This window comes from Asticcacaulis sp., from assembly GCF_047605585.1.
Lineage (GTDB): Bacteria > Pseudomonadota > Alphaproteobacteria > Caulobacterales > Caulobacteraceae > Asticcacaulis.
On the sequence record NZ_JASGFK010000001.1, the window covers coordinates 913,728 to 1,251,787 of the forward strand.

Annotated in this window: 316 protein-coding genes and 2 tRNA genes (1 of these 318 only partly in view); 171 read left to right on the forward strand and 147 right to left on the reverse strand. The window is 60.1% G+C overall.

All coding sequences use genetic code 11. The annotated features are described in order from the left end of the window. Positions 1-702, forward strand: the 3' portion of a protein-coding gene (gene rph, locus QM647_RS04295; RefSeq protein WP_414994565.1) for a ribonuclease PH. It extends 15 nt beyond the left edge of the window; only the last 702 of its 717 coding nucleotides appear in the window; the start codon falls outside the window, past its left edge; the stop codon is at positions 700-702. Here the strand turns inward: rph and QM647_RS04300 are convergent. Further along, positions 699-911 (reverse strand): DUF1674 domain-containing protein, encoded by a 213-nt coding sequence (locus tag QM647_RS04300; RefSeq protein WP_414994566.1) that lies wholly within the window; start codon positions 909-911, stop codon positions 699-701. The genes rph and QM647_RS04300 overlap by 4 nt on opposite strands. Positions 912-992: 81 nt before the next feature. On the opposite strand from QM647_RS04300, the gene htpX reads away from it, so the two are divergent. The 9 genes from htpX (at position 993) to purH (ending at position 11,453) form a co-directional block, all read left to right on the forward strand. Beyond that, a complete protein-coding gene (gene htpX / locus QM647_RS04305; RefSeq protein WP_414994236.1) occupies positions 993-1,904 on the forward strand; it encodes a zinc metalloprotease HtpX in 912 nt (303 codons plus the stop codon). A gap of 144 nt (positions 1,905-2,048) precedes the next feature. After that, positions 2,049-3,488 (forward strand): MFS transporter, encoded by a 1,440-nt coding sequence (locus tag QM647_RS04310; protein WP_414994237.1) that lies wholly within the window; start codon positions 2,049-2,051, stop codon positions 3,486-3,488. A 77-nt stretch (positions 3,489-3,565) separates the two neighbouring features. Next, positions 3,566-4,522 carry an endonuclease domain-containing protein gene (locus QM647_RS04315; protein WP_414994238.1) on the forward strand — a complete coding sequence of 319 codons (957 nt, stop codon included), beginning with the start codon at positions 3,566-3,568 and terminating at the stop codon, positions 4,520-4,522. Positions 4,523-4,601: 79 nt separating this feature from the next. Next, on the forward strand, positions 4,602-6,035 hold the full coding sequence (locus QM647_RS04320; RefSeq protein ID WP_414994239.1) for an RsmB/NOP family class I SAM-dependent RNA methyltransferase: 1,434 nt from the start codon (positions 4,602-4,604) through the stop codon (positions 6,033-6,035). A 54-nt stretch (positions 6,036-6,089) separates the two neighbouring features. Next, on the forward strand, positions 6,090-6,749 hold the full coding sequence (gene rpe, locus QM647_RS04325; RefSeq protein WP_414994240.1) for a ribulose-phosphate 3-epimerase: 660 nt from the start codon (positions 6,090-6,092) through the stop codon (positions 6,747-6,749). Between the two features lie 6 nt (positions 6,750-6,755). Then, positions 6,756-8,486 carry a heparinase II/III family protein gene (locus QM647_RS04330; protein ID WP_414994241.1) on the forward strand — a complete coding sequence of 577 codons (1,731 nt, stop codon included), beginning with the start codon at positions 6,756-6,758 and terminating at the stop codon, positions 8,484-8,486. 117 nt (positions 8,487-8,603) lie between these two features. After that, positions 8,604-8,978: a glycine zipper 2TM domain-containing protein gene (locus tag QM647_RS04335; protein ID WP_414994242.1), complete on the forward strand. Its 375-nt coding sequence runs from the start codon at positions 8,604-8,606 to the stop codon at positions 8,976-8,978. Positions 8,979-9,217: 239 nt separating this feature from the next. After that, positions 9,218-9,649: a glycine zipper 2TM domain-containing protein gene (locus QM647_RS04340; RefSeq protein ID WP_414994243.1), complete on the forward strand. Its 432-nt coding sequence runs from the start codon at positions 9,218-9,220 to the stop codon at positions 9,647-9,649. A 199-nt stretch (positions 9,650-9,848) separates the two neighbouring features. Continuing rightward, entirely contained in the window at positions 9,849-11,453 is a 1,605-nt protein-coding gene (gene purH, locus QM647_RS04345) for a bifunctional phosphoribosylaminoimidazolecarboxamide formyltransferase/IMP cyclohydrolase (protein ID WP_414994244.1), read from the forward strand. 57 nt (positions 11,454-11,510) lie between these two features. Here the strand turns inward: purH and QM647_RS04350 are convergent, their stop codons facing one another. After that, the gene (locus tag QM647_RS04350) at positions 11,511-12,107 is read right to left on the reverse strand and encodes a nitroreductase family protein (protein ID WP_414994245.1); all 597 of its coding nucleotides are present in this window, start codon (positions 12,105-12,107) and stop codon (positions 11,511-11,513) included. A gap of 142 nt (positions 12,108-12,249) precedes the next feature. Between QM647_RS04350 and QM647_RS04355 the strand changes: the two genes are divergently transcribed. Genes QM647_RS04355 through QM647_RS04365 form a run of 3 tightly spaced genes read left to right on the forward strand, consistent with a single transcriptional unit; the run spans position 12,250 to position 14,554 of the window. Beyond that, positions 12,250-13,017, forward strand: coding sequence for a dienelactone hydrolase family protein (locus QM647_RS04355; RefSeq protein ID WP_414994246.1), 768 nt, complete (start codon positions 12,250-12,252; stop codon positions 13,015-13,017). A gap of 2 nt (positions 13,018-13,019) precedes the next feature. Further along, positions 13,020-13,802 (forward strand): dienelactone hydrolase family protein, encoded by a 783-nt coding sequence (locus tag QM647_RS04360; protein WP_414994247.1) that lies wholly within the window; start codon positions 13,020-13,022, stop codon positions 13,800-13,802. Next, positions 13,802-14,554, forward strand: coding sequence for a dienelactone hydrolase family protein (locus QM647_RS04365; RefSeq protein WP_414994248.1), 753 nt, complete (start codon positions 13,802-13,804; stop codon positions 14,552-14,554). The genes QM647_RS04360 and QM647_RS04365 overlap by 1 nt, the downstream gene beginning before the upstream one ends. On the opposite strand, the gene QM647_RS04370 is transcribed toward QM647_RS04365, so the two are convergent. The 5 genes from QM647_RS04370 to mutS form a co-directional block, all read right to left on the reverse strand. Next, on the reverse strand, positions 14,555-15,091 hold the full coding sequence (locus QM647_RS04370) for a copper chaperone PCu(A)C (RefSeq protein ID WP_414994249.1): 537 nt from the start codon (positions 15,089-15,091) through the stop codon (positions 14,555-14,557). It abuts the gene before it with no gap. Positions 15,092-15,119: 28 nt separating this feature from the next. Beyond that, positions 15,120-16,130: a tryptophan--tRNA ligase gene (gene trpS, locus QM647_RS04375; RefSeq protein WP_414994250.1), complete on the reverse strand. Its 1,011-nt coding sequence runs from the start codon at positions 16,128-16,130 to the stop codon at positions 15,120-15,122. Between the two features lie 13 nt (positions 16,131-16,143). After that, the gene (gene murJ, locus QM647_RS04380) at positions 16,144-17,799 is read right to left on the reverse strand and encodes a murein biosynthesis integral membrane protein MurJ (RefSeq protein WP_414994251.1); all 1,656 of its coding nucleotides are present in this window, start codon (positions 17,797-17,799) and stop codon (positions 16,144-16,146) included. A 68-nt stretch (positions 17,800-17,867) separates the two neighbouring features. After that, entirely contained in the window at positions 17,868-20,684 is a 2,817-nt protein-coding gene (locus tag QM647_RS04385) for a [protein-PII] uridylyltransferase (protein ID WP_414994567.1), read from the reverse strand. 45 nt (positions 20,685-20,729) lie between these two features. Beyond that, complete coding sequence (gene mutS, locus QM647_RS04390; protein WP_414994252.1) at positions 20,730-23,456, reverse strand: DNA mismatch repair protein MutS; 2,727 nt, start codon at positions 23,454-23,456, stop codon at positions 20,730-20,732. A 315-nt stretch (positions 23,457-23,771) separates the two neighbouring features. Between mutS and QM647_RS04395 the strand changes: the two genes are divergently transcribed. Further along, positions 23,772-26,054 carry an NADP-dependent malic enzyme gene (locus QM647_RS04395; protein ID WP_414994253.1) on the forward strand — a complete coding sequence of 761 codons (2,283 nt, stop codon included), beginning with the start codon at positions 23,772-23,774 and terminating at the stop codon, positions 26,052-26,054. Between the two features lie 115 nt (positions 26,055-26,169). On the opposite strand, the gene QM647_RS04400 is transcribed toward QM647_RS04395, so the two are convergent. From QM647_RS04400 to rdgB, 9 genes are all read right to left on the reverse strand, one after another. After that, positions 26,170-27,870, reverse strand: a complete 1,701-nt coding sequence (locus QM647_RS04400) for an AmpG family muropeptide MFS transporter (RefSeq protein WP_414994254.1) — start codon at positions 27,868-27,870, stop codon at positions 26,170-26,172. Between the two features lie 50 nt (positions 27,871-27,920). Next, complete coding sequence (locus tag QM647_RS04405; protein ID WP_414994255.1) at positions 27,921-29,447, reverse strand: response regulator; 1,527 nt, start codon at positions 29,445-29,447, stop codon at positions 27,921-27,923. Positions 29,448-29,532: 85 nt separating this feature from the next. Next, a complete protein-coding gene (locus tag QM647_RS04410) occupies positions 29,533-31,104 on the reverse strand; it encodes a YifB family Mg chelatase-like AAA ATPase (protein ID WP_414994256.1) in 1,572 nt (523 codons plus the stop codon). A gap of 196 nt (positions 31,105-31,300) precedes the next feature. Further along, the gene (gene gshB, locus QM647_RS04415) at positions 31,301-32,248 is read right to left on the reverse strand and encodes a glutathione synthase (protein WP_414994257.1); all 948 of its coding nucleotides are present in this window, start codon (positions 32,246-32,248) and stop codon (positions 31,301-31,303) included. Between the two features lie 57 nt (positions 32,249-32,305). Next, positions 32,306-32,683 (reverse strand): YraN family protein, encoded by a 378-nt coding sequence (locus QM647_RS04420; protein ID WP_414994258.1) that lies wholly within the window; start codon positions 32,681-32,683, stop codon positions 32,306-32,308. Continuing rightward, positions 32,676-33,542, reverse strand: coding sequence for a 16S rRNA (cytidine(1402)-2'-O)-methyltransferase (rsmI, locus tag QM647_RS04425; protein ID WP_414994259.1), 867 nt, complete (start codon positions 33,540-33,542; stop codon positions 32,676-32,678). The genes QM647_RS04420 and rsmI overlap by 8 nt, the downstream gene beginning before the upstream one ends. A gap of 11 nt (positions 33,543-33,553) precedes the next feature. Beyond that, complete coding sequence (locus QM647_RS04430; protein ID WP_414994260.1) at positions 33,554-33,835, reverse strand: hypothetical protein; 282 nt, start codon at positions 33,833-33,835, stop codon at positions 33,554-33,556. Between the two features lie 109 nt (positions 33,836-33,944). Next, a complete protein-coding gene (gene hemW / locus QM647_RS04435; protein ID WP_414994261.1) occupies positions 33,945-35,105 on the reverse strand; it encodes a radical SAM family heme chaperone HemW in 1,161 nt (386 codons plus the stop codon). After that, positions 35,102-35,713: an RdgB/HAM1 family non-canonical purine NTP pyrophosphatase gene (gene rdgB, locus QM647_RS04440; protein ID WP_414994262.1), complete on the reverse strand. Its 612-nt coding sequence runs from the start codon at positions 35,711-35,713 to the stop codon at positions 35,102-35,104. Before rdgB ends, hemW begins: the two co-directional genes overlap by 4 nt. Before the next feature lie 106 nt (positions 35,714-35,819). Here rdgB and QM647_RS04445 point away from each other — a divergent pair, with 106 nt between their 5' ends. Both QM647_RS04445 and QM647_RS04450 read left to right on the forward strand, forming a co-directional pair. After that, a complete protein-coding gene (locus QM647_RS04445) occupies positions 35,820-36,341 on the forward strand; it encodes a DUF2975 domain-containing protein (RefSeq protein ID WP_414994263.1) in 522 nt (173 codons plus the stop codon). Further along, positions 36,338-36,550, forward strand: a complete 213-nt coding sequence (locus QM647_RS04450) for a helix-turn-helix domain-containing protein (protein ID WP_414994264.1) — start codon at positions 36,338-36,340, stop codon at positions 36,548-36,550. The genes QM647_RS04445 and QM647_RS04450 overlap by 4 nt, the downstream gene beginning before the upstream one ends. Here the strand turns inward: QM647_RS04450 and pyrF are convergent. Then, on the reverse strand, positions 36,547-37,233 hold the full coding sequence (pyrF, locus tag QM647_RS04455; protein ID WP_414994568.1) for an orotidine-5'-phosphate decarboxylase: 687 nt from the start codon (positions 37,231-37,233) through the stop codon (positions 36,547-36,549). The two genes, QM647_RS04450 and pyrF, sit on opposite strands and share 4 nt — an antisense overlap. 79 nt (positions 37,234-37,312) lie before the next feature. Between pyrF and QM647_RS04460 the strand changes: the two genes are divergently transcribed. After that, positions 37,313-38,044 carry a MarC family protein gene (locus tag QM647_RS04460; RefSeq protein WP_414994265.1) on the forward strand — a complete coding sequence of 244 codons (732 nt, stop codon included), beginning with the start codon at positions 37,313-37,315 and terminating at the stop codon, positions 38,042-38,044. A gap of 185 nt (positions 38,045-38,229) precedes the next feature. On the opposite strand, the gene QM647_RS04465 is transcribed toward QM647_RS04460, so the two are convergent. After that, positions 38,230-39,027, reverse strand: coding sequence for an SDR family NAD(P)-dependent oxidoreductase (locus QM647_RS04465; RefSeq protein WP_414994266.1), 798 nt, complete (start codon positions 39,025-39,027; stop codon positions 38,230-38,232). A gap of 14 nt (positions 39,028-39,041) precedes the next feature. Further along, positions 39,042-39,488 carry an Rrf2 family transcriptional regulator gene (locus QM647_RS04470; RefSeq protein ID WP_414994267.1) on the reverse strand — a complete coding sequence of 149 codons (447 nt, stop codon included), beginning with the start codon at positions 39,486-39,488 and terminating at the stop codon, positions 39,042-39,044. A 197-nt stretch (positions 39,489-39,685) separates the two neighbouring features. Here QM647_RS04470 and QM647_RS04475 point away from each other — a divergent pair, with 197 nt between their 5' ends. From QM647_RS04475 to QM647_RS04485, 3 genes are all read left to right on the forward strand, one after another. Then, a complete protein-coding gene (locus QM647_RS04475) occupies positions 39,686-41,710 on the forward strand; it encodes a potassium transporter Kup (protein ID WP_414994268.1) in 2,025 nt (674 codons plus the stop codon). 69 nt (positions 41,711-41,779) lie between these two features. Beyond that, the gene (locus tag QM647_RS04480; RefSeq protein ID WP_414994269.1) at positions 41,780-42,280 is read left to right on the forward strand and encodes a DUF2199 domain-containing protein; all 501 of its coding nucleotides are present in this window, start codon (positions 41,780-41,782) and stop codon (positions 42,278-42,280) included. A gap of 99 nt (positions 42,281-42,379) precedes the next feature. After that, positions 42,380-43,618: an argininosuccinate synthase gene (locus QM647_RS04485; protein WP_414994270.1), complete on the forward strand. Its 1,239-nt coding sequence runs from the start codon at positions 42,380-42,382 to the stop codon at positions 43,616-43,618. Positions 43,619-43,740: 122 nt separating this feature from the next. Here QM647_RS04485 and QM647_RS04490 read toward each other — a convergent pair whose 3' ends face one another. After that, a complete protein-coding gene (locus tag QM647_RS04490) occupies positions 43,741-44,157 on the reverse strand; it encodes an NUDIX hydrolase (RefSeq protein ID WP_414994271.1) in 417 nt (138 codons plus the stop codon). A gap of 44 nt (positions 44,158-44,201) precedes the next feature. On the opposite strand from QM647_RS04490, the gene QM647_RS04495 reads away from it, so the two are divergent. From QM647_RS04495 to QM647_RS04515, 5 genes are all read left to right on the forward strand, one after another. After that, positions 44,202-45,113 (forward strand): diacylglycerol/lipid kinase family protein, encoded by a 912-nt coding sequence (locus tag QM647_RS04495; RefSeq protein ID WP_414994272.1) that lies wholly within the window; start codon positions 44,202-44,204, stop codon positions 45,111-45,113. Next, positions 45,110-45,916 (forward strand): phosphatase PAP2 family protein, encoded by an 807-nt coding sequence (locus tag QM647_RS04500; protein WP_414994273.1) that lies wholly within the window; start codon positions 45,110-45,112, stop codon positions 45,914-45,916. Before QM647_RS04495 ends, QM647_RS04500 begins: the two co-directional genes overlap by 4 nt. Beyond that, positions 45,913-46,698, forward strand: coding sequence for a metallophosphoesterase family protein (locus QM647_RS04505; protein WP_414994274.1), 786 nt, complete (start codon positions 45,913-45,915; stop codon positions 46,696-46,698). Before QM647_RS04500 ends, QM647_RS04505 begins: the two co-directional genes overlap by 4 nt. 31 nt (positions 46,699-46,729) lie before the next feature. Continuing rightward, positions 46,730-47,422 carry a LysE family translocator gene (locus QM647_RS04510; protein WP_414994275.1) on the forward strand — a complete coding sequence of 231 codons (693 nt, stop codon included), beginning with the start codon at positions 46,730-46,732 and terminating at the stop codon, positions 47,420-47,422. Between the two features lie 84 nt (positions 47,423-47,506). After that, complete coding sequence (locus tag QM647_RS04515; protein WP_414994276.1) at positions 47,507-48,049, forward strand: CC0125/CC1285 family lipoprotein; 543 nt, start codon at positions 47,507-47,509, stop codon at positions 48,047-48,049. A gap of 54 nt (positions 48,050-48,103) precedes the next feature. On the opposite strand, the gene QM647_RS04520 is transcribed toward QM647_RS04515, so the two are convergent. Beyond that, complete coding sequence (locus QM647_RS04520) at positions 48,104-48,874, reverse strand: DUF6065 family protein (RefSeq protein WP_414994277.1); 771 nt, start codon at positions 48,872-48,874, stop codon at positions 48,104-48,106. Positions 48,875-48,918: 44 nt separating this feature from the next. Here QM647_RS04520 and QM647_RS04525 point away from each other — a divergent pair, with 44 nt between their 5' ends. The 4 genes from QM647_RS04525 (at position 48,919) to QM647_RS04540 (ending at position 51,231) form a co-directional block, all read left to right on the forward strand. After that, entirely contained in the window at positions 48,919-49,428 is a 510-nt protein-coding gene (locus QM647_RS04525; protein ID WP_414994278.1) for a prolyl-tRNA synthetase associated domain-containing protein, read from the forward strand. A 41-nt stretch (positions 49,429-49,469) separates the two neighbouring features. Then, complete coding sequence (locus QM647_RS04530) at positions 49,470-50,042, forward strand: YdcF family protein (protein ID WP_414994279.1); 573 nt, start codon at positions 49,470-49,472, stop codon at positions 50,040-50,042. An 89-nt stretch (positions 50,043-50,131) separates the two neighbouring features. Then, on the forward strand, positions 50,132-51,007 hold the full coding sequence (gene trxA, locus QM647_RS04535; RefSeq protein WP_414994280.1) for a thioredoxin: 876 nt from the start codon (positions 50,132-50,134) through the stop codon (positions 51,005-51,007). An 8-nt stretch (positions 51,008-51,015) separates the two neighbouring features. Beyond that, positions 51,016-51,231 (forward strand): Trm112 family protein, encoded by a 216-nt coding sequence (locus QM647_RS04540; RefSeq protein ID WP_414994281.1) that lies wholly within the window; start codon positions 51,016-51,018, stop codon positions 51,229-51,231. Positions 51,232-51,281: 50 nt separating this feature from the next. Here the strand turns inward: QM647_RS04540 and QM647_RS04545 are convergent, their stop codons facing one another. After that, on the reverse strand, positions 51,282-52,526 hold the full coding sequence (locus QM647_RS04545; RefSeq protein ID WP_414994282.1) for a UbiH/UbiF/VisC/COQ6 family ubiquinone biosynthesis hydroxylase: 1,245 nt from the start codon (positions 52,524-52,526) through the stop codon (positions 51,282-51,284). Between the two features lie 141 nt (positions 52,527-52,667). Here QM647_RS04545 and QM647_RS04550 point away from each other — a divergent pair, with 141 nt between their 5' ends. The 4 genes from QM647_RS04550 (at position 52,668) to QM647_RS04565 (ending at position 57,311) form a co-directional block, all read left to right on the forward strand. Next, complete coding sequence (locus QM647_RS04550) at positions 52,668-55,139, forward strand: DNA translocase FtsK (protein WP_414994283.1); 2,472 nt, start codon at positions 52,668-52,670, stop codon at positions 55,137-55,139. 109 nt (positions 55,140-55,248) lie between these two features. Beyond that, on the forward strand, positions 55,249-55,716 hold the full coding sequence (locus QM647_RS04555) for a hypothetical protein (protein WP_414994284.1): 468 nt from the start codon (positions 55,249-55,251) through the stop codon (positions 55,714-55,716). A 164-nt stretch (positions 55,717-55,880) separates the two neighbouring features. After that, positions 55,881-56,903, forward strand: a complete 1,023-nt coding sequence (locus tag QM647_RS04560) for a hypothetical protein (protein WP_414994285.1) — start codon at positions 55,881-55,883, stop codon at positions 56,901-56,903. 39 nt (positions 56,904-56,942) lie between these two features. Continuing rightward, on the forward strand, positions 56,943-57,311 hold the full coding sequence (locus tag QM647_RS04565) for a RidA family protein (RefSeq protein ID WP_414994286.1): 369 nt from the start codon (positions 56,943-56,945) through the stop codon (positions 57,309-57,311). Here the strand turns inward: QM647_RS04565 and galA are convergent. Further along, positions 57,301-59,754, reverse strand: coding sequence for a beta-galactosidase GalA (gene galA, locus QM647_RS04570; protein WP_414994287.1), 2,454 nt, complete (start codon positions 59,752-59,754; stop codon positions 57,301-57,303). The genes QM647_RS04565 and galA overlap by 11 nt on opposite strands. Before the next feature lie 196 nt (positions 59,755-59,950). On the opposite strand from galA, the gene QM647_RS04575 reads away from it, so the two are divergent. The 3 genes from QM647_RS04575 (at position 59,951) to QM647_RS04585 (ending at position 62,137) form a co-directional block, all read left to right on the forward strand. Next, positions 59,951-60,628 carry a LolA family protein gene (locus QM647_RS04575; protein WP_414994288.1) on the forward strand — a complete coding sequence of 226 codons (678 nt, stop codon included), beginning with the start codon at positions 59,951-59,953 and terminating at the stop codon, positions 60,626-60,628. A gap of 283 nt (positions 60,629-60,911) precedes the next feature. Further along, positions 60,912-61,718 carry an exodeoxyribonuclease III gene (xth, locus tag QM647_RS04580; RefSeq protein ID WP_414994289.1) on the forward strand — a complete coding sequence of 269 codons (807 nt, stop codon included), beginning with the start codon at positions 60,912-60,914 and terminating at the stop codon, positions 61,716-61,718. Next, positions 61,715-62,137: a hypothetical protein gene (locus tag QM647_RS04585; RefSeq protein ID WP_414994290.1), complete on the forward strand. Its 423-nt coding sequence runs from the start codon at positions 61,715-61,717 to the stop codon at positions 62,135-62,137. Before xth ends, QM647_RS04585 begins: the two co-directional genes overlap by 4 nt. 63 nt (positions 62,138-62,200) lie before the next feature. On the opposite strand, the gene QM647_RS04590 is transcribed toward QM647_RS04585, so the two are convergent. After that, complete coding sequence (locus tag QM647_RS04590) at positions 62,201-62,887, reverse strand: response regulator transcription factor (protein ID WP_023456094.1); 687 nt, start codon at positions 62,885-62,887, stop codon at positions 62,201-62,203. A 54-nt stretch (positions 62,888-62,941) separates the two neighbouring features. Between QM647_RS04590 and QM647_RS04595 the strand changes: the two genes are divergently transcribed. Further along, on the forward strand, positions 62,942-63,454 hold the full coding sequence (locus tag QM647_RS04595; RefSeq protein WP_414994291.1) for a L,D-transpeptidase family protein: 513 nt from the start codon (positions 62,942-62,944) through the stop codon (positions 63,452-63,454). 115 nt (positions 63,455-63,569) lie between these two features. Here the strand turns inward: QM647_RS04595 and QM647_RS04600 are convergent, their stop codons facing one another. Further along, positions 63,570-64,196, reverse strand: a complete 627-nt coding sequence (locus tag QM647_RS04600; RefSeq protein WP_414994292.1) for a YggS family pyridoxal phosphate-dependent enzyme — start codon at positions 64,194-64,196, stop codon at positions 63,570-63,572. A gap of 50 nt (positions 64,197-64,246) precedes the next feature. On the opposite strand from QM647_RS04600, the gene QM647_RS04605 reads away from it, so the two are divergent. Then, positions 64,247-64,882, forward strand: a complete 636-nt coding sequence (locus tag QM647_RS04605) for a thiamine phosphate synthase (protein WP_414994293.1) — start codon at positions 64,247-64,249, stop codon at positions 64,880-64,882. Here QM647_RS04605 and QM647_RS04610 read toward each other — a convergent pair. Then, positions 64,879-65,268, reverse strand: a complete 390-nt coding sequence (locus QM647_RS04610; RefSeq protein ID WP_414994294.1) for an NtrZ family periplasmic regulatory protein — start codon at positions 65,266-65,268, stop codon at positions 64,879-64,881. The two genes, QM647_RS04605 and QM647_RS04610, sit on opposite strands and share 4 nt — an antisense overlap. A gap of 542 nt (positions 65,269-65,810) precedes the next feature. Between QM647_RS04610 and QM647_RS04615 the strand changes: the two genes are divergently transcribed. The 5 genes from QM647_RS04615 to QM647_RS04635 all read left to right on the forward strand — a co-directional run bounded on the left by QM647_RS04615 (position 65,811) and on the right by QM647_RS04635 (position 71,422). Beyond that, complete coding sequence (locus tag QM647_RS04615) at positions 65,811-66,350, forward strand: DUF3576 domain-containing protein (protein WP_414994295.1); 540 nt, start codon at positions 65,811-65,813, stop codon at positions 66,348-66,350. Between the two features lie 125 nt (positions 66,351-66,475). Beyond that, a complete protein-coding gene (gene leuS / locus QM647_RS04620) occupies positions 66,476-69,067 on the forward strand; it encodes a leucine--tRNA ligase (protein WP_414994296.1) in 2,592 nt (863 codons plus the stop codon). 5 nt (positions 69,068-69,072) lie between these two features. Then, the gene (locus QM647_RS04625; protein WP_414994297.1) at positions 69,073-69,735 is read left to right on the forward strand and encodes a hypothetical protein; all 663 of its coding nucleotides are present in this window, start codon (positions 69,073-69,075) and stop codon (positions 69,733-69,735) included. Beyond that, positions 69,732-70,784: a DNA polymerase III subunit delta gene (gene holA / locus QM647_RS04630; protein ID WP_414994298.1), complete on the forward strand. Its 1,053-nt coding sequence runs from the start codon at positions 69,732-69,734 to the stop codon at positions 70,782-70,784. The genes QM647_RS04625 and holA overlap by 4 nt, the downstream gene beginning before the upstream one ends. Further along, complete coding sequence (locus QM647_RS04635; protein ID WP_414994299.1) at positions 70,784-71,422, forward strand: hypothetical protein; 639 nt, start codon at positions 70,784-70,786, stop codon at positions 71,420-71,422. The genes holA and QM647_RS04635 overlap by 1 nt, the downstream gene beginning before the upstream one ends. An 87-nt stretch (positions 71,423-71,509) precedes the next feature. Here QM647_RS04635 and QM647_RS04640 read toward each other — a convergent pair whose 3' ends face one another. From QM647_RS04640 to hemE, 10 genes are all read right to left on the reverse strand, one after another. Further along, positions 71,510-72,406: a ParB/RepB/Spo0J family partition protein gene (locus tag QM647_RS04640; protein ID WP_414994300.1), complete on the reverse strand. Its 897-nt coding sequence runs from the start codon at positions 72,404-72,406 to the stop codon at positions 71,510-71,512. A gap of 28 nt (positions 72,407-72,434) precedes the next feature. Next, a complete protein-coding gene (locus QM647_RS04645; RefSeq protein ID WP_414994301.1) occupies positions 72,435-73,226 on the reverse strand; it encodes a ParA family protein in 792 nt (263 codons plus the stop codon). A gap of 22 nt (positions 73,227-73,248) precedes the next feature. Then, positions 73,249-73,860 (reverse strand): 16S rRNA (guanine(527)-N(7))-methyltransferase RsmG, encoded by a 612-nt coding sequence (gene rsmG / locus QM647_RS04650; protein ID WP_414994302.1) that lies wholly within the window; start codon positions 73,858-73,860, stop codon positions 73,249-73,251. 20 nt (positions 73,861-73,880) lie between these two features. Beyond that, the gene (gene mnmG, locus QM647_RS04655; RefSeq protein WP_414994303.1) at positions 73,881-75,764 is read right to left on the reverse strand and encodes a tRNA uridine-5-carboxymethylaminomethyl(34) synthesis enzyme MnmG; all 1,884 of its coding nucleotides are present in this window, start codon (positions 75,762-75,764) and stop codon (positions 73,881-73,883) included. Positions 75,765-75,823: 59 nt separating this feature from the next. Then, a complete protein-coding gene (gene mnmE, locus QM647_RS04660) occupies positions 75,824-77,152 on the reverse strand; it encodes a tRNA uridine-5-carboxymethylaminomethyl(34) synthesis GTPase MnmE (RefSeq protein ID WP_414994304.1) in 1,329 nt (442 codons plus the stop codon). A 19-nt stretch (positions 77,153-77,171) separates the two neighbouring features. Further along, positions 77,172-77,426, reverse strand: coding sequence for a DUF6489 family protein (locus tag QM647_RS04665; RefSeq protein ID WP_414994305.1), 255 nt, complete (start codon positions 77,424-77,426; stop codon positions 77,172-77,174). 163 nt (positions 77,427-77,589) lie between these two features. Further along, entirely contained in the window at positions 77,590-78,984 is a 1,395-nt protein-coding gene (gene rho / locus QM647_RS04670) for a transcription termination factor Rho (protein ID WP_414994306.1), read from the reverse strand. 352 nt (positions 78,985-79,336) lie between these two features. Then, positions 79,337-79,792, reverse strand: coding sequence for a CopD family protein (locus QM647_RS04675; RefSeq protein ID WP_414994307.1), 456 nt, complete (start codon positions 79,790-79,792; stop codon positions 79,337-79,339). Beyond that, on the reverse strand, positions 79,789-80,817 hold the full coding sequence (gene hemH / locus QM647_RS04680; RefSeq protein ID WP_414994569.1) for a ferrochelatase: 1,029 nt from the start codon (positions 80,815-80,817) through the stop codon (positions 79,789-79,791). The genes QM647_RS04675 and hemH overlap by 4 nt, the downstream gene beginning before the upstream one ends. After that, a complete protein-coding gene (gene hemE / locus QM647_RS04685) occupies positions 80,811-81,836 on the reverse strand; it encodes a uroporphyrinogen decarboxylase (RefSeq protein ID WP_414994308.1) in 1,026 nt (341 codons plus the stop codon). Before hemE ends, hemH begins: the two co-directional genes overlap by 7 nt. A 466-nt stretch (positions 81,837-82,302) precedes the next feature. Between hemE and QM647_RS04690 the strand changes: the two genes are divergently transcribed. The 5 genes from QM647_RS04690 to dnaQ all read left to right on the forward strand — a co-directional run bounded on the left by QM647_RS04690 (position 82,303) and on the right by dnaQ (position 86,071). Then, a complete protein-coding gene (locus tag QM647_RS04690; protein ID WP_414994309.1) occupies positions 82,303-83,154 on the forward strand; it encodes a pyruvate, water dikinase regulatory protein in 852 nt (283 codons plus the stop codon). Positions 83,155-83,319: 165 nt separating this feature from the next. Next, entirely contained in the window at positions 83,320-83,913 is a 594-nt protein-coding gene (locus QM647_RS04695) for a Maf family protein (protein ID WP_414994310.1), read from the forward strand. Continuing rightward, complete coding sequence (locus QM647_RS04700; protein ID WP_414994311.1) at positions 83,910-84,758, forward strand: shikimate dehydrogenase family protein; 849 nt, start codon at positions 83,910-83,912, stop codon at positions 84,756-84,758. Before QM647_RS04695 ends, QM647_RS04700 begins: the two co-directional genes overlap by 4 nt. Then, the gene (coaE, locus tag QM647_RS04705; RefSeq protein ID WP_414994312.1) at positions 84,755-85,333 is read left to right on the forward strand and encodes a dephospho-CoA kinase; all 579 of its coding nucleotides are present in this window, start codon (positions 84,755-84,757) and stop codon (positions 85,331-85,333) included. The genes QM647_RS04700 and coaE overlap by 4 nt, the downstream gene beginning before the upstream one ends. Before the next feature lie 39 nt (positions 85,334-85,372). Next, positions 85,373-86,071: a DNA polymerase III subunit epsilon gene (gene dnaQ / locus QM647_RS04710; protein WP_414994313.1), complete on the forward strand. Its 699-nt coding sequence runs from the start codon at positions 85,373-85,375 to the stop codon at positions 86,069-86,071. Here the strand turns inward: dnaQ and QM647_RS04715 are convergent. Together QM647_RS04715 and secB are read right to left on the reverse strand one after the other, a co-directional pair. Then, positions 86,068-86,502 (reverse strand): response regulator, encoded by a 435-nt coding sequence (locus QM647_RS04715; RefSeq protein ID WP_414994314.1) that lies wholly within the window; start codon positions 86,500-86,502, stop codon positions 86,068-86,070. The two genes, dnaQ and QM647_RS04715, sit on opposite strands and share 4 nt — an antisense overlap. A gap of 225 nt (positions 86,503-86,727) precedes the next feature. After that, positions 86,728-87,204 (reverse strand): protein-export chaperone SecB, encoded by a 477-nt coding sequence (gene secB / locus QM647_RS04720; RefSeq protein WP_414994315.1) that lies wholly within the window; start codon positions 87,202-87,204, stop codon positions 86,728-86,730. 208 nt (positions 87,205-87,412) lie between these two features. On the opposite strand from secB, the gene QM647_RS04725 reads away from it, so the two are divergent. Beyond that, on the forward strand, positions 87,413-88,099 hold the full coding sequence (locus tag QM647_RS04725) for a Tim44/TimA family putative adaptor protein (protein WP_414994316.1): 687 nt from the start codon (positions 87,413-87,415) through the stop codon (positions 88,097-88,099). After that, complete coding sequence (locus QM647_RS04730) at positions 88,096-89,262, forward strand: MltA domain-containing protein (protein ID WP_414994317.1); 1,167 nt, start codon at positions 88,096-88,098, stop codon at positions 89,260-89,262. Before QM647_RS04725 ends, QM647_RS04730 begins: the two co-directional genes overlap by 4 nt. Positions 89,263-89,352: 90 nt before the next feature. Here the strand turns inward: QM647_RS04730 and QM647_RS04735 are convergent, their stop codons facing one another. After that, complete coding sequence (locus QM647_RS04735; protein WP_414994318.1) at positions 89,353-89,763, reverse strand: MAPEG family protein; 411 nt, start codon at positions 89,761-89,763, stop codon at positions 89,353-89,355. Positions 89,764-90,357: 594 nt separating this feature from the next. On the opposite strand from QM647_RS04735, the gene QM647_RS04740 reads away from it, so the two are divergent. The 19 genes from QM647_RS04740 to purU all read left to right on the forward strand — a co-directional run bounded on the left by QM647_RS04740 (position 90,358) and on the right by purU (position 114,035). Next, a complete protein-coding gene (locus QM647_RS04740; protein ID WP_414994319.1) occupies positions 90,358-95,214 on the forward strand; it encodes an NAD-glutamate dehydrogenase in 4,857 nt (1,618 codons plus the stop codon). Positions 95,215-95,323: 109 nt separating this feature from the next. After that, complete coding sequence (locus QM647_RS04745; protein ID WP_414994320.1) at positions 95,324-95,893, forward strand: NifU family protein; 570 nt, start codon at positions 95,324-95,326, stop codon at positions 95,891-95,893. Further along, the gene (gene tsaB / locus QM647_RS04750) at positions 95,894-96,547 is read left to right on the forward strand and encodes a tRNA (adenosine(37)-N6)-threonylcarbamoyltransferase complex dimerization subunit type 1 TsaB (protein ID WP_414994321.1); all 654 of its coding nucleotides are present in this window, start codon (positions 95,894-95,896) and stop codon (positions 96,545-96,547) included. A gap of 5 nt (positions 96,548-96,552) precedes the next feature. Further along, positions 96,553-96,996 (forward strand): ribosomal protein S18-alanine N-acetyltransferase, encoded by a 444-nt coding sequence (gene rimI / locus QM647_RS04755; RefSeq protein ID WP_414994322.1) that lies wholly within the window; start codon positions 96,553-96,555, stop codon positions 96,994-96,996. Positions 96,997-97,047: 51 nt separating this feature from the next. After that, positions 97,048-97,461 carry a Fur family transcriptional regulator gene (locus QM647_RS04760; RefSeq protein WP_414994323.1) on the forward strand — a complete coding sequence of 138 codons (414 nt, stop codon included), beginning with the start codon at positions 97,048-97,050 and terminating at the stop codon, positions 97,459-97,461. A 175-nt stretch (positions 97,462-97,636) separates the two neighbouring features. Beyond that, complete coding sequence (gene miaB / locus QM647_RS04765; protein WP_414994324.1) at positions 97,637-98,986, forward strand: tRNA (N6-isopentenyl adenosine(37)-C2)-methylthiotransferase MiaB; 1,350 nt, start codon at positions 97,637-97,639, stop codon at positions 98,984-98,986. Further along, the gene (locus QM647_RS04770; RefSeq protein WP_414994325.1) at positions 98,986-99,963 is read left to right on the forward strand and encodes a PhoH family protein; all 978 of its coding nucleotides are present in this window, start codon (positions 98,986-98,988) and stop codon (positions 99,961-99,963) included. Before miaB ends, QM647_RS04770 begins: the two co-directional genes overlap by 1 nt. Continuing rightward, positions 99,963-100,436 carry an rRNA maturation RNase YbeY gene (gene ybeY, locus QM647_RS04775; protein ID WP_414994326.1) on the forward strand — a complete coding sequence of 158 codons (474 nt, stop codon included), beginning with the start codon at positions 99,963-99,965 and terminating at the stop codon, positions 100,434-100,436. Before QM647_RS04770 ends, ybeY begins: the two co-directional genes overlap by 1 nt. Positions 100,437-100,444: 8 nt before the next feature. Continuing rightward, entirely contained in the window at positions 100,445-101,326 is an 882-nt protein-coding gene (locus QM647_RS04780) for a hemolysin family protein (protein WP_414994327.1), read from the forward strand. Next, positions 101,319-102,989, forward strand: a complete 1,671-nt coding sequence (gene lnt / locus QM647_RS04785; RefSeq protein ID WP_414994328.1) for an apolipoprotein N-acyltransferase — start codon at positions 101,319-101,321, stop codon at positions 102,987-102,989. The genes QM647_RS04780 and lnt overlap by 8 nt, the downstream gene beginning before the upstream one ends. Positions 102,990-103,092: 103 nt before the next feature. After that, entirely contained in the window at positions 103,093-103,512 is a 420-nt protein-coding gene (locus QM647_RS04790; protein WP_414994329.1) for a helix-turn-helix domain-containing protein, read from the forward strand. 197 nt (positions 103,513-103,709) lie between these two features. After that, the gene (metK, locus tag QM647_RS04795) at positions 103,710-104,882 is read left to right on the forward strand and encodes a methionine adenosyltransferase (protein WP_414994330.1); all 1,173 of its coding nucleotides are present in this window, start codon (positions 103,710-103,712) and stop codon (positions 104,880-104,882) included. Between the two features lie 9 nt (positions 104,883-104,891). After that, entirely contained in the window at positions 104,892-105,581 is a 690-nt protein-coding gene (trmB, locus tag QM647_RS04800; RefSeq protein WP_414994331.1) for a tRNA (guanosine(46)-N7)-methyltransferase TrmB, read from the forward strand. 90 nt (positions 105,582-105,671) lie between these two features. Next, entirely contained in the window at positions 105,672-106,277 is a 606-nt protein-coding gene (locus QM647_RS04805; RefSeq protein ID WP_414994332.1) for a hypothetical protein, read from the forward strand. Positions 106,278-106,409: 132 nt separating this feature from the next. After that, entirely contained in the window at positions 106,410-107,048 is a 639-nt protein-coding gene (rimP, locus tag QM647_RS04810; protein ID WP_414994333.1) for a ribosome maturation factor RimP, read from the forward strand. Positions 107,049-107,069: 21 nt separating this feature from the next. Beyond that, on the forward strand, positions 107,070-108,737 hold the full coding sequence (gene nusA, locus QM647_RS04815; RefSeq protein ID WP_414994334.1) for a transcription termination factor NusA: 1,668 nt from the start codon (positions 107,070-107,072) through the stop codon (positions 108,735-108,737). Beyond that, entirely contained in the window at positions 108,661-109,413 is a 753-nt protein-coding gene (locus QM647_RS04820) for an RNA-binding protein (protein ID WP_414994335.1), read from the forward strand. Before nusA ends, QM647_RS04820 begins: the two co-directional genes overlap by 77 nt. A gap of 180 nt (positions 109,414-109,593) precedes the next feature. Then, positions 109,594-112,611 (forward strand): translation initiation factor IF-2, encoded by a 3,018-nt coding sequence (gene infB / locus QM647_RS04825; RefSeq protein ID WP_414994336.1) that lies wholly within the window; start codon positions 109,594-109,596, stop codon positions 112,609-112,611. 545 nt (positions 112,612-113,156) lie between these two features. Further along, positions 113,157-114,035 carry a formyltetrahydrofolate deformylase gene (purU, locus tag QM647_RS04830; protein ID WP_414994337.1) on the forward strand — a complete coding sequence of 293 codons (879 nt, stop codon included), beginning with the start codon at positions 113,157-113,159 and terminating at the stop codon, positions 114,033-114,035. On the opposite strand, the gene QM647_RS04835 is transcribed toward purU, so the two are convergent. After that, a complete protein-coding gene (locus tag QM647_RS04835) occupies positions 114,032-114,253 on the reverse strand; it encodes a hypothetical protein (protein ID WP_414994338.1) in 222 nt (73 codons plus the stop codon). The two genes, purU and QM647_RS04835, sit on opposite strands and share 4 nt — an antisense overlap. A 608-nt stretch (positions 114,254-114,861) precedes the next feature. Here QM647_RS04835 and QM647_RS04840 point away from each other — a divergent pair. Next, complete coding sequence (locus QM647_RS04840) at positions 114,862-115,581, forward strand: hypothetical protein (RefSeq protein ID WP_414994339.1); 720 nt, start codon at positions 114,862-114,864, stop codon at positions 115,579-115,581. Here QM647_RS04840 and QM647_RS04845 read toward each other — a convergent pair. Then, the gene (locus tag QM647_RS04845; RefSeq protein ID WP_414994340.1) at positions 115,533-116,738 is read right to left on the reverse strand and encodes a DUF418 domain-containing protein; all 1,206 of its coding nucleotides are present in this window, start codon (positions 116,736-116,738) and stop codon (positions 115,533-115,535) included. The genes QM647_RS04840 and QM647_RS04845 overlap by 49 nt on opposite strands. A gap of 90 nt (positions 116,739-116,828) precedes the next feature. Here QM647_RS04845 and rbfA point away from each other — a divergent pair, with 90 nt between their 5' ends. From rbfA to rplS, 9 genes are all read left to right on the forward strand, one after another. Further along, the gene (gene rbfA, locus QM647_RS04850) at positions 116,829-117,290 is read left to right on the forward strand and encodes a 30S ribosome-binding factor RbfA (protein WP_414994341.1); all 462 of its coding nucleotides are present in this window, start codon (positions 116,829-116,831) and stop codon (positions 117,288-117,290) included. 158 nt (positions 117,291-117,448) lie between these two features. After that, positions 117,449-118,399, forward strand: a complete 951-nt coding sequence (truB, locus tag QM647_RS04855) for a tRNA pseudouridine(55) synthase TruB (RefSeq protein WP_414994342.1) — start codon at positions 117,449-117,451, stop codon at positions 118,397-118,399. 22 nt (positions 118,400-118,421) lie between these two features. Continuing rightward, entirely contained in the window at positions 118,422-118,691 is a 270-nt protein-coding gene (rpsO, locus tag QM647_RS04860; RefSeq protein ID WP_414994343.1) for a 30S ribosomal protein S15, read from the forward strand. 256 nt (positions 118,692-118,947) lie between these two features. Further along, positions 118,948-121,197: a polyribonucleotide nucleotidyltransferase gene (gene pnp, locus QM647_RS04865; RefSeq protein WP_414994344.1), complete on the forward strand. Its 2,250-nt coding sequence runs from the start codon at positions 118,948-118,950 to the stop codon at positions 121,195-121,197. Positions 121,198-121,490: 293 nt separating this feature from the next. Then, a complete protein-coding gene (locus QM647_RS04870) occupies positions 121,491-122,189 on the forward strand; it encodes a DUF2185 domain-containing protein (protein WP_414994345.1) in 699 nt (232 codons plus the stop codon). After that, a complete protein-coding gene (locus QM647_RS04875) occupies positions 122,164-122,850 on the forward strand; it encodes a pentapeptide repeat-containing protein (protein WP_414994346.1) in 687 nt (228 codons plus the stop codon). Before QM647_RS04870 ends, QM647_RS04875 begins: the two co-directional genes overlap by 26 nt. A 221-nt stretch (positions 122,851-123,071) precedes the next feature. Further along, entirely contained in the window at positions 123,072-125,426 is a 2,355-nt protein-coding gene (locus QM647_RS04880) for a TonB-dependent receptor (RefSeq protein ID WP_414994347.1), read from the forward strand. 102 nt (positions 125,427-125,528) lie between these two features. Next, positions 125,529-126,263 carry a tRNA (guanosine(37)-N1)-methyltransferase TrmD gene (gene trmD, locus QM647_RS04885; protein WP_414994348.1) on the forward strand — a complete coding sequence of 245 codons (735 nt, stop codon included), beginning with the start codon at positions 125,529-125,531 and terminating at the stop codon, positions 126,261-126,263. 43 nt (positions 126,264-126,306) lie between these two features. Continuing rightward, positions 126,307-126,756, forward strand: a complete 450-nt coding sequence (gene rplS, locus QM647_RS04890) for a 50S ribosomal protein L19 (RefSeq protein ID WP_414994349.1) — start codon at positions 126,307-126,309, stop codon at positions 126,754-126,756. Positions 126,757-126,912: 156 nt separating this feature from the next. On the opposite strand, the gene QM647_RS04895 is transcribed toward rplS, so the two are convergent. Then, the gene (locus QM647_RS04895) at positions 126,913-127,758 is read right to left on the reverse strand and encodes a hypothetical protein (protein WP_414994350.1); all 846 of its coding nucleotides are present in this window, start codon (positions 127,756-127,758) and stop codon (positions 126,913-126,915) included. A gap of 179 nt (positions 127,759-127,937) precedes the next feature. Continuing rightward, on the reverse strand, positions 127,938-128,129 hold the full coding sequence (locus QM647_RS04900) for a hypothetical protein (RefSeq protein WP_414994351.1): 192 nt from the start codon (positions 128,127-128,129) through the stop codon (positions 127,938-127,940). A gap of 106 nt (positions 128,130-128,235) precedes the next feature. Here QM647_RS04900 and QM647_RS04905 point away from each other — a divergent pair, with 106 nt between their 5' ends. The 7 genes from QM647_RS04905 to trxA (QM647_RS04935) are packed head-to-tail and all read left to right on the forward strand — an operon-like array spanning position 128,236 to position 138,206. Next, positions 128,236-129,060: a GNAT family N-acetyltransferase gene (locus tag QM647_RS04905; RefSeq protein ID WP_414994352.1), complete on the forward strand. Its 825-nt coding sequence runs from the start codon at positions 128,236-128,238 to the stop codon at positions 129,058-129,060. After that, complete coding sequence (gene tsaE / locus QM647_RS04910; protein ID WP_414994353.1) at positions 129,053-129,511, forward strand: tRNA (adenosine(37)-N6)-threonylcarbamoyltransferase complex ATPase subunit type 1 TsaE; 459 nt, start codon at positions 129,053-129,055, stop codon at positions 129,509-129,511. Before QM647_RS04905 ends, tsaE begins: the two co-directional genes overlap by 8 nt. Further along, positions 129,508-130,581 (forward strand): N-acetylmuramate/N-acetylglucosamine kinase AmgK, encoded by a 1,074-nt coding sequence (amgK, locus tag QM647_RS04915; RefSeq protein WP_414994354.1) that lies wholly within the window; start codon positions 129,508-129,510, stop codon positions 130,579-130,581. The genes tsaE and amgK overlap by 4 nt, the downstream gene beginning before the upstream one ends. Then, positions 130,578-131,288 (forward strand): N-acetylmuramate alpha-1-phosphate uridylyltransferase MurU, encoded by a 711-nt coding sequence (gene murU / locus QM647_RS04920; protein WP_414994355.1) that lies wholly within the window; start codon positions 130,578-130,580, stop codon positions 131,286-131,288. Before amgK ends, murU begins: the two co-directional genes overlap by 4 nt. Then, the gene (gene addB / locus QM647_RS04925) at positions 131,285-134,311 is read left to right on the forward strand and encodes a double-strand break repair protein AddB (RefSeq protein WP_414994356.1); all 3,027 of its coding nucleotides are present in this window, start codon (positions 131,285-131,287) and stop codon (positions 134,309-134,311) included. The genes murU and addB overlap by 4 nt, the downstream gene beginning before the upstream one ends. After that, a complete protein-coding gene (gene addA, locus QM647_RS04930; RefSeq protein ID WP_414994357.1) occupies positions 134,308-137,826 on the forward strand; it encodes a double-strand break repair helicase AddA in 3,519 nt (1,172 codons plus the stop codon). Before addB ends, addA begins: the two co-directional genes overlap by 4 nt. Positions 137,827-137,879: 53 nt before the next feature. Then, positions 137,880-138,206, forward strand: a complete 327-nt coding sequence (gene trxA, locus QM647_RS04935; RefSeq protein WP_414994358.1) for a thioredoxin — start codon at positions 137,880-137,882, stop codon at positions 138,204-138,206. A gap of 82 nt (positions 138,207-138,288) precedes the next feature. On the opposite strand, the gene QM647_RS04940 is transcribed toward trxA (QM647_RS04935), so the two are convergent. The 5 genes from QM647_RS04940 to QM647_RS04960 form a co-directional block, all read right to left on the reverse strand. After that, positions 138,289-139,590, reverse strand: coding sequence for a bifunctional folylpolyglutamate synthase/dihydrofolate synthase (locus QM647_RS04940; protein WP_414994359.1), 1,302 nt, complete (start codon positions 139,588-139,590; stop codon positions 138,289-138,291). 131 nt (positions 139,591-139,721) lie between these two features. Further along, the gene (locus tag QM647_RS04945; RefSeq protein WP_414994360.1) at positions 139,722-140,657 is read right to left on the reverse strand and encodes an acetyl-CoA carboxylase carboxyltransferase subunit beta; all 936 of its coding nucleotides are present in this window, start codon (positions 140,655-140,657) and stop codon (positions 139,722-139,724) included. Positions 140,658-140,674: 17 nt separating this feature from the next. Further along, positions 140,675-141,517: a tryptophan synthase subunit alpha gene (gene trpA / locus QM647_RS04950; protein WP_414994361.1), complete on the reverse strand. Its 843-nt coding sequence runs from the start codon at positions 141,515-141,517 to the stop codon at positions 140,675-140,677. Further along, positions 141,514-142,743: a tryptophan synthase subunit beta gene (gene trpB / locus QM647_RS04955; protein WP_414994362.1), complete on the reverse strand. Its 1,230-nt coding sequence runs from the start codon at positions 142,741-142,743 to the stop codon at positions 141,514-141,516. The genes trpA and trpB overlap by 4 nt, the downstream gene beginning before the upstream one ends. Before the next feature lie 53 nt (positions 142,744-142,796). Beyond that, positions 142,797-143,447, reverse strand: a complete 651-nt coding sequence (locus QM647_RS04960) for a phosphoribosylanthranilate isomerase (RefSeq protein ID WP_414994363.1) — start codon at positions 143,445-143,447, stop codon at positions 142,797-142,799. Positions 143,448-143,590: 143 nt separating this feature from the next. Here QM647_RS04960 and QM647_RS04965 point away from each other — a divergent pair, with 143 nt between their 5' ends. Next, positions 143,591-144,538, forward strand: a complete 948-nt coding sequence (locus QM647_RS04965) for a glucokinase (RefSeq protein WP_414994364.1) — start codon at positions 143,591-143,593, stop codon at positions 144,536-144,538. Here the strand turns inward: QM647_RS04965 and QM647_RS04970 are convergent, their stop codons facing one another. Both QM647_RS04970 and QM647_RS04975 read right to left on the reverse strand, forming a co-directional pair. Continuing rightward, positions 144,539-145,558 (reverse strand): LacI family DNA-binding transcriptional regulator, encoded by a 1,020-nt coding sequence (locus QM647_RS04970; protein WP_414994365.1) that lies wholly within the window; start codon positions 145,556-145,558, stop codon positions 144,539-144,541. It abuts the gene before it with no gap. Positions 145,559-145,603: 45 nt separating this feature from the next. Further along, positions 145,604-146,503 carry a LysR family transcriptional regulator gene (locus tag QM647_RS04975; RefSeq protein WP_414994366.1) on the reverse strand — a complete coding sequence of 300 codons (900 nt, stop codon included), beginning with the start codon at positions 146,501-146,503 and terminating at the stop codon, positions 145,604-145,606. Between the two features lie 95 nt (positions 146,504-146,598). Here QM647_RS04975 and QM647_RS04980 point away from each other — a divergent pair, with 95 nt between their 5' ends. Continuing rightward, the gene (locus QM647_RS04980; RefSeq protein ID WP_414994367.1) at positions 146,599-147,354 is read left to right on the forward strand and encodes an SDR family NAD(P)-dependent oxidoreductase; all 756 of its coding nucleotides are present in this window, start codon (positions 146,599-146,601) and stop codon (positions 147,352-147,354) included. Here the strand turns inward: QM647_RS04980 and rimM are convergent. The 12 genes from rimM to glmS form a co-directional block, all read right to left on the reverse strand. After that, the gene (rimM, locus tag QM647_RS04985; protein WP_414994368.1) at positions 147,351-147,854 is read right to left on the reverse strand and encodes a ribosome maturation factor RimM; all 504 of its coding nucleotides are present in this window, start codon (positions 147,852-147,854) and stop codon (positions 147,351-147,353) included. The genes QM647_RS04980 and rimM overlap by 4 nt on opposite strands. A gap of 45 nt (positions 147,855-147,899) precedes the next feature. Continuing rightward, positions 147,900-149,027 carry an acyltransferase family protein gene (locus QM647_RS04990; RefSeq protein WP_414994369.1) on the reverse strand — a complete coding sequence of 376 codons (1,128 nt, stop codon included), beginning with the start codon at positions 149,025-149,027 and terminating at the stop codon, positions 147,900-147,902. Between the two features lie 101 nt (positions 149,028-149,128). Further along, positions 149,129-149,566 (reverse strand): 30S ribosomal protein S16, encoded by a 438-nt coding sequence (gene rpsP / locus QM647_RS04995; protein WP_414994370.1) that lies wholly within the window; start codon positions 149,564-149,566, stop codon positions 149,129-149,131. A gap of 23 nt (positions 149,567-149,589) precedes the next feature. Further along, positions 149,590-151,164: a signal recognition particle protein gene (gene ffh, locus QM647_RS05000; RefSeq protein ID WP_414994371.1), complete on the reverse strand. Its 1,575-nt coding sequence runs from the start codon at positions 151,162-151,164 to the stop codon at positions 149,590-149,592. Positions 151,165-151,365: 201 nt separating this feature from the next. Next, positions 151,366-152,619, reverse strand: a complete 1,254-nt coding sequence (locus QM647_RS05005) for a glycosyltransferase (protein ID WP_414994372.1) — start codon at positions 152,617-152,619, stop codon at positions 151,366-151,368. A gap of 48 nt (positions 152,620-152,667) precedes the next feature. Beyond that, complete coding sequence (locus QM647_RS05010) at positions 152,668-152,895, reverse strand: hypothetical protein (RefSeq protein ID WP_414994373.1); 228 nt, start codon at positions 152,893-152,895, stop codon at positions 152,668-152,670. 293 nt (positions 152,896-153,188) lie between these two features. Then, entirely contained in the window at positions 153,189-154,394 is a 1,206-nt protein-coding gene (locus QM647_RS05015) for an LL-diaminopimelate aminotransferase (RefSeq protein ID WP_414994374.1), read from the reverse strand. 152 nt (positions 154,395-154,546) lie between these two features. Next, on the reverse strand, positions 154,547-155,752 hold the full coding sequence (locus QM647_RS05020; protein ID WP_414994375.1) for an MFS transporter: 1,206 nt from the start codon (positions 155,750-155,752) through the stop codon (positions 154,547-154,549). A 223-nt stretch (positions 155,753-155,975) separates the two neighbouring features. Then, the gene (locus QM647_RS05025; RefSeq protein ID WP_414994376.1) at positions 155,976-156,287 is read right to left on the reverse strand and encodes an ArsR/SmtB family transcription factor; all 312 of its coding nucleotides are present in this window, start codon (positions 156,285-156,287) and stop codon (positions 155,976-155,978) included. After that, the gene (locus tag QM647_RS05030; protein WP_414994377.1) at positions 156,277-156,768 is read right to left on the reverse strand and encodes an SRPBCC family protein; all 492 of its coding nucleotides are present in this window, start codon (positions 156,766-156,768) and stop codon (positions 156,277-156,279) included. The genes QM647_RS05025 and QM647_RS05030 overlap by 11 nt, the downstream gene beginning before the upstream one ends. A gap of 62 nt (positions 156,769-156,830) precedes the next feature. After that, positions 156,831-157,754 carry a DMT family transporter gene (locus QM647_RS05035; RefSeq protein WP_414994378.1) on the reverse strand — a complete coding sequence of 308 codons (924 nt, stop codon included), beginning with the start codon at positions 157,752-157,754 and terminating at the stop codon, positions 156,831-156,833. 124 nt (positions 157,755-157,878) lie between these two features. Next, entirely contained in the window at positions 157,879-159,717 is a 1,839-nt protein-coding gene (glmS, locus tag QM647_RS05040) for a glutamine--fructose-6-phosphate transaminase (isomerizing) (RefSeq protein WP_414994379.1), read from the reverse strand. Between the two features lie 279 nt (positions 159,718-159,996). Here glmS and glmM point away from each other — a divergent pair, with 279 nt between their 5' ends. Next, positions 159,997-161,622 (forward strand): phosphoglucosamine mutase, encoded by a 1,626-nt coding sequence (gene glmM / locus QM647_RS05045; RefSeq protein WP_414994380.1) that lies wholly within the window; start codon positions 159,997-159,999, stop codon positions 161,620-161,622. A 48-nt stretch (positions 161,623-161,670) separates the two neighbouring features. Here glmM and QM647_RS05050 read toward each other — a convergent pair whose 3' ends face one another. Together QM647_RS05050 and fsa are read right to left on the reverse strand one after the other, a co-directional pair. After that, the gene (locus QM647_RS05050; RefSeq protein ID WP_414994381.1) at positions 161,671-162,858 is read right to left on the reverse strand and encodes a DUF1624 domain-containing protein; all 1,188 of its coding nucleotides are present in this window, start codon (positions 162,856-162,858) and stop codon (positions 161,671-161,673) included. Positions 162,859-162,984: 126 nt separating this feature from the next. Then, entirely contained in the window at positions 162,985-163,638 is a 654-nt protein-coding gene (fsa, locus tag QM647_RS05055; RefSeq protein ID WP_414994382.1) for a fructose-6-phosphate aldolase, read from the reverse strand. Between the two features lie 108 nt (positions 163,639-163,746). Here fsa and rimO point away from each other — a divergent pair, with 108 nt between their 5' ends. Then, the gene (gene rimO / locus QM647_RS05060) at positions 163,747-165,174 is read left to right on the forward strand and encodes a 30S ribosomal protein S12 methylthiotransferase RimO (RefSeq protein ID WP_414994383.1); all 1,428 of its coding nucleotides are present in this window, start codon (positions 163,747-163,749) and stop codon (positions 165,172-165,174) included. Here the strand turns inward: rimO and QM647_RS05065 are convergent. Then, positions 165,171-165,806, reverse strand: a complete 636-nt coding sequence (locus tag QM647_RS05065; RefSeq protein ID WP_414994384.1) for a CatB-related O-acetyltransferase — start codon at positions 165,804-165,806, stop codon at positions 165,171-165,173. The two genes, rimO and QM647_RS05065, sit on opposite strands and share 4 nt — an antisense overlap. A 9-nt stretch (positions 165,807-165,815) precedes the next feature. After that, the gene (locus tag QM647_RS05070) at positions 165,816-166,319 is read right to left on the reverse strand and encodes a hypothetical protein (RefSeq protein WP_414994385.1); all 504 of its coding nucleotides are present in this window, start codon (positions 166,317-166,319) and stop codon (positions 165,816-165,818) included. A gap of 326 nt (positions 166,320-166,645) precedes the next feature. Between QM647_RS05070 and QM647_RS05075 the strand changes: the two genes are divergently transcribed. After that, a complete protein-coding gene (locus tag QM647_RS05075; RefSeq protein ID WP_414994386.1) occupies positions 166,646-167,611 on the forward strand; it encodes an alpha/beta fold hydrolase in 966 nt (321 codons plus the stop codon). Between the two features lie 36 nt (positions 167,612-167,647). Next, a complete protein-coding gene (locus QM647_RS05080) occupies positions 167,648-168,067 on the forward strand; it encodes an Hsp20 family protein (protein WP_414994387.1) in 420 nt (139 codons plus the stop codon). Here the strand turns inward: QM647_RS05080 and ptsN are convergent. From ptsN to QM647_RS05120, 8 genes are all read right to left on the reverse strand, one after another. After that, positions 168,064-168,528 carry a PTS IIA-like nitrogen regulatory protein PtsN gene (gene ptsN, locus QM647_RS05085; RefSeq protein WP_414994388.1) on the reverse strand — a complete coding sequence of 155 codons (465 nt, stop codon included), beginning with the start codon at positions 168,526-168,528 and terminating at the stop codon, positions 168,064-168,066. The two genes, QM647_RS05080 and ptsN, sit on opposite strands and share 4 nt — an antisense overlap. Positions 168,529-168,691: 163 nt before the next feature. Beyond that, positions 168,692-169,306, reverse strand: coding sequence for a ribosome hibernation-promoting factor, HPF/YfiA family (gene hpf, locus QM647_RS05090; protein WP_414994389.1), 615 nt, complete (start codon positions 169,304-169,306; stop codon positions 168,692-168,694). A gap of 242 nt (positions 169,307-169,548) precedes the next feature. After that, on the reverse strand, positions 169,549-171,072 hold the full coding sequence (gene rpoN, locus QM647_RS05095; protein WP_414994390.1) for an RNA polymerase factor sigma-54: 1,524 nt from the start codon (positions 171,070-171,072) through the stop codon (positions 169,549-169,551). A 237-nt stretch (positions 171,073-171,309) separates the two neighbouring features. Continuing rightward, positions 171,310-172,077, reverse strand: coding sequence for an LPS export ABC transporter ATP-binding protein (lptB, locus tag QM647_RS05100; RefSeq protein WP_414994391.1), 768 nt, complete (start codon positions 172,075-172,077; stop codon positions 171,310-171,312). A 4-nt stretch (positions 172,078-172,081) separates the two neighbouring features. Continuing rightward, positions 172,082-172,537, reverse strand: a complete 456-nt coding sequence (lptA, locus tag QM647_RS05105; RefSeq protein ID WP_414994392.1) for a lipopolysaccharide transport periplasmic protein LptA — start codon at positions 172,535-172,537, stop codon at positions 172,082-172,084. Positions 172,538-172,661: 124 nt separating this feature from the next. Further along, the gene (lptC, locus tag QM647_RS05110) at positions 172,662-173,357 is read right to left on the reverse strand and encodes an LPS export ABC transporter periplasmic protein LptC (RefSeq protein ID WP_414994393.1); all 696 of its coding nucleotides are present in this window, start codon (positions 173,355-173,357) and stop codon (positions 172,662-172,664) included. An 18-nt stretch (positions 173,358-173,375) separates the two neighbouring features. After that, a complete protein-coding gene (locus QM647_RS05115) occupies positions 173,376-173,996 on the reverse strand; it encodes a ribonuclease D (protein ID WP_414994394.1) in 621 nt (206 codons plus the stop codon). Positions 173,997-174,079: 83 nt separating this feature from the next. Beyond that, the gene (locus QM647_RS05120) at positions 174,080-174,742 is read right to left on the reverse strand and encodes a dienelactone hydrolase family protein (protein ID WP_414994395.1); all 663 of its coding nucleotides are present in this window, start codon (positions 174,740-174,742) and stop codon (positions 174,080-174,082) included. Between the two features lie 167 nt (positions 174,743-174,909). Between QM647_RS05120 and QM647_RS05125 the strand changes: the two genes are divergently transcribed. The 11 genes from QM647_RS05125 to QM647_RS05175 all read left to right on the forward strand — a co-directional run bounded on the left by QM647_RS05125 (position 174,910) and on the right by QM647_RS05175 (position 180,584). Next, a complete protein-coding gene (locus QM647_RS05125) occupies positions 174,910-175,248 on the forward strand; it encodes an ArsR/SmtB family transcription factor (protein WP_414994396.1) in 339 nt (112 codons plus the stop codon). Positions 175,249-175,359: 111 nt separating this feature from the next. Further along, positions 175,360-175,806, forward strand: a complete 447-nt coding sequence (locus QM647_RS05130; protein WP_414994397.1) for an SRPBCC domain-containing protein — start codon at positions 175,360-175,362, stop codon at positions 175,804-175,806. A 10-nt stretch (positions 175,807-175,816) separates the two neighbouring features. Then, entirely contained in the window at positions 175,817-176,335 is a 519-nt protein-coding gene (locus QM647_RS05135) for an SRPBCC family protein (protein WP_414994398.1), read from the forward strand. Continuing rightward, positions 176,332-176,823 carry an SRPBCC domain-containing protein gene (locus QM647_RS05140; RefSeq protein ID WP_414994399.1) on the forward strand — a complete coding sequence of 164 codons (492 nt, stop codon included), beginning with the start codon at positions 176,332-176,334 and terminating at the stop codon, positions 176,821-176,823. The genes QM647_RS05135 and QM647_RS05140 overlap by 4 nt, the downstream gene beginning before the upstream one ends. Then, a complete protein-coding gene (locus QM647_RS05145) occupies positions 176,820-177,350 on the forward strand; it encodes an SRPBCC family protein (protein WP_414994400.1) in 531 nt (176 codons plus the stop codon). Before QM647_RS05140 ends, QM647_RS05145 begins: the two co-directional genes overlap by 4 nt. Before the next feature lie 28 nt (positions 177,351-177,378). Beyond that, positions 177,379-178,083, forward strand: coding sequence for a YceI family protein (locus QM647_RS05150; RefSeq protein WP_414994401.1), 705 nt, complete (start codon positions 177,379-177,381; stop codon positions 178,081-178,083). A 2-nt stretch (positions 178,084-178,085) separates the two neighbouring features. After that, positions 178,086-178,556 (forward strand): SRPBCC family protein, encoded by a 471-nt coding sequence (locus QM647_RS05155; protein WP_414994402.1) that lies wholly within the window; start codon positions 178,086-178,088, stop codon positions 178,554-178,556. A gap of 12 nt (positions 178,557-178,568) precedes the next feature. Then, a complete protein-coding gene (locus tag QM647_RS05160) occupies positions 178,569-178,985 on the forward strand; it encodes a VOC family protein (protein WP_414994403.1) in 417 nt (138 codons plus the stop codon). Continuing rightward, positions 178,982-179,518, forward strand: a complete 537-nt coding sequence (locus QM647_RS05165) for an SRPBCC domain-containing protein (RefSeq protein ID WP_414994404.1) — start codon at positions 178,982-178,984, stop codon at positions 179,516-179,518. The genes QM647_RS05160 and QM647_RS05165 overlap by 4 nt, the downstream gene beginning before the upstream one ends. Then, positions 179,515-179,907 (forward strand): DUF3224 domain-containing protein, encoded by a 393-nt coding sequence (locus tag QM647_RS05170; RefSeq protein WP_414994405.1) that lies wholly within the window; start codon positions 179,515-179,517, stop codon positions 179,905-179,907. The genes QM647_RS05165 and QM647_RS05170 overlap by 4 nt, the downstream gene beginning before the upstream one ends. A 50-nt stretch (positions 179,908-179,957) precedes the next feature. Then, complete coding sequence (locus tag QM647_RS05175; protein WP_414994406.1) at positions 179,958-180,584, forward strand: hypothetical protein; 627 nt, start codon at positions 179,958-179,960, stop codon at positions 180,582-180,584. Positions 180,585-180,592: 8 nt separating this feature from the next. On the opposite strand, the gene QM647_RS05180 is transcribed toward QM647_RS05175, so the two are convergent. After that, complete coding sequence (locus QM647_RS05180) at positions 180,593-181,411, reverse strand: LytTR family DNA-binding domain-containing protein (protein WP_414994407.1); 819 nt, start codon at positions 181,409-181,411, stop codon at positions 180,593-180,595. Positions 181,412-181,479: 68 nt separating this feature from the next. Between QM647_RS05180 and QM647_RS05185 the strand changes: the two genes are divergently transcribed. From QM647_RS05185 to QM647_RS05210, 6 genes are all read left to right on the forward strand, one after another. After that, positions 181,480-181,908: a DUF2306 domain-containing protein gene (locus tag QM647_RS05185; RefSeq protein ID WP_414994408.1), complete on the forward strand. Its 429-nt coding sequence runs from the start codon at positions 181,480-181,482 to the stop codon at positions 181,906-181,908. 309 nt (positions 181,909-182,217) lie between these two features. Then, positions 182,218-183,423: an ADP-forming succinate--CoA ligase subunit beta gene (sucC, locus tag QM647_RS05190; RefSeq protein ID WP_414994409.1), complete on the forward strand. Its 1,206-nt coding sequence runs from the start codon at positions 182,218-182,220 to the stop codon at positions 183,421-183,423. A 6-nt stretch (positions 183,424-183,429) separates the two neighbouring features. After that, positions 183,430-184,317, forward strand: a complete 888-nt coding sequence (gene sucD, locus QM647_RS05195; RefSeq protein WP_090647070.1) for a succinate--CoA ligase subunit alpha — start codon at positions 183,430-183,432, stop codon at positions 184,315-184,317. Positions 184,318-184,534: 217 nt separating this feature from the next. Next, positions 184,535-187,510, forward strand: coding sequence for a 2-oxoglutarate dehydrogenase E1 component (locus tag QM647_RS05200; protein WP_414994410.1), 2,976 nt, complete (start codon positions 184,535-184,537; stop codon positions 187,508-187,510). A gap of 76 nt (positions 187,511-187,586) precedes the next feature. Then, positions 187,587-189,113 carry a 2-oxoglutarate dehydrogenase complex dihydrolipoyllysine-residue succinyltransferase gene (gene odhB, locus QM647_RS05205; protein WP_414994411.1) on the forward strand — a complete coding sequence of 509 codons (1,527 nt, stop codon included), beginning with the start codon at positions 187,587-187,589 and terminating at the stop codon, positions 189,111-189,113. A 166-nt stretch (positions 189,114-189,279) separates the two neighbouring features. After that, a complete protein-coding gene (locus tag QM647_RS05210) occupies positions 189,280-190,473 on the forward strand; it encodes a patatin-like phospholipase family protein (protein ID WP_414994412.1) in 1,194 nt (397 codons plus the stop codon). Between the two features lies 1 nt (position 190,474). On the opposite strand, the gene QM647_RS05215 is transcribed toward QM647_RS05210, so the two are convergent. Together QM647_RS05215 and QM647_RS05220 are read right to left on the reverse strand one after the other, a co-directional pair. After that, positions 190,475-191,086 (reverse strand): flavin reductase family protein, encoded by a 612-nt coding sequence (locus QM647_RS05215; protein WP_414994413.1) that lies wholly within the window; start codon positions 191,084-191,086, stop codon positions 190,475-190,477. Continuing rightward, a complete protein-coding gene (locus QM647_RS05220; protein WP_414994414.1) occupies positions 191,083-192,354 on the reverse strand; it encodes a type III PLP-dependent enzyme in 1,272 nt (423 codons plus the stop codon). The genes QM647_RS05215 and QM647_RS05220 overlap by 4 nt, the downstream gene beginning before the upstream one ends. A gap of 283 nt (positions 192,355-192,637) precedes the next feature. Between QM647_RS05220 and phnD the strand changes: the two genes are divergently transcribed. Continuing rightward, a complete protein-coding gene (gene phnD, locus QM647_RS05225; protein ID WP_414994415.1) occupies positions 192,638-193,702 on the forward strand; it encodes a phosphate/phosphite/phosphonate ABC transporter substrate-binding protein in 1,065 nt (354 codons plus the stop codon). A 49-nt stretch (positions 193,703-193,751) separates the two neighbouring features. Here phnD and QM647_RS05230 read toward each other — a convergent pair whose 3' ends face one another. Continuing rightward, complete coding sequence (locus QM647_RS05230) at positions 193,752-194,831, reverse strand: glycosyltransferase family 4 protein (RefSeq protein ID WP_414994416.1); 1,080 nt, start codon at positions 194,829-194,831, stop codon at positions 193,752-193,754. 285 nt (positions 194,832-195,116) lie between these two features. Between QM647_RS05230 and QM647_RS05235 the strand changes: the two genes are divergently transcribed. The 3 genes from QM647_RS05235 (at position 195,117) to lpdA (ending at position 197,912) form a co-directional block, all read left to right on the forward strand. Continuing rightward, a complete protein-coding gene (locus tag QM647_RS05235; RefSeq protein WP_414994417.1) occupies positions 195,117-195,776 on the forward strand; it encodes a TetR/AcrR family transcriptional regulator in 660 nt (219 codons plus the stop codon). Between the two features lie 69 nt (positions 195,777-195,845). Beyond that, positions 195,846-196,400, forward strand: coding sequence for a hypothetical protein (locus tag QM647_RS05240; RefSeq protein WP_414994418.1), 555 nt, complete (start codon positions 195,846-195,848; stop codon positions 196,398-196,400). Positions 196,401-196,505: 105 nt separating this feature from the next. Then, entirely contained in the window at positions 196,506-197,912 is a 1,407-nt protein-coding gene (gene lpdA, locus QM647_RS05245) for a dihydrolipoyl dehydrogenase (protein WP_414994419.1), read from the forward strand. 143 nt (positions 197,913-198,055) lie between these two features. On the opposite strand, the gene QM647_RS05250 is transcribed toward lpdA, so the two are convergent. After that, on the reverse strand, positions 198,056-200,629 hold the full coding sequence (locus QM647_RS05250; protein WP_414994420.1) for a family 20 glycosylhydrolase: 2,574 nt from the start codon (positions 200,627-200,629) through the stop codon (positions 198,056-198,058). Between the two features lie 476 nt (positions 200,630-201,105). Between QM647_RS05250 and QM647_RS05255 the strand changes: the two genes are divergently transcribed. The 3 genes from QM647_RS05255 to QM647_RS05265 all read left to right on the forward strand — a co-directional run bounded on the left by QM647_RS05255 (position 201,106) and on the right by QM647_RS05265 (position 202,867). Beyond that, complete coding sequence (locus QM647_RS05255; RefSeq protein ID WP_414994421.1) at positions 201,106-201,843, forward strand: GntR family transcriptional regulator; 738 nt, start codon at positions 201,106-201,108, stop codon at positions 201,841-201,843. 31 nt (positions 201,844-201,874) lie between these two features. Next, positions 201,875-202,615 (forward strand): DUF6445 family protein, encoded by a 741-nt coding sequence (locus QM647_RS05260; RefSeq protein WP_414994422.1) that lies wholly within the window; start codon positions 201,875-201,877, stop codon positions 202,613-202,615. A 96-nt stretch (positions 202,616-202,711) separates the two neighbouring features. Continuing rightward, positions 202,712-202,867, forward strand: coding sequence for a DUF3309 domain-containing protein (locus QM647_RS05265; protein ID WP_414994423.1), 156 nt, complete (start codon positions 202,712-202,714; stop codon positions 202,865-202,867). Between the two features lie 147 nt (positions 202,868-203,014). Here the strand turns inward: QM647_RS05265 and QM647_RS05270 are convergent, their stop codons facing one another. Next, positions 203,015-204,463 carry a GH1 family beta-glucosidase gene (locus QM647_RS05270; RefSeq protein ID WP_414994424.1) on the reverse strand — a complete coding sequence of 483 codons (1,449 nt, stop codon included), beginning with the start codon at positions 204,461-204,463 and terminating at the stop codon, positions 203,015-203,017. A gap of 474 nt (positions 204,464-204,937) precedes the next feature. On the opposite strand from QM647_RS05270, the gene QM647_RS05275 reads away from it, so the two are divergent. Then, positions 204,938-206,578, forward strand: a complete 1,641-nt coding sequence (locus QM647_RS05275) for a tryptophan halogenase family protein (protein ID WP_414994425.1) — start codon at positions 204,938-204,940, stop codon at positions 206,576-206,578. On the opposite strand, the gene QM647_RS05280 is transcribed toward QM647_RS05275, so the two are convergent. From QM647_RS05280 to QM647_RS05290, 3 genes are all read right to left on the reverse strand, one after another. Continuing rightward, positions 206,575-207,588, reverse strand: a complete 1,014-nt coding sequence (locus tag QM647_RS05280) for a LacI family DNA-binding transcriptional regulator (protein ID WP_414994426.1) — start codon at positions 207,586-207,588, stop codon at positions 206,575-206,577. The two genes, QM647_RS05275 and QM647_RS05280, sit on opposite strands and share 4 nt — an antisense overlap. A 107-nt stretch (positions 207,589-207,695) precedes the next feature. Then, a complete protein-coding gene (locus QM647_RS05285) occupies positions 207,696-208,622 on the reverse strand; it encodes a tyrosine recombinase XerC (protein WP_414994570.1) in 927 nt (308 codons plus the stop codon). 252 nt (positions 208,623-208,874) lie between these two features. Further along, positions 208,875-209,558, reverse strand: a complete 684-nt coding sequence (locus QM647_RS05290) for a DUF484 family protein (protein ID WP_414994427.1) — start codon at positions 209,556-209,558, stop codon at positions 208,875-208,877. 92 nt (positions 209,559-209,650) lie between these two features. Here QM647_RS05290 and QM647_RS05295 point away from each other — a divergent pair, with 92 nt between their 5' ends. Continuing rightward, positions 209,651-211,873 carry a primosomal protein N' gene (locus QM647_RS05295; RefSeq protein WP_414994428.1) on the forward strand — a complete coding sequence of 741 codons (2,223 nt, stop codon included), beginning with the start codon at positions 209,651-209,653 and terminating at the stop codon, positions 211,871-211,873. A 3-nt stretch (positions 211,874-211,876) separates the two neighbouring features. On the opposite strand, the gene QM647_RS05300 is transcribed toward QM647_RS05295, so the two are convergent. Together QM647_RS05300 and QM647_RS05305 are read right to left on the reverse strand one after the other, a co-directional pair. Further along, positions 211,877-212,356, reverse strand: coding sequence for a hypothetical protein (locus QM647_RS05300; RefSeq protein ID WP_414994429.1), 480 nt, complete (start codon positions 212,354-212,356; stop codon positions 211,877-211,879). A 17-nt stretch (positions 212,357-212,373) separates the two neighbouring features. Next, the gene (locus QM647_RS05305) at positions 212,374-213,633 is read right to left on the reverse strand and encodes a serine hydrolase domain-containing protein (RefSeq protein WP_414994430.1); all 1,260 of its coding nucleotides are present in this window, start codon (positions 213,631-213,633) and stop codon (positions 212,374-212,376) included. Between the two features lie 167 nt (positions 213,634-213,800). Here QM647_RS05305 and QM647_RS05310 point away from each other — a divergent pair, with 167 nt between their 5' ends. Both QM647_RS05310 and QM647_RS05315 read left to right on the forward strand, forming a co-directional pair. Continuing rightward, positions 213,801-216,230 (forward strand): ATP-binding protein, encoded by a 2,430-nt coding sequence (locus QM647_RS05310; RefSeq protein ID WP_414994431.1) that lies wholly within the window; start codon positions 213,801-213,803, stop codon positions 216,228-216,230. 105 nt (positions 216,231-216,335) lie between these two features. Continuing rightward, positions 216,336-217,706, forward strand: coding sequence for a chloride channel protein (locus QM647_RS05315; protein WP_414994432.1), 1,371 nt, complete (start codon positions 216,336-216,338; stop codon positions 217,704-217,706). Here QM647_RS05315 and nhaA read toward each other — a convergent pair. The 8 genes from nhaA to sdhC form a co-directional block, all read right to left on the reverse strand. Then, positions 217,658-218,836: a Na+/H+ antiporter NhaA gene (nhaA, locus tag QM647_RS05320; RefSeq protein WP_414994433.1), complete on the reverse strand. Its 1,179-nt coding sequence runs from the start codon at positions 218,834-218,836 to the stop codon at positions 217,658-217,660. The genes QM647_RS05315 and nhaA overlap by 49 nt on opposite strands. A 55-nt stretch (positions 218,837-218,891) precedes the next feature. Further along, on the reverse strand, positions 218,892-219,989 hold the full coding sequence (locus QM647_RS05325; protein WP_414994434.1) for an HPP family protein: 1,098 nt from the start codon (positions 219,987-219,989) through the stop codon (positions 218,892-218,894). 76 nt (positions 219,990-220,065) lie between these two features. After that, positions 220,066-220,938 (reverse strand): glycosyltransferase family 2 protein, encoded by an 873-nt coding sequence (locus QM647_RS05330; protein WP_414994435.1) that lies wholly within the window; start codon positions 220,936-220,938, stop codon positions 220,066-220,068. 13 nt (positions 220,939-220,951) lie between these two features. Beyond that, a complete protein-coding gene (locus tag QM647_RS05335) occupies positions 220,952-221,272 on the reverse strand; it encodes a 2Fe-2S iron-sulfur cluster-binding protein (RefSeq protein ID WP_414994436.1) in 321 nt (106 codons plus the stop codon). A 139-nt stretch (positions 221,273-221,411) separates the two neighbouring features. After that, complete coding sequence (locus QM647_RS05340; protein ID WP_414994437.1) at positions 221,412-222,185, reverse strand: succinate dehydrogenase iron-sulfur subunit; 774 nt, start codon at positions 222,183-222,185, stop codon at positions 221,412-221,414. Between the two features lies 1 nt (position 222,186). Then, on the reverse strand, positions 222,187-223,992 hold the full coding sequence (sdhA, locus tag QM647_RS05345) for a succinate dehydrogenase flavoprotein subunit (RefSeq protein WP_414994438.1): 1,806 nt from the start codon (positions 223,990-223,992) through the stop codon (positions 222,187-222,189). Between the two features lie 3 nt (positions 223,993-223,995). After that, the gene (gene sdhD, locus QM647_RS05350) at positions 223,996-224,370 is read right to left on the reverse strand and encodes a succinate dehydrogenase, hydrophobic membrane anchor protein (RefSeq protein ID WP_414994439.1); all 375 of its coding nucleotides are present in this window, start codon (positions 224,368-224,370) and stop codon (positions 223,996-223,998) included. Further along, positions 224,370-224,786: a succinate dehydrogenase, cytochrome b556 subunit gene (gene sdhC / locus QM647_RS05355; RefSeq protein ID WP_414994440.1), complete on the reverse strand. Its 417-nt coding sequence runs from the start codon at positions 224,784-224,786 to the stop codon at positions 224,370-224,372. Before sdhC ends, sdhD begins: the two co-directional genes overlap by 1 nt. Positions 224,787-225,133: 347 nt before the next feature. Here sdhC and QM647_RS05360 point away from each other — a divergent pair, with 347 nt between their 5' ends. The 4 genes from QM647_RS05360 (at position 225,134) to QM647_RS05375 (ending at position 227,889) form a co-directional block, all read left to right on the forward strand. Then, positions 225,134-225,733 (forward strand): hypothetical protein, encoded by a 600-nt coding sequence (locus tag QM647_RS05360; protein ID WP_414994441.1) that lies wholly within the window; start codon positions 225,134-225,136, stop codon positions 225,731-225,733. A 203-nt stretch (positions 225,734-225,936) separates the two neighbouring features. Beyond that, on the forward strand, positions 225,937-226,899 hold the full coding sequence (mdh, locus tag QM647_RS05365) for a malate dehydrogenase (RefSeq protein WP_414994442.1): 963 nt from the start codon (positions 225,937-225,939) through the stop codon (positions 226,897-226,899). Positions 226,900-227,002: 103 nt separating this feature from the next. After that, positions 227,003-227,320, forward strand: coding sequence for a hypothetical protein (locus tag QM647_RS05370; protein WP_414994443.1), 318 nt, complete (start codon positions 227,003-227,005; stop codon positions 227,318-227,320). Positions 227,321-227,328: 8 nt separating this feature from the next. Next, on the forward strand, positions 227,329-227,889 hold the full coding sequence (locus tag QM647_RS05375) for a GNAT family N-acetyltransferase (RefSeq protein WP_414994571.1): 561 nt from the start codon (positions 227,329-227,331) through the stop codon (positions 227,887-227,889). Here QM647_RS05375 and QM647_RS05380 read toward each other — a convergent pair. The 7 genes from QM647_RS05380 to QM647_RS05410 form a co-directional block, all read right to left on the reverse strand. After that, complete coding sequence (locus QM647_RS05380) at positions 227,886-228,029, reverse strand: hypothetical protein (protein WP_414994444.1); 144 nt, start codon at positions 228,027-228,029, stop codon at positions 227,886-227,888. The genes QM647_RS05375 and QM647_RS05380 overlap by 4 nt on opposite strands. 141 nt (positions 228,030-228,170) lie before the next feature. Next, positions 228,171-228,812: a MarR family winged helix-turn-helix transcriptional regulator gene (locus QM647_RS05385; RefSeq protein WP_414994445.1), complete on the reverse strand. Its 642-nt coding sequence runs from the start codon at positions 228,810-228,812 to the stop codon at positions 228,171-228,173. A 125-nt stretch (positions 228,813-228,937) separates the two neighbouring features. Continuing rightward, positions 228,938-229,657, reverse strand: coding sequence for an inner membrane-spanning protein YciB (locus QM647_RS05390; protein WP_414994446.1), 720 nt, complete (start codon positions 229,655-229,657; stop codon positions 228,938-228,940). Further along, positions 229,657-230,607, reverse strand: coding sequence for a signal recognition particle-docking protein FtsY (gene ftsY, locus QM647_RS05395; protein ID WP_414994447.1), 951 nt, complete (start codon positions 230,605-230,607; stop codon positions 229,657-229,659). Before ftsY ends, QM647_RS05390 begins: the two co-directional genes overlap by 1 nt. Next, positions 230,604-231,875 carry a tRNA (N(6)-L-threonylcarbamoyladenosine(37)-C(2))-methylthiotransferase MtaB gene (gene mtaB, locus QM647_RS05400; protein ID WP_414994448.1) on the reverse strand — a complete coding sequence of 424 codons (1,272 nt, stop codon included), beginning with the start codon at positions 231,873-231,875 and terminating at the stop codon, positions 230,604-230,606. The genes ftsY and mtaB overlap by 4 nt, the downstream gene beginning before the upstream one ends. After that, positions 231,872-232,705 carry a diaminopimelate epimerase gene (dapF, locus tag QM647_RS05405; protein WP_414994449.1) on the reverse strand — a complete coding sequence of 278 codons (834 nt, stop codon included), beginning with the start codon at positions 232,703-232,705 and terminating at the stop codon, positions 231,872-231,874. Before dapF ends, mtaB begins: the two co-directional genes overlap by 4 nt. A 172-nt stretch (positions 232,706-232,877) precedes the next feature. Further along, positions 232,878-235,007 carry a M3 family metallopeptidase gene (locus QM647_RS05410; protein WP_414994450.1) on the reverse strand — a complete coding sequence of 710 codons (2,130 nt, stop codon included), beginning with the start codon at positions 235,005-235,007 and terminating at the stop codon, positions 232,878-232,880. 130 nt (positions 235,008-235,137) lie between these two features. Here QM647_RS05410 and QM647_RS05415 point away from each other — a divergent pair, with 130 nt between their 5' ends. The 3 genes from QM647_RS05415 to QM647_RS05425 all read left to right on the forward strand — a co-directional run bounded on the left by QM647_RS05415 (position 235,138) and on the right by QM647_RS05425 (position 237,411). Beyond that, a complete protein-coding gene (locus QM647_RS05415) occupies positions 235,138-236,007 on the forward strand; it encodes a glutamate racemase (protein WP_414994451.1) in 870 nt (289 codons plus the stop codon). Between the two features lie 27 nt (positions 236,008-236,034). Further along, a complete protein-coding gene (locus QM647_RS05420) occupies positions 236,035-236,355 on the forward strand; it encodes a hypothetical protein (protein WP_414994452.1) in 321 nt (106 codons plus the stop codon). 123 nt (positions 236,356-236,478) lie between these two features. Then, positions 236,479-237,411 carry a TraB/GumN family protein gene (locus QM647_RS05425; RefSeq protein WP_414994453.1) on the forward strand — a complete coding sequence of 311 codons (933 nt, stop codon included), beginning with the start codon at positions 236,479-236,481 and terminating at the stop codon, positions 237,409-237,411. A 161-nt stretch (positions 237,412-237,572) separates the two neighbouring features. Here the strand turns inward: QM647_RS05425 and ahpF are convergent, their stop codons facing one another. The 3 genes from ahpF to QM647_RS05440 all read right to left on the reverse strand — a co-directional run bounded on the left by ahpF (position 237,573) and on the right by QM647_RS05440 (position 240,563). Continuing rightward, positions 237,573-239,159 carry an alkyl hydroperoxide reductase subunit F gene (gene ahpF, locus QM647_RS05430; protein ID WP_414994454.1) on the reverse strand — a complete coding sequence of 529 codons (1,587 nt, stop codon included), beginning with the start codon at positions 239,157-239,159 and terminating at the stop codon, positions 237,573-237,575. A gap of 180 nt (positions 239,160-239,339) precedes the next feature. Continuing rightward, positions 239,340-239,903 (reverse strand): alkyl hydroperoxide reductase subunit C, encoded by a 564-nt coding sequence (ahpC, locus tag QM647_RS05435; protein ID WP_414994455.1) that lies wholly within the window; start codon positions 239,901-239,903, stop codon positions 239,340-239,342. A 111-nt stretch (positions 239,904-240,014) separates the two neighbouring features. Further along, positions 240,015-240,563: a carboxymuconolactone decarboxylase family protein gene (locus QM647_RS05440; RefSeq protein ID WP_414994456.1), complete on the reverse strand. Its 549-nt coding sequence runs from the start codon at positions 240,561-240,563 to the stop codon at positions 240,015-240,017. A gap of 87 nt (positions 240,564-240,650) precedes the next feature. On the opposite strand from QM647_RS05440, the gene QM647_RS05445 reads away from it, so the two are divergent. After that, a complete protein-coding gene (locus tag QM647_RS05445; RefSeq protein ID WP_414994457.1) occupies positions 240,651-241,571 on the forward strand; it encodes a hydrogen peroxide-inducible genes activator in 921 nt (306 codons plus the stop codon). Positions 241,572-241,573: 2 nt separating this feature from the next. Then, complete coding sequence (locus tag QM647_RS05450; RefSeq protein WP_414994458.1) at positions 241,574-241,996, forward strand: hypothetical protein; 423 nt, start codon at positions 241,574-241,576, stop codon at positions 241,994-241,996. Here QM647_RS05450 and QM647_RS05455 read toward each other — a convergent pair whose 3' ends face one another. Genes QM647_RS05455 through QM647_RS05465 form a run of 3 tightly spaced genes read right to left on the reverse strand, consistent with a single transcriptional unit; the run spans position 241,997 to position 244,658 of the window. Beyond that, positions 241,997-242,377, reverse strand: coding sequence for a type II toxin-antitoxin system death-on-curing family toxin (locus QM647_RS05455; RefSeq protein WP_414994459.1), 381 nt, complete (start codon positions 242,375-242,377; stop codon positions 241,997-241,999). Then, positions 242,378-242,611 carry a hypothetical protein gene (locus tag QM647_RS05460; protein ID WP_414994460.1) on the reverse strand — a complete coding sequence of 78 codons (234 nt, stop codon included), beginning with the start codon at positions 242,609-242,611 and terminating at the stop codon, positions 242,378-242,380. Between the two features lie 55 nt (positions 242,612-242,666). Continuing rightward, positions 242,667-244,658 (reverse strand): NAD(+) synthase, encoded by a 1,992-nt coding sequence (locus tag QM647_RS05465; RefSeq protein WP_414994461.1) that lies wholly within the window; start codon positions 244,656-244,658, stop codon positions 242,667-242,669. A 228-nt stretch (positions 244,659-244,886) separates the two neighbouring features. Here QM647_RS05465 and QM647_RS05470 point away from each other — a divergent pair, with 228 nt between their 5' ends. Genes QM647_RS05470 through QM647_RS05480 form a run of 3 tightly spaced genes read left to right on the forward strand, consistent with a single transcriptional unit; the run spans position 244,887 to position 247,085 of the window. Further along, on the forward strand, positions 244,887-246,089 hold the full coding sequence (locus QM647_RS05470; protein WP_414994462.1) for a threonine ammonia-lyase: 1,203 nt from the start codon (positions 244,887-244,889) through the stop codon (positions 246,087-246,089). Positions 246,090-246,141: 52 nt separating this feature from the next. After that, on the forward strand, positions 246,142-246,567 hold the full coding sequence (locus QM647_RS05475; RefSeq protein ID WP_414994463.1) for an FKBP-type peptidyl-prolyl cis-trans isomerase: 426 nt from the start codon (positions 246,142-246,144) through the stop codon (positions 246,565-246,567). After that, positions 246,567-247,085, forward strand: a complete 519-nt coding sequence (locus tag QM647_RS05480; protein WP_414994464.1) for an FKBP-type peptidyl-prolyl cis-trans isomerase — start codon at positions 246,567-246,569, stop codon at positions 247,083-247,085. Before QM647_RS05475 ends, QM647_RS05480 begins: the two co-directional genes overlap by 1 nt. A gap of 6 nt (positions 247,086-247,091) precedes the next feature. Here QM647_RS05480 and QM647_RS05485 read toward each other — a convergent pair whose 3' ends face one another. The 6 genes from QM647_RS05485 to QM647_RS05510 are packed head-to-tail and all read right to left on the reverse strand — an operon-like array spanning position 247,092 to position 254,692. After that, the gene (locus QM647_RS05485) at positions 247,092-249,254 is read right to left on the reverse strand and encodes an FdhF/YdeP family oxidoreductase (RefSeq protein WP_414994465.1); all 2,163 of its coding nucleotides are present in this window, start codon (positions 249,252-249,254) and stop codon (positions 247,092-247,094) included. A 55-nt stretch (positions 249,255-249,309) separates the two neighbouring features. Then, the gene (gene pgi, locus QM647_RS05490) at positions 249,310-250,914 is read right to left on the reverse strand and encodes a glucose-6-phosphate isomerase (protein ID WP_414994466.1); all 1,605 of its coding nucleotides are present in this window, start codon (positions 250,912-250,914) and stop codon (positions 249,310-249,312) included. Continuing rightward, the gene (locus QM647_RS05495) at positions 250,911-251,879 is read right to left on the reverse strand and encodes a glycosyltransferase family 2 protein (RefSeq protein ID WP_414994467.1); all 969 of its coding nucleotides are present in this window, start codon (positions 251,877-251,879) and stop codon (positions 250,911-250,913) included. The genes pgi and QM647_RS05495 overlap by 4 nt, the downstream gene beginning before the upstream one ends. Further along, positions 251,876-252,997: a tRNA epoxyqueuosine(34) reductase QueG gene (queG, locus tag QM647_RS05500; protein WP_414994468.1), complete on the reverse strand. Its 1,122-nt coding sequence runs from the start codon at positions 252,995-252,997 to the stop codon at positions 251,876-251,878. The genes QM647_RS05495 and queG overlap by 4 nt, the downstream gene beginning before the upstream one ends. A gap of 2 nt (positions 252,998-252,999) precedes the next feature. Next, positions 253,000-253,701: a glutathione S-transferase family protein gene (locus QM647_RS05505; protein ID WP_414994469.1), complete on the reverse strand. Its 702-nt coding sequence runs from the start codon at positions 253,699-253,701 to the stop codon at positions 253,000-253,002. A gap of 7 nt (positions 253,702-253,708) precedes the next feature. Further along, on the reverse strand, positions 253,709-254,692 hold the full coding sequence (locus QM647_RS05510) for a cation diffusion facilitator family transporter (RefSeq protein WP_414994470.1): 984 nt from the start codon (positions 254,690-254,692) through the stop codon (positions 253,709-253,711). A gap of 241 nt (positions 254,693-254,933) precedes the next feature. On the opposite strand from QM647_RS05510, the gene QM647_RS05515 reads away from it, so the two are divergent. Then, positions 254,934-256,151, forward strand: a complete 1,218-nt coding sequence (locus QM647_RS05515; RefSeq protein WP_414994471.1) for a citrate/2-methylcitrate synthase — start codon at positions 254,934-254,936, stop codon at positions 256,149-256,151. Positions 256,152-256,210: 59 nt separating this feature from the next. Then, complete coding sequence (locus tag QM647_RS05520; protein WP_414994472.1) at positions 256,211-257,020, forward strand: undecaprenyl-diphosphate phosphatase; 810 nt, start codon at positions 256,211-256,213, stop codon at positions 257,018-257,020. Positions 257,021-257,149: 129 nt separating this feature from the next. On the opposite strand, the gene QM647_RS05525 is transcribed toward QM647_RS05520, so the two are convergent. The 4 genes from QM647_RS05525 to QM647_RS05540 all read right to left on the reverse strand — a co-directional run bounded on the left by QM647_RS05525 (position 257,150) and on the right by QM647_RS05540 (position 261,859). Then, positions 257,150-258,838: a methyl-accepting chemotaxis protein gene (locus QM647_RS05525; RefSeq protein WP_414994473.1), complete on the reverse strand. Its 1,689-nt coding sequence runs from the start codon at positions 258,836-258,838 to the stop codon at positions 257,150-257,152. 105 nt (positions 258,839-258,943) lie between these two features. Next, positions 258,944-259,915, reverse strand: coding sequence for a complex I NDUFA9 subunit family protein (locus QM647_RS05530; RefSeq protein WP_414994474.1), 972 nt, complete (start codon positions 259,913-259,915; stop codon positions 258,944-258,946). 134 nt (positions 259,916-260,049) lie between these two features. Next, a complete protein-coding gene (locus tag QM647_RS05535; protein ID WP_414994475.1) occupies positions 260,050-260,346 on the reverse strand; it encodes a hypothetical protein in 297 nt (98 codons plus the stop codon). A gap of 460 nt (positions 260,347-260,806) precedes the next feature. Then, a complete protein-coding gene (locus tag QM647_RS05540; RefSeq protein WP_414994476.1) occupies positions 260,807-261,859 on the reverse strand; it encodes a 1,9-bis(guanidino)-5-aza-nonane synthase in 1,053 nt (350 codons plus the stop codon). Between the two features lie 535 nt (positions 261,860-262,394). Between QM647_RS05540 and QM647_RS05545 the strand changes: the two genes are divergently transcribed. The 3 genes from QM647_RS05545 (at position 262,395) to QM647_RS05555 (ending at position 266,042) form a co-directional block, all read left to right on the forward strand. After that, a complete protein-coding gene (locus tag QM647_RS05545) occupies positions 262,395-263,444 on the forward strand; it encodes an AraC family transcriptional regulator (RefSeq protein ID WP_414994477.1) in 1,050 nt (349 codons plus the stop codon). A 96-nt stretch (positions 263,445-263,540) separates the two neighbouring features. After that, positions 263,541-263,906, forward strand: a complete 366-nt coding sequence (gene panD / locus QM647_RS05550) for an aspartate 1-decarboxylase (RefSeq protein ID WP_414994478.1) — start codon at positions 263,541-263,543, stop codon at positions 263,904-263,906. 261 nt (positions 263,907-264,167) lie between these two features. Further along, positions 264,168-266,042, forward strand: coding sequence for a ribonucleoside-diphosphate reductase subunit alpha (locus QM647_RS05555; RefSeq protein WP_414994479.1), 1,875 nt, complete (start codon positions 264,168-264,170; stop codon positions 266,040-266,042). A 141-nt stretch (positions 266,043-266,183) separates the two neighbouring features. Here the strand turns inward: QM647_RS05555 and QM647_RS05560 are convergent, their stop codons facing one another. From QM647_RS05560 to QM647_RS05605, 10 genes are all read right to left on the reverse strand, one after another. Continuing rightward, positions 266,184-267,200 carry a type II secretion system F family protein gene (locus QM647_RS05560; RefSeq protein ID WP_414994480.1) on the reverse strand — a complete coding sequence of 339 codons (1,017 nt, stop codon included), beginning with the start codon at positions 267,198-267,200 and terminating at the stop codon, positions 266,184-266,186. A 9-nt stretch (positions 267,201-267,209) separates the two neighbouring features. Beyond that, complete coding sequence (locus QM647_RS05565) at positions 267,210-268,211, reverse strand: type II secretion system F family protein (RefSeq protein ID WP_414994481.1); 1,002 nt, start codon at positions 268,209-268,211, stop codon at positions 267,210-267,212. A 3-nt stretch (positions 268,212-268,214) separates the two neighbouring features. Further along, a complete protein-coding gene (locus QM647_RS05570) occupies positions 268,215-269,714 on the reverse strand; it encodes a CpaF family protein (RefSeq protein ID WP_414994572.1) in 1,500 nt (499 codons plus the stop codon). A gap of 152 nt (positions 269,715-269,866) precedes the next feature. Next, a complete protein-coding gene (locus tag QM647_RS05575; RefSeq protein ID WP_414994482.1) occupies positions 269,867-271,387 on the reverse strand; it encodes a pilus assembly protein CpaE in 1,521 nt (506 codons plus the stop codon). A 46-nt stretch (positions 271,388-271,433) separates the two neighbouring features. Continuing rightward, a complete protein-coding gene (locus tag QM647_RS05580) occupies positions 271,434-272,126 on the reverse strand; it encodes a CpaD family pilus assembly protein (protein WP_414994483.1) in 693 nt (230 codons plus the stop codon). A gap of 10 nt (positions 272,127-272,136) precedes the next feature. Beyond that, positions 272,137-273,612 carry a type II and III secretion system protein family protein gene (locus tag QM647_RS05585; protein ID WP_414994484.1) on the reverse strand — a complete coding sequence of 492 codons (1,476 nt, stop codon included), beginning with the start codon at positions 273,610-273,612 and terminating at the stop codon, positions 272,137-272,139. Then, complete coding sequence (cpaB, locus tag QM647_RS05590; protein ID WP_414994485.1) at positions 273,609-274,562, reverse strand: Flp pilus assembly protein CpaB; 954 nt, start codon at positions 274,560-274,562, stop codon at positions 273,609-273,611. The genes QM647_RS05585 and cpaB overlap by 4 nt, the downstream gene beginning before the upstream one ends. A 168-nt stretch (positions 274,563-274,730) precedes the next feature. Further along, positions 274,731-275,240, reverse strand: a complete 510-nt coding sequence (locus QM647_RS05595; protein WP_414994486.1) for an A24 family peptidase — start codon at positions 275,238-275,240, stop codon at positions 274,731-274,733. A gap of 93 nt (positions 275,241-275,333) precedes the next feature. Beyond that, on the reverse strand, positions 275,334-275,516 hold the full coding sequence (locus QM647_RS05600; protein WP_414994487.1) for a Flp family type IVb pilin: 183 nt from the start codon (positions 275,514-275,516) through the stop codon (positions 275,334-275,336). Between the two features lie 119 nt (positions 275,517-275,635). After that, positions 275,636-275,797 (reverse strand): Flp family type IVb pilin, encoded by a 162-nt coding sequence (locus tag QM647_RS05605; RefSeq protein WP_414994488.1) that lies wholly within the window; start codon positions 275,795-275,797, stop codon positions 275,636-275,638. Between the two features lie 381 nt (positions 275,798-276,178). On the opposite strand from QM647_RS05605, the gene QM647_RS05610 reads away from it, so the two are divergent. The 3 genes from QM647_RS05610 to QM647_RS05620 all read left to right on the forward strand — a co-directional run bounded on the left by QM647_RS05610 (position 276,179) and on the right by QM647_RS05620 (position 277,837). Next, positions 276,179-276,640 carry a pilus assembly protein N-terminal domain-containing protein gene (locus QM647_RS05610; RefSeq protein WP_414994489.1) on the forward strand — a complete coding sequence of 154 codons (462 nt, stop codon included), beginning with the start codon at positions 276,179-276,181 and terminating at the stop codon, positions 276,638-276,640. Positions 276,641-276,728: 88 nt separating this feature from the next. Further along, a complete protein-coding gene (locus QM647_RS05615) occupies positions 276,729-277,262 on the forward strand; it encodes a TadE/TadG family type IV pilus assembly protein (RefSeq protein WP_414994490.1) in 534 nt (177 codons plus the stop codon). Beyond that, positions 277,259-277,837: a TadE/TadG family type IV pilus assembly protein gene (locus QM647_RS05620; RefSeq protein ID WP_414994491.1), complete on the forward strand. Its 579-nt coding sequence runs from the start codon at positions 277,259-277,261 to the stop codon at positions 277,835-277,837. The genes QM647_RS05615 and QM647_RS05620 overlap by 4 nt, the downstream gene beginning before the upstream one ends. Here the strand turns inward: QM647_RS05620 and QM647_RS05625 are convergent. From QM647_RS05625 to bioB, 3 genes are all read right to left on the reverse strand, one after another. Beyond that, positions 277,834-279,219, reverse strand: a complete 1,386-nt coding sequence (locus tag QM647_RS05625) for an anthranilate synthase component I family protein (protein ID WP_414994492.1) — start codon at positions 279,217-279,219, stop codon at positions 277,834-277,836. The two genes, QM647_RS05620 and QM647_RS05625, sit on opposite strands and share 4 nt — an antisense overlap. A 187-nt stretch (positions 279,220-279,406) precedes the next feature. Next, positions 279,407-280,918 (reverse strand): AMP nucleosidase, encoded by a 1,512-nt coding sequence (locus tag QM647_RS05630; RefSeq protein ID WP_414994493.1) that lies wholly within the window; start codon positions 280,916-280,918, stop codon positions 279,407-279,409. Positions 280,919-280,965: 47 nt separating this feature from the next. Then, positions 280,966-281,943, reverse strand: coding sequence for a biotin synthase BioB (bioB, locus tag QM647_RS05635; protein WP_414994573.1), 978 nt, complete (start codon positions 281,941-281,943; stop codon positions 280,966-280,968). A 107-nt stretch (positions 281,944-282,050) separates the two neighbouring features. On the opposite strand from bioB, the gene QM647_RS05640 reads away from it, so the two are divergent. Beyond that, positions 282,051-282,902: a retropepsin-like aspartic protease gene (locus QM647_RS05640; RefSeq protein ID WP_414994494.1), complete on the forward strand. Its 852-nt coding sequence runs from the start codon at positions 282,051-282,053 to the stop codon at positions 282,900-282,902. A gap of 80 nt (positions 282,903-282,982) precedes the next feature. Beyond that, the gene (ahcY, locus tag QM647_RS05645; RefSeq protein WP_414994495.1) at positions 282,983-284,374 is read left to right on the forward strand and encodes an adenosylhomocysteinase; all 1,392 of its coding nucleotides are present in this window, start codon (positions 282,983-282,985) and stop codon (positions 284,372-284,374) included. Positions 284,375-284,499: 125 nt separating this feature from the next. Here the strand turns inward: ahcY and QM647_RS05650 are convergent, their stop codons facing one another. Continuing rightward, positions 284,500-284,916, reverse strand: a complete 417-nt coding sequence (locus tag QM647_RS05650) for a group III truncated hemoglobin (protein WP_414994496.1) — start codon at positions 284,914-284,916, stop codon at positions 284,500-284,502. A gap of 107 nt (positions 284,917-285,023) precedes the next feature. Between QM647_RS05650 and QM647_RS05655 the strand changes: the two genes are divergently transcribed. From QM647_RS05655 to QM647_RS05680, 6 genes are all read left to right on the forward strand, one after another. Continuing rightward, positions 285,024-285,371: a GFA family protein gene (locus QM647_RS05655; protein ID WP_414994497.1), complete on the forward strand. Its 348-nt coding sequence runs from the start codon at positions 285,024-285,026 to the stop codon at positions 285,369-285,371. A 148-nt stretch (positions 285,372-285,519) separates the two neighbouring features. Beyond that, positions 285,520-286,902 (forward strand): siroheme synthase CysG, encoded by a 1,383-nt coding sequence (gene cysG / locus QM647_RS05660; RefSeq protein ID WP_414994498.1) that lies wholly within the window; start codon positions 285,520-285,522, stop codon positions 286,900-286,902. After that, entirely contained in the window at positions 286,899-287,207 is a 309-nt protein-coding gene (locus QM647_RS05665; protein WP_414994499.1) for a DUF2849 domain-containing protein, read from the forward strand. The genes cysG and QM647_RS05665 overlap by 4 nt, the downstream gene beginning before the upstream one ends. 3 nt (positions 287,208-287,210) lie before the next feature. After that, positions 287,211-288,854: a nitrite/sulfite reductase gene (locus QM647_RS05670; protein ID WP_414994500.1), complete on the forward strand. Its 1,644-nt coding sequence runs from the start codon at positions 287,211-287,213 to the stop codon at positions 288,852-288,854. Continuing rightward, on the forward strand, positions 288,841-289,353 hold the full coding sequence (locus QM647_RS05675; protein WP_414994501.1) for a DUF934 domain-containing protein: 513 nt from the start codon (positions 288,841-288,843) through the stop codon (positions 289,351-289,353). Before QM647_RS05670 ends, QM647_RS05675 begins: the two co-directional genes overlap by 14 nt. Before the next feature lie 12 nt (positions 289,354-289,365). Continuing rightward, the gene (locus QM647_RS05680) at positions 289,366-290,112 is read left to right on the forward strand and encodes a phosphoadenylyl-sulfate reductase (RefSeq protein WP_414994502.1); all 747 of its coding nucleotides are present in this window, start codon (positions 289,366-289,368) and stop codon (positions 290,110-290,112) included. Here QM647_RS05680 and QM647_RS05685 read toward each other — a convergent pair. The 4 genes from QM647_RS05685 to QM647_RS05700 all read right to left on the reverse strand — a co-directional run bounded on the left by QM647_RS05685 (position 290,109) and on the right by QM647_RS05700 (position 292,516). Then, on the reverse strand, positions 290,109-290,915 hold the full coding sequence (locus QM647_RS05685; protein WP_414994503.1) for a TraB/GumN family protein: 807 nt from the start codon (positions 290,913-290,915) through the stop codon (positions 290,109-290,111). The genes QM647_RS05680 and QM647_RS05685 overlap by 4 nt on opposite strands. 74 nt (positions 290,916-290,989) lie before the next feature. After that, the gene (locus QM647_RS05690; protein ID WP_414994504.1) at positions 290,990-291,901 is read right to left on the reverse strand and encodes a TraB/GumN family protein; all 912 of its coding nucleotides are present in this window, start codon (positions 291,899-291,901) and stop codon (positions 290,990-290,992) included. A gap of 16 nt (positions 291,902-291,917) precedes the next feature. After that, positions 291,918-292,109, reverse strand: a complete 192-nt coding sequence (locus tag QM647_RS05695; protein WP_414994505.1) for a helix-turn-helix transcriptional regulator — start codon at positions 292,107-292,109, stop codon at positions 291,918-291,920. Next, on the reverse strand, positions 292,106-292,516 hold the full coding sequence (locus tag QM647_RS05700; protein ID WP_414994506.1) for a hypothetical protein: 411 nt from the start codon (positions 292,514-292,516) through the stop codon (positions 292,106-292,108). Before QM647_RS05700 ends, QM647_RS05695 begins: the two co-directional genes overlap by 4 nt. A 310-nt stretch (positions 292,517-292,826) precedes the next feature. Here QM647_RS05700 and QM647_RS05705 point away from each other — a divergent pair, with 310 nt between their 5' ends. The 3 genes from QM647_RS05705 to QM647_RS05715 are packed head-to-tail and all read left to right on the forward strand — an operon-like array spanning position 292,827 to position 295,943. Then, complete coding sequence (locus QM647_RS05705; RefSeq protein ID WP_414994507.1) at positions 292,827-293,963, forward strand: GNAT family N-acetyltransferase; 1,137 nt, start codon at positions 292,827-292,829, stop codon at positions 293,961-293,963. Beyond that, complete coding sequence (locus QM647_RS05710; protein ID WP_414994508.1) at positions 293,914-294,930, forward strand: glycosyltransferase family 2 protein; 1,017 nt, start codon at positions 293,914-293,916, stop codon at positions 294,928-294,930. Before QM647_RS05705 ends, QM647_RS05710 begins: the two co-directional genes overlap by 50 nt. Then, the gene (locus QM647_RS05715) at positions 294,927-295,943 is read left to right on the forward strand and encodes a hypothetical protein (RefSeq protein ID WP_414994509.1); all 1,017 of its coding nucleotides are present in this window, start codon (positions 294,927-294,929) and stop codon (positions 295,941-295,943) included. Before QM647_RS05710 ends, QM647_RS05715 begins: the two co-directional genes overlap by 4 nt. Here the strand turns inward: QM647_RS05715 and QM647_RS05720 are convergent, their stop codons facing one another. Next, on the reverse strand, positions 295,944-298,100 hold the full coding sequence (locus tag QM647_RS05720) for a TonB-dependent receptor (RefSeq protein ID WP_414994510.1): 2,157 nt from the start codon (positions 298,098-298,100) through the stop codon (positions 295,944-295,946). Between the two features lie 260 nt (positions 298,101-298,360). Between QM647_RS05720 and QM647_RS05725 the strand changes: the two genes are divergently transcribed. The 5 genes from QM647_RS05725 to QM647_RS05745 all read left to right on the forward strand — a co-directional run bounded on the left by QM647_RS05725 (position 298,361) and on the right by QM647_RS05745 (position 302,613). Next, positions 298,361-299,476 carry a PA0069 family radical SAM protein gene (locus QM647_RS05725; protein ID WP_414994511.1) on the forward strand — a complete coding sequence of 372 codons (1,116 nt, stop codon included), beginning with the start codon at positions 298,361-298,363 and terminating at the stop codon, positions 299,474-299,476. Between the two features lie 141 nt (positions 299,477-299,617). Beyond that, entirely contained in the window at positions 299,618-300,172 is a 555-nt protein-coding gene (locus QM647_RS05730) for a helix-turn-helix domain-containing protein (RefSeq protein ID WP_414994512.1), read from the forward strand. 57 nt (positions 300,173-300,229) lie between these two features. Further along, positions 300,230-300,640: a helix-turn-helix domain-containing protein gene (locus QM647_RS05735; protein WP_414994513.1), complete on the forward strand. Its 411-nt coding sequence runs from the start codon at positions 300,230-300,232 to the stop codon at positions 300,638-300,640. Positions 300,641-300,696: 56 nt separating this feature from the next. After that, positions 300,697-301,740, forward strand: coding sequence for an NAD(P)-dependent alcohol dehydrogenase (locus QM647_RS05740; RefSeq protein ID WP_414994514.1), 1,044 nt, complete (start codon positions 300,697-300,699; stop codon positions 301,738-301,740). Positions 301,741-302,082: 342 nt separating this feature from the next. Further along, positions 302,083-302,613, forward strand: a complete 531-nt coding sequence (locus tag QM647_RS05745) for a GcrA family cell cycle regulator (RefSeq protein WP_414994515.1) — start codon at positions 302,083-302,085, stop codon at positions 302,611-302,613. A gap of 147 nt (positions 302,614-302,760) precedes the next feature. Here QM647_RS05745 and apaG read toward each other — a convergent pair whose 3' ends face one another. Beyond that, the gene (gene apaG, locus QM647_RS05750) at positions 302,761-303,162 is read right to left on the reverse strand and encodes a Co2+/Mg2+ efflux protein ApaG (protein ID WP_414994516.1); all 402 of its coding nucleotides are present in this window, start codon (positions 303,160-303,162) and stop codon (positions 302,761-302,763) included. A 74-nt stretch (positions 303,163-303,236) separates the two neighbouring features. On the opposite strand from apaG, the gene QM647_RS05755 reads away from it, so the two are divergent. Then, positions 303,237-304,271 carry a 2'-deoxycytidine 5'-triphosphate deaminase gene (locus tag QM647_RS05755; RefSeq protein WP_414994517.1) on the forward strand — a complete coding sequence of 345 codons (1,035 nt, stop codon included), beginning with the start codon at positions 303,237-303,239 and terminating at the stop codon, positions 304,269-304,271. Positions 304,272-304,301: 30 nt separating this feature from the next. Here QM647_RS05755 and QM647_RS05760 read toward each other — a convergent pair whose 3' ends face one another. From QM647_RS05760 to QM647_RS05770, 3 genes are all read right to left on the reverse strand, one after another. Beyond that, complete coding sequence (locus QM647_RS05760) at positions 304,302-305,738, reverse strand: DHA2 family efflux MFS transporter permease subunit (RefSeq protein ID WP_414994518.1); 1,437 nt, start codon at positions 305,736-305,738, stop codon at positions 304,302-304,304. 91 nt (positions 305,739-305,829) lie between these two features. Next, a tRNA-Ala gene (locus tag QM647_RS05765) sits at positions 305,830-305,905 on the reverse strand. A gap of 184 nt (positions 305,906-306,089) precedes the next feature. Beyond that, positions 306,090-306,581 (reverse strand): TIGR02300 family protein, encoded by a 492-nt coding sequence (locus tag QM647_RS05770; protein WP_414994519.1) that lies wholly within the window; start codon positions 306,579-306,581, stop codon positions 306,090-306,092. A gap of 126 nt (positions 306,582-306,707) precedes the next feature. On the opposite strand from QM647_RS05770, the gene aroA reads away from it, so the two are divergent. Beyond that, positions 306,708-307,988, forward strand: a complete 1,281-nt coding sequence (gene aroA / locus QM647_RS05775) for a 3-phosphoshikimate 1-carboxyvinyltransferase (protein WP_414994520.1) — start codon at positions 306,708-306,710, stop codon at positions 307,986-307,988. A gap of 52 nt (positions 307,989-308,040) precedes the next feature. Here the strand turns inward: aroA and QM647_RS05780 are convergent, their stop codons facing one another. Further along, a complete protein-coding gene (locus QM647_RS05780; RefSeq protein ID WP_414994521.1) occupies positions 308,041-308,700 on the reverse strand; it encodes a hypothetical protein in 660 nt (219 codons plus the stop codon). Between the two features lie 134 nt (positions 308,701-308,834). On the opposite strand from QM647_RS05780, the gene cmk reads away from it, so the two are divergent. The 4 genes from cmk (at position 308,835) to mscL (ending at position 312,502) form a co-directional block, all read left to right on the forward strand. Beyond that, positions 308,835-309,446: a (d)CMP kinase gene (gene cmk / locus QM647_RS05785; RefSeq protein ID WP_414994522.1), complete on the forward strand. Its 612-nt coding sequence runs from the start codon at positions 308,835-308,837 to the stop codon at positions 309,444-309,446. A gap of 289 nt (positions 309,447-309,735) precedes the next feature. Continuing rightward, positions 309,736-311,424 (forward strand): 30S ribosomal protein S1, encoded by a 1,689-nt coding sequence (gene rpsA, locus QM647_RS05790; protein ID WP_414994523.1) that lies wholly within the window; start codon positions 309,736-309,738, stop codon positions 311,422-311,424. 373 nt (positions 311,425-311,797) lie between these two features. Beyond that, complete coding sequence (locus tag QM647_RS05795) at positions 311,798-312,097, forward strand: integration host factor subunit beta (protein ID WP_414994524.1); 300 nt, start codon at positions 311,798-311,800, stop codon at positions 312,095-312,097. Between the two features lie 9 nt (positions 312,098-312,106). After that, positions 312,107-312,502 (forward strand): large-conductance mechanosensitive channel protein MscL, encoded by a 396-nt coding sequence (mscL, locus tag QM647_RS05800; protein WP_414994525.1) that lies wholly within the window; start codon positions 312,107-312,109, stop codon positions 312,500-312,502. A gap of 105 nt (positions 312,503-312,607) precedes the next feature. On the opposite strand, the gene QM647_RS05805 is transcribed toward mscL, so the two are convergent. Beyond that, on the reverse strand, positions 312,608-315,040 hold the full coding sequence (locus QM647_RS05805; RefSeq protein ID WP_414994526.1) for a glucan 1,4-alpha-glucosidase: 2,433 nt from the start codon (positions 315,038-315,040) through the stop codon (positions 312,608-312,610). A gap of 623 nt (positions 315,041-315,663) precedes the next feature. Between QM647_RS05805 and QM647_RS05810 the strand changes: the two genes are divergently transcribed. The 5 genes from QM647_RS05810 (at position 315,664) to QM647_RS05830 (ending at position 325,805) form a co-directional block, all read left to right on the forward strand. Continuing rightward, positions 315,664-317,790, forward strand: coding sequence for a glycoside hydrolase family 97 protein (locus QM647_RS05810; RefSeq protein ID WP_414994527.1), 2,127 nt, complete (start codon positions 315,664-315,666; stop codon positions 317,788-317,790). A gap of 127 nt (positions 317,791-317,917) precedes the next feature. Then, a complete protein-coding gene (mrdA, locus tag QM647_RS05815; RefSeq protein ID WP_414994528.1) occupies positions 317,918-319,918 on the forward strand; it encodes a penicillin-binding protein 2 in 2,001 nt (666 codons plus the stop codon). A 97-nt stretch (positions 319,919-320,015) separates the two neighbouring features. Next, positions 320,016-321,035 carry a LacI family DNA-binding transcriptional regulator gene (locus QM647_RS05820; RefSeq protein WP_414994529.1) on the forward strand — a complete coding sequence of 340 codons (1,020 nt, stop codon included), beginning with the start codon at positions 320,016-320,018 and terminating at the stop codon, positions 321,033-321,035. Positions 321,036-321,437: 402 nt separating this feature from the next. Next, complete coding sequence (locus QM647_RS05825) at positions 321,438-324,224, forward strand: TonB-dependent receptor (RefSeq protein WP_414994530.1); 2,787 nt, start codon at positions 321,438-321,440, stop codon at positions 324,222-324,224. A 78-nt stretch (positions 324,225-324,302) separates the two neighbouring features. Next, on the forward strand, positions 324,303-325,805 hold the full coding sequence (locus QM647_RS05830; protein WP_414994531.1) for a tryptophan halogenase family protein: 1,503 nt from the start codon (positions 324,303-324,305) through the stop codon (positions 325,803-325,805). Here the strand turns inward: QM647_RS05830 and QM647_RS05835 are convergent. The 5 genes from QM647_RS05835 to QM647_RS05855 are packed head-to-tail and all read right to left on the reverse strand — an operon-like array spanning position 325,774 to position 331,909. Continuing rightward, a complete protein-coding gene (locus QM647_RS05835) occupies positions 325,774-326,700 on the reverse strand; it encodes a hydroxymethylglutaryl-CoA lyase (protein ID WP_414994532.1) in 927 nt (308 codons plus the stop codon). The genes QM647_RS05830 and QM647_RS05835 overlap by 32 nt on opposite strands. After that, entirely contained in the window at positions 326,697-327,860 is a 1,164-nt protein-coding gene (locus QM647_RS05840) for an isovaleryl-CoA dehydrogenase (RefSeq protein ID WP_414994574.1), read from the reverse strand. The genes QM647_RS05835 and QM647_RS05840 overlap by 4 nt, the downstream gene beginning before the upstream one ends. Beyond that, positions 327,860-329,578 carry an acetyl/propionyl/methylcrotonyl-CoA carboxylase subunit alpha gene (locus tag QM647_RS05845; protein WP_414994533.1) on the reverse strand — a complete coding sequence of 573 codons (1,719 nt, stop codon included), beginning with the start codon at positions 329,576-329,578 and terminating at the stop codon, positions 327,860-327,862. The genes QM647_RS05840 and QM647_RS05845 overlap by 1 nt, the downstream gene beginning before the upstream one ends. Further along, the gene (locus QM647_RS05850) at positions 329,578-330,345 is read right to left on the reverse strand and encodes an enoyl-CoA hydratase-related protein (protein ID WP_414994534.1); all 768 of its coding nucleotides are present in this window, start codon (positions 330,343-330,345) and stop codon (positions 329,578-329,580) included. Before QM647_RS05850 ends, QM647_RS05845 begins: the two co-directional genes overlap by 1 nt. A 19-nt stretch (positions 330,346-330,364) precedes the next feature. Beyond that, positions 330,365-331,909 (reverse strand): carboxyl transferase domain-containing protein, encoded by a 1,545-nt coding sequence (locus tag QM647_RS05855; RefSeq protein WP_414994575.1) that lies wholly within the window; start codon positions 331,907-331,909, stop codon positions 330,365-330,367. Positions 331,910-332,089: 180 nt separating this feature from the next. On the opposite strand from QM647_RS05855, the gene QM647_RS05860 reads away from it, so the two are divergent. Then, a complete protein-coding gene (locus QM647_RS05860) occupies positions 332,090-332,968 on the forward strand; it encodes a LysR family transcriptional regulator (RefSeq protein ID WP_414994535.1) in 879 nt (292 codons plus the stop codon). Here QM647_RS05860 and QM647_RS05865 read toward each other — a convergent pair. Next, positions 332,891-334,159, reverse strand: coding sequence for a class I SAM-dependent methyltransferase (locus QM647_RS05865; protein ID WP_414994536.1), 1,269 nt, complete (start codon positions 334,157-334,159; stop codon positions 332,891-332,893). The genes QM647_RS05860 and QM647_RS05865 overlap by 78 nt on opposite strands. 315 nt (positions 334,160-334,474) lie before the next feature. Here QM647_RS05865 and QM647_RS05870 point away from each other — a divergent pair, with 315 nt between their 5' ends. The 3 genes from QM647_RS05870 to QM647_RS05880 form a co-directional block, all read left to right on the forward strand. Then, positions 334,475-336,646 (forward strand): TonB-dependent receptor, encoded by a 2,172-nt coding sequence (locus QM647_RS05870; RefSeq protein WP_414994537.1) that lies wholly within the window; start codon positions 334,475-334,477, stop codon positions 336,644-336,646. 147 nt (positions 336,647-336,793) lie between these two features. Beyond that, a tRNA-Leu gene (locus tag QM647_RS05875) sits at positions 336,794-336,880 on the forward strand. Between the two features lie 659 nt (positions 336,881-337,539). Then, the coding region (locus QM647_RS05880) for a hypothetical protein (protein WP_414994538.1) at positions 337,540-338,060 on the forward strand (521 nt) is incomplete at its 3' end.

Here is a 338,060-nt window from a genome sequence, read left to right on the forward strand (position 1 = left end):
CGCAAGCCCGACCAGATGCGTGCCGTGACGCTGGAAACCGGCGTGACGCGCTATGCCGAGGGTTCGTGCCTGGTCACTTTCGGCCACACCAAGGTGCTGGTCACGGCCTCGCTGGAACAGGGCGTGCCGGGCTTCCTGAAGGGCAAGGGTCAGGGCTGGGTGACCGCCGAATACGGCATGCTGCCGCGCTCGACCCACACCCGTTCGCGCCGCGAAGCCGCCGCCGGCAAGCAGTCGGGCCGCACCCAGGAAATCCAGCGTCTGATCGGCCGTTCGATGCGCGCAATCATCGACCTGAAGGCGCTGGGCGAACGCCAGATCACGCTCGACTGCGACGTGCTACAGGCCGATGGCGGCACCCGCACCGCCTCGATCACCGGCGCCTGGGTGGCGCTCTCCATGGCCTGCAACAAGCTGGTGGCCGACAAGGTGCTGGAAAAGTCGCCGATCCTCGATCAGGTCGCCGCCATCTCCTGCGGTATCTTTGAAAATACCCCGGTGCTCGATCTCGATTATGATGAGGACTCAAACGCCGAAACCGACGCCAATTTCGTCATCACCGGCAATCTGGAAGCCGTCGAAATCCAGGCCACCGGCGAAAAGCGCGGCTTCTCGCGCGATGAATTCAATGTACTCTATGATCTCGGCATCAAGGGCGCGCAGGAACTGTTCGAGCTGCAAAACGCCGCTTTGAAAGGTTAAAAATCGACCGCTATGCCCTTGCGTTCCCAGTCGCCGTAGCGGGTGGGTTCGGGGCCGGTCGGTCCGCCCTCTTCTATCGCCTTGGCAATCTCGGCTTCTTCCTTTGCGCGGCGCTCGGCGGCTTCCGCCAGGGCGCGTTTGGCGGCGGGCGAGAGGATCTTGCGCACCTCAAGGGCACTGAGATCGGCGGGCTTCTCTTCAGATGACATTTTCGTAACCGTCTTGCGGGCAATGGTGCGGATTTCCATATTTAAGCTCCAAATCATTGTTTCTCAAGGAGCCTTATCCAAATGAACCCGTTAAAGACCTGGTTGCTGTTGGCTGGCCTGACCGCGCTCTTCGGCGTGATCGGTTTTGCCCTGGCGGGGCCGACGGGCATGCTGATCGCGCTTGGCCTGGCCGTGGCGATGAACGTCTTCAGTTATTATAATTCCGACAAGATGGTGCTGCGCATGTATGGCGCGCAACGTATTGACGCCAATGCACCCAATGCCCTGCTGCGCGACTACTATGCTGATATCGAGAGTTTGAGCCGCCGCGCCGGTCTGCCCATGCCGGCGGTCTATATCATGGACTCCGACCAGCCGAACGCCTTTGCCACCGGCCGCGATCCGCAACACGCCGCCGTGGCGGCCACCACAGGCCTGCTGCGTATGCTGGAGCGTGAGGAAATCCGCGGCGTGATGGCGCACGAACTGGCGCACGTCAAAAACCGCGACACCCTGACCATGACGATCACGGCCACGCTTGCCGGCGCCATTTCGTCACTGGCCAATTTCGCCATGTTCTTCGGCGGTTCGCGCGATGACGAGGACGGGCACAACAATATCGTGGTCGTGCTGCTGATGGCCGTTCTGGCGCCGATTGCTGCCATGTTGGTCCAGATGGCGATTTCGCGCACTCGTGAATATGCCGCCGACCGCCTGGGCAGTGAAATCTCCGGCGATCCGGAAAGCCTGGCGCGGGCGCTGAAAAAGATCGAGACCTATGCCAAGGATGGGGTGGTCAATCATGAGGCTGAACGCAATCCGGCCTCGGCGCACCTGTTCATCATCAACCCCTTGAGCGGGCGCGGCATGGACAATCTGTTCTCAACCCACCCGGCGACGGAAAACCGCGTAAATGCCCTGATCCAGCTTGGCATGGATATGAAGCGCCGTGGCGCATCTTACGGCCAGACCAGCGTGCCGACGGTGCAGTAAACGCATCACGCAATATGTTTTTTCCGCAATATTGCTAAAGGAAAATTGACGCAGAGGGCGGCCTTGATGGGTCGCCTTTTCTGTTTCATGGGCCTAAGACGGGCGCAGCTTAGTTTGCGTACCTAGTGAAAGCGAGGGCCGGCCATGTCGGACCAGTTTGTCCAGCCGGCGGTCGCGGCCCCGGCCTTACCCAATTTTCGCACCATCGCCCTGATCGTCGCCAGCGCCATGTTCATGGAGCAGCTCGACGCCACCGTCCTGGCCACCGCCCTGCCGACCATGGCGCGCGATTTCGGCGTCAGCCCGCCGGCCATGAGCATCGCGCTCACCTCGTACCTGCTGAGCCTGGCCATATTTATCCCCGCCAGCGGCAAGATCGCCGATCGCTTCGGTTCGCGCACTGTCTTCCGCACCGCCATTGCCATCTTCGTCATGGGCTCCATCCTCTGCGCGCTGGCGCCCAGCCTGACCCTGCTGGTGGTCGCGCGCCTGATCCAGGGACTGGGCGGGGCGATGATGCTGCCGGTCGGGCGGCTGGTGCTGATGCGCAGTGTCGAGCGCAAAGATCTGGTCTCGGCCATGTCGTGGCTGCTTGTGCCGGCGCTGGTGGGGCCTATTCTGGGCCCGCCGATTGGCGGCATGTTCGTTACCTATCTCGACTGGCGCTGGATCTTCTATATCAATGTACCCATCGGCGTGGCCGGGTTCGTGCTGGTCTCCCTGTTTATCAAGGAGGTCAAGGGACCGACCCGCAGCCCGTTTGATGTGATCGGCTTTGTCCTTTCGGGTATTTCGCTGGGCTCGCTGCTGTTCGGTTTCGAGATGACCAGCCGCACCGGCGAGGCGTGGCTGGCGGCCGTGCTGATCGTTACCGGCGTCGTCTTCGGCATCGCCTATCTGCGCTATGCCCGCACGCGCACGGCGCCGATCATGGATTTCTCGCTGATGCGCGTCCGCACCTTCCGGACGTCTGTGATCGCCGGGTCGCTGACGCGGATCACGCAGGGGGCGCAGCCCTTCCTGATCCCGCTGATGCTCCAGCTCGGCTTTGGCTATTCGGCCGCCGCGGCAGGGCGCATATCGATCGCCACGGCGCTGGGTTCGCTGACCATGAAGGCCTTCCAGGGACCGATCCTGCGCCGCGTCGGTTTCCGCACCGGCCTGATCGCCTTTGGCCTGATCGGCACGCTGGGCTATGGCAGTTGCGCCCTGTTGCGGCCGGACTGGCCTGTGCCGGTGATCTTCGGGATCATGTATTTGAGCGGTTTCTTCATGTCGTTCCAGTTCACCAGCTACAACACCATCGCCTATGATGAGATCCCGGCCGACCGCATGAGCGCGGCCACCAGCTTCTACACCACCTTCCAGCAACTGATGCTGTCACTGGGCATCTGTGTCGGGGCGCTGGCCCTGCATGCCTCGATCCATCTCAGTGGCCGCCTGCACGCGCAATTGAGTGACTTTTCAGTCGCCTTTGTGGTCGTGGCGCTGATTTCACTGACCGCCACCTGGTGGAATATGTCGTTTTCCCGCACCGCCGGCGCGGAGATCAGCGGTCATCGGCAGGCGCGGGCTGCGGAGTGATATGCTCCGTTAGATGTGGCGGATAAGCTGAGGCATGTTAATGTCTTTGGAAAGGCCATTAAGTCTTCGGAGCGAGCGTGACCCCTGACCACTATGTTGTCATACACACGCAGAATGATAGGCGCATTTTCGTCATCATTTCTGAGTGCTTTGGTGACTTTGTGCTTACGAAAACTTGCAAACCAGAGGGGTGCATTTGTGTAGGTTGCGCGCTTTTCACAGCCGTAGTTGATATCGAGGGCGAGGAATTTCCTATCCTAGATCTCGATCGATGCGAAATGGTAGGAGACAATCTTGTTGCTTATGCCTTCACTGAGGAAGGTGAGTTATATCTTCATGGGCTCAAACATAAGTACAAGGGATACAGAGGCACGATAAACAAAGAGAAGTTAGATAAGATTTTTCGCATTCCAAATGCCATGCTATTTGTACGTGAGGAGAAAGACGAAACTTTTACAATCTCTTACTGGTCTACAACAGTAGATAGACGGGTCATTTCAAAAGGGTGCAAGCCTCCAAATTGTAGGTGCTTGGGATGTCATATTGGAAATTTAGGATATACGCCTGCTCCGGGTCAGATAATTCCAGTCGTCGATTTCTCAGATGTTCGAAAAACGCCCGATGGAGAACTAATTTTACCAATTTTCGTTGATGATGAGATCATTTCTAAAATGATCATTCGAGACCCTGATATTAGACACGATTTTAGCGACGGAATTTTTGATTCGCCGCTTGAGAAGATGTTCTACGAATTGGCATTTCTTGACTTACATCTACAGCCTCAATACCCCGTTGGAAAATACAAGCTTGATTTTGCTATTCCAGATAAGCGCATTGCTATTGAACTTGATGGTCATGAATTTCACAAAACAAAAGAGCAACGAACTCATGATGCTAAGCGTGATCGTTGGCTCTTTGGCCAAGGATGGCACGTGTTACGATTTACCGGTAGCGAACTTCATCAGAATCTTAATGCATGCATAGATGAGATTTGCGAACTGGCTGGTGTTGAACGATTAAGCTCACTAGATTAAACCCTCCCAAACTTGACCCGTCCGTCAGCGGGGCCTATAGACGCGCCGTCTTCAAAGCATCTTAAAGAAAGCGCCCCTTATGGCCCCGAATAAGCCACCGGCTGGTAAGCCCTCATTTCAGCGCAAGCTCGTCAAGCGTCCACCGTCAAAAGGCATGGCCGCCAAGATCGCTGCCAAGCAGGCCCCGATCAAGCATCCGGAACCAACCATCAATACTGCCGATGATGGCGATATCGGCATGAATGCGCGCATCGCCGCCATGGGGCTGATCGATGCCGCTCTGACCAAGCGTTCCGGCTTCGATGAGGCCGTCACCCGCAGCGAATTTCTGGCCCTCAGCGAAGGCGAACGCGCCTTTGCCCGCGCCATGGCCCTGCTGGTGCTGCGCCGTCTGGGCCAGCTCGATCACATCATCGAAAAGCGCACCCAGAAGACGCCTTCGGCTGCCGTCTGCGATCTGCTGCGTATCGGCCTGGTGCAGATCGGCTTCATGAATGTCCCCGATTTCGCCGCCGTTTCCACCACCGTCAAACTGGCCGAGCGCGCCTCCAATACCCGTCCGTTCAAGGGCTTGATCAACGCCATCCTGCGCGGCGTGATCCGCGAAGGCGGCCTGCCGGCGCCGATCGCTTCGCGTCTCGCCCCTGATTGGCTCTATGCCCGCTGGAAGGGCGCCTATGGCGAGGATAACGCCAATGGCACCGCCTATATGCTGACCGAGGAACCGGCGACCGATCTTACTTTCCGTTCACAGGCCGATCTCGACGCACACAAAGAGGCGCTGGAAGGCACCGATCTCGGCGGCCTGACCCTGCGCTCCGCCCTGCGTGGCGACGTGCGTGAATGGTCGGGCTACACTGATGGCGTCTGGTGGGTGCAGGATGCCGCCGCCGCCGCCGTGGTCAATGTGCTGGGCGATATCAAGGATAAGACGGCCATCGATCTCTGCGCCGCGCCGGGTGGCAAGACCATGCAGCTGGCCGCCAAGGGCGCTGTCGTCACCGCGCTCGACCGCTCGAAGAACCGCCTCAAGCGTGTCGAGGAAAATCTCGAACGCACGAAGCTTGCCGCCGATATCCAGATGGCCGATGCCGAAAGCTATGAAGACGACCGCGAATTCGATGTCGTCCTGCTCGATGCGCCCTGTTCGGCCACTGGCACCTTCCGCCGCCAGCCCGATGTGCTGTGGGCCACGCGCCCGGCCGATATCGCCAAGCTGGCCGATGTTCAGCACCGCCTGCTCGATTCCGCGGCGAAGCGGGTCAAGGCCGGCGGCGATCTCGTCTATTCGACCTGCTCACTTGAACGTGAAGAGGGCGAAACCCAGGTGCTGGCCTTCCTGCGCCGCCATAAGGATTTCAGCCTGGTCAAGCTTTCGCCTGAAAGCGCTGCTGATATGGGCATACCGGCCGAATCGATCCGCACCGAAGGCTGGGCGCGCCTGCTGCCGCATCAGCGCCCCGGCGGTCAGGACGGCTTTTTCATCGCACGGTTAACCCGTCAAGGCAGTTGACCTGCTATAGGCAATCCCCTTAAGCAAAACGATCAAATCCGCGAGTACCCGATCATGACGACCCCGCTCATTTGCCCCTCCATCCTGGCCTCCGACTTCTCCAAGCTGGGCGAGGAAGTCCGCGCCATCACCGAGGCGGGCGCCGACTGGGTGCATATCGATGTCATGGACGGCCATTTCGTGCCGAACATCACCATCGGGCCAGACGTGGTGAAGGCCTTGCGCCCGCATTCGAACCTGCCGTTCGATTGCCACCTGATGATCTCGCCGGTGGATTCCTATCTCGAAGCCTTCCGCAATGCCGGGGCCGACTATATCAGCCTGCACCCGGAAGCCGGTCCGCACCTGCACCGCTCGCTGAAATATATCCGTCAGCTCGGCGCCAAGGCGGGCGTGGTGCTCAATCCGGCCACGCCGGTCGAGATCCTCGACTGGGTGATGGACGATATCGATCTCGTGCTGGTGATGAGCGTCAATCCGGGCTTCGGCGGCCAGAGCTTTATCGACAGCCAGCTTCGCAAGATCGAAGTCATCCGTAAGAAGCTGGATGCCGTCGGCCACCACGCCATCCTGCAGGTCGATGGCGGCGTCAACGCCCAGAACGCGCACAAGTGCGTGGAAGCGGGCGCCACGGCCATGGTCGCCGGCACCGCCGTCTTCAAGGGCGGGCCTTCCGCCTACGCCGCCAATATCAAGCAACTCAAGGGCCTCTGATCCCCGATGCTGGCCTATGAGTCGACGCCCCTGGCCGAAGCCGTCACCGCCACCCCGCCGTGGCAGAAGGTGATTGGCGCCTGGCTGCGCAAGCAGGGCGGCGCCGAACTCTTCGGCATGCCGGGCTATCGCCTGACCCTGAAGGGCCGCATCCCCGAAGGGTTCGTGGCGGCGCCGCATGATGCCCGTCCGGCCAATGCCCTGCTCGGCAAGGCGATCCTCTCCGGCCGCTATACGCTGGCCAATGCGCGCATGAGTGTGCAGGGGTCCGGCGATCCGTGGAACCGCGCCTCGCCGACCCGTGCTTTCGCGCTGGAACTGCATCGTTTTTCCTGGCTGCCGCATCTGATGACTCAGGGCGACGAGGGCGCCAAGGAGGCCGTGCGGCTGTTCCTGCTGTGGCAGAAGACCTTCCGCAGCTGGACGCCCTTCACCTGGGGCGAGGCCGTGCTGGCGCGCCGCCTGATCAACCTGTCGATCTTCGCCCGCCGCCTCGCCGCCGTGGCCCAGCCGTGGGAAGCGCACGCCTTGGCGCAATCTTTGGCCGAGCAAGGCCGACATCTGCTGCGTCTGCATAATAATGCGGCTTATCAGGCCAGCCGCGCCGTGGCCCTGGTGGCTATCGGCTGCGTGCTTTCGGGCAGCGTGGGGGATAGCTTCCGCCGCAAGGGTCTGAAGCGCCTGCCGAAAGCCTTGCGCCGCTGTACACTCAGCGATGGCTCGCACATCTCACGCAGTCCGGAGCAGGGTCTGGAACTGCTGTATGACCTGCTGTTGCTGATCGACGGCCTCAGCCAGCGCAGCCAGGTTGTGCCCGACTTTATCGAAGAACATATCGAGCGCCTGTCGCGTTTTGTGCGAACCCTCAGCCATCCCGATGGCAGCCTGGTCGCCTTCCAGGGGGCGGAATCGCTTCTGGAAGACCAGATTCTGCCGGCCCTGCTGCATACGGATGCCAAGGCGGGCAATACGCCGGCGGTGCTGGAGCAAGGCCGCTATCACCAGATGCTCGGCCGTAGCTTAAGCGTCTTTGTCGATGCCGGCGAGGCGCGTGGGGGTGATTTCGGTGCGGCGGCCTGCGATTATCCGATGACCTTCGAGGTTTCCGGCGGGCGTGACAAGCTGATCGTTTCGCCTGGCTGGTCGCCGGCGCAATCCGACCGGCAGGCCTTCCGCGTGGTCGGGGCGGCCAATACCCTGACCCTGGGCGATGAACTGATCCTCAAGCCGACCGCGGGCGCGGTGGGTGAGCTGCTGAACTTCTCGCTGGAAGGCGCGCGTTACAAGGTGCGCAGCCGCCGGGTCGAGGCTGAGGACTCCGGCACCCTGCTCGAACTGGAGCACGAAGGCTGGCGGCCGCGCCTTGGCCTGAAGCATGAACGCCGGCTGTATGTCGATGCCCAGCGCGACGAGCTGCGCGGCGAAGAACGCCTGACGCCGATGACCACCGGCAAGAAGATGCAGAACATGCCGGTCCAGACGCCCTATGCCGTGCGCTTCTTGCTGCATCCGGAAGTACAGGCCTCGCTGGCGCGCGACAAGAAAAGCATTCTGCTACGTGGGCCCGGCGGCCGGGGCTGGTGGCTGCGCCACGATGCGCCGGAAGTGAGTTTGAGCGAGGGCGTGGTGTTCGAGAAAGGCATGGCGCGTAAGACGACTCTTGTCGTACTTCAGGGCACCGCACGGCTCGATACGCCGACCCGCCTGCGCTGGAAGCTTTCGCCAGCGGAAGCCTAAGAAACCGGGTCTTTATCTCATACCCCGTTTCTCCTGACTGCATCCTTATATCGAAAACTGGATACTCCTGCGTAAATTCGCACTGTGAAAGGTGCGTGTAATCAAAGGAGTAAGCACATGACCCGTATTCTGAAGACCGCCACCGCCGCCATTGTGAGCCTGGGCCTGATCGCCGGTTCGGCCGTGGTGCCGAATATTGCCGATGCCCAGACCTATTACCGTTGCAAGTACGAGCAAAAGAAGGCCGGCAACAAGGGGGCGGTGATCGGCGCCATCGCCGGTGGCCTGCTTGGTAGCCAGATTTCCAAGAACGAGCGCGGCCTGGGCACGGTCGGTGGCGCAGTGGTCGGCGGTTATGCCGGCAGCAAGATCGCCAAGAACAGCGCCAAGCGCCGCTGCGTCGATGAAGTGGCCTACCGGACGCGCACAACCTACGAAACCGACAGGTACGGCCGCCGCCACAAAGTGGTTTACCGCTATGTTCGTGAGTAGTGGACGCAAAATAATTTTTGGACCCTGAAGAACAAAAGGCCCCGCCGGATACCGGCGGGGCCTTTTGTCGTATAGCTGACAGGGCTGTCATTCCCCTTCCAAGATATTCAAAAATAAATGCTTTTCTGAACCAGGATGAACGGCGCTCTCAAATCCCGTTCAGGTTGGGCGGCTTATAACTGTCCTCATGAACGGCACATCGGATCAACCGAAAGCCAAAGACACGAAGGACTAAGATTATGAGCAAGATCTTCAAAAACGGCATGAAAACTTTTGGAGCCGCTGTTATCACCTCCGGCCTGATCATCGGTTCCACGGCCGCTGTCATGGCCCCGACCACGGCTTCGGCCCGCACCACCTATCAGTGCGAGGTTACCAAGTCGAACAACGCCAAGACGGGCGCTATCCTGGGTGCCATCGCCGGCGGTTTGCTGGGCAGCCAGGTCGCCAAGAATGAAAAGGGCCTGGGCGCGGTTGGCGGTGCCGTTGTTGGCGGCCTGCTGGGCAACAAGCTGGGCAAGGACCAGGGCAAGGATACCTGCAACAAGGCCGAAGCCGCCATGGAACGTCAGCGCTGGGAAGACCGCAACTACGGCTACCGCAGCCAGCCGGTCCGCTACAGCAGCTACAAGTCTTACAGCAATGGTGACCGCTATGGGTCTCGCTACTAAAACGCTCCCCAAAAGCGTTCAAAGCGTAGTTTGAGATTTGCGATCATCAGCGAAACCCCCGCCGCGCTCACCCACGGCGGGGGTTTTGTGTTATATGCGGTCGCAACCCGTTACGGCTTGTTATCGAGCTGACCTAGGCAAATGTGACGGCTTCGTGTACATGGCGGGCATCTTTCCCTCCCCCAAATTTGGATATCCCATGCCTGCCGCCCCCGATTTTCCGCCCGCCGCCGATCTGGTCACCCCGAAACGCGCGCTCATTTCCCTTTCCGACAAGACAGGGCTGATCGAAGCCGCCCAGGCGCTGGTCGCCGCCGGCGTCGAACTGCTGTCGACCGGCGGCACCAAGGCCGCCCTGCAAAAGGCCAATATCGCGGTCAAGGACGTGGCGGATATCACCGGCTTCCCCGAAATGATGGACGGCCGCGTCAAGACCCTGCACCCGAAGGTGCACGGCGCCCTGCTGGCCTATCGCGACGCCCCCGAACACGCTCAGGCGCTGAAGGACCACGACATCGCCCCGATCGATATCGTCTGGATCGACCTCTACCCGTTTGAAAAGACCGTCGCCGCTGGCGGCACCTTTGAAGCGGCCATCGAGAATGTCGATATCGGCGGTCCGGCCATGATCCGCTCGTCGGCCAAGAACCACCCCTATGTCAGCGTCTGCGTCGACAAGGCCGGCATGGATGAAGTTCTGGCTGCCATCGCTGAAACCGGCACCACCTCCCTAGGCTTACGCAAGTCCCTGGCCGCCCGCGCCTTCGCCCGCACGGCGGCCTACGATTCCGCCGTTTCGACCTGGTTCGCCTCGCAACTGGGTGATAACTATCCGGTGCGTAAGACCATTGCCGGCGAGCGCCTGCAAACCATGCGTTACGGCGAAAACCCGCACCAATCCGCTGCCTTTTACAAGACCGGCGAAAGCCGTCCCGGTGTCGCCACCGCCAAGCAGCTGCAAGGCAAGGAACTGAGCTACAACAACGTCGCCGATACCGACGCCGCCATCGAGCTGGTAGCCGAGTTCGACACGCCCGCCTGCGTCATCGTCAAGCACGCCAATCCGTGCGGTGTGGCCACCGGCGACGACCTGATCTCCGCCTACAAGCGCGCCCTGGAATGCGACCCGGTGTCGGCCTTCGGCGGCATCGTGGCGCTGAACCGCAAGCTGGACAAGGCGACGGCCGAGAAGATCGTCGAGATTTTCACCGAAGTGGTTGTTGCGCCGGAAGTCGATGAGGACGCCGTTGCCGTCTTCGCCGCCAAGAAGAACCTGCGCCTGCTGGTCACCGGCACCCTGCCCGACCCGCTGGCCGGTGGTCAGGTGTTCCGTTCGGTGGCTGGCGGCATGCTGGTCCAGAGCCGCGACACTGCCCGCATCACGGCGGCCGACCTTAAGGTCGTCACCAAGCGTCAACCGACCGCTGCCGAGATCGAAGACATGCTGTTCGCCTTCACCGTGGCCAAGCACGTCAAGTCCAACGCCATCGTCTATGCCAAGGAAGGCCGCACGGCCGGTATCGGCGCGGGCCAGATGAACCGCCGCGACTCCGCCCGCATTGCCCGCCTGCGCGCTCAGGAAGCCGCCGAGGGCCTGGGCCTGACAGAAAGCCTGGCCACAGGTTCGGCCTGTGCCTCGGAAGCCTTCTTCCCGTTCCCCGATGGTCTGCTGGAAGCCGCGGCGGCAGGCGCCACCGCGATCATTCAGCCGGGTGGCTCGATCGGCGATCAGGCAGTGATTGACGCCGCCGATGCCGCCGGCCTGGCAATGGTCTTCACCGGCGTGCGTGTGTTTAGACACTAATCAAAGAAAAGCCCCGGATGTCTGGCATCCGGGGCTTTTTTTATCCGTCAGACTGGCTTACGCCGGGGCCTTGATCTCACCTGTAAAGTGGCCCTTGAAGGCGATATCCGACAGCGGCAGGCGCTGCGACGGCGCTTCGCGGGTTTGCAGGAAATCGGGCAGGGTCGCGACATCGCCCTGATAACCGATGGCGACGGCGGCTTCCAGCTTGAGGTTTTCCGGGAACTGGAGCACGACCGGGGCCTTGTCATATTCGATGCCGGCCATGCCGTGGGCGATCAGGCCCAGGCTGTGCGCCTGCAGGGACAGCGACATGAAGGCCGAGCCGGCGTCGAAGCTGTTGGTGATATTCTGGCGCTGGCCGTCGAAGGTAGTGACCGAGGCGATGAAGACCAGAGCGCCGGCATTCTTGGCCCAGCCCTCGTTGAACGGGATCAGCAGGGAAAGCAGGATGTCGAATTCCGGCGTGCCCTTGACGCCGTAGAAGAAGCGCCACGGCTGGAGGTTAGAGGCCGACGGCGCCCAGCGCGCGGCTTCCAGAATGGTCAGGACCTGATCTTCGGTCATGGCCTTGTCGGAAAAGGCGCGCGGCGACCAGCGGTCGAGAAATTGCTTGTCGACAGGGTAGTCTGAGGTGCGTGGGGAGGCGGTCATGCGATGATCTCGTGCAGGCTGATAATTTAAAAAGACTGGCTTTTCGGGCCGATTTCTGATTCACCAGAGACATATCCTGCGGCGCACCATAAATCCGTAACTATATGTGTGACAGTTCAGGCGTTTTGCAAGGGGTAATTGATTGCTCGATACGTTAAAGCACCGATTTAATTTGCTTGAGCCCTACATTACCGCCTACGGACCCAAGGATAAGACCGCCCGACCCGCCGTCCTGCTTTTCCATGCCTGCAATGGGGTGCGTGCGCATATCCATGCCTATGCGCAGCAGGTGGCCGATCTCGGTTTCCGCGCCTATGTCGTCGATTCCTTCACGCCGCGCGGCTGGGATGAGACCGCGGCCATGAGCCTGGTCTGCACCGGTCTGGCCCTGCATGGGTATGAGCGCTCCGGCGATGTACTGGCGGCGATCTGGGGGCTGGCTCAGAGGCCGGAAGTGGATGCCGATAACATCATCATCGCCGGCTGGAGCCATGGCGGCTGGGCCATTATGGACCTGATGACCGAAAAGCTGACGCGTGACGGCGAGGCCCGCCTCAGAGACCCGACGCCCGAACCCATGAAGGGTGTAAAGGGTGTCTTTCTGGTCTATCCTTACGTCAATTTCCCGGCGCGATCCAATACCCACGGCTGGCAATATGCGCCGAAAACCCTGGCCGTATTGGCGAAACAGGATTTCCTGACCAGCCACAGTCATGCAGATCATATTCTCAACCATCTCAAGGCCGAGGGCGTGCCGATGCAGCGGCTCGATCTGGATTGCACCCACTGTTTCGACGAAGACAGCGCCCTTCATTTCGGCCCGCTGATGGCCTATGATCGCCGCAGCCATGAAAAAACCATGGCCGCGTTCGAGGGTTTTGTAAGGGAGACCTTCTCCCAGGGGGACTGATTATGGACACGATGGCGCAGCGTTTCGCGTTGCTGGAGCCGGACATTACTGTCTACGGGCCGCAGGATGACACTATCCGGCCGGCGGTGGTCTTCTTTCATGGCTGCGGGGGGATGCGGCCGCATGTCCATCTCTATGCGCAGGCCGTGGCCCTGACCGGGGTGCGCGCCTATGTCGTCGATAGTTTCAAGCCGCGGGGTTGGGACCGTAATTTTGCCGTCTCGCTGATCTGCACGGGCGCTGTATTACAGGGGTATGAACGCGCAGGTGACGTTCTGTCGGCGCTATACGGTCTGCAACAGAGCGGCCGTGTCGATATGGATAAGGTGATCCTGTGCGGGTTCAGCCATGGCGGCTGGTCGATTATGGACCTGATGACCTCGCCCCTGACCAAAGCCGGCAATGTGAAGATTGCCGATCCCGATCCGGCGCTTGTCGATCGTCTGAGCGGTCTTTATCTCGTCTATCCCTATATCAACTTCCCGGCGCGCACCAATACGAGCCAGTGGCGGCACAAGCCCAAGACCTTTGCGGTCATCGCAAAGAAGGATCATCTGACGCCGGCCAGACATTCGCAGAAGATTTTCAATAAACTGAAGGCGCAAGGGGTGGATGTCACCACCCTGGAGCTTGACGCCAGCCATGCCTTTGACGAGGAAGACAATAAGGGGCTGGTGATGAAGTATGACCCCGACGTCATGCAGACCTCGCTGGAGGCCTTGCTGACCTTCACTATTCAGCGGTTCGGCTTAACCGGTGTGCCGTCGGAACGCGCGGCGGTCTGATGGATACGCTGGCGGGGCGCTTCCAGCGGCTCTCGCCGCATATACTGGCCTATGGCCCGCCGGATAACCTGTCGCGGCCGGCGATATTGCTGTTTCACGGCTGCGGCGGCATAGCGGAAAACCTGCTGATCTATGTCCAGGCGGCGGTACAGGCGGGGGTACGCGCCTATATCATCGATAGTTTCGCGCCGCGCGGCTGGTCACGCAAACAGGCCTCGAACTGGGTGTGCAAGGGGCTGAAACTGCGCGGTTACGAACGGTCGGGTGATGTGCTGGCGGCGGTCTATGGCCTGTCGCAGCGGCCGGAGGTCGATGCCTCACGGCTCATGCTGGCCGGCTGGAGTCATGGCGCCTGGGCGATCATGGATCTGATGACGCAAAAGCTGGACAAGCCGGGCGATGCGCGACTGGCCGATCCGGCGCCGCAGTGGCTGGATGGCGTGAAGGGACTGTTCCTCGTCTATCCCTATATCAATTTCATGGCGCGGTCGGTGACGCGACCGTGGGCGCACAAACCGAAGACAATGGCCATCCTGACCCTGAAGAATCATCTGGCCACGTATAAACATTCGTTAGAACTTGTGCGAAAGCTTAGAAAACAAGGGGTTTCGGCTGAGACCGTGACCTTAAACGTCACCCATGCCTTTGATGAGGCGGGCATCGATAAGACGCGCATCATGGCCTATGACGCTGATGCGCTGGAAAGTACGCTGGACGCTTTACGGGATTTTATGAAGGTGATCCTGGCCTGATCACATCTTCATATCGCCGTGATCCATACCGGTCGCTTCGCCAGCCTTGGCCAGCGGCGTATTGGAAACCGGCATGGAAAGCGTGATCGGCCCGGCCTTTTCAAAGACGAGCGTGACATCGACCGTATCGCCGGCTTTCGGGCGCTGTGTCAGGTTTTCCAGCATGATGTGATTGCCGCCGGGGGCGAAGACCAGGGTATCGCCGGAGCGGATGACAAAGCCATCCTTGGCTTCGGCCATTTCCATGGTCGAGCCGTTCATGGTCATGGTGTGCAGCGTGGTCGTGGTGGCGCAGTTGCAGGATGCCGAGATCAGGCGGTCGTCGGTATTGCCCTTATTTGTGATGGTGACGTAGGCGGCGGTATTGGGATTATTGCCCAAAGCGGCGCGCATGGCGTAATCGGTCAGGTTCAGGCTTTGCGCCGTGACCACGCCATTGACATCACTGGTGCTGGATACGGTGGTGGTGTGCTTTTCCACCTTTTCGCAGGCGGTCAGGGCCAAACAGGCCAATCCCATAACGAGTATTGCGCGCATTGCGATCTCCAAGCTTAAGGGGGCGGGGTTAAGCCCCTGCCCAAAGTCCCACAATCTTCTTCACATCTTTCACGACCGGCGCGGCCACTTCATTGGCGCGGTCCGCGCCGATTTTCAGCACGCGATCGATTTCGGCCGGATCGGCCAGCAGGCCGCGCAAGCGCTGCGAAATCGGCGCCATCTTTTCAACCACGACCTCGGCCAGGGCCGGTTTGAAAGTGCCGAAACCCTTGCCGCCGAAGTCCTTCAGCACGTCAGCCACGGAAACACCGGCAAGCGCCGCATAGATGCCGACCAGATTCTTGGCTTCCGGACGGGCGTCGAGACCCTCGGCGGCTTCCGGCAGAACATCAGCGTCGGACTTGGCCTTCTTGATCTTGGAGGTGATGGTATCGGCGTCATCGGTCAGGTTGATGCGCGAATTATCGGAAGGATCGGACTTCGACATCTTGGCCATGCCGTCACGCAGGCTCATGATGCGCGCGCCGGGGCCCTGGTACAGGGTTTCCGGCACGGGGAAATAATCGACCTCGAAATCGTGGTTAAACTTCTTGGCGACATCGCGGGTCAGTTCGAGATGCTGGCGCTGGTCCTCGCCCACCGGCACATGGGTGGCCTTGTAGAGTAGGATATCGGCGGCCTGGAGCACCGGATAGGTGTAGAGACCCACCGAAGCGCGTTCCTTGTCCTTGCCGGCCTTGTCCTTGAACTGGGTCATGCGGTCGAGCCAGCCGAGGCGGGCGACGCAGTTGAAAATCCACGCCAGCTCGACATGGCCGGCCACGGCCGATTGCGGGAAGATGGTCGACTTTTCGATATCGACGCCGGCGGCCAGGTAGCAGGCGGCGATTTCGCGCGTCTGGTCGAGCAGTTTTTGTGGTTCCTGCCAGACCGTGATGGCGTGCAGATCGGCGATGAAGAAGAAGCGCTCGGCGTCATCACCCTGCATATCGGCGAACTTTTTCAGCGCGCCAAGATAGTTGCCGAGGTGCAGGGAGCCGGAGGCCTGGATGCCAGAGAGGATGCGTTTCTTGGTCATGTGGTCTTACTTGTTATGCAGAACGGCGCCGCAACACCGCTTTCAGTTCGCGCGGCTTGATCGCGCCGGTTATAAACAGCAGCCCGATATAAAGGAACAGGCCGGCAAAACAAACCCCCAGAACGGCGATTTCCTTGGTGTGGCTAAAGATCACAGGCAGCAGGGGAATGGCGCGCACATAGGGCACCACGGAACCGATGGCACCCTGTATTAACGGACGTTCGAACGAACTGAGGCCGCAGAAGGCCGCCATGCCGAGGCCACAGAGCAATAGCAGAAGAAGTGTGCGGAAAGCTTTCGGCGTGATGATCCAGGTCTTGCGTTTGGCCAGGGTGAAGACCATCAGCGCCACATTGACCCAGGCGGCGGCCGAAGTGCCGATGGCGAGGCCGGCCGTGCCGATCAGCTTGAACATGGTCAGGCCGACGCTGAGGTTCACGATGACCGAAATGATGGCGAATTTCATCGGCCCAAACGTATCCTTGCGGGCAAAGAAGGCGGGGTTGAGGATGCGGGTCAGGACGAAGGCGGGTACGCCCCAGCCATAGTGAAACAGGCAGCGCGCCACCTGATGCGCGTCATCGAGATGGAAGGCGTCGCGCGTATAGAGGCCGTCCATCAGGAAGAAGGGCATAGCCATCAAAGCCGCGGCGGCAGGCAGGGCGAAGGCCATCGAGAACACGACGGCCTGATCCATCTGGGCCTGCGCCGCTTCATGATCCTCGGCATGGACGGCGCGGGAAAGGGCGGGCAGCAGGGCCGTGCCGATGGCGACACCCACCAGTCCGATCGGCAACTGGTAGAAGCGGTCGGCCATGGCCAGCCAAGAGGTGGCGCCGTGGATCGATGAGGAAAAGATGCCAGAAATAAAGATATTGACCTGTGTGGCGGCCGCCGCCAGCGCGCCGGGTACCGCCAGCAGGAGCAGTTTGTTGATATCCTTGGAGAAGACCGGAAGGATCGACAGGCTGACATGGGCGCCGGATTTTTTGGCGCCCCACAAAAGCAGGCTGGCCTGCAGGATGCCGGCGATCAGGGTACCGATCGACCCCCACAGGGCCGAGGCATAGACCGTGTGCTGAGGCAAAATCGAGATCAGGGTCACGGCATTGAGCAGGATCGGCACGCCGGCCGACATCAGGAAGCGGCCGCGGGCATTGAGCACGCCGGAGAGGTGCGCCACGATGGCCATACACGGCAGGTAGGGCATGGTAATTTGGGTGAACAGCACGGCCAGCTTGTACTTGGCCGGGTCCGCCAGAAAGCCCGGCTTGATGACCATCATCAGCCACGGCATGGTGAACTGGCAGAACAGGCAAAAGGCAACCGTAATAAAGGTCAGGGTAGCCATGGCGTCATGTGCCATCTTGTCGGCGGCTTCTTTGCCGTCACGCTCCAGGGCGGCGGAATAGGAGGGCACGAAGGCGGCCGAGAAAGCGCCTTCGGCAAAGATGCGGCGGAACAGGTTCGGGAAGGCCTGGGCGGTATTATAGGCGTCGGCCATGATATTGCCGGAGGCGCCGAGATAGGCCGCCAGCACCAGATCGCGGGCAAAGCCGGCCAGGCGCGAGATCAGGGTGAAGCTGCTGTTGATCAGCGAATTGCGCAGAAGCCCCGAAGGCTTTTTAACTGGCGTGCTTTCTGGCGTGGAGGCGGGCGCTTCGGACAAGGATCTGCTCTGAAAAGGTGGAACTTCCGCTTTAGGCTGGCTGCGGATTTCCTGCAAGCAGTTATGGGTTAACGCGCCAGCGAAGCCTTTGCCCGCGCCAGATTGCGCTTGGGCGCCTGAGCGGGCTTGTCGAGCACTGCCAGCAAGCTCTTTTTCAGGCTCTGCTTCAGGCCATTGCTGAGCTGCGCCTTGCGATAGTGATCGGCGACATAGAAGGCGTCGACCGCGCGTTCGCCGTAGCAATCGATGTGCGCCGAGGCGATATCGATATGCGACTTGGCCATGACCTCGACAATATCCGCCAGCAGGCCGGGACGGTCGCGGCCGGAGACCTCGATGATCGTGACATTGGCGTTGGAATCGTCATCGAAGACCACGGTCGGCGCGATGGCAAAGGCCGCCGTGCGCGCGGCGAAGGGCGATTTCCACGTCAGGGCTTCCGGCAGACGGCCGTGGGCGGCGGCTTCCAGCGCGGTCTGGGCGTGTTTCTGACGCGGCGGATCGTCGTGGGCGAAGGGTTTGCCGGTCGAATCCTGGACATAGAAGACGTCGAGCGCCTGGCCGGTGGACGAGGTAAAGACCTGCGCCCCGACCACGTTGCCACCGAGATTGGAGAAGCAGCGCGCCAGGTCGGCGAACAGACCGGTGCGGTCTTCGGCCGAAATCGAGAAGGCGGTGGCGTTGCGCACTGTATCGATACGCAGGGCCACGGCGGGAGCGCCACCGGCATTGCGCACCAGCACCGCATGGGCCTTGATTTCTTCGGGGCTGAACGAGAACAGGTAGCTTTCGTCCATGGTCTCCAGCCAGGCGGCCATCTCGGCGTCATTTTCACTTAACTGTACGCGGCGAGCATGGGCGCGTTGCTGGATGTCCTCGCGCACACTGGCCACGGCATCGGACCCCCGACCGCCACGGAAGGCGCTTTCGGTGGCGTCGAACAGGTCGCGCATCAGCTGACCCTTCCAGGCGTTCCACACACCGGGACCGACGGCACGGATATCGGCGACGGTCAGTATGAGCAGCAGGCGCAGGCGTTCCGGCGTCTCGACGATATGGGCGAAGGCTGCCACCGTTTCCGGATCGGAGACATCGCGTTTCTGGGCGTAATCGGAAAGGACGAGGTGGTGACGCACCAACCAGGCCACCTGATCGACCTTCCAGTCCTCGACACCCAGCCGTTCGCAGGCCTTGCGCGCCGCGATCTCGCCGCCGATTTCCTGGCCGCTTTCGCCGCCCTTGCCGGTGTCGTGCAGCAGCATGGCGAGATAGAGCGATTCCTTGTCGACCAGCTGCGGCATGATAACCGAGGCCAGCGGATGCTCTTCCTTGTAGATACCAGTGTCGATGCCGTGAATGATCTCGATGGCGCGCAGCGTATGCTCATCCACCGTGTAGGCGTGATACATATTGAACTGGGTCTGGGCGACGATGCGGCCGAATTCGGGGATATAGCGGCCGAGCAGTCCGGTTTCCGACATCATCGACAGGGTCTTGTACGGGTTCTTGCCGCGCACCAGCAGGTCGAGGAACAGGCGCGCCGCTTCCGGATTGCGCCGCAACGAAGGCGTCACCAGGTCGAGATTACGGGCGATGGCGGTGAAGGCATCCGGGTGCAGATCCAGTTCCAGCCGGTCGGCCATCTTGAACAGCATGAACATCGCCACCGGCGACTTCTGGAAGATATCGGGGCTGTTGACGCTCAGGCGACCGCCGATGACGGTGAAGCCCGGATGATCGGCACGCGTCAGGTTCATGATGCCGGACTGGATCAGGCTGGAAAGCCGCGCCAGCGGCTTGGCCTGCTGGGTCTCCAGCTTGGTGCAGAAGGTACGGGTCAGGGCCCCGATCTCCTTGGCGACCACGAAATAGCGGCGCATGAAGCGCTCGACATTGGGCTCGCCCTCGCGGTCGATGAAGCCCATGCGGCGGGCCACTTCCGGCTGCAGATCGAAGGTCAGACGGTCCTCGCCGCGCCCCGCGGCGGTGTGCATGATGATACGGACCTTCCACAGGAAGTCGAAGGCGCGCATGAAGATGCGGCGTTCCTTGTCGGTCAGGATGACATCGAGCATGTCCGGCGTATTGGGCGTGTCCTTGCTGGCGCTGCCGGTCAGGTATTTGGCGATCCAGTAGAGGGTGTGCAGGTCGCGCAGGCCGCCCTTGCCGTCCTTGATATTGGGCTCGACCACGAAGCGCGTCATGCCGGCCTTGACGTGGCGCTGGTCACGCTCTTCCAGCTTGGCGGCGACGAAATCGAAAGCGTGCGATTTCAACCCGTCGTGATTCAGGCGGTCTTCGAGATTCTGCGCCAGCTCGGTATCGCCGGCGATCAGGCGATGTTCGAGTACCGCCGTCATGATGGTGTGGTCGCTCTTGGCGTATTTGAGCGTCTCTTCCACCGTCCGTGACGAATGGCCGACCTTCAGGCCCAGGTCCCACAGGGTATAGAGGATGAATTCGATGACCGATTCCGAGTGCGAGGTTTCCTTCCAGGCGCGCAGGAACAGAAGATCGAGGTCGGAATAGGGGGCCAGCTCGCCACGACCGTAGCCGCCCACCGCCAGCAGGGCCAGACGCTCGCCCTCGGTCGGGTTGCGGGCGCGATAGACGTGGGTCAGGGTGAAGTCCCACAGGGCCGAGATGATTTCGTCCGTCGCCTTGGCCAGGGCCTTGGCCGTGGCGTAGCCGCCCTTCTGGTCATCGGCGCGGTCGAGTATGCTGGCGCGGCTCATATCGAGCGCGGTCTTCAGGATCGAAACGGCGCGGCGCCGCAAATCGAGCGTGTCGCCGGACGAGGCCTCATAGGCTTCCGTCAGCGCCATGCGCAGATCCGTACCGTTGATACGGTATGCGGGGGCCGCCGGATGTGTCTGGGTGAGCATGGGGGAGGGGTCACTCATGAAACAAAACTCGGCAAACCAAGGCTATTACAGCAATTTGTGTAAATTATAGATAACTTCCAGGGCCTCTTTCGGGCTTAAATCGTCGGGATTTACGCTTTTCAGCAGGCTTTCCAGCTTTGAAGGGGCCTGAGACGCCATCTGGTGTGCGGGTTCGGCCGGGCGGGTGGCCGAAAACAGCGGCAGATCATCAAGCTTGAGCTGGGTCTGGTTTTCTTGCTCCAGACGGGTCAGGATATCGCGGGCGCGCTCCACCACCACTGGCGGCATCCCGGCCAGACGCGCCACCTGCACACCGTAAGAGCGGTCGGCCGATCCTTTTCGCGCTTCGTGCAGGAAGATCAGTTCGCCATTGTGCTCATGCGCGGTCAGCGACAGGTTGTTGAGATGCTTCATCCGCCCTTCGAGGCGTGACAGCTCGTGATAATGGGTGGCGAAAAGCGTGCGCGCCTTGATCACGTCATGCAGGTTTTCCGCCGAGGCCCAGGCGATGGCCAGGCCGTCATAGGTGGCGGTGCCGCGGCCGATCTCGTCGAGGATGATGAAGGAGCGCTCGGTGGCCTGGGTCAGGATGGCGGCGGTCTCGACCATTTCCATCATGAAGGTGGAGCGGCCCTGCGCCAGATCATCGCCGGCGCCGACGCGGGAAAACAGCTTGTCGACCACCCCTAGGTGCATGGCCTTCGCCGGGACGTACAACCCCGCTTGCGCCATGATGATCAACAGGGCGTTTTGGCGCAGATAGGTCGATTTACCGGCCATGTTCGGGCCGGTGACCAGCGACAGCCGCGCCGCATGGCTGCCGGCAGCATCGAGATCGACATCATTGGGCGTGAAGGGCTTGCCCTGGCTTTTCAGTGCCGCGACCACGACCGGATGGCGTCCACGCGTGATTTCGAGCCGCAGGCTATCATCGACCATTGGCCGGATGGCGTCCCATTCCTCGGCCCAGGTGGCGTTGGCGACGGCGACATCGAGCGCGCAGATGGCGTCATGGCCGCCCTGGATCTCGGCGGCGGACAACCGGACTTCCTCGCGCAGCTGCTCGAAAACCTCCAGTTCCAGCGCCAGGCCCTGCTGGGCAGCGCGCTGGATGCGGCCGTCGAGTTCGATCAGTTCGGTGGTGACGAAGCGCACCTGATTGGCCAGGCTCTGGCGGTGGATGAACTGCTTCTGCGTGTCCTGCGCCTGGAGTTGCTCCGCCAGCTTGGCCGACAGCTCGATGAAATAGCCCAGCACATTGTTGAACTTGATGCGGATGGCGATGCCGGTCTCGGCCGCCAGCCTCTGTTCCAGCGCCAGTATGATCTGACGGCTGTCATCGCGCAGGGTTCGGGCCTCATCGAGATCCGGATTGAAGCCGGGGCGGATAAAGCCGCCATCGGAAAGCTTTAGCGGCGGTTCCTCGACCACGGCACGGTCCAGCCGGTCGCGCAGCTGGCCGAGCGACAGGGAGGGCACCAGCGCCGTGACGATATCGTCAATTTCCTGCGGGATGGCGGGCGGATTGCCGGCCAGGTCGTCGTGCTCCTGATGACGGGCATCGTTCAGCTGGCTGGCCAGGGTCTCGCTGATGCTGAGCGCCTGGGTGATGACGCACAGGTCGCGCGCGCTGCCGCGCCCGAGGGACAGGCGTGACAACGCGCGCGCCTGATCGGACAGGGACCGCATCAGATGGCGCAGGGTCTCGCGCACATCGCGCCGCGGCAGCAGCCATTCGATCGTATCCAGCCGGGCATTGATATCGGCGGGCTTGTAGAGCGGACGGGCCAGTCGGCTGAGCAACAGGCGGCCGCCACCGGAGGTCACAGTCAGGTCGAGCGCCGAGATCAGGCTGCCTTCGCGTTTGCCTTGCTGAGTGCGGTCGATTTCCAGCGAATTGCGCGTGGCGGCGTCGATGGCGAGATAATTATTGGAAATCACCCGTGCCGGCGGCTTGAGGGTCGGTATCTTGCCGGCCTGAGTCAGGTCGATATAGGCGGCCAGCAGGCCGAGCGCCGAAACCTCGGCCGGGCTGAAGCTGCCGAAACCGTCGAGCGTGGAAACGCCATAGAGCTTGAGCAGGCGCGCCTCGCCGGCCGTCGGATCGCACAGCGAAGCCGGCTGCGGCTGGATGACGCCGCCATACATCTTGAGCAGCGGGTATATGGTTTCATCCTGAATCAGCCGGTCGGCGACCAGGCTTTCCGAGGGCCGCAGGGCGGAGAGCTGCACGCCCAGTTGCGCCGGCTCGACCTCGACCACCTCGACATCGCCGGTCGAAAGCTCCACGGCTGCCAGGGCCAGGATGCCGCCGCGCGTCGTCAGCGCCACCAGACGATTGGCGCCGCGTTCCTCCAGAAGCGTATCTTCGGTCAGGGTACCGGGCGTTACAACACGTGTAATACCGCGTTTGACGATGGCTTTTGAGCCGCGCTTCTTGGCTTCGGCGGGGTCTTCCAGCTGGTCACAGACAGCGACGCGATGACCCAGGCGGATCAGCTTGGCGATATAGGCGTCCGCCGCATGGGCAGGCACGCCGGCCAGCGGAATATCCTTACCCTGGAACTGCCCGCGTTTGGTCAGGGCGAGCGACAGGGCTTGTGCTGCCACCACCGCGTCCTCGAAAAAGATTTCGTAGAAATCGCCCATGCGCATCAGCAGCAGGGCGTCGGGATACTGCGCCTTGAGCTGGATATATTGCGCCATGACAGGCGTGGCCCCCTCAACATTGGGAAGGGCGGCTTCGGGGGACAGGTTGTGCGGGGCGTTCATGCGCCGGAGGTTAACCATTGTTAACAGCGAAGAGAAGGGATTTCGCAAAGGAAAGTGTGTAAAACTTCTCCAGCAGCCTGGCTGCTGGCAAGGGCAACCGTCCGCCCGAACTGATGCGAGGAACCATACGGCGATTGAGCTAAAAGGATGCTAAAAAACAACAGCTTGCAAATTCATTTGTCAGACAATAAAGAAAAGTTCCCGTGACGGGCGGTTCGCCCTTTATAAGCCGCCGCTCTTGTTCTATTCCGTAAGGGCACAAGTCCTTAAATTATAATATAATTCGCCACACCGCTCAGAGTACTCCAGAACATCATGCCGACCGAAAAACAAACCTTCAGCGACGACGAAGCCCTGCACCTCCACCAGTACCCGCAGCCGGGCAAGATTGCTGTGCAGGCCACCAAGCCGATGGCCACCCAACGCGACCTGGCCCTGGCCTATTCGCCGGGCGTGGCAGTGCCGGTACGACGCATTGCTGAAAGCCCGGATACGGCCTATGACTACACCTCCAAAGGTAACATGGTGGCGGTGATTTCCAATGGCACAGCCATCCTGGGACTCGGCAATCTCGGCGCGCTGGCCTCAAAGCCGGTGATGGAAGGCAAGTCGGTACTCTTTAAGCGTTTCGCCGATATCGACTCGTTCGATATCGAAGTGGCGACGCAGGATCCGGATGAATTTATTACGGTGGTGAAGAACATCACGGCGGCTTTCGGTGGCATCAATCTCGAAGACATCAAGTCGCCGGAGTGCTTTATCATCGAGGCCGCCCTGCAGGATCTGGCCGATATTCCCGTCTTCCACGACGACCAGCACGGTACGGCCATTATCTGTGCGGCCGGTCTGCTTAACGCGCTGGAAATCACAGGCAAGCGTATTGATGAGGTCAAGGTGGTGTTGTGCGGCGCTGGCGCAGCCGGCCTGTCGTCGCTCTCTCTGGTCAAGACCATGGGGGTACGTAAAGAAAACACCACGATCGTCGATATTCACGGCGTGGTCTATGAAGGCCGCGGCGTCGACATGGACCAGTGGAAATCGGTCCACGCCACCAATACGCCCAAGCGCACCCTGGCAGAAGCCATGGTCGGTGCGGACGTATTCCTTGGCATGTCGGCCAAGGGCGTGCTGACGCCGGACATGGTGGCGACTATGGCGCCCAATCCGATCATCTTCGCCATGGCCAATCCCGACCCGGAAATCGCGCCTGAAGATGTGGCCAAGGTGCGTTCCGATGCTATCGTTGCCACCGGGCGTTCTGATTACCCGAACCAGGTCAACAATGTCCTGTGTTTCCCCTATATCTTCCGTGGCGCGCTCGATGTCCGTGCTCGCCGGGTCAATGACGAGATGAAGCTCGCCGCCGCCCGCGCACTGGCCCAGCTGGCGCGTGAGGATGTGCCTGACGAAGTCGCTGCCGCCTATCAGGGCCGCCATCTGAAGTTCGGCCGCGACTACATCATCCCCTCGCCTTTCGATCCACGCCTGATCTGGTACGTGCCGCCGTATGTTGCCCAGGCGGCCATGGATACCGGCGTCGCCCGCCGACCGATCACCGACATGGAGGCCTACCGCAAGTCACTGGAGCAGCGTCTCGATCCATCGGCCGGTTTCCTGCAAACCATCACCTCGGCCGTGCGGTCCCGGCCGTCCCGGCGCATCGTTTTCGCCGAGGGCGAGGACATATCGGTGATCCGCGCCGCTCACGCCTTCAAACTCCAGGGTCTCGGCACGCCGATCCTGTGCGGCCGGGAAAACCTGGTCGAGGAAAACATGCGCGCCGCCGGTATCGATCCGAAGGAAGAAGGTATCGAGATCGTCAATGCCCGCCTTAGCCATCGTAATGCCGCCTATTCGCAGCTGCTCTATTCGCGCCTGCAGCGCCAGGGCTATCTGAAGCGCGATGTCGATCGCCTGATCAACCTGGACCGCAATTCCTTCGCCGCCGCCATGGTCATCTCGGGCCACGCCGATGGTATGGTCACCGGCGTAACGCGTTCGTTCGACAAGTCGCTGGATGACGTGCTGCGCGTGGTCGATCCGGCGCCGGGTGGCCGCATCATGGGCCTCAGCATCGTTCTCGCCAAGGGCCGGACCATCTTCGTGGCCGACACCACCGTGGCCGAGACCCCGACCCCGGAAGAACTGGGCGATATCGCCATCGAGGCCGCCATGGCCGTGCGCGCCATGGGTCATACGCCGCGCGTCGCCTTCATGAGCTATTCGACCTTCGGCAACCCACAGGGCGAGCGTTCGGACCGCGTCAAGGAGGCCGTGCGCCTGCTGGAGGAACGTGGCGTCGACTTCGAATTCGAAGGCGAAATGCCGCCCGATGTCGCGCTGGAGCCCGCCATGTGGGCCAACTATCCTTTCCAGCGCCTGACCGCGCCGGCCAATGTGCTGATTATGCCGGCCATCCAGTCGGCGTCGATCTCGACCAAGATGATCGAAGCCCTGGGCGGCGCCACGGTTGTCGGGCCGTTGCTGCTGGGCCTCTCCAAGTCGGTGCAGATCTGTCAGCTGTCGGATTCGGTCTCGAAGATCCTGACCATGGCCACCTTCGCCGCCTACGATATCCGGGCGTCGGCGAAAGGCTGATGCTGTGATTATGGGGTCGAGGGGTTCGCGACCCCTCATTTTACCTGAGAAACAAAAAGGACGGCCTCGAAAAGGGGCCGTCCTTTTTGTTTATTAAGATGAAGACGAAGGGGCCTCAGGCCCCTTCACCCGTAATACGGGCGTCAACCTTCCGGCGGAAGTATAGCCAGAACGACATGGCGATGGCGACAAAGCCGATCACGATGGTGTAGGCGAAGAAGGTGAAATAACCCGCGCCCAGGGCTGCCGGCGTCACCCCCAGCTTGGCGGCGGGCGTGACATAGGAATCGGCGTGCAGGTGTGTCATCAGGCCCGTGAAGAGGGAGGCGACGCCCCCCTGGTCTGCCGCCCTGGCCGAGGCTTCGACAATGCGCCCCGATTGCGAGGCGACCAGCTTGCCGAGTATCGAATACAGGCTGGAAAATAGCGCATATTGCGACGCCGTGAACGAGGCCGAGGTCAGGGAGGACATGTAGGCGATCAGCACCGTGCCTGAAATGCCGGCCGAGATATTGTCCATGGCCATGGCGATGGCGAATACCCGGATATCGTGACCCGCGCAGGCCAGCCACATGAAACCGGCGTGGCTCAGTGGGCCGACCAGGGCGCCTATGATCAGCGACCGCATCAGGCCGAACTGCGCGATGATCCAGCTGGCGAACCCTAAGCCAATCATCGACATGATCACCCCCCAGACCTTGCGCATACCGGCGATGGTATCGACATCGAAGCCGAGGTCGACATAGAAGGGGTTCATGATGTTGAGCACGAATTCGCTGACACGATAGACCAGGATCAGGGCCAGGATAAACGCCGCCCAGTTTTCATAGCGCTGGAAGAAATCGGCGACCGGCGCGACGAAGGCGCCTTTGAAATAGGCGCCGGGCCGGGTGGCCCACGGCAAGGGCAGGCAGCAGGCCGCCAGCAGGCCGAAACCGATCAGGAAGGCTGGGATTTGCAGGAAAACGCCCGTGGCCTTGGCGGTCCAGATGGCTTTCAGAGCCTGTTGCGCGTGATCGCTCAGGCCGACCAGCCCCAGCAGGAAATCCAGCACATCGACATTGCCGGTCAGACCGCAGCCCATGAGAATGGCCGCCAGAACGATCAGAATGCCGCGCATCGTCCATTCCAGTATCTCACGCCATGGCTGCGGCGTCAGGCCTTCCATGTGGATCGGGCGGATGGTGTGCGCTTTTTCGCGCGGCGCCAGCAATACGGCGGCGATGCCCACCGCCATGAAGGCCGCCATCACGGCATAGGCCATGTTCCAGCCCAGCGGCTTGGACAGGATGAGGGGTAAGACACCGGACAGGATCAGCGAAATACGGTAGCCCCACTGGTAACAGGACGCCATCAGGCCTTGCAACTTCTCCTCCACCGCCTCGATACGCCAGGCATCCATGACGATGTCCTGCGTGGCGGCGATAAAACCGGTCAGTGATGCGATGATAACCATGCCGACAATGCCGCGTTCCGGATGGCTGAGCGATATGCCCAGCAGCCCGATCACCAGCAGGCCCTGGATCAGCAACAGCCAGCCGCGGCGATGGCCGAGATGACGGGTCAGGAAGGGCAGGTTCAGCCGGTCGATCACCGGCGCCCACATGAATTTCAGCGTGTAGCTGAAGGTGGTGAAGAGGAAAAAATAACCGATATCGGCCAGGGAAACGCCCGCCTGCCGCAGCCAGATACTGGCGGTGTCATAAATCAGCAGGTAGGGCAGGCCGGAAGAAAAACCGAGCGCTAGCATGACCGAAGCGGGCCACAGATTATGCTTCAGCCGGGTGCTTTCATCCGCCACAGATTTTTCCGACATGCCTTGCTCCGTCCATTTAAAAGGAAGGTATGGGGCTTCGACATTTTAGTCTAGGCGGATTTCGCCGCGCGCTGTTCGCCGCTCCAGGTCTGCAGGCGGTGGCGCAGCGCCGTGATCTCGATCGGCTTGGTCAGGAAATCGTTCATGCCGGCATGGATGCTGGCGCGGCGATCTTCCTCATAGGCATTGGCAGTCAGGGCGATCACCGGTGTGCGGACTCCCATGGCGCGGATTTCACGCACCGCGCCGAGTCCATCAATCCCCGGCAGGCCCAGGTCCATGAAAATGAGGTCGAAGCGATTGTTTTTGACGATATCGATAGCTTCTTCGCCGGAGGAGGCGCGCTCGACACGGCAGCCTTCGCGCTGGAGCAGAATCTGCGCCAGCAGGGCATTGACGGGATTGTCCTCGACCAGCAGCACGGTCTTGTTCGGTGCGGACTCGCTGACGATGCGCTCATCGTCATTCTGCGGCTTCGGCGCGATCTTCGTTTCCTGGTCGTCAAGCGTATCCAGACGTTCCAGCAGGGAGGAGCGACGCAACGGCTTGATCAGGTACCCAGCCCAGCCCTTTTCGCGCCAGGCGGCGATTTCGTCACGCTGTTCGGGGGCCAGCAGGATCAAGGCACGTTCGCAAGGCGCCGGCGCAGGGCCATCAGCAAAAGCGGCACGATCTGCGAGTACAATGACGCCGGCAGCCGGCGTGTCAGTCCGGTCGACCTGCATCAGCTGGCAGTCACCGGCCGACAGATGGCTTTTCGCCCCTTCGGTCAGGATTTCATTATTGCTGACCAAGGTGACGATGTTGGAGGACAAGGTCTGGGTGGCACCCTGATTCAGGCCATAGGGCGCACGGAATTCGACGGTGAAAATCGAGCCCTTGCCGACCTCGCTTTCGAGGGTCAGCGTACCCTCCATCGCCTCGACCAGTTTCTTGACGACCACAAGCCCAAGGCCGGCGCCGCCATAACGCGTGGCATGGCTGGTTTCCACCTGACCGTATTCTTCAAAGATGCGGACGCGGGCCTCTTCGGGAATGCCGGCGCCCGTATCGCGCACACTGAAGCGCACTAGGCCAGCCTCAGTCAGGCCAACATGGATCAGCACGCCGCCGTTCGTGGTAAACTTGATGGCATTGCCGGCGAGATTGAACAGGATCTGGCGCAGGCGGCCTTCGTCGGCATGGATATAGCCCAGGCGCGGATCGAGCGCCCACGCCACCTCAATGCCATTGGCGTAGGCGCGCGGCGACAGAAGCTCAGCCACGCTTTGCAACAACGGCTCCAGATGGACTTCAGTTGTTTCCAGCGCGATGCGGCCGGCGTCCATGCGGGCATAGTCGAGCAGGTCATTGACCAGGGTCAGCAGATGTTCGCCGGAGTCCTGCGCCGTCTGGACATAGGAGGCTTGGTCGGGGGAAAGCGGGGTCTTGGTCAGCAGGGACAACATGCCCATGACGCCATTGAGCGGCGTGCGGATTTCATGGCTCATCAGACGGAAGAAGTCTTCCCGCGCCTTCATGCGCTCTTCGGCCGATAGGCGCTCTTCCGAATCCGGGTCGGCAAGGGAAATGGGCATAGGAATTTTTCCGCCTGAGTGCTTCTGACCCGACGCAGCGTAAAGGCAAAAGGTTAAGTTAGCTCAAAGGCCGGTTGAAAAAGTATCAAAATACCACATTCACCTGTGTTTGGCCCTGCATCCGGCTTTCAACCTGATCGTCCGTAGACGCCTTGCGGCGATAGGCCAGAGCTTCGGCGATATGCCGCCGTAACACTGAACCGGACTGTTCCAGATCGGCAATGGTGCGCGCCAGGCGCAGGGTGCGCGTCCAGCCCCGCGCGCTGAGACCAGTCTGCTGCGCCGCCTGGGTCAGCAGAGCCTTGCCACTGTCATCCAGCGCACAGATCTGCTCCAGGCCCGCGCCATAGGCCGTGGCATTGAGGCCATTATCGTGCGCCAGGTTCAACTGGCGGGCACGATCTAACTGGATGTCACGCGCCGCCAGAACACGGGCAGCGACCTCTTTGGAGCCTTCGGCCGGCGCTGGCAGGGCCAGGTCCATGGCGGTGACCGGCGGGACATCGATCTGCAGGTCAATGCGATCCATCAAAGGCCCCGATACCCGGCTCTGGTAATCCTTCAGGCAGCGCGGGGCCTTGCCGCAGGCCCCCTTGCCCACGCCGCCATACCCACAGCGACAGGGATTCATCGCCGCCACCAGCTGGACCCGCGCTGGATATTTGACGTGATGATTAGCCCTTGCGACGATAATTTCATTAGTCTCTAGGGGCTGGCGTAAAGAATCCAGGGCCTGCGGTGAAAACTCCGGCAGTTCGTCAAGAAACAGCACGCCATTATGTGCCAGCGATACCTCACCCGGCTTGGCGCGCATACCGCCGCCGGTCAGGGCCGCCATCGAAGCCGAATGGTGGGGCGCACGGAAGGGCCGTTCACGCGTCAGCTCGCCCTTGGCGATCAGCCCGGCCATCGACCAGACCTGCGAGGTTTCCAGCAACTCGCGTGAGGTCAGCGGCGGCAATATGCCCGGCAGTCTCTGGGCCAGCATCGACTTGCCGGAACCTGGCGGCCCGACAAACAATAGGTTATGACCGCCCGCCGCGGCGATTTCGAGCGCGCGCTTGGGAACCTCCTGCCCCTTGACCTCATTGAGATCGAGCGGTTTGGTGGATGCCCTCACCTCACCCGGTACCGGCGGATTGAGCACGGCATGGCCCTTGAAATGGTTGATCAGGGCAATCAGTGATGCCGGCGCCAGAATACCGACAGTACCGGCCCAGGCGGCTTCGGCGCCATTTTCCGCGGGACAGATCAGCCCCATGCCGAATTCCGAGGCGGCGATTGCAGCCGGCAGGGCGCCGCTGACCGGTGCGATGCGCCCATCCAGCCGCAGTTCGCCGATACAGACATAGTCTGACAGAGCGTCTTCAGGGATCAGCCCCATGGCCGTCATCAGGGCCAGGGCAATCGGCAGGTCGAAATGCGAGCCTTCCTTGGGCAAATCCGCCGGAGACAGGGCTGCCACGATCCGTTTCCCCGGCAGGCTCAAACCCATGCCGGCAAAGGCGCCACGCACCCGCTCCCGACTTTCGGCCACCGCCTTGTCACCCAGGCCCACGACCTGAAAACCGATCTGACCATTGGTGAGCACAACCTCGGCCTCGACCCGGCGCGCCTCGGCGCCTTCAAACGCAATAGTGGTAATCCGCGCCGGCATACTGTCCCCTCTTGGTATCTGACCGCCTATCCGCTGGTACGCCTATACTGGAATTATCCACAGTCTAGTGCGCGGAAAAATACAAATCAAGAACAAAAATGGAACAAAGGCGCATTTTATCAACCCTGCCTTGCGGAGGGGGATTCAGAATGCCCATTTTACTGTTTATCGACGGGAAACCGGCCTCTTTATCAGGTCAGTTCTGGAGCGTCTCGGCGATGCGATCCCACAAAATCTCGCCGGCATCAACCCCTTCGAAGGCCTTTAATTGCACGGCACCGGTGGGCGAGGTGACATTGATCTCGGTCAGGTAATCGCCGATCACGTCAATACCCACAAACATAAGGCCTTTTTCCTTGAGCACCGGCTTGAGGATTTCGCAGATCTCGCGATCACGTTTTGTGAGGACGAGCGGTTCGGCTGTACCGCCGACGCGCAGATTGGAACGCACGGCGCCTTCTTCCGGCACGCGATTGATGCCACCCACGATTTCGCCATCGATCAGGATAATGCGCTTGTCGCCGGCGCTGACAGCGGGAATGAATTTTTGCAGGATGACCGGCTCGCGGCTCATATTACCGAACAGCTCGATCAGGGCATCGAGATTGCGATCGCCGGCCTTGAGCTTGATGATGCCATTGCCGGCCGCGCCATGCAGGGGCTTGAGGATACAGTCGCCGTGACGTTCGAAGAAATCATGCAGGGCCACCAGATCGGAGGAGATCAGGGTCGGCGGCTGCAAACCGGGAAAACGCGTGGCCAGCAGCTTTTCCGGGGCATCGCGCACGCTGGTCGGGTTATTGACCACGAGCGTCTTCGGATGGACGGTTTCGAGAAAGTAAGTGGCGGTGATATAGGCGATATCGAAAGGCGGGTCCTGACGCATGAGGATGACGTCCAGATCATCGGCCAGATTGAGCTTTTCATACGCGCCTATGGTAACGTGATCGCCTTTCACCTCACGCAGAGTCACCTTGCGGGCACGGGCGAAAGGCTTGCCGTCTTCATAACTCAGATGTTCGGGTTGATAGACCCACAGGGTGTGCCCGCGCCGCTGCGCCGCCATCATCAGCAGGAAGGTGGTGTCGCCACCGATATTGATGTTTTCGATGGGGTCCATCTGGACGGCAACGCGCAGGCTCATAAGCGGTGTTCCTTTATGCTGGCCTCCATATGAGGCGCGGGCCTTCGCATGGCAAGCTCAGAAACGGTCTATTTTCTCAAAGGCATTGATCCGGTGCTGCGGCCAGCGGTCGGGCGCCACACTATAGAGGTCGATCGTCAAGTCGAGCCGACGCAAACGCGGCGTCTTTTCCTGCAAGGCCAGACCGACCTGCCACAGGCGTTCCTGCTGGATGGACGAGACAGTCTCAAAAGCCTCCTCATGCGAGCGGCGTTGCTTGACCTCGACCATGGCCAGGCGCGTACCCTTCTGTGCCAGGATGTCGATTTCGCCCTGGGGCATCTTGAGGCGGAAACCAAGGATGCGATAGCCTTTCAGCATCAGATGGACGAGCGCGATATATTCGGCGAGGTGACCGCGTTTATACGCCCTCGCTCCCCGAAGCGCCTTATCCACGCGCCTTGCCCTGCATCTCCAGCGCCTTCTGGTAGATCATCTTGCGCGGCAGGCCGAACATTTGCGACAGCTGCTTGGCGGCATCGGCGGGGGCATAGGTTTCCAGCGCCAGTTTCAGCGCCTCTTCGAGATTATCAGCCGAGGGCGCGGCCTCGACCGGTGGGGCGATGACCAGAACGATTTCGCCCTTCGGTTCCTGAAGTGCTGGATCGGTGACCAGTTCCGAAACCGTGCCGCGGTGGGCGGTTTCATAAAGCTTGGTCAGTTCGCGGCAGACGCAAGCCTCGCGATCACCGAGTGTGGCCAGAATATCAGTCAGGGAATCGTGCAGGCGCGGGCCGGTCTCGAACATCACCAGGGTGGCCGGTTGAGCGGTAAATTCGCTGAGGAAGGTCTTCCGCACGGCCGACTTATTAGGCAGGAAGCCGGCGAACAGAAAGCGGTCGGTCGGAAGGCCGGAAAGGCATAGGGCGGCCAGCACAGCCGAGGCGCCGGGGATCGGATGGACGCGGGCACCGGCCTTCTGCGCCTCGCTGACCAGCCGGAAGCCAGGATCGTTGATCAGCGGCGTACCGGCGTCGGACACCTGAGCGATGATCTGGCCCTGAGCCAGTCGGTCCAGGATTTCCGGCAGGATCTTGTCGCCGGCGTGATCGTCATAGCGCAGCAGCTTTTTCTTGAGGTCGTAGGCGGCCAGCAGCTTGCCAGCAACGCGGGTATCTTCGGCCAGCACCACATCGGCGGCGCGCAGGATATCAAGCGCGCGCAGGGTGATATCGCGCAGATTGCCGATCGGCGTGGCGACAATATAGAGGCCGGGCGAAACGGCACGCGGTGGCGGAGCGAAGAGGGATTCCATATCTGCCTAACTCAGGCCCAATACGTTAACGGATCGAAGTCGAAGGGTACGTTAGCATCTTCAATTATTTTGTACTTATCCCAACCCGCATTTCGAATGTCCTCGATAGTAGCATCTTTAACTTCCTTCTCCCCCAAAGGAAAACTTTCCGTCGCTACACCTACATTACTGGGGGATTGCCAACTATTTTCACATTCTTCGCATACCAAAAAGAGGCCGCTGATGTCTTCTTTTTTTGCGACAATAAGTCGACCCTCTTCACATTCAGGGCATATCTTAATCCAAAAACTCACGATTCACCCCGCGCAGAAAACATAAAAGCTTGGTATTGAGGCTGTCAGCTTGACAGTCAAGTTCAATGCTTGCTTCAAATAGTCCATTTACAAGCATGTCGCTATTACTTTACCCCAGAAGCTCGAACAGCAGCCGGTCCAGCACCACACGGCCCTTTTCTGTAGCGCGCAAACGATCTTGCGTTAGTTCCATAAACCCCTGTTCGATCAGGGGAGTGGCTTTCTCAGTGATCGACAGGTTCGGCAGGCGGTTCAGCGCCACGCCCTCGACCAAACGCAACCCCAGCATCAGGGCCTCTTCTTCGGCTTCGGAAGGCGTCAGAGGTATGGCTTCGATAGGGTCGGCAGCGGCGGTATAGGCCTTGATATCCTTTTCAGCGACCGTAGCCGTGCGGATGCCATTCCGCGTCAGGCGACCGTGGGCGCCGGGACCGATGCCCATATAGTCGACGCCCTCCCAGATCAGGACATTATGCGCTGAACGGGCGGCCTTACCACGGGCATGATTGGAGACCTCGTAGGCCTCAAAGCCCAGCGATTCCAGAACCGTCTGCGTGCGGAAATAGAAACCTTCGGCCAGTTCCTCTTCCGGCGGCGACCATTGCCCGCGCCGAACCGCCCGGCCGAAGGCGGTCGCCTGTTCGATGGTCAACTGATAGGGTGAGATATGTTCGATGCCGAGAGCTCCGGCAGCGCGCAGTTCGGCCTCCCAGGCATCAAGCGTCTGGTTGGGCAGGGCATAGATCAGATCGAGCGAGACGCGGCCAAAGACCTTTCGCGCCGTCTCGATGCCGCGGATGGCCTCGGCGGCGGAGTGGTTGCGGCCGAGGAATTTCAGCGCTTGGTCATCGAGCGATTGTACGCCGAGCGACAGGCGGTTGATACCGGCGGCGCGAAAGCCTTCATAGCGCGAAATCTCGGCATCGGTCGGGTTGGCTTCCAGCGTGATTTCAATATTGTCCGTATACGGAAAGAGTTTGCCGGCTTGCGCGATCAGTTCCGCCACCCATTCCGGTGGCAGCAGGGAAGGGGTGCCGCCGCCGAAGAAGATACTGGCCAGTTGGCGCGGACCAAGGCTTTCCGCCTGGCGGCGCATATCAGCCAGGATGGCGTCGAAGAGGGCGCGTTGCGAGGATTGTCCCCGATCCCGCGTGACGTTGAAATCGCAATAGGGGCAGATGCGTGAGCAGTAGGGCCAGTGGATGTAGAGGGAAAGAGGTGTGGCCCCCTCCGTCGCTATCGCAGGGGAGGCGGTGTTGTTTGTGATCAAAAGAGCGCCGCCCGCAATTGCTCGAAGGCGAGATGGCGGTGGCTGATCTTGTCTTTTTCTTCCGGTGACATCTCGGCGAAGGTTACATCATAACCGTTGGGGCGGAAGATCGGGTCGTAGCCGAAGCCCTTGTCGCCGCGCTTCGGAAAGACGATCTCGCCGTCAACGCGGCCCTCGAAAACGGCCGCATGACCTTCCGGCCAGGCCACGGCCAGGGCGCAGGTGAACCACGCCCGGTGGTTGGTCTTACCCTTCGCTTCGAAGGCAATCCGCATCTTGTGCTCGATCACCTCCATGGCGCGGTCGAAGTCCTTGTAAGGCCCTGCCCAACGTGCGCTGTAGATACCGGGATCACCATCCAGCGCTTCAATGCTCAGCCCGGAATCGTCGGCCAGGGCCACAAGGCCGGCGCTCATGGCGGCATGGCGAGCCTTGAGAATGGCATTGCCGATAAAGCTGACTTCAGTTTCCGGCGGTTCCGGCAGGTTCAGTGAGCCGGCGGTGATCACTTCATAGCGGCCTTCCAGCATGGCGGAAATCTCGACTGCCTTGCCGGGATTGTGCGTGGCGGCGATCAGTTTCTGGCCGGGGATCAGGTGCAGGGGCATATGCGTCCTCTCGTTTCGTCGCCTTCTAACCTATCCTTACAAATAGGTCACTTGTGTTTTAAGTCCCGGTTGTGACAGGATAAATGAAGAAGTTGAGGACCATGCCATGCGTTTTCTGGGGCCGCGCTCCATTTCCAGCCTGCTGAAGACGGCGCTCGATGTCGTCTATTACGGGCTGTTCAGCCTGGTGGCGGCCGTGGTGGCCCTGTCGGTCTGTCTGCTGACCGTGCCCAATCTGGCCTCGGAAGCGGTGCGGCGGTTCGATGTCGATGCCAGTCTTTCGGCGGGGTCGATGGCCTTCATGCTGCTGGCGTTCGGCGCCTCGCTCGCCGGTTATCTGCTGATCATGCACTGGACGCGCAAGATCTTCCATACGCTGGCGGAAGGCGATGTCTTCCATCCCGACAATACCATCCGCCTGCGCTGGATCGGCACCGGCCTGGGCGCGCTGGAAGTCTTCGGCTATCTGGCGCGCGGCGTGGCCTCAGGTGTCTTCCACCTGCATTTTGAACCGATCTACGGCCTGCGCGCGGTGACGACCTGGTTTACCGTTTTGGTCGTCTTCGTGCTGGCGGAAGTCTTCAAGGAAGGCGCCCGCCTGCGTCAGGAAGTGGATCATACCATATGATCAGGCTGAAATTAGCCGAGATGCTGGCCCGCAAGCGGCTGTCGATCGTCGAGCTGTCGGATCGCTCCGGCATCAGCGTCCGCGATCTCGAAGTGCTGCGCGACCAACAGGCCATGGCCCTGCGTCTGCGCACGCTCGATTGCCTCTGCCGATCGCTTGGCTGTACACCCGGCGATCTGCTCGAATATGCAACGGATGAGGAAGCTTAAACCTTCTGTATCGCTGCCAGGATCGCTTGCGTAGCGGCCACCTGATCGGCGACGCGCGTGATTGGGCGGCCGACCACCACATGCGAGGCGCCATTTTTAAAGGCGTCTTCCGGCGTGGCGATCCGCTGCTGGTCGTCGACCGAAGCGCCCACCGGACGCACACCCGGCGTCACGATCAGGAACTCGGCCGGCACGCGGGCGCGGATCATCGCCGCCTCATGCGGAGAGGCCACCACGCCATCCATGCCGCATTCGACCGCCTGATCAACGCGGCGCAGAACCAGATCGGCCAGCGGCACGCCGTAGCCCATCTCATCGAGATCGGCTTGCGTCAGTGAGGTCATCACCGTGACGCCAATCACCTTAGTCTTCGGATGGCGCCCCTTGATCGCCGCCTTCATCACCTGCGGTTCGGCGTGAACGGTCAGCAGATCGCAGGCGCCGGATGAGGCGGCCTTGGCGGCGCCTTCCACCTGTGCGCCGATATCGTGCAGTTTCCAGTCCTGGAAAACCTGTTTGCCCTGCGCCGCCAGTTCTTCGCATAGCGTAAGCCCACCCTGAGCCAGAAGGGTCAGGCCGATCTTGTAATAACTGACGTTATCACCGAGCGTCTTCACCAAAGCACGGGCCGAGGCCAGATCGGGTTCGTCAAGGGCAACGATCAGGCGGGGATCGGCTTTCAGCATGGTGACACCTGTAACAAGGGGTTGCGGCAAAGGGCGAATTGCTGTGAGGTACGGCAATTCTTCCGTGGGCTGCCAAATGACTCTCATTGAGTTCTACGTCAACTTTTTCATCACGCTTTTCGCCCTGATCGACCCGATCGGCAATGTGCCCATCTTCGCGGCCGCCACCCAGAGCCAGAGCAAGGCTTCGCGCCGGCTGATCAGCCTCTATATCTCGATCTTCACCGCCCTGATCCTGACCGTCTTCTTCTTCGCCGGCCTCAGCATATTGAAATTTTTCGGTATTTCTATGGACGCCTTCCGCATTGCGGGTGGGCTTCTGCTGTTCCTGATGGGCCTGGAAATGGCTCGCGGCGACTTTATCGAGACCTTTACCCGCGCCGATGAAGTAGCGCATGGCGGCGATCCGGCCTCCGGTGTCCAGCCCCTCGGCCATCGTGAAAAGGCGAAAAATGCCTTTGAAAAACTGGTGGTGCCCTTTGCTTTCCCGCTGATGGTAGGGCCAGGCACGATTTCGACTGTGGTCATTCAGGCCGGCGAAGCGCAGAAACTGGGCATAGTCGGCCTCGCCATCGGCGTGGCGGCCATCTGCACCACCGCCTTTGCCGTGCTGCTGACCCTGCTGTTCGCCAACTCGATTTCACGCATTTTCGGCCGCGTTGGCATGGTGGTGGTGGTGCGGGTTCTCGGTCTGATCCTGTGCGCCCTGTCGGTGCAGATCATCATCTCCTCAGTCAGCGAGATCACGCATAATCTGATCCTGCCGTCAGCGGCTCATCCCTATGAGAGCGGAACACATCACCGTTAGTAAGGGGTAACCACGAAAAACACGAAAAGCACGAACGGATGCTTGCTGATACTTTTCAGCCCGCAGGGCGAGCAATCGTTAGCATTCAGATTCAATTGCAAGGCGCTTCGCGCAGGCGAGGCCAAGGAATTTTTGTGCTTTTCGTGTTTTCCGTGGTTAAGCCTTCAGGCCACCATCCACGCGCCTCAGCGATCCATTTTCCTTAACTGGCTGGCTTCCAGTTCCATCGTCCAGTCATCCGGCAATACCTTGAGGAATGCGGCTGCCGCCTTGTTCGGCGCGCCGGGCACACAGGCGGCACGATTGGCTTCGGCGGCCACATAGCCCTCACGCGCCACCTCATCGGCGCCCATCCACGCCCATTCCGGCACGCGCTTGCTCAGTTTCGAGCCGCCGTTCATCGCCTCATGGAATTCCGAATAGGTAAAGCCGGGGCAAAGCGCCGTCACATGCACACCATGATCGCGCATTTCGAGATGCAGGCTCTGCGAGAAACGCGTCAGGAAGGTCTTGATCGGACCGTAAAGCGTATCGCCCGGCGAGGCCGGCAGGAAACCGGCCAATGAGGCCACATTGACGATACGACCGAATTTCTGCTCCACCATGCCCGGCAGGAAGCGATGCGACAGCTCCATCGGCGCCGTCATCATCACCTGCATCAGTGCCTGATGATTTTCCAAAGCATTACCGATAAAGCCACCGGTCAGACCGTAACCGGCGTTGTTGACCAGGCCATCGACCGTGCGGCCGAGTGCCTGCAGGTCCTTCTGCAGCTTTTCCGGCGTGGTGGCATCGGCGAGATCGGCCGGCAGGGCATAGGCCTCCACGCCGAAACGCAAGGAGACCTCATCGACCAGCTTTTCCAGGCGATCGGCCCGGCGCGCCGTCAGCGCCACGTCCCAGCCGTGGGCGGCATAGGTACGGGCAAAGGCAAGGCCGATGCCGGAGGATGCGCCCGTGATCAGGACAAGACGGCGTGACAAGTTATTTTCTCGCTTTATGCCGGAACTTCGACCGGCAGTTCGGCCGTGTGCTTGAGCATGTCCGCCACGGTAAAGGTCGAAAGGCTTTGCGCTGCCGCCATATTGGCCGCCGTCATGGCCTCATTAACCGCTTTGGGAATGGCCTGGCTGACCGGGCAGCCTTCGGCACCTAACGGCACGGACCCCAGGTGCGCGCAGCCATTGACCGCCTTCAGCACCTCGTCCAGCCGGATCTGTTCCGGCCGCTTCAGCAGCCAGGCCCCGCCAGAGACGCCTGAACAGGTGGCCAGCAGGCCGGCCCTGGCCAGTTGAGTGGTCATACGGCGGATAACGACCGGGTTTGTCGGGATCGATGCGGCGAGCACAGAAGAAGATACCGCCTGTTCACGAGAATAGGCGTTACGGTGAGCCAGGTAGGCCAGCGTGTGGGCGGCCACGGGAAATCTTTGACTATCAGACATTTGCCTAACTTTTATACGACATTTTGCGACCCATTGATAGAGGGGCGAACGCCCATACGCCCCGCCTCAGCCGGAATCCGTCGAGAATCCAGATTGAATATGGTAATAAATAGGCGTAATAGCGCCGGGTTCAAGCGAGGGCCTTCCAGAGTGACTATGTGTCATCTTGTGTTTTTGGTGCCCTCAGGAGAGTATGCATGATCGGGGATACCCCTTCCGAGGCGTCGAATTCGTCGGCCGCTTCGGACACAGCCGGCGCCAGTGCGGAAGCCGTCACAGCGGCCAACTGCGCCGCTCCTCAGCCCAATCCAGGCAATACCCCAAATCCCGAAGCCGAAGCTGTGTCCAGCCATGGCCATGGCAGTGAGGGCTTCTGGGCGCTGGCCGTTGGCTCCATCGGCGTCGTTTTCGGTGATATCGGTACCAGCCCGCTCTACGCCATGCGCGAGGCCCTGTTCCATACCCGCGAAGGCACCAATGCCGAACTGGCAGTCAAGGGCGTAATTTCGCTCGTCTTCTGGGCGCTGGTCATGGTCGTGACCGTCAAATACGTCCTGTTCCTGATGAAGGCGGACAACAAGGGAGAAGGCGGCACCCTGGCCCTGATGGCGCTGACCCAGAAGGCGCTCGGCAAATATTCGCCCACCGTCTTCTTCCTCGGCATCTGCGGCGCGGCGCTGTTCTATGGCGACGGCATCATTACCCCGGCGGTTTCCGTGCTGGGCGCAGTCGAAGGCCTGAAGGACGCCCCCGGTCTTGGCGGGCAGGTGCATCACCTGATTGTGCCCATATCGGCGGTGATCCTGATCGGCCTGTTCATGGTGCAATCCAAGGGCACGGCCAAGGTGGCCGGCTTCTTCGGGCCGCTTACCGTGGTATGGTTCCTCGTGCTTGGCGGACTTGGCCTCTATCACATTTTTGACCAGCCGGGCATTCTGGTCGCTCTTATGCCGCAATACGGCATCGAATTCCTGTTCGCCAACGGCTTTGTCGGCTTCGTTATCCTGGGCTCTGTCTTCCTGGCCGTTACTGGCGCCGAGGCCCTCTATGCCGATATGGGTCATTTCGGCAAGAAGCCGATCCAACGCTCGTGGCTGTTCTTCGTCCTGCCCTGCCTGACCCTGAATTATCTCGGTCAGGGTGCGCTGACCCTCGCCGATCCATCGGCGCGTGAAAACCCCTTCTGGCGCATGGTGCCGGAAGTCGCCTATTGGCCGGTCTTCATCCTCGCCACCATGGCCACGGTCATCGCCTCGCAGGCCGTCATCACCGGCGCCTTCTCTATCACCCAGCAGGGCGTCCAGCTCGGTCTCCTGCCGCGCATCGATATCAAGCGCACCAGCGAGACCCAGGCCGGCCAGATCTTCGTGCCGCAGATCAATACCATGCTGATGATCGGCGTGCTGGTCCTGCTGTTCGCCTTCCGCTCTACCGACCGCCTGACCTCGATGTACGGCATCGCCGTCACCGGCGCCATGATGGTCGATACCCTGTTGGCCTATGTCTTCCTGCGCCATGTCTGGAAATGGAAGCGCTGGCAGGCCTGGCTGCTGGTCGCGCCCGTCGGTCTATTGGACCTCGTTTTCTTCGGCTCCAACCTGCTGAAAATCCCGCAGGGCGCCTGGCTGCCCTTGCTGCTGGCCAGCCTGCTGGTCCTGATCATGCTGACCTGGGCCACCGGTACCCGCACCCTGACCGAAAAGTCGAAGCGCGATAGCGTGGCCCTGCTCGACCTGGTCGACATGCTGAAGAAGCGCCCGCCACACCGCGTGGCCGGCACCGCCATCTTCCTGACCTCCGATGCCGACGCCGCCCCCGTGGCCTTGATGCACAATCTCAAGCACAACAAGATTCTGCATGAGAAGAACATCATCCTGACGGTCAAGACGATCGGTGTGCCGCGCGTGCCGGAAGACAAGCGCGTCACCATCGAGATCATCAACGACGACTTCAAGAAGGTGACGCTGAACTACGGCTTCATGGAAAGCCCGAACCTGCCGCGCGCCCTGGGCCTCTGCCGCAAGCTCGGTCTGAAGTTCGACATCATGGCCACCAGCTTCTTTGTCGGCAAGCGCTCGGTGGTGCCTTCGGCCAATTCCGGCATGCCGCTATGGCAGGACAAGCTGTTCATCTTCCTGATGAAAAACGCCACCAACCCGACCGAGTTCTTCCATATCCCGCCGGGCCGCGTGGTCGAACTGGGCACGCAGGTGACAGTCTAGCAAGGGTCGTAACGACCCTTGACCCGTAAGCCATTCGCGGCTTAGTTGGCTTGTGTGTTGGGGGAGTAAATGTTTGGGTTTAGGTGGAAATGCCGCACCTGTGGTCAGAAGCACGACGATATACCCACTTGCTTCGGGATCGAAGCCCCTTGGCGAGCCTTTGTATCCGAGCAGGAGTTCGAACAAAGGGTCGAGCTGACCAAAAGCCTTTGCGTCGTCGATGGCGAGCATTTCTTCATTAGAGGTCATGTCGAAATACCGATTATCGGCCATCACGAAAACCTCGCCTTTTCGGTCTGGAGTTCATTGAGCGAGGAGAGCTTCGTCGACGTCAATGAGCATTGGGATGATCCAAATCGCGCTGCCTGCCCGCCCTATTTCGGATGGCTGTCCAGCCCTATCACGCCATATGGAAACGTCATCAATCTGCCGCTCTCCGTCCAGTCGCGCAAACCGGATATGGTCCCGTTGTTCACAATCAGACAAGCTGAACATCCCTTGGCCATAGATCAAAGAGATGGGATCGCAATACGGCGCTGGCATGAAATTGCCTTGGCTGTCATGCGTTAGTCGCACATTAGGCCTTGCATCCGCCCCCCCAAAACCTTAAAGCGCGCGGGACTGTTTTTAACCCCCTCCCCGCCTTCTGCCTTTAGAAAGCCCGCGCCCATGTCTGCTTCCGATCAAAAGCCTGTCAAGAAAGTCGTTCTCGCCTATTCCGGCGGTCTCGACACCTCGATTATCCTGAAGTGGCTGCAAACCGAATACGGCGCCGAAGTGGTGACCTTCACCGCCGATCTCGGCCAGGGCGGCGAGATCGAGCCGGCGCGCGCCAAGGCGCTGGCGGCTGGTGTGAAGCCAGAAAACATCTTCATCGAGGACGTGCGCGAAGAGTTCGTGAAGGACTATGTCTTCCCGATGTTCCGCGCCAACACGGTCTATGAAGGCCAGTACCTGCTTGGCACCTCGATCGCCCGTCCGCTGATCGCCAAGAAGCAGATCGATATCGCCCGCAAGGTCGGCGCGGATGCCGTTTCGCACGGCGCCACCGGCAAGGGCAACGACCAGGTCCGTTTCGAACTGGGTTACTATGGCCTGGAGCCGGATATCCGCGTCATCGCCCCGTGGCGCGAGTGGGATTTCAAGAGCCGCGAAGCCCTGCTCGATTTCGCTGAGAAGCACCAGATCCAGATCGCCAAGGACAAGCGCGGCGATGCGCCCTTCTCGGTTGACGCCAACCTGCTGCACTCGTCTTCCGAAGGCAAGGTGCTGGAAGATCCGGCCGTTGAAGCGCCGGAGTTCGTCTACCAGCGCACCATTTCGCCGGAAGCCGCGCCGGACAAGCCGACCGTCTTCACCATCGATTTCGAGCGTGGCGATCCCGTCGCCATCGATGGCAAGGCCCTGTCGCCGGCCGCTCTGCTGACCAAGCTGAACGAGCTGGGTCATGATAACGGCGTCGGCCGCCTCGACCTGGTTGAAAACCGCTTCGTCGGCATGAAGTCGCGTGGCGTCTACGAGACCCCCGGCGGCACCATCCTGTTGGCGGCGCACCGCGGCATCGAGTCGATCACGCTCGATCGCGGCGCCATGCACCTGAAGGACGAGCTGATGCCGAAATATGCCTCGCTGGTCTATAACGGCTTCTGGTTCTCGCCGGAGCGTGAAATGCTGCAGGCTGCGATCGACTATTCGCAATCGAAGGTCACCGGCCGCGTCACGGTCAAGCTCTACAAGGGCAATGTCACCATCACCGGCCGCGAAAGCCCCTATTCGCTGTATGATCAGGATCTGGTCACCTTCGAAGAAGGCAAGGTGGCTTACGATCACCGCGACGCCGCCGGCTTCATCAAACTCAACGCCCTGCGCCTGCGCGTGGCGGCAAAGCGCGATCGTCGCGGTAACTAACGGGGTTTGGGGCCTGGGGCCCCAAGACTTTCCCTATCCAATAAAAGAAGCCCCGCCCTTTCTGGCGAGGGCTTTTTTATTGGAATGAAGAGGTTTTATGGGGCCGCAGGCCCCAAACTCCGTTAGCTTAACCGCCGCGCCGCCAGCGGCATAAGCTGATCCTTCGACAAGGGCGCCAAAGGCAGGTCCGCCACATTCGACGGATCGATCCACCGCCGCTCGACAATCTCCGCCGCGACCTCGACATCGTGCGAAATCTCGACCCAGAAGGCCTGAGACAAGACGCTGAAGCCCGTCTCATGTACGGCAGGCGCGCTGAATTCGCCGAGATATTCGGTATCTTCCGGCATCACTGTCAGGCCGATCTCTTCCAGAAGCTCCCGCCTCAAGGCCTCGATGGCCGTCTCGCCCGCATCTATCTTACCGCCCGGCTGAATGAACGTATCGGACCCCCGCTTGCGCACGACCAGAGCCCGCCGGTGCACCCGATCGATCACCAACCCCGTGGCCAGGTGTATAAGCTTCGTTCCGTTCACCATGCCTCACATTGATTCCTTACAGAGTAAGCTCTTACGCCAGACTTATGACCGTGGACAGCTTCAATATCCTGATCAATCGCAAATCCGGCACCGTGCTCAGCATGGGCGAACCCGCCATCGAAGCGGCCATCATGGCCAGCGAAATTCCCGTGGCCGAGCTCTGTATGTCCGATCCGGAAGATATGCAGGTCAATCTCGAACGCCTCACCCAGAAACCCGAGCGCCTGCTGATCGGCGGCGGTGACGGCACCATCCGCGAAACGGCAAAATACCTGGCCGATCACGGCAAGGCCTTCGGTGTCCTGCCCTTCGGCACCATGAACCTGCTGGCCGTCGATCTCGGCTTTACCTCCCTGCCGCAAGCGCTGGAAGCCTATGCCACAGGCACCCGCGAAGAACAGATGGATGCCGGCTTCGTCAATGGTGAAATCTTCCTGTGCTGCGCCAGCATCGGCACCATGCCGCAGGCCTCCGTCTACCGCGAGGCCCGGCGCATGACCAACAAGTTCCTGCTGCTGCCGCAGATGTTCTTCTTCGTGGCCGACAATATGCAACGCCACGGCCGCGAACGCATCGTGGTCGAAGAAAACGGCAAGATGACCAAATACCGCACACCGGCCGTGGTCATTTCCGCCAACCGTTTCGCCGACTCGGAAAAGCTGACCGAGAGCAATTTCAAGCGCGTCTCGCTCTCCGGTGGCGAACTGGCCGCCTATATCTTCAGCACCAAATCACCCACCGGCCATATCCGTCTGCTGTGGCGGCTGATCTTCGGTCACTGGCTGAAGGACCCGGACCTGATCGAGCGCACCGGCACACGCTTCAAGATCTGGAGCCAACACCACAAGCCACTGGTCTCAATCGACGGCGAAGTAATGCGGCTGAAATCTCCGCTCGAATTCACCCTGAAACCGGATCATGTGCATGTGCTGCTGCCGGCAGGTGATACACGATGACAGCAAAACACTGGCTGGAAGTCAGGATGAAGCGGCTGCCTGCACCGCTTCGTCAGGAATGGCGAGCTCTGCTGCTGTTCGGCGCAATACTCCTTATCGCCACCTGGCTCTGCCTTGAAGTCATCGGAGAGGTCTTCCTCGATGACGTCATCTTCGCCCCTGACCAGGCGGTTTATTCAGCGCTGCAGCGCGTGCGGTCACACTGGCTCGACCAGATAATGACCGCCATAACGGAACTGGGCGATGCAACCGTGGTGATCGCCGTTACTACGACCGTCGGAGTCTGGCTTCTCCGCGAACGGGCCTGGCATACCTTGATCTATTGGTTAATGGCGACAGGTGGCGGGTCGCTCATCAATTCCGCTATAAAGATCGGCCTTCATCGCGCCCGGCCCGGCGACATGCAATATGATGGAATCAGTGTCTTCTCTTTTCCCAGCGGCCATTCGACGACAAACGCCGTGCTCTATGGTTTCCTGATCATCATTATGTCGCGCAACCTGCCTTTCATCGCACGTATACCTGTTGTTACAACGCGTGTGCTTCTGGTGGGACTGATTGCTTTTTCTCGGCTTTACCTCGGTGCACACTGGTTGTCGGATGTCGCCGGCGGGCTGTTTTTCGGCACAGCCTGGCTTGCCCTGTTAGGCTTTTTCTACATGTGGCGTCCAGGCGAACCCGTTGAGCCCCTGAAGCTGCTGACTATAACTGCGGTCACACTGGTCATCGCCGGAAGTCTGAACATTCTTTTTCATCACAGCGCGGACATGGCGCGCTATGCCGTACAAAGGGCCATTCCGTGAAAATAGCCCATATCTCCGATCTGCATTTCGGCGCCCACGATCCAACCGTGCGTGACGCCCTGCTGGCGCACCTGATCGATGCCAGTCCGAATCTGGTGATTGCCAGCGGCGATATCACCCAGTCGGCCACCGATGTCGAATTTGCCGCCGCCCGGGTCTTTTTCGACGAACTGCCGATGGAGGTCTTCGTCATTCCTGGCAATCACGATTTGCCGGGAATGGACCTGACGCGCTTTATCAATCCCTTTGGCCGCTACCGGCACCATCTGATCAGTGAGCTGAACCCGGAACTGGCGGCCGGGCCGGTCCATATCAAGGGCATAAATACCGCCCGCCGCGTCCTGCCGCACTGGAACTGGGCCAATGGCGCGGTCAGTGATGTCCAGCGGCAGGACATTGCCCGGACCTTCGCCACCGCCAGCGCGCCCTGGCGCATCCTGGTCCTGCACCATCCACTGATGAGTCCGAAGGAATTCCCGCTCGATGTCACGGTCTTCAACGGCCAGGCCTTGCTGAGCACCATCGCCGAGCAACGGATCGATATCGTGCTCGCCGGTCACCAGCACCACGCCTATATCGAAACGCGCCAGGATACCGACCACAAGACCCTGTTCGTCAGCGCCTCGACCGCCATGTCGACCCGTATCCGCCGCCAGCCGCAGGGTTTCAACCTGCTGGAACTCACCGACACCACCTTGCGTATCGACCAACTGCACTATGCCGATGGACGCTTCACGACATTCGAGGCCTTAAGTCATGTAAAACCGGCTGTTTCACTGTAGCGTAATCAGCCAGACATGCTATGGCCTCGGCATGTCTTTCCCGATCGATCCGCACACCTACGGGGCTTTCTTCGTCACCATGTTCTTCATGGCGATCTCCCCCGGCCCCGCCATCCTGTTCGCCATCCGCACCGGACTTGGCCGGCGCAAGAGTCATGTTTTCGCGGCCGTCGCCGGATTGAATGCCGCTTCACTGGTGTGGTTCATCGCCTGCGCTTTCGGCCTGCAGATCCTGCTGACCGCTTTCCCGCTGCTGTTTCAGATCGTCGCCGTGGCCGGTGGACTCTATCTCGGCTGGATGGCCTTCAAGGGCTTCCGCTCGGCGCTCGATATCCGCAATGAAAATCTCGGCGCCAGCCTGACCGCCGCACCCGATCCGGAAAAGACGATTGCCGCCACCTTCAAGGATGGCTTCCTGGTCCAGCTGCTCAATCCCAAGGTCACGCTCTTCTTTTCGGCCGTCCTGCCGCCCTTCATCAATACTCACCAGCCCGTACCGCCACAGATGGTGGCCTTCGCCGCCACCGCCATTGGCATGGATAGCATAGCCATGACGACCTACGGCCTGGGGGCGGTCACCCTGTCGCATGTCCTCAGCGATCCGAAGAAAAAGCAGGCGTTTGATCTCGGCGTCAGTCTGATCCTGATGGGCATCGCCGCCCTGATCATCTGGCATGCCGCCATGGAACTGATCCGGCTGTATTCGCCCATTGCACACGCGTAAGGAGCGGCCCAATATTGCCACATTGACGGACCATTCTCAGTGATTAATATGGCTAAAAGTTTTGCATCTGTGGGGAGTTACACAATGAAACGCCTGAGTTTGTGCCTTCTGGCCGCCGCCAGCCTGACCATCCTGTCGGCCTGCGCTACACCCACCCCTTACCAGCCGGTTTCCCCCACGACTTCGGCTGCCGCGCAACGCGGCTATTCGGAAACCCGCATTGAGGAAAACCGCTATCGCCTGAGCTTCTCCGGCAATGAGATGACCAAGCGCGAAACGGTAGAGAATTATATGCTCTATCGTGCCGCCGAACTGACCCTGGAATCCGGCAATGACTGGTTCGAGGTCGTTAGTCGCGATACCGATGAAAAGCAACGTGCGACCACCTTCGACGATCCGTTCATGAGCAGCTTCTCGTGGCGTTTCTACAACCGCAACCGCTGGAGCCGCTGGGGCGCTTTCGGTGCCGATTGGGGCAGCGATACCGTGGTCTATTCGCGCTATGAAGCCACGGCCGAAATCCTGATGCACAAGGGTCCCAAGCCCGATGGCAATGCCAATGCCTATGACGCCCGCGCCGTAAAAGCCAATCTGGAATCGAAGATTGTCCGTCCGGTATCGAAGTAAGTCTCATTCAATCCAATAAAAAACCCTCCCGGTTCCGACCGGGAGGGTTTTTCTTTAGCGCGTCTTTTTAGGCCGGATAACCTTCGGCACCTTGAGGCGACGTCGGTTGATATGGTCGTCGACCTTTTCGACCACCTGGCCGGTCGGGTCCGGCTTCTCACCCTTGAAGTAGAACTTTTGCCAGGCTTCTTTCACGGCATCAGGATCGCGGCGCACCAGGCTGTCATTGAATTCTTGACGCGTTTTAGCCCAGGCATCGAACTGCTTCTTCAGGTCCGGATCGCTTTCCAGCGACTTGATCACCGGCTGGATCTCATCCTGCGCCTTGTGCTGCACCACCTGGATAAAACAGAAGGGCTCGCCCTTCTTAAAGGTGACCATGCCTGGCCGGGTCATCAGCCAGTTCATGGTAAAGGGGAAGGGCAACCAGTCGGTTTCGACCAGGCCGGTCAGCGGTGCGATGCCATCCTTGACCTGATTGGGAGCGCCAGTGGCCTGTATGGCGAAGCCCGGCGGGGTGCGGAACATGTAGCCGGTATGGAAGGTCACGACCCCATGCGTGAAGTGCGACGACACCAGGTGTTCGAGATTATAGTTCGGATCGGCATCGCAGGTGATGACCAGATCGTTCTTGCCGATGCCACCGTTCCACACGATGGTGATGTCGGTCGGGCAGAGGATTTCCCAGCCGGTGGTGTTGGCCATGGTCAGGGGCAGGCAGCGATAGGGGAAGCGTGACTGAAAGCTGTCCATCCACTCCCGTTCCGGCCGGCCCGGCACGATTTCCGGCGGATAGGTGGTCATGACAAAGCACTCAAGTTCCATCTGGCAGTTCCATCGTCAAAAAGTTTGCGGTAAAGCCGATGATCATGACCGATCCGCTCTACACGCCTGAAAAACTGCTCGAAGCCTTAAATGATTTGGGCCTGAAAACAAGCACCCTGACCCATGAAGCGGTCTTTCGCGTAGGGGAAGGCGACGACATAAAGTCGCAACTGCCGGGCGCCCATACCAAGAACCTGTTCCTGAAGGACGACAAGGGCCAGCTCTGGCTGATCTCGGCCGAGCAATCGACGCAGATCCCGCTGAAGACCCTGCCGAAGGTGATCGGCTCCGGCCGCCTCAGCTTCGGCTCGGAAGATCGGCTTTATGCGGCACTGGGCGTGCGACCAGGTTCGGTGACGGCGCTGGGCCTGATTAATGATCCGGAACGGAAGGTGCGCTTTATCCTCGACAAGGCCCTGGCTGATGCCGAGATCGTCAATTTCCACCCCCTGACCAATACCGCCACCACCGCCCTGTCCCAGGCGGATTTCCGGACGTTCATCGCGTCTCTGGGCCGTGAACTGATGATCGTGGATTTCGCGGGATTGTTGTAAGACTGGTTTACCCTCAGACAAGCACAGATATGGAGTCCGTCATGAAGCAACCTATGCGATGGATTGGCAGGATAATGATCAGCATTGCCGGTCTGGTATTGCTCTGCGCCGGTTTGATCGTCGTAGATGGCCTGACTGACGACATTCGCCGTAGCGATGTCGCGGTGGTGCTTGGCTCCAAAGTCAATTCGAACGGAACGCCCTCACCTCGCCTCCAGGCGCGGCTCGGTCGGGCGTTGGAGCTATATAAGGGCGGCTGGACATCCCATATTCTGGTCAGTGGTGGCACGGGGATAGAAGGCGTACCCGAAGGAACGGCAATGAAGCGTTGGCTGATATCAAAAGGCGTTCCAGAGACCGCGATCATCGTAGATGATCAGGGTGTTGATACCCGCGCCACCGCGCGTAATACCTCCGTCTTGATGCACGCTCATAATCTGCACAGCGTCATCATTGTCAGCCAATATTTTCATATCTCGCGGACAAAATTGGCCTTTTCACAAGAAGGCCTGACCGGTGTTGGCTCCGCACACCCCGACTATTTCGAAGCGCGTGACCTCTATTCCCTTGCGCGTGAGGTTCCCGGATATGCGGGCTATCTGTTGCATAGGTGATTGTGCGGCACACGGTTTGGGGACAAGCCCTTCCTTGAACTGTTGAACACAGACCCCATCTGAGCTAAGCCACGCTTGAGAGGTACCCCATGGCCAGCAACGACCCCAATATCATCGACGGTTCTGAAAACACCTTTATGGCCGACGTTATCGAGGCTTCGATGACCCAGCCCGTCATCGTCGATTTCTGGGCCACCTGGTGCGGTCCGTGCCGCCAGCTTGGTCCGGCTCTGGAAAAGGTGATCGGCGAGCAGAAGGGCAAGGTCAAGTTGGTCAAGATCGATGTCGACCAGAACCAGGCCATCGCCGCTCAGATGCGCGTTCAGTCCATCCCCACCGTCTATGCCTTTGTCGGCGGGCGGCCGGTCGATGGCTTCATGGGTGCCAAGTCGGAAACCGAACTGCGCGCCTTCATCGATAAGCTGGGCGTGGCCGGTGATGGTACGCCCTCGATCGAGGACGCCCTGACCCTGGCCGCCAAATCAGTGGAAGACGGCGATATGCCGAGCGCCATGGAAGCCTATGCCTTCGTACTGGAACAGGATCCCGAAAATACCAAGGCCATCGCAGGCATGGCGCGGATTTACCTGAAACTGCAACAACCCGATCATGCCAAGGCCACGCTCGATCAGGTGCCGGCCGATACCAAGGATGCCGATATCCTGGGTCTGCGCGCCGCTCTGGAACTGGCCGAAGGCGCCCCAACGGACGTCGCCGGTTTGCGGGCGAAGATCGCCGCGAATGGCCGTGACTTCGATGCCTGGTACGATCTCGGTCGCGCTCTGGCGGCGCAAGGCGAGATGGCCGAGGCGATGAATGCTCTGCTGGAAATCGTCAAGTACGAGCCGGAATGGAACGGTCAGGCCGCCCGCACCTATCTGTTCAAAATCTTCACTGCGCTCGGCGCGTCTTCTGAGCTAACCAAGGCCGGCCGTCGCCGCCTGTCGTCACTGCTGTTTTCTTGAGATCCGTTATGACCGATATCGAAACCTACGCCAAAAACGAGCTTGAGATTGACCCGCGCCTGCTGGAAGCCCTGGTCTGTCCGGTGACGCGCCGTCCTCTGACCTATGACAAGGCCGCGCAGGAACTGGTCAGCCCGAACGCGGGTCTCGCCTTTCCGATCCGCTCGGGCGTGCCGATCATGCTGGTCGATCAGGCCCGCAAGTTTGAACCGGTGAAGGCGTAGGATAAGGCAAAAGATCGGTTTTGGGGTCAAGGGGTCCGTGACCCCTTGCCTTAAACCAACTCGCCCCTAAGCAGCTTCGGCAGATCGCCCGTCGCCGCGCCGGCGTCCTCCATGACGAACTGGCGCAGGGCCGGCACCTTGTTGAACAAGCCGATACCGACACCCCGCACGGCGCGCAGCAGCGGATTGCCATTGGAAAACAGGCGCACGAAACCATCCATGATCACGGACGTGCTGACATTATCGAAACGCCGCCATTTGGCGTAACGCTCCAGCACCAGATCGGTGCCGATGTCCTCGCCCAGACGTGCCGCCTCGATCAACACCTCGGCCAGGGCCGCCACATCTTTCAGGCCGAGATTGAGACCCTGCCCGGCGATCGGATGGATACCATGGGCGGAATCGCCCAGCAGGGCGAGCCGCCCCTTGTGCATCTCTTCCGCCAGACCCAGGCCCAGCGGATAGATGAATTTCGGACCCACCACCGTCAGTTCGCCCAAGAAATCACCAAACCGCGCCAGCAGATGATCATAGAACAGCTGGTCATCAACCTGCATCAGGGCCTTCGCCTTGGCATGGGTTTCCGACCAGACGATGCAGGCGCGGTTATCGTTCAGCGGCAGGATAGCGAACGGGCCGGTCGGCAGGAAATGCTCGTAGGCGACATGATTGTGCGAATGTTCCATCTGCACCGTGCAGACCACGGCGCTTTGGTCATAGGCCCAGTTAATATGCTTGATCCCGGCTTTTTCGCGCAGAGAAGACTGGCGCCCCTCGGCGGAAACGACCAGCGGCGCGCGCAGGGTCTCGCCCGTATCGAGATCGACCTCGGCGAAGGAACCATCTTCGCGGCTGTCGACCACCGCAGCGGGGCTGATCAGGCGGATCCCCTGATTGACGATTTCCTCATAGAGCGCCTTGCGGACCTGACGGTTTTCGACCATGTAGCCCAGCGGTTCATCGCCCGTGCGGTCGGAGATTTCCTCCGAAGCAAAATGCAGGAAAAACGGCAGGGGTTTGGGCGCCGAGGCCCCCGGCAGATGGCCATCCGTCACGAAAATCTCATCCATGCGGCAGGCGTGCTTTTCCAGGACCTCACCGACGCCGAGCGCCTTCCACTGGCGGAAGCAGGCATAGGCGATTGCCGAAGCGCGGCCATCGAACGAGGCATCGAGCTGGGTATCAAAGGGCTGCTTTTCGACCAGCGCCACCTCCAGCCCCCCCGATTTCAGAGCCAGGGCCAGGGTCATACCGGCCATGCCGGCGCCCACGATAATGACGTCATAGGTTTTCATGGGAACCATCATAGCCATGGCGGCGCATCGGCGCAATGCGCTGCAATGACGCGCCAACACTTGCTTTTCTATCTCATGGTAAACAGGTCTTAACCCTTTCCATGGCATCTGGTCAGGGTTTGAAGCCGCGATACGAGTAACATGTCCAGCCTGACCCTGACCGTTTGGAACGCCTTTGAAAGCCGCATGCGCCTTGTCTGGCAGTCGCCGCTGATGGCGCGCCTGCGCGGCGCCTTCACGGCCCTGATGGGATTTGCCGGCTTTGTGGCCCTGGCCACCTATCACGCCGAAGACCCCAGCCTGAATACGGCCGGCCACGGCGATATCCATAATGCCCTCGGTTCCTTCGGCGCCATGATCGCCGATATCGGCAACCAGTCCATCGGCCTGGCCGCCTGGCCCGCCGCGGCTCTGATGATCTATTTCGGCCTGCTGCGCACCTTTCAGCACGACCCGGACCAGACGCGCCTGAAGCTGCGCCTTCATGCCCTGTGGTCGGTCCTGTTTGTGCTGTCTCTGGCGGCCGCCATCGCACCGATCCTGACCGATCCACCACTGGCCGGCGCCGATCTGGCCCTGCGCCAGAGTCTCGGCGGTTTCTGGGGCTCCGGCATCCATAACCTGTTACAGGCCGTGTTCGATTTCATGCACCTGCCAGGGTCCGTGCTTATTGCCAGCCTGGTCTATACCGGTCTTGCGCTGCTTGGTTTCAACAAGGCGCTTAACCTGAATATGGGGCATTACCTCCACCTTTCCGGCCTGATCGGCGGCGTGGCTCAGAAGGGCATGAGCGCCATGGGCGTCGGCCGCGAGGCCGTGATTGCCGAACCGGCGGTGAAGAAGGAAAAGCGCCCCCCCAAGGTGAAGACCTTTGTCGACGAGGAAACCTTCGACGCCGAGCCCGAAACCGCCACCTCCGCTCCGGCGCCGCGCATCTCGCAGAATACCGCCCGCACCGGCGCCCTGCCGCCGCTCGATGACGAGATGGGCCCCTACGAGGACCCCGACTTCCTCGATACGATGGAAACGCCGGTATCGGATATAAAGCCGGTCAAGCCATCGCCGCGTGCCGAGGCCGAAAAGCAGCCGGTCTTCGATTTCCTGCGTCCGGGCAATTTCCGCCTGCCGGAACTGTCGATCCTCGCCAAGCCCAAGGCGCGCAACCACTCCTATGACGAGGAAGGCCTGCGCCAGAATGCCCGCATGCTGGAAAGCGTGCTGGCCGAATTCGGCGTCCGCGGCGTGATCGACCAGATCCGCCCCGGTCCGGTTGTCACCCTCTACGAACTGGCTCCCGCCGCTGGCGTGAAGGGCGCGCGCGTCGTGGCCCTGGCCGACGACATCGCCCGTAATATGTCCGCCCGCTCCTGCCGCGTGTCCATCGTTCAGGGCCGTAACGCCATCGGTATCGAACTGCCCAACCAGATCCGCGAAACCGTTTATCTGCGCGATATGCTGGCCTCGGCCGAATTCGAAAAAGCCGGCCACACCCTGCCCATGGTGCTGGGCGAAACCATCGGCGGTGATCCTTACGTCACCGACCTCGCCAAGATGCCCCACCTGCTAATCGCCGGCACCACCGGCTCGGGTAAGTCGGTCGGCGTCAACGCCATGATCCTGTCGATCCTCTACCGCCTCGATCCCGAACAATGTAAGTTCATCATGATCGACCCGAAGATGCTGGAACTCAGTGTCTATGACGGCATCCCCCACCTGCTGGCCCCGGTTGTTACCGATCCGAAAAAGGCCGTGGTGGCGTTGAAGTGGACCGTCAAGGAGATGGAAGACCGCTATCGCCGCATGTCCAAGGTCGGCGTGCGGAACATCAGTAATTTCAACGAACGCGCCCGCGCCACCGCTGCCGAAGGCAAGAACTTTGTCCGCAAGGTTCAGACCGGTTTCGACGAAACCGGCCAGCCGATTTACGAGTTCGACGAAATGGTGCCCGAACCCATGCCCTATATCGTCGTCATCATCGACGAGGTGGCCGACCTGATGATGGTGGCCGGCAAGGATATCGAAGGTGCCGTCCAGCGCCTGGCCCAGATGGCCCGCGCCGCCGGCATTCACCTGATCATGGCCACACAGCGTCCCTCGGTCGACGTCATCACCGGCACGATCAAGGCCAACTTCCCGACCCGGATTTCCTTCCAGGTTACGTCGAAGATCGACTCGCGCACCATCCTGGGCGAACAGGGCGCCGAACAGCTGCTCGGCCAAGGCGACATGCTCTATATGGCTGGCGGCGGCCGCATCACCCGCCTGCATGGTCCGTTTGTCGGCGACAACGAGGTCGAGGCCGTGGCGCAGTTCCTGCGCGAACAGGGCGCGCCGCAATATCTCGACGATGTCACCTACAGCGCCGATGAAGAGGGCGGCTCAGACGGCGGCATGGGCGAAGGCGGCGGCTCCGGCGACGACCTCTATGACAAGGCTGTCTATTTCGTCACCTTCGACCGCAAGGCCTCCACCTCCTATATCCAGCGCAAACTTCAGATCGGCTATAACCGCGCCGCCTCGCTGATGGAAAAGATGGAACAGGAAGGCGTGGTTGGCCCCGCCAACCACGTCGGCAAGCGCGATATCCTGGTGGGTCCGCCTCCCGGCCACTAGGCAGGGTCACGGACCCTGCACCCATAAGCTGGAGTGCCTCAACACCGGCAAGCATTGATGCAGGTGGCGCAATGCTGTAATAGTTATACATCGATCTTTGGGGGATGAGATGTTCAAGAAAATCGCTATTACGGCGTCGATTCTGGCTAGCCTAGCTGCTTTTTCGCCGGCCTATGCTGGCCCATATACTGATGACCTAAGCAAATGTCTGGTCAAATCGGCAAGTCCGTCCGATCAAAAAGACCTGATCCGGTGGATTTTCGCGGCCATAGCCCTGCACCCCGACATTCGCTCGATGGCCAATATCAGTCCGGACGAGCGGGCCGCAATTAATAAAACCGCAGCCTCGCTTATGGTGCGTTTGTTGACTGAGGATTGTCGAACGGAGAGCGTAGTCGCCCTCAAATACGAAGGGACTGTATCTGTTCAAACGAGCTTCAGTCTGCTGGGCCAAATTGCCGCACAGGGCATATTTACCGCGCCAGAAGTAGCGGCGGGCATGGCGGACCTGACGGCCAATGTGGACGCGGATAAATTGAACGCGCTCTATAAAGAAGCCGGTGTCGTTCAAAAATAAGCCGGTCCGATAGGTTTCCTTAGTTCTGAAAGAAGCAGCCTTGGAAATGCCCGTCAGATAACTGGCGGGCGTTTTTTATGTCCGTTTACAGCCCCAAAAATTATAATATAAATAGCATATAAGGACGAATATCGGATTCGCCAGGTCACCTATGGGGAAACGGGATGCCAAAACTTTTCAAGGCCTTGGGCCTCGCCTTGTCCGCCTTATGCATCACCAGCCCTGCCTGGGCGCAGACATCGGCCTACCCGAAACCCGGCGCACCGGCGGAGTCGACAAAGGCCTATCTTTTCGCCCACATGATGACCGGCGATTACGGCGTCCTCTACTATTCCATCAGCCTCGATGGCCTGCATTGGATCTTCCTCAACAGCGGCAAGCCGGTCTATCCCGCCTATCATGGCCATGCCTCCATCGCCAAAGGTCCGGACAACCGCTTCTATCTGGTCGGCAACAAGAGCGATGACGATCCGCTGATCCGCTTCTGGGTCTCCGATGATCTGATCCACTGGACGGATTACGCCACCTATCAACCCGATTTGTCCAAGGCAGTCGATCACCCGCTCCAACGCATTGGCGCGCCCAAGCTGTTCTTCGACAAACCTACCGGCCAGTTCATCCTGACCTGGCATACACCGAACGTGCCCGGCACGCCTGACGAGCCCGAAACCTACTGGGCCAGCCAACGCACGCTCTACGTCCTGTCGCCGGATTTGAAAACCTTCGCGTCGCCGCCAAAGCGCCTGTTCAACTGGGAAATGGCGACGATCGACACCGTTATCCAGCCGAACCCTGAAGGCGGCTATTGCGCCATCCTCAAGGACGAGCGTTATCCCTCCTATAACTGGATCACCGGCAAGACGATCCGCCTGACCTGCGGCCCCACCCTCACCGGCCCCTATCCGGAGCCCGGTCCCTCGCTCAGCCCCAATTTCCGCGAGGCACCGACGCTTATCCGCTCGCCCAATGGCGCCGATTGGTATCTCTATTACGAACAATATGCCGGCACGAGCTATGGGCTATCGATGGCACCGCGCCTCGAAGGTCCGTGGTATCAGGTCTCCGGTAATACCGGCGTGCCCGACTGGAACCGGTATGAGATGACTCCAAACGCCCGCCACGGCTCAATGATCGAAATCACCCGCGATGAATACGACAAACTGCTGAAGGCCTTCCCGGCGAAATAGCCTCTGGCTTTTTGACGGCAGCGACGGCATTACAGGCCCATGACCGCACCGACCTACCACGCCTATCCCTTCGAGGCCGCCTTTTCCGAGGCCGTGATCCTGGATGGCCTGATCTATCTCTCCGGCCATATCGGCGATGACGACGATGGCAACCTGGCTCAGGGCTTCGAGGCCGAGGTCCGGCAGATGATGGCCAATGTCAAGGCGACCCTAGCCCGTTTCGACCGCACGATCACGGCGCTGGTATCCGTCAAGGTCATGCTGACCGACACGGCGCAAGCGGCGCGCTTCAATGCCCTGTTCGCGGACTATTTCGACGACGCGCCTTTGCCGGCCTGCACCACCTTTGGCGTAGCGGCCCTGGCGCTGAACGCCACCGTCGAAATCGAGTGCATCGCTAAACTTTAATCCGGCTTGAGATCAGCCCTTCCGAGCGCGCGGCGACCGTCACCGGCCCGTTACCCTTGACCTGCACGATGGCCTGCGCCAGGCCATTAAAAGCCTTGCGATATAGCGCCTTGTCCGGTTCGTGGCTGGTGGGGTTGCCATTGCCGACGCCGATCACCTCGGCCGGTCCTTCGACATCGAAGAAGATCAGATTGTCGGCTTTTGGCACCGTCACGCCAGCCTTGTCAAAGACCTCCGCCTTCAGCACCACGATATCGTCGACGCGTTCGGAGGTCAGAACGACCTTTGCCGCCTCGCCCGCCGTCACGCGCTCGGTCTTCATGGTCACCTTGCCACCGCGATAACCATAGGCGGTGATCTTGCCCGGCGCAAACGGCACGGTCCATTCCAGATGATAGTCCTTCACTACGTCCTTGCGGCCGACCGACTTGCCATTGACGAACAACTCGACCGCCTCGCAATTGGAATGCACCCAGACGGAGACATCCTTACCTGGCTCCCAGTTCCAGTGCGGGAAAAGATGCAGCACCGGCTTATCCGACCACCAGGCCTGATAATACCAGTAATTGTCCTTCGGGAAGCCGCACAGATCCATGATACCGAAATGCGAGGTCACCGATGGCCACCAGTTAAACGGCGTCGGCTCACCGCGGTAATCGAAACCGGTCCAGACGAAGCCACCGAGCAGGTTCGGCGTCTTGTCGTAGAGCGGCCACCAGTTTTCCGCCGTATGCCCCCACTTCGGCGCGGTGACATCATAGGCGGGCACATAGAGCTTCGTTTCTGAGCGCTCGTATTCGCCGCGCGTGCACAGGGTCGAGGCCGTTTCCGTGCCCACCACCGGCAGGTTCGGGTACTTCTCGCGCACTGGCCCCAGACGCGTGACGTAATAGTTGACGCCCAGCACATCGAGACTTTCGGTAATGCCGAAGCCCTGACCATTGTTCATGGCCGCCGTCACCGGCCGCGTCGGGTCCAGCTTCTTGATCAGACGGCGCATGTCGTGGGCGATCTTGGCGCCGCGCTCCGTACCCTGCTGCGGCTCCTCATTACCGATCGACCACAGGATGATGGAGGGGTGGTTGCGCCCGCGCCGGATCAGGGTTTCCAGTTCCTCCATGCCTTCCGGCGCCGAAGTCATCAGCCGGTTTTCATCGAGCACCAGAATACCCAGCCGGTCGCAGGCCTCCAGCACTTCCGGCGTCGCCGGATTATGCGACGAGCGATAAGCGTTCGAGCCCATGTCCTTCAGTTGCTGCAAGCGCCAGACATGCAAGCCATCGGGAATGGCCGAGCCGACCCCGGCATGGTCCTGGTGGTTATTCGTGCCCTTGATCTTCATCGCTTCGCCATTGAGGAAGAAGCCATCGACCTTGAACACCACCTCGCGCAAACCGAAGGTGCTGGCGAAGACGTCCACCACCGCGCCATTATCGAGGATTTCAGTGCGGACGCTGTAGAGATGCGGGTCCTTCAGGCCCCACAGGCGCGGTGAAGTGAGTTTGGTCGTCTGGTTGACCGTTTGCTCGTCCTGCGCCGCCAGCTCGACCGGCGTTTCCAGCCGCGCCACCGCCTTGCCGTCGGTGTCGCTGATTGTGGAGACCAGCGTCACCGTCTTCGCCGTATCGGTGCCGTTGACGATGCGCGTCTCGATATCGACCGCGCCGGAAATATCCGATTTGATCCAGGTGCCCCACTGCGGCACGTAGGTGCGCGCCGTCTTGACCAGCCAGACATGGCGATAGATGCCCGCGCCCTCATAAAACCAGCCTTCGCCATAGGAGGCATCGACCCGCACCAGCAGGATATTGGGCTTGTCGTCGGTATTGATGAAATTGCTGATATCGACCTCGAAGGGCGTATAGCCGCTCTCGTGCCGGTTCAGGATATAGCCGTTCAGGATGACGATGGAGTCGCGGAAAACGCCGTCGAATTCCAGGGTCAGACGCTTCAGTTCATCGCCCTTTTCCAGTTTGAGCACCTTGCGGTACCAGCCGACACTGGTTTCCGGGAACTTTCGGCCCACCGGCTTATAACCATGGGCCGCCGCTTCGTCTTCCTCGTATTCCCGGCGTTTGTCGGGTTCGGGCAGGGTATAGGTGTCATTATTGACGAAGGGCAGCTCCACCGCCCAGTCGTGCGGCAGGTTCACCGACCGCCAGGTGCTGTCATCATAATCCGGCTCGGCGGCTGTTGCGCCTGAAAGTCCCTGCTTGGCATGGGTATATTGATAGGCGCCGAAGTTAAAATCGCGCGTCACGTCAGAGGCATGGCCAAAGGCGAAGCGCCAGTCGTCATCGAAGCGGATACGCTGGCGCGGCGTCAGGTCGGCCGGCGCGGGGAGGATAGCGGCCAAGCCGGGCTGTGCCGTCGCTTCAGCACTCAGGCCGGCGCCCAAGACAGCCGCACCCTGCAGCAGATGACGCCGATTTACCTTGACCATATCCATATCCTCTTAAAAAGCCGGAACCATTAAAGACGCCTTTTCCCACCGCACACAAGCATAAAGTATACGATTTAACCTAATGCCTGCATTCATGCCGGGTTCAGTCGCGGCGGACTAAGGTCGTAAATATGCCGCCTTCAGGGGTTTTCTGAAGGCATTGGATTTTTACGAATTTTGCTTCTATGGGTAAACCATGATCGACTTTACCAAACGCGCCCTGCTGGCAGGCCTTGCCGCCACCCTTGTCACCACGCCCGTTATAACACCCGCTTCCGCACAGAGTGGCAAGAACCAGTTCAGCGGCCTGATTTCGCCACCCAGCTTCAATGCCGCTGACAAGGCACGCATCCAGCAGGCGACCAGCTACCTGCAGGGCCTCGGCATGGCGCATGGCCGTTTTGAGCAGACCGATTACAAAGGCCGCAAGACCGCCGGCAACTGGTACCTGGCCCGTCCCGGCAAGATGCGTTTCGAATATGATGCGCCGACCTCGCTGCTGATCGTTTCCAATGGCACCACGGTCAGTATGTGGGATCCACGCCTGCAATCCTTCGACCAATATCCCCTGTCGGAAACGCCACTGTCGCTTTTCCTGGCGCGCCAAATCCGTTTCGACCAGGGCGTGGTGGTCACGGCCGTCAGCTCCAATGCGCAGGGGTTCACACTGAAAGCGCGTGACCGCCGCAAGAATGTCGAAGGCTCCGTGGTCCTCGGTTTCGATCAGGCGACCGACGGCGCCATGGCTCTGCGGGAATGGACTATTACCGATGCGCAAAATCGCGCGACAACGGTAAGGCTGACGAGTTTTTCGCGTGATTCGGGACAAAAGGCTGATTTGTTTGTGTTAAATAAGCCGCAGAAGAAAAAATAACGGCTGTATAACTTTTTTCCTTGTAGTTTTTTGTCTTTAGTGTTATTTTTCACACATGGAGATGAAACGGCGGATTATCTCCCGACCTGAACTTTCAGGTGTGCGTTTTCCCTTTTTTCTCTTCGTGTTATGTGCCAAATCTCTAAACCGATCCGTCAGCGCGGATCGGTTTTTTTTGTGCTTTTTTCAGCTCAAGCGCCGCATGGCTCCTCGCACCAGCTCGGACGGCCAGTCGGCCTTGCCAATGTCTCCGACATTGGAATTATTGAGAGTTTGCCTTTATATGCGCCTTAGCCTTGTCTCATGGAACGTCAATTCCGTTCGCCTGCGTCTGCCCCAGGTCGAACAGTTCCTGAAGGACACCGATGTTGACATCCTGTGCATGCAGGAAATCAAGTGTCAGGAACATGAGTTCCCGCGCGAGGCCTTCGAAGCGCTAGGCTACAACCATATCCACATTGCCGGACAAAAGGGCTGGCACGGCGTGGCGCTGGTGTCGAAAATCCCGTTTGAGGCCCTGCCGACCCCCGCCTTTTGCCGCCGCGGCGAGGCCCGTGCCCAGGCCATCCGTATCGCCGGCACGGAAATCTGGAACTTCTATATCCCGGCCGGCGGCGATTTCCCCGATCGCGTCGGCAATGACAAGTTCGATCACAAGCTGACCTTTTACGAGCGCCTGATCGACGAGCTGAAACAACGCGGCGCGGACAAGCCCCTGCTGATCTGCGGCGACCTCAATATCGCGCCGGGCGAATTCGATGTCTGGAGCCACAGACAGATGCTGAAGGTGGTCAGCCATACGCCGGCCGAGTTGGAGGCCTTCGGCAATCTGATGCAGGCTGGCGCCTTCCACGATCCCTTCCGCGTCACCTATCCCGATCCGGAGAAGATCTTCACCTGGTGGAGCTATCGCGCCGCCGATTTCCGCAAGAGCAATCGTGGCCTGCGGCTGGACCATATCCTGCTCAATCCGGGCCTGCGGGAAAAGATCAGTGGCGATATCACCGCCAAAATCCATGATACGGTGCGCGAATGGGAACGCCCATCCGATCACGCCCCGATCCAGACCGTTTTCGAGTTTCAGCCATGACCGACATTGCCGAAAAGCTTTTGCCTGCCGAGATTTTGGCCAAAGCAGACTTCCGTCAGAACGAATATGCCTGGCGCATTGCCGACCTGCCCCAGGTAATCGAGGCGGCGCGCGCGCTGGGCCTGCGCAATATCGGCGGCCAGCTGCAGATCCGCACACCGGATGCCATCGGTGAATGCGACTGGGTGCAGATCGATGCCTGCCAGCTGATCCCGCCCGTCCTGCCGTGGGAGGCTCAGGTCGAAATGGCCGCCAATGTCGCCCTGCAGGACCTGCAAATGCTCAAGGCGGAATTCAATTTCGGCAAGGAGATCAGTGAGGCCTTTCCAGAGCCCGTGGCGCGCTTTATCGAAGCCGGCGGCACGCTGGAAGAGGCGGTCTGGTTTGTCTGGTACGTCGATACAGAAGAGACGGCCTGAACAAAAAAGCCGACGCTTACGCGCCGGCTTAAACTTACGGGTCAAGGGTTCGCGACCCTTGCCTTAAAATTGCAACCTGTAACCACCGGCATCCGTCATCAACAGACGCGCATTGGCGGGATCGGGTTCGATCTTCTGACGCAGGCGATAGACGTGCGTTTCCAGCGTGTGCGTGGTCACACCAGCGTTATACCCCCAGACCTCGGTCAGCAGTTCCTCACGCGTGATCGGCTTACCGCCGGCGCGATAAAGGTATTTCAGGATATTGGTTTCCTTTTCGGTCAGGCGCGTTTTCTTCTGCGTCTGATCAACCAGCACCTTCAGTGCCGGCTTGAATTCGTAGGGCCCGATGCGGAAGGTGGCGTCTTCGCTGGTCTCGTGCGAGCGGACCTGGGCGCGGATGCGAGCCAGCAGGACGGCGAACCGGAACGGCTTAGTGACATAGTCATTGGCGCCGGCATCAAGGCCCAGGATGGTATCGGAATCCGAAGTCTGGCCGGTCAGCATGATCACCGGCGTGGTCAGCCCGCCCTTGCGCAGCAGGCGGCAGGCTTCACGGCCGTCCATATCCGGCAGATCAACATCGAGCAGGATCAGGTCGGCATTGACACTCTTACCCAGCTTGAGGCCTTCGGTGCCGTTTGACGCCTGGATGACCTTGAATTCCTCGTGAAGTTCGAGCTGTTCCGCCAGGGCTTCGCGCAGTTCATCATCATCATCGACTATGAGCAGGGTTTTTTGTTGCACCATGATCCTGTATCTTTAAGTCTTGTCGTTATGAGATTAAGCAGCGATGGCAAATAAATGATCAATAAGTTTAGTGCCACCGCCGCTGGCCAATTCCACATCAACGAACATAGTGTGCGTTGCGCGCTTGGGAAAGGGGGCGTTCGCCCTGCCGGCGATAAAAGAGAGGGTGACGGCGCCTCTCCTCTGGGAATCTGGCCGATTCGTTATGTTTTTTACCGTCCGGACCGTTTGGCGCCACCGGAAACCGCCCTGGAGCTGGTGCCGTTGTCGCCGGATGACGGCTGGTGCGACGATCCGTCCTCGGAATTTTACAATCGCCATGTGAAGCTGCCCTTTCAGCCGAGTCATGAAAAGCTGTGGCGGGATGATCATGTCTACGATGTGATCGTGGTACTGGGGCATAATGATGACCCGCCGGTTTCAGGCATGGGGTCTGCCATTTTCATGCATCTGGCGCGGGAAGATTACAGCGGCACCGAAGGCTGCGTGGCCGTGGCCCTGCCGGATATGCTGGATTTTCTGAAAGCGGCCAGGCCCGGCGATGCGGTCGAAATTTTGGATGCGTAACGGGGCGTGGGGTCCGCGACCCCACATCTGCGCTTAACTCTTTCCCCGCTTCCGCCCAAAGGGCGAAAGCGGGGAAAGAACAGGAAAGGCATGGGGCCGCAGGCCCCAAACCCCGTTAGCGTGCGCCGAAAATCGCTGACCCCACACGGATCTCCGTAGATCCAAAGGCAATCGCCGTCTCGAAATCGTCGCTCATGCCCATGCTGAGGTGCGTAATGCCATTGCGATCCGCGATCTTTTTCAACAGGGCGAAATAGGGCCCGCGCGGCCCCTCCACCGGCGGAATGCACATCAGGCCCGCGATTGTCAGGCCATACCCCCGGCAAGCCGCCAGGAATGCATCCGTTTCCGCCGGCAGAACCCCCGACTTCTGTGGTTCCTCACCGATATTGACCTGAACATACAGCACCGGCGCCTTGCCTGCCTTCTGTATCTCATCGGCAATCACCCGCACGATCTTGTCCCGGTCCAGGCTCTCGATCACATCGAAAAAAGCCACAGCCTCCGCCGCCTTGTTACTCTGCAAAGGCCCGATCAACCGCAATTCCAGGTCCGGATACAACGCGCGCCTGTCGCCCCAGCGCTCCATCGCTTCCTGCACACGATTTTCGCCAAAACGCCTCTGGCCGGCCTTGAGCACCGGCTCGATGACCTCCCAGGGCTGGTTTTTCGAAACCGCCGTCAGGCAGGCGGCATCGGGCGACCGGCCCGCCGCCTTTAAAGCCTTGTACATCTGGGCCATGAGCCTAGAATAAGCCGTTCCCGACAGGGCATCCTTTTGGGTATCCGCTGATGACATACAAGACCCGCTTCCAATATCTGCTCGACAGGGCACGGGATATAGCGCAGACCGCCCTGCCCCAAAACCCTGAATTGCTGCCGCCTCTGTTCTTCTTCACCGATCCGCAGCGCACACCGCACCCGGAAGATATCGCCGTGCACCTGCCAGAAGGCTGCGGCATCGTCTATCGTCATTTCGGCGAAAACCACGCCCGGCAACGCGCACAGCTCCTGCGCCGGATCGCCCGCGACAACGGCCTAACCCTGCTGATAGGCGAGGATGAGGTCCTGGCACTCGATGTCGAAGCCGACGGCGTTCACCTGCGCCAGACCAGCCTGCCGCACGCCACGCACCTGCACGCCGCGCATCCGCACCTGATCCTGACCGCCGCCTGCCACGATGCCGAAACCCTGCGCAGCCTGGAAAGTAAGGATGGCCTCACCGCCGTTTTTATCTCGCCAGTCTTCGCCAGTCATAGCCCTTCGGCGCAAGGTGTTTCCGCCCTGGGCACCAAGGGCGTGCGCGAAATGACGGACCTGTCCAGTCTGCCGGTCTATGGTCTGGGAGGGATCAATTGCGACAACATACAGTCGCTGAAAGACACGGGTCTTTCGGGCATAGGCGCGATAGACGCCTTCAAACTTTAAAATTTAAAGGTGGTTTCCAGCCGCACGCGGGGCTGCTTCCTGTCGCCTTGGGCGGCACTACGGGCCGGTTCGGGCTTCATGCTATCCGTCTTTTCACCGAAACCAAGCGTGCCGCCAACGCGCAACGACGGAGTCAGCTTGTAGAAGGCACCGGCATCGATATCGTTGGCGCCCGGTGCACTGGTTTCCGGCTGGTTGACGTCGAACTTGACGCCCCACTTGCCATCCAGGTTGAACTGGTAAACCTTTGACTGCGGCTTGGAAAAGCCGGTTGCCTCATCGCTGATGAAGCTGTCGCCTGTCGGCTGGACCAGCGGCGCCAGTCCGGCAATGTTTTCAATGGTTGAAGGCTGCGGGCGAACCGTCTTGGTTTCGGCAACAGCCAAGGTGCTGCGTCCGGCAAACGCCAGAAACATCGCACTCACAGCTATTGACAAGACAGGTTTCATTCTCTTCGCAGTTCGAAACCCGGTTTCTTCCTAAAGCCAGCCCCCCAAAGGGTCGTCTTCCCGAACAGCCACCGGACACTTTGTCGTTATACACAACCATTTTGACGGAGTTATGTCATTCCGAGATAAGACGAATTGGGGTTGGGGTCAATTTGTTATGACCTTAAAACGACCCCCTGACATCATTCCCCTGACAAATGTGTTGAATCCGCCACGGATGGTAAACGGCGCATAAACACAACGGCACATTGCAGCCCTGTCGCAAAGCAGCAGATAAGCTTTTTTTCTTTGCCCCACATCCGCCCTTATTTCCTGTAGAGTTGACAAACTTGTGATGCTACCCCTTGTCATACCCCAGGGCCTCCATGCTATAGAGGGCCGGGTCGCCGGGTCAAAACCGGCAATTGGGGCTAATAAATTCTAGGAATTCCGGCGGCTTAGACGGTCGCGCAATTCAAATCATGCGGAGTGATCAGTCTATGACGACTATGCGGAAACCGGCCTCGATGCGCTACGGTCTGGCCCTGGCCGCCCTTGGCCTGTGCCTGTCCTTCAGCGCCTGCGCCAGCCTGGGTGAAAAGGGTGGCGCTACGACTTCCGCCAATACGACTGAACCCACAGAAGATAAGGTCAACCTGGCTGGCCTGTTCGGCGGCAAGAAGAAGAAAAAGGAACCGGTCTATAACGAGCAGGCTGGTATCGGCGTCAATGCGTATCTGTGGCGCGCCTCGCTCGACACCATCGCCTTCATGCCCCTGACCTCAGCCGATCCGTTCGGCGGCACCATCATCACCGACTGGTACGCCAATCCGCAGACGCCGGACGAACAGTTCAAGGTCACCATCTTCATCCTGGATTCCCGCCTGCGCGCCGATGCGCTGAACGTCTCGATCCAGAAGCAGGTCCGCGCCGGCGATCGCTGGGTGCCAGCCGATGTGTCGCAGCAGACCCAGCTCGACATCGAAAACGCCATCCTGACGCGCGCCCGCGAACTGCGCCTCTCCAACGTCAAGAACTAGGCCTTCGCCTTTTGCTTCAAAAAAGCCGTCGCGGTCATGCCGTGACGGCTTTTTTTATGGTCTTGGGCCGCAACGCGCCCTATAAGCAGCCATCCCTTATTTCAACAGACTCCGCTTAGACTTTTATGGCCCGTTATAATCCTAAAGAAACCGAACCCCGTCAGTTGCAGCGCTGGGCGGACGCGGATGTTTTCCTGACACAACAGGATGCCGAAAAGCCAAAATACTACGTGCTGGAGATGTTCCCCTACCCCTCCGGCCGCATCCACATGGGCCACGTGCGCAATTACGCCATGGGCGACCTGGTGGCGCGTTTCAAACGGGCGCGCGGCTTCAATGTCCTGCACCCCATGGGTTGGGACGCCTTTGGCATGCCGGCCGAAAACGCCGCCATGGAACGCAAGATCCACCCCAAGGGCTGGACCTATGACAACATCGCCAATATGCGTGGTGAACTGAAACGCCTGGGCCTCTCTATCGACTGGTCACGCGAATTCGCCACCTGCGATCCGGCCTATTACGGCCAGCAGCAGAAGTGGTTCAACACCCTGCTGAAGAACGATCTTGTCTATCGCCGCGAAAGCCAGGTCAACTGGGACCCGGTGGACATGACCGTGCTGGCCAATGAACAGGTTATCGACGGCAAGGGCTGGCGCTCCGGCGCCGTGGTCGAAAAGAAGAAACTGACCCAGTGGTTCATGCGCATCACGCGCTTCGCCGATGACCTGATCGAGGGCCTGACCGAACTGGAACGCTGGCCGGAAAAGGTGCGGCTGATGCAATCCAACTGGATCGGCAAATCGCGCGGCCTGAAAATGACCTTCCCGTTCGCCGATGATATCGCGCTCAAGCAGCGAAGCGGTAGCGCAACGGAAAATGCCGGAGTCGAGGTCTATACCACCCGCCCCGATACCCTCTTTGGCGCCGCCTTTATCGCCATCGCCGCCGATCACCCCCTGGCTCAGGAAGCCGCGGCCGCCAATCCGGAGCTGGCCGCCTTTATCAAGTCGATCGCCAAGGGTGGCACCACTCAGGCCGAAATCGACACGGGTGAAAAGCAGGGCTTCAATACCGGCATCAAGGTGAAGCACCCCTTCAAGCCCGGCGAAACGCTCGATGTCTGGGTCGCCAATTTCGTGCTTATGGATTACGGCACCGGCGCCATTTTCGGCTGTCCGGCGCATGACCAGCGCGATCTCGATTTCGCCCGCAAATATGACCTGCCAGTCACTGAAGTCGTTCTGCCGCAAGGCGCCAATCCCGAAGACTTCAAGGTCGGCAACGAAGCCTATACCGGACCCGGCGCGATTTTCCATTCCGCCTTCCTTGATGGTCTTGAAATCGAAGCCGCCAAGGATGCGGCGATCGAAAAGATCGAAGCCATGGGGCTCGGTGAAGGCGCCACCGTTTTCCGCCTGCGCGACTGGGGTGTCTCGCGCCAGCGCTACTGGGGCTGCCCGATCCCGGTCATCCATTGCGATGATTGCGGCGTCGTGCCCGTGCCCGACGATCAGCTGCCGGTGGTCCTGCCGGAAGACGTCACCTTCGACGTGCCCGGCAACCCACTGGAACGCCACCCGACCTGGAAACACGTCAAGTGCCCGCATTGCGGCAAGGATGCGACGCGCGAAACCGACACGCTCGATACCTTTGTCGATTCCTCATGGTATTTCGCCCGCTTCACCGATCCGAAGTCGCCGACCCCGATCAACAAGGCGGCGGCCGATTACTGGCTGCCGGTAGATCAGTATATCGGCGGCATCGAACACGCCGTGCTTCACCTGCTCTATGCCCGCTTCATCACCCGCGCGCTCAATCACTGCGGCTATCTGGAGGTGAAGGAACCCTTCGCCGGCCTGTTCACGCAGGGCATGCTGACTCACGAGACTTACAAGAACGCGGCCGGCCAATGGGTCGAACCGGCCGATGTCGAAATCAGCGCCGAGGGCGGCACCCGCAAGGCGACGCAAATCTCCACGGGTGAAACCCTGTCGATCGGCGATATCGAAAAGATGTCGAAATCGAAGAAGAACACCGTGGCGCCAGAAGACATTTTCGACACATATGGTGTTGATTCGGCTCGCCTTTTTGTGCTTTCTGACTCACCGCCTGAGCGCGATGTCCAATGGTCGACTTCCGGCGTAGAAGGCTCCTGGCGCTTCACTCACCGCGTCTGGGACCAGTTCGACACCCTGCCGGAAGGTGAAATTCCGTGTGCGGACGAAAGCGCCGCCGCCGAACTGCTGAAGGCTGCCCACAAGACGGTCAAGCTCGTAACCGAAGGCTTTGAAAGCTTCCGCTTCAATGCCGCTATCGCCAAGCTGTACGAATTCGTCACCACCATCCGCAATGCCGATGTCGAAAAGACCGGTTCGAAGGCCCGTCGCGAAGCCCTGGCCCTGCTGGCCGGCCTGATCGCGCCAGTGACACCGCACCTGGCCGAGGAATGCTGGACGCGCCTGGGCCATGACGGTCTGATCGCCAATGCGGCCTGGCCGAAATTCGATCCGGCCCTGGCCCAGGATGACGCCTACATCATGCCGGTCCAGGTCAATGGCAAGAAACGTGGCGAAATTTCGATTCCGGTTGGTGCCTCCGAGGAACAGATCCGCGAGATGGCGCTTGCGGACGAAGGGGTTAAGCGGCATCTTGAGGGTGTATCCATCCGCAAGATCATCATCGTGCCGAACCGGATTCTCAACTTCGTGGTGGGATAAGCGACATGAATAAAGTCTTTGGGCGAAAAGTCTTTCGAGCCCTGGCTGTCTGCGCCGTACTCGGCATTTCCGCCACCAGCCTCTCCGGTTGCGGTTTCGCCCCGCTGTACGCCAAGACCGGCCTGACCGCCAGCATGGCGCAGATCGATATCCATGTACCGCAAACACGGACAGGGTATTTTCTCGAACAGGATCTGCGTAATGGTCTGGGCGTAGATGAGTCCACGACCAAGATTTACAAGCTGACTATCGGCCTGAAGGAAAGACATTACAGCGTCGGGTACAAGGTGGACGATACATCCACACGATCGGAAATCACTTCTAACGTCTCCTATGCGCTTAGGGACGTAGCCACCGGCACGGTGCTTTATCGCAACAGCTTCAGCGAAACCGTTACCTACGACACCTCCAAGTCACCCTTTACCGGTGTGATATCGCAGCAGGATGCCCAGGAACGTATCGCGACCGCCGTGTCCGAACAGATTCAACGCGACCTGGCGCTTTATTTCCACGGCGATTTGCTGCCCGCTAAGGATTCAAACGCTTCGGCATCGGCGACGTCTTCAGATGATTCCGCAGACAACAGCGCGGAATCCGATGCCGATAGCAGCAGTGCAGAACCGGGTACCATTACCGATTCCGAAATCACGCCGCCCGATAACCAATGAAACTGGCCAAGCGCGCCGAAATTGACGCCTTCTTCAACAAGCCGCCAGCCAACGTGGCCGGTGCCCTGATCTACGGTAAGGACCGCAGTCAGGTCATTGAGCGCTGCACCGGCTTGGCGAAGAAGATCGTGCCGGATATCACCGATCCGTTCAACGTCTCCTTGCTCACCGATACCGATATCGAGGGCGATGGCGGCCTTCTGGAAGGCGAACTGCAATCCCTGTCGTTGATGGGCGGTAAACGTCTGATAAGGCTGAAATTTTTCTCGGAAAAAGCCACGCTCGACAAGGCGGTGGCCGCCACCCTGAAAGCCCATGCCGCCGGCGAATACAACAAGGATGCCTTCATCATCATCGAGGCCGGCGGGCTTGGCGGCGATTCCGCCCTGCGCCGGCTCGCCGATGCCGACAAGAACCTGGTCAGTATCGCCTGCTATGAGGACGAAGCCGGCGATATTATCCGTATGGCGCGCGAAACCCTGGCGGCTGATGGTGTCTCACTCAGCAATGCCGCCATGGATATATTCGCTCAGCGCCTGCCGAAGGAGCGCGGCATTGCTCGGCAGGAAATAGAGCGCCTGATCCTGTTTATCGGGCCCGGTTCGCACAAGACCCTGAACGAGACCGAGCTTCAGGACTTCCTTGGCGTTGAGCCCGATGCCTCTCTGTTCAAGGCCGCCAATGATGCCTTTGGCGGCCGCATGAAACAGGCCCAATCCGGCCTGCGCCGCGCCTTTGCCGAAGGTGAAGGCGGTGCTGATGCCATGCGGGCGCTTAGCCTGCAATATAACAAGCTGAAACTGCTCAAGAGTTATCTGGAAAAAGGTCTTGGCACCAAGGAGGCGACACGCAATGCCGGCGTCTTCTGGAAGGATGAGGATGACATGCTGCGCCAGGCCCGCGCCTGGAATTTCACGGCGCTCGATGGTCTGGCGCGTGACCTGATCGACGCTGACAAACAGTGCAAATCCACCGGCATGCCGGATCTTCTGATCGCCGAACGGCTCTATCTGCAGATCGCCGGACGCGCGGCCCGGATGGGCGCCTGATGGCGGTTGCCGACGTCTTCGCCGCAGAATGGCGCAGACTGGCGGAATCCCTGAACTTGTCTGAAGAGGTCGCCACTACGGTGCTCAGCACATTGCAGGCGGGCTATAACGAGCCGGGGCGTCACTATCATACACAGCGCCATATCGTCAGCATGCTGGAAGCGGCCCAGCCAATCGGCTTCCAGATGCCGAAAGCCGCGCATCTGGCCACCTTCTTCCACGATCTTGTCTATGAGCCGGTACGCTCGGACAATGAGACCCGCAGCGCGGCCCGGATGACAGAGGCCCTGACCGGCTATGTGGATGCCAAGTGTCTCGAAAAGGCCTCTGAGATCATACTGGCCACCGCCCATCATCGCGCCACCGGCGACCAAGATACCGATCTGGTGCTTGATCTCGACATGGCGATCCTCGGTCAGCCATGGCCGGTTTATGAAACCTATGCCCGTAATGTCATGGCGGAATACGCGCCCTTTTTCAGTCGGGAAGCCTGGTGTCAGGGACGCAACGCCCTGTTCATCGAGCCGACCCTGGCGCGGGAAGCGATCTTCCTTACCGAAACCTTCAGGCCGCTGGAGACCCAGACGCGAGAAAACCTGCGCCGTGAGCAGGCCTGGCTGACGACGGGCGGGCTCTGAGAAGACTTCTGTGGCGCACCAGGACCACCTACCGTGCGGTTTGTGGCACCAAATTCGCCACAGCGGCCCGTTTCAGAAAATAGTGTTTTATTTCATAAGCTTACGGCACAGCTCATCGAGCTGTTCAAGGCTGGCATAGCTCAGGCGCAACTCACCCTTGCCACCCTTATCGTCGAGGCGCACATTGAGACCCAAAGCTTCCTGCAGATCCTGTTCGAGCGACAGAGTGTCGGCATTCTGCTGCGGCCGCGCCTTGGGCGTCGGTGCCGCTTTCGGTCCGGCCTGCTCATCGCGCACCAGGGCTTCGGTCTGGCGTACCGACAGGCCTTTGGCGATGATCTCCTCCGCCAGGCTCTCGGCATTTTCCGAAGTGATCAGCGCGCGGGCATGACCGGCCGACAGGCGGCCATGCATGACATGGTCCTGAACCGGGTCAGGCAGGGCCAGCAGGCGCAGGATATTGGCGATGTGCGAGCGGGACTTGCCAACGACTTGGGCCAGCGCATCCTGGGTGCGGCCGAAGCGGTCCTGCAGCACCTTGTAGCCCCTCGCCTCTTCGATCGGGTTCAGGTCGGCGCGCTGGACGTTTTCGATAATGCCGATTTCCATGACATCGAGATCGTCGAGTTCACGGATGATGATCGGCACGGTATGCAGACCAGCCTTTTGCGCCGCGCGCCAGCGGCGTTCGCCAGCGACGATCTGGTAGTGCCCCGCCTGACCGGGCGCCGGACGCACCAGGATCGGCTGGAGTATGCCCTTCTCCTTGATCGAGGCGGCCAGCTCATCGATATCGGCCTCGACAAACAGGCGACGCGGCTGGTCTGGGTTGCGCACCAGCAGTTCGATAGGTTGTTCCAGGCCACGGGCCGGTTCGGCGGCGCGCGCTTCAGCGGCTTCCGCACCGGTCTTCGGGCTGCTGGTATCCTGATCGCCAAGCAGGGCGGAAAGGCCGCGGCCCAAACCTCTATTTTTTTCAGACATTTATCGTTTCTTTTCTTATCGGAAGCGTTCAGGCGGCCTGGGCACGGCGTGAGCGTTCGCGCGTCACCAGTTCCTTGGCCAGTTTGATATAGGCCTGGCTGCCAGAGCACTTCATATCATAGATCAGAGCTGGCTTGCCGAAGGACGGCGCCTCGGAAACCCGCACATTGCGCGGTATGACCGTATCATAGACCAGCTCACCGAAGTGCGACCGCACGTCACGCTCGACGTGACCGGACAGGGCGTTGCGCTTGTCGTACATGGTCAGGACAATGCCCTGCAAACCAAGCTTCGGGTTCAAGCTGCCGCGCACCAGATCAATGGTCCGCATCAGCTGGCTCAGGCCTTCGAGCGCGAAAAACTCACATTGCAGCGGCACCAGAACAGCATCGGCCGCGCTCATCGAATTGACCGTCAGCAGGTTCAGCGACGGCGGGCAATCGATCAGAATATAGTCATAAGGCGGGTTGGTCTGGTCGAGACCTTCCAGCGCATCGCGCAGACGATAGGACCGACGCTCAGCCTGACCCAGTTCGATCTCGACGCCCGACAGATCCGGATCGGATGGCAGGAGCCATAGACCCGGCACAGCCGTACTAACAGCCGTATCACCAATGGGGCGTTGATCGACAATCACATCATAAAGCGAGCTTTCGCGCTGCTTCTTGGGTACACCGAGACCGGTTGACGCATTGCCCTGCGGGTCAAGATCAATCAGCAGAACGCGCTGGCCGATGGCCGCCAAGGCGGTACCCAGATTGATCGCCGTCGTGGTCTTGCCCACGCCGCCTTTCTGGTTTGCAATCGCCAATACACGCACTTTTTTTTCGCCTGGAAAGCTATTATCGGGCACGTCGCAGCCTTTGGATATGGATGACGCGACCGCGGGGATCGCTCAGGGACTCGAATTGTTCTACGTCAAATTTCCAGTTTTTTCCAGCGTCCGCCAGTTCACTTTCGACGTTTTCCCCTTTTAAAAACCACGCATCGGCCCCTTTGTGGATAAAGCCTTCGGCAAAGCCGAGCAGTTTCGTCATCGGCGCCACGGCCCGCGCCGTGACCACGTCGACCTTGAGCTTTACATTTTCGGCGCGGTCATTGATCACCGTCGCCGGCAGAGCCAGATCATCAACCACGGTCTGCAGGAAACGGCAGCGCTTGGTCAGGGATTCAACGAGGTAAACATGGGGTGCTGCGCCTTCTGAATGCTTCAGTAAAATGGCCAGGATAAGGCCCGGCAATCCCGCCCCTGCCCCCAAATCGGCCCAGGTTCGCGCGTCCAGCCGGCGATCCAACAGCTGTGCGCTATCGAGCACATGCCGAGACCAGTAGTCTGGCAGGGTGGCGGGACCGATCAGATTCATCACTTCATTCTGGACCGCCAGATGGGTGTAGAACTTTTGCAGATCGGCGACGGCCTCGTGTTTCACGTGAAACACCAGCTTGGCGGACATCTCGTCCGGAGTCATATGGGTCATATTGCGACTTTCGCGCTCAGCTTGGTCTGATTGCGAACGTAGAACAACAGCGTCGTCAAAGCGCCTTGTGTCATGCCTTCGATACGGCCCGCCTGCCCCAGGGTCTGCGGACGGATACGGCTCAACTTCTCACGCGCTTCATTTGAAAGCCCCAGAATAGCCGAATAATCGATATCTTCAGGCAGGCTCAGGTTCTCATCCTTGCGGAAGTTCTCGATCTCCGCCTTCTGCCGTGACATATAGCCGGCATAGAGCGCATCAATCTCAACCTGCTCATAGAGCGTATCCGACCAGGTCTTGATTTCCGGCCACAGAATTTCCAGCCGCTCGCGATTGCAGGAGTCATAGGCCATCAACTGTGTGACATTGCGGCGCTGACCATCACCATTGACCTGAATGCCTTGCGCCAGGGCTTCCTTCGGCGTGGCGACCAATTCGGCGGCACGCGTGCGGATAGCCTCCAACGCCCCCTTCTTTTCCAGCCAGACGGATTTGCGAGCCTCACCCACAACACCAATGGTGAGCCCCCGGTCGGTCAAACGCTGATCGGCATTGTCGGCACGCAGGGACAAGCGGAACTCGGCGCGGCTGGTGAACATGCGATAGGGCTCGGTCACGCCGCGCGTCACCAGATCATCGATCATCACACCGATATAGGCTTCGTCACGGCCGAGGATCGTCGGGGCATAGCCCCCTGCCCGCGCCGCAGCATTGATTCCGGCCATCAGACCTTGCGCACCGGCCTCTTCGTAGCCGGTTGTGCCATTGATCTGCCCCGCCAGGAACAGACCCGGCAGGGATTTCAGTTCAAGCGTCGGATGCAGTTCGCGTGGATCGACATAGTCATATTCGATGGCGTAGGCGTAGCGCTTGATCACCACATCTTCGAGGCCAACGATGGTGCGAATAAAAGCTTCCTGTGTTTCTTCCGAAACGCTGGTCGAGATGCCGTTCGGATAGACGGTGTCGTCGTCATAGCCTTCCGGCTCCAGGAATATCTGGTGTGACGTCTTGTCCGCGAACTTGACCACCTTGTCTTCGATCGAAGGGCAATAGCGCGGGCCGCGGCCGGAGAGATGACCGCCATAGACCGCCGATTCCATCAGGCGATCGGCGATGATCTGATGGGTCTTTTCATTGGTATAGGTGATGCCACAGGCAATCTGGTCGCGGACTATGGACGGCGTCAGCATGGAGAATGGCTGAATTGGATCGTCACCCAGTTGCTGTTCGAGACGATCCCAATGGATGGTCTTGCCGTCGAGACGCGCCGGCGTGCCGGTTTTCAGGCGGCCCATATCGAGCTTCAAATCGTAGAGACGCTGTCCCAGACCATTTGCCGGGGCATCGCCCCAACGGCCGGCCGACAGGCGCTTTTCACCTATATGGATCACGCCGCGCAGGAAAGTCCCCGTAGTCAGCACAACGGCCTTGGCCAGATAGGACTGGCCAGTAGCATCGATCACGCCGGTTACCACATACTTTTCCAGGATCAGGTCTTCAACCGCGGCTTCGATAATAGTCAGGTTTGGGGTCTGGAACAGTTCGGCCTGGACAGCTTCACGATAAAGCTTGCGGTCGATCTGAGCACGTGGACCACGCACCGCCGGCCCCTTGGACTTGTTCAGCACCTTGAACTGCATGCCACCGATATCGGCCATACGCCCCATGATGCCATCGAGCGCATCGATCTCGCGCACCAGATGTCCCTTACCCAAGCCACCTATCGCCGGATTGCACGACATCTCGCCCAGCGTTTCCTTGCGGTGGGTTAGCAAAAGCGTCTTGGCGCCCATGCGCGCGGAAGCCGTCGCGGCCTCGCAACCCGCATGACCGCCACCGACGACAATAACATCCCAGAGTGTTTTGGGTTCAGACATAGTCAGGCTTTCGGAAAGGAAGGCGTGGCCTATAGCAGATCAGCCCGCTCAGGTCGATTCTATTTGCCGATGCAGAAGCTGGAAAAGATCACATCCAGCACGCCTTCGACATCATAACGGCCGAACAACTGCTCGAAGCTATTAATGGCCGAACGGACATTTTCGGCCGCCAGTTCGGGCACGGAAAGGTCCGACCGCAGAGCCATTGAAAGCTGATCACGGGCTTCGCTCAAGCGATCGATATGACGCTGGCGCGTCGCCGCCGGGAAGGTCTGGACCGACAACTGTTCACTGACGATGGCTTCAATGGCGGCGAACAGATCGCCCATTCCCTCGCCCATAGCCACACTGACGGCGAAAACCGATGTTTCACGTGAAACACGCAAGGCGTTGACTGCCTCGCGTTCTGACTTTTCAGCCTCATCGATTTTGTTGAAAACCATCAGGTCGCCATCCCGGAAATCTTCCGGCAAGGCGGGTGCAGTTGAATCGATCACCCAAATACGCAGATCGGCCTCATTCGCCTTGGCACGCGCCCGACGAATCCCCTCCGCTTCCACCACCTCGGTCGTTTCACGCAGCCCCGCTGTATCGTAGAGAAGAACAGAATAGGGTCCGATGCGAAACTGCGATTCAATGATGTCACGCGTGGTGCCGGCAATCGGGGTCACGATCGCCGCTTCGGCTTTCAGCAGCGCATTGAACAGGCTCGATTTACCGGCATTTGGTTCACCCAGAATAACGATGCGATAGCCTTCACGGATTTGACGGCCCCGATGTGAATCCGCAATCGCCATATCCAGCGCATTTCGTAACGCACGAATACGGGCCAGAATATTATCGGCCAGCTCCTCGGGCAGATCCTCATCCGGAAAATCGATATAGACTTCCAGCCGTGCCAGCAGATCAACCAGATCAGCGCGCCAGGATTGATATTGTTGTTTCAATCCGCCACCGAGCTGGGTCAGCGCCTGTTTGCGCTGAGCTTCGGATTCGGCATCGACCAGATCGGCAATCGCCTCAGCCTGTGTCAGATCCATCTTGCCATGTTCAAGAGCCCGGCGCGAAAATTCACCCGGCGCGGCAAGCTTAAGACCCATCTCCATCAGAATGAAATAAAGACGGTCGAGAATGGCTTTAGAGCCGTGGACATGCAGTTCTACACAGTCCTCGCCGGTGAAGCTATGTGGCGCCTTGAACCAGACCACCACAGCCTCATCGATAACCTCGCCCTGCCAGACGAGCGGCGTGAAGGTGGCCCTGCGCGGCGTCAGGTTTTTGGCTGTGAGTTGTTGAACCGCCCAGAGCGCTGTGTCGCCGGAGAGACGGATGATCGACACCCCTGCCCGACCCTGCGCGGAAGCCAGAGCGAAAATCGTGTGTTTCACGTGAAACACTTCCTTAATCTTACTTACCAGTACTGAAAGGTTTCAGGCTGGCCTGCGCCGCCGACTGCATCAGCTTAAAGAACTGATCCTGCGCCGTGACACCAAGGCTCGACCAGTTTTTCAGCATTTCTTCCGGCTGCATGGAATGGATATTCTGGGCCAGGCGTTCCTGCATGGCACTCATCATGTAGTCATTCAGTGGCTGAACATCGGGCAGGCCAAGAAAGGTACGCGCCTCTTCCGGCGTGCATTCGACATTGACCGTGACCTTCATGATGAACTCCAGAATGGAATATAAAAACGAATCAACCCGATATGATCCTCTCATACCGGGTTGACAAGAGCTAGGTGGCTTACATCTCCAAACACTTTGTGTTTGGCAAGCACGACTGTGCGCCCGAGCCTTTGCGAGGAGCCCCGCGGCGCCTGAGCGCTTATTAAGTATTCATCGACTGGAAGAATTCGCCATTGTTCTTCGTCTGGCGCAGCTTGTCGATGAGGAACTCGATCGCATCCTGGGCACCCATCGGATTGAGGATGCGGCGCAGGACATAGGTCTTTTGCAGGTTGACCTTATCGGTGAGCAGGTCTTCCTTACGCGTGCCGGACTTGAGGATATCCATGGCCGGGAAGACGCGCTTGTCGGCGACCTTACGGTCGAGCACGATTTCCGAGTTACCCGTGCCCTTGAATTCTTCGAAGATAACTTCGTCCATACGCGAGCCTGTATCGATCAGGGCCGTGGCGATGATCGTCAGCGAACCGCCCTCTTCGATATTCCGGGCCGCACCGAAGAAGCGCTTCGGACGTTGCAGGGCGTTGGCGTCGACACCACCGGTCAGGACCTTGCCCGATGACGGCACGACGGTGTTGTAGGCGCGGCCAAGGCGGGTAATCGAATCGAGCAGAATGACAACATCGCGCTTGTGTTCGACCAGGCGCTTGGCCTTTTCGATGACCATTTCGGCGACTTGGACGTGGCGTGTCGCCGGTTCATCGAAGGTCGAAGAGATGACTTCGCCCCGCACGGTGCGCTGCATGTCGGTGACTTCTTCCGGACGTTCGTCGATCAACAGAACGATCAGATAGCAGTCCGGGTGATTGGCGGCGACCGACTTGGCGATGTTCTGCAGCATGACGGTTTTACCCACGCGCGGCGGGGCGACGATCAAACAGCGCTGACCCTTGCCGAGCGGCGCCACGATATCGATGATGCGACCGGAGCGATCCTTCAGCGTCGGGTCTTCGATCTCCATCCACAAACGCTGGTCGGGATAGAGCGGCGTCAGGTTATCGAAGTGAACCTTATGCTTGATGTTTTCCGGATCTTCAAAATTGATGGTCTGGATCTTGAGCAGGGCGAAATAGCGCTCACCTTCACGCGGCGAACGGATCGGGCCTTCAACCGTGTCGCCGGTGCGCAGGCCATGGCGGCGGATCTGCTGCGGCGAGACATAGATGTCATCCGGGCCCGGCAGGTAGTTGGCTTCGGGCGAACGCAGGAAGCCGAAACCGTCCTGGAGCACTTCCATCACGCCGGAGCCGGTGATTTCGACGCCCTCTTCAGCCAGCGCTTTCAGCACGGCGAACAGCATATCCTGCTTGCGCATGTTGGAGGCATTTTCGACACCGAGAGATTCAGCGAAAGTCAGCAGGTCAGTCGGCGATTTGTCCTTCAGAGTCTGGAGCGACATTTTCTGGCCGGCCATGGAACCAACGACTTCTTCCTCGTCATCGCCTTCTTCTGTTTCCAGATCGGCATCAAGGGTGTCATCGGTCAGGTTATCTTCAGCCTGAATTTCGGTTTCGGGAGTTTCGGTATCGTCGGTCATGGTATTCTCTTCAGCAGATTCAGGATACGCGCAGGGTAATAGCCAAGGCTTTTGCCTTGAGCCATTGCGATGGTACCCCAGCCCATTTTAGCTTAAACGCTTGAAAAGGCTTATAAATTTCAAATGAAGTGGCCATTCCACAGAACGTGGCGCCATCAGGACAGCCGTCAAAACAGCTTTAGTCGGTTGCGATAACTACACCAAGACGGCGGATCGTCAAGTTAATCCTTATGGGGTTTGGGGCCTGAGGCCCCAAGTCTTCCTCTATCTTTTCCTGCTTAAGGCCCTTTGGGCCTAAGACAGGAAAAGATTTAAGACAGATGTGGGGTCACAGACCCCACGCCCCATATGATCAATTTGACCAGAACTGCAAGGTCACCGCCAGCACCATGATGATGGCCAGTACGAACGGCACCTCGTTGATCTTGCGCCAGAACTTTTCCGTCCCAATCGGCTCGCCGCGTTGCAGCTTCTTGAAACGCACCGCCAGAAAATGGTGATAGCCAGTGATCCCGACAATCCCCAGTTCCTTCACCACGAACCACGGCTCCTGGAAAAACTTCCAGCCTTCCATAAAGCAGACATGGTAAACGATCAGGCAGATGCCAAACACCCAGACCGCGATCATAGCCGGGTTCATGATCACCCGCAGCAGATTGCGCTCCATGACCTTGAAGACATCCGTCACCGCTGTCACCTCAGCATGCTTGATATGATAGATGAACAGCCGCGGCAGGTACAAAAGCCCGGCCATCCAGGCGATCACCGCCAGGATATGCAGCCCGCGAAACAGATCATACCAGTTCATGCGATGCGCCTTTTCGGACAGAAACTGTGACACCCGGCGCAGTCATGATCCCCGACCACCGCAGCCGGTGAGCCGAGCGCCTTCAGCACCTCATCATTCAGCGCCTTGATATAGCTTGGGTTGATACCCAGCGCCGGCAAACGGATATAGTCTTTCACACCCGAAGCGGCCGCCAGATGCGCATATTCGATATCCAGTTCCACAAGGGTTTCGATATGCTCGGACACAAAGGCGATCGGCACCAGAATGATCGACTTGCCATCGGCACCCGCCTTCTGGATGCTGGCATCGGTCGATGGCCCGATCCATTTCATCGGCCCCACCCGGCTTTGATAACAGATGCTGTGCTCGATCGGATTGCCAAGCCCGGCCATGATCTTCGCCACGCACGCTTCGACCTGCGCCTGATACGGATCGCCGCGTGTAATAATGCTTTCCGGCAAGCCATGCGCCGAAAACAGCAGGCGATAATGCCCCGGCTGCTTCAGGGTGCCAATCTTTGCGGCAATGGCATCGACATGCGCCTTGATGAAATGGGCATTGTCCGAATAGCAGCAGACCCGCGTGACCTTCGCCGCGCCCTTATAAGCCTTGTCGAAGGCCTCGAAAGACGACAGGCTGGTGGTTGAGGAAAACTGCGGATAGAGCGGCAGCAGCACGATCTCATCCGGCGACCAGGCCTCAATCTCGCGCACGGTTTCTTCCACGAACGGATGCCAGTAACGCATGCCGATAAAGACCTTCGCCTCGATCCCCTTGGTATTGGCCTCGATATAGGCTTCCAGCGCTTGTGCCTGCGCTTGGGTTTCTTTCAGGATCGGCGACCCGCCGCCCATATGAGCGTAGTTCTTTTTGGCCATCGGCGCGCGGCGACTGGAAATCAGCGAAGCCACGCCCTGGCGAAAACCGAACGGCAGGTTGATGATGTTCTTGTCGGCAAAGAGATTATAAAGGAAGCCCTGCACATCTTCGGGGTTTTTCGGTCCGCCGAGATTGAACAACAATACCGCTATGCGCTTCACGATCTGATCCGCTTGAGAGCCTGCTCGACATGAGCCATGGGCGTATCCGGGAAGATGCCGTGGCCCAGATTGAAGATCAAGGGCCCCTGCCCCCAGCTTTGCAGAATAAGGTCAATGGCTTCATCCAGCGCCTTGCCGCCGGAACGTAAGACCACCGGATCGAGCGCGCCCTGGATCGGCACCTTTGTCTGTAATTCAACGCCCAGCTTCATCGGCGTGGCCGTGCCGAGCCCCATGCCCTGCACCGGCACCTGATCGGCATAGTCATGGCAACGCGCTTCCGCGCCACGCGGAAAACCGATAATCGGCAGAGTGACGCCCAGCTCCCTCACCCGCCGGATCAGACGGATATGCGGCTGGATAATCAGGCTGTCGAAATAAGGATCAGGGAAACCTTCCGCCCAGCTTTCAAATATCTTCAGCACCTGCGCGCCATTATCGGCCTGCATCTTCAGATACTGGGCCGAGGCCTCGATGACGATATCCGTGAGATCGAGCACCTTCTGATAGTCATCATAAACGAAAGCCCTGATGAGACTGCGATCGTGAGCCTTCTTGCCGTTCAGCATGTAGGTCATCACCGTCCATGGCCCACCGCAGAATCCGATCAGCGTCGTCTCTGGCGTCAGCTCGGCTTTCACGCGGGCAACTGTTTCACCGACGCTCTTCAACGCTTCCCCTGCCGAGCCTGCTTTTTCCCGCATGGTGTCCAGTGTCGGCAATTCCCCAAGCACAGGTCCTTCACCCGCTGCAAAGGTCAGATCCTGCCCCAGGGCCAAAGGGATCATCAGAATATCTGAAAAGAGAATGGCGGCGTCGAAGCCATATCGCCTGATCGGCTGCAAGGTAGCCTCGGCCGCCTTCTCTGGCGTGAGACAAAAATCAACGAACCCTTTGGTCGTCGCCCGAAGCTCACGGTATTCCGGCAGATAGCGCCCCGCCTGACGCATGAACCATACCGGAGGCGTCTTAACCGTCTTGCCGTCGAGAACCTGAAGTATGGGTGCCTGAATGGGGGCCATGAGTCAACCTGTGGGAAATGGGCCCTCCCCTTTGACCTAATCCAAATAAAAAGAAAAGGGTTTGTAGAAGGTTATAGGGCCGGGGACAGTGCGCAAAAGTGTCGCAGATTTTGCCGGATTCACCGGTTTTTCACATCCTGTCATAAAAGGTTATTGCTTCATTAACAGCCCTGTGAATGGCTTGGATAATTAACCAAATATTAGTATTGCTTAAAAAATTCTTAAGAGCTTGGCCGGCATTCGTGTGAATGGTTAATGAAAAGTTAACTTACGCACAGAGAGCCATAAGGATTTCATACAGAATTGCCCGGAGTCGATAATCGTCGGGTAAAAGCACCGGTTTTGCACGCTTTCCCCCGCTCTTGCGGCCGTTTGCGAATTGCTGGATGATTGTCCACGAAAGAGCCGGACTTATACAATCGCCTTATCCCCAGTTCGGCGCACAGATTTAATTTACAGGACCGCGATGTCAGGCCCCACTTCGAAGATCGGCAGCTATTTCCACGTTCATCTGGTGTCGGATTCGACCGGCGAAACCCTGAATGCCCTGGCCAAGGCGGCGGCGGCCCGCTTTGAAGGCATTTTGCCCATCGAGCATATCTATGTGCTGATCCGCTCGGAAAAGCAGCTGGAGCGAGCGCTTACGGAAATCGAGAGTTTTCCGGGGATTGTGCTGCACACCATGGTCGATATGGAATTGCGCACCATGCTGGAAGCGCGCTGTCGCGAACTGGATATGCCGGCGATCGGCGTGCTCGATCCGCTGGTGGTGGCCTTCTCGCGACATCTGGGGGCAGCCGTCTCCAAGCGGGTCGGCGCCCAGCATAATCTCGACAATGAATATTTCGAGCGCATCGAGGCGCTGAACTATGCCATTGCCCACGATGATGGCGCAGCGGCCGACCGGGTGAAGAATGCCGATGTGGTGCTGGTGGGGGTGAGCCGGACGTCGAAAACCCCGACTTGCATCTATCTGGCGCACCGCGGCATCAAGGCAGCCAATATTCCGTTGGTGCCGGGTCGGGGTCTGCCGGAAGAACTGGATGAGGTGAATGTGCCGCTGGTAGTGGGCCTGATCGCCTCGCCGGAACGGCTGATCTCGATCCGCAAGAATCGGCTGCTCACCCTGAATGATGACCGTCCCTCCTCCTACACTGATACGGAAGCCGTGCGGCAGGAGATCATCGCGGCGCGCCGGCTGTTCGAACGCAAGGGCTGGCCGGTGATCGATGTGACGCGGCGCTCGATCGAGGAAACCTCGGCGACGATTATCAGCCTGCTGAACGAGAAGCGGACCGGGAGGCTCGGCGGGATTTAAAGTCGCAGGGGTCGCGGACCCCTGCACTCCGGAACGTGATAGTGGATAATTACATAATACTAAAAAAGTCGGGGCCTAAGTGCCCCGGCTTTTTTAGTATTAGCGACTAAACACCGTCGTGTTATGGGGTGCAGGGGCCCCCGCCCCTGCAACTTAAAGACCTTCATGACCCAACTTATCCTCGCCTCCGCCTCCGCTTCCCGCTCCGCCCTCCTCACCAGCGCCGGCCTTTCGCACACCAAAATCCCGGCCAATCTCGACGAAGACGCCATCAAGGACGAATGCCTGGCGCGCGGTCACAGCCCCAAATCCGTGGCGCTGAAACTGGCCGAGGCCAAGGCGCTGCATGTTTCGCTGGCCAATCCCGGCCTCGTGCTTGGCGGCGATCAGGTGCTGCAACTTGAAAATGACCTGATCAGCAAGTCGCACAATCTCGATGAAGCCCGCGCCTTGCTCAAACGTATGAGCGGCAAGATTCATTACCTCCATGCTGGCATGGCCCTGGCGGAAAACGGTCAGATTGTCTGGTCGAATGTCGAAACCGCCGAAATGACCGTGCGTCCGTTGTCCGATGCCTTTATCGAGCAGTATCTGGCCCAGACCGGCGACAAGATTCTTTCCAGCGTCGGCTGCTACCAGCTCGAAAGCGAAGGCGTGCATCTCTTCGAAGCCATTCGCGGCGACTATTTCACCGTGCTCGGCCTCCCCCTCCTCCCGCTTCTGGCGCAATTGCGCAATCTTAAGGTAGTAATGGCATGAAAACCGATCTGCCCACGGGTGCCGCCATGGTCGCCGGCGTTGTTGGACAGCCGATCCATCACTCCTTAAGCCCTTTTTTGCATACGGCATGGTTGCGCGACCTTGGCCTGAATGGTGTCTACGCCCCTTTTGGTCCGAAGGATGAACACGGCTTCGACCGCCTGATCCTTTCCTGCCGCTCCAACGGCATCAAGGGTCTGAACGTCACTGCCCCGTTCAAGGAACAGGCCCTGGCTCTGGCCGATACGGTTTCCGATACCGCCCGAAAAGCCGGTTCGGCCAACCTGTTGACTTTTGATGACGACGGTTACGTCCATGCCGATTCCACCGACGGTCATGGCCTGTTGCGGGCTTTCGAACTTCAGGCGCCGGACTGCGATCTGTCCTCGGCGCCGGTGGCGATTATGGGCGCCGGTGGCGCGTCGCGCGCCGTGGTCGCGGCCCTGCTCGCAAAAGGCTGTCCAGAAGTGCGCATCATCAACCGCACCCTCGCCCGCGCCGAGGAACTGGTCTTTGCCTTCCAGACGGGTGTCACGGCCTTCGATCTGACTCAGGTGGATCGCGCTTTTGATGGCGCCATCGCCGTGATCAATGCCGCATCTGGTGGGCCGCACCCTTTGTTTGAAGGTCTGAACGAAAACGCCGCCGTCATGGATATGACCTACCGCCCGCTGAAAACCGCCTGGCTGCAGGCGGCGGAAGTGCGCGGTTTGAAAACGGTCGATGGTCTGAACATGCTGATCGAACAGGCCCGCCCCAGCTTCCGGGCGTTCTATGGGGTCGAACCCTGGCCGGGCTTCGATATCCGCAAGCTGGCGCTGGATTTCCTGGGAGAAACGGAATGATCAAGCTCGGCCTGACCGGCTCCATCGGCATGGGAAAATCGACCATCGCGGCCATGTTCACCGATGAAGGTGTGCCCGTGTGGGATGCCGACCTGGCCGTGCATGGTCTTTATGCCGACTCTGAACCGCTTAAAGTGAAACTGGTCGAAACCTTTGGCGATGTGCTCACCGATGGTGTGGTGGACCGAGTTAAACTGTCAGCGGCGTTGAAAGGTGAAGCGGCGAATTTCGACGCACTCAATGCGCTTGTCCACCCGGCACTGGCGGAGGACCGGCTGGCTTTTTTCGCCCGGCATAAGGCGGCCGCGCTCGTCGTCGTTGATATCCCCCTGCTCTACGAAGTCGGTGCGGATTCCTATCTGGACAAGGTTCTGGTGGTCAGCGCCCCGGCCGATGTGCAGGCCGCGCGCGTGCTGGCGCGTGCCGGCATGACTGAGGCCAAGTTCGAGGCGATCCTGGCGCGTCAGATGCCGGATGCCGAAAAACGGGCGCGGGCCGATTTTGTCATCGACACCTCGAAAAGCCTGGATGACTGCCGCGATGCCGTAAAGGCATTGATCGAAAAATTGCGTTGACCACTTTACAAATCGCACGCATCTCCGCACTTACAGGTAATGGCCCTAGAAATCGTACTCGACACCGAAACCACCGGCATTGACCACCGCAAGGGTCACCGCCTGATCGAAGTCGGTTGTATCGAGATCGAGGACCTGTTGCCCACAGGCCGGACCTATCACCGCTATATCGATCCGGAACGCGAGATCGAGCCGGATGCCATCCGCGTTCACGGCATCACCAATGAAATGGTGCGTGGCAAGCCGAAAATGGCCGAGATATGCGACGAACTGCTTGAATTCATTGGCGATCGCAAGATCATCGCCCACAACGCGTCGTTCGACCGCGGTTTCATCAACATGGAGCTGGAGCGGCACAGTCGTCCGTTCCCGCCGGATGACCAGTGGATCGATACGCTGGAAATGGCGCGCCTGAAATATCCCGGCGCCTCCAATTCGCTAGATGCCCTGTGTCGGCGCTTCAATATTTCCCTGGCCGAACGTGATCTACACGGCGCCCTGATCGACGCCCGCCTGTTGGCGAGTGTCTATCTCGAACTGCTGGGCGGCAAGGAACGGGGGCTCGATCTTGAAATGGTGGGGGCCCGGGCCGCCGCCAGCGCCATTGCCAACCATACCGGCTATGGCCCTCGTCCGCGTCCGCTGGCTTCGCGCATCACCGCCGCCGAGGCAGAAGCGCACGACGCCTTCGTGAAAAAATACCTGAAAGACAAGGCCCTTTGGCCTCCGGTCAATTAAGCCGCTTTACGGCCGGTACGCAGCAGCCAGAGCATATCCTCCAGCACATTCGGATTGACGGGCTTGACCAGGTGAAGGTCGAAGCCGGCTGAAGCCGTTTTCAGGCGCATCTGTTCGTCACCCCAGCCAGTCTGGGCGATGATTTTGAGATGCGGCAGTTCCGGCATGGCGCGGAGGGCCTTGCAAACGGCTATGCCATCCATTTCAGGCATGCCGATATCGAGCAGGACAACATTGGGGCTGAAGTCGGCAGCCAGTTTCAGGGCCGTTCTTCCATCATTGCAGCTTTTGACCTCGTCGCCGAACAGTTCGACCATCCAGCGCAGGGTGTCGGCCGAAGCCTGGTTATCGTCAACCACCAGCACGCGCAGAGAATGGGCGGTGCGATCGTCTGCCTGGGAGTTGGCGGGCAGGGGAGATTTAAAAGACATCTTGAAAACAGGGACTTGTAGGCGGGCGGATTTTCCGCAGGGCGTTCCCTTACCGCGCCGGAAATAAAAAATCGCTGTGGTTCGCCGGAGTGCAAAAAAGCCCGGCGTCACCACCGGGCTTCTTACAGTCTCGAACTCCAAACGTCTTCGCGTTTGGCAAGCGCGACGCGCGCCCGAGCCGATGCGAGGTATCTCTTATGCAAAAACGCTCGATCGCTTAAGCGATCAAGCCTGTCCCACCGTCTGCTGTGACTGGATATTGCCCTTTTGCTGCAGGTACAGCGCGCCGAAATCGATTGGATCGAGGAAGAAGGGCGGGGTGAAGCCGCCATCGGCGGTCGCATCGGCGATGATGCGGCGGGCGAAGGGGAAGAGGTAGCGCGGGCACTCGACCAGCAGGGTCGGCTCGACCATCTGCTCGGGAATATTGCCGAGCTGGAACAGGCCGCCATAGACCAGTTCGATGGCGAACATGGCGCCTTCCGGCGTCGAGGCCTTGACCCCCAGCTTGATATCGACTTCGAACAGGCCATCCGGACGACCCTTGGCGCTCATTTCAACACCGAGATCGACTTCCGGGCGCGAATCCATGCGCAGGGAATTGGGCGCGCGCGGGTTTTCGAAGGAGAAATCGCGGATGAATTGCGCGAGAACCTGCATTTGCGGGGCAGGGGGCTGCTCGGGGATAAAGGCGTCAGACATGAACTTGGGCTCCGGTATATCGTCTCTTGCCGATGGCGAAACCCTCGCAATCGGCATATGTGGGAAATGCGACTATCAGATAAGAAAATTTTAAGCAATGAAACGAAGTGTTCCGTTTCCTTAAACTTATCCTATATAGTTACCGTGCGGGGCGTGCGAAACGCCTGGATGGCCGAATCGGCCCGCGCAAACCAGAAGAGATTACGCCGTGAGCACCCAAGTCCTAGCCCTGATTGTCTTCGCCGTCCTGGCCGTGGTGATCCTGCTGCAGCTTTATAATGTGCTGGGCCGCAAGGTGGGTTTCCGGCCGGAAGAAAAGCCGGCGGGTCCCAAGGGCGAGGATATGGAAGCCATTGCGCGCGCCGAACGGGTGCCCGAAGCCCTGCGCATGCCCAATCTCGAAACCCTGAAAACGCGCGACGTCAATTTCAACGAGATCAATTTCCTGGAAAAGGCGCGCGAAACCTATGAGCAGGTCGTGATCGCCTTCCATAAGGGTGAGCTGGATACGATCCGCGACAAGCTTTCGGAAAAGGTCATGAGCAGCTTCCGCGAGGCCATTGACCAGCGCGCTGCCGCGCCGAAGGATACGGTCAGCTTTGTTGATACGCCGAAGGCCGATCTCGATCATATCGATTTCAAGGAAGACCTGGCCCAGATCCGCGTGCGTTTCCTTTCCGAACTGGCCTATGAGGAAATCGCCGTCCCTAAAAGCGAAGACGCGGGCGAGACCACCGAAGCCGCCGTGCCGGTGACCAGGCTGGATAAGAAGGCCGAACCGGTCAAGCCGCATCGCAGCTACAAGCGCACCGCTGAATACTGGACGTTCCAGAAGGGCATGAAGAATCCTTCCAGCCCGTGGCTTCTCACCAAGGTAGAGGCGGCCAAGGCGTGAAGCTGAGGTCCGGTTTTGCAATAGCGCTGGCCCTGCTAGTCACGGCCTGCGCCGAACGGCCGCTTGCGCCGCCGGTGGTTACGGCGCCGAAAACGCCGGAAAATCCGAATGGCGCGCCGCCGGCCTATCTGCCGACGCCTGTGCCCGAAGGCGCGCGCCTGTCCGACATGCCCGGTTGGCAGGATACCGATCCCTTTATCGCCCTGGAGGCGGTGCGCGCCACCTGTCAGTATAAAAAGGGCCGCCAGTATGCCGAGGTCTGCGCCGATATGGTGCAGCAGGATTTCGAAACCCCGGAGCAGATACTGGCCTGGCTCAATGTCCATTTCCGCGTCGAGAAGGTGGAGGGGCCCAATAATAATTCAGGCTTGCTAACGGGCTATTTCGTGCCGGATTACGAGGCGCAGCTCACCCCCGACGCCGAGTTTTCGCAGCCCGTGCGCACCAAACCGGCGGACCTGGTCTATGTGCCGGGTTCGCAAATGACGCCGGCTTCTTCGGCGCCGAAAGTGGCCGCCCGCAAGCTCGGCGATCTGTATGTGCCCTATTTCACTCGCGCCGAAATCGAGCAGCTCCCGCCGAATGCGCAATATTATATGCGGCCGGAAGACTATTTCTTCATGCAGCTGCAGGGATCGGGTTTCCTGGACCTGCCCGATGGCAGCCGGGTCTATGCCGCCTATGCCGCCGATAATGGCTGGCCCTTCGTCGGTATCGCCAAGACCCTGACCGAGCGCGGCCTTCTGGAAAAGACCCAGACCTCGGGTGACAATATCCATGCCTGGCTGGCGGCGCATCGCGGTCCGGAAGCCGCCGAGATCATGAACACCAATCCGCGCTATGGTTTCTTCGCCATCCAGCCGGAGCAGACCGAACCGGTCGGCGCGTCTGGTCTCGCCCTGCCGCCGGGTTCGGCCATTGCCATCGACCCGACGCAGAACGACATGGGCGATCTGTTCTGGATCGATGCCGATGCCGGCACGCTGAAGGATAGCTTCCCGGCCTACCAGCGGATGGTGGCGGCGCTCGATACGGGCGGTGCGATCAAGGGCAAGATACGGGCGGACCTCTATGTCGGCCATGGTCAGCGCGCCGGTTCGGAAGCCGGCCGAATCAAGCATAGCTTACGCATGTGGCGGATCGTGCCCTATACCTCAAAATGACTTGTCATCTGGCAAGGGCGACTGCTTACCGCCATTTATGCGGCGCGCCGATTCCTGCCGACATTCGTGGCGGCGTTTGAGGCCTTAAACCTAAAAACGAAAAGCGATCCTGAGGGCGTCAAAGCACAGTATGCCGAGAACAGCAGAACTGGCGAGGAACAGGCAGAAGCGGATCATGGTGATATTGACGGTCGATTGTACGATCGAATGGATGATGCGCACGGCTACATAAAGCCAGGCCAGGTATTCCAGCCCCGGATTGGACATGCCGCTCAGGAAGATACCGAGGCACAGGGCATAGAACAGGGTCGGCTGCTGCATCAGGTTGTTGTAGTTGTCCGCCGCCCATTGCGCCTGCGGCGGCATGCGGCGGATGGCATCGCTGCTTTGCAGGCGGGCTTCGGACATCGCGTAACGGACAAGCGCCGGCAGCCTGCGGACATAGAGCCAGACAAGCATGATCATCGACCAGGCAACAAGCGCGAGTACGGGTTGTATCATCGTGCCAGCAGCCTAGCGGCCAAAAGCTAAATTAAGATTGAATAACGTTCCGTTAGCCATAGATTTTAATAACAATGAACACGCATTCCACACGTTTTCCGCACGGACATGTGATGCGAACGGGGGTGGTTCGCGCGAATGGGGAGTGATAAATTCCGCTGCGTCACTACGGTGTTTCAGCCGGGTGGCCCGCCGGAATTCAGGCCATGCCCCGCCTGAACCGTGCGGCAAGGTCCAAAAACGAGATGCCTTGTGCCTTCCCCCCGGCGCAGGCCATCAACCAGACGTAAGGGCCGCCTTCCCCCATAGGCGGCCCTTATGCCTAAGCCGCCGATCCCCGCCGGATTGGCGGCTTTTTATTGCGCAATAAACGCGAAGGTACGCAACGCCGCCAGGGTTGATGCGGCGAGCCCTGCGGCATTTGAGGGGAAAACGTGATCACAATTGTCACAATCGCGGGCAAGTTTGTAGTGAAAGCGTTACGCGCTTTTGTTAAACATTGCCGCGCATACTGCGCCCCGATTTGGGCCTATAATAACGAACCGCGAGCGGCGCCACCCCGACACCCGCGGTCAGGATCAAGTGGAAATACATATGGATACGCTCATCCCCGGCAATAGCCAGTCTCCCTCCAAGGACGCCCTGACAAAGGCTTTCATATCCGATCGGGGGGCGAAGGACTTCCTCCGGCTCGATGAGAGTGAAAAAACCTTTCTGACCCAGATCCTGGAAGATTTCGACGCGGACGAACTGCCGGGCCTAAGCGCCGGCGATCTTAATCGTGTCATTGCTGGCTTCTGGCAATATGGTGAGCAGCGCAGCGGCGCCCAGACAAGCCGTCGTATTTCGCCGATACTGGATGGCAGCAGCCAGCCGACGGCCTATGATGCGGTCGAGATCGTGCAGATGGACTCGCCGTTCATCGTCGAAACCGTCATGGGCGAACTGATTGACCAGGGCGTTTCGATCCGCTCGATGTTCCACCCGGTGGTGACTATCCACCGCGATTTTGACGGCAAGCGCGTCAAGGCGGGCGACGAGGTTCGGGAATCGATGATGCTCGTCTTTATCGAGCGCCAGAGTGGCGAGCGACATGCCCAGATCCTGGATGGCATCGACCAGAGCCTCAATGACCTCAAGCTGGCCGTGCGCGATTTTCCGCGCATGCAAAAACTGCTGGCGGAAGAAATTGCCGCACTCGAAAGGCAGCGCAGCAATCCCAATATAGACCCGGCGGCGCTGGAAGAAAACCTGGCCTTCCTGCGCTGGATCGATGAAAACCATTTCGTTTTCCTGGGCGCGCGCGGTTATGCCTATCCGCGTGAAAGCGATGGCGCCTATGCCAAGGAAGAGCCGTTGAACCAGATGCAGGAAGGTTTCGGCGTGCTGCGCGATGCCGGCCGCACCGTGTTGCGTCGCTCGTCCGAACCGGCGATCCTCAGCCAGCAGCTGATGACGCAGCTACTGAATTCCGAGCCGGTGACCGTGGCCAAGGCCAATATCAAGTCCCGCGTCCATCGCCGTATCTATATGGATTATATCGGTATCAAGCGGTACGGCGCCGATGGTCAGCCTTCCGGCGAGGTCCGTTTCGTCGGATTGTTCACCAGCGAGGCCTATGATCGTCCGGCCTTCGAAGTGCCGCTCATCCGCCGCAAGGCCGAGCATGTGTTGCACGAGGCGGCGGCGCTGGGTTTGCAGGGCGGCTATAATGAAAAGCGCCTGAAAAACATCGTCGAAACCTATCCACGCGACGAACTGTTCCAGATGACCGAACAGGAATTGCTGCGCATCGCCCGTGGCATATTGCACCTCAGCGATCGGCCGCGCGTCAAGCTGTTCACCCGCACCGATCCGTTCGATCGCTTCATTTCGGTGATGCTCTACATCCCACGCGAAATCTACCAGTCGCGGATGCAGAAAGAAGCCGGAGACATCCTGGCGAAGGCCTGGCTTGGCCGGGTATCGGCTTCCTACAGCTATATCTCGGATTCCCTGCTGTCCTGCATCCACTACATTATCGGCGTGACGCCGGGCGATCATTTCGATCCGAATATCGCCGATGTCGAAGCCGATATCGAAAACATCACTCGCTCCTGGCCGCAAAAGGTGGCGGCGCAGGTTTCGCGGCTGGAAGCTGCGCCCAAGGGTATTGACTGGATGACCTGGGCCGCTGCCTTCCCCGGCGGTTACCAGGAACGCTATACGCCGGCCGAGGCGGTGACCGATGCAATCGTACTGAATGGCCTGTCGGCCGAAGCGCCGGTCAATGTCCGTGCCTATCAGCGCCTTGAAGACGCTGACAGCATCTTCTGTTTCAAGCTCTATACCCGTGCGGAAAAAGCCATTCCCCTGTCGGATATCCTGCCGGTACTCGGCAATATGGGTGTCAAGACACTGGAGGAATACGGCTATCATGTGCGCTCGTCGCAGATCGGCACCTATTGGGTCCATGAATTCATTCTCAAACTGCCGCGCAGCCATGCCGGTGTCTTCGCCGATTTCCGTGAGGAATTCGAACAGACCCTGCTGGCCCTGTGGTACGGCAAAACGGAAGATGACGGCTTCAATGCCCTGGCCCTGACCGGCCAGTCGTGGCGCGAAGTGGCCCTGCTGCGCGCCTTCTGCCGCTATCGCGTTCAGTCTGGTCTTGATCCGAGCCCGGATATCCAGCAGGCGGCCCTGCGCGAAAATCCGGACGTGGTCGAGGCCCTGCTGGCTCTGTTCAATGCCAAGTTCGCGCTTGCCGGCGGGGACGCCAAGAACCGGCTGGCCTCGGTCGAGGCGGCCACGGCCACTATCGATACCCTGTTGCAAAAGGTCGCCAGCCTCGATCACGACCGTGTCCTGCGTCGTCTGTCCGCTTTGATCGGCGCCACCCGTCGCACCAACTATTTCCAGACTGACGCGGACGGTAACGACAAGGCCTATATCTCCTTCAAGGTCGCCAGTCGCGAACTGGTCGATCTGCCGGAGCCCAAGCCCTACCGCGAAATCTTTATCTGGTCGCCGGGAGTCGAGGGCGTGCATCTGCGTTTCGGGCCGGTGGCGCGGGGCGGCTTGCGCTGGTCTGACCGCAAGGATGATTTCCGTACCGAAGTGCTGGGTCTGGTCAAGGCGCAGCAGGTCAAGAACGCGGTCATCGTGCCGGTCGGCTCCAAGGGCGGCTTCTTCCCGAAGAAACTGCCGAAGACAGGCACGCCGGATGAGGTGAAAAACGCCGCCATCGTCGCATACAAAACCTTCCTTTCGGGTCTGCTGGACCTGACTGACAATCTTGACGCCAAGGGTCATATTGTCCCGCCGGCCGATGTTATCCGCTGGGATGATCCTGACCCCTATCTGGTCGTCGCCGCCGACAAGGGCACGGCCACCTTCTCCGATATCGCCAACGGGGTTTCGGCGGATTATAATTTCTGGCTGGGCGATGCCTTTGCGTCGGGCGGCAGCGTTGGTTATGACCACAAGGCCATGGGCATTACGGCCAAGGGCGCCTGGGAAGCGGTCAAGAGACATTTCCGGGAAATTGGAAAAGATATCCAGTCCGAGCCCTTCACCGTGGCGGGGGTCGGCGATATGTCGGGCGACGTCTTCGGCAATGGGATGCTGCTGTCAAAAGAAACCCTGCTGGTCGCCGCCTTCGATCACCGCGACATCTTTATCGATCCCAATCCGGATGCGGCCAAGGCGTTTGCCGAGCGCGAACGCATGTTCGCTTTGCCGCGCTCCAGCTGGCAGGACTACAACAAGGAACTGATTTCGAAAGGCGGCGGCGTCTTCCCGCGCAGCCAGAAATCGATCCCGCTTTCGCCGGAAATGAAGGCTTTACTTGACCTTGAGGCAAACGAAGTCTCGCCGTTCGAGCTGATGCAGGCGATCCTGAAGGCCCGCGTCGAGCTGCTCTATTTCGGCGGTATCGGCACCTATATCAAGGCGCCGGCGCAAGCGAATCTCGATGTCGGCGACAAGGCCAATGACGCCATCCGCATCGATGGTCCGGAGGTGCGCGCCAAGGTGATCGGCGAGGGGGCCAATCTCGGCATCACCCAGGCGGGCCGTATTTCGTGCGCGGAATCCGGCGTGCGGCTCAATACCGACGCCATCGATAATTCCGCCGGCGTGGATTGCTCTGACCATGAGGTCAACATCAAGATCCTGCTCGGTCAAGTTATCGCTTCCGGCAAGCTTAAGGCCGATGATCGGGATGCGCTCCTGGCCAGCATGACCGACGATGTGTCGCGCCATGTGCTGAAGCACAACTACGACCAGACCCTGGCGCTTTCGCTGCAGGAAGCGACATCGGCCGACGATAACAGTGCGCAGCAGGCCTTCATGACCGGCCTGGAAAAACGTGGCCGCCTCGATCGCAAGGTCGAAGGCCTGCCAGCCAATTCGGTGCTGGAGGCGCGTAAAATCAGTGGCCATGGTCTTTACCGACCCGAACTGGCCGTCATCACCGCCTATGCCAAGCTGGTCCTGTTCGACGATATCGTCGCCGGCACGGCACCGGATGATGCGGAGCTCATACCGGTTCTGGTGCGTTATTTCCCGCCAGCCCTGCACGACTATAGGGACGCCATTCGCAAGCACCGCCTGCACCGCGAGATCATCGCCACGGTGGTGAGCAACGAGATCGTCAATGTTTGCGGTCCGAGCTTCGCCATGCGCCTGACCCATGGCGCGGGTGTCGATGCCTCGGCCCTGGTGCGCGCTTTCGAGGCCACGCGTCGGTTGTTCGATATCAATGCCCTGTGGAGCGAGGTCAATGCGCTCGACAACCGGATACCGGCAGCGGCGCAGACCGCGCTTTACAGCGATCTCGCCAGCTTTGTCCGTCACCAGACCTACTGGATCGCCCGACGCTTTGCCGGTCAGACGGCCGATCTGGCCGCCATGTTGAAGCCCTATGCGGAAGGAATCTCGAACCTGCTGGCCCAGGGCGATGCGGCCTTTACAGAAACCATCAAAACACGCCTGGCCGATCGTGTGGCCGAACTGGAAGCTCTCGGTTGCCCGGCCGACCTGGCGGCGCGCATTACCCGCCTCAGCGCTCTCCACCACGTGTCGGATATCATCGACCTGGCTTCGGAAAAGAAGAAGCCGCTCGACAAGACGGCCGAGCTTTACTTCCTCACCGGCGTACATTTCGGCTTCGATGGTTTGCAGGCTGGGGCCGGTGATCTGGCCTCCAATGACCCGTGGGACCGCATGGCGACCCGTCGCCTGATCGAAGACGTTCTGGCCGAACAGAAGACGGTGGTGAAGACCATGATGGCCCGTATGTCGCCCAATGAAAGCCCGGCCGAGATCATCGAAAACTGGGAATTCGAGAACAAGGCGCTGATTGAGCCGTTGCAATCGATGATGACCGATATGGAAACCGGCGGCTGGAGCTTTGCCAAGCTGACCATCGTCAATGCCCTGCTGCGTGAGTGGGCGGCGAAGTTATAGGAGAAGGCGAGGGGTTATAATAACCCCTCGACCCCATAACAGAAGATGCCTCTTGTCTTGGCAGCGCTTTAGGCCCATTTACGGCCCAGTTACAGCTTAAGGCGCCGCCATGTTTATCCAGACCGAAGCCACTCCGAACCCTGACGTCATCAAGTTCATCCCCGGACAGGAGGTGCTTGAGAGCGGCACGAAGGAATTCCGTTCTGCTGAAGAGGCCAAGGCCTCGCCCCTGGCAGAGGCGCTGTTCGCGCTCGATGGCGTGGCCGGGCTGTTTTTCGGCAGTGACTTCCTGACCGTGCGCCGCTCGCCTGACTCAGACCTGATCTGGGCCCAGCTCAAGCCGCCGATCCTGGCCGCGATCATGGATTTCTATTCCTCTGGCCAGCCGATCCTGCGCGAAGTCGCCGTGAAAAAGGACGACATCGTCTATGAAGGCGAACTTGGCCAGATTGTCGCCGAAATCAAGGATCTGCTGGATACGCGCGTCCGCCCGGCCGTGGCGCAGGATGGCGGCGATATCGAATTCGACAGCTTTGATCTGGAGTCGGGCACGCTCTATCTGCACATGCGCGGCGCCTGTTCGGGCTGCCCGTCGTCCTCGGCCACCCTGCGTCAGGGCGTGGAGAGCCTGATGAAGCACTATGTGCCGGAAGTGAAGTCCATTGAGCAGGTGCTCTAGTTGGCGCTGCGACTGGTCATCGATACCTCGCTGAATGCCTGCGGCCTGGGGCTGTTTGACGGCGATGCCTGCCTGTTCGAAATCACCGAGGGCATGACGCGAGGCCAGCAGGAACGCTTGCCGGTCATGGCGCTGGAAGCGTTTCAGGCGACCGGGATTAAGGCCAGGGATTTAGACCTTATTGCCGTTACCCTGGGGCCGGGTTCCTTTACCGGTGTCCGCGTTGGACTGTCCTTCGCCAAGGGATTGGCGACGGGCGCCGGGGTGCCGTTGAAAGGGATTGGCACGCTGGAAGCGCTCGGTCATCATGCGGAGCTGCGGGACAAAAAACGTCTGGCGGTGGTGAATGGTGGGCGTGGCCAGATCTATGTTCAGACCTTTCCAGAGGGTATGCCGGTCACGTTGGATATCAATGAACCGGACGCGATCATTGCATTCGCCGCCGCGAACCCGGTAGATATACTGACCGGCCCGGCCGCCGCGCAGCTTCTTGCATATTGGCCGGATGCGACAGAATTCCCCCAGACGTGGCCGTCGCTTGACGCCCTTTCCCGGCTGGCCGTAGGGTTGGGGCATGATGACCTGACCCCGCTGTATATGCGCGAAGCCGATGCCATAGCCTCGACCCGCGGCATTATCAGCCTCAATGCCTGATCCCTATGACCCTGATCCGCCAGCTTGACGCACCCTCCGTGCAATTGGAACACATCCATACGCGATGTTTCGATTACGGCTGGAGTGAAGGCGTCTTCGCCGACCTGCTGATCAAGCCGCATCACCGGACCTATGTGTTCGAGGTGGAGGGCCAGATCGTCAGCTTCGTGGTGATGACCGTGGTGGCCGGCGAGGGCGAGATCATGACCATTTGCACCGATCCGGATTTCCAGAAGCGCGGCCTGGCGCGGATGCTGCTGGAGCAGGTGATCAAGGCCCTGCGCGGGGAGGGGGCAGAGTCGCTGTTCCTTGAGGTGGCGGTCGATAATCCGGCGGCGCTCAAGCTTTATGAAAGCGTCGGTTTCCGCAAGACTGGGCGGCGCAAGGCCTATTACAGCCGCAAGGACAAGCCACCGGTGGATGCCCACATCTTGAGGCTTGCGCTCTGAGGCGCAACACCATACATTTGCGGGACTTTTTGCCTATCCGGAGTGCAGGCCATGGACCGCATTGAAAAGCAGTGTATCGAAAAAGGCATGCGGATGACGGACCAGCGCCGGGTTGTGGCGCGGGTTTTGTCGGCCGCAGAAGACCATCCGGACGTGGAAGAGCTGTATCATCGTGCTGCGGCGGTCGATCCCAATATCTCCCTCGCTACGGTGTATCGCACGGTGCGTCTGTTCGAAGAGGCCGGTGTGGTCGAGCGTCACGATTTCGGCGATGGCCGTTCGCGCTATGAAGAAGCCGGCAGCGATCACCACGACCACCTGATCAATATCAAGACCGGCCAGGTCGTTGAGTTCTTTGATGCCGAGATCGAGAAGATGAAAGAAGCCCTGGCGGAAAAGTTGGGCTACAAGCTGGTCGGCCACAAGCTGGAGCTTTATGGCGTGCCGCTTGGGGAAGAGAAGTGAAGGTTTTGCAGGGGACACAGTCCCCTGCACTCCCGAAACCGTCTTTCATAACAACAAAAAGCCGGACCCCTCAGGGCCCGGTTTTTTGTTATTTTCAAAGAATAGTTATGAGGTGCAGGAGGCTGTGCCTCCTGCAAACCTTGAATTTCTGTCCACAAACGACCATAACGCGCTGATGAACGATCACGTCCCCCTAAAGAAGCTCCATATCAAGACCTATGGCTGTCAGATGAACGTCTATGACAGCGAACGCATGATCGATATCCTGCGTCCGCTGGGCTATGAGGTCTCCGATCAGGCCGAGGGGGCCGATCTCGTCCTGCTCAATACCTGCCATATCCGCGAAAAGGCCGCCGAGAAGGTCTATTCCGAGATTGGCCGTCTGCGCGAGATGCGCGAGGAAAAGGAAGCGCGTGGCGAGGGCCGCATGACCATCGCTGTTGCCGGCTGCGTGGCCCAGGCCGAGGGCAAGGAAATCATGCACCGCGCCCCGGCTGTCGATCTGGTCGTCGGGCCGCAGGCCTATCACCAGCTGCCGGAACTGATCGCGCGCACGCACCGTTCCAAGGGTGAGCGCCTCTCCGCCGATTTTGCACCCGAAGCCAAGTTCGATGCGCTGACGGCCGACCGCGAAGTCTCCGGCCCAACCGCCTTCCTCACCGTTCAGGAAGGCTGCGACAAGTTCTGCACCTTCTGCGTGGTGCCCTATACGCGCGGCGCCGAATGGTCGCGCCCGGTTAAGTCGATCCTGGACGAAGCGAAAGCCCTGGCCGCCAAGGGGGTGCGTGAGCTGACCCTGCTGGGCCAGAACGTCAATGCCTATAACGGTCTTGATACTGACGGTGCGGAATCGACTCTGGCGAAGCTGATGTATGCCCTGGCCGGGATCGAGGGCATCGATCGCCTGCGCTACACCACCTCGCACCCGAACGATATGGGCCAGGACCTGATCGACGCCCATCGCGATCTGCCGGCTGTGATGCCCTATCTGCACCTCCCGGTACAGGCGGGTTCGGACAAGATCCTGCGCGCCATGAACCGTAAGCACGGTCGCCAGGCTTATTTCGACCTGATCGACCGCATCAAGGCGGCGCGCCCGGATCTGGCGCTGTCGGGCGATTTTATTGTTGGCTTCCCCGGCGAGACCGACAAGGATTTCGAGGACACGCTCGATCTCATCCGCCGCGTTGGTTATGCCTCGGCCTTCTCGTTCAAATATTCGCCACGTCCGGGCACGCCGGCCGCCGCCATGCCGGGTCAGGTGCCGGCCGAGGTCGCCGATGCCCGTCTGCAAACCCTGCAGGCCCTGATCATCGAACAGCAGCAGGCTTTCAAGGAAAACCTGATCGGGCAAACGCTCGATATTCTGTTTGAAAAGCCGGGCCGTCTCGAAGGTCAGGCCATTGGCCGCTCACCTTACCTGCAATCGGTTTTCGTGGAAGATGCCGCCCATTTGATTGGCGAAATCCGTCAGGTGAAAATCATCGCCAACAGCAATAACAGCCTGAAAGGTGAACTGGTCTGATGGCCGCCGTGAAGGACGACTTCATTTCCCTGACAGACCCGTGCGTCCTGGCGGTCGTCGGCCCGAGCGAGCGCTACCTCGCCATGATCGAGGGCGCGTTCCGGGTATTGGTCGAAATGCCTGGTGGCGGTCTCGTCGTTTCCGGCGATGCTCGCGCGCGTCAGAAGGCGAAAGCGGTGATCGTTACCCTGGCCGACATGTACGATCAGGGCATCGATATCGCCGAGGACGATGTCCGTCGATTGATCAATCAGCCGCAACTCACGGGCCAGGCCTCCGATAAGACGCGGCCTTCGGCGCCACCGCTCGATCAGCGCAACACCATCGTCATGGGGCGCCGCGGCGCCATTGCCGCCAAGACGGCCGGTCAGGCGGCCTATCTGCACGAACTGGCTTCCAACGATCTCGTTTTCGCCCTGGGTCCGGCGGGTTCCGGCAAGACCTTCCTTGCCGTGGCGCATGGGGTTTCGCTGCTGCTCAAGGGGGCGGTCGACAAGCTGATCATCACCCGTCCGGCGGTCGAGGCCGGTGAACGTCTGGGGTTCCTGCCGGGTGATCTTAATGAGAAGATCGACCCCTACCTGACGCCGATCTGGGGTGCGTTGGACGATATTCTCGGTCCGCAACTATTGGCCAAGAAGCGCGAGACCAAGGAAATCGAAGTCGCGCCGCTGGCCTATATGCGCGGCCGTACGCTGTCCTATGCCTATGTCATCATCGACGAGGCGCAGAACACCACGCGCATGCAGATGAAGATGATCCTGACTCGCCTGGGCGAAGGGTCGAAAATGGTGGTGACCGGCGATCCGTCGCAGATCGACCTGCCCAATCGCGGCGACAGCGGACTGGTTCACGCCGTTCACCTGCTCGATCAGGTCGAGGGTGTCGGCAAGGCGGAACTGAAGGCCGAGGATATCGTTCGCCATGAACTGGTGGCGCGTATCGTTCGGGCCTATGACAACGAGTACAAAAGCTGATGGAACCTGCATCCGAACCTTTAATTGATATCGAGATCGAGGAAGAGGGCTGGCTTGATGCCCTGCCGGATGTGCAGGTCGTGGTGCAGACCGGTATTTCGGCGGTGCTCGCGGCGGTCGAATTCAAGGATCAGGTCGATGTGGTCGTGCTGTTGTGCGACGATGCCGAGATGAAATCGCTCAACAAGGAATACCGCCAGAAGAACGCACCGACCAATGTGCTGTCCTTCCCGGCGCCGCGCATGCCGGGCATCGCCCACCTCGGCGATATCGCCCTCGGCCTGGAAACCTGCGTCCGCGAGGCGGAGGAACAGAAAAAGACGCTGAAAAATCACGTCCTCCATCTCTCTATCCATGGCGCTTTGCATTTATTGGGCTATGATCATATGAACGATGAAGAGGCGGAAGAGATGGAAAATCTCGAACGCGATATTCTGAAGCGTCTGAACGTCGCTGATCCTTACGGAACCTGAACACACACATGGCTGAGCCAGACGACTCGTTCGGAAAATCCTTTTGGTCCTTCCTGGGCTTCAAGCCGAAACCCGCCGCCGGCAGTGTGCCGGAGACGGCGGAGGCCGAAGACCGCGCCGCGGTCGCCGCCAACCTGATCGATCATGCCCGCGCTTTTCAGTCGCTCAGTGTGGCCGATGTCATGACGCCCCGCGTCGATATTATTGCGGTAGAGCTGTCGAGCACGCTTGCGGACGTGGTCAGCCTTTGTGTGGAAAGCGAGCATTCGCGCTTGCCGATCTACCGCGACGGGCTGGATGATCCGGTCGGTGTGGTCCACATAAAGGACATCCTGAAGCTGCTGGCGCCGGAAGCCGGCCGGGCCGCGCCGAACTGGGCCGAGCCGGTGCTGCATCGCCTGCGCCGTGAGCTGCTTTATGTGCCCTCTTCGATGACGACCTCGGATCTGATGCTGCGCATGCAGGCCCAGCGCATCCACATGGCGCTGGTGATCGATGAGTTCGGCGGCACGGATGGTCTGGTGACGCTGGAAGATCTGGTCGAGGCCGTGGTCGGCGATATCGATGATGAATATGACGAGGCGGGCGACGAAGAGATGCGCGAGCTGCCAAACGGCCAGTATGAGATCGATGGCCGTGTCGAGCTGGTGACCCTTGAGGAAAAGCTGGGTTTGAGCCTTTATCCGGAAGAATCCGAGGAAGAAATCGACACTCTGGCGGGTCTGGTTGCCATGCTGGCGGGCCGTGTGCCGCAGCGCGGGGAGGTGGTGCCCTATCCGGACGCCGGTTTCGATATCGAGGTGCTGGATGCCGACCCGCGCCGCATCAAGCGTTTACGCCTGCATCGCCGCACCCCTGAACCGGCGGACCTGACCCCTGCCGATGACTGATTTTCGCGCGTTACTAAAACATCCACTGCTGGCGCCGGTGGTGAACTTCGTGGGCGATCCGCGTCAGCGGCCGCGCATGCTGGCGGCCATTTCCGGCCTGCTGATCGCCTTTGCCCAGCCGCCATTCGGTTTCCTGCCCGGTCTGCTCGGGTACGGCCTGTTGCTCTATGCGCTGGAATGCGATCTCGGCAACTGGCCCAAGCGTACGGCCTTCTTCATGGGCTGGCTGGCGGGTTTCTGCTATTTCTTCGTCTCCTGTTTCTGGGTGGCCGAGGCCTTTCTGGTCGATGCCGAAACCTATGGCTGGATGGCCATTCCCGCCGCCATGCTGCTGCCGGCTGGCATCGGTTTGTTCTGGGGGCTGTTCGCCCTGATCTATACGAAGATGCGGCCGGCCAACTGGACACGTTTCGTCTATTTCGCCGCTCTGTTTTCCCTGCTGGAAATGACACGCGGTTCGATCATGTCCGGCTTTCCATGGAATCCGGCGGGTTCGACCTGGAAAGCCGGCAGCGCCCTGTCGCAGATGGCGGCCTATGTTGGGGTCTATGGTCTGGGTTTCGTCACCGTGCTGGTCTTTTCCAGCGTCGGGATCGTGCGGCGTGGCCGGGGGGTTTCCGGCTATGCGCCGGCTGTTTTCGGCGCCCTGGTACTGGCGGGCTGTTTCGGCGTCGGCGAATATCGTCTGAACACGGTGCAAATCAGAGATACGGGCTATATCATCCGTTATGTGCAGCCGGCGGTCGGGCAGGAAGCCAAGTGGGACGCCCGCAATTTCGCCCACCTGTTCAATCTCTATGTCCGCATGAGCAAGACGCCACCTGAACCGGGTCATCGTGTGCCGGACCTGATCATATGGCCGGAAGGCGCTCTGCCGGTCACCTGGGAAAACCTGACCGATCAGGATACCTGGACCCTGCCGGTTATGGCCAATCTGCTGGCTGAAAACCAGTCCCTGATGATCGGCACCACCAAGCAGGAACCTTCCCCGAAAGGCGGTCTGGTGTGGCGCAATGCCATGCTTGTGCTGAACCGCAAAGGTGGGCAAGAACAGATTATCGGCCAGTACAATAAATACAAGCTCGTGCCCTTCGGTGAATTTACGCCGTACCAGGACATTCTCAATCCGTTGGGTATGTCAGCTCTGACGCATTTCGATGACAGCTTTACGCCGGGTGAACGTACAAAGCCGCATGATTTTACCGGCATTCCCCGTGTTTTACCTATGATTTGCTACGAGGGAATCTTCCCTTCGCTGGACATGACCCGTTACAAACAAAACGACATATTGCGGCCCAAATGGATCGTTAACATCTCGAATGACGCTTGGTTCGGCCCGACCACGGGACCTGTACAGCACCTGAACCTGGCGAGTTTCCGGGCGATCGAAGAAGGGCTTCCGATGGTGAGATCAACTCCGACGGGCATATCCGCCGTTATTGATCCCCTCGGGAGAGTTGTGCCGGGCACGGCGACAGGTCTAGGCGTGGCAGGATACAAGGACATCAACCTGCCAGCTCCCGCAAATATTACCGCCTACGCCATGCAGAGATTTGCATATCTCGGATTCGTGCTCTGTCTTTTCTTGGGGTTGACTGTTCCCAAATTACAGTATTCTTTCGTAAACCGGCTTTTTCTGCGAAAAAATAGGCCCGTTTGCTAAAAAATTGTAGCCGCTAGCGAACAGTTTCGCTATGCGAAAGCGTATAATATAAAGTTCGGCTGAAGTCCGTCTTTGGCCCAGAAATAAAGTATGAGGCATTAAGTTGGACGAAATTTCGAAGGCTGAACGCGGACCTAACCCCGTCGACCTGCACGTTGGCGCCCGCGTCAGGATGCGGCGCAAGTTTCTGGGCATGAGCCAGGAGAGTCTCGCCGAGGTTATCGAGCTGACATTCCAGCAGGTACAAAAGTATGAGCGCGGCTCCAACCGCATCAGTGCTTCGAAACTGTATGAGATTGCCAAGGCGCTCAAGGCGCCGATCGCCTATTTCTTCGAAGGCTATGGCGAGAACGAAGCCGTCGAAGGTTTCTCGGAATCCGAATCCGAACAGTTCGTTCACGGTTTCCTGATGACGACCGAAGGCATCGAGCTGGCTGAAGCCTTCCCGCGCGTCAAGAACGCCAAGCTTCGCCGTCGCATTCTTGAGCTGGTGCGTACGCTCGGCGAAGAAGACGAAGCCTGAATTACGAACTGACCCGATGAGTGGCAAAAGCCCTGCTTTCCCGGAGGCAGGGCTTTTTGCTGTCCGAATAATCGTCTTTTGAGGAAGGGGTCGGGCACTGGTTCTTTCCATGGGAAGTGCCATATATCCAAAAAGCTTCTTGATCATATAAACATATCTTTATATGCTTATAGGCAAGCTTCAGTAAAGGTCCGCCCATGCGCTCAAACTATATCTTCACTAGCGAAAGCGTTTCCGAAGGCCATCCCGACAAGGTCGCCGACCGTATCTCGGACGTCGTGGTCGATGCCTTCCTGGCGCGTGATCCGGAAGCCCGTGTGGCCTGCGAAACCCTGGTGACTACCAATCGCATCGTGCTGGCCGGCGAGGTCCGTGCCAGCGATGATCAGATCAGCGGAATTATCGGCGGCCTGGAAGACAAGGTGCGCCATGCGGTTAAGGATATCGGTTACGCGCAGAAGGGTTTCCACTGGGCGATGGCTGACTATGCCTGTCACCTGCATGCTCAGTCGGCCGATATCGCGCAAGGAGTCGATTCCGGCGACAACAAGGACGAAGGCGCGGGCGACCAGGGCATCATGTTCGGCTATGCGACGGACGAGACCGAAGAACTGACCCCGGCGCCGCTGCAATGGTCGCACAACATTCTGCGCCGCCTGGCCGAGGCCCGTCACGCCGGCGAGCATCGCCTGGAGCCAGACGCCAAGAGCCAGGTCACCGTGCAGTATGAAAACGGCAAGCCGTCGCGTATTCTGAAGATACTGGTGTCGCATCAGCACCAGGACGGCCTGACGCCGTCGGATGTCGAAGCCATTATCAAACCCTATGCCCTGGAAATCCTGCCGGCCGGCATGGTGACCGACGAGACCGAATGGCTGGTCAACCCGACCGGCAATTTCGTTATCGGCGGTCCCGACGGCGATGCCGGCCTGACCGGTCGCAAGATCATCGTTGATACCTATGGCGGCGCCGCTCCGCACGGCGGTGGTGCCTTTTCCGGTAAGGATCCGACCAAGGTCGATCGCTCGGCGGCCTATGCCCTGCGTTACCTGGCGAAAAACGTTGTGGCCGCAGGCCTGGCCAAGAAGTGCACGCTGCAGGTTTCCTATGCCATCGGTGTATCGCGTCCGCTGTCCTTCTATGTCGATACCCACGGCACGGGCCAGGTTTCCGAGGAAAAGCTGGAGGAAATCCTGCCCGAATTGATCGGTGGTCTGACGCCGAAGTCGATCCGCCTGCACCTCGGCCTCAACAAGCCGATCTATGAGCGCAGCGTCGCCTATGGTCATTTCGGCCGTAAGCCGGATGCCGATGGCGGCTTCTCGTGGGAAAACACCGATCTGGTTGACGAACTCAAGCGCGCGTTCTAAACGCCGCGAATGTCATCTGAAGAAAATAAATCGGCCGCTGAATGGGGCCCCATGCGCTCGTTCGGGCGCATCAAGTCACGCAAGCTGAAACCGCAGCAGGCGAACCTGTTCGAGACGCTTCTGCCGCAAATCGAGGCCAGTGACGCGCACGTCACGGAAGCCCTGGACTCCGGTCGCGAGTTGTGGCTGGAGATCGGTTTCGGCGGTGGCGAGCATCTGGCGGCGCAGGCGGCGAAGAACCCGCAGGTCACCTTTATCGGTTGCGAACCCTTTCTCAATGGCGTCGGCTCGGCCCTGCGTCATATCGATGAGGTCGGGCTGGAGAATGTCCTGATCCTGGCCAATGACGCGCGGCCCCTGCTCGATAGACTGCCGCCGGCGTCCTTAAACCGCATCTTTATCCTGTTCGCCGATCCCTGGCCCAAGGCGCGACACAACAAGCGCCGGTTTGTCCAGCCGGAAACCGTCGCTGCCTTCGCTCGCGTGCTGAAGGCCGGCGGTGCGGTACGGTTTGCCACCGATTGGGCTAACTATGCCGACTGGGCGCTGGAACGCTTTCTCGCTTGTCCGGATTTCGAGTGGCCGGCTCAGGGCCAGGCGGATTGGAACGCGCCGCCTGCCGATCATGTCACCACGCGCTACGAGACCAAGGGCCTGGGCGACTGCAGGCCGGTGTTTTTCGACTTCATAAGGCGATAATTCGTTTCCCGATTCACAACCGCGTGATGTGCCCTCTGGCCAAGCGGGCCGGAATGCGACATGGTTAACCCTCGTATCCGGGGGTGGTTTATGGAGCGTCTTCACAAGGTATCGGCGGCATTTGTCTTTGCCTTTCTGTGCCTGCATTTCGCCAATCATTTAGTCGGTCTGCTGGGGCCTGGCGCCCATGCGCAGTTCATGGACGCGGCCCGGCTGGTCTATCGCCATCCTATTGTCGAGGCGGGCATATTGCTGGCCTTTGTCATCCAGATACTGACGGGGATTCCCCTGATCATTGAAATCTGGTCGAAGAAAAAGGATTTCATCCACCAGCTGCAGGCGGCGTCCGGCCTGGTGATGGTCCTGTTCATCCTTGTCCATGTCGGCAGTGTCGCCGTGGCGCGGATGGTCTTCAATCTCGACACCACCTTTGCCTTTGCCGCAGCTACGTTTGCGCCGCCGCTGACCTATGCCGCCTATGGATTTTATGGCGCCGGCGTCTTCGCCCTGTTCGTCCATTTCGGCTGCATCCTCTATGATATCTTCAAAAAGACCAACAAGCCGGTGGGTTGGCTGCTGCTGATCGTCACGGTCGGCGCCGGCGGTTACCTGACATATCTGCTGCTGATGATGTATTCCGGCCATCTCTATCCGGTCGCCATTCCAGAGGATTATCTGCATCCGCATCTGCTTTAGGCAGGCTTGCCAGATTCTTCTTGGCAAAGCCGGAAAGCCGGCCTATATAGCTTGCCAACATGACCGATTGCCGAAAGGCAGCGGCGGCGGCCACAGAGCCTGCCGCCTTTTTTATTGCTTAAGAGACCCCATTTGCGCGCCAAGACCCCGGAAGAACGCAAGCTGCTCGAGATTTTCGATCCGATCGCCGAAACCCTGGCGCTGGATATCGTGCGTGTGCGCCTGCAAGGCTCGCGCCGTCCCGGCGGATCGCGTTTCCTGCAGATCATGGCCGAGCGCAAGTCAGATGGCGACATCAATGTCAACCAGTGCGCCCGCCTGTCACGCGCCATCTCGGCCTATATCGACGAGGCCGATCCGATCGAGGGCGAATTCACCCTGGAAGTCTCCTCGCCGGGCATCGATCGGCCGCTGACCCGCCTGAAGGACTTCGAGACCTATGAGGGTCTGGAAGCCCGTATCGAACTGGATCGTCTGGCCGAGGGCCGCAAGCGCTTCCGTGGTATCCTGGCCGGCATCGAGGACACTCCAGAGGGGGGGCATATCGCCATCGATCTGGAAGGCGAGGAAGAGACCGCCCTCATGCCGTTCGACTGGATCATCGATGCCAAGCTGATCCTCAATGATGAGCTGATGAAGCGCGGCGCCGAGGCCAAGGCGGCGCGCGGTGAGGATGACGACGCCGAAGACGAAGATTTTGAAGGGTTTGACGACGACGACTTCGATGATGAAGCGTTCGACGAAGACGAACCCGCTAATGACGACAAATAGATAAACAAGAGGACGTAACCGATGAGCTTCACCGGAATCAGCGCCAACCGTCAGGAACTGCTGCAGATCGCAGAGGCCGTGGCGCGTGAAAAGTCGATCGACAAGACCGTGGTCATCGCCTCCATTGAGGAAGCGATCCAGAAGGCCGCCCGTTCGCGTTATGGCGCCGAGCACGATATCCGTGTCCAGATCGATCCCCGCACCGGTGAAATGACCATCACCCGTCACATCACCGTGGTGCCGGACGAGGAGCTGGAAAACGAATACGCTCAGAAGACCCTGACTGAAGCCCTGCGCGACGACAAGGAAGCCTTTGTCGGCAAGGAATATTCCGAAGTCCTGCCGCCCTTCGAGCTGGGCCGTGTCCAGACCCAGATGGCCCGTCAGGTGGTGACCCACAAGGTGCGCGAAGCCGAGCGTGAAAAGCAGTACGACGAATACAAGGACCGCGTTGGCGAGATCGTCAACGGCACGGTGCGCCGCGTCGAATACGGCAATGTCATTGTCGATCTCGGCAAGGGTGAAGGCATCATGCGCCGCGACCAGTCGATTCCACGCGAAGCCTTCCAGGTCAATGACCGCATCCGCGCCTATATCTATGATGTGCGCCGCGAAACCAAGGGCCCGCAAATCATGCTCTCCAGAGCCCATGGCGGCTTCATGGCCAAGCTGTTCGCGCAGGAAGTGCCGGAAATCTATGACGGCGTGATCGAGATCAAGTCGGTGGCCCGTGATCCGGGTTCGCGCGCCAAGATGGCCGTGCTGTCGAACGACAACTCCATTGACCCCGTGGGTGCCTGCGTCGGTATGCGCGGCTCGCGCGTTCAGGCCGTCGTCGCCGAACTGCAAAACGAAAAGATCGACATCATCCAGTGGTCGCCCGACGAAGCCACCTTCATCGTCAACGCCCTGGCGCCTGCCGAAGTTTCCAAGGTCGTTCTCGATGAAGAAGAAGACCGCGTCGAAGTGGTGGTGCCGGACGAACAGCTGTCGCTGGCCATCGGCCGCCGCGGCCAGAATGTCCGCCTGGCGTCGCAGCTGACCGGCTGGCAGGTCGATATCATCACCGAATCCCAGGACAGCGAGCGCCGTCAGAAGGAATTCGCCGAACGCACCGCCCTGTTCCAGGAAGCGCTCGATGTCGATGAAGTCATCGCCCAGCTGCTGGTCACCGAAGGCTTCTCGTCCGTCGAAGACCTGGCCTATGTCGATGAAAACGAAATCGCCGCCATCGAAGGCTTCGACGAAGACACGGCCTCCGAGCTGCAGGCCCGCGCCCGTGACTATCTCGAAAAGGAAGCCGCCGAGCAGGATTCCAAGCGCCGCGAATACGGTGTCGAGGATGCCGTGCTCGATATCCAGGGCGTGACCCTGCCGATGGCGGTTGCGCTCGGTGCGGCCGGCGTCAAGACGGTGGAAGACCTGGCCGACCTGGCGACCGACGAAATCCGTGGCGGCTTCGAACAGAAGGGCGGCGAGCGCGTGCGCGTGCCGGGCGCCCTGGAATCCTTCAACCTGTCGGTGGGTGATGCCGAGTCCCTGATCCTCAATGCCCGCGTCGCCGCTGGCTGGATCGAGGCTCCGGTCGTCGAGGAAGCCGACGAAGAGGCTTATGAGGAAGCCGGTGCTTTTGAAGAGCCAGAAGCTTTTGCTGAGGAGGGCGAAGATGTCGCCAGCTCCGAACAATGAGCCCGCGCTTTTAACCGACACTGATGACGCGCTGGTCCTGGGCGAAAGCCAGAAGGGCCAGCCGCAACGGCGCGATATCGCCAGCGGTGAGACCGTCCCCACGGACGGCCTCATCCGCTTTGTCGTGTCGCCTGAAGGTTTTCTGACGCCGGATCTGGCGCAGAAGCTGCCGGGGCGCGGCCTGTGGATCGCGGCCGAGCGCAGCGCCCTTGAAATCGCGCTGAAAAAGAACATATTCAGTCGGGCGGCCAAGCGACAGGTGAAGGCCGATCCCAATCTCATTTCCCTGGTGCATGATCTTCTGCGCCGCCGCTGCCTCGATCTTCTGGGGCTGGCGCGGCGTGAAGGCGGCATCGTCAACGGCTTTGAAAAGACGCTCGCCGCCGTCAAATCGGGCAAGGCGGGCTGGATCATTGAGGCTGCCGACGGGGCGGAAGACGGCCGCAGGCGCATTTTATATGCCGGCAGCCAGCAATCCCCCTCGCCAAACGTCTGCGGAAGCTTTAGTAACGCCGAATTAAGTTTGGCTTTGGGCACAGAAAATGCCATACACGTCGCACTCCTGTCGGGGCGGCGCGTACAGCGTTGGTCTTTGGAAATGAAAAGACTGTCGGGCTTCGAACCCCTGGTGCCGGAAGGCTGGGTGAGAAGGCCGGAGCCCGAAACGCCCGGTTGATATCGGGCGAGACTTGAGAGTGTTGGTTCTTCTGCCCTGACTGTATACGGCCACGGTGCAATGGCGAGCGCTCGTAAGGGACGGCTGATCCGTGATCGGACGTTCCACGCGACGAAATATTATTGAAACAGAAGTCTGGCACTAGGGTCAGGTTTCGCAAAAGGTTAGTAGACAAGCCGGATGAGCGACGGAAAAGACGACAAGAATAACGACCAGCCTGCCAACCGTGAGCGTACGCCGCTCACGCTGAAGCCGCGTGTCGGTGGCAATGTGTCGACAGGCACGGTCAAGCAGAGCTTCAGCCATGGCCGTTCCAAGACGGTAGTGGTCGAAACCAAGCGCCGCATCGGTACGCCGCCCGCCGGTGCGCCGTCCGGTCACGTTCGTCCCGCGCCGCCCGAAATCAACCGTCCGCAACAGGCCCAGGCCCCGCGTCCGGCGCAAGGTGGCGGCAACGCCGGCAATCTGCGTCAGGAAGAGCAGGACGCGCGCCAGCGCGCCATCGCTGCCGCCCTGGCCGATCAGGAACGCAAGGCAGCTGATGCCCGTGCCGCGGCGGCTCGCGCGGAAGCGGCGAAGCCCGCCCCTGCTCCAGTCGTGCCTCAAGCCCCGCAACCGACCGCACCTCAACCGGTCCCGCGGGCTGAAGCGGCCGCGCCGCAACCGACTGTGACACCGGCCCCGCAACCGGCGGCCGAGACCCCGCGTCCGGCAGCGCCGCAACAACCGGCTTTCCGCAATGAGCGTGCGCCGCGTTATGACCAGCGTAGTGAACGCCCGCAAGGCGATCGTCCGCAAGGCGGCTATCAGGGCCAGCGCGGCGATCGTCCGCAGGGTGATCGTCCCAGAGACGGTCAACGTGACGGTCATCGCAACGAAGGCGGCCGCACGCCTTATCCGCCGCGCGGCGATCGTCCGCAGGGCGACCGTCCGTATACGCCGCGTGACCCGAACGCGCCGCGTCCGCCGCGCGATCCGAACCGTCCGTTCACGCCGCGTGATCCCAATGCGCCGCGCCCGCCGCGCGATCCGAACGCCCCGCGTCCGGAGCGGGGTGAAACCGTTCGCTATAACGTCAATTCGCCGCGTCCGCCGCGTCCCGGTCAGGGCGTTGCCGCCAATGCGCCTGCCACGCCGGAAGTGGATCGCATCCGCTCCAGCCGTGGCACGGGTGGCATCGGCAGCAAGGCGCTTGATACCCGCAAGTCAGGGGATGATGATGATCGTGGCGTGAAGCGCGGCAAGGCCGGTGCACCGGTCAAGGCCGTGTCGCAAACACGCGGCGAGCCCAAGCGCCGCGAAGGTCGCCTGACTCTGCAGGCCGTAGTCGGTGACGACGAGGGCACTGCCGATCGCATGCGTTCGCTGGCCTCGGTGCGCCGGGCTCGTGAGCGGGAACGTGAAAAGCGCAAGGGTTCCCAGGTCGAGCAGGCGCGTGTGGCGCGTGAAGTCGTCATTCCTGACGTCATCACCGTTCAGGAGCTGTCCAACCGTATGGCGGTGCGCGCTGTCGACATCATCAAGATGCTGATGAAGCAGGGCATGATGCTGAAGATCAATGATGTGATCGATACCGATACCGCCGAACTGGTGGCTTCGGAATTCGGCCACACCGTCAAACGCGTGTCGGAATCCGACGTTCTGGAAGGCTTCATCGATGCCGAGGATCATGACGACGATACCATCGTGCGTCCGCCGGTCGTGGCCGTTATGGGTCACGTCGACCACGGCAAGACCTCGCTGCTCGACGCCCTGCGTTCGGCCGATGTCGCTTCCGGCGAAGCCGGCGGCATCACCCAGCATATCGGCGCCTATCAGATCAAGGTGCCGTCGGGCGACCGCGTCACCTTCCTGGATACGCCGGGCCACGCCGCCTTCTCGGCCATGCGCGCCCGCGGCGCCAATGTAACCGATATCGTGGTGCTGGTGGTGGCGGCGGATGACGGCGTCATGCCGCAGACGATCGAAGCCATCAACCACGCCCGCGCCGCCAAGACGCCGATCATCGTGGCCATCAACAAGATGGACAAGCCGGGCGCCAAGCCGGAACGCATCATCAATGAACTGCTTCAGCATGAAGTGGTCGTAGAAGCCCTGGGCGGCGATACGCAGGTCGTTGAGGTTTCGGCCAAGACCCGCCAAGGTCTCGACCAGCTGATCGAAGCTATCCTGTTGCAGGCCGAAGTGCTCGATCTGCGCGCCAATCCGGACCGCACGGCCGAGGGTATTGTCATCGAAGCCAAGCTCGACAAGGGCCGGGGCCCGGTGGCCACCGTCCTGGTCAAGCGCGGTACGCTGAAGCGCGGCGATATCGTCGTCGCCGGTTCTTCGTTCGGTCGTGTTCGCGCCCTGATTAACGAGCGCAACGAGCAACTGAACGAGGCAGGTCCGTCGCAGCCGGTGGAAATCCTCGGTCTTGACGGCGCGCCGGACCCCGGTGAAGCCTTCGCCGTGGTGGAAAATGATGCCCGCGCCCGTGAAATCACGGAATACCGCGAGCGCGTCCGCCGCGAAAAGACGATCGCTCCGGTCGGTGCTGTGTCGCTGAGCGACATGATGTCGAAGCTGGCTTCCAACAAGGCCAAGGAACTGCAGCTGATCATCAAGTCGGACGTGCAGGGTTCGGGCGAAGCCATTGTCGGCTCGCTGGAAAAGCTGTCGACCGACGAAGTCCGCGCCCGCATTATCCATTCGGCCGCCGGTGCCATCACTGAATCCGATGTCCAGCTGGCCAAGGGTTCGGGCGCACCGATCATCGGCTTCAACGTCCGTGCCGGCAAGCAGGCGCGTGACCTGGCCGAGCGTGAAGGCGTGGAAATCCGCTACTATTCGATCATCTATGACCTGATCGATGACATCAAGGGCGTCATGTCCGGCATGCTGGCCCCGATTCAGCGTGAAACCTTCCTCGGTAATGCCGAAATCCTCGAAGTCTTCGATATCTCGAAGGTCGGCAAGGTGGCGGGCTGTATCGTCAAGGAAGGCCGGATGCAGAAAGGCGCGCGTATCCGTATTCTGCGTGACGACGTTGTCATCCAGGAAATGGGTATTCTGTCGACGCTCAAGCGCTTCAAGGACGAGGTCAACGAGGTGCAGGTGTCGCAGGAATGCGGCATGGCCTTCAACGGCTTCCAGGACCTCAAGAAGGGCGATTTCATCGAGTGCTTCACGGTCGAGGAAATCAAGCGGACCTTGTAACTCTTGTCAAAAGCATCAGGCCCGGATCATTCCGGGCCTTTTGCTTTTTCGGGGTTGCAACGGCACTTAAATCTCTGAGACTGTTATGGGGTGTGGGGTCCGCGACCCCACGATACTTTAGGGGATTACATGAAGCGGCTTGTTATATTGGCCTGTATCGCTTGCTTGTGTAGTTGTTCGTCAAATCGGCCGCTCAAAGTCTGGCCATATGTACCGCCTGGCACGCCGACTGTAAGCCATACGGAAATAGAGGCGACGGAAGCGGACCTTCTGCCTGTTGTCCTTGACTACGTGCATCAGACAAGGCGATGGTCTGACAAGAATTTTCGCATTAGTTTTCACGGCTATATACGTGAAAGGTATGTGTTCGAGATCACCTATTTGCCTGACGAAAAGTCAGGAAACCACTATGCTGGAGCTTCGATCAACTCATTTGGTGTACTCGTTAGCCCTGTAACTTGGCGCATCGAGAGAGAATTTGGCATTCAATAGCTTTCTTTTGAAACCTTTGACTTTTCTCAATATTTGCGTGCTATTGCCAAACCATGCTCGATACGACCGAATTCGACCCCGCCCATTATGTCCTGATCATCAAGTGCCCGGATACCCGTGGCATCGTCGCCGCTGTTTCTGGCTACCTGAATGACAACGACATCTCTATTGTCGAATCCAACCAGTTTAACGATGCGCTTGGTGACATGTTCTATGTCCGGGTCGTCTTCAAGCAGGCAGGGCCGAAGATGCCGCCGATGGCGACCCTGCGTGACGGTTTCAAGCCGATCGCGCACCGCTTCTCGATGGACTGGGATATCTTTAATCTCTCCAACAAGCCGAAAGCCCTGATCGCGGTCTCGAAGTTTGGCCATTGCCTGAACGAACTCCTGTATCGCTGGCGTTCCGGCCTGCTGCCGGTCGATATCGTCTGCGTGATGTCGAACCACGACGATATGCGGTCACTGGTGGAATGGAGTGGTATTCCTTACGTCTGCCTGCCGACCAAAGGCATTGGCAAGGCGGAACAGGAAGCCGAGTTCCTGAAACTGATCGAGGATTACCAGGCGGATCTGGTGGTGCTGGCGCGCTATATGCAGATTCTGTCAGATGATCTGGCGCGCAAGCTGGAGGGCCGGTGCATCAATATCCACCATTCCTTCCTGCCGAGTTTCAAGGGCGCCAAGCCCTATCACCAGGCGCATGCGCGGGGGGTGAAGATCATCGGCGCTACGGCGCATTATGTCACGTCGGATCTGGATGAGGGCCCGATCATCGAGCAGGATGTCCAGCGAGTCCACCATGGTCTGACACCAGAGCAACTGGTGGCCATAGGTCAGGATATCGAGGCGCGGGTTCTGGCGCGTGCCGTGACCTGGCATGCCGAGCGCCGGGTGATTATCAACGGTGCGAAAACGATCGTTTTTAACTAGAAGATGATCTTGAAGACCGCGACCCAGAAGATGGTGCAGTAAACGGTCATGGCGCCCAAGGTATAGATGAAGGGCAGCTTGCGGTTATCCGCGGCGACTCGCTTGTGACCCTGCGTACCGAACAGACGCTCGAAATCCTGCCGCGCCATGAAGGCGGAAATGTAGGGGGCCTGAGCGTAGCTTATGCTGGCAGCTGTGGGCTTTGACGGGCGTTGCATGGCGTTTTCTTCGCGAGGTTGCAGAGTAATTTAACACGGATTTCGGCTATCAAGCGAATTTAAATGCGAAATCTGGCTTTTTTAGGTGAAAAAAAGAAAAAATTAATAAGTAACGGGCTTGAGGCGGTTAGTTTGTCATCAAGAATGGAGCCAGCGGAGCATGAGAAGTACAGCGCCTGCCCAGAAGCCGCCGCAAATCACCGACATAACCGCCAGTGTCAGGACCAGCGGTATTTTCCGTTCGGATGTTCGTGATTTCAGGGAGTTATCTGCCTCGGCAGGTGAGGGCAGTACAGTATAATCGACGATATATGGCGCTTCGGAAGTATTGACAGGTTCGTCAAAAATGAAAGCGTCCTGCGTTACAAATTTCGCCAAAACAGGTACTCCACGATACGCAAATACACCAAAAACGATTATTTCACTGAAAAGTCAAAAATAATCAACCCATGGAAACCCTCTCAGGGTAAATTTTGTATTAACAAAATCGTGAAGATGGAACCTTTAGCCGCACCCTTGATCCTGACCTGTTTGCGCTGCACTATAAATAGCAGTGCCTTGTCGCGTAAGCTTTTATGACAAACAACCAGCTTCCGAGGGGCGGCGCGATGTTCGATTTACCGCAGGGCAATACGCCTGAGGCGCGAAAAAAATCTGTCGAAACAACTAAATGTGAAATAACTATCGCGGCCTACATCGAAGCTGGCGGCATTGGCATGGGGCTCCTGAGCGATGGCAGTCCCTATCTGACCCAGCGTGGACTGGCCGTCCTGTGTGGCGTGCGCAATGCCCACATCGGCACGATCGGCCGTGACTGGGCGACGGTGAAGCCGCGCATCCGGGCGATCAAAGCGCATCTGGGTCGACCTTGTGCCTCGCCTCACCATATCCTGAACTGGCAAGGCCATCGGCAATATGTCTACAGCGTCGCCGTCTGTGAGGCTGTGCTCGCCTATTACGCCGTTGATGCCGGCGATCATATCCAGCCGGAGGCTCGGTCGAACCGGCTGAAATTCCGCAGCGAAAACCTGGAGGCGTTCATCCGCAGACAAATCACGCCGCGGGATACTCGTCGCTTACCTCTGCGTTTCCGGCCCGTGCATAATCCGACACCGGAGATTTACGAGGCTATCGATGCCGCCATCGCCTATGTCTGCGGGCTGTTCGCCCTGTCGGCATGGCTGGCCAATACCTATATCGATGGCCTTAGGCAGCGGGCGATGAATGCGCCGTGGAACCGGCTGGGACTCTATCTTCCGCTAAAGGCCATACTGGAAATTCAGGCAGAGGCGCTTCTTCGGATAAATGGCACCTTCACCGTCAGGTAAGTTGCCGCGCGCCACAACCATTCCAGTGGACCGTACAGGAAATAACGGAACCACAGGTGAGCAAAAGCAACCTGGGCGATAAAGGCCGGGATGGCAATCAGGATAGCGGTCGATTGCAGCATGGTCGCCTGCTGATTAAGTCCAAAACTGTAAAACACAGGCACGAAGATCAGGGACTGGCCTACATAAAGGGTCAGGGTCATACGGCCGGCCGGCGCCAGCAGATTCAGAAGCTTGTGCGCGAAACTGTAATAGAGGCAGAGGAAACCAAACATCAGCACAGCCGTCAGGCTGAGATCCAGCCAGCTCGCAACCATCGTGTTCCAGAGACTATGCGGCATGATCATCTTGTCGGAACCGGGCACGAGCGCGATCAGTTTTGCTTTGTTTGCGTAAAGGGCGATCGTGCATACTGCGGCAATCAGAAATCCGATCATGCGCGCCCAGGCGAACTTTTGCGGCTGGCGAAAGAAATCGATGCGGCCAAGCACAAGGCCGATCAGTGAAAGCCCCATGATCTGACTCAAGCGGCCCGAAGAATACATGAAATCCCACTTCAGGAGGCGGCCATCACTGGCATCGGCCTGGATGGTAGCCAGCAGGCTCTTGCCGGTCAGATAGGCCTGCGGCATCTTGTCTGTCGAGAAGAAGGGCGCCTGGTTCGCCCACTCCGCGCCATGCAGCGCGCTGATCATCTGGAAGATCATGATGGGTTGCAGCAGGAAGAAAAGGGCTAAGAGGATGATCAGGGCATTGTTCTTGAGGCGATAGAAGGGAAGCAAAAACAGGCCCATTACCGCGAGCACGTCGAGAATATCCCCTCTGTACCAGAGCCCGTGCAGGAAACCGATCAGGCCCAGCAATGCAAGCCGCCAGATAAAGCGGCCGGTGAAATCGACTCCCCGTTTCGCCGAGCGGTCCATGATGATGAAAAAGGAAACGCCGAAGCACAGGGCCAGTAGCGCGAAGGCCTTTCCGGAGAAGAGGGTGAAGATGATGTTGTGCCACAAAAGCTGGGTCGGATCGGTGGTCGGGTGCGCCCAATAGAGTTCATATTCTTCCGGCATATGCACCAGGAACAGACCCATCAGAGCGAAGCCACGCAAAGCATCAAGGCCCTCCATACGAGGGACGAAACCAGATTTAAGAGCGGCCATATCTTTGCCTGACAATTACTCGACTTGCCCTGCATAGCGCATTCGTTTTTTTTGGATAGAAAAATCATCAGAAACGCTTATATGGACGTGATGAAACGCTCTTTTAAAGATAAATCCCACGGCCGGGCGCCGGCCGAACTGGGCCCCACCCAGCGCCAGTTGCGCGCCGGTGAACTGGTGCGTCACGCCCTGGTCGAAATCCTTCGCGAAGAAGAAATCCATGATGAGGCGCTGCATAACGTCTCGATCACGGTCACCGAGGTGCGCTGCTCGCCCGACCTGCGCCACGCTACAGTGTTTGTGGAACCGCTCGGCGCCGGCTTGGGTGGTGTGACCATTAGCAAGGAACAGATTGGCCCGGCGGTTGATGCCCTGAACCGGCACTCCAAATTCCTGCGCGGAATCCTGGGCAAGCATATCGAGATGAAGTTCACGCCCGACCTGCGCTTCCTGCATGACGAAAGCTTCAATGAAGCGGCGCGGATTGACGCGTTGTTCATGCGTCCGGATATTGCGCGTGACCTGCATCACGATGATGAGGACGAGGAATAAGTAAGCGTCTTCTCCTCCCCTGTCGCGAAGCGTACGGGGGAGGTGTCAGAGCGAAGTCGCTGACGGGGGGGCAAACCACCGTCAGCATGGCCCCTTCCGGCGGGACAAGCCCGCCACCTCCCCCGTACGCTTCGCTACAGGAGAGGAGGAATTTATTCATGGCACGTAAGAAAAAAGGCGAAGCGATCCATGGCTGGATCTGTTTCGACAAACCGCTCGAAATGACTTCGACCTCGGCGGTCGGCAAGATACGCTGGCTGTTCCAGGCGCAGAAGGCCGGTCACGCCGGTACGCTCGATCCGCTGGCCACCGGCATATTGCCGATTGCGCTCGGCGAAGCGACCAAGACTGTCCCCTATCTGATGGAAGCGGACAAGGTCTATAGCTTCACCATCACCTTTGGGCGCACGACTGACAGTTACGACGCCGAAGGTCGGACCATTGCCGAGTCCGATGCACGGCCCACGAAAGAAGCTGTTGAAGCCGCCATTCCGCAGTTCATCGGCCTGATCGAACAGGTACCGCCGGCTTTTTCCGCCATCAAGGTCGATGGCAAGCGCGCCTATGACCTGGCCCGCGAAGGCGTCGAGGTTGAACTGAAAGCCCGTGAGATCGAGGTGTTCGATCTGGCGCTGGACGATTTCACCGGCGAGACAGCGATCTTCACGCTCCATTGCGGCAAGGGCACCTATGTCCGCTCCATCGCCCGTGACCTCTGCCTGGAGCTGGGCGTCTGCGGCCATGTCACCACCCTGCGCCGTGAGGCGGTGGGGGCGTTTGAGACAAAAGACTCAATAACACTGGAAAAGCTTGAGGAATTAGTGCATAGAGGCGCCCATCTTGAGGCTTTGCTTGGCGTAGAGACGGCACTGGACGACATCCCGGGCCTGCCTGTAACGCAAGACGAGGCCGCAAGATTGAAGCAGGGACGCGACCTTGCCCTTCTGCCCCGTCAGATTGAACCCTTGAAAGCGGCTCTGAAAGCCCGTCTCGATGACGGCTATCATGAGTTTCCCGATACGGTTCAGGCGGTGTTCAATGGCCAGGTTCTCGCTCTGTGCGAACTGCGCGGCGGGATACTTCATCCGTCGCGTCTATTGAACCTATAGCTTCTCAATAAGGAGAAACCCGATGTCGATTACTGCTGACCGTAAGTCGGAAGTCATCAAGACCCACGCTCGTACCGCCAATGACACCGGCGGCGCCGAAGTTCAGATCGCGATCCTCTCGGAACGCATCGCCAACCTCACCGAGCACTTCAAGGAACACAAGAAGGACAACCACAGCCGCCGCGGCCTCCTGAAAATGGTATCGCAGCGTCGTCGCCTTCTCGACTACCTGAAGAACCGTCACACCGATCGCTACACCGCGATCATCGAAACCCTCGGCCTGCGCCGCTAAGTTTCAACCAAGGGCTTGGGAAACCTCTCAAGCCCTTGTTCTATATTGGCTGGCTTCCAGTCAAATTTCTGTCGCCAAAACGGCGGACTATACACCCTGCCGGCTTGTATCCGGCCTGCTTACACACCCGGCGAAGGACCGTCCTTCGCTTATACGCTGGGCCGAAACGAAAAGGCCCCTTACACGCGCCGCTATTGAAAAGCGGCCACCTCCGCAACGGCATGGGGCTGTTTCGGAGCCGAATGAAAGAAGACAAATGTTCGACATCAAAAGAAAATCCATCGATTGGGCTGGTCGCAAGTTCACGCTGGAAACGGGCCGCGTTGCCCGTCAGGCCGACTCGGCCGTGCTGGCCACCTACGGTGAGACCACCGTCCTGGCCACCGTCGTTTACGCGCGCAAGCCGAAGCCCGGTCAGGACTTCTTCCCGCTGACCGTCAACTATCAGGAAAAGGCCTTCGCCGCCGGCAAGATCCCCGGTGGTTATTTCAAGCGCGAAGGCCGCCCGTCGGAAAAGGAAACCCTGGTTTCGCGCCTGATCGACCGTCCGATCCGCCCGCTGTTCGTCAAGGGCTTCAAGAACGAAGTGCAGGTTGTCTGCACCGTCCTGTCGCACGACATGGAAAATGATCCGGATATCGTCGCCATGGTCGCCGCCTCTGCGGCCCTGACCTTCTCCGGTGTGCCCTTCATGGGCCCGATCGGCGGCGCCCGCGTTGGCGTGATCGATGGCGAATACGTCCTGAACCCGACCCTCGACCAGATGAAGGAATCGGAACTCGACCTCGTCGTCGCCGGTACGCAAGACGCCCTGATGATGGTGGAATCGGAAGCCAAGGAACTGTCGGAAGACAAGATGCTCGGCGCCCTGATGTTCGCGCACCGCGGCATGCAGCCGATGATCGACGCCATCCTCGAAATGGCCGAACACGTCGCCAAGGAACCGTTCGACTTCGAAGCCGAAGACTTCTCGGGCATCGTCGCCGACATCAAGAAGCTGGTCGGCCAGGACATCCGCGACGCCTACACCATCCAGGAAAAGCACCCGCGCCATGACGCCGTTGGCGCCGCCAAGTCCAAGGCCGCCGAAGCGCTCGTCGTCTCGGAAGCCAATCCGGATGGCGTTGACGCCGCCAAGTTCGGCGCTGCCTTCAAGGAATGCGAAGCCGAAGTCCTACGTCGCGACATCATCGAGCACGGCAAGCGCGTTGACGGCCGTGCCGTCGACAAGGTCCGCTCGATCGTCTCGGAAGTCGGCATTCTGCCGCGCACCCATGGTTCGGCCCTGTTCACCCGCGGTGAAACCCAGGCCCTGGTCGTCGCTACCCTCGGCACCGGCGATGACGAGCAGTTCATCGACGCTCTGGAAGGCACGTACAAGGAGAAGTTCCTCCTGCACTATAACTTCCCTCCGTATTCCGTTGGCGAAACCGGCCGCATGGGTTCGCCCGGCCGTCGCGAAATCGGCCACGGCAAGCTGGCCTGGCGCGCGGTCCGTCCGATGCTCCCGGCCGCGGAAGACTTCCCCTATACGATCCGCCTCGTCTCGGAAATCACCGAGTCGAACGGCTCCTCCTCGATGGCGACCGTCTGTGGCTCGTCGCTGGCCCTGATGGACGCCGGCGTGCCGCTGAAGTCGCCGGTTTCGGGTATCGCCATGGGTCTCATCCTTGAGCCCTCCGGCGAATACGCCATCCTGTCCGACATCCTGGGTGACGAAGATCACCTGGGCGACATGGACTTCAAGGTGGCCGGTTCGGCCAACGGCATCACCTCGCTGCAAATGGACATCAAGGTGGCCGGCATCACCGAGGAAATCATGACCAAGGCGCTTCGCCAAGCGAACGCCGGCCGTCTGCACATCCTCGGCGAAATGAACAAGGCCATCTCCGGCGCCCGTGAAGAGCTGGGCGAGTTTGCCCCGAAGATCGAAACCATCAAGATCGCCACGGACAAGATCCGCGAAGTGATCGGCACCGGCGGCAAGGTCATCCGTGAGATCGTCGAAAAGACGGGCGCGAAGATCGACATCGCCGACGATGGCACGATCAAGATCGCGGCTTCCGAACAGGCCAAGATCGACGCCGCGCGCGACTGGATCAAGTCCATCGCCTCGGAGCCGGAAGTCGGCGCCATCTACAAGGGCAAGGTCGTGAAGGTCGTCGATTTCGGCGCGTTCGTGAACTTCTTCGGCGCCAAGGACGGCCTGGTTCACATCTCGCAGATCAAGAACGAAAAGGTCGCCAAGACCTCGGACGTTCTCAATGAAGGCGACGAAGTGAAGGTGAAGTTCTTAGGGTTCGACGATCGTGGCAAGACCAAGCTCTCGATGAAGGTGGTCGATCAGGAAACCGGTGAGGACCTGACCGAGAAGCTGGAAGCCGAAAAGGCCGAACGCGCTGCGGCGCGTGCCGCCGCTGGTGAAGAGCCGGAACTGGAAACGGCTGAAGGTGGTGAGGAGCGCTCGGAACGTCCGCGCCGCCCGCGCCGTCCGCGCCGCGACTAAGAGGATGGGGTGAAGGGTGAGGAGCGCCGGTTTGCTCTATGAGCAAACCGGATGAAATCGAGACTAAATGTCTCGATTTCCGCAACGAACGCCCGGAGCCCTGCGAAGGGCTACAAGGCCGCCTTCGTCTTCTTCTACTAAATAAAAAGAGCGGTCCTTCTTAAGGGCCGCTCTTTTTATTTATCAGGAACAGTTGAGGGGTCACGGACCCCCTCAACCCCATAACTCGACAGCGCGTGTGGCAACATCGGTTTTCTTTTGGCAAAGCGGATTAATCCGATTAGCTTGGGAACATGCTCAAATGGCTTCCAAAACCGATTTATAATCTCTGGCGCCGGTATTTCGGCACCTACACGCTTGATGATCCGCGTCCTATAGCGAAAGAGGCGCCCTATACTTTTTTCATACCGGCTTCTTTTGAGCTTCAGCAAATACAGGCTGGCGACTTGGTCAAACTGATGTTTCGTAGCCATCCAAGAGGGAAAGAATGGGATATGGAACGGATGTGGGTGGAAGTGACTGCCGTTACTTCAAGCACTCTGCAAGGAAGGCTCGCAAATACGCCATTTGACATGCCGCAGATAAAAGAAGGCGACTCGGTTCATTTTGAGCGCAGCCATGTTATTTCGTGGCGAACTGAGCGTGATGTAGAACGCTCCCCGGAATACCGCGAATATTGGGACCGGTGTATGGTCGACACATGTGTCACGAAAGAAAGTGTGCCGGTCTATTATATCTACCGGGAAGAACCGGATATGGCGCAAGATGGCGACAAATATCCGGATAGCGGCTGGCGCATACGTGGTGACTATCGCAATGTTAGCGACGAAGAGTTGGAAGCGCGCAAACAACAATATATTGCTCTGGGTAAGGTCCTGAATGCCGATGATAGCTGGATACATTTAATCGATTCACCGATAGGATCGGCTTTTATGAAAAACTTTGAAACTGGCGTTTATGAACCCTATGACCGAGTCCCATCAGACGATTAGCGACCAAATCCTTGACCGCAATGCCGTCCTTCTGCTGGCCAATAAGGGCGAACCCGTAACCTTGGTTGGCTGCGAACTGGATGAGGTCGATCTGTCCGATATGATCCTCAATGGCTGGGTGTTCGATCAATGCCTGTTCCGTAAGGCGAAGTTCGTCAGCACCAAGCTGGACGGCGCGCAATTTATCTCCTGCAAGGGCGCGCACGCCGACTTCACTAGCGCCGACCTGGCCGAATCCCGTTTTACCGCCTGCGATTTCAACAACAGCAAATTTCGTGGCGCCACAGTTTCGCAGGCGCAGTTCCGCCGCTGCAAGCTGACCGGGGCCAATTTCAACGATGCCAAGGCGCTCGATGTCCTCTTTGAGGAAACGCGTCTGAACGATGCCAAGCTGCGCAATTTCGCCTTCAACAAGCAGACCCTGAAGTCCATCGACCTGACCAATGCGGAGCTTCAGCGCTGCGATTTCCGCGGAGTGGTCTTCGAGGATTGCAGCTTACGCGATGCGGTTCTGACCGATGCGCGTTTTGAAGGCGCCGACCTGCGCGGCACCGATATCGGCGGGGTCCGGCTGGAAGACGCCCGCCGCTTCAAGGGCGCGACCATTTCCCGCGCCCAGGCAGCGGAACTGCTCTCCGAACTGGGGCTGCATGTGCGGTAAACCGCGTCCGTGACGGTTCCGAACTGTCTTTTTTGCACCACAGTCGCGAAAAACCTGTCAGTATGGAGAACGATGTTTTCCCTTGCCGGTAAGGTATTTGCGAATTTACCTGGCGTAAAGATATTCGGCGCACACGTATTACGCGCTTGCGAAGGGCTTGCAATAGGCCTAGGGCGGCGGGCATAGACCCCGAAAATGGGGCTGTAAAAAAGAGGCCAAATATGATTTCCACCCATTCGTGCCGTCTGATGACGGGCACGGCGCTCGCTAGCCTGATGCTGGCGGGGCTGAATACCCCTGCATTTTCCAAAGAGACACAACAAGGTTCCGAGCCTACCGAGGTCATCGTCACCGCACAGAAGAAGGCCGAGCCGCTGAGCCGCGCACCGATCGCCATGTCGGTCGTCTCGGCCGACCAGATCGAAAAGGCCGGGGCGCATGACCTGAAGGACATTCAGACCCTGACGCCCTCGCTGCTGGTCACCTCCACGGCCAACGAGGCCCAGACCACGGCGCGCCTGCGCGGAATTGGCACGGTGGGTGATAATCCCGGTCTCGATTCCTCGGTCGGCGTGGTGATCGATGGCGTGTCGCGCGCCCGCACGGCTACGGCGATGAGCGACCTCGGCGTGCTCGATCGTGTGGAAGTGCTGAAAGGCCCGCAATCGGATATCTATGGCAAGGGCGCCTCGGCGGGTGTGATCCAGGTGGTCAGCAAGCTGCCGTCCTTTATACCTTCACAAACCCTCGAACTGACCGCTGGCGAACAGGGCACCTATGGTGTCGCCGGCTATGTCACTGGCAAGATCGCCGACAAATGGGCCGGTTCGCTCTCGCTGGTGAAGCGTCAGCGCGATGGACAATACAAGGTCCACACCGGCGACGGTCCGCGCACCGAAACAGAGGATGGCGACCAGAACTACTGGTCGGCGCGTGGACAGCTGCTTTACGATGGCGATGGCTGGTCGCGCCTGCGCATCATCGGTGACTATACCAAGCGCGATGAAAACTGCTGTGTCGGTACCGCTATCGCTATCGGCGGCACTCAGGCCTATGTCGATCAGCTGGCCTCCGATGACGGTACGGCCTCGGTGGTCGATGTAAAGGGCCGCGAAGCCTGGTCCAACCGCTCGACCCGCCAGGAGATCCTCGATACCGGCCTGTCCGCCCAGTGGGATATCCGCCTGGCCAATAATGTACAGCTGACCTCGATCACCGCTTATCGCCACTGGGATCACACCAATGGTTATGACGCCGATTTTTCAAGCGCCGATATCTATTACCGCGATCCGAATGGCGGCTTCGGCAACCGGATCGACACCTGGTCGCAGGAAATCCGCCTGAACGGCAAGACGGGCCCTCTTGAATGGATGACCGGCCTCTATGCTAATTCGGAAGACCTGACGCGCCACGACGAAACCCTCTATGGCGCCGACTATGAGTCCTATCTCGGCCTGCTGCTCAGCGGCGGTACGGATATCGACCGCGTATCGGAAATCACAGGCCTGCCGGTGGGCGAATCCTTTGTCGAGGGCGAGGGCAGCCATGACACCTATCGTCAGCATGAGCGCAATATCGCTCTGTTCGGCCATGCCGAATGGTTCATCAGCGATACGGTCTCCCTGCTGGGCGGCCTGCGTTATAATCACCAGACCAAGAGCCTGACTTCCAGCTACAGCAACAGCGATGACGGCATTGCCTGCGCCAGCGCCACGGCTTCCATGAGTACCATCTGCCAGCCTTGGTCCAATCCGGCTTTCAACGACCTGACCCTGACCCAGAAGAACAGCGACGATGCCACAACCGGTTCGATCAAGCTGAAATGGCAAGCGAAGCCGAACCTGATGACGTATGCGTCCTATTCAACGGGCTGGAAGGGGGCTGGCTTCAATCTAGATCGCGAGCAGAACAGCGACCTGTCGGCGGATCACGATACCTCGTTCAAGCGCGAAACCTCGCAATCGGTCGAGATTGGCTTCAAGGGCCGCTTCTTCTCGAAGCGCCTGGCCCTGGATATGGCGGCCTTCGATGAGAGCTTCCGCAACTTCCAGCTCAATACCTTCCTGGGTACCAATTTCGTCGTCAATTCGGTACCGCATCTGGAAAGCCAGGGCGTCGAGGTCGAAAGCCGTTATTCCATCGGCGGCTTGATCCTCAATGGCGGGGTTACCTATGACGAGGCGGTGTTCGGGCCGGAAGCGGTGCCGGGACTAGCGCTGGTGGCCAACGGTACAGCGTCCTTCGCGCCGCGCTGGTCGGGCGTCTATGGCGTCGACTATACCCGCAACATCGGCGGTCATCGCTTCAATGCCAGTTTCAGCGCCAAGTATAACAGTGATTATAACACGGGCTCCGACCTGGCTGCCATCAAGGTGCAGCGCGCCTATACCCTCTATAATGGCCGCCTGAGCATTGGTGCGCCGGACGAGAGCTGGACGCTGGAGCTATGGGGCCAGAACCTGACGGACGTGACCTATTACCAGGTAGCGTTCTCGGCGCCGTTCCAGTCCGGCAGCTACAAGGCCTTTCTCGGCCAGCCACGTACGGTAGGTCTGACCCTGCGGTTAAAGCGGTAACAGTCTTAACCTCCCCGGCTCTGCCGGGGAGGGGGACCGCACCCGCAGGGCGTGGTGGTGGGGTTTCTTGCTTGTAGCGGGTGTTGCGGTTATAGAGCCCGCATGCCAGATACCCAAGACACCCAAAACCCCTATCAGGTCACCGTCCTGACCATGTTCCCGGAAGCCTTTCCGGGCCCGCTTGGTGTGTCGCTGATCGGCACGGCCTGGAAAGAATCTGCGCGCTGGGCCTTGGAAACACTGGACATTCGCAACTTTTCGAGCGATAAGCGCGGCTTTCTTGACGATACCCCCGCGGGCGGTGGCCCCGGACAGGTCCTCAAGGCGGATGTGATCGCACAAGCTCTTGATTCCATGGAGCTAAATGATCGCCCTCTCGTCTATATGAGCGCGCGTGGCAGGCCCCTGACACAAGCGAAGGTCAAGGAATGGGCTCAGAAGCCCGGCCTGGTCGTTTTGTGCGGCCGGTTTGAAGGGGTGGATCAGCGGGTGCTAGACAGCCGCGGGTTCGAGGAAATCAGCGTCGGCGATGCCGTCCTTGCGGGCGGGGAAGCGGCGGCGATGGTGACGATCGAGGCGGTGGTGCGGCTTATTCCGGGGGTTCTCGGCGCACAGGCCAGTCTCGATAATGAAAGCTTTGAGGATGGACTCCTGGAGCAGCCGCAGTTCACAAGACCGCGGACGTTCGAGGGCCTCGACATCCCCGAAGTGTTGCTAAACGGCGATCACAAGAAAGCCGCCAAATGGCGACAGGAACAAAGAGAGGCAACCACGAAGGAACGGCGTCCCGATCTCTGGGCAGCCTGGCTTTCCAAATCACAGCTAAAAGGCAAATAAGCCTCAACGTACTTTCGGGTACATAATTATTAGGAGCGTTCATATGAACCTGCTGCAGCAAATCGAAGCTGAAGAAGTCGCCAAACTGAAGGGCGGCAAGACCTTCCCAGAATTCCAGCCGGGTGACACCCTGCGCGTCAGCGTCAAGATCAAGGAAGGCGACCGCGAACGCGTCCAGGCCTTCGAAGGCGTCTGTATCGCCCGCGCCGGCACCGGCATCAACGAAACCTTCACGGTCCGCAAGATCTCGTTCGGCGAAGGCGTCGAGCGTAAGTTCCCGATCCTGTCGCCGCTGATCGAAGGCATCGAAGTCAAGCGTCGCGGTGTTGTCCGTCGCGCCAAGCTCTACTATCTGCGCGATCGCCGCGGCAAGTCGGCCCGTATCGCCGAGCGTTCGATGAACTCGACGCGCGGTTCCAAGGGCGCCGAGCTGCGCGCCGCCATGGCCGCCGCTGAATCGTCGGGCAATGCCGACGCCGGTACCGAAGCGTAACTCCATTTGCCTGAGTTTACTCGGGCAAATGGCAAGGCCAACTGGCCGTCCGAGCATATGCGAGGAGCCATGCGGCGCTTGAGCTGCTAGAAAAATTGCGAAAGCTGAAATGAAAAACCCGCCTTTAACTAGGCGGGTTTTTTAATGCGCCGAACCTCAGAAACTCGAAGGCGTCGAATCCGGTCCATATTGCTTGCCGGCGCTTAAGCCCGGCGCCGGCGCCAGGCTGGAAGATGAGGCCGCGCTTTCGCTGCCCGAGGGCAGGAGCTGCTTCGGCAATTTGAGCAGATCACGCACATCGGTTTCCAGGTCGCCGGGCAGGCCCAGGTCTTCACGGATGAAGTGATAAGCCCGGTTGCTGGTACAGCTGCAGACGCGCAGCTGGTTATTTTTGTTGCGCCATATGATCAGCGGATAGGCGATATTGACCTTGCTGTTGCGCAGCAGGGGCGCCAGCTCGGTGATGAATTCGCGCGAGGCCCAGACCACGCCGGAGCGCGCCATGTCATTATCCGCCACGGCGATGTTTTCCGCCTTCCAGCTTTCGACCGGCGTGTTGCGCCATTGCTGATAGAGTGGCCAGCTGCGGTTCAGCCACAGTTCGGCAATGGTCGAGCGTTCCTCGGGCGTGGATTGCTTGGTCGTGCCATTATCGGCCAGAGCAAAGGGCACGACGCGGGTTTCGATACCGCCGGCCTGCAGGCGCGGGAACTCGATGTCTTCATAGGCGCGGCAGGGCTCGCAATTGCGGAATGTAACCAGATAGACCCAGCGCTTGGCCACCGGCTGGGTCACGGCGGTGGTGACGCCGGATGCGGGCCCCGTGCTCAGCACGGCCTTCTGGTAATCGGGCGAGACATAGTCGACGCGATCCAGCAGGCTTTGGATGCTGGCGATATCATTGGGCGCGGTGATGGTGACCGGGGCATAGCGCTGGAACTGGTCCCAATAGAACCAGTAGCCCGCGCCGAAAAGCGTTGGCAGGATGACTACCAGGGCCATGGCCCATAGCAGGACTTTTCGGCTTATTATCACCCCCGTAGGCCTCCCCAAACCCTAATGGCGCCGCGCAATTACGGCCGACTATAATCCTGAACGCGCACCGCGAAAACCCATCATGGTTAATATAAGAAATCGATGCAAAAGGGTGTAAAAAACACCCAAAGCCAGAAATCCGGCCTTCAGCTTTGCAGGAACATGGCGAGGAGTGCAAAAACCACACACAAAAGCGTGACGCTCCACAGGCAGATATAGGGAAGAACGGCCTTCGGACGGCGGCGATCTTCGCTGACCGGGGCAGCCATAGGCGCCAGGGGGGACGCGGAAGGGGGCGTCACCGGCGGCCTGAACGAATGAGAAGTGGCATCGGTCATGTGTCGAGTCATACATAGTCCGGCCCCCTTTGCCAAGATGTCCTGATACCGGCCTTGCGGGAGTGTGGCGAAGCGGTCTACCAGATGGCCAGGATTTCCGGACCTGATGGCGCCCTTGCATATTGTCGACGAATTGATTTACGAGCGCGCGCCGCGTCTGGTGCGCTCGCCGGCGTGGCCTGTGGCCCGGCCGCTGCTGTATGGCCTGCTGGGGCGCGACCGGGCCGTGCGCATGGCCGATGCCATTGCCGGTATATCTGGGGCCGAGGCGTTGGATTATATCTCGCAACTCCTGTGCCTGCAGGCGGAGGTACGGGCGCTGGAGCGGCTGCCGGAAAAGGGACGCTGTCTCGTCGTCTGCAATCACCCGACCGGTATCGCCGATGGTATTGCCGTCTATGACGCTATCCTGAAGCGCCGCCAGGATGCCGTTTTCTTCGCCAATGCCGATGCCCTGCGTGTCAATCCGCGCTTCGGCGAGGTGCTGATTCCGGTCGAGTGGGTTGAGGCCAAGCGCACGCGCGAGAAGACCCGCCTGACACTGCAGGGCGCAAAAGAGGCCTTCGAAGCGGAGCGCTGCGTCGTTATGTTCCCGGCCGGGCGGCTGGCGCGGCGCAATGCGCAGAACCAGCTGATCGATCCGCCATGGGCGCCGACGGCGGTTTCCCTGGCGCAGAAGTACGGCGCACCCATCGTGCCGGTGCATGTCAGTGGACCGGACAGCGTCTGGTTTCACCTGTTCAACCGCTTTTCGCAGGAATTGCGCGATATCACCCTGTTCCATGAGTTTCTTAACAAGGCCGGCAAGCGTTTTGACCTGACGGTCGGTCCGCTGATCGATCCGCAGACCGAAGGGCTGGATACCGAGCGTTTGAAGGCCTATGTCGAGTTGCAACTGCCCGCTGCGCCGGATAAGATTTTTCATGCCTGACCTTCTCGATCTTTCCCGACCGCACAGCCTGCATCTGCCGGATGAGGCAGCCACCCTGGCGCTGGGCGGCCGGATCGCGCCGCAGCTTAAAGGCGGCGATGTCGTCTATCTTCTGGGCGAGCTGGGTATGGGCAAATCGTCGCTGGCGAGGTCGATCATCCGTGCCCTGACAAACCCGGAGCAGGACGTACCGTCACCGACCTTTACCCTGATGCAGACCTATGACGGACCGGGGTTCGAAATCGCCCATCTCGATCTCTACCGCCTGAAATCGCCGGAGGAATCCTACGAACTGGCCCTGGATGACGCCCTGGCGCACAGCGTGGTGCTGATCGAATGGCCACAGCGTCTGGAACACCTCGGTTTTGCCGACCGGCTCGATATTGTCCTGACCGAGAGCCCGCAAGGGGGGCGGCAGTTCACTCTGACTCCGCAGGGGAGGTTCCGATGAGCGATCGCGAGGCCCTGAAACAATCTTTTTTGACCACGCACGGTTTTGGGGATGCCGAACGCCACCCCTTACCGGGCGATGCCTCGACGCGCCGTTATGAGCGCCTGATCCGCACCGATGGCCGTCGCTTTATGCTGATGGACCAGCCTCCCACGGGTGCTGTGCCTTGCGCACCAGGCGATACCGTCGATGAGCGCTGCACCAAGGGCTATTTCGCTCTGGCCCGGCTGTCAGGCGGACGTCTTGAGGCCTTTGTCGCCGTGGCGCAGTATCTGCGTGGGCAAGGGCTTTCCGCGCCGGAGATCATCGCGGCCGATACCGCCAATGGCCTGCTGATCAGCGAAGACCTCGGCGACAACCTGTTTGTCTCGCTGATTGAAAAAGGCGAGGCCGAGGCGCCGCTCTACCTGGCAGCCATCGAGGTGCAGGCCAAACTGCATGAGACCTCGCCGCCTGATATTCTGGCTGGAGGGTGGCCGCTGCTTGTCTATGACGGCCTGGCGCTGAAGACCGGGGCGGATGTCTTTACCGAATGGTATCCGCAATATGATCGTTCGATCTCGCTGAACGACCAGGCTCTGACGGAATGGGAAGGCCTGTGGGCGCCACGTCGCAAGCGCGCCGAGGCCGGGGCCAACGTGTTTATTCATCGCGACTTTCACGCCGAGAACCTGATCTGGCTGCCGCAGCGCGACGGCGTGGCGCGCGTCGGCCTGATCGATTTTCAGGATGCCCTGCGTGCCCATCCCTCGTGGGACTTGCTATCCCTGCTGCAAGATGCCCGTCGCGATGTCTCTCCGGCGCTGGAAACCCTGTGCCTCGAACACTATTTCGCTCTGCGCCGGCATGTCGACCGGGCAGATTTCATGCATGACTATAACGCCCTGGCCACGCTGAATGCGGCGCGTATTCTTGGCGTTTTCGCCCGGCTGGTGACGCGTGACGGCAAGCCGAAATATGAAGCCTTTATCCCGCGCATGTGGGGTCATTTGAAGCGCAATCTTGCCGCCGAGGGCATGGCCGATCTGCGTGACTGGTTTATGCGCAATGGATTTGGAGACTACTTGTGATTCCTGAAACCGCCTTTATCCTGGCTGCCGGTCTGGGCACGCGCATGCGGCCGCTGACGGACGACCGACCCAAGGCTCTGGTCGAGGTCGGTGGCCGTACCCTGATCGACCATATGCTCGATCGCCTGAGCGCGGCAGGCGCGAAGCGCTTCGTGGTCAATGTCCACTATTTCGCCGATCGGCTAGAGGCGCATCTGAAGGCGCGCACCGATCTCGATATCGTCATTTCCGATGAACGCGACGCTTTGCTCGAAACCGGCGGCGGCCTGAAAAAGGCGCGGCCGCTGTTGGGCGACGATCCGATCTGGGTGGCCAATATCGACAGTGTCTGGCTGGAAAAAGATCCGGATGGCACCGCTCTAAAGGCCCTGTGCGCGCAGTGGAATCCGGAAGAGATGGATGCCGCCCTGCTGGTTACCGCCATGGAAACCAGTCACGGCTTCGATGGACCTGGCGACTTCTTCCTGACGGATGGCCGGCTGGCCTTCCGCAATGAGGCGCCCTCCGCGCCATGGAACTATATGGGCGTGCATATCACCAGGCCGCAGATCATCGATGCCGAGCCGGAAGGCGCCTTTTCCCTGTCGCGTCTCTGGCGGCAACTGGCGCCGCAAGGCCGCCTGCATGGCACAGTCTTTACCGGCAAATGGATGCACGTCGGCGATCCGGCGGCGCGTGACTATGCCGAGGCACATCTTAGAGCATGAGCGCGACATCAGACCTTTTCGACCGCTCCGGGCCGCGCTGGTTCACCATCCCTTCCGGGCGCTGTTTTCTGAATGATCTGGCGCGCGGCATCTGTGAATCGCTCGGTGATCGTCTGTCGACCGCCCAGATACTGACCCCGACCCGGCGCGGCGCGCGCGCCATGGCACGCTCTTTTTCGCAGCAGGCGCGCGATGGGGCCCTGCTGCTGCCGCAGATACGCGCCATCGGCGATCTCGATGAAGGCGAACCGCCGTTCGACCTCGAAGCCCTGGCGCTCGATTTGCCGCCGGCCCTGTCACCTCTGCGTCGCCGCTTCGAACTGGCGCGCCTGATCACCACAGAATATGACGGGCTCGATGGCCGCGAGGTCTCTGCGAAACTGGCGCTCGAACTGGCCGACAGTCTCGCCGGTTTCTTCGACTCCCTGGCGCTGGAAGAGATCGATGCCGCCGACCGGCTGGAAAGCCTGGTGACCGGTTATGGCGAGGATCAATACACGCTGGAAACCTGGGCGCAGCATTGGCAGGTATCGGCAAAATTCCTCAATGTCGCGGTTCAGGCCTGGCCGAAGCGGCTGGCCGAACTGGGCCTGATGGACCCGTCGCAACGGCAAGTGACCCTGATCCGCCGGCTGGTTGATCAGTGGACGGATCATCCGCCGCAAACACCGCTGATCCTGGCCGGAACCACCGGCTCGGCGCCTTCGATGGCCGACCTGATGCAGGTAGTGGCCAATGCACCTTTGGGCGCCGTAGTGCTGCCGGGGCTCGATCTGTCGCTGGCCGATGATGTCTGGGCGCAGATCGAGGAATCGCACCCGCAAGGCACAATGAAACGGGCGCTCGATCGCCACGGTGTAACGCGTGAGCAGGTGCGTACCTGGCCGGCGGCGATGGAGGCCGACCGCAAGGGCGATGCCCGCCGCCGTCTGCTCAACGAGGCCCTGCGCCCGGCTGAGGCCACCAAGGACTGGCTGGCCCAGATCGCCGTTCTCAAGGCGGAAGAGGGTGATACTCTCAATGAAGGCCTGAAAGGGCTGACCGAAATCCATACGGCGCGCGATGAGGAGGCCGCCTCGGTCATCGCCCTGCTGATGCGCGAAACCCTGGAAACGCCCGGTCAGGTGGCGGCTCTGATCACGCCGGATCTGAGCCTGTCGCGCCGTGTCGCCGCGCGCCTGTCGCGCTGGGGGTTGCAGCCGGATTCCTCGGCAGGCGAACCGCTGGCCAACAGCCAGACCGGGCGCTTCCTGCTCGATGTGCTGGCCCTGATGGAAACGCCGCACGATCCGGTGCGCCTGCTTAGTCTGTTCAATCATCCGCGGTGCCGCTTTGCCGATCATTTCGGCCGTTACGGTCTGGAAAAAGGCGCCCTCCGCGGCGCCACGCCGGTTAGTATCGACAGTATCACGCATATTCTGGTGACGCCGAACCACGAGGGCCGTGTCAATGAGGCGGCCATAGATCTGTGGGAACAATATCTGGCCCTGATGGAGCCGGCGCAGGGTTATGTCTTTGACGATCTCAATCGCTCGGTCGGCCGCATCGTCGCCCTGGCGGAAAGTCTGGCGGTGGAGGATGGCCAGATTTTGTGGTCCGGCGCGCCCGGCTTGCAGGCGTCGGAAATGCTGGCCGAACTGATGCGCGAGAGCGCGGGCTTCACCATCTCCGGCCTACGTGAGGTTTCGGATATCCTGACGCATCAGATCGCGCGCTGCAAGGTGCGCACCGGCGGCAATACCCATCCGCGCCTGCTGATCCTGGGCGCCATCGAGGCGCGTCTGGTCAAGGCCGACCGGCTGATCCTGGCGGGGCTGGAGGAAGGCGTCTGGCCCCAGGCGCCGGAGCTTGATCCCTTCCTGTCGCGTCCGATGCGCCAGAAACTGGGCCTGCCGACGCCTGAGCGACGCACCGGCCTGTCGGCGCACGATTTCGTTCAGGCTGCCGCCGCGCCGGAAGTGTTTCTGGTCACCCGCCATCGTCGCGAAGGCGAGCCGCAGGTAGCCTCGCGCTGGCTGTGGCGGCTGCAAACCCTGTGCGATGGCGCCGGTCTGAAGATCCCTACCGATGGCCGCTATCTCGACTGGGCGCGGGCCATGGATGCGGGTCTGGCGGAAAAACCGGCGACGCTGAAACCGGCCGTTCGCCCCGCGCCGAAGCCGCCGATAGAGGTGCGGCCCAAGTCCATGCCGGTGACCCAGGTCGAGGTCTTCGTGCGCGACCCCTATGCCATCTATGCCCGCCGCATTCTCGATTTGAAGCCGATGGATCGGCCCAATGAGCCGGTGGAGGCCCGCCAGCGCGGCACCGCCATCCACCAGAGCCTGGAGCGCTTTGCCGAGGCCGGGGTGCTGGGCGAAGAAGGCGTGCGCCGTCTTACCGATATGCTGGAAGAAGAACTGACTGAGACCCACCTCTCCCCGGCGCAGATGGCCCTGCAAAGGCCGCTGCTGGCCGGGATGGCGCGCGAATTTGTCGCCTTCGAAACCGAGCGTCGCAAGGACAGGCCGCGCCTGGTCATCGAGCAGCAGGGTGAGCTGAAACTCGGCACTTCGCGCGGCGCGTTCAGCTTGACCGCCAAGGCCGACCGCATCGAGGTGCGCGAGACGGGCGTCGATATTCTCGATTTCAAGACCGGCCAGCCGCCTTCGGCCAAGGCGGTGGCGGCTGGTTTCTATCCGCAGCTGACCCTGACGGCGGCCATTCTGCGCCATGGCGGTTTTGCGGGTATCGAAGCCGAAAAACCAGTCGGTGAGCTGCTTTATGTGCAGGTGACGCCGGACAAGACCGCCACGCGCAATGCCGTGCAGAAGGGCGAGATTGCCACTGATCTGGCCGAAAAGGCGCTGGCCGGCTTGCGCCAGCGGCTGGAAGCCTATGCTGATCCGGACAAGCCCTATCTCTCCTGGACCGCACCGCAATTCCAGAAGGTGCGCGGCGGTGATTACGACCATCTGGCGCGGCTCTACGAATGGAGCGTGCTCGGCGACGAGGAAACCTCGGAAGAGGAGGTTTCGGAATGAACGCCCAAAACCCGAATGCCCAGAATATAGCCGCCGATCCGAAGGCCTCGGCCTTCCTGACCGCCAATGCCGGGTCCGGCAAGACCTCGACCCTGGTCAACCGTGTCGCCCGCCTGTTGCTCAATGGGGCAAAGCCGGAGCGCATCCTGTGCGTGACCTATACCAAGGCGGCGGCCGCCGAAATGCAGGAACGCCTGTTCGATCAGCTCGGCAAATGGGCGGTGCGCAGTGACGAAGACCTGCGTGCCGACCTGGAGCGCATCGACGAGTCGCCGTACGATCTGGCTCGCGCTCGGGCCCTGTTCGCCAAGGCGCTGGAAACACCGGGCGGTCTGAAGATCCAGACCCTGCACGGTTTCTGTGAAAAACTGCTGCGTCGGTTTCCGCTGGAAGCGGGGTTGTCTCCCGCCTTTCAGGTGCTGGATGACCTGATCGGCAGCGAACTGGCGGCCAAGGCGTCCGCCGATCTGCTGACCCTGGAGGCGGCGGAATATGAGGCGGTCACCGAAGCGCGCGACCGATTGATCCGTAAGCTGAAGGTTTCCGGTTTCGAACGGCTGTTGTCCCAGTTCATCCATCAGCACGATGACCTGAAAGCGGCTTTCGAAGACCTGCGGGCGCGTCAGGACAACTGGATGCTGGGCATATTCCAGAGCCTGGGGCTGAATGAACTGACCTCGCCCGAGGAAGTCATTGCCGGCTACGAACAGAGTCTCTATTGGCCAAGCATCGAAGACCTGGCGCGCTCGATGGCGACGACCGAAGGCGCCTATAATCAGAAGACCGGCGCCAAGCTGCTGGCAGTGATCGAGGCGCACAATGCTGGCCGTTTCGATATCCACGACTGGTACAAGTGCTTCTATACCGACAAGGGCAGCTTCAGCAGCCATACCTATTCCGGCAAGGCCAGCGAGGCCGATAAGCAGGAACTGCATCGTCTGGCCGAGGCTGTGCCCGGTGTTATGGACCGGATGCGGGCGGCTGAAATCGCCGACAATACGCTCGATGCCCTGCTACTCTTCCATGCCTTCAGCGGCATCTATCAGGACCGCAAGGGCCGCGAAGGCGCGCTCGATTTCCAGGACCTGATCAACAAGGCCAAGGACCTCTTGTCACGCGGCGATATGGCGACCTGGGTGCTGTTCAAGCTCGATGGTGGGCTGGAACATATACTGGTCGACGAAGCGCAGGATACCTCCGAAGATCAGTGGGTGATCGTCCGGGCGCTGGCCGAGGACTTTTTCAGTGGCCGCGGTCAGTCGAGCGAGGGTCAGTTGCGCACCGTCTTCGCCGTCGGCGATGAAAAGCAGTCGATCTATGGCTTTCAGGGGGCACGGCCGGACAAGTTCGCCGAGGCGCGGCAGTATTTCATCGGCCGGGCCATCGCGGCTGGGCAAAGCCCGCGTGTGCCGGAACTGATCCTGTCCTATCGCACCTTGCCGGAAATTCTCGGATTTGTGGATGCGGTCTATGATGCGCAGGACCTCTCACACGCCCTGACGCTCGATTATAATCACCGCATTACCCACGAAGCCTTTCGCCTGAAGGAAAAGGGCCTGGTCGAGCTATGGCCGCTGGCCCAGCCGATTGATGCGGCGGAGGCGGACGCCGATGAGGCCGATATCGCGCCGGTCGATGCGGGTTCGCGCGATCCGGCGGCCAAACGTCTGGCTAGGCAACTGGCGGCGACCATTCGCTCTGAAATTGAGACGGGCCGGGTGGTTTTCAGCAAAAATGGTGACCCGCGGCCCCTCCATGCCGGTGACGTGCTGATCCTGGTGCGCAAACGCGATGCCCTGTTTGAGCATATCATCCGTGAACTGAAGATTTCCGGCGTGCCGGTCTCTGGCGCCGACCGTTTGAAGCTCGGCGACCATATTGCCTTCCAGGATCTGCGGGCCCTGATGCGTTTCTGTTTGCAGGCTAATGACAATCTGTCCCTGGCCTGCGTGCTGCGTTCGCCCCTATGCGATCTTACTGAAGATGATCTCTATGCCCTGGCGCAGGGTCGTGAAGGGCCGCTATGGGGGCGCTTGCTTGATCATGCTGAAACCGAGGGCCGTTTTGCCGATGTGCGGGTCTTCCTGCTGTGGGCCAGGGAAGCGGCGCGGCATCTGACGGCGTTCGATTTCCTGGCGCGCGTGCTCAATCGCCGCGATGGCGAGGGCCGGTCGATCAAACAGCGTTTCCTGACGCGCCTGGGCGATGAGTGCGAGGATGTGCTGGAAGAAACCCTGGCCCTGGCGCTGAAAGGCGAGGGCATCGGGCTCAATGGTCTCTCCGCCTGTCTCGACCTGTTCGAATTCCGCGCGGCGCAGATCAAACGCGAACAGGAGGAAGGCGGCCGCAGCGTCCGGGTGATGACGGTGCATGGTTCCAAGGGACTCGAGGCGCCATGGGTCATCCTGCCGATCGGGCCGCAGCACACCAGCGCCAGCAAGGACGATCTGCTGATGCGCGGCGAAGACGGCAGCCTCTATCTCTGCGCCAATGGCCGCAAGGGCGACACGGCTGGTATCGGCGAAATCCGTGCCGGCAAGAGCCTGAAGGACGAACAGGAGGGCCTGCGCCTGCTCTATGTGGCGCTGACGCGCGCGCGTGACCGTCTGACCCTCTGCGGCTATGCCGGCAAACGGGCGGCCTCTAAAAATGCCGCCTTCGACCCATGGTACGATCTGCTGGTCAATGCCTTTGACCGGGTGGAACACAGCCTGGAAGCCATGCCGCTGAAAGCACCCTTCGATGATCTGGAGCAGGCCAAGACAGCGGTGATCCGGCTGTTTGGCCAGCGTTCGGCAACATTGGCAGCCGAAGCGGCCATTGCGCCGCCAAAAGTGATCCTGCCCGGTTTTGTCACGCAGATCGTGGCCCAGGCCGAGGTCGATCTCGAACGTGGCCGCGAACGCTGGGCGGCTATCTCGCAGATGGGGGATGAGGACCGCGAAGAGGAGGAACGCGCGCCGTCGCCGCTCGATTCACGTAATGGCTTGGGGCGTTATCGGCGCGGCAACCTGATCCACAAGCTGTTTGAAATTCTGCCGGATATCGCCACGGACAAGCGCAGCGATGTGGCGGCGCGCTATCTTGATCGTCAGCCCGATCTTAACGGCAGTCAGCGTCAGGAAATGGCCGGGGCAGTCATGGCGGTGCTGACCGATCCGCGCTTTGCCGAAGCGTTTGGACCGCATTCCCGTCCGGAAGTGGCCCTGGCCGGCAGTCTTGGCCGCAGCGCCCGTGGCGATGAGATCATGCTTTCCGGCCGTATCGACCGGCTGGTGGTGACGGATGATCGCGTGCTGATCATCGATTACAAGTCCAATCGCCCGGCGCCGGATCGCGCGGAAGATGCCGCCATCGCCTATCAGCGCCAGATGGCCGGCTATGTCACCCTGCTGCGCCAGATCTATCCGCAGAAGACCGTGGAGGCCGCCCTGCTCTGGACCGATGGGCCCAAGCTGACCCCCTTAAGCGAGGCTTTAGTAAATCTCAGGCTTGATGAAATTCTGGCGCGTTGATTTCCGTCACCAATGCTCTTACATATTGGTCAATTGTTTGAAAGGAGCCGAGTATGGCTACGCATAAAATTACCGACGAAAGCTTTGAAGCTGACGTTCTGAAGTCCGACACGCCGGTCCTGGTCGATTTCTGGGCCGAATGGTGCGGTCCCTGTAAGCAAATCGCGCCGATCCTCGAAGAACTGGCCGATGGCCTGGGCGAAAAGGTGAAGATCGCCAAGCTCAATATCGAGGACTCGCCGATGACCCCATCGCGTTTCGGTGTGCGCGGCATCCCGACCATGATGCTGTTCAAGAATGGCCAGATGACCTCGATGAAGGTCGGCGCCATGCCGAAGGCCAAGCTGCTCGAATGGCTCGGCGAAAACGAAATCGCCTAAGATCGTTTTGCTTGCTGGAATATAGCCTGTTGCGTCCGCGCAGCGGGCTTTTTCGTTTGGGCTCCGGCGATAGCGGTAGACGTTAATGTGGCCAGGTGTCTTCAGACAGTGCCAGGCAATCACCGACCAGATAGAGCGAGCCGCAGATCAGCACCCGGACCGGCTCAGGCGGCAATGATGTGACGGCATCGAGCGGGCTTGTGGCCAGGCTCGCTTTCAGACCCTTAGTTTGTGCGGCGGCGGCCAGTTCAGAGGGCGGAATGGCGGCGTCGCTGCTGAAACCGACGCAGGAGACCTGCGCGTCCAGTCCGGCGAAATAACCGAAGAATTCGCCGGCGTCCTTGGTATTGATCAGTCCGCAGATCAGGTGTAGTGGCTTGGGATCTCGTGATTGCTGGCGGTCGATGAAATCGCGCAAGGCCCGTGCGGCATGGGGATTGTGTCCGCCATCGAGCCAAAGTTCCGAAGCTGGATTATCGAGCGCCTTATATAGCGGCCCGGCTTTCAGCGCCTGCAAACGCCCCGGCCACTGAGCGGTTTTCAGGCCGGTCTCTATGGCCTCGGCCGGGATACCGAGCCTCAAGGCCGCCTTGATGGCCAATGCAGCGTTTTCGATCTGATGGGCGCCGGGCAGGGCCGGCAGAGGCAGGTCGTACAACGCATCCTCGTCCTGAAAGATCAGCCGGTCACCTTCGCGCCAGGCGTCGATGCCCTGGCCCATGCTGGTGAGGGATATGCTGTGCTTCAGGGCCTGCCATTCCAGTGCCTGTGCCGCTTCATCGGGCTGGCGGGCGCTTAAGGCCGGCGTGCCGCGCTTGAAGATACCTGCCTTCTGTCGGGCGATGGTCGCCAGATCGTTACCGAGGAAGGCCTGATGGTCGTAATCGATCGGCGTGATGATCGTCAGCTTCGGATGGGCGATGATATTGGTGGCGTCGAGCCGGCCGCCGAGACCGGTTTCCAGCAGGAGCAGATCGGCGGGCGTTTCCGAAAAGGCGAGAAAGGCGGCGGCGGTGGTCGATTCGAAGAAGGTCAAAGGTGCACCGGCATTGGCGGCTTCGACACGACTTAAGGTATAGGCGAGATAGTCCTCGTCGATCAGGGTGCCCGCGAGGCGGATACGCTCGGCGAAGTGCACCAGATGCGGCGAGGTATAGACATGAACGCGCAGGCCCTGCGCTTCGGCCATGGCGCGCAACAGAGCGATGGTCGAGCCCTTGCCGTTGGTGCCCGCCACATGGACGACCGGCGGCAGCCTGTCCTGTGGCCGCCCCAAGGCTTCGCAGACGCGCAGCATCCGGTCGAGATTGAGATCGATCAGTTTGGGATGCAGGGCTTTCAGGCGTTCAAGCGGGGCATCGAAGGGCAGGAGGCGGTCGGTCATAGTCAGCACTGCGTTATGGAGTTTGGGGTTCGCGACCCCATATCTTCTATTTTCAAATGAAAAATCCGGCCTGCAGGCCGGACATTTCATTTGAAGAAAGGTTTGGGGCCACAGGCCCCAAACCCCATGACTCAGGCCGCCTTGCGCTTGCCGCTCATCAGCATGGACATAAGCGCGCCCAGCACTTCCGGTAGCTCGGAACGCGAAACCACCCGATCGACCATGCCCTTTTCGACCAGGAATTCCGCCCGCTGGAAGCCTTCCGGCAGCTTTTCGCGGATGGTGGTCTCGATGACACGCGGGCCGGCGAAGCAGATCAGCGCGCCCGGCTCGGCCAGATGGATATCGCCCAGCATGGCGTAGGAGGCGGTGACGCCGCCGGTGGTCGGGTCGGTGAGGACCACGAGATAGGGCAGTTGCGCCTTTTTGAGTTCCTGAATGGCCAGGGTGGTGCGGGCCATTTGCATCAGCGACAGCGCGCCTTCCTGCATACGCGCACCACCGGCGGCAGTAAAGACCACCATCGGCACCTTGCGTTCTACCGCAGCCTTGGCGGCGGCGATGAAGCCCTCACCCGCGGCCATGCCGAGTGAACCGCCCATAAAGGCGAAATCCTGCACGAGGACAATACAATCGACGCCCTGCACCTTGCCGTAACCAATGGCCATGACGTCGCGCTCGCCGGTAGCGGCGCGGGCGGCTTTCAGGCGATCCTTGTAGGGCTTGCCATCGGAGAAGTGCAGCGGGTCCTCGAACACGTCCGGTGTTGGCAAGCTCTCGAACTGGCCGTCATCGAAGGTGAACTTCATGCGGGCCTTGGGACCGATGCGCATATGCCGGCCGGAAGGCGTCACCCACAGGGCGGCTTCCAGGTCGGAGCGATAGATCATGTCGCCGGTATCGGGGTCTTTTACCCACAGGTTTTCCGGCGTCTCGCGCTTGTTGCCAACAAAGTTGGAAATGCCGGGGGCGATTTTGGAGAGCCAGCCACCGCGCTCACGGCGCTCGGCGGATTTAGCGGCGGGGGGCAGTTTGGGGCCCTTGTCGGACTTGTCAGCCATAGCCATACGTCATCTTACTCCGGTTACACCTTACTACCATTTTGGGCCACCAGCCGAGCAGAATGGACAGCCTGTGCCAAATCTGCGGCCTTGGCCAGAACTTTCGTCGCGGAACGGTTATTTTCCGGTAAAGAATTTTTGATCTCGTCCACCAGGGCCGAGCCCACAACCGCCGCATCGGCAATGCGGGCAACACTTGCCGCACTTTCCGGCGTGCGTATGCCGAAGCCCACGGCCACCGGCAGATTGGCGGCGGCGCGCACCCTGGCCACCTGATCGGCAATGGCGTCGGCATCGACCGCCTTGACGCCGGTAACACCGGCCACCGAGACGTAATAGATAAAGCCGCGCGTGCGCTTGACCACGGTTTCCAGACGGCTGGCGTCCGTAGTCGGGGTGGCCAGACGGATCAGGGCGATATCGTTGGCATCGAGCGCATCGGTCAGTTCGTCGGCCTCTTCCGGCGGGCAATCGACCACGATCAGGCCATCGGCGCCAGCTTCGGAAGCCGTCTTGGCGAAGCGTTCATAACCCAGGAACTCGACCGGATTCATATAGCCCATCAGAATGATGGGCGTATCCTGGTCGATCTCGCGAAAGCGCTTCACCAGCATGAAGACATCGCGCAGTTTGGTGCCAGCGGCCAGTGACCGTTCGGCGGCGCGCTGAATGGTCGGCCCCTCGGCCATAGGATCGGAGAAGGGGAAGCCCAGCTCGATAATATCAGCACCGGCGGCCGGCAGACCCTTCAGGATCTCGAAAGTGGTTTCCAGATCCGGATCGCCGGCCATGATATAGGCGATGAAGGCGGACTTGTTCTGTGCCTTCAGGTCGGCAAAACGCTTGTCGATACGGGCGATACTCACGAGGCAACTCCCTGCTGGCCCATATGTTTGGCGACTGTGGCGATATCCTTGTCGCCGCGACCGGAGAGATTGAGCACTACGATCCCGCCCTTGCCGACTTCCTGAGCCAGTTCGCCGACGCGGGCGATGGCGTGCGAGGATTCCAGCGCCGGAATGATGCCTTCGAGCTTGCAGGTCAGGGCGAAGGCGGCCAGCGCTTCCTCATCGGTGGTGGTGACGTACTTGGCGCGGCCGGTATCGAAGAGATAGGCGTGTTCCGGGCCGATGCCGGGATAGTCGAGCCCGGCGGAGATCGAATGGCCTTCGAGAATCTGGCCGTCATCGTCCTGCAGCAGGAAGGTGCGGTTGCCGTGCAGTACGCCGGGGCGGCCGCCATTTAGCGAGGCGGCGTGACCGTTATAGACATCGAGCCCGTGACCGGCCGCTTCGACACCGATCAGTTTCACGGTATCGTAATCGATGAACGGGTGGAACATGCCGATGGCGTTCGAACCGCCGCCCACGGCCGCGATCACGGCATCCGGCAGGCGGCCTTCCTGTTCCAGAATCTGCGTGCGGGTTTCCTTGCCGATCACGGTCTGGAATTCGCGCACCATTTCCGGATAGGGGTGCATGCCGGCAGCAGTACCGATCATGTAATAGGTGTCGTGCACATTGGTGACCCAGTCGCGCAGGGCCTCGTTCATGGCGTCCTTCAGCGTGCCCTGGCCGTTGGTGACCGGTGAGACGGTGGTGCCGAGCAGTTCCATGCGGAAGACGTTCGGCTTTTGACGTTCCACATCGGTGGCGCCCATATAGACGGTGCAGGGCAGGTTGAAGCGGGCGCAGACCGTGGCCGAGGCGACGCCGTGCTGGCCCGCGCCGGTTTCGGCGATGATGCGCGTACGGCCCATGCGCTTCGCCAGCAGGATCTGGCCGATGCAGTTGTTGATCTTGTGCGCGCCGGTATGGTTCAGCTCTTCGCGCTTGAAATAGATCTTGGCGCCGCCGAAGTGTTCGGTCATGCGCTCGGCGAAATAGAGCGGCGAGGGGCGGCCGACGAAATGCTTCAGCAGGGAATGGTATTCGGCCCAGAAGCCTTCGTCGTTCTTGGCGTCTTGCCAGGCTTGCGTCAGTTCCAGGACCAGCGGCATCAGGGTTTCGGGAACATAGAGTCCGCCGAAAGAACCGAACCGGCCTTTGGCGTCCGGCTGGCTGTAGCTGTTTCTGAGAACGGGATCGCTCACCGTGGGCATTCCTTCAAGTTAGGGTGGGGCAGGTTAAAGGTCAGGCACTGGCCTTATAGAGCTTTTGCGACGCGAAGGAAGCCCGAAATCAATCCGGCGTCCTTTACGCCCGGCGCGGATTCCACGCCGGAAGAGATATCCAGCATCGGCGCCCCGCTTAAAGCGATAGCCTCGGCGGCATTTTCGACGGAGAGCCCCCCGGCCAGGAACCAGGGGGTTTCGCTGGCATAGGCCTGCATGATCGTCCAGTCGAAGCTCAAGCCCATGCCGCCGGGCAAGGCCGCGTCCTTCGGCGTCTTGGCATCGAACAGCATATAACGGACATATGGCGCATAGGCGGAAACACCTGCCAGGTCGCTTTTTTCGCTGACGCTGATCGCCTTGATCAGGGGCAGATTGGTTAATGCGGCGATCTCCGCCACACGTTCCGGCGTTTCCTTGCCATGGAGCTGGATCAGGTCCGGCCTGATCTCGTCGCGAAGCGTTTTAAGCGTGTCATTTTCCGGATTGACGACAACGCTGACAAGCGGAATGGTAGCGTTAACGCCACGAATCGCCGACATCAGGTCTTTCATGGCGTTGAGCGTCAAATGACGCGGACTTTTCGGGAAGTGAATAAAGCCCAGAAAGTCAGCGCTGTCATTTATCGAGGCGAGTGCCGCATCGATTGTCCGAATTCCGCAGATTTTGACCTTTGGGGGCATGAAAAGTCCTCGCATGCGCGGTGTTTTGGCCAGAAGCTTTAGTAAAAATCAAGGTTTGGAATTTATTTTCCCGACTTAATTAAGCCGGCTCATAAAAATACAAAGGCCGGTCATAAAAATAAAAAACATAGGGCAAGGATACCATGACAGATTACGTGCTGCTGAGTGACATCAGCAACGGGAGCTATTTGAAACTCGCCTTGGCGCGACGCGGCGAACGGCCGAAGGAAGCCTCACACTACGCCTGCAACAGTCTCGAAAGCTACAAGACAGCCATTTCCGACTTCCTGGAAGCGCATGACCGGCCGCGGCTGGCGGGTGCGGCGATTTCGGCCGCCGGCTGGGAACGCGGCGGCATAATCCAGCTGCCCAATCACGGCTTTTCGATCGATCGCGCCGAGATGCGCGATTTCCTCGGTATCCAGCGCATCAATCTGGTCAATGATTTTGTCGCCAAGGCCCTGGCCATTCCGCGCCTGCAGGCAGGTGAAGCGCAAAAGATCTGCGGGGGGGAAGCGATGGATGAGCAGGTCATTGCCGTCATCGGTCCGCACAATGGCCTGGGTATGTCGGCCCTGGCGCCGGATGGTGTCGGCAACTGGACGGCCATGCCGACTGAGGGCGGCCATTCGGACCTGGCCCCGACCTGTGATATCGAGGAAGCCGTGCTGCGCGTGCTGATCGGCAAGTACGGCCATGTGTCGCGCGAGCGGGTGATTTCCATTCCGGGCGTGGTCGACCTGTGGTCGGCCCTGGCGGTCATCGAGGGCGATGAGGCGATGGCGCATTCGATCGAGGAAATCATTGCTCTGGCCTCGACCGGCGAGGCGCGTGCCAGGCAGGCCATCGATCTCAGCATGGGCTGGTTCGCCGCCATGGCCTCGGATGTCGCCCTGATCCTGGGGGCACGCGGCGGCGTTTATCTGGCGGGTGACCTGCTCGACATGATAGGCGACCTGTTCGATGTCGACGCCTTCTGCCGCCGTTATGCCGACAAGGGCCGCCTGAGCGACTATGTGTCGGAAATCCCTGTCTATCGTGCCCTGGCGCCGGATATGGAAATCATCGGACTGGCGACCCTGTTCGACTGATCAACCGCCACAGGACTCACGAATAACCAGTTGGGTCGGGATGCGCGTCATCTCGACCGGTTCGCTGTCGATCAGGGCAGCCAGGGTATCGACCAACACGCGGGCAGCCGTGGTGGTATCCTGCCGTACGGTCGAGAGCGTCGGGTTGATGCAGGTGCAGACCCACAGATCGTCAAAGCCCATGACAGACACATCTTTCGGCACGTTCAGACCGCGCTTTTGCAGGGACTGGATGGCGCCGATGGCCAGCAGGTCGGTGACGGCAAAGACGGCATCGAAGGCCACGCCCTCGTCCAGCAGGCGATCTATGGCCGCTGCCCCCTCTTCGCGGGAGATGAAGCAATCGACCGCCAGGGCCGGATCAGGTGTCAGCTTGGTTTCGGCATGGGCGCGTTGGTAACCCTTATAACGCTCGAAAAACTCCGAATGGGCTTCTGACGCCTCTCCCAGGAAGACGATGCGCCGCCGGCCCAATTTGATCAGGTGTTCGACCGCCGAATGCGCACCCTCTTCGTTCTGAGAGCCGATAAACAGGTTTGGCGTTTCCGGCATGACCGGCCCGAAAACCACCCAGGGTTCGCCCACCTGCTGCAGTATGGCCACCTTGCGCAGGTAGGAGTCGAAATCGCGATAGCCCAGAAAGATGATACCGTCGGCGCGGCGTGAAAAACCGTAATCGGCGCCCCAGTCGGCATCGGCCTTCTGCAGCGACATCAGCACATCGACGCCTTTTGAATTGGCATAGTCGAGGATCGAGCCGATCAGCGGCAGGAAGAAGGGATTGATGCGGTTGTCGGAATGGTCGAGGTCTTCCGAGACCAGCACAGCAATGGTGTTGATCTTCTTTGAGCGCAGTTTTCGCGCATTGACATCGACCGTGTAGTTGAGTTGCGTGGCCGCGTCAAAAACGCGCTGACGTACGGCCTCGCTGACAGAGGCGGCGCCGGAAAGCGCCCGCGATACAGTAGCCTGGGAGACGCCGGCAAGGGCGGCAATATCGAAGGAGGTGGGGCGTTTCATTGTGATCTGTGTTGTGGTTGAGGCAAGATCGCACTGGCGGTCGATTTAGTCCAGATAATCGCGCGTGATGATTTCGGCCACCCAGTCCATGAAGGCGCGGACCCGCCGGGCCTGATGGCGGCGGCGCGGATAGATCAGGGACATCGGCAAGGGTTCGGCTTCATATTGCGGCAGGATCTCCACCAGCCGGCCCTCGGCTACATGATGACGATTGCCGGTGCGCGGAGATTGCAGGATACCCAGTCCTGCCAGCGCCGCGCTGCTGAAAGCCTCGGTATTATTGACCGTTATTCGCCCCGGCATGTCCACCACCTTGTATTCATCCCCGTCACGATATTCGAAACCAAAAGGGCGGGCGCCCAGATGCAGGGCATAGTGGATCAGGTGGTGGTGAGTGAGATCATCGAGCGTTTTCGGTTCGCCATGACGCGTCAGGTAGGCCGGACTGGCATAATTGCCCATGCGCATCAGGCCGAGCGGGCGTGACATCAGGGCCGAATCGCTCAGAGCCCCGACGCGGACAACGCAGTCGAAGCCTTCCGCCACCACATCGACCCGGCGATCGGTACAGGACAGCTCGATATCCAGGCCGGGATGCTTGCCCAGAAATTCCGGCAGGCGCGGCACCAGGAAATTGCGTGCCAGGCTGACCGGCATATCGACCCGCAGGGCGCCGGTTAGTTCGCTGGTTTGCGAGAACATCGAATCCAGCTCATCGAGTTCGGCTAGAACCTCGCGGCAGCGCTCATAATAGGCCTGGCCGTCGTGGGTCAGCTGTACGCGCCGGGTCGTGCGATACAACAGTTGAACTTTGAGATGCGCCTCCAGCTGACTGACGGCTTGGGACGCACTCGATTTCGGCAGGCCAAGCGATAGCGCTGCCGCCGTGAAGCTTTGCAATTCGGCGACCCGGACGAACAGGGACATGGCCTCAACGCGGTTCATTGTTCATATTTTTCGAACAGTGATGTCTGATATGGTGAATTTATCATCGAAATGAAAAACAGTACATCGTCTCCATCAACTCAAGGAGATTTTCCATGACTAAGATCGCACTCATCACCGGCGGCAGCCGTGGCCTCGGCCGCAACATGGCCCACCATCTGGCAGCCAGGGGTACGGATATCCTTTTCACCTATCGCGAGCGCAAGGACGAGGCCGACAGCCTGATCGAAGAACTGAAGCTGATGGGCCGCAAGGCTGTGGCCCTTCAACTCGACACCGGCGTCTCGGCCGGCTTTCCCGTCTTTGCTGCCGAAGTGAAGGCCGCGCTGAAAGCCAACTGGGGCCGCGACGATTTCGATTTCCTGATCAACAATGCCGGCATGGCGCTCTATGCCCCGTTCGCTGAGGTCACCGAGGCGCAGTTCGACGGCATTATCAACGTCCATTTCAAGGGCGTCGTTTTTCTGACTCAGGCCCTGTTGCCGCAGATTAAGGATGGCGGCCGCATCATCAACCTGTCGTCGGGACTGGCGCGCTTCAGTTACCCGGGATCGTCCGTATACGGAGCAACAAAGGCGGCCATCGATACCCTGACGCGCTACATGGCGCTGGAACTGGGGCCGCGCCGCATAACGGTCAATGCCATTGCACCCGGCGCCATCGAAACCGACTTCGGTGGCGGTCATGTCCGCGATACGCCAGACCTTAACGCCGCCATCGCCAGCCGCACGCCGCTGGGCCGCGTCGGTCTGCCGGACGATATCGGCGGCGCGGTTTCGGTGCTGCTTTCGGATGAAGCCGGCTGGATCAATGGCCAGCGCATCGAGGTCGCCGGCGGCATCCACGCTTAAATATTGCTGAGGTCGACCACGATGCGACGTGTATCGAGGTCGACTTCCGGCACGTTTTCGTCGCTGAAGAGCAGGTAGAAGCTGGGCCCTTCCAACGGCTTGATATCGAGCAGGTCGCCGGCGCCGAAATTTTCGACATTCATCACGCGTCCGACCTCGGCCCCGGCAACATCATACGCTTTCATGCCGATCAGGTCGGTGATGTAGTATTCGCCGTCCTCGGCTTCGGGCAGATCGGCGCGGTCGATATAGAGCTTCAGGCCCTTGATCCGATCGGCGGCGGTGCGATCGGGTATATCTTCGGCCCTCACCACCAGCGTCCCCTTGTGCTCGCGCGCCTTTGTCAAGATGAGGGCCGGCTCGCCCTTGTCATTCAGCAGGGGCGTATATTCAAGCACGCTATATGGATCGTCCATATAGCTCAGCAGCTTGAATTCGCCCTGAAGGCCAACAGCAGCGCTTACCTGCGCGACAAAGATCAAATCGGGTTTCTGGCTCATGGCCAGAGCCTATAAATAGAAAAGGCGCCGGTGGCAAATCGCCGTCTATTCGCCGACCATATCATGTGCAGAAGGCTTAACGGGCCTATAGCGGTTCCACAGGGTCAGCAGCCAGTCCTCAAAGTGGTAAGCCATCTTTTTGCGCTTCATCACAGGCTTTTCCAGCAGATGCCAGGAAACCACTGCCGCCAGCAGGGTGAGAGGCAGGCTGATCAAGCCGTTGATATACCAGCTGTGTGCCCATGCCTGAGTGGCGACCATTTGTTGTATGGGGAAGCTGAAGAGGTAGATGCCGTAGGAATAATCGTTGGATCGCAACCAGGCTGGCATCTTGGGGGACATCAGGCTGAGCCAAACCGTGAAATAGGCCGTGGGAATGGCAACCAGTAGGGTGCCGCAATTCAATGACAACAGGCCGATCATGGCCAGGAGGGCCAGCAGGCCCAGGGTACCGTGCCACGGGATCCGGTGGCGGAATTTATAAAGTCCTGCGCTGGCCGTAAAGCACAGACCCAGCTCCAGCCCCGTCATGCGCGTTATGATCAGGCCGGGATGGGTGACAATCCAGAAGACGAACATGGCCTGAAACAGGACGAAGAAGATCAGCAGAAGCCATTTGTATCTGAGCGCGACCAAAGACAGGACCGCCAGCCCGAAATAGCATCCCATCTCCGCCATGATGGTCCACAGCTGACCATTGACGACCTCCGGCAAGGGATTGTCAGCGAAGACGCCGGGCAAGTCCTTATGGATGATGCCAAACGCATTCAGAAAATAGGCCCAGAAGGCTTTGGCGGAAAAATAGTCACCCAGCGGCAGGTGTGTCAGCAGGGGGCCCAGCACCAGGGCGCATAACAGAGTTTCCAGGGCAAGCGCGGGAAAAATACGCAAAACCCGAAGGCCCAGGAAAGATATGGGGGTGCGGCATCTGTCGAGACTGGCACTGACCAGAAAGCCGCTCAAGGCAAAGAAAATCGGCAGCATGAAGATATTAGCCGCACGATATGGGCCGAGCCATATCTGATCCTGCACCGCCTGGCCATAGCTGGTGACGACGGTATGCCAGATAACGACGCTTGTCGCCAGGAACAGGCGCATATAGGCAAAACCATTGGAATGGCCGCCGCTCAATTCCATTTTCTGGGCGATCGTTATCGCGTTACGGAATGTCAATGCTCTATGTCTCTGCTTTGTCAGACAGTAGGCATGTATAGGTAAAAAAAGGGACAAGGCCGGATTGGCCTTGTCCCTTTAATGTCTCGAATTCGAGAGCCTTATTCCGAAGCGGGGGCTTCTTCTTCGGCAGCCGGGGCTTCTTCAGCCGGAGCGGCTGCCGCAGCGGCTGCTTCTTCCTTGGCGGCGGCTTCAGCGTCCAGACGGTCCTGTTCGCGCTGGGCGCGTTCAGCGGCGCGTTCCTGCGCCTTCTTGCCCGGCTGGCCCTTGTTCGGGTTGTTGCCGTGTTCCCACTTCACCAGGCCTTCTTGCGACAGGAAGCGCGCGACGCGGTCGGTCGGCTGGGCGCCCTTCTTGAGCCATTCGGCGATGCGCTCGACCTTCAGGGTCACGCGCTGCGCGTCCTTCGGCAGCATCGGGTTATAGGTGCCCACCTTTTCGATGAACTTACCGTCGCGCGGGGCGGCGGCGTCAGCGATGACGATGGTGTAGTAAGGGCGCTTCTTGGAGCCACCGCGGGACAGACGAATCTTCAGCATTTCAGTATCCTAACTTTAAGGTGCTATTTCTTTGTGGGGTCGAACGGCTTTGCTCCCGGCAAACCGGGAAGGCCACCGAACAGGCCCGAAGGAGGTTGTGCGCCTGGCAGCTTGCCGCCGCCGAGCGCCTTGAGTTTGTCGAGATCGAGCGCCGGGTTCAGGCCTTCCAGCGGATTGCCGCCGGCACCGGCCTGAGGGTTGACGCCCATCTTCTTGGCGATATCGGCCATGTTGGGTTGCGCGCCGCCGCCCATACCGAACATCTTGGCCATCTGACCCATGGCGCCACGGCCATTGGAGCGCGACATCATCTTGAAGGTGTCGGCCATCTGGCGGTGCTGCTTGAGCAGGCGGTTGATCTCGGCGACATCGACGCCGGCGCCGGCCGCGATGCGGCGCTTGCGCGAGGCATTGAGCAGGTCCGGCTTCTTGCGTTCCAGCTTGGTCATCGAGGAGATGATGGCCACCTGACGGTCGAAGATCTTGTCGTTGAAATTCGACTCTTCAATCTGTTTCTTGACCTTCTGCACGCCGGGCAGCATGCCCATAATGCCGGTCATTCCGCCCATCTTCTTCATCTGGGTCAGTTGGTCGGAGAGGTCGTTCAGGTCGAACTGACCCTTGGCCATCTTGCGCGCCATGGCCTCGGCCTTGGAGGCGTCCAGTTCCTGCGCGGCCTTTTCAACGAGAGCGACGATATCGCCCTGGCCAAGGATGCGGCCGGCGATACGACGGGCATCGAAGACATCGAGCGCCTCGACCTTTTCACCGGCGCCGAGATACTTGATCGGCAGGCCGGTCGTGGCGCGCATCGAGAGCATGGCGCCGCCGCGGCCATCGCCGTCAGCACGGGTCAGGATCAGGCCGGTCAGCGGCAGGCGCTCATGGAAGGCGGCGGCCGTACGCACGGCGTCCTGACCGGTGAGGCTGTCGGCGACGAGGAAGGTTTCGGTCGGGTTCGAGATTTTGGCGATCTCGGCGGCCTCGGCCATCAGGGCTTCGTCGAGCGTGGTGCGGCCGGCGGTATCGAGGATCAGGACATCATAGCCCTGAAGCTTGGCCGATTGCAGGGCGCGGCGGGTAATGTCAGCCGGACCCTGACCCGCCACGATCGGCAGCACATCGACGCCCGTCTGCTCGCCCAGCAGCTTCAGTTGCTCCATAGCGGCCGGACGGCGCGTATCGAGCGAGGCCATCATGACCTTCTTGCGGTCGAATTTCGTCAGGCGCAGGGCCAGCTTGGCCGAGGTGGTGGTTTTACCCGAACCCTGCAGACCGGCCATCAGGATAACGACAGGCGGCACGGCATTGAGATTGACCGGCACCGGCTCTTCGCCGCCCAGCATATCGATCAGGCCGTCATAGACGATCTTGACCACCTGATCGGCGGGCTTGACCGCCTTGATGATGGCTTCGCCGGTGGCCAGTTCCTTGGCGCGGGCCATGAACTGGCGCACGACCGGCAGGGCGACATCGGCTTCCAGCAGGGCGACGCGCACTTCGCGCAGGGCTTCGTCGACGTCCTTTTCCGAAAGGACGCCGCGCCCGCTGAGGCGGTCAAACAAACCGGAAAGACGGTCGTTCAAGCTGTCGAACATGGCCAAAAACCTTTAATCTGGAGCCGTGCAGGGCCGCACTTTACGCAAAAACAAAATCCCCGAGGGCGCAACGCGCTGTCGGGGCGCCTTCCCAACCCCCTGTTCGATCGCTGTCGAACCTCGTGTTGGCAAAGGGTTTTTGCATGAAGCGCAGATTATGCGCGGATGTGGCGGTGTCTTTGACCCATCAGACCGGAAGAGTCAAGCCTTAAGCCACACATTGAACGGTAGTTCAGCCAGGGCCTCCCGCTGCCAGGGCTTGTGCAGGTCGCGGATAGCCTGGATGCCGGCCTGGCCGAGTTTACGGCGCAATTCCGGCTGGTCGGTCAACTGGCGGATATCCGTTACGGCCTCGAAGATATGCGGATCGGCCCAGACCTGTGCCGGATCGCGCCTGACCTGGCCATAGGCGCCTTCCGGATCGGAGACCGGGATCAGGGACGATTTGACCAGCCGCGAATTTTCCGGGGTCATGAAATCGGTATTGCCCGACCAGTCGGTGGCGATCACCGGCACGCCGGCGGCCATCGCCTCAGCTAATGTCAGGCCGAAGCCCTCGGCGCGATGCAGCGAGACCAGCAGGTCGAAGGCGCCGACAAAGGCCTCCATGTCAGGCTCACTCAGGCGCTGGTCCATGATGCGGATATCGCTGCGTCTGGCGGCCATTTCCAGCAGGCGGCGCTCGGTGGCGCGATCGCCGGAGAGATCATTGACCTTGACCGTCAGGCGGGCAGACTTGTTCTCCTCCGGAAAGGCCTCGACCCAGGCGACAAGGACGCTCCACGGGTTTTTGCGCGCAGCCGACGACTTGGTGTCGAACAGGCACAACACCTCGCACAGTTCATCGGACAGGCCAAAACGCGCACGGGCCAGGGCATGGCGCGCCGGTGGCGGCAGTGGCACCGGATGGGGCATGAGGCGCAGGCGCGAAACGAGGTCGGCACGCCGGGCAGCCGTAAAGGTGGCGGTGAGCGCGTCATGCACAAAGCGACTCGGCACCCAGATTTCGTGGAGATAGTCGGCGGCCAGCACCCAGTCACGCGGCGCCTTGGGGGTTTCCCACGCCCAGTAGGCGATGCGGTAACGATCGGCCCATTGCACGGGCTCGTGCGCCATCAGTGCCACCAGAACCTCCGGGGCATTGGCGTGAATGAACCAGACACCGCCTTTGCCCGGCAGTTCAGCGCCTTCACTGACATACTGTTTGAAACACGGGCGTATGTCATGCTCGATGAGGTCATAGCCCGCTGCGCGGAAAGCGTTCGCGCTCAGACGGCCGCCCTGGGCCACGCCCGTGCTTTCGTTGAAAAAGGCGGAGATGACGAACGGCCCCTTTTCCAACCCATCGGTCACCGCCTTGCGCCAGCCGCGCGCCTTGGCGTGGCCGAGCAAATTGAGCGCGCCATGAATGAGTGGCAGCCGATATTTGAGGGGAAGATGTCTCAGACCAAGCATGGGAAACCGGTGGAATGTCCAACCGGTATGGCTATAAGGCCTCTTATCCTAAAGGCCAAGCCATTTGCGGCGCTGTGACCAGTAGGACTGAAACTGGTCAGCTTGGTCCTTGTCCTCGAAGGTTACGACCTTGACCTGATGATCGCCTGCCGGATCGGAGCGCAGGGCGATGGAATCGGTATCCGTGACGGCGGCGGCCTCAACGAACTTGAAGAAGGCCCCGAAGAAGGCATCCTGCTCGGAAGCGGTATTCAGATCGAACTCTAAACTGACCACGCTGGCACCTCTGACTTCATTATCCGTAACAGCTACAGGCTGTATACCCTGACCGCCATGCGGAAACCCGATGGAAATTATCAGGGTCCTGCAAATTACGGTGCGCTGCACAATGGATAGTGAAACCTATTCTGGAACGCGAGTCAAAAAGATTAAAGAAAATTTAAAGTCGTGGCACGACGCCTGTGTCCGCAAAGACGCTTAATCCGGGGATGACAGCCTTGTCATCCCCGGCATCAATTTATTTTGAGACAGTTTGAACCGCTCCGTTTGCGGACAATAGGCGAAAAAAATTATACTTTTTCCGCCGTCTTGATCGTCTTCTCATTCGGCAGCAGCAGCTTCTTGATATTGCGCGCGGCTTGGCGGATGCGGTGTTCGTTTTCAACCAGGCCGATACGGACGTAGCCTTCGCCGTATTCGCCGAAACCGAGGCCGGGGGCCACTGCGACATGGGCCTCCTCGATCAGCAGCTTGGCGAATTCGATCGAGCCCAGGTGCTCGAACTTCGGCGGGATCTTCGCCCAGGCGAACATCGAGGCTGGCGGCGGCGGAATATCCCAGCCGGCGCGCTTCATCGAATCGATCAGCACATCGCGGCGCGACTTGTAGGTGGCGCGGATTTCGGCGACATTGTCCTGCGGACCGTTCAGCGCGGCGGCAGCGGCCACCTGGATCGGGGCGAACCCGCCGTAGTCGAGATAGGACTTCACACGGGCCAGGGCCGCGCAGATCTGCGCATTGCCGACCACCATGCCGACACGCCAGCCGGCCATGGCGTAGGTCTTGGATAGCGAATTGATTTCCACCGAGCGCTCTATAGCGCCCTCGACCTGAAGGATGGAGGGCGGGGGGTTGTCCTCGAAATAGATTTCCGAATAGGCGATATCCGACAGCACGATCAGGTCGTGCTTTTTCGCGATGCGGATAACTTCCTTATAGAAATCGAGATCGACCCACTGCGCGGTCGGGTTCGATGGGTAAGAGACGATCATCACCGAGGGGGTCGGCACCGAGTGCTTCACAGCCTTTTCAATACCAGACAGATATTGCTCCGGCGACAGGGCCGGGACGTGGCGGATCACGCCGCCGGCCATCAGGAAGCCGAAGGCGTGGATCGGATAGGCGGGATTGGGGCAGATCACCGTATCGCCCGGCGCGGTAATGGCCATGGCGAGGTTGGCAAAGCCTTCCTTCGAGCCGAGGGTGGCCACGACTTCCGTATCCGGATTGAGCTTGACGCCGTAACGGCGGTCATAATAGCCGGCCATGGCCTTGCGCAGGCCCTGCACGCCCTTGGACACCGAATAACCGTGCGTCTTGGGCTTCTGGACCGTCTCGACCAGCTTGTCGACAATATGCTGGGCCGTCGGCATATCGGGGTTGCCCATGCCGAAATCGATGACATCCGTACCGGCTGCGCGCAGACGTGCCTTCACCTTGTTGACTTCTTCGAAGACATAGGGAGGCAGGCGGCGGATACGGTAAAAGTCACGCATGACGGAAGAAGGATCCTTACTTAAAGGCTGAACGGGAGGGGTCATATGACGCATCCCTGTTCGTTTGTCATCCCATGGCGGCCATTTTTTTCGGAATATTTTGCACAAATGTCGGAAATTATCCTAACGCACAGTGTGCGGTGGTTCCAAATTCATGACAGGCGCAGACGCCGGCGGTTGTCCCACAGCGCCACCAGCCAGATGGCGAAACCGCCGAGCGCCAGCAGCACGCCGACAAACCCAGTTTCGTTAAACGCCGCGCCACGGGCGATTACCATGCCGGCCAGAAGCGGCCCCAGGGCGTTTGCGGTATTGAAGGCCGAGTGATTGAGCGCCGCGGCCATGGTCTGGGCGTCGCCGGAGACATCCATCAACCGCGTTTGCAGCATGATCCCCAGGCCCCCGCCGCAACCGATCATGAAAACGACTATGCTGATGGCCCAGACATTGTGCGCAGCGAAAGGATAGACGGCGAGCCAAAAAGCGCTCCACAGCAGGCACAGGCCGATGGAAGGCATCTGCGCCTTGTCGGCCGCCCAGCCGCAGACCAGGGTGCCGAGCGTCATGCCGAGGCCGAACAGGCACAGCACCACCGGCACGAAGCCGGCAGTAACGTGAGTCACATTCAGCAGGGTCGAGGCAACATAGGTATAGACGGCGAACATGCCGCCAAAGCCGATAGCGCCGATGCCGAGCGTCAGCCACACCTGGCCGCGCTTGAGCGCGCCCAGTTCGCGCATGGGGTGGGCGTCAAGGTCGCGCGGCTGCTTCGGCGCGAACATCCAGACGAGCAGCATGGTCAGCCCCGACAAGGCCGCCACCAGCGAGAAGCCGGCGCGCCATCCGATCACCTGCCCCATCCAGTTGGCCGCCGGCACGCCGATGACGGTGGCAATCGTCAGGCCCAGCATGATGCGCGCCACGGCCGAGGCGCGGCGTTCCACCGGCACGATGGAGGCGCCGACCAGGGAGGCGACGCCGAAATAGGCGCCGTGCGGCAGACCGCTCAGGAACCGGAAGAACAGCATGGTATGATAGTCGGGCGCCAGGGCGCTCAGACCATTGGCGACGCCGAATACCAGCATGAGCATGATCAGCAGGAACTTGCGTGACAATCGCGCCGCCAGGACCGCAATGGCCGGTGCGCCGACCACGACGCCTAAGGCATAGGCGCTGATCACATGGCCTGCCGTCGCCGGATCGATGTGCAGGTCTTTCGAGAAGTAAGGCAGCAGGCTCATGGTGGCGAATTCGGTGGTGCCGATGGCGAAGCTGCCCATGGCCAGGGCGAACAGCACGACGCCTGGCCTTTGTGCCGGTGTCGTGTCTATCTTGATATCGGGAAGGGCGCTTTCCATGACAGGGTCTCCGTAACAAACGGCAGGCCCGTCGACACACCGCACACACACACATTTCAGCTCAGGCGCCGCATGGCTCGCGCAAACGTGCGCGGCAGGCGGTCGCCTGCTCTCAGCAACAAATGAGATGTGTATAGGGATTTTGTAACGGATTACGAGGCTTGGACGCGGCTTTTCGCCGCTTCGCCTTCACAAAATGTTGCACTGCCGCATTTTGCGACAGTCAGTGGTCCTCGACATGGGTTCGCAGCCGTTCAAGCGCGCCGTCCCATTGCTTTGAGATGATATCGAGATAATGGCGCGCCTCATCCAGACGCGGGCGCTCCAGCTGCCACACGGTCGTGCGACCGATGTGCCGGCGGGTGACAAGGCCCGCTTTTTCCAGCACATGCAGATGCTTGGTGACCGCCTGTCGGCTCATGCCGGCATCATCGGTCAGGCTGACAATCGAAGCCGATCCGCTTTGCAACTGCTCGATCAGGGCCAGGCGGGTTTCATCCCCCAGGGCGGCAAAAACGGCGGCCTCAAAGGGCAAGATACGCCTCGATCAGCTTGGTCTGCGCGGCCCAGCCACCGTCATTGGCGGTAAAGGCCTGAGCGCGGCGCGCCAGTGGAATATTTTCAAAACCGCTTTCGGTAATGACCAGCCGCACGCCTGCCGCTTCCTCACTCAGCGCAAAGGTACAGAGCGTCATTGGCTCCCGGCTGTAGTCGTAGTCTTTTTCGACGCCATAGGGATGCCAGTAAAAGGAAAAGCGCGTCTGCGGTGTGATCTCGCCAACCACGATCTCGAACGGCGTCCCCTCATAAGGCTTCTGCATGGCCGCGATCTCATCATTGACCGTGGTGGGCATAATGACGCCCTTCAGCTTTTCGCCGACCTTGAACGGCCCGTCGAAACGGACACCAAACCACTGGCCAAACTGGCCAGCATCGCTGATCGCCGTCCAGACCTTGTCCAGTGGCGCTTTCAGCACGATTTCCTTGCGTATTTCTGGGCGAATTTCATTTTGCATATGGCAACTCCCTTTGGCTGCCTTTTACGCCTCTAGGCGGAAATAAGCAACTGAAAGGTTGCCTATTCGATCTTCACAGCCACCGGTTCCTGCTTACGCAGGGACAGGGTGATGACGGTGATCAGGATTAGAGCCGTGCCCAGCCAGTCATAAAAACCGAAACGCGTGCCGAGCCAGATCATGGCCAGCAGCGCCGATGACAGGGGTTCGGCGCAGGCCAGCAGGCTGGAGGTTTCCGGTCCAACGATGCGCACCGCCGTCAGATAGGCATAGAAGGGGATCAGGGTGCCGAAGACGATGACAAAGGCGAAAGCGCCGATAGCGGGCGCATCCCATGTGCCGGCCATCACCCAGGGGGGATGAATGACACTGAGCGCGAGCCCGCCGATCAGCATGCCCCAGCCTATGACGATCGGCGGTGAATAGCGCGACATCAGACTGAGCGGCTGAATGGAATAGAAGGCCAGGGCCAGGGCCGAGCCCAGTCCCCAGACCAGGGCCATGGGCGAGATCGACAGGCTGTTCAGGCTGCCATGGGTCACCATGAAGAAGGTGCCGGCCACGGCCATGGCGACGCACAACAATTCGAGCGATGTCGGCCAGCGCTTTTTCTGAAAGGCGAACCAGCCGACGATCAGCACCGGGCCGGTATACTGGATGACGGTCGCCGTTGCGGCATTGGACGCATTGATGGCGGCGAAATAGGTGTATTGCACGGCCAGCATACCGAACAGGCCGAACACAGCCATGCGCAGAGCGTCTGTCTTGTTCTTCCAGATGGTGAACAGGTCGCGCGGCGTGCGCAGGGCGACATAGGCCAGCATCAGCACGCCGGCCATGAGCATGCGCACCGCCACCAGCCATTCGGTATTGACCCCGCGATGGGCAAAGAGGAACTGCCCGGCCGTGCCCGACACACCCCAGAGCATGGCGGCACCAAATGCCAGTCCGCAGCCTTTGAGATAGTCGGGTTTCATGGTGGGCATACTCCGCATAATGACAGCGGAATATTAGGACGCGCCGCCTGAGGCAAGCGCTCTCTTTTGCGGCCTTAAGTGCAACAAAATTGCACGAACAGGGCCGGAAATGAGCCGGAACAGGGGCGTACCCCTATTCCACCGTCACCGATTTGGCCAGGTTGCGTGGCTGATCGACATCCGTGCCCTTATGGACGGCGGTATGATAGGCCAGCAACTGGATTGGCACCGAATAGACGAGCGCGGCGATAAACGGATCGCAGTCCGGCGCCTTGATGATCTTCAGCGCCTTGGCGGCATCGCCGGACAGCGCCGGCACCTTATCGGGGGCATTGGTGATCATGATTACCCGGCCGCCCCGCGCCGCCACTTCCTGCACATTGGAAGCCGTCTTCTCGAACAGCTCGTCATCCGGCGCAATGACCACGACCGGCGTGTTTTCGTCGATCAGGGCGATGGGGCCATGTTTCAGCTCACCGGCGGCATAGCCTTCGGCGTGAATATAGCTGATTTCCTTGAGCTTGAGCGCGCCTTCCAGTGCCAGCGGATAGGTGTCGCCGCGGCCGAGATAGATCACATCACGCGCCTTCGACAGGTCGTTGGTGATGCGGACGATATCGCCATCCATGCCGAGCGCCTCGGCGATCAGGCCGGGCGTGGCCAGCAGGGTCTGGACCAGGCGGGCTTCCTCGGCTGCATCGATGCGGCCGCGCTGGGCAGCGGCGGTCACGGCCAGCGACAGCAGGGCCGACAGCTGGGCGGTGAAAGCCTTGGTCGAGGCGACGCCGATTTCCGGGCCGGCATGGGTCGGCCACAACAGGTCGGCTTCGCGTGCCATGGTCGAGGTATGGACATTGACCACGGCGGCCGTTTTCAGGCCCTGTGCCTGGCACCAGCGCAGGGCGGCCAGGGTATCGGCGGTTTCGCCCGACTGGGAGACGGCGACCGCCAGAACGCCGGGCATCATGGCAGGGCTGCGATAACGGAATTCCGACGCCACCTCGACATCGACCGGCAAACCCGCCAGTTTTTCAAAGGCATAGCGCGCGATCGAGCCGGCATAATAGGCGGTACCGCAAGCGATGATCTGCAGTCGCGAGACGGTGGAAAAATCGACGCCCGCCTTGATATCGCCGCGTACATGGCCGGTGACCGGATCGAGATAGGCGGCCAGGGTGCGCTGCGTACTTTCCGGCTGCTCATGCACTTCCTTTTCCATGAAGTGGCGATAGCTGCCTTTTTCGACCAGGGCGGCCGAGGCGGAAACGGTGACGGCCGGGCGATTGACCAGATGCCCCGCGGCATCGTGGATTTCGGCGCTGTTCTGGCCGAGGACGACCCAGTCGCCTTCTTCCAGATAACTGACGCGGTTGGTGAACGGCCCCACGGCCAGGGCGTCGGAACCGAGATACATCTCATCGCCCCCCCAGCCGACCACCAGTGGCGAACCACGGCGTGCGCCCAGGATCGTGCGGTCTTCGCCGTCGATCAGGATAGCCAGGGCATAGGCGCCGTGCAGCCGGTCGAGCGTGGCCTTGAAGGCGTCGCGTAAGTTCGCGCCCGTGGCCAGTTCGGCATTTAGCAGGTGGGCGATGACCTCGGTATCGGTATCGGATTCGAACGCCTCGCCCTGCGCCATCAGGCCGGCTTTCAGCTCGGCGAAGTTCTCGATGATGCCGTTATGGACTACCGTCACCTGACCAAACCGATGCGGGTGAGCGTTGCGCACAGAGGGCGCGCCATGGGTGGCCCAGCGGGTATGGCCGATGCCGACCTGGCCCGGGAGTGGTTCCTCTTCAATAACGGCTTCCAGATTACGGATCTTGCCCTCGGCGCGGCGGCGCTGGGTGCCTTCGATCGTCTGCACGGCGATGCCCGCCGAATCGTAGCCGCGATATTCCAGGCGGCGCAGAGATTCCAGAAGACGGGGAGCTGCCGGCGCATTGCCGATAATGCCGATGATTCCGCACATGTGCCGTGGTTCCTTTTGGCCAAAACCGCTAAAATGCGACTTTCAAATAGCACATAGAAAATAAATTTGCTATAAATTCGTATTGCGAAAGATTGCGACCTGGCGACCGAGTTTGGTTCAAAATTAGCCATTAATTGACTAAATTTACTATTTGCGCATAAAATAATGCGAAGTTTACAATTTGTGACAGGGTAGTACGCGTGTTTGTGCAATAAATTAATTGCAAATTAGGTGCTGCGAGCTTATCAAGCGGCGAATGGGGCACAAGGAGCCGGACAAATGAGCGAAAGCAAGTGGGAAAAACTGCAGGCCGCGGTCAATGCGTCCGGCATTTCCATCAAGGATGTGGCCGAGGCCGCCTCTATTGCTCAGAGCAGTATTTTCCGCGCCCTGAACGGCTCGACCAAAGCGCCGCGCCCAGAAACGGTCGACAAGCTCGAAGCGGCCTTTGTCTCGCTCCTGACCCAGAAAATGGCCGATTACCGTCAGGCCCTGTCGCTTTACGGCTATAACCCCATCCGCAACCGCAACGAAGAAATGGCCACCCACATGCCCGCCATGACACAGACCCGCAAATATTTCGGCACCGATGGCATTCGTGGCCAGGCCAACAGCTTCCCGATGACCGCCGAGGTCGCCTATCGGGTCGGCATGGCCGCCGGCAAGATGTTCATGTCGGAAACCGACCGCCGTCACCTGGTCGTCATCGGCAAGGATACACGTCTTTCCGGCTATATGATCGAACCGGCGCTGGTGGCCGGTTTCACCAGCGTGGGCATGGATGTGCGCCTGTTCGGACCGCTGCCGACGCCGGGTGTAGCCATGATGACTCGTTCGATGCGCGCGGATCTCGGCGTCATGATTTCGGCCTCGCACAATGCCTTCGCCGATAACGGCATCAAGCTGTTCGGCCCGGATGGCTACAAGCTGTCCGACGAGGTCGAGCTGGCTATCGAGGCGCGCATGGATGGCAATATCCTGCTTGGTGTCGCCGATCCGCACAAGCTCGGCCGTGTCGCCCGCGTCGATGACGCCCAGTGGCGCTATGTTGAAATTGCCAAGGCGACCTTCCCGCGCCACCTGACCCTGAATGGCCTGCGCATCGTGCTCGATTGCGCCAATGGTGCGGCCTACAAAGTGGCCCCGCTGGCGCTCTATGAACTTGGCGCCGAAGTCTTCCCGCTGGGCGTGACGCCGGACGGCCTCAATATCAATGAAAAGTGCGGCTCCACCCAGCCTCAGGCCATGGCGCAGAAGGTCAAGGAACTGCGCGCCGATATCGGCATCGCACTCGATGGTGACGCCGACCGCGTGGTGATCTGCGATGAGAACGGCCAGATTGTCGATGGCGACCAGATCATGGCCATCGTCGCTGGTGCTCTGGCACGCAAGGGCTTGCTCAAGGGCAACGGGCTGGTAGCGACGGTCATGTCGAACCTCGGTCTGGAACGCCATATGCAGAAGCTTGGCCTGTCGCTGGAGCGCACCAAGGTCGGCGATCGTTATGTCATGGAGCGGATGCGCGAGGGCGGCTTCAATATCGGTGGCGAGCAATCCGGCCACGTCATTCTCAGCGACTATGCCACCACGGGTGACGGCCTGATCGCCGCCCTGCAGGTGCTGGCCGAACGTGTCGAATCCGGCAAGCCGATGAGTGAACTGGGTCGCCAGTTCGATACGGTGCCGCAACTTTTGAAGAATGTGAAATATACCGGCCAGAACCCGATGGAGCGCGAAGCGGTCAAGCAGGCCATCCGCGATGGTGAGGAAAAGCTGAAGGGCACAGGCCGTGTGCTGGTGCGCCCTTCCGGCACCGAACCGCTGATCCGCGTCATGGCAGAAGGCGACGATGCCGATCAGGTTAAGAATGTAGTCAATTCGATTATCGAAACGATGAAGGCATAGGTCGCAGGGGCGGCCGCGCAACAAAAAAGCCCCTGCACCCGTAAGGTCTCAGAGGTAGCCGAGCCACCATTGGCGGCGTTTCAGTTTGTAGCGGCCATAGGCGCGCGACACCGGATAGAGCAGACACAAGATCACTAGCCAGGCCAGATAGACCTGCCAGAGGTTCAGGCCCCAGCCGGCGGGGGCCGGTTCTGGCTGGCTGATGAAGTTGGTGAAATGTCCTATTGGCGCGCCGGTTATCAAGCCGAACACGGTCGCGACGCCATGCACGATGTAGATGTGCAGCAGATAGGTCAGGAAGGGTGTGCGCCCGAAGGTCAGCAGGGGCGCCTGTATGACGCGCGGCAGGTGCGTCAGGGTGAGGGTCAGGCACAGGGCGAGGCCGAGCATCAGCAGGGTGTAATCGAGCGACGGCGGGTATTTCGAGACATTGAGGATATCGAGCAGCATCAGGCCGGGATTGCTTTGCCACTCCCAGGGCTTCTGGTCGCCATAGAGATTGGGCAGGCGCAGGATCACGAACAGCCCGAGACAGCCGGCCGCCAGAAGAGTGATCGCGCGCCGCCGAGCCAGGGTTTCCAGCGTGAAAACGGGCGCGAACCCATAGCCCAGGCACAGGATGCCCAGCCAGGGCAGGAGCGGATAGGCAACAAGGCTCGGCAAGCCGTCCAGCTTGCCGGGCTCCATCAGCAGCCGCCAGGCGATCTGGTCCGCGCCTTGAAGGTCTTCCGCCTTGATGGACCCAAAGAAATTGTGTCCGGCAACCAGGGCGATGCCGATGATCAGGACCGAACGGCCGGGCAGCCAGTGCAGCACCGCCATCACCACCATGCTGGCGCCGATGGCATAGATGACCTGCAAGAAAAAGAACGGATAGCCGAAATTGAAGCCGAAGCTGATCACGGTCAGTTCGAGCCCGATCAGCCACAGGCCACGCGCCAGCAGATGGCCGGAAAGCCGCCATCCGGTCTTGCCGCGCCGTTGCTGCAGCCAGATCGATACACCTGATAGGAAGACGAAGACCGGAGCGCTCAGATGGGTGATCCAGCGGGTGAAAAAGAGGAGGGGCGTGGTCTTTTCCAGATCGAGCGGATCGAAGATCAGGGCATCGGCATGAAAATAGTCGCGCGTGTGATCGAGCACCATCAGGATCAGCGCCAGGCCGCGCAACAGATCGACCAGCTCAACCCGCCGCGGTGCGTCCGTCTCGATCATGGGCTGATCGGCTGCCGACATCAAACATTCCCCCAAATGCCTCGCCTGTGGATAAGCAGTGTATCGCAAAGGTTGAACTTGGCAAGCGGGCATGAAAAAGCCCCCGCCGATGAGGGCGGGGGCTTTTAAATTCAGAGACTTGCGGTCTTAGAGAATGCTCTGGCCGGTCTTGGCCCAGTCAGCCAGGAAGGTTTCCAGGCCCTTGTCGGTCAGCGGATGCTTGAACATGTCGCGGAAGGTCTGGGGCGGCAGGGTGGCGCAGTCGGCGCCGGCGATCGCGGCCTGGGCGACGTGGGTGTTGTTGCGCAGGGAAGCCGCCAGAATCTCGGTGTCGAACTCGTAATTGTCGTAGACGGCGCGGATATCGTGGATCAGTTGCATGCCGTCAGCGCCCTGATCGTCGAGGCGGCCGACGAAGGGCGAAACGAAGGTGGCGCCGGCCTTGGCGGCCAACAGGGCCTGGCTGACAGAGAAGCACAGGGTGACATTGGTCATCAGGCCTTGTGCCGAAAATTCCTTGGTGGCCTTCAGGCCGTCGATGGTCAGCGGCACCTTGATGACCACATTGGTGGCGATCTTGGCCAGCTTCTCGCCTTCCTTGATCATGGTCGCGGCATCGGTGGCGGCCACCTCGGCGGAGATCGGACCTTCGCAGAGGTCGCAGATTTCCTTGATGACCTCGAACATGTTGCGGCCAGACTTGGCAATGATGGTCGGATTGGTGGTAACGCCGTCGATCAGGCCGGTTTCCATCAGTTCGGCAAGAACCTTGGTGTCGGCGGTATCGGCAAAAAGCAGCATGAGACTGTTCCTGTGTGGTGGCCCGTCAGGAATAAACTTCCAACCGGCACGATAATTCTGTATGGGAGGCTTAAGCCATCATCCCCCCACAAGTTCAAGCTTTTTCCTATGACCCGTTCTGTCGCGCCCAAAATTTCCGATGTCCAAACGGATGCCCAGCCCAAGGTCGGCTTCGTATCCCTGGGTTGCCCCAAGGCCCTGGTCGATTCCGAACGCATCCTGACGCGCCTGAAAGGCGAAGGCTACGATACCTCGGCCTCCTATGCCGGCGCCGATGTCATCGTGGTCAATACCTGCGGCTTCCTCGATTCCGCCAAGGAAGAAAGCCTGAACGCCATTGGCGAAGCCCTGGCGGAAAACGGCAAGGTCATCGTCACCGGCTGCATGGGCGGCGAAGAAGACCTGATCCGTTCGCGCTTCCCCAATGTCGCCGCCGTCACCGGCGCGCACCAGTATGACGCGGTGATGGACGCTGTCCATAACGTCGTGCCGCCGAAGCCCGACCCTTTCCGCCCGCTGGTGCCGGAAGGCCCCGGTGTGCGCCTGACGCCGAAGCACTATTCGTATCTGAAAATCTCCGAAGGCTGTGATCACCGCTGTTCCTTCTGCATTATTCCTTCCCTGCGTGGCGATCTCGCCTCGCGGCCGGTGGCGGATGTCTTGCGCGAAGCCGAAACTCTGGCCAAGGCGGGCGTCAAGGAACTGCTGGTCGTCTCTCAGGATACCTCAGCCTACGGGCTCGATATCAAATATGCGCAAAGCGAATGGCGCGGCCAGAACTGGGACGCCTCGTTCGAGGACCTGTCGCGCGGCCTGGGCGAACTCGGCATCTGGGTGCGCATGCACTATGTCTACCCCTATCCGCACGTCAATGCGGTCATTCCGCTGATGGCCGAGGGCAAGATCCTGCCCTATCTCGATATCCCCTTCCAGCACGCCTCGCCCAAGATTCTCAAGGCGATGAAGCGTCCCGGTAATCAGGAAAAGACGCTCGACCGCATCCTCTCCTGGCGCGAAATCTGCCCGGACCTGACCCTGCGCTCCACCTTCGTCGTCGGTTTCCCCGGTGAGACCGAGGCCGATTTCAACTTCCTGCTCGATTGGCTGGAAGCGGCGCAGATCGATCGCGTCGGCGCCTTTGCTTACGAAAACGTCGAGGGTGCGGCCGCCAAGCTGCTGCCCGATCATGTGCCGGAAGAGGTCAAGCAGGACCGCCTGGCGCGCTTCATGGCCGTGGCCTCGCGCATTTCGGCGCAGAAGCTGGCCAATAAGGTGGGCCGCATCGAGGACTGCCTGGTTGACGATATCCGCAATGACGGCACCGCCATCGCCCGCACGAAAGGCGATGCGCCGGAAATTGACGGCCATATCTTCCTCAAGGGCTTCAATGGCCTGAAAGCCGGCGACATCGTTAAGGCGAAGGTCACAAAGGCCGACGCCTATGACCTGTGGGGCGAGCCGGAAGGCCTGATCAAGCTCAATCGCGTGCCTGGTGCCACGCCGCGCCGGATGCACAACCTGATTATGCGCCGTTAAGCCACTTTCAACGCGGCAACATCCGCGCCTTCGATGGCGGTGAGATGGGCTTCGATCCGCTCGATCGGCCAGTCCCACCATTTTATTTCCAATAAATCGGAAATGATTTCATCGGAGAAGCGTTGACGGATAACCTGCGCCGGATTGCCGCCGACAATGGTATAGGGCGCGACGTCCTTCGTCACCACGGCACCGGACGCGATAATCGCCCCCGAACCGATGGTAACGCCCGGCATGATCATGGCGCCATGACCGATCCAGACATCATGCCCGACCACGGTGTCACGGTGCGGCAGCTTGATATAGTCGATCATGGTTTCCGGCCTGAAGACGCGGAAGGGATAGGTGGAGAACCCGCCCATCGGATGATTGGCCGACGAGGTGATGAAGGTCGTGCCGTGGGCGAACTGGCAGAATTTGCCAATCATCAGCTTCTCCTGGCTGATCGGGAAGAGATAGGGCGCCAGGGTCTGCGCCCAGTTGGTCTGCGGCATGAAATTCGACGCATAGGAATAGGCGCCGACCGAAATGCGCGGATGGTCGATGACGTTTTGCAGATAAACCGTATTGGTGATCACCGTGCCATCGGGCGCGGTGATCGGATGGACGGCATCCATATTGAGCAGCGGCATAAAACCTCCTCAGAACTTGGCCGTCAGGCGGCGTGACAGGCGCGTCTTGATGCGTGCCAGGGCGGCTTCGGAGGCCGGATGGATGAAGTCGTAGCCGATTTCGGCCCAGTCGGGATCATCTTTCTCGTAACCCAGACGCGGCAGGATTTCGAGCGAGGTCACGAAGGCCTGCTGGCGGTAGGGCAGCAGGACACCGCCATGAGCCGCCTGATGCGCCCTGGCCTCCTCGTAATTGCGAAACCAGTGATTGATCGAGTCCTTCAAACCGGGTGCAGCGAAGATTTCGGAAAAATCGACCTCTTCTGCGGCGTTCTTCAGCGCTGTCCAGGTCGGGAAACCGGCCTCGTGGGCGATCACGGTCAGGGCGTGCTTGAGCTGCAGGCCGGCGGGGGCGTTTTCCAGGTGGCGGAAGCGGTCACGCGCCGTGGCGTCATCGGCGCGCGCGGCTTTCAGCAGTCGGGCGGCGTCGCGTTTATACTGGTCGATGGGTTTGAGGTCATGCGTATCGGGCATGAAAAATCTCCTTTGTACAAAGGCTTTTCCCCATCCCGGAAAGCCACAAAAGAGCAGATTATGAGCAGCAAGGTCTTGCAGCAGGAGGACGTAAACGTCTTTCGCGGGGCTGAGCCGTCCTGCCGGCTCGATGGCTCAGATAGCGGCAAAACGCCTGAAAAGCAAGCATCAGGGGAAAGTCCTGTCAGGGCGTTTGCATTTTCTTCATGATTGGGGCGCGAAGTGATGTTAAGATTTCGAGCGCATCCCAAAAAGTGTGCTGCACTTTTCGGATTAAGATGCGCGTTAAAGAACGACAGCGTACCCCATAAATACGGGCGGGCAGATTGATCAATCTCAAGGACACGCTTCAGGGCTTAGGCCATGCGCCGGACGTTGTGCCCGATCTGGGCGCCGCGATCGGTGGTGTGCTGAAAAAGGGCCCGGCCTATCAGGACCGCTGGTGGCTCACCGAAGATGGCCTGCGCATGTATGCCCGCGATTACCCCGCTGCGGCCGGGCGGGTGCGCCTGCCGGTAATCTGCCTGCATGGCCTGACGCGCAATTCTTGTGATTTCGAGGAGGTGGCACCTTATATTGCCGCGCTCGACCGCCGCGTTATCGTGCCGGATTTTCGCGGACGCGGCCTGTCGGAAAACGATCCCAACGTACTCGATTATCATCTGTGGACCTATGCCCGGGATATCCTGCAGCTCTGCGACGCCTTCGGCATCGGTCAGGCAATCTTCATCGGCAATTCGATGGGCGGTTTGGTGACTATGGTGCTTTCCACCCTGCGGCCCAACCTGATCAAGGCGGCCATACTCAACGATATCGGCCCGACTCTGGCGTCGAAGGGACTGGCGCGGATTTCGGCCCTCGCCGCCATGCCGCGCCGGGCGATGCGCAACTGGCAGGATGCCAGTGCTTTTGTCGCCGAACAGTATCGCATGGTCTTTCCCGGCCATACCTCGGCGGACTGGCTGAAATTTGCCCGCCGCGTTTTCCGCAAGGGGCGCGACGGCAATCTGCACCTGGCCTATGATCCGCGTATTACCGATGCCTTCAAAGGACTTACGGTCGGCGAAGCCGCCTATGACATGGCCCCCTGCTATGCCAGCCTGGCGCATGGCCGCAAGATATTGCTGCTGCGTGGCGCCCTGTCGGATGTGCTCGATGCCCCCGAGGCGAAAAAGATGGTGGTCTCCAAGGACGTGCAACGCGTCGATATCGACAATGTCGGCCATGCGCCCCAGCTGACCGAGCCGCAGGCGCGCACGGCCATCACGGACTTTCTTGAATCTCTGGGTTAGAAGGCCCATATCACACCTTATAGAGTGAGGGTGCTGATGACGCGGACCGTGGTTTTTGACAGCCCGTTTTTGCTGGGTTTTGACGACATGCGGCTGCTGATCGAGCGTGTCGGCCGCAGCCATGACAATTACCCGCCCTATAATGTCGAGGCCTTGAGCCCGGATCATATCCGGATCAGCATTGCCGTGGCCGGTTTTACCGCCGATCAGCTGCGCATCGAGGTCAAGGGCGCGCACCTGACCGTTTCGGCTTCGCGTGACCGCACCGGCGAGGCGCCCGAACGTGACTATCTGCATCGCGGCATTGCCTTGCGCGGCTTCAATCGCGCCTTCGTCTTGAGCGATGGGCTGGAAATCATAAGGGCCAGCCTGGCCTATGGGCTGCTGCATATCGATCTCGCCCGGCCCGCGCCAAGCGATGAGGTCAGGATTATTCCGATCGAGATAACGGATTAAGCGGCGTTCGAATCCGCGATATCGGTCAGCAGGGCGTAGAGCGCGTCAGTATTTTCCGTCTTGCGCAGCTGTTCGCGCAGGTCCTTCTGACGCAGGACGCGCGATACCTTGGCCAGGGCGCGCAGGTGCTCGGTGCCGGCATTTTCCGGCGCCAGCAGGGCGAAGATCAAATCCACAGGCATGTCATCGATGGAATCGTAATCGACGGGGTTATCGAGGCGCACGAAAATACCGTGCATGCGCTCCAGGCCACGGATTTCGGCATGGGGCACAGCGACACCCAGGCCAACGCCGGTCGAGCCCAGCTTTTCGCGATCGAGCAGGGCCTGATGCACTTCGGTGGCATCGACGGCCAGCAGGCGTGCGGCTACGTCCGCCACCATCTGAAGCGCCTGGCGCTTGGAATTGACGCTGACATTGCCGAGTATGGCGCGGCGATCCAGCAGGGTGGTCAGGAACATGATAAATCCGTGGTCGTCATTACGGCTTCCCCATTAGCCTCACGCGGCGACCGGGTCGCGGTGCAGCCTTGCCATAGAGAAGCACAACCCGAAGGTCAAGCGACTCTCGTGACAAGGCTGGCGCGATCGCGTTCGTCGTTCCCCGGATACCTGTTCTTATCGGTTACTGAGTGGTGACCTTGGCGCGGGTGCGTTCAGGGTCGATCCAGCCGATATTGCCGTCCGGACGGCGATAGATGACCGACAGGCCGCCATGGGCCGCATTGCGGAACATGATGGCCGGATAGTTGGACAGTTCCATCTCCGCCACGGCGGTGGAGACCGTCATGGTGCGCAGCGCCGTCTCGGTTTCGGCGATGATCATGGAATGTGGGGGCGAGCTGTGGTCCATGCCGTCATCCAGCTCGACCTCGGCCTCGCCATCGTCATCGAAGGCGCGCAGCACCGTCACATTCGCCGTTTCCTCCTTGGCCGGCGTGCCGTTATGATGCTGCTTCAGGCGGTTCTTGTAGCGGCGGACCCGCTTTTCCATATTGTCCAGGGTTCCGTCAAAAGCGGTATGGGCATCCCCGCCGAAGGCGTGCGATACGAGCGTCTGTCCCGACGCCAGTCGTATCCAGCAATCCGCCTTGAAGAGATAACCCTGCTTCGAAATGGTGACTTCGGCATCGCCGCCGCGCTCAAAATACTTGGAGATACCTTGAGTCAACTGCGTTTCGATGCGCTCGCGCAGAGCCTCACCGACTTCAACCTGTTTTCCATTGACTTGAACTTGCATAGCGATATGTCGCTCCGTTCTTAAAAAACAAAAGAACCGTCGCCGATCTGGAGGAGCCGGCGGCAAATGAGTGTCCGCCATTTTGGCGGCGGACAGGAGAAGCTTACGCCTCTGCGTGACAATGGGAAGTCAATAAAATGTGTAGGGGCTGCGTCATATGGGCGCCCCATTCACCTTGATTATTATGGACTATTTACCAATTTCGCGCGCATACTGTCGCCGCGAAGACGCCTGTCGGGTGATTATCGACTTTGCCGCTTGCGTTCTACGGACGAAGGAATGCGCAGGGCCTCGCGATATTTGGCCACGGTGCGGCGGGCGATATCGACCCCGGCTTCCTTCAGAATTTCGACGATCCGGTCATCCGAAAGGATCTCGCCGGAGGTCTTTTCGCCGTCAATGAGGGTCTTGATCTTGTGACGCACAGCCTCCGCCGAATGGGCCGAGGTGCCGTCATTCGAGGCGATGGACGAGGTGAAAAAGAACTTCAGCTCGAAGACGCCACGTGGGGTGGCGACATACTTATTGGAGGTCACACGCGAAATGGTCGATTCGTGCATGCCCACGGCATCGGCCACGGTTTTCAGGTTCAGCGGGCGCAGATATTCGACGCCATAGACGAAGAAGGCATCCTGCTGGCGGACGATTTCGGCCGACACCTTGAGGATGGTGCGGGCGCGCTGGTCCAGGCTCTTGATCAGCCAGTTGGCCTGGTTCAGGCATTCGCTGAGATAGGTCTTTTCCGCATCGGAACGGGCCGAGGTCGCCACCTTGGCGTGGTATTTCTGGTCGACCAGAACGCGCGGCAGGGTATCGGAATTGAGGTCGATGCGCCAGCCGCCGGCGGAATCCGGACGCACGAAGACATCCGGCACCACGGCCTGGGAAGGTTCGGCACCAAAGGCGGCGCCGGGGCGGGGATTAAGCGATTTCAGCTCGGCGATCATCTCGGCCAGGTCTTCATCATCAACGCCGCAGGCCTTGCGCAGGGCCGACAGATCGCGGCGGGCCAGCAGTTCGAGATTGTCGATCAGGGCAGCCATGGCCGGATCGAAGCGATTGCGCTCGATCAGCTGTAGCTTCAGGCATTCCGGCACGCTGGTGGCCATGATGCCGGTGGGCTCGAAGCCCTGGCAGGCGGTCAGCACCTTTTCGACCAGTTCCAGTTCGCAGCCCAGGCGATCGGCGATTTCAGCCAGCGAGGCGCGCATGTAACCCGCTTCATCGACCGCATCGATCAGGATCTGCGCGATGGCCATTTCCGGCGCACTGAAATGGGCGATCAGGGCCTGGTCGGTCAGGTGTTCGGTAAGGGTCTTTTCACGGCTGAGGGCGCGCTCCAGGCTGTCGTCGTCGCCGTCATAGCCGCTGCCACCCTTGCCGGCCTTTGACCAGTCGACCATCGGGCCTTCGCCGGCATCAGCGGTTTGCGATTCGCGTTCGCGCACGACCGGCTCGTCATCGCCATAGACATCGGAGGCCGAGGCGTCGAGATCGGCATTGGCGGTTACGGTGTCGCGGTCGCCGAGCTCCAGTTCGCGGGATTCGCCGGTTTCGCCCGAAGGCTCGGCTTCGCGCGGTTCGCTGACCTCGCCTGCGGGGTCGCTGTCATCGCGCTGGAGCAGGGGATTGCGTTCCAGTTCGGTCTCGATCACCGCCTCAAGCTCAAGGTTCGACAATTGCAGCAGCTTGATCGCCTGCTGCAACTGAGGGGTGATGACCAGCCCCTGACCTTGCTTGAGTTCTAACCTTTGACCGAGCGCCATTGAGAGCCTTTAAGCGCAATCCGAAAAGTGGTCGCCACTTTCCGGATTGCGCGCCAACTGAATAGACCGTTTGCGTCATACTGGCCGCAAATCGTCTATATTTCTTTAGCCCCGGCAATTTTTGCGGCAGCCATGTGAAAATCAGCTGCCATTCTGCGTTAACAAATGCTGTCGAATGGTTAATGCGCGGTCATAAATCGGCAAATTATGCCCAGCGATCCGATGTTTAGGCGAAGCCTAGTTGAAGGATTCACCGAGATAGACGCGCTTGACTTCAGGATCGTGAGTGATCTGCTCGGCCGTACCTTCGAAGAGTACTTCACCGGAATGAATGATCGAGGCGCGATCGACGAGATCGAGCGTTTCGCGGACATTGTGGTCGGTGATCAGTATGCCGATGCCGCGGCTTTTCAGGTACATGACCACTTCGCGGATGTCGGAGATGGCCAGAGGGTCGATACCGGCAAAGGGCTCATCCAGCAGCATGAAGGAGGGCTTGCCGGCCAGTGCGCGGGCGATTTCGACGCGGCGGCGCTCACCGCCGGAAAGGGCGGTAGCCGGGGAGTGGCGGATATGGGTGATACGCAGTTCTTCCAGCAGGCGGGTGACGTCCTCGCGCACCTTGGCCGGGTCTTTTTCATTCAGTTCGAGCACGGCCAGGATGTTCTGTTCCACCGACATGCCGCGAAAGATCGAGGCCTCCTGCGGCAGATAGCCCACACCCATGCGCGCGCGCTGGTACATCGGCTGGTGCGTGATGTCCTGGCCATCGAGGCGAATGGTGCCGTAATCGGCTTCGACCAGGCCCGTGATCATGTAGAAGCAGGTCGTCTTGCCTGCACCGTTCGGACCGAGCAGACCTACGACTTCGCCACGTCCGAGCCTGAGATTGACGCTCTTGACGACGGCGCGTTCCTTGTAGGTCTTGCCAATCCCTTCGACCACAATGCCTTCGTTGGCGGCATCGGGATGGGCGGACGGGTTAAGCTCTTCGGCGGCAAACATAGGCTTACTTCTTGTCCGAATAGATGACGGCCTTCACACGGCCGCTGCCGGCATCGGCATCGAAATTGGTCGTTTTTTGCGTCAGATCATAGACGAGGCGGGTGCCGGTGGTAACGTTCTGGTTCTGGGTCAGGATGACATCGCCGGTAACGACCATCTGATCGGTGGCCTTGGTATAGACCGCCAGGTCGCCCTTCATCGTGCTGTCGGAGGTGACATAATAGATATTGCCGGTGGCGACCATGGTGATAACTTCCCCAAAGCCCTTGCCGTTCGGACCGGGCTGGCGGGTAATGACCACCTTGTCGGCACGCAGGCGGGCATCGTCCTGGGTAACTTCCACCCGGCCAGTAACGGTCTGGGTGTGGGCCAGTTCATCCATGTGCATGGAATCGCCGCCGACCAGGACCGGGCTGTCGCTGCCCGAAACCTGTGCGTGGGATACGCCGATAGCCGCCAAGCAAGCGGCGCCAATTCCGGCCGCGCACATTGCCATCACAAGCTTTTGCCTTTTCATTCCGTCGCTGTCCCTTTGATAGCGGTCTGTGCGGCTTTGGGCCGCCCGTGGCCGCTCGTTAGTCCGGTTATTCCTTTATCAAGGCCCAGGCCTTTGTATCGCCTCTGCCCTTGACATCGATGGAGCGGCCCTTGTCCATCACAAGGAAGGATTCCCCCACTATATGCCCCGCCGTGCCGTCTCCTTCAACGTGTTTGTCGCCATAGACAATCGATTTATCGATATCGACAATGGCCTTCTCCGTACGCAGCACGAAATCCGATCCGCCGGCTTCGATCACCACGTGGCCGGTCATGGTGAATTTATTGGTGGTCTGGTCGAAAACGCCATTGGCGGCTGATACCTTGGTGGGGCGCTCGGTATCGTCGCTGCGGAATTCCATGTTTGGCGCCTTGAGGCTGATCTTTGTAGCGTTCATGCCCTTGCGGACCGCCTCAAGGCCGCTGATGACATAACGGTCGCCATTGTCACCCTGTCCGTAATAGCGCGGGTTGGTGTAACGAATCTCATCGAGATTGCCGCCATAGACATTCAGCGAATTGATGAGGGTCTGGATGCCGATCCAGCCAACATTGAACACGCCGAGCGCGATGATCAGACCCGGCAGCAGCCGGCGCAGCAGATGGATCAGGCGCGAGCGACGGCGCACGGCGGCGACCTGTTGCGCCAGCCGAACGTGGCGCTCGGCGGTCTCGGCCTCCAGATCTATCGGTGCGGCCACGCCAAGCGGCTGGAGTGGTTCATGAAGCTCGGTCAGGGTCATCGGATACCTTGGGGCGGGCTATGCCCAGCTATGGGCGAAGATATCGCAATCTTCCCACCCTGCCAAATCCAGTTTGACGCGGTGCGGCAGAAATTCCATTGCGGCCTTCGCCAGATGGTCGCGGCCCTCGCGCGCCAGCATGATGTCCAGCTTTTCTTTCAGGGCATGCAGGTGCAGCACGTCGGAGGCGGCATAGGCCAGCTGTTCCGGCGACAGGTTGGCCTGTCCCCAGTCCGAGCTTTGCTGCGCCTTGGACAGATCGACCGCCAGCAGTTCGCGGGTCAGGTCTTTCAGGCCGTGGCGGTCGGTATAGGTGCGCGCCAGCTTGGAGGCGATCTTGGTGCAGTAGACCGGAGCCGTGGTAACGCCGAGATGCAGTTCGAACATGGCCATATCGAAGCGGCCGAAATGGAACAGCTTGAGCACGGCCGGATCGGCCAGCAGCTTTTTCAGGTTCGGGCAATTGTAAGATGCGCGGTCCATGCGCACGACATGGGCATGGCCGTCACCGGCGGAGAGCTGGACGACGCAGAGGGGATCGCGGCGGAAGCGCAGGCCCATGGTCTCGGAATCAATGGCAACGGCCGGCCCCAGGTTGAGTCCGTCCGGCAGATCGCCTTCGTGGTAAAATACGGTCAAGTCAAATGCCTCTTCGCTAGGACGATAACGCCAGTCCCCGTTTGCGTTTTGGCCTAATCCCAAAAACCGGAAAGGTCAATCGGCTACAGCTTCGCGCGCAGGAAGGCCATCATCCGTGTCCAGGCCTGTTCGGAGGCCTGCGCGTCATAGACTTCCGGGCGCGTCTTGTTGAAGAAGGCGTGATCGGCATCGTAACTGTAGATTTCAGGCGTGTTGCCGGCGGCGGTCATAGCGGTTTCGATATCGGCCACGACGGCCGGCGTCACCCAGTCGTCCTTCTTGCCGAAATGGCCCTGGAAGGGAATTTTGATGTCGGCCGGGTCGGCAAAGGCTTTCGGTGGAACGCCATAGAAACAGACCGCGGCCTTGAAGCCATCGAGACGGGCCGAGGCACCGATGGCCAGCGCGCCGCCCATGCAGAAGCCTATGACGGCGACCGACGGATTGAGAGTCTTCAGATAGTCCAGCGCCGCCGAAATATCCTCGTGTACCGCACCGGGGAAATCCAGGCCGTTCATCATATGGCTGGCTTCATCGGCATCGGCGGCGATCCGGCCGTGATAAAGGTCCGGCGCCAGGGCATTGAACCCTTCGAATTCGAAACGGTCGACAATCGATTTGATATGGTCGTTCAGACCCCACCATTCCTGGATGACGATCACGCAGGGACGCGATTTATCGATATCGGAGAGATAGGCGTCGAGCGAACCGCCGTCCGGGCGGGTGAGGGTGATCATGCGGCCCATGGGCGGACTCCTTGCGTCGGGTTCAAGGCGGTGTTTTTAATGCAGTTCACGTCCGTATCACAGGCGCTGGCGAGACTTTTTTTGATATCCGTGTTTTATAATTTGACTCAGGCATTAATTTAACCGATAGGTTATTTAACGAATTGGTTAAATTGAGGCCCGGCACCATGTCCTCCGATCGCCTGTCCCAAACCCTGAACGCTTTGGCCGACCCGACGCGCCGTGCCATACTGGCCCGCCTGTCACTCGGTGAAACCTCGGTCAGCGAACTGGCTGAGCCGTTCGATATGAGCCTGCCGGCGGTTTCCAGGCATCTCAAGGTACTGGAAAAGGCCGGGCTGATCTCGCGCGGCCGGGAAGCGCAGTGGCGCCCCTGCAAGCTGGAGCCGGAACCGCTGAAAGAGGTCGATGCCTGGATCGGTGAGTATCGCAAGATGTGGGAAGCCCGCTTCGATCGTCTCGATGCCTATCTCAAGACATTGAAGCCCGACGGTCCCACAAACTAATTTGAATTGAGGCGGTGGATATGTGGTGGCAGTACTACAGGCAGATCTGGGAAGCACGCCTTGATCGTTTGGCCGTTTATCTGAGAAGCTTTAAGGAGAGGGAAGCGAAACATGACTGAGACAACCGATACGCCGGCCTACAAGGTGATCAATCGCCGCCGCCTGCCGTTTTCGGCCGCCCAGGTCCATGGCGCCTTCGCCGATCCGGAACAGCTGAAAATCTGGTGGGGACCGCACGGTTTCACCAACCGCATCGATACTTTCGACCTGCGCGTGGGCGGCCGGTGGCTGTTCACCATGATCAATGAGAACGACCGCGAATTCGATAATATCAAGGAATTCCTCGAAGTCTCGCCTGAGCGGATCGTCATGCAGCATATCGAGCCGATGCACGATTTTGTCATGACCATGAGCTTCGATCCGGTGGACGAGAACGCCACCGACCTGACCTGGATCATGAATTTCGCCCCCGGCCAGGACCCCAATCTGGCACCTTTCCTCGAAGCCGCCAACGAACAGAATTTCGACCGGCTCGAAGCCCACCTGCAAACCCTCTGAGGACTAAAAAATGACCCTGGAAACGCCCGCCGCCGAAGACGAGGTCTTCACCCTGTCCCGCACCTTCGATGCGCCGCAGGCCCTGTTCTGGGAGGTCTGCACCAAGGCCGAACACCTGGCCGAATGGTTCGGTCCGGCGGGCATGAAGCTGATCGTCAAGTCCCTGGACCTTCGGATTGGCGGCACCTTCCTCTATGGCATGCAGATGCCGACCGGTATCACCATGTGGGGCAAGTGGGTCTTCCGTGAAATCGAAGCGCCGAACAAGCTGGCCTATGTCGTCTCGTTCTGCAACGAGGCCGGCGTGCCGGTGCGCCACCCGATGGCCCCGCTGTGGCCGCTGGAAGTGCTGGCGATCCAGACCCTGACGCCCGCAGGCGACAAGACCATCTATGAAAGCCGCTCCTATCCGATCAATGCCTCGCCAGAGGAACGCGCCATCTTCAAGGCCGGCCATGCCAGCATGCAGATGGGCTTTGGCGGCACCTTCATGCAGCTGGAAGCCTATCTCAAGAAGATCAAGTCATGATGCAGCCGGGTTCCATCCGGGCGGCAAAGCCCGAAACCTTTACGGTCGAGCGCCGTTACGATCATCCGGTTTCGCTTGTCTTCTGGGCCTTCACAAACCTTGAGGCCAAGCGGATCTGGTATGGCGGGGAATCAACCTGGGAAGTCAGCAAGCACACGCTCGATTTCACGGTCGGCGGCTGGGAACACTGGCGCGGCCGCCCCAATGCCGAGGCGCCATGGATGACCAATGACGGGCTCTACCTCGATATCCTGCCGGATGAGCGCATCATTCACCAGTACAACATGACCATGGCGGACAGGCTGTTCACCGTGTCTCAGCAGGTGCTGGAATTTTCCACGCAAGGCACGGGCTCGCATATCAAGCTGACCGAGCAGATCCTGTTCATCGATGGCGTCGACCACCTCGAAGATCGCATCGGGGGCACGCAAGGTATGCTGGACAATCTTGATGCCTACCTTAACAAAATTCCGGAAAACGTGAAATGATTATGCTGATTGTCATTCTTATCGTCGCGGCGGTGGCCACCCTGCTGATCGTGGCGGCCACCAAGCCGAATAATTTCCGCCTGCAGCGCTCCCTGACCATCAATGCGCCGGCGGCTGTCATCTATGGCCATATCGACGACTTCCGCCAATGGAAGGACTGGTCGCCCTGGGAGCAGCTCGACCCCAATCTCAAGCGCACCTATAGCGGCGAAACCTCCGGTATTGGCGCAGTCTATGACTGGGAGGGAAGCGGCAAGGCCGGCCAGGGCCGAATGACCATCCGCGAGGCGGCGCCGGCGCATCGCCTGCTGATCAATCTCGACTTCATCAAGCCATTTCCGGCCACCAACAGCGCCGAGTTCCTGCTCCAGCCGTCTGGCGACAGCACGGTGGTGACCTGGGCGATGTTCGGTCCCTCGCCCTTCATGTCCAAACTGATGGGCACGCTGATGAACATGGATGACCTGATCGGCAAGGATTTCGAGCGCGGCCTGGAAAACCTGAAGCGCCTGAGCGAACACGCTTAAACGCATATAATTGACAAGGAGACGACCTATGAAACGCCTGCTCATAACGTGTACGGTCCTGAGCCTTTGCGCCCTGAACCTGGCCGCCTGCACCCCGAAAAAAGCCGACCAGCCCGCCGCGGAGTCGGTTTCGGCTTCGGCCTCTGCGGCGCCATCCGTGGCCAATATTCCCGCTGGTGATTACAAGACCGATCCGGCCCATACCTCCCTGACCTTCGGGGTCGATCATCTCAGCTACTCGCACTATACGGCGCACTTCACGAAGATTGATGCGCAGCTGAAGCTCGATCCCGCGCATCCCGAAACGGCTACCTTAAGCGCGACCATCGATCCGCAATCGCTCGAACTGAACAGCCCGCCCAAGGGCTTCCATGACGAGATGATGGGCAAGATGTTCTTCGATGCCGCCAGCTTCCCGAAGATCACCTATACCTCGACGAAAATCGACATGACGGGCGCCAATACGGCCCGCGTCACCGGTGACCTGACCCTCCATGGCGTCACCCGGCCGGTCACCCTCTATGTCACCTTCAATGGCGGCTATCCCGGCCTGGCGGGCATGGACCCGAATGCGCGCATTGGCTTCTCGGCCAAGGGCAAACTCAAGCGCTCCCTTTTCGGCATGGGCTATGGCGTTCCGGCGCCCGGCACCACTATGGGCGTAGGCGATGACGTCGATTTCAGCATCGAGACCGAGATGACCGGGCCGGCGCTCAAGACGGCGGAGAAATGACCATGAGTTATTCCACGCATCACCACCACTTTACGATCAAGCGTGACTTCGATGCCCCGCCGGCGCTGGCCTTTCTGGCCTGGGCTGACCCGGACGCCAAGGCGGCGTGGTTCCGCGGCCCCAATGACTGGCAGTTGCTTGAACGTCATTTCGATTTTCGCGAAGGCGGCACGGAACGGGTCAAGGGGCGGTTTCCTTCCGGCCAGGTCAGCGATTTCCATTGCCGCTACAGCGACATCGTGCCGGATCAACGCATCGTCTATACCTACGACATGTATGTCAACGACAAGCGGATTTCCGTGTCGGTGGTGACGGTGGAATTCACGCCGGCGGCGGGCGGCACGCATCTGGAACTGACCGAGCAGGTGACGCATCTTGACGGTTATCCGACGCCTGAAGATCGCGAACGCGGCACCGCCTGGGGCATCGATAATGCGATTGCCTACATTATTTCTCAAAAATCAGAAGTATAAAGGAAGCGACCCATGAAAATCACCCCCTATCTCAACTTTCCCGGCACCTGCGCCGAGGCCTTCAAATTCTACGCCGAGACCCTCGGTGGCGAGATCACCTTCATCCAGACCCACGGCGACAGCCCGATGAAGGATGTGTTCGGGCCGGAGTGGAAGGACAAGGTCATGCATGCTACGCTTCTGGTCGGCGATCATGAAATTTCCGGCTCGGATGCGCCGCTGCATATGTTCGCCAAGCCGGCCGGTTTTATGGTGACGATCAACCCGAAAGAGCCGGAAGACGCAAAACGCATCTATGCCGCCTTTGCCGAGGGCGGTGAGGTGAAGATGGAGTTACAGGAAACCTTCTGGACGCCGCTTTTCGCCATGGTCACGGATCGCTTCGGTACGCCGTGGATGATCAGCCTGGAAGCGCCGTTGCCCGCATGACCTATCAGACCGATTTCACGACCGAAGCCAGCGATATTGTCCTGTCGCGCTTTTTCGATGCGCCGCGGCCGCTGGTCTTCATGGCCTGGATCGATCCGGTCATGCTGGCGGAATGGTGGGGCCCGGAAGGCTTCACCGCGACGGTCGATATCGACGTGCGCGAAGGCGGTGAGATGTCGCTGGTCATGCACAGCCCCGATGGCGAGGCCTATCCGATCGGCGGGCATTTCGGCGAGATCGTGCCGAACGAAAGTCTGGTCATGATCATGGATGCCAGCCGCCATTCGGAAGGCTGGCATGAGGCGGTCAAGGCTGGTTTCATAGAGGCCGGCGGCAAGGCGGAAGACTATAATGCCGATCCGATCCGCACCCTGATCACCTTCACCGACGAAGGTGCGGGCACGCGGGTCATCGTGCGTCAGACCTTCACCATGGCGACGATGCGCGACGCTCACGTCAAACTTGGCAGCAGCGTTGGCTGGAGCGGCAGCTTCGACAAGCTGGATGCAGTTCTCGAAAAGGCGGGCCAATGAGTACGGAAATCACCGGCCCCTTCGATGTGAAGCGCACGGCGGAGCCGGTGCACGACAAACTGACCGGCCTGCTGGGGCGTCATGCCCTGGAAAAGACCTATCATGGCGACCTGTCCGCCACCGGCACGGGCGAAATGCTGAGTGCCGGCGGCACGGTGCCGGGCTCGGCCGGTTATGTCGCCATCGAGCGGGTAGAAGGCACTCTGAACGGGCGCAAAGGCTCTTTCTATCTGCAACACAACGGCCTTATGAACCGTGGTCAGCCGTCCTTGAGCATTGTCGTTATCCCCGATAGCGGCACCGATGAACTGACGGGTCTGATAGGCACAATGGACATTACCATCGCCGAGGGTGGGGCGCACGGCTACCGGTTCGTGTATAGCCTTTGAAGGCTTGCTAACAGGAACCAAAATGTTACCCTCCGTCTAAGGGGGGCATCATGATAAATGTGTTTTGGCTCAGCTTGCTTCTTGCGGGTGGTGAACTTCCTTCCGAGGCTGTTACGCCACTTGAATTTTATACAGAGATCGGTTCAATAAGCACTTCGCGCGATGAACTGGGTCCAGTCGGCGCCCGCATGGGTGTAATTTCTATTTTATTGGGCGACACGAAATTGACGGATGTGTCCCGAGCGATTGGCTCGGGAAGTGTCATGCAACAGGGAGATGCTGGAGACGCATTGAGGTACCTTTGCTATACCTTAAAAGGCAATGGAACATCTGAGCGGTTATGGTTGACGTCAAGTGAGCTTGGCGGCGGCGAATACATTAATGGATTGACGCTCATTGCGATTAAGGCGACGCCCGATACGGATAGATGTCCGTCTATTGACCGTTCAACATGGGTGGTCACCTTGGATAATGGGATGACGATAGGTATGGATCAGGACAGCCTTATTCAAAAGCTGGGCGAGCCTTCGAAGCGGGCCGGCAATTTCATGGCCTACAGATACTATACTGTTCGTGTTCAGAAGGGCGTCAAGTACGATGCAGACGGACGCCTCAATCTTCACATTGCAGAAGGTAAGCTGGACGGGTTTTCGGTCGATCACACCGAAACCAACTAGGCCTGTTTTTAAAGCCAGCCGTCCTGTTTCAGTGCCTTCTGATAGCTGCGGCTGACGGGTGCGCTGAAATCGCCTTTCAGCGCCAGTATGACCCGGCCATCGGCGCGGCGAATATCGGTGACAGCGTCCTTAGCCACCCACCAGGAGCGATGGGTCTGCGAGCCCTCGATGCCGTCGAGTTCGCGGATGGCATCGTAAAGGCGCATAAGGATCAGGGTGTCGCCCGTCGAGGTATGGACGCGCAGATAGTGGTCCTCGGCCTCCAGCGCGTGGATATCGGCATGGCGGAATTTGAACGGCAGGCGCTCGCGGAAGGTCGCGCCGGGTTCGGTCTTCACATCGGGCGCGAAGGCATGGCTTTGGACCGGTTCGCGCCGGACCATGACATGCAGGGTGGCCATGGCCAGCGAGATCACCAGCACCGGCGGCACATAGACCGGCAGGTTTGCGGCTTGCGGCGGCTGGCGGTTGACCGCCGCTGTCACCAGCCAGGCAAAAACGGAGATCGCCGGAGTGATCATCAGCATCATGGCGGTGATGGTCTGCCACAGGCCGAGATTGGTGAAGCGATCGAGCAGCCGCCCGGTGATCTGGGCGATCAATGTGCCGCCAAACATCAGCACTAGCCAGTAGAGCAGGCGCGCGGGCAGGGGCAACGGGCCGGTATTGTTGGCGGCGGTAAAGGACAGCAGCGCCGCCATGCCGGCCGCAATGCCATAGGTGCGCAGCCAGTCGGGGCCGACAATAGTCCTGATCAGCCCTGTCACTGACGAAGCGTCAGTGGCGCGGGGCGTCATTTCACGAATTTGGTCAGGCGATTCACGCATACAGACAGGCATCCCGGAGCAGATGGGTTCTTATGGGTTATATCGCACCCATTTGGAAGTTCCCTGACATGCCGTTTCTCAGCTATTTCACCCATCCACACTGGCCCACCCTCTCCCTGATCAGTCAGCAGAGCCTTGTCATCCAGATCCATCTGCTGGCGGCGGTGGCGGCCTTCGTGGTCGGCGCCATCCAGATTTTCGGCCCCAAGGGCACGATGATGCACCGTATTCTCGGCTGGACCTGGGTGATCTTCATGGTGACGGTGGCGATCTCCAGTCTGTGGATCAAGATCATCAATCACGGCCAGTTCAGCTTCATCCACCTGTTCTCGATCGTCACCCTGATTGCGGCGCCGATGCTGGTCTATGCGGCGCGGAAACATAATGTGAAGCGCCATTCCGGCATCGCCATCCGTCTCTATGCCGGGGCGCTTCTGGTCGCCGGGCTTTTCACCTTTTTCCCCGGCCGGCTGATGTACACGATGTTTTTCGGCTGATTTCGCAAGGCTCATTGTTGGCTTGCTGTGTTTGCCTTGTCATAATTGTCTGACTATTCAATCGATTGTGCGGGTGCGGCATGAATTCCCTGACAGCGCTGTCTTCGTTATGACGTATGTGATAGCGCTAACATTCTTATCGCCACAGGCAAAATCCTGATCGCCAAAATAACACCAATGCTCAAATTTGTGTGTGTGAGCGGTTGCACACAAGCGCGCGCCTCTTTATAAAGCCCCCCGTTCAAAGGACGGGCGCAATGACCCGCCCTGCATGTTTTTGCTGTATCAGCAACATTAAAGACCGGTTTCATGAACATTCACGAGCATCAAGCTAAGGCCGTCCTCAAAGAGTTCGGCGTTGCCGTTCCGCGCGGATTCGCCGTTTTCTCCCCCGATGAGGCCCTGAAGGCCGCCAAGGACCTGGCCAGCGAGGCCGGCTCCAAGGTTTTCGTCGTCAAGTCGCAAATTCACGCGGGTGGCCGCGGCAAGGGCAAGTTCGAAGGCCTGGGCGCCGACGCCAAGGGCGGCGTCCGCGTCGTCAAGACCCCTGAAGACGTCAAACAAAACGCAGATGAAATGCTGGGTCGCGTCCTGGTGACCCACCAGACCGGCCCGGCCGGCAAGCAGGTCAATCGCCTGTACATCGAAGAAGGCGCCGATATCGCCAAGGAACTGTACCTGTCGCTCCTCGTCGACCGCGTCTCTTCCAAGGTCTCGGTCGTCGCTTCGACCGAAGGCGGCATGGACATCGAAGACGTGGCGCACAACACGCCCGACAAGATCCACACCTTCACCATCGATCCCGCCACCGGCGTGTGGCCGACCCACACCCGCGCGCTGGCCAAGGCGCTGGGCCTGAAGGGCGACGTCGCCAAGCAGGGCGCGAAGCTCCTCCAGCAACTGTACGCGGCGTTCAACGCCAAGGACATGGACATGCTGGAAATCAACCCGCTGATCATCACGGGTGACGAAAAGCTGATCGTGCTCGACGCCAAGGTGTCGTTCGACTCCAACGCCCTGTTCCGCCATCCGGACATCTTCGCCCTGCGCGATGAAACGGAAGAGGACCAGAAGGAAATCGAAGCCTCGAAGTTCGACCTCAGCTACATCGCCCTCGACGGTGAAATCGGCTGCATGGTCAACGGCGCCGGCCTGGCCATGGCCACGCTCGACATCATCAAGCTCTACGGTTCCGAGCCTGCCAACTTCCTCGATGTCGGCGGCGGCGCGACCACTGAAAAGGTCACCGCGGCCTTCAAGATCATCACCTCCGATCCGAAGGTGAAGGGCATCCTGGTCAACATCTTCGGCGGCATCATGAAGTGCGATATCATCGCGCAGGGCGTCATCGCCGCTGTCAAGGAAGTCGGCCTCAAGGTGCCGCTCGTGGTTCGCCTCGAAGGCACCAATGTCGAACTCGGCAAGAAGATCATCAACGAGAGCGGCCTCAATGTCATCGCCGCCAACGATCTGGCCGATGCGGCCGCCAAGATCGTCAAGGCTGTGAAGGGTTAAGTAGCAATGTCCGTTCTTATCGATAAAAACACCAAGGTCATCACGCAGGGCTTCACCGGCGCGCAAGGCACCTTCCACTCCGAACAGGCCATCGCTTACGGCACCCAGGTCATGGGTGGCGTCACGCCGGGCAAGGGCGGCCAGACCCATATCGGTCTGCCGGTCTTCGACACCGTCGCCGAAGCCAAGGATCGCACCGGCGCCACCGCCACCGCCATCTACGTGCCGCCCCCCTTCGCCGCTGACTCGATCCTCGAAGCGATCGAAGCGGAGATGGAACTGATCGTCTGCATCACCGAAGGCATTCCGGTGCTGGACATGGTCAAGGTCAAGAAGGCGCTGCAAGGCTCCAAGTCGCGCCTGATCGGCCCGAACTGCCCCGGCGTTCTGACCCCGAACCAGTGCAAGATCGGCATCATGCCGGGCAACATCTTTTCGGCCGGTTCGGTCGGCGTTGTCTCGCGCTCCGGCACCCTGACCTATGAAGCCGTGTTCCAGACCACGAACGCCGGCCTCGGCCAGACCACCGCTGTCGGCATCGGCGGCGACCCGGTCAAGGGCACCGAGTTCATCGACGTCCTGGAAATGTTCCTGGCCGACGAAGCCACCAAGTCGATTATCATGATCGGCGAAATCGGCGGTTCGGCTGAAGAAGAAGCCGCGCAGTTCCTGCGTGACGAGGCCAAGCGCGGCCGCAAGAAACCCATGGCCGGCTTCATCGCTGGCCGCACGGCGCCTCCGGGCCGTCGCATGGGCCACGCCGGCGCCATCATCTCCGGTGGCAAGGGCGGCGCGGAAGACAAGATCGCCGCTATGGAAGCTGCCGGTATCAAGGTGGCCCCATCCCCGGCGGCTCTCGGCGAAACTCTGCTGAGCGTCTTAAAGGGTCTTTAAATAGTCTGATTTATGCCCCAGAGCCTTATGGCCCTGGGGCATAATTTCGTGTAATAGGGTTATTGCTGTACGGTCCGCCGTGCAGCGCCAACAGCCGGATCGTGGTGTCGTTATTGGCCAGGGTCCACCCCGTCCTCAAGCCCTAAGGGTGGTTGGACAACAAGCATATTTCGAAAGGCAGGCGGTGTCGTAATTGGCCGTCTGAACAGGAAGCACAATGGCAGACGATTCCAGTCGGCTTAATCAGGTCTTTGCCGAGACCTCGTTCCTCTACGGCACAAACGCGATCTTCATCGAAATGATACAGGAACGCTGGGCGCAGGACCCGAATTCGGTATCTCCCGAATGGCGCGCCTTCTTCGATTCCCTCATGGACCGGCCGGAAAATGTCGCCGCCAACGCCAATGTCGGTGGCTGGGCGAACCCGGTCAATGCCCCGCGCGACGAACTCATGTCGGCGATGGATGGCGTGTGGCCCGCCGTGCAGGCCAAGGTCGAAAAAGCCATTGCCGCCAAGACGCCGGGCGTCTCGCCGGCCGACCTGCAGGCCGCCTCGCGCGATTCGATCCGCGCCCTGATGCTGATCCGCGCCTACCGTATTCGCGGCCACCTGCAATCGAACCTCGATCCGCTGGGCCTGGAGCCCAAGGGCGACAACCCGGAACTGCACCCCAACTACTGGGGCTTCAGCGACGCCGACATGGACCGCAGCATCTTCATCGATGGCGTGCTGGGCCTGGAATCGGCGACCCTTCGCGAAATTATCGCCATCGTGCGCCGCACCTATTGCGGTAATGTCGGCGTCCAGTACATGCACATCGCCGATCCGGCCGAAAAGGCTTGGGTGCAGGAGCGCATCGAAGGCCGTGACAAGGAAATCTCCTTCACCAAGGAAGGCAAGGTCGCTATCCTGAAGAAGCTGATCGAGGCCGAGGGCTTTGAGCGTTTCTGTCATCGCCGTTTCCCCGGCACCAAGCGCTTCGGTCTCGATGGCGGTGAAGCCATGATTCCGGCGCTGGAGCAGATCATCAAGCGCGGTGGCGCGCTTGGCGTGAAGGACATCATCTTCGGCATGGCCCACCGCGGCCGCCTGAACACCCTGACCGCCGTGATGGGCAAGACCTATCGCGCCATGTTCCACGAGTTCCAGGGCGGCACCTCGCTGCCGGCGGATATCGAAGGCTCCTCGGACGTCAAGTACCACATGGGCGCTTCCTCGGACCGCGAGTTCGATGGCAACACGGTTCACCTGTCGCTGACCGCCAACCCGTCGCACCTTGAAATCGTCAACCCGGTCGTGCTCGGCAAGACGCGCGCCAAGCAGGCCTTCCACCTGCAAGGCCAGACCGACGCGGCGAGCCTGGCCTCCGAAAAAGGCCCGAACCGTGGCATGGCCATGGGCCTGCTGATCCACGGTGACGCGGCCTTCGCCGGTCAGGGCGTCGGCATGGAATGCCTGGCGCTGATGGACCTGAAGGGTTACAAGACGGGCGGCACGCTGCACTTCGTCATCAACAATCAGATCGGCTTCACGACAGCACCGCGCTATTCGCGTTCGTCGCCTTATCCGTCCGATGTCGCCCTGATGGCCCAGGCGCCGATCCTGCACTGTAACGGTGACGATCCGGAAGCCGTGGTTTTCGCGGCCAAGATGGCGACCGAGTTCCGCCAGAAGTTCGCCAAGGACGTGGTCATCGACATGTTCTGCTATCGCCGCTTCGGTCACAACGAAGGCGACGATCCCACATTCACCCAGCCGCTGATGTACGCCAAGATCAAGGACCATCCGTCCACGCGTGAGCTGTACGGCTCGCGCCTGATCGCCGAGGGTGTGCTGACGCAAGCCGAGGTCGATGGTTTCATCGCCGAGTTCGACAGCTTCCTCGATGCCGAATTCGAAGCCGGCAAGACCTACAAGGCCACCAAGGCCGACTGGCTGGACGGCAAGTGGTCGGGCCTCGGCCTGCCGGAAGAAGACGAGCGCCGGGGCAGCACTTCGGTGCCGCGCGCCAAGCTTGTCGAGTTCGGCACCAAGATCACCACGATCCCGAACGATGTCGACGCGCACAAAACCCTGCGCCGCGTCATGGAAGCGCGCCGCCAGATGATCGAGACCGGCGAGAACCTTGACTGGGCTACCGCCGAGTCGCTGGCCTTCACCTCATTGCTCGATGAAGGCTTCCCGGTCCGCCTGTCGGGTCAGGACTCGATCCGCGGCACCTTCTCGCAGCGCCACTCGGCCTTTGTCGACCAGCGCACGGAAAACCGCTACTTCCCGTTCAACCACATCCGCGACGGCCAGGCCCTCTATGAAGGTATCGATTCGGCCCTCTCGGAAGAGGCGGTGCTGGGTTACGAATACGGTTACTCGCTGGCCGATCCGAACACCCTGACCCTGTGGGAAGGCCAGTTCGGTGACTTCGTCAACGGCGCCCAGGTCATCATCGACCAGTTCATCTCGTCGGGTGAGCGCAAGTGGCTGCGTATGTCGGGTCTCGTCATGCTGCTGCCGCACGGCTACGAAGGCCAAGGCCCCGAGCACTCCTCGGCCCGTCTGGAGCGCTTCCTGCAAATGTGCGCCGAAGACAATATGCAGGTCGCCAACTGCACGACGCCGTCGAACTACTTCCACATCCTGCGCCGCCAGATCCACCGGCCGTTCCGCAAGCCGCTGATCCTGATGACGCCGAAGTCGCTGTTGCGTCACAAGAAGGCCGTCTCCTCGCTGTCGGAAATCGCTGAAGGTTCATCCTTCCACCGCGTGCTGCACGATGATGCCGAGCGCCGTCCCGAAGTTTCCGGCATCAAGATCGCTGCGGATGACAAGATCCGCCGCGTGGTGCTGTGCTCCGGCAAGGTTTATTACGACCTGCTCGAAGACCGCGAAAAGAAGCAGATCAAGGATGTCTACCTGATGCGCCTTGAGCAGTTCTATCCGTGGCCGATGAAGTCGCTGATGACCGAGCTGGGCCGCTTCAAGAATGCCGAACTGGTCTGGTGTCAGGAAGAGCCGAAGAACATGGGTGGCTGGACATTTGTCGAACCATGGGTCGAACTGACGCTTGCCCGCCTGAACATCAAGGCCAAGCGCGCCCGTTACGTCGGCCGTCCGGCTTCGGCTTCGACCGCTGCCGGCACGATGAGCCGCCACCTCAAAGAACTCGAAACATTCTTGAACGAAGCCTTCGCCTAAGGGCGGAGGTTTCCTCAACGTTTCACACATCCATTCGCTGAACAGCACACAAAATTTCAAAATTGGAGCCTGACCTATGGCTGACATCCTCGTTCCCGTTCTGGGAGAATCCGTAACCGAAGCCACCATCGCCAAGTGGACCAAGAAGTCCGGCGAAACCGTCAAGAAGGACGAAATCCTCGTCGAGCTGGAAACTGACAAGGTTTCGCTCGAAGTCGCCTCGCCTTCGGATGGCGTTCTGCAAATCCTCGTCGGCGAAGGCGAAACCGTCACGCCGGGTATCGTACTCGGCACCGTTGGTGGTGCTGGCGCCGCTGTGGCTGCTCCGGCTGCCAAGCCTGCCGCCGCTGCTGCCCCGGCTCCGGTCGCTGCGGCGCCCGCCGCTTCCGGCGCTGCCCTCATCGACGTCAAGACGCCGGTCATGGGTGAATCGGTCGCTGAAGGCACGATCAGCACCTGGTCGAAGAAGGCCGGTGATGCCGTGAAGAAGGACGAAGTCCTGGTCGAGATCGAGACCGACAAGGTCGCGGTTGAAGTCTCCGCCCCGTCCGATGGCGTGCTGGTCGAGATCGTTGCCGCGAACGGCGCCACCGTGACGCCGGGCCAGACCATCGCCCGCATCTCTACCGACGGCAAGGCTGCGGTCGCCGCGCCTGCGGCTGCCGCTGCCCCCGCTGCAGCACCGGCCGCCGCATCGCCTTCCACAGATAAGCCGCTGTCGCCTGCCGTCCAGCGCATCGTTTCGGAAACCGGCCTCGATCCGAATGGTGTTGCCGGCACCGGCAAGGACGGCCGCATCACCAAGGGCGACGCGCTCGCTGCCCTTTCGACGCCGGCTCCGGCTGCTTCGGCCCCGGTTCCGGTAGCTGCCGCCGCAGCGCCTGCCGCGCCGCGTACCATTGGCCCGCGTGAAGAGCGCGTCAAGATGACCCGCCTGCGCCAGACCATCGCTCGTCGCCTGAAGGAGTCGCAATCGACGGCTGCCCAGCTGACGACCTTCAACGAGGTCGACATGACCACGGTCATGGCCCTGCGCAACACCTACAAGGACGCCTTTGAAAAGCGTCACGGCGTCAAGCTCGGCTTCATGTCGTTCTTCGCCAAGGCCGTTGTCGCGGCGCTTAAGGATATCCCGGCTGTCAACGCCGAGATCGACGGCACCGACATCATCTACAAGAACCACTACGACCTCGGCATCGCCGTCGGCACCGAAAAGGGCCTGGTCGTTCCGGTCCTGCGCGATGTCGACACCCTGTCGCTCGCCGGCATCGAAAAGGGCATCGCCGCCCTCGGCAAGCAGGCGCGTGATGGCTCGCTGTCGATCGACCAGCTGCAAGGCGGCACCTTCACCATCACCAATGGTGGCATCTACGGTTCGCTGATGTCGACCCCGATCCTCAACATGCCGCAGGTCGGCATTCTGGGCATGCACAACATCGTGCAGCGCCCGATGGTGGTGAATGGCCAGATTGTCGCCCGTCCGATGATGTACCTGGCGCTGTCCTACGATCACCGTATCGTCGATGGCAAGGAAGCGGTCACCTTCTTGGTTCGCATCAAGGAAGGTCTGGAAGATCCGCAGCGCTTTATCCTCGACGTCTAGGATAAGGTGTTTGTCCAAACCGCTTGCGGTTTGGCAAGGGCAAGCGCCCGCCCGAGCTTTTGCGAGGAGCCTCGCGGCGCTTGAGCGACAAAATAAGAAGCCGCTCCTTTCGGGGCGGCTTTTTGTTTACCTCGGCTATGGTAAGATCATGCGTAAAGAGGCCTTCATGTCATTCCTGATGTTCCGTCTTGTGCTGACTGCCTGCGTGATGCTGTCGCTCAGCGGCTGTCTGACCGTGCCGCGTGACGCTACCGTGCTCAATGAGGCCGCGGCGGCGACCGTGCCGGAATTTCCCAATGCCCGCTTCAATGCCGATGATCCGACACTGGCTGGCCGACTGGAAAAGGATCTGCGCGCCTCGGCGGCCAAGAACCCAACCACCGGCCCTTACCAGATACTGGCGCTTTCCGGCGGCGGCGCCGATGGCGCTTTCGGTGCCGGCGTGCTTTTGGGATGGACGAAGCGCGGCGATCGTCCGCAATTCAATGTCGTCACCGGGGTCTCGACCGGCGCCCTGATCGCGCCCTTCGCTTTTCTGGGCCCGGACTATGACGCCCGGTTGCGCGATGCCTATACCAGTGGCGCCGCTGCCAAGCTGACCCAGAAGCGCGGCCTCTACGCCGCTTTCACGCCGGGTATTTTTCAGGCCGGGCAACTGCGCGACCTGGTGGCGCGTTATATCGATGACGATCTCCTGACTGCCATCGCCCGTGAACACCTGAAAGGCCGCCGGCTGTTCGTCGCCACCACCAATCTCGACAGCCAGGAAGGCGTGGTCTGGGATCTCGGCGCCATCGCTCTTGAGGCGCAGACCCACCCTTACAAGCGGGCGGCGGCGCGTGAGTTGTTCTGCAAGGTGCTGGTCGCCTCGGCCAGTGTGCCGGGCGCCTTCGCGCCGGTGATGATCGAGACCGATACGGTCGGCGACCAGAACCCCGACGCCATGGGCCCGAAAGGCCATCCGCTGCAGGAAATGCACGTCGACGGCAGCGTCACCCTGCCCTTCTTTATTCTGCCGGAATCGATGCTCGACTGGACCGTGCCGGCCGATCTGCGCCACGGCGGCCATGTCTATGTGCTGGTCAATGGCAAGATCAATCCGGCCTATGCGGTGACCAAGAACAACGCCGTTACCATTGCCGCCCGCAGCCTGGAAACCATCACCAAGGCGCAGGCGCGTGTTACCTTGGTAGCGCTCAGGGCCTTTTCGGAACGCAATGACCTGAGCATGTCGGTGACGGCCATGCCTGACGATTTTGTCGATGGCGGCATGCTGGCTTTTGATACGGCCAGCATGAACAAGGTCTTTGACAGGGGTTATGCCGTTGGCCTGTCACCGCAGAACTGGACCGACAAATAGGTTAGCGCGGGCGCAGCATGACGAAGCGGGCGTCTTCGGAAATCGTGAAATAGTCACCCGGACCGCCGCCGCGCAGCAGAGGTGCGGCGGCAATCGTCTGGTAAACGCCATCTTCGATCAGCCGGTCATCGATATGGACACAGACCACTTCGCCGAAGGTCATGACGGCTTCGGTGGCTGAACCTTTGGCATCCAGCAGCGGAAACTGCTGGGTCAGGCGGCATTCGAAAGCTACCGGGCTCAGGGCGACGCGCGGCGGGTTGACCAGATGCGATGCGACCGTTTCCAGTCCCGCCAGATCGAACTCATCGACGTCCGGCGGCACGGCGGCGCAGGAGGCATTCATCGCCTCTGCCAGGGGGCGCGTGGCCAGGTTCCACACGAACTCGCCGGTCTCCGCGATATTGCGCGCCGTGTCCTTCAGGCTGGTCGAGGAAAAGCCGATGATTGGCGGCGTATAGTTGAAGGCGTTGAAGAAGCTGTAGGGCGCCAGGTTACGCTGGCCTTGCCCATTCACCGTCGAAATCCAACCGATCGGGCGCGGCCCGACAATAGCATTGAAAGGGTCATGACGCAGGCCATGACCCTTTGATGGTTCGTAGGAATGGATCAAGCCTTGGCCTTGATGCGCTTCTTGCCGCGCTTGCCGCCCTTAGGACGGTTGAGGCGGACGACCTTGTTGTCGTCGGCCTCGATAAAGCCGCGCGGATTGGTCAGGCTGCGCGGGCCGAGGCCGAATAGCGAGGCCATTGGTGCGTCGTCGAGGAAGACGGTGTCCGTTTCGCCGTAACCATTGAAGCGCGTACCCATGGCCACGCCGTAGGCGCCCAGCATGCCGATCTCGACATAATCGCCTTCATCGACATCAGCTGGCAGCCAGAAGGGGCCGGGCATGGAATCGATGGAGTCGCAGGTCGGGCCGTAGAAGCGGAACGGCTTCAGGGTATCGCTTTCGGCCTCGTCCTGACGATGCAGGCGCACGGGGAAGGGCCATTTGGCGTGGGTGGCATCGAACAGATTGCCGTAGGAGCCATCATTCAGATACAGGGCGTCGCCCTTGCGCAGTTCCACCTTGGTCAGCACCGAGGTTGATTCCGCCACCAGGGCGCGGCCGGGTTCGGCCCACAGCTGGGTGGTTTCGTGCACCTTCATTTCGTTGAAGGCGCGGTCGATGGTGTCCATGTATTCGCTGAGCGCCGGCGGGATCATGCCCGGATAGACCGACGGAAAGCCGCCACCGACATCGACGATATCGGCGAAGACGCCGGCGCGCACCAGTGAGCGCGAGGCCGAAGCCATGGCTGCGGCATAGGCGGTGGGGCGCATGCACTGCGAACCGACGTGGAAGGAAATCCCCATCATGTCCTGTGTGGCCTGGCGCACGGCCAGCAGCAGGTTGGGGGCTTCATGCGTCTGGGCGCCGAACTTGTTGGTCAGTGGCAGGTTCGAGCCTTCACCGGAGGTGGCGAGGCGCACGACCAGGTTCAGATCCTTCGCGTGGCCCGTCGCCTCCAGGATCTTGGCCAGTTCCTCATGCGTATCGAGCGAGAAGGTGCGGACGCCGAAATCGAAATAGGCGCGGGCGATCGACACGCGGCTCTTGACCGGGTGCATGAAAGCCAGACGCGCCGCCGGCAGGGTCGAACGGACCAGTTCGACTTCCTGAATCGAAGCCACGTCGAAGGACCGCACGCCAGCCGCCCACAGGGTTTCCAGCACCCACGGGGAAGGATTGGCCTTCACGGCATAGAAGACATCGCCTTTGAAATTAGCCTGAAACCATTGCGCGGCAACTGTGACGGGCGCACGTCGCACGAGGGCGACGGGGCGTTCCGGAGGCTGCTTGCGGACCAGGTCCAGGGCTGACTGGTAGTTATCCACCACAGTGCACCCTAAAGTTCGTTAAACCCAGACCGGCGTTAGCAGCGATGCCTGAGCCTCATGGCCTTCAAGGATACGCTCCTTTTGTGAAGACAATGAGGCAGGACCATTTGAACTCGGGGTCCGCCGGAAATTGGCGCGTAAAATAGTGAAATAGTTGCGCATGTAAAGGGATAATGCCGCCACGGCTCGTAAAATTTTTCGCAGACGCGAGTGAAGCGGTTGCCAGCACCTTCAAATCCCCCATATCATTCGGGCTGGCGGAAACCATGGGGACGATGAATTGATAACGAGCAGTGCCTTTTCGCGGAATGCCGCCCTGGGCCTGATGGTGGCTGTGTTGGCCGGTTTAAGCCTGTCTGCCTGCGAGCGCCTGGGCAATGGTATCAATGCGCGCCGCGAAATCGCCTTCTCCGTCCTGTCCGCCGACAATGCCAGAACCCAGGCCCTGTGGACACCCCTGCTGACCGACCTGCAGAAACAGACCGGCATAGAGGTCAAGATCGTGCCGGCCGTCAATTATGAGGCCCAGGTGATCGCCTTCCAGACGCGCAAGGCGCAGGCCGGCTGGTTCCCGAACCTGACTGGCGCCGAACTGGTCGCACGCAAACATGGCGAGGTGTTCGCCGAGGCGGACGGCCTGACGCCTTACCAGAGTCTGATTATTATCCCTTCCAGTTCTAAGCTGCGCGTGGAAGAACTGTTGAAATGCAACAGGCGTCTGACCCTGGGGCTGGGAGAGACGCGCGATGCCGCTGCCGGCCAGGCGCCGCTCTATTACCTCTTCCATCCGAAATCCGTGGAGCTGAATACCTGCTTCAAGACGGTGACGCGCGAACCGGCTGCGGAAAATATCGCCGGGGTGATCTCCGGCAAGCTGAGCGCGGCGGCCATCGACAGCGATGACCTGCAGGCGCTGAAACAGATGGCGCCGGAGAACTTCGCGAAGGTGAAGGTGATCTGGGCGTCGGAACCCCTGCCGGAAGACGTACTAATCTATCGTCCGGACCTCGATCCGGTGACACGCGAGAAGCTGCGTTCCTTCTTCCTCAGCTATGGTCGTGCCCCCGGCGCGGAAGGCGACCGGCAGCGCGCCATCCTCAGGGCGCTGGAGATGGAAGGCTTTGCCCCGGAAGACAACGATCACTTCATCCCCATACGGCTGATGAAGGCCTCGGTCGACCTGATGCATGCAGAGGCGAGGGATGACAAGGGCCTGATTGCGAGGGCAAAACAGATTCTGGAAAAGGTCCGCGCCGAAAAACGCGCCGCCGACGCCGATACCGCGCCTCAGGCCCCGGCGGATGCCGTGGTTACGTCGAGGGAAAGCAACTCCAAAGGGCAATAATTGCTCTTTGGCAAGTATGACCGTGCGCCCGCGCCGCCGGTAATCTGTATCAGGCGGCTTCCTTTTTCTTGCGGCGGATTTTGCGCGGTAGCTGGCGCAGCTTGGTCCACAGCTTGGTCTTGGCCGGTTCCGGATAGGGCTCCAGATTGCGGATGAACTCGGCGGCGCATTCCGGCCACGAAAACTTCTCGGCATAAGCGCGCACAGCCTTGCGGTCGATCTTCAGCGCCTCTTCAATGGCGACCTTGAGATCGTCATTGATCGCGCCCGCGCCGGAACCGGGAATGAGATCGATTGGGCCATGCGCCGGAAAGGCGGCCACCGGCGTACCGGCGGCCATGGCTTCGGTAATGACCAGACCGAAGGTGTCGGTCAGGGACGGGAAGACGAAGACGTCGGAGTCGCAGTAATAGCGCGCCAGGTTTTCGCCGAACTGCGGACCGGGGAAGACGGCATCCGGATATTTGGCCTTCAGTTCTTCCAGCTGTGGCCCCTTGCCCACCAGCACCTTGGTGCCGGGCAGGTCCAGCTTGAGGAAGGCTTCGAGGTTCTTTTCGATGGCGATGCGGCCGACATAGGTCATGATCGGGCGAGGCAGGTCGCCATTGATCGGCTCAAGGCCCGGGTGGAAGGTCTCGGTATCGACGCCGCGCGTCCAGGGCGAAATATTGGTGAAGCCGCGCGATTCCAGATCCTTTTGCAGGGTGGGCGTCGCCACCATGACCCGGCCGGACGGTTTGTGGAACCAGCGCATGAAGGCGTAACCGACGCTCAACGGAATCGGCAGGCGCGCCGAGACATACTCCGGGAACTTGGTGTGATAGCTGGTGGTGAAGGGCAGTTTGAATTCCTGGCAGACGCGGCGCGCCGCCATGCCAACAAAGCCTTCAGTGGCGATATGGATGGCGTCCGGTTCGTAATCGAGGATGATTTCGCGCACTTCTTCATAGCAGCCGAGCGCCAGCTTGACCTCCGGATAGTCCGGCCAGGAAACGGTCTTGAACTGGTTGTAATCGATGATGTGAAACTCGTGGCCGAGCTTTTCACATTCCTCGATGGTGCGGCGAAGCGTTGTCACCACGCCGTTGACCTGGGGGTCCCATGCATCGGTTGCCAGCAAGATACGCAATTCACAGTCCTTGAGATCGTTGGGCTTGTGCCTTCAATGCCGTTTGTCAGGGGATTTGGCAAGGGCAAAGCCGATCTCCGTCCGGATTGACGTGTGACAGGCGTGAAATCTCCGTTTTCGCAGATTTGTGCGTCGCACAATTTTGACGCCTGCGAAGGTAATAAAAGGAGAATTGCACTTTTGCCGCTTGCGTAAAGGTCAAAAACCTTTATTTTTAAAGTCAAGTCCCCCTTCGGGCACGAATAACTGAAAAAGGCGCCTGGGGCGGGGGCGGAACAGGATAGTATGGCTGAGAGAGTAAAGGCAACGCAGGTGCGAGATAAAGACGGGGGCGCCAAGGATACGCCCAAGTCGCGGCGCACACGCGTCCAGATTCTGGAAACCGCCATGAAGCTGTTTGCCGAACTGGGTTATGATCGCGCTGGCAATGCCGCCATCGCCGAAGCCTGCGGCCTGACCCGCGGCGCCATGCTCTATCACTTCCCCACCCGCGAAGCCTTGGTTGAAGCCGCCGCCTGGCATATCCATACCGCGCGCGAAGCGGCCTTCGAGGCCGAGGCCAAGAAACTGAAACCCGGGCAGGATGCGCTGGATGGCGCCATCGATGCCTACTGGCGCCTGCTCGATTCCGTGCCCTTCGCCGCCTTCCTCGCCCTGGAACGCGCCGGCCGCCAGGATGATGATGTCGCCAAGGCCATCAAGCCGGCTCAGGAAGCCTTCGATAATGCCGCCATGGGCCGCGCCACACCGGGCTTCATCATGGCCGGCAATGATGCCCGCTTCCAGGCCAGCCGCGATCTGGCGCGTTTCGCGCTCGACGGTATGCACCGGGCAGCCCTGACCTATGAAAATGACGCGCGTATCGAAAACGTGCTGACCGTGATCAAGCGCGCCGTCCATATGCTCAACCGTAAGGGCGACGTCACGGATTTGTGGGGCGAGTAACCCTGTAGCCAATTCTTCCGTCATACGCTAAGCTCCGGTTAACCATAACCCAAGTGAGCAGGTGACAGGATGAAGTATGTGCGCGGCTTCCTCGTTCTGGTGGTGCTGGCCTATGTGGCCTGGATCGCCTTCCCGGTCGTCAAGGCTTTCCTGTTTCCGGCGGTCGATAACGGCCCGACCATCTCGGCGCGCTCGATGGATACGACTGATTATTCCGGCGGGTTCGATTCGCCGATGACCGGTTCCACGGCCACGCCTTCCACCGATTCCATCCAGGGCGACACGGCAGTTACCGCCATCGCCACCGACAACAAGCCGGTCGTCTGGCTGTGGGGTGCGGTGATCACGTTGTACTTGCTGGCGGCCTTCCTGCACGCCAACGGCAATTTCCGCGCCGCCTTCATCTACATGCTGGGTTTCGCCGCCGATCTGATCCTGACCTACCTCACCAATGGCGATAAAAGTCTGGGCATAGCCGACAAGCTTTTCACGGTGCTGTCCGGCTGGGATCCCCGTTACACCCTGACGCTTGTGGCGCTGGTGCTCGGCTTTTTCATCTACATGTCACGCTTCCGGCCGATACCCAGGGCGGGGCGGACAGCGCTGTCGGGTGGCCTTTCCTGATTTTCGCCTAAAAAAGTCCCCTGTACCTGTTTAATTGACTTGACCCAGGGGGGCGAGGCTCCTAGCTAACGCTCAACATATTTCCTTGTGTGAGAGGGCTTTCGCATGGCTGACGACAATTTCGACGTGGTGATCATCGGTGGTGGTCCCGGTGGTTATAATGCGGCGGTGCGCGCTGGCCAGCTGGGCCTGAAAGCCGCCATCGTCGAATCGCGCGGCACCCTGGGCGGCACCTGTCTGAACGTCGGCTGTATGCCGTCGAAGGCTTTGCTGCATGCCTCGGAACTGTTCGAAGCCGCCGGCCATGAATTCAGCACCATCGGTATCGAAGTGCCGGCGCCCAAGCTCAACCTGGTTCAGATGATGAAGGCCAAGCAGGACAGCGTCACCGCCCTGACCAAGGGTGTCGAGTTCCTGATGAAGAAGAACAAGGTCACCTACTATGCCGGTTTCGGCAAGATCGCGGGGGCCGGCAAGGTCGTGGTCACCGGCAATGACGGCACGACCTCGAACCTGACCACCAAGAACATCGTCATTGCCACCGGCTCCGAGCCGACTCCGCTGCCGGGCGTCGATGTCGACCAGAAGCAGATCGTCGATTCCACCGGCGCCCTCAGCCTGCCGGCCGTGCCGAAGTCGCTCGTCGTCGTTGGTGCCGGCATTATCGGTCTGGAACTGGGTTCGGTCTGGCGCCGCCTCGGCGCGCAGGTGACCGTGGTAGAGTTCCTCGACCGCATCACGCCGGGCATGGATACCGAAGTCGCCACCGCCTTCCAGAAGACCCTGACCAAGCAGGGCTTCAGCTTTAAGCTCGGTACCAAGGTTACGGCCGCCAAGACCGGCGCCAAGGGCGTGGAACTGACGCTGGAACCCGCCGCCGGTGGCGCTCAGGAAAAGCTGAATGCCGACGTGGTGCTGGTCGCCATCGGCCGGCGCCCGTTCACCCAAGGCCTGGGCCTGGAGACGGTCGGCGTCGAAACTGACAAGCGCGGCTTCATCCCGACCAACCACTTCAAGACTTCCGCACCGGGCGTCTGGGCTATCGGCGATGTTATCCTTGGGCCCATGCTGGCGCACAAGGCGGAAGAAGACGCCGTGGCCTGTATCGAACTGATCGCCGGCAAGGCGGGTCACGTCGATTACAACCTGGTGCCTTCGGTCGTCTATACCTCACCGGAAGTGTCCTGGGTCGGCCAGACGGAAGACCAGGTCAAGGCGTCGGGCGTTGCTTACAAGACCGGCAAGTTCCCCTTCACCGCCAACAGCCGCGCCAAGATCAACCACGAGACCGATGGCTTCGTGAAGTTCATTGCCGATGCCAAGACCGACAAGGTACTCGGCGTTCACATGATGGGCCCGCAGGTCGGCGAAATGATCGGCGAGGCCTGCGTGCTGATGGCCTTCTCCGGCGCCTCGGAAGATCTGGCCCGCATCTGCCACCCGCACCCGACGCGTTCGGAAGCGGTCCGTCAGGCCGCTATGGGCGTCGAAAACTGGACCATGCAGATGTAAACTTACGGGGTTTGGGGCCTGTGGCCCCAAGTCTTCTCTCTTCTCAAAGAAAAACCCGGTCCTTTAAGGGCCGGGTTTTTCTTTGGAATAAGGCAAGGTTTATGGGGCCACAGGCCCCAAGCCCCATAAGACTAATGCTGCAATTATTGCACGGTGACAATTCGGCTGTAGCGTCTGCCGTCCGGCGCGATAGAACGCACTTCGACCGGGCCTTTGACGGCCGTGGCACCGGCATAGGTCCGCCAGGATGAACCCTTGGTCCGGTATTGGATTTTCAGCCCGCCATAGGCCAGGTTGGCTTCGAAGATTCCGCCGGTCACGCGCGCGCCTGGTGTCGGCAGGCGATAGAAGACACCATCGCGGTCCAGCTCGGCGAGGCGCGGCGTCAGGCGGTCGGTGAAGCTCTGCCAGTCCGCCAGCAGCGCCTTGCCATCCACCTGACGGTCGCCATAGCTGTAGGACCGGCCGGGAACATAGGGCGGTTCCCAGGCGCCTGTATGCCAGGCACGTTCGGAGAGGGCTAACAGGCGCGGCCAGATCATGTAGCTGGCGATATCGTCGCTGCGTACGGATTCGCTCCACAACTGACCCTGCATGCCGGCGATCTTCCGGCCTTCGATCAGCGGCTCGCTGTCGGCGATGGTCTCGCCATGCGCCTGGATATCGGTCATCACGCTGGCATTGGCTGGCAGGTTTTCCGGCATGAAGGCGAAGACCTTGAACAGGTCGACGCTGCGCGCCGCCCAGTCCGCGCCGCGTTCCTTCGGATCGACCGCCCAGGGCATGTCGAAATAGAGCACGTCCGGCGTGGACATCACCACGTCCCAGCCGCGATTGGCGTGGCGATAGGCTTCGGCCACACCGCCGCCGAACAATCCGCCCCAGGCATTGGATTGCACCGTTTTCGGCATGTCCTCGGGCTTGACATGGCCCATGCCGTCACTCCAGCCGGCGGGTTCTATGCCTTTGCGGCCCAGTATCTGCGACACCTGGGTGATGAAGTAGGGCGTCATGTGCGCCGGATCGAGGCCCTTTTCCTTGACCAGGGCCTGGCAGGCGGGGGAGTTGGTCCAGGCGCCCGCTGTCTCGTCGGCGCCGATATGATAGGTCTTGAGCGGCACGCCCGCCTCGGCATGCATGTCCCGGATATCGTCGAGCACCGTCTCGATAAAATGATAAGTCGAGGGAATGCAGACATTCAGCGTGTTATCGTCATAGTGCTGGATCGAGTCATAGACCGTGGTGTCGTCCGGGTCCTGCAGGCGGAATTCATTGGCGGCATCGGGTTTGCCCTCGGCCATCAGGCGGCGATAGCGCGCCTCCATCGAACGGACGGCGGCGCGGGAGTGGCCCGGCATGTCGAATGACGGAATGACCTCGATATGGTGCGCCTGTGCAGCTTTTAGAATCTCGATATAGTCGGCCTTGGTCAGATAGCCATCGACGATCTTCGAGCCTTCCGGCCCGGCGCCGAGCTGCGGCATCAGGCAGTGGTCTTCCTTGAGATCATGGCAGCGATGGCTGCCGATTTCGGTCAGTTCCGGCAGGGGCGCGATGGCCAGCCGCCAGCCTTCGTCATCACCCAGATGCAGGTGCAGGCGGTTGAGCTTCAGTTCGGCCATCTGGTCGATGGTCTGCAGAATGAAGGCCTTGGAATGGAAGTTGCGTGCCAGATCGAGGTGCATGCCGCGGAAACCGAAGCGCGGAGCGTCGCTGATTTCGATCGGCTTCAGACGGTCATGTTCGAAGGCGGCCTGTTGGGACAGGCTGGCAATGGCATAGGCGGCCCCGGCGGCATCGACGGCGGTGATGGCGATCCGGCCGTCCTGCGCCAGCAGGTGATAGGATTCCGGCTTGCCAGTTGTCTGGCCAGTCGTCTGACCAGTCGTCTGACCAGTCGTCTGGCCAGCGCCGATAGTGATTTCGACGGGAAGCCCGCCAGAAGTCTGCTTAAGGTGCGATTCATCGAGCGCGGCCTTGATATCGGCAAGGGACAAGCCGGAAAGTTTGACATTTATGCCTTTGGCGAGGTTCAGCGGCGGGCCGCTCAGATGCTTCGCTGAAACCGGCGTCGGCAGGATAACGATATCGGGCTTTGCCTGGGCCACGGTGCGGGAAGCGTTCTGCACAAAGGCGCGCTCAGGCGTCAGCCATTCATTGGCGTCAGTGGGGGCTTTCTTGACGGTGGCCTCATCGGTGATCGGCGTGACGAAGGGTTCGGATTCCAGTCCCGTGGCCGGGTCGAAACGGGTTTTTGAGGTGGCGATAACGACAGGCTTCAGGCCTTCAGCCACGACATAGGCGTTGGGCAAGGCCTGGAATTCGGTCGGTTCGTGTCCCGCAAAGGTGATGGCGTAGGTCTCGCCGGCCTTAAGAATGGCGCCGGGCTTCGGAGTCAGCTTGTAATTGTCGCCATTGACATGGATGAGGTCGAACACACTGTCACCCACCACGGTGAGAGGATGGACAGAACCGAAATAAACCGACCAGTTTGCGGCGGGCACGCTTTTGGGCAGGGTCAGGTCGAGGCGAGTATTGAAGCTGCCTTCGGTCGCGCCTTTTACGAAGGTTATGCTGTAACCGGCTTCGCTGGCGAAACGGTCAAGCGCCGCCTGGGGGGCAGCGGGTTGAGCCGCCTGGACCGGAGCGCTCAGTGTAACGGTCAGGAGGGCAGCGCTGACAAGGCAGAATCGATGGGTGCGAATGAATCGTGACATGAAAACGTCCCCTCTCTGTTATGACCGCAGGTTGGCTTACCCGGGAAAGCTTGTCAATTCTTTGGCAGCACCTATCGAGCTTAATTTGCGCTCCAATGTATAACCAATGTGAGCCCATTGAGTCTTATTTTAAATTGAATTATTTGCGGAATTTGCGCCGGGACAATAGTACCAATTACTCGTCTCGGACGGTTGGTAACCATGGCACACTCAGTGTAATTCTTAGACGCAATCGCATTTTCATTCTATCTGGCTGAATTTTTATGTATAAATTTAACCGTGGCGTAAGTGAAGCGCCTTCAAGAAGCCATGCGAACATGAGAGAGTTGGATTGACGTAACAATACCAATATCATAGATTGCAATGTTGAAACGCTGTTCTTTTAGCAAGGACAACTGTCTGCCGAAGCCAGAGGCTTTGGTAACGGGTGCGACAAGGACCAAAGGCAGACCTGCAGAACGGGCCGGGGAGGGCATATGTCATTTATAGAAACCGTCGGTGGGCTGATCAGCGATGATCCGGCGCCGCTTTACATGCAGCTCCAGAGGGTGCTGCGTGACGCCATTCTGTCCCGCACCCTCACCCCGGATGCCGCCATTCCGCCCGAACGTGACCTGGCCGAAGAGTTCGGCGTATCGCGCCTGACTGTGCGCAAAGCGGTAGATGGACTGGTGGAGGAAGGCCTGATCACGCGTCGCCGGGGGGCGGGTACCTTCGTTGCCAGCCGGGTCGAGAAAAGCTTTTCCAAGATGTCTTCTTTTTCGGAAGACATGATTTCGCGCGGCCGGGTGCCGCATTCGGAATGGCTGTCAAAATCCGCTGGCGCGGTGACGCCCGAGGAATCCCTGTCGCTGGGGCTGTCGCCCGGCACCCTGGTCTATCGCTTTCAGCGCCTGCGCTATGCCGATGGCCAGACCATGGCGCTGGAGACCTCGACCATTCCGGGCTATTGCCTGTCATCGCTCGATGCGGTCGGCGAGTCGCTTTATGCCGCGCTGGAAACCACCGGCCACCGGCCCGTGCGCGCCCTGCAGCGCCTGCGCGCCATATCCTTCAGTGCCGATCAGGCGGAGATTCTGGGTATCCGTCCTGGCGATGCGGGTCTTTTTATCGAGCGTCGCGGTTTCCTGGCCGATAACCGCGCTGCCGAATTTACCCAGAGCTGGTATCGCGGTGACGCCTATGATGTGGTGGCCGAGCTCAACGGGGTTTGATCGACGGCAGACTGTAAGCTAAACCTGCCATATGTCCGATATGCCCGCGCTTCATATCAATAAAAAAGCCCGCATGGAAATGCGGCGGGTGGGCCGCGAAGGCCATCCGTTGCTGATCATCGATGACGTTATTACCAATCCGGAAGTGCTTATCGAAGCGGCCGCGACGGCTGATTTCACTGCGCCGGCCCACACGCGCTATCCCGGGTTGAACGCGCCTCTGCCAGATGCGTACAGTCAGGCCATGGTGCATGCGGTAACGCCCCTTCTGCAGCGCGGTTTCGGCTTGCCGTTCGACAAGCCAAAGCGCTTCTTCGGCTTTTTCGCACTGGCGACGGCGGGGCCGGAGGAACTGGAGCCGATCCAGAAGGTCCCGCATCATGATTCCCCCGATCCCTTCCGTATCGCGCTGGTGCATTATCTTTGCCAGGGCCAGGATTCGGCGCGGGTCGCGAACCAGAAACAGGGAACTGCTTTCTTCCGTCACAAGGCCACGGGCTTCGAAGGCGTCGACGGGCGCCGGCGAGAGGAATATGTTCGCCATGCCACGCTTGAACTCGAAGCCGTTGGCGGAGGCCTCGACCGGCACGTCAATGACGAGACTCCCAATTACGAGCTGATCGAGTTTGCCGAATTGAGGTTCAACCGGTTGATCCTCTACCGTAGCCATGTACTCCATTCCGGTCTGCTTGAGGGGGCGAACCTGAGCGCTGATCCAGCTGTGGGACGACTGACGGCCAATAGCTTTGTCGACATAGCGCCGCCGGCATAGCCGTTCGTTTATTATCGGCTGTAGCCTGACATATATCATCCTTGCGGATCCCCTCCCTATGATTTGCCCTGGCCACAGGATCAGGGAGTTTTCGTCATGCTTGGCACCATACTGATTGTCGTTCTGCTCCTGCTGCTGATCGGCGCCCTGCCATCGTGGAACCACAGCCGCAGCTGGGGGTATGGGCCCAGCGGCGGTTTGGGTCTGGTAGCGGTGATTGTCATCATTCTCGTTCTGACAGGCCGGATATAAAAAGACCCCGTGACACCAGGGAGATGTCACGGGGCGAAACATGTTCCGGGTTGAGCGAAACAGCCAGTTTAGGAAGATTGACTGCCTCTGCGCGAAACAACAGAGGCGGCCGGTTACACAGCCTCGCGGCCATGTCGGGTGCGACCGTCAGAGCGTGCGGTTGGCCTTGGCGACCTGTCCGTACCAGCGGCCGGAATCCTTGATCGTGCGCTTTTGGTCATTATTGAAGTCGACATAGGTCAGGCCGAAACGCTGGCTGTAGCCGGAGGCCCACTCGAAATTGTCGATCAGGCTCCAGGCGTGATAGCCGCGTACCGGCACGCCGTCATGGATGGCGCGCGAAAGAGCGTCGAGATGGCCCTTGTAATAGGCAATGCGCTTGTCATCATGGATGACGCCGCTGGCATCCGGCCCGATATTGTAGGCTGCGCCGTTTTCGGTGATCTCGATCGGGCGGTTGCCGGTGACCGCCTGCATGCGTTTGAGGATGTCGTAGAAGCCTTGCGGATAGATATCCCAGCCGAAATCGGTCTTTTCGTGATCGCCGAACGCCCATTCCGTATCTGGCAGCAGGAAACCCGGAATGCCGGACGGTTTCTTCGCGTCCCAGGCGCGGGTGCGCGAATAGTAGTTGATGCCGATGAAGTCGAGATCGGCCTGCATCAGTTTGTCGTCACCCGGCAGGAAGCCGAGGATGTCATTCTGTCTGTCCGCCGGCAGGACCCCTTCCGGATAGGCGCCGTTAAGGACGGTCTGGACAAACCACAGGTTCGACAGCTTGTCCATGAAGACGGCGGCGGCCTTGTCCGCCACGCTGTCGGTTGAGGGGATTTGCGGCGAGACATCGAAAACCGAGCCGATCTGCAGCTTCGGATTGATGGCTTTCATGGCCTTGAAGCCCATGCCATGCGCCAGGTTGACCGTGTGCGTCGCCTTGAAGAAGGCCAGCGGGTCCTTGCGACCTGGTGCCCAGTTGCCCTGCCAGTAGCCGATCTGGGTAAAGGCCTTGGATTCGTTGAACAGCGACCAGTTGGTGATGCGGTCGCCGAGCGCGCGGACCATGATCTCGGCATAGTCGGCGAAACGTTGCGCGGTATCGCGGTTGGGCCAGCCGCCGCGGTCTTCCAGTTCCTGCGGCAGGTCCCAGTGATAGAGCGTCGGCAGTGGGCGGATGCCGGCTTCCAGCAGGCTGTCGGTCAGGCGCGAATAGTAGTCTAGCCCCTTCGGATTGGCCGGGCCCGTGCCATCGGCCTGGATGCGCGTCCAGGCAGTCGAGAAGCGGTAGGATTTCAAGTTCATGGCCTTGAGCAGGGCCACGTCTTCCGCATACTTGTGGTAGCTGTCGCAGGCCACATTGCCGGTATCGCCATTGACGATCTTGCCCGGCGCCAGGACAAAGCGGTCCCAGATGGATTCCCCCTTGCCGTCCTCACGATAGGCGCCCTCAACCTGGTAGGCAGCCGTGGCGGCGCCCCAGATGAAGTCTTCGGGAAAGGTGCCTTCGACGAATTTGGTTTTTTTGGCGTTGGCTATACTGGGCATAAGGGAGACGGCCCCAAGGGCCAATGCAGAGGTGAACAGATCGCGGCGCTTCATGGTGTTTCCTGTGACGGTTTTTTGCGGTTATATCCGCAATTGTCTCACAGGTGCGTTATAATGACATCGATGTCAATAAAAATCCGTACGGGAGACTCGCAAGGCGTAAGCTCGATATATGTCGTTACTCGGCCATCATCTTGTCGCGTGTTTCGGCATCGTCATTGACGGCCCGCGGCACCGTTTTTGCGGAAACGCCCGCCTGACTGACCACGTCGGATGGGGGCGCCAAAATCTATTCGGAAAACCCTGACAATCGCTTCTATTTGTCTGGTTACACGTAAAGCGACATCAACATCGAAATACATGTCAGGCTCAGTTAAACAGGCGGTTAGCTGAAAGAGAAGACGCAGGAGACAGGTTGAGCAGGGATAGGCCTTGAAAAGACATATGAAAATGGCTCATATTGAGGCGGCGCCCTCGAATAAGAACAAGAGGCGCCAAAACGAAACAAGCGGCGGAAGACCAGTCATCATGAATGAAGCCACGGCCAGCAGCGCGCCATCGGGTTCGCGCCCTGATCAGCGGGATATACTGATCGTCGGCGGGGGCGCGGCGGGATGGATGACGGCAGCCTATCTCGCCAAGCATCTCGGCGCCGATCGCAGCGGCGGTCCCAGGATCACCGTGCTGGAATCTCCGGATATCGGCATTATCGGCGTGGGGGAAGGTACCTTTCCGACTATCCGCAACATTCTGCGCTCGCTCGGTATCGACGAAGCGGAATTCATGCGTGAAAGCCATGCCACCTTCAAGCAGGGCATCCGTTTCGATGACTGGGAAGTGGCGCCGCAACCTGATGAAAAGGGTGACCTGAAACACAGCCATTATTTTCACCCTTTCGAGCCGCCCTACTGGTCGCGTGAGGAACTGAACCTGCTGCCTTACTGGTTGCTGCAGGACAAGCAGACGCGGCCACCTTTCGCTCAGGCCGTCACCTTCCAGAAAAAAGTGGCCGATGCCGCCCTGGCGCCCAAGGCTATTCACCAGGGGCATTACCAGGGGCCGCTGAACTATGCCTATCATTTCGATGCGCATCGGTTCGCCGGCGTTCTGGCTAAGTTTGCCAAGGGGTTGGGGGTCAATCACCTGTCGGGCAATCTGACCGACGTGACCCTGGCAGCGGATGGCGCCATCGACCGTATTTCGACGGTCGAGCATGACGATCTGAAGGCCGCGCTCTATATCGATTGCACCGGCTTCCGCGCCGAACTGATCGGCAAGGCGCTCAAGGCGCCTTTCAAGCCGATACGCGACATTCTCTTCACTGACCGTGCCGTTACGGCTCAGGTGCCTTACGACAAAGCGGGCTGCCATCTGGAGAGCTACACAGTGTCTTCGGCCCATGAAGCCGGCTGGACCTGGGATATCGCGCTCAGCGACCGGCGCGGCATCGGCTATGTCTATTCATCGGACTACACGACTGACGACCGCGCCGAAGCAGTCTTGCGCGAATATATCGGCCGCACAAGCAAGGCAGAGATCACGCCGCGCCGTATCAGCTTTACCGCCGGTTATCGTGAGCAGCAGTGGGTTAAGAACTGTATCGCGGTCGGCCTGTCCGCCGGCTTCCTGGAACCGCTGGAATCGACCGGCATGGTGCTGATCGAATCCGCCGTCAACAAGATCGTCGAATTCTTCCCGTTCAGCGGTCCGATTGATGCCTCGGCGGCCACCTTCAATGACCTGATGACCCGGCGGTATGATACGATCATTGGCTTTATCAAACTGCATTACTGCCTCAGCAAACGGCCAGAGCCCTTTTGGGTGGATAACACCAGACCGGAGACTATTCCGGCCCATCTGCGTGACCTGCTGTCCCTGTGGAAGTTCCGCCCGCCCTCGCGTTTCGACTTCGTGCTCGACCATGAGAGCTTCGCCTATTTCAGCTACCAGTATATTCTCTATGGCATGAACTTCGAGACGGATTACGAGGCGGCGCGGTCTTCGCTGTACAGCCATGACCTTGCCAACCAGCTGTTCGCCCGGATTATCGCCTTTGGCGAGCAGGCCTCGAAGGACCTGATCGGTCACCGCGAACTGGTGGACGCGGTCTATCGCGATGGCTTTGTCGAGCGGCAACCGCAGAAGACGCTGATAACCCGTAAGGCCTAAAGCCTTGCCGTGGTTTCACGCACGATCAGTTCATGCGGGATGATATGGCGCACCTGCCGGTCGCTGGCGGTAACGGTGTCTCCGGCGGCATCGAGAATCTCGATGCTGCGTCGGGCCATTTCCAGATAGGGTTGGCGCACCGTGGTCAGGGCCGGCCAGACGGAGGATGAGATCGGCGCATCGTCAAACCCGATTACGGAAAGGTCTTCCGGGATGCGCAGGCCGGCCTTGTGCGCCACCGAGCAGGTGGCGGCGGCCATTTCATCATTGCCGGCGAAAATGGCCGTGGGGCGCTCGGGCAGGGCCAGCAGGCGCTCGGCGGCTTCAAACCCGGATTTGAAAAGGAAGGTGCCCTGTTCCATATAGTCGGCGGGCGGGCGCGACAGACCGGCGGCATCATAGGCCTCATAGAAGCCGTTGCGACGCAGGATCGAGGCGGCATGGTCCGGATGGCCGCCGATATGGGCGATCCGGGTGTGGCCGAGGCTGAACAGATATTCGACAATATCGCGCGCCGCCAGCCGGTCGTCCATGGCCACCGAGGCATAATGGCTGTCCGGTGTGGAAGGCGAGATCAGGATGCAGTTGATATTCCGGCTTTTCAGGAAACTTTTGAGCGGCCCGAAATCGCACAAGGTCGGCAGCAGGATCATATCCCGAATACCGGCATCGGTGATGAAGCGGTCGAGATAGGCCTGCCAGTCGGCCAGGCCAGCTTCATAGAGCTCGACCGCCAGATAGCGGCGCGACTCCATGCAGGCGCTGAGCATGGCGTGATGAAAGCGGCCCTGATAGCCGCTGGTCGGATCTTCGAGCAGCAGGCCGATGGAGGTCTTGCTGCCCATGCGCAACTGGCGCGCCTGGGCATTGGGGCGATAATCCAGCTCAGCCATTGCCGCCAGCACCTTTTCGCGCGTGCTAGTCTTGACCGCCTTGTCTTCATTGACCACGCGCGAAACGGTTTTCGCCGAAACGCCAGCCAGTTCGGCGACATCATAGATGGTTGACATGATTACAAAAAAGCCCCGATTTCGCGAGAGTCTAGACCCATGTCAGCGTTCACGCAAGATCACCCCTTTGCTGGCCTATCCTTGGGCCCGTCTATCCCTTTGCCCGTCTATCCTTTGGGGTGAGCCGCGGCATAGGCGCTGAGCAGGCGCTCTGTATCGACCTGGGTGTATTTCTGGGTGGTGGACAGCGAAACGTGGCCAAGCAGTTCCTGGATAGAGCGCAGGTCGGCGCCGGAGCCCAGCAGGTGGGTGGCGAAGGAGTGGCGCAAGGCGTGCGGCGTGGCGCGATCCGAAAGGCCGAGCCGGGAGCGCAGATGCTGGAGGCTGGCCTGGACATGACGGGGCGACAGTCTACCGCCGCGTTTGGCGCGAAACAGCCTGTCTTCCGGCTGGAGCGCAAAAGGCTGTTGCCGGCGATAGGCCTCTATGGCCTCACGCACGGCGGCCAGAACCGGCAAGGCGCGCATCTTGTTGCCCTTGCCGATAATGCGCAGGGTGTCTCCCAGCGGCGCGTCTTTCACCTGCAGAGAGAGCGCTTCGGAAATACGCAGGCCCAGGCCGTAAAGCAGCATGTAGACGGCTTCGTCGCGGGCGTTTTCCCAGTCGTCCCGGCCAGAATCATAACCGCCATCCATCTGGGTTTCGGTCAGCAGGCCCTGCATCTGGTCGATATTGAGCGGACGCGGCAGGGTGGCCTTCAGGCGCGGGCCGCGCATCAGCGCCACCTGGGCGTTGGGCCTGTCGAAATGCAGATCCAGAAAGCTGTGAAACGACTTGATGGCCGACAGATGCTGGGCCAGGGAGCGCGCGGACAACGGATTGTCCTTGGCGCGCAGATGCGCCATCCAGCCGCGGATATCGTCGGAAGACACCGCCACCACATCCTCCAGGGTCAGGTCATGGGAGACAGACTTGCCGAGGTGATCGAGGTAATAGCGCAGGGCATGGGCATAGGCCTCCAGTGTGCGCGGCGAGCAGCGCTTCTGGTCCTTGAGCCAGCTGATCCAGGCAATCTGGGCGTCGAACAGGGAAATCACGAGTAATGCCCCCCTGCGCCGGGGCGGCCTCCCTCCCCGTCCTTGCGGAAGGGCAGGAGTGGTGAGAGGGCTTGCTCCATGCCGGACCCCAGGGGGGCGCCAAACCTTGGCGTGGCAGGGAAGGAAGCCTCAGTGGCGCAGGGGCGCATCCTCAGATGACAGATATAATAACACATGTGGACCATTTTAAGGTCAAGTCATAAGGAATTCTTAAGCGCGATTGTCGGGCGGAGAAAAGCGCCGTAAAAACTAGCTCAGGACTGGCCAGCGTTCGGCCACGCGTTCGATGACACGGGCGACGAAGGCGACCAGTTCGGCGCCCATATCCGGCGAGAAGCCGTCAAAATCGTTCGAGCCGAAAGCAACGAGGCCGGGGCGGCCCTCGCGCCACAGGGCGATGCGCAGCACGGCCGCCGACTTGACGCGCTTGACCTCATCATCGAACAGCACGCGGCAAACGGCATCCGGGCCGAGCAGGCTCAGACCCGTCTCGCCGATGATGTAGTCCACGCCGCCGTAGTCGAGCGTCTTCCAGCCGAGCGGCACGGCGCCGGTATCTTCCAGCGCGATGGTGGCGGCGACCAGGCCGAAACGGTTGCGCGCTTCCTCATTGAGGCGGCGGGCAAGATCGGAATGATTGCGCGCTTCCATGAGGCTGAGGATCAGGCCGTGAGTCTGGCTCTGGGCGTCGAAATTGGCCCGGGCGGTCATTTCGAGCTGACGGCGGATATCGAAATCCTTGAGCGCGCGGGCTTCCAGACGCGCCAAGGCGGCCGGGCCGAAATCGATCAGATGTTTCGAGCGGCTCTGCAGGCCAAGTGCTTCGAGCAGGGCCGTGTCTCTTTTGATATCATCCGCGTGTTCGATCAGGTGGCGGCGCAGGGCCTGCCAGTTATCGAGATCAAGAGAGGTTGTGCCGCCTTCGGTGCTCATGTCCGGCACCTTAGAGGGGCTTGCGACGTCTGTGAAGCGGTTTCCGCTTCCGGCTATGACAAAGCCGGGGATTTCGTGTTAGAAGCTAGATCATGAGTCTCGCCGCCCGCGATCTGTTCCAAAATCGCGAATCCATTACCCGGATTGCCAAGGTCATTGTGCTCGCGCCGATGGCCGAGGCGCTGGACTATGCCGTGCCGGCGGGTATGGACCTGGCAGCGGGCGAACACGTCATCGTGCCGCTCGGCCATGCCAAGGTGCGCGGGCTGGTGATCGGGTTCGAGACGCCGGAGGCGGATGAGGACCTGTCGCGCATCAAGGCGGTGATCGCGAAGCTGGATGATCCGATCGTGCCCGAGGCGAGCCTGAATTTCTGGCTGTGGGCGGCGGGCTGGACCCTGACCCCGCCGGGCGTTTTCCTCAATGGCTGCATCCGGGCGCTGAAGATCCCGCGTCCGGCGCCGAAGCAGGGGTATGTTCTGACAGGCGCCCAGCCAGGTCGCATAACGAAGGCCCGGCAGGCGGTCATGGATACGGCGCTGGTGCCGATGAGCGCCGCCGATCTGGCCATGGCGGCGGGCGTCTCGACCGGCGTGGTCTCCGCGCTGGAAAAAGAAGGCGTGTTGCAGAAGGTTGATCTGGCACGCGAGGAAAACTACCCGCAGCCCGATCCGGATTTCGCGCCGGCCCGGCTGAACGACAGCCAGGCGGCGGCGCATCAGTTGCTGCAAATGGAGCAGGCGAAGGGAGCTTTCGCGCCGATCCTGCTCGATGGCGTGACAGGTTCCGGCAAGACCGAGGTCTATCTCGAATCGGTGGCCGATATCCTGCGCGCCGATCCGGAGGCGCAGGTGCTGATCCTGCTGCCGGAAATCGCCCTGACCCAGGCCGTGCTGGGACGGCTGGAAGCGCGGTTCGGCGTCGAGGTGGCGCAATGGCACGCCAATATCACCAATTCGAGCCGCCGCCGGATCTGGGAAGGCGTGGCCTCGGGCAAGGTGCGGCTTGTGGTGGGGGCGCGTTCGGCCCTGTTCCTGCCCTATCGGCGGCTGGGTCTGATCGTGGTCGATGAAGAGCACGACGGTTCCTACAAGCAGGAGGAAGGCGCGCGTTATCATGCTCGTGATCTGGCGGTCTTTCGGGCACGGCTGGATGGCGCCATGATCATTCTCGCCTCGGCCACGCCATCGCTCGAAAGCCTGACCAATGCCGAAAAGGGCCGCTATGCCTGGGTCAGGTTGGAGCAACGCCATGGCACGGCGGTCCTGCCGGATATTTCGCTGATCGATATGAAGCAGCACCCGCCGGAAAAGGGGCAGAATGGCGAAACCCGCTGGCTTAGCGATCCGCTGGTCGGGGAGATATTGGCGACTCTGAAACGGAGGGAGCAAACCCTGCTGTTCCTCAATCGCCGCGGCTATGCGCCTCTGGTGCTGTGCAAGGCGTGCGGCGAGAAGATGACCTCGCCCAAGACCGATTCCTGGCTGGTCGAGCATCGGGCGTCCGGGCGGCTGGTTTGTCACCTGACCGGCTTTTCGATGCGCAAGCCCAAGACTTGCCCGCACTGCGGCGCGCAGGACAGTCTGATTTCGGTCGGGCCGGGGGTGGAGCGTATTCTGGAGGAGGTGCATAGCCGTTTTCCGGAGGCGCGGGCAGAAGTGTTCAGTTCCGATACCACACCGGACGCGGCCTCTTCGGCGGCCCTGATCAAACGGATCGAGGACGGCGAGGTCGATATCGTCATCGCCACCCAGGCCGCCGCCAAGGGGCACAATTTCCCGAACCTGACGCTTGTGGGGATTGTCGATGCCGATCTGGGCCTGAGGGGCGGCGATCTGCGCGCGGCGGAGCGCACATTCCAGCTTCTGGCGCAGGCCACCGGTCGGGCGGGGCGCAAGCTCAAGCCGGGCCGGGCCGTGCTGCAAACCTATACACCGGAACATCCGGTCATGCAGGCGCTTCAGCATCAGGATCGCGATGCCTTCTATGCCTATGAATCGATGGCGCGCGAGGTGGCGAAATTCCCGCCCTATGGCCGGCTGGCCGCGCTGATCCTGACGGGTAAGGATCAGAACCTGCTCAATAAATTTTCGCGCGAACTGGCGCTGTTTATTCCCAATACCGAAGGTGTCGATGTCTATGGCCCGGCGGATGCCCCTCTGGCCCTGGTGCGCGGACAGTGGCGCAAACGGTTCCTGGTGCGGGCGGACCGTAATCGCGACCTTCAGGCCTTTGTCAGTCACTGGCTGGCGGCGATCAAACGGCCCAACGCCATCCGCCTTGTGGTCGATATCGACCCCTATAGCTTTCTGTAGCGCTCAAAAGCCGGTCAATTGGCAATGCAAATACATCTGCAATTGCCTTAAGTGATATCCCCAATGGATGCGGTAGCTATCCACGAACGCGTATTGGCCTGCGGCCTCTCCATATTTTTTGGCTATACTCAGAACTTCTGAGAGATCGACCGCTATGTCAGCCAAGTCGTCCAGCGGATCACCAGCGGCCAGATTATCGGTCTTAGCCGGATTGTTGATGTCGAGAACGGTACTGTAATCGCTGTAATCGGGAAAGTGCTGTGTCAGGATTTTATATGTGTCCTGATAGTTCAGCCGAGATTCATCTTCCTCCTCAGAACCGGCAAAAATAACCGACTGTTCATGCGTGCGAACAGCCAGCGCATCGAGAATCTGTATCAAGGATGATGCCTTGACATGGGTATCCTCGCCTATACGTTTTGACGATTGGATGTAGTCAAGATAATGCTCGATGAGTTGTGTTAAGGACTGTTGTTTGAACACGGTGGTCTTTTGCTGGATTAAGCCTTCAGCCCCAACCTGACAGCCTCTTCGCGCAGGACGGCATGGGTAGGGTAAAAGCCGCCGTCATTGGCGCCGTCGCAGTTATAGAGCATGGCCACGGTGAGTTGTTCGAAGGGCAGGCTCAACAGCTGGCCGGTAAAGCCGTTGATGCGGCCGCTGTGCGTGAAGAAGGGCTGGCCGCCGATAAAGCCCAGCCGCATTCCCAGACCGTAACCCGGTGAGCGGGTGTTTTCGCGATCCATGGCAAAGGCGCCATCCTTCAGCCGCACGGGGGTCAGCATTTCGGCCAGACTGGTGGTCTTCAAAATCTTGCCGGTCATCAGGGCCGAATGCCAGCGGCAGAGATCGGCCGAGGTTGAGCGCAGGCCGCCGGAACCGCCGGCGAAGCTGGCCGAGACCGGCCACACCTGTCCGAAACCATCGCGCAGGGAGCGATTGGCGCGATGGCCTTCGCAGATATCCGGATCGCCGATATTGAGCTGGTCGATGGCGGTGCGCGTCATGCCGGCGGGGCCGAACAGGCGCTGGCGGCAGAATTGGGCGAGCGGCAGGCCGCTCAAGCGTTCGATCACGATGCCGAGCAAGGCAAAGCCGGTATTACTGTAGACCCATTTCATGCCCGGCGGGCAGCGGAACAGGGGATCGGCACTCTTGATCGCCTCTATCAGGCCCTGTTGCGTATAGTCATGGGTTTGCGCGGTGGTGAGCATCTCGGCGTGGCGGCCGCTTAGATAATCATCGAGACCCGAGGTATGGCTGAGCATCTCGCGCAGGGTCATGAGATCGGCACGCGGGAAATCCGGAAGGAAACGCGCCAGCGGATCGTCGAGCCGCAGCTTGCCGTCTTCCATCAAAAGGAGAATGGCGGCGGCGGTGAACTGCTTGCTGATCGAAGCGATACGGAAGCCGGTCCTGGTGTCGACCGTCTGTTTCGGCGCCAGCTGCGCATTGCCGAAACCCGCCGAATAGAGCATGACCCCGGCCTTCATGACGCTTAAGGACAGGCCTGGGGTGACGTGACGCTCGATCATGCTGCCGGCCAGGGTATCGAGCGAGGGCCAGTTCAGCAGGGGCGGTGGGGGTGGTGGCGCTGCCGGCTCGGCGACCGGCGCCGAAGGCCTGGGAATGTGAACGTCTGTCTTCGGCAGAAGCGACAAACCGGCCCACAGGGTCAGTGCACCGCCAGCGAGGCCGGTGCCGATGCCTGTCAGGACATCGCGGCGCATCAGCAGGGCGCGGGGCGCGGGCTTGGTCATTCTGACTCCGAAAACATGGGCAGGGTGAGTGTTTGCCGATTTCAGCGCGCGCGTAAAGCCGAATTTTGCTGCGCTGGCGAGATCGTGATCGATCGAAAACCCTGCTTTTTACAGGCGAATCATCTTGCTCTATAGTATCGGGAACAGTGATTCGTATGGATGCCCTGATGGCTATTGCCTCTATCGCCTATACCGCCGCCGCTGGCGGATTGGCCCTGGCCCTGTCCACCACATGGCTGGCTCTGCGCAATCGCCTGCGTTTCACCAAGGTCCGCGATGAACTGTCTGCCGACCTGACCGCCAAGTCGGGCATGCTGCGTGAGCTGGACGCCGCCACCACGGCCTTCGATGAAGCCTTTCTAGCCGTCGAAGGCGATGTCGTACGCCTGGTCTGGGGCGAGGATACCTTGCGCCATTGCGCCGAGGCGCTGGGCCTGAAAATCACCGACACTTCTGCCATCGCACCGCAGGTCATGCAGGCTCTGGGCGATACCTCGGCCGAGGCCGCTGAAGGCCTCAAGGCCCTGATCAGCGAAGGCAAGGCCTGCCGCTTCGAAATTTTCGCCGAAACCCCGCAGGCCCTGAGTGGCAATCCGCCCTCCGGCCTGACCCTGATCGTCGAAGGCAAGGCTTCCGGCGCCACCGCCTGGATACGTCTGGCCATTGCGGGCGCCAAGGCTTCGCTCTCCTCAGGCCCCTTCGCGCAGATGGCCGAGCGTCTGCCGGCGCCATGCTGGATCTGTGCCCGCGACGGCCGCATCGTCTGGGCCAATACCGCCTGGCTCAAGGCGGTGGAAGTAACGAACCTCGAAGAGGCGATCAAGAAGGATCTGTCCTTTGATCGCAATGCCGACAGCCTCGTCATGGAGGCGATGGATCAGCACATGCGTCGCGAAGGCTTCCGCTGGCTGACCGTCGGTGGCCAGAGGCGCGCTTTCCAGATCATCGCTGAGCCGCTGAACGACGCCTATGTGTGCGCCTATGCGGTCGATGTCACCGAGGCCGAGGACAGCCGCGAAGCCCTGAAGCGCCATGCCAAGGCGCATGACGAAACGCTCGACGCGCTGGAAGACGCCGTGGCGATCTTCGGGCCGGAAAAGCAGCTGATGTTCCACAACCGCGCCTTCGAAACCCTCTGGGAGCTGGAGCCGGCCTGGCTGGCCGAACGCCCCACCCATGGCGAATGGCTTGATCGCCTGCGCCAGAAGCGCCGCCTGCCGGAAACTTCCGACTATAGCGGTTTCAAGGCGCGCGAAAGCGAGGCGTTCAGCCTGACCCATACTTCGGATGACGAGATGTGGAGCCTGCCCGATGGCCGTTCCCTGCGCGTCGTGCGTCAACCGCATCCACTCGGCGGCCTGCTGATCCTGTTCTCTGACAAGACCGGCGAGCTGAAGCTGAAGGCGCAGTTCAATGCTCTGATTCAGGTGCAGAAATCGACGCTTGACCAGTTGAACGACGCCGTGTCGGTCTATGGCTCGGATGGCCGCCTGCGCCTGCGCAACCAGGCCTTTGACCGCTTCTGGAATATTCAGCCGGATGATGTGGCGGCCGTGATGGATTTCAGCCAGATCGCCGAGCTGTGTCTGCCTCTGGTGCATGATCGCGGCTTCTGGACCGAGCTGAAGGCGCGCGTCACCGATACCGATCCGCTGGCCCGTGCGCCGCAACTGGGCGAGGTGAAGATTTCCGATGGTCGTCTGGCGCAATGGCGCACCCAGCCTCTGCCCGATGGCGCCACCCTGGTCGCCTTCTCGGACATCACCGCCACGCGGCAATTGGAAAAAGCCATCGACGCGCGCGACGAGGCGCTGAATGAGTCGGTGCGGCTGAAGCGCGATTTCGTCGCCAATGTGAGCTACGAACTGCGCACGCCTCTGACCACGATTGTCGGCTATGCCGATCTGCTGCAGGCCCAGACAAACGACAATCCGAAACAGAAGGCCTATCTCGATTCCATCCAGAGCGCGGCTCAGGAACTGGCGCGCTCAATCGACGATGTGCTCGACATGGCGCAGATCGATGCCGGTGAAATGTCGATCCACCGCGCCGATGTACGTTTGCTCGATGTCGTGGCCGAGGTTGGCCTGCGCCTGTCCGATACCTTCAAGGCGCGCGGGGTCAGCTTCGATTATGACGGCGTGGTCGAGACCGGCCTGATCCGCGTGGATGCCAAGCGCCTGGCGCAATGCCTCGAACATCTGCTGGGCAATGCCATCCGCAATGCCAGCGCCGGCAGCGCGGTGAAGCTGCACGCACAGAAGGACCAAGATAATCTGGTTCTGGAAGTGGCCTATAGCGGCCGCGGCATTCCCTACCATGTGCAGGCGCATATCTTCGATCGTTATATCGGCCGCGAACGCGGCGGGCCCGGTCTCGGCTTGGCTCTGGTCAAGGCGCTGGTCGAATTGCATGACGGCTGGATCACGCTGGAATCCGAGCCCAATGAAGGCGCCAGCTTCAAGATTCATCTGCCCGGCCAAAGCGAGGCCGGAAAGGACGATGCGCCGGCCGCGCCGAAACTGGAACTGGTGGAACCGACCCACGCCGATGACGCGGACCATAGCGACGACGCCTCGGTGGTGGACGTCGCCTAAGCCCGGCCTAACACTCTGCAACGTGAAGTGAGGCCCGGCGGGGTTGATCCGACAGACTAAAAAGGACGATAGGATCAGAACCGTCCTGTTTCCTGAGAGTTTTTCATGGCCAAGGATCTGCGCCGCCTCCGCCCCCTTATTTCCCGCTGGAAGACCCTGGGTCACTGGCGTTCGCAGGTGGTGTTCTGGGGCGGCGGATTATTGGTCGGCGTCGTGGCCGTGTTCGTGGCCATGATTTGCGACAAGGCGCTGGAAGCTTTTCGTATAGGTCGTGAGCATTATCGCTGGCTGCCGCTGATCCTGACGCCGCTGGGCTTTGCCCTGTCCGCCTTCACGGCCCGCCGTTGGTTCGGCGGCACGCAAGGGTCCGGCATTCCACAGGTGATTGCCGCCAGCGAGATCGTCCGTCATCACCCCAATGCGCTGGACCGCCTGGTTTCGCTGCGCATCGTCATCGGAAAGACCCTGCTGCTGTTCTTCGGTCTGTTGTGCGGCGCTTCGATCGGACGCGAGGGACCGACCGTGCAGATTGGCGCTTCGCTTATGCGGGTAGCGGGAAAGGTGGGGCGGATCGGCAATGAATCGGCCCTGTTGCTGGCCGGCGGCGCGGCGGGCGTGGCGGCGGCCTTCAATACACCCCTGGCCGGTATCGTTTTCGCCATCGAGGAACTGGGGAAAAGCTTCGAACAGCGCACCTCCGGCACAGTGATCTTCACCGTCATGCTGGCGGGGATCGCTTCGCTCGGTCTCCTGGGGGATTATACCTACTTCGGCCGCAACACCACGCATATCATGGGCTGGCAGGACGCCGTGGCCGTGCTGGTCTGCGGCATCGGTGGTGGTCTGATCGGTGGCGGGTTCAGCCGGGCTCTGGTCTTCGGCACCCGGCGTCTCGGTAGTGTTTTCGGTGGGGCCCTGGCGAAGCGGCCGGTGATGTTCGCCGGGCTGTGCGGTCTGCTGGTGGCGATCATCGGGGTTACGACCGGCGGCACGATCTTCGGCACGGGTTATACGGAAGCCAAGTCGCTGCTGACCGGTGGCGGGCATATCCCGCATGGCTACGGCCCGCTCAAGGTCCTGGGGACGCTGCTCTCTTGCGTCAGCGGCATTCCGGGCGGTCTGTTCGCCCCTTCGCTGGCGGCCGGCGCCGGTCTGGGCGCTGACATGCAGATGTTCGTGCCCATGGTGCCGGTAGTGACCATGGCCCTGCTCGGCATGGTCGGTTATTTCTCCGGCGTGGTGCAGTCGCCCCTGACCTCATTTGTCATCGTGCTGGAAATGACCAATGACCATGACATGGTCATCCCGCTGATGGCGACCAGCCTGCTGGCTTACGGGGTCTCCAAGCTGGTGTGTCCGCGTCCGTTGTATCACAGCCTGTCCCAGGGCTTTGTCCGGCAGGAGCGCATCTTGCGGGGCGAGAAGAGTCAAGACTCGGATGTGCGCGACGAAAGCAGCCGTCCCAGCACAAAATAGCCGATCACGCCGGCCAGAACCGAACCGGCCAGTACGCCGATCTTGACCACATCCTGAATCTCCGGATGAGTCGGAAAAGCCAGCAGGCCGATAAACAGACTCATGGTGAAGCCGATGCCGGTCAGGATCGACAGGGCATAGAGTTGCGCCCAGCTTGTCCCCGCCGGCAGGGCGGCGATGCGCAGTTTTATGGCAATGACGCAAGCGCTGAAAACGCCCAGTTGTTTGCCAAGGAACAGACCGAGCGCCACGCCGAGCGGCACGGGCTGAAGTAGGGTTTCCGAGCTGAAACCGGCCAGTGAAACCCCGGCATTGGCGAAACCGAAGATCGGCACGATCAGGAAGGCCACGGGCTTGTGCAGGGCATGTTCCAGACGCACCAGCGGCGAGGCATGATCGTCGTCGCTGCCTTTTTTATGTGTATGCAGCGGGATGAAAAGCGCGAGGGCGACACCGGCCAGGGTGGCGTGAATGCCGGACTGGAACACGAAGACCCACAGGACCGCGCCGACAAGCAGGTACGGCCACAAGGCCTTCACGTGCAGGCGATTAAGGATGGTCAGTCCCAGCAGGCAGCCCGCCGCACCGGCCAGCATCGGCAGGGATAGGCCGGTAGTGTAGAAAAGAGCGATAATCAGGACGGCGGCGAGATCGTCGATGATGGCCAGCGCCGTCAGAAAGATTTTCAGGCCCACCGGTACGCGCGAACCGAGCAGGGCCAGGACGCCGAGAGCAAAGGCGATATCGGTCGCCGTCGGGATCGCCCAGCCGCGCAAGCTATCCGGTGAAGCGCGGTTGACCATCTGGTAGATGACCGCTGGGGCGATGACACCGCCCAGTGCCGCCAGGCCGGGCAGGGCGCGCTTCGGCCAGGTCGAAAGCTCACCGGTCAGAGCCTCGCGCTTGATCTCCAGCCCGACCATCAGGAAGAAGATGGCCATCAGGGCGTCATTGATCCAGTGCAGTAGGCTCAGGGGGCCGATGTGGTGGTGCAGGCTTTCGAAATAGACGCGGGAGAGCGATGAATTGGCGACAATCAACGCCAGGGCGGCTGCGGCCATCAGAATCAGCCCGCCGGCGGCTTCGCTGTCGAGGAAGGCCTTGGTCATGGTCAGGGTCTTGCGGATCATGAAGGGCTCCCGTACTGACCGGTAATCCTAAAGTGCTTTGCTGCCCATGTCTCTCTTAAGCGGCGTGATAGACGGTTCGCATCACATCCGAGGCGCTGATAATGCCGATCAGCCGGCGGTCGTCATCGAGCACCAGCAGGTGGCGTTTGTCGCCCTGGCTGAACAGGTCCATGCGCGCCTCCAGAGAATCGTTGAGGTTTGCGGTGGCAAAGGTTTCGCTCATGATCTGGCCACACACTTCCGGTTTTTCGGAATGAATGGTGCCGGTGGGGGTGAGCAGGGCATCCAGCCCGCCGCAGGCTGCGGCCGCCGACAGGATATCGGCGTGGGTCAGCAGGCCGTGGACGCGGTGGCGTCGATCGACCACCGGCAGGGCCTTGATGTCATGCGTCTTCATCAGCGCCCAGGCCTCCTTGAGGTGCGTGCCGAAATGCACGCTCCAGACAGGCCGGGTCATGACCTCGCCGCAGGTGCGCCGGCCGGAAAGGCGCTGCCAGGCATGCAGTTCGCTGCGTTCCAGCAGGCGCGCCAGATCAGCCACGGCGATATCGAGCACCTGGCCCTGGCTGCGCAGAGCTTCGGCCAGGTCAGCCTCGGTGATGCGCAACAGGCCGGAAGCGCGGGCCGTAGCCGGCGGAGCGACATGCGGATAGGCGCGGCGCGTCAGGTTGTTGTAGAGCAGGCCCATACCGACCAGCAGCAACGAATTTGTGAAGGCGGGGAACAATGCAAAGAGGGGGGCGTGTGTGTGGGTCAGGACCACCAGCAGAGCCATGGCGCCGCCCGGCGGATGCAGGCAGCGCAGGGCGAACATGGTGCCGATGGCGATGCCCACGGCAAGGCTGGCGGCGATCAGCGGATCGGGGATCAGGTTACAGGTCAGAAGGCCGCAGATGGCCGAAATCGTATTGCCGCCGACTACCGACCAGGGTTGCGCCAGCGGACTGGCCGGCACAGCGAAGACGAGCACGGCGCTGGCGCCCAGCGGTGCCACCAGCCAGGGCGACAGACCCAGCAGGCGCGACAGGCTGAGGCAGATCAGACCGGTAACGAAAATACCGATGGCACCGCCGAGCGCGCCGCGCAGACGTTCACCGTGACTGACGGCCATGGGGCGGGGATAGAGGGCCTTGAGGCCTTCGGACAGGGTCATGCCGGGGTCCGTTCAGACATGCAAAGAGGACCGGTTGTAGCCAGCTATGTGTTTTCCGCAAAACCTTTTTTCGCGGTTACCAGGGGCGGTGCGCCCATAACTTGCGCCAGAAGGGTATGGGTCTGAACAGATTGGCAAATACGGCATCGAACGCCGCGCGATGACGAGCAATCTGGTTGTATTCGACCTCGTTGTGATCCAGCCATTTGAACATCTGCTCGGCTTCGGCGGGTGTGCGCACACGACGCGGATCCTGAGGCATCAGCGACGCACGCCCCCGCGCGATCTTGCGGTCGAAGTCCTCGCGGGATTTGACCTGGTAATGATTCAGGTGCGCGATGTTGTGGTGAATATCGTCGGAAAGACCGAGCGCTTCGGTCATGGCCAGGGGGTGTCCGTCGGCGTGGACATAGCAGCCGGATTTCAGAATCGCGGCATGAACGGTCATCTCTGCAAGGTTCGCCGATCGAACAATGGTCTTGATATGGCGATTATTGCGTGAATGGGCGTAACCGCCGCGGGTGAAAGCATCGATGACCAGGTCATAATCGCTCTTCAGCCGGCCCGATGAGCCGAAACCCAGCCAGTTCAGACCGATGGCCCCGACTTCGGGCGCGAACCGGGCCAGAAAGGTCGATATAGTCTCGTCCGTATTGAGGACCAGGAACTCGTCGCAGTCGAAAAATGCGACCCAGTCATAGCGCGGGGCGATATGGATGCGCGCCCATTCATAAGCGGTGATTTGCGGAGACTGGCCCTCGACTGGTTTCCAGCTGATCCGCTCCACCGGCCAGGCGGTGCCGATACGGGTTATGGTCGCTGCGGTCTCGTCCGTGCTCTCATTGTCGAAGACGAAGATGCGGTCAAAACCCAGTGCCAGATTATGTGCCAGCCATTCGGCGATAAACCGTCCCTCATCCTTGGCGATACAGATCAGGGCGATGGTCATGTGCGGGCGTGGCCTAGTGTTGATTTTCCGGCATGCGGACGATCAGGCCATCCAGCGCGTCCGACACGATGATCTGGCAGGAAAGGCGCGAGGTCGGTTGCAGGTCGTTGGCGAAATCGAGCATCGACTCTTCCATCACCGAGGCCTTGCCGGTCTTGTCGGCCCAGGCGTCATCGACATAGACATGGCAGGTGGCGCAGGCGCAGGCGCCGCCGCAATCGGCATCGATACCGGGGATATTGTTCTTGACCGCGCCTTCCATGACGCTCTGGCCCGGCTTGACATCGATGATGTGTTCTTTGCCGTCGTGTTCGATATAGGTGATCTTGGCCATGCGGGTCACTTTAAAGAAAAGCCGAAGCTATGCTTCGGCTCTTGAAAACAAAAGTAAAAATTTGCGACGAGCCGTCTCTAGCAAATTTTTTCCTTATAGGAAGGGGGCACATGGGGGGAAACGCCGTTTCCCCCCATGATTACTTCGCGGGCATCATCTTCTTGATTTCGGCGATCGCCTTGGCGGGGTTGAGACCCTTCGGGCAGACCTGCGCGCAGTTCATGATGGTGTGGCAGCGATAGAGCTTGAACGGATCTTCCAGCGATTCCAGACGCGCCTGGGTGTTTTCATCGCGCGAGTCGGCGATCCAGCGATAGGCCTGCAGCAGGGCCGCGGGGCCCAGATACTTGTCCTGGTTCCACCAGTAGCTGGGACACGAGGTCGAGCAGCAGGCGCACAGGATGCACTCATAGAGGCCGTCGAGCTTGTCGCGGTTTGCCGGGGTCTGCAGGCGTTCCTTTTCCGGATCGGGCGTCTTCGATTCCAGCCACGGCTCGATCGAGGCGTACTGGCTGTAGAAGCCCGACAGGTCGGGGATCAGGTCTTTGACCACCGGCATGTGCGGCAGGGGCGAAATGGTGATATCGCCGGAGAACTCGTCGTGACCCTTGGTGCAGGCCAGGGTATTACGGCCGCCGATATTCATGGCGCAGGAGCCGCAGATGCCTTCGCGGCACGAGCGGCGGAACGCCAGGGTCGAGTCGACATTGTTCTTGATGTAGATCAGGCTGTCCAGCAGCATCGGGCCGTGATCGGCCGAGTCGACCTCATAGGTATCCCAGCGCGGGTTCTCGCCGGAATCGGGATCGAAGCGGTAGATCTTGTAGGTGCGCGTCGTCTTGGTCTTCTTCGCGGCCTTGAAGCGCTTGCCTTGTTTGATCTTGGAATCGCGGGGGAGGGTAAGCTCAACCATATCAGTAAACCCGTGCTTTCGGCTGAATGTAGGCGATGTCGTTGGTCATGGTGTAGGTGTGCACCGGACGGAAATCCGTCTTTACCTGACCGGTATCGGTGTCGATCCACATCAGGGTGTGCTTCATCCACTTTTCGTCGTCGCGGTTCGGGAAGTCCTCGCGGGCGTGGGCGCCACGGCTTTCCTCGCGGTTGACGGCCGAATTGACCGTGACGACCGCCTGATTGATCAGGTTGTCATATTCCAGCGCTTCGACCAGATCGGTGTTCCAGATCAGGCCGCGATCCGTGATGCCGATGTCCTTCGAGGCCTTGTGGATCTCGTCGAGACGGGCGACGCCTTCCTTGAGGGTTTCGCCGGTCCGGAAGACAGCGGCGTCCTTCTGCATGGCTTCCTGCATGGAAAGACGCAGTTTGGCAGTCGGGGTCGCGCCCGAGGCGTTGCGGAATTTATCGAGGCGGGCCAGGTGCTTGTCGACCTGAGTGGCGCCGATATCCTTGTGGGCGACGCCCGGCGTGACCAGTTCCTTGGCGCGCAGGCCAGCGGCGCGGCCGAAGACCACGAGGTCGATCAGCGAGTTGGAACCGAGGCGGTTGGCGCCGTGCACCGACACGCAGGCCGCTTCGCCGACAGCCATCAGGCCCGGCACGACCGTATCGGGGTTGCCATCCTTAAGCGTCAGGACCTCGCCGTGATAATTGGTCGGGATGCCGCCCATATTGTAGTGGACGGTAGGGATGACCGGGATCGGCTCCTTGGTCACATCGACGCCGGCAAAGATCTTGGCCGATTCCGAGATGCCCGGCAGACGCTTGTGCAGGATTTCCGGCGGCAGGTGGTCGAGGTGCAGGAAGATGTGGTCCTTCTTCGGGCCGACGCCGCGGCCCTCGCGGATTTCCATGGTCATCGAGCGCGATACGACGTCACGCGAAGCCAGGTCCTTGGCGGAGGGGGCGTAGCGTTCCATGAAGCGCTCGCCGGCCGAGTTGGTCAGATAACCGCCTTCGCCGCGCGCGCCTTCGGTGATCAGGCAGCCCGAGCCGTAGATGCCGGTCGGGTGGAACTGCACGAATTCCATGTCCTGAAGCGGCAGGCCGGCGCGCAGCACCATGGCGTTGCCGTCACCGGTGCAGGTGTGGGCCGAGGTGGCGGAGAAATAGGCGCGGCCATAACCACCGGTCGCCAGGATGACGAGGTGGGCGCGGAAGACGTGGATGTCGCCGTTGTCGAGCTGCCAGGTGGTCACGCCGCGGCAGACGCCGTCATCCATGATCAGGTCGAGGGCGAAGTGCTCGATGAAGAATTCGACATTGTTGCGGACCGACTGGCCATACAGCGTGTGCAGCATGGCGTGACCAGTGCGGTCGGCGGCGGCGCAGGTGCGCTGCACCGGGCCTTCGCCGTAGTTCTTGGTCATGCCGCCGAACGGACGCTGATAGATCTTGCCGTCCTCGGTACGCGAGAAGGGCACGCCCCAGTGTTCGAGTTCGTAGACAGCCTTGGGGGCGTTACGCACGAGGTATTCGATGGCGTCCTGATCGCCCAGCCAGTCCGACCCCTTGACGGTGTCGTACATGTGCCATTCCCACTTATCCTCGCCCATATTGCCGAGCGAGGCGGCGACGCCACCCTGGGCGGCCACGGTATGGGAGCGGGTCGGGAAGACCTTGGTGATACAGGCGGTTTTCAAGCCGGCTTGTCCCGCGCCGAGCGCGGCGCGCAGGCCAGACCCACCGGCGCCGACCACGACCACGTCATATTCGTGATTGATGATGTTGTACGGCTTTTTTGCGTTATTTTGGGTCATGACTTAGGCCTTGAATGCCAGGAACAGGCCGCCCAGCGCAGCGGCAAGCAGAACGAGGCAGAACAGCAGGTTGAGCAGCTTCAGGAAGCGCGAATTGGGGAAGTAGTCGAGCACGTTGGCGTTCAGGCCCATGTGGGTGTGCCAGACGGTGATAATGAAGGTCAGAGCCATCAGGCCGGCATTGACCGGGGCTTTCACGAAGGCCAGCGCGGCTTCATAGCCATTGCCCATCAGGCCGAAGGCGCTCCACAGCGCCCAGCCACCCAGAACGATCAGGGCGACGGAGGTCCAGCGTTCGGCCAGCCATTCGCCGGCGCCATGCTTTTCCGATTTCTTCCAGTCCTTCGAGGACCGCTGACGCAGATACGAGTCAACCATTAGAGCGCCACCTTGCCAGTCGCGAACAGAACCACCCAGAAAATGATCGTCAGAACAATACCGCCGATCAGACCCCACCACGACATCGCGTTGGCCGATTTAAGCTGGAAGCCGATAACCATGTCCCAGACCAGGTGACGCAGGCCGCCGGTCAGGTGCAGGAAGGCCGCCAGGCTCAGGCCGAACCAGACCAGAAGTCCCAGCGGGGAGGCGCCGAAGGTCAGGAAGGCGGTATAGGCCTGCGGGCAGATGCCCGATGCCGTTATGCCGATGGCCAGCAGCCAGGCTGCCACCAGAACCGCGCCCACAACCAGCGCAAGGCCTGTGGCCCGGTGCAGGATCGAGGTGAACATGGTGATGTGGAAGCGCCAGACCTGCAAATGCGGTGATAAGGGGCGGTGAGGAGTCTGAGACATATGTGTGGCCTTAACCAATGTCTTGTACGGGACGGCAGGAAGCCGTAGCCGGAAACGTTACACTTGCCGGTCTTTTAGACCCTGAAAGCGGTGTGTCAATCAAGCTTTTGTGCACAGCAACCCCTTTTTTGCGCAAGGTTTGTGAGAACAATTCGCATCCGCACTATTATGGCTTTTCCCAGACTTCACGGCGATGTGATTCCGTCCTTGCCCCAGCTTGGACAAATTTCTGTAGTTCACTCATGAGGTGAAAGAATTCTTAAGATGCGCCTGATTAGCTCATGATGAACGGCGTACCGCTTTCGCCCCTTCCGACAAACAGAGCCTGTAGTAGAGAGTGTACCCTAGTGATTTCTGCCCTGATCCTTTCGGCCGCCCTGATCGCACAAGACGACCTGCTGCCCGCTGGCCCGCAGCCTTACCAGTCGGCCTCGTCCGCCGCTGCTGCACCGGCCCAGACGGCGGTTCAGGCACCGCAGGCCCCGGCGCCGCAGCTATCCGGCGCGGCCGTCAGCGTCGATGCCTACCGCCGCGATTACGAAGGCCCGAAGGACTCGCGCGAACTGAGTTACGATTCCGGCCTGCTGTCGGCCTATGTGAACAAGGAAAACAGCATCGGCAATATGGAAGGCTCGTGGGTCGTCTCTTCCAGCACTGGCCAGAAACTGCTGGGTCTCGAACTGCGCAGTGAAAATGCCGTCAGCGGCCGTCTGGAAGGCGCCTGGCGTTCGATGCTGGCGGGCTTCGGCCTGAACAGCTCAGGCTTTGTCTCGGATATCGATATGACCGGCCGCGACATGGAGGTCACCTACTATGCAGATGGCGCCCGCTCCCCGACTCTGCTGCACTTGACAAAGGGCGGCGATGCGCAATGGCGCGGCTATATGCTCGATCCCAAGGGCGATAAGACGTCGGTGACCATGTCACAAGTCCGGATGGGGAATTAATTCAAGTAAGAAGCCCCAATTAATCCCATTTAAATGCCTACCCGTTACCGGGATATCACTTTTTCCGTTGCTGTGCAGCAAACCGCCTGCGGGGGACTTGCGCACAGGCCTTAACAGGACTAGGACGCGGGCAGATTTCCGCGCCCCGGCTGCGAAGGCCGCAGCGCCAGATCGTTATTGCGGCATTTTTAAAGGGAGTTCCCATGGCACGCGCAAAGATTGCTCTGATTGGTTCGGGTATGATCGGGGGCACGCTGGCCCACATCGCCGCCCGTGAAGAACTGGGCGACGTCGTCCTGTTCGACATCATGGAAGGCACGCCGCAAGGCAAGGCGCTGGATATCGCCGAAGCCACCGCCGTTTTCGGCAAGGACGTGACCCTGAAGGGCGCCAATGACTACTCGGCCATCGCCGATGCTGATGTCTGCATCGTCACCGCCGGTGTGCCGCGCAAGCCGGGCATGAGCCGCGATGACCTGCTGGGCATCAATCTCAAAGTGATGAAGGCCGTTGGCGAAGGCATCAAGCAATACGCCCCGAACGCCTTCGTTATCTGCATCACCAACCCGCTGGACGCCATGGTCTGGGCGCTGCGCGAATTCTCGGGTCTGCCGCACAAGAAGGTCATCGGTATGGCCGGCGTGCTCGACTCGGGCCGTTTCGCCTACTTCCTGGCTGAAAAGACCGGCGTATCGGTTGAAGATATCCATGCCTGGACCCTCGGTGGTCACGGCGACGACATGGTGCCGATGGTGCGTCACTCGACGATCGGTGGCTTATCCCTGCCGGAATGCGTGGCCCAGGGCTTCTTCACTCAGGAAGAACTCGACGCCATCGTGAAGCGCACCCGTGGCGGTGGCGGTGAGATCGTCGCCCTGCTGAAGACCGGTTCGGCCTTCTACGCCCCGGCGGAATCGGCCATCGCCATGGCCAAGTCCTACCTGCTCGACAAGAAGCGCGTCCTGCCGTGCGCCGTGTACCTGAACGGTGAATACGGCCTGCGCGGTCTGTATGTCGGCGTCCCGGCCGTAATTGGCAAGGACGGCGCTGAGCGTATCATCGAGTTCTCGACCAATGACGAGGAAAAGGCGATGTTCGCCAAGTCGGTCGAAAGCGTCCAGGGCCTGATTGCCGCCTGTAAGACGATCGATCCGTCGCTCGCCTGAGTCCGGTAAAATTCGACTGAAAAGCCGCCTGTGAAAACGGGCGGCTTTTTTATTTTCGGATATGCTAGGCTGCCCTATCAAAGGCAATGCGGGAGGTCGGGTCATGAAGAAAGTAACACTGACGGTCATGGCGCTGGCCGGGCTTTGCCTGCTGGCCGCCTGCGCCACGCGGCCCATGGGGCATCACAATGATCCGGCCCTGGTGCGCGGCATCATCGACGGCCTGCTGGCACCGATCTCTTTCGTCCTCAGCCTGTTTTCCGATACCATCCGCATGTATGCCTATCCCAATATAGGCCGCTGGTACGATCTGGGCTTTCTTGCAGGCCTTAGCGCCTGGGGCGGCGGCGCCTCGACGGTCACGCGCTATGTCTATATAGACCGCCGTACCGGCCGCACCCTGGATATTGAGGATCGCTGAACTTGACACTGCCCCATACGTCACCCCTCGGTCCCACATTGGAAACCGATCGTCTGATCCTGCGTCCGCCGGTCGATGCCGATTTTGACGGCTTTTGCGCTTTTCATGCTGATGAAAAGGCCATGACCTTTCTGGGTGGGCTGTCTTCGCCGCCGGTGGTCTGGCGCATCATGCGCACTATCGCCGGATCATGGGCGCTGGACGGTTTCGGCATGTTCAGCGTGATCGAGAAAAGCACTGGCCAGTGGATCGGCCGGATCGGGCCGCTGTGCCCGCATGGCTGGCCGGACCGCGAAGTGGGCTGGGGCCTGCTAACCGAGGCACAAGGGCAGGGTTATGCGAAGGAAGCCGCCATGGCCTCTATGGATTTCGCCTGCGATGTATTGAATTGGGATGTGATCATTCATACGATCGCGCCGGCCAATCTGCCTTCGGCGAAACTGGCCAAGACGCTGGGATCTTACGTCATGCGGCAAGCCTATCTGCCCGATCCCTATGCGGATTTGTTGGTCGATATCTGGGGACAGACGCGCGACGAGTGGCGGAAAAACCGCGAAAGCTTTATTTAACGCGCCGCCGGTTGGCGCTGAGCATCCGTATGGGCGCGATTGCGCGGCGTTGCCATGGCCGAGACGAAGGCGGCGGCACATTGCGCGGGGGCGCAGGAGCGCGCGGCGGAAATCCAGTTTACGGCTTCAATCTTTTGCATTCAGCGAATCCTCTACGCACTCATCACTGGATCGATCTGAAGCCGATCCTTATTGGGAACCTGTCTTGCGTTTATAGCAGATAATTATCAAGATTCGATGAGGAAGACCTGAATCCGGCGTTAACCCTGTTGTTGTGGCTTTCAGGTTGTCTTTTCAATGGGCGCGTGCACCAGGTCTTCGCCTTCGGCACCCGGCGCGGCACCTTCCGAAAGCGGCGGGAAGGGCAGCTTCTTCATCTTCTTGGCGCTGAACTTATCTTTTTTCTTGCCCGGCTTTTTCTCGCGTACGGGCTTCTCGGCTTTCGGCGCCTTGGGCACCTTTTCCTTGCGTGGCTTGACCTCGCCAGACAGTTCGCTTTCGCGTGCGCTGGTCAGCTTGCGCAGCAGCTTGACGAAGCTGTCGCGTTTGGGCGGGGAAAGCAGGCTGAGAATTTTCTCATCGGCGGCCAGCACGCGCGGTTCCATATCGGTCAGGGCCGTCTTGCCGCCTTCGGCGATGCGCACCAGATTAGCGCGGGCATCGGTGGCCGAGCGCTCACGCACCACCAGTGCCTTGGCCAACATGCGCGACACGAGGTCGGCCAGGGTGGAACGATCTATGCCGGTCAGCTTGACGAGATCGGTCTGGCTGAGACCGTCAGTGCCTTCCAAAGCCTTCAGCACCGCGTACTGGCGTTGGGAAAGCGCGTCTTCGCCGGCCTCGGCATTATAGATATCGAGGGCGATCTGCAGAACGCGGTGCAGCAGATGTGAGGGCGATTCATCGAGCCCGTTTTTAGACATGGTTTTCTCGCCTGACTTCGACTTCTTCATGATGCCACCGTTTTCGCTGGGACCGATGAAGGTAACCTTGTCATGACTCTACGACATTTTCACGACAATTCAATCCGCACACGGAGGAATGACCGTCAGTGGCCGGCGGTTTCCGGTTCCGTGATCATGTTTTTCATCATGAAAGGCAGCAGGCAGATGGAGAGCAGGATCGGCCCACCGACCATGGAGCCCATTTTCCAGATCATCCAGACGCTGTCGGATTGCGTACGCCAGACCCCTTCATTGATCGCGGCCATAGCGAAATAGAACAGGGCATAATAGAGGGTCAGGCGCGGCCAGGCGGCGTCCTTCAGTTTCAGGGCATCGCCGAGTAGCAGCTTCAGCGGTTCCTTTTTCATCAGCAGCGCACCGAGCAGGATGCCGCCGATCAGCACATCGACAATGGTCATCTTGATCTTGACGAAGACCGGATCATGGGTGAGCACGGTCAGGATCGTCATCGGAATGGTGATGACGCAGGAAACCAGCGGAATCCAGGCGATGCGCTTTTCGGCGATCAGTCCGGCGATCAGCGCCAGTAGTGAGGCCGCGCCCAGCACGCCGGAGGCCCAGATCAGGGCGTCTTTCTGCGGCGTCAGTTTCAGCACCTTCCACACCAGGAAGGTCAGGCCGAAGGCGATCAGCGGGCCGTAATCAACGGCCATCTTGATGTAGTTCTGTTTGGGGGTGTCGGGCTTCAGCGCCAGCTCGGGATTGCTCTCGCCGAACTTTTCCGCCACGCCCGCCAGCGCCTTGTCCACGGCCTGATCGCCGTGTGTCACCGTATCGTCTACCGGCAGCTTGTTATCGGTCATCACTTATCTCCAAGCGGTTCGAGGCCGACCATGGAGCGGGCGAAATCACGCGCTTTGAAATCGTGCAGATCTTCGATGTCTTCGCCGACGCCGATCAGCTTGATAGGCGCGTCGGAGGCCTTGGCGATGGGGATCAGTATGCCGCCACGCGCCGTGCCGTCGAGCTTGGTCATGACGAGGCCGGAGACAAAGGCCTGACGGCCGAAAATCTGTTCCTGGCTGAGGGCATTGCGGCCGACCGTGGCATCGAGCACCAGCAGGGTTTCATGCGGCGCTTCGGGATCGACCTTCTTGATGACGCGGACGACCTTCAGCAGTTCATCCATCAGGGCCTGCTTGTTCTGCAGGCGGCCGGCGGTATCGATCAGGACGACATCGTAGCCGTCTTCCTTAGCCCTGATAAAGCTATCATAGGCCAGGCCCGCGGCATCAGCGCCGGTCTTGCGACCCATGAAATCGGCGCCGGCGCGTTCGGCCCAGACCTTGAGCTGCTCAACGGCGGCGGCACGGAAGGTATCGCCGGCTACGATCAGCACCTTGGCGCCGCTCTTGACCAGCTTGGCGGCGATCTTGCCCAGAGTCGTGGTCTTGCCGGAGCCATTGACGCCGACGAACAGCACAACATAGGGGCGCGGACCGGACAGGGGCTCAAACGTGCCTTCGTGGCCGACCAGCTCGTCCGAAAGCGCTTCGGCGAGCGCCGCGCGAACGGCATTGGGGTCTTTGGCAGACGTGAACTTCTGCTGCGCCATCTTGCCGGCGATAGTGGCGGCGATCTGCGGGCCCAGGTCGCTCTCGACCAGCAGGTCCTCCAGTTCCTCCAGCGCGGCATCGTCCAGCGCTTCCTTCTGCTGGAACACCTGCGTGACCGACTCGGTCAGGTTCTGCGAGGTCCGCGAAAGGCCATCGGTGAGGCGCTGGAACCAGCCCTTTTTCTTTTCTTCAGTCATACCGCTTGCTGTAGCTGAGTTTGGACAAGGCTGCCAATGACATGTTTGCCATCGTGGCCATGGATACGGATATCGCTGATGCCGCCGACCTCTGCCTCGCCTTCGAACACCACCTCTGTAAAATCGGCGGCGCGGGCGAAACCGGGCTTTTCGACAACGCACGAAAGCACACGGCCCTGCTGGCGATCGAGATGCCGAACCAGCGCGGTTTCTGCCTTGGCGCGCAGACGTGCGGCGCGTTCCTTGATCAGCGGACGTGGCAGTTGCGGCATCTTGGCCGCCGGGGTTTGCGGACGTGGCGAATAGGGGAAGGCGTGGACGAAGCTGAGGCCGGCCTCATCGACCAGCGACAGGCAGTTCTCGAAGGCCGCTTCGCTTTCGGTCGGGAAACCGGCGATCAGATCGGCGCCGAGCGCGATATCCGGCCGAGCGGTGCGCACCTTTTCCACCAAGGCCAGGGCATCGGCGCGCAGGTGGCGGCGCTTCATGCGCTTGAGGATCAGGTCGTCGCCATGTTGCAGGCTGAGATGCAGATAGGGCGCCAGGCGTTCTTCATCGCGCAGTACACCGAGCAGGGTGTCGTCTATCTCGGCGGCATCGATGGAGGAGAGGCGCAGGCGCTTCAGATCCGGCACCAGCTTGAGGATGCGCGCCACCAGATTGCCGAGTTGCGGCGTGCCCGGCAGGTCGGTCCCCCAGGAGGTCAGGTCTACGCCGGTAAGCACCACCTCATTGTAACCCTGCGCCACCAGCTTTTGCGTCTGGCTGATAACATCGCCCGCCGCTGCTGAGCGCGAATTGCCGCGGCCATAGGGGATGATGCAGAAGGTGCAGCGATGATCGCAGCCATTCTGCACCTCGACAAAGGCGCGGGCGCGGTCCTTCAGGCCATCGATCAGGTGACCGGCGGTTTCCTGTACCGAGAAGATATCGTTGACGACGATGCGGGCCGAATCCGGCGTCAGCCTGTACGAGCCGGCCTTTTGCTTGTCGCCATTGCCGATGATGAAATCGACCTCCGCCATGTTGGCGAAGGTGTCCGGATCGGTCTGGGCGGCGCAGCCGGTGACGATCAGCTTGGCGTCCGGGTTTTCCTTGCGGGCGCGGCGAATGGCCTGGCGCGCCTGACGCACGGCCTCGCCGGTGACGGCGCAGGTATTGAAGATGATGGCGTTGTCGAGCCCGTCTTCGGCGGCGGTCTTGCGGATGACCTCGCTCTCGTAGGAATTCAGGCGACAGCCGAAAGTGACGACATCTACCTTACTCACAGCGTGCCCTCGAACTCGACCTCGATCGGGCCGGTCATGATGACATGATCATTCTCTGCCCATGAAATGTGCAACGGACCGCCATCCATAATAACGGTGGCTGAACGATCCGTCAGGCCGCGACGGGCGGTGGCCACGAGCGTGGCGCAGGCGCCGGTGCCGCAGGCCTGGGTGATACCGGCACCGCGTTCCCAGACGCGCATGCGGACGGTCTGGCGGTCGATCACCTGCGCGAACTCGACATTGACGCCTTCGGGGAAGAGGGGGTGATTTTCGATCAGAGAGCCGGTGGCGGCGACATCGACGCTCATGACGTCATCGACGAAGAAGACCACATGCGGATTGCCCATGCTGACCGCGCACGGCGTATGATAAAGCGGCGCGTCGTAGGGGCCGACCTTCAGTTCCAGCCGCAGGGTGTCCATTTCCTCCGACAACGGAATTTCCCGCCAGTCGAGGCGCGGCTTGCCCATATCAACCGCCACGGTTCCGGTCTTTTCATCGGCCTTGATCACAATGGCCTTGGTCGCGCCGCCCAGCGTGTCGATCTTCAGGGTCTTCTCAGCGGCCTTCGGGTTCAGATACCAGCCCACGCAGCGCAGGGCATTGCCGCAGGTCTCGACCGTGCCGCCGTCATTGTTCCACACGCGCATAAAGGCATCGCCATCGTCGCTGCCTTCGATAGCGATCAGCTGATCAAAGCCAATGCCGGACGCACGATCACCCCAGGCGCGGATCTGCTCCGGCGCCGGTGTGAAGGCGGTGTCGCGAGCATCTACGACAATGAAATCATTGCCGAGGCCATTCATCTTGAGAAAAGGACGGGTCATTTCCGGCCTATATAGTCGTAATGACGCTGAAACTGTAGTGCTTTCTTGAATCTAGTGGGGCGTGGGGTCTGTGACCCCACATCTTCGACCTAATAAAAAAGCCCGACCTTAAGGCCGGGCTTTTTTATTAGGCAGGAAAGGCATGGGGCCGGAGGCCCCAAACCCCATAAGTTTAAGCGAAGCCCCGCAGACGCATCAACGCATCACGGTTGACATCGCGGCCCAGGAAATTGCGGAAGGCCACGTCCTGCGGGATGGTGTCGCCCACGCTCAGGATATGATCGAAGTAGTTTTTGGCGGTCGGGCCGTCGAAAGGCCCACCCTCCTTCATGAACTTCTCATAGGCGTCCGCCACCAGGGCATCCGACCACAGGTACGAGTAGTACCCCGCCGAATAGCCGTCATCGGCGAAGATGTGCGCGAACTGCGTCGGGCGGTGACGCATGACGATTTCCTTCGGCATGTTCAGCTTGGCCAGTTCGGTCTTTTCAAAGGCATCGATGTCGATATCCGTCTCGCCAGCCAGGTGATACTTCATGTCGATCAGCGCGCAGGCCAGATATTCGACCGTGGCGAAGCCTTGATTGAACTTCGATGACCGCACCAGTTTTTCCTGTAATTCGGCCGGCATCGGCTTGCCGGTTTCATAGTGGATGGCGAACTGGTTCAGCACCACCGGCAACGGCAGCCAGTGCTCGTTGAGTTGCGACGGGAACTCGACGAAGTCGGTCGCCGTATTGGTGCCGCCCTGCGATGGATAGTAGGCGTTCGAGCTGAGCGCATGGATGGCGTGGCCGAACTCATGGAACATGGTTTCGGCGTCATCCCACGAGATCAGGATCGGCTTGCCCGGCTCGGCCTTGATGAAGTTGCAGTTGTTCGAGCAGATGCAGATATGCTTCAGCATATAGGACTGGCCCTGATATTCGGTCTCCCAGGCACCGGAGGATTTGCCTTCGCGGGCGTAGGGGTCGTAGTACCAGACGCCGACCTGCTTACCGGCGCGCATCACCTTATAGGTCGTCACGTCCGGATGGAACACCGGCACATCGCTGACCTGGATGAACTCGAAGCCGTACATCTTGTTGGCGGCCCAGAACATGGCGTCCTGGATCTTGTTCAGTTGCAGGTAGGGCTTCACTTCCGACTCATCGAGATCGTACTTCGCCTTCTTCACCTTCTCGGAATAGAAGCGATAATCCCAGGCGGCGATGGTGATGTTGGCGCCTTCAGCATCGGCGATCTTCTGCATATCGGCCACTTCTTCGTGGACGCGATTGACCGCCGGACCCCAGACGGCTTCCATCAGGTTCATGGCGTTGTCCGGCGTCTTGGCCATGGCGACTTCGAGGCGCCAGTGGGCATGGGTCGGGTAGCCATAGAGCTTGGCGCGCTTTGCCCGCAACTTGAGAATCTGGGCGCCGATCTTCTTGTTGTCCCACTGGTCGTTATTGTCGCCGCGCATGATATAGGCGCGCCACACTTTTTCGCGCAGATCGCGGCGCGTCGAATAGGTGGTGAAGGGCTCCATAGCCGAGCGGGTGTTCTGCACGGCGTACATACCGTCCTTACCCAGTTCCTTGGCCTTTGAAGCCAGAGCCGCGATGAAGGGGTCCGGCAGGCCGGCGAGATCGTCCTTGGTGATGAAGGTGGCCTGAGCCTCGTCATGCTTCAGATTGTTGGAGAAGCTGTTGAACAGGGTGGCCAGTTGCTGGTTGATGTCAGCGACCTCCTTCTTCTGCGCATCCGAAAGCTTGGCGCCGGCGCGGACGAAATTGTTGTACTTTTTCCACAGCAGGCGGTCCTGCTGCGGATTGAGTTTCAGCTTCTCGCGCTGATTATAGACCGTCTCGATACGCTGGAAGAGGTCCGCATTCTGCATGATCTCGTCGCCAAAGGCCGCTTTGATCGGCGACAGCTTGGCGGAGACATCAGGGAAGCCGCCGGTCGAGAGATTGGAGTCCCACACATTATAGACTGTACCGACGCGATCATAGGCGGCGCCGGAGGTCTCGTAGGCCTCGATAACGCTCTGAAAGGTCGGGGCCGAGCGCTTCAGGGTGATCGCCTTGATCTCGGCGCGCATTTCATCCATCGCGGCCAGGGTTGCCGGCTCGAAATCGGCGATCTTCACCTTGTCGAAGGCAGGCACACCGCCATAAGGGCCGGTCCAGGGCTGGGTCAGATAGGCGGTAGCGATGGCGACGCCTCCTTGCGCAAAGGTTGGCCCGGCAAGGGCGGCAGTGCCGGCACCGGCCATAAGACCCAGGGCGGTGCGGCGGTTCATTTTGGATGAAGGCATTGTGAACTCCTTTATGGGTTCAGGGTAGAAAAAGTCCGTTTACGGCACAGGACAAAAGTCGTAACTGATGAACCTATAGACCGCAACAAACGCGGCCAAATTAAGTTTTCGTAACACAGGAAATCAGTTCATGGCGTTTGGCGTTTTTGATTCCGGCATTGGTGGTTTGAGCATTCATCGCGCCCTGGTCGACCGGATGCCGCAGGCTGACTTCGTCTATCTCGCCGATCAGAAACACGCGCCCTATGGCGATCGCTCCGGTGAGGAGATCGTTGAGCTGACCCGCCAGGGCTGTGAGACCCTGTTCGAAGCCGGCGCCTCTCTGGTGGTGCTGGGCTGCAATACCGCTTCCGCCGTGGCCCTGCGTCGTTTGCAATCGACCTGGCTGGCCCAGTTTCGCAAAACCTATAAGCGTCCGGTCAATGTGCTGGGGATTATCGTCCCCACCATCGAGGCCGCCACCGGCCTGCCCTGGGAGCACGAGGCCGAACGCCGTGGCGAGAAGATCGAAAAGCTGGATGTGATCGGCGTGTTCTCGACCGTCGCCACCGCCCGTTCGCGCGTCTATGAAATCGAGATCGACAAGCGCCGCCAGGATATTGCCGTCTTCTCGGAAGCCTGTTCGGGACTGGCGGATCTGATCGAACGCGGGGCCTCGCGCGAAGACCTCTCGGCCAAGATCAAAGGCCATGTCGAAAGCTTACGCATTCGCATCGGCCGCTATCCCGATCGTGCCATCCTTGGCTGCACCCACTATGAACTGGTGGCCGATCTTTTCCGCGAACACCTGCCGACGGGTACACCTCTGATCCATCAGCCGGCACCGGTCTCCAAGGCTCTCGCCGACTATATCGAGCGCCATCCGGAATATGAAATCGGCAATGCCGGCCGCCGCGAATTCCTGACCACCGGCGAACCCCGTATGCAATCCGCTCTGATCGAGGCCTTCTGGGGCGCGCCTTTGACTTTCAAAGCGGCGGACGCGGTCAAGGCCGCGTAAAGATTTGCGCTTAAGAAGATGCGGAAAATGAAATCTCAGTCGTTGATTAGTGCATTTATCTGCTTGTTACTTGCGTCCTGCTCGGCGCACGACGTCGTAACCTACGCCACTTTTAAAAAAATATCAGCAGAATACACGGCGAATCCGACTGGAATTCCGTTTGCTGATGTGCGGAAAATCGTGGGTTCAGAGCCGAAATTAAGCAAGGGCGAGAATGTAGATGGCATTTTAGTTGCCAAGGTGCCAGGGGAAGCCGTGTATTATTGGATAAATAAAGATGGTTCAAACATTAGCGTCACAGTGGATAATGGAATGGTAACCGGTCTTGCCGAATCTGCACTTGATTAAAGGAATATAATATTATTTCACAAAAGGTAATGTCTGCCACTTTGTTTCCTGTTGTAAACGTTTGAACTGCATAAAAGAGTCATAATATGCGGGTAGGCTGACAGTTCTTCCCAGGAATGTGCCATGTCCCGCCTGAAAGCCCTGATCGCTGTGCTTATTCTTCTGGTCATGCCTCAGATGGCGATGGCTCAGGAAGACTGGCCCGATACGGAAATCGTCGTGAAGGGCAAAATCGCTGCGGGGCCGGCCCTGTGGCGCGTTACCAAGGGCGACAGCCAGGTCATTATTCTGGGCATACTTCCGGTTTTCCCGAAGAAACAAACCTGGAGCACGAAGCGGGTCGAAGGCGCCCTGCGCGGCGCCAATGGCCTGATCACGCCGCCGGCCAGCAGCACAGGCGTTGGCGATCTCTGGCTGATGATGTCGAAAAAAGGCCTGCCCAATCGCCGCACGCTTAAGGAAGACCTGCCACCGGCGCTCTATGCCCGCTATGAGTCCACCGCCAGGCGCGCTGGCATTCCGATCAAGGATTTCGCCCGCGACAAGCCGGTCTGGGCCGGTGCCCGCCTGCGCCGGGAAGTCCTGCAAAAATATGGCCTGAGCGATGATGCCACCGTCTCGGTTGTCCGGCGTCTGGCCGGGGAGGCTGGCGTGCCGGTCCGCGCCGCCGGGCGTTATGACATGGGGCCGCTGTTCAAGACGGTCAACGCCATGGACGATGCCGCAAGCCAGGCCTGCCTGACCTATACGCTGGACGATATCGACTTCGACCTCGATCGCGCCCCTGTTGCCGCCAGGGCCTGGGCGGTTGGCGACATCTCGACCGTCCGCGCCAATTACCAGGGATCGGCGCTGATGAAATGCCTGTCCGGTTCACCTGCCGCGGCCGCCATGCTCGATCGCGGGGTCAGCGATTCCCTGCGGGCGATCACTGCCGCCACCGCCCGGCCTGGCAAGACAGTGGCCGTTTTGCCGCTGGCGATTCTGCTGCGCAAGGGTGGCGTTCTGGAACGCCTGCGCGCCGCCGGATACAGCGTGTCGTCGCCGCAGGAATAGGGCAGGCAAGGGGTCACAGACCCCTTGACCCCTGAACACGATAGCGATTAGTCCACTAAACAACAAAAAACCGGGCCTCAAGAGGTCCGGTTTTTTGTTGTTTAAACGATTAAACATTGTCGAGTTATGAGGTTCAGGAGGCTGTGCCTCCTGGCCTTAACCTACTCCGCGGCAATATCCACCGGCACCGATGTCCGGATCAGGTGATCGAAGGCCGACAGCGCCGCCTTGGAGCCTTCGCCCATGGCAATGACGATCTGCTTATACGGCACGGTGGTGGCGTCGCCGGCGGCAAAGATGCCGTGCGCCGAGGTTTCGCCGCGGTCATTGATCTCGATCTCGCCACGCGGGGAGAGGTTGATCGTGCCCTTCAGCCATTCGGTATTGGGCAACAGGCCGATCTGGACGAAGATGCCTTCCAATTCGATCGTGTGCGTTACGTCATGGATGCGATCCTTGTAGACCAGGCCGGTCACCTTGGCGCCATCACCCAGGACTTCCGTGGTCTGGGCTTCGGTGATGACCGTCACGTTCGGCAGGCTGTAGAGCTTGCGTTGCAGCACGGCGTCGGCGCGCAGTTCCGGTGCGAATTCCAGCAGGGTGACATGGGCCACGATGCCGGCCAGGTCGATGGCCGCCTCGACGCCGGAATTGCCGCCGCCGATGACCGACACGCGCTTGCCCTTGAAGAGCGGACCATCGCAGTGCGGGCAATAGGCCACGCCCTTGTTGCGGTACTGATCTTCACCGGGCACGCCCATCTGGCGCCAGCGGGCGCCGGTGGAGATGACCACGGTGCGGGCGCGCACGGCGGCGCCGCTTTCCAGACACACTTCCGCCAGACCGCCGGGCTCGGACGCCGGGATCAGCGCCGTCGCCTTTTGCAGGTTCATGATGTCGACTTCGTATTCCTTGACGTGCTGCTCCAGCGCTGTGGCCAGCTTTGGCCCTTCGGTGTGCGAGACCGAGATGAAATTCTCGATCGCCATGGTGTCGAGCACCTGGCCGCCGAAACGCTCGGCCACCACGCCGGTGCGGATGCCCTTGCGCGCTGCATAGATGGCCGCGGCCGCGCCGGCCGGACCGCCGCCGACGACCAGAACGTCGAATTCCGACTTGGCGTCGATCTTGGCGGCTTCACGCTGATGCGCGCCGGTATCGATCTTGGCGAGGATCTGCTCTAGGCCCATGCGCCCCTGACCGAAAGGTTCGCCATTGACCAGGATGGTCGGCACGGCCATGACCTGGCGCGCCTCGACCTCGTCCTTGAACAGGCCGCCATCGATAGCGACGTGCTTGATCTTGGGATTGAGCACGCTCATCAGGTTCAGCGCCTGCACCACATCGGGGCAGTTCTGGCAGGTCAGCGAGAAATAGGTCTCGAATTTCAGTTCGCCGTCGATATCCAGCGCTTTGACCTGCTCGATCACGTCGGCTTCGACGCGTGGCGGGTGACCACCGACTTGCAGCAGGGCCAGAACCAGAGAGGTGAATTCGTGGCCCATCGGCAGGCCAGCAAAGGTGACGCTGATATCGGAACCGGGGCGAACGATAGCGAAGGAAGGCACGCGGGCATCGCTGCCATCGGTCTTCAGCGAGACCTTATCCGAGGCCTCGACGATATCGTTCAACAGCTCGACCATTTCGCGCGATTTCGCGCTGTCATCGACCGTAGCGACCAGTTCGATCGGCGTCCGGAGGTTTTCCAGATACGCCTTCAGTTGCGTCTTTAACCCTGCGTCAAGCATGGTGATACTCCGTTAGAAATAGGGGGAAATCATTGTCCATATTCAGGCTCCGCAAAGCCTGGATAAGGAGAATAACTCTAAGCAAAGAAGTGAAAAGCGCCCGCAGGGTCGCCCCTAGGGCGCTTTTCTCAAATTCAAAGGGGGTTCATGGGGGAAAGATCGTTTCCCCCATGCCTTGGATTAGATCTTGCCGACGAGATCGAGCGAAGGGGCGAGCGTCTTTTCGCCTTCTTCCCACTTGGCCGGGCAGACTTCGCCGGGGTGCGAAGCGACGTATTGCGCGGCCTTGACCTTGCGGAGCAGTTCGGTGGCGTTACGGCCGACGCCTTCCGAGGTGATTTCCATGAACTGGATGATGCCGTCCGGATCGACCAGGAAGGTGCCGCGGTCGGCCAGACCGACGCCCGGACGCATCACGTCGAAGTTGTTGGTGATGGTGCCGGACTGGTCGCCGACCATGTAGTAGTTGATCTTGCCGATGGCGGGCGAGGTGTCGTGCCAGGCCTTGTGCGAGAAATGCGTGTCGGTCGAGACCGAGAACACTTCGACGTTCAGCTTTTGCAGTTCCGGATAGATGCCGGCCAGGTCTTCCAGCTCGGTCGGGCACACGAAGGTGAAATCGGCCGGATAGAAGAAGAAGATGGACCACTTGCCCTTGGTGTCGGCATCCGAAACGTCGACGAACTTGCCTTCCTTGTAAGCGGTCGCTTTGAACGGCTTAATGGCGGTGTTGATGAGAGCCATGGTGAGTATTTCCTTGATAAGTGTGAAACCGGGTAAGCGGTACGGCCGGACAATCGCTTAAAACGTTCAATAGGGCAAATTTCTTTTATTTTATTTTTGCATAGATTTTTCTTATAAAGACGTGTCCGGATGAATTGACGCGCTCTCGGCACGCAGCACGGCTGAAATGGCATTGACCGTGGCGGCGATACGCAGGGCCGCCTGCACCTGGAGCGCGCTGACGCCATGGCCGCGCAGCACCTTTTCGTGGCTGTCCATGCACAGGCCGCAGGCATTTACCGCCGAAACTGCCAGCGCCCACAGTTCGAAATCGACCTTGTCGATGCCCGGATTGGTCAGGATGTTCATGCGCAGACCGGAACGCATCTTTTCGTATTCCTTGTTCTGCATCAGATGCAGGGCACGGAAATAGACATTGTTCAGGCCCATAATGGCCGCGGCAGCCTTGGCGGCGGTGATGGCTTCGGGCGCGATGATCTTTGCGGCGGCCGCTTCGATATTCTGCACCACGGCCGGCACGCCGATGGCATGGGCGCAGGACAGGAAGGCCCCCCATTTCTGCTGCTCGTTCAATATAGTCTCTGCCAGCAGGTTGGTCAGGTTCAGCGACAGATCGCGGGCATAGGCGGGGATCAGGCTTTGCAGGGTTTCGATAGACATTACGGGCCTCGGATTTGGATTAAATACTTCGTATCGAATATGTTTATGAATTTTGACAATTCAATAAACTGATCTTATATTGCCATCATGCTTCCCACTCTCAGACAATTGCAATATCTCAAGCTGCTGGCCGAACATAAGAGCTTCGGCGGCGCGGCGGAAGCGGCTTTCGTGTCGCAGCCCGCGCTCTCATCCGGCATCGCCGAACTGGAAAAGATCCTGGGCGTGCGTGTCGTTGATCGCTCGCGCGGACAGGTCATCCTGACGGCCGTCGGCGAGGAAACGCTCAGACGTTCGGAAGACATTCTGGCGCGCGCCGAAGATCTGGTGGAAGCGGCGCGCGGCGCCAACCGCCCGCTGACCGGACGTTTCCGGTTGGGTGTCATCCCCACGGTCGCGCCCTTCCTGCTGCCCAAGGCCCTGCTCAAGCTGCGCAAGGATTTTCCCGACCTGCGGCTCTTTCTGCGCGAGGACCAGACGGCCCGCCTGATCGCTTCGCTGAAATCCGGTGCGCTCGATGCCGCCGTCATTGCCCTGCCCTATGATCTGGCGGGACTCGATCATGCTTTTATCTGCAAGGACGAGATTGTTGCTGCCACGCCGCTGGGCCATCGCCTGTCTGGTGGCGATCGCATTGCGCCGGAAGACCTGAAAAACGAGGAACTAATCCTGCTGGAGGACGGCCACTGCCTGCGTGATCATGCTTTGGCTGCCTGTTCCTGGACCTCGCCGACCGGTACCTCGGAATCGCTGTCGACCTATGCCACCAATCATGGTGGCGGCTTCGCGGCGACCTCGCTCAATACGCTGGTGCAGATGGTCGGTTCGGGCCTCGGTGTCTCCCTGCTGCCGGCGATGGCGGTCGAATCGGGCATGGTGAAGGCCGATGAGGTCTGCGTGCGCCCCCTTGCCTCGGATCACGCCTTCCGCGATATTGTCGTTATCTGGCGCGCCGGTTCGAGCCGTGCGGCTGAGGCGCGTTTGCTGGCCGAAAAGCTCAAGGAGTAGATATGCGCATTGCCTGTGCTGCCCTTGTTTTGCTGGCTCTGACCGGATGTTCGAAGCCGGCACCGGAAGCGGCCGATGCCTCTGTTTCCGCCGAAGCGCCGCCGCCGGTCAGCGATGACTGGCCCGGCAAGTACGAGGGCGACCTGATGGTGCGGGTCAGCGGCACGCCGGGCGCGCACAAGGTGGTTCTGGTGGCCGCGACGGCCGATGGCTGCACCGGCGATATCGGCCTGGCCGGCGGCGAGACGGCAAAGGATATATCACCCGACGCACTCGGCCTGACCCTGCAACCGGACGAGACTACGACCTGCACGGTTACCATCAAAAAAGACGGTGACCGGCTGACCGTTTCTGAAAGCGGCATCTGCACGACCTATCATGGTTTATCGTGCAGCTTTAATGGCTCGGCGGTTAGGTTGAAATAGTCAGAGCGTCAATGGAGCGGCATGTTTACGAAGCCACGGCTCCAAGGCTTCAAAACGGAAGCTGTGCGTATCGTAAAGACAATTTACGAATACCCATAGATCATCATCCGGCACGACAATATCCAGACCGTTGAGGTTCAGGAACATCAACATCGAAGACAGGGCCGTCCGTTTATTGCCGTCGACGAACGGATGATTTTGCGACAGACTTTCCCAGAGAGCGGCCGCTTCCGCTATCAGATCGGCATAATAGCCTGTCTGCGGACGGAATAGGGCGGACTCAAGTTGTCCGGGATCGCGCACGCCTGATGCCCCGCCATGACGCATAAGTTGATCCTCATGAATTCTGAGGACCTGCCGGACAGTTAGATAACGGGTCACCTACTTGGCAAGTTTCTCGAAGACGCTGGCATAGCGGTCATGGTTACGCTTCATGAGCATTTCGAAATCGGGTTCCGTCTTGGTTTCTTGCCGCGCTTCCAGCAGCTTACCGACGGCTTCCTCGACCAATGATTGTAACTGCCGGCCTTCTGACTTAGCCAGGGCACGCAATTCGGCCAGCAGGGCGCTGTCCATCTGGGTGGCGAATTTTTCTCTGGGCTGATGTTCGGTCATGGTGGTCTCTTCGCTGGACTCCTGACAGCACCTTATCATGAAATTTCATGATAGGCTATATCTCCGGCACGTTCGCCTTCAATTCCTCCAGCCAGATCTTGGCATTGGCGTCCGAGGGCATGCGCCAGTCGCCGCGCGGGCTGAGGGCGCCGCCGGAGATCAGTTTCGGTCCATTGGGGACGGCCGAGCGTTTGAACTGTGAGATCGTAAAGAAGCGGAACAGGAACAGTTCCAGCCATTTCCGGATTTCAGGAAGCGTGTATTTTCCCTGCCAGGCCTGCCAGCTCAGGAAGGCGACCTTGGAAGGTTTCAGGCCATAGCGTGTGATGTAATAGAGGTTGAAGTCCTGAAGCTCGTAGGGACCGACCTTATCCTCCGTCTTCTGGATCACGCCGGCCTCGATCGGTACCAGTTCCGGCGAGATTTCACGCGTCAGTACCGATTGCAGAATACGGCCGGTTTTCACGTCGAACTCCCGCGCCGCCGCCCAGCGGATCAGATGCTGGATCAGGGTCTTGGGCGCGCCGCAATTGACATTGTAGTGGCTCATATGGTCGCCGACACCATAGGTACACCAGCCAAGCGCCAGTTCGCTGAGGTCGCCCGTGCCGACAACAAACCCCTTCTTTTCACCCGCCAGCCGGAAAAGGAAGTCGGTGCGCAGGCCCGCCTGGACGTTCTCGAAATTGACGTCATAGACCTTTTCGCCGCGCGAATAGGGGTGGCCGATATCCATCAGCATCCGCTTAGCCGCCGGGCGTATATCGAGCACTTCACCCGAAATGCCCAGCGCCTTCATCAGCTTCAGCGCGTCGTTCTTCGTGCCGGTCGAGGTGCCGAAGCCAGGCATGGTGTAGCCATGGATATTGGCGCGCGGCAGGCCCAGCCGGTCGAACGCCTTGCAGGCGACTATCACGGCATGGGTGGAATCGAGCCCGCCGGAAATGCCGATGACGACATTCTGCGTGCGGCTGGTCGAGAGCCGCTGCATCAGGCCATGGACCTGAATATTGAAGGCCTCATAGCAATCCTCGTCCAGCCGTTCCGGATCGGCGGGCACGTAAGGAAAGCGCGCGACGTGACGGTGGAAATCGATCAGGTCGTGTGCGTCGTGGTCGAACAGATTGACGGTGATGTCAGCGGCCACGGTTTGGCGGGCATCGTTGAAGGTAACGGTGCGCAGGCGCTCATTGGCGATGCGGTCGACATCGATATCGGCCAGGGTCAGGCTGTCCGAGGTGAAGCGCTCCCCCTCGGCGATCAATTCGCCCAGTTCATAGATCAATGACTGACCATCCCAGGAAAGATCGGTGGTCGATTCGCCCGGTCCGGCGGCGGAATAGGCATAGGCGCAAAACATTCGCTCGGAAGCGGCGGCGCACAGACGCTTGCGGGCGCGCGACTTGCCAACTACGACCGGAGAAGCGGACAAATTGACGATAATATTGGCGCCGTGCAGGGCCAGTGCGGTTGAGGGCGTCTGCGGCACCCACAGATCCTCGCAGATTTCGACGCCGAAGGTGAAGGCTTCGAAATCCTGCGCGCGGAAAATCTGATCTGTGCCGACCCGGACCGGCTGGCCCGCCAGTTCGATAAAGGTCGGCGCCAGGTCGGCGGCCGAGGCAAACCAGCGCTTCTCATAATATTCACGGTAATTGGGCAGGAAGGTCTTTGGCACTATCCCTAAGCACCGTCCCTGATGAATGACGGCGGCGCAATTATAGATGGCACCTTCGATCCGCATCGGCAGGCCCACCACAAGGACCGGCCGTATATCGCCGGAAATGGCGATCAGTTCACTGAGCGCGCCTTTTGCGGCCTGCAACAGGACATCCTGCGTGAACAGGTCGTCAATGGCATAGGCCGATAGCGACAGCTCCGGAAAGACGACCAAATCAGCGCCAGCGGCTTCCGCCCGGCGCGCCAGCACCAGATGTTCGGTCAGATTGGCCTGCGGATCGGCGATATGGACCTTCGGGGTGACGCAGGCGATGCGAACGAAACCGTGAACAGCCGGAGAGAAGAAGTCGGGCACATTTTCGATCATTTTCGCTATTCTCCGGCTGAATTTACACGCAACATAAGCATTAAGTTGCGTGAATCCAAACAAGCATACGCCATTTGAGTATTTTTGCGGTCAAATTTGGAAAATTTTGATGAAGCCAGATCAAAATTGTAAATATAATTTCATTTGTAATTAAATATCTAATGTTTTTCGATACCGTGGCATTTTTTGAAAGCCACGCCCGGTCGCCTCTGGTAAGGGAGGCCCATTATGACCGTTACGTTTTCAGATATCGAAGCCGCCGCCGAACGCATCCAGGGCCATGTCGTGCGCACGCCCTGTGCCTTCTCGCAACGCCTGAGCGCGGTGACGAAGACGAAGCTGTGGCTCAAGTCGGAAAACCAGCAATATACCTCGGCCTTCAAGGAACGCGGTGCGCTCAACAAACTGCTTCAGCTGAACGCAGATGAAAAGTCGCGCGGCGTCTTCGCGGCCTCTGCCGGCAACCACGCCCAAGGTCTGGCCTATCACGCCAAACGCCTCGGTATCCCGGCCACCATCGTCATGCCGATCGGCACGCCCTTCGTGAAGGTCGAGAAGACCCTGGGCTATGGCGCCGAGGTGGTGATCGAGGGCCACAGTTATGACGAGGCCTCTGTTATCGCGCAAAAGCTGTGTAACGAAAAGGGCGGGGTCTATGTCCATCCGTTCAATGATGAGCAGGTCCTGACCGGCCAGGGTACCCTGGTTATGGAAATGCTGCAGGATGTGCCGGAACTCGATGTTATTCTGGTGCCGATCGGTGGCGGCGGCCTGATCGCCGGCGCGGCCATCGCCGCCAAGGCGATGAAGCCATGGATCAAGATCATCGGTGTCGAAGCGGCCATGTTTCCTTCCTTCACCGCCCGCCGCCGGGGCATGCCGATCCCGATGGGAGGCGCCACCATTGCCGAGGGCATCGCGGTCAAGGAAGTGGGAGATATCAGCTTCGATCTGGCCAATCCACTGGTCGATGATGTGCTGATCATCGATGAGGCCGATTTCGAACACGCCATCGCCGCCCTGGCCAATGTCGAGAAAACCGTCACCGAAGGCGCCGGCGCTGCCGGTCTGGCCGCCGTCATGCGCTATCCTGACCGTTTCGAGGGTCTGAATGTCGGCCTGATCCTCTGCGGTGGCAATATCGATCTGCGTCTGCTCGCCAGCGTGCTCCAGCGCGAACTGGTCCGTGAAAAACGCCTTGTCACCTACCGCATTCTGGGTGACGATCGCCCCGGCATGTTGTCGCGCATGGCCGATGTTATCGCCGAAAAGGGCGGCAATATCGTCGATGTGGCGCATAACCGCCTGGTGCTCGATGTCCCCGCCAAGGGGGCAGAGTTCGACATCATGGTGGAAACGCAAGGCCCGCGTCATGCCTTTGAAATTTCAGAAGCCCTCAGGAGCACAGGCTATGCCCTCCGCATGGATTAAAAAGACCTCCATCTTCGCTCTCGCTTTCATTCTTACCGCATGTGGACAAGCCATGGACAAGACAAACGCCCAAACCGTATCCGAGCAAAATCTGCAAAAGGGTCAGGAATTCCTGACGCAAACCGCCAAGGTGCCGGGCGTCAGCGTTCTGCCCTCCGGCGTGATGTACAAGATCGTGTCGCGCTCGCCCAATCCTGGCGCGCAACCGACCGTGGCGGATAATGTGACCATCAATTATGAGGGCAAGCTGCTGGATGGTTCGGTTTTCGACTCCTCCTTTGCTCGCAATGAGCCGGCCAACTTCCCGCTCGGCCGCCTGATTTCGGCCTGGCAGCAGGTGATCCCGTTGATGCATGTCGGTGACGAGATCATCCTCTATACGCCGCCGACCTCGGCCTATGGCGAACGCGACCTGGGCGAAATCCCGCCCAATTCGACCCTGATCTTCCGTGTGCAATTGCTGGGAATAAACGAGTAATGCGCATCCTTCCGCTCCTCGCTCTGGCAGGCCTGCTGGCCCTGACCGCCTGCGGGCAATCGCCCGACACCACGGCGCAACTGGCCGCCATGCAGGCCTCGGCCGATGCCGCCGCCGCGCAGAACCTGAAGGATGGCGAGGCCTATCTGGCCGATATCGCCAAGCAGCCGGATATCATCAAGCTGCCTTCGGGCGTGATGTACAAGATCGTTTCGCATGCCGCGACTCCCGGCGCCCAGCCGACAGTCAGCGACACGGTCAAGATCAATTACGAAGGCAAGCTGCTTAATGGCCATGTCTTCGATTCGTCCTATGCCCGTAACGAGCCGGCGGAATTCCCGCTGGGCCAGTTGGTGCCGGCCTGGCAGCAGGTTATCCCGCTGCTGCACGTCGGCGACGAGATCACCCTCTACACGCCGCCCAGCCAGGGCTATGGCGAAAAAGGTGCCGGCGACGATATCCCGCCTAATTCGACCCTGATCTTCCGGATTCAACTGCTCGGCGTGCAGGGGAAGTAAGCAGCCCTATCTTCTTAAGGTAACTGCTGTTGCCTTGAAGGCTGGCGTTCGGCTGCGCGGATCGACCGCCGTGCCGGTCAGGCAGTTGGCCTCCGGATAATAGGCCATAACCGAGCCGCGGGCGATATCGAAGGCACGCAGGGTGACATCTTTCATGGTGCCCGTGTCGGATTCCAGGGTGGCGATATCGCCATCCTGAAAGCCCTGTTCCGCCAGATCCTCGGCATTGAGCATCACGCTCCAGCGGTCGATACCACCGCGATAGCTGTCCTTGCGCTCATAGATGATGCTGTTGAACTGGCCTTCCGAACGCACCGTGGTCAGCCACAAACCATCATGCCGCTTCGGCATAGGACGGGTGACGAAACTGGCCTTGCCGTCGAGGGTGTGAAATTCCGGTGTGTGCAGCAGACGGCCGCGCACATGGAATTCGCGTTTGGCCACATCGATATCCGCCAGATCCTCCAGTCCGGGAACGATGCGGGCGATGGTCTCGCGCACCGTTTTGTGCTGTTTGAAAGCGGCGAAATCGATGGGGCTCTCCGGCAGCAGGCGCTGGGCCAGATCGCACAGGATGTCGCTCTCCGGTCGGACAGTGCGCAGGCGGGTAATGCCACCATCGGACATACGCACGAAGTTGAACATCGATTCCTGCGTCGTCGGCTGCCATTCCTCATCGCGCGCCGTCACCGGTAAAATCAGCGCTTCGGACTGGTCGCAGCCGTGGATATGGCCCTTGTTCAGTGTGGTTGTCAGATAGAGCTTGAAGCCGATCCGGTCCATGGTCTCTTCGGCGAACCGGCTATCCGGATTGGCCTCGAAGAGGTTGCCGCCCATCAGCAGGGCCGCACCCATGCCGCCGGCGTGCGCCGTCTTCATGCAGGCCATGGTGTCGAGGCCCTTGTCCTGCGGCAGGTCGATACCGAAAGCGGCCTCCATCTTTTCCAGCACCTCTTTCGCCAGCACCGGCTTGACACCGATGGTGCCAATGCCCTGCACATTGGAATGACCACGTAGCGGCAGAAGCCCGGCGCCCGCCCGACCGATCTGGCCGCGCAACAAAGCGAGATTGGCGATATATTCGACGTTATCGCAGCCATTGAGATGGTGCGTGATGCCCATGCCCCAGGCAAAGACGGCCGATTGCGCCTTGCTGTAAAGACTCGCCACGCGCTCGATCTCAGTACGGTTCAGCCCCGCCTGTACCTCGATTTCCTCCCAGCCGGTGGCTTCGATATCGGCGCGGAAAGCCTCGAAACCATTGCTATGGGCGCTGATGAAAGCGTCATCTTGCGCGCTCGCCGACAGCACCGCCTTGGCCAGGCCTTTCAGCACCGCCATATCACCGCCGATACGCGGCTGGAGATAGTCCGAGGCAATCCAGTCACCACCTGTGAGCATGGATTTGACGCTCTTCGGCAGGGCGAAGCGCACCAGGCCGGCCTCCTTCGCCGGGTTGATGATCACTACCTCTCCGCCGCGATCGCGCACGCCCTTCAGCTTATGGATAAAGCGCGGATGGTTGGAGGAGGGATTGGCGCCGATGACCATGACGAAGTCACAGCGGTCGAGGTCTTCCAGTTCGACGGTTGAGGTGCCGGTGCCGATGGTGCTGCCGAGCCCTACGCCGGTCGCCTGATGGCAGTAGTAGGAGCAGTTGTTGACATTGTTGGTGCCAAAGGCGCGCGCCAGCAATTGCAGGATAAAGCCGGCCTCGTTGGAGGAACGCCCTGAAGAATAGAAGAAACTACGCTGCGGCGTTGCGGCTGCAAAGCGCGCCGCCGCCAGATCGAGGGCTTCGTCCCAGCCGATGGGCTGATAACAGTCGCTGTCTTTCGGCTTGTAAATTGGCGTGGCGAGGCGGCCGAGATGCTCCAGTTCGTAGCCGTCGAGTTCACGCAGGTCGGCCAACGAATGAGTCAGGACTTCAACCGGGATGCTGGGCTGGATATCGGTCGATTGCGCCTGGATCGACTTGTTGCAGACGGCGGGGAATTCGCCGGCCTCATTGGTCATGCCGCCTTTTTGCCCGCCCATGCCGAGCCCGCAGGCCTTGCAGGTATTGTGGGCGGTTAAGGCCTTGGCGGTATTTTCCAGACCGATGCGCTGGGCTGTTTGCAGGGCATACAGCACCTTCTTGACACCACCACCCACAACCGGCCTGGACATATACGCTTCCTCATATGGCTGAAGGGCCACAGAACGTTTCTTGGGGGCCTTCGTCTTACCCCTTGATACGCTTGATCAGCGCCGTGGTCGAGGGATCGTGCGCGGCAATTTCGGACCCTTGAATATCCTTCAGCACATTGACGCCGAGCGTCTTGCCCAGCTCAACGCCCCACTGATCGAAGCTGTTCAGACCCATAACGATGCCTTCGACAAAGGTCTTGTGCTCGTACAGGGCCAGCAGTGCGCCGAGGGTTTCCGGCGTCAATTCGTTGAGCAGAACTGTGGTCGACGGCTTGTTGCCGGGGCAGACCTTCTGCGGGGCGATCTGGGCGGTTTTGGCGTCATCGAAACCGAGCTTGCGGCATTCGGCTTCCGAGGTTTCCAGCGATTTGCCGACCATGAAGGCTTCGCCCTGGGCGATGACGTTCGACAGCAGTTTTTGCTGCATGTCGGTCGAGGCCTCGGCATTGGTCGCGGCGGCGATCAGTTCCAGCGGCACGATGTCTTCCGACTGGTGCAGCATCTGGAAGAAGGCGTGCTGGGCATTGGTGCCTTCATCGCCGAAGACGACCGGGCAGGTCTGGGTATCGAGCCGTTCACCGGTCGGCGAGGTACGCTTGCCGTTCGATTCCATTTCCAGCTGTTGCAGGAAGGCGGCGAGGCGACGCAGGCGGTGGATGTAAGGAATGACGGCGCGAGACGGACGGTTCAGGCCGATGCGGTTATAGAGCTGGGCGGCGGCCAGCAGAACGGGTGCGTTCTTTTCCAGGGGCGCGGTCAGGAAGTGCTGGTCCATTTCATGCGCACCCGCCAGCAGGCGCTCATAAACGTCGTAACCGGCGGCAATGATCACCGACAACGAAACCGCCGACCACAGCGAATAGCGGCCGCCGACCCAATCCTTGAAGCCGAAAACGCGATCCGCGGGGATGCCGTAGGCGCCGGTCTTGTCGGGTGCGGCGGAAACGGCGGCGAGATGCGCCTTCGCGCCTTCCTCGCCCAGTCCCTTGATCAGCCAGTCGCGCGCAGCCAGGAAGTTGGCCAGGGTTTCCTGGGTGGTGAAGGTCTTGGAAACGGCGATGACCAGGGTTTCCGCCGGATCGAGGCCGGCCGTGGCCAGGGCCAGTTCGGAGCCATCGACATTGGCGACGAAGCGGATATCGATTTGCGGGTTGAGCGGAGTCAGGCCGTGCCAGACGAGGCGCGGACCGAGGTCGGAACCACCGATGCCGATATGAATGATGGTCTTGAAGGCCTTGCCTGTGGCGCCGGTGATGGCGCCCGAACGGATACCGTCGGCGTAAGCTTTCATGGCGTCGCGGGCGGTCTTGACGTCCGAGGTGATTTCCGACCCGCGCAGGCGCTGGTTTTCGGCGTCATTGTCACGCAGGGCGACGTGCAGCACGGCGCGATCTTCGGAGACATTGATGGCCTTGCCAGTCCACATCTTTTCGCGCGCTTCGGCGATGCCCGATGATGCTACGGCGGCGATGGCGGCTTCGAAACCGGCTTTGGACCAGCTCTGCTTCGAGACATCGACGAAGATGCCGGCGACATCGAGGCTCATGCGCGACAGGCGATCCGAATCGGCTGTGAACTGGTCAACGATCTTGAGGTTGGCGTCGGCGGCGGCCTGGGTTTTCAGGGTATCGAGGGTCATGTCAGTTTCCTGTGGTCGATATCACGGCGGGCAATTTTCAGGAGGTTCCATGTCAAGCTTTTGGCAAGCCGTAAAGAGCCTATCTGTCGCGTTTTCTGAATAAGTTTTCGATGTTCGAGAATTGGTCTTAAGCCCTGCCAGGCATCGCGCAGAGCGCGGAAAACCAGATGGCCCTTGCCTTTGAGCGTATCCTTTGTCGCGCCGGGCAAGGTGAGACCAATGTGAAACGGCAGTGTCAGGATCAGCAGCGCCAGAGGCATGGTCTTGAGATAGAGCCACAGGCGATTGCGATAGCCGTGGTAGAGGGCGAAATCCGACCGTACGCCGAGGGAGGCCGAGCCTATATGGCTGACCACGGCCTTCGGTACGAACAGGCAGTGCTCTCCCAGCAGCCGCGCGCGGAAACCGAGGTCGGCGTCCTCGCAATAGCAGTAGAAGTTCTCGTCGAAGCCGCTTAAGCGTTCCCACAGATCACGGCGGATCAGCATGGCGGCGCCGCAGGGGCTGAAGACCTCGGCGATCTCCATCTGCGCCGGCACCTTGTGGCCGATGCCGGCGCGATAGGGGAAGCCGAAAAAGGTCAGGGCATCGCCGGCACCATCGAGCCGGTCAGGTTGCCCGGCATCCAGTTGCAGGGAGGTGAAAATCCTTACATCCGGATGGGCGGTGATGGCCGCCTTCATGGCATCGAGCCAGCCGGCATCGACAAACGCATCCGGATTGATCAGGCCGATCCATTCGCCGGTGCTTTGCGCCACGGCGCGATTCATGCCGACGGCAAAACCGAAATTGACGGGGTTGGCGATCTGGCGAACCGTGGGGAACTTCGCCGCCAGCGCGGCCATGTCGAGATCGCCGCTATTATCAGCATGGATGATCTCGGCATCCTGCGCCGCCAGCGCGGAGAGGCAGCGCTCTATAGTGTCGCCGGAACGATAGCTGAGAGTGATCAGGGAAAAGGTCATGCCTGCCATTCTTCTTGCACGGCTTTATCCGTTTCGGAAGAGGCATATTGCGCTCGCATCTCTGCGAAATCCATCGCGCTCACCCCCTGCTTCAGCGCCCAGACTGCCGCGCCGCGCACGATCGCACTCTCATCGCGCAGGCTGCGTAATAATACCGCTTTTGTTTCTATATTACCGGAATTTTTGAAATGATTTCCTAGAGCATAATGGACATTGCGCAGGAAGGAGTCGCGCCCGATCCGCTTGATGGGTGATTTTGAAAACAGTGTCCGAAAGGACGGATCATCCAGCCCCGCCAGATCGGCCAGCTTCAGGCCCTCGAAGCCTTCGCGCGCTTGCAGCTTGATCTCGTGCGTCGCGCTGGCGAACTTGTTCCATGGGCAGGCGGCCAGGCAGTCGTCGCAGCCATAGATGCGATTGCCCATGGCATGGCGAAAGGGTTCCGGCCACGGGCCGCGAAATTCGATGGTCAGGTAAGAGAGGCACTTGCGGGCATCCAGCCGGTATGGGCCTTCGAAGGCGTCGGTCGGGCAGGCCTCAAGGCAGGCCTGGCAGGAGCCGCAGTGATCGCGCTCGGGCGTATCGCTTTCAATGACCCGGTCGAGCAGAATGACGCCGAGAAACAGCCAGGAGCCGAACTCGCGCGACACCAGATTGGTATGCTTGCCCTGCCAGCCGAGACCGGCCAGCGCCGCCAGCGGCTTTTCCATCAGGGGGGCCGTATCGACAAACACTTTCAGTTCGCAGCCGGTTTGACCCACGATCCAGGTTGCCAGCTGTTTGAGCTTCTTCTTGATCAGGTCGTGATAATCATCGCCGCGGGCATAGACGCTGATATTGGCCGTATCGGTCTCGGCCAGCAGGGTCAGGGGATCGCTGTCCGGGCCATAATTATAGCCGAGCACCAGGGCCGATTGCGCGCCGCTCCACATATTCTGCGGATGTTTGCGGCGCTCCAGCGTTTCCTCCATCCACGTCATATCGCCATGGAATCCGGCTTCGACAAACACCTGCAAGCGCTCAGACGCCGCCCACACATCGGGGAGGGCAGCAAAACGGGCGGCGCTGAAACCGAGATCCAAGGCCTGCTGCCGGATGAGGGCGGCCAGATCTTTCATGGTCAGAAGTCGAGCTCTTTATAATGTGCCGAAGGCGCCACGCCCGGCAGCTTGTCATTGAGCAGCGGGCGGAAGCAGGGGCGCGACTTCATGACCATGTACCAGGTCTTGAGGTGCGGATAACGCGACCAGTTGATCTCATCGAGATAGTCGAGGATCGAGAGCTGTCCGGCGCAGGCGAAATCGGCATAGGAGAGGGTGTGTCCCGCCAGCCAGTTGCGCGCGGTCAGCAGGCTTTCGAAATAGCGCAGGTGATCGCGCAGCGCTTCGCGGCCGGCCTTCATGGTGGGGATGTCGGGCACGCCGCCGCCCATCAGCCGCTTTTCCATCTTTTCATGCAGCAGCAGGGCATTGACCTCATAGTCGAACTTGCGCTCGAACCAGCCGACCAGGCGGCGCGCCTCGGCGCGTTCGTTGATATTTTGCGGCCACAGGCGGATATCGGGATAGGCTTCTTCAAGGTGCTCCATGATGGCGCGATCCTCGCAGATGCGATGGGTCTGATCGCCTGACTCCTGTTCCGGCATTTCCACCAGGATCGGCAGCAGGCCGGAGGGGTTGAGCTTGAGGAACGAATCGTCCGGCTCCCAGTAGCGCACCAGGGTTTCCTCGAAGGCCAGCTTCTTCTCGCCCAGCGCCAGACGCACCATGCGCGAATGCGGATCGAAGGCGAAATGGTAGAGCTGGCGGGTGTAGGCGGTCATGTGTCATCTATGCCTTATTCGGCGTGACCAAGTCAAAGTCTGTTGGGCCTTCTGCACTGAAAACGCCGCCCGAGAACACATTGGTATGCGCCTCGGCCTTACCCTTGGGATCAGGATGGATCAGGATATCGGCATTGGGGAAGGCGGCCAGCAGGCGCGTTTCGGCGGCAATGATGACTTGGTGGGCCGTATCGAGCGTCAGGGCCGGGTCCATCTCGACATGGGCCTGAATCTGAATATAGGGGCCGGTCAGGCGGGTGCGCAGTTGATGAACGCCCAATACGCGCTCGTCATCGCCGATCAGGGCGGCGATCCGCGCCACATCGTCATCGGCCAGGGCGCGGTCCATCAGGTGGTCAGAAGCTTCGCGCAGCACGCCGATGGCGCCCCAGACAAACCAGGCCGCCATCAGGAAACCGGCCACGGCGTCCATGAAGCCGAAGCCGAGAGATGCCAGAATGACACCGACCAGGGCCACGCCATTGCTGACCAGGTCGGTGACATAGTGCATCCGGTCGGCCGAGACCGCCACCGACTGGCTGCTTTTCAGGGCCAGGTTCTGCACATAGACCAGACCCAGGGTCAGGACGATCGACAGGATCAGCGCGCCGATGGCCAGTCCGGATTGCCGGACCGGCTCCGGGTGTTGCAGACTGTGGAAGCACGACTGCATGACCAGGGCGGCCGAGGCGAAAACCAGCCCGGCCTGGAACAGGGCGCTGAAGGCCTCGGCCTTGCCATGGCCGAACGGATGCTCCTTGTCGGGCGGCGCCTTGGCATAGCGCACGGCGCCGAAGGTGATCAGCGAGGCCAGTAGGTCCAGCCCGGAATCGGCCAGCGAGGCCAGAACGGACTGAGAGCCGGAGAGATAAAGGGTGATGCCCTTCATCACGACCATGACGCAGGCCGTAACGACGGACAGGGTACTGGCCAGCAGAACCAGTTTTTGTCCGGGCAGGGCGGGGAAGGATTTCGAGGAAGCGGATGTCATTGAATTGATTTAGCACTTTTGACGTGTACCTGCAAAGCCGCAGGAAGGCCTGCTTGTGGTCCCATTTTGGCCCTATTGGCCTCCGAGATTTTCGCCTGCGCATCCTGACTCGGGATTCGTCAAAAAAACATGTTAACAAAGTGTGAATGTGTATTGGCGTCCGGTCTCAAGCGTGCAAACGTGCAATAATCAATCTTGATAATTGCCCCGGTTTTGGTTTCGTTTTTTGAGCAGGATGCCCATGTCACGAGTCTGGATCAGCCGAACGGAAGCGCTTGAGCGCCTCGACGTCAAGCCGCAAACCCTCTACGCCTATGTCAGCCGTCAGCGTATCGCCGCCAAGAGCGATCCTACGCATCCGCGCCTGAGCCTCTATGCGCTGGACGATGTCGAGCGCCTGTCGCGCCGCACGCCGGGCCGTACCGCCCGCACCCATCATCATCCGGCGAAACCGCATGTTGCCGGCAGCCTGGTCGGCGGCACCATCATGCGCGGTGAGGCGGCGATCGATACCGAAGTCGCCATCACCTATCACGGTCATCACTATGTCCGTGGCCGCGATCTGGTCTCGCTGGCCCAGTCCGAGAATTTCGAGGCCGTGGCGGCGCTTCTGTGGCGCACCGACAGCCAGAATCCCTTTGGGCCGCTGAAGCCGCGCCCGGACGTTAACTTTCCCGGCGGTCCGCGCACCCGCGTGCTGTCCATGCTCAGCCGCCGCCTGGAAGAGGATGCGCTGGCCGAGATCAATCCGGACCGCGACCTGAATACCGAGGCGGCCAGCCTGCTAAACGAGATGTTCGATTCGGTTACCAATGGTGGGCCGCGCCTGTTCTTCCACCAGCGCCTGGCGCGCGCCTGGAAGGTTTATGACCTGAAGGATGTCGACCTGCTTCGCCGTGCCCTGGTGCTATCGGCTGATACCAGCCTGGACGAGGCCACGCTCGCCGTGCGCACTGCTGCCGCGACCATGGGGCCGCTGGCCATTCCGCTGATGGCCGGTTTCGCCACCCTGACCAGCCCGAAGCTGGGCGGGCGCATTTCACGCGCCGAATCCTATGTCACCCAGGTCCGCCGCCACGGTAATCCGCTGGCTTTGGCGCAGGGCCTGCTGGAAAAGGGTCTGGAACTGCCGGGCTTCGAGAAGGAGCATTCGCCTTCGGAAACCCTGCGGGCGCATGATCTGATCGAGGCGGCGCCGCATATGGGCGAGGACCTCAAGACCATCCTGCGCGTGGGTGAAGATTTGACCGGCCGCAGCGTCGGCATGTCCTTGGCTCTGGCTCTGATCGGCCGCCATCTCGACCTGCCGCGTGAGGCGCCGATGACGCTTTACGGTCTCGGCCGCAGCGCCGGCTGGCTGGCCCATGCCATCGAGCAGATGCAGACGGGTGCTTCACCGAAAGCCCGCCTGCGCTACATCGGCATCCATCCGGAAGAGAGCGGTCTGGCCGCGGAATAATTGCCATTGCGCATGGCAGGGGAAGTGCTCTAAGAAATCCCTATATTCAAGGGATTTCCATGCATAATATCCTCGCCGCCATACTGGGTCTCATCGAGGGCCTGACCGAGTTCCTGCCGGTCTCATCCACCGCGCACCTGCTGATTGCTGAAAAGCTGATGGCCTTCAGCGACCCGGGCGGCAATTTTACTGTCATGATCCAGTTGGGCGCCATTCTGGCGGTGGTCGTGCTCTATTTTGCCCGTCTGTTCAAGGCGGTTATTACCCTGCCGACCTCGGCCGACTCGCGCCGGTTTGCCATCAGCGTGCTGGTGGCCTTCTTCCCGGCGGTGGTGATCGGTGTAGTCGTCAAGAAATCGGGCATTCTGGGCGCCTTGTTCGATAATATACCGCTGATCTGTTGTGCGCTGATTGTCGGTGGTGTGGCGCTTTGGGCGGTCGATAAGTATGCGCCGAAGCCGGTGCATCACGATTCCGCCAAGCTGGATATCAAGACGTCGCTTTTGATCGGCCTGTTCCAGTGCCTGGCGATCATTCCCGGCATGTCACGGTCGGGTTCGACCCTGATCGGCGCCATGGTGGCCAAGGTGGACAAGACTGCCGGCGCCGAGTTTTCCTTCTTCCTCGCCATCCCGACCATGCTGGGCGCTTTCGTGGTTGAATTCGCTGACAGCCATAAGGAACTGACCTCCGATCAGTACAGCAGCATCGCCATCGGTTTCCTGGTGGCCTTCCTGTCGGCGCTTGTGGTGATCAAGCCGTTCATCAGCTTCGTGCAGAAGCGCGGCTATGGCTTCTTCGCCCTGTGGCGCGTCGTGGTCGGCGTGGCTGGCCTGGTGTGGTGGTTCGGTTTCGCACACGCGGCTTAAACTTATGGGGTTTGGGGTCCGTGACCCCACAAACCTTACCTTGTTCCAATAAAAAACCCGGTCTTTTGGACCGGGTTTTTTATTGGAAAGAGAGAAGACTTGGGGCCGCAGGCCCCAAACCCCATAAGTTTAGGCCGCGTCCTTCATTCGGATCATTTCCAGGAAGCTGTCGACCTCGTCCGACATCGCCTTGACCTGTTCACCCAGGCTGTCCGCGCCCTGCAGCACCAGGGCTGAATTTTCTGTCGTGATCTGCGAGGCGCGTGACACCTGAATCAGATCGCTGTTGATCGTATCGGCGCCACTGGCCACCTGAGCCACATTGCTGGCGATATCGGCCGTGGCGGCCGTCTGCTGGGTCACGCCGGCGGCGATCGAAGTGGTCACGCCGTTGATGCGCTCGATGGTATGGCTGATCGAACGGATGGCATCGACTGTCTCTTCCGTCACCACCTGCATCGAGGAGATATGTTCGCGGATCTCGTTGGTGGCGCGCGAGGTCTGGGCCGACAGGTTCTTCACCTCGCCGGCCACGACCGCGAAGCCGGCCCCGGCTGCCCCGGCGCGCGCGGCTTCGATGGTGGCGTTCAGGGCCAGCAGGTTGGTTTGTGCGGCGATGTCCTGAATCAGTGCCACGACCTCGCCGATCTTGGCGGCGGCCTGGGAGAGATTGTCGACCGTCTGGGTGGTTTTGTGCGCCTGCTCCGTGGCGGCCTGGGTCATCAGGGTCGTTTCCTCGACCTGACGGCTGATTTCATTGATCGAGGCTGACAGCTCCTCGGTGGCCGAGGCGACCGTCTGCATGTTGCTGGAAGATTGCGATGTGGCGCTGGCCATGGAGGCCGAGCGCTGGTCGGCGTCGCGCGCTGCCTGGTCCAGGCTGTTGGCGGCCATGTTGAGATCGGTTGAGGTCTGACCGACGCGCGACGCCACCGCCTTGATCTGACGTTCGAAGGCCTCGGCGCTCTTCAATACCTGCAGGGCATTCTCATTGTCACGTTCCAGCTTCAGACGCGCATCCCGCTGCTCGATTTCGAGGCGTTTGATTGCGGCGATATTGTCCTTGAAGGCGGAAACGGCATGAGCGATCTCGCCGACCTCATCCTGGCGCTGCTCATGCGGCACGCTGGTCACTTCCTGACCGCTGACCAGTTTATGCAGCAACTCCGCAAGGGTTTTCAGCGGGCCGGAAATGTGGCGGACGATGATGAAGTTGATCGCACCGCCGATGAGCAGGGCCAGCAGGCCGATGGTTGTACCGATCGCCAGCACTTGGCCGGAGAGTGTATCGAAAGCGGCATCCGAGGCCGTGGCTTCCTTGCGGGCCTGCGCGGCCAGCTTTGACAGCGGCGCCACCATTTCCACGCACGCGGCATCAACCTCACCATCCAGGGCGCGAATATCCGGCGTCAGTTCCGTACTGGCGTCAAGCGCCGGCAGCATCTTCTGCTCGAAGAGATCGACATAGGCCTGGTATTTGCCCTTGGCGTCATCCAGCAGCGCAATGTCGTCAGCCTGGGTCAGTTGTCCGCGCAGGTCGGTGAAAAGACGCTCAGTCCGGGCTTTTTCGGACTGCCAGTCGGTGCGGGTCTGGCCCAGTTCGTGGTTGATTTCGCCGTCGGCGATGATCTGGTAAAGCGCCGCCCCCTGGCTGGACAGGTTTTCGGCCGAAGACGCCACGCGCACCAGCGACATGCCGTTGTCCTGCAATTTGCGCAGGTGTTCCAGACTGCCCCAGGCCCCGATGATGAACGCCCCCATGGCGATGACAAAGACAAGGGAAGCGGCGAACAGCTTGTGGCCGATGGACAGTTTCATAACAGCACCCTCTATCAAGTACGCGACTTGATAGAGAGGTAACGCGGTTATAGTTAAGGAAGTGCTATGCGCTCATCAGGCAAGGCACTTAAATTCCGTGACAAATTAAGCGGTTACCGCAAACTGCCCGTTCTTGCGGAAACGCCACAGATAGGTCGGCACGATCGATTCGACGGCGGTGGCGGCGATGCCGAGATCCTTCAGACCCTTGGCGTCTTGGGCCACCACATTGTCGGTGGCGAGCAGCAGCACCTGGTCGGTGGTCAGCAGTGGCGCGGGGAGCACCGGCAGCAGCCCCTTCAGGCCGGCCTGGATATCGCCGGCAATGCCAATCAGGCGGGCAATAGCAACCGGCATCCAGACCTGCGCGCGCGGGCTCATGACTTCTTCGCCGACATACTGGATCAGGTCCTTGAAGGTGAAGACCTCCGGGCCGCCCAGTTCGTAGGTCTGGCCATAGGCGGCTGGATTGCCGAGCGTGCGGGCGACGGCCGAAGCGACATCGCCGACATAGACCGGCTGGAACTTGTTCTTGGCGCCACCGATGGCCGGCATGATCGGGAAGGTCTTGATCTGACCGGCCAGCGAGGTGAAGAAACCGTCCTGGGCGCCGAAGATAATTGAGGGGCGCAGGATGACCGCGGTCGGCAGGGCCTTCTTTACGGCCAGTTCGGCCTTGCCCTTGGTCGAGGCATATTTCGAGGCGGCGTCCGGATTGGCGCCGATGGCGGAAATCTGCACGAAGTCCTGAATGCCACGGCTCTTGCAGGTATCGGCCATCCAGGTGGCGGCCTGGCGGTAGATGGCGTCGAAGCTGACACCGAAGGTCTGGTACAGGACGCCGACAAGGTTGACGCAGGCGGAGGCGCCTTCGAGGGCGCGGGCGATATCGGCTTCGCGACGCACATCGCAGCGTACGACCTGGATCTGGCCGACCTCGCCAAGCGGCTTCAGGTCGTAGGCGAGGACTGCATTGCGAACGGCGACACGGACGCGCCAGCCCTTTTTCGCCAGGGCGCGCACCACCTGCTTGCCCACAAAGCCTGAACCACCGAAAACCGTGACCACATTCGCCATGATCTTATTCCTCAAAACTGATCAGCCGGCAGGACTCATGTCTTGAGTGCGCCGCACATGTTCTCGATAACGCAAGGCCTTTATGGAGGCAATGGACTTGCTGAGGATTTAAGGGAAATATTGCCCGCCGAAGATCAGACGACAATATTCAGGTAGGAACCGGGACGACGCAGGGGTTGATTGACGTCGGTCGTGGTCGTTGCCGCTGTCTGGGATGTGACCGGGGCCGTGGTTGCAGTCGCTCGGGCGACTTCGGCTGCCGTATAGGTGGCCGGTGTGATTTTCGGCGTGGTGACCTGTTGGAAAAAGGCCTTCTGCGCCGCAAGCGCATTGCTGAAGCCGCCCGTCTGTTCGGTGGTGGCGGGCTTGGCGGAGGCTGTCCCTTGCGGGTTCAGCATCTGGGCGAGGGAGGGCCGGATGGGTGTGGTCATACGGCAAGTTTTAGCCAAATCAGGTATTTAAATGGTTAACGGATTTTAAGGCCGAGTTAATTTTTGCCCTGAGCGATGAAGCGCGGCGGCCGTTTCATAGTTTTGCTGATAGCGGGGAAGTGAGACCGTGATGGGGGCAATGATCCCCAAAACGCAAACCGCCAGTGGGGCCTTGATGGTGAACGATGGCCCCAAAACGCAAAACGGAGACCATTGGGGGGCAATGGTCTCCGTCGCATGCCACCGGTTTCGAGGGGGGGGATGATCCCGGTGACGAACTTGTAGCTATAGGGCTTAAGGCCCGACTCAACAAGTGAGTTATAGCCTGAGTGCCTTACTTAATACTTTACACGAAAAATGCTAGTGCGTTGCAGCAAGAACGCTTCGCTTTTCGCGGGATAAATTCCCGGCATCACGCGTTTTTGAATATAAAATTGCGAATGCCGGGGTTTTGCTGGCCTCAGGCGAACAGTTTTGCCCAACGTGGCTTTTCACGACCCTGCCAGGCGCCACGGTGATAGGCGTCGGAGCCGATCAGCGGCACCACAGTGGTGGCTTCGGCGAAGACCATCTGCTCGTAGGTGGTCGAGACCTTGCCCCACGAAGCGGCTTCCTTCAGCGTCGAGGACGAGCAGGCGCCGTCACGCACATCGGCGACGGTGATCTGGACGGCATACTTGTGCATGTCGGCTTCGACACCGAGGATTTCGGCGCAGACGACTGTGTCCTGGGCGAAGTTCTTCGGCACGCCGCCGCCAACCATGAACAGGCCGGTGGTGCCGGCGGCGATCTTGATGTCGGTCAGTTCGCGGAAATCGGCCACGGCGTCGATGGTCAGGTAAGGCTGCTTGGCGGCAATGCGTTCCTTCTGGTGCTTGACCAGGCCGAAACCGGCCGAGCTGTCGACGAAAGCCGGGCAGAAGATCGGCACGCCTTCTTCGTAGGCGGTCTGGATCAGCGAGCCCGCCTTCTTGGCGTTGCCGGCGGCCAGCCACTTGCCCATTTCCCAGATGAATTCACGCGACGAATAGGGGCGCGGCTCGAGCTGGTTGCAGATTTCGAGGATGGTGTGGTCGCAGTTCTGCAGCTCTTCTTCATCGATATAGGTATCGTAGATACGGTCGATATAGTTGTCGCGCAGCACGTTGTCGTCCACCGGACCGGCGGCCTGATAGTGCTTGAAACCGAGCGCTTCGAAGAAGTCCATGTCGACGATCGAGGCGCCGGTGGCGACCACGGCGTCGATCATGCCGAACTTCACCATGTCGCGATAGACGTGCATGCAGCCGCCAGCCGAGGTCGAACCGGCCAGGATCAGCCAGGGCGAGCAGCCCTTGTCGGCCAGCGCCATGTTGAAGATGTCGGCGGCGCGGGCGGTATCGCGCGACGAGAAGCTCATCTTGCGCATCGAGTCGATGATCGGACGCGCGTCATAAGAAGTAATGTCAACGTGCTCGACTGTTTCGGCGAGCAGTTGGGCCTTCATGTTGGATTGGGGGGTATCAGCGTTCATTTGCGTTCCTTTGAGAAGCGCCCCGGTTCGGGGTGGGTAAAGGTGGACGCCCGTCATTTACCCGCTATCCCCCAGACGGTGCGATGGGGAGGGTATTCAGAAGTGGCGGCCTATAGCCCATAGCTGATGGTTTTGCAATTCATATGACGGCCGGTCTTCAGCCTTGCTATGTTTGACGGGTTCCCTGAGATCGATGTTATTTTATAAGGAAACGGTAAGTCATTATCTGGCCTCAAGTCCGGTGTATTAATATCTGTGGAATATAATATTTTTCTATATTTGTTGAATTTGAGTATATTGTAGATATCGATAACGGTATTCGGACAAACGGTCTCGATTTATGGATAATTTAGAAAAAAGCAGCCAAATGAGGATCGTCTAGCGAATTGTACTTAATGGCTCTGTGGATTATTCAGAAAGACTAGACGTTTTTTTCGCAATACGGCCTTCCCGGTTTATTATCGGATAGCCGTTCCCTTTCAAGGGAGGTGCTTTTGATTTACTTCCTTACCGATTCACTCTGGCGAGGTGCCAGATGACTGATTACGGGTTGGAATTGAACCGCATGCAGGGCAATCCTCTGGATTTCATCGAGACCTGGCAATGCGAAGGTAAAGACTTCGACAGTTTCCAGAAGAATATCTGCAAATTCTTTGACTGGAGCTGTAATCGTGATGAGGACGGTCCCGACTTTACCTGGCAGATGTATCTCGGTGTTCTGAAACCGCACGATGAGGGCGCGCCGCATGCTGTCATGGCGCGGCTGATTTCGAACTCCGGCTTTGTGCAGTTACAGACTGAGCCCAGTCATGATGTGGTCATCGTTATGCCGGCCAGGGGGGCTCTGTCCCTGCAGCATCACAACAAGCCGACGCAGAAGATTGAGGCGGGACACGCCTTCATCTATCAGCCGATCACCGAGACGCATATTTCCCACGCGGTCGATGGCGAGACCTGCGAGGTCTATCTCGTCAAACTGTCCTATCAGTGGGTGCAGCGCTTCCTGTTCGACATCCTGCAGATGCCAGTCGAGCGTGACCTGCACCTGGGACCGGTGATCGATCTGGCCACGCCCAAGGCGCGCGTCCTGTCGCGCCTGGTCGAGACCCTGTGTTCGGATGCCTTCACCGCCCAGAGTCGCGATATGTCGGGCTCGCTGCAGCATCGCCTGGTGGAAACCTTCAGCCATCTGCTGCTGGAAAGCATTCCGCATCGTTACAGCGAGCGCATGCAGGCCAACAAGACCGGCCCCATGCCGAATTACCTGCGGATCGCACGCGATTACATGCATCGCGAGGCGCGGCGCAATCCCAGCATGTCGGCTGTGGCCAGGGCAGCCAATATCAGCGTCCGCACCCTGGAAACCAGCTTCCGCCAGCATCTGGACGTGACGCCCCACACATACCTGCGCACTGTGCGGCTGAAAATGGCCCGCGAGGCTCTGAGCGATTCCACCGACACCCGGCCAATCGCCGAGGTGGCCGCCGATCACGGCTTTCCACATGCCGGCCGCTTCGCGCAATACTATACCGAGCTGTTTGGCGAATCACCGTCCCAGACGCGGCGCAAGGGGCCGGCCGCTTGAACCTGCCCACTTGAGCCCAGCGGTTTAAGCGGTCTTGACCCGAAGAGGACGGTGCGCGCATAAGCACGCTCCATTTGCCCATGCCGAGTGCTTAATATGCGTCACCTCCTGCGGTCCAAAATCCATAATGCCTATGTCACCGAGGCCAACCTGGCCTATATCGGTTCCATCACCATAGATGAGGCGCTGATGGAGGCTGTCGGCCTGTGGGAAGGGGAGCGTGTTCTGGTGGTCTCCAATACATCAGGCGCCCGGCTTGAGACCTATGTCATTAAGGGCGAGCGCGATTCCGGCGTCATCGCCATGAATGGAGCGGCGGCGCACCTGATCAATGAGTCGGAGCAGATCATCATCATGGGTTTCGAGCTGACGGACAAGCCGATTATCCCCAGTGTCGTGCTCGTGGACCGGCACAATAAACTTGACCGCTATCTCTCCGAAACCCCCGCTCAGACCGTCTGACGATTCGTGCACAGCTTTCGTCCGTCGGGCGAATTTTTGTGTCACATCTGCAAACCTTTGAGCGGTATGGAAAAAGCGAAAATTTAAGAGGTTATTAACGAAAAAGTTCGCCAAAACATCGACTTGATCCTTGACGAAAATCCCGCTCTATGGCCCCTTATATAGACGGGCGGGGTGGCGCAGACACTAGATATAGTTGTTAACGCCTCCCATATGGGTAGCTCCGGGTCCGGAGCATTTCGATTCAAGGGTAGAGTGACGATGTCAGCGAATGAAGCCGTAAAGCGTGAAGTGTCTGCAGTGGCCGGCCGGGCCCAGATGGCCGTGCGCCCGAAAGAGCGCACCGAATTCAAGCTCGTCAGCAAGGTCGTGACCGATCCGTCGCGCGATGCCCTGCTGACCGATTTCGGCAAGACCACGCTCGACGACCGTTACCTGATGCCGGGCGAAACCTATCAGGACATGTTCGCCCGTGTGGCCACCACCTATGCCGACGATGCCGAGCACGCCCAGCGCATCTACGACTACATCTCGCGCCTGTGGTTCATGCCTGCCACGCCCGTCCTCTCGAACGGCGGCGCCAAGCGCGGCCTGCCGATCTCCTGCTTCCTCAATGCCGTGCCCGACAATCTCGAAGGCATCGTTTCGGTATGGAACGAAAACGTCGCCTTGGCCTCGAACGGCGGCGGCATCGGCACCTACTGGGGCGGCGTCCGCTCGATCGGTGAAAAGGTCAAGGGCGCCGGACAAACGTCGGGCATCATCCCCTTTATCCGCGTCATGGATTCGCTGACCCTGGCCATTTCGCAGGGCAGCCTGCGTCGCGGTTCGGCCGCCGTCTATATCGACATCTTCCACCCGGAAATCGAAGAGTTCCTCGAGATCCGCAAGCCGTCGGGCGACTTCAACCGCAAATCGCTCAACCTGCACCACGGTATCGGCATCACCGACGAATTCATGGAAGCTGTCCGTGACGGCGCCCAGTTCGGCTTGCGTTCGCCGAAGAACGACGAGATCGTCCGCTTCGTCGATGCGCGTTCGCTGTGGCAGAAGATCCTGGAAATCCGCCTGCAGACCGGCGAGCCCTACATCATCTATTCCGACACGGTGAACCGTTCCATGCCGGCGCACCAGCGCGAACTCGGCCTGAAGGTCAAGCAATCGAACCTGTGCTCGGAAATCATGCTGCACACCGGCATCGACCACAAGGGCCGCGACCGCACCGCCGTCTGCTGCCTGTCATCGGTCAATGCCGAGACCTTCCTGGAATGGCGCGATCAGCCGGGCTTCGTCGAAGACATCATGCGCTTCCTCGATAACGTGCTGGAAGACTTCATCCAGTGCGCCCCATCCTCGATGGATAATGCGGTCTATTCCGCCATGCGCGAACGCTCGGTCGGCCTCGGCCTGATGGGCTTCCACTCCTTCCTGCAGAGCCAGGGTGTGGCTTTCGAATCGGCCATGGCCAAGTCGTGGAACATGCGCCTGTTCAAGCACCTGCGCCGCGAAGCCGACAAGGCTTCGGTGAAGCTGGCGGAAGAACGTGGCGCCTGCATGGATGCCGAGGAGCGCGGTGTAATGGAGCGTTTCTCGCACAAGCTGGCTATCGCCCCGACCGCTTCGATCTCGATCATCTGCGGCGGCACCTCGGCGGGCATTGAGCCGATTCCGGCCAACATCTATACCCACAAAACCCTGTCAGGTTCCTTCGCCGTCAAAAACCCGTACCTGGTGAAGCTGCTGGCTGAGAAGGGCATCGATACGACCGAAGTGTGGAACTCGATCGTCGAGCACGAAGGTTCGGTTTCGCATCTCGACGCCTTGTCGCAGGATGAAAAAGACGTCTTCAAGACCGCCTTCGAAATCGACCAGCGCTGGGTGGTCGAACTGGCCGCTGACCGCACGCCGGAAATCTGTCAGTCGCAGTCGCTGAACATCTTCCTGCCGGGCGATGTCGACAAGTGGGACCTGCACATGCTGCACTGGACTGCATGGGAACAGGGCGTCAAGTCGCTCTACTATCTCCGCTCGAAGTCGGTGCAGCGCGCCTCGCACGCCGGCAGCGATATCAAGGAAGCCGTCGAAAAGATGGATACGCCGAAGACAGACTACGAGGAATGCCTCGCCTGTCAGTAGAACATTAAGGCGCAAGGGTCATGAATCATTCTCTGGCCCTGCATCCTTAATCTGTCAGAGTGAGATAACCTGAAAGGCCCTCGATCAGAGGGCCTTTTTGCTGCATGAACGAATGAGGTGTGAGGTCATTGACCCCGCGTCTTACTTCTTGTCTACCGGGCGTTCATTGATGACTGGCGCAGCATGATCCTTTTTCTGCATGTCGGTGATGCGCAGTATGACCGGCCCCAGAATAACCAGGAAGAGCACCGGCAGGAAGAAGACGATCATCGGCACGGTCAATTGCGCCGGCAGGGCGGCGGCCTTCTTTTCGGCGGCCGAGAGGCGCAGTTCACGATTTTCCTTGGCCATGACGCGCAGGGCGGTGCCGAGCGGGGTGCCGTACTTTTCTGCCTGGATCATGGCGGTACAGACGGCCTTGATGCCAGGATGGTTTGTGCGCTTGGCCAGGCCCTCATAGGCCATGCGCCGTTCGGGCAGGTAGGAGAGTTCGGCGACCAGGAGCGACAGTTCTTCCGCCAGCTCGATGGAAGAAGGCCCAAGTTCTGCGGCCACCTTCTGCAGGGCGGTTTCGATCGACATACCGGCCTCGACCGAGATCAGCAGCAGGTCGAGCGAATCCGGAAAGGCCTGCATGATGGATGTGCGGCGCTTGGCAGCCAGGTTCTGGATATAGATATTGGGTGCATAGAAGCCGATAACGAAAGCGGCGACCGTGATCAGCATCTTTATCTGGAAACTGTAGTGACCAATATCGACCACGAACATTTCGAAGGCAGCGATGGCACCCAGTGCAAAAGGCATGGCGAAACGGAAGAAGTAGAAGGTCGAGATAGGTTTCGGGCCGCGAAAGCCGGCCATAGCCAGGCTATCGACCACTTTGGGATCTTCCAGCAGGGTCTTGAGGTTCAGTTTCTCGACTAGGGCACGGTAGGGGCTGGTGTCGGTATGGCGCAGGGTGGCGCCTTCCTTGACCGTCTGGCGCGACAGGCGACGCAGTTCCTCGCGGCGGGTGGCCACCGACTTCATGCGTTTGTCGAGCTGCTGGCCGCTGGTAAAGCTCTGGCCGAGCGTGAGAAGGCTGAAAAAAGCCAGGACGGCGACGAAGATGAAGACCAGGTTGCCCGGGTTCATGATGAAGGCGGCGAAATCGGTCATGGCGCCCCCCTAGAACTTGAAGTTGATCATCTTGCGCATCATCATGATGCCCATGAACATCCATACCGCGCCGCCCAGAAACATCAGCTGTCCGCGCGGGTCCGTAAACATCGGTGCGATATAGGCCGGACGTACGATCGAGATCATGGTGCCGACACCGGGCGGCAGCACGCCGATGATCGAAGCGGAGGCAATGGCTTCAGACGACAGCGCTTTGATCTTTTCGCGCATCATCTTGCGGGCGCGCAGCACGCTTGACAGGTTACCCAGGGCTTCGGACAGATTGCCGCCGGTCTTGGATTGGATGGAGATGACGATGGCGAAGAAGCGCAGCTCCGGCGCCGGCATGTTTTCGCCCATCTTCTCCAGAGCGTTGTCAAGCGACATGCCGACCCCGACATTTTCGACCAGGCGCTGGAATTCAGGCCCCAACGGCGCCGAACATTCCCTGGCCGCGAGCTTCAGCCCATCATGCACGGGCAGGCCTGACTTGATGCCACGGGTGATGATATCCATGGCATTGGGAAATTCCTCGGTGAACTTCTTGATGCGTCGCCCCGCCATCATGCTGAGCACCCAGCGTGGCAGGCCATAGGCGGCCACAAAGGCCGCACCGGCCGCAATAGCCAGGCGGGCGAGGAAGGGCATGTTTCCCAGGGCCAGCAAAGGGATAAAGAAGACAACCGCACCCAGTATACCGCTGAACATCCAGAATTTCGGCACATCCGGCGTGATGCCGGCGTGCAGCATGCGGGCGCGCAGGGTCAGGCGTGCCTTGCGTTCACGCTTGTCGGCTTCCTTGAGCTGTTCGGTGATTTGCTTGCGCCGTTCTTCCGGCGTCTTGGCCTGGGTCTTCTGGCGCTGGCGCGAACGTGTATTGGTGCCCATGCCGATGGTCTGGGTACGCTTGGTCAGCGCCGCGGAGCCGCCACCGCCGCCACCGGTGAAGGCGAAGCCGAGACTGGCGATGATCACGAAGCCCAGAAAGGCGATCAGCAGGGTCATAAGCATGGGTTACTCACTTGCGTCCAGGGCTTCGGCGAGCTCACGCTCAAGGCCGTAATATTTGGCGCGGTCCCAGAAACGCGGGCGGCCGATGCCGGTCGAACGGTGACGTCCGATGATCTTGCCCTGCTTGTCTTCACCCTCGATTTCATAGATGAACAGGTCCTGGGTAACGATAACATCGCCTTCCAGGCCCAACACCTCGGTGACATGGGTGATGCGGCGCGAGCCGTCGCGCAGGCGGGCGGCCTGGATGATCAGGTCGATGGAACCGACAATCATTTCGCGGATGGTGCGCGAGGGCAGGCCGTAGCCGCCCATGGTGATCATGGATTCGAGACGGGAGACGGCTTCGCGCGGCGAGTTGGCGTGAAGCGTGCCCATCGAACCGTCGTGGCCGGTGTTCATGGCCTGGAGAAGGTCGAATGCCTCCGGGCCGCGGACTTCGCCGACGATGATACGTTCAGGGCGCATCCGCAGACAGTTCTTGACCAGGTCGCGCATGGTGACCGTGCCCTGGCCTTCGAGATTGGGCGGGCGCGTTTCCAGGCGCACCACGTGCGGCTGCTGCAGTTGCAGTTCGGCGGCATCTTCGCAGGTCACGACGCGTTCGGTCGGATCGATGAAGGCCGTCATGGTGTTGAGCAGGGTGGTCTTGCCGGAACCGGTACCGCCAGAAATCAGCACGTTACAGCGCGAGGCGCCGATAACGCCAAGCACGCGCGCCCCTTCCGGGCTGATGGAGCCGAACTCCACCAGGTTGCGCATGGTCAGCTTGTCCTTCTTGAACTTCCGGATGGTCAGGGTCGGGCCATCGAGCGCCAGCGGCGGGGCGATAACGTTGACGCGGGAGCCATCGGGCAGACGGGCGTCGCAGATCGGCGAGCTTTCGTCGACGCGGCGGCCGACCTGGCTGACGATGCGCTGGCAGATGTTCATCAGCTGCTGGTTGTCGCGGAAGCGCACATTGGTCAGCTGGACCTTGCCGCCGACTTCGATAAAGACGCGTGCGGCGCCATTGACCATGATATCGGCGATGTCGTCGCGCGCCAGCAAAGGCTCCAATGGCCCATAGCCCAGAACGTCGTTGATGATGTCCTGGACGAGGTTGTCCTGCTCGGCCACCGACATGGAGACGTTCTTGATTGCCACCAGTTCGGCGACGATGTCGCGGATTTCTTCTGACGCCGCCTTGTGATCGAGCGAGGCCAGGGCGCTGAGATCGATCGTATTGAGCAGGGCGTTGAAGATCGCCATCTTGGTGGCGTGATAATAGTCCGATTGCTCGCGGACGATCTCGGTGACCGCCTGCGCCTGGTTCATCTGTTCCAGGCCCTTGGCGAGCTTGGCCTGAGCCGTCCCCTTGTCACTGCCGCCTACGCACTTTTCCTGCGACAGTTCCGGCAGAGCGTTGCGGCTGCCTCCTGCGGCAGGTCCCTTGCCTTCAAGGGTCTGCGGGCGCGTGGAGATGTCCGATCCGGCGGCGGCGGGCGGCGGTGCGGCGCCCATCTTGCTCAGAGCCTGATTGCGAATCTCCGAAGGGCTGGTCTGGGCGCGCTGACCCGAACCTGTCTCCGCGTCAGAGGTGACTCTTTGCGCGGCGGACGGGGCCGGATTTTTCGACAACTCGGTGGGGCGCTTGCCAAACACGGTTCAGGATCTCACTTCTTGAAAAGGCCGGCGAACAGCGAGGATGATTTCTTGGCCTTCGGTTCCGGCTGGCGGCCGGTGATGCGGGCCGTCAGCTGCCCCAGGGCATCGGCGACCTTGCCGGTCGGCGCCACCTCGGCCAGCATTTGGCCATTGTTGGAGGCCTGGCCGAACAGCTTGGCGTCGAAGGGAATCAGGCAGCAGGGCTCGATGCCGAGCGCGGCGGTGAAGTCCTTGACCGGGATTTCCGGGCGGCCCGGCATTTCGGTCTGGTTCAGCACCAGCTTGGGCGCAGCATCGTTCGGGCGCGAATGGCGCAGCAGGTCGATGATATTCTTGGCGTTGCGTAAGGAGGCCAGGTCCGGCGTGGCGATGATCACCACCTCGTCGGCGGCGATCAGATTCGCTTTCAGCCACGGCGTCCAGACGTGCGGCAGGTCCATGACGATATAGGGAGCGGCGGCGCGCACCTTGCGCGTCACTTCCTCATAGGCTTCTTCGTCGGCGGTATAGTCCTGGTCGAGTACGGCCGGAGCAGAAAACAGCGACAGGCGTTCGGTACACTTGGCCAGCATGCGATCGAGCAGCACCGAGTCCAGACGCTCGGGTTCGTTCAGCGCTTCGGCAATACCTTGCAGTGGGTCCTGGTTGAAATCGAGGCCGGCTGTGCCGAACGGCAGATCGTAATCGACGATAACAGTGTTAGACAGCATGCCTTCGCTGAGATTATAGGCGAAGTTGTGAGCTATCGATGAGGAGCCCGCGCCGCCGCGTGCACCGACGAAGGCGATGGTGCGGCCAACGAAAGGGGTCTCCGGATCGTTGTAAAGCGTGGCGACTGCCTTGATCAGTTGCAGCGGCTGGACCGGCGCCACCATGTATTCGCTGACGCCCTGGCGCATCAGCTCGCGGTACAGTGAGATGTCGTTGTGCGCGCCGATGACAACGACCTTGGTATTCGAATCGCAGACCTCGGCCAGCTGGTCGAGCTGATCAAGCAGGTCACGGCCACGCGAATCGCTTTCAACGATAATCAGCGATGGTGTAGGTTCGTGACGATAGGTTTCGATGGCCTCCATCATGCCGCCGCGGCGGACCAGGCACTGGGCGCGGCTCATGCGGCGGTCGAGCGCCGCCGTATCGCAGGCAGCAACGGAGGCTTCGCTGTCCGGGAAGAAATGGATGGCGATACGTGGAATCGAAATCGCACCGATATCGTCCTGGCCATGCCCGCTGTGGAAACCGGCAGGCTCGCGCAGGCTCAGGGGCGCGGGCGCGGCAGGCGCTGCCGATGCGGCGGAAAGCGCCTGGCGTTGCAGATCGGCCGGTTCGTCTTCAAACTCATCGGCGAATGGATCGCGCATCGTGGCGGACGACGAAAAGCTGTCGGCGGTAAAGCCATCGTCTGTTCGGGTCGTGGAGCCTGAAAACGCGGGTTGCGTCGTTTCGGGTGCGGACCCGTAATCGACGAATTCATCATCCAGGTCGTCCAGGCTGTCGAATGGATCGCTATGTTTGGCGGGATTTGCCATGATTTGCCTTGCTTGCCAGAATATACTCGCCCGATGAACCGGGCATTTACTTGATCGCGTCTGAAATCTTGCCGTTGGCTTCGTCATCCTTCGCCGAAGACGTGACTTCACCCTTGCGGTATTTCTCCAGAACCGCCGAACGTCGACCCATATCGATCGAAGTCGCCGTTCTGGGCGTCTGCAGATCGCGCGGGTCCGCGATCTGGGCCGCCAGGTTGGAGGACACGGCGCAGCCGTAGTTCTGGTACGGTGCATTGTTGCGGGTCGCCGCCAGGTTTTCCCATGCCTGGCCGCAGGCATAGGTGCGGGCACGATAGGTGACGATGTTCAGCGTCACGATATCGCCCGGCTGGCTGGGTTCGCTCCCCTGGGACAGGCTGGTGGCCGAAACATCGTGAGCGACAAGATAATCGCCCACCTCCTGACCGGCGGCGATAGCGGCCGGGTCGGGACTGGTGATGATCTCGATATCAACCGGTTCGCCGCCCTTCCAGCTGGCCCCTGCAGCCATCTGGTCGAGCGCGGTGCGCTGGTTGGTCGAGAGGCCGTTCGGATTGATGCGCAGGTTGACCGTCTTCGTCAGGGTTTGGGCCTGAAGCGGATATTGTTCCGTGGGGGTTGGCACGTTGAAAGCCACGCCGTCCGTCTTGCCGGAATCGGTGGCGCAACCACCAAGGCCCGTGGTCACGCACAGTCCGGCGATCGCCAGGGATTTGATTGCAAAGGATTTGGATATCATCTGCGCTATCCTATTCGATCACGTAGCCGACCGGAGCGCCATAGGCTTGCGGCGGAGGGGGAGGAGCATCGCCACTGGCGGTGCTGGCGGCGGGTTTGACGATCTTGTTGAGCGTGCCCATGAAGGTCGCGTTCAGGTCCGAAGCGGCCTGAAGGCCATCGGCCGGGGTTTGCAGGGCGCCCGGATGGGTCGGGTCGACAATATAGGGCGTGACCAGCACGACCATCTCGGTTTCGTCGTTCAGGAAGTCGCGCGAACGGAACAGCGAGCCGATGATGGGAAGAGACGTCAGGCCCGGCATCGAGCCGATGGATTCCTTTACCTTCGATTGCAGCAGGCCGGCGATCATCAGGGACGAACCGGATTGCATCTCAACACTGGTCTCGGCGCGGCGGACGCTGAGGGCGGAAACGGTAACGCCACCGGAAACGGTATAGGCCCCGGTGTTCGTGAGTTCGGAAACTTCGGTTGAAATCTTGAGCGCGATACGCCCGCCGGATAGCACGACCGGTGTGAAACCGAGACCGACGCCGTAAGGCTTGAATTCGATGGTCACCCGGCCCTGGTCGTCTTCACCCGTCGGGACGGGGTATTCACCGCCCGCCAGGAACTTGGCGGATTCGCCGGAGACTGCAGTCAAATTCGGCTCGGCCAGGGTGCGGGCCAGACCGACCTGCTCGAAGGCTTCCAGGCAGGCATCGGTGCTTGGGTTGCTGGTCTGGCTGTAGCATAGACCCTGGCTACCCTGGTAACCGCCATTGACGCTGAAGGAGTTGTCGCGACCGAAAGACAGGGAGTTTGTGCCGTTATTGTAGGTGATGGAGGTCGACAGGCCGAGCTGCTTCAGCGAGCTGCGGTTGACCTCGACGATGCGCACCTTGAGTGACACCTGATCCTTGCCGGCAATGGTCATCAGGTTGAGTACGTTTTCCGGTTTGTCGGCATAGCTGGCGGCCAGGCGGCTGATCTGATCGGATTCGCCGGCGTCATGCGCCATGCCCGACAGGATGATGTGGCCGTTGAGGCTCTGAACCTCGACATGGGTGCCTGGGAACAGACGCTCTACAGCATCGGCCAGGCCATCGGTCGAAGTATCGACGCGGATCGACAGGTTTAGAATCTGACGACCCATGCCGTCGAAGAATATGGCGTCCGACTGACCGGAGGCAACGCCCAGCACAAAAATGCGCCGGGGCGTACGAAGTACGGCATCTGCGACGGCGGGGTTGGAAACAAAAACGTCACTGGCGTCTACCGGCAGGTCGATGACGGCCGAACGACCCTTGGGGAGATTCAGAACCTGGGTCTTGACCGGCGCCTGGGTCTGCACCTGAAGGCCGCCACTGGCGCCAACGGAATAGCCTGCTGGACCGGCCCAGGAGGGAGCGGCCCAGAACAGGCTGGCAGCGGCGAGGAGGCCCAAACCGCCTGGAACAAGACCGCCCAGAAGGGGGTTTTTCAGTGAGCTGTGAGGAGGTCTGCTCATCGGGATACCATTACCTCTGTGGTCTGGTCGGGGCGGAAAATACGTACGGACTTATCACCGGCGCCGGTGGGGGCGGCGGCCACGGCGCCGGAAGGGCCCGAGGCATCGGCATAGGAGCGCAGCATGAGGGACAGGGTGCCTGAGGCCTTGGCCAGGGTCACGACCTGACCATCAGCCGGAGACACTTCCAGGGTGGCGGTGGCGCCGATCACGCTCTGCTTGCCTTCTTCGACACTGACCTGCTGGTCAATGGCGAGCACGCGGATATTGCGCAATACCGGCTGGACTGAATCGATCGTGCCGCTGCCATTTGTGCGCGGTGTCTGGTGCGTGACAAGGATATCGACGCGGTCGCCGGGCAGGATGAAACCGCCGGCGGTATTATCGACGCTGACCGGCACGGCCAGGGCGCGCATGCCGGGACTGAGCATGACGGCCATGTAGCCACCTTCGTCGGAACGGACGACCTTGGAATCGATGATCGGCTCATTGGCGAGGATGGCTTCGCGTGTCACGCCACCGATGTAGGCTTCCTTGGTTGGCGAGGGGGCCACCTTGTCAGCCACCGCCTGGATCAGCTCGCTGCCGGGCTTCTTGACGGCGACCGTGCCACCCTTCGCAGCGGCATCCTCGCTGCCGGCGGGTGTTGCACCGGCAGGCTGAGCGGCGGGCTGGGCCGCAGCCGGCTGGCCGCCATCGACGATATAGGCCTTATTCAGGGTATTGACCGGCCAGTCCTGCCAGGTGAGATCGGAATCGGTGATACGGGTGCCGGGGGCCAGGTCGCGCGTCGCCACGAGCACGCGCGCGGTCGGCTGGGCCGGCGGCGCCTGCACTGAGGCCTCGGCCTTGTGCGCACCATTTCCAGCCATCATGCCGCGGACCAGGAAGGCCAGGATCAGTGCCGCGATGGCCGCAAGACCGATAACAGCATAACGTGACGTTTTCATCTACCGGGTTCCCCTGGGCTTCTGGCGGGCAGGCCTGGACCAGAACAGTGAATCATTTTGATGCGGAATCTTCGCTTAAGGTTAGTTAACGTTCGCCTAAAGAAACCGCATCGGTCTGAATATTCGTTAAATTTTGAAGATTTAGCCTTGAGTCGATCAGGCGTTCGCTCAATGAGGCACCAGAAAGCCGAGGAAGTCGCTGCGCCAGATGGCGGCGATCCCGCCGGCACAAATGGCGATGCCGTAGGGAATGCCGGTTGTCGGTTCCAGGTGCTGGCCGAGCCAGGGCGGCAGTTTCGGGGCATAGAGGGAGAAAAAGCGGCGCAGGCCCAGGAGAGCCAGGGTTAACAGACCGCCGAAGATCGCCGTATAGACAATCAGGGCTATGAAGCCCTCAAAACCCAACCAAAGAGACGCCGCGGCGATCAGCTTGGCGTCGCCGCCGCCCATGAAGCGCAAGGCGAAGAGGGTCATGCCGAGCACAAGCCCGGCCAGGCCGAGGCCGAGATGAATGCCCCAGCCCTGAAGGCCAAGATGCATCAGCAGAGCGACCGGCATGAAAACGACCGCCAGACCAATGGTCAGGCGGTTGGGAATGGTCATGGTGGTGAGATCGGAAACCGCCGCCCAGATCAGGGCCAGGGGATAAAGACAGGCAAGCAGGAAGGCGATCGACACGGAAGACAGAACCCTGGCAGTGAATAACGAGGGCAGGCTATCAGGGGCGGGTTAAGGATATGCTATTCCTCAAGCACCGTTTTATCCGGTCTGTTAGTTTGTTGCTTTGGTGACCGCGCTGCCGATGGTGTTATAGAGTGCCGCCGCGGAATCGGTGAAATAGTGAATAGATGTGACGATGGCCAGAAAGATCAGGCCGGCAATCATGGCGTATTCAATGGCGGTAGCGCCGCTTTCATCCTGAAGAAAGCGCGGGAATAACTGTGCTTTACTCATTCCAGGCCTCATGTACGGATCGCCAAAAAGGACAGGCCGCAGACAATGGCTCGTCTGCGGCCTGCGCCAGGTCAATTGGTAAGAATTGGAATTCTTATCTTTTAAGCCGTTTTAGTGGCTTACACCTTGGCGGCGATGCTGCCGAAGGTGGTGTTGAGGTTGGTGCCGAGCGTGCCCAGAACGGTGATCAGGGCAACAGCGATCAGGGCGGCAATCAGGCCATACTCGATGGCGGTGGCGCCGGATTCGTCCTTGGCAAAGCGATTGAAGAACTTGGTCATGTGATTTTCTCCTGGTTAGATTTTACAAGCAAGTGAACCATTTTCGTATCGGGTACCGAATTAACGGCTCATTTGCTCCCGAACACGAGATCAATTTATCCGCCCATGATTAAATACAAGTAAACGATCAAATAAAAATAAAAATAATCTATAGTTAATCTATAATTACTATTAAAACGTATTAAGGTTAATCGAAATTAATATTACTGACCATTGTATTAAATCGTGTTTTTTCGCGTTAATATTGTGTTTAGTAAATTTAAATAATTCTTATTTAGGCTGTTTCCTAACTGGGGCCTTACTTCCGGCCTGTACATAATCACTGACGGGGCCACTATTGTCCCCGGTTCGCCTTATCTATACGCAAGGATAATCCGCACCATGTCCCTGAAACCCTCCGGTGTCCTGTTTGCCGCTCTTTGCGCCCTGTCCCTGGCTGTGACGGCCGGCGCCGCTTCCGCAGGCCAGAGGCTGGTGGTTGAAAAGAACCATTCCACGCGGATATCGCTGAGGGGCGCCGCCGGTTCGGTGATCGTCGCCAACCCGGAAATTGCCGACGTGAATGTCATCGATTCCCGCACCGTATATATAGTCGGCAAGGGCTATGGTAATTCGAGCGTGATTATCACCGACCAGATGGGGCGTCCGCTGTTCGATGGTGAGATCGTTGTCACGGCGGCGCAGAAGGGGGCGATCACAGTCTACAAGGGCCTGACCCCCTCCACCATGATCTGCTCCAATATCTGTACCTCGTCAGACGGCTCCGGTAGTGGCAGCAATACGACCACGGCGTCCTCGCCTGTTGCCCTGGGCGCGCCCGCGGCGGCTGGCACGACCCCATAATATGACGCCTTTGGGCGGGCCCTTAACAGACTATTGACCCAAGTTCTGTAGTCTGGCCGCTTGTGAACAACGGGGGTGCTGGACCGCCATGCGGACGAGGCTTGCTGACATTCGGTTTCTGAAAGACGTGCGCGGTGCATCGGCGGTGGAATTCGCCCTTGTCGCAGGTCCGCTGCTCTTCCTGATCTGTGCTTGCATCGAGCTGGCGCTGGTATTTCTGTTGTCCGTCACGCTGGATAACGCCACGGAGCAGGCAGCGCGCGGCATTCGCACGGGACTTACGACCTCGGCCAATACCAGCAAAGAGGCGTTCCGGCAGTCGGTGTGCGACAATATGGGCTGGCTTTCCGGCAGCTGTACATCGAATCTCAATCTTGACGTCCAGACCTATGACAGCTTCGCCCTGGCTGCCACGCCTGTTGATCCTCTGGCCAGCAAACAGGTTGTGGCCAGCAACTTCGCTTATAATGTCGGTGCCGGCTCGAAGATCCAGATGGTGCGTGCCTATTACGAATGGCCGTTGTTTACGCCCATGTTGCAAGGCGCATTCAACAAGCTGAGCAATAACGATATCGTCATTACGGCCAAGGTCGTCTTCAGGAATGAGCCATTCTCATCATGATATCCCTGCGCCGTCTGAATCACCTCGTTACCCTGAAAGCCTTCAGCAAACGTTTTGCTCGGGACGGTCGCGGCGTCTCGGCCATCGAATTCGCTCTGATCGCACCGGCCCTGATATTGCTTTACCTGGGCATGTCGGAACTGACCCTGGGCATGATGGCGTCGCGCCGCGTCTCTCACCTGGCCGCCACCATCGGCGACTTGGCGGCACAATCCGATAGCCTCACGACGAGCAATATCTCGGACCTGTGGCAGATCGGGACCAGCATAATGGACCCGTTCGCGACCGGTACGGCGCTCAAGATGCGAGTCAGCTCGGTAACCATGGACAGCACCGGTAAAAAGGCTCTGGTCGACTGGAGCCAGGCTTCGAACGATACGGCCTATACGAAGCAGTATCAGCTCACCGCCATCACCACGACACAGATCGCCGCAGGCGAAAGCCTGATCGTGACGGAAGTGACCTATAATTACGATTCGCCTCTGGGTAATTTCTTCAAATCCGGCACCCAGTTTACCGCGACCTATTATCACCATCCGCGCAATGGCTCGGTGGTGACCTGCTCGGACTGCTAACCTTCCATAACCGAACGGATCAGCGACAGCTTGGTTTCTGTTTCGATGCGTTCGGCAACCGGATCGCTGTCAGCCACGATACCGCCGCCAGCGGCTGTGCGAAAATGCCAGCTGCTCTCGCTTTTTTCCAGAGCCAGGCTACGGATCAGCACGTTTGAATCCATTGCGCCACCGGCATCGATAAAGAAAAGCGATCCGCAATAGGGGCCGCGCGCCGCTTCCATTTCATGGATGACCTTCATGGCTTGTACCTTGGGGGCGCCGGAAATCGAGCCGGGCGGGAAGGTGGCGAGCAGCACATCTGCAGCCGTTTTGCCGGATTGCAGCAGGGCCGTCACAGTCGAGACGAGATGGTGGACATTGGGATAGGATTCCAGTGCATTCAGTGCCGTCACCCGAACGCTGCCGACTTCGGCCACCTTGGAGAGGTCGTGGCGCATCAGGTCGACGATCATCAGGTTTTCGGCGCGATCCTTTTCGCTGGCTGAGAGCTCGGCGGCCAGGGCAGCATCTTCCGAAGGCATCCGGCCGCGCGGACGCGTGCCCTTGATTGGCCGGGTCTCCAGCTGGCCGGCGGGATCGAGCGAGATGAAGCGCTCGGGGCTGTTCGACAGCAGGCAGCGGTCTGCCAGCCTCAGAAAACCGCCGAATGGGGCCGCGCCTCGGCCATGTAACGCCGCCATGACCATGCCCGGTGTGGCGCCAGATTTGAGGCGGCCACTCCAGCCGCGCGCCAGATTGGCCTGGAATAGGTCGCCGGCATGAATCTGCTTTACCAGGGTCGCCACCTTGTCCTCATGCACCTCGTCGGGCGTTTCGACATAGAGCGGCCCATCGCTGAAGCCATTGTCGGGCGATGGTGACGCAGGTGTGGCATTGTAGAGGGCAAGCAAGGCATCCCGCGCTTCTTCGGCTTCTGCCTGAGTGGCGCCGCGCCCGATGACGGTCAGTGTTTCTTCCCGGTGATCGAAGGCGAGCACCGCCGGATAGCATAGCACGACCAGTTCCGGCCACGGCTGACGGCCTTCGATGCGGAAGGGCCGGCGCTTCATCGCTTCCAGGCGCTGGCCCAGTTCGAAGGCGGCCATGCCGACCAGCCCGCCGGAAAAGGGTGGCAGATCACCGCGATGGTGATCGGGCGTGATGGCCACAGTCACTTCACGCAGAAACTCAGCCGTTTCGCGCGGATCGTCATAGGCTAGGTCAGATTTTGCTGTAGGGCATGCGAGCAGATAACTGTACCGGCCTTGTGCGCCGCCATCAGACAGGAAACCGGCGGCAAAGGCGTGTTCCAGCCAGCCTTGCAGGCGTGTGCCGACCGCCTCGTAAGGGCATTTTTTGTGCGCAGCAAAAGCGAGGGAGGCGGCCGAAAACGGCAACATTCACAGCAACTTGATTCGATAGTGAGAGTCAAAAGGCCCATTATGTTATCAGGATTTAACCGATGGCGACAAGCCCGCGTTGACAACGCCCGCCCGCAACCGGTTCTATCCTATGGATGGAGGTCCATTGATCTGACTGGAGCGGTTTGCCTGACAGCAACCCGCTCCTTTTGTTTTACCTGCCAGATTACCGGAACGGCGGTTCGTCGAAGGCCCTGAGCTTGCGCGAATGCAGCTTGCCGCCGAAGTCACGCAATATGCCGACCGTCTCGATGCCGATCTGGATGTGTTCGGCGATGGCGCGCTCATAGAAATGATTGGCCTGGCCCGGTAGCTTCAGTTCACCATGCAGTGGCTTGTCGGACACGCAGAGCAGCGTACCGTAGGGCACACGGAAGCGATAGCCCTGCGCCGCCAGGGTGGCCGATTCCATGTCGATGGCGATGGCGCGCGACTGCGAGAAGCGGCGGGCGGACAGCGAATATTTCAGTTCCCAGTTACGATCATCGGTGGTGACCACCGTGCCGGTGCGCAGGCGCTTCTTGAGGTCTTCGCCATCCTGACCGGTGACGCGCACCGCCGCCTGATGGAAGGCCTGCTGCACTTCGGCGATTGGCGGGATGGGAATCTCGATCGGCAGGACGTCGTCCATCACATGGTCGTCGCGAAGGTATGCGTGCGCCAGCACATAGTCACCGATACTCTGGGAGGCGCGCAGGCCCCCGCAATGGCCGATCATCAGCCAGGCGTGCGGGCGCATCACGGCCAGATGGTCGGTGATGTTCTTGGCATTGGAGGGACCGACGCCGATATTGACCAGCGAAATGCCCTGCCGGCCGGGCGCCATCAGGTGATAGGCCGGCATCTGGTGTTTGCGCCACGGCGAAGCGGCGATCAGGGCTTCCGGATCGGGCGTATCCTTCGTGATGGTGAAGTTGCCGCAGCAGGAGAGCGCCGTGTAGGGACTGTCGGGCTTTTTCAGCTGCTCCAGCGCGTAGGCGACGAAGACATCGACATAGCGGTTATAGTTGGTCAGCAGGATATAGCCCTGGGTGTGCTCGGCCGGGGTGCCGGTGTAATGGCGCAGGCGGGCAATGGAAAAATCGCTGCGCAAGCCGTCGAACAGTACCAGCGGATGGTGGCCCTCGGCATCGATGAAGGCGATCCCGTCGGCGACCTCATTGCCGATCAGAGCCAGTTCGGTGGCCGGGAAGTGGCGCGACAGGTCGATGGCCGAGACGCTGTTCAGGTCGAGCCCGGCGCCATCGAGCACGTAGGGATAGGGGATTTCCTGATCGGAGAGCGAAACCGTGCATTCGGCGCTGTAGTCGCGGATCAGCAGGTCGAGTTGTTCCTCGATATAGTCGCCGAAGATATCGGGGCGGGTGATCGAGGAAGAATAGGTGCCGGGGCGCGAAAAGCGGGCATAGGCGCGGTTGACTTCCGGGTGGCGATTGGCCTGAATCAGGGCCTCATCCTCGCCATCGGTAATGCCTTTCCAAACGATGGCCAGCTTGGGATAGCAATAGCGGCCGGCATCGCGCAGGGGGCGCGAAGGCTTCTGGCGCGTGGCGAGATAGGCTTGCAGGTCGGTCTGGAGCGCGGCCACGGCGGCGTCATAGATCTGACGCAGCTGGCTGACAATTTCGGCGGCAGAAGTTTGGGGAGGGGTCTTGGTCGTTTTCTTTTCTGTTTTCATACCGTTAGGATAGCACGCCAAATGCCAAATTTCTATGACGCCCGTTTCTAGGACATTTGAGTCATTGGCCGCAGGCCCAGTTCGCGCAGCAGATGGGCGTCAGTGCCGGGCTGCGGATTGGGCGTGGTCAGGAGGGTGTCGCCGATAAAGATCGAGTTGGCGCCGGCCATGAAGCACAGTGCCTGCAATTCCTCGCTCATCTCGTTGCGACCGGCGGAGAGGCGCACCATGGACTTCGGACAGACAATGCGCGCCACAGCAATGGTGCGGACAAATTCGATGCCGGAAATGCCGCCATCCGCGCCGACCTTGTCGCCCAGCGGCGTACCTGAAATAGCGACCAGGTTGTTGATCGGGATGGAATCCGGATGATGCGGCAGGGTGGCCAGCTGGTGCAGGAACGACACCCGGTCCGCGCGCGCCTCGCCCATCCCCATGATGCCGCCGCAGCAAGTCTTCATGCCGACATCGGAAACGGCCTGAAGCGTATCCAGCCGTTCCTGATAGGTGCGGGTGGTGACCACCTGATCATAATATTCCGGCGAGGTATCGAGATTGTGGTTGTAATAGTCGAGCCCGGCGTCTTTCAGAGCTTTCGCCTGATCCGGCGTGATCATGCCGAGCGTGGCGCAGGTTTCCAGTCCCATGGCCTTGACCCCGCCGATCATGGCGGCGAGTGCCGGCACATCGCGGTCCTTCAGGTCGCGCCACGCCGCGCCCATGCAGAAACGCTGCGCGCCGCCGTCTTTCGCGGCCCGCGCTTCGGACAGCACCTTTTCGACGGCCATCAGCTTGCCTGCCTTCAGGCCGGTGTCGAAGTGGGCTGATTGCGAACAGTAGCCGCAGTTTTCGGCGCAGCCGCCTGTTTTCACGGAAAGCAACTGCGACAGCTGCACTTCCGAAGGATCGAAGTGCTGGCGATGCACCGTGGCCGCCTGGAAAACCAGTTCCATGAAGGGCAGGTCGAACAGGGCGGCGATCTCTGTCTTCGACCAGTCGTGCCTGGACACATCAGGATGGGGCATAAAAGCGGGTGCGTTCATCATCAAATCCTTAGCTTTGTGCCTTGATTAGTCCAATTGCGCCATTTGGACACCCAAATTCTGCTCATATCGGTTGATAATCTGGTGGCATGACCCTCGATCGCCGCCAGATTCTGACCGCTCTTGCCACCCTTGGTTTTGCCGCCACTTCAGCTCGCGCGGAGCAGATGGGGTTTGATCTGCGCCTGACCAATGAAGGCCTGATGATGCCGGTAATGGTTCGCGGGCGGCCTTTGCAGGGCATTCTCGACTGCGGAGCCAGCGCCACCCTGATGGATGCGCAGGTCGCCGAAAGTCTGGGCCTCGATGCCCTGGAGACACGCAGCGGGCAGGCGGTCTATGGCCGGATCACTGCCGGGGAAAGCGCGCCCGTCTCGATCCGGGCCGGTGACGCGGCTTACGTTGCCCCCGTCATGATCCTGCCGATGAAACAGGTGGGACTGACCGCCGATATGCTGATCGGCCGTGATATCCTCAATGACTGGCCGCTCGATCTCGATGGTCCGGCCCGCCGCGCCAGCTTCCGCCGCCAGCAGCCGGCCGGCGGCATGAGGCCCGTCCCCTTGTCACGCAGCCCCAAGGGCGCCCTGGTAATCGATATGGAGCTGGAAGGCCACCCGGTCCGCGCCAGTCTCGATACCGGTGCCAATACGGCTCTGATCCTGCGGCGCAGCTGGGCCAAACGAAACGGCTTGCTGCATGGGCGTTCGCAATCCACCGCCTTGGGCGGCGATGTCAACGGATTGCGCCGTCTCACCCTTAGTCCCGTGCGCGATATTCGCCTTGGCGGCATTGCTTTCAACGATCTCTCCGCCGAAATCTCCGACAATGTACTGGAGCACGATGTGACCGTGGGACTCGAAGTCCTGCGCCGGTTGCATAGCTATTGGGATGTGTCTGCCGGAAAGCTGTGGCTGATGCCGCCCTCCAGGGGCATATAAAGATATCTTTATATGTTTATTGCCAATCCGGCCGTGGATCGGTATAAGCCGTTTCATATCGCTGGAAACGGAATTCTGACATGGCTGACTACATTGTAAAAGACCTCTCGCTCGCTGCCTTTGGCCGCAAGGAAATCGAAATCGCCGAGGGCGAAATGCCGGGCCTGATGGCCACGCGCGAAGAGTTCGGCAAGGACAAGCCGCTGAAGGGGGCTCGCATCGCCGGCTCGCTGCACATGACGATCCAGACCGCCGTTCTGATCGAGACCCTGCAGGCCCTGGGCGCCGAGGTGCGCTGGGCGTCATGTAACATCTTCTCGACCCAGGACCACGCCGCCGCCGCCATCGCCGCCGCCGGCACGCCGGTCTTCGCCATCAAGGGCGAGACGCTGGAAGAATACTGGGATTACGCCCACAAGATCTTCGAATGGCACGACGGCGGTTATCCGAACCTGATCCTCGATGACGGTGGCGACGCCACCCTGCTGTGCGTTCTCGGTCCCAAGGCGGAGCAGAATCCGGCCCTGCTCGACAATCCGCAAAACGAGGAAGAAGAAGCGCTCTACAAGGTGATGAAACGTTATCTCGCGGAAAAGCCCGGTTTTTATTCGGCTATCCGTGACGCCATCAAGGGCGTTTCCGAGGAAACCACCACGGGCGTGCATCGTCTCTACGCCATGGCGCAGAAGGGCGACCTGCCGTTCCCGGCCATCAACGTCAACGACTCGGTCACCAAGTCGAAGTTCGACAACCTGTACGGTTGCCGTGAATCGCTGGTCGACGCCATCCGCCGCGCCACGGACGTCATGCTGGCCGGCAAGGTCGCGGTTGTTCTGGGTTATGGCGATGTCGGCAAGGGCTCGGCGGCGTCTCTGCGCAATGGCGGCGCGCGCGTGATCGTCACCGAGGTCGATCCGATCTGCGCCCTGCAGGCCGCCATGGAAGGCTACGAGGTCCGCACGGTGGAAGACGTGGCCGCCAGCGCCGATATCTTCGTCACCTGCACCGGCAATAAGGACGTGCTGCGCCTGGAACATATGCGCGAGATGAAGCACAACGCCATTGTCTGCAACATCGGCCACTTCGACTCGGAAATCCAGATCGCCGCTTTGCGCAATTTCAAGTGGGATGAGATCAAGCCGCAGGTCCACCATGTCGAGTTCCCGGACAACAAGAAGATCATCGTGCTTTCCGAAGGCCGCCTGGTGAATCTGGGCAATGCCACGGGCCACCCGTCCTTCGTTATGTCGGCCTCGTTCACCAACCAGACCCTGGCGCAGATCGAACTGTGGACCAATGCTGCCAAGTACAACAAGTCGGTCTATACCCTGCCGAAGCACCTGGATGAGAAGGTGGCCATGCTGCACCTGGCCAAGCTGGGGGCGAAGCTGACCGTTCTGAATCCTGAACAGGCGGACTATATCGGCGTGCCGGTCGATGGTCCGTTCAAGCCGGACCATTACCGTTACTAAACATCTGGGGTTTGGGGCCGTGGCCCCAAGCCTTCTTCTGTTCAATAAAAAAGCCTCCCCTGCTTAGGGTGAGGCTTTTTTATTGAAGCAGGGCAGGTTTGTGGGGTCCCAACGCCCCATTAGTCTCAGGGTTTGAAAAACAGCCCCAGCTTCAGGCTTTCACCAATCCGGCTGGCGCGGACCATGAAATATTCCACGGCCGCTTCGGAAGGGGCGATATCGCGCAGGGTCTGCTCGAACAGATAGAGCCATTCGCCGAAATGCGCCGGCTCGATGGTCGAAACCTTGAGATGCGCCTGCATCGGGCGGCCGGAATAGACCCCGGCATTGAGTGCCACCGACTCCCAGAATTGCTTGAGCTTCGCCAGGTGATCCGGCCAGTCATGGACCGCGCCGTTAAAAACCGGTCCCAGTTGCGGATGCACCCGCACCCGGCTGTAAAATTCATCGACCAGCTTCGAGATAAAGGCTTCGTCGATACCGATGGCGGCGGCCTCGGCGCGGATTTTCTGGCGGGCGGCGATAGCATGTTCTGAACTCATGGCCACACCCTAACACACGCGCACGGTCAGGTCCCTGCGACCGGTTGTCCCCGCATTGTTTTCTTACGCCCGCAAGGCGAAATTCACGCGATTAAAGGAGGCCAATCATGCTGCATCAGGGAAGTTGCCATTGCGGTCAGATCGCTTTCGAGGTCGAGGGCGATTTCACCGAAGGACTGGACTGCAACTGTTCCCTGTGCCGGCGGCGGGGCGGTCTGCTGGCCTTTGTCGGCGCCGCCGATTTCACGCTCAAGACGCCGGAATCCGGTCTTTCGACCTATAATTTCAATCGCCGGGTCCTGCATCACCACTTCTGTTCGACCTGCGGCATCGCGCCGTTTTCGGAGGGCAAAGGGCCGGATGGCCAACCGATGAAGGCCATTAACCTGCGCTGCCTCCCAGACCTCGATCTTGACGGCCTGACGGTCAAGACCTGGGACGGCGCAAGCCATTGATTGCGAACGATTGTCAGTTTAGGGCGCCGTTTAGCCGCCCTAAACCTTCGCACTACAAACCATCGCTTTATTTCGGGCCGGCAAAACCCTACATACAACGCTGTTAAAGGGGATCATGTTGTATGGTCCCTCTTTTGGTGTTTTTGCGATGCTCGCTCTGCCCCTGTCATGGCCGCTCGAAAACCGTCAGGTTGTCCTGATCGGCGCCGGCGCGTGGGCGATCCGCAAGCTCAACCTGCTCAACCGCACGCCCGCGAAAGTGACCGTTTTCGCACCGCTGGCCGATCTGGCGGACGCCCTGCCGCGCTGGCCTGAAGCCGCTGAACTGGTCGAGGCCGCGCTTATCATTGTCGCTTTCGAGGATCGCCAGCTGGCCGAAAGGGGCGCCCAACTGGCCCGCACCTCACGCGCACCGCTCAATGCCGTCGATTTCCCGGACCTCTCCGATTTTCACGTCCCCGCCATCATCGATCGCGGTACTTTAAGCATCGGCGTTGCCACCGGCGGCACTGCCCCTGTGCTGGCACGTGAGGCGCGCCGCAAGATCGAGGCCGCCGTGCCGCCCTCGGAAACAGAGGTCGCCGCCTTCGCCACGCAACTGTCGCCGCGCTTGCGTGAAATCCTTCCGAACACGGATGATCGTCGTCGCGCCTGGGAAAATATCCTCCAATCACCGGCCGCTGAACTGGCGCGCAAGGGTCAGATTGACGAGGCCGTGGCTCTGGCTCTGACCAATATCAATGCCCCGCGCACCGGCGTGGTCCATCTGGTTGGCGCCGGCCCGGGCGATCCGGAACTGCTGACGCTCAAGGCCCTGCGCCTGCTCTCTGAAGCCGATGTCATCGTCTATGACAGGCTGGTCGGTGACGGCATCATGGATCTGGCGCGACGCGATGCCGACCGGTTCTATGTCGGCAAGGAACGCTCCAACCATTCGGTGCCGCAGGATCAGATCCACGAACTGCTGGTCGAACAGGCTCGCTTAGGCCGCCGCGTTGTGCGTCTCAAAGGCGGCGATCCGTTCGTCTTTGGCCGCGGTGGCGAAGAGGTCGAGGCCCTGCGCCAGGCCGGCATCGAAGTCCATATCACGCCGGGCGTCACGGCGGCGCTCGGTTGCGCAGCCTCCGCCGCTGTCCCCCTGACCCATCGCGATCACGCCCAGAGCGTCACCTTCATCACCGGCCACAGCAAGGATGGCGACCATTCCAATCCGCTTATGCTGGACTGGTCGGCGCTTTCCGCCCCGCATCATACCCTGGTCGTCTATATGGGGGTCGCCACGGCACGCGAGATCGCCGACAAGCTGACCCGCCACGGCCGCCTGCCCGATACCCCGGTGCTGGTCATCGAAAACGGGACGCGGGCCAACGAGAAGCGCACGCTGACCCAACTCGGCGCGCTGGCCGACACCATCGCCGCCGCCCCGCCAAAGGGCCCGGCCCTTGTCATCATCGGCGAAGTCGCCGCCCTGTATCAAGACCAGTCGGCCATCGCCGGCGTGGTCGAAGAAGCCATGAGACTCAACGCATGAAACTCTTAACCGCCAACCGCCTGACGGACGGCCTGACCATCTGGTTCGGTCCCAACGGCTGGACCGAGGACGCCGCCCAGGCCGCGCGCCTGACCGACGAGCAGGGCGATGCCGCGCTCGCCGAATGGAAAACACGCGAAACCGAGGTGGTGGCCCCTTACCTCATCCCGCTCAGCGCCGCCGATGCCCCGGTGCAGCGCGAACATGTACGCGAATTTGTCCGCGCCAACGGCCCGACCATCGGCCAGACCGCGGATGACATTGCCCGCCAGCATGGCCGCGGCGATATCTTCCAGGAGTACTAGGTCATGTACGTTTACGATTCCTTCGATCATGCCTTTGTCCGTGACCGGAACACTGAGTTCGCCGATCAGGTGGCCCGCCGCCTTTCCGGCGAGATCACCGAGGACCAGTTCAAGCCGCTGCGCCTGATGAACGGCCTGTACCTGCAACTGCACGCCTATATGCTGCGCGTCGCCGTGCCCTATGGTGTGCTGTCGGCGCGCCAGATGCGCAGGTTCGCCCATATCGCCCGCACCTATGACCGCGATTTCGGCCACTTCACCACGCGCCAGAATATCCAGTTCAACTGGATCAAACTGGCCGAGACACCGAAGATCCTGGAAGAGCTGGCCGAGGTCGAGATGCACGCCCTGCAAACCTCGGGCAACTGCATCCGCAACACCACCACCGACCAGTTCGCCGGCGCCGCGAAGGACGAGCACGACGATCCGCGCCCGTGGGCCGAACTGATCCGCCAGTGGTCGAGCGTCCACCCGGAATTCACCTTCCTGCCGCGCAAGTTCAAGATCGCCATCACCGGCGCCGATCAGGACCGCGCCGCCATCCGCGTCCACGATATCGGCCTGCACCTGAAGAAGGACGGCTTCGATGTCTATGTCGGCGGCGGCATGGGGCGCACGCCGCACCTCGGTCACCGTATCAAGTCGGGCCTGCCGGGCGAACAGCTGCTGAGCTATCTCGAAGCCGCCTTGCGCGTCTATAACCGCTATGGCCGCCGTGACAATATCTACAAGGCGCGCATCAAGATTCTGGTCGCGGCTTTGGGGCCGGACGAATATGCCCGCCAGGTCGAAGAGGAATGGAACACGCTCGACAAGGCCAAGATCGATGCCCCTGTGGCCGAGATCGAACGCATCCGCAGTTTCTTCCCCGATCCGGCCTTTACAGATAAAGCCTTTGATCGTGTGGCTTTCGAGCGCGCCAAGACGGCCGATGCCGCCTTTGCCCGCTGGGTGAAGAACAACACCCACGCCCACAAGCGCGACGACCATGTCTCGGTGACCATTTCGCTCAAGCCGGTCGGCCTGCCGCCGGGCGACGCCTCCTCGGCACAGATGGACGTGATGGCCGATGTGGCCGACGCCTATGGTTACAGTGAACTGCGCGTCAGCCACGAGCAGAATATCATCCTGCCGCATGTCGCCAAGGGCGACCTGTACGAACTCTACAGCCGCCTCGATACCGCCAATCTCTCCACGGCCAATGGCGGCAAGATCAGCGACATGATCGCCTGCCCCGGCCTCGATTACTGCTCGCTGGCCAATGCCCGCTCTATCCCGCTGGCGCAGGATATTTCGCAGCGCTTCGCCGATGCTCAGCTCACGGACGAAATTGGCGATCTGCAGATCAAGATTTCCGGCTGCATCAATGCCTGTGGTCACCACCATGTCGGTCACATCGGCATTCTGGGCGTCGACAAGCAGGGCATCGAGTTCTACCAGATCCTGCTGGGCGGCCGCGCCGACGAGAAGGCCGCGCTTGGCCAGATCACCGGCAAAGGCCTCTCCGCCGAAGCCGTACCGGCCGCCATCGAGCGCGTCGTGCGCCTCTATCTCTCCCTGCGGACCTCTCCGGCCGAGCGTTTCATCGATACGCTTGAGCGCCTCGGCCGCGATACCTTTGCGGAGGCCCTGCATGAGCCAGCCTAACTCTTCCTACGCCCCCCAACTGGTCGATAACAGCGGCGAGGTCATCCCCGATGGCTGGACCCTGCTGGCCGACGACGAAACCACCGGCGCTGATGGCCCCTATATCCTGCCCTTCGAGCGCGCCCTGAACGAGCTGGACGGCCTGAACGGGCACTATGGCGTGCGCATCAATCCGGCCGATGACGTCCGCCTCCTTGAACCCTTCATGACGAAGATTACATTGGTAGAGGTCGCCTTCCCCGGCTTCCGCGACGGACGCGGCTATTCCACGGCCCGCATCCTGCGCGAGAGCGGCTATACGGGCGTCATCCGCGCGGTCGGCGATGTGCTGCGCGATCAGCTCTTCCACATGCTGCGCTGTGGCTTCGACGAATTCCTGGTCAAGGACAAGGACCCCGCCGGCGCCATTGCCGCCGCGAAATCACGCTTCGGCACATTTTATCAAGGGGCGGCGGACGCCAACCGCCCCGCATGGGCTCTCCGGCACGCTGAGGGCTAGGAATATCCTGCTATGACGATTTTGATCGACATACTGAAAGACCAGAAAAAGACGGAAGGTTCACTGCGCGCCGAGGCCTTGAGTGCGGCGTGGGAACACCTGACGGCGCAGGAAATCCTGCAAAAGGCCATCCAGGAAGAGTTTATCGGCGACATCACCCTGTCGTCGTCCTTCGGCGCCGATTCCGCCGTGCTGCTGCATATGGTGGCACAGATCGAGCCGAACCTGCCGGTCATCTTCCTCGATACAGATCGTCACTTCTTCCAGACGATCCAGTATCGCGATGAGCTGATGGCGAAGCTCGGTCTGACCAACCTGGTCAATCTCAAGGCCGATATTGACGAAGCCGCCAGCGAAGATGGCAAAAACACTCTGTGGCGCACCAATCCCGATCAGTGCTGCGACCTGCGCAAGGTGCGTCCGCTGAACCGTTTCATGGAAGGCTATGGCGCGTGGATTTCCGGCCGCAAACGCCATCAGAGCGCCACGCGCACCAAGCTGCCGATCGTCGAATTCGATGGTCGGCACTTCAAGATCAATCCGCTGGCCACCTGGACGGCGGACGATATCGCGGCCTATTTCAAGAACCACGATCTGCCGCCGCATCCGCTGGTCGAGCAAGGCTTCCCGTCGATTGGCTGCTTCACCTGCACCAAGCCGGTGGCCGCTGGTGACGATGCCCGTTCCGGCCGCTGGGCGGATTCGGAAAAGGTAGAGTGCGGTATTCATAACCCGATTTACGGTGGCGACGGGATTTAAGCCCCGGGTGTCACCGCATCCAGCCGGCTGACGCTGTAGCCGGATTGGCGCAGGGCGGCCACCAGGCCGTCCGGCCCGATCAGGTGCGTGGCCCCGACCGTCACAAAGGTTGTTCCCTTATTTGAAAGGGCCTTGCGGATGGCCGGCAGCCAGGTCTGGTTGCGCTTGTCGATCAGGGCGGCATAGCCTGCCGGGTCGGCCTGTGCCATCAGGGCCAGGCTGTCGGTCAGGGTCTTCTGGTCACCCGTGCGCCAGGCGGATACTGGCAGGACAAAGCCATCGTCACTGACACCGGCAGCACTGACCCGCCCGGCATAATCGCCGGACTCAAGCCCGCCGACCGTCATGCGCAACGACTGAGCGCGCTGGAACAGAAAGGCGTCCGGATGCGGCATGATCGGATCGGACGGCAGGATGACAGGGAAGGACGGAACTTCGAACAGAGCCTGGTCGGCATTGTCGAAGGCCTCGTAAAGACGACGATCCATCCAGCCGCTGTCGATCGGATCGCTGCTGTTGAAGGCGCCAAACAGATAGACGGTGGAATCGGCCTTTTTCAGTACCCACAACAAGGGTGTGCCGGTCGGCCCGGCCTGCGCTTCGGCGGTGTCCGGGTCGACCGAGGCCTGAAAGGTCATCAGGGTGAGGTCCGGGTTATGCGAGCGATGCCACCACATGCCGAGCGGGATAACGGCGCTGGCGGCGGCGAAGGCGGCGCCGATGATGAGCGCGGAATCGAGCAGCCAGCTCAGCCGGCCGGCTTTGAGAAACGCTGCGGTTGGTTCAAAATGAATGCGCTGCATGGACCTGCCTCCCGAAGATTGGGGTTTGCGGCAGGCCCTGCAAGCTTCGGGCCAGTTGTTAAGTCTTTATTAACCTAATAATTGATCCGCTCGGCACGGATACCGTGTGCCTTCAGCATGGCGATGACGCTATCCGGCCCGACCAGATGCCCGGCACCCACCGTGATAAAGGTGGTGCCCTTTCCGGCCAGGATCGCCTCGATCTTCGGTTCCCAGGCGGCATTGCGCCCGACGATCAGACGCTGATAGTTTTTGGGATCTTCCGCCTGCATCTTGTCGATCATCAGGTGGCCTAGGGCTTCGGTATCGCCAGCCTTCCAGGCGGCGAACAGGTCATCGAGATCTTGCGGCATGGTCTCGATATCGGTCAGGGTGGCGCGCAGATTGGTCAGTTCATCCTCTTCGGTTTCCGGCACCAGCGCCTGCATTTGCGCTTCCATCGTCTCCAGGCCGTGGACGCCCTTGTTGGCATCGCGCGCCTGTTTCACCAGGGTGAGGTCGACGCCGGTATCGGTGGCATAGCCCAGCTGGTTGACCTGCTGCATGGTGATGATCAGCCCTACCGCCCATTTGCGCATGGCCTTGAGCATTGTGGTGTTCAGGTTCAGGGGTTTGAGCAGATCATTGACCTGCGCCACTTCTTCGGGAGACAGGCCGCTGGCGACATCGCCCTGCGGATCGAACATATATTTCTGCGCCACGGGCATGGCCGCGGCCTTGTTGTCGAGATCGGGAATTTCAAACCAGACATCCTGCGCGCTGTCGAACCGGCTCTGGATGGCCGGATTAAGCCAGGGCGTCTCCGGCTTCATGACGTGGATCGAGCCCAGCAGATAGATGGTCGAATCCGCGTCCTTGATCACCCACATGGCGGGCTTTACGGGGACGGGCTGTGTAGTCACCGTTTGCGCCTGGGCCAGCGAAGCGAAGGATATGGCGGCCAAGGTGGTGAGGACCAGCAGGCTTGCCTTTAGTCTTGAAATCATGAAACTCCCCAGGCCATCAGTGAGGCACGAATATATCTTCTATCCGCAAGGCGAACAGATCTGCAATTTTAAATGCCAGAGGCAGGGACGGATCGTATTTTTCCGTCTCGATGGCATTGATGGTCTGGCGCGATACAGCCAGGTGGTCGGCCAGGTCGGCCTGTGACCAGTTGCGCTCGGCGCGCAGGATTTTCAGTCGGTTTTTCATTCTTTTTTCGGCCGGGACCCTATGACTGCCAGCCCAATCCCGTAGGCAGGCATGGCCAGGATTGGCCAGGCAGCACTGGAGGAGCGGTCGAAGGCATAGAAAATATGCAGAAAGATAAAAAAGCCCATGGCGTTTATGAGTGATGTGGCGACATTCCGAACGGCCAGCCGCTTCTGATATTCATCGGCACGTCTTATCCATAAAAAGAACCATGTAAAGGCGAGGCTTAAGCTTAAAATATAAACTAATACAGACACATAGCGTAATAAAATCGATTGGCCGCGATCATCTATTAATTCCTGGGCAGCCAGGCTCAGAATATATAGAGCAAGGGCAGCCACGCATCGAAGGGCAAAAGACAGCCATGTGTCCTGGCCCAGCCGATGCCGTTTTTGCATTTCACGCATATGCCCTCGCCATCAAAGATATTCAGTGTGGTGCCCCCTGAGAGTACCAAAGCGGGACGGTCGTCAAATCATGCGCTTTCAATGGGATAACGTTGTATGCCTATATCGCCCTGACAAGGAAGTTTTACAACATGGGCGAAACATATGGTCAAGAAAACTTGTCATAATGACGTGAATATTTGACTTTATGGCCTGGTTTCAAGGTATTTCAGCACCATTTCGCAAAACGTGGTTACGTTGCGTAAAATGGCCTGCGGCTTGCATCGGCGCGGATTACGGACCCTTTTGTGTTTTTTTCCTGTGACCCCTAATGCTGACCTGTGATCTGATAACGCCTTCCGCCCTGACCGACCGTGATATCCGGACCTGGCGCGCCATGTGTGCCTTGACTCCGTTGTTTCGGTCACCCTTGCTGTCGCCGGACTTTACCCGTGCTGTGGCGATGGGCCGTGATGACGTATTCGTGGCCGTATTCCGCCAGCAAGGCCAGATCATCGGCTTCCTGCCCCATCACCGTCGTCCGCACCGCTTCGCCCGCCCCGTCGGCGCGCCGTTTTCCGATTACAGTGCCCTGATCACCTTTCCCGATGCGCAACTGGATGGCCGTGATGCCCTCAAGGCGGCGGGGATCGACCGTTTCCAGGCCATCGGCCTGATCGACCCGCATAACCTCTTCGGCGACACCGGTGGCGAGGCCGACATGGCCTACGGCATCGACCTGGAGGGGGCAACGGACACTCTCAGCCGCAAGCATCGCAAGAATGTCAGCCGCCATCGCCGCAACCTGATCGAGGCGCACGGCGAGATCGATTTCATCGTCAACGACCGTAATCGCGATCATTTCGACCGGATGCTGCGCCTGAAGCGCGAACAGCTCAGCCAGAACGGCCTGCACGATTTCATGTCGCCGCCGTGGGCCGCCGCCCTGCTAGAACGCCTGTTCGAAGCCTCGCCCGATGGCCTCCATGGCTCGCTCCTGACCATGACCATCGGCGGCAAGCCGGCGCTTTTCCACTATGGCCCACGCCTCGGCGACCGGATGCATCCGTGGATATCGGCCTATGATCCAGCCTTCGGAAGCTTCTCGCCGGGCTCGATCTTCCTGATGGAGTGCCAGGCGCCGCTGAAGGCCGCTGGCGTCAGCTACTACGATCTTTCAACCGGCCAGAGCCATTATAAGAACTCCTTCAGCAATTTGTCCTATCCTGTGCGCCATGTGGGTATCTACGGTGCCTCGCCTTCCGGTCGCCTTGGCCGGAACCTCTCCCTGGCCGCAGGTCGCCTGCAGCAGGCCATGGGTGGTCGGGTGTCCGGCGCCGTAACCCGCCTCAACCGGCGTTTCGATCAGATCGCCTGCCTCGAACTTGATCTTGTCGGCCGTGCGAAGGGGGTAGCCCATGCTGTCTCCAGCATTCCGCGCCGGCTGGGAGCCATTGATGCCGGATAGCCGGACCGAACCGCTGAATATCTCCCGTGCCGTTAGCGCCCAGGCCTCTGTCTGCGTGATCATCCCGACCTTCCGCCGTCCGCAGGGATTGGAAACCGCCATGCGTTCGATCCGGGCGCAGCAGGGCGTGTCTGACCTCAGTTTGATCATCTGTGATAACAGCCCGGAAGCCTCGGCGAAGGCTCAGGTCGAGGGCTTTGAGGCGCCATTTTCAGTCACCTATATTCACGAGCCGAGAACCGGCGTGGCCAATGCGCGCAACAGCGCCGTCAGCGCTTGTGAAGCCGATTTCATTGCTTTCCTTGACGATGACGAGGAGGCGCCGGCCGACTGGCTCAACCGCCTGCTGATGGCGCAGAAACACTTCGGCGCTGATGTGGTGTTCGGTCCGGTCACCGCCCGCATCCCGGCCGAAACCCGCGATAATCGCGCCTATTTCGAGCACTTCTTCTCGCGTTTCGGCCCGGCGCAGTCGGAAATCCTGCCGCATTATTACGGGTGTGGGAACTCCCTGCTGAAAACGGCAGCCTTGGCCTCGAAAGCCCCGTTCAGCACCCTGCAGAACGAGATGGGTGGCGAGGACGATATCCTGTTCACCGCCATGAAGGCCGAGGGCCGCGTCATGGCCTGGGCGGCGGATGCCCCCGTTTTCGAGGATGTGCCGCCCGCCCGCGCCACGCTGGCCTATACCCTGAAGCGCGGCTTTGCCTATGGTCAGGGCCCCAGCCATTCCAGCGGGGTCAATGGCCGCTATCTTGCATGTGGCGCCTGGATGGCCCAGGGACTGGTTCAGGCCGGGATATTCGGTCTGGCGAGCCTGGTCCTGTTTGCTATCCGCCATTCGCGCCGAGCCTTCGTGCTCGACAAGGCGGCGCGTGGGCTCGGCAAGACCCTGTGGTTCCCACCGTTCAAGATGAAGTTCTATGGGCAGGCCCTGCTCAAGAAAGATGTGAAGACGACACCATGACCCTGATCAACTGGACTCCGGAAAAGCAGCGCGCCTTCACCAGGGAGAATCTCGTCTTCACCCAGAACGTGGCCGATAGCCCCCTGTTCACCGAAGAGGCGCTGATCGAACTGATCGACCGCTATCCGCGCGAAAGCCTCGAAATCTTCACCATGGGCTATGACCCGACGGTCTTTGGCGAGTGGTATCTCGGCCGCCGCACCACCCGGGAAGGCATTGAGCTGGATGGCCGTGCCCTGATGGAGGCTGTGAAGCACGGCCGCCTGTGGCTGAACCTGCGCCGCGTCAACCATTCCGACCCTGCCGTGGGCGCATTGTGCGATCAGATATTCAGGGAAGTCGCCGAAAAGACCGGCACACATAACCTCAAGACCGATCTGGGCCTGCTTATCTCCTCGCCCAATGCCCACGTCGTCTATCATCTCGACATGCCGATGGTCATGCTGTGGCAGATCCGCGGCGTGAAAAAGGTCTGTCTTTATCCGGCCGATGCCGGTTTCTTCTCAGACCGCCAGATCGAGGGCATCGCCCTGCGCGAAAGCGACGAGAACCTGCCTTATGAAACGGCCTTCGATGACAAGGCCCTGATCCACGATCTCAAACCGGGTGAAATGCTGACCTGGCCGCAGAATGCCCCGCACCGCATCGTCAATGGCGACATGGTCAATGTCTCGCTGTCGATCGAGTTCATGACGCCGCGCGCCCTGTGGCATGCCAATGTCATCTATGCCAACGGTCTGCTGCGCCGTCTGTTCGGTCTCAATCCCAGCCTGAAACGTTCACCGAAGATCCTGGAGCCGCTCAAGATCGTCTTTGCGCGCGCCTACAAGCTTCTGAAGGGCGGTTTCAAGGGCCACAAGAGCCCGCTCAAGGCCTGCTTCTCGCTTGATCCGAAATGGCCGGGCACGATTGTCTATGATGAGGGCGTGAAGCCTTTTACCTTGAACCGCCCGATGCAGGCCGTGCCGGCGGCATCGAAGCGGACCCGCAAGCGTAGCGATAAGGCCGCCTGACTACTTGCCTGCGCCCAGCTTGTAATCGATACCGACATAGATGATCCGGCCGTGCTGCTTGAAGACCGTATCGTCACGGTATTGCGACGTCTCGATGTACTGGTGCCAACCCATGGAATTTGTGGCATCCATATCGGTGACGACCAGTTTCAGTTTCGGTGACAGCTTGCGGGTATAGGTCAGGTTGATGAAGGGCTGTCCTTCGCCCCAGCCATTGGCTTCCAGTTCCTTACCATTGTCGACATACTGAATCTGCAGGCTGTCCGCCTTGGTGGGATTGAACCCGAGTGTCAACTTGTTCTGAGCTGTGTTCAGGCTCTGCCGGACATCGACCCCGTCTACCGGCGCGGTCTGGTCGATATGGAAGATGTTGCTGCTCAGGCTGATATCAACCTTTGGCCAAAGGTGCAGGTCCAGTGACATGTCGAGGCCGTCGGCATTGCCGCGCCCGGCATTCTCCACGCTGGTGATTAGCACCGTATCGCCGGGATTGCGGTAATAGTTGTAGTTGACGATGCTGTTGCGGGTCTGGCGCAGATAAAAGGTGCCGCTGAAGCTGACAGGACGGGTAGTGTAGGTATATCCGGTTTCGAAGGACTCGGTCTGGGCCGGTTTCAGATAGGGGTTGCCCGTGTAGATATCCTGGGCGTCGAGGATCTGTTCCAGCCCGAAAAGCTGATCGTCATCGGGGCGGTCGATGCGATGGCTGTAGCTGAATTTCAGCTTGCTCTTCGTCGTCAGGTCGCGGCTCAGATAGACACTCGGGCTCCACTGCACATCCGAAGTTGTCGTAAAGGGCTCGCCGCGGTCGTAACGACTGCGGGTCAGCATGTTCTCGACGCGCAGGCCACCCTCGACGATCCATTTGCCGAGCGGATGCTGGTAATCGATATAGGCGGCGCTCAGGGTCTGGTCGAGCAGGAAATAGCCATTGCTCGTGCTGCGCGGCGTATGCGCGCCGGTCTCCGTATCGATATCGTAGGCGGCGCTATAGGTCGTGGTGCGGGTGCTTTCGATATCGAAACCGGTCTTGAACTGAGTGTCGGTGCCCAGCGGCAGTACGTAATCGCCGCTGAGATCGTCGGTCAGCTTGCGCTGTGTCAGTACCTGCCAGTAGGCGGTGTCAGGTGACTCCGGTACCAGGTAAGTTACGGCATAGGGCACGGTCTGGTAAAATTCGTCTTCTTCGTGCATCGCCTGGACGGTGAAGGTTTCGCCGTCGCGCTTGCCCTTGTGCTTCCAGTTGCCGGTGAGCGAGCCACTGTTGTAGTGGCCCGAGCTGTAGGAATCGGTATCCGTATCGCTGGTAACGGCGTTGGTGGTTGGATCGTAAAAGACGATACGGTCGCCCTTGGCCTGATTGCGCGGCCGTATGGAGACGTTGCCGGCCAGGTTGAATGTATCGTTGTCGCCGGCGGCATAGCTGGCCCCCAGGTCGAACTTGCTGTTCTGGGAGTGCGTCTGGTTCGTGACGTCCTCGACCATATGCGTGGCGGTCGAGCCATCGCTATTGCGGCTGATGCGATCGACATGCGCGGTATTGGAGCGACTGTCGGCGCGCAGGCTGAGGCCGCCATTGAACGTCCATTTCCCGACGCCGAAGGATCCTGACAGTGCGGTATTGACCCGTGAGTTTTCACCAAAGTTTATAACGATGCCGCCGGCGGGGGCCTGACTGCCGGTCTTTTTCGTGACGATGTTGATGACCGTGGCTGCATTGGTGCGGAATTCGGGCCCGGGATTGGTGATTACCTCGATGCGTGCGACTGTATTGGCCGGCATGGATTGCAGCGCCTGGGCCAGATTGTTGCCCTTGAGCGCCGGCGATGGCTTGCCATCGACCACGACCTGCACCGAACCGCCACGCACGCTGACATTGCCGCTGCTGTCGACATTGACGGCGGGCAGGGTGCCGAGCACGTCCGATACGCTGCCCGTTGTCGCCTGCGGATTGTCTTTGAGGTCGTAGATCGTGCGGTCGATCTTGTGCACCACTGTGGGGGCCTTGCCGCTGACGATGATGGTGGTGGTGTCCTTGTCGTTTTGCGATGCGGCCGCTGCTGCCTGCGGCTGTTCTGAGGTCGTCGAGGATTGCGCCAGGGCCTGCCCGGCCAGCAAAGCCATCAATCCCACGCCTGCATAGAGAATGTGTCGCATATCGGCCCCTTTATTGTGCGCTGCAAATAAGCGGCAGGAAATCGGGCCAAATTGTGTTGAGGGAGGGGTCGCGAAAATTAAGTTTAATTCATGAATTTTTGTTTATATTTCAAAAGAGTAGCATACTGTTTAGCGGTATGTTCTTCATTGCCTGTTGGCCTGTGTGAGGCCGTGTTCAAATGAACCGGAGAACGTCCAGATATAAGATTTATCGATCATTTGTTCTTGATTTGTTCTTTGGTGGGTATAGGGTATTGATTATGCCCGCCCCACCGCCAGATACGCGCACCAAAAGTGACGATGCCCTGCCTGACCTGCCGCGCAAGGGGCGGGGATCGGTATCGAACCGGCCCAGCCATCGCTTTGGCGTGGCCGACCGTTTCGAGATCGATGACGGCTGGAGCGATCATGAACGTGACGATTGGGCGAAGGCGCGGCGCAAGACGATATTGGGCGTCGATACGGTGCGCCATATCATTAGCCGCAACAGCTCGCCCGATATCCATTTCGACCGCTCGATAAACCCTTACAAAGGATGCGAGCACGGCTGCATCTATTGCTTTGCGCGCCCGACCCATGCCTATCTCGATCTGTCGCCAGGTATGGATTTCGAGACGCGTATCTTCCGCAAGCCGGACGCGGCCGAAGCTCTGAGGCGCGAGCTTTCGGCGCGTAACTATACACCGGCGCCCATCGCGCTCGGCATTAATACCGATGCCTATCAGCCGACCGAGCGCTCCGAAAAGCTGACGCGTGGCATACTCGAAGTGCTGTATGAGTTTCGTCATCCGGTCCATATCGTCACCAAATCAGCCCTGATCCAGCGAGATATCGACCTGCTGGCGCCAATGGCAGGCTTGCGGCTGTTCAAGGCCACCCTGTCGGTCACCACGCTCGATCGTGACCTGGCGCGTGTTATGGAGCCGCGCGCCGCGACGCCGATGAAACGCCTGGAAACGGTAAGGGTTTTGAGTGACGTCGGTATACCGACCAGTGTGCTGGTGGCGCCGGTCATTCCCGGCCTGACCGATCATGAAATCGAGGCCATACTGGAAGCCGCCGCCGCCCATGGCGCCACGCGCGCCGGCGGTACGCTGATCCGGCTGCCGCACGAGATCAAGACCCTGTTCGAGGAATGGCTGCGGGCGCATTTCCCGGATCGTGCTGAGAAGGTGCTGAACCACATCCGCCAGTGCCGTAATGGCAAGCTTTACAATGCCGAATTCGGCAGCCGGATGCGCGGCAGCGGGCCCTATGCCGAGCTGATTCAGAAACGTTTGGCCTTGGGCATCAAGCGTTATGGGCTGGGCAAGCCGGGCGCGCCCTTCGATCTCAGCCTGTTTCGCGGTGGCGATCCGCAGCTGAATTTGTTCTAAGCGACACGTTTCGCTGTTGATTAGGCCCGGGGCTATTAAGAAGGCCATCGTGACGATTGTCTGATATGGTCGGTTGATATAGGTTGATAAAAGTGATTTTTTATCTGTAGTGTTTGCATTCGTCTCGTTGATGATGTGTCCATGAGACGACAAAGCGCCAAAGATCCCGGTTTCGCCGCTGCCATGAAGCTCCTGCGCCAGAGGGCCGGCAAATCACTGGCCGAACTTCAGGCCGATGTCGGGGTATCCGCCCAGGCCATGAGCCGCTGGGAAAATGCCGCCGTTGCCTGGCCGGACGACCGGATCGGCGCCTATCTGCGGGCTGTCGGCGCCAGCGAAGCCGATCTCGACCGCGAACTTTATACCGTTTCGGAAACCGCTCCCTTTTCGCGCTTTTCCCGTGAAAGCGCCTGGTGGCAAGCCTTTCCGCAGGAATTGGAAAGCCATATTGTCGCCGACGAAAGCATGGCGCCGTGGTGTGAGCCGGGTGAAAAAGTCTTCTTCCAGCGTGGGCGCCCGCCCAAGCGCATGGAGGGCTGCCTGGTGGAACTGAAGTCTGGCGAACGCCTGGTACGGCTTTATGAACGCGAACGGGACGGCTTTCTCTATTTTCGCCGCATCAATCCGGAAAGCACGGAACAGGTGCTGCATTCGCAGGTGCAGGCGATTCACCGCATATTACTCCGGGGCGATTGACGCAAGGCGATATGGTTGATAAATTCAATTATAAATTGATTTTATAACGGAATGCGAATGGCTGTGTACAGAAAACCTCATCCCGTCGATATGATCGTGGGGCATAATATCCGTGAACGCCGGCGCAGCCGTAAATTATCCCAGGAAGCCCTGGCCAGCGCGGTCGGGCTCACCTTCCAGCAGATACAGAAATACGAGCGCGGTTCCAATCGTGTCAGCGCCTCCATGCTATGCGATATCAGTCGCGTGCTGAAATGCCGGGCCGCCGACCTGTTGCCTGATAATGATGAGGTCAGTCAGGCGCCCGAATGGCTGGTCGCGGCCCGCGCTTTGCAAAGCCGTCATCCCAGCCTGTTCGAGCACCTGCTGAACTGGCCGGAGGACCGGCTGCAGATGCTCCTGCTGATGAGCCGCACCTTGCCGGCGTCGCCAATTTGTTCTGTGAACAATTCGCGACACGCCTTGTAAACCAGGCGTTCGGGATTACCTGAAGGGCATCTCCCGCCCAAAATCAGGATGCTCCCATGTTTCGATGCGAAGCCTATGCCGCGCCCGCGGCCGACAAACCCCTTGGTCCGCTGACCATCGAGCGCCGCGATCCCACACCGGAAGATGTGGTCATCGACATTCTCTATTGCGGCGTCTGCCATTCCGACCTGCATATGGCGCGCAATGAATGGCATTTCACGACCTATCCCGTGGTGGTCGGCCACGAAATCGTCGGGCGCGTCTCAAAGGTCGGATCGGAAGTGACCAAATTCAAGGAAGGCGACCTCGTCGGTGTCGGCTGCATGGTCGATTCCTGCCGTACCTGTTCGAACTGCCGCGAGGGGCTGGAGCAATATTGCGATGTCGGCAATATCCAGACCTATGGCGGTATCGAGCCGCACACAGGCAAGCCGACCAATGGTGGCTATGCCAAATCGATCACCGTTTATGAAGGCTTTGTGCTGCGTATTCCCGAAGGACTCGATCTCGCCGCCACGGCGCCGCTGCTCTGCGCCGGCATCACCACCTGGTCGCCCCTGCGCCACTGGAAGGTTGGGCCGGGCATGAAGGTCGGTATTGTCGGCCTCGGCGGCCTCGGTCATATGGGGGTGAAGTTTGCCCGTGCCCTGGGCGCCCATGTCGTGCTGTTCACCACCTCACCATCCAAGGTCGAGGACGGCAAGCGGCTCGGCGCCCATGAGGTCGTGGTATCGAAGAATGCCGGCGAAATGGCGGCCCATACCAGCTCCTTCGATTTCATCCTCGATTGCGTCTCCGCCGATCACGACAGCAACGCCTATCTTAACCTGCTGAAGCGCGACGCGACCCTATGCCAGGTGGGGGCGCCGGAAAATCCTCAGCCGATCGCCGCCTTCTCCCTGCTGCTGAACCGCCGGCGTCTGGCGGGCTCTGGTATAGGCGGCATCGCCGAGACGCAGGAAATGCTCGATTTCTGTGCCGCGCATGGCATTACCTCGGATGTCGAGGTCATAGACATCAAGGACATCAACACCGCCTATGAGCGCATGTTGAAGCAGGACGTGCGCTATCGCTTCAGCATCGACATGTCTACCTTGTAATACGTCTGTTGGAACCTATATAAGATTTCGAGACGGGGCTGCCCAAAACGGGCGGCCCCTTTTGATTCCGCTCAGAAAAAGCGGACGCTTCCCGCCGCAGAATATCGCTCGATGCAAGGCCCTGAACAGGGCGGTTATCCACATATGTGGATTATAAAAACACAACATCTAGATATATGTGGACAGACTGGAATTCCCCTCCCACCATATATTGCGGTTTTTAACAATTCGTTTACCATCTGTTGACAACGGGGGCATGGATGCCTTTGGGATCATCTATATCTTGTGGTTTGATTGCTTTCAAACTGCAACTGATCTGGATCAGCATGGGAGAGTGAGAGTATGAGCTGGACCGACGAACGCGTAGAAACGCTGAAAAAGCTCTGGCAGGAAGGCCATTCCGCCAGCCAGATCGCCAAGCAGCTTGGCGGCGTCACGCGCAATGCCGTGATCGGCAAGGTGCATCGTCTTGGCCTGTCGGGCCGCGCCGCGCCTTCGCAACCGACACGCCCCCTTTATAAGCCCGCCCGCCCGCCGCGTCCCGCGGTATCGAGCGCGCCGGCCGAGCGCCCGGCGGCGCAGGCCACGGTCCGCCGCACCGAGCCTGTTCTGGCTCGCCCGGTGATCAACCAGCCGGTCGTGCCCTATGTCGAGGAACCGGGCACCGCCACCGTGCTGACCCTCGGCGCCAAGATGTGCAAGTGGCCGATCGGCGATCCGTCCTCGGACAGCTTCTCCTTCTGCGGTCGCCGTTCGGATGACGGCACGCCCTATTGCGTGGAGCACGCCCGCGTGGCCTATCAGCCGTCGCAAAAGACCAAGAAGCGCGACAGCGGCACGGAGCTTTCCCGCTCGCTCCGCCGCTACCTGTAAAGCGCGATCTTTATTGAAAAAGCCCCGCAATCTTCGGATTGCGGGGCTTTTTCATGAGCGATGACCTGCAATAAGGGCGATGGCTGCACCCAGCCATACCAGAAGCATCAGCCAAACCTTGCCCTCGATTAGGCTGTGTCAAAGAGATCAGTTCAATGTTCGTCTTGCATTTGGCAGGTCGAGCGAGAAGGTGGGGATGATAATCTTCAGCGGCCGCCCATCCTCGTCCTCAAACATGTAATAGCCGCTCATCGAACCCGATGAGGTGTTCAAAGGGCAACCCGAGGAATAGCTGTAGGTCTGGCCGGGCGCCAGCACCGGCGTTTCGCCGACCACCCCCGGACCATTGACATGTTCGACCTGGCCACGCGCATCCATGATGGTCCAGTGGCGCGTCTTCAATTGCACCGTATCGTCACCGGTATTGATCATGGTGATATGATAGGCCCAGACATGGCGCATGTCAGAGGCGCGCTTGTTGTTTTCCGGCGGCACGTAGTCGACCTCGACCCGAACCGTAATGTCATGACTGGTGTGCTGGTAAAACATGTTTAAAGCTTGCTGAGTTGAATAAGCTCTCTTAAATGGTGCGCCCGATCAGATAAAGAGAATTGCGACGCGTGATGTCCTTAATCCCCGTTCCCGCCGATCAGCCTGAGCCGCAAGGCATATTGCCGATGCAGAGCCTGGCGGCGCTTGCCGAGGCGGGCGTGGTGACGAGCGCCACGTCCTTCGACGACAACCAGATCCAGCCAGCCAGTATCGATCTGCGCCTGGGTAATCGCGCCTGGCGGGTCCGCGCCTCCTACCTGCCGCGCAGCCGCACGGTCGCCGATCGTCTGCGCGACGTGCAGATGCACGAAATGGACCTGACGCGCGGCGCGGTGTTCGAATCCGGCTGCGTCTATATCGCCGAACTCAAGGAAAGCCTGAACCTGCCGCAAGGCATTTCGGCGCGCGCCAATCCGAAGTCCTCCACCGGCCGGGTCGATGTCTTTGTGCGCCTGCTGACCGACTACGGCGTGGCCTTCGATGATGTCGCCGAAGGCTATTCCGGCCCGCTCTATCTCGAAATCGCTCCGCAGACCTTTTCAGTGCTGGCGCGCTCGGGCACGCGCCTCAACCAACTGCGCCTCAAGCGTGGCGCATCGCCCAAGCTGCGCACCTCCGACTGCGGCGTTGACCTGACCGGCGAGCTGGTAGGCTTCCGCGCCCGTCGGCATGCCGGCATCATCGATCTCGACCATATCGCCGGGCACGATCCGAAAAAGTTCTGGGAGCCGCTCTATTATGCCGGCGGCGAACTGCTGCTCGATCCGGGCGAATTCTACATCCTGGCCTCAAAGACCGATGTCGAGATCCCGGTGATGGAGGCGGCGGAAATGCTGCCGATCGATCCGGGCGTCGGCGAGTTCCGCGTCCATTATGCCGGCTTCTTCGATCCCGGCTTCGGAACGGCGGAAGCGGCCGGCACCGGCTCGAAAGGCGTGCTGGAGGTGCGCTGCCACGAGACCCCCTTCCTGCTGGAAGACGGCCAGACCGTGGCGCGGCTGGTCTATGAACCCCTGACCGCGCGGCCGGAAAAACTCTATGGCCAGCTGGGCTCGAACTACCAGAAGCAGGGCCTGAAGCTATCCAAGCATTTCAGGCCATGGTAGGGAAGTCGCGGTCTTTGGTCGGCTAACCTGTCAGCCCTTCGCTTCGTCGAGATGCAGGTCCTTGCCGCCGGATTCCGCGCTGCCGTCATCGCGTTTCAGACGGCTGAAAATCAGGCTTGAAACCAGCGTAAAACCGCCCAGCACAAAGAAGGCCTTGTGCAGGCCATCGATCATGAGCGTGGGATTGCTGGTGGTCGTTGTCGGCAGGAAGAACATCGTCGTCAGGCCCGCCGCCGCCACGCCAAAGGAAACCGACAGCTGCTGCAGGGTGCTGGCAATGGTGCTGGCGCCGCTCGACTGGTCGCGTGGCACATCGGCATAGACCAGGGTATTCATGCTGGTGAACTGCAGCGAGGTCAGCACGCCATAAATCAGGGCCTGCCCCACGATCAGCCACACCGGCGTGCCGCGGTTGATCGTGCCGAAAAGCATCAACATGACACCAAGCGCCAGGGTGTTGGTGATCAGGATATTGCGATAGCCGAAGCGTGCCAGCACGCGCGGCAGCAGGGTCTTGGTGGTCATCGAGGCCAGGGCCTGCGGCATGATCAGCAGGCCCGACTGTACCGGGGTCAGGCCGAGACCTATCTGGTAGAGCATGGGCAGGAGGAAGGGCGCACCGCCTATGCCCAGCCGGGTGATGAAACTGCCGCTGACCGCCGCCGTGAAGGTGCGCAGGCGGAACAGGGTCAGGTTAAGCAGGGGAAAGGCCGTCTTGGCCGCGTGCAGGCCATAGCCCAGGATCAGCAGCAGGGAGATGGCCAGCAGGCCCAGTATGCCGCCTATGCCCAGCCGGTGCTCGCCGAAAACCTCCAGCACATAGGAGAGGAGCGCGATGCCGGAGCTGAACAGGATCAGGCCCAGCACATCGAGCGGCCGCGAGGCCCCGCGGTAGTCCGGCATGTTGAACCAGACCATCAGCATGCCGATGAGGCCCACAGGCACATTGACGAAGAAGATAACGCGCCAGTGCAGGTAATCGACGATCAGGCCGCCGACCAGCGGCCCCAGCATGGGGGCGATCAGCACCGGCATGGCGACAAAGCTCATGGCCTTGACCAGTTCGGCCCGTTCGAATGTCCGTACCATCACCAGCCGCCCGACAGGCGTCATCATGGCGCCGCCCATGCCCTGCAGCACACGGCAGGCGACCAGCATATGGATATTGGTGGAGAGGCCGCAAAGTAGCGAACCCAGGGTGAAGAGGGCTATGGCTGCGGCGAAGACCGTGCGCGTGCCGAAGCGATCAGCCATCCAGCCGCTGATCGGGATAAAGACGGCCAGACTCAATGTGTAGCTCGAGAGCACGGCCTTCATGCTGAGCGCGGTGACACCGAGCGCTCTGGCGATTACTGGCACGCCGGTATTGAGGATGGTGGTATCGAGCGCTTCCATGAAGAAGGCGACGGCCACCAGCCAGGGCAGCAGGCGTCGGGTCATTTCGGGGGTGCGTTCGGCCTGGGTCAATGGGGCCTCCTGCCTTCACTCTGTGCCGCGTATGGCGCGGGTGCAAGCCAGAAATGGAAAGGCCCGCATTCCTTTAGGGAAGCGGGCCTTATGGTGGAGCATAGCGGAGTCGAACCGCTGACCTCTTGCATGCCATGCAAGCGCTCTACCAGCTGAGCTAATGCCCCATCTTTCAGATGGTCCCGGATGGCTTGGGGCGGGTGGCCCCGTCCGAGGCGGCGACTTCTAGTTCAGGCCTTGAGACGACGCAAGCCCTTTTGCAATTTTTTTTGAACTTTTTCACAGGTCTGGTGAAGAGACATGAAAAAAGCCGCCGGAGCGATCCGGCGGCTTTCAAATTTGTGATCCCGTTTAGTGATCATCGTCCTCGTCGGTCGGCAGGCCGTCGATCTCTTCGTCGAAATCGGCGTCCTCGTCGTCTTCCAGGAAGGGCACGTCGTCGCCATCGTCATCGCCCAGGTCGGCGTCTTCGATGTCCATGTCGACGTTTTCGCCGGGCGAACCGACGCGGGCCGGATCGGCAGGATCGAGATCTTCGTCCTCGTCGATGAGCAGGGCATCGTCGGTGACCACTTCGTCGATTTCCGGGGTAATGGTTTCCGGCTCTTCGTCTTCGTCGTCCTCGCCGCCGGTCTTGCCCTTGACCTGATCCTCGGACTCCTCGTCGGTATCCTCGTAGTCAGGAGCGGTGGTGCGGACGCGCGAACGGCGCGTGCGGACGATTTCTTCCTGGTCAAATTCGGTGTCGCAACGCGGGCAGTGCGCCGGATGCTTGTTCAGGTCGTAGAATTTTGCCGTGCAGTTGGGGCAGATTTGTTTGGTACCTAAGGCAGGATCAGCCACGAGACGTCCTTCTTTCAGTCTTTAGAAAATTTCGATTGCGTCGGCCCCCTTGCCACTAGATAAGCCTCCTGTCAAAGCCCCTTTTGCGGGCAGAGTTCATTTTTTCGTATAAGCCGAGACTTTCCCGTGTCCAGCCAGCCGACCGCCGCCCACCCGACTGCCGTAAAACTTGTGCCTGTCCGCAGTGGTTTGTCAGGCAAAATTGCCTTGCCGGGCTCGAAATCGATCACCAACCGCATCCTGCTGATCGCAGCCCTGGCGAAGGGGCGCAGTCCTGTCAGCGGCGCTTTGAAAAGCGACGACACCAAATATATGGCCCAGGCCCTGCGCCAGCTCGGCGTGACGGTGGAAGAGACGGGCGACACGGATTTCGTGGTGACGAGCACCGGCACGCTTGCGCCTTCGGCGGAACCGCTGTTCCTCGGCAATGCTGGCACGGCCGTGCGATTTCTGACGGCTGCCGCAGCGAATATAACCGGCACGACTGTGCTGACCGGCGACATCCATATGCAGAAGCGGCCGATCGCGCCGCTGGTCGAGGCGCTGAACGCTGCCGGCGTCACAGCCAGTGCCCCGACCGGCTGCCCGCCGGTAACCGTGACCAGCGCGGGCGGTTTTGCCAATCGCTCCATTGAGGTCGATGCCAGTTTGTCCAGCCAGTATGTTTCGGCCCTGATGATGGCCGGTACGAAAGGCGATGCGCCGTTTTCCCTGAAGGTGAAGGACGGCGATATCGGCGCGCGCGGCTATATCGATATTACGCTCGAGTGCATGAAGGCTTTCGGCGCCCGGATCACGCAGACGGGTCCTTTGAGCTGGGATATCGCCAATACGCCTTATGAAGCGCGCGATTACTGGGTGGAGCCGGACGCCAGCGCTGCCACCTATATCTGGGGCATCAATGCTCTGCTGGGCACCGGCATCGATATAGGCATTGCGCCCGAAGCCATGATGCAGCCCGATGCCAAGGCCTATGACTATATAAAGCAGTTCCCCAACCTGCCGGCCGTGATCGATGGCAGTCAGATGCAGGACGCCATCCCGACCATCGCCGTTCTGGCCGCCTTCAATAATCATCCGGTGCGCTTTGTCGGTATCGCCAACCTGCGCGTCAAGGAATGCGACCGCATCAATGCCGTGGCTACCGAACTGAACCGCATCCAGCCGGGCCTGGCCGAGGAAATCGGCGACGACCTGCTGGTGACGCCGGATCGTAGTCTGATTGGCAAGCAGGTCGAGACCGATATCCATACCTATGCCGACCACCGGATTGCCATGGCCTTCGCTCAGGCAGCGCTGGTGATCGATGGCCTGCGCATTCTCGATCCCGGCTGCACGGCCAAGACCTATCCCGGTTACTGGCGCGACCTGGAAAGCGTGGGAGTCGAGATGAGTTTCGAGTCATAGATAGCGTTCGATTGCACCAGACTTGGTATAATCCGCCAATGGATAGCTTGGGTTAGATAAAGCTCAGCCAGCGCTCATTCTGCTGCTTAATCTTGTCGAGATCGTCTTCCAGCTTGTCCAGGATAGGGGCCATGGCCTCAAAGCTTTTTACCTCTCCTTCCAATGAGGTGATAATGCCGTAGATGGTTTCTTCAAAATAGTCGTCGGTGAAGCTTTCGATGACCTGGCTTTTGAGCGTGCTCTGTGCTTTCCGTGTGAGATAGGTCTCGAGCATTTTGATGGAGCGCATGAAGCCGGTGATTTTCGAGCTGCGCAAAAGGCCCAGCATGCCGAAGAACATGACCGCCGCGCTATAGGCCCTGGCGTAGCGGGCGCGGCGATACGCCAGGAAAAAGATATCGCTGACACGATTGTTGATTTTATCACATTGCACCGCATAAAGCAGCATGGGTTTGATTTCGTCTATCTTCAGACGCAGGCGCGGTATCTGGGGGGGCAGATCGGCGGTGTTGTTCTGGTAAGCGCTTTTAAGCTCACTGACCAGTTCCGCATATTCGGCAAACGCCTTGCGATTTTTCCGAATGTCACCCGATAGCAGCTGGGCGGCGTCAGCCACTTTCTGGGCTCGAATTCTGCATAGATAGAAAAGCGCAGCGATCAGGCATAGCCCAAGCGCCAAACTTGCAACAGATAAAATATTCCCCTCAAACATTGAGCCCCCGCCCTCAGTAAAATAGTAACTTTAATGCCCGACCAATCGCGCAATCTATGTTAAAGCCAACTACCAATGGCTGTAGCCTACCACTTTTACGCAATCTGTTAACCTTTAATTCAATCGGAAGAAATGTGCGTCCACTGATTATCGCCTTCGATGGCCCGGCCGCTTCGGGCAAGGGCACGCTCGCTTCGGTGATCGCCGTCGACTATGGCCTGCCGTTTCTCGATACCGGCCTGCTCTATCGCGCCGCCGGTTATCTGGCCCATGTGCGCGATATTGATCCCGCTTTGGCCGCCAGCCTGATCGATGCCGAAGTGCTGGCCGATGACGCTCTGCGTGGCCGGGAAGCCGGTGAGCGTGCCTCGCGTGTGGCCGCCATCCCGGAGGTGCGCGCCGCCCTCTTCAAATACCAGCAGGATTTCGCCGGTCAGGCTTCTGGCGCCGTACTCGATGGCCGCGATATCGGCACCGTCATCGCGCCTCATGCCGTGGTCAAGCTGTTCGTCACCGCCCGGCCGGAAGTGCGCGCCCATCGCCGCTGGCTGCAGCTGGTGAAGCTCAATCCGGCCCTTACCGAGGCCGAGGTGCTGGAGGATATCCGCATTCGCGATGAGCGCGATTCCTCGCGTTCCAGCGCACCGCTTGAGATGGCCAAAGATGCGCTCTTGCTAGATACGTCCGACTTGGGTATAGACGCTGCCATCGCGACTGCGCGATCCCTTGTGAAAAGCCGCCTGTGACGTTCCGAGAACGTTAAATCCAACAGCGGTTTTATTAGAGGCAGCACACGGGACGTCTTCGGGGCCTTGAACTCAATCCAGAAAGTGTCCGCACTTTTCGGTTAAATTGAGTGAGCTACAAGGCCTGCACCGCACCTGATTGGGGCCGTCTTCACGTCGCCTCCCAGCAAATATATTCACAAAACCCAAAGTCGCACCCCCGCGCCCTTTCCCCGTCAGACGTCACGGCCTCATTGCCGTTTGCGGGACATAAAAGTCCGGGACACGCGCCAGCAAACAAAGAGTCTCTATGAGCGAATACAATCCGTCGCGCGACGATTTCGCCGCCCTGCTTGATGAATCCATGCACGGTCGCGACATGCTCGAAGGCCAGGTCATTCACGGCCTCGTCGTCGGCGTCGAAAAAGAATACGTCATGGTCGATGTCGGCCTGAAGACCGAAGGCCGCATCAGCCTGAAGGAATTCGGCTCCGAAGGCGGCAACCTGAAGGTCGGCGACACCGTCGAAGTCTATCTGGAACGCGTTGAAAACGCCATGGGCGAAGCGGTCATCAGCCGCGAGAAGGCCCGTCGCGAAGAAGCCTGGACCCGCCTGGAAGTTATCTTCAACAAGGGCGAGCCGGTCATGGGTACGATCGTTGGTCGCGTCAAGGGCGGCTTCACGGTCGATATGGACGGCGCCTCGGGCTTCCTGCCCGGTTCGCAGGTCGATATCCGTCCGGTGCGCGATGTCGCCCCGCTGATGGGCAAGGAACAGCCTTTCGCCATCCTGAAGATGGACCGTCCGCGCGGCAATATCGTCGTGTCGCGTCGCGCCATCCTCGAAGAAGCCCGTGCCGAACAGCGCACCGAGCTGGTTGGTCAGCTGGCTGAAGGCGAAATCCGTGACGGCGTCGTCAAGAACATCACCGATTACGGTGCGTTCGTTGACCTCGGCGGCATCGACGGCCTGCTGCACGTCACCGACATGTCTTGGAAGCGCGTTTCGCATCCGTCGCAAGTCCTCAACGTTGGCGACGCTGTCCGCGTCCAGATCATCAAGATCAACCCCGATACGCAGCGCATCAGCCTCGGCATGAAGCAACTGCAATCCGATCCGTGGGATGGCGTTGACCTGAAGTATCCGGTCGGCGGCAAGTTCTCCGGTCGCATCACCAACATCACCGACTACGGCGCCTTCGTGGAGCTGGAATCGGGCGTCGAAGGCCTGGTGCACGTTTCGGAAATGTCGTGGACCAAGAAGAACGTCCATCCGGGCAAGATCGTCTCCACTTCGCAGGAAGTTGAAGTCGTCGTGCTGGAAGTGGACGCCTCCAAGCGCCGCGTCTCGCTCGGCCTGAAGCAGGCCCAGAACAACCCCTGGGACGACTTCCTGGCTCAGCATCCGGTCGGTTCGACCATCGAAGGCGAAGTCAAGAACGCCACCGAGTTCGGCCTGTTCATCGGCTTCGAAAACGACATCGACGGCATGGTTCACCTGTCGGACCTCGACTGGAACGTGGCCGGCGAAGAAGCCATCGCCAAGTACAAGAAGGGCGATGTCGTCAAGACCAAGGTTCTGGACGTTGACGTCGAAAAGGAACGCATCTCGCTGGGCATCAAGCAGCTTGGCAGCGATCCGATGACCGGCGACACCTTCAAGAAGGGCCAGACCGTCACCGTGACCGTCACCGAAGTCACCTCCGGTGGCATCGAAGTGAAGTTCGGTGACGACGACGCCCCGATGTCGGCCTTCATCCGCAAGTCCGACCTGTCGCGTGACCGCAACGAGCAGCGCGTCGAGCGCTTCGCCGTCGGCGATCGCATCGACGCCCAGGTCACCAATGTCGACAAGGCCGCCCGCAAGGTGTCCGTGTCGATCAAGGCCCTGGAAATGGCTGACGAAAAGCAGGCCATCGAGCAGTACGGTTCGCAGGATTCGGGCGCTTCGCTCGGCGATATCCTCGGCGCCGCCCTGCGCGACAAGGCAGGCTCGTAAGCAGGACCACAGTCCCTGCACCCGGAATCACTATAGCGTTTGTGTGCTAAAACGGTTCCGGGTCAGGCTGAAATCAAAGCCGGAGCTTCCTCGGAGGTTCCGGCTTTTTTTATAGCGCGAAATGGGAGCGACAAGGCTTAGAGAGCCTAAGCGCCCGTGATGTAAGGTTTTTTTGCGAACGGGCACGCAAACGGCCGTTTTATGCGCCCGGTGTCCGAATTGTGCTTTTGAGGATGGGAAATTTTCCCGTAATTTGTAAAAAATGTCGTAATGGTAGCGCTACCAGTGCGTTAATCTTTAAACAACCCCTTGAACTCATTTTTATTTTCGGACATGCTCGCCCCAACTCGGATTTACCTGGTGAGGGAGATCAATGCTCAAGTCTGAACTTATTGAACGTTTGGCTTCCGAATATCCGCATCTGACGCAAAAGGATGTCGAACGGGCGGTAAATCTGATCCTTGAATCCATGATCAGCACGCTGGAAAAAGGCGGCCGCGTCGAGCTTCGCGGCTTTGGCGCCCTGTCCGTCCGTTCCCGCCCCGCTCGCGCCGGTCGTAATCCGCGCACCGGCGAATCGGTGAATGTGCCCGCCAAGCATGTGCCCTTCTTCAAGAGTGGCAAGGAACTGCGCGAACGCCTGAACCTTTCCGGCGACGACAACGCGGACTAAGGAGTAAGCATGAGCATCGCGTCCGAATTCAAAACCTTCCTGATGCGTGGCAATGTCATCGATCTCGCGGTCGGTGTCGTGATCGGCGGCGCCTTCGGCAAGATCGTTACCTCGCTGGTCGACAATATCATCATGCCGCCGATCGGTTATATTACTGGCGGCGTCGATTTTTCCAACCTGGTGCTGAAGTTGCCGGTTGTCGATCCGACCAAGGCTCAGGTGGTGATCTCCTACGGCGTCTTCATCAATACGGTCATCCAGTTCCTGATCATCGGCACCGCCATTTTCCTGGTGGTCAAGGCGATCAACAAACTGATGCCACCACCGCCCGCTCCGCCGGCCGCCACAGGGCCGACGCAGGAAGAATTGCTGGCCGATATCCTGGCCGAGCTGAAGAAAAAATAATCGAGAGGCCGGAGTTCGCTCCGGCCTTTTTGCTTATGGCGAGTGGCAGAAAAAAGCCCCCGAAGCCGAAGCGCCGGGGGCCGAGTTGGGTCAAAGGGGTTGAGACTAATCTTTGACCTTGTCTGAAAAGCGCTGATACGTGGCCGGGTTGCGGTCCCAGACCTGGCGATCACGCACACTGCGCAGAAGCTTGACATATTCGGCATGCGACCAGGCCAGTGGCGTGGCGCTGTCCGTGCCTTCACCGACCGTGTAGTCGTGGCCGGTTTTTGAGCCGACACCGTCGAACACCTGTTCGGGGATCATCAGGCCCTCATTGGCGAAAAGCTCCATGCCCTTCACATAGGTGCCGCGGATGGCATCGATATCGGCCGCGCTGGGGCCGCCGGCCTTCAGGCTGTCGAGCGCCAGTTCGTAATGGCCGCGTTCGCCGGTGAAGATCGGCCAGACACGGCCGCGTTGGTCCGGTGACATCGGGCCGTAATTGCCGCCCTCCGTGCCCTCGCCATACCCGTCATTGCCGTATCGGCGGAAACCGGGGACCGTGACATCGCTGCCGGGGAAGTGAAAATCGTAGCGGACCCGCAGATCATCCGGCAGGGTCTGGTCGTCAACCACGGCCAGCGAGGCGGTGATATCCTTGTCGTTCGCCGGGCGAACGCCATAGCGCACCAGCTCCAGGAAGCCGGCATCGACCATCAGGTCGGAGCGAAGACCGGGCTTGCCGTTGCGCACATCCTGATTGCCTGGGGTGTTGGCATCGTCAGATCGCGAAATACGCAGGAAATAGCTGGCCGGCTTGTCCTCGCCGCGCACCTTGCCGGTGGTGGTGAAGAGGCGTTGTTCCAGTTTTCCGGAATAGTTGTCAGCTGTTTCCGTGTAAAGCTTTGCGCTGTCCGCATCGCCGGCCTGGGTGGCGATATCGGCTGCCGCCGTCAGACCCGCGATCACCGCCGCTGTAGTGGAAGGCGAGTGGCCTTCCTGTTCTTCCCAGCGTTCCTGCTGGCTATAGGGCGGGGTGATGGTGGCATGGTTCCAGTCGAGCCCGACGGTGCCGCCATGGACCAGGAAATCGGCGGCCGGTTTCAGCGTGGTTTTATAGGATGACAGCAGCTCGCTTTTGCTGATCAGGCCCATCTGTTCCAGACGTTCGCCGAGCAGGATCGGCATGGCGGTCTGGTCGAGCTGGACGCCGACCCATTCCGGCGTGCCGTCGACATGCGATTTCTGCAGGAACCAGCCGGTGGCGCCGGTATTGCCGGGGGTGCTGGCCTTGACCTGAACGGTCGGCAGGTAGCGGAAGGCAGCGACCGGTGTTTGCTTGTCACCCAGGGCCGCGAGGGCCATGGAGACCTGATAGAAGTCACGCGGCCAGACGGCCTTGTACCCGGTCGAGGAGATGTCGGTGGTCACCGTATCGCCCCAGGGATTGCTGAGCGAGGCGATCATGGCGCCGGCGGAGGTGTGGTCCTCCTGCACCTTCAGCGCCAGGGCCGAGGCATAGAGCAGCTTGCCATTGTCTTCCGATATCGGGATCAGGCTTTTCAGGTCGGTAAGCGAGGCAAGATAGTCTTCCCAGCCCACCGCCTGGCCCTCGCCATTATAATTGGCCAGCACCTTGGCATAGCCGGTTTTCAGCGTGGCGGCGGATTCGGCGCTGGCGGATTCTACGGTAGGGCCGAAGCCGACCGCGAGATCAAAGGTGGCGGCCTTGGCGACGGTCGGCAATTGGCCAACGAGGATGATATTGCCCTTCTGGTCGGCGGCGCTGTGCAGCGTGCCGAGCGACTGGTGGGCGGTCAGGTCGGCTATGCCGTCGCTGACGCCGGTATAGCCGACTGTAGCCTTTTTGAACGGCACACTGGCGGAAAGATTGAGCGCCACTTTGCCCTGCCAGGCCTGCAGATGGGTGACATTGGCATGGCCTTCATCATCGCCCGAAGTATTGGCCATGGAAGGATCAAGGATGACATAGGGGGTCACCGGGCCCTTGAGCGCCTTGACCGTGACGCGCACCATCAGGGTCTGGTGATCCGGATCGGTAAAGACGTCCTTGATAATGACGAAGCGGCCCTGCTTGTCGGTATTGGTCAGGCGGTAGGCGGGCGAGAGCGGCCGGCCGGCGGCATCGGTATGGAGATAGGTGACATGGCTTATCGTGTCGGTGCGCTCGAAAGCCGTCCAGCCGGCACCAGTCACGGCGATCTGCATCTCGCGGATCTGGGCTTCGTGGATGCGGCCATACATGGTTTCGGTCACCACGCCTTCGGCCAGAGAGAACCATACCTTCGAGACAGTGCCGGTCGCGGCCTTGTCGGAAAACTGGTAGTCCTTGTAGGCTTCGTATGCGCTGCCGATCCCCTGCTTGCCGGAATAGGCCCAGGCCGAGGCCTGGCCGGGGCCGTTGGTAGCCTTGGCATCGGCGATGACGGTGGGGTTATGATCGGCGGTGGTCGGATCTTCGGCAAAGGCCGCGCCGCCGAGGGCCAGCAGGCTGGCACAGCCGGTCAGAAGCGATTTTTGATAGCGGAAACTCATATATCCTCACTGCGCCCGTCTGGATACCGACGGCTGTTATCGTGACCTCTGTCAGGTCGTTTGAGGCATTATGGCAAATCACCGGGGCGTCGTCGCGTTGCATACGTATTCACGATATCGGATTTCGTATGAATACGAATACGCAAGGTGGCGTGGCCCAAAAAAAACGCCCTTTGGTCCGAAGAGCCAAAGGGCAGTTTATGTTGAGAAGATACCACTTGCAAAGCAGAGCCCTGCACTTGGTGTATCCCGGCCGCGTCACAACGACCGGAATAGGAGCGCCGGATAATGTCCAGGCGCCCGAAGACGCGCGTGCATGAACCGGAAATGCCTGTGTAAACGTTTGCAGCGTCGCATTGCAACACAAAAAATGTCCGAAGCTGTCAAAAAAGGACGATTTTCGGTTATTGCGCGAATAAAGCTTAGATTTACGAAGTCCAGTAAGCGTGACTCATCGAATGAAGGCCGGCAATCTGAATACGTATTCATTACCGCAAGGCCCAATTTGAATACGTATGCGCCCGGCAAAACGGCAATTGGCTCTTTTGTCCGGGCGCGGTTTGACATAAGCCTTAGATATAAAAACAAATATCGCATCGAGGAAACCATCCATGAGAAACGGCATGATTACGGGATCTGGCCTGCGCGCTCTGGCCTTTACCTTTATCGCAACAAGCACTGGCATGGCCTTGCCGGCGCTGGCCCAGGACGCCACCCCGGCGGCCGATGTGTCGCAATCCTCGCAGGCGGCGCCAAAATTCCAGACCATCGCCAGTGCGGATTCGCCGGACAAGGTCTTGCACGTCGATATCATGCTGAGCGGTGACGGCAATCTGTCCTATCAGGTGACGCGCAAGGGCGCGGTGATCGTCAATCCGTCGCGTCTGGGTCTGATCCTGGCCAATGCACCAAAGTTCGACCGCTATTTCAGCCTCGATAACACAACAACGACCGCGCATGACGACACCTGGGAGCAGCCTTGGGGCGAGCGCCGCTATGTGCGCAACCACTATAATGAACTGCGCGTCGATGTTGTCCAGAAGACCTGGGATAATCGCAAGATGACGGTGGTCTTCCGTATCTATGACGAGGGTATCGGTTTCCGCTACGAATTCCCTGACCAGCCACAGCTTCACAAGCTGGAGATCATGGACGAGCTGACGGAGTTCGCCATCGCCGATCCGGCCACCGCCTGGTGGGATGTCGCCGGCGAATGGAACCGTGAGGAATATCTCTACAACAAGACGCCGCTGAACGAGGTCAGCGAGGCGCAGACGCCGATGACCATCAGGACAGACAAGGGCCTGTATATCTCGTTCCACGAAGCGGCCCTGGTCGATTATGCCGCCTACTGGCTGCGTCGGGTCGATGGCCAGCGGCTGAAAACGCGTCTGGCGCCCTCGGCCATGGGCGCGCCGGTGGTGCGCGACGCGCCTTTCCCGACACCGTGGCGGACGATGGAGATTACCGATACGGCGGCCGGTCTCTACAATAGCTCAGATCTGATCCTGAACCTGAACGAGCCCAACGCGCTCGGCGATGTCTCGTGGGTCAAGCCGTACAAATATGTCGGCATCTGGTGGGGCATGCACCTCAATAAATGGACCTGGGAAGCCGGTCCGCGCCATGGCGCCACCACGAAAAACACTGAGGACTATATCGACTTCGCCGCGAAGAACGGCTTCCGCGGCGTGCTGGTCGAGGGCTGGAACAAGGGCTGGGAAGACTGGTTTGGCAAGGGCTGGAACTTCTCCTTCACGGAGGCCTACCCGGACTTCGACCTGCCGGCGATTTCCGCCTATGGCCTGAAGAAGGGGGTCCACCTGATCGGCCATAACGAGACCTCCGGCAATGTCGCCAACTATGAGCCGCAGATGGCCGCTGGCTTCGCCCAGTACGAAAAATACGGCGTGGATTCGGTCAAGACCGGCTATGTCGCCGATGCCGGCGGGGCGCGCGTCAAGGACGCGAATGGCGACATCCGCTTTACCTGGAACGACAGCCAGGAAATGGTCCGCCACTACCTGCTGAACGTACAGACGGCGGCGAAATACCATATCGCCATCGATACTCACGAGCCGATCAAGGATACCGGCCTGCGCCGCACCTATCCGAACTGGGTGTCGCGCGAAGGCCAGCGCGGCATGGAATATAATGCCTGGGGCGATCCGCAGAATCCGCCGGAGCACGAGGCCAATCTGGTCTTCACGCGCATGCTTTCCGGCCCGATGGATTTCACGCCGGGCGTGCTCAGCCTGGAAGGGCAGGGCAAGCCGATCCCCTCGACGCAGGCCAAGCAGCTGGCCCTCTATGTCGTGCTTTATTCGCCGATTCAGATGGCCGCCGACCTGCCGGAAAACTATGCCAAGTACCCGAAGCCCTTCCAGTTCATAAAGGATGTGCCGACCGACTGGGATCAGTCGATCGCGCTGAATGGCGAGCCGGGCGATTTCGCCACCATCGTGCGCAAGGATCGCCATTCGGATGACTGGTATCTCGGCAGTGTGACCGATGAAAACGAACGCAGCCTCGATGTGCCGCTGACTTTCCTCGAACCCGGCCGCACCTACAGGGCGCAGATCTATCGCGATGGCCCCAAGGCCGGCATGACAGGCGATGCGCGCTTCGATATCGTTATCGAGGAAAAGACGGTGACGGCCGCTGATACCCTGACCCTGCGCATGGCGTCGGGCGGTGGTGAGGCTATCCGCTTCGTGGCCGAAAAGGGCGCGAAAAAGCAGAAGAAATAGGCTGTTGGCGGGCCCGCCTTCGCCTTTACTGTGAAAGGGGAGGGCGGGCTGTTCAATGCCCCTTGACAGAAGGCTGGCGCCATGGCGAAGGTTGTGTAATTCAACCTGAGTGTGTGGGGCGGAGATTGTGGCGGCAGAGCCATCAATCGTCTTTACGGATGTCAATGAACGCCAGGGGATGTTCAACCGGCGCATCTTCCTGATGGGCGGCGTCGTGGCCTTTGGCATGTTCGCGCTGACCGGCCGGCTGGCGCATTTGCAGATCGTCCAGGGTGAAAAATACCGGAAACTCGCGGCCGCCAATCAGTTCAATCTGCGCCTGGTCCCGCCGCCACGCGGCAATATCTATGACCGTAATGGCAAGCTGATCGCCGGCAATCGCCCGTCCTTCCGCGTCATGATCGAGACCAATGAGGTCAAGAACATCGACGATACCCTGGATCAGGTCTCCTACGTCCTGCCCCAGACCCTGGCGAACCGCCGTCGTATCCTGCGCGACATCAACCAGAATCAGCGCTCGGTGCCGACCATCATCGCCAGCGATCTGAGTTGGGAGGATTTCTCCAAGGTCAGCCTCTATGCCAGTGACATACCCGGCATCGTCGCCGATATGGACGAGGTGCGGGCCTATTACTACGGCGGGGCGTTTTCGCACGTTGTCGGCTATGTCTCGAAGATCAACCAGAAGGATCTGGAGAACGAGAAGGACGCTTCGCAGGCGGATTTCAACCTGCTGCATCACCCCAGCTTCCGCATCGGCAAATCCGGCATCGAGCGTGCTTTTGACAAGGATCTGCGCGGCGTGGCCGGCGGCAAGAAGGTCGAGGTCGATGCCCGCGGCAAGGTGGTGGCGCAGGACGATGACGGCTCGATCGAACCCACGCCCGGCAAGGATATCGTCCTGACCCTGGATGCCGATATCCAGCAGCGCGCCATCGATGTTTTCGCACAGGAGTCAGGCTCGGTGGTGATGATGGACATCCACACCGGCGAGGTGCTGTGCATGACTTCCTCGCCGGGCTTCGACCCGAACCTGTTCGTTTCCGGCATTTCCTCCGATGCCTACAAGCTGCTGCACGATTACGACCGCGTGCCTTTGCTCGATAAGGCCCTGTCAGGCACATATCCGCCGGGCTCGACCTTCAAGACCCTCGTGGCCGTGGCGGCGCTTGAGCACGGTTACGACCCAAAGACGACTCACACCTGCAATGGCTCGTTTCCCTTCGGCAATCACGTTTTCCACTGTGACCGGCACCACGGTACGCTCGATCTGCACGGCGCCATCGTCACCTCGTGCGATGTTTATTTCTATCAGTGTGCTCTGGCGGTCGGGCCGGACAAGATCGCCGAGGTAGCACGCAAGTTCGGTCTGGGGCAGGTCTTCGATATCGGCATCGACGGTCAGAAGGCCGGTGTCGTGCCCGATACAGCCTGGAAGAAGGCCTATTTCGACGGCAGCAAGCCCTGGCGGCCGAAAGATCCGAAATGGCAGCCGGGCGATACACCTTCTATGGGCATCGGCCAGGGCTATACCAATGTTAATGCCCTGCAGAACTGCGTGGCCGTGGCGCGCCTGGCCAACGGGCGCAAGGCGGTCCTGCCACGCCTGGTCAAGACGATCGGTGGCAAACCTTACAAGGAAACGACATTCGAAGACCTGGCCGCCGATCCGGCCCATATCGCCTTTGTCCGCGCCGCCATGGCCGATGTGACGGCCGCCGGCGGTACAGCCGCCGTATCGGGCAAGCTCGATCTCGGCCCCATCCTGATGGCGGGCAAGACGGGCACGGCGCAGGCCCACACCATCAAGTCCGGCTCACGCGATACCCTGCATCTGGAATGGGAAAAACGCGACCATGCCTGGTTCGTTGCCTTCGCCCCGGCCGATGCGCCGAAATACGCCATGAGCGTCATCGTCCAGCATGGCGGCTGGGGCGCGTCAACGGCCGTGCCCAAGGCGCGCGAGGTCATGCGTATGGCCTTGCTGAAGGATCCGGAAATCCAGAAGCGCATTGTCGGCGTCAATCCGGCCGACCTGGTCGACAAGTCGCTGACCGATACGCCCCAGCCCGGCGACGATACCGGCGATGCCCCGCCTCCGCCGGATATTTTACCGACCAGTACCTAGCCTCACCTTTTCATAAAGATGAAAGCACTTGCTTTCATGGGGAAAACTGTGTTCTCTGATGTTAAGTCCCTTCTAAGCGGATGTGGGGTAAGGAGACATGCAGGTCATTTCTGGCAAGATCAGGCTGGAAGATATCGCCCGGCTCGCCGGCGTTTCGGTCGCGACGGTATCGCGCGCGCTGAATGATTCCCCGGCCGTTAATCGGGTCACTAAGCGGCGCGTCTGGAAGATCGCCCGCGATCATAATTACGTCCTCAACCAGGATATGCCGATGTCGATGTCGGGCTCGCAGGCCACCATCGCCATCGTCATTCCGCCGCCGCACGGGCGCGAAGGACGGTTTTCCGACCCCTTCTACCAGGAACTGATCTCCGCGGTCGGCGAGGCGGCGCGTGACATGGGCTGCGACCTGCTGCTCTCTCACCTGACGCCGAAAAGCCAGAACGACCTGGCCACCCTGATGGCCAATATCAAGGCCGATGGCGTCATCTTCCTCGGGCAGAGCTATCTGCACGATCGCTTCAATCACCTGGCGGACACCACCAACAAGTTCATTGTCTGGGGGCAGGAAATTCCCGGCCAGAAATACTGCACGGTCGGCTCGAACAACCTGCAGGGCGGCACCCGCGCCACAGCGCACCTGGCGAGGCTTGGCCGGCAGCGGATTGCCTATTTCGGTGAGACCGAAGGCACCGAAATGAAGCAGCGCTATCAGGGCTATCTGAATGTGCTGGCGGAAAATGGCCTGACGTTCGATCAAAGACTGGTGGTCTCCACCCATTTCGAAATCGCTTCGGCCGAAGCGGCGGTACTTAACCTGATCCATAAAGGTATTAAGTTCGACGGCCTGTTTGCCTGTTCGGATATCATCGCTTTCGGCGCCATTCGCGGCCTGATGCGCGCCGGCCTGCGCGTGCCGGAGGATGTCTCGGTCGTGGGCTATGACAATATCACCCTGGCCAGCCTGACCCATCCTTCCCTGACGACCATTTCCCAGGATCTGGCGCGTGCCGGCAAGCTGATGGTATCCAAGCTGATCGGATCGATTTCCAATGACGAAAGTCATTCCGAAATCGTCGCCACGGAGCTGGTTGTCCGCGAATCCTGCGGTGGCTGATCCGGATATTAAGGTGGCGCCGGGTAAGCGCTGTCATCTCTGTCGGTCAAATGGTAGCGCTATCTTTGCATAATTTTGCAATTTTTTGCGAACATTGTCAAAAATGAATGGCGACATCATTTCACGTATAGGGTGCATATTTCGATTATTTATACGATCAATTCAACCAAAATACACTTAAATTGACCAATTTCGTCACCCCAAAGCCACAACATTACGAAATATACAGATTTTGGGCTGCAAAAATTTGCAAAGACTTGCAAAAAAGAACCGCGTTGTGGAATACTTCCTGCGAAGGCGCCAAAGAGCGTCGTGAGGGTTGAGATATCTAAAGGCGAATGTCCTGCACAAGAGAACAGGGCACGCGTTGAAAGATCGAAACGCAACACCAGGAGGAACCTAATGCGTAATTCCAAGGGTCAAAATGCGACGCGTGCGCGTCTGCTGACCTGTGGCGCGACCGCGGCCATCGTGACGGCCTGCGCTTTCGCCGTCCCCGTCATGGCCCAGGATGCGGCTGCCACCACACCAGCGCCCGCCGATGAAACAACCACCGTGGTTGTTACCGGCATCCGTCGCGGTATCCAGGACGCCATCACCGCCAAGAAGAAATCATCCCAGATCGTGGAAGCCGTTTCGGCTGAAGATATCGGCAAGCTGCCCGATGCCTCGATCGCGGAATCGATTGCCCGTCTGCCAGGCATCGCGGCCCAGCGTACCAATGGCCGTGCCCAGACGCTCAGCATCCGCGGCCTTGGCCCGGATTTCACCCTGACCACGCTGAATGGTCGCGAGCAGGTGTCGACCAATGACAATCGCTCAGTCGAGTTCGACCAGTATCCCTCCGAACTGATCAGCCAGGTCGTGGTCTACAAGACTCCGAATGCGGGCATGACGGCGCAGGGCCTGGCCGGCACCGCCGACCTGCAGACAGTTCGTCCTCTGGCTTTCGGCAAGAAGGCGTTCGCGGTTAATGTGCGCGGTGAAGTCAACAGTGAAGACGCTGCGATCGGCGGCATGAAGAACACGGGCAACCGGTTCTCGGTCATGTATATCGACCAGTTCGCCAACAAGACCATCGGCGTCGCGCTTGGTTATGCCCATACGGACTCGCCCTACCAGACCCAGAAAAAGGAATCCTGGGGCTTCCCGACTTGCTCGGCCTGTGCCACCGATGACCAGGACCTGCTGATCACCGGCGGCGAAAAGGACGCCGTCGATTCGTCCAACCTGACCCGTGACGGCTATATGGCGGTGGTGGAGTTCAAGCCGAACGACCGCTTCCACCTGACCCTTGACGGCTATCATTCGGATTTCGATGAACTGCAGCGCATTGCACGTCTCGAATACCCTCTGGCCTGGGGCGCCAACCAGCTGCAGTCGGGCTACACCACGGATGACGAATTCGTCACCAGTGGCACCTTCACCGGCGTCAAGACCGTGGTCGAAAACTACATCAACCGCCGCAAGGCCAAGCTCGACTCGTTCGGCGCCAATGCCACCTATGATCTGAACGATCAGTGGTCGTTGCTCGCCGACCTCAGCACCTCGAAGGTCGTTCGTGACGATACCCTGGTCGAATCGACCGCCGGCACCGGGGCTTCCGGTTCGGGCGCGACCGACACCATCACCTTCGAGCAGCAGGCCAACGGCCTGACCAACCTGACCGGTGTGGTTGATTACAGCGATTTCGACAGCGTCTTCCTGACCGATCCGGGTGGCTGGGGTGGCCCCACCAACCGTGCGGGCTATGTCAAGATTCCGCACATCACCGATGAGATCAAGGCGGCGAAATTCGCAGCCACCCGCAAGATCGGCGGCGGCCTCTTCAGCGATATCAGCGTCGGCTATAACCATACCGAGCACACCAAGGCCAAGGTCGGCGTCGAAGGCTACCTGACGCTGAAGGACGGCGCGACCGCTGTGGTGCCCGAAGCCTATCGCACCGGCACGACGGACGCCCAGTTCCTCGGCAGCAATTCGGGCATGATTTCGTATGATGCCCTGGGCCTCTACGAATCGGGCTTCTTCGGCTTCGTCGAGGACACGACCACGGCCTCGCTGCAAAAGACCTGGTCGGTGACGGAAAAGATCGACTACGCCTATATCAAGGCCAATATCGATACGACCGTCTTCAATATCCCGCTGACCGGCAATATCGGCCTGATGTCTGAACATGCTGATCAGGAAGCGACGTCGCGTTACACCGTGGGCGACGGCACCTTCAGCACGGTCACCGATGGCGACAATTACACCGATGTCCTGCCATCCATGGCGCTGAATTTCGCCCTGGCTGACGACATGACCCTGCGTATCGGCGCCGGTACCACCCTGGCCCGTCCGCGCATGGACGACATGGCGGCCGGTACGGGATACAGCGTTACGGTGGACGGCACGACCTCCGGCAGCACGGTCAATGGCCATCCGGTCTACTGGAACAGCACGACCAGCGGCAATCCGCACCTGAAGCCGTGGAAGTCCAACAACTACGATATCTCGCTGGAAAAATACTTCGGCCGCAAGGGATATGTGTCGGCAGCCCTGTTCTACAAGGACCTGACGACCTTCATCTACAGCGACACCACGATCCATGACTATACGGGTGTGGCCCTGCCGTCCTACTGCACGAGCGGTACGACCAGTGTCTGTACGGAGGCCGATGCCCAGCGCGAAGGTCTGGCGACCCAGATGAACAATGGTGACGGGGGCTATATCAAGGGCGTCGAACTGACGGCCTCGGTCCCCGGTGAGCTCCTGTGGGCACCGCTGGATGGCTTCGGTCTGATTGTCAGCGGGGCGTTCAACGACTCGAGCATCAATCCGAAGGGCACTGGCGCCATCGATGTGCCGGGCCTGTCCAAGAAGGTCATCAATACGACCATCTATTACGAAAAGTACGGCTTCTCTGCCCGCCTGAGCAACCGCTATCGCGGTGACTTCCTGGGTGAAGTGCCGAACTACACCAACACGCTGGAAAACCAGTGGGTGCATTCGGAATCGATCCTCGATGCGCAACTTGGCTATGCGTTCCAGAGCGGGCCGCTCAAGGGCATTTCCCTGTCCTTCTCGGCGCAGAACCTGACCAACGAACCCTTTACCCTCTATCAGGGCAAGGGACAGCGTGACCATATCCTCCGCCAGGAAAAATATGGCAGCAGCTATCTGTTCGGCGTCAACTATCGCTACTAGGCTCACAGCCTGATCCAAAGGCATCCGCCGGTCCTGCGATCGGCGGATGTTTTTGTTTGTTTATGCAGGGGAAGATACATGACAGCGGCGCCCATCCGGAAAATCGTCATTCTCGGCGGCGGCACGGCCGGCTGGATGGCCGCCGCCATGCTGGCACGCAGCTGGGGCAGTCGGCTGAGCATCACCCTGATCGAATCCGAGGCTATCGGCACGGTCGGGGTTGGCGAGGCGACCATTCCGCCGCTGATTCAGCTGCTGCGTTTCCTGGGACTCGACGAGGATGTGACGCTGCGCAATATCCAGGGTACGTTCAAGCTGGGAATCGAGTTCGATGGCTGGCGTCGCGCCGGCGAAAGCTACATGCACGCCTTTGGCGTGCCTGGTTCGCCCATTGGCATCGTGCCTTTTTACCAATACTGGCTGCGCCGTCATCTGGCGGGTGAGGATTGCGGTAGTCTCTGGGATTACAGCCTCACCACGCGCATGGCCTATGCCGGCAGGATGTCACGCGAGTTGCGTGTCGAAGGTAATCTGCCCGGCGCCGACCGCGCCTTCCATTTTGATGCCGGCCTGCTGGCGCAATTCCTGCGCCGTGGCTGCGAGTCGTCGGGTGTGGTGCGGCGCGAGGGCAAGGTGACCGGCGTCAACCTGCGCAGCGAAGACGGCTTTATCGAGTCGCTGACACTCGACAGCGGTGAGATCGTTGCCGGTGACATGTTCATCGATTGCTCCGGGTTCGGCGGCGTGCTGATCGAGGGCGCACTGAAAGCTGGATACGAGGACTGGACCCACTGGTTGCCCTGCGATCGCGCGGTAGCCGTGCCCAGCCAGTCTTCCGGTCCGATCCTGCCCTATACGCGCGCCACGGCGCATGCGGCCGGCTGGCAGTGGCGCATTCCTTTGCAGCATCGGATCGGCAATGGCCACGTCTTCTGTTCCGGCGCCATGAGTAATGATGAGGCCACGCGGATTCTGCTCGAAAACCTCGATGGCGAGACGCTGGCGGAGCCGCGTGTGATCTCCTTCACGACCGGCCGCCGCAAGGCGACCTGGGTGAAGAACTGCGTCGCGCTCGGCCTGGCCTCCGGCTTCATGGAGCCGCTGGAATCGACGTCGATCCATCTGGTGCAGTCGGTGATGACGCGGTTTCTCGACTTCTTTCCGGATAAGGATTTCAACCCGGTCGAGATCGCCGAATTCAACCGGCGCACCCGCCACGAATACGAACTGATCCGGGATTTCCTGATCCTGCACTACCATGCCAATGAACGGGAGGAACCGTTTTGGCGCCAATGCCGCGACATGACTCTGCCGGACTCGCTGGTCCACAAGCTTGATTATTTCCGCCAGCATGGCCGTCTGCTGATCGAGGAGGGCGACCTGTTCCGCGAGGCCAACTGGATACAGGTGCTGCTGGGGCAGGGCGTGTTCCCGAAGGCGGCATCGCCCCTGACCGCGACGGTAGGCGACGAAGCCCTTGCCGGTTTCATGACGGGACTGAAGGGGGCGCTGGACCGGTCCGTGGTGGCCATGCCGTCACATACGGACTTTATCGCGCGTCATTGCGCGGCGGTTGCTTAGCCACAGCTACCTTGGAACGCGGTGGGCGGCCGAGCACATCCGATATCTGCCAGGCGGTGGCCACGATGGTCTCGAGATCGACGCCGGTCTCTATCCCCAGGCCGTTCAGCATGTAGAGCACGTCCTCGGTCGCCACATTGCCCGAAGCGCCCGGCGCATAGGGACACCCCCCCAGTCCACCGACCGAGGAATCGATGGTGGCGATACCGTGATCGAGCGCCGTAAGTATATTGGCCAGCGCCTGTCCATAGGTGTCGTGGAAATGTACGGCCAGCTTTTCGGCCGGTATGACCTTGAGTATGACGTCCAGCAGGCGCTCGACATCGGCGGGCGTGCCGACGCCGATGGTATCACCCAGCGAAATCTCGTAGCAGCCCATGTCGAGCATTCGGGCGGCCATATCGGTCACGGCCTGGGGCTTGATGGCGCCTTCATAGGGGCAGGCGATAACGGTCGAGACATAGCCGCGCACCGGCATGGCATTGATCGCCGCCTCGCCCATGACGAAGCGGAAGCGCGCCAGGCTTTCCGCAATCGAGCAGTTGATATTCTTCAGGCTGAAGGTTTCCGAGGCGGCGCCGAAGATGGCGACGGTCTGCGCACCGGCATCCCGGGCAGCTTCATAGCCCTGCAGGTTGGGTGTCAGGACGGGATAGGTGGCGCTTGTCCGTTGCGTGATCCCGGCCATGACCTCAGCCGCATCGGCCATCTGCGGCACCCACTTCTTCGATACGAAACTGGTGGCCTCGATATATTTTAGTCCGGAGGCGGACAATCGGTCGATCAGCGCGATCTTGTCGGCGGTGGCGACGATCTCCGTTTCCGCCTGAAGGCCATCTCGCGGCCCGACCTCGTAAAGAGTAACATGTGCGGGCCTCACATTTCCAGGATTCATTGGGTTTCCTCGAACAGTTCGCGGCCGATCAGCATGCGGCGGATTTCCGATGTGCCGGCACCGATCTCATAGAGCTTGGCATCGCGCCACAGCCGGCCGACAGGGAAATCATTGGTGTAGCCATTGCCGCCCAGGCACTGGATCGCTTCGCCTGCCATCCAGGTCGCCTTTTCGGCAGCATAAAGGATGCAGCCGGCGGCGTCCTTGCGGGTAGTCTCGCCACGATCGCAGGCGGCGGCAACGGCATAGACATAAGCCCGGCAGGCCGCCCAGGTCGAATACATGTCGGCCAGCTTGCCCTGCATCAGCTGGAAGGTGCCGATAGGCGCGCCAAACTGCTCGCGCGCGTGGATATAGGGGATAACCGCATCGAGACAGGCGCGCATGATGCCGAGCGGGCCGCCGGAAAGGACTACGCGCTCATAATCGAGCCCTGACATCAACACGCCGGCGCCGCGGCCGACCGTGCTCAGCACATTCTCTTCCGGCACTTCGCAATCGGCAAAGACCAGTTCGCCGGTATGCGAGCCGCGCATGCCCAGCTTGTCGAGCTTCTGCGCCACCGAGAAGCCGGCAAATCCTTTTTCGATCAGGAAGGCGGTCATGCCTTTCGAGCCGGCGGCCGGATCGGTCTTGGCATAGACGACCAGAACGTCCGCATCCGGACCATTGGTGATCCACATCTTCGAACCGTTGAGGATGTAGCTGTTGCCGCGCTTGTCGGCCCGCAGCTTCATCGACACCACGTCCGATCCGGCGCCGGTTTCCGACATGGCCAATGCCCCGATATGTTCGCCGGAGATCAGTTTTGGCAGGTACTTTGCTTTTTGCGTTTCGTTGCCGTTGCGGGTGATCTGGTTGACGCACAGGTTGGAGTGCGCACCGTAAGATAGCCCGATCGAGGCCGAGGCGCGGGAGATTTCCTCCATGGCGATGGTGTGTGCCAGATAGCCTATGTTCGCGCCGCCATAGGCTTCCGGGGCAGTGAGGCCGAGCACGCCCATCTCGCCCATCTTGCGCCACAGCGGCATGGGGAACTGGTCGTCGCGGTCGGCGGCTTCGGCCAGCGGCGCGATCTCGATTTCGGCGAACCGCCGCACGCCTTCGCGCAAGGACTCGATATCCTCGCCATGACCGAATTGCAGATGTGGAAAGTGGATCATTGTGCGTCCTCTATCTCTACCAGCAGGGCCTTGTCGGCCACCTGATCACCGGCCGCCGCATACAGCGCTTTGATCACGCCTGCTTTTGGTGCTTTCAGGGTATGTTCGATCTTCATAGCGCCCAGGATCAGCAGCTTCTGACCCTTTTCGACGACGAGACCGGGGGCGACAAAGACATCGATCACCTGGCCTGGCATGGGCGCCTTGATATCCCCCGAAGCCACAGCCTCGGCGCCCGCTGCCGATTTCAGGTTCAGCGGCGAACGCGGCGGCAGGTTCAGCTGCCAGCCGGTGATATCGTTCCACGGCGAAGTCGGATCGACAGCCGAGGGCGCGATGTCGCTATCGGCCCAGGGCGCCAATAACCGGTCCTGATGTCGGGCAATAAAGCCGGTATCGATTTCCGCCGCCGCAAACGCCTCGTCCGACACCACGCGACGCAGGAAGCCGAGATTGGTCGCCAGGCCGCGCAGTTTCGTCTCGATCAAGGCCTTACGCATTCGCGCCAGTGCCTGTTTGCGGTCCTTGCCGTGGACGACGATCTTGGCGATCATCGGGTCATAGAAGGGGCTGACGGCATCACCCTGTTCGACCGCCGATTCAATGCGAGCGCTGGTCGGAAAATCCAGACATGCCAGCGTGCCCGTAGCGGGCAGGAAGTCGTTTTGCGGATCTTCGGCATAGAGCCGCGCCTCGATGGCATGGCCGGTGATGGTCAGTTGATCTTGCGTCTTCGGCAGGGGCTCGCCCGCCGCCACGCGCAGTTGCCATTCGACCAGATCAAGCCCGGTGATCTCTTCCGTTACCGGATGCTCGACCTGAAGACGCGTGTTCATTTCCATGAAATAGAAGGGGGCGCCTTCGATGCCTTTCGACACATCGACAATGAATTCCACCGTGCCCGCGCCGCGATAACGGATGGCTTGCGCCGCCTTTACCGCTGCCTCGCCCATGGCACGGCGCATGTTGTCCGGCAGGCCGGGGGCCGGGGCCTCCTCGATCACCTTCTGATGGCGGCGTTGCAGCGAGCAGTCGCGCTCGAACAGATGGACGACATGACCGTGTTCGTCGGCGAACAGCTGAATCTCGATATGGCGCGGCACCTCGATATATTTCTCGATCAGCACCTTCGGGTCCGAAAAGGCATTTTGGCCCTCGCGCTGGGCCGAAACCAGGGCATCGGCAAAATCCTCGGGCCGGTCGACGCGGCGCATGCCCTTGCCGCCGCCGCCCGCCACCGCCTTGATCAGCACCGGATAGCCGATGCGTGCGGCTTCACTCGCTAGATAATCCGTGTGCTGATCATCGCCGTGATAGCCGGGCGTCACCGGCACGCCGGCGGCCGTCATCAGGGCCTTGGCGGCGCCTTTCAGCGCCATGGCGCGGATGGCGTCGGGGCGCGGGCCGATGAAGACCAGCCCGGCCGCTTCGCAGGCCTCCGCGAATTCGGCATTTTCCGACAGGAAGCCATAACCGGGATGGATCGCCTCGGCGCCGGTCTCCAGCGCCACGGCGATAATGCGCTCGCCACGCAGGTAACTGTCGCTCGCCGCCGCCGGGCCTATCAGCACGGCGCGATCCGCCTCGCGCACAAAAGGCGCACGTGCATCGGCGTCGGAATAGACCGCCACGGTTTCCACGTTCATCCGCTGGCAGGTGCGGATAATGCGACGGGCGATCTCCCCGCGATTGGCGATGAGGATGCGTTTGAACATCAGGTCAGCCAGCCGGGTTTGCGCTTGGCGAGGAAAGCGGCCACGCCCTCGCGGCCTTCATCGGAAGCACGACGCGTGGCGATGCGATGAGCGGTCAGTTCAGCCTTATCGTCCATTTTCGTAATGTCGTTTATCAGGTCCTTGGCATCGCTTATGGCTTCCGGGCCACCGGCCAGCAGGGCCTCGACGATCTTTGCGCCCTCGGCCTCAAGCGCCGGGCTGACTTCGTGGACCAGGCCGATGCGCAGGGCCTCGGCCGCGGTAAAGCGCTCGCCGGTCAGCATATAGCGCCGCGCCGCAGATTGCCCGATCTTGGCGATGACGAAGGGCGAGATGACCGCCGGGATCAGCCCCAGTCGCACCTCGGTCATGCCGAAGCTGACCTCTGGCTGGGCAATGACGATATCGCAGCAGGCGACCAGCCCGACCCCGCCGCCGAGCGCCGCGCCCTGCACCAGACCGATCACAGGTTTCGGGCAGGTATTGAGGGTATCGAACAGCTTCGCCAGGGCCTGAGCGTCTTCACGGTTGGCATATTCATCCTGTTCGGCGGCGCGCTTCATCCAGTTGAGATCGGCCCCGGCGCTGAAACTGGCGCCATTGCCGGCAAGGACAATGACGCGCACGCCATCCTGCTTGCCGAGATCGGCGAAGGCGTCGGTCAGTTCGCTGATCATGCCTTCATTGAAGGCATTGTGTATGGCGGGACGGTTGAGGGTGACGCGGACCACGCCGCGTTCGTCGGCATCTACGGTGATATCCTGCATGGGGGTTTCCTTTCGGCGGTTACATCCTGAAGACACCGAACCTGGTGGGTGAAACGGGGGCATTCAATGCGGCGGAAAGTCCCAGGCCGAGCACGCGGCGCGTATCGGCCGGGTCGATGACGCCGTCGTCCCATAGACGGGCAGAGGCATAATAGGGATGGCCCTGCGCTTCGTAGGTCTCGCGGATCGGCGCCTTGAGGGCGGCCTCGTCTTCGGCGCTCCAATGGCCGCCCTTCGCCTCGATGCCGTCGCGCTTCACCGTGGCCAGCACATTGGCCGCCTGTTCGCCGCCCATGACCGAAATGCGCGCATTGGGCCACATCCACAGGAAGCGCGGATCGTAAGCGCGGCCGCACATGCCGTAATTGCCGGCACCGTAGGACCCGCCGATGATGACGGTCAGCTTCGGTACACTGGCGCAGGCCACGGCCGTGACCATCTTGGCGCCGTGACGGGCAATACCCTCGTTTTCATACTTCTGTCCGACCATAAAGCCGGTGATGTTTTGCAGGAAAATCAGCGGGATATTTCGCTGGCAGCACAATTCTATAAAATGGGAACCTTTCAGCGCGCTTTCGGAAAACAGCACGCCATTATTGGCGATAATGCCGACCGGATAGCCATAAATGTGGGCAAACCCGCAGACCAGGGTTTCGCCATAGAGCTTTTTGAATTCGTCGAATTCGGAGCCATCGACCAGCCGGGCAATGACCTCGCGGACATCGAAGGGCTGGCGCGTATCGGCGGGAATGATGCCGTAGATCTCCTCGGTCTCATATAACGGCTCGACCACCGGCCGGGTCGCCAGATCGATCTTCTTGGTACGATTGAGGTTGCCGACAATGCGGCGGGCGATGCGCAAGGCATCGGCGTCATCGGCGGCCAGGTGATCGGCCACGCCTGAGACGCGGGCATGGATATCGCCGCCGCCCAAATCCTCGGCCGAGACCACTTCGCCGGTGGCTGCCTTCACCAGCGGCGGCCCGGCCAGAAATATGGTGCCCTGGTTGCGCACGATGATGCTCTCATCGCTCATGGCCGGCACATAGGCGCCGCCGGCCGTGCAGGACCCCATGACCACGGCAATCTGCGGTATGCCCTTCGCCGACATCTGGGCCTGGTTGAAGAAGATGCGTCCGAAATCGTCCTTGTCCGGAAAAACCTCATCCTGGTTAGGCAGGTTGGCGCCGCCGGAATCGACCAGATAGACACAGGGCAGGTGGTTCTGCTGCGCGATCTCCTGCGCCCGCAGGTGCTTCTTGACGGTCAGCGGATAATAGGTTCCGCCCTTTACCGTGGCGTCATTGCAGACGATAACACACTCCGTGCCATTGATACGGCCCATGCCGGTGATCAGGCCCGCCGCCGGCACCTCGTCATCATAGACGCGGTGTGCCGCCAGGGCCGAGAATTCGAGGAAGGGCGAACCGGGATCGATCAGGCCGGCGACTCTTTCTCTTGGAAGAAGCTTGCCGCGCGTGGTGTGCTTGTCGCGCGCCGAGGGCGATCCGCCTTGCGCGATTTCCGTCGTCAGTCGGCGCAGGTCATCGACCAGCCCATTCATCCGTGCGGCATTGGCGCGGAATTCCTCCGAGCCCGTATCGATCTCGCTCCTGAAGGCGGTCATCTCATCCCTGTCTCTTTTTACCGACAGGATAGTACGCGCTTGGCTTCAATTGGAAAAATTGATAGTCACAATTCTGTGCATAGATATTATCTATGGATGGTGGGGAGTGGATAGAGCGTGGAACTATATTTATTGCGCTATTTCCTGGCGGTGGTCGAAACCGGCAGTTTCACCAAGGCGGCCGCCGCCTGTCTGATCACCCAGCCGACGTTATCCGCCGGTATCAAGCGGCTGGAGGACCAGCTGGGCGTCGAGCTGTTCGTGCGCAACAACAAGCGCGTCTTCCTGACCACGGCCGGATCGCGTTTTTTACCGCGTGCCAAGGCGATCCTGCACGAGGTCAATATGGCCACCGCCGAGATCGCCCGTACCGAACAGGCTGACGTGCTGCGACTGGGCGTTCTTCAAACCCTGCCGACGGCGCTGGTGGCGAAGATGCTGGCCGGGTTCTCTGCGAAGCATCCCGGTATCCGTCTCGACCTTTATGACGGCAGCGAACAGGAACTGCACAATCGTCTCGATGAACGCGGGCTTGACTATGCCTTTTCCCTGCGCCGGGTGGCGGACGATACCAGCCTGCCGCTGTTCGAGGAAGGTTACCGTCTGGCGCTGCCGGCTATGCACAAGCTGGCGGGGGAGGCCCTTATTCGCGGTGAGGACCTGGCCAATGAAGCGATGATTGTGCGTACGCGCTGCGAGGCCTTGAGCGAAACCAGCCGCCATTTCACCGACCGCAATGTCCGACCGCCGCTGGTGTACCGAACGGCGCAGGATGAACGTGCGCTCAGCATGGTCGGCGCCGGTGTGGGACTCACAGTCATGCCGGATTGCTACACGGCACCCGATGTCGTGCGTATCGCCATGCGGGATTTCAATCCGCGCCGCACAGTAGCGCTGTTTCGTCCGCGTTTCGCGCCGTCACCCCGTCTGGCCGAGATAGGCGGCGCCTTTGAAGACTTCGCCGTTCGCTTCTTCCGGCTCAGCGACGCGGGCTGAGGCCTGAGGCATCATGTAGTCGCGTGTTATGGGCAAGGTGTCGAGGCATTTCGACAGCTGCACCTGGAAGACCATCAGATCGCCATAGCGGAAGCCCAGCTCGCAATAGCAGAGATAGAATTCCCACATGCGGCAGAAGCGCTCGTCATAGAGGGCGGCGATCTCCTCACGGTGCGCCAGGAAGCGTTCGCGCCAGTGCCGGCAGGTCTCGGCATAATGCAGCCGAAGGGATTCGATATCGGTGATGAAGAGGCCTGATTTTTCGACCGCGTCGGTGATTTCCGACAGGCTCGGAATATAGCCGCCGGGGAAGATGTATTTGTTGAGCCAGGCGGAGCGTCCGCCGGTCTTGCCGCGGCGACCGATGGTATGGATCAGGGCTACCCCGTCATCCTTCAGCCGGTCAGCCACAGTCTGGAAATAACCGTCGAAACCGGCCAGCCCGACATGTTCGAACATGCCCACGCTGACAATGCGGTCGAACAGGCCGGTCACTTCGCGATAGTCGCACAGCTCGAAACGCACGCGGGCATTGACGCTCGGCGCCAGGGCACGCTGCTCGGCCACGGCCAGCTGCTCGGTGGAAAGGGTCACGCCGGTGACATTGACCCCGGCCTGCTGGGCCAGGTGCAAGGCCATGCCGCCCCAGCCGCAGCCGATATCGAGCACGCTCTGGCCGGGCGACAGGTAGAGCTTGTCGGCGATATGGTCCTTCTTGGCGATCTGCGCCTCTTCGAGCGAGGCCTGCGGACAGCGGAAATAGGCGCAGGAATACTGCATGTCCTCATCGAGGAAGAGACGGTAGAGCTTTTCCGACAGATCGTAATGGTGCGCCACATTGGCGCGCGAAGCCGTCAGCGAATGAACAGGCAGGAAGCGCTTGATGCCGTGCAGCAGGCGCGACAGCCAGCCGCGATCGGGCGCATGGCGCAGATTGAGTCCGATCAGCTCGATCAGGTTCCATAGGCTGCCCTTTTCGACGATCAGGTCGGCCTCCATGACCGCTTCGCCGAAATAGAGATAGGGGTGCAGGCCGATCTTGAAGGCGGTCCATGGGCTGTTGATCCAGATGGCGACATCAAGGTCGGGCCGTTCCGGTATGGAAGTGCCGAAATGATAGGTCTTGTTCGGATTGACACGGACCGTGAGAGAGCCCTGTTGGATCAAGGCACCCAGATAGGCTTGCAGCATTGCGGCCTCCAGTTTTGACCAGATTTCTGGCCAAAGTTTAGAAAGTCCCCGGTGATATGATACAAGGGCTGCCGGCGCAAAAAACCCATAGGCATCGCGGCCGTAAACATAAAGATTTCGTAAAAATAACTATCGCCAGGCGATAGTGAAAAATTACCGTTTCGGTTGAACTTTTTGCATATTAACAACACATTTGAAACTATTTTGGCGAAACCTGCCGGGCGGGGGAATTCCCATTGTTCGCGCGCAGAAATGCGGGCACTACGGACGATCAGGCGCTCAGTCTGATCGCTGGTTTGCTGTAACGGAGGGGTAATGGCGGGACGACGGATTGTAGCTGCGGGCGTGGCTGTATCGGCGCTGGCTATGGCCACGACGGTTCAGGGTCATGCCCTGCAGGATCAGCCGGGCGCTAAAGCCATGAATACCGTGCCTGCCGATGATGCCGATACATCGACCACGGTGGTGGTTACGGGAAAAACGCCGCCTGTGATCCATAAGGCCGACCGCACGGTTTACGATCTGAAGGACAATCCCCAGGCCGCCACGGGCAACCTCTCCGATGTGCTCAATACCCTGCCGTCGGTTAATGCCACACCGGACGGCAATGTCACCATAAGAGGGCAGGGGTCTGTCCAGATCCTGATCGATGGCAAACCGGCCACGGCCATGAAGGGCGCCAACCGCGCCAATAGCCTGCAGTCCCTGCCGGCCAATACGGTCAGCAAGATCGAGGTGGTAACCAATCCCGGCGCACAGTACCAGTCCAACAGCGCCGCCGTCATCAACATCATCACCAAGCAATCGCAGAAGCGGGGTGCTGCGGGTGATCTGACCGTTAATGCCGGACCTGAAAACCGCTTCAATGCGGCGGTCAACGGCAATTGGGGGCTGGGCAAGCTGACCCTGAACGGTGGCTTGAGTTTCCGCCAGGATGGCCGCAGCACGGTCAGCCACACTGATCGCACCCATTCAGATGCGGATGGCGCACCGCTCAGCGTGATGCAGGAAGATTACCGCCTGGTTGGCAGCGTGCGCGTCATGACCCTCGATGCCGGCCTGGCCTATGCTGTGTCCGACAAGGATAGCCTGTCCCTGAGCGGGCAGTTGTCAAAACGCCGGCTGAGCCGCCATATCACCGATCGCATCCACCTCTACGATGGCAACAATGTCCTGACGAGCGATACCCTGACCACCTCCGCCGGGCCGGAGGACCAGGACAGCAGTTCTCTCAACATGGGCTACAAGCATAAGGGCAGTCGCGAAGGTGAAACCTTCAATCTCAGTCTGCGACATGAAGAGTTCGATCCTTTCAGCGACCGCAGTTACAGCGTCCGTGGCATCGATGACCTCGCCGAGATGAGTGCCTATCGTATCATGCATAGCGGCCATCAGCTGACCGACGAACTGAGCGGCGACTATGTGCTGCCCCTCTCCGGCGACCGGCAATGGACCGCCGGCTTCGACTATGAAAGCAGCCGCGACCAGTCCTATAACTATACGGCCAACATCAATCTGCGCACTCAGGCGGAAACCGCTGATGACAGTCAGACCAATGGTTTCCTGATCGAGCAGACATTGAGCGCGAGCTACGTCACCTACCAGATGCCGGTCGGCCCCTGGAGCCTGCAAGGCGGCTTACGCGTCGAAAACATGCTGACCCGGCTGCGGGAAAGCCGGCTTGTGCCCTATACCGAAATCTCGGACGTGCAGTGGAGCCCAAGCCTCTATTTCAATCGCCAGCTGACCGACGATAATGCTGTCAAGGTGAGCTACAGCCGCCGCATCGAACGCCCCACGGCCTATGATCTCAATCCCGTGATCAGTAACACCGGCAGCCAGGATTTTTTCATCGGCAACCCTTACCTCAAGCCCGCGGAAATCCAGTCCCTGGAAGCGGGGTACAGCCATTCGGACCGGCCGTTTAGCTATGAGGCAACGCTATATTATCGCCGCAACAATAACAGCATCACCGACTATTCCTACTTTCTGTCGAACACGGTCCTGGTCTCAACGCGGGAAAACGCCGGCAAGGGAAGCGCCGGTGGCCTGGATATGTCGCTCGATGCCAATCCGACGGCGAAGATCAGCTACAGCCTGAGCGCCGATGTGTTCTACAATGAGCTTGAGGCCTTCATTTCGGATGTCCAGACGAAGCATTCCGGTATGTCTTATGAAAGCAAGGCCAGCTTCACCTACCGGCCTCGGGCGTTTGAGGATATCCAGCTGAGCGTGCAGTCCTACGGCCGCATCTTGACGGCCCAGGGCACGCAATCCGGCTTTACCCTGGTGAACCTGTCCTATAGCCGCCAGCTGACACAGCGTCTGAAACTGATCGCTACAGGCTATAATATCTTAGATACCGGGCGGTATACAAATATTACGCAGACTTCTCAGTTGCGCGATCAGACGCGGGCGCGCTTCCAGGGGCAGATCTTCTATATCGGTCTGGGCTACAAGCTGGGTGCGGCGAAGGCGGACGAATAGGCTTTTGCACAGCTAATTGTCGGGGCCCGCGAATTTCCTGAAAACTTTTGTGAAAACCGCGATTAAAACCGTTGACCGGCGAAAAGTTTGCCCCTATAGGTCGCCGCCTTCGCTGAGAGATCGGCGGAGACTACCACCTAAGTAAGTGCCCAGGTGGCGGAATTGGTAGACGCGCTGGCTTCAGGTGCCAGTGGCTTAACGGCCGTGAAGGTTCGAGTCCTTTCCTGGGCACCATCTTGGTGTTTTCCTCCTAAAAATGAGAGTCTTCTCCGAGGTGAACGCCTCGTGGTTACGCCTTGTCTTGCTGCAAGGCTTTGATGCACGCGTGAGCTATCTCCCCCCTGTTTTTGACATCGCGGATATGAGCCGGAAGCACCTTTTCGCTGGTGCTTCCTGAAACGACGCATGTGATTTCGCTATCGTCGCTGGCCGCCCAAGGTCTGCCATCCATCCAATTGCTGGGCCTTTTCTGAAAGACCGGAAGTTCAGGCTGTCGAGGTGACTTGAGATCACCCATGCAAGGCATTCCTCATTGTAATTAGCCAATTTGGCGTCAGCTCACAGGCAATTTGGGGTCAGCCTGGGGTTTAAAATCGCTTGTGAAAGCTGCAGTTCAGCTGATTTTTCTCATTAATACAATCGTTTGCGTAACGTGGATATAGTTTGACACAAAACACCTTATGCGTGCGCTAAATGATTTAATTTCTGAATGTAATCGCAGATTAACATGCTGAATATTAATAACAATATTTCAAATCAGGGTTAATGTTGCATTTGAAATATAGTTTAAGTTCATTAATGCAACCATCTCATCGAATCTTAATCATTCGCCCATAAATTGTGATTAGATTTGTGTGCATTGGGTACAGAACGTTTTTTAAAAGGATGTGGTCATGGAAGATATGGCCAGGACGCAGGGCGAAGATCATCTCTCAACGGATGCGAACACGAAGCTTTCAGGTGCCCTCGATCTTTTTACGGTTCTGCAAGATGCGCCAACGGTCGATCTTTCTGCCAGGATTTACTCCGCCGAAGAGGTGGCCTCGCAGGAGCAGGTTGCCGCGGCGATCAGCAATCCGGCCAACTGGGATTCCAATGTTCAAAATGGTCTCCTCAAGATTTCGCAGGGCCGCCCGACCGAGCTGAATGATCAGGTTGTAAGCCTGAACTATGTGCCCCCAATCACTGATGCTTCCGGCTTCTCATCGACTGAATCACGCATCGTTGCGGATGAACTGCGTACGGTCAGTCGTGAAACGGCCGCGCAAGCCCAATCGGCCAATGCGGCGAATGCAGGGGCGGCTTCTCCTGCCAATGCCGCGACCTACGTTCAGGATCGACCTGCCAGCCCAAATAATTCGACCACACCCAGCGATCCAGGCACGCCGAGCGACCCGACCACACCCAGCGATCC

Bases quoted from the DNA above. Each gene is read 5' to 3' on its own strand.
- QM647_RS04300 (WP_414994566.1), bottom strand. From the start codon at position 911: ATGTCATCTGAAGAGAAGCCCGCCGATCTCAGTGCCCTTGAGGTGCGC.
- htpX (WP_414994236.1), top strand. From the start codon at position 993: ATGAACCCGTTAAAGACCTGGTTGCTGTTGGCTGGCCTGACCGCGCTC.
- QM647_RS04310 (WP_414994237.1), top strand. From the start codon at position 2,049: ATGTCGGACCAGTTTGTCCAGCCGGCGGTCGCGGCCCCGGCCTTACCC.
- QM647_RS04320 (WP_414994239.1), top strand. From the start codon at position 4,602: ATGGCCCCGAATAAGCCACCGGCTGGTAAGCCCTCATTTCAGCGCAAG.
- rpe (WP_414994240.1), top strand. From the start codon at position 6,090: ATGACGACCCCGCTCATTTGCCCCTCCATCCTGGCCTCCGACTTCTCC.
- QM647_RS04330 (WP_414994241.1), top strand. From the start codon at position 6,756: ATGCTGGCCTATGAGTCGACGCCCCTGGCCGAAGCCGTCACCGCCACC.
- QM647_RS04335 (WP_414994242.1), top strand. From the start codon at position 8,604: ATGACCCGTATTCTGAAGACCGCCACCGCCGCCATTGTGAGCCTGGGC.
- QM647_RS04340 (WP_414994243.1), top strand. From the start codon at position 9,218: ATGAGCAAGATCTTCAAAAACGGCATGAAAACTTTTGGAGCCGCTGTT.
- purH (WP_414994244.1), top strand. From the start codon at position 9,849: ATGCCTGCCGCCCCCGATTTTCCGCCCGCCGCCGATCTGGTCACCCCG.
- QM647_RS04350 (WP_414994245.1), bottom strand. From the start codon at position 12,107: ATGACCGCCTCCCCACGCACCTCAGACTACCCTGTCGACAAGCAATTT.
- QM647_RS04360 (WP_414994247.1), top strand. From the start codon at position 13,020: ATGGACACGATGGCGCAGCGTTTCGCGTTGCTGGAGCCGGACATTACT.
- QM647_RS04365 (WP_414994248.1), top strand. From the start codon at position 13,802: ATGGATACGCTGGCGGGGCGCTTCCAGCGGCTCTCGCCGCATATACTG.
- QM647_RS04370 (WP_414994249.1), bottom strand. From the start codon at position 15,091: ATGCGCGCAATACTCGTTATGGGATTGGCCTGTTTGGCCCTGACCGCC.
- trpS (WP_414994250.1), bottom strand. From the start codon at position 16,130: ATGACCAAGAAACGCATCCTCTCTGGCATCCAGGCCTCCGGCTCCCTG.
- QM647_RS04385 (WP_414994567.1), bottom strand. From the start codon at position 20,684: ATGCTCACCCAGACACATCCGGCGGCCCCCGCATACCGTATCAACGGT.
- mutS (WP_414994252.1), bottom strand. From the start codon at position 23,456: ATGAACGCCCCGCACAACCTGTCCCCCGAAGCCGCCCTTCCCAATGTT.
- QM647_RS04395 (WP_414994253.1), top strand. From the start codon at position 23,772: ATGCCGACCGAAAAACAAACCTTCAGCGACGACGAAGCCCTGCACCTC.
- QM647_RS04400 (WP_414994254.1), bottom strand. From the start codon at position 27,870: ATGTCGGAAAAATCTGTGGCGGATGAAAGCACCCGGCTGAAGCATAAT.
- QM647_RS04405 (WP_414994255.1), bottom strand. From the start codon at position 29,447: ATGCCCATTTCCCTTGCCGACCCGGATTCGGAAGAGCGCCTATCGGCC.
- QM647_RS04410 (WP_414994256.1), bottom strand. From the start codon at position 31,104: ATGCCGGCGCGGATTACCACTATTGCGTTTGAAGGCGCCGAGGCGCGC.
- gshB (WP_414994257.1), bottom strand. From the start codon at position 32,248: ATGAGCCTGCGCGTTGCCGTCCAGATGGACCCCATCGAAAACATCAAT.
- rsmI (WP_414994259.1), bottom strand. From the start codon at position 33,542: ATGGAATCCCTCTTCGCTCCGCCACCGCGTGCCGTTTCGCCCGGCCTC.
- rdgB (WP_414994262.1), bottom strand. From the start codon at position 35,713: ATGCCCCTGCACCTGATCCCCGGCCAGAAACTGATCGCCGCCACGCAC.
- QM647_RS04445 (WP_414994263.1), top strand. From the start codon at position 35,820: ATGCGTTTTCTGGGGCCGCGCTCCATTTCCAGCCTGCTGAAGACGGCG.
- QM647_RS04450 (WP_414994264.1), top strand. From the start codon at position 36,338: ATGATCAGGCTGAAATTAGCCGAGATGCTGGCCCGCAAGCGGCTGTCG.
- QM647_RS04460 (WP_414994265.1), top strand. From the start codon at position 37,313: ATGACTCTCATTGAGTTCTACGTCAACTTTTTCATCACGCTTTTCGCC.
- QM647_RS04470 (WP_414994267.1), bottom strand. From the start codon at position 39,488: ATGTCTGATAGTCAAAGATTTCCCGTGGCCGCCCACACGCTGGCCTAC.
- QM647_RS04475 (WP_414994268.1), top strand. From the start codon at position 39,686: ATGATCGGGGATACCCCTTCCGAGGCGTCGAATTCGTCGGCCGCTTCG.
- QM647_RS04480 (WP_414994269.1), top strand. From the start codon at position 41,780: ATGTTTGGGTTTAGGTGGAAATGCCGCACCTGTGGTCAGAAGCACGAC.
- QM647_RS04485 (WP_414994270.1), top strand. From the start codon at position 42,380: ATGTCTGCTTCCGATCAAAAGCCTGTCAAGAAAGTCGTTCTCGCCTAT.
- QM647_RS04490 (WP_414994271.1), bottom strand. From the start codon at position 44,157: ATGGTGAACGGAACGAAGCTTATACACCTGGCCACGGGGTTGGTGATC.
- QM647_RS04495 (WP_414994272.1), top strand. From the start codon at position 44,202: ATGACCGTGGACAGCTTCAATATCCTGATCAATCGCAAATCCGGCACC.
- QM647_RS04500 (WP_414994273.1), top strand. From the start codon at position 45,110: ATGACAGCAAAACACTGGCTGGAAGTCAGGATGAAGCGGCTGCCTGCA.
- QM647_RS04510 (WP_414994275.1), top strand. From the start codon at position 46,730: ATGTCTTTCCCGATCGATCCGCACACCTACGGGGCTTTCTTCGTCACC.
- QM647_RS04515 (WP_414994276.1), top strand. From the start codon at position 47,507: ATGAAACGCCTGAGTTTGTGCCTTCTGGCCGCCGCCAGCCTGACCATC.
- QM647_RS04520 (WP_414994277.1), bottom strand. From the start codon at position 48,874: ATGGAACTTGAGTGCTTTGTCATGACCACCTATCCGCCGGAAATCGTG.
- QM647_RS04525 (WP_414994278.1), top strand. From the start codon at position 48,919: ATGACCGATCCGCTCTACACGCCTGAAAAACTGCTCGAAGCCTTAAAT.
- QM647_RS04530 (WP_414994279.1), top strand. From the start codon at position 49,470: ATGAAGCAACCTATGCGATGGATTGGCAGGATAATGATCAGCATTGCC.
- trxA (WP_414994280.1), top strand. From the start codon at position 50,132: ATGGCCAGCAACGACCCCAATATCATCGACGGTTCTGAAAACACCTTT.
- QM647_RS04540 (WP_414994281.1), top strand. From the start codon at position 51,016: ATGACCGATATCGAAACCTACGCCAAAAACGAGCTTGAGATTGACCCG.
- QM647_RS04545 (WP_414994282.1), bottom strand. From the start codon at position 52,526: ATGAAAACCTATGACGTCATTATCGTGGGCGCCGGCATGGCCGGTATG.
- QM647_RS04550 (WP_414994283.1), top strand. From the start codon at position 52,668: ATGTCCAGCCTGACCCTGACCGTTTGGAACGCCTTTGAAAGCCGCATG.
- QM647_RS04555 (WP_414994284.1), top strand. From the start codon at position 55,249: ATGTTCAAGAAAATCGCTATTACGGCGTCGATTCTGGCTAGCCTAGCT.
- QM647_RS04560 (WP_414994285.1), top strand. From the start codon at position 55,881: ATGCCAAAACTTTTCAAGGCCTTGGGCCTCGCCTTGTCCGCCTTATGC.
- QM647_RS04565 (WP_414994286.1), top strand. From the start codon at position 56,943: ATGACCGCACCGACCTACCACGCCTATCCCTTCGAGGCCGCCTTTTCC.
- galA (WP_414994287.1), bottom strand. From the start codon at position 59,754: ATGGTCAAGGTAAATCGGCGTCATCTGCTGCAGGGTGCGGCTGTCTTG.
- QM647_RS04575 (WP_414994288.1), top strand. From the start codon at position 59,951: ATGATCGACTTTACCAAACGCGCCCTGCTGGCAGGCCTTGCCGCCACC.
- xth (WP_414994289.1), top strand. From the start codon at position 60,912: ATGCGCCTTAGCCTTGTCTCATGGAACGTCAATTCCGTTCGCCTGCGT.
- QM647_RS04585 (WP_414994290.1), top strand. From the start codon at position 61,715: ATGACCGACATTGCCGAAAAGCTTTTGCCTGCCGAGATTTTGGCCAAA.
- QM647_RS04590 (WP_023456094.1), bottom strand. From the start codon at position 62,887: ATGGTGCAACAAAAAACCCTGCTCATAGTCGATGATGATGATGAACTG.
- QM647_RS04595 (WP_414994291.1), top strand. From the start codon at position 62,942: ATGATCAATAAGTTTAGTGCCACCGCCGCTGGCCAATTCCACATCAAC.
- QM647_RS04600 (WP_414994292.1), bottom strand. From the start codon at position 64,196: ATGGCCCAGATGTACAAGGCTTTAAAGGCGGCGGGCCGGTCGCCCGAT.
- QM647_RS04605 (WP_414994293.1), top strand. From the start codon at position 64,247: ATGACATACAAGACCCGCTTCCAATATCTGCTCGACAGGGCACGGGAT.
- QM647_RS04615 (WP_414994295.1), top strand. From the start codon at position 65,811: ATGACGACTATGCGGAAACCGGCCTCGATGCGCTACGGTCTGGCCCTG.
- leuS (WP_414994296.1), top strand. From the start codon at position 66,476: ATGGCCCGTTATAATCCTAAAGAAACCGAACCCCGTCAGTTGCAGCGC.
- QM647_RS04625 (WP_414994297.1), top strand. From the start codon at position 69,073: ATGAATAAAGTCTTTGGGCGAAAAGTCTTTCGAGCCCTGGCTGTCTGC.
- holA (WP_414994298.1), top strand. From the start codon at position 69,732: ATGAAACTGGCCAAGCGCGCCGAAATTGACGCCTTCTTCAACAAGCCG.
- QM647_RS04635 (WP_414994299.1), top strand. From the start codon at position 70,784: ATGGCGGTTGCCGACGTCTTCGCCGCAGAATGGCGCAGACTGGCGGAA.
- QM647_RS04640 (WP_414994300.1), bottom strand. From the start codon at position 72,406: ATGTCTGAAAAAAATAGAGGTTTGGGCCGCGGCCTTTCCGCCCTGCTT.
- rsmG (WP_414994302.1), bottom strand. From the start codon at position 73,860: ATGTCCGCCAAGCTGGTGTTTCACGTGAAACACGAGGCCGTCGCCGAT.
- mnmG (WP_414994303.1), bottom strand. From the start codon at position 75,764: ATGTCTGAACCCAAAACACTCTGGGATGTTATTGTCGTCGGTGGCGGT.
- QM647_RS04665 (WP_414994305.1), bottom strand. From the start codon at position 77,426: ATGAAGGTCACGGTCAATGTCGAATGCACGCCGGAAGAGGCGCGTACC.
- rho (WP_414994306.1), bottom strand. From the start codon at position 78,984: ATGACCGACGATACCGAAACTCCCGAAACCGAAATTCAGGCTGAAGAT.
- QM647_RS04675 (WP_414994307.1), bottom strand. From the start codon at position 79,792: ATGAACTGGTATGATCTGTTTCGCGGGCTGCATATCCTGGCGGTGATC.
- hemE (WP_414994308.1), bottom strand. From the start codon at position 81,836: ATGGCCCCCATTCAGGCACCCATACTTCAGGTTCTCGACGGCAAGACG.
- QM647_RS04690 (WP_414994309.1), top strand. From the start codon at position 82,303: ATGTCAGGCCCCACTTCGAAGATCGGCAGCTATTTCCACGTTCATCTG.
- QM647_RS04695 (WP_414994310.1), top strand. From the start codon at position 83,320: ATGACCCAACTTATCCTCGCCTCCGCCTCCGCTTCCCGCTCCGCCCTC.
- QM647_RS04700 (WP_414994311.1), top strand. From the start codon at position 83,910: ATGAAAACCGATCTGCCCACGGGTGCCGCCATGGTCGCCGGCGTTGTT.
- coaE (WP_414994312.1), top strand. From the start codon at position 84,755: ATGATCAAGCTCGGCCTGACCGGCTCCATCGGCATGGGAAAATCGACC.
- dnaQ (WP_414994313.1), top strand. From the start codon at position 85,373: ATGGCCCTAGAAATCGTACTCGACACCGAAACCACCGGCATTGACCAC.
- QM647_RS04715 (WP_414994314.1), bottom strand. From the start codon at position 86,502: ATGTCTTTTAAATCTCCCCTGCCCGCCAACTCCCAGGCAGACGATCGC.
- secB (WP_414994315.1), bottom strand. From the start codon at position 87,204: ATGTCTGACGCCTTTATCCCCGAGCAGCCCCCTGCCCCGCAAATGCAG.
- QM647_RS04735 (WP_414994318.1), bottom strand. From the start codon at position 89,763: ATGATACAACCCGTACTCGCGCTTGTTGCCTGGTCGATGATCATGCTT.
- QM647_RS04740 (WP_414994319.1), top strand. From the start codon at position 90,358: ATGGATACGCTCATCCCCGGCAATAGCCAGTCTCCCTCCAAGGACGCC.
- QM647_RS04745 (WP_414994320.1), top strand. From the start codon at position 95,324: ATGTTTATCCAGACCGAAGCCACTCCGAACCCTGACGTCATCAAGTTC.
- rimI (WP_414994322.1), top strand. From the start codon at position 96,553: ATGACCCTGATCCGCCAGCTTGACGCACCCTCCGTGCAATTGGAACAC.
- QM647_RS04760 (WP_414994323.1), top strand. From the start codon at position 97,048: ATGGACCGCATTGAAAAGCAGTGTATCGAAAAAGGCATGCGGATGACG.
- miaB (WP_414994324.1), top strand. From the start codon at position 97,637: ATGAACGATCACGTCCCCCTAAAGAAGCTCCATATCAAGACCTATGGC.
- QM647_RS04770 (WP_414994325.1), top strand. From the start codon at position 98,986: ATGGCCGCCGTGAAGGACGACTTCATTTCCCTGACAGACCCGTGCGTC.
- ybeY (WP_414994326.1), top strand. From the start codon at position 99,963: ATGGAACCTGCATCCGAACCTTTAATTGATATCGAGATCGAGGAAGAG.
- QM647_RS04780 (WP_414994327.1), top strand. From the start codon at position 100,445: ATGGCTGAGCCAGACGACTCGTTCGGAAAATCCTTTTGGTCCTTCCTG.
- lnt (WP_414994328.1), top strand. From the start codon at position 101,319: ATGACTGATTTTCGCGCGTTACTAAAACATCCACTGCTGGCGCCGGTG.
- metK (WP_414994330.1), top strand. From the start codon at position 103,710: ATGCGCTCAAACTATATCTTCACTAGCGAAAGCGTTTCCGAAGGCCAT.
- trmB (WP_414994331.1), top strand. From the start codon at position 104,892: ATGTCATCTGAAGAAAATAAATCGGCCGCTGAATGGGGCCCCATGCGC.
- QM647_RS04805 (WP_414994332.1), top strand. From the start codon at position 105,672: ATGGAGCGTCTTCACAAGGTATCGGCGGCATTTGTCTTTGCCTTTCTG.
- nusA (WP_414994334.1), top strand. From the start codon at position 107,070: ATGAGCTTCACCGGAATCAGCGCCAACCGTCAGGAACTGCTGCAGATC.
- QM647_RS04820 (WP_414994335.1), top strand. From the start codon at position 108,661: ATGAGGAAGCCGGTGCTTTTGAAGAGCCAGAAGCTTTTGCTGAGGAGG.
- infB (WP_414994336.1), top strand. From the start codon at position 109,594: ATGAGCGACGGAAAAGACGACAAGAATAACGACCAGCCTGCCAACCGT.
- purU (WP_414994337.1), top strand. From the start codon at position 113,157: ATGCTCGATACGACCGAATTCGACCCCGCCCATTATGTCCTGATCATC.
- QM647_RS04835 (WP_414994338.1), bottom strand. From the start codon at position 114,253: ATGCAACGCCCGTCAAAGCCCACAGCTGCCAGCATAAGCTACGCTCAG.
- QM647_RS04840 (WP_414994339.1), top strand. From the start codon at position 114,862: ATGTTCGATTTACCGCAGGGCAATACGCCTGAGGCGCGAAAAAAATCT.
- QM647_RS04845 (WP_414994340.1), bottom strand. From the start codon at position 116,738: ATGGCCGCTCTTAAATCTGGTTTCGTCCCTCGTATGGAGGGCCTTGAT.
- rbfA (WP_414994341.1), top strand. From the start codon at position 116,829: ATGAAACGCTCTTTTAAAGATAAATCCCACGGCCGGGCGCCGGCCGAA.
- truB (WP_414994342.1), top strand. From the start codon at position 117,449: ATGGCACGTAAGAAAAAAGGCGAAGCGATCCATGGCTGGATCTGTTTC.
- rpsO (WP_414994343.1), top strand. From the start codon at position 118,422: ATGTCGATTACTGCTGACCGTAAGTCGGAAGTCATCAAGACCCACGCT.
- pnp (WP_414994344.1), top strand. From the start codon at position 118,948: ATGTTCGACATCAAAAGAAAATCCATCGATTGGGCTGGTCGCAAGTTC.
- QM647_RS04870 (WP_414994345.1), top strand. From the start codon at position 121,491: ATGCTCAAATGGCTTCCAAAACCGATTTATAATCTCTGGCGCCGGTAT.
- QM647_RS04875 (WP_414994346.1), top strand. From the start codon at position 122,164: ATGACCGAGTCCCATCAGACGATTAGCGACCAAATCCTTGACCGCAAT.
- QM647_RS04880 (WP_414994347.1), top strand. From the start codon at position 123,072: ATGATTTCCACCCATTCGTGCCGTCTGATGACGGGCACGGCGCTCGCT.
- trmD (WP_414994348.1), top strand. From the start codon at position 125,529: ATGCCAGATACCCAAGACACCCAAAACCCCTATCAGGTCACCGTCCTG.
- rplS (WP_414994349.1), top strand. From the start codon at position 126,307: ATGAACCTGCTGCAGCAAATCGAAGCTGAAGAAGTCGCCAAACTGAAG.
- QM647_RS04895 (WP_414994350.1), bottom strand. From the start codon at position 127,758: ATGGCCCTGGTAGTCATCCTGCCAACGCTTTTCGGCGCGGGCTACTGG.
- QM647_RS04900 (WP_414994351.1), bottom strand. From the start codon at position 128,129: ATGACCGATGCCACTTCTCATTCGTTCAGGCCGCCGGTGACGCCCCCT.
- QM647_RS04905 (WP_414994352.1), top strand. From the start codon at position 128,236: ATGGCGCCCTTGCATATTGTCGACGAATTGATTTACGAGCGCGCGCCG.
- tsaE (WP_414994353.1), top strand. From the start codon at position 129,053: ATGCCTGACCTTCTCGATCTTTCCCGACCGCACAGCCTGCATCTGCCG.
- amgK (WP_414994354.1), top strand. From the start codon at position 129,508: ATGAGCGATCGCGAGGCCCTGAAACAATCTTTTTTGACCACGCACGGT.
- addB (WP_414994356.1), top strand. From the start codon at position 131,285: ATGAGCGCGACATCAGACCTTTTCGACCGCTCCGGGCCGCGCTGGTTC.
- addA (WP_414994357.1), top strand. From the start codon at position 134,308: ATGAACGCCCAAAACCCGAATGCCCAGAATATAGCCGCCGATCCGAAG.
- trxA (WP_414994358.1), top strand. From the start codon at position 137,880: ATGGCTACGCATAAAATTACCGACGAAAGCTTTGAAGCTGACGTTCTG.
- QM647_RS04940 (WP_414994359.1), bottom strand. From the start codon at position 139,590: ATGACCGACCGCCTCCTGCCCTTCGATGCCCCGCTTGAACGCCTGAAA.
- QM647_RS04945 (WP_414994360.1), bottom strand. From the start codon at position 140,657: ATGGCTATGGCTGACAAGTCCGACAAGGGCCCCAAACTGCCCCCCGCC.
- QM647_RS04960 (WP_414994363.1), bottom strand. From the start codon at position 143,447: ATGCCCCCAAAGGTCAAAATCTGCGGAATTCGGACAATCGATGCGGCA.
- QM647_RS04965 (WP_414994364.1), top strand. From the start codon at position 143,591: ATGACAGATTACGTGCTGCTGAGTGACATCAGCAACGGGAGCTATTTG.
- QM647_RS04970 (WP_414994365.1), bottom strand. From the start codon at position 145,558: ATGAAACGCCCCACCTCCTTCGATATTGCCGCCCTTGCCGGCGTCTCC.
- QM647_RS04975 (WP_414994366.1), bottom strand. From the start codon at position 146,503: ATGAACCGCGTTGAGGCCATGTCCCTGTTCGTCCGGGTCGCCGAATTG.
- QM647_RS04980 (WP_414994367.1), top strand. From the start codon at position 146,599: ATGACTAAGATCGCACTCATCACCGGCGGCAGCCGTGGCCTCGGCCGC.
- rimM (WP_414994368.1), bottom strand. From the start codon at position 147,854: ATGAGCCAGAAACCCGATTTGATCTTTGTCGCGCAGGTAAGCGCTGCT.
- rpsP (WP_414994370.1), bottom strand. From the start codon at position 149,566: ATGCTGAAGATTCGTCTGTCCCGCGGTGGCTCCAAGAAGCGCCCTTAC.
- ffh (WP_414994371.1), bottom strand. From the start codon at position 151,164: ATGTTCGACAGCTTGAACGACCGTCTTTCCGGTTTGTTTGACCGCCTC.
- QM647_RS05005 (WP_414994372.1), bottom strand. From the start codon at position 152,619: ATGCTTGGTCTGAGACATCTTCCCCTCAAATATCGGCTGCCACTCATT.
- QM647_RS05015 (WP_414994374.1), bottom strand. From the start codon at position 154,394: ATGCGTGACTTTTACCGTATCCGCCGCCTGCCTCCCTATGTCTTCGAA.
- QM647_RS05020 (WP_414994375.1), bottom strand. From the start codon at position 155,752: ATGGAAAGCGCCCTTCCCGATATCAAGATAGACACGACACCGGCACAA.
- QM647_RS05030 (WP_414994377.1), bottom strand. From the start codon at position 156,768: ATGCAAAATGAAATTCGCCCAGAAATACGCAAGGAAATCGTGCTGAAA.
- QM647_RS05035 (WP_414994378.1), bottom strand. From the start codon at position 157,754: ATGCCCACCATGAAACCCGACTATCTCAAAGGCTGCGGACTGGCATTT.
- glmS (WP_414994379.1), bottom strand. From the start codon at position 159,717: ATGTGCGGAATCATCGGCATTATCGGCAATGCGCCGGCAGCTCCCCGT.
- glmM (WP_414994380.1), top strand. From the start codon at position 159,997: ATGAGCGAAAGCAAGTGGGAAAAACTGCAGGCCGCGGTCAATGCGTCC.
- QM647_RS05050 (WP_414994381.1), bottom strand. From the start codon at position 162,858: ATGTCGGCAGCCGATCAGCCCATGATCGAGACGGACGCACCGCGGCGG.
- fsa (WP_414994382.1), bottom strand. From the start codon at position 163,638: ATGCTGCTTTTTGCCGATACCGCCGACACCAAGGTTCTTGCCGAACTG.
- rimO (WP_414994383.1), top strand. From the start codon at position 163,747: ATGACCCGTTCTGTCGCGCCCAAAATTTCCGATGTCCAAACGGATGCC.
- QM647_RS05065 (WP_414994384.1), bottom strand. From the start codon at position 165,806: ATGCCGCTGCTCAATATGGATGCCGTCCATCCGATCACCGCGCCCGAT.
- QM647_RS05070 (WP_414994385.1), bottom strand. From the start codon at position 166,319: ATGCCCGATACGCATGACCTCAAACCCATCGACCAGTATAAACGCGAC.
- QM647_RS05080 (WP_414994387.1), top strand. From the start codon at position 167,648: ATGACGCGGACCGTGGTTTTTGACAGCCCGTTTTTGCTGGGTTTTGAC.
- ptsN (WP_414994388.1), bottom strand. From the start codon at position 168,528: ATGTTCCTGACCACCCTGCTGGATCGCCGCGCCATACTCGGCAATGTC.
- hpf (WP_414994389.1), bottom strand. From the start codon at position 169,306: ATGCAAGTTCAAGTCAATGGAAAACAGGTTGAAGTCGGTGAGGCTCTG.
- rpoN (WP_414994390.1), bottom strand. From the start codon at position 171,072: ATGGCGCTCGGTCAAAGGTTAGAACTCAAGCAAGGTCAGGGGCTGGTC.
- lptB (WP_414994391.1), bottom strand. From the start codon at position 172,077: ATGTTTGCCGCCGAAGAGCTTAACCCGTCCGCCCATCCCGATGCCGCC.
- lptC (WP_414994393.1), bottom strand. From the start codon at position 173,357: ATGACCCTGACCGAGCTTCATGAACCACTCCAGCCGCTTGGCGTGGCC.
- QM647_RS05120 (WP_414994395.1), bottom strand. From the start codon at position 174,742: ATGGGCCGCATGATCACCCTCACCCGCCCGGACGGCGGTTCGCTCGAC.
- QM647_RS05125 (WP_414994396.1), top strand. From the start codon at position 174,910: ATGTCCTCCGATCGCCTGTCCCAAACCCTGAACGCTTTGGCCGACCCG.
- QM647_RS05130 (WP_414994397.1), top strand. From the start codon at position 175,360: ATGACTGAGACAACCGATACGCCGGCCTACAAGGTGATCAATCGCCGC.
- QM647_RS05135 (WP_414994398.1), top strand. From the start codon at position 175,817: ATGACCCTGGAAACGCCCGCCGCCGAAGACGAGGTCTTCACCCTGTCC.
- QM647_RS05140 (WP_414994399.1), top strand. From the start codon at position 176,332: ATGATGCAGCCGGGTTCCATCCGGGCGGCAAAGCCCGAAACCTTTACG.
- QM647_RS05145 (WP_414994400.1), top strand. From the start codon at position 176,820: ATGATTATGCTGATTGTCATTCTTATCGTCGCGGCGGTGGCCACCCTG.
- QM647_RS05150 (WP_414994401.1), top strand. From the start codon at position 177,379: ATGAAACGCCTGCTCATAACGTGTACGGTCCTGAGCCTTTGCGCCCTG.
- QM647_RS05155 (WP_414994402.1), top strand. From the start codon at position 178,086: ATGAGTTATTCCACGCATCACCACCACTTTACGATCAAGCGTGACTTC.
- QM647_RS05160 (WP_414994403.1), top strand. From the start codon at position 178,569: ATGAAAATCACCCCCTATCTCAACTTTCCCGGCACCTGCGCCGAGGCC.
- QM647_RS05165 (WP_414994404.1), top strand. From the start codon at position 178,982: ATGACCTATCAGACCGATTTCACGACCGAAGCCAGCGATATTGTCCTG.
- QM647_RS05170 (WP_414994405.1), top strand. From the start codon at position 179,515: ATGAGTACGGAAATCACCGGCCCCTTCGATGTGAAGCGCACGGCGGAG.
- QM647_RS05175 (WP_414994406.1), top strand. From the start codon at position 179,958: ATGATAAATGTGTTTTGGCTCAGCTTGCTTCTTGCGGGTGGTGAACTT.
- QM647_RS05180 (WP_414994407.1), bottom strand. From the start codon at position 181,411: ATGCGTGAATCGCCTGACCAAATTCGTGAAATGACGCCCCGCGCCACT.
- QM647_RS05185 (WP_414994408.1), top strand. From the start codon at position 181,480: ATGCCGTTTCTCAGCTATTTCACCCATCCACACTGGCCCACCCTCTCC.
- sucC (WP_414994409.1), top strand. From the start codon at position 182,218: ATGAACATTCACGAGCATCAAGCTAAGGCCGTCCTCAAAGAGTTCGGC.
- sucD (WP_090647070.1), top strand. From the start codon at position 183,430: ATGTCCGTTCTTATCGATAAAAACACCAAGGTCATCACGCAGGGCTTC.
- QM647_RS05200 (WP_414994410.1), top strand. From the start codon at position 184,535: ATGGCAGACGATTCCAGTCGGCTTAATCAGGTCTTTGCCGAGACCTCG.
- odhB (WP_414994411.1), top strand. From the start codon at position 187,587: ATGGCTGACATCCTCGTTCCCGTTCTGGGAGAATCCGTAACCGAAGCC.
- QM647_RS05210 (WP_414994412.1), top strand. From the start codon at position 189,280: ATGTCATTCCTGATGTTCCGTCTTGTGCTGACTGCCTGCGTGATGCTG.
- QM647_RS05235 (WP_414994417.1), top strand. From the start codon at position 195,117: ATGGCTGAGAGAGTAAAGGCAACGCAGGTGCGAGATAAAGACGGGGGC.
- QM647_RS05240 (WP_414994418.1), top strand. From the start codon at position 195,846: ATGAAGTATGTGCGCGGCTTCCTCGTTCTGGTGGTGCTGGCCTATGTG.
- lpdA (WP_414994419.1), top strand. From the start codon at position 196,506: ATGGCTGACGACAATTTCGACGTGGTGATCATCGGTGGTGGTCCCGGT.
- QM647_RS05250 (WP_414994420.1), bottom strand. From the start codon at position 200,629: ATGTCACGATTCATTCGCACCCATCGATTCTGCCTTGTCAGCGCTGCC.
- QM647_RS05255 (WP_414994421.1), top strand. From the start codon at position 201,106: ATGTCATTTATAGAAACCGTCGGTGGGCTGATCAGCGATGATCCGGCG.
- QM647_RS05260 (WP_414994422.1), top strand. From the start codon at position 201,875: ATGTCCGATATGCCCGCGCTTCATATCAATAAAAAAGCCCGCATGGAA.
- QM647_RS05265 (WP_414994423.1), top strand. From the start codon at position 202,712: ATGCTTGGCACCATACTGATTGTCGTTCTGCTCCTGCTGCTGATCGGC.
- QM647_RS05270 (WP_414994424.1), bottom strand. From the start codon at position 204,463: ATGAAGCGCCGCGATCTGTTCACCTCTGCATTGGCCCTTGGGGCCGTC.
- QM647_RS05275 (WP_414994425.1), top strand. From the start codon at position 204,938: ATGAATGAAGCCACGGCCAGCAGCGCGCCATCGGGTTCGCGCCCTGAT.
- QM647_RS05280 (WP_414994426.1), bottom strand. From the start codon at position 207,588: ATGTCAACCATCTATGATGTCGCCGAACTGGCTGGCGTTTCGGCGAAA.
- QM647_RS05290 (WP_414994427.1), bottom strand. From the start codon at position 209,558: ATGAGCACCGAAGGCGGCACAACCTCTCTTGATCTCGATAACTGGCAG.
- QM647_RS05295 (WP_414994428.1), top strand. From the start codon at position 209,651: ATGAGTCTCGCCGCCCGCGATCTGTTCCAAAATCGCGAATCCATTACC.
- QM647_RS05305 (WP_414994430.1), bottom strand. From the start codon at position 213,633: ATGACCAAGCCCGCGCCCCGCGCCCTGCTGATGCGCCGCGATGTCCTG.
- QM647_RS05310 (WP_414994431.1), top strand. From the start codon at position 213,801: ATGGCTATTGCCTCTATCGCCTATACCGCCGCCGCTGGCGGATTGGCC.
- QM647_RS05315 (WP_414994432.1), top strand. From the start codon at position 216,336: ATGGCCAAGGATCTGCGCCGCCTCCGCCCCCTTATTTCCCGCTGGAAG.
- nhaA (WP_414994433.1), bottom strand. From the start codon at position 218,836: ATGATCCGCAAGACCCTGACCATGACCAAGGCCTTCCTCGACAGCGAA.
- QM647_RS05325 (WP_414994434.1), bottom strand. From the start codon at position 219,989: ATGACCCTGTCCGAAGGCCTCAAGGCCCTCTATCCCCGCCCCATGGCC.
- QM647_RS05330 (WP_414994435.1), bottom strand. From the start codon at position 220,938: ATGACCATCGCCCTGATCTGTATCGCCAAGGATGAGGGACGGTTTATC.
- QM647_RS05335 (WP_414994436.1), bottom strand. From the start codon at position 221,272: ATGGCCAAGATCACCTATATCGAACACGACGGCAAAGAACACATCATC.
- QM647_RS05340 (WP_414994437.1), bottom strand. From the start codon at position 222,185: ATGGTTGAGCTTACCCTCCCCCGCGATTCCAAGATCAAACAAGGCAAG.
- sdhA (WP_414994438.1), bottom strand. From the start codon at position 223,992: ATGACCCAAAATAACGCAAAAAAGCCGTACAACATCATCAATCACGAA.
- sdhD (WP_414994439.1), bottom strand. From the start codon at position 224,370: ATGGTTGACTCGTATCTGCGTCAGCGGTCCTCGAAGGACTGGAAGAAA.
- sdhC (WP_414994440.1), bottom strand. From the start codon at position 224,786: ATGTCTCAGACTCCTCACCGCCCCTTATCACCGCATTTGCAGGTCTGG.
- mdh (WP_414994442.1), top strand. From the start codon at position 225,937: ATGGCACGCGCAAAGATTGCTCTGATTGGTTCGGGTATGATCGGGGGC.
- QM647_RS05370 (WP_414994443.1), top strand. From the start codon at position 227,003: ATGAAGAAAGTAACACTGACGGTCATGGCGCTGGCCGGGCTTTGCCTG.
- QM647_RS05380 (WP_414994444.1), bottom strand. From the start codon at position 228,029: ATGCAAAAGATTGAAGCCGTAAACTGGATTTCCGCCGCGCGCTCCTGC.
- QM647_RS05385 (WP_414994445.1), bottom strand. From the start codon at position 228,812: ATGTCTAAAAACGGGCTCGATGAATCGCCCTCACATCTGCTGCACCGC.
- QM647_RS05390 (WP_414994446.1), bottom strand. From the start codon at position 229,657: ATGACCGATAACAAGCTGCCGGTAGACGATACGGTGACACACGGCGAT.
- ftsY (WP_414994447.1), bottom strand. From the start codon at position 230,607: ATGACTGAAGAAAAGAAAAAGGGCTGGTTCCAGCGCCTCACCGATGGC.
- dapF (WP_414994449.1), bottom strand. From the start codon at position 232,705: ATGACCCGTCCTTTTCTCAAGATGAATGGCCTCGGCAATGATTTCATT.
- QM647_RS05410 (WP_414994450.1), bottom strand. From the start codon at position 235,007: ATGCCTTCATCCAAAATGAACCGCCGCACCGCCCTGGGTCTTATGGCC.
- QM647_RS05415 (WP_414994451.1), top strand. From the start codon at position 235,138: ATGGCGTTTGGCGTTTTTGATTCCGGCATTGGTGGTTTGAGCATTCAT.
- QM647_RS05420 (WP_414994452.1), top strand. From the start codon at position 236,035: ATGAAATCTCAGTCGTTGATTAGTGCATTTATCTGCTTGTTACTTGCG.
- QM647_RS05425 (WP_414994453.1), top strand. From the start codon at position 236,479: ATGTCCCGCCTGAAAGCCCTGATCGCTGTGCTTATTCTTCTGGTCATG.
- ahpF (WP_414994454.1), bottom strand. From the start codon at position 239,159: ATGCTTGACGCAGGGTTAAAGACGCAACTGAAGGCGTATCTGGAAAAC.
- ahpC (WP_414994455.1), bottom strand. From the start codon at position 239,903: ATGGCTCTCATCAACACCGCCATTAAGCCGTTCAAAGCGACCGCTTAC.
- QM647_RS05440 (WP_414994456.1), bottom strand. From the start codon at position 240,563: ATGTCTATCGAAACCCTGCAAAGCCTGATCCCCGCCTATGCCCGCGAT.
- QM647_RS05445 (WP_414994457.1), top strand. From the start codon at position 240,651: ATGCTTCCCACTCTCAGACAATTGCAATATCTCAAGCTGCTGGCCGAA.
- QM647_RS05450 (WP_414994458.1), top strand. From the start codon at position 241,574: ATGCGCATTGCCTGTGCTGCCCTTGTTTTGCTGGCTCTGACCGGATGT.
- QM647_RS05460 (WP_414994460.1), bottom strand. From the start codon at position 242,611: ATGACCGAACATCAGCCCAGAGAAAAATTCGCCACCCAGATGGACAGC.
- QM647_RS05465 (WP_414994461.1), bottom strand. From the start codon at position 244,658: ATGATCGAAAATGTGCCCGACTTCTTCTCTCCGGCTGTTCACGGTTTC.
- QM647_RS05470 (WP_414994462.1), top strand. From the start codon at position 244,887: ATGACCGTTACGTTTTCAGATATCGAAGCCGCCGCCGAACGCATCCAG.
- QM647_RS05475 (WP_414994463.1), top strand. From the start codon at position 246,142: ATGGACAAGACAAACGCCCAAACCGTATCCGAGCAAAATCTGCAAAAG.
- QM647_RS05480 (WP_414994464.1), top strand. From the start codon at position 246,567: ATGCGCATCCTTCCGCTCCTCGCTCTGGCAGGCCTGCTGGCCCTGACC.
- QM647_RS05485 (WP_414994465.1), bottom strand. From the start codon at position 249,254: ATGTCCAGGCCGGTTGTGGGTGGTGGTGTCAAGAAGGTGCTGTATGCC.
- pgi (WP_414994466.1), bottom strand. From the start codon at position 250,914: ATGACCCTCGATACCCTGAAAACCCAGGCCGCCGCCGACGCCAACCTC.
- QM647_RS05495 (WP_414994467.1), bottom strand. From the start codon at position 251,879: ATGACCTTTTCCCTGATCACTCTCAGCTATCGTTCCGGCGACACTATA.
- queG (WP_414994468.1), bottom strand. From the start codon at position 252,997: ATGAAAGATCTGGCCGCCCTCATCCGGCAGCAGGCCTTGGATCTCGGT.
- QM647_RS05505 (WP_414994469.1), bottom strand. From the start codon at position 253,701: ATGACCGCCTACACCCGCCAGCTCTACCATTTCGCCTTCGATCCGCAT.
- QM647_RS05510 (WP_414994470.1), bottom strand. From the start codon at position 254,692: ATGACATCCGCTTCCTCGAAATCCTTCCCCGCCCTGCCCGGACAAAAA.
- QM647_RS05515 (WP_414994471.1), top strand. From the start codon at position 254,934: ATGTCACGAGTCTGGATCAGCCGAACGGAAGCGCTTGAGCGCCTCGAC.
- QM647_RS05520 (WP_414994472.1), top strand. From the start codon at position 256,211: ATGCATAATATCCTCGCCGCCATACTGGGTCTCATCGAGGGCCTGACC.
- QM647_RS05525 (WP_414994473.1), bottom strand. From the start codon at position 258,838: ATGAAACTGTCCATCGGCCACAAGCTGTTCGCCGCTTCCCTTGTCTTT.
- QM647_RS05530 (WP_414994474.1), bottom strand. From the start codon at position 259,915: ATGGCGAATGTGGTCACGGTTTTCGGTGGTTCAGGCTTTGTGGGCAAG.
- QM647_RS05535 (WP_414994475.1), bottom strand. From the start codon at position 260,346: ATGACCACACCCATCCGGCCCTCCCTCGCCCAGATGCTGAACCCGCAA.
- QM647_RS05540 (WP_414994476.1), bottom strand. From the start codon at position 261,859: ATGAACGCTGATACCCCCCAATCCAACATGAAGGCCCAACTGCTCGCC.
- QM647_RS05545 (WP_414994477.1), top strand. From the start codon at position 262,395: ATGACTGATTACGGGTTGGAATTGAACCGCATGCAGGGCAATCCTCTG.
- panD (WP_414994478.1), top strand. From the start codon at position 263,541: ATGCGTCACCTCCTGCGGTCCAAAATCCATAATGCCTATGTCACCGAG.
- QM647_RS05555 (WP_414994479.1), top strand. From the start codon at position 264,168: ATGTCAGCGAATGAAGCCGTAAAGCGTGAAGTGTCTGCAGTGGCCGGC.
- QM647_RS05560 (WP_414994480.1), bottom strand. From the start codon at position 267,200: ATGACCGATTTCGCCGCCTTCATCATGAACCCGGGCAACCTGGTCTTC.
- QM647_RS05565 (WP_414994481.1), bottom strand. From the start codon at position 268,211: ATGCTTATGACCCTGCTGATCGCCTTTCTGGGCTTCGTGATCATCGCC.
- QM647_RS05570 (WP_414994572.1), bottom strand. From the start codon at position 269,714: ATGGGCGCCGCACCGCCGCCCGCCGCCGCCGGATCGGACATCTCCACG.
- QM647_RS05575 (WP_414994482.1), bottom strand. From the start codon at position 271,387: ATGGCAAATCCCGCCAAACATAGCGATCCATTCGACAGCCTGGACGAC.
- QM647_RS05580 (WP_414994483.1), bottom strand. From the start codon at position 272,126: ATGATATCCAAATCCTTTGCAATCAAATCCCTGGCGATCGCCGGACTG.
- QM647_RS05585 (WP_414994484.1), bottom strand. From the start codon at position 273,612: ATGAGCAGACCTCCTCACAGCTCACTGAAAAACCCCCTTCTGGGCGGT.
- cpaB (WP_414994485.1), bottom strand. From the start codon at position 274,562: ATGAAAACGTCACGTTATGCTGTTATCGGTCTTGCGGCCATCGCGGCA.
- QM647_RS05600 (WP_414994487.1), bottom strand. From the start codon at position 275,516: ATGAGTAAAGCACAGTTATTCCCGCGCTTTCTTCAGGATGAAAGCGGC.
- QM647_RS05605 (WP_414994488.1), bottom strand. From the start codon at position 275,797: ATGACCAAGTTCTTCAATCGCTTTGCCAAGGACGAATCCGGCGCCACC.
- QM647_RS05610 (WP_414994489.1), top strand. From the start codon at position 276,179: ATGTCCCTGAAACCCTCCGGTGTCCTGTTTGCCGCTCTTTGCGCCCTG.
- QM647_RS05615 (WP_414994490.1), top strand. From the start codon at position 276,729: ATGCGGACGAGGCTTGCTGACATTCGGTTTCTGAAAGACGTGCGCGGT.
- QM647_RS05620 (WP_414994491.1), top strand. From the start codon at position 277,259: ATGATATCCCTGCGCCGTCTGAATCACCTCGTTACCCTGAAAGCCTTC.
- QM647_RS05625 (WP_414994492.1), bottom strand. From the start codon at position 279,219: ATGTTGCCGTTTTCGGCCGCCTCCCTCGCTTTTGCTGCGCACAAAAAA.
- QM647_RS05630 (WP_414994493.1), bottom strand. From the start codon at position 280,918: ATGAAAACAGAAAAGAAAACGACCAAGACCCCTCCCCAAACTTCTGCC.
- bioB (WP_414994573.1), bottom strand. From the start codon at position 281,943: ATGCCCCATCCTGATGTGTCCAGGCACGACTGGTCGAAGACAGAGATC.
- QM647_RS05640 (WP_414994494.1), top strand. From the start codon at position 282,051: ATGACCCTCGATCGCCGCCAGATTCTGACCGCTCTTGCCACCCTTGGT.
- ahcY (WP_414994495.1), top strand. From the start codon at position 282,983: ATGGCTGACTACATTGTAAAAGACCTCTCGCTCGCTGCCTTTGGCCGC.
- QM647_RS05650 (WP_414994496.1), bottom strand. From the start codon at position 284,916: ATGAGTTCAGAACATGCTATCGCCGCCCGCCAGAAAATCCGCGCCGAG.
- QM647_RS05655 (WP_414994497.1), top strand. From the start codon at position 285,024: ATGCTGCATCAGGGAAGTTGCCATTGCGGTCAGATCGCTTTCGAGGTC.
- cysG (WP_414994498.1), top strand. From the start codon at position 285,520: ATGCTCGCTCTGCCCCTGTCATGGCCGCTCGAAAACCGTCAGGTTGTC.
- QM647_RS05665 (WP_414994499.1), top strand. From the start codon at position 286,899: ATGAAACTCTTAACCGCCAACCGCCTGACGGACGGCCTGACCATCTGG.
- QM647_RS05670 (WP_414994500.1), top strand. From the start codon at position 287,211: ATGTACGTTTACGATTCCTTCGATCATGCCTTTGTCCGTGACCGGAAC.
- QM647_RS05675 (WP_414994501.1), top strand. From the start codon at position 288,841: ATGAGCCAGCCTAACTCTTCCTACGCCCCCCAACTGGTCGATAACAGC.
- QM647_RS05680 (WP_414994502.1), top strand. From the start codon at position 289,366: ATGACGATTTTGATCGACATACTGAAAGACCAGAAAAAGACGGAAGGT.
- QM647_RS05685 (WP_414994503.1), bottom strand. From the start codon at position 290,915: ATGCAGCGCATTCATTTTGAACCAACCGCAGCGTTTCTCAAAGCCGGC.
- QM647_RS05690 (WP_414994504.1), bottom strand. From the start codon at position 291,901: ATGATTTCAAGACTAAAGGCAAGCCTGCTGGTCCTCACCACCTTGGCC.
- QM647_RS05695 (WP_414994505.1), bottom strand. From the start codon at position 292,109: ATGAAAAACCGACTGAAAATCCTGCGCGCCGAGCGCAACTGGTCACAG.
- QM647_RS05700 (WP_414994506.1), bottom strand. From the start codon at position 292,516: ATGCGTGAAATGCAAAAACGGCATCGGCTGGGCCAGGACACATGGCTG.
- QM647_RS05705 (WP_414994507.1), top strand. From the start codon at position 292,827: ATGCTGACCTGTGATCTGATAACGCCTTCCGCCCTGACCGACCGTGAT.
- QM647_RS05710 (WP_414994508.1), top strand. From the start codon at position 293,914: ATGCTGTCTCCAGCATTCCGCGCCGGCTGGGAGCCATTGATGCCGGAT.
- QM647_RS05715 (WP_414994509.1), top strand. From the start codon at position 294,927: ATGACCCTGATCAACTGGACTCCGGAAAAGCAGCGCGCCTTCACCAGG.
- QM647_RS05720 (WP_414994510.1), bottom strand. From the start codon at position 298,100: ATGCGACACATTCTCTATGCAGGCGTGGGATTGATGGCTTTGCTGGCC.
- QM647_RS05725 (WP_414994511.1), top strand. From the start codon at position 298,361: ATGCCCGCCCCACCGCCAGATACGCGCACCAAAAGTGACGATGCCCTG.
- QM647_RS05730 (WP_414994512.1), top strand. From the start codon at position 299,618: ATGAGACGACAAAGCGCCAAAGATCCCGGTTTCGCCGCTGCCATGAAG.
- QM647_RS05735 (WP_414994513.1), top strand. From the start codon at position 300,230: ATGGCTGTGTACAGAAAACCTCATCCCGTCGATATGATCGTGGGGCAT.
- QM647_RS05740 (WP_414994514.1), top strand. From the start codon at position 300,697: ATGTTTCGATGCGAAGCCTATGCCGCGCCCGCGGCCGACAAACCCCTT.
- QM647_RS05745 (WP_414994515.1), top strand. From the start codon at position 302,083: ATGAGCTGGACCGACGAACGCGTAGAAACGCTGAAAAAGCTCTGGCAG.
- apaG (WP_414994516.1), bottom strand. From the start codon at position 303,162: ATGTTTTACCAGCACACCAGTCATGACATTACGGTTCGGGTCGAGGTC.
- QM647_RS05755 (WP_414994517.1), top strand. From the start codon at position 303,237: ATGTCCTTAATCCCCGTTCCCGCCGATCAGCCTGAGCCGCAAGGCATA.
- QM647_RS05780 (WP_414994521.1), bottom strand. From the start codon at position 308,700: ATGTTTGAGGGGAATATTTTATCTGTTGCAAGTTTGGCGCTTGGGCTA.
- rpsA (WP_414994523.1), top strand. From the start codon at position 309,736: ATGAGCGAATACAATCCGTCGCGCGACGATTTCGCCGCCCTGCTTGAT.
- QM647_RS05795 (WP_414994524.1), top strand. From the start codon at position 311,798: ATGCTCAAGTCTGAACTTATTGAACGTTTGGCTTCCGAATATCCGCAT.
- mscL (WP_414994525.1), top strand. From the start codon at position 312,107: ATGAGCATCGCGTCCGAATTCAAAACCTTCCTGATGCGTGGCAATGTC.
- QM647_RS05805 (WP_414994526.1), bottom strand. From the start codon at position 315,040: ATGAGTTTCCGCTATCAAAAATCGCTTCTGACCGGCTGTGCCAGCCTG.
- QM647_RS05810 (WP_414994527.1), top strand. From the start codon at position 315,664: ATGATTACGGGATCTGGCCTGCGCGCTCTGGCCTTTACCTTTATCGCA.
- QM647_RS05820 (WP_414994529.1), top strand. From the start codon at position 320,016: ATGCAGGTCATTTCTGGCAAGATCAGGCTGGAAGATATCGCCCGGCTC.
- QM647_RS05825 (WP_414994530.1), top strand. From the start codon at position 321,438: ATGCGTAATTCCAAGGGTCAAAATGCGACGCGTGCGCGTCTGCTGACC.
- QM647_RS05830 (WP_414994531.1), top strand. From the start codon at position 324,303: ATGACAGCGGCGCCCATCCGGAAAATCGTCATTCTCGGCGGCGGCACG.
- QM647_RS05835 (WP_414994532.1), bottom strand. From the start codon at position 326,700: ATGAATCCTGGAAATGTGAGGCCCGCACATGTTACTCTTTACGAGGTC.
- QM647_RS05845 (WP_414994533.1), bottom strand. From the start codon at position 329,578: ATGTTCAAACGCATCCTCATCGCCAATCGCGGGGAGATCGCCCGTCGC.
- QM647_RS05850 (WP_414994534.1), bottom strand. From the start codon at position 330,345: ATGCAGGATATCACCGTAGATGCCGACGAACGCGGCGTGGTCCGCGTC.
- QM647_RS05855 (WP_414994575.1), bottom strand. From the start codon at position 331,909: ATGAATGGGCTGGTCGATGACCTGCGCCGACTGACGACGGAAATCGCG.
- QM647_RS05865 (WP_414994536.1), bottom strand. From the start codon at position 334,159: ATGCTGCAAGCCTATCTGGGTGCCTTGATCCAACAGGGCTCTCTCACG.
- QM647_RS05870 (WP_414994537.1), top strand. From the start codon at position 334,475: ATGGCGGGACGACGGATTGTAGCTGCGGGCGTGGCTGTATCGGCGCTG.